The sequence below is a fragment of the Gordonibacter urolithinfaciens genome, from assembly GCF_900199375.1.
Taxonomy (GTDB): Bacteria; Actinomycetota; Coriobacteriia; order Coriobacteriales; family Eggerthellaceae; genus Gordonibacter; species Gordonibacter urolithinfaciens.
This window is the reverse complement of record NZ_LT900217.1, coordinates 1,835,593-2,296,965: the sequence shown is the minus strand read 5'-3', so window position 1 is coordinate 2,296,965 and position 461,373 is coordinate 1,835,593. Positions and strand designations below refer to the sequence as shown.

Here is a 461,373-nt window from a genome sequence, read left to right as displayed (position 1 = left end):
AACACATCATCGTGCCTGTTCAGAAACCTGCGGCCACGTGGACGAGAATCGGGGCTGTGGCCCGAAAGCGGCCTCCCCTACCCGACGAGCGCGCCCAGCAGCGCGGCCGCGTCGCGGTAGAAGGGGACGCGCGACTTCGCGGCGACGCGCTCGGCGAAGCGGGGCATCCACGCGCGGGCGTGCCCCTCGAGGAAGGCGTCGTAGGCCGCCTCGGGCGAGCCGCCGGGGAGGTCGGCGCCGGCGGGCGCTCCCTCGGGCGGCACCGCGCCGGCGGCGCGCAGGGCCAGGTGCTCCAAGAGCTCGCATTCGGTGGCCACATGGTCGAGCGGCTCGTTCGTGCCCTCCGGGCGCCCGAGGCCGCACGCGCGCATGAAGCGCTCCACCTCCATGGAGTGCGGGTTCACGAACAGGAGCGCCTGCACCCCGTCGTCGGCCGCGCGCCACACGCCCTCGTAGGGCGAGACCGCGGGCGCGGGCGCGCCCACGAACAGGCGCGTGGCCTCGGGGCGCAGGGCGCCCAGGAGGGCATCCGAGCTGGAACACCCCGGCCCCTCCTCCTCGCGGCCGCCCCGTACCTCGAGACCGAGCACCGCCGCCAGCTCCTCGGCAGCCTCGGCCCACTCGCCGGATGCCACCGCCTCGGCCAGCTCCGAGCCCGGATAGCGGAAGGACAGCGCCGCCAGCTCCCACAGGGCCGCGCGGGCCTGCCACTCCTTCGGCTCGTCAATCAAGTTCGCCATCGCCCTTCCCCTTCCTCACCATGCGCACGATCCATCGTGCATGCACCACCACGTGCACCAGCAGCAACGTAAGCAAGACCTTCGCCGCAACCGCGTGCAACGGGTCCCAGAAATAATAGCCAGGCGCATACAATCCGAACGCCTGCAGAACCGCGCCCGACACCATGAGGCCGGACACCGTCACCACCATAAAGCTCGCCACGATAAGCGCGTCCAGCACGAGGTAGCCCGTACGCGCCCACGAGGGCTCGCCCCACGCCGAGCGCACCGCATCGGCCGCCCAATCGGCATGGGCGGCCGCATGCACCACAAACACGACCGCAAGCCCGAGCCCTGCCCACTCGTGCACCGCGATACCCGTGAAGGCGGGATTGGCCGCAACCGCGTATATCCCCAGCGCGAGAGCATCGATCCCAAGGTTTTTCCTGGCGTCCACAGCCCCCTCCTAAAGCTTCCGTACGATCAGCACCAGGCCGACCACCAGCACCACCGGCGCGAGCACCCACAGGTTCAGGCTCGCGTCGCTCGCCTGGTGGTAGCGCGTTGCCAACGTGTCCCATGCATGGCATTCCAAGCTCGAGCACGATGCCTCGGGGCAGCTCATCTCGTGGACGCCGTCGGGCGCGGGCACGTTGTCGAACCCATGGCACTCCCCCGAGACGCACCCGACGGCCGGGCAGGGGGAATCGGCCGTTATCGCCTGCGGCGGGCCCACCGCGGCATCGACCGCCAGTCCTGCGCCGAACACGCAGAGGCCTACCAGCAGAAACACCGTCAACGTCACCGCAAGTTTTCTCACCATGAAAACCATCGCCCTTCAATCCGGGGAGCCTGCCGCGCGACAACGCGCAAGCGACGATAGACGCCCGTCGAACTGCGAAGGCACGCCGGGCAGGGAGGGGGTCGGACCCGGCGCGCTTCGAACGAACAGTCGTCGTTACTTCGCGGGCTTGAGCGGCAGGAACTTCAGTCCCGCCAGCAAAAGGAGCGCCCCCAGGCCCATCACGCCCAGCGCCACGCCGAACTCGAGCGGCGTCGGGAAGTAGACCATACCCTGGTAGGCGCCCGCCATGCCGGACTCCCAGCCGGTGACGGTGTAAGGCGTCAGGGGACCGGCCATGTCGATGTTCGGGATCTGGAAGCCACCGACCAGCAGCTGCACGCGCTTGCAGAAGATGCCCACGATGGCCAGCAGCGATGCCACCACGATGAGCGGGCTCGTGCGCAGCCTCGGCACGAAGCACACCACGGCGCAGAGGATGCAGCCCACGACCTCGGTCCAGAAGAACGGTGCGAGCGGCCCAGCGGTCAGCATGGCGACGACCTCCGCGCCCGAGGCGTTCGGGAAGCCGGCGGTCAGGAGGTCGCAGGCGAAGAAGTACAGGTCCACCAGCACGAACGCACCCAGCATCTTCGCCAGCTTCACGATGCTCGCCTGGTCGAGCTCGAGGTAGCCCGCCCGGCGCAGCGCGATGACCACCACGAGCACGAGCGAGGTGCCGCACACGAGCGCCGAGGACACGAACCACGGGGCCAGAAGCGCCGTGTACCACATCTCGTGGCTCTGCTGCAGGCCGAAGATCCAGGCCGTCACCGAGTGCACCAGGATGGCGCACGCAAGCGCGACCACGCTGATGGCGCGCAGCGACCTCTCGGACCCCTTGCCGCCCTCGAAGCGCAGCGTGGCCCACAGGTACGCGATGGAAAGGACGAGGTAGGTGCCCAGCACGACGATGTCCCACATGAGCGGCGAGCCGAGGTTCGAGTACGCGAACAGCTCCCACAATCGCGCCGGGTGCCCCAGGTCCACCACCACGAAGGCGATGGCGAGCACCGTGCAGCAGATGGACGTCCACACAGCCACCTTCGAGATGCCGCCGAAGCCCTTCATACCGAACGCGCGCGGCACCGATGAGATGATGAGGCCGCCAGCCGACAGGCCCACCAGGAACATGAACAGGGTGATGTAGAGCCCCCACGAGTCGAAGTTGCGCATCCCCGTCTGCACGAGGCCGCCGGAGAGCTGCACGACCCACAGGGCGAGGCCCGCGACGGTCACGACGGCAGCGACCGCGATGCCGATATTGATTCCCCTGCCCCCGAATTTGGCAGCAGGGACCTTGGGCGACGAAGCTCTAGGCGATGGTGTCGCCGAAATATCCTCGGTCATGATAGTTCTCCTTCCAAGCTAAACGAGGTAGTAAACGGACGGTTCCGTTCCGCGCTCCGGCAGCAATTGCTGGTATCCGCGTTCGCGAATAAGGCGAGAGACGTCAGAGTCAGGATCGTTTAAATCCCCGAAATGCCGAGCACGGGCAGAGCAAGCCTCAACGCATGCAGGCGCTAACCCCTTAGCAAGCCGATGCCAGCACATGGTGCATTTTTCTACAACATGTTTCTGATGCCCAGGCACATCGGAGTCTCCGACGGAGAATTCAAGATGATACCTCGGCTCTTCCCAGTTGAACGAGCGCACACCCGTGTAAGGGCAGGCCGCCATGCACATACGACAACCGATACACTTGTCATAGTCTTGACGCACGACTCCCGTTTCCTCATCCTTGTAAGTCGCCCCTACCGGACACACCTTCACGCACGCAGGGTTTTCGCAATGCTGACAGGCAAGCGTTATGTTGTACATTTCAAGATTCGGGTACATCCCTGAAGGTGCATCCATGTGATTGCCGCCGACCGTCATCACCCGGTTCCACCAATTGAAGTTAGGAAGATTATTTTCTATCTTGCAAGCGACTGCACATGAATTGCATGCTATGCAACGCTTGGTATCTATCGTCATTCCGAGCCGTTCTTTTACCACAGTGCTCACCCCTCATTCCAGACACGAATCTCGACCAGATTGTCGAAATAGCTCTCATTCACCCCAACTGGATCGTAGACCGAAGTCAGCAATTCCGACCACGATCCGGCTTTGAATTGGTTTTGCTGCCAGCTTTTCGGGTACACCGTACATCCGGGACGAACGGCATCGTTAAGGATGGCTTTCGCAACGCAGTGGCCGCGATCGTTGTACACTTCCACATAGTCGCCATCTGCTATATTGCGCTCGCCAGCATCGACGGGATTCATTTTGATAGTCGGCTCGGGGTCGAGCTCGCGCAGGTACTGGTTGTCAGACCACATGGAATGCACGCGGAATCTTGGACGTTCGCTCAAAAGAATGAGCTTGTATTTATCCCAGGCAGGACTTCCTTGGTACGCCTCAGTCGGATTGAAATACCGCGGCAAGTGTTCGCGTTCAACATCGAATTCTTGCCCCATATCAAACTGAACGGTCGGATTCTCTACATAGAACTCCATTCGCCCAGAAGGAGTTTTGAATTCGGCATTCTCCCACGGTATCCAAGGCTTGCTTGGATACCAATACATGTCTTCGTTCTTTTTCACGTTTTCCCAGGTTATACCTAGCTTTTCCAAAGCCGGCGTATTGATGACCTGTGCCATGTATTGGTCATCGGAAAGAGAAAGCAAGTCAGGATGGCCCATCTTTTCGGCAAATAGGCGAAGGATATCCAAGTCAGACTTCGACTCGTACAAAGGATCAATCGCTTTTTCACTATAGATAAAGCATTGCGTGGCCGAAATGGCAATCACATCTTGTTGCTCGAACCAATGCGCAGCTGGAAGAACGATGTCGGCATACTTGACCGTATCGGTAAACGTATAATCGGCAACGACGAGAAAATCGAGATTTCCTACAATATCGCGTAGGTATTCATTAGTGTTTACTTGATTGCAAACGGGGTTCCCTGAATAAACGTAGAGCGACTTAATAGGATAATCCTGTCCTTTATACTTACCAGTACGCATTATTTCGGGCAAAAACAGCGCCGATATCATGGGATATTTTGCAGCCGCCATGCCCTTTACCAAAGCATTGATGCCCCAACAGGGTTTAAAATCACCAATACCGGTACCCGCACCCGGATAACCTATTTGCCCCGTTAAAGCCGCCATGGTTATATTGGCATGGGCGGCGTGCACGCCATTCGTGTATGAGTTGGATCCCCAGCCGAGTCGATGAATGCACGGACCATCCACCGCCATATGGGCCAGTTCGATAATAGTATCAGCGGGGATATCGCATATCTTCGAGGCCGCTTCCGGTGAATAGTCCATGATATCGGCAACGAGAAGATCGTATGCGGTACGACAAGTGACCCCGTTAAAGTTATACGTTCCGCTTAGCCTGGGGTCCTTGGCATCATCAGCTCCGACCGGCTTTCCGTCGAATTCGAGCACCGCCGGCTGGTCTACAATCTTCGTTATCGTCGAACCCTGGCCAACAGCGGCGCCCTTGTTAGAACTTGAGGCGGCCGAAACCTGCTCTCTGCTTACCTCGATAACAGTCGGCTCCACCCCAAGATCACTCATGCGAAGGAATTTCCCTGTATCTTCTCTGACTAGAAACGGAGCGCACGTGTGCTCCTTGAGAAACGGCCTGTTCTCAAGCTCCTCACTCACCATCACATACATCATAGACAACGCGAGCGCAGCATCGGTTGCTGGCTGTATCGGCACCCATTTGTCTGCTTTAGCAGCTAATTGCGTTAAAACTGGATCGATAACCACCAGCTTCGTACCTGATTCTTGAGCTTCCGCTATGAAATGCCAATCGTGCATCTGGGCATCTGTGATATTGGCTCCCCAGACAAATAGCGTTTTAGCATTCTTGAAGTCCGAAGGATCATTAAGAACCCAATCGCCCAGGCTGCCTACAACGCGATTGACGCCACGCGTATTTGCCTGATCACGAGCAATCTTGATCTGCGTTGCATTGATCTTATTGAAGAAAACATTGAACATGGGAGAAGCAACGCCGCTGATCGTTCCCATATTGCCCGATCCTCGCGTGTAAGCAATTGCCTGGTCGCCGTACTTCTCTCGTATCGCCTGCCATTTTTCAGCAATTTCAGTCACAGCTTCATCCCAGCTGATGCGCTCCCACTCTCCCGCGCCTCGATCTCCGACACGCCTCAAGGGATATTGGATCCTGTTCGGACCGTAAACGTTGTAGGGGTGACTTAAACCACGCAGACAAATCCTATCGATCTCGCCGTTCGGAAAGGAATTGAATTTGCGCTTTGAAGTCTTTACGATTTTGTTATCGCGAACATGGACGTTGAGCTTGCAAGTGCCAGAGCAATTGCCGCGGCAGACTCCGCAGAATACATGTTCGCTCTTCGTTTCATCCTGACCTGACTCGTAATTTGCCGCCAAGGCCTGGAGCGACGGCGTTGCGGCGGTACCGACCGCGGCCAGACCGGCCGCAACGGCAGTCGTCTTGAGAAAGCTTCGGCGCGTGAACCCAGAATGTGGGCGTTCGTTTCCTGACATATCTCCTCCTCAAAGATCATCAGGATACCCTGGAGAAAGCTGCTCGGGAAAACGTAGTGCGCACCTCCGCTCCCCTCGCTTGGCCTTCGGGATACCCCCTTGTTAATCCTCGTATTGGCCAATCTCGATATTGTCACATTATCACAATGTCTTGCGACAATCAATAGAATAAACTATGCCGGATCGGAGATAGAAGGAGATAGAAGGGTCATCTACGATGTGCTAGCCGAACGCCTTCATGCGAACTTTGGCGCCGAAAAGGATGCGGTCGGCCAATGCATCGGCTTCCTCGCCGAAGCCCGAGCATACCGCCTGCTCCGCCGCACGCCGCAGCGCATCGGGCAGCTCATGTCGCAAGCGCGCACGCTCGTCCGCAGCCTGCCAAGCTGGCTGCCTCAGCTCTTTCGCAAGCAGGTCGAAGTCGTCGGCATTCACCTTGTCGATATTCAGATGTTCCCCCACGCGCAGGCCCATGCTGCGACTCAGTTTGGCTCCGCGCCGACCGTCGTACACCGCTGTCGACACAAGATCATAGGCCGGAACAAAGCGCACGGAGTTGGAGCCAGTCCAGGCAAGCGAATAGTTTTTAAGATGCGCGCCGCAATTGCTGATCAAATAGTTGTACAGCATCAAGCTGGTGCTGGGAATAACCGAGCTGTTTCCGTCGCGCACGAACGATCGCGCCAAAGTCACCTGCCGAGAGTATTCGATTCATACCGCGTTCCCGTTCGGGATGAACCCAGCGACTTGAGAACACTATTACCGATCGGGAACGGTCAAGGGTTTTCGCGCTATTGCCCCCGATCGGCAACGACACGTCGGGCGGGCGGGCGCCTAGTGCGCAAGTTTCTTGTTCGCCAGTCGGGCGGCCACCATGGCGATGATGTCGTCGTCGGCGAGGCCGGCGTTGGCGCAGGCCCGGATCATGTCGTCCACCAGCAGCTCCACGGGGCTGTTCGCAGCCAGGTCGGCGCCCACGGAATGGCGCTCGGCCACGAATGTTCCCCTGCCCTTGCGGGTGGAGATGTAGCCCTCGCGCTCGAGGTCCATGTAGGCGCGGTTCACCGTGTTGTAGCTGATGTCCAGGTCCACGGCCAGCGCGCGCACCGTGGGCAGGCGGTCGCCCGGAACGTAGGCGCCCGAGCCTATGAGATAGGCGATGCGGTTCTTCACCTGTATCCATACGGGCAGGCCGCTGCTGTAATCTATTTCGAACGACTCAAGCGGGCTCATGGGGCTTTCTCTCACGGTGTCGGTTAGCTTTCATCATAACAGAACCACGTTGCCGCAGGTTGCAGGCCTTGCAACGTTCGCGCAATCCCCGCAACGGGAGTGCCGCGGGCGAACGATCCGTATGAGAGACGCCCCTCGGGTAAACGGTTCAATCCCCATGCCGACCACCGCTTTTCCCCGAACCAGTGCCTCTTCGAGCACTCCGTTCCGCACCGGGGCGGGACGGCTTTCGGTTGCCGCCCCGATAGCCGGGCTCATTGCCGGCCGCCCCTCACCGCGTCCGACGGCGCCCTGCCGAGCCCGTCGGCACCGGCCTTGTCCGCGGCGTCGGCGAAGCCGTCCGAGAACGAGCTCGGCACCGTGACCACGGCGCTCTTTGACTTCTTCACGGTGTCGTACTGCATGAGCATCGTGCGCAGCTTCAGGGCCGCGTCGGGATCGCCGTAGATGCGCGCGGCCTCGGCCAGCATCTCGGCCAGGTCGCTCTCCACGCTGGCCACGGACATGCGCGCGTTCTTCTCGCGGTCGGCCTGGGCCTCCAGGCTCATGGCCTCCTGCAGCTCGTCGGGGATCACGATGTCGCGCACCTTCACCGAGATGATGTCGACGCCCCAGTTGGCCGCCTCCTTCTCAATGTCCTCCTTTATCTCGATATCCAGCTGGTCGCGGCGCAGCGCCACCTCGGCCACGGTCGAACGGCCCACAGCCTCGCGCATGGCCGTCTGGGCGAGAAACGACACGGCGGCGTAGTAGTCCTCCACTTCGGTGCACGCCTTCTCGGCATCCCACACCACCCAGAACAGCACCGCGTCCACCGTCACCGGCACGAGGTCGGCCGTGAGCGTCTTCTCGGCGTAGAACGGCGTGGCGATGGTGCGCTGGTCCACGCGGATGGTGCCGTGCTCGATGAGGGGAATGGTGAAGTACAGGCCCGGCCCCACGACGCGTGCCAGCTTGCCGAAGCGCAGCACCACCACCTTCTCCCAGGAGAGCGCAATGTGCGTGGAGGACAGCACGAGCAACGCCGTGAGCAGCGCAGCGACGATGGCAGCGAGGCCGATGCCGCCGGTCGCGACGAGGGCGACGCCCAGCACGACAGCGCCCGTCATCACGAACACGGCGATACTGAAGATGACCGCGCCGTTGCGCGATGACTTGCGCGGCACGTACGAGGTGGCGGCCCTGATCTCGGCCTCCTTGTCGGTGAGCTCGTAGGGGGCGTCCCGCATGGTGCGGTCGGCTTTGCTTCGTCTCATGGCTTTGCCTCTCATCCTATCGTCAACCGAACAGCAGGCCGGGTAGCTGCGTCGCATCGTAGGCCCCGGCGCCCACGAGGCAGAACCTAAGCGCGAACCCACCCGCCAGAAGCGCCGCCGCGATCCACAGAAGCTGCGTGCGGCTGTTGCCGTGCGTGAGGCAGCGCTCGAGCGCGAACGGAGCCGCCAGGCCGCACAGGACCGCACCGCCCCAGAACGCCCAGCGCAGATCGCCCGCGACGAGCGCCTGCGCTGCGAGCGCCGTGCCCTCTCCTGCAAACGCCCAGGCTAGATAGCCAGCCATCACCAGGGCCTCCAGCACCAGCAGTACTCCGTCGACGAGCGCCAGGCGAGCGAGCGGGCGCGTGATGGGCCGACGCGTCTCGACGAACGCGGCGCCCAGGAAGGCGCAGGCGATGCCGCACGACAGCGAGGACAGCGAGAACAGCATCGGCAGAAGCGGCGTCTGCCAGAACAGCACCGACGCCAACCCCTGCAGCAGCACGCCCGTGTACGCCACGGCCACGAGCCCCGCCGCCACGCCGGCCACGGCCGCTCCCCACACAACAGCGGGCCGGACGCGCACCCCGTCCAGCAGCTCAACCAGCGAGAACACGCCGGCGCAGGCAAGCGCGAGAACCAGCGCGTAGGCGCCCACGGCGATGGCCGACGGCTCCGGGGACGTGAGCAGGCTCAGCAGGCGCTCCGGGCGGCCGAGATCCACGAGCAGGCAGAGCATGCCCGCCGCCAGGGCCACGAAGCACACGGGCCAGCCGCGTGCGAAGAACTCGTCGGGCAGCGCGAGCGCCCGCTCGACGCGCGCAGCCCGGGCGGGAGGGAGCGCGAACCGACGCCGCACGTTGGCGCATTCGAGCGCGCCCAACACGACGAGCGCCCCCGCCCCGGCTCCGCCGAGGAACAGATAACCTGTCGTGAGCAGGTTGAACATACGTATCTCGACCCCCTGTGCAGCCTGCAGGCGCGGCAGGCCGGCCCCTCAGACCGCTGGTCGCCCTCCGCCGCGGATGCGCTCTTGCGACGAGCACGCCGACTGCCGCGAATGGCGCTCGCATCACGCCCGACAGCATCTTATTTGTCGCAATGTAACAAATCATAGGTATTATAGCACCATCGTAACGGAACGGCGACCCCGCGCCCGCATCCCGCCAATCACCCAGAAGCGCCGCCGACCATCGCCGGGCAGCCCCGCCGCTGCCATAGCCTCGATTCTCGTCCACACTCTTGATCAGGCGAAACGTATCATTTCCCCTGTTCAAGAATCTGCGATCATGTGGACGAGAATCGAGGCTATGGCCAAAAAGCGCCTCCCCTACCCGACAAGCGCGCCCAGCAGCGCAGCGGCGGCACGGCAGAAGGAGACGTCACCCCGCCGCCCACCCGCCCACCCGCCGCACTCGGCTGGTTTCCCTCGGCCGGTGCCGGGCGCGTGGCAATGCCGTGACAAGAGCGCCACGCTCCCCCTCTGCAAGGCAAGCGCGGCGCCGAACACCTCCATACTTCTGCGAATCGGCCCCTTCAAAGGAGGTACACCATGTATCCCGACCTCAACGGCAAGACCGCCGTAGTCACCGGCGCATCCGTCGGCCTCGGCCACGGCATCGCGCGGCGATTCTTGCAGGAGGGCATGAGCGTCGTCGTCAACTTCCACAGCGACAAGCACCGCGGCGAGGCCCAGAAACTCGCCGACGAGTTCAACGCGCCGGGCGAGACCGCGCACGTCGTGCTCGTGCAGGCGGACATCTCGCAGGAGGACGGCGCGCCCAAGCTCCGCGAAGCCGCGCTCGAGCACTTCGGCGGCATCGACGTATGGGTGAACAACGCCGGCATCGAGTCGCGCCACCCCACCCACGAGCTGCCCCTCGACGTGTGGGAGAAGACGCTCGCCGTCAACCTGACCGGCGTGTTCCTGGGCTCGAAGGCGGCGCTCGAGCACTTCGTCGAGCAGGACCGGAAAGGCTGCATCATCAACCTGTCATCCGTCCACGAGCGCATTCCCTGGCCCACGTTCGCGCACTACGCGGCCAGCAAGGGCGGCGTGAAACTGTTCAGCGAGACCATCGCGCTCGAGTACGCGCACCGCGGAATCCGCGTGAACTGCATCGCGCCGGGCGCCATCGAGACGCCCATCAACGCCGAGAAGTTCGAGGACCCCGAGGCGCGCGCCCAGACGGAGCGCATGATCCCGATGCACCGCATTGGCACGGTGGAGCAGGTGGCCGCCGCCGCAGCCTGGCTCGCATCGGACGAGTCGAGCTACGTCACCGGCACGAGCCTGTTCGTGGACGGCGGCATGGCGCTGTACCCGTCGTTCGAGCGGGGCGATGGCTGATGGCGCGGTGGATGGACCTGCGCCACACGTACAACCTGAAGGGCAAGCTGCTGTTCTCGTGCATCGGCGTGGTATGCATCGCGCTGGGCACCACCGTGTGCCGCGTGGGCAACGTGGGCGTGGATCCGTTCACGGCCATGAACCTGGGGCTGAGCGCGCTCGTCGGCATGGACTTCGGCACGTTCCAGCTGTTGGTGAACCTCGTGATACTCGTGGCGGTGTTCGCACTCGACAAGTGGCAGATAGGCTTGGGCACCATCATCAACATGGTGTTCGTGGGGTACTTGATCGAGCTCTTCACCTGGCTGTACGGCCTGCTGCCGTGGCAGCCGTCGGGCCTCGCGAGCGCGGGCGCGCACCTGGTGATCGGAACGCTGCTGTTCACGCTGGGCGTGTCGCTCTACCTGAAGACCCGCATGGGCGTGGCACCCATCGACGCCGTCGCGCCCGTGATCGTGGCGCGCACGCGGTTCTCCTACACGCCCGTGCGCATGGCCCAGGACATCCTCGTGACCGTGGTGGCCCTCTTCGCCGGCGGGCCCATCGGGGTGTTCACCGTAGTGGCCGCCTTCATGACCGGGCCCCTGATCACCGCATGGAACCGAGTGGCCACGCTTCGGCTCTACCGGCGCTTCCACGTGCTGAACCGGGAAGAGTTGGCGCAGGAGCGCGGTTAACGGCACCGTATGAAAGGAGTCTGCGCCATGGAGCGAGCGAGGGCGAAGCGGCGCCTGTTCGTGGGAACCTACACCGAGGGCACCGCGAGCGAGGGCATCTACGTGCTCGCGTTCGACGAGGGCGGGCGCCGCCTGCACATCGTGAACGCCGGAACGCATGCACCGAACCCCTCGTACCTCGTGCGCGCGCAGCCGACCGGCGAGCAGGCGGGCGCGGAGGCCGGCGCGCAGACGAAGCTCGGCGGAAGCGCGGCGAGCACCCTGTACGCAGCTCACGAGCTGGCCGACCGCAGCTGCCTGACCGCCTACGAGGCAGCCGAGGACGGGATGCTCTGCTGCCGGGGCACGTGCTCGTCGCCCGCGGATGCCGGAACCTGCTTCGCCGCCGTGCATCCCGACGGGCGCTGCCTCTACGGCGCGAACTACGCAAGCGGCTCGGTGGGGCTGTGCCTGCTCGACGCCAACGGAAACCCCTGCGGCGGCCTGCCGTCGGTGCGCCATGCGGGAAGCGGACCGAACCGCGCGCGGCAGGGCGCGCCGCACGTGCACTCGGCATGCTTCGTGCCCGGCACGAACCTGCTGGCCGTGGTTGACCTGGGGATCGACACCGTGACGCTCTACCGGGCCGAGGCCACCGGAACGCTCGAGACCCCGCCGGTGGAAACCGTGCGCGTGCCGCCCGGCTCGGGCCCGCGCATGCTGGCGTTCCATCCCCACCTGCCGCTGGCGGCCCTGGTGAACGAGCTGGCGAACGACGTGCTGCTGTACCGGTACGACCGGGCAGGCACGGGCTGGAGGCTGGCAGGGCACCTGGCGCTCCCGACCGCGGCCGAAGGGCGGGGTGCGCCTTCCACCCATGCCGCGTCATCGGCGGACGGGCCGTCGGAGGGTGAGGCGCATGCCCAGGCCATCGCCGGGCATCCCGTACTGGCGGCGCATCCCGCGTTCTCGCCGGACGGGCGGCGCCTTTACGTGTCCGTGCGCGGCAGCGACCGTCTGGCGCTGTTCGACATCGACCAGGACGGCGCCGCAACCCCGCTCGCCGACTGCCCGTGCGGCGGGCGCGGCCCGCGCCATTTCTCGCTCTCCCCCGAGGGGCGGCACCTGGCCGTGGCGAACCAGGACAACAACGAGGTGGTCATATTCGCCCTCGACCCGGCCACGGGCGCTCCTCGCGAGGAGGCGCGCATCGCCATCCCCCAGCCCTCGTGCGTCATCTGGGACGGGTAGGCCGAGAAGCAAAACGCGAAATCCTGGAGATGCTGCGGCGATTGCCAAACCGAGTGTTTTTTGACAGGCCAATGAACAGGTAATATATTGTATTTTACCTGTTCATTGGCCTGTTTTGTTCTGTCAAAAAACTACCAGTTTGGCAATCGTCGGGAGCACGGAAGCTTATTGTGCAACGAGCGCGCCGAGGAACGTGGCCGCGTCGCGGTAGAAGGGGGCACGCGTCTCCGCGGCGACGCGCTCGGCGAAGCGGGGCATCCAGGTCCGGGCGTGCCCCTCGAGGAAGGCCCCGTAGGCCGCCTCGGGCGAGCCGCCGGGGAGGTCGGCGCCGGCGGGCGCTCCCCCGGGCGGCTCCGCGCCGGCGGCGCGCAGGGCCAGGTGCTCCATGAGCTCGCATTCCGTGGCCACATGGTCCAGCGGCTCGTTCGTGCCCTCGGGACGCCCGAGGCCGCACCCTCGCATGAAGCGCTCCACCTCCATGGAGTGCGGGTTCACGAACAGGAGCGCCTGCACCCCGTCGTCGGCCGCGCGCCATACGCCCTCGTAGGGCGAGACCGCGGGCTCGGGCGCGCCCACGAACAGGCGCGTGGCCTCGGGGCGCAGCCCCTCCGCGGACGCGCCCGCGCCGAAGCCCTCCGGCAGCGCCAAGCCCAACGCCCCCGCTATCTCGCGCGCCGCCTCCGCCCACTCGCCGGATGCCACGGCGCCCTCGAGCTCCGGGCCCGGATAGCGGAAGGACAGCGCCGCCAGCTCCCAGGCCGTTGCCCTCGTCGCCCAGTCGATCTCATCCATGCTTCTCCCCCTTCTTGAAGACTCTCGCGAGCCATTTCCCATGCACCACGACATGAACCAGCAGAAGCGCCAAGAGCGCCTTCGCGCTCATCGCGTGCAGCGGGTCCCAAAAATAGTAGCCCTGCGCATACCATCTGAACGTCGGCAGGACCGCTCCGGAAACCATGATGCCCGACACCGTCACCGCCATGAGCGCAACGAGGATCAGCGCGTCCAGCACCAGATTGCCCGTGCGGCCCCATGACGGGCGCGCGATCGACCCCCGCAAGGCCCCAACCGCCCAGTCCGCGTGCAGCAGCGCGTGGACGAAGAATACCAGGAGCATCCCCAGGCCCAGCCACTCGTGGACGCCGATGCCCGTGAGGGCGGGGTTGACAACCGCCAGGAAGACCGCGAGGGCGGCAACGTCGATAGCGAGGTTCTTCTTGTCCATCGCTCACCCCACCTTCCGCACGATCAGCACGAGCCCTACCACGAGCGCCACCGGCGCGAGCAGCCAAAGGTTCAAGCTCGCATCCGATGCCTGATGGTAGCGCGTCGTCAGGGAATCCCACGCATGGCACTCCACGCTCGCGCACCCCGCCTCGGGACACGTCATCTCGGTAATGCCGTCGGGCTCCGGCACGTCGTCGAACCCATGGCATGCGCCGTTCGCGCACCCCGTCACCGGACAGGGCGACTCGGCCGTCACCGCACGCACCCCCGTCGCCGGCTCGGCCGCGACGCCGGCAGCCAGCACCAGCCCACCCGCCAGCGCGAACGTGAGCAGGGTCAGCGCCAGCTTCCTCACCACGGCAGCCCCGAGCCATCGGCTACCTGGAGCTTCAGTTCGCGAACATACGCATCGGCGCCCTGCCCCTCGATAACGTTCCACGAGAGGACGGGAAGGGCGCCTAGCTCGGCCGCCTCGGCGACGCGAGCAGGATGGAACGACACGCAGTCGTCCTCCACGCCGTAGCGCGCGCCGATTCCGTCCAAGTAGGCGCCGACCTTCTCCCTATCGCCGTCGAACACCTTCGCCGTCAGGTAGAAACAGTCGTCGGCCAGCTCGTAGACCTCGGGGTCGAGCGCGGCGGCACGGTTCCCCTGCAGCACTTGCTCGCGGTTCTTGTTGTCCAACGAGCAGTAATGCACTCCCAGGGACAGGCCCTCCTCCATCGCGAACAGCACGAGCTCCAGGCACGCATCCTCGCTGCCGGCCACGGCCAAGCCGCCCGCGTAGCCGTAGTCGTAGAGCACCTCGAAGGGCGGGTTCTTCAACGCGAGGCCGCGCCGGGCAAACTCATCCCAGTTGCGGTACGGATAGCACAGCTCCAGCAGGTTGATGCCGCGCACGCCAAGGTCGTCCAGTTGCCGCAGCAGCAGCTTCATGCGCCCGAGCTCGGAGGGAACCACCGGCATCTCCACCATGACGTCGAAGGAAAACCGGCGCGTGAGCGCGATGGCCCTGAGGACCTCCTCGACCGAGCCCTCCCCCTCGTCCAGCTTCACGCTGAAGCGGACCTCGTCCAGTCCGCGCTCGGCCGCCGCAGCGCAGAAGGCCTCATCGAGGCCTGCGCCCGACGTGTAGAGGCGCAGATGCGCGGCTGGATAGAGCTCGCGGGCGCGGGCGAAGAACGCCAGCGCCTCGTCGCTGCAAAGCAAGGGCTCGCCGCCCGTGAGGCCGATGTGCGTGACCTCCGGCACCGCGGCACCGAACGCCTCGAGCTCCTCGCGCCACGGGGTATCGCAGGCGCAGTGCTCCTCGAAGTCGGCCTGGTTGGGGTTGAAGCAGAAGTAGCAGTCCCGATTGCACCGCAGGTTGATGTAGAACGTGCGGCTTCCACAGCCGCCCACGCACGCGGCGCATGCGCTCGACAGGAACCCGGACGACACGCTGGCCCCACCGTTCATGAAGCGCGCGCCACGCTCGCGCAAGGCCTCCCGCAGCTCGTCCGTACGCGAGCGACCTGCAGCGCGCGGCGCGAAAACCGGCCCCTCGGCAGCCACCGCATCGACGAACTCGCGCTCGATGGCGGCATATTCCTCGAGCCATGCGGCCAGCGTGGGCCGGGCGGAAACCATATCGTCCATGAGTTCCCCTTCCAAGGAACGAACCGTATATCCGACAGGCGGATGCGGCCGCCACCAGCCGCACCCGCCTGTCGGAGCCCGCCGAAGGACGGGCTCCCAATTCACGTTGCCTTCGAAGCGGACCTAGTGCGACTTCTCGGTCGGCTTGAGCGGCAGGTGCTTCAGGCCCACGAGCAGCAGCAGCGCGCCCAGGCCCAGCACGCCGAGCGCCACGCCGAACTCGAGCAGGGTCGGCCAGTAGACCATGCCCTGGTAGGCGCCGACCATGCCCGACTCCCAGCCCGTCACCGTGTACTGCGAAACGGGGCCCACGTAGTCCAGGTTCGGGATCTGGAACCCGCCCACGAGCAGCTGCACGCGCTTGCAGAAGATGCCCGCGATGGCCAGCAGCGACGCCACCACGATAAGCGGGTTCGTGCGCAGCTTCGGCGTGAAGCACACGACGGCGCACAGGATGCAGCCGATGACTTCGACCCAGAAGAACGGGGCGAGCTGGCCCGTGGTCAGCATGGCGACTATCTCCGCGCCGTGCCCGCCGGGGAAGCCCTCGGTCAAGAGGTCGCAGCCGAAGAAGTACAGGTCGACGCACACGAACACGCCCAGGAGCTTGGCCATCTTCACGACGAAGGACTGGTCGAGCTCCAGGTAGCCCGCGCGGCGCAGCGCGATGACGACCACCAGCACGAGCGCGACGCCGCACACGAGCGCGGAGGACACGAACCACGGGGCCAGAAGCGCCGTGTTCCACATCTCGCGGCCCTGCTGCAGGCCGAAGATCCAGGCGGTCACGGAGTGCACCAGGATGGCGCACACGAGCGCGACGGCGCTGATCACGCGCAAGGACGCAGCCGAGCCCTTGCCGCCCTCGAAGCGCAGCGTGGCCCACAGGTACGCGATCGACAGGATCAGGTAGGTGCCCAGCACGACGATGTCCCACATGAGGGGCGACCCCAGGTTGGAGTAGGCGAACAGCTCCCACAGGCGAAGCGGCTGACCCAGGTCCACCACCACGAAGCCGATGGCGAGCACCGTGCAGCAGATGGACGTCCACACGGCCACCTTCGAGATGCCGCCGAAGCCCTCCACGCCGAGCACGCGCGGAGCGCTCGAGATGATCAGGCCGCCGGCCGACAGGCCCACCAGGAACATGAACATGGTGATGTAGAGGCCCCACGAGTCGAGGTTGCGCATGCCGGTCTGGACCATGCCGCCGTTGAGCTGCACGAACCACAGCGCCAGGCCCATGACGGTGAGCAGGCCGGCCACGACGATGGCGATGTTGAGCCCCTTGCCCCCGAACTTGGCAGCAGGAGCCTTGGGCGACTGGGTCGCCGAGGTGTTTTCAGTCATGATTCTCCTTTCGCCTTACACGAGGTAGTAGACGGACGGCTTGGTACCCTCGCTCGGCAGAAGCTGCTCGTACGAGCGCTCCCTGATGAGCTGGGAAACCTCGGAATTCGGATCGTCCAGGTCGCCGAAGTGGCGGGCGCGCGCAGGGCACAGATCCATGCAGGCGGGGGTTTCGCCACGAGCAAGGCGCTGGTAGCAGAAGATGCACTTCTCCACCACGTGCTTCTGGTGCTTGGGAGCGTCCGCGTCGCCCAGGGCGAAGTCCATGGGGTAGCGGGGCTCTTCCCAGTTGAACGAGCGCACGCCCGTGTAGGGGCAGGCCGACATGCACATGCGGCAGCCGATGCACTTGTCGTAGTCCTGGCGCACGACGCCGGTCTCCGGATCCTTGTAGGTGGCGCCCACCGGGCACACCTTCGCGCACGCCGGATTCTCGCAGTGCTGGCACGAAACCGTGATGTAGCGCATGGAGATGTCGGGGAACTCCCCAGCCGGGGTGTCCATCATGTCGCCGCCGTCAGTAAGCGCACGCGTCCAGAAAATATCCTGGGGCACGTTGTTCGCCATTTTGCACGCCACCGTGCACGCGTTGCAGCCAACGCAGCGCTTGGTGTCGATTACCATTCCGTAATGCATGCTTGCACCCCCTTAGCACTTCTCGACTTCGCACAGGAAGTCGTAGAATGCGCTGTTCGAGCAGAAATCGTTCATGAACACGTTCGTCAGGTCCTGCGTGTGGCCCTCGACGTACTGGGTAGCTTGGAAGCCGTGCGGGATCGAAACCACGCCGGGCATGATGCCCTCGGTTACCAGCGCCTTCACGACCGCGTACCCATGGTCGTTGTACGCGCGCACCAGATCGCCCTGCTTGATGCCGCGAGCGGCGGCATCGGCGGCATTGATCTTGATCATGGGCTCGGGCTCGAGCTCGCGGATAACCGGCGTCACGGCAAGCTGGGAGTGCACGTGGTACTTGTTGTGCTCGCTGCAGCCTAGAAGCGGGTACTTCTCGCGCAGCGGGTTGTCCAAATACGCCTCGTTCGCATGCTCGTAGTAGGGAAGCTTCTCGTAATCGGCAATCTCCTGGCCGAAGCTGTTGCGCGGAGTCGGCTTCTCGATGTAGTACTTCAGGCGCGTTCCCTCGGCGGGACCGTACGTCGGAACGAGGTTCTCCGGCTTGGTCATGGGGTTGCGCACGAACTCGCCCGAGGCGAAGTCGTCGTAGCTCACGCCGGCCTTCTTGTTGGTATCCGTGTTGTACACGTCGCGCAGGAAGTCCTGGTCGCTCTTGGCGTAGATCTTCTCCATGCCCATCTTCTGGGACAGAAGGCGCATGATCTCGACATCGGTCTTGCATTCGTACAGCGGCTCGAGGCCCTTCTCGTAATAGGCGGGGAACGGCGTGGAGCCGACCGGGTCGATATCCTCCATCTCGAAGGCATGCGGCACGGGAAGCACGATGTCGGCCCACTGCGCGGAGTCGTTCATGTTCACGTCGGCGCATACCACGAAGTCGATCTTCTTAACCGCCTCGATAAGCTCCTGGCGGCCGGACTCGCAGGAAAGCACGTTGCCGTTGTGAATCCACAGCACCTGCAGGTCGATGTCGTCTTGGCCGAACTTCTTGTTCGCCACGATCTCGGGCAGGTACATGCCGCAGATGCGCGGTCCGGGCTTGCCGGCCATGAACGCCTTCGTGTTGTAGGGAACCATGCTGAACGGGGCAGGGTTGCCGCAGATGGCCGCACCCGGCTTGCCGGCGTTGCCGGTCAAAGCAGCCAAGAACGCGAGGTTCTTGTAGTTATGATGCGAGTTCGCGTGATGGCCCAGGCCCTGGAACGTCATGACGTAAACGGGACCCTCCGTGGCGTAGATGCGCGCGAGCTCCTCGATCGTGCTCTCGGGAACGCCGCAGATGCCCGATGCCTTGGCGAGGGAGTAGTCCTTGATGCTGTCCTTGACGGTCTGGAACACCGTCTTGTACGTAACGCCCTCGATCTCGAACGAGCCCTCGACGGCAGGGTCGGCAGCCTTCGGAAGCGGGGCCTTGTCGCCTGTCGCCTCGTCCCACACCATGACCGGATCGATCTTGGTGGGCTGGCCGGTCTGCGGGTTGACGGGACCCTCCGTGGGGGCGACGCCGAAATCGCTCAGGCGCAGGTACGTGCCGTCCTCCTTCACCAGGAACGGAGACACCGTGCTGCTCTTCATGTACGCGACGTCCATCAGGTTGTTCTCGATGATGTAGTTGGCCATGGCCAGCATCATGGCGCCGTCGGTGCCGGGGGTGATGGGCACGTAGGTGTCGGAATGCGCGGCGGAAGCCGTGAACTGCGGATCGATGGTGATGAGCTTGGCGCCCTTCTCGCGCGCCTGGCACACGTACTGCCATGCGTGCACGTACGCCTCTGCGGGGTTGCCGCCCCAGGTGATGATGGTCTTGGCATTGACCGCGTCGGCGAAATCGTTGCCCTTGTTGCCGAGCAGCGTGGACTGCACATGCTGCTGCGCCGTGTCGGCGCCCGCCCCGAAGATGACCGCGCCCGTGGCCGTGCAGAAGCGGCCGTACGCAACGGACATGAAGCCGCCCATGGCGCCGTTCAGCGAGCCGTAGGAGCCGTAGGAAGACCAGAAGCCCAGCGACGTGCCGCCGTGCTCGGCCAGGGCCGTCTTCATCTTGCCGGCGATGATCTCGAGCGCCTCGTCCCACTCGATGCGCTCCCATTCGCCCGCGCCGCGCTCTCCGACGCGCTTCAGGGGGTACTTCAAACGGTCGGCGTCGTAGACGCGCTGCGGCTGGCTGAAGCCCTTGACGCACAGGCGGCGGCGATGCGCGTCCTCGCCCGGGTATTCCATTGCGGTAACCTTGACGGCGCGGCCTTCGCGCACGGTCACCTTCAACGGACAGCGGCTGCCGCAGTTGCCGCGACACTGGCTCCTGAACGTGGTTTCGCCCTGGGCCGCCTCGTCTGCCAGAGCCTCGCCAGTCTCGGCAAGACCGGTCAGGGCTGCGCCGGAGCCTACCACCGCCGTCGCCGCGGCAGCGGCGCCCGTCGTCTTCAGGAAGCTCCTGCGCGTGAGTCCGCTATGCGGGCTCTTCGTTTCCGACATGTCTCCTCCTCCATTCTTGATGCAGAATGCCTTGGGGCGCATCGGACGAAGGCGAGCGTTCTGCGAACGGCAGTCCCCTTCGATCGCACGGCAGGCGCAGGCGCACCCGGTGCGTTTCCGAGATTTCCCCTCATATCAGAAATCGGCCGATTCCCTCCGTGCCATAGTCTGCCATACGTCACTATGATTATCAATACAGAAGTATGACAGGCTATGACAAAGTATTATTCTTTTTTTCGAATAATATCAATTGAACAGGGTTTTTACACCATGATATGATCAGTCATGGTATCGGAAGCATGTGACAGCGAGCGATTATCTACGCTTGATGGCCTTCCTTGGCTGCCTTCTCGACCCGCCCTCTACGTCCTCTCGCTGAAGGCGCTCGGCACCACGAGCGTGCCGCCGGACTTCTCCACGCCCAGGATCGCTTATGGCCGAAGCGCGGTTATGGGGAACACATATACGTCGTTCTCGCGATCGTAACGCGCAAACGGCGAGCTGGCGGTTACGACCGCCATGAACGACGGCTCCCTATTGCGCGCGGCCGGGCTCGAAAGCACCTTCCTGCGCAGGCGATTGAGATTCGCAACGCCGTCGGGAACCTTGTTTTCGCCCAACTTCACTTCGATGCCCGCCCATCGGCCATCGCGAAGCTCGAGGGGTCGGCGAAGTAGCGCTTCGGCTCAGTACGCACGCGAGACTTCGAGCGAACGGGGGGCATCCCATCCGAACACTACCGTCATCGGCATGCGAACCGACGACGAAGTGTACCGCGAAGCTGCGCGACGCAAGCACGCGCACGGGCTGTAGCTATCAACGTCGAAGGCAGAACGCTGCGTAGAGAGGAACGCTCTTCACGCCTCCCTCGAAGCCGAAATTCCTGGTGGATAGCCGGATGGCATACGGGGGCTCGTACTTCTCGCGGTACACCGACAGGCTCTTCGACCGCACGTTGCGCGACGACTTCACCTCGATGGGCACGGCCTTCTGCATACCGACGTCGATGACGAAATCGACTTCGGCCTTGCCCTGGCTCACCCAGTATAAGAGGTCGAACCCTCGCGAGGTCAGAACCTGGGCGACATAGTTCTCGGTGAGCGCTCCCGCGTCGAGCTCCTTCCTCCCCTCCTCGTCGAAAAGCATGGCAGCGCGCACCTGCATGCGAGCGGAAAGCAAGCCCGTGTCGGCAAGGTACATCTTGAACGCGCCCCGGTTCTCGTGAAGCGAGAGGGGCAACTGCCCGGAGACGATCTGCACGCAGCGATTCACCAGCCCGGCCGTCTCCAACCAAGCGAGGGCCGTCTCGTACTGGCTGGCACGACCGCCCGACCGTACCGTTTTGTACTGGAATTTCTTGTTTTCCTTCGCCAGCTGGGCAGGCATGCTTCTCCACGCCTCCACAATGCGCGCCGTCTCGAAAGGTTGGGCGTATTTGGCCATATCCGCCACGTAGAGGTCGAGGATGTTGTTCTGCACGGCCGCAACCTCGTTGAAGTCCTTCGTCTCGTCGTACACGAGCACGGCTTCGGGCATCCCCCCAACCAGCACATACGTGCGATACAGATCGAGTGCTCGTTCATGGAGGAAATACGGCTCGTCGCGCTCAAAACCGTTCCGAATCCCTTCAACAAGGGCCCCCTGTCCGACCGCACGCAAGAACTCGTCGAAGGTCATGGGATGCAGGGTGTAAGTGTCCACCTTGCCGACAGGCGCGGAATAGCCTTCGCGATTCACCGCAACACCCAAAAGGCTTCCGGCCGCCACGACACACGCTTCCGGCATATCCTCGTAGAAGTACTTCAGCGAAGCGAGTGCGCGATTCGAAGCCTGCACTTCATCGAACACTATGAGCGTCCTCGACACATCGATAGACCATCCTGACACTTGGGAAAGATTCGACACGATGGTTTCGGGCGCGAGGTTCCCTTGGAAGGCTGCGCGAGCGTCCGCCTGCTTCTCCAGATCGAAGTAGGCCACCTCCTCGAAGTTGCGCGCGCCGAATTCCTTCAGCAGGTAGGTTTTCCCCACTTGACGTGCGCCGTACATAAGCAACGGCTTCCGACGCGGATCCCGCCTCCATACCTCAAGATCGTCGAGGGCGTTGCGCTCCATGCCATCATCTCCTTCGCTCGATAGGAAGATGATAACATACATGCCGAAAAGTGTAACGATTTACATTTTTTGGTTCCAAAAAGTGTATCTTACAGCATTTTTCGGAAGATAATTCGCCAGCTACTTCGCTCCCCCACCTTCCCCGCCAGGCGCGTCGGGCACGAACCCCTCGCTGAAGGCGCTCGGCACCACGAGCGTGCCGCCGGACTTCTCCACGCTCTCGTAGGCCAGGTGCATGGTGCGCAGCTTCATGGCGTCGGCGTCGCCGGCGTACACCTCTGATGCGTCCATGAGCATCTCGGAGATATCCTTCTCGGCCTCGGCCAGCACCATGCGGGCGCTCTTCTTGCGCTCGGCCACGGCCTCCTGCGCCATGGCCTCCTGCAGCTCCTTCGGCAGCACGATGTCGCGGATCTCCACGTCGATGATCGTGATGCCCCAGGGGTTGAGCTTCTCCTCGATGGCCCCTTTCAGCTCCTCGTCCAGCTGGTCGCGACGCGTGGCCACCTCGGCCACGGTGGCGCGCCCGATGGCCTTGCGCATGGCCGTCTGCGCGATCCATGACACGGCCGACGCGTAGTCCTCCACCTCCACGGCAGCGCTCTTTGCGCTCCACACCATCCAGAACACCACGGCGTCCACGTTGATGGGCACGAGGTCGCCCGTAAGCGTCTCCTCGGCGCCGAAGTACGTGGCCGAAACGCGCTGGTCGACACGCAGCGTGTAGAACTCCACGATGGGGATGGTGAACACGACGCCCGGTCCCGCCACGCGGTTGAACTTGCCCAGGCGCAGCACCACGGCCTTCTCCCACTCCAGCACGATGTGGATGGACGACGAAGCGAGCCATCCCACGATGGCCGCCGCAACGAGCGCGCCCAAGCCTATGCCGCCGAGCAGGGCCTGCGCCGCGGCAAGCACCAGTCCGAACGCAACCGCGAAAAACACGATGGCGAACACGACGGCGCCGTTGCGCGAGGCGCGACGCCTTCCCGTGTCGATGTGCCCGGCCGTCGAGAACTGCGCGCCCGGCGCCACGGCCGGCGCGGCGCCCGGCGCCCCCTGCGCTCCGCCGTGCGACGTACCGGCACGTTTGCTGCGTCCCATGCTTGCTCCTTTTCCGCGATCAGGCCCACGCGCCGACGGCCGCGTCCCGTTTGCTCTTCTCGTCGCTCATGCTCTGTGCGAACTGCTCCTCGATGTCCTCCAGCGACATGCCCAGCTCGAAGCAGCGTTTGAGGTACTCCTGCGTCACGATCTCGGCCGTGGTGGATATGCTCACGCCCGGCTTGCCGCTCACGTCCAGCACGAACGCGCCCTGGCGGCGCTTCGACTGTATGTAGCCGTCCTGCTCCAGGCTCATGTACACCTTGCTCACGGTGTTGTAGTTCACCTCGACGTCGGCGGCCAGGCCCCGCACCGTGGGCAGCTGGTCGCCCGGCTTGTAGTACCCCGAGGTGATGAGGTAGATAAACCGGTTCTTCAGCTGCAGCCAGATGGGGATGCTGCTCTTCTCGTTGATCTCGAACAGGGCCACGTCGTCCGCCATTTCTATTCCAATCTAAGCGCCTGCGCGCTCGGCTCTTCAAGCTCCAAGTTGCGGTGCATGCCCGCGTCCACGATGGCCCCGCGCATGCCGAGCCCGCCCACCAGCACGAGCACCGCCGCCACGGCGAGGGCCGCCCGAAGGGCCGGCTGCTGGGCCCGCTCCTGCGCCCGAGCACGGACGCGAGCAGCGAGCGCCAGCTCGACGGCCAGGGGCGCCGCCAGGCCGCACACCACGAAACCGCCCCACCACGCCAGCGCCCCGCCTCCTCTCACCAGCTGGACCGCCGACGCCGCGGCGCCCGGATGGTCGCTTGCCAGCGCCAGGCACGCGAACAGCGCGGCCGCCACGGCCTCCAGCACGATGATCGCGGCATCCGCCCGCACGAGCGGATGCACGACGCGGTCCGCAGCCCCGTCCGGGTCGGCAAAAAACGCCGCCGCCAGCACCACGGCGATACCGCACGACAGCGACGACAGCGCGAACAGCAACGGTACGAACGGCGACCGCCATAACGCCACCGCCCCCAGCCCCTGCAGCAAGAGCCCCGTGTACACCACGACCACCAGCCCCACCGCCACGGCAACCGCCTCGACGGCAACCACCGCCGCACGCGGCGCGAACGGCAGGTAGGCGAACCGCACGAGCGCGAGGAACGCCCCGCACGCGACCAGCGCGGCCAGCGCAAAGGAACCGACGGTCAGATACGTAGGCGACGGCCGCAGGAAGAGGTCGAGCGCCCGATCGATGCGCCCCAGGTCGAACAGCAGGCACAGCACGCCCAGCGCGAGCGCCGCAAAGCCGGCGAGCAGGGCGAAGGCGACGACCCGCTCGCACGGCGGCGCCTCGTCCGCGGACACGCGGGCATCCGTCCCGAAGGGCGCGCGCACGAGAGCCAGGTCGAGCACGGACGCGACCGCGATCGCCCCGGCCCCGGTCCCGCCGAGGAACAGGTAGCCCACCGCCAGTTCGCCGAGCACATCCCCTCCCCTCGTCATTGCCCAAGTGCGGCGCCGCGCCCGGACGCAGTAATCGCTCTGGATGGAAACACCGCGCGCATCGCGCATACTCCTCTGCCAGTATCCCACAAAACAGGCGCGCTGCATATGACAGGGTGTCATATGCGCAACAGCGACACGATCCGGGACGCCACGCGCGACGCCGGAGCAACACGAAGAACATCGCACATGCGAAAAAGGAAAAGGCTGGGGCCCTCAACGACCTCCAGCCTTTTCTTCATAAGCGGTGCTCGTCGGCCTCCGCTCTACCTCGCTTTCGTGCCCAGCAGCTCTATGTCGGCCACATCGCCGGCCTCGTAACGCACGCCGGCAGGGACGGCCAAGAAGGCGTTCACCGAGCGAATGTTCTCGGCCAACGTTGCCGAGTTCGGAACCGGCGCCGCATGCAGCACACCGCCCACGTCATGAGCCACGAGACGCGCCAGGTGCTCGAAACCGGGGCGGGCGCCCAGCGGCGCATCGAGCACGGCGGGCACCTTCACGCGCTGCGGCATCGGCTGGCCATAGTAGTGGCACACTAGGCCCCTCACCAGCCAGTCGGCCGCCAGATATGCCGCAATCATAGGTCCGGGAACGTTGATGGCCAGCTTGCCTTCGATAACTGCCAGGCCGATGGGACGTCCGGGAACCGCCTTCACACCGTGCGAGAACCACGACGCGCACTCCTGCAGAAGCTCCGAGTTGAAATCTTCCGAGCCGCGCGACGAACCCCCGTTGACCAGCACCACGTCGGCCTCGGCCAGCGCACGGTCGATGGCGATGCTCAGGGCCGCGCGATCGTCCGCCACGATGTCATAGGCAATCATCTCCGCGCCCCATTGCGCGAAATAGGCGCCCAGCATAAGCGAGTTCGTCTGCACGTTCTGCCCACGCTCGGGCACAGTGCCCACGGGCACCAGCTCCGTGCCGGTAGGAAGGTAGGCCACCTTCAAGCGCGCAACCACGGGCACCTCGGCCCAGCCGCCGGCCGCCAGAATAGCCAGGGCCTCGGGCCCGAGCAGCGTGCCCGCCTCGTAGAGCAGCTCGCCCTTGCCCATCGTGGCGCCCGCGCGCTTGATAGCGTTGCCCACCTTGACCTCGAGGGCAGAATTGAGTATGAGCCGCCCCGCCTCGTCGTATCCCACGTCCTCCGCCGCTATGATCGTGTCGAACTCGTCGGGGAAGTCATCGCCGGTATCGGCCTGGGTGAAGTGCACGCCACGCACCCATTCGCAGGTGTCGGGGACGCCCTGCGCAAAGTCGGCCGCCCGCACGGCGATGCCATCGAACGACGACACGCGATGCCGCGGCAGATCGTACGCCGCATGGCAATCCTGTGCAAGCACGCGCCCGCATGCCTCGCCCACCGGCACGCGCTCGGTACGCTTCTCGAACTCCCAGCGCGCTTTCAGCGCCTTCAGCACCTCGGCGCGCGTCAGCGCCTTCTCATGATCGAATTTCATCGTCGTCCTCCTTGTTGTCTGCCGGTATGAACCTAGAGCCTCCGCACGATATCGTCAACGAAGTAGCGTGGCACCTCCTTGGCGAAAAGATCGCTGGATACGGCCGGGTGCGCCGTCCGCACGTGGCGCGCACCCGGCACGCCGGGGATACGGGCGAGCAGCGGGTCTCCCACCACAACGGAGAACCCGCCGCGTGCCACGAGGACGGCTAGGTCGGCATCGCCCGCCAAGGCAACGTCGCCTGGCTCGGCGAATCCGGGACGCTGCCCGAACAGGCTCGCCACCGTCACAGGGCCGCTCCAGCCGGAAAGACGCAGCGCCGAGCGCACCGAGGCAGCGCACACCCAGTCGCCCACTACGAGTACCGCCTCGCCCCCTGCGTCGGACGCATCTATCCGCGCGTCAAATGCAATTCGCGAAGTCCCTGGCAGCACCCCCGCATCGAAGCCTTCAGCATGCAAACCGCCTGCGAACGCGTATGACGACGCGCCGCCACATGCGGCCCGGCGCAGCGCCTCGCACACGAGGCCGGCCTGCGCGCCCGCCAGGGGAAGACCCACCACATACGGCGTGCCGTATGCTCGCTCAAGAACCCGGGCGACCCCGAGCGCCCCCGCCGAAACCACGAGGTTGACCGAAGCCTTTTCGACCTGCGCCACGCCTTCAAGCGACAAGCCCATGCACCATGTGGCGTTCACCGCAAGCCCGGCGCCATCAAGGCATTCCCGCAGGTCTTCTGCATTCGGACCCCCTCCGAAATCGAGCGGCGTCAGTCCGAGCACGTTCACGGCCGGCCGTTCCAGAGAGGCTGCCAGCCCGCACGGGCCCGTCCCCTCCGGCCGCCCGTCCGCAGTCGGCCTGGCCGGAAGAGCAAGCGCAGGACGTCCGTCGCCGCCGCCGCGCAGCATCCCGTCGCCTGCGGGCCCGAACCGCTCCGCCAGCTCCCGGTGCGCCAGATCCAAGCCGCTCTCATAGGTGGCGAAGCCCGTAGTGGCGAAGCCGAGCGCCGGCACGCCCGTCGCGTCTTCGATGTCATGCGCCATTCCGCGGAAGTCCATGCCGGTGATGGCCGGCACCGGCGACCCCAGCAGCGCCACCATGCGCGGCTCCAGCTCGCGCGCCGCGGCGGCCACCTTCGCCACGGTCTTGGCCTCGTCGCCCATGACCACGTCCAAAGTGCGCAGTTGCGCGCACAGCGTGGTGGTCTTGCCGCGCGACCAGCGCGGCTCGTCGTAGTCGATATAGTTGCGCGTGCAACACGCAGCGTCGGCCACCACCACCAGGGCATCAAGATCGAACAGGCACGAGCACACGCCGGAGTAGTCGGCGGCGAACGAGGGCAGGAACAGGGACAATCGGGCCATAGCGCATCACTCCCAAACCGTATCGCCATCGAGTGCGGCTTCCATCAGCCGCATGAGCCGCCGCACGGCCTGGTATCCGAACAAGCCCTCGTCCTTTTGCACGTCCACGAAGCGCCGCGCCTTCAGCAGATAGGCACAGTCGAAGCCGATGCATATGGCATCGGCAGGCAGCCCCAGATCGAGGATGCCCTCGTAGCTCTCGCCGCGCACGACGACGATGCCGGGCGCCTGAGCAGCAACCCAGGCTCGCTCCTCGGCATCATCGTCCTTCTCATGTAACGCGAACACAGCGCACACGGAGAACCCGTAACCCGCCAACGCCTTCGCCAACGCGAACGGGCGCATGGCGGCAGAGGAGTCCACAATGACCGGCGTGTCGCCCAAAACCTCGCGCGCATGCGCGATCGCATCCCGTGCCGCACCCTCGGCCTGCGCAAGCAGACGGGCCGCCTTGTCATCGGCCGCCACTCCCGGCGCCTGGCACCCTTCGAACGCCCGACCCTCTTGCGAGCACGTCCCATCGACCACCCCGCCGGCCCGCCCAAGCGCCGAGCCGATCGCGCGGTACTGCTGCCCTACCTCGTCCAAGTCGTAGGACACCGGCGCGTCGACGCGCGGAATGCCCAGGCGCCTCTCCATGTTTGCCGCCGCATACGAGCCGATATGCGCCAACACCACGTTCAGCCGGCTTGACGCCAACCGCTGGTACGCCTCGAAGTCCGCACACGAGAACAGCTGGCGCACCTCGCGCACCCCCCAGGCCCGCATCACCCCGAACAGTTCGCAGTCATCTCCGATATCGGCGAACGTGCCCACAAGATTCACCGCGCTGTCGCGGTGCGGCGTTGGCTCCAACATGCTGTAGAGCCTATCATGGATACGCAACCCCGTAGACAGCCCCCGGTCGGCGGCAATGGGGTTCATGCGCACCACGGCGAATCCGAAGCCCGGAAACCGTCCGCGCAGCTCGTCAAGCAGGGCGTCCTCATCAGTGCCGAGAAAGTCATCGATGCAGTTCAGATGGATGAAGAACGCGCGTGGAGGCCGTTCGAGCGTTGTTAGCGCCTCGGCGACAGCCACGGCAACGGCGTGCTCGTACGCGCCTGTGGCCACGTCGGCCTCGGTGAGGAACAAAAAGCCCATCGCCCCACGCGTGTCGTTGCGCAGTGCGCGGATCGACACGCGCCGCACGCAGGAGGGAGGGCACACATACAGGTTGAAGCTCTCCGGAATGCGCAGCGACACCTTGGGACGGCCGTGGTGCGGGATGAAGTACGACAGGTCAGAGGCCACGGCCGTCCCCCTCCGCCTTGGGCCCGTCCGCAAGCGCCACCGCAGCGGCCGCTTTCGCATTCGACGTTGGCACGGCAGCCTTCTCGCTCGGCTCCCCTGCAATTCCCGCCTTCGCGCGGGGCAACCCCGCCTCGTCCAGCACGGCATCGGCCAGGGCCCCATAGGCACGCGCCGCCGCGCTTGCAGGGGCGCCTTCGATCACCGTGAGCGTTTCCTGCTCGCACGCGTGGACGTCTGCCGAGCGAGGAACATCGGCCACAATGCCCGTCCCCAGCTCGTCTGCCAGACTCTCCACCAGTGCGCGCTCATCTGCCACGTCGCGCCGGTTCAGCACCAGGCCGCCGAAGCGCGCGTAGTCGCGCGCCTTGAACCGCTCAAGGGCCTGCGCGATGTTCGAAGCCGCATACATCGACATCATCTCACCCGACGTGACCACGTACACCACGTCGGAGTGCTCGCCGCGCAGCGGCAGCGAGAAGCCGCCGCACACCACATCTCCCAGCACGTCGTACAGCACGATATCCGGCGCGAGCTCCTCGTAGGCATGCAGCGCGGCAAGCTGCTCGAACGCCGTAATGACACCGCGCCCCGCGCATCCCGTGCCCGGCGTCGGCCCGCCCGCCTCCACGCACAGCACGCCTGCAAAACCGCGGTGCACGGCGTCCTCAAGCGTGGGGTTCGCCGCCTTCCGCATGAGGTCGAGCACCGAGGGAATGCGCTCGCCGTGCATGAGCACGTACGTGGAGTCGGCCTTCGGATCGCACCCGATCTGCATGACCGTGTAGCCCCGCAGCGCCAGTACGGCCGCCAGGTTGGACACCGTCGTCGACTTCCCGATGCCGCCTTTTCCGTACACCGCGATTCTCAACATCGCATCCTGTCCCTTCTCCGTGCGCTTCCCTGCGAAATCCCGAGCCAATCTTGCCTCTCATTAATCCTTGAAGTAAGATAATGCATAAACCAGGATAATTTCAGTTGGTTTTACCACCAAAAGCCGAAGGAGCTGCCCCGTGTCCGACCTTGCCGCCCTCCCCGTCAACCTCCCGCTGTTCGAAGGCGTTCCGGCCGAAAAGGTTCCCCATGTGCTCTCCTGCCTCAATGCGACGCTCGCCACGTTCAGCAAGCACGAGCGCATCCTGGGCCGCGGCGAGGCACAGCGCAGCACCGGCTACCTCTGCGAGGGGCGCGCCCAGCTTGTGAGCAACGACTACTGGGGCAACCGCTCCATCTTGGGCGAATACGCCGCCGGCTCGGTACTCGCAGCCGAGCAGTTCTTCAAGCTAAATCTCCCTTTGCCTGCCGACGTCGTTGCCAGCAGCCCGTGCACGCTGCTGCAGTTCAACCTCGAGCGGCATGTGGAAGCCAAGCCGTGCTGCATGGTGCACGTCAACCGCATCCGCGAGAACCTGGCCCGCATCACCCTGCAGATGAACGCCGATTTGCTAGGCAAGCTGGGCATCGTATCGAACCGCTCCACGCGCGAGAAGGTACTTGCCTATCTGTCCGACCAGGCCGCGCTCCACGGCAGCTCCGCATTCGACATCCCCTACACCCGGCAAGAACTCGCCGACGCGCTCTACGTGGAGCGCAGCGCCCTTTCCCACGAGCTGAGCCGCCTCCAGAAAGACGGCTACCTCACCTTCTCCCGCAAGCATTTCGAGCTCCACCGCCTGTCGTAGCCGCCTCCCTCGTCCCCGCAGCTGCTTACGCCCCGGGCGCTGCGGCGGCTTCGGCACAGCACCCGGGGCCGTTCCAGGGAAGGGGAACGCTTAGAAGAACGACGCGTACTCGTCGTCGGAGAGATCGTAGCCGTAGAACTCCTTGAAGAAGTCCTTGGTCTCTGCCGCCAGGTCGATGTCCCCCATATACTCGGGATACACCGTCTGGGCCAGCCATAAGAAGCCGAGCGTCGCCTCGGGGCTCGGGCGATCCCACCAAAAGCCGCCGATGGGGATGGAGAATACCTGCTTGTTCTTGATGGCCTTGAGATCCTGCACCTGCTCGGCGCCGTAGAGCTCGTCGAGATTGCTGCCGCCCTGCACGACGATGATATCCGGATCCCATTCGAGCGCCTTCTCCACGGTCACGTCGCCGTTGAGGTCGGTCTCGGGCACGGCGAAGTCGGCGCCTATCGCATCGATCCACGTGCGGCCCCAGTCGCCGGTGTTCGCCTTCGTGATGTCGGCACCGCTTAGGTAATACACCTTTTTGCGGTCGCCCGCAGGTATCTTCGCAACCTTCTTCTCCAAATCGCCCAGCGTGGCGTTCCAGTGGTCGACCAGCCGTTGTGCCTTCTCCTCGTTGCCGAGGATCTTGCCCACGTTCAGGAACTCCTGCTTGAGCGTATCGATGGCCGCCCATCCGATGAGCATGACGTAGGTGGGGATTCCCACCTCGGCGATCTGCGCGTTGCCCTTGTCGGAGCTCACGCCCACTAGCGCCACGTCGGGCTCGGTTGCCACCAGGGCCTCAATGTTGAGGTCGTCGAACGAGCCGGCGTTCACCACGTTGTTGAACTGCGGATACATCTTCAGCAGCTGCGGGAACTTCTTCATGGAGGGCTGTGCCACGATCTTGTCCGCCGCGCCGAAGATGGCCACCTCGTGGGTGGTGCCGCCATTGCACGTGATGGCGATGCGCTCCACACTGTCGGGTATGGCGAACTCGTTGCCCTTCGCGTCCACGACAATTGACGCCTCGGCCTGCGCCCCTGCATCCGCCTCATCCTTCGCGGCATCGCCCTTCTGGCCGGCATCGCCACCCTGCGCACAACCCCCGAGCGTAGCTGACCCCACAGCAACGACGCCGGTTGCCATTAGCAGCTCGACGAAACGCCGGCGCGTGAGCAGATTCATGTTCTGGTCCATCGGTAGCACATCCTTTCTTTCCCGCGACCGCAGGCTATCCCCGCGACCGCATGTTGGCGTTTATTTGAAGAATGCCTGGTAGCCCTCGTCAGTAAGGTCGTAGTGGTAGAACCTCTCGTAGAAGCCTTTCGCCTCCTTCTCGAGGTCGATATCTTCGAAACGATCGGGATAGAGCATCTGCGCCAGCCACGCGAACCCGAGAGGAACCTCGGGAGACGGCGTGTCCCAGCCCATGCAACCCTTCGGACTCTTGTACACGGCACCGTTTTTGATGGCTTTCAGCTTCTGCAGGCTCGGATCGTTCAGCAGTCCCTCCACCTTCGCCGAGGTGCTGATGACATCAGGATCCCATGCGGCAATCTTCTCCAGGCTCACGTCGCCCGTCGTGCCGTCATCGGCCACGGGAACACCGCCCGCTGTGCGTATCCAATTCGAGGCCCACGGCGTATGACTCGCCTTCGTGATGGCGGCGGCGCAGCGGTACACCGTGAGCCGCTCGCCCTCGGGCAGAGCGGACACGCCCTTCTCCACGCGCCCCATCAAATCGTCCCAGAACCCCACGAGCTCGGCCGCGATGTCCTCGGTGCCCAGCAGCACGCCAACGTTTTGATATTCCTGTCGCAGCGATTCGGCGGATGCGTTCGCCGTCGAAAGCGTGTACGTGGCAATGCCGATATCCTCTATCTGCGCGTTGCCCTTGTCCGACGTGCTGGACACGAACACGAAGTCGGGCTCGGCAGCGGCAATGGTCTCGATGTTGACGTCATCGAACGTACCGGCGTCGGGAAGGCTTTCGTACTGCGGGAATATCTCCAACAGAAGCGGCGAGGACTTGGCCGGCGACGGCGCCACTACCACGCGGTCGGCCCCACCCAGCACGCTCATCGTTTGGAGCGCTCCGCCCATGCACGTGATGCCGATGCGCTCGATGCGTTCCGGCACCGCCACCTCGCGGCCCTTCGCGTCCGTCACCGTAGCCGGACGCGCGATCTTCACCGTGTCCGCACCGCCTTGCTTGGCACCGTCACCTGCTCCAGCGCCGTCTTCCCCACTGCCCTGCGAGCAACCGCTCAGCGCCGCCGCGCCCACCGTGACCGCGCCCGCCGCCATAATGAGCTGGACGAAACATCTCCTCGACAGCATGCGAAATCCCCCATTCATGGCGCTCCCTTCCTCCCGTTACTCCCTGCCCTGCTCGGGCATGGTCACCACATAGCCTTCGGTCGCGCTGCGCGGTCCGGCGGCGTCGAAGGCCTCCAGCATGCCCTCGATAAGGGCATCCGCATCCACAATGCGGCTTGCCACAACGCGCGTTGCACCCAGAGCGGCGAACAACTCCATCGGCGCTTGCGCGGACGGCCCGAACATCACGAACTCCCGCGCGCGCCGCGGCAGGCGAGCGATATCGAACAGGCTGTCGTTCTCCAGCGCGCATCCCGTTATACCCACGACATCGGCCTGCGCGACAAGCGCCCCGGTGTTCTCCACGTCATGGAACCGCACCGTGCCCGGACCCGTGCGCACGCCATCGGCATCCAGGAGCACGCTCTGCAGCGCAGCACGCGGACGCAGGTCCACCACGTCGAGCGAGGCGCACATGGCGGCCGCCTCCCGCAGCAGCATGCCCGCGCCCACCAGCACCACGGCGTCGTCGGGGCGGAAAAACGACCGGTCGGACGAATCCGAGACGACAAAGCCGCGCTCAGTCAGCGCTTCGGGTGCATTCACCTCGCACGAAAGCGCGTTCGCAACCGCCAGCGCCACGCTGCGGCGAAGCGAGCGGTACGCCGCATCATCGGCGGCCCCGACGACAGCCCCATGCTCGTGCTCGTCCAATAGCTGCGCCACCGCATCGTCCGCATACACGCCCGTTAAGCTCTGCAAGCTCCTCATGTACTCGAAGTCGAGCGCCCCATACACCGCATGCTGCCCGTTGAACGTGAACGCACGCCCCGCACGTCCATCCGACAGCTCCACTACAGCCCACCGCGCGCCGAAACACAAGCGCCTCACGGTAGGCATCAGACCATCTGCGCAGGTGATGTGCAGCGTTTCCTCGATCAGCTCATGCAAGCTACAAGGCGCGTCTGCCGCCACGAAGCCGTTCGCCTTACCGCTCATCACCGCACCCTCCCGTCAACGCCGAACAAGCCCTCTTCCCCGCACGGACACGAATGCGCCTTCGTCTTCAACAGCGGCACGCACGTGGTCACCGTCCCGTCGGGATGCTCCGGCACGTCGATGGACGCCACCTTCACGGGAATGCCGTACGCCTCCTCCAAAGTCTCCTCGCACACGATGTCGCCCACGTCCGCCACGCGAAACGGGCTCGTGCGGCTCATGACCGCAGCCTTGTCGCAGCACAGGAACGCATGGTCGGGGAAGTGCGACGTCATGATGATCCCCACGCCGCGATGAGCGAGCGCGCAGATCTGCGCGAGCACCCGCATTTGGTTGCCGAAGTCCAGACTGGACGTAGGCTCGTCCATCATGAGGAACGACGGGTTCTGCATGAGCGCGCGGGCGATGAGTACCATTTGCCGCTCTCCGCCACTGATCTCGGTGTACACACGGTTGCGCAGATACGCTATGCCCAGCAGCTCCAGCAGCTCGTCGGCTTCGTCGAACGCGTCGCGCCCCGGTCCCGCGAACGCATCGGCCCGTGCGATGGATCCCATGACCACCACATCGATGACCACGAATGGGAATGGCGGCTCGTGCACCTGCGGCACGTAGCCGATGAGCGAGGCCGTCTCCTTCCGGCGACGGTGGTCCACCGCACGCCCGTCCACATACAGCCCGCCTGCCGAGAATGGAATGAAGCCCAGAAGCGACTTGAACAGCGTCGTCTTCCCCACGCCGTTAGGTCCCAGCAGACACAGCACCTCCCCGCTCTCCAGCTCGAAGCTCACGTCGTGCACGATGTCGACGTCGCGGTACCCGGCGCATACGCCGCGTGCCTCCAAGATCATAGCTGTTCCTTCTTTCTCTTCAGCAATAGGTAGAAGAAGAACGGCGCGCCAACGATGGACGTGAGGATGCCCAGCGGGATCTCGACGGTGAACAGGTTGCGCGCCACGTTGTCCACCAGCAAGAGGAAGCTGCCGCCCACCAAGAACGACATGGGCAGGAGCACCTTGCAGTTCGGTCCCACGATGAACCGGGCCATATGCGGGATGATGAGCCCTATCCACCCTATCATGCCGGCGATGGCCACCGAGGCCGCCGTGAGCAGCGTCGCGCACAGGATGAACAGCCCGCGCAACCGCTTCACGTTCAAGCCCATGGCCTGCGCCTCCTCGTCGCCGAACGCCATGGCGTTAAGCTGCCAGCGCAGGAAGGCCAAAGGTGCGATGCCGACGAGAAGGGGCGGCAGCAAGAACAAGATGTCTTGCAGGTTCACTGTGGACAGGCTGCCCATGAGCCAGTACGTGATCTCGGGCAGCTTGCTATCAGGATCGGCCACGTACTTCGTCAACGTGATGAACGACGAGAACAGGGTGGACACTATCATGCCGCCCAGCACCAACATGAGAATGGCATCCTTGCCACGGCTGACGCGCTGGCACACGAAGTAGGCCAGCCCCACGGCCACGATGCCGAACGCGAATGCGTTCACTTGGATGAACGCATAAGGAAGCGACAAAAGGATGGCCAGCGCCGCGCCGAAGCCCGCACCCGACGAGGCACCCAATATGTCGGGCGAAACCATGGGGTTCTTGAAAAGCCCTTGGTACACGGCGCCGGCAATGGAGAGCGCTGCGCCCACCAGCAGCGCGGCGCAGATGCGAGGCAGGCGCACTTTCCACACAATGGTCTGGGCCATGTCGCTTTGCGAGCAGTCGAAGCCGAACAGCTGGGCCCCAATGATCTCGACAACCCCCACCGGATCGATGGGATACTGCCCGACCATGAACGAGCCGAAGAACAGCACAACCATCACCGCCACCGCGATGACGATCGCTCCCGCTGACGAACGTTTCGAAGTCATAGTCCCCTTGCCCCTTCAAAATATATACTAATATGAGAATAATATTTATTTCGGAATAATCTGTTGGAAAAGCCACGAACTGAGATTTTTTTGATACGACTCGCCCCCCTCCGCCAATTGTGGAGTTTCGCGCATAACCGGGCGGTTTCGCGAGATTCCCGTCGCTGCGCGCCCCGCAAACCCCCATACTGGTAAGTCGCTTTGCACGAAATTCTTTCTTGTTTCTCTTTTGCGCACGCTGATGACGCTCACAGATGCAGAAAGCGGCTCGAGTCAAGCGCAAGGCACGCCGCTGGAGCGGGTGCGACCACGGAGCGGTTCCGCAGAGGCGGACGCCCGTCGAAGAGAAACGGAATACCCTTATGACGAAATTCGCCGACCTCGGCCTGTCCAAGAACGCCCTCGCGGCGGTTGAGAAGCTGGGCTACGAAAACCCCACCCCCGTCCAGGAGCAGGCCATCCCGCTCGTCCTGGAAGGCCGCGACGTCATCGCGGCCGCCAGCACCGGCACCGGCAAGACGGCCGCGTTCCTGCTGCCCGTACTGAGCACGCTCCCCCGCGTGAAGGGCCGCAACCGCGCGCCGCGCATGCTCGTGGTGAGCCCCACCCGCGAGCTCGCCCAGCAGATCGCCCGCACGTGCATGCAAATCTCGCGCAAGACCGGCCACTTCACCACCACGGTGTTCGGCGGGACGCCCTACGGCCCCCAAATTAAGGAGCTGCGCGGCGGTACCGACGTGCTCATCGCCACGCCCGGGCGCCTGAAGGACCTCATGAAGCGTGGCGTGGTGAACCTGTCCTGCGTGGAGGTGCTCGTGCTCGACGAGGCCGACCGCATGCTCGACATGGGCTTCCTGCCCGACGTCACCACCATCGTGGACGCCACGCCCGAGTGCCGCCAGACGCTGCTGTTCTCGGCCACCATCGACCAGTCCATCCAGAAGAACCTGGGCTCGCTGCTGAACGATCCGGCCATGGTGGAGATCGCCCGCAACGGCGAGACGGCCAAGACGGTCGAGCAGTTCATGATGCCCATCAAGAACTTCAACAAGCCCGAGCTCTTGGAGGCCGTGCTGCGCGAGAAGGGCTCCGAGCGCGTCATCGTGTTCGCACGCACGAAGAACCGCACCGAGGACTGCGCCGAGGCGCTGTGCGACGCCGGCTTCCGCGCCGAGTCAATCCACTCGGACAAGAGCCAGGGCGCCCGCCGTCGCGCGCTGGACAACTTCCGCCGCGGCAAGACGTCCATCCTCGTGGCCACCGACGTGCTGGCGCGCGGCATCGACGTGCCCGACGTGGACCACGTCATCAACTTCGACCTGCCCGACATGCCCGAGGACTACGTGCATCGCATCGGCCGCACGGGCCGCGCCGGCGAGAAGGGCTACGCCATCTCGTTCGTCACCCGCGAGACCAGCCGCACGCTGAAGGACATCGAGCGCCTGATCGGCAAGGACATCCCGTTCATGGAGCTGGAGACCTACGAGCTGGACCCGTCGCTGCTGAAGCAGAAGAAGGGCGGCGCGCGCCAGGGCGGCTCCAAGAACGGCGGCTCGAAGCCCTACGGCAAGCGACCTGCGGGCAAATCGTACGGCAAGCCCGCCGGCAAGGGCGGCTACCGCACGTCCGACGACCGCGAGGGCGGCAAGCCGGCCCGCAAGAGCTACGCTGCCGAAGGCAGCACGCGCATGGGCGGCGAGGATAAGGGCGGCAAGCGCTTCGAGCGCACCGAGGCCCCGCGCTCCGGCAAGGGCGGCTACGACCGCGCGAACGCCGGCAAGCCGGGCAAGCGCTCCGACCGCTCCGGCAAGCCCGCCTCCGCCCGAGGCGAGAAGTCCTTCGACAAGCCGTACCGCGAGGGTTCCAAGCCTGCGAAGAAGCAGCGCTCCAAGAAGGGCAACGGCACCGGCGGCTACGACTACAGCCGCTTCGCCAAGAGCGACAAGCACGAGGCCGCCGAGCGGTTCTAACTCCGCAAAGGTACAACGACGACGAGCCGCATAAGCGGCTCGTCGTCGTTCGCAGGGAAAGAGCCGCCGCGCTACTCTCCCCCTCCTGCCCGCTGGCCGATGTTGAACCCGTCCGCCAGCGCGCTGGGCGCGAGCAGCACGCCCTTCGAGTCCTTCGCCCCTTCGTAGGCCAGGTTCATGGCGCGCAGCTTCATGGCGCGGGGGTTGCGGTCGTACACCTCGGCGGCCTCCACGAACATCTCGGAGATGTCCTTCTCCACCTCGGCCAGGATGATGCGGGCGTTGCGCTCGCGCTCGGCCTGGGCTTCCTTCGACAGCGCATCCTGCAGCTCCTTGGGGATCATGATGTCGCGGATCTCCACCGACATGACGGTCACGCCCCACTGCTCGCACTTCTTGCCCAATATCTCCTCGAGGTCGCGGTCGATCTGCTTGCGTCGCATGGATATGTCGGCAAGGTTGAGCTGGCCGATGACGTCGCGCATGGCCGTCTGGGCCGAGCGCAGCACGGCCTTCGGATAGTTCTCCACCTCGAGGCACGCCTTCTCGGCGTCCCACACCATCCAGAACAGGATGGCGTCAACGTCGACGGGAACGAGATCGGCCGTGAGCGCGGCCTCGGCGGAGAACGAGGCCGTCATAATGCGCTGGTCCACGTGGATGGCCGCGTACTCCGCGAACGGGATGCAGCAGTAGATGCCCGGGCCCGCGATGCGGTTGAAGCGGCCGAAGCGCAGCACGGCCACGCGCTCCCACTGCGGCGCGATGCGAACCGAAGTGGCCACGACGAAGCCGACCGCCGCCGACGCAGCGATGGTCAGCGGCGACACGAACGCGAACGTGAGCAGGAACGGCACGAGGAAGCCCACGGCGAACATGACGAGGAAGAACAGGTACACGCCGCCACGAGAGGCCTCGTTGGCCTCGAGCTCCGTCTCGGCAACCTTCCGCTCGCCCTGCGCGTCGTGCTCGATCCGGTTACGCCTGAACAGTCCCATCGTCGCTCCTCCGCCTCTCCGTCGCTCACTCCGTCTCGTCCGCCGCTGCGAGCCTCCCCGCCACCAAATCGGCGATGTCCTGACGCGGCACGCCGAGCTCGCGGCACTGGCGGATGAACTCGTCGGCCAAAAAATCAACCTCGGACTTGGCCGCCTCGGCTTCGGCGGGACCCCGCTCTGCCACGAACGTGCCCTTGCCGCGCTTGGACACGATATAGCCGTCGCGCTCGATGTCCTGGTACACCTTGCTCACCGTGTTGTAGTTGACGCCTAGGTCAACGGCCAGCTCGCGCACCGTTGGCAGCTTGTCGCCCGCCTTGAACCGGCCGGACGCTATCAGGTAGATCAAGCGGTTGCGCAACTGGAGCCACAGCGGGATGCCGCTGTCGCTGTCTATGGTGATCTGCACGGTTTGATTGGCGGCGCTCACGCTCGGATAGTCCCCCACCTTCATTCGCCAAGTAGTATCGTCATATGATAGCATTCCTCGCCCCGCTTGCCGCACGGGGCCGCAAAGCGCGAGACCCCGCACGGCCGACCCGGGAGGGAGGGAAGGCCGGCCGCGCGGAGCCCGCGGGTAGGGGCGTCGGCCGCCGTGAGCGGCCGACGCCCCTACCCGACGCCCAGCTCCTCGCGCTCGAACGCAAGGAACTGGCGCACGGTCTCGGCGAGGCCCCGGTAAAGACCCCGCTTCGCCCGCTTCTCCAGATCGGCGCAGAGCTGCGGAAACCAGGCCAGCACGTGGTCGCGCAGAAACACCCGCTGCGTCTCGCGTGCAGCCTCGGCTCCAACTTCGTCGCCGGCAGCCAGCGCATCGGCTTCCTTGCGGCAGAGGCGCGCCATGAACGCCAGCTCTATGCCCGCGTGGTCCTCGGGAACGTTCAAATCTCCCGAACGCTCGAACCCTTGAGCCCGGTACGCCGCGAGCACCTCGTCGCGCGAGCGCTGCATGAGCAGGTGCTCGGCGCTCGTGTACACCGACTCGTAAGGGAACACCGGATCGGCCGACATGTTCAGCAGCAGCGCCGCGAACTCCGCTGCCGCCTCCGTGCGCGCCGCCGCGAGGTTCGCGCCCGCGAGCCCGGCCGCGTAGCGCCCGAGCTCGCCCTCGAGCGACGGCGGCTCCTCGGCGAGCCGCGCAAGGAAATCCTCCGACACCTCCTCGAGGAACAGATGGGACAGAAACGAGTACGTGAGCTCCCGAGCCTCGGCCTCGGCGTTGCGTTCGCGCATGTCCATGATCGCCCTCCCCCTCGCGGGCGCCCACCGAAGCGGGCGCCCCCATCGAACCGTCGTTTACGAAACCAGCATCAGCGCGCCCTGCACCGCCTGCAGCGCCGCGGGGCTGACGAGCGCGGCATGCAGGCCGGCAGCCAGCACCACGAAACGCAGCGTGAACCCGCCGATGAGCGCGCACGCGGCGCCTCCCACCGGCACGGCCGGGCCGATCTTGTCCTTCTGCCTCGACGCCACGAGCTGGGTTATGGCCGCGATGAGCGGGCACCCCAGCCCCACGGCCACCACGAGCAGCCAGAACTGCACGCCCAGCGCGCCCTCGGTGAGCAGCCCGATCGCCCGGGCCTCGTCGGTACCGGCGCCCTGCATGTTGATCACGAAGGCGGCGAGCACCGCAGCCTCCAGCACCACCAAGCCGACAACCGCCTTCTCCAGCGTCGCACGCACGCGCTCGATGCCCTCGTCGCGGTCAATAACGGCCGCGAAGATGGACACCGCCGCCACGCCCGTGTCGAGCGCCGACACGGTGAACAGTGCCGGCAGCAGCCACGTTCCCCACAGGGGGATGGCGGGCGCCGCGCCCAGAAGCACGCCGGTGTACACCGCTACCGCGAGCGCAAGCGGGATGCCGACCACCGCGAGCACCTTGTTGATGCCCGCGCGCGCCTGTCCGAGGGGCTTGCACGCCGAAGACAGCCAGTCGGCGATCTTGTCGGTGGTGAACAGCGCGCTCAGCACGAACACGATGAACGTGACCAGCAGCAGCCACGCGCCGACGGTCATCCACGACGAGCCGTTCACGAAGCTCTTGAACAGTATCATGGCCTGGAAGGGTTTCTCCACCTCGGACACGAGCGCCAGCAACCCGATGGCCAGCGCCGCCACGGCCGTCCACACGCCTCCCGTCACGGTCTTCTTGAATCGCCCCGGCTTCGCCAGGCGCAAGATGGACGCCGTCAGAAACGCGCCCGCGCCCAAACCGCCGAGGAACAGGTATATCGCCGGCAGCCAGCTCCAGGTCGTCTGCAACTCAACCATGGTCGTTCTTCCTTTCCGTCATGTCGGCCGAGAGCGCCATGGGACACGCAGCCCCGCGCTCTCGGCACCGCTTTTTCACGACACGACGACCGAGGGCTTCGCGTCGGCCGCCATCTGCCTGGCCTTCTTGTCGCCCACCTTTTCGGCCAGCTCGTCCATGGTGCCGAACTGCAGCGCCTGCGTCGGGCACGTGGCCACGCAGTGGGGCATGTCGCCGGGCTCCACGCCGTTGCCGATGCAGCAGTCGCACTTGTCCATGCCCTCGTCGGTGTACTGCGGCACGCCGAACGGGCAGGCGAAGAAGCAGTAGTGGCACCCGATGCACTTCTCTTTGTCCACCACCACGATGCCGTCCTCTCCGCGCTTCGTGATGGCGCCCGCCGGACACACCTTCGCGCAGGCCGGCTCGCCGCAGTGCATGCACGACATCGACACGAACGTGCGCGTGACGTTCGGGAAGGTGCCGCTCGTCACCTCGTGCACCTTGCGGCGCGCAATGGTTCCTGCTTTGATGCCGTTCCACTGCTTGCAAGCGATCTCGCACGCCCAGCACTTGATGCAGCGCTCGGTGTCCATATAGAAGCCGTATTGCTTGGCCATTATTCATCCCCTCCCTCGAGCTTGCTGATCTTCACGAGCGTCTGCTTGCCCATGGAGGAAGTGAACGGGTCGAAGTTCTCCGGAGTCCCGTCGTACAGGACGTTGGCCTCGCACCCGCCATCGAGGAAATCGTACCCGGGGAGCCCGAGCTCCTCGCATGATTGCCACCAACCGCGCTTCGCCATGATCACATCTGGCGCAATGCCCTCGAAGTACTCGGCTGTCAGCTTGATCCAGCCATGGGGAGACTCAATCTTCATCCACTCTCCGTTCGCAATCCCGTACTTCTTTGCCGTGGCAGGGTTGACCTTCGCCCACGGCAACTTCTGCAGCTCGCGGGTGTAGGGAAGGTCCTGATAGTAGCTGTGGTTGCACAGACGATACGCGTGGACGTCCGAGAATACGATCGGATACTCCTGCGCAAGCTCAGGCGTTCTCGCGACGCTCTCCGTGGGTCCAACGTACTCGGGCAGGTAGCCGATGGTGCCCATGTCGAGCGTGTCGGGCTTGCCGCCAATCAGCTCGTTGTAGCATTGCACCTTGCCGTTCGGCAGACTCGCGAACATGTTCGCGTAATCCTTGTACGGAGGGTCGCTCGGCTTGGCACCGTCGGTGCGCTCGACGAAGATCCAGCCCTTCTCTCGCAACTCTTCCAGCGAGATGCCCGACGGCTCGAGTTGCTCGCGCAGGTTCTGGTCGAAATCGCCGTTCCAGAAATCCTCGCCATAGCCCATCTTTACCGCTAAGTCGCAGTAGAAGCGCCAGTCGGAACGACCCTCGCCGATGGGCTCGATGACCCCCTGGTTGATGCCGATGGCCGTGCCCCCAGCCATGTTCTTCACGTTGAACTGGTCGCTCGTCTCGTAGTGCGTCAAAGCGGGGAGAACCACGTCGGCGTAGTTGCACGACGAGTTCCACGTAGTGTCCATCACGAAGTAGAACTCGATCTTCTTCAGCGCCTCCACCACCTTCTGGGGCTGGCGGGTCGCCGAGAGCGGGTTGGTCGACTGCGCCAGCAGGCACCGAATCGGATAGGGCTTCTCCGTCAAAACGCTCATGATGCCCTTGAAGTACGCGCTCGTCAATCCGCAGTGCCACGAGTGCGGGCCCTGGTACCAACGGGGGATCTCGGGAGCGACCAGCTTGCTCGCACCGGGGTGCCAGCCGTTCGCCTTGTCCTCCTCGCTCTCGGGCAGTCGGTCGGAGAGACGGTCGAACGGCTTGGTCTTGATCAGCGAGGGAGGCAGGACCTTGCCCTTGTTGCCGCCTCCCGCGATACCCATGTTGCCCGTGATGGCCTCGATCGAGCAGATGGCCTGGATGGTGGACGTACCGTCGCTCGCCTGGTCGCCAACACCGTTGCCGAAGCCGATACCCATGGGCTTGATGGTGCCCATCATACGGGCGACCTCGTAGATCTGCTCCTCGGGTACGCCCGTGATAGGAGACGCCCAGGAGGGCGGGAACTGCTTGACGTGCTCAGCCAGCTTGTCGAAGCCGTTAACCCAGTTACTGCAGAAGTCGTGGTCATACAAGTCCTCGCCGATGATGACGTGGAGAATGGCCAACGCCAGTGCGCAGTCGGTGCCGGGGCGTACGGGAACCCACACGTCCGCCTTGGAAGCCAGCGGATCGAGCATCGGGCGGATGTCGATGATCTTCATACCGTTCTTCTGCTTGTTGTCCACGCGCTTGAAGGGGCCGCCCTGGTTGCACGCGGAGTTCTCGAGGTTCTCACCCCAGTTGACGTACAGCTTCGTCTTGTCCATCTCGCCCGGACCGATGGGGGTCACGGCATTCAGCGCCTTGCCGCCCACTGTCACCTGCGCGCCCCAGGTGCGCTGCGTCATGCAGATGGAGCTGTGCATGTAGTTCGGCGTGCCGTGCACGTTTAGGAACCGCTGGGCAATCGTTCCCTGTACCGCGAATTCCTGCGGTGACAGGGCAGCGAAGCACTCAGGGCCGTATTTCTCCTTGGTCTCGAGCAGCTTGGTGCTGATGATGTCGAGCGCTTCCTCCCAGGTGATACGTTCGAACTTGCCCTCGCCCTTCTCACCCGTGCGCTTCATGGGGTACATGATGCGCAGCGGCGAATAGGGTACCTGAACGGCCGCGTTCGCCTTAGAGCACAGCGATCTGCTGCCCACACCGTAGTTGTTGCCAGCCTCGGGATTGCCCTCGACGTTCGTGAACTTGCCGTCCTTCACGTAGCAAAGCGTCGAGCACTTCGTCTTCGCCGGACCGCACATCTGGCACCAGTTGTGGCGGACTTGCACCTCACCGGATGCGACACCGGCCTCGCCGGCGGGGCTCGGTTTGAGCGCCTCCTGGCTCGCGCAGCCGGTGAGCGCCGCCATCGCACCGAGGGCAGCCGTCCCCTTCAGAAACGTTCGCCGCGAAAACGTAGCATCACTATTCATTCGTTCCTCCCCATTCCTCGTTCTCTCGCGTTCTCCATGTTGAAATAGCAGATGAGAGGTTGTCGCATAGACCATCCCCCTTCGCTTCTCGCACGCGTCCCCACAACGCGCCTCCCCGGAACGGACTCGACGGCATTCCTTATTAGAATGCCTATCATTGTCCTATTGAACTATTGTCATAGTACCATAGTTTAATGGTTTTATTAAGGAGTCATATTGTTCTATTTTAAGGATAAAATGAGGGTGTGCCAACCGTCTCGCTTGCCAGAATGACGGCAGCAGCAGCGTTTGCCTGCCGGATGGTGCCCCGACGAAAGCGAAGTGCCTTGATGGGACGTATTTGACTTGCCGCAACGGCGACTATTGTTCAGGTTGCGATCTGGATTCTTTTGGTCGCGATCAAAGTGCTCACCAGATAAGGCGAATGGGAAAAGAGGGCAGAGAAAAAACCCGGGAACGCGACGAAACGCCCCCGGGTTAAGTAAATGACCGGCACCACCCGGTGAAGCGAGCGCTGCTGTCATCTCGTATAGCAGCGTGCGGCGCAACGCCGCAATGGCAGCGGAGCCTTTGTTACGATTCTTCCGCAATCGCTCCTTGCACTCGCAAGCGAGATCGGCGCAGAACGTCCCCCCGCTCCCCTACTGCGGCTCCACGTCGATAGGCGCGTTCTTCGCGGCCGCGCGCTCGCTCTTGCGGATGCGCCACCAGCGCGAAAGGCTGTGCACGAGCCATTCCACCAGCGGGATGGTGAGGAACGCCACCCAGGCGGGATGCGGCTGGTTCAGCAGGAACGCCATATAGCAAAACCATGCCACCACGGCGATAGGATACACGCCCGACACCAACGGCGCTATACGCCGGCGCCCGATGGCGTGGCCCACCATATAGTACACGGGGACGGTCAGGAACAGGAACAGCCCCACGCCCCATGCGCCGTTCAAGATGCCCAACAGCAGGTACACTACGATTATCACCAGCGGATAGGGGAACTTCACCCACTCCTTTTCGAACGCGCGCAGGTAATGCTTGCGAACGGGAATGGTACGGCCCACCTCTGGGCCGTACTTGGCCTTCGCATCGTCAAGCGTGTCGAAGCGCTCCCCGTTCACCGTGTAGCCGCAGGGCTCGTTCCAGCGCTCCTCGTGGATGTGCCCGTACCCGTAGCGCTCGTTCGCGTCGCGCCAGCTGTCGAAGCGTTCGCCGTTGATGACCACGCCGTCGTCGTCGATGACCACCTGGCTGCCGTCGTCGTCCTCGAGCGTGCAGCGACTGCTTGACCTCTTCGCGTCGGCACCGGGCTCGGCGGCGTCCCCTTCGCACGCGCCCTGCACGCTCGCAACGGATCCTTCCTTCACGTGGATGCCGTTCCAGCCCACATGCACCTCGTCGCCCTTCTTGGAATCCTTCACGTGCACGCCATCACGCCATGACACGTGCACGTAGTCGTCGCCATCGAGCACATGGATGCCTCCCAGCCCGATACGCACCTTGGACTCCTTGCCGTCGGCGGATCCAGGCTCCGGAGCCGCCGTACCGTCCGCCTCCCCGTCGGTTCCCGGCTTATCCGAGGCGCCCTCTCCTGCTGCTGGAGCCGCGCCTGCATCCGTTCCCGATGCCGGCTTCGGCGCGTCGGCAGCCGCCGCGCGCTCGGCAGCGCGGTCGACGGCCTCGAACGCCACGTCGTCGCGCATCTCGTCGTCCACATACAACAGCTCGTCGAGCGACACGCCGTAGAGCTGCGCGAGCGCGATGAGGTTGTCGGTGTCGGGCGACGACTCCGAGCGCTCCCACTTCGACACAGCCTGGCGCGACACGCCCAGCTTCTCCGCGAGCGCTTCCTGCGACAGTCCCGATTGCTTGCGACGCGCCGACAGGCGCTGGGCGATCTCGACGTTCATGGTTCCGAACCCTTTCTCGTTTCATTCATCATAGCGTACTCAAAAGGGTACGGTTGCGGGAATCGCCGCGCGACCGCTTCCAGTTGGATTTTTCCGCAATTATTGGTTGCGGGCTATCTGATCTGGTAAAACGTTGGCTAAAGACAGGAAAGGCGCCCGTTACTTTTTCCGTGCGATGTCCACGACCACCCAGAGGGACAGGATCGCGGCGCCCAGGTAACCGAAGAACGCGAGCACCGGCACGCCCAAAAGGCGCGGCTCCATGCTCGAGAGCGACAGCATGCTCGAGCCGATGAACAGCCCCGCGATGATGATGCCGATGGTCAGCCGGTTCACGATCTTTCCCAGATGCGAGAGCGGCGCCTCGCTGCCCAGCACCTCGGTGTTCACCTTCAGCTGGCCGCGCGTGAGCATCTTCAATGCCTCGCCGGAGTACTGGGCGGCGTCCATCGAGCCGCGTGCCGACGAGCGCAGCGCCAGCGCCAGGTCCTCCATGGCCCCTGCCAGCTCCTCGGCCGGATCCTTCGTGCGCTGGATGTGCGCGTTGATGATGGACACCACGTTCTCGTTCGGGATGAACGGCAGGATGGTGCCCTCCAGCGTCACCAGCCCGCGCGACACGCTCGTGATGGACGACGGCAGCGTGACCTTGCACGAGCGCGTGAGCATGAGGATGTCGTTCAGGAACATGCCGATGTCGATGTCGGCCACGTCGCACGAGCCGTAGTCCTCCAGCAGGAGGTCAAGGTCGGCCAGGAAGCGCGTGTGGTCGATGGCCGCGTTGTCCTTCGCGATGGCGAAGGACATGAGCGCCGTTTTGAGCTCGGTAGCGCTCTGCATGCCCACGGCCTGGATGATGTTGCCGAACCCGGCGCGGTCGTGCGGCGACAGGCGTCCCATGATCCCCAGATCGATGTAGACGACCTTCCCGTTGCGGATAAGGAGGTTCCCCGGATGCGGGTCGGCGTGGAAGAAGCCGTGATCGAGGATCTGGGTGGCGTAGTTATCGAGGATCTTCTCGCCGATCTCCTCCAGATCGTAACCGGCGGCCCGCAACCGGTCGGTCGCCAGGATGGGTATGCCGTCGATGTACTCCATGACCAGCACGTACTCGCCGCAAAGTTCCGGGTACACGTGCGGGCTGTCGATGAACGCCACGTCCTTGTTCAGCCGCGCGAACTCCTGGAGGTTCGCCGCCTCGCGCTGGAAGTCCGTCTCCTCGAGGAACGTGGCCCACAGCTCCTCCACCACGTCGCGCAGGTCGAGCATCTGGTCGTCCTTCATGAAGCGCGACGCCTGGCGCGCCACCATGCGCATGATGTCGATGTCGAGCGCCATGGTGGCCTTCACGCCGGGCCGCTGGATCTTCACCGCCACGACATCGCCGTTCGCGAGGCGCGCCTTGTGCACCTGCGCAAGCGACGCGCTGCCGAGCGGCGTGGGATCGATGGCGTCGAAGATGTCGCCCTGACGTTCGCCGTAGATGTCGTCGAGGGCCTCGAGCATCTGGTCGAACGGCAGCGGATCGCACTCCATCTGGAGTTTTGCCAGCTCGTCGCAGTAGGCCTTCGGGAGGATCTCCGAGCGCGTGGACAGCGTCTGGCCGATCTTCACGAAGCTGGGGCCCAGGTCTTCCAGCATGGCGCGGAACTCTTCCGGCGAGAAGCCGCGCAGGAAATGGTGCTTCTGGAGGATGGAGTAGATCTCCTTCAGCCGGCGCGTGCGCGTCTTGCGGCTGAGATTGAACCGCCCTTCCGGATCGATCTCCGCGCCGGAGCTGAAGAAGTACTTGAGCAGCGTGTTGTCGGCCATGGCCATGGGCGGGCGCCTCTCTCGAACGCGCGCAGGGCCGCGGCTACGCGCCGGGCGTCTGGGGAGACGCAGGCGAGCCGCCCTCGATGGGGATCTCCACCGCGGCCGACTTCGCGGCCGACGTCTCCACAGGAGAGGCGTCGCCCACCTCGGCCTTGGCTGCAGGGGCGCCCTCGGCCGGCGTTGCGACCGGCGCCTGCGCGCTCTGCTTCGCGGCGATCTCGGCCGCCTTGGCCGCGAACGCCGCGCGCTCCTCGGGCGTCATGGCGGCCATGCGGGCCTCGAGGGCGTCGTAGCGCAGCGTGCTGGCCACGTCCTCGGCCTTGTGCTTGAGCTCGGTGTTGATCTGCTTGCCCTGGTCCACCGTGAGCTCGCCCTTCGAGATGAGCTGGTCCACCAGGTCCTTCGATTTCTCGGCGGTGATGGCCATCGCTCCGATGCCCGCCAGGAAGATGTCCTTGAATCCGTCGCCTATGGTAGCCATGAGAAGCCTCCTTCGTCGCGGTTCAGCCCGCTGCGCCGCAGCGCTGTCGGGCTCTTTGAACCATGATGCACCAAATCCGCGAAAAGGGCAATGAGCGGCGGAGGTTTGTAGGGAAAAGAGAACGCCGGGGAAAGATGCAGCTGAAACGGCCTGCGTGCAGGACGGCTCGGTCCTTCGCGACCGGAGCGCCTTCTACGGTCGCACGCCGGGCGCCCGCAGGGCTTTTTCCGGCCGGACGCCCCGCACCGCTCTTTCCGGCAGCGAGGCCCGCATCTTTTGGCGCGGGCCTCGCTGCCGGAAGACCGTCATTCCTGCTCGTATGCCGGATGCGGAGGAACGAACGCCGCAGGCAGGGCCACCGCCCCGCGCACCGACGTGGCAGCCGCATAGGCGGGCTCGCCCAGCGACGCCGGCTCGCCGCCGAAGGCAGGCGCAGGCGCTGTCGCGGGAAGCGCATCCGCCGCAGCCCCTTCTGCTGCACCGGCTTTCTCGTCCAGACGCCCGTCCACCCAGGTCTCCGCCACCACGCACACGACGATGACGGCCGCGCCCACAAGCCCCGCCGTGGAAAGCGTCTCGTCGAGCACGCCCCACGAGAACAGCGCCGTGAAGATGGGCTCGCCCGTGAGCAGCATGGACACGGTGGCGGACGGCAGCCGCTTCAACGCCATGTTCTGGAGCGCGAACGTCAGGCACGTGCTGGCCAGCGCCAGGAACGCCACGGTTCCCCACGCGAGGGGCTGCACCGCCGCAACGTCGAGCGGCCGGTCGAACAGCAGCGCGCCGGCCAGCGAGAACACGAACGTCGCGAATATCTGGGTTGCCGACACGGTGACCACGTCCATGCGCGCAAGCCCCCGCTCGCCGAACACGAGCGCGCCGGCCAGCGACACAGCCGTGAGCAACCCGCAGAGCTCGCCCCAACCGAACGCGAACGACCCGCCGCTCGAGCACAGCAGGTACAGCCCGCCCACGACCGCCGCCTGGAACGGCAAGTGGACCAGCCGGTAGCGCCGGCGCAGCACCACGGCTGCCAAGATGGGCGTGAACACCACGGGAAGCGCCATGAGGAACCCCACGTTCGTGGCTGTGGTCAGGTCGAGCGCCACGTTGCAGGAGATGTACGACACCGCCATGCACAGCGCCGCCGGCAGCCAGTCGCCCAAGCGCGCGCCGCGCAGCCCCCGCACGATGCGCGGCCCGAACAGCACGGCGAACACCGCCGACGCCAGCCCGAAGCGGATGGCAAGCGCCCAAAGGGGCGAGATGCTCTCGTAGGCGAGCTTCGTGAAGGCGCTGCCGGAGCCGAAGATGACGGTTTGCAGCACGACGCTCGCAATGCATATCCCGCGTATGTCCATGATGCGCGCCACGTCCCGCCTCCTCTCTTGTTTCCGCCCTGTCGTTGGACAGCGCAGAGCAACGCCCTGTCGCCTGGCAGGGCCCTCGGTCTCTGTTCCGGATTGCACCTATGGTATGCTTAGTCCAATTGAAAGTAAAACGAGACTTTCTTTATACAATTGAAAGTATTTCTTGTTACTACCGATCACAGCTTTACGAAGGGGATCGAAAACCATGGCCAACCAGAAATACGAGGCGTTCCTGAAAGTTTTGGAGACCGGCAGCTTCAAGGAGGCCGCGCGAGAGCTGGGCTATACGCAGGCCGGCATGAGCTACCTGGTGAACTCGCTGGAGAAGGAGCTGGACACCACCTTGCTCGTGCGCGACTACGGGGGCGCACGGCCCACTGCCGAGGGGGCGGACCTGGCACCGCTCGTCCAGGACGTCTGCAATGCCGAGCGCCGGCTGCATGCCCGCGCGGCCGACCTGCACCATCTCGAGGGCGGCAACGTGCGCGTGGTCACGTTCACCAGCACGGCCATCCAATGGCTCCCCGGCATTGCCAAGAAGTTCGGGCTCCTGCACCCCTCCGTCGAGCTCGACCTGGCCTGCATCGACGATCAGGCCGAACTCGAGGAGGCTGTATGGAGGGGCGACTACGACGTTGGCTTCGCCGTGCTGCCCGTCAGGCTGAACCTGCGCACCGTGCCTCTCGCTCGCGACCCGCTGCTCGTAGCCGTGGCGCCCGACCACCCGCTGGCGAAAGCACCCTTCTTCCCCACCTCGGCCCTGTCCAGCGAGCCCTATATCAGGCTGGAGAGCGGAGCTTCGTCGGAGATGGACGGGGTGTTCCGCGCAAACGGCGTGGAACCGCGCGTAAGGTTCTCCATCGTGAGCGACTATGCCGCCATGTCGCTGGCAAGTGCCGGCCTGGGCTTCAGCGTCCTGTCCTCACTCATCCTCGAGAACGCCCCCTTCCCCCTGGCCGCCCTGCCGCCCGAGGTTCCCGTCGACCGCGAGATAGCCCTCTGCCTGCGCCCAGGCGAAGAGGCCAGCGCCGCAGCGAGGGCGTTCGTGGAGGTTGCGCAGGCTTGGGTTGGGGAAGAGCGCGCCAAGGGCGCGCCTCCGAGCCGCTAGGGGCGCTCCCCTCCCGCACGTTCTCCCGATTCGCCCGACCCCGCAGAATGCCGCCCATAGCGAGTCAACTTATAGCGGGCCTTAGGGAATCATGGGAGGAAAAGGCGAAAGGGGCGGCATGAGCGACTACGACATCCGGAGCAAGATAGGCCTGCGCATCAAGGAGCTGCGCGCCGAGCGCGGGGTGAGCCAGGAGGAGTTCGCCAACCTCATAGGCATGTCGCGCTCCTACTTCGGCGAGGTGGAGACCGGCAAGCGCAACGTGGCAGCGGTCAACCTGGAGAAGATAGCCAAAGGCCTCGGCGTGTCGCTGGCGGAGTTTTTCGACTCGGAGTTCTTTGGGGAGAGGTAGGTTTCAGCCGAGCCCAACAATCCAACCATCGAGCAGCCAGCCAAACATCGAGAAAACCACCCCGCAATGAAATTATCACTTTTTCGCTGACATAATGACATGGGGGGGGTAGCAACCGCTCGCCGACCTCCTAGCTGATAAGCCGCTCAGAGGGTTCTCGTATGTGCACGACACCCACTCATCACTGAAGGCAGTATCGAGCGAAAAGGGCCTTGGCGCGTCCGACACCTTTGGCGTGCTGTACGGAGCGACGGAGAAAACCGAGCAGCTAATTCACCAACTCAAATCGGCAATACCGCGTCAAGTCCAAAGAGGCACATGCAAGCACCATCGAGCAGCTTGGAAACGACTTCCTTTCCAAGCAGAAGTCGAAACATCGAGAAGATTCAGAGCACTGTGCAAACTTTAAAAAGGCGCTCAAACAGATAGGATTCGGAGACAACAGCTACCGTTTCCCCGTGGAGCGGAACCCCGACTACGCCAAGCACCACGACAACGAGATCGGGCTGTTCGCCACCGCTCTCATGGATTGATACGGCCAAACACCTTGCAACTTCCCTCTGCCATTACAGACATAACATGCGGACGTACCCGATCCGTCCCAGTAACATACTGCCGAAAACCCGAGTAAGGGCAACTGAACGAAGCTAGTGGCAAAATCCCTCCGCAGCACAGCCCCTCACTCAACATAGAATCAATACCATCTCATTCAAGTCGAATCAACCTACACCATATTCCATGTAAGAACAGTGTCCTCTGCAAGATCCATCTTCACCGTCCGCCCAATTATCACGTCAACAAAGGCGGGCGCAATACCTGTACCCGGGCGTTTGGGCATCAGGTCGTCCACACCTATAACCTCGCCTGTATACATATCGCGTGTCAGCACCAGCGAGCGCCTAGCCTCACGACGGGACTCCTCCTCGCAGGGCAACACTACCTTGTCTGCGCTCCCCAGCACACTATCGATAAGTCGGAAGTTTTCAACCGCATGCTTAAAATCGGCGATATCACCCGAATGATAGTGGTCGTTGCCAGAAAGACCTTTATCCAACGTGAAGTGCTTCTCGATCACTTGCGCTCCCAATAGATATGCCGCAGAAAGCACCTGCATGGCGGAGTCGGGTGCCACGTGGTCCGAATACCCCACCTTATGCCTCGGAAAGTCTTGGGCAAGTGTTTCGATTACACGTAAGTTCGCATTAGCTGGGTCCGTAGGATAACTCAGCACACAATGCAAGATCGTAATGTCTGTGCAACCCGAACGCTCCAAAGTCCGCACAGCCTCGTCCACTTCCGACAACCAGCTCGCCCCCACGCTTAGCACCACGGGCTTTCCTTTTGAACCAACATGCTCGAGAAAGGGAAGGTTCGACGCATCCGACGACGATATTTTATAGAAGTCGACATAACGTTCTAGATAGTCAGCACTGGCATAGTCGAACGGCGTAGCGGTAAAGTCCATCCCTTTGAAGTGTGCATATTCGCAAAGTTCTGCAAACTCGGCTTCGTTGAACGAATCATACTTCTGAAATAACTCGTACTGGGTCTTAGTAGGCTCTTTGGTGATGTCCCAATAAGCCGGCGAGTCCTTCGATACGATGGTTTCCGCCTTGTAGGACTGAAACTTTGCGCAGTCGCAACCCGCCTCCGCCGCTCCGTCGATGTAGCGCTTGGCAGCATCTACGGGAGATATCCCCTCAACCTTCGCAGTGTCATAGAAATTGACACCCATCTCGGCGATCAGATACGGGGTTGTGGCTCTCATTTCGCTCCTTCCGTCATTTGGATGCGGTTTTAAAGACTATTTATAAGGCCCATGACGCGCCTGCGGCCATTACGCAGATCGTGGGAAAGCAGCATGTCCTGGAAACGCTGGCGCGCTTCGCGCGATAACGTTAAGTACATATCAAGATTCGATTTCAGAATTTCATCGGGAGGATTTAAACCCAGATAGGTAAAACCGTTCTCGTTGCAAACAAAGCCATGCTTCTCCTCTCGTTTGTTCTGAGCCATCGCAATGGACGGGATTCCCATGAGCGCAAGTTCATAGCCGGTTCGACCACGAGAGGTAACAGCCACATCGCACGCGCTCATGAGCTCTGGCATGTTGGCCATGTCGTAGAGGACCTCAATGTTCGGCAGCGAGTTATATTCCAACAACCCATCGACATTGTGCTTCGCGCGTCCAAGCACTACGGTGAAATCCACATCCTCGTACTTGTCGTCCCCTGCGACAATGGCGAGCAGCCTGTCTGAATAGTTCTGCGGGTCGGCACCCCCAAATGACACAAACACACGCTCTACCCTCTGCTTGATCTCGATAGGATGGTAGAATAGAAAGGTTTTCGACGAGATGTAATACCTCTCACCCGCTTTAACATGAGGTAATTCATCATCATGATAGAGAGCGTTGAATACAAGGTCGGCCTTAAGAGCCCCTTCTCCATCATCCTCAAAATTTACAATCTTCGCCTCGGGAACTACGGAGCGCAATCCGATCATATAGTCAATGGAAGTGGAAAGTATATCGTTTACGAAAAGAGTGTAGTCCTTGTTGCGGCAGCGTTCGAACAGATCAGCGATACCGTCCACACCGATGAGCTCGTGGGCGGTACGACCAAACACAATCGGATCGGTCTGGTTCACATCGTAATAGATATCGGGCTTTGAATAGAACTCATCTGCCATCTCAAGAGCACGATAGATATGCCCGATGCCACGCATGTTATTGCCGTTCACATAGATGGCAACGCTTTCACGCCTCAAGTGCGCAGTCGCGCATCGCAGGTCGTCGAACGTGTCCACATCTATCCCCTCACCAGACGGCACCTCGAACACACCTACCTTTTCGCCAATACGCGTCTGCGGCGTCACAACAGAGGCACGCGAGATCACAAATGCCCCGGTTTCCGCATAGTCAGCAGGTAGCCACTGGCGATTCAGCCGCTCGGCATAGTTCGGGCTTATGCCCCCTTCAGCATTCTCTCCCCACGAAAGGCGCGGATCGTTCACAACAGAAATGAGAGTATCGAAGTCTTCGTCAATCGCACGCCGAATAGCAGAGTCCAGCGTCGCAGTCGTAAGCGTCGGTGATGTTGGCTGCATGGTGACCACCCAGTCCCATGCGCCCTCGAATGCCGCATCTGCCACCACCGCATCGAGCGCCACGTCGTCGGTGCACAGTGCAGCCTCCCTCCAATGCACCCGTGCACCCATCTGCTGAGCAATGATGCGCACTTCAGGGGAGTCCGTCGTCACAACCACATTGGTAACGAACTCGGAATCAAGTGCATTTCTAATAGCATAGTACACAAGCGGGCGCCCTCCCACCAAGCGTATGTTCTTATTGGGAATGCCCTTCGATCCCGCACGTGCAGGAATGACAGCAAGGATGCTCATTGTCGACATTTCAGAACCGTGTCCCATCTACTTGAATTCGAGATATCGCTTGCTTTCCATACAGTCGACGACGCGTTTAGCCTCCCAAAGAGAATTCATGCGCGAAGGGCTCATATTCCATATACCTTCGTAATCCCTTGCGCTAGGAAACAGCTCATAGAACCACTTGCAAGGACTCGTCATATCTTCAAGGAACGCTTTGCGTATGGCGGGGTGCCTAGAGTACCAGTCGTCTGTCATAATGCCGCTGCCGCGCATCGCGAAGGCAACTTTCTGTGCGAACAGGGACAGATTCGATTGATTCATCTTGGTAGACCCAAACGTTTCCTCGCCGATTTCTGTGTATTCCGGCATTTTCGCGGCAATAAGCTCCTTGAGAACGCGCCTCTCTTCAACGAGCGGAGCATCCCACCTCAAAGCATCGCGAATCAGAAAAGGCGTATATATTGTGTAACTCTTTTCAGTACCGAGTCCGCTCTCATAAGCTCCGTTGCGACCCGTTGGGCCAAGCGCTCGCGTCCTATAATCCAGCGTGATATCGGCCGGCCTATAACCTCGCAAAGCGCAATCTTCTACGAATGAGCGTACCTTTCGCGCTGTCCTCCCATAAGCCCCCTTTCCAACGATGGCATCCCACTGCTCGCGGTTCTTGCCGCCCTCGATATCAACCCCACTCGCGCCCAACTGACGCATCTGCTTTCGAAAGGAATTTTCCGTATAGGCATAGGCCCTTACCTCGCCAATGGCCAAATGAAGAAGATATGCGCACAAGTCATCGACGCTCATCTTGTCCGAATGGTTAAACGCTGAAACTCCCACGAGCATAGGCCCTATAGCCTGCCCCCCTCCGACAAGCACGTCGAATCTCGGGCGCCCTTCGCTTTCGTATTTATAAGCGTTCGTGTAATGTCCCCCAGTGCCAAGAGGTTGGTTTTCGAGCATTAAATCCATCTTCGAACGAATAGAGTGGGGTTGCCACTCAACGTTGCAATAGTTGGTTCTTGAAGTATTTGCGAGCTCATGTGCCCTTTTCAAACTCGATGCAAGCAGAACTCCGTGGGGCCTCGCCTTACCAACGTTGAAGCATTCCAGCTCGAGCCCAGCATCCGACAAATAATGAAGAGCAGTTCTTGAATCAAGTCCGCCGGAAAGCCCCAACCCAAAAACAGCATCAGGATGCCTCTCACCTAAGCAACAAGCCATATGTCTCATGGCTGCATCGAACTGTTCAACCGCCTCATCCACGTCCACAATATCGCCGCTTCTCCGGATATCACCATAGGAATGCACGTCGAGAGCCCATGAGCGCGCATCGAATCTCCCGATGCAGTTCGCCCCGAGCCACTTGAGGTTCTTGACAGGAGTTGAATGATCGCAAGGAAATCCCCCACCCATGACAATCGATTCAGCCAGAGAGTCCTTGTCAACACCCTCAAAACCGGGCTGTATTCGCTTCAACACACCCCATAGCGAATCAGAAAGAACAAGACGATCATTAGTATGGTAGTAAAACAGAAGCTCCCTGCCGCTGATGTCGGCAGCGAACACGCAGCTCTTTTCATCATAAGTGACCGCATAGAGCGCCGAGCAGCCTTCGTTCAGCCGATCTGGCTCCTCCTCCCATTGGCTACTAAAAAAGTCAGATTCGCTGCACTCAAACAACTCGCCAACGAAGAATGACTTCCCATTGGAAGATCTCTTCAAACTCGACGGAACAGAACGCTCAACAACATCGGATTCAAGTAAAACTTCGCCGTCGAACCGCCTTCTATAATCAATGAAAAACAAGAGAATCACCCCTTATCGTCATCAAATAATCGATCGATTCTTCTTGAACCTCACAACAAGCAGGACGCATAGGACTAAGCTCAAAGCCCAGCGCGCTGCGAGTACATCGACAAGAAAGGTGAGTGCAGCGGTTGCACACACGCAAGCTATCACATAGGGAGCAAACCATTTAAGCGTCATAGTGTATTCGTCTACCATAATCCGCGCGGATATATGATGCATGACAAAGAGCAGAACGAAGGCCGCGCAGGTCGCGACAGCCGAGCCAACCATCCCCCAAATTGGTATCAAAAAGATGTTAAGCGCAATGTTGAAAGCCGCCGCAACAAGTGTCGCAAGAGCTATGCCGACAGTATTGCGATGGTAAAGCTCGCAGTTCAGCGGCCATGTATACAAAAACTGGAAGAAATAGCCAGCTATAACCACCGGCAAGATAACAAGACCCGAGTAATAATCCTGCGTTCCGAGCAACTTCAGAATTTCCGGCGATACGCACATCAATATCACAGTGATTATCAGCACATTCAACGTATACCTACGCTCATGAGTTTTCAGTGCGTCCTCATCGCCTTGCGCCTTCAGCTCATAGTATTCAGGCTGCCAAGCTGCCCCAAGAGATTGGGTAATCACGCTGATAGGCAAGGCAATATTGTATACAAATGAATATATTCCCGCCGCATCCGAACCAACCATCGAATTGAGCATAAGACGGTCACTCTGATTGATCACAAGATAGGCTATGCCGTTGAAGATCATCGGAATGGAAAAGCTGAGGCAGAATTTCCATTGCTTGGGTGCAACGAACCTCTTTCCTTTGAAGAAAAAGAACACGCACACACCCACACCAACGGCAACGGTTGGAACAGAATAGCCCCAAACACGATCAAAGTAAGAATTGTCACATACAGAAAACAAAATGAGCAAAACAGACAAACCGATCTGCGCGAAAGCCAGGATACAAGATATGAGCAGATCGCCAGGAGCATTCTTAATCGCCGAGCAATAGCATTTACGAAGATTCGAACATGTTAAAAAAAACGCAGTGATTACAGCGAGCAACCAAACACCCTGATCAAGGTTCAGTAAAAACGCTACTGGCTCGATGAATATTATCGACAGAACAAGAACCACCAAAAAGACAACCAGGTCAAGGAACAGGATCGACGAGCAGTAGGCCTTTAAACTCTCTTTTCCGTACGTCAGCTTCGCATTTTGAATCGTTCCTTCTATCCGAAGGCCAATTATTTGCGAGACGAGCGCCACCCAGGTGATATATACACTTGCGAGACCATAGTCGGAAGTGCTCATCATCCGTACAAATATTGCGGAGGCAAGAAAATTGGAAGCGCCTAACACAAAGTTTCCAACTGTGTAAATGAATGCTCGCCCGGAAAGACTATTATTCATCTTCTGAAGCAAGCTCATCGAGCCACCTGCCCCGAAGTGGCCGTCCTTTTGCGGTTTCTCGTGATTCCAATCGCAAAGGAGCGTAAGGGAATTTCACTGCTAAGCCCGATCATCACAAACGCAAGGAGTCGAAAATCTCTGAAGAAACCAGAAAGGAAAAGGCTCCCGATAAAGAAGGCGACAAGGATCGCCTTACCTTTTTCTCCCCATTTAATCTTGCTGAGAAGATGGGCGACAATGAAGTAGTAAAAAATTGCGAAGAGCAACCCTTCTTTCAGCACAAGGTTTAAAACCTCTTCGTGCGGTTGAACCAGTCGATATCGTCCGCTTATAAGGTAGTTTGCGGTACTTGAATAATCTGTTGACGAAATACCAAGCTCGTCAAATACATCACTATCGTACCCGTAAAACAAAAAATCAGGGGTTCTTGTCATCAATTCAAAACAATATACGTTTGAATTCATGCGGATTGCGTTAGATGAGTCGTTTAAAGACTCTTTGTACGACGACGTACCGTCCTCCACGATCACATTAACCCAGAAATAGCTAAACCCAATGATGACAATCGTGGAAACAGCGAACACACAATAGAAGAACTTTGCGGTCAGTTTTTCGTCGATCTTTTGGTCGCGAAGCCATGACGCTTTACGGAGTTTTAACATCGCTAGTAGCGAAAGGGCAACAACAATCAAGCACATTAGAATGTACTGCCTACCAAAATACAGGAATGGGTAGATGCTGCCAAGAATTAGCCCTGTTTTCCAACCCTTCTTGTAAGCTAAGCAAACCAGAAGGAACATAGCAACTGCGGTGTCGTTATTGTCCGGTACGCCAAAAAAGACAGGAGAGTAAAACAGCCCCTGAAACGCACCTTCGATGCTCGAAAAGAAAGCAGGCGACACAAGATACATCACAAAAGTACCCGCGACCACCACCATGCTTGCCCAATAGAACACCTTGGTGGCAGACTCCATTTCATTAACCTTCAGAACTGCAACAAGGATATATACGTCCATAAGCAGCAAACAGAACTTAACGAGCTGTTCCTTAGAATACGGGCTAAATGCAAGTATGACCAAAATGGAAAAGCAGAGTCCGAGAACAGCGCCGTTAAGCTTCACATTGCCCACACGAGAAGTCTCTTCAGATCCATTTAAGTGCAATAGAGCCAGCATGACCATAAGCGCCGTGTAAGTCACATAAAGATATACAGTCGATATTTGAGTGAAGAAGCGGATAAACATGAACAGCAGTGTTAGGCACCAAGCCCACTCGCCCGGGACCCACTCGACAATGCGTTTCTTCCTAGTGCTCTTCGAACGCGGCATACCTAAACGCATAGTATTTCCCATATCACACCTCAAACGGCAACTGCCCAAGGCGCGGATTGCTTCGAAGAGATCGCTGCCTATCCTTCGACCTAGCGCGATACGCCTCCTCGCAGACAGCGAGGAGACCGCCCATCTCATCCCTTGACCTAACTTTCGAGAAGCCCCAATAACGCTCCAGCAACTCGCGCTGTTTACCGGTCAGCGAGTCAGTCAACACGGAAAATTCAGCAGCAACCTCGGCCTTCTCCGCTGCCTGACTTCTCGCATAGGCATTGTTGAACTCAGAATCATCGAGCGCGCTATCGGAACCGTAACGCTTCTCTTGATCGAAAATATAATGTGGCCTTTCGAGATAACCGCAGTAGCCTACTTGCGTTCCCACGCTGTTGGACATAGCGAGATCGGCAAGAAAAATGAGGCTTCGCTGTCGCGCCAGAAAAAGCGCATCTTCGCGATAGCCCGCAGTGACCACATGATAGCCAAGGCCCTCGTAATCTCCAGCAACGCCATTCAATAAATCTCGGTAGTAGAGGCAGATCAGAACACTATCAATTTCCTGCTCCCTCTTCACCCGTTCGATTTCTGAAACGAGACATGCAAGCTCGTAGGTGACCTTCACTCGATCCACCGAATGGCTAGGGAAGACAAGGAGTGTCTTCCCTAGCTCATCACGCGCTTTTTCCATTTCAATTTCGTCGAGGTAATCCGGAGCGTAAGCAATATACGGACCCACCATCGCCACCGGCACATCAGATACAGCTCGGATATGTTCCAAGCGGGCAGGACTGAAGGTGATGAGACATGGAAGCCCACTTCCCTCGAGTTCTTGCCCGTTTACGTAACTGCCGAAATGGACACCATGTTCCACGCATGCTTTGATGCAACTCTGCGCTCCAGAGAACGTGCGCAGAGCTTCCCCTATGCCATAGAAGCTATTAGCTCGATAAACTTCACGGGAGCACTCGAAACGAAAACCCATTGTAGCGCGCCAATCAAGGAGATCGGATGCAGTCCGGGCGGCAAATCCTTCCCGTGCATTCACCCGCCGTGCCGCCCACGCATAATAACATTCTGCAAGACACTTGCGCAGCGCCTCATCCCAGATAAGAGCCCTTGTTGCCTCATTCACCGCAAAACGCAACCCGCTTTTCACGTTCCTGATCACATTCACAGCTACTCAACCACCCGTAAATCTGCAGGGGCCGAAGCTCGAAGAAATCTCTTGTAGACCCAAGTGCGCAGAATATTTGGCATGAGACAAACTAGAATATGAGGGGTCGTACATGCCAAGAACTCGAGCAAGCCGTAGTCTCTACGTTTGAGGCAAGCCGACTTGAAGCGAAGCATATCGCGCATGTAAGAAAATCCACCTCTACGCGCATAGAAATCTCGACTTACGCGCACATAGACAAGCGGCTCTTGGATATTATGGAAAACACATCCTGTATTTTTTAGCCGCATATACAGGTCATAGTCCTCGAAGTATGGCATACACTGGTAACCGCCCGCCTTCTTCAAAATGCTTTTTCGATACATAAGCGAGGGGTGCCTGAAGGGGCAACGTTTTTGGCCAAATTGGACTATTTCTTCATTGGCCTCTGGCAGATCAACCAGTGAAACGATGTTGCCTATGTTATCTTCGAATTCCAGCACCGTGCTTCCAACACAACCAAGCTCCGGGTGACATTCAAACAGCGTGAGCTGTTTTTCCGCACGATCAGGAATCGACCAATCATCAACGTCCATTCGCATGATGAACTCATTGCGACATACAGGAATGCCGACACTTAAGGCATGCCAAAGACCCTTGTTCTCGGGATAGCAAAAGAATGTAAAAAGACCGGGATAATCATTGTCGTATTCACTTAGAACACCATCCAACTCTTCTGTCAAAGGGCCATCCTTGACGACGAGAATCTCATCTGGTTTGACCGTTTGAGCTAAAATGCAATCGAGACAGTTTTTAAGAAATGCGGCATTTTCTTTGTAGTAAACACTGATCAGACAAGAGTAGGGCGGAAACACTCCACCCCGACTCCGATTTTCTGCCGTCATCGCCCGCTCCTTCTCTTGCCGAACATAGCCCCGAACGTGCCGAGGAAGCAGCGGGCGTCCATCTTGAAGCCGGCGTTGCGCACGTACTCAAGCTCGATGCGCTGGCGCTCACCCGACTCGAAGGTGGCGTCGTTTCGCGTGGTGGCCTGCCAGAGGCCCGTGATGCCCATGGGGACGCTCAGGTACTCCTCCGCGTCATCGCCGAACCAGGCGAGCTCGTCTTGCGTGATCGGCCTGGGCCCGATCACCGACAGGTCGCCTTTGAGGACGTTGAGGAACTGGGGCACCTCGTCAAGCGAGGTGGCCCGGAGAACCCTCCCCACCCTTGTCACGCGGGGATCGCCCTCCACCTTGCGCTCCTTCTCCCACTGCTCCAGCTGCTCGGGCGTCAGGTGCCTCGTCACGTCATCGGCGTCGGCGACCATGGTGCGCACCTTAATCACGCGGATCAGCCTCCCGCCTTGGCCCACGCGCTCCTGCGAGTAGAGCGGAGCGCCCGGCGACTCCGCGGAGATCATCGCGCACAGCACCGCCATAGGCGCTGCGAGGAGGACGATCGCAGCCGCGCTGAACGCTATGTCGAAGGTCCTTTTGCATGCCCTGTAGAAGAGGCTCCCGTTCCTAGCCACGGGGCGTCACCGCCCGCAGCAGGGTCGGAGGGGCGCCTCTAGTAAGCGCCCCCCCGTGAGCATGATTCCGACCGTGCGGGCGATCACCTTGAGATCAGTCAATACGCCCTGCTCCTCTATGTACTTGAGGTCCAGCTCCACCATGTCGTCGAAGGTCGTGTCGCTGCGGCCGCTCACCTGCCAGTAGCCGGTGAGGCCGGGCTTGACGGAGAGGCGGCGCATGGCGCGCTCGTCGTACTGGGCGACCTCGGAGGGCAAAGGCGGGCGCGGGCCGACGCAGGAGAGCTGCCCGAGCAGGCAGTTCAGGAACTGCGGGAGCTCGTCTATGGAGTGCTTGCGGATGAACCGGCCGATGCGCGTCACGCGGGGGTCGTCCTTGATCTTGAAGAGGGGGCCATCAGCCTCGTTGAGGTCCTGCAAGTCGGCCAGACGGTCGTCGGCGTCGGCGTGCATGCTCCTGAACTTGAACATGTCGAAGGTCTCGACCTCGCCACTCTTGCCCACGCGGCCCACGCGCTTCTAGGAGTAGATGGGGCAGCCAGGACTCTCCAGGCGGATGGCCAGGCACAGCAGGAGCGATGGCACCAGCAGCACGGCTATCACACCCAGCGAGAAGACGATGTCGAACGCCCTCTTTAGGAAGCGGTATGCAAGCCGACCCTCCTCGCGAGAATAAGCAGCACGCGCGACTTCGGGATCGACAAAGGGGTTTTCGCCAACTGCGACGGCGGCAGTTCCGTCATCAAGAAGTGAGAGGAAGGGACAATACACTGCCGGCGACGACTCGGACAACTCGACATCGAAGCCATCGAAAGGGAGGGAGGCCTCAGCCGACAGGTTGGGAGAATCTTCAAACTGGTTTGTTGTTGTGTTTTCTGACAATCTCTAGTCCGACTTTGAGGTTCAGCTTGCGGCCAAACATCGTTGTTTCCACGTATGCCAGGCGCTTGTGGCGGTTGATCTTCTTGACCAGGGCGGTTTGGTGGACCAGCGGGCCTTTCGTTATGCTGATCTCGTCGCCTTCTATCACGCCCTCCGACATTTCCACCACGCGGTGGTCTTTGGTCGTAAAGGAATCGATGAAGGCTATCTCATCTGCGTTAAGGGGAATGAACGCGTTGTCGTTTCCCAGGAGCTTGGTGAACGCGGGAACCTTGCGGAGCTCGTCCGCGGCCTGGTCAACCTTATCGGTAATAAGGAACAGGTATCCGGGAAGCAGGATCTCGGAGCGGCGCTTCCACTCGCCCTTGATCTTCTTCATGATCTCGTACTGGGGGATGAAGCACTCCTGCAGCACGTCATCATCGACGAGCTGCTCCACCAGATGGAGGACACGGCGCTCCCTGCCGCCGACGACCTGCACGACATACCACATAGCCAGCCTCCTGCCGAAGGGCTTATACAAAGGTAAGGCTTCGCCATGCGCCGAAAGGCGATGCGAAACGACAACGTTATTCATCCTCCTACTCGCAACGAGACGCGCACCCAGCGACGATCCCTCGCTTGTAAGATATGCCCGGCGGTTCAACCGCCACGACCGGAACGACTCGAAAGAAGCGGAGGGGCGCGCACGATCAGCTTGCGCTCGCGCAGCCCTTTATGATTTCCGCGGATTCGCTTCGTCGTTTTGGAAAGCACGTCCCTACGAGAACGCAGACATTCCAAAACCGGCCTTTTACCAGCCGCCATGGAAATACAACTTCAAATGCATAGCAAAAGATTATGTATTCCCTGATAAAACTGGCGGTTGTCATTATAAATGATAGGTTGAGGTTTACAGTTTAGCAACGCCAAATGTGAAGATTCTTTTTCCAGGAGTCGTTTTTCTCGATCAAGCCCCCCCCCCCCGCTTTTCCTCAACCAACAATTTCAGAACGGTTGTACGAACCGGTCTTATATGGTTGTCGTATGGAGAATCTGCAAGCCGCCTCTCCCCCCTTCCCCGCCATTGACGCCGGCAAGCTGCCCGCAACCGTTGGCGAGCCTCTTTGTTGCACAACACGAAGAACGCCCCGTTAAAGAGGAATTACTACGTTTACGAGGCAAAAGATCAATTTCTCATTGACAAACGCGTCGAACGGCCGCTATCATTCAGAAGGGCAAGGCTGTAAAACTGTGTTCGCGTGAAGAGCACCCAAGGAAAGAAGGATTTAATGAAGAAGAGGATTGCAGCGATTGCTTGTGCTGCAGCTCTCATGCTTGCGCTTCCGACGCTTGCATGGGCAGCCCCGAGCCCGAGCGGCAATAATGAAACGGGTAACGTTGGCGGCATCACCGTTACCGTCAAGGCCGAGAATGGCACCGTCAGCGCGCCTGTCGCCTCTGACAAGCCGGCCAAGACGGTTCCCGAGGGCGTTACCCCGCTGATGTCGTTTGTGGTCGACGGCACGGGCACGAACGTGACGTTCTCCTTTAACGTTGGCAGCCAGTACGCCAACCACGCTTTCACGGTCTACGTTGAGTATGGCAACGGCGAAGCCGGCGAGAACATCACGGGCGTTGTTGCCTCCGACGGCACGCTGACGTTCACGGCCCCCAGCCTCTCCATCTTCTCCGTGGTGATCGGCGACGTCGTTTCCTCCTCGACGGCCAACACGGGTTCCACCTCCCCGCAGACCGGCATTGACCTCGGCACCGTTGCCGGCGCCACCGTCGTGACGGCCATCGCCGCCGGCGCTGTCTTCGTGGCCCTGCGCAAGAAGGTCACCGAGTAGCAAGCACACCGCAAGTCTTATATAGAACTTGTATCGAAGAGACCTGTTTTACAACAGGTCTCTTCTTTTATGGGCAAACGGTTTGCTACCATAGCCTCAACACTTGAGGTACGAAACACCTTTACGAAAGCGAGCGGTCCTTCCTATGCCGAAAGCGCCTTTGGAACAACGAAGCGACGACCTCCAGCCCAAGCACGCGAAGGCCGCCAGCCCCCTCGAGGCGAGGAAGAAGAAGCGCTCCATTATCATCCTCGCGGTGCTCCTCGCCTTTCTCCTGTGCGGCGTCGCCGCCGGGTGCGGCTATCTGATCTGGCAGCAAGCCGAGCTCGACCGCGTGGCCGAGGAGATGAAGAACACGCCGGAACCGGTGGTGGAGCAACCCGCACAGGATACCGCCGACAACCGGGTGGAAAACCCCATCGACTTCACGTCGCTGAAGCAGGAGAACCCCGATATCTACGCGTGGATCCACGTTCCCGGCACCGATGTGAACCTTCCTGTGCTGCAGAGCGCCACGAACGACTTCCTCTACCTCGACCATAACAAAGACGGCGACTACGCCATCGAAGGAGCCATCTACACCGAGATGGCCAACAACACCGATTTCAGCGACCCCGTGACGGTGCTCTACGGCCACAACCTGCAGAACGGCACCATGTTCTCCACCCTGCACTACTTCGAGAACGAGGACTTCTTCAACGAGCATGACACGCTGTATATCTACACGCCGGGGCATGCGCTCACCTACCGCGTTGTCTCGGCCTACCTGTACGACGACCGCCATATCCTGAACTCCTACAACCTCTCCGATCCGACGGTGCGCCAGGAATACTTCAACTTCGTCATGCATCCGGATTCTCTGCTGGTTAACACCCGAAGCGACACGGAACTGTCAATTGATGATAAAATAGTGCAGTTGAGCACCTGCATGAGCGACACCAATCACACAACCAGCCGCTACATCGTTACTGGAGTTTTAATAGATGATCAACCGACCTACTAACCGACCGACGCCGCCCTCGCGTGCGCCTCGAAGCGGATCCCCCTCCACCCAGGCTCCCCAGCAGACGGCGGGTCAGCCAACGGAAGGGCGAGCCGACTCGTCCGAGTTCTTTGCCCAGCAGACGGCCTCCCAGAACCAGGAAGTGCTGATCCGCAAGCGCAAGCGGAGCCACTCGAAACGCAAGAAGCGCATTCGCGTCGCGCTTGTCGTACTGGTCGTGGTGGCCCTGGTGGGCGGCGGCACGGCCTGGGGCATTATGAGCACCATCAAAGCCGGCGAAGGCGCCATCCACGAGGCCTCCCAAGCCGAGGACATCCAAACCGCCGAGAACGCCGTAGCCTACGACGAGGGCAAGACCGTCAAATACAACGGCCACACCTATGCCCTGAACGAGAACATGGTCTCCATCTGCATCATCGGCTTCGACCGCACGGCACCCGCCGAGGTGGGCGAGAAGGCCGGCCAAGCAGACGCCGTCATGGTGATGGCGCTCGATACGGAAACCGGCGAGGCCACCGCCATCGGCCTTCCCCGCGACAGCATGGTGGAAGTGGGCGAATTCGTGGGCAGCGCGTTCATCGGCCTTGACAAGATGCAGCTGTGCCTGGCGTACAGCTACGGCGACGGCAGGGAAACCAGCTGCCAGTACACCACCACCGTGGCCTCGCGCGTACTGTACAACATGCCCATCTCCTACTACTTCGCGCTCGACTTGAGCGGCGTCGGCCCGCTGAACGACGCCATAGGCGGCGTGGCGCTCACGCCGCTGCAGAGCATCCCCAACACGGGCATCGTGGAGGGGCAGGACACCGTGCTGTTCGGCAACAACGCGCTGCGCTATGTGCAGTGGCGCGACACGTCGGTCCTCACGTCCTCGCTCGACCGCCAGGCGCGCCAGGTGCAGTACATCAAGGCCTTCGCCGCGCAGGCGCTCGGCATGGCCCAGGGCAACGTGGGCACGCTGCTGGACCTGTTCAACACGGCCGGCGAGTACTCCATCACCAACCTGGGCGTCAGCGAGTTCGGCTACCTGGCCACATCGGTGCTCTCGAGCGGCATCACGAGCCTCAACGTGACCACGCTCCCGGGCGAGATGCAGCAGGGCGAGAAATACGCCGAGTACTACCTCGACAAGAATGCCGTCTACGAGACGGTTTTGGACGTGTACTACCGTCAGGTCGACTAGCATTCGACCTGGAAACGCGGTACCTGGGCTTATAAGGAGAGATAACCCGTGACCTTGCTAGAACTGCTCCACCTGCTTCGGAAGAAGTGGTACCTGGTCGTCGTGTTCCCGCTCGTTTTCGCGGGAGCCACCGCCATTTACTGCTGGGGATTCATGTCGAACGACTACACGTCCGACGTATCGCTCTACGTGCTCAACAAAACCGACGAGCAGAGCTCGAACATCACGAGCAGCGATACCACGGCCAGCCAGCAGCTGGCGAACGACATCGCCGTCATGGCCCAGTCGAACCGCGTGATCGACGCCACCGCCCAGTCGCTGGGCATGAGCACGCTCAAGGGTTACGACATCAAGGTGACCTCGGCCACCACGAACCGCGTGATCACGTTGAGCGTCACGGGCAAGAAGCCCGAGGCCGTGGCGCAGATTGCCAACGAGCTGGCCAAGCAGACGGCCGATACCGCCGTGGAGGTCATGGAGCTCAAGGCCGTCAACATCGTCGACGCCGCCCAGGTTCCCAACGCCCCCTCGGGCCCGAACCGCATCATGTACACCGCCGTCGCCTTCTTGGCAGGCCTGTTCTTCGCCGTGGCCCTTATCGTGCTGCTCGACCTCATCGATACCACCGTGAAGAGCCCCGAGGAAGCCGAGGAGCTTCTGGGGCTGCCCGTCCTGGGCCGCATACCCGCGCTGAAGGGTAAGGGGAACTAACATGGCCAAGAAGAGCAAGAAGATCCTCGCGCGCTTCGAGCATCCGCAGCTTTCCAACGCGTCGAAGACGCTTCTGGCGAACATCCGCTTCGCCTCGGTGGACGAGAAGGTGAAGACCATCGTGGTCACCTCCTCGGAGCAGAACGAGGGCAAGACCATCGTGTCCACGAACCTTGCGAACGCCATCGCCACGGCGAGCAAGAAGGTGCTCATCGTGGAGACCGACATGCGCCGCCGCTCCCTGGGCAAGCTGCTCGACATCCACCCGACAAGCGGCCTGTACGCCGCCCTCTCGGGCTCGGCCTCGCTCAACGACGCCATCCTGCCGACGCACATCCCGAACCTGTACTTCCTCGACGCCGAGCCGAACATCCCGAGCCCCGCGGACATCCTGAGCACGAAGCGCTTCGCGTCGCTGGTGGACAAGCTGCGCGACTCGTTCGACTACGTGATCTTCGACACGCCCCCCGTGTCGCTGTTCGTGGATGCCGCCATCTTGAGCAGCCTGGTGGACGGCACGCTGCTGGTCATCCGCCAGAACCAGACGAAGCGCTCCCTCGTGGCGAAGTGCGCCCAGCAGCTCCGTGTGGCCGATGCCCGCATCCTGGGCACCGTCATGACGTTCTGCACCGATGACGAGAGCAGCTACTACTACGCCTACTACACGCAGGACGGCAAGCGCGTGAACAAGGAGGACTTCGAGCCATCCGCCATGCCTTCCGACCTGAACAACCCCGTGTCCTGGGAGAAGGAAGGGCACACGTCCCCACGCCGTGCCTCGTCCTCCCGCCCTGCGGCGCAGCAGCCGCGCACGGGCATGCCGGACGGGCAGGCCGTCGCCCCTGGAGCGGGCAACCCTTACGCGCCCAACGCTTTCAAGGCCATGACGCCGGGCGGCAAGGCGCCGCGCCACAAGAACCGGACGCGCTCGTAGGCGAAGGTTGCCAGGAAGCGGGTTCCGCGGATGTTCGACCTCCATTGCCATATCCTGTTCGACGTCGACGACGGGTCGAGCGACTTCGCCGAGTCGCAGGCCATGCTCAACGCTGCCCGCAAGTCGGGCATCGACAACATCGTCTGCACGCCCCACTGCCGGGGCTCGCGCTTCGACTATCAGCGCATCGTCGACCACTTCGATGTGCTCAGCCGGTTCGCGCATTCGCAGGGCTTTCAGATGACGTTGGGTTTCGAGGTGTACTGGGAGAACCTGATAAGCTTCGGAATCGACAACGCGTCGCACCTCTGCTTCGAGGGCACGAACCTGCTGCTACTGGAATTCGGCGTGGCCAGCCTGCCGCCGAATTGGCAGCGCATCATCTACAACCTGCAAGGCCAGGGCATCCAGCCCATCATCGCGCATCCGGAGCGCTACCGGCCCGTGCAGAACGACATCGGCGTTGCCGAGGAGATGAAGGATCTGGGTTGCCTGCTGCAGCTGTCGGGGAACTTCGCCGCAGGCGGGTTCCGCAGCAACAGCAAGCGGGCGGCGCTCAAGCTGTTGGAGAACAACCTGGTGGATTACATCGCCTCGGACGCCCACTGCGTGGAGGACTACGCCGACTACCGCAAAGCCATCAAGATCGCCCAGAAGTACTAGCATGAAGGCGCCGCCCGAGAGGCGGCGCCTTCTTTCTCAGGCTCGGGGCAAAAACAACAAGAGGCCCCCTGGCACCCAAGGTCGGCCCATCATGCGGTCTACCGTGCTTCTCGCACGTGGGAACAGCATGAAAGGGTCGAGATCCGGTGCCAGGAGGCCTCGCAGCGTCGAGCATTTCTGTCGGCCCGCAGGCCGACAGAGCACCTTAGACGCGCTTGATGAAGCGGCCGTCGCGGGTATCGATCTGCAGGATGTCGCCGATCTCGACGAACGTGGGAACCTGCAGCTCCACGCCGGTCTCCAGCGTGGCGGGCTTCGTCGTGTTCGTAGCCGTGTCGCCCTTGAAGCCGGGCTCGGTGTGCGTGACCTCGAGCTCCACGAACATCTGGGGCTCGATGCTGATCAGCTCGTCGCCGGCGTAGAGCAGCGTGGCCTCGTCGTTCTCCTTGAGCCACTGGGCGGCGTCGCCCACCATCTCGGCCGAGACGGCCGTCTGCTCGTAGGTGTCGTTGTCCATGAAGTTGAAGTCGGCGCCATCGTTGTACAGGTACTGGAGCTTCTTCGACTCGAGGCGCACGGACTCCACCTTCACGCCCGCATTGAACGTGTTGTCGATGACACGGCCGGTCTTGATGTCCTTGAGCTTCGTGCGGACGAACGCGCCGCCCTTGCCGGGCTTCACATGCTGGAACTCCACGATGGTGCACAGCTTGCCGTTGTACTCGATGCACATGCCGTTCTTAAAGTCGGCGGTAGAGATTGCCATTCCCTTGGTTCCTTTCGATAGCTCGCGCCGACCGCGGTACTGCACTCGTCTGGGGCGGCGGCACGCAGGTATTTTGCCGCTATATTATAACCATGTCATGCGTCGATTGGGTGAAAACTGCGAAACCATCACGGGTTATGACGCCGAAGTCCTCCAGGCGCATGCCGAACTCGCCGCTTAGGTAGACGCCCGGCTCCACCGTGACCACGTTGCCGGGAACGAGCGGGTGCGGGTTGCGCGGCGAGAGGTTCGGCTCCTCGTGAATATCGATGCCCACGCCGTGGCCCAAGCTGTGGCCCATCTTGCCCGCGAAGCCGTGGTCCGCCAGCACGCGCTCGGCTAGCTCGTGCATGTCCTTGCCGGTGACGCCGGGGCGAAGCGCTGCCTCCACCTGCTCGTTCGCCTGCCGGATGGCCTCGTAGGCGGCGCGCAGGCGCTCGTCGGGCTCGCCCAGGAACACGGTACGCGTCATGTCCGAGCAGTAGCCGTAGGCACGGGCCCCGAAATCGAGCACGACGCACTGGCCCGCCTCGAGCAGCGTGGCGCCCGGTACGGCGTGGGGGCTCGCGCCGTTCGGGCCCGCGGCCACGATGGAGGGGAACGCGAGGCCCCCGGCACCATGGCGGCGCATGAAGTCCTCCAGCTCCATCTGGACCTCCCGCTCGGTCATGCCGGGGCGCATGAACGCGACAATGTGCGCAAACGCGGCGTCGGTGACGGCTTGGGCGGCGCTCAGGCGCGCGACCTCGGTCGGCTCCTTGACGGCGCGCAGGTCGAGAACGAAGCGGCTCGTCTCGCGCAGGATCGGGACGGAGCCGGGAGCCTCGGCGAGCGTGGCCTCGAGGGCGCGGAACTCGCCGAGCGAGAGGGAGTCCTCGATGCCGAGGACGGCTGGTAGCGCAGGGTTGGCAGGGGTGCTCCCGAGAGTGCTCGCAGGGATCCCGCCGCGGACGCCTTCGGGCGCGGCATCCGCGCCAGAGGATCTTTCGGCATTGCTCGGCCCCTGAAGGGCATCGGCGGCGAACTTCGCATGGGTCTTCCGCGCGTCGTCGACGGCGATGGGGCCGTCCGAGGCAGCGACGCGTGCGGAATCGACGTAGCGCGAGTCGGTGTGGAGCACGGCGGCGCTCGGCGTGACGAGCAGGGCATGGGCGCTCTCGTCGTCGAATACGCCGTCGAAGGCGGTGAGCCAGGCGATGTTCGAGGTGTCGCGTACGAGGAACGCATCGATGCCGTCGTCCGCGCAAGCGGCGCGGAGGCGATCCAAACGCGGGCCCACGTCGCCTTGCGCCGGCGGCTGGGGAGGCAGACCGGCAGGGCTCTCGATCGGTGCTTGGTGGTGGTCGGCCGCGCTGGTCTGGGCGGTCCCTGCAGGCAGCGTCAGCGGGACGGCTTCGCCCTCCTCGTCCTCCTGCAGCAAGCCTCGCCCGCCGACGATTACCTGGCCGGCCGGGTAGCGCTGCTCGTAGCCTTCGCCCAGGCGCTCGGAGACGCCCTCAAGCAGCAGATCGAGGGCGTCGCAGTAGCCCTGGAAACCGCGGCCTTTCACCTGCGCCACGCAGGCGGGCGCGATGACCGAAACGCGCCGGAAAGGCTCGCGCGCATCGACGTCCGAGATGTGCACCTCTGCGCAGGGCACGTCGATGCCGCCCACGGCATCGCGCAGCGCATAGGAATAGTGCGTGTGCGCGCCGGGGTTGTACACGATGCCGTCGTAGGCGCCGCGTGCGGCGTGCACGGCCTCCACCAGCTCGCCCTCGCTGTTCGACTGGAAGCAGGCGACGGCCGCGCCGCGGCGCTCGCCGTGCTCCGTCACCAGACGCTCGAGGTCGGCAAGCGTCTCCGAGCCGTACACGCCCGGCTCGCGCACGCCCAGCATGTCGAGGTTCGGGCCGTTCAGCACCAGTATCCGCTTCACGAGAGCGCCTCCTTCGAGCGCGCCCAGGCCTCCAAGTGCTCCAAGATGACGGCGTCGTCCACGTCGCGGAGCTCCCAGGAGCCCACGTCGCGCGGAAGGACGAAGCGAACCTGCCCGTGGCGGGCCTTCTTGTCACGCTTCATGGCGGCGAGCATATCCGCCGGTTCGGCCGACCAGGCGAGCGCGGGAAGCCCCAGCGCGTCCAGCAGGTCGTCCTGCGCGGCCACGAACTCGAGCGGCGCGCCCGCGAGCGCCGCCGCGAGGCGCGCGGCGAAGCGCATGCCCTCGGCCACGGCGGCGCCGTGCGAGAACGCGCCGTAGCCCGCCAGCGCCTCCACGGCATGCCCGAGCGTGTGGCCGTAGTTCAGGCACTCGCGCACCCCGCGGCTCTCCGCCTTGTCCTCGGCCACGACGTCGGCCTTGAACACGACGCAACGGGCGATGGCCTCGGCCACGACGGCCTCGTCGCGCTCTGCGAGGGCGCCGGCGGCCTCCGCCAGCCAGAAGAAGAACTCGTCGGAATCGATGACGGCCGACTTCGCCACCTCGGCGCAGCCGCACGCCCATTCTCGCTCGGGCAGCGTGTAAAGCGCTCCCGTATCGGCGCACACGTACGCCGGCTGCTTGAACGTGCCCACGAGGTTCTTGCCGGCCGTGAGGTTCACGCCCGTCTTGCCCCCCACCGACGAGTCAACCATCGAAAGCAACGTGGTAGGCGCCTGCACGAGCGTCACGCCGCGCATGTACGTGGAGGCGACGAACCCGGCCAGATCGCCCACCACGCCGCCGCCCAAGGCCACCACGGCGCAGTCGCGGCCAAGCGCCAGCTGCGCCATGGCCTCCCATATCTCGCTCGCCACCTCAACCGACTTCGTGTCCTCGCCCGCCGGCACCACGATGTCCGACACGCGGAAGCCTGCGGATGCCAGCGATTCCCTCGCCCGATCGCGGTAGAGCGGCGCCACGTTCTCGTCGGTGACGACCAGCACGCGCTCCGCCTGATCGAGCGATGGGACGCCGCGCATGCGCGCACCCAGCGCATCGAGCACGCCGGCACCGATGCGCACGTCGTACGGCTCCTCGCCGGGAATGTTCACGATCACTTTCGTTGCCACAGGATTCCCTCTCTCTCCAGCACGCCGCGCACCTCGCGCGCGATGGCCGCCACGCTCTTTCCGGCCGTGTTCACCACGGCATCGGCCACGTCCTCATACAGCGGAAGGCGCGCCTCGATGGTCGCACGGGCCGTCTCGAGGTCGCGGAACAGGGGGCGCGTGGACACGTCGCTGATGCGCGAAGCCGCCTCGTCGGCTGTGACCTGCAGGTACACCACATATCCCCGCTCGGCCAGGATGGCACGGTTCTCAGGAGCCAGCACAGCCCCGCCCCCGCAGGACACGAGCAGCGGGTCCTTTCCCGCCAACTCGCGCAGCACGTCGGTCTCGATGGCGCGGAAAGCCTCCTCGCCCGCCTCGGCGAAGAGCTCCCGCACGCGCCTGCCCTCGCGGCGCTCCAGGTAGGTGTCCATGTCGACCGAGGCAATGCCGCACGTGCGCGCGAGCTTGCGCGCCACGGACGTTTTGCCCGCGCCCATGAAACCCACGAAGAACACCGGCTTCGCCAGCTCGGACACGATGCGCGCGGGGCGGTTCTGCGGCGGCAGGCTCGTTCCGCTCATGCGCATCACCGGGACAGCGTCCGCAGGCGCTGCCGGTAGGACTTCACGGCTGCCTTGATGTCGGTCATGTTGTCATGCCCGAACTTCTCCAGGTAGGCGTCGGCCAGCACGATGGCCACCTCGGCCTCGGCCACCACGGCGCAGGCCGGCACGGCGCACACGTCGCTGCGCTCGCGCGAGGCCTCCTCGGGCTCGAGCGTGTCCAGGTTCACCGTGGAGAGCGGCGTCATGAGCGTGGGGATGGGCTTCATGGCCGCCGTCACGATGAGCGGCATGCCCGTGGTCATGCCGCCTTCCAGGCCGCCCGCGTTGTTGCGGGTGCGCGTGAAGCCGGCCTTGGGGTCCAGCTCGATGGGATCGTGCACCTGCGAGCCGGGACGGCGCGCCGCCTGGAATCCCAGGCCGAACTCCACGCCCTTGATAGCCGGTATGGAGAACAGCGCGGCGCCGATGCGGCCGGTCAGTCGCTCGCCTGCGGTGGCGTAGCCGCCCACGCCGGGCAGAAGGCCCGTGGCCACGACGCGGAACGTGCCGCCCAGGCTCTCCCCCGCCTCGCGCGCGGCGTCGATGGCGGCCTTCATGGCCTCGGTGGCCTCCTCGTCCGGGCACCGCACGTCGGAGAGCTCGATGTCGAGCGGCTTGTAGTCGGGTGCGGCGAGCATCGGGTCGTCTTCGTCGAGCGACACGTCGCCGATGGAGGCCACGTAGGAGAACACCTCCACCCCGAGCTCGGCCAAAAACTCGCGGGCGATGCCGGCGGCGGCGACGCGCGCCGCCGTCTCGCGGGCGCTCGCTCGTTCGAGGATGTTGCGGCAGTCGTCGGTGTTCGTCTTGAGGGCGCCCACGAGGTCGGCGTGGCCGGGGCGCGGGCACACCTCGCGCATAAGGTCGGACGGCACGTCGCCGAACGCGGCCATGCGGTCGGTCCAGTTCTCCCAGTCGCGGTTCGCCACCGTGAGCGCCACCGGCGAGCCGATGGTGCGGCCGAAGCGCACACCGGAGGTCACGCGCACGCGGTCGCGCTCGATAGCCTGGCGCCCACCCCGGCCGTAGCCCGACTGGCGGCGCGCCAGGTCGCTGTTTATCTGGTCTTCGGAGATCTTGAGGCCTGCCGGCACGCCATCCACGATGGCCGTGAGGGCCGGGCCGTGGCTCTCGCCCGCTGTTAGGTAGCGCATATTGGTCCGCTTTCCCGCTGTCGTCGTTTTGCGCCTATTGTACCGCAGCCGCACGGCAGAGCGAACGATGGTTCGCCCGTCGTACCAGATCGCCATGAAGCGAACGAAACGAGGGCAGGCGACGCAAAGCGCCCTTTGGGGAGACAGGGGGGAGACAGGGGGACGGGGATGATGTCTCATTCAACGAATGAGACATCATCCCCGTCCCCCTGTCTCCCCCCAATGTCGGCTTCGCTTCGCCACCTGAAGAACGGCGGAGCACCTAGGCTGTCGGAATCGAGAACCCCGCCGCTTCGGCCATGACCTCGAACAGGTCGATCGCGTCCAGGTCGACGTCGACGCCGGCGATGTCGCAGACGGTGCGCACACTGGCCACGGCCTGGGCCACGAGCATGCCCGCGCCGTCCGAAACCGTGCAGCCAGCGGCGCGGGCGCCGGCGGCGAAGGCCGTCTCGCCGTGGCCGTACACCACGTCGAACGCGCGCTGCCCGGGCTGGAAGAGAGCCCCGTCGAACGGGGCCGGGTCGCCTGCCTGCATGCCAAGGGGCGTGGCGTTCACCACGAGGTCGGCGGCGCTTATGGCCTGCGTGGACGTTGCGTAGCTGCCGAACTTGAACGCGGTGGCGTCGTAGGCCTCGCGGAAGCTGCGGTGGTGCTCGCTCGCCGCCGGCAGGTCGATCGCGGCCGACGACAGCCGCCCGAACTCGTCGACGTAATCCTGCAGCACGGACTGCGCGCGCTCCCTGTCGCGCCCGACAAGCACGACCTCGCGGGCCCCGGCGACGGCGCAGGCGTGCAGGATGGCGAGCGCCGTGGGGCCCGTGCCGCACACCGCCACCGACGCCCCGGCGAAGTCGAAGCCCATGCGCTCGAGGAAGGCCACGCAGCCCTGGCCGTCCGTGTTGTACGCAAGCAGCGCTTCCCCATGCTTGACCAGCAGGTTCGCCCCACGTGCGAGCTTGGCCGATGCCGCCTTGTGCGTGGCCGCCTCGAAAGCGTGCGGTTTGTACGGCGTGGTGATGTTCACCGACAGGAAGTCCCGCGCGGCCAAGAACGCCCGCGCCTCCTCCTCACCGGCCAAGTCGGCCAACTCGTAGCGCCACGGCAACCCCAGCCTCGCGTACACCGCGTTGTACATGACCGGCGACTTCGAATGCTCGATGGGATGCCCCAGCAAGTACAGGCTCTCGGCAGTTTCCAGCTTGCTCATGAAGCTCCTCCCGTTCTAGCAGGTTCGTCGGTTTCCACCGCAGGTCCACCCAAGTCTGCAAGGGCTTTCCCAGTCCCCCCGCTCACAGGTCCACCAAGGTCAGCGAGGGTTTCCCCAGTACCCGAGATCGTGGGGATGGCGGAGGCGAAGCGTACTTCGGTACGCGAGCCTCCGGCATCGCCGCGAGATCGGGTGCCGGGGGAAGCCGCAGCGTCGGCCGGTTCCGACGGCTGGCAAGCTGTCGGAACGCCAGCTCCCTCGGGCTTCCGCTCGCCCGTGACCAGGCGCTCGAAGTTGCGCAGCAGAAGCGTGTGGGGCAGGTCCTGCTCGACGAGCGGGGCCAGCAGGTAGGCCTTCATGCCCAGGAAGTGGGCGCCCAGCACGTCGGTGACCAGCTGGTCGCCAATGACGACGGTGGCATCGCGCGTGGCCCCTATCTTGCCCAGGGCCATGAGGAACGCGGGCGGCAGCGGCTTCACGGCCTTCGCCACGATGGGCAGCGACAGGCGGTTCGCCAGCTGGTAGACGCCCTCGTGCCAGTTGTTGGACACGAGGCAGAACGCGATGCCCGCGTCGCGCGCCTTCGCGAGCCAGAAACCCGCGTCGCGCGGCACCTCATGCGTGTCGCGCGTGAGGATGGTGTTGTCGATGTCGAGCAGCACGAAGCGGAAGCCGAGCGCCAGCAAGTCGCGCTCGATGTCGACGTGCGATAGGCGCGAGAAATAGCGGTCGGGTTCAAGAAGCGGCATGGTCGGCTGCTTTGCAGATAGGGTCGGTCAGATACTCGGAGCAGACGCCCTACGAGAACGTGCCCATATGGTCTTCATACGTTTCGGTGAAGTAGTAGCTGTCTCCCTCGAAGTAGAAGAAGAAGTACTTGCCGAGCGATTCCTGGTCGGGCGCGCACACGGCCTTGAGGCAGTCGAGGCTCGGTGAGCAGATGGGCGTGGGCGGAAGGCCCTTGTTCGTGTACGTGCTGTACGGCGTCTCGGCGTGCACCTCCTCGGGCGTGGGATCGTGGCCCACCTCGTAGGCGGTCGTTGCATCGCTTTGCAGGAAGCCGTAGCTGGGCTCGCCCGTCGTCTCCAGGCGGTTGTAGAACACGGCGGCCACCTGGGCGCGGATCTGCTCGTCGCCGCTCGACTCCTTCTCCACGATGGAGGCCAGGTTCACGGCGTCGTAGATGGAGAGCCCCTGCGATTGCGGGTACGACCAGTCGAGGCCCGCCGTCTCCTTCTGGAACTGGTCGAGCATCATGCGGACGAGCGAGTCGGCCGTTGCGTCGTCGGCCACGGCGTAGGTCTTGGGGAAAAGGAAGCCCTCGAGGGAGTTCGTGCCCGCATCGGCCAGGAAACTGTAGCTGGCCGCGTACACGCTGGCATCGGATGCCGCGGCCGTGAAGGCCTCGGCCGTGATGCGGCCCTCGGAGGCCGTGGCGACGGCCGCGGCGATGTCGGAGAGCTTGTAGCCTTCGGGGATGGTCAGCGCGTTGCCCATGTCGGGGCCTGCGGCAAGCTGCCTGACGATGTCGTCGAGCGACGTTCCGCCCGCGAACGTGTAGGTGCCGGGCTTGAGCTGGGACTCCACGCCCATCTCGTTCACGCGCTTCGTGAAGTCGGAAGCACTTCCCACCAGCTTCTTCTCCACGAGCTGCTCCCCGATGGCCTTGGCACCGGAGCCCTGCTCCACCACGACGGTGGCCTCCTGGCCTTCGGCAAGGAGCTCTGCCGGCGTGCCCGAGCAGCTGTTGAACAGGGTGAGCCCGCCCCAAACCAGGCCACCGATAACGACGACGGCAAGCACCGCCGCGAAGATCTTCGGGCCCTTGCTCTGTTTCGGGCGGATATAGCTGGTGTCGTAGGTGCGGAATTCGCGCTCGCCGCGCGCGTGCGCCGAGCGGGCCGCATGGTTCGGGCGCTGCGAATACGTGACTTGCTTCCGTGGGGGCATGGACGTTCCTCTACCTTTCGGCTTGCCTAACGGCGCGCATCAAGCCACGCCTGCAAGAACAGACTTGCGGCTATCATATCTATTTTGCCGCGCATCTCCCGCTCGCCCATGCCCTTTTCACGCAAACTCCGTTTGGCCTCCTGCGAGCTCAACCGCTCGTCGGCGAACTCGTGGGGGATGCCGCACGCCTTCGTGATGGCATCGGCCGCCGTACGGATACGCGCAGCCTGCGGCCCTTCCTGGCCGGCCAGCGTATAGGGCAAGCCGCACAGCAGCAGCTCCGGCTCCCAGTCCTCCAGCAGCCGGCGGAACGGCTTCGCACAGGAGAGCACCTCGGCAGCCGGCAGCACGCACACCGGCGACGCCACCCGCTCCCCCGGGTCGCACACCGCGACGCCCACCCGCGTTTCGCCTATGTCGAGCGCCATGATGCGCATGCTAAGGGCCTTTCCTGGTCGTGTGCAAGCTGGCCCAACGGGCTGTTCGCGCGAGCCAAGGCTGCCCGAGCGCGTGCCGCGTCGGACAGCCCCAGCCCAGAGCCTTACAGCAGCATCTCCCGAGCAGCCTCGAGCGCTGCATCGATCCCCGAGGCGTCTTTGCCGCCCGCTTGCGCCATGGCGGCCTTCCCGCCGCCGCCGCCCTTGATGTTGCCGGAGATCGCCTTGATAACGGCACCGGCGTCGAAACCCGCCTCCACCGCCTCCGGCGTGCCAGCGGCCAAGAGCGTGGGCTTGCCGTCCTTCTCGGTGGCCAGCACCGCGGCGCCCGGCTTGCCCAGACGCGCGCGCAGCACGTCCCATGCGTTGCGCATCTGCCCTGCGTCGGCCTCGGGCAGGCGCCCGAACACCACGTGATAGCCGCCCTTCGCCTCGACGGCGCCTTCCACCAGCGACGAGATGCCGTCGTCTGCGATGGTCTGGCGGTTGCGCTTCATCTTCGTCTGCAGCTCCTTGAGCTGCTTCACGTTGGCGGCGGTGCGCTCGCTCACGTCGAACAGGGGCACGCGCAGCGCCTCGGCGCTCTCCTTGAGCTCCACCTCCACGCGGTTCATATACGCCAGGGCGTCGAAGCTGGTCACTGCCTCGATACGGCGCAGGTTCGCACCCACGCTCGTCTCGGACGTGATCTTCACGAAACCGATCTCGCTCGTTGCCGACACGTGCGTGCCGCCGCAGAGCTCCTGCGAGAACCCTTCGATGTCCAGCACGCGCACGAACTCGCCGTACTTCTCGCCGAAGAGCGCCATGACGCCGGCCTCGCGGGCCGACGCGAGCGAGGTCTCGTAGGCGCGCACGGGATGGTTCTCCATGACCTTCTCGTTCGCCAGGCGCTCCACCTCGGCGATCTGCTCGGCCGTCATGGCCTCGAAGTGCGTGAAGTCGAAGCGCAGGCGACTGTCGGCAACGTAGCTGCCGGCCTGCTTCACGTGATCGCCCAGCACCTGGCGCAGCGCCCAGTGCAGGATATGCGTGGCCGTGTGGTTGCGGCGTATGCGCTCGCGGCGGGGCACGTCGATGGCGGCATGAACGGTGTCGCCCACTTGGATGCGCCCGCCTGCCAGCTCGTCCATCACCTTGACGGTATGCGCGATCAAGCCCTTCTCGGGCTCCTTGGTATCGAGCACCGCCACGACGACGCCGTCTTCGGCCAGAACGCCCGTATCGCCGATCTGGCCGCCCTTCTCGGCGTAGAACGGCGTGGCGTCCAGCACCACGCGGCCCTCCTCGCCCGCTTCCAGCACGTCTACCTGCTGGCCGTCCTTCACGATCGCCAGCACGCGCGCATCCGCCTCGCTCTTCGTGTAGCCGAGGAACTCGGTGGGCCCCACGGCCTCCAAGATCTCGTTCATCACGCCGCCGTACGTGGACCAAGCCGCCTCGGCATCCTTCGTATTGGCAGCGCGGGCGCGCTCGCGCTGCTCGTCCATGCAGCGGCCGAAGCCCTCCATGTCCACCTCGATGCCACGCTCGCCGCACAGCTCGCGCGTGACCTCCACGGGGAAGCCGTAGGTGTCGTGCAGCGTGAAAGCGCGGTCGCCCGGCAGCACCTCGCCCTCTATCCCGGCCAGCGCCTCGTCGAGGAAGGCGCGGCCCTGGCGCAGCGTGGCGCCGAAGCGCTCCTCCTCGGACAGGATGACGCGGCGAGCCAGCTCGCGGTTCTCCACAATCTCGGGGTACACGTCGCCCATGAGGTTCACGATCTCGTCAACGTACTCGTTGAGGAAGGGCTTGTCCAGGCCCAGCAGGTGCCCCTTCATCACGGCGCGGCGCAGCAGGCGGCGCAGCACGTAGCCGCGGCCCTCGTTGGAGGGCAAAATGCCGTCGGCGATCATGAACGTCACCGAGCGGCTGTGGTCGGCCATGATGCGCAGCGACAGGTCGGCCTCGGCGTCGGCCCCGTACACGGCGCCGGTCAGGCGCTCGCCCACGCCCACGAGGCTGCGCAGCACGTCGGTCTCGTAGTTCGACTGCACGCCCTGCATGATGGCCGCGATGCGCTCCAAGCCCATGCCGGTATCGATGTTCTTCTTCGGCAGCGGCACGAACGAGCCGTCCTCCTGGCCGTCGTACTGGGTGAACACGAGGTTCCAGTACTCCAGGAAACGGTCGCAGTCGCAGCCCGGCGCGCAGTCGGGGCTGCCGCAGCCGAACTCCTCGCCCTGGTCGTAGTAGATCTCGGAGCACGGGCCGCACGGGCCGGTGGGTCCGGCGCGCCAGAAGTTGTCCTCCTCGCCCAGGCGCGAGATGTGGTCCTCGGGCACGCCGAGGCCCTTCCAGATCTCGATGGTCTCGTCGTCGTCGAGGTACACGGTGAAGTACAGGCGCTCGGCGGGCAGGCCCAGCACCTCGGTGGAGAACTCGTAGGCCCAGGCGCACATCTCCTTCTTGAAGTACGCGCCGAAGCTGAAGTTGCCGAGCATCTCGAAGAAGCTCAGGTGGCGGCCCGTGGTGCCGATGATATCGATGTCGTTCGTGCGCACGCACTTCTGCGCGGTCGTGGTGCCCACGTAAGGCGCCTCGAGCTGCTTCTGCTGCAGGAAGTAGGGCTTGAACTGCACCATGCCGGCGCTCGTCAGCAGAAGCGACGGGTCGTCGGGAATCAGCGAGGACGAAGGCCAGCGCTTGCAGCCCTTCGCCTCGAAGTAGCTCAGGTACTTCTCGCGTATCTCGGCAGTGCTCATATACTCCATGTCGTCTATCTTTCTTTCCCGTTGGTCCTCTGGTCTGCGCATCGGCCAAACCTCCCCGATGCCCCCTATGCTCAAGGCGCCCGCGGCACCGAGGCGCCGGGCCCGCCCAAAACGTGCTGGAGACAGTTTAGCGTTCTTTGTTCTGCCGCGCCTTCTTTTCTGCGTCGGCCTTCCGCTGCTCCCCACGCTCGTACGCGGCCGACGCGTCGGGATGCGGCGCGATGGCGTCGGCTATGGGGTCGACGGCATCGCCGTCAGCCGGCGTGCCCTGGAAGAACACCCCGTCCTTGGCCACGAGCTGGCGGCCTGTGCGCTTCTCGAAGTAGTACACGAACACCGACTTCGCCACGGCCACGGCCGGAATCGAGGCCAGCATACCCACGAGCGAGCCGGTGAAGCCGCTCATGGCGCCGCCGATGGCCGAGCCGGCCATCAAAGCGATGAGGGTGAGGGCCGGGTGCACGTCCACCGAGTTCGCCATGATCTTCGGCGACACGAACGTGTAGACGATCTGCTGGATGGCGATGGTGCCCAGCAGCGCCACGAGCGCGATCCAGGGGCTCACGAACACGCCCACCACGGCCGCGAGCGCACCGCCCAGCCACGGGCCCACGATGGGGATGATGTTCAGCAGGCCGGCGATACCGCCCAGGGCGGCGTAGTTCGGGATGCCGATGACGCCGAACAGCACAAAGCAGCCCACCCCGATGATGGCGCACTGGAGAAGCATGCCCTTGATATAGCCGCCCATGACGCGCGTGAACGTGACGTGCAGCATCTCCAGGTCCTCGCGGTGCTTCGGGCCGACGAGGCGCTCGCTCTCGCGGCCGAGGTCGGGCAGCTCCATGAGCATCCAGAACGCCACGACCAGCGCGAAGCCAAGCGCCACGAACGTGTTCACCACGCCGGTGCCGATGGCCACCACCCCCGAGGCGCTGTCGCGCGCGAACGTGGAAGCCCATGCCACGAGGGCGTTGAACGCGTCGGTGATCCATCCTTGCACCGTGTCGTTCTGCAGCACGTCGGCATACCGGGCATACAGGTCGTTGCCCCAGTTCGCGATGGTTTGGATGTAGCCGGGCACGCTTTGGATGAGATTCGTGAACTGGTCGCCCACGCCGAAGGCCGGCGAGAACATGAGCAGGCCCACCAGCGCCAGCACCACGAACATGAGCACGTAGGCTATCGCCGTCCCGGCCAGGCGGGGAACGCCCAGCTTCTCCAGCTTGTTCACGGGGCCGCGCAGGCAGAACACGATCACCACGGACCAGATGACGATGCCCACCGGCACGCTCAACAGGTTGAAGAGGTACACGAGGACGCCCGTCAGCAGGATGGCCCCCACGATGGTCCACACCGTGAGGAAGCGGCGTCGTGCCTTCAGCGCCTTGGCCTGCTCGCGCTCGTTCTGTTCGGGATCCACCGGGCCGGCTCCTCGCTATGCCTCAGGTTTATCCTGGCCGGACACGGTGCCAGCCGCCTTCGCCCCGGACGAACCGGCCTCGGTGCCGCCCTCGTACGTGAAGTAGCGGGTCGCGGCGTCGGCATCGGAGGCGGCGGCGGACGTCACGGCGTCGGCCATGCTCGCGGCGGCCTCGGAGGTCTTCTCGGCGGCGGCGCGCTTGGCGGCGGCCTTCTCCTCGCGCTCCGCGCGCTGCTCGGCCATGTGCTCGCGCTGGTCGGCCACGGCCGCCCCGGCCACGGCCGCCGTGCCCTTCGCCACGCTCTTCACCGCGTCGCCCACCGTGGCGTCGGCGGCCTTCTCGCGGCCGAGCGCCACGGACTCGTCGCTTGCGCGCTTCGGCTTGAACGCGCTGCGCATGCGGTTCGTCACGTTGTTCACCAGCTCCATGGGGGCGCTCGTGACCGTGTCGACGGCGTCGACGGCCGAGGAGACGGAGTCGGTGATCTCGTTCACGTCCTCGAGGATCTGGTCCACGCGCATGATCTCGAGGTTTGCGGCGTCCACGGTGAGCGACACGCGCTCGACGAGCGGGTCGACCTTCGCCGCCACGGGCTCGAGCGAGGCCGTGATGCGCTCCACGCTGGCGAGGGTGGGCTCGACCTGCTTCTGGACCTCCTCGACGGTCTTGCGCGTCCTGCGCACCGTCATGACCAGCTCGACGACGAGCCAGATGAGCGCTGCGCCGACAAGCACGTAGACGATGGGCAACGCTATGCTGATGACTTCGCTGATATCCATGGGAACGCCTCCTGAGCTAAAGCGAGTTTTCACTATACCATTTCCACCTCGGATTCTATACAGATCGAGTCACGTTTTCACCCGGCTTACACAGGCGGTAGCCGATCGGTTACTTTGAGCGCGACGTGGGGTTTTGCCCGTTGCCGCCCGCCTCGAAACGGTCGCGCGCGGCCGCGTCGGCGCGGTACGCCTCCCAACCGCGGTCGCTCGGGCGGTAGAAGGCGCCGCGCTCGAGACCGTCGGGCAGGTAGCGCTGCTCGACCCAGCCACCGGGATAGCTGTGCGGGTAGCGGTACGTGCCGTAGCTCTCGGAGCCGGGGCGGTGGCGGTCGCGCAGGTGGTCGGGCACGTTGCGGGCCGGGCCGTTGCGCACCTCGGCCAGCGCCGCGTCGATGCCCGCCTCCGCCGCGTTGCTCTTCGGCGCGAGCGCCAGGTAGATGGCGGCCTGCGCCAGGTTGATGCGGCACTCGGGATAGCCGATGACCTCGGCCGACTTGAACGCGGCCTCGGCCACGAGCAACGCCTGCGGGTCGGCGTTGCCGATGTCCTCCGACGCGGCGATGAACATGCGGCGCGCGATGAACTTCGGGTCCTCTCCCCCGTCGATCATGCGGGCGAGCCAGTACAGCGCGGCGTCGGGGTCGCTGCCGCGCATGGACTTGATGAACGCCGAGATGACGTCGTAGTGCAGGTCCTTGTTCTTGTCGTAGGGCAGCGTGCGATGCGGCGTGGCGGCGCGCACATTGTTCTCGGTGATCCTCGCAGGCTTCTTCGCCGTCCCGGGCTCCACCATGCCGGCCGCCAGCTCGAGCGTGGTGAGCGCCCCGCGGCCGTCGCCGCCGGCCAAGAGAACGATGGCTTCGCGCGCCTTCTCATCCAACCGGTACCGGCCGCCGAGCCCGCGCTGGTCGGCCACGGCGCGGTCGACCAGATCCCCGATGTCGCCGTCCGACAGCCCGTGCAGCTCCACGATGCGGGAGCGGCTGATGAGCGCCGAGTTCACCTCGAAGAACGGGTTCTCCGTGGTGGCGCCCACCAGCACGAGCACGCGATCCTCCACGGCGTGGAGCAGCGCGTCCTGCTGGCTGCGGTTGAATCGGTGGATCTCGTCGACGAACAAGATGGTGCGCAGGCCGCTCATGGTCAGGCGCTTGTCGGCCGCATCGATCTCCCGGCGCAGATCCGATACCGTGCCGCCGATGGCCGACACCTCCACGAACGTGGCCTTCGTCGTCTCGGCCACGATGTGCGCGAGCGACGTCTTGCCCGTGCCCGCCGGCCCGAACAGGATGACCGAGCTCAAGCGATCCTGCTCGATGGCGTTGCGCAGCCAGCTGCCGGGCCCCACGGCCTCGTCCTGCCCCACGAGCTCGTCGAGCGAGCGCGGGCGCATGCGCACTGCCAGAGGGGCGACTTCCGACTTGCGCTCGTTTTCCATTTCGGTGAATAGCGTATCCATGGCAACCATGATAGCATGCGAACGTCTGTATGGATAGGGTGTGACAAGGGGACGGGGATGATGTCTCGTTCCCTGATGTCTTCCAAACTCGTTAGGCGCAGGCGGAATGAGACATCATCCCCGTCCCCTTGTCACACCCCCTTGTCACACCCCCTTGTCACACCCTTGTCACACCCCACAGGGGGCTTGTGTGCGTCTGTTGAATATCGGGTGACGGAGGATGTCAAGACTTTTCTTCGCCTGAAACGCACGTATACTCTGAATCAGGTCCTGCCCTCGAAGCCATACTTTGCGATGGACCGATGCTATAACATGAGGGAGCTCAAGATAGCGCGCGGAATGGAGATTCGTGTCCGTTGATACGAAAGCCAGGAAACGGGCTGCGAGCACCCACCTTTTGAGGTGGGTTCATCCTTCTGGCCGGGGGTGGGGCTCTTCACGCAACGCAGAGAAGGCGCTGGGAACCGCGAGGTTGCCAGCGCCTCGGCGTTTCCAAGGGGCCGCGGCGCTTTCGGCGCCACGATCAGGGGAGACGCCTTCGAACGATGAGTCGGGGGCAGTCGCCTTCCAGTCGCCGCTCAAAGACGGTCGCTGCCTTCGAGCGGCACGATCTTGAGCGTGTAGCCCAGCGGCACCAGCAGCTTGAGCAGCGTGTCCACGCGCGGCACCGAGCGATGCGACTCGATGCGGGCAATGGCCGGCTGCTTGAGGCCGCTCGCCTCCGCCAAATCGCGCTGCGTCATCCCCCGCGCCTCGCGCGCCTCGATCAGCCTCCCCGTGAGCTCCACGTCCAGCCGGATCTCCTCGCGCTCGGCAGGAGTGAGCTTCGCTTCTTTCAGGTAGTCTTGGAAGGTATAGCAACCCTCGTTTTTACTCATCGGCATGCCTCGCTATCCAATCGCGTTTTTTACGCTCGGCTTTCATTATCTCGCGCCGAGGCGTCTTCTGGGTTTTCTTAATATAGGAATGCAGCAAAACGAACGTATTGTCCTTCCAGAAGAAAAAGAACACCCGCTGGGATTTCGGCCTGAGCTCCCATATCTCGCCTCTCACATGGCGAACGGTCGGCATACCGATCCTCGTGCCATGCCCTTCCAGCTCGGAAATAGCCTTGAGCATGCTTAAATACGCCGTCCTCGCCTCTTTGTCCGTACTGCTCTTATCCTCCAGCTTGCGCAAAGTGTCGAGCAGCTCCGATCGCCCCTTTGCATCATGGTACAACTCTACTTTGTACATCCTTCCCGCCTTTCGCTGCATGATAACAAAATAGTTATCACTTTGCAAGGGAGGAGGAACTCCGGCAGATCGGCCCCGCAGCGCCTTCGCCCTCGCCTGCCCGCACGAGCATAGCGCCGCGACCTTGCAGGGGAACCGTTGAGAAAGGGTGCAGATGACCGTGAGAAGCACGCATGATCCTTGCGCCGGAGCCGCGAGGATCATACAGGAAGCTGGCGGAAAAGCCGCTCGAACCTTGCAGAAAACCTGCGTATACCTGGCACGTTTTCTACCACGCCGCCTTTCGCCTGGTGAGTTGTATGGCGCGTGAGCTAGGCGGCCGGGAACCGCAGGACGAACGTGGTGCCGGCGCCCTCGGCGCTCTCCACCTCGATGGAGCCGTGATGGTAGAGCACGGCGTGCTTCACGATGGCCAGGCCGAGGCCCGTGCCGCCCGTCTCCTTCGAACGGCTCTTGTCCACGCGGAAGAAGCGCTCGAACACCTTCTCGCGCAGCTCCTCGGGAATGCCGGGGCCCGTGTCGCTCACGCGCACGACCACCTGGCCCGCCGCGTCCTCGCCCGGCAGCCCGCCGCCCGGCCGAGCCGGCGGTTCCGCCTCCACGCGCATGACCACGCTGCCGCCCTCATGGTTGTAGCGGATGCCGTTCTCTATGAGGTTGTAGAGCATCTCCTCGGCCAGCGTCTCGCTGCCGGCGATACGCGCCGCGGTGCCCTCCACGCGCACCTGCACCTGCTGGTCGGCGGCGAAGCTGCCCAGGCGGCCCGCCACGCGCTCGGCCACGGCGTGCAAGTCGATGAGCACCGCGTCGTCGCCGAACGCGGACTCGTCCAGGCGCGACAGCGTGAGCACGTCGTTGATGAGCGAGCGCATGGCCTGCGCCTCCTCGTAGATGAGGGCGGCGAACTTCTGGCGATCGGCCGGCTGCACCATGTCGTTCTTCATGAGCTCGGCGTAGCCCGAGATGACCTGCAGCGGGGTCTTCATCTCGTGGCTCACGTTGCTGGAGAAGTCCCGGCGCAGGTTCTCGGCCTGGGCCAGCTCGCGGTTCTGCTGCTTGAGCAGGCGCTGCTGCTCGTCGATGCGGATGAGCAGCGGGTCCATCTCCTCGTATATCTCGTTCTCCAGCGGGTCGGCGAAGTTGAGCGCGTCGATGGGCTTCATAATGCGCCGCGTGAGCGTCTTGGACAGCACGAACACGAGGACGGCGGCCACGATCACGGCCACGAGCACCGGCACCAGCATATCGCCCAGGAAGGCCAGAAGCGAGTGGCGCGACTCGGACAGGCGGATGATGCTGCCGTCGTCCAGCTTCACGGCGGCGTACACCGTGTCGGTGCCCAGCGTGTCGGAAAAGCGCATGGTGGCCGCCTGGCCGTTCTCCCCCGCCTCGCGGACCTCGGGACGCCCGGCGTGGTTCTCCATGGCGGCAGGGTCGGCGGCGCTGTCGTAGAGCACCTGGCCGTCGGCCGCGATGAGCGTGTAGCGGGTGAGGCCGGCGAACTGCTCCTCCAGCGCGGGGATGTTCGCCGTGGTGGGCGACGCGTTGAGGTAAGCCGCAGCGTCCTGCGCGCTGGCGGCGAGCTCGGCCTCGGCGTCGTGCTCGTAGGACATATAGTAGATGGTGGTCATGACCACGCCCAGCACGAGGATGACGCCCAGCGTGAACGCCAAAACGCCCGAGAATATCTTGCCGGAGAGGCTCTTGACCCGCAGGTGCGTAGGACTCATCGGGCGCTCCGTCCCGCGCCGCCCCGCCGGGGAAGGCCCCGCATGCGGAAGCTCATGGCTGCTTGACGCAGTAGCCCACGCCACGCACCGTCTGGATGTAGGCGTCTGCGCCCTCGACGGCCGCCGCGAGCTTCTGCCGAAGCGTCTGGATGTGCACGTCGACCGTGCGCGTCTCGCCCACGTAGGTCATGCCCCACACGTCCTCCAAAAGCTGGCGACGCGACAGCACATGCCCCTCGTTCTGCATGAGCGTGCGCAGAAGGTCGAACTCCTTGAGCGTGAGCGCAACGTTCTCGCCGTCCACGGAGACGTCGTGCGACGACACCGTGAGCGCAATGGGGCCGCACGAGAACTCGTCGTCGGCCGCCACGGCCGGCGCGGCGGCGCGACGCATGAGCGCGTTCACGCGGCTCACCAGCTCCATCATGCCGAACGGCTTGGCCAGGTAGTCGTCGGCGCCGGCATCGAGGCCGCTCACCGTGTCGAACTCCGTGCCCTTGGCCGTGAGCATCATGACGGGCAGGTGCTTCGTGGCCGGGTCCTCCCGCAGCATGTGCAGGATCTCCAGGCCGTCCACCTCGGGCAGCATGATGTCCAGCAGCACGAGCTCCGGCAGGCGCCGTTTGCAGGCGACGAAGAACTCCCCCGCCGCGGCAAAGCCCGCCGCCTCGAAACCGGCCTGCTTGAGCGCGTACACCGTAAGGTCGCGGATATTGGTATCGTCTTCAACGTAGTAGATCATCGCAGTTGCTCCATGGGGTCTCCCGGCCGTCCCGGCCGCGTGTTGGGCCTATTGTAAGCCAGGCGCCGCGCAGCCGCAGCCTCCGAGAGGTCAAATTTGCGTAAAGCGCCTCACTCCTTCTACCCGAACCGCCCGGCCACGTAGTCGGCGGTGCGGGGGTCGGAGGGGCTGGTGAAGATGTCGTCGGTGTCGCCGGCCTCCACCATCTCGCCCAGCAGGAAGAACGCCGTCTTGTCGGACACGCGCAGTGCCTGCAGCATGTTGTGCGTCACCATGATCACCGTGTACTTGCTCTTGAGCTCGCCCACAAGATCCTCGATCTTCGCGGTGGAGATGGGGTCGAGCGCGCTCGTGGACTCGTCCATGAGCAGCACCTCGGGGCGCACGGCCAGCGCGCGGGCGATGCACAGGCGCTGCTGCTGGCCGCCGGACAGGCCGAGCGCGTTCTTCTTCAGGCGGTCCTTCAGCTCGTCCCAGATGGCGGCGTCGCGCAGGCTCTGCTCCACGATCTCGTCCAGGTCGGCGCGGCTCTTTATGCCGTGGGTGCGCGGACCGAACGCCACGTTGTCGTACACGCTCATGGGGAACGGGTTCGGCTGCTGGAACACCATGCCCACACGGCGGCGCAGGCTGTTCACGTCGATGTCGTTGTAGGCGTTGCGGCCGTCGAGGGTGATCTCGCCCTCGATACGGCAGCCCTCCACAAGGTCGTTCATGCGGTTAAGGCTCTTCAGCAGGGTGGATTTGCCGCAGCCCGACGGGCCTATGAGCGCGGTCACCTGGTTCTTCGGAAACTCCAGGTTGATGCCCTTGAGCGCCTGGAAGTCCTGGTAGTACAGGTTCAGGTCGCGCACGCCCATCTTGGCCGGAGCGTCGGCGGGCGCCTTGCGGGCCGCCTTGCGCTCGGCCGCCCGGCCCTGCGCATGCGGCAGGTAGGTGGCCGGGGCGCTCGTCACAGCAGCCCTCTCCAGAGTCGCATTAGTCATTGGTGCCTCCCTTGTTCATCTTCTTGGCGGCGAAGGTGGCCATGAGGTTCAGCAGCACCACCATGACCAGCAGGACAACCGCCGTGGCGTAGGTTTCGTTCACATGCAGCCCCTCGCTCGATAGCACGTACATATGCACGGCCAGGGTGCGGGTGGAATCGAAGAGCGCGGCCGCGCCCTCGGCGAAGTTCGGAATGGCGGCAATGGAGCCTGCCGTGAAAATGAGCGCCGCAACCTCGCCCACGCAGCGCCCGAGCGCGAGGATCACGCCTCCCAGGATGCCGGGCACGGCGGAGGGCAGCACGCAGCGGAAGACCGTGCGCAAACGACCCGCGCCCAAACCGAAGCCGCCTTCGCGGTAGGCGTCCGGTACGGCCAGCAGCGCCTCCTCGGTGGTGCGCATGACCACCGGTAGCACCATGATGGCCAGCGTGCAGGCACCCGCCAGAAGCGACAGGCCCCACTGGAGCGCCGTCACGAAGAACAGCAGGCCGAACAGGCCGTAGATGATGGAGGGGATGCCCTGCAGCGTCTCGGTGGTGGTACGCACGATCTGCACGAAGCGGCTGCCGCGCTTCGCATATTCCACCAGGTAGATAGCCGACCCCACGCCCACGGGCACCGCCATGAGCAGCGAGAGCCCCGCCATGACGAGCGTGTTGACGAGCGCAGGCATGAGCGAGACGTTCGTGGAATCGTACTCCCACTCGAACAGGCTCGGCGTCAGGTAGGGAACGCCGTTGACCAGGATATACCCCACGATGAAGGCCAGCACCAACGACGTGATGACAGCGCCCGCGTACACGATCCACCGCAAGAGGGTCGACACGATGCGGCGTGTTTTGTTATGACGCGCCTCGACAACTTGATAGAGCGCATCAAAACGGTCACTCGGGTTGATCGAACCAGAAGAGCCGGCCGCGGACGCATCGGCCGCCTCGTAGGCTATGGTCAGCTTGCGGGTGGTCACTTCATCTCACCTCGTTTCTTGATGACGTTGAACAGCATGGTTATAAACAGGATGAACACGAACAGAACCACGCCGGTGGCCACGAGCGCACCGCGATGCAGGTCGGCCGCATAGCCCATCTCCAACACGATATTCGCCGTCATGGTGCGCACGCCGTCGAAGATGCTGCCCGGAATAGCCGGTTGGTTGCCGGCCACCATGATGACGGCCATCGTCTCGCCGATCGCGCGGCCCACGCCCAGCACGATGCCGGCCATGATGCCGGACACCGCAGCGGGCACGATGACGCGGAACACCGAGCGCTCGTGATCGGCGCCGAGCGCCAGGGCCCCCTCGTAGTATTTCTTGGGAACGGCATCGAGCGCGCTCTGCGTCACGGTGATGATGGTGGGCAGGATCATGATGCCCAGCAGCACGGCGGCCGCCAGAAGCGAGAGACCGCGCCCCGGCATGTTGTCGCGAATGAACGGCACCATGACCACCAGGCCGAAGAAGCCATAGACCACCGAAGGGATGCCCGCCAGAAGCTCCACGCCGGGCTTGAGCACCGCCGCCACGCGCCCGCCGGCGAACCGTGAGAGGAAGATGGCGCACAAGAGCCCCGTGGGCACGCCCACGATGATGGCGCCGGCGGTCACGTAGATGCTGCCCACGATCATCGGGAAGATGCCATAGACGTCGTTGGCGGGACGCCAGGTGGTGCCGAAGAGGAATTCCGGAAGGCCTATCTGGGCGATGGCCGGCACGCCATTCGCGAAGAGGAATACGCAGATGAGGGCCACCGCGAGGATCGAAATCCCCGCGGCAGCCACGAACAGCGCCTTCGCAATGCCTTCCTTGAGATGTACGTGAGACATGCGGGTTCCTTGTCAATCGGGTCGCCGGGCTTTATGCCAGAACGTCTTCCCAGTTCGCGATCTCGCCGGTGTAGATGCCCTTCACCTGCTCGGAGGAAAGCCCGTCAACGTTGGAGGCATTGTTCACGATGACGGCGATGCCGTCCTGGGCGATGACCGTGGGGGTGACGCCGGTCTCGGAGTCCTTGAGCTCGCGGGAGGCCATGCCGATGTCGCAGGTGCCTTCCGTGGCCATGTTCACGCCGGTGGTGGAGTCTGACTGGTTGACCTCGATGGTCACGCCGGAGTTGATGGCCTTGTAGGCCTCGGCCAGCTTCTCCATGACAGGGGTCACCGAAGAGGAGCCCGCGATGACGATCTTGCCGGACTGGCCGGAGCCGGTGTACGCGGCGGCGCTATCGGCAACGGAGATGTAGCCCTCCTCCTCGACGATCTTCTGGCCGTCGGAGCTCATGATGAAATCGATGAAGTCCTGCGCCACATCGGACAGCCCGTCCTTCGTCACGATGTTGAACGGGCGGGCCACCTGGTAGTCGCCGCTCTTCACGTTGGCGGCCGTGGCTTCGGCGCCGTCGATCTTGAGGGCCTTGACCGTGTCGTTCAGCGAGCCGAGCGAGATATAGCCGATGCCGTTCTCGTCGCCCGCCACCGACGTCATCATGACCGAGGTGGAGTTCGTGATGGCGGCAGACGTGGTGGTCATGTCGACCTTCTCGCCGCTGGCGTCCTTCTCCTCGATGCCCATGAGTTCGACGAACGCCCCGCGCGTGCCGGAGCCGTCCTCGCGCGAGTACACGGAGACCTCGCCGGACGGGACCGTGCCCGCTGCGCCATCGCCCTCGCCGCCGTCTCCGGAACCGGCGTTGCCGCCGCCGGAGCAGCCCATGAGGCCGAATGCGCTCAGCGCGAGCAGGGCTCCCATCGCCATCATCACCAAACGCTTCTTCATGCTCTTCCTTTCCTCGGCGCCCCTCCCGGGCGCGTATCTGTTCGCTTCGCGCAGTGCCGCCCTCGACGGAGCAGCGCCGCACGGAACATGATGAAGAAAGAGCATCAAGCCTCTGTCTCGGGCCGGTCAAATCTTGGTAAAGCCTCGGAAGAGCCGGCTTGCTCTCGCGAGTTGCGGTTCTGCTCGCACGAATGCACCAGGGGCGTTACAATGGAGGGGACGGTTTGGAACGAGGGGACGACCCGAAAGGGGTGCATTGATTCAATGAAGCTTTCTGCACGCAACACGCTGAAGGGCACCATCACGGCCATTCATCCGGGAGCGGTCAACGCCATCGTGATCATGGAGCTGGAGGGCGGCCAGCTTATCACGTCGACCATCTCCATGGGGTCGCTCAAGGAGCTGGAGCTGGAAGTGGGCAAGGAGGCCTACGCCATCGTCAAGGCCTCGTCGGTGATCATCGGGGTCGACGACTAGCGCTGCGCGCTCCTTCGGTTCTTACAGCAGGCGACCCCTCGTTCATTCGAGGGGTCGCCTGCTTTTTGCGCTTTACCGGGAGGCCGGCTGGCGGGACTACGCCGCGAGAAGGACGGAGAGCTCCTCCTTGCCCTTGAAGGGCGTGGCTTCCTGCGTCCTCACGTCAACGACCTCGCCTTCCCATTTGTCGGCATCGTCCTTGTCGAACTTGTCCGTGCGCACGATGCGCTCGAACCTCACGGTTCCGCGAGGCTTGGCGGAGGCGGCCGCTTCGCCGGATGCCGAACGCCCGTCGATGTTCACGGCAGAGGACGGGATGCCGCCGGGCCCTGTCGCCGCCTCGTCCTCGTCGGCTGGATCCTTGCGGTCGAACGTGTACTTCAGGCCGACGAGCGTCTGCTCGATCGCGTCCGCGAGGGTGGTACCCTCCTCGAACGCTTCGAGGTCGACGAACCCGGCCTCGCTGTTGAACAGCACCCCCGGCGCGAGGTAGGCCGTGCGCACGCGGCGCCGGCGCCTTTTCTCGGCAGTGTGGATGCCCACGACCAGCACCAGAACCACCGCCCACCATACCACGGCGAGCACCAGGTCGAACGGGTCGTCCACGAAGTTGAAGCCCAGGTAGTACCACAGCCACAGGAAAAGGCCCGCGGCCACGGCCAAGACGGCCAGTATCAGCCAGTTGCTCTTCCTCATGCTAGGCCTCCCTGCCATCCGTCGCGAACGGCGCCGCGAACGGGGCAGCCGCCTGCTCGTCCTCGATGCCGAGCACGTCGTTCTCGAAGCCCTTGAGCTTGCGCGTGAAGTTGATGCGCCGCACCAGCACGCCCGCTCCGTAGATCACCGTGACGATGATGCCCAGGATGAGATAGTAGTGCACCCAGCAGTTCACCCGGTTGAAGCCTGCGAGCGGGTTCTCGTTGTCGCCGATCGTCTCCTCCTGCGGGCCAGCCAACGGAGTGACAGCGTCCTCGAGGACCTCGATTACCGCCGCTGCAGCCGGAGGCGTGCCCTCGGGCGTTACGCCCGGCGTAACCGGGGGCACCGGCGTGCCGGGCGTCGGCGTGGCCGGCGTGACCGGGGGCACCGGCGTGCCGGGCGTCGGCGTGGCCGGCGTGACCGGCGCCGGAGGAACCACCGGGGCGGCCGTGATGGTGAACGTGCCGGGGACGACCGTCACCGTGTAATTCGGATTGTCGGTGAAGGACGCCGTGAGCGCGTCGACGTAGGTTCCGGGAGCCTCGTCGCCGTTCGAGCGGACAAAGGCAACCCTCCCGAGGTCACCCTCGTCGACGAGCCCTGTCACCGTGCCGGTGAACGTCGGATCGGCCGCGCCGGCCACCTTGGCCGCATCGGCCACGACGATCATGGCAGCCGCAGGCGTCACGGTCAAATCACCGGGCACCACGTTGACGTTCTCGTAGTTGGCCGTCACGTCCTCGCCCGCGGCGTTGCGGATAACGTAGCTCGCGAGGCCCGAGGCGCTCGAGCCGGCATCGGTCTGCGAGCCGCTGTACACCACCTCCACGTAATCGCCGTCGGCCAAGCCGGACGGCGTGAAGCCCGTCGGCACCAGCGGCGTGCCGTCGTAGACCTTCGTGCCGCCGCCTACCACGAGGGAAACGGCGTCGGCGGGAACGATGGTGAAGGAGCCCGGAGCCACTTCGACCACATAGTTCGGATCGCCCGAGACCGCGTCCTCGACGGTGATCGCATACGTGCCGACCGACTCGCCCTCGACGCGCGTCACGTTATACGAGCCGGAGAAGGCGTCGCCCCCAACCAGGCCCGCAACCGACGCCGTCAGCGCAGGATCGGCTTGCCCGTACCTCTTGCTCGCGTCGTTGGCCGAGATGAGCAGCTTGGCAGGCGCCACCGACAGCGAGCCGTCCACCACCGTCAGCGTCACGTCGTAGTTATTCGACCGCACCTCGAAGCTGTCGGCCGCGAGCCCCATCGGGTAGGTACCGGCGTCGGTTCCCTCGGCACGGGCGAGCACGCCGTCCCGCAGCACGACCTCGGCCTTGCCGTCGGCGCCGTCGACGACGTAGCCTTCGGCGAGGTGGTTCGCGCCGTCGTAGACAGCTGCAGCCTGGTTGCCCGTCACCGTGATCGCCAGCGGGGCCTTCGCAACGCTCAACACGCCCGGGACGACGGTAACATCGTAGTTGCCGGCATGGGTTCCCTCTTCAAGTCGGTATGCGAACGCGTTCGGTACGCTGCCCGCATCGACGATGCTCGCGAAATCGGTATAGACGGCTCCCTCGCCGTCGGCGAAGCCCTCGCCGGACACTGTCACGCGCTCTGCAGAAAGCGCTTCGCCGTCGTACGTCTTGCTCGCATCGTCCGACGTCAGCACCACCGACCGCTTGTCAATCGTCACGGTTGCCGAGCCCTCGACGGTCGCGTAGTTCGGGTGCGTGGCCTGGAAGCGCACAACGGCGGCACCCTCCGTCGCGTCGAGGAACGTCGGCGACTCTTCGAGGTCGAACGCCCCCGTGTCCGCGTTGAAGTACCTGACCTCGGCGCCTTCGACCGAGGCCGTCGCCTGGACGCCCACCCGCTTGCCGTCGTACCTCTTCGAAACGTTGTCGGCGGCCACCGTCATGACCCCTGCCGGGTTGATGGCAAGGTAGCCGTCCGTCACCGTCAGCGTCACGTCGTAGTTCCTCGACGCAACGTCGAAGCTGTCGGCCGTGAGCCCCATCGGGTAGGTTCCCGCGTCGGTGCCCTCGGCGTGGGCGAGCACGCCGTCTTTGAGCTTGATGATGGCCCTGCCGGCAGCATCGTCGGCAAAACCGTCGACCTGGTGCGACCTACCGTCGAACGTCACCGTGTCGTGGTTGCCCACCACGTTTACCGTCAAGGGGGCCTTGCGCACCGTCAAGGTTCCCTCGTTCTTGGTTATCGCGTAGTTGCCCTCGCGCACGCCCCCGGGGAAAGCATAGGCGAAGGCGTTGGGCGCAGATCCCGCATCGGTCTGCGAGCCGGTTACGGCGAACGCGGGCTCCTCGCCGTTCACGAAGCCAAAGCCGCCCACGGTTACGGTCGCGTTCGTCAGCGGGTTGCCATCGTAGACTTTCTCGCCATCGGCGCTCGTCACCGAGACAGGGCGCACCGTTACCTCCACGGTGGTCTCGCCGTAGGCGTCCTGATGGTTCGGAAGCGTCGCCTTGAATTTCACCGCCTGGGGCCCGTCGGTCACGTCGAGGTACGTCGGGCACGCATCGAGCGTGTAGTCGCCGCTCTCGGCGGACCAGTAGCTGATCTTCGCGCCGGGAAGGGATGCGGTCGGCTCGACGCCCTGGCGCTTCCCGTCGTACATGGCACTCACGGGCTCGGCCGAAACCGTCAAGGCGCCGGAGGGGCTTATGGCAAGCTTCCCGTCGGCCACTTCCAGCGTCACCTCGTAGTTGCGCGACGTCACCGAGAAGCTTTCGGGGGAGAGGCCCATGGGGTACTCGCCCACGTCCACGCCTTCGGCATGGGCGGCGGCGTTTCCGGCAAGCTCGATCGAGGCCTTGCCGGCAACGTCGTCGAGCACCTTGTAGCCGTCGACCGCTTGGAGCGCGCCGTTGTAGGCGACCGATTTCACAGCGCCCTGGATGCGGACGGCCAGCGGGGCCTTCTCCACCTCGAGCGTGCCGGGGATTTTCCTCACCTTGTAGTTCGATGCCTTCGTTCCCTCGTTCAGGCGGTAGTCGAAGGTATTGGACGTCGTGCCCGCATCGGTCAGCGACGCGAAGTCGGAATACGCAGCGCCCTCGCCGGTCACGAAGCCGCCGGACACGATGACGTCCTCGGCGACCAGCGGCGTACCGTCGTACGGTTTGGCCGCATCGGCGCTGGTCAGCGTGACGGCACGCGGGTTGATGGTCACGGTCGCCGCGCCCTCGGCGGTGTTGTAGTTATCAAGGGCAGCTTGGAATTTCACGGTATAGGTTCCCGCGTCCGCGTATTTCGGCGATTCCGTCAGGTCGTACGCATCCGTTTCCGCGTTGTAGTACCTGATATGGGCCCCGTCGACCGAGGCCTTGGCCTCCACACCGTAGCCCGACCCATCGTAGGTTTTGACGACCGGCTGGGCATCGACGCTCAACGTGCCCGCCTTGTCGATGTTCAGGTAGCCGTCGATCACGTTCAACGTCACGCGGTAGTTATCGGACTGCACCGTGAACTGCTCCGCGGTCAGGTTCATGGGATACCGGCCTGCCGCCACGCCCTCGGCATACGCCCGCTCGCCGTCCTTCAACGCGATGGTCGCCTTCCCCCCGGCGGCCTCGTCGCCCACCGTGAAGCCCTCCACCGTATGGGGCTTCCCATCAAACGTCACGTTGTCGAACGCGCCCGTCACCGTTACCAGCAAGGGAGCAGGCGTGATGGTAAGGGTGCCGAACAGCGTGGTTACTTGGTAGTTGTCCGCGTTCACGCCTTCAGGGAACTCGTAGGAGAACCCGTTGTTGCCGTCGTGCGTGTCGGCGACGTTCGTCGCGGAGCCGTAATAGGCGATTTCGGGCTCTTGGCCGCGGACGAACGCCCCGTCGACAACGCTTGCCTCGTGCTTGACGAGCGCCGTTCCGTCGTATTCCCGCTCGGCATCGCCGGAGCGCAGAACCACCGTGCGCTTGTCGATGGTAACGGTTGCGGTTCCATACGCCGTCTGGTAGTTCGGATGGGTCGCTTGGAACTCCACCGTCTGCGGGCCGTCCGTCCAATCGAGGAACGTCGGGGATTCTTTCAAGGTGTACTCGCCCGTAGCCGGATCGCAGTAGCGGATCGTCGCGCCCTCCACCGAAGCCTCGGCCTTCACGCCGTAGCGGTTGCTGTCATAGGTCTTAGCCACGTCGCTGGCCGAAACGGACATCTCCCCCGCCGGGTCGATGCGCAGGTAGCCGTCGACCACGTTCAGCGTCACCGTGTAGTTCGGCGAGGAGACGTCGAAGCTGTCGGGCGTGAGGCCCATGAAGTACTCGCCCGCATCCGTGCCCTCGGCATGGGCGGCCGCACCCTCCTTGAGAGCGATCGTCGCCTTGCCTGCGGCATCGTCGCCGAAGCCGTCGACCTCATGCAGGCCCCCATCGTAGGGAACCGATGCATGCTTGCCCGTCACCGTTACCAGCAAAGGCGCCGGCGTGATGGCCAGGGTGCCGAACAGCGTGGTCACTTCGTAGTTGTCCGCGTTCACGCCCTCGGGGAACGTATAAGCGAACTCGTTGTTTTCGTCACGCGTGTCGGCGACGTTGGTCGCGGAACCGGTCACCTCGTAAGCAGGCTCCTCGCCGGCAACGAACCCGTCACCGCCCACCTTCACCGTGGGGGCTACAAGCGCTTCGCCGTTGTACTGCCGAGAGGCGCTCGCGCTCTCCAGCGTCACCGTGCGCTTCTCGATGGTGACGGTTGCGGAGCCTTCGGCAACGTTGCTGTAGTTCGGGTTGGTTGCCTGGAACCGCACGGTATATGTGCCGGCATCCTTGAACACCGGCGACTTATCAAGGTCGAATGCGTCGGTGGCCTCGTTGTAGTACTTTACGGACGTACGTCCGTCCTTGGCGGATGAAACGGCCTCGATGCCGTACAGGTTGCCGTCGTACAGTTCCTTGACGTCCTCGGCCGCCACCTCGAGCGTGTCAAGCGGGGATATCCGCAAGAAGCCGTCCACAACCTCCAACGTCACCTCGTAGTTGCGAGACGAGACGTTGAAGCTGTCGGCCGTCAGGCCCATGGGGTACGTGCCCGCATCCGCACCTTCGGCATGGGCGGCCACACCCTCCTTGAGAGCGATCGTCGCCTTGTCCCCGATGGGGGTATCGATAATGAAACCGTCGACCGTGAACGTTTCGCCGGTATAGGCTTCAAGGGCGAAATTGCCCACGATCCTCACAGCCAGCGGCGCCGGCGTAACCTCGATCTGTCCGTCGATCTTCTTTATATTCAGCCTGTCGGTCACATCGACGCTGGCCTTGTTGATGATGCGCAGCGTGTCGACCTTCGCCACCACGGGCTCTTCGGTCACATCGGTCGCGCTGGCGCTCGACGAGGCCTCTGCCAGCGTGTAGCCTGTTGGCAGAGCACTTACGCTCACCGTCGCCCCATGGGGGTTCCCGTCGTAGGGGTACCTGCCGCCTTCGGCCTTCGCAACGATCTCGCCGGCAAACTCTTTCACCGTCAGCGTGCCAAGATCCTCCTCGACCGTATAGTTGGACTTCTTGGCGCTGCCGTTCCAGTCTATCGTGTACGTGTTAGGGGTGCCTTCGGGCGCATTGACCTCGGTGGCCGTGCCAGTGGTGGTGAAAGCGGCGGTCTCGTTGTTCACCAAACCAGTCATCTCACCGGCGGCCGTGAGCGGGGTACCGTCGTAGGGCTTGGAGGCAGTACGCGTCTTCACGTACAGCTTGGCAGGCTTGACGACAATCGTGCCCTCCTCCTTCTTGACGATGTTAAGCTTGTCCGTCACATCGACGCCGGCCTTGTTGATGATGCGCAGCGTGTCGACCTTCGCCACCACGGGCTCTTCGGTCACATCGGTCGCGCTGGCGTTCGAGGAAGCTGTTACCAGCGTATAGCCTTCCGGCAGACTGCTAACGCTCACCGTCGCTCCATGGGAATCCCCGTCGTAGGGATACTCGCCGCCTTCGGTAGTCGCAACGATCTCGCCCTCGAACTCTTTCACGGTCAGCGTGCCCGGCTCGCAAGTGATGTTGTAATTGCGCGTCACGTTCTCAGACCCGCTCGTAATGACCGCCTGGAGAACGGACGATTCCACCGTACCGGCATCGGTGATGGAGCCGAACAGGTCGATGCCGACCAGTTGCTGGCCATCGACCAGACCTTTGACCAGGCCCTCGCCTGTGATAATGTCGTTCAGGTCGAACGTCAGCGGGGTGCCGTCGTACACCTTCTCTTTCGTGGGGGCCGTAATGGTGAGCGGGGCCTTCTTGACCGTCAGCTTGTTCTTGTTGCGCGCGATGAAGAACCGACCGGTAACATCCTCGTCTTTTTCGTTAAGAACGACAGGGGTGCCGTCGATGGCGATATCGTACTCGCCCGCCTCGGTGCCGCGGCCGGATGCGCTCAGGTTGTGGATCTTGTAGCCCGCAGGCAAGCCTTCGTAAACGAGGTTCTCGGAAACAACGTCGACCACATGTTCGGCACCGTTGTACACCACTTCCTTATCCTCGCTTTTGACCAGGACGTTGATAACCGGCATCTCCGTCCACTGGGCCACGTACTCGGTCGTTTCAGCCTCCACCGTTTCGGTCACGCTCGGCGCCCACCCGGCGAAGTTGTAGCCTTGCTTGCCCAACGGCTTGTCGTTCTCGTCCTTCTCACCTTGGAACTCCGGCGTTGCGGTGCCGAACTTGGCCTCGTACGTAACAGCATCAAACGCTCCGTAATCGCCCGGAAGATACGTGACCTTGCAGGTGTTGATAGCATAGTACCTCTTCAACACGAGAGAGCCGTCCCCCGCCACCTTGCCGGTCAGCACGTTCTTGTCGTTACCGGCATCAAAAGTGTAGCCGGTGTACGATTTCGTCGTATCGGCGTACACCGTAGCGCCCGTTTTCCCACTGGCCGATGTGGCATGCGATGGCTCGTCGGGCCACGATCCGTCGGCGTTTTGCAGATAGTCTTGGATACGGTAGTTCGTACCGTCCTTCGGCGACCAAATGGCATAGAGCGTCTTCGATTCGTTCAGGGTGATGGAGTAACCACCCTGGTAGGAGGTACCGGATCCATCGGGTTCTGTATTCCACTCCTTGAACGTGTAGCCGGCGCGCCAGTCGGCTTTTCCGCTTTCAACCTTTACCGAAGCGCCTGCGGCATAGGCCTTTGTATTGGGGAAGGTGCCGCTCAAAGTCTCTCCAGCAGGAATATTGGGACTGTAGGCCAGCACTACTGACGCTTTGTCGCGGATAGCACCGTCGACATGCCACGTCTCCTCGTTTTTGATAACATACCAGATGACGGTCTGCGTCTCCGGATCGAAGCTCAGTTTCGGATTGCCCGCACACGCCTTCTGAATCATCGCGTCATTCGGCGTTGCAGCAAGGTTGGCGCTCACCATCGCGCCAGTGGTGTCGGTGACGAACTTGCCGACCTTGATAGCATTTTCAACCCAGCCAATCTTGACGTACCCAGAATTGCTGTGTCCCTGCGGCTCTGCCGGGAATTGTCCGTCGATACGCAAGTAAAAATCCGCACCGATATTTTGCGCCGAGTAGATCGCGTAAAGTTCGATATTGCCTTTTCCGGAGGGCACGACATAGGACGATCCGGGAGCGAAGACAGGATTAGTGTAGTGGTCCTTGCCGCCCGAGGTAACCGCACGCTGATCAACGCTCCATCCCACGAAAACCCTGTTCGCAGGCCAATTATTAACAGCCCCATCGGGGAGCTCGGGCATGATTATGGTTGAACCGACCTCTGACGTTGTGGCGAGGCTCTTTATCTCGCCCTCGCCCGTGTTGGTCTTGAACTTCACAGTACGCGACTCTGTTACGGTAACCACGGATACGTTTGCAAGAGCCGGGTTGGCAACCGAACGCGCCGTGATGGTGGTTGTGCCGCCCGACAAGGCCTTCACCGTGCCGTCATCGGTAACCTTCGCCACGCTTGGATCGCTCGAAGTCCAGACAACTTTGCCATTGGATCCGACCGGCTCGACAATGGCCTTGAGCTTGCTTGAAGCGCCGACATTGAGCTTGAGCGTCGCTGGATCTACGGTAAGCTCGGTAGGAACGCCGATGGCTTCAACTCCGAGAGTGTTGTCAAGACCAAACGGTGTTGCGGCATTGCCGTCCGCTTCGGACTTCGGTGCTTCGAGACCCGAATCGCTGCCGTCGGCCAATTCGCCCTCGGCAGGTTTCGCAGACGGCCCGTCAGCGTCGTCGACCGCGCCATCCAGCTCGGGAGCAAGCGCCACCACCGGCTTTATAACGAGGTTGCTGCTCACTTCCGAGGCAGCGAGCCGGTAAGATCCATCTGCTTGAGGCTCCAGCGGCCTCTCGGTCCCGTCGGCTTTGCTCTTCGCCACAACTTTGTCGATCTGGTAGCCGCCGTCAGGCTTGACCTCGAACACGAGATCTTTGTTGAGCGATGTTTTGAAAGAAGTCAGCGGCAGTGCTATCTCCTGGTCGGCAACAACGAGGTACGCATGGTCGAGCTCTACGCCCACCACGGCCACGCCGGGCTCGGCGGTGGGGAGGTCGGGTTCGGGCTCGGACGCGGGCGGGACGGTCGCCTCGCTCTGCGCGGGCGGCTCGGAAGCCTCCGGGATCTCCGCCGGGGCGGCGGCCTCGGGCTCGGCTGAAGGTGCGGATTCGGGAGCCGGGGTTTCGGCGGGCTCGCTCGACGGATCGTCCGCCTGCGCCTCGGGGGCGTCGGGCGACGTGCCGTTCTCGGCCGCATCGGCGAAGGAAGAGAAGTTGATGAAGGAGAGCACCATCACCAGGGACATGAAGACGGCCAGCGCCTTGCCCTCGAACGTGTTCTTCGCGTCGCTTAGTTTTTCCAGCATGCTCATACGTATCACCGAATCCTCAGGTACCTCTTCAGGGGCCCCGCTTCTCAAGGGGCACCGCGTGCGTTAGATTCGCCTATACGTTTTCTGACATGCCATGTGCATTCTTGACGCGGTAGATTATGCCCCGCGAAAAAGCACGGCAAAATCCGTATGAGATTTTACCACAAATGCGATCACATATCGAATGCCGGAGGTGCCCCGACCACTCCTTCCAAATACCGTTTCCATAATTGCTGCTCGAAAACACGCAATTATGGAGATCAGGGCGGCAAAGCTCGCCTCTCCACCCTCATAGTGAGTCTCAATTTACCGTTGACCCCCCTGTTGAATACCGTTCGCAGGCGATAAACGACCGCTCGCTTCCCCTCCCTCGCCTCTTCCCGAGACGGCGCCGGGACGATTATGGACGTGCGGAACGCGCAGAGGACCCGGTTTCGGACACGCTATAATGGACACGACTCCAGGGCTCCGCCCGTCGCGCTGCGCCCTGCCGAACCTGAACACGAAGGATTGGTCCGTGAAACGTCCCGGCGCATGCAAGCCCCGCCAGACGACGGCGTTGCGCCGCGCCTCTGCGACCGCGCTCGCGTTTCTGCTGGCCGTTGCATTGGCTCCGCTTGCGGGATGCGGCGACTCCGACAGTGGTGCCACCCCGGGCGGCGGGGGCGGCACCGTGGGCGCCGGCGACAGCGAGGGCGCGACGAGCGGCCCCGCCTTCGAGCGCCCGGCGCTGGCAACCTCCCCCTTCGACGCCGACGCCTCCGTGGTCGGCCACGACAGCATGATAGACGTCTCGCATGCCTCGCTCGGCTACGTGGCGGCCTCGGCGCAGAACGCGAGCCGCCTGAAGCTGCTGGTCACCAAGGACGGCGTGAAGCGCAACTACGACCTGCCCGGCGACGGCACGCCCATTTCCGTGCCGTTCACCATGGGCGACGGCACCTACGACGTGCAGGTCATGCAGAACACCGAGGGCGACCGCTACGTGTCCATCAACGGAACCACCGTAGACGCGGTGCTCGCGAGCGAGTTCGAGCCCTTCCTGCGTCCGAACGTGTTCTGCGACTACGACGCGGACAGCGCCTGCGTGACGAAGGCGAGCGAGCTTGCAGCCGGCGCCCGGAACGAGGGCGACGTGCTGCGCAGCATCTACACCTGGATCGCCGAGAACATCAGCTACGACACCGAGAAGGCCGAGCGACTGGCCGACGCCACGGGCTACGTGCCCGACCCCGACGCCACGTTGGCCGAGGGAAAGGGCATCTGCTTCGACTACGTGAGCCTGGGAGCCGCCATGCTGCGAAGCCTTGGAATTCCCACGAAGATCGTCACCGGCTACGTTTCCCCTGATAATATTTACCATGCATGGAATTTGGTATATCTTGATGGAAGCTGGAGGAGCGTCGAGGTGAGCGTCGACCCCGACACGTGGACGCGCATCGACTTGACGTTTGCCGCCGCCGGCGGGTCGGGGAAGTACGTGGGGGACGCGAAGGAATACACTGACCGGTACACGTACTGAGTGCGGGCCGAGCACGATACCGCAAGGGCCCGAAGCGCAAAGTCGGACAAGGAGCGAATGAGATTATGGCCACTACCGTGCTTGAGAGCAGCGCCGTAAGCGCGTTCTGCGAGAGCGTCGCCATCATGCTGGCCGCCGGCATCCAGACCGACGAAGCCGTGGGCCTGCTGGGCGAGAACATGGAGGACGGCGCCTTCAAGCGCGCGTGCGACGCCGTGTACCTTCGGCTTATCGCCGGCGAGCCGCTGGCGAGGGCCCTCGACGGATCGGGCTTCTTCCCGCGCCACGTCGTGGACATGGTGGGCGTGGGCGAGGTGTCGGGCCGCTTGGAGCCCACGCTGCGCACCCTGGCCGTGTACTACGACGAGGAGGGGCGGCTGTTCGCGAAGATGCGCTCGAGCATCGTCTACCCCGCCGCCCTGCTGTGCGTCATGTCCGTCATCCTGGCCTTCACCGTGGCCGTCATCCTGCCCGTGTTCGTGAACGTGTACGAGAGCCTGTCGGGCAACCTGGCGGCCGGGTCGTTCAACGCCGTGGGCGCCTCCATCGGCATCGGGTGGGCGGCGCTGGCCGTGACGCTCGTGTGCACGGTTATCGTGCTGGCCATGGCGGTGGCCATGCGCAGCGAGGGCGGGCGCCGCAGCATCATGCGCGTCGCCGAGCGCATGCCCTTCACGCGCAACACCATGTACCAGCTGGCCTTGAGCCGCTTCACGTCGGCGCTGGCCACGTACGTGGCCTCGGGCATCGACACCGACACGGCCATGAAGGAGGCCGTGTCCATGGTCGACCACCGCACGCTCAGACAGCAGCTCGAGGGGGCGCGCGAGGCGATGCTCGACCTGTCCGCGCCGAAGAGCCTGGCGCAGGCGGTGTCCGACAGCGGCGTTTTCGAGCCCGTGTACGCCCGCATGCTCACCATCGGCGCACGCTCCGGCAGCGTGGAGGACGTGCTGGGCCGCCTGTCGCTCACATTCTTCGACGATGCCATCATGAAGATGGACCGCCTGGTGGACGGCGTGGAGCCCGCGCTCGCCGCCTTCCTGACCGTGGCCGTGGGCGCCACGCTCGTTTCGGTCATGCTGCCGCTCATCGGCATCATGGGATCGATCGGCTAGGGCGCGGCGATGTACCACGAGCGTTCGACAAAGCAGCGGAGGCGCCGGCGGGGCATGAGGCTCGCCGCCCTTGCGCTCGTGCTGGCGCTGGCCGTGGGCGGCTGGTTCGCGGCGGGGGCCGTCGGTCAGAACCTGCGCGAGCAGGGTGCCGTGTCCGTGCGCAACGCCATCCTGGACAGCGCGAAGCAGTGCTGCGCCATCGAGGGTTCCTACCCCTCCTCGCTCGAGCACCTGGAGCAGAGCTACGGCCTGCGTGTGAACCGCGGTGACTACGTGATAACCTACGAGGTGTTCGCCGAGAACATCATGCCGAGCGTCGTGGTGGTTCCGCGATGAGGGGCGAGCGCCCTTCCGGGCGGGACGAGGATGCGGTTATGGAGGCTTTGACCAGCAGGGGCGTGGTCCAGCGGGCCGAAGGCGGCCAGAACTTCGGGCGGCTGTTCACGGTGCTGCTGTTCGCGCTGTTCATCGTGGCGCTGCTCATTGCCATCATGGCCGGCACAGGGCTCTACCGCGCCTTGGTGGACGTGCGCGAGCAGGCCGACGCGTCGCGCCTGGCTACGGGTCTCATCGCCAACAGCGTGCGCGCGGCCGACTCCGTGGACGCCGTCGGCGCGGGCAAGGGCCCCGAGGGCCGCTCGCTCGTGCTGACCGAGCGGCTGGACAGCGGCACGTTCGAGACGCGCATCTACGCCTACCAGGGTTCCATCGTGGAAGAGTACGCACTGGCCGACGCGGCGTACACGCCGGAGAAGGCCACCCCCATCGTCGCCTCGCAGCGCTTCGCGTTCTCCTACGAGGACGGGCTGCTCACCGTGGACACGGACGACGGCAGCGTGCAGGTGGCGCTGCGCAGCGTGAGGGGAGGTGCCTAGCATGGCAAGGAAACCGGCCGACTCGCTGCTCGCCGCCCGCCGCGGCTCCGATACTACCTGGCACGGCACCGCGTTCGTAGTGGAGGCGCTGGTGCTTTTGGTGTTTCTGGCGTTCGCGCTGGCGGTGTTCATGCAGCTGTTCGGCGCGGCGCACAACCGCGGCGTGGAGGAGCGCAAGCTGACGCAGGCCGTGCTGCTGGCATCGAACGCGGCGGAGGAGTTCGCGGCCGCGCCGCTCGCGGGCACGTCGAGCGAGGCTTTCGACGGCGACGGCGGCACGCTGGGCTCGGAGACGGGCACGGGAGCCGATGCGGAGGACGCCTATGTCGTGTCGCGCGAGGTCGTGCCCGAGCGCACGGAGGACGGTACGCTGTACCGCGCGAACATCACGGTATCCTGCGGCGGCGAGGCAGTCTACGAGCTGGAGACGTCTCGCTACGTGAGCGACGGCACCGCGGGCACGGACATCGGCCGCGCGCCGGATGCGGCAGCAGCGGAAGGGGGCGATGTCGCATGACCACGCGGGGACGCGGATCGGTGCGCATAGGGCCCATCAGCCTGTTCGCCCTCGTCATCATCCTGTGCCTGGCCGTCATGGCCGTGCTCTCGGTGACGACGGCGCAGGCCACGTACGCCGCCGCCGAGCGGCAGGCGTCCTTCACCGCCGACACGTACGCCAACGAGCGGGCGGGCCAGGAGTTCGCAGCCGACATCGACGCCGCGCTGGCACCGGTACGGGCGGCGGGCGGCGGGCTGGCCGAGGCGCTGGCCGCCGTTCGCGCGGCGCTGCCGGCGGATGCCGAGCTGGACGGATCGACGGTCAAGGCGGAATTCACTGCCGACAGCGGGCGTGCGCTCGCCGTCGTGCTGCAGATACACGCGGACGCCACCTACAGCGTGGCGTCGTGGAAGGCTACGACGCTGTGGACGGAGAGCGGCGCAGGCGAGACGCTGTGGTCGGGCGCTGCGCAGACACGATAGGAGCGATGAGATGAAACTTGAAGAGCTGCTGCGGGAGATGGTGGATGCGAAGGCGTCCGACATCTTCATCATTGCAGGCCTGCCGCTGTCTTACGAGGTGAGCGGGAGGCAGATCCGCCTGGACTCGGCGCCGCTCATGCCCGACGACACCGAGACGTTCGTGCGCGCCATCTACGAGGTGAGCGGCCGCAGCATGAAGAGCTTCGTGGACAACGGCAACCACGACGACGACTTCTCGTTCGCCATCGCGGGCGTGGGGCGCTTCCGCTCGAACGTGTTCCGCCAGCGCGGGTCGTTCGGCGCCGTCATCCGCGTCATCCCGTTCGGCCTGCCGAACCCGGCCGACTTCCACATCCCCGACGAGGTGCTGCGCCTGGCCCGCCTGCAGAAGGGCCTCGTGCTGGTCACGGGACCGGCGGGCGCGGGCAAGTCCACGACGCTGGCCTGCATCATCGACAAGCTGAACCACGAGCGCAGCGGGCACATCATCACCATGGAGGACCCCATCGAGTACGTCCACAAGCACGGCAGCTGCATCGTGACGCAGCGCGAGGTGCCCACCGACATCGCCACCTACGGCGAGGCGCTGCGCTCGGCCATGCGCGAGAGCCCGGACGTCATCCTCTTGGGCGAGATGCGCGACTACGAGACCATCGGCACGGCCGTCACCGCCGCGGAGATGGCGCAGCTGCTGTTCAGCACGCTGCACACCACGGGCGCGGCCGGCACGGTGGACCGTATCATCGACGCCTTCCCCGCCTCGCAGCAGCGCCAGATACGTATGCAGTTGTCCATGGTGCTGGACGCCATCGTGTCGCAGCAGCTCGTGCCCACGGTGGACGGCGAGGTGGTGCCCGCCTTCGAGATCATGGTCACGAACACGGCCATCCGCAACCTCATCCGCGAGGAGAAGACGCACCAGATAGACAGCGTGATAGCCGCGGGCGGAGCAGAGGGCATGCGCACGATGGACCAGAGCCTGTTCGACCTGGTGAAGAGCGGGCGCGTGGCCAAGGAGATGGCGCTGCAGTACAGCATCCACCAGGAGGCGCTGAAGAAGCGCTTCGAAACCGAGGGGCTGTAGGAAGCCGGCCTCCACAAGCAGCCTGCCTGGAACGTGAAAAGCGGCCCGCCGATCGGCGGGCCGCTCCGTGTGACAAGGGTGTGACAGGGGGACGGGGATAATGTCACGTTCCCCAATGAGACGCAAGGCCGCAAAGCGCCCAAGAACGTGACGTTATCCCCGTCGTCCCCCTGTCACACCCTAGTACACGTTGTGCACGACCTCGGCTGATCCCTGCAGGCCGGCGATGCGGAAGGGCGTGCCGTCGTCGAGCACCACCGTGCCGTCGAACGTGCCGAACACCTGGTGCTGGTCGGTGCGCACGACCAGGGCGTTGATGCAGTCCGCACGGTCGAGCAGCGGGGTGAACGTCACATCGAGGCGGCCCTCGTCGTCGGTGACGTGCCAAGGGGCCAGCAGGTCGTAGCGGTCGGCGACCTTGCGGGCGTTGGCCGCGGCGGGCTTCTCGGGCACGCCGAAGTCCACGCGGTGCAGCTTGTGGCACACGCCGTCCACGAACGCCATGTTCTCCGAGGCGGCCGACGTGTCGCCGAAACCGTAGCCCAGGTTCAGGCCGAAGCAGTGCGAGCCCGGCCGGGCTCCGCCCCGCCCGTCCTGCCAGCCTTGCGCCACGCCCCAGAACCACGTGTTGTCGCGCGTCCACACGCCGCGGCCCCAATCTAGCAAGCCGAACGAGTCGTCGGGTGCGAACCCGTGTACCAGCAGGCCCTTCTTGAAGCTGCCACGGGCGCGCATGGCCACGATCTTCTGATTGTAGTAGAAGGCGAGCGGATCCTCGGCCCACGGCGTGGCAATGACCATGGTTTCCTCGGGCTCGTCGGAGAGCACGGCGTCGAACACGAGGTCGTCGTCGCCGTCGAACTGCGCAAAACGGGCGTGCAGCCGGCGCTCGCCGTTCCCTGCCTCGAAGCGGAAGGACACGCGCCCGTTCTCGAAGGACGAGACGCCTTCCCGCGAGGTGGAAGGAAGGCGGAAGCGTCCGAGCGGAAAGGGCGTGATGACGCTCGTGGTCTTGTAGGCCGCCTGCGCGAAGTCGATGACCGACGCCGAGACAAGGCCGAGGTAACCCAGGTCGCCCAGCGTGAGCGCCACGGCATAGGCGCCGTCGTTCACCAAGTAGTAGTCCCACTCCTTGATGCGCCACCCGGGCGCTTTGATGCGCGTGCGGTCGTAGGCGAGCTCCAGCTGGGTGGCCCACCCGCATGCGGAGAGCGCGCCGTCCTCGCGATGCAGCGGACCCGGGCCCTCAAGGCGTTTCTCGTTCATGATCGACCCCCTTTGCTCGTTCGGAACATGCGCGCCATGCGCTTGCGCAGGCTCGTAGGAGAGGCCTGCCTGCTGCTCGCCTTTACCGCGGGCTTGGACTTGGGCTTCTCGGCAGCCTCCTCCGATGCTTCCTCGGCCTCCTGCCGAGCCTCCTCGAGAACCTTGCCGGCCGCCTCGGGCGCTCCGGCGCGCGTGAGGGGCGCCACGGCCCGCAGCACGGCATCGCCCGCCCGGGCGCTCGTGCGGCTGTCGGCCACCTTGAACGTGATGGATCCCACATAGCCGCCGTCGGTGATGGCCGAGAAGGACAGCTTCGGCTCCTTCGTCAGCTTCGCCACCGACCCCGCCGCCTCGGATGCCTCGTGCTCGATGGCCGCCGCCACGTCGTTCAGGTGCTCGCCGGGTGTGACCACCACGATGGGCAGGCTCACCTGGTTCGTGGGCGGCAGGTGCGTGAGCGCCGTCTTGTTGATGATGGAGTTGGGGATGACGACTTCCTCCCCCTTGCTGTTCCTGATGGTGGTGTGGCGCCAGGTGATGTCCTTCACCACGCCGGACGACGAGCCCACCTCGATGTTGTCGCCGGGCTTGATGATGCGCAGCAGGCTGACCTGCAAGCCGCCGATGAGGTTGGCGATGGTGTCCTGGAAGCCGAGCGAGATGGCGATGCCGCCGATGCCGAGCGCGGTGATGGCGGCGCTCACGTCCACGCCGTAGCAGGTGGACAGCATGATGCACACGCCCAGCAGCCATACGGCGCCGCGGGCGATGTTGACGAAGATGGAGCTGGAGGGAAGGTTCTTCTCCTCGTTGTAGTGCAGCATCTTGCGCATGAAGCGAACGGTAAGGCGCGCGAAGATGGCCGTGACCGCGAGGATGACGGCAGCCGCCAAGGCCGTGGTCAGCCAATCGACGTGCACGATGCCCTGTATATAGTGTTCGAGTTGTTCCATGTTTTTATCCTACCACGGAATGCCGCGAAACGAACCTAACGGGCATGTTACCAAGTACGGGACTACACAAGGGCGACCCCCGGAAACCTCGGTGTGGCTCACCGGCGACCCCCGGCGCAGCTCCGGGCGACCTCTGGGCGGCTCGGGGCGACCTCGGCGTCCCCTGCGGCCAGCCTCGTGCACCTCCGGCCGGTCCCGCGGCTCTAAGGCCGCTCCGACGGGAGGGACGCCCCTCCCTGCAGCGAGGCGAGCTTTGCCTCCAGGAACTCGTAGTGCTCCCGTTCCGTAGGAGTCCACGGGCCGAAGAGCACCGCCTCGAGCACGTCGGCGGCGCGGCGCGCGTCCCCCTCAAGCGGGTACAGCAACTCTCTTTCGCGCGAGTAAAGCCGGATCTCGTCGAACAGGCCCGAGCTTTCCAAGACGCCCACGTTCTGGACGATGTCGGCAACGATCTTGTTGTGATGGGCGGGATCGGTCGCACGCGGCGTCGTGCCGGCCATGCGCATGAGCTCGTAGCGGATCTGGCAGCTGACGAGCGATATCTCGGGCTTGACGGCCATGAGCGCCAACGACACGCGATAGCCTTTGCCCCGTAGCAGCGCAGCCGTGTCCAGCGGCACCTGCGAGGTGCGCAGCGTTCCTTCGACGACGAGGTTGCAGCGGGCGGATGACAGAGCTTTGACCAGCGCCTCTACCATCTGTCCCGCCCATGCGGCGGTATGAGCCACCGCCTCGGGCCCGTACTGGGCGTCCAGCTCGGCGAAGCGTGGATGGTGTGAGCGGTACTCGTCGCCGTTGATGACGATGCTCCCATCCTTGAAACCCTTGACGCAAAGCTCGTGGAGCGCTGTCTTCCCCGCTCCGCTCTGCCCCCCGAGCAGAACCGCCCGGGGATGTGCAGACGGCGCGCAACGCGATTCGAGCACGAGGTGCTTAGCTATCGACTGAAACTCGCCGGCAAACTCTTCCTCGCTGAAAGCGCCCGGATCGGCTTTCATCATGCGGCCTTCGCCGCATGGAAACGCGCGAAGCGCGCGAGCCCGTCGATGGCCCCGCGTATCTCCGCGAGCTTTTTCTCGCTCCCGTCCACTTCCCTGATGATCTGCCCCTTCCTCTCGGCGATCAGCGAAATGACATCGTCATAGACCAGCATGCCCTCTTCGTCGCCCCGCTTCTCCGCCTCGCGGCGAAGCCGCGACACCTCCGCCAGGATCTCGGCGGCCTTCTCGTTGAGGATCTCCTGCTCGAGCGTGAGCATGTACATCTCGTTGATATCCATGATCTCCCCCTTGTCATCGAATGTGACCATCGCGTATATGACCTTCTCCGCGCTCTCGCGCTGCGCGGGCGGGATGGACTCGCCATCGCGCTCCAGGCATTCGCGCATGAAAGCGGTGTGTGCGGCGGCGCGGATAAGGTTAGCGTTCGCCTTGCTGGGAGGCTGGCCGTTCTCGTAGCGCACCATGCTGGCCTCGCCGATTCCGAGAAGCCGGGCGAACGCCTGCTGCGTCAAGCCGTACTTCTTGCGGATGCGCTTGATCTCGGAAGGAGTGATATCGTCGCTCATAGCCTATCCTTTCAATCAAATGATTGAAAGGATAGTATCACATGATCGTCCTTTTGTGCAAGGGGAAAAGGGAAGGGCGCGATGCTTACCAGGAAGGGGGCTTCGGCGGCTCGACCTCGCGCGGCTCCCAGAGCACGATGCGGCCCTCTCGCCGCGTGGCGGGCACGTCCACGAGCCGCTGGTTGGAGGAACCGCGCCATTTGAGGTCGAAGGAATGCTTCGCCTGCACGAACGGGCCGTCCACCAGCACGTCGGTCTGCTCGAGCAGGTCGCGCGCCGCCGGGTCGGGCACGCCCGCGGCCAGCTGCTCGTAGGTGTAGCCCGAATACGTCCACACGTTCAGGCCGAGCGCATGGCAGCGGCGCGCCAGCTCGGCGCAGGCGGCCGCTTGCTCAAAAGGCTCCCCGCCCGAGATGGTCACGCCCTGCGCCAGCTTGTTGGCCGCGATCTCGGCCACAAGACCGTCGATGTCGCGCTCCTCTCCGCCCGCGCACGGCTGGCTCTCGGGATTATGGCAGCCGGGGCAGCCGTGCGTGCACCCCTGCACGAACACGGCGAAGCGCAGCCCCGGCCCGTCGACGATGGAGTCCGGGGCCGTGCCGAAGAGACGTATAGTGTTGGGAGCAGTCATAAGCAGCCTCGCATGCACCCGAGGGGCGCATAATAATCGAACAGGTTGGCGTAGTAAGTCAGCGAGGCCGCCCGTGGTGCCCGAGATCGTAGGGATGGCAGAGGCGAAGCGTGCTTCGGTACGCGAGCCTCCGCCATCGCCGCAAGATCGGGCACCACGGGCGGCCGCAGCGTCGAGTAGTTCCGGCAGCCGGCAGGCCGCCGGAGCCACCTACATCTGGTGCTTGACCCGATCGGCCTCTTCGGCGCGCTTGGCGTCGTTGAAGCGGTCGAGGGTGCCCACCAGGTAGCCGGTGATGCGGCGGATGCGCTCGAAGGCCATGCCGTGCTCTTCCTCCGTGCGGCCGCACTTGGGGCACACGTCGCCGATGATGCCGTTGTAGCCGCACACCGGGTCGCGGTCCACCGGGTGGTTCACCGAGCCGTAGCCGATGCCGCTGTCCTTCATGTGGCGGATGACGGCCTCGAACGCCTCCAGGTTCTCGGACGGGTCGCCGTCGAGCTCAACGTAGGAGATGTGGCCCGCGTTCGTGAGCGCGTGGTACGGCGCCTCGATCTCTATCTTGTCGAACGCGCTGATGTCGTAGTACACCGGCACATGGAAGCCGTTCGTGTAGTAGTCGCGGTCGGTGACGCCCTCGATGGAGCCGTAGCGCGCGCGGTCCATGCGCACGAAGCGGCCGGACAGGCCCTCGGCGGGCGTGGCGATCAGGCCGTAGTTCATCTTGCGCTCGGCCGACAGACGGTCCAGGTAGCCGCGCATGTGCCCGATGATCTCGAGCCCCAGGTTCTGCGACGCCTGCGACTGGCCGTGGTGCTGGCCGGTGAGCGCCACGAGCGCCTCCGCCAAGCCGATGAAGCCCACGGAAAGCGTGCCGTGCTTCAGCACCTCGCGCTGCTCGTCGCCGGGAGCCAGCTTCTCGGAGTCGATCCACACGCCCTGGCCCATGAGGAACGGCGCGTTGTACACCTTCTTGCGCGCCTGTATCTCGAAGCGCTCGTCGAGCTGCCCCACCGTGAGCGCCAGCTTCGCGTCCAGCAGGTCGAAGAACAGGTCAAGGTCGCCCTTGCTGCGGATGGCCAGGCGCGGCAGGTTGATGGACGTGAACGACAGGTTGCCCCGCCCGGGCGTGACCTCGCGGTCGGGATCGTACACGTTGCCCATGACGCGCGTGCGGCAGCCCATGTAGGCGATCTCGGTCTCCGGCGTGCCCTGGTAGTACTGGATGTTGAACGGCGCGTCCAGGAAGCTGAAGTTGGGGAACAGGCGCTTTGCCGAGCAATGCATGGCCAGCTTGAACAGGTCGTAGTTCGGGTCCTCGGGGTTGTAGTTCACGCCCTCCTTCACGCGGAAGATCTGCACGGGGAAGATGGGCGTCTCGCCGGAGCCGAGGCCCCCCTCGGTGGCCAGCAGCATGTTCTTCACCACCATGCGCCCCTCGGGGGACGTGTCCATGCCGTAGTTCACCGAGCTGAACGGCGTCTGCGCGCCGGCGCGGGAGTGCATGGTGTTCAGGTTGTGCACGAGCGCCTCCATGGCCTGGAACGTGGCGCGGTCGGTGTCGGCGTGCGCGTTCTTCGCCGTGTAGGCGAGCGCCTTGTCCGCAAGCGGCTCGCCCACGCCGGCTGCGACGAGCGCCTCGCGCACCGCAGCCTCGAAGCCCTCGTCCATCTTGAGGCTGGCCCAGAGGCCCGTCTGCTCCTCGACGGCCGCAAGCACGTCCTGCGCGAATGCGCGCGCATCGTCCACCACGCCGTCGACCAGCAGGTCGACCGCCTCGGCCAGGTGCTTCTTGTACAGGCGGCGGTACGTCTTCTTCACGCCCTCGGCCAAACCGTAGTCGAAGTCGCAGATGGCCTGCCCGCCGTGCTGGTCGTTCTGGTTGGACTGGATGGCGATGCACGCGAGCGCCGCGTAGCTCGTGATGTCGTTCGGCTCGCGCAGCACGCCGTGCCCCGTGGAGAAGCCGCCCTTGAAGAGCTTCTTCAGCTCGATCTGGCAGCACGTGGTGGTGAGCGTGTAGAAGTCCATGTCGTGGATATGGATGTCGCCCTCGCGGTGGGCGCGCGCGAACTTCGGATCGATGACGCACATCTCGTAGAACTGCTTGGCCGACTCGGAACCGTACTTGAGCATGGTGCCCATGGCGGTGTCGGCGTCGATGTTGGCGTTCTCGCGCTTCATGTCCGAGTCGCTGGCCTTGGAGAAGGTAATGTCCTTGAGCGTCTGGATGAGTCGGCTGTTCACGTCGCGGGCACGGCTGCGCTCGGCGCGGTAGAGGATGTAGGACTTGGCCGTCTGCACGAAGCCGGACTCGATAAGCGTCTCCTCTACCAGGTCCTGCACGCCCTCCACCGTGGGCACGCCCTCGATGGCGCCGCTCTCCAGCTTCTCCACCACCTTGCGCGCGATGTCCTCGGCAGCCGTGCGGTCCTGCATGGCGCCGCATGCCTGGAACGCGCGTTCCACCGCCTCGGCGATCTTGCCCTCGTTGAATTCCGCCGTGCGCCCGTCGCGCTTGATGATGGTGGTGACCATGCGTGCCGTTCCTCTCTGCCGTTTTCCTTTTGCGAACAGTGGTTTTACCGCGGTTATGCCCCGAGTTTCCACTGTCTTTAAGTCATTTTTCCACAATATGTTGTGGGGGATTATCGATCTAGCGTGGACATATAGTACCTGCGAGCGAGAAGGAAAACAAGGGGGATATATGTTACAAATTGACTTCCATTCGTGAATCACGAAGGGCATCACAGGAACTTCAGAAATGCAGGGCGCTCTTGATCGGAGGGGCTTGGTGCGCGAGGGGCTTCCCAAGCGCAGGCCCCTCAACGCCCGATCTGAACCGATGGCGAGAGGGGCCTACTCCACCGTGCCGTAGACCTGGCCCCAGGCGTGTCCGCCTATAGACGAGTTGATCTGGTCGCAGAGGCGCTGGCGGGTGTAGGACCCCGGGGGGAGCAGCCTGACCACCTCCATGAGGTCGTCGGGGAGGTCGGCGGCCTCGGCGGCTATCACCGCGTCGAGGCGGCGCACGGCGTCGTCGGCCGAAGCGCTGGCGAACAGGCCGTCCACCAGGTCCTGCAGGGCGCCGTAGTGCGGGCTGCGCTCGATGTTGGAGCCGGAGGCCATGCGCTACCTCCCCCGCACGGCAGACAGCAGAGTCGCCAGATCGTCCTCGTCCTCGGCTGGATCGGCGCCGCGGGGCGCCACGACGTCGAAGCCGTCCGTGGCCGCGGCCAGCGCGCCGGTGTAGGCCGGCGTGGCATCGCCCACGGCGCGCAGGAACTGGGCGCCCGCCGCCCGCAGGCGCGCGGCGGCGTCGACCATGACGTCGGGGCAGTAGTAGGGGTTCTCGGGCGTGGAGGCCCCCTGCCGCGGCGCATGGTCGGCCACGCGCAGCTGCACGAGCACCGGCAGGTCGGTCGAGGCGCAGGCACGCTCGACGAGCTCCGCGGCCCGATCGGCGGGCGCGCCGGTGGTGATGCCCGCCACGGAGGCGCCGAACTCGCCCATCAGGGCCACGGCCTCCTCGACCGCCATGCGGCCGTCGGCAACGAGGCCGTCGCCGTCCACGTCGATGGCCGCGAACACGGGCAGGTCGCTCGCCTGCCGCAAGCCCATGAGCGCGCACTTGAGGTCGACGGGGTTCGCGAACCCTCCCAACAGGAACGCGTCGAGCGCAGCGCCCTCGAACGCGCGTGCGGCGCGGGCGTACTGGCTGCGGTTCTCGTTGAGCGATGCCGCGCTTGAGCCGTCGAGCGGCAGCCCGCACGGCCCCACCTCCGCCAGCACGTGCTGGGGCTTGAGCGAGCCCACAATGCCGAGCGCCGCGCGGGCGAGGTCGCCCAAGCGGTCTTCCATGCCGTGGTGGGCCAGGCGGGCGGGCGCGATGCCCTCCGTGCCGGCAACGAGGCACTGGGCGCCGGCGATGGACTCCAAGCGCAGCGCGTCGCGCACGGCCTCCGGCTCGATGAGGTTCAGGTACTCCAGGTCGCGTGCCACGTCGACACCCTGGCGGGCGAGCACGGCGGCGAGGGGGGCGGACAGCACGAGCATGTCCTTGTGGAAGCGCAGCGCGATATCGGGCATGGAGGCTCCTTTCTTCGATTCCACTATGATACCCAAACGTCGCGGCACGCGCAGCGGGCGTCGGGAAAACCCGTTCCTTCGACAGAAGGAGCCGAAACGGCCGCACGGCGGCCGGCCAGGTGCCTTGCACGCGAGCGGTTGCCGAGCGTCCGCGAGCGGCAGCCGTGCGGACCCAGCCTGCAATTCACCGACCGTGCACGGCCGTTGCACAAGACGAACACGCCTGCACCATAGGTTTTTCAACCCCTGCGTCTATAATGGGCCCTGCAAGCGAAAGGCTCCCCTCCTTTTAGTTTGCACTGCTTGTACCCCTTACAAAGCAGTAGCGATGCCCAAGAGCATCGCATCATCCCCTCCTTGTGGCCCGGCGAGCTCCCCTCTCGCCGGGCCGATCCTTTCCTACGGACCGTTTTGCCCCGGCGGGAATTACCTGATTGATCGGAGGGACCCCCGGCTTTATCATGGGGCCGCGCACCCGTGCGGGCGCACCGACGAAGGGGGAAGCATGTACGTCAAGGACAAGGTCTCGAAGCTGCCGCTCCCCGTCGTGCCGGCCGCGCTCGGCCTGCTGGTGCTGAGCGGCGTGTACGACACGCTCGGATTCCCGATCGTGCACTGGCTCGCCGTTGCCGCCGCCACGGCGGTCGTGGTGCTGTACGCGTTGAAGATCGCCTTCCATCTGCGCAGCGTGGTGGCGGCCGAGTACGCCAACCCCATGCTGGCCGCACTCTACCCGACGGTTCCCATGCTGGTCATGGTTCTGTGCGTGTTCTACGCACAGCTGTTCCCGGCCGCATGGGCGGCCGCGCAGGCAGTGTTCTTCGCCATGCTGGGCCTGCTGTGCGTGCATGTGGCGGTGTTCTTCGCCCGGTTTTTCCTGCGGCGGTTCGAATGGAAGACGTTCATGCCCAGCTGGTACGTCACCACGAACGGGGTGATGGTGTCAACGGTGGCGGGCATGCCGTTCATGCCCGAACCGCTGGCGGTGGGCATCGTGGTGTGGGGAATCGCCATCTACGTGGCGGTGACGCCGTTCATGCTGTGGCGCATGAAGCGCTGCGAGGTGGCCGAGGCCATGATGCACTCGCAGGCTATCATGCTGGGACCGTGCAGCATGTGCCTCGTGTCGTATGTGAACGTGTTCCCCGACCCCAACCTCGTGGTCATGGGACTGCTGTTCGCCTGCGAGGCCGTGTCGCTGGTCTACGTGGTTGCGAAGCTGCCTAAGTTCTTCGGTGTCGCGTTCCACCCCGGCTACGCGGGCATGACCTTTCCCATGGCCGTGGGACTGCTGGCCACGCGCGGGCTGGCCGGAGCCCTGGAGGGCGCCGGGCTCTCGGGCGCAGCATGGGCGGTCGAGCAGCTGGCCGGCGTGCAGCTGGTGCTGGCCACCACCATCGTGGCCGTGGTGAGCGCGCGCTTCCTGGGCATGCTGGCGGCCGGGCTCAAGGCCGACCGCGCGTCGGGGGCGCTGGCACCCGAGCAGCTGGCGGCGCTGCGGGCGCTGCGGGCGTACCTGCGGCGCGGCGTCGGCGACGTGGCGCCGGGAGCGGGCGACTTCGTACCCGTGGCGGCGGGCATCGCGTGCGAGGTCGACTGCGATGGCGCGGACGACGCGCCGGTCGGCGGGCCGGACGGGGGCGAGGCGGATCCTGCGGGAGGCGGCGCCTGACGGAAGGACGGAAAAGCCGGCAACTTTACCTAATTGTTACTTTCAAGCCCTCTAATTCACAAAACGGCCACTCCTCCGTCATATGTTTTTCAAGGCCAACTTTTATACTAGGCGGCAGCAAACGAAAGGCTCCCCTCCTTTTCAGTTTGCATCTGCTTTACCCCTTAAAAGCAGAGTCGGTGCCCAATAGGCACCGCATCATCCCCTCCTTGTGGCCCGGCGAGCTCCCCTCTCGCCGGGCCGATCCTTTTCCGAGCTTCCCCGGCCCCATACGGCATGGCAGCCAGCTCCGCCCTCCGCCTCCCGCCAGGTAACGGGAGCGTAACGCAAACGGGGCGATAATCGACAAAACGCGCACGTGCAGCCCATATGTTCTTCAAGGCCAACTTATATACTGATCCCAGCAAGTGAAAAGGCTCCCCTCCTTTCAACTTGCACTGCTTGTAACCCCTTGCAAAGCAGTAGCGGCGTCCAAGAACGCCGCACATCCCCCTCCTTGTGGCCCGGCGAGCTCCCCTCTCGCCGGGCCGATCCTTTTCAGGCCACCCGCTTCCCTGCCTCCCGCCCCGAGGGGCAGCCGCCCGCGTTACCGCATCGCATCGCTTCGGCACCCGGAAGGCCGCACCGTTCACGCGGTGCTACAATCGCCGGCAGAGCAAGCCGAACAGTGCACCTGCGGGAAGGAGCGCCCATGAACATCGCGGTTCTCGAAGGATACGTGAACAACCCCGGCGACCTTAGCTGGGACGCCCTCGAATCGTACGGCACCGTCACCGTGTACGACCGCACGCCGCGCGACCAGCTGGCGCAGCGCGTGGCCGAAGCCGGCATCGTCGTATCGAGCAAGACGGTCTGGGACGCCGAGGCGCTCGGCTGGGCGCCGCGCCTCAAGATGATCGCGCTCACGTCCACCGGCTACAACGTGGTCGACCTCGATGCGGCGCGCGCACGCGGCATCGTGGTGTCGAACGTTCCGGCCTACTCCACGCCCGACGTGGCGCAGATGACGTTCGCGCTCTTGCTGGAGCTGTGCCTGCACGTGGGCGAGCATTCCCAGCTGGTCATGGACGGCGGCTGGACGCGCGCCAAGGACTTCTCGTTCTGGAGCACGCCGCTCGTGGAGCTGGCGGGAAAGACGATGGGCATCGTCGGCATGGGCAGCATCGGGCAGGCGGTGGGCCGCATCGCCCGCGCCTTCGGCATGCCCGTGGTGTTCGAGAACCGCTCGCCCAAGCCGCAGCTGGAAGGCGACGGCGTGCGGCAGGTGGATCTGGACGAGCTGCTGGCCACGGCCGACGTGGTTTCGCTGCACGTGCCGGCCACGCCCGAGACCGAGCACCTGATGGACGCCGCAGCGCTCGCCAAGATGAAGGAAGGGTCCTACCTGCTGAACACCGCGCGCGGCTCCCTCGTGGACGAGCAGGCCGTGGTGGACGCGCTGCGCTCGGGCAAGCTGGCCGGCTTCGGCGCCGACGTGGTATCGGTCGAGCCCATGCGCCCCGACAACCCCCTGCTCCAGGCGAAGGGCGAGAACATCGTCGTCACGCCCCACATCGCCTGGGCCACCCATGAGGCCCGCGAGCGCCTGCTGGCAACCGTCGCCGCCAACGTGGGGGCCTTCGTGGACGGCCACCCGCAGAACGTCGTCGATTAGAACGGCTTCCGAAACGCGCGGCCGCATGCGGCACCGGGCTTCCCGCGCGCGGCGTGCAGGGCCCCTACGCGCCGAACACGTCTTCGATATTCGGGGGCTCGCAGCCCTGGGGCTCGGCGGACAAGCGGGCTAGCAGCGCCTTCGCTTCCGCAAAGTCTGCGAGGCGTTCCTCGTGCGTCTGCATGTCGCGCACCTTCACCTTGCCCTCGGCCAGCTCGTCGGGCCCGAGCACGGCCACATGGGAGGCATGCAGCTTGTCGGCCAGCTTGAACTGGCTCTTGAGGCTGCGGTGCTGGTGGTCGACCTCGCCGGCGAAACCGGCGTCGCGCAGGGCCTGCACGAGCGAGAAGGCTTCCGCGCGCACCGAGTCGTCCACGCACGCCACGAAGAAGTCGCAGCGCGCGGCCGGCGGGAACGCACCGCCCGCCGCCTCGAGCGCCAGCACGCAGCGCTCGTAGCCGAGCGCCCAGCCGAAGCCGGGCGTGGGACGGCCGCCCACCTCCTGGGCCAGCTTGTCGTAGCGCCCACCGCCGCCGATGGCGTTCTGGCTGCCCATTCCCTCGGTCACCTGCACCTCGAACACCGTGCGCGTGTAGTAGTCGAGCCCGCGCACGAGCTTCGGGTCCTCCACGTAGGCGAGCCCCGCGCCGTCCAGGTAGGACTTCACGGCCTCGTAGTGCTCGCGGCAGTCGTCGCACAGGTGGTCGGTGATCTTCGGCGCGCCCTCCATGACGGCGGCGCATCCGGGGTTCTTGCAGTCGAACGCGCGCAGCGGGTTGATCTCCGCGCGGCGGTTGCATTCCTCGCAGAGCTCGCCCGCATGCTCGGCCAGGTAGGAACGCACGGCCTCGCGGTAGGCCGGGCGGCACGCGTCGCATCCCATGGAGTTCACGAGCAGGCGCGTGCTCTCCACCGGGATGCCGATGGCGGCGTAGAAGCGCATGAGCATGATGATGCCCTCGGCGTCCACGCTGGGCTCCTCGGCGCCCAGGCACTCGATGCCCACCTGGTTGAACTGGCGCTGGCGGCCCTTCTGCGGGCGCTCGGCGCGGAACATCGGGCCTGCGTACATGAGCTTCGCCGGCTGCGCGCCCTGCGGCACCAGGTCGTGCTGCACCACGGCGCGCACGACGCCGGCCGTGCCCTCGGGCCGCAGCGACAGGCGGCTCTTCGCCTTGATGGAGCCGCCGTCAAGGAGCGTTTGCAGGTTCTGGCCCGAGATGGCGGTGAACATCTCCTTCGACACCACGTCGGTGGCCTCGCCGATGCCGCGCACGAAGAGCTCCGTCTGCTCGAACAGCGGCGTCTCGATGGGCAGGTAGCCGTAGCGGCCGAAGATGTCCGCGGCCACGGCCTTGAAGCGCGCCCAGAACTTCGCCTCGTCGGGAAGCAGGTCGCGCGTGCCTTCGGGGGATTGGATTGCCATGGAGAGTTCCTTTTCGTCTCGTGCGTTTCGATTGCCCGCTATTGTAGCGCATCCGGCGACCGAGCACGGAGAAGGAACGGTGGCGGCGTGCGCGGCGCCCAGGGGGAGGCTTGCCGCGCAGCCGCTTCGAGATGGTTATCGCGCGCTGCGTAGCGCGCGGTAACGCTCGGCCGCCCGCACGAAGCTGGGGGCCCATGCAGGCGAGGCGAGGGCGTTCACGTGCAGGTAGCCGGCCACCACGTTGCCGGTGCACGCGCCGTCGAAGCCGGGCACGATGCCGCGGCCGCGCTCCACCGCATAGGCGAACCGCAGAGCGGGGTCGAGGTCCGTCGCCTGCGAGTGATGGTGCTCGTGGCCCACGAGCACCATGCCGGGATCGAGCCAGGAGCCGGACGCGTCCACGACGGCGCGGGCGTAACCGTGCGCCGTCTGCCTGTCCTGCACGACCGTGTCCAAGCCCAGCACGCCCGCCATGTCGTAGCTCCGGCCGCGATGCACCAGGCGGCGTCCCAGGTACATGAGGCCGCCGCATTCGGCGTACACGGGCAGGCCGTGCTCGGCGCGCTCGCGCACGCTGCGGCGGAAAGCCTCGTTGGCCTGCAGCTGCTCGGCGAACTCCTCGGGGAAGCCGCCGCCCACGTACAGCCCGTCCACGTCGAACGGCAAGGCCTCGTCTCCCAGGCTGCGCACGAACACCAGGCGCGCGCCCGCGCGCTCGAGCGCGGCAAGGTTCTCGGGGTAGTAGAACGAGAACGCCTCGTCGCGCACGACGGCGATGGTCGCCCGCGCGGCATCAGCATCCCCGCGCACGACTCCAGCCGGTGCAGCAGGGCCGGTAACCCCGCTTGCCTGCGCGCCGGTAGGGGCGGAGGCGGCGACTTCGCTCTCAGCCTCGCCGTGCGCGGCCGCCCACGCCGCCTGGGGCACCGCGTCGGTCGATGCCTCCGCTGCCGGCAGCTCCCCCGCGCTCGCCGCGATGGCCCTCACGGCATCCAGATCCACCCACTCCGCCACCACGTCGGCAATACCGTCGAGCAGGCGCTCCCGCTCATCGGTCTCGCCGCTCGTCACGAGGCCCAGATGGCGGTCGGGCACGTTGAGCCGCGCATCGGCCGGAACCGCGCCCACCACGGGAATGCCGCACGTGCGCTCGATCACCTCCGTGACCAGCGCGCGCTGCCGCGCCCCGCGCACCCGGTTCAAGATGACCCCCGCTATGCGCACGTCCGTATCGAACGCGCAGCATCCCAGAACGAGGGCGCCCGCCGTCCGCGTCATGCGCGTCACGTCCAGCACGAGGACGACCGGCGTGGCCGTGATCTTAGCTATCTCGGCCGATGACGTGCTGCCCTCGGCATCCAGCCCGTCGTACAGGCCCATGGCGGCCTCGACCACGCACACGTCGGCGCCCGCCGATGCCCCGCGCACCACGGCGCGTATCTGGTCGGGCTCCATGAAGTAGCGGTCAAGGTTGCGGCTCGTCCTGCCGGCTGCCACCGTATGCCAGCCAGGGTCGATGAAGTCGGCGCCCTTCTTGAAGGGCTGGACAGCGCACCCTTGCCGGCGCAGCGCGCGCAGCAGCCCCAGCGTGAGGACCGTCTTGCCGCTCCTGCCATGGGGCGCGGCAATCATGACCCGGGGCACAACCGGGCCTGTCGTCTCTATAGCTGACATAAAACGTCCCCCGTCCGGGCGCGTCTCCCTCCAACGCGCCCGGACGCGAAGGCCTACACGCAGCCGGTCGGCTTCAGCAGGCCGGCGATCTTGCAGGCTCCCTTGCCGGGGCCGCTGGGGAACAGCTCGTAGATCTCGGCGTTGGACTTGCCGGTGTCCCTCAGCATCTTGCGCACCATGGGGGCCACGCCGAACTCGGCGTAGTACCCGCGCAGGTAGTTGATGACCTCCCAGTGCTCGTCGGTCAGCACCACGTCCTCGGTCTCGGCGAGCTTCTCCGCAACCTCTTCGTCCCACAGGCTGGCGTCCTCGAGGAACCCGTCCTCGTCGAGCGCGAGCGTGCGATCTCCAACCACCAACTCAGCCATAGCTATCCTCCTTTGATCGTCGTGCATCATCTATGACCAGCCGACGGACTGCTCCGCCGGCCGATGCTCGTCTCTACGAGGCGGCCGGCTCCTCCAGGGCACCGCCCACCGCGACGCCACCTTCCGCGCGGCCGTCGCCCGCCTCCGCGCCCGCGCCTTTCGGCGCCGCCGGCACCGGGGCGAGGTCGCCGTTCTCGGCGCGCACGCCCACGGCCACCTTGCACAGCACGGTGAGCGCGAGCGCCCCGATGCTGTACACGCCCACGATGACCAGGAGCTCGTTCGGATTGGGGATATACTCCACCACCTGCTCGAACGAGTTCGGCACGAAGCCGCCCAGCACGAGGCCCAGCCCCTTGTCGATCAGGCAGGCGAAGAACACCGCCGCAAGCGCCGGCACGAGCACCTTGTGGGAACGCCGCAGCTTGGGCACGAGCAGAAGCAGGATGCCCCCGATGGCCAGCACAGCCGCCAGCCACATGACGGGAACGAGCTGCGCATGGCCGTCCAAGCCGAAGAACAGGTACTCGATGGGAGCCTTGTGCCCGGGCATGTTGCTGTAGAAGGCCGTGAACACCTCGAGTATGAAGAAGAACACGTTGGCGATCATGGCGTAGCACACCGTCTTCGCGAGCGAGTCGATGGCCTTGTCGCTCACGTTGAACCGCGCGGTCTTGCGCAGCACCAGGCACAGCACGATGAGCAGCGCCGGCCCTGCGGCGAACGCGGAAGCCAGGAAACGCGCGGCCATGATGGCCGTGAGCCAGTACTCGCGCCCCGCCAAACCCGAGATCAAGAACGCCGTGACCGTGTGGATGCCGATGGCCAGCGGAATGGCGATGATGCTCAGCACATGCGTCCACCGGGGCGGCGGGAAGCCCTTCTTCTCGGCGCCGAGCACCGTCCACCCGATGACCAGGTTCACCACCAGGTACGAAGAGAGCACGCACATGTCCCAGAACAGGATGGAGTTCGGCGTGGGGAACAGGATCACGTTCAGCACGCGCATAGGCTGGCCCAAGTCCACCACAATGAACAGCACGGCCGTGAGCACGGCCGCCACCGCCATGAACTCGCCGATGACGACGATCTTCGCGTAGGTCTTGAAATGGTGCAGGTAGTACGGGATGGCCACCATGACGCCCGAGGCCGCCACGCCCACCAGGAACACGAACTGGGAGATGTACAGGCCCCACGATACGTCGCGGCTCATGCCGGTGAGCGTGAGGCCGTTCGCCAGCTGGTTCGCATAGGCGGCCACGCCCGCGACGATGCCCAGCAGCAGGATGCCGACCCAGGCATAGTAGCCCTTAGAGCCGCGCAAAGCCTTCTCAAGCATGCGCCTCGCCTCCCTTGATCATGTAGTAGACGCTCGGGCCGGTGCCGAGCGACGTGCGCCTTCTCACGGCGAACGACTCGTCGAGCGCACGGCGCACGTCGGAGTCCGGATCGTTCAGGTCGCCGAACAGGATGGTGCCGTTCGACGCCTCCACGCACAGCGGCAGCTCGCCCGCGTCGATGCGGTCAGCGCACATCATGCACTTCTCCACCACGCCCTTCGTGCGCGTGGGATAGGAGGGATCGACCTCGTCGAGGCACGGCCCCGGATCGCGGAAGTTCAGGCTGCGCGCGCCGTAGGGGCAGGCCGCCATGCAGAACCGGCAGCCGATGCAGCGGTGGTAGTCCATCTCGACGATGCCGTCGTCTCGCTTGAACGTGGCCTTCGTGGGGCACACGCGCACGCACGGCGGCTCCTCGCAGTGGTTGCAGAGCACCGGCACGGTGGCTTCTTCCAGTTCGCGCGAGGGGTGCTCGGAGTGGATGTCGGCGAAGCTGGCCTCGAAAGGCTCGCCCCATATCCACTTGACCTCCTCCTTCGGATCGCCGATGTCGGGAACGTTGTGGGCATGATGGCACGCCGCCTGGATCTTGCCCATGTCGGCCTCGCGGTTGAACCGCTCCACGTCGACCACGAACCCCCAATGCCGGCCCTCGACGCCGCCTGCGGACGCTCGGGCCGTCCCGGTGTACGAGCTGCAGCCGCCCAGGCACCCCAGGCCGGCAACGCCGAGCGCAGCTCCCGCTATCAGAAAATCACGTCTCTTCATGACCGGTACCCGGCTCCTCTCATCGCCCCCGTGAAACGCCTTGGCCGCCCGCGCCTCATGACGCTTCGCCGTCGTGGCAGTCCCAGCAGTACGGATCGACCGACGCGTAGTCGTGGCAGGAATCGCAGAACTCCTCGCGGTTCGAGTGGCATTCCAGGCAGGTGCCGTCCAAGCTCTTCTCGTACACCTGCCCCGACGCGCTCTCGTACTCGCGCGAGCCGTCGCGCACCACGTCGTTGCGCCACTCGTCGAGCAGCTGCATGTGGTTGTCCTTCATGTACTCCGTCGACGCCACGCACTCCTTCGCCTGCTGCGCGTTGATGGCGGGCGTGTCGAGGCTCGTCTCGGGGGCCGGCGCGGCGTTGGCCAGGTTCACGATGAACGGCGACAGCACCGCCAGGCAGAACAGCGCCGCGAAGGCGATGATCCTTCCTCCCTTATACATGGTCCGCCCCGCCTTCCCCGTCGCGCGCCGCCCCCGCGCCCTCCGCGGGCGCCGGCGCGAGCTTCTTCGGCAGCTCCTCCAGGCGCAGGTCGAGCGTGCGCTCGCCCTCGCCGTCCAGCACGAGCGCGTTGCCCACCAGCTCGTGCACGCCCATGACCTTCGTCCCGGGCACCCAGTAGTCCATGAGGGCCGGGAACGACGCGCGGTCGAGCGCGCAGATGTTCGCCAGCGTGTTCACGCCGTACTTGTCGCGCACGTGGCGCACGGCGTTCGCGCGGGGGAAGCCGCCGCGCATGCGCAGCTCCATGTTCTCGCCCGCGTTCAGGCCCGACCCGCTGCCGCAGCACAGCGTCTTCTCGCGGATGGTCTCCTCGGGCATCTCGTGGAAGTGGTTGCACACCTTGTTGATGATGTAGCGCGGCTCCTCCAAAAGGCCCATGGCGCGCGAGGTGTTGCACGAGTCGTGGTACGTGACCACCAGATGGTCGTTGCGGCTCGGGTCCACCTTGATCTTGTCGTGGTACAGCAGGTCGGCCGTGAACTCGGTGATGTGCACCATCTTCGTGGAGGCCGCGTTCTCGAACCGCGTGCCGGTGATGGGCGACACGGGAACCTTCAGGAAGTCCGCCGGGCCGTTCCACGTGTCCATGTACTGGTTCACCAGGCGCCACATGTGGCCGCACTCGCCGCCCAGTATCCACTTCACGCCCAGGCGCTTCGCCTCGGCGTACATCTTCGCGTTCAGGCGCTTGGCCATGTCGTTGGCCGTGAAGAAGCCGAAGTTGCCGCCCTCCGATGCGTACGTGGACAGCGTGTAGTCCAGCCCCAGCTGCTCGAACAGCAGCATGTAGCCCATGAACGTGTACGTGCCGGGCTCGGCGTACAAGTCGCCCGACGGCACCACGAACAGGATCTCGGCGCCCTTGCGGTTGAACGACGGGTTGATGGTCTTGCCGGTGATGTCCTGCAGGTCCTCCATGAGGAACTCGATGTTGCTCATGATGGTCTGGGGCTCGAGGCCCACGTGGTTGCCCTTCATGTAGCAGTTGGCAACCGGCCCGGCTATCCATTCCGTGTTCAGGCCCAGCAGGTTCAGCAGCTCGCGGCCCATGAGGGTGATCTCGGCCTGGTCTATGCCGTAGGGGCAGAACACCGAGCAGCGGCGGCACTCCGTGCACTGGTAGAAGTAGTAGTGCCATTCCTTGATGACGTCCTCGGTGAGGTCGCGCGCGCCCACCAGCTCGCCGAGCAGCTTGCCGGACGTGGTGAAGTAGCGGCGGTACACCGAGCGCAGCAGCTCCGCGCGCACCACCGGCATGTTCTTGGGGTCGCCCGTGCCCTGGTAGAAGTGGCACTTGTCGGCGCAGGCACCGCAGCGCACGCACACGTCCATGTACAGCTTGAACGAGCGGTACTTCTTCATGAGGTCTTCCATGCCGTTGAGGACGATGTCCTTCCAGCCCTCCGGCAAATGCCAGTCCTCGTCGGCCGGCGACCAGTCGTGGCCGTTCGGCATGCCCACGACCTCGAGGTTCTTCGGCTTCGTGCCGTAGCAGTACATGCCCTCCTTGAACTCGGTGGGCGTGTGCATCCAGCCCGTCTTGGGCACGTCGAAGGAGAAGTCCAGAAGCTCGTCTTGTTTCGGTAGTTTCGCCATCGCCCTCACTCCGCATCCAGCGGCAACCCGGCCTTGACCAGCTTGTCCTTGAACTCGTCTTCGTATTCGGCGTACGTGTGCACGGGCAGGTCGGGGTTCCACGGGTTCACGTGGCGCACCGCGCGGCTGTCGTTGGCCTGGTTGCGCGTGGGCGACAGCACGATGCCGCCGGCGTGCATGAGCTTGCTCCACGGGAAGTACCCGATGAGCACGCTCGCCAGGAAAAGGTGCACGTAGAATATGGAGCCGATGCCGGCTATCACCACCGGATGCAGCGTCACCAGCCCCATGGCCACTTCCTTGACGCCCTCGATGTCAACGCGGAAGAAGTAGCGCATCGCGATGCCGGCTATGACCACGCCCAGCAGCAGGAACAGAGGGAAGAAGTCGTTCGGCAGCGACAGGTAGCGCACGCGCGGGATCACGACGCGCCGGATGAACAGGAACGTGAGCGCGCTCACGATCAAAAGGTCGGTGAGGTAGAGTGCCGGCAGCCCGATCTGGAAGAACGCGTCGGCGCCTTCGAGGGCCACGATGGCCCCCGGCACCGGCTCCAGGAAGAAGCGCAGGTGGCGCAGCACGATGATCAGCATGGACCAGTGGAACACGAGCGCGCCGAGCCACAGCCACTTCGCCGAGCCCACGCCGAGGGCCTCGCCCTGCTTCTCGGTCTTCGTGTTGCGGAACAGCGACCGGAACACCAGCACCTCGAGCAGCATGCGGCCCACGACGCCCGCGAAGGACGAGGGGTTCTCTATCTTGTTCTGCTTGACCCACGGCAGCGACTTCTGCTGGCCGCAGGTGGTGGGGATACGGAACGGCACGGCCGACTTACCCCACTTCACGAGGCGGAACACAAACCCGCCCACGAAGCTCGCCAGGGCGAGATAGGGAATGACGATGCCGAACACGGCGTAGAGGCCCGCGTACTGCGTGCCCACCCAGGCCACGGCGGCGAGGGCCAACGTCAAGATCAGGGGGCCGACGATCCTCATACCGCGTCCCCCTCGCGCCGGGCCCGTTCACGGGCCAGCCTTCTGTTCATGAGACCCTCACCTCTCTGCATCTCGTCCAACCTGATCTGGTTCAGCTTCTCCCGAGATTCGACGTACCGGTCGGACGCGTAGCGCCCCAAGGCGTCGATGCGCTCGTCCACCGAGGCGAGCTCTTCGTCGCCGGCTGCGACGCCCACAGCGTCGCGTACAACCTGCTTCAGATCGAGAAGAGGGCGCAACGCATGCGCCTGATCCGTCTCCTGGACGGCTCGCAGGCGGCACCAGTCGGCCACCGAGGCGGGAATATCCGCCTCTTCCCCCGCGTCTGCCAACCAGGCGAGCACGTCGCTTGCGCACTCGTCGGCAAGATAGGCGGCGGGATTGGAAAACCGGCCCGCCTTCCCCGCCGCAACAGGGAAGGCGGATTCGGACCCGCCGTCGAAACACGCCCTCCAAGCCTTGAAGAGAGAACTTCTCCTCGCGTCGATCTCCCCGTAGACCGTGCCCATGAGCACGTCTTATTCGGGAGGGGCGACTTTGCCCTTCAGGGCGACGAACGTGGTGGTGATGTAGAGGTATTCGACCTTGTCCTCGAACGCAAGCTCTTTGACGGCCAGGTCGACGGCGGACTTCTCCTCGGAGATCGCCTTGGCTATCTCCTTGCTCTTCGCCTTCTCCACCGTGTCAAGGTAATCGAGAACTTTTTGCTTGATGGCAGGATCTGCAGCACCTTTTTGCATACGAGCCTCCTCCTCGATAGGGCGCGTGCCAAGGAAGGCGTACCGGGCCGAACCCGTTGCCCTTCCCCACGCAGCTACCAGTAAATCATCCTGCTCGCCACCTGTAAAATAAAAGGTTTTCATCAAGGCATTACGAAACGCGATGACCACCTTTAATACCTGTTCAACCATCATTTTTAATGCTTTTTGCCCCGCGCTTCGGCAGCCGTCCGCCACCGTGTGCGCTACAATGGCAGGCGCGGGCGCCAAGCCCGATCACGCCTTGGGGAAAGGGGCGCCATGCCAACGTATCCCGTCTCGCTCGTCCTGCAGGACCGCGCCGCGCTCGTCGTGGGCGGGGGCGCCGTCGCCACCCGGAAGGTCGAGGGGCTGCTGGCCGCCGAGGCAGCCGTCACCGTCGTAGCGCCCGAGGTCACGGACGCCCTCCGCGCGCTCGTCGACGCGGGCCGGTGCGCCTGGCGCGCCAAGGCCTACGATGCCGACGACCTGCGCGGCGCCGACATCGTGTTCGTGGCCACCGATGACGAGGACGTGAACGCGCGTGCCTACCGCGACGCGTCGGAGGCCCATCTCATGGTGAACGTGGCCGACCGGCCGGAGCTCTGCACGTTCTTCCTCCCCTCGGTGCTGCGCCGGGGCAAGCTGTCCATCGCCGTGTCCACCGAGGGCGCGAGCCCGCTCACGGCGCGCCGGCTGCGCAGCGAGCTGGAGGAGCGCATCCCCGCGGGCTTCGAGGCCTACCTCGACCTTCTGGCCGCCTGGCGCCCGCGCGCCATCGCCGCCCTGCCCGACGAGCCCGCCCGCCTCCGCTTCTGGCAGCAGGCCACCGACGGCCGCGTCCAGCGCCTCGTGCAAGCCGCCGATGAAGAGGCCGCCGAGCGCCTCCTGGAAGAGCTGCTGGAAGCCGAGCGGACCGCCTGCGCAACCCTTTTGTAGAGACGGACCTTCGGTCGGTTCCAGTTTCCTTGCATTCGTGTAACGAGTTCCGCCGTTAATAACAGCACGCCCGCCGGCTCAGCGGCGCAGGGACTCCAGCTGGGGCAGGAACTCCTCCACCAGCGCGGGGTCGGCGGCGGCCAGGAGGTCGGCGGCGGCGAGCAGGCTCGGGTGGAACGTGGGCTCGTCGAGAGCGGCCATGATCAGGTACGAGGCGAACCGGCCGTAACGCTCGGGCGCGCCGGCCACCACGGCGGCGGCGATTTCCGGCGCCGACCACGCCACGTTGCCGCCCTCCTCGTTCATCTCCCACAGGCTGCGCCGGATGGTCTCCCGGAAGAACTCGGGCATACCCGCCGACCGCTCGCGCGAGAGCATGCGGAAGCACGCGACGGTGCGCGCGTGGTGCGCCACGTCGGGCGCGCAGGCCAGCCGCTTGAGGAAGCGCTGCACCCGATGCGGGTCCTCGTCGAACAGCGCCAGGATAGCCGTCTCGTCGCCGGCCTCGACAAGCGCCCGCACCCCGCTTTTCGTGATGTCGGACACGTTGGCCCCTTCCCTCGTGCCCGCCTAGGACGCCGTGCCCGCAGGGGCACCGGCGAGCTCCTTGCGGGACTCCTTCTCCAACTGCTTCCTCGCTTCCGCCGTGCACCAGGTGGTACCGCCATGCTCCGCCACGTAGGCAAGGCGCGCATGCCGCTCGGCAGGATCGGCCAGGCAGCCCGCCGCCTTCAGCGAGAACAGCACGCGATGCGCGGGGAGGGCCTTGGGGTCATCGGCAACCTGGAGATACCCGGCCGCCGCCTTGGACGGCTTCCCGTTAAGCTCCTTTGACAGCATATCGCGCAGGGCCACGTGCTCGGCAATGTGGGAAGCAGCATCCTTCGACAGCCCCTCGGCGGGCAGCTCCTTCAAAGCCTTGACCTCGGCAGTGAGGCCCTTGAGGTCGCGCTTGTCCCACGCACAGTACGCCAGAAGGTTGTGGTAGAGGAACATCCCCTGGGGGTCGGCGTCGTCCTCCAGAGCCCGCATGAGCTTGGCCGCCTCGTTCCATTTGCCCTGCCATCGCAGGGCGTAGGCATAGCTGAACAGCCCGCTGCGCGGGTCGGCGTTCTTCTTGTCCTTCTCGAGCAGGGCAAGCGTCCAACGAGCGCACAGGAGCGGGTCGCAGTCGTCGTCGATGAGGCGCGTGAGCCCCTTGTTCACCGAGCCCCTCATGAACACCCCGAAGAAAACCGCGACGATCATGAGCGGCAGAAGGATGAACGTGCTGATGGCGAACCAGGGGGTGCCCGACATTCCCATGATCATCACGAACAGCGCGAAGGCGGCAACCCCCGCGACGCGCACTCTGATGGTGTATTTGCGACGCACCCATTCGCGCGACTCCGCGTCGGCCTCGTCGCCGAGCACCTCCACGATACGCTCGTAAGCTCTCATCTTGACCCCTTTCCCCTCGCGTCGCCCCTGCGGTGAAAAAACCGCAGGCAGCCCCGTTTTAGCGAGACCGCCTGCGGCTTCAAGCATGAACCTCCGGGGCTAGATCATGCCCCATTTGCGCGTGTACTCGCTGTAGAGCGCGTAGTCGTTCTCGCTGATCCCCGCCTCTTCGAGCCGGGGCAGGATGTCCTCGTAGATCATCGTCTCCGTCTCCATCCACACCCCGTCCTTCTTGACGGTGATCTCCCAGTCGTCATGGATGCTGAGCAAAAACTCCATGACGGCCGCGCTGTGCGACATGCACCGGTTCGTGTAGGCCGCGAGCTCGCGAATCGCATCCGGAGTCGCCTCGATCTTCTTGACGGACTTCCAAGGCGATTTCCCCCTCCGGCGCCACTCCCCCGCCTCGAAGAACGGGAGGAAGAAGCAGGCGCTTTGAATGCAGGTATGCTTGACTACGGTTGGCTCGTCCATTGCTTACCCGAGTCCCACGGTCGTCCAGTAGCTGTTCAGGATAATCGTGGAGAACAGGAAGCCGAGCGCCACGTTGACCACGACGCCGCAGGTGAAGGCCGCGAAGGGCTTCCAACCGGTGGCGGCGAGCGCCTTGAAGCGCGTGGTCAGGCCGATGCAGAGGAAGCACAGGATGAACGCCCAGCCGCGCAGGCCCTTGATGGGGCTGAGGACCTGCTTGTCGATGGTGGCCGCAACGTCGGGAGTGCTCGCCAACGTCACGACGGTGATGAGGATGGAGGCGATGAAGAAGCCCACGACGAACTTCGGGAAACGCTCCCAGATAACGCCGGCGGACGGCTTCTGGCGGGTGCCGTCGGCGCTTTCGCCCTTCTCCCACATGGTGACGGAGATGATGGCCAGGATGAAGGCCCACACGCCCACGAAGATGTCGCGGCCGACGACCTTCATGAGGGTGAACGTGGTGATGGCGCCGTCGCCGAACTGGGCGGCCGCGGCCATGCCGGCGGCGTCCGCGAACTCGGACGTGCCAATCCACGCGCCGGAGGCGCCGTCGGACAAGCCGAGGGCGCGGCAGACGACGGGAAGCAGGAACACCATGATCGTAGCCCAGATAACAACCATCGAGATGGACACCGACACGTGCTCCTTCTTGGCGTTCACGGCAGAGCCGATGGCGATGGAGGCCGACACGCCGCAGATAGAACCGCCGGTGGCCAGCGTCGCCGCGAACGGCTTCTCAAGCTTGAACAGGCGCGAGGCGCAGAAGTAGATCACCAGGAAGGTGGACACGGCGATGATGGTGGCCTGCATGAGGGCAACCGGGCCGGACTGCAGGATCAGCGTGAAGGGAAGCGTGGCGCCCATGAGCACGATGCCGGTCTTCACGTAGAACTCGGTGCGCATGCCGGCTTCGAACCAGTCCGGGATCTTCACGAAGTTGCCGATGATGATGCCCACGATCAGGGCCATGACCGGCGCTTCGAGGCTGAACTGCTTCGCCAGGCTCCAAGCGGAGAGGATCTGGACCAAGATGGCCATCACGTAGAGGAGCGTGAAGCCGCCCAAGAACTTGGGCACGTTCTTGCCCATGATGCCCATGACGATGGAGAAGATGACGGCCAATACGACGTAAAGGATGATCGCGTTCGGGAAGATCCCGGTCACACACGGCAGCAGGCCCGAGAAGTCGCTGTATCCCGCGAACTTGACGTTGAGGGCGCCCAGGATGCCGGACTGCCCGGTTGCCCAAAGGACCAGGGCGACGACGACGATGCCGAGGCCGATCCATACGGCCCACCAGTCCTCCTTCAAATAGAGGCTCTTGAGGCCCCCGCCGTTGGTCTTGGTATTGTTTGTTGACATAATATCCCCTTTTCTTTGTTCGAGCAGCTGCATGCCGCTCGTCCCTCAAACACTCGATCAGCGATAAGCGATGTCGTCGGCTATCGTTGACCAATCCGCGCCGACCGGTTCCGCCGGCCCCGCCGACGCGGATTGAGAGCTCGAAGCGCTAGTACTTGAACGCCGCCGACGTCCTGAACGTCTCGCGCGAGAAGATGTAGTCGTCGATGTGCTTGTCGGTGAACGGGATGCCCGACAGGCTGAAGAAACGCTCCCAGCCGATGCGCTCGACCCACTCGCCCAAGCGCTCGCCCCTCCGGGCGTTGGCGATCCAGAGATCCACGATGTGGCGCACCGCCTCGGTGACCTCGGGCCAGCGCGGCGGGTTGTTCGGCAGAAACGGGATGACCATGCGCGAGAAGCTGGGCGCCGTGCGGGCGTTGGACACCTTGCCGCCGATCAGGATGGCCACGCCGTCGTTCTTGGCATCCATGATGTGCATGCCAGGCGACATGGTGTAGCAGTTGCCGCAGTACATGCAGCGCTCCTCCACGATGGTAACGCTCTTGTTCTTCGGGTCGGGGCGGATGGCCGCCGTGGGGCAGCACGCCACCAGGCTCGGAATCTCGGTGCCCTTGCGGATGGCCTCGTGGTCCATGCGCGGCACGGTGCGGTGGATGCCGACGAGCGCGATGTCGCTCACGTGGGCGGCGCCGCACATGTTCAGGCAGCACGCCATGGCGATGCGCAGCTTGTTGGGCAGGTCGTCGCGCTTGAAGTACTCGAACAGGTCGTCCATGACCGCCTTCGTGATGCCGGAGGCGTCGGTGGCCGGCGTATGGCAGTGCACCCAGCCCTGCGTGTGCACGACGTTGCTGATGGACGCGCCGGTGCCGCCCACGGGCAGCCCTTGAGCTTCGCACTCTTCGATGAGCGGCTCGACGTTCTGCTCGTCCGACACGAGGAACTCGATGTTGTTGCGGCTGGTGAAGCGCAGGTAGCCGCCGCAGTACTTGTCGGCCAGCGCGCACACGTCGCGGATGAAGTCGACGCACACGAGGCGGGGCGAGGCGCAGCGGACGCTGTACAGCGCCCCGGCCGGGCCCACGTGCTTCAGCACGCCGGGACGCGGCGACTCGTGGTACTCCCACTTGCCGTAGTTCTGCTCCACGATAGGCGGCAGGTTCTTACGGTAGTCCGGAGGTCCATTGTCGATCTTGGGCATGTAACTCACCTCATCTTTCAACGGGAACAATACGGTTCAAGCGCGAGCGCGCTAGACTTCGATCTCGTCCTTCTGCCAGAACACGTAGGGGTTGGCGCGCGGACGGTACACCATCTGGGGAACGGCCGGAATGCCCGTGGCGCGCAGGAACTCGCCCATGCCCAGGCGGTAGATGAGCTCGCCGATGCGCTCGCGCGTCTTGCCGTTCTCGTCCCACCAGTCCCAGATGCGGTCCATCATCTCCTTGAACTCGGTGTAGGGCGGCTCCATCTTCATGAAGGGCACGATGACCCACGACATGAAGGCGGACTTCACGATGGTCGACTTCGCGCCGATCATGATGGTGGCGCCCTTCTCCTTGCCCTGCTTGATGGCCTTGCCCATGACGTTGATGCAGTGCATGCAGCGCGTGCACTCCTCGGCGTTCACCGAGAGCTCCTGCGTATCCTTGTCGTAGGTCAGGCAGTGCGAGGGGCAGCGGTGGCACACGTCCATCTGGATGTCCAGGCCGTCGGCGGCGTACTTTTTCACCTCGTCCTGGTCGATGATGATGGAGTCGCGCCAGGTGCCGATGATCGAGCAGTCGGCACGCGCCTGGGCCGCCACGCAGTCGTTCGCGCAGCCGGACATCTTGAACTTGAACTTGTACGGCCACATGGGACGGTGGATCTCGTCCTGGTACTCGTTGGTCAGGTCGTAGCACATGTCAAGCGTGTCGTAGCAGGCATGCTCGCAGCGGCCGGGGCCCACGCAGCAGCTCGGCGAGCGCAGGTCAGAACCGGAGCCGCCCAGGTCGAAGCCGCGGTCGCTGATGTCGTCGAAGATGGGCTGCAGCTGGTCGGTGGTCGTTCCCAGCAAGATGATGTCGCCGGTGGAACCGTGCATGTTCGTGAGGCCGCTGCCGCGCTCCTCCCACACGTCGCAGATCTCGCGCAGCATGTCGGTCGTGTAGAACCAGCCGCTCGGCTGGGCCACGCGCACCGTGTGGAACTCGCTGATGTTCGGGAACTCCTCGGGCATGTCGGTGTAGCGGCCGATGACGCCGCCGCCATAGCCCTTCACGCCCACGATGCCGCCGTGCTTCCAGTGGCCGACCTTGTCCTCGTAGGACGTCTCGAGCAGCCCCAGCAGATCGTCGGCCATGGCGTTCTTCTCGCCGGCGCGCTTGATCTGGGTCACGAAGCTTGGCCACGGACCCTTCTCCAGCTCGTCGAGCTGGGGGGTTTCTCTCTTCTCTGCCATAATATCCTCCTGTTTTCCGGGGGGTTCGTTGGCGCTACAGTTCCATCACGGTGATAGCGCCGGACGGGCATACCGTCGTGCAGGCCTCGCAGCCCATGCAGTCGCACGGGTCGCCTTTGATAGAGGCCTTCTCCCCGTCGAAATCCAAAATGCCCGCGGGACAACCGTCTGCGCATGAGTTGCACCCGGTGCACGCCTCCTCGTCAAGAGAAACCATATACATACCAATCACCTCCTTCCCGTTGCGAACTCGTCTTCGAGCTGCACGCACGTACCGCGCGATGCGTTAAAGGGCGCGCATCGCGCGCTCGGCTTGCTCCAGCGTGAACGCGATGTCCTGCCCGCTGTGGGCCGTCGAGACGAACGCCGCCTCGAACTGGCTCGGGGCAAGGTACACGCCCGCCTCCAGCATGGCCCGGTAGTAGCGCGCGAACCTGTCGGCATCGGCGTTGCAGGCGCTTTCGTAGTCGACCACCGGCTCGTCCGCGAAGAAGGCCGAGAACATGGCCCCCACGCGGTTGACCTGCAGCGGCACGCCGCAATCGCGCGCGATGCCCTCCAGGCCGTCAGCCAGGTCGGCGGTGGTTTTGAAAAGGTTCTCGTAGGTGCCGGGCTCCTGCAGCAGCTTGAGCGTAGCCAAGCCGCCCGCCACGGCCAGCGGGTTGCCCGAGAGGGTGCCCGCCTGGTACACCGGGCCGAGGGGGGCCAAGCCCTGCATGAGGTCGGCGCGCCCGCCGAAGGCCGCGAGCGGCAGCCCGCCGCCAATGACCTTCCCCAGGCATACGAGGTCGGGCAGCACGCCGTAATAGCGCGAGGCGCCGCCGTAGTCCACGCGGAAGCCCGTCATCACCTCGTCGAAAATGAGCACGGTTCCCTGCTCCAGCGTGAGCGCGCGCAGGTCGAGCAGGAAGCCGGGATCGGGCGGGACCACGCCCATGTTGCCCGCGACCGGCTCCACGATGACCGCGGCGATGCGCTCGCGGTACTGGTCGAACAGCGCGGCCACGCTCTCGCTGTCGTTGTAGCGGGCCACGAGCGTCTTCTCGGCCACTTCCTTCGGCACGCCGGCCGAGCTGGGATTCCCGTTGGTGAGCGCACCGCTGCCGGCCTTCACCAGCAGGCTGTCGGAGTGGCCGTGGTAGCAGCCCTCGAACTTCACGATGTAGTCGCGCCCGGTGGCGCCGCGCGCCAGGCGCAGGGCGCTCATGGTTGCCTCGGTTCCGGAGTTCACGAACCGCACCATCTCCACCGCGTCGTATGCGCGGCGTATCTCCTCGGCCAGCGCCGTCTCGGCCTCGGTGGGCGCGCCGAAGGAAGACCCCTGCTGCGCTGCGCGGCACAGGGCCTCCACCACGGCAGGATGGGCGTGCCCGCAGATGAGCGGGCCCCACGAGCCCACGTAGTCCACGTAGCCGTTTCCGTCGACGTCCCAGACGTGCGCGCCCTCGCCGCGCGCCAGGAACACCGGGTTGCGCCCCACCGCGCGCGCGGCGCGCACGGGCGAGTCGACCCCTCCCGGTATCACCCGGCAGGCAATGCGGAACGCTTCCTCGCTTCTCGTCGTGTCGAGCATGCCCGGCACACCTCCTTCTTCCCCGCGCCGGCCGTCTTGCCGGCGCGGTCGGTCACATCGATTCGTGCAGCCACCCGGCAACGTCGAGGGCGTGATACGTGATAAGCAGGTCGGCGCCCGCGCGCTTGCAGCCCAGCAGCGCCTCCATGACCACGCGGCGCTCGTCGATCCACCCCTGCGCGGCCGCGGCCTTCACCATGGCGTACTCGCCGCTCACGCAGTAGGCGGCCACGGGCAGGCCGCAGGCCTGCTTCGTGCGGTACAGCACGTCGCCGTAGGCCATGGCCGGCTTCACGATGACGAGGTCCGCGCCCTCCTCCACGTCGAGCATGACCTCGCGCAGGGCCTCGTCGCCGTTCGCCGGGTCCATCTGGTAGCTCTTGCGGTCGCCGAACTGCGGCGCCGAGTCGGCCGCCTCGCGGAACGGCCCGTAGAAGGCCGAGGCGAACTTCGCCGCGTAGGACATGACGGCCACGTGAGCGAAGCCGTTCTCGTCGAGCGCGTCGCGGATGGCCCCCACGCGGCCGTCCATCATGTCGGACGGCGCCACGATGTCGGCCCCCGCCCGGGCATGGGACACGGCCGTGGCGGCCAGCAGCTCCACCGACTCGTCGTTCAGCACGCGCTCGCCGTCCACCAGGCCGCAGTGGCCGTGGTCGGTGTACTCGCACAGGCACACGTCGGTGATGACGGTGAGCCCGGGCTGCCGTTCCTTGGCAAGGGTCACGGCCTGCTGCACGATGCCGTCTTCGGCATAGGCCTGCGTGCCGCGGGCGTCTTTGAAGGGCGGCAGCCCGAACAGGAGGATGGCGGGAATGCCCTTGCCCGCCACCTCGTCGAGCACCGGCCCGAGCCGGTCGAGGGAGTAGTGGAACACGCCGGGCATGGAGGGCACGGGCTCCTGCTTGTCCGTGCCGCTGCACACGAACAGCGGGTAGACCAGATCGTCCACGCGCACGTGGTGCTCGCGGACCATGGCCCGCAGGCCGGCCGTTTCCCTCAGGCGGCGGGGGCGCTTGCGCATCTTCATGGGAGCTCTCCTTCTTGCGAATCGACGAGCGCGGCCACGAGGCCCGCGATGGTGTACTCGGCCGCCTGGGCGCGGGGTTCGAGGCCCGCTGCGCGCAGCGTCTCCGTAGTCACGGGGCCGATGGAGTACAGGTCCGTCCCCTCGAGCAGCGTCGGGCCCCCCAGGCATGCCAGCAGGTTCGTCACCGTGGACGAGCTGGTGAACGTGACGGCATCCACGTCGCCCGCGCTCAGGGCGGCCGCGAGCGCCTCCGCGCCCTCCGCCACCGCTTGCGTGCGGTACGCGGCCACGTCGCTCACCAGGGCACCCTGTTCCTCGAGCGCCCGGGGCAGCACGTCGCGGGCCTCCTCGGCACGGGCGATGAGCACGCGCTCTCCCGCGCGCACCTTATCCGCCAGCAGCCCTGCGAGACCCTCGGCGCAGAACTCCCGCGCAACCTGGACCTGCGTGATGCCGTGGGCCGCGAGCGCCGCCTGGGTTCCCGTGCCGATGGCCGCCACCTCTGCTCCTGCCAGGCAGCGGGCGTCGAGGTGCTGGGCCGCGGCCTCGGCGAAGAAGGCGTCCACCCCGTTCGCGCTCGTGAACACGACCCAGTGGTACGCCTCGATACCGGCCACCGCCTCGGCGAGCGGGCGCGGGTCGGTCGGGGGGGCTATCTCGATGGCCGGGAACTCGAGGACCTGCGCGCCGCGCTCCTCGAGGGAGGACGCGAGGGCTGATGCCTGGTGGCGGGCCCGCGTGACCACGACGGTCTTGCCGAACAGCGGCTTGCGCTCCGCCCAGGACAGGCGCTCGCGCAGCGCGGCCACCTGCCCCACCACGATCACGGCCGGGTTCTCGATGCCCTCCTCGCCCACGCGCTCCTCGAGGGAGGCCAGCGGGGCGCACACCGTGCGCTGCATCGGCCAGGTGCCGTAGCGCACGACGGCCGCAGGGGTGGCGGGATCCATGCCGTGCCCCACGAGGTTGTCCACGATGCGCGGCAGGTTCTCCATGCCCATGAGGAACACGAGCGTGCCCTTGAGGCGCGCCACCTGCCCCCACGGGATAGCCGAGGTGCCCTTGCCGTCGCGCTCGTGGCCCGTGATCACCGTGAACGACGAGGCCGCGTCGCGGTGCGTCACCGGGATGCCCGCATACGCGGGGGCGGCGATGGCCGACGTCACGCCGGGCACCACCTCGTAGGGCAGGCCGTGGTCGCGCAGCTCCTCCGCCTCCTCGCCGCCGCGCCCGAACACGAACGGGTCGCCGCCCTTCAGGCGCACGACCACGTTGCCGGCCAGCGCCTTCTTTACCAGCAGGGCATTGATCTTGTGCTGGGGCAGCGTGTGGTGGTCGGGGGTCTTGCCCACGTAGACGAGCTCGCAGTCCGGCCGGGCGTAGCCCAGCAGGCGCGGCGACACCAACCGGTCGTACACGAGCACGTCGGCACGCTCGATGGCCGCCCGGCCCTTGAGCGTGAGCAGGCCGGGGTCGCCGGGTCCGGCGCCCACGAGGTATACCCGGGTCTCTCCCGTCGAATGCGGCATGTCACACCCCCGCCCGATCGGCGCCCGCGGGCAGGATATCCGCCGCGCCCCGCGCGAGCGCGTCCTCGGCGGCCTCGCGGCCCACGCGCTCGGGCTGCGTGCCCGTGCGCTCCACGCGCACCATGTGACTGCCGTCCAGGCTGCACACCATGCCCGAGAGCCTGACCACGTCGCCGGTGCACACGGCCAGCGCGCCGATGGGCGTCTGGCAGCCGCCCTCGAGCGCCGCCAGGAAGCTGCGCTCGGCACGCGCCGCGCGCTCGGACTCCGCATGGTTCACGGCCCGCACGAGCGCGGCGGCGTCGTCGCGGCCCGCGGCCACCTCCACCGCGATGACGCCCTGGCCCGCGGCCGGCATGACCATGTCGGGCGCCAGGTACTCGGTGATGCGGTCGCGCCATCCCAGGCGCGCCACCCCGGCCACGGCCAGGATGATGCCGGCCATGCCCTCGTCCTCCTGCAGCTTGCGCCAGCGGGTGGCCAGGTTCCCGCGGATGCTCACGCACTCCACGTCGGGGCGCACGCGATGCACCTGGGCGGCCCGGCGCAGGCTCGAGGTGCCGATGCGCGCTCCCTCGGGCAGGTCGGCCAGCGTCATGCCGTCCTTGCCCAGGAACGCGTCGCGCGGGTCGTGGCGTATACAGTATGCACCGATCTCGAAACCCTCCGGCAGCTCGGTGGGCAGGTCCTTCAGGCTGTGCACGGCCAGGTCGATGGTCCCGTCGCGCAGGCCCTCCTCGATCTCGGCCGTGAACACGCCTTTTCCGTCCACGAGCGGCAGGGGGGTCGCCAGGTCGCGGTCGCCCGCCGTGTCCGTCTCGGCCAGCTCAACCTCCAGGCCGGGATGCGCCTCGATCAGGCGCTCGCGCACCCACTTCGCCTGCCATAATGCCAATTCGCTCTTTCTTGTGCCTATGACCAGGCGCTTCATCGCGAACCTCCCGTCAACGCATCCCCGGGGCCCGCTCCCGCCTCCGCAGGCACCGGCGCCTCCGCACTCGCAGGCTCCTCCTCGGGATCGAGGTGGAACAGCTCCTGCAGCATGGCGGCGTACGCACGGCTCTTCTCGGAACCCGCCATGGCGTTGAGCGACGCCACGGGCTCGTGCACCAGCTGGTGGGCGATGGACGTGGCCAGGCACTGCACGGCCTGCTTCTGGCTGGGCGTGAGGCCCGAGAGCTTGCCCATGGCGCGCTCCAGCTTGTCGGCCTTGATGCGGTCGGCCTGGCGGTAGAGCGCGTCGATCGTGGGGATGTACTCCAGCGAGCGCTGCCAGCGCTCGAAGTCGGCCGCCGCCTCGTCGATGAGCTGGGCGGCCGTCTTGGCCGCGCGCAGGCGCTCGTTCTGGTGACGGTTGGCCACGTCGCGCAACTCGTTGATGTCGTAGCAGCTCACGTTGGGGATGTCGCGCACCGCCGGGTCGATGTCGCGCGGAAGGGCCATGTCGATGCACAGCAGCGGCCGCTCGGCGCGGCGCTCCATGATCGCGGCCAGGCGCTCGCGCCCCACCAGGCAGCTCTTCGCCGCCGTGGCCGAGAACACCACGTCGGCCTGCTCCAGGCAGGCGTCCATCTCGTCGAGGGAGCAGGCGCCGAAGCCGTACTGGCCGGCCAGCCGCTGCGCTTTTTCCAGCGAGCGGTTCGACACCATGGCCACCGACACGTCCTGCGCCACGAGGTACTTCATGGTCAGCTCGCTCATCTCGCCCGCGCCCAGGATGAGCACCCGCTTGTCCGCGATGCCGCCCAGCTCCCGCGCGGCCAGCTCCACGGCAATGCGCCCGATGGAGGTGGAGTAGCGGCTGATGCGCGTCTCGGAGCGCACCTTCTTGCCCAGCGACAGCGCGCGCTGGAACCACACGTTGACCATCTTGTCGTTTGCCCCCGCCTTGCAGGAGGCCCGGTAGGCACGCGACACCTGGCCGGCTATCTCCGTCTCGCCCACGATGAGCGAGTCCAGGCCGCACACGACCTCGAACAGGTGGCGCACGGCGCGCCCGTCCGTGAAGGCGTACAAAAGCTCGCGGAACTGCCGCGCCGGGGCTGCATCGGCCGCGCCCCCCTGGCCCAGGATGAAGTCGCGCACCCGGGCGACGCCCTCGTCGGCGTCCTCGCACACGCCGTAGAACTCCAGGCGGTTGCACGTGCTCAGCACCACGGCGCCGGCGAGCCCGGCGGCCGCCTTCACATCCTGCACGCACAGCTCGTTTTGCGAGTGGTGCACGCTCAGCTGCTCAAGAATCTCAAGGGGTGCGCGCTTGATGCTCAGCCCCACGACGATGGTATGCATAGTCCCGCTCCCGTCTCATCCCCCAGCCGCCCGCTCCCCAGCAGACGCGCGTGAAACCCGGTCAACCCCGGGGCCGCGCGCCTTTTGCGCGACCCCGGGCAGCGCCTACTCCTCCAGGAACTCGAAGTAGGGCCGATCCATGCTCGCCAAGCCGTTGACCATGAGCTCGACGATGCCGCCGTACTGCACGTTGTAGCGCGCAGTGGCCTTGTACGCCTGAAGGAGGTCGCGTATCGTGCCCTTGCAGTTGGAGCACGGAGCGCAGACGTACTTCACTATGTCGGGGTCTTCCATCTCGTCCGCAAACGCGTTGAGTATCTGGGCGAACTTCATGCGCCCGCTCACCTTCGTGCGGAAGTCGCCGAAGTTGTAGGAGTTCATGATGGCGAACCCGCTGCCGCCGCCGCAGCAGTAGTTGTCCACCCCGTGGGGCGTCATCTCGCGGAACTGCGGCGCTATCGCACGCAGGATCTCGCGCTGGGGCTCCACGATGCCCATCTGGCGCACGATGTTGCACGGATCGTGCAACGTGACGGGGAAGTCGTTCTTCGAAGGGTCGAACTTCAGGCGCCCGTTGCGCACGAACTCGGCCATCATGGGCAGGAAGCTCTCCACGGGCACGCCGCGCTCCTGGCTGTCGGCCATGCGGTCGGCGCCCACGACGGCCGCCTTGTGGGCATGGCCGCACTCGCCGATGACGATGCGCTTCACGCCCAGCTTCCTGGCCGCCTCGAACTGCGCCATGGCCACGTTCTTGGCCTGCACGTCGTCGTACCAGATGCCGTAGTTCACGCTGTCGTAGCCCACCACGTCGGTGCTGAGCGTCCAGTCGACGCCCGCCTCGTCAAGCAGGATGGCGAAGGCCGCCGGGTTCTCGGGCCAAGCCATGAACTCGCCCGCGTTGTGGAAGAGCAGCACGTCGGCGCCCTTCTTGTCGAGCGGGAACTTTATCTTGCGGCCCGTGCGCTCGTAGGTGTCCTCCTCGATGAACTCGAGCGTGTCCATCAGGGCCGGCCTCGTGAGGCCCGTGGAGGAACCCGTCTTCAGCTGCAGCTGCGTGCCCTTCGCGTGCACGGGCGTGGGGGCCAGGCCCATCTCCATGCTGAATATCTTGCGTATCTCGCGGGCTGCCATGCCGTTGTCCAGCCCCATCGGGCACACCTGCGCACAGCGTCGGCACAGGTTGCAGCGGTAGGCCGACTCGCCCAACCGCGCGATGGTCTCCCAATCCAGGTCGATGTCCGCCCCGGTGAGGGAGCCGAGAAGCTTGCCCGAGCGGGTGAAGTACTTCTTGTACAGCTTGCGCAGCACGTCCACGCGGAAGATGGGACGGTATATCTCGTCGCCGTTCGCCGCCTTGTACACATGGCACGCCTCCGAGCACGTGTTGCACTTCGCGCAGTACTCCATCGTCAAGCTGAGCGGTTGCAGGTACTTGTTGTTGGCGTCGAGGAACAGCTTCTCCAGTCCCTTGAGGAACTTGACCTTGAGCTCGTCCTCCTCTTCCTGCGTCTCGGGGCGCTTCATCGTGTCGATGGCGCAGAAGCCGTCGAGCGAGCAGCAGTTCGTCTCGGCCCATTCGGGCTTCGGGTCCTTGAAAGCGGGCTCCAGGCCGTTCTTGTCGTACGGCGCGGGCAGGGGCGACAAGTCGTCGAGGGCGCTCAGCAGGCCTTCCCGCTTCGAGATGTCCGTGGTCCGCACGTTCTTGTATTCCATGGCCATGACCGCTTATCCTTTCGACGACTCGGACGTGGGCGCCTGCTGCTTCGCAGCCGACCAGCCGGTATGGGCAGGATGCGCCGCGGCGTCCTCGAACCGGCGCTCCACGGAGCTGCCCGGCAGGTTGGGATCGTTGTCCCACAGCACCTTGTGGAAGCAGAAGAACTTGCCCACGTAGTGGCTCATCTTGGAAAGCGGGATGTACAGGAACATGATGCCCAGCAGCGCGAGGTGCACGAGCACGATGGGCGGCAGGTCCGTGGCGCTCAGCGTGAACACCTGCGCGGCCACCGCGAAGGGCGACGCGACGAACAGCCACGAGTACGCGCCGGTGAGCAGCACCGTCAGCAGCAGCACGATGTTGAAGTACTCGAGCGGGGTGGTGTACTTAGCCAGCACGCGGTCCGACACGCGGCGCACCAGCAGCAGCACGCAGCCGACCGTCGACAGCGCGAAGCCGACGACCCCGACGACGGTCACCACGAGCACGTACCAGTCGGGATGCCATGCCACGCTGACCAGCAGCAGCACCGACCATCCCAGCATGACGTAGATACCCAGGTGCATGGAGTACGACGCCCACCACAGCACGCGCTGGTGCACGAAAAGCTTCTTGATGAACAGCATTTCCTTCATGATGTCGACGGCCTCGTTGACCCGGTCGATCTTGCGCGGCTTCGTCCACCACTCGGGCTCCTCCATGTACGAGCCGCCGTAGGCCGCCCGCCCGCCGCCTTCCTTGGGAACGGGATAGAGGTCGAGGCGCGCATGGATCTGCATGTGCGCGAACTTGTAGGCTTTCCTCAAGGACAGCGCGAAGAAACCGAACATCGCAAGCAGAATGAACACGGATACGAGCATGTCAACCGTCATTGAAACCGCCCCCCTACGCCCTTTTTCCGGAGCGCACATCGGTGGAAAAACCGTCTCGGCGTGATGCATCGGCATGACGTTAAAGCTACGGCACGGTTGCCGAAGTGTAAAATTCAGTTTTGCGATAGCGTCATAAGAAGCGGCTATGACTTGCGGTAGAATGGTTGCGCAAACGCTGGGCCCCCTCTGTGCAATGAAGAAGAAAACCATCGGTTCATCTGGTGATACTCTGCTGCGGCACCATGAGCGCAGCAAGGGGAGGACAAGGATTCGGCAACGTGGGAGGCAGCGTTTCCCTGGAATCGGAATTACGTATGGCATCCCCTGTTCTCTCTATGGCCAAATTACCACCGCTGTACTTATACTTTTTTCCGGGGAGGGTACCGTTCGTTGTCTAACAAGGGGCCTTGTCGGCCTTTTGCAAAGCATGAGGGGGCGGCATGAGTTCTTTAGAGGAGTTTCTCGTATTCAAGGACGTTGCCTACACCGGCAACATCACCCGCACTTCCGAACGACTGCACATGAGCCAGCCAAGCGTGAGCATCCACATCCAGAACCTGGAGAAGGAATACGGCACGCAGTTCCTCGACCGCACCAACCGGGGCGTCACCCTCACCGAGAGCGGCGAGGTGTTCTACGGCTACGCGAAGGAGATCGTGCAGCTCATCTGCGAGGCGCGCGAGGCCGTGCTCAAGGCGGCCACCTGCCATCACGGCATCCGCATCGGGGCCACGTTCACCATCGGCGAGTACCTCCTGCCCTTCTTCCTGCGCGAGTACTACACGAACGAACAGGATGCCGACATCGACGTGCAGATAGCCGACACCGAGATTCTCGCGCGCGAGATCATGGACAAGCGGCTGCACGTCGCGCTCATCGAAGGACCTGTGCCCGACGAGCCGAACTTCACCGTGGAGACGTTCTGGCACGACGAGCTGGTGGTCGTGGTGCCCAGCGACCATCCATGGAGCACGAGCCAGTCCATCAGCTTCAGCGAGCTGGCGTCCGAGACGCTCATCACCCGCGAGCAGGGCTCCGGCACGCGCAAGGTCATGGAGCTGGCCCTGGCGCGCAGCGGCTTCAACCACCAGGATCTGAACATACGGCTTGAGCTGGGAAGCACGCAGGCCATCAAGCAGGCGGTGAGGTGCCACATGGGCGTGGCCGTCATCTCCGCGCTGACCGTTCAGGAGGAGTGCCGCCTGAAGCAGATGACGGCGCTGCGCGTGAAGGACTGCTCGTTCGCGCGGGCGCTCAGCATCCTCACGCACACCAAGGGCAACCTCACAGCCGACGAGGAGTCATTCCTCTTGCTGCTGCGCAACCGCAAGAAGCTAAGCGAGATCCTGCCCAAGCCCATCATCCCGTAAACGCGTTCTTCACTCCAGCGACTTCAGCACGTTCACCAGAGCGTCGTCCGGGCGGTAGTGCAGGCGCAGCGACAACAGGTTTCGGGCGACCGGGAACAGGCCGGCGTCCACAGCGGCCGCGGCACCCGCGTCCAGGGTCTCGAACATCTCCTCCGTCGGCGCCAGCACTATCCCTGCGCTGCGCAGCTCGTCATCCACGGCATCGCGCTCGATCGGCTCCATGCCGTGCTCTGCGGCCAGCTCCTTGAGCTCGGCCACGGCCTGCAGCGCCATCACGGGCGACGTCATGACCGACTTGAGGTAGCAGGCCGCACCCGCGCGCGGCCTGCCCGCCTTCCACAGCGCATAGGCCAGCTGGTAGTAGGCAATGGCCACGTCGTTCGGCTGCGCGGCCACATCCAGGCCCGCCTCCAGCACGGCCGCAGCGCTGTCCATATCGCCCACCAGCATGTAGGCGCGGCCGAGCTGGCGGTAACCGCCGGCCGAGGCGGGCGCCAGCTCGATGGCGCGCCTGCCGTAGCGCAAGGCGTCGTCCACGCGGTCGAACGAGCGCTCCAGCAGCGTGACGATCTCCAAATGGCAGAGGAAGAACGAGTCGGGCGCCAGCTGGATGCTCCTGCCCGCGTCCGCGGCCGCCCGAGCGGCGAGGGTCGGCACAGCGGGCGCGTCGGACGGGGCTGATGGTTGCGAACCGCCGGCGCCCCTCTGGCGCACGGCCCGCAGGGCGCGGGAGTACCGCACGCGCGCCGCGTACGAGTCGAACGCACGGTATGCGGTCACGGCGCCGTCCGTGTAGCCGTCGAGCGCGGCGGCTTCGGACACCGCGTCCGCCAGCACGGCCACCGCCTCGGCGGGGTCGCGCGGGGCGAGCGCACGGGCGCGGGCGAGGGCGGCCAGGCAGCGGTCCTCGCCGAGGAAGCACGTCACCGCGGCGTTCTGGTCCTCGGTGTCCAGCGTTCCCTCCGCGAGCGCCGCCATGAGGCGCGTGCAGGCCGAGACCCCTTGGTCGTCCCCGAGGGTGCGGGCGGCGTGCTGCTCCTTACGCACGATGCGAATGGCCTCGGTGGCGCTGCCGGCGCGCGCGATGCGGTCGGCCAACCCCTCTCCCACGCGACGGCGGCGAGCCTCGGCCGCGATGCGCAGGTCGCGCGCATCGTCGGCGCCGAGCACGGGCCGCACGGCCTGCGGCAGGGGCGCGTCGTCCAGCTCGGGCAGCTCCTGGCGCCGCACGGTGGAGGGCAGCGCCTGCATGAGCGCGAACGGGTCGGCCCCGGGCAGGTCGCACACGGCGCCGCAATACGCGAGCAGCGGCGCGGGGTCGCCCTCGAGGGCGCTGCGGAAGCAGCCCGACTCCTCGTAGGCCCGGCGGGTGAGCGCAACCTGGTAGTAGGCCGCCTCCTGCCGATCGGCGGGAAACTCGGCGTCCGGCGAGGCAGGGTTCTCGCAGCCATCGGGCGCGGCAGGCGGAGCGCCGTCCCCGAGCGGGCAGGCCGCCACGTCGACGCGGCGGATGGCCGGAGAGGCCTCGAACGCCGCGGTGGCGAGCGCCAGGCCGAAGTGCATGGCGTAGCGGCGCGCCTGGGCGTCGCGCTCGGCGGTCGGCACGTCCTCCCAGCCGGCACCTGCCGGGCCTTCGACCCATCGGCGCGCGGGCATGAGCGCGGCGTCCGGCACCGTCAGCCGGAAAGCTGCAAGGCCCTCCGCCACGTTCGCCTGCATCTGCGCCTCGATGCGCACCGGCAGCTTCAGCCGCTCAAGCACGCCGGCCAGGCGGCAACGCGCCTCCCATTCACCGTCATCGGACCCTCGGGGCGTGCCGGCCAGGCGCTCGGCGCCCAACGCCTGCGCCCCCGCCGTCTCTATCAGGTAGGCATCCCAGCGTGCGCAGTCCGCGTCGCCGGCCAGCGTCGCGCGGTCACCGAACGCCTCCTCCATCAGGGTGAACCGGTTGAGCGCGGCCTCCAGGGCCCAGACGGTGCGGCGGTCGACGGCCGCGTCCTCGTCCTCTTGCGCTATGTAGTAAAGGTTGGCGTAGCGCGCGGTGCGCACGAGCCGCAGCGCCTCGTCCGGCACGGCCGGCGGGCGCAGGCCGTCCAGGCCGGCTTCCTCGAGCCACCGCACAAGGCCTCTCACCAGGGCGGGCGGCTGCACCACCGGGTCGCTCTCAGCGCTGCGCACCTCGTCGACGATGGTGCGCAGGACCGGTAGGAGCGGGGTTTCCCGCAGACGCTCGTGGACGAAGGCCGTGCCCCTCTCGGGCACCTCCGCCCCGCCCAGCCGGGGCCGGTGCACGAACGCCAGGTAGGCGCGGGCGAGGGCGTCGTCGTAGGAGAGGCCTGCGGCGTGCGGCCCGAAGTCGAACCACGTGTCCGTGAACGTGTAGCGGCCGCCCTTGCACAAGTACCGCGCCACCTGCCGCTCGTCCTCGCCGCCCGTGCGCACCTCCACGCAGCCGTGCTCCCCGTCCGGGCGAGCCCCCGGGCCGCGCTCCGCGTCGGTGCGCGCTCCCCGGACGGCCGTATGCCCGTCCGCGCACGTCTCTGCAGGGCCACGGCCCATGTCCGCGGGACCCTCGTCGACAAAGCGCGCGAAGTCGAGATCGGGCCTGCGGGCAGGCGGCGCAGTGAGCGGCCGGTCCGTGGAGAACGCGCGCCCGAAGCGGTCCACGTAGGCTAGGATGCGGAACTCCCGCCTGCCCGTGAACTCCACCACGTAGCGGTCGCCCTTGGATGGCGCCGCGCAGGCCCCGGCAATCCAGCCGTATACCGGCGCCTGCGCGTCTGCCGCTGCAGGCGCGGACGGCGACGGCACGGCATCGGGCAGCACGCGGCGCGTGGCGCCAAGCAATGACCTGGCCGCCGACACGACGTACGTCCCGCCTTGCCCTGCGCTTCGTCCCTGTTCCTCTCCGCGGCCCAAGCCCGCTCCTTTCTCTCACCGAGCAGGATAGCACGACCAGGCAGCCCTGCGCCCAAAACCCAGCACGTCTGCATGGCATACGTGCACGCCATCCCCTAGGAAGACACTGGTTAACGGTGCTTCCCTAGAGCCGCCAAAAGGGCACAGCAGAAAAGCACCGCAGAAGGGGCGGGACGAAGTCGGAGGCTATGGCATGTTTTCGACGGCGAACCTCGGGGACGGCTTTTCGCCACCAGAGGTTTCTCGGATTCGTGTCGGCAGAAATTCGTTCAAGCATGCTCTAGCCTCTGATTTAGTCCATGACTCTTTCAGTCGTATTTAAAGGGCCGTGTTCAAATGCTGCAAACCTAGCGCAATCAAGAAGGGCGTCGTTACGTTAATCAGTCTCTCCCTAGAACGCACGAGGGGCGCCTGCCGTTCGGCGGGCGCCCCTCGCAATCGATCGTTTTGCGAACTCAGTGATGGTGGTTGCAGGCGTTCTCGGCACCCATGATCGGCACGCTGCCGGCCGCCACGAGCTTCGCGACCTCGCCCACGTTCGGCGTCTGGTTCTCGAAGTACACCGTGATGCCCGCGTCGTTGAAGCCTATCATCGGGCGCATGCCCATGCCGGCCGCCACGATGGCGTCCACGCCGGCGTCGGCCAGCAGGCCCACCGGGCGCAGGCAGCCGCCCTCTTCGTGCGGCGGGTTCGCCAGCTCTGACGTGCCCTTGATCTCGCCGTCCTCGATGTCCACGATGGTGAAGCAGTCGCAGTGGCCGAAATGGCCCGAGCGCTCGGATGCAAGGTCGGCTGCGCCCATCGTCGGCACCGCGAGTTTCAGCGTTTCTCCCATGATGACCCTTCTTTCCCGGAACGTCGCCGTTCCGCTTATCGTCTTCCGAGGCCTCGTCGCCTCGGGTCGTGCCCTTCTCGTTTCCCGAACGCCCGCGCAGACACCGCCTTGCCGAGTCAGCAGGACGGACGGCGGCAGCCATCTGCGCGCCTTCGCGCCCGCGCCGCCATCCGCCGTTTCGCTGGGCTGGCAAGAGCTTTCGCGCCCATCGCCTACAGCTTATTGCGACGCCATCCGGAGTTCTTCAGCCTTCGCTCGGCGCTTGCGCGCTCTCGCGGATTCGGCCGGCGGCGTTCAGGCCGCCTTCCAGCAACCCCACCAGCAGCTCGTCGAGCCGCTGGCGTGCCCGAAGCGCGTCGAGCCACTGCTCGGCCAGCTCCAGGCCTTGTTCCGTGAGCTCGTACTCGCGCCGGCGTGGGCCGGAGGCGTCCTCGCACCAGCGCGACGCCACAGCGCCCTCGTCCTCCAGCCTCCGCAGCGAACGGTACAGCCCGCCCACGTCGACGTCCACCTCGCCGTCCGTCATGTCGAGGATGGTGCGGCGCATGTCGTAGCCGTAGCCGCCGGCATACAGCAGGGCCGCCAACGCCGCCGGCTCCACCAACGCTCCGCCGCCCCCGCCGCGCCGTCGACAGCACGGTTGCCGGGCACCCTCTCCTCCGCAGTCGCCTCGCGGCATGCGCGTCGCCTCCTTTTACTCGGCCCGTCGGCCGTCTCTTCGGCGGGTTAGCGGCTTGCACCGGCCAACGCGGCGCTTCCGTCGCGCTGCCTCAGCAGGCCGCAAGCTTTACGCCGTCTGGCCGCCCCTTCTGCGGCGGTCGTCGTTCCTCCGCGACCTGCCGGCATTCGCCGTTCGCCCGCTCTGTCGTCTACAGCTATATGACATGAACATATATACTCCCGAAACATCTATGTTGTCAACATATATCTTTGCCCATGCCGCCATGCGTCCCGAAAAGCCGTCATCCGGTCGTTGCGCTGATATCAACGTGCCCGCGCCAGCCACAGCCTGGTTCGACGATACCCGAGCAGGTGAGCCGCAGCAGCGCTATCCGTCCCAGAGCGTGCTCGAAGCGGCCCTAGCGCACCTTCGCCACGATGCCGACGAACGTGGCCACGGCGAACACAGCCGAGAAGGCGAACGCCAGCTGGTAGGGCAGTGCAGGGTTGGAGGCCGCGGCAGCCGAGGTGCCCGCCAGGGCAATGAGCAGCACCATGACCGACGTGCCGAGCGAGGCGCACGCCTGGCGCCCCGCGATGGAGAACGAGCTGCCGTCGGTAACGATACGCCCCGGCAGGCCGGCGAGACTCCACGAGATGAGCGGGCCCATGAGCCCCGACACGCCGAACGCGCGCACGGCCTGGCAGAACGTGGTGACGGCGAGCGGCGTCTCCTCGTCCAGGAACACCATGAGCACCGATCCGACCGCCAAGAGCGCGCCCGATGCCAGCGTCACGGGACGGATGCCGAACCGATCGGTGAGCACGCCGGCCAGCGGGTTCAGGAACAGCGCCGCCAACGTGCCGGGCAAAAGCACGATCCCCGCGTCGAGCGCCGTGCCGCCGCATGGCCCCTCCACGTACAACGGGATGACCAGCGTCACGCCCATGAACGAGGCATGCAGCAGGCACAACACCGCGAAACCGACCGTGTACTGGCCCGACTTGAAGATGTCCATGTTGATGAGCGGATCTTCCACGCGCTTCTGCCGCTGCACGAACAGCACGAGGAACACCGCGCCCGCCACGAGCGGGCCCCAGACGAACGGGCTGGTGAGCGCGAAACTGCTCGCCTCGGAGAACCCCAGCAGCAAGCCGCCGAAGCCCAGCGCCGACAGCATGAACGACAGCGTATCGAACCGCTCGCTGCGGTTGCCCTCCCCGCCGCGCACGAGCAGCGCCGTGGCAACCCCCAGCACCACCACGCCTGCCAGCAGCAGCACGAAGAAGCTGCGCCATCCGAACGAGAAGCTGAAGGCCCCGCCGACAGTCGGTCCGATGTTCGGCGCAAAGCCCATGGCGATGCCCGCGATGCCCATGGCCGTGGCGCGGCGACCCTCGGGAAAGCGCGTCATGGCGATAGTCTGCATGAGCGGAAGCAGAAGCCCCGTGGATACGGCCTGGCAGATGCGCCCGGCCAGCAGCACGGCGAAATTCGAGGCCAGGCAGTCGGCAAGGGCCCCCACCAGGAAGAACGTCAGGGCGATGAACACGTGCTGGCGCGTGGTGAACCGCTTCCCCAAAAACGTGGCCGCGGGAACCGCGATGCCCAGCACCAGCATGTAGCTGGTGGTAAGCCACTGGCCCAAGCTCACGTCGAGTGCGAACTCGCCCATGATCTCGGGCATCATGGCGTTCACGGCCGTCTGCGAGAGGTTGCCGAAGGCGGAGGCCAGCATCACGATGGCGAACAGCGCGTACACGCGCCCCCGCTCGCCCTTGACCAACTCCCGCACCGCAGCCTCCTTTGCCTCCGTACCTTCGCCATCCCTTCAAGTATAGCCCAAGCGCCGCGGCCCAAACGCTCCTAAATCGGGGAAACGCTCCGGACGGAGCGGCCGAGGTGCGCTCCCTGGGCAGGTGTCCTGCCGTCAAGCGCCCGGCAGGACGCAGCGCCCGAGACCCGCTTGCCTCGTTGATTCCCCTTCGTCTATACTTAGTATTGCTAAATATGCTTATGCGAGCGTTCGAAAGGGCGGCGGCCATGTCTTCCAACTCCGAGCACAACTGCGATGCCGACGGTCAAGTCCCTGCACGGCGGAGTCGCTGGCGCATCGCGGCCCTCATCGCGCTCGCCGCGCTTCCCCTCGTTCTCACCGCCGCCGCCCAGCCGTTCCTGTCGGAGACGGTTCCCGTGCACTTCGACGTGGGCGGGCCCGACCGTTGGGGATCAAAAGCAGAGCTCTTCGTCGGCGCTGGCATTCTCTTCGTCATCGAGATCGCGGCCGCTCTCCTGTTCGCCGTCTTCGAGCGTCAGCGAGCGACCGGGCGCGAGGACTGGCTCGTGTCGGACAGCTTCGGCGGTCAGATGTCGTTTCCCGTCGTCGCCGGCGTGTTCGCCGTGCTCGACCTCTTCCAGGCGGCAAGCGTGGCGATGTGCTTCGCGGAAGCCGGGTTCGCTGCGCCCGTCGACGTGGCGCAGCTGCTCGTCGACCTGGGGATGGGCGCAATCGTGTTCGGCCTGCTCGCGTTCTCGCTGTACATGCTGATCACGGGCAAGGGGCTGCAGTTCGTGAACTCCCATCCGGGATCGAGCGAGCTGGAGCGGAAGCTGGGAGCCGACAAGCAGCAGGCGCGCGCCATCGGCGCGCTGCTGCTGTTCATCACGGCGTTCTTGCTCGTGGAGTGGATAGTGACGATGAGATGAGCGAGAAACGGCTTTATTGCAGACAAGGAGCTGCTGAAGCGCAAACCCGCGCATCCGCATCGGGGCGAGCGCTGGGCGCGCCGCAGCCGTCCCGCAGAGCAGGGGCACTGCCTTTGCCGCTCAACAGGTAACATACCGTAGGTTTCCAACGAGGGCCCAGCCCTTGCTTTACGGCACCAACGCCAATGCGGCGAGAATCGGCGCTTCCCCTAGTTGAACGCCTGCTGGGTCTTCTCCAAGCCCGCCGTAACCAGCGAGAGCGCGGCCTGGGCGCCGCGGTCCACGGCGTAGGCGAAGTCGTCGGCGGCCTCCTTCTTTGGCAGCGACAGCACCCAGTCCACCACGGGCATGCGTCCCGGCGGGCGGCCGATGCCCACGCGCACGCGGCTCCAATCGCGCGTGCCCAGCTTGTCGCAGATGGAGCGCAGGCCGTTGTGCCCCGCGTGCCCGCCGCCGAACTTCACGCGCACGGTGCCGGGGTCGATGTCCAGCTCGTCGTGGATGACGATAAGGTGCTCCGCGTCCACGCCGTAGGCGTTCATGAGCTGCTTCACCGGGCCGCCCGACGTGTTCATGTAGCTCTGGGGCTTGGCGAGCACGAGGTCGACGTCGCGGTAGGCTCCCTTGGCCGTGAGCGACCCGCACTCCGTCTTCCAGTAGCGCGCTCCCACCTCGCCCGCGATGGCATCCACCGCGTCGAACCCGGCGTTGTGGCGCGTGTGCGCATATTCCTCGCCCGGATTCCCCAGGCCTACGATCAGGTACATTGCGCCCTACTCGAACAGCGAGGCCACGGAGCCGTTGTCGTACACGTTGCTGATGGTCTTCGCGAACAGGGAGGCCAGCGACAGCACCTTGATCTTGCCGGTCTGGCGCTCCAGCGGCACGGGCACCGCGTTCGTCACCACGACCTCCTCGATGATTGAGTTGGCGATGCGGTCGTACGCCGGACCGCTGAACAGGCCGTGGGTGGCACACGCGTACACCTGCGCGGCGCCCTTGGCCTTGAGGGTAGACGCGGCCGCCACCAGCGAGCCGGCCGTATCGATCATGTCGTCGTTGAGGATGCACACCTTGTCCTTCACGTCGCCGATGAGCGCCGTGATCTCGGCCTGGTTGTGCTTCGGACGATCCTTGTGCATGATGGCGATGTCGCAGTCCAGCATGGTGGAGAACTTCTTCGCCGCCTTCGCACGGCCCACGTCAGGCGACACCACGCACAGCTGCTCGGGGTCGAAGCCCATGGACCGGTAGTAGTCCACGAAAATGGGCATGGCCGTCATGTGGTTCACCGGCAGGTCGAAAAAGCCCTGGATGGCGTCCTGGTGCAGGTCGACGGTGATCACGTTGTCCACGCCCGCCGCGGCCAAGAGGTCGGCCACCAGCTTCGCTGTGATGGGCTCGCGCGGCGCGGCCTTGCGGTCCTGGCGCGCGTAGCCGTAGTGCGAGATGACGGCCGACACGGAGCGCGCGGAGGCGCGCTTGGCGGCGTCGGTCATGATGAGCAGCTCCATGAGCGCGTCGTTCACGTCGTAGCCCTCGGCGCCGCACACCGACTGGATGAGGAACACGTCGGCGCCGCGGACGCTCTCCTGGTAGCGCGCGTAGATCTCGCCGTTCGCGAACTTCTCCAGCTTCACGTTGCCGAGCGAGGCGTTCAGGTGCTTCGCTATCTCGTCGGCGAGCTCGGGGTTGACCGACCCCGAGAACAAGGCCATGCTCTTCTGCACTTCCGTCATGTGCGCGCTCCTTCATGTTGCCGCGGGGCCGCCGCGCCCGCCGCAGCAGTCGCCCCCTCTCACATGGGCACTATTGTATCCGCAGGCAGGGTGCCCGCACAGTGACAACTTCGGTATCTTCGCAGATTGACCGCAACGAAATATCCTGATCGGGAATTGCCCCCCTTCGGGGCATCTCGACCTTCCGGGGAACTCGATGCACAGTTTTGGACGCCGTGAAGCTCTCGGACGCCTAAAGGGGGACACGTGCTTTCGCCGACCAGGGGAAATGCGCTTGTGCTCCACGAAAAACGCGCCCGGAAGGCCTCCGGGCGCGTCAAAACACTTCACAGCGGCCAAAACGGTGACTTTCCGACCCCGTTTTCGCGAAGAACCCTTGGGCAGGAAGCGGCAGACCTACCCTTGGGCTTGCTGCTCGCGCTTCTTGGCGGCCCAACCGAGAATCTCGCGCTGCTCGGGGCGCGTCAGGGCCAGCGCGTCGGCCGCCACGTCCTTCGTGATGCAGGAGCCCGCGCCGATGATGGCGCCCGCGCCGATGCTCACCGGGGCCACCATCATGGTGTCGCTCCCCACGAACGCGCCGTCGCCAATGACGGTGGGCCACTTCTTCTTGCCGTCGTAGTTGCAGGTGATGGATCCGGCGCCGATGTTCACGTCCTCGCCGATGGTGGTGTCGCCGATGTAGGACAGGTGCGGCACCTTCGAGCCCTTGCCCACCGTGGACTTCTTGATCTCCACATGGGTGCCGGCCTTGGCGCCCTCGCACAGGTGCGCGGCCGGGCGCAGGTAGGCGCGCGGGCCGCACGAGGCGCCGTCGTCGATGAGCGCCTCCACGGCCACCGTCTCGTCCACGGTGCAGCCGCGCCCCACCACCGTGTCGGTCAGCCGCGAGTTCGGGCCGATCACGCTGTCCTCGCCCACGGACGTGCTGCCCATGAGGAACGTCTGCGGCAGCAGCTCCACGTCCTGCTCGATGACCACGTCGGGCCCAATCCACACCTGGTCGGGGTCGGTCATGGTCACGCCGGCCGCCAGGTGCGCGGCGTTGATGCGGCGCTGGGCGAACTTCGTGGCCTCGGCCAGCTGGGCCCGCGAGTTCACGCCCAGGCACTCGGACGGATCGTCGGTGGGGAGCGCCAGCACGGGGCGGCCGGCGGCGCGGCAGATGGCCAGCACGTCGGTGAGGTAGAACTCGCCCTGGGCGTTGTCGTCGTCCACCTGGCCGAGCGCGTCGAACAGCGCGCGGGCGTCGAAGCAGTAGAAGCCGGAGTTGCACTCGCAGATGGCGGCCTCGGCGCTGTTCGCGTCCTTCTGCTCCACGATGCGCTCCACGGCGCCCACGCGGTCGCGCACGATGCGCCCGTAGCCGTAGGGGTTCTCCAGCTCCATGGTGAGCACCACCACGGCCGCGTCGGCCTGCTCGCGCATGTCCACGAGCCGGCGGATGGTGTCGGCGGTGATGAGCGGGCAGTCGCCCGAGAGAACCACGAGCGAGCCGTCGAAGCCGGCGAGCGCTTCGGCGCACACGGCCACGGCGTCGGCCGTGCCGCGGCGCTCGGGCTGCACCACCACGTCGGTGTCGGCCTCCACAAGCGGCTCCACCTGCTGGCGCTCGTGGCCCACGACGGTCGCAACGCGGCTGATGCCGGCCTCGTGGGCGGCGTCCACCACCCAGCGCACGAGCGGCTTGCCCAGCACCTCGTGGACGACCTTGGGCTTCTTCGACTTCATGCGGGTTCCGGCACCCGCGGCGAGCACGATGGCGGCAGCTTCCATGGTTTCCCTTCGTTCGCATGGCGTTTTCGACCGTACAGTATAGCGCAGGGTTCGCACGGCGGGCGCGATCCCCATGCAGAAGCCACGCGGACAGCGAGGCTCCGGCCAACCGTTCCTCGGGGCTCGCGCGCAGCGCAGCCTGCGGCCGTGCGGAAGCGCGGCACCGGCGATCGCGGCATGGCGCAGGTGCAGCACGGCTCGCGCGGAGAACGGGAGCACGGCAGCCTGGACGGGCGCATACCGGGCACCGGCACGCCCCCCCCTGCGCGGATACCGGAGGCCGCTAATCCCGCGGCTCGTCCTCGTCCCCGCCCTTGCCACCGCTCATGCCGACGACGTCGTCGCTCTCGCGGCGAATCGCCCTCAAAAGGGCGTCCTCGCCCCTCTCGCGCAGAAGCGTCTCCTCCACGCTGGCCAGCGGGGGCTCGCCGGCGTGCTCCTTGAACTCCTCCTGCACCTTCTCCAGGAGGTCGTCCTTGCCCTCCTCGCGCAGCACGCGCACCACCTCGTTGCGCACGGCCTCGCGCACGTCCCCGATGGAGCCGCCGCCCAAAAGGCCGGTCGGTCCCAAGTCCACGGCTATCTCGAACACGCCGCCGCGCTTCTTCGCCGCCTCGACCTCGTCCTTGATCGCCGGATCCTCCAAATCGCGCAGCAGTTCCTCAGCCTCGCGCGCGGCCTCGTCGCCCGCCGTCTGGCGCGTGATGTCGTCGGCGCTCGACGACAGGTACGCCACGCCGCGCTTCTGCGCCGCCTTCGCCTGCAGCAGCAGCAGCACGAAGCCCAGCACCCCGGCCAGGAGCGACGCCGCCAGGATGCCCAGCTTCGCCGTGGCCACCAGGCCCTCGTCGGGGAACGCCAGGTTCGCCACGAAGATGGCCATGGTGAAGCCCACGCCGCCCAGGATGGACGCGCCCAGCATGTGGAACCAGTTCACGTTCTCCGGCAGCGACGCCAGCTTCGACTTCACCACCGCCATGCTGAACAGCATGATGCCAAGCGGCTTGCCCACGAGCAGGCCCAGCAGCACGCCGTAGAGCACCGGGCTCGAGAGCATGGCGCCCACGTCCACACCCAGGAAGCTCACATCGGCGTTCGTGAGGGCGAACAGCGGCAGGATGCCGAAGTACACCCAGGGGTACAGCCGGTGCTCCAGGCGCGTGGCCGGCGGCACCACCTGGCGCGCCACGCGGCTCAGGTCCTGCACCGTCTCGATGTAGCCGCCCTGCGCGATGACGGGCGTCTCGGGCTGGTAGGCCGAGCGCGCCTCGCGCACCTTGTCGCCCGACCAGGTGAGGAAGCTCTTGATGTTCACGCGCGACCCCGAGGGAATGGTGAACGCCAGCAGCACGCCGGCGATGGTGGCGTGCACGCCGGACATATACACGCAGTACCACAGCACGGCTCCCACCAGCAGGTACGGAATGAGCGAGTAGATGTGGTTGCGGTTCATGAGCACGAGCACGAACAGCACGACGGCGGCCACGGCCAGCCACGGCAGCGACGGGCTGTGCCCGTAGAAGATGGCGATGACCAAGATGGCGATGATGTCGTCGGCCACGGCCAACGTGCTCAGGAACACGCGCACGCCGTTCGGCACGCGGTTGCCCAAGAGCGCCAGGATGCCCAGCGCGAACGCGATGTCGGTGGCCGTGGGCACGCCCCAGCCGTGCGCCGTCTCCGGGTTCGTCGCGTTGAAGGCCAGGTAGATGCCGATGGGAGCCAGCACGCCTCCCACGGCCGCCACGATGGGCAGCAGCGCTTGGCGGATGTTCGTGAGCTCGCCCACCGTGAGCTCGTACTTCACCTCCAGGCCCACCAGCAGGAAGAAAATGGCCATGAAGATGTCGTTGATGATGTGTCCGAGCGACATGCCGGCGAACCCGTCGCCGAAGAAAACGCCCACCTCCGTGTGCCAGAAGTCCAGGAACGCCTCGTACGCCCCGGTGTTCGCCACGATCAGCGCCACGACGGCCGCCAGGAGCATGGCGCCCGCGGCCTTCGTCGAAGAGTGCGTGAATTGGATGAGCTTGCGGTAGCGCGCCTGATGGCGTTGCACCTCGTTGATGAACAGCTTCTGCTCTTTGGCCGGTGTGGATGCCATGTCCGCCCTATCTGTCGACAATGCCTGAAGGTCGTATTATCCCTTATACACCCTCGTGGGCCACGTATTCGCCACTCGTTTCCAACCCGATTTCACAACGTAGCGCATTCTCTCCAAGACGGCACCCCGCATGCCCCCGCCGCGTGCGCCGTTTTGCCAACGACTCTAAAATACCCTGCCGCAGTCGGGCGTTTTGCGCTATGCTGTACCTATCAGTTTGGCGTGAGGAGTCGACTTGGGTCTTGCATGAGCGGCATATCGGTATCCGCCCCGCACGACCTCGGCCAGGGCTTCCGGCCAAGCTTTTTTTATTCGCCACGAGGTAAGAGGTGAGTGCTATGAGCATTACCGTAGCCGGACGCAAAATGCCCGTAACCGATGCACTGCGTCAATACGCCGAGGAGAAGATCGGCAACTCGATGAAGGTCATGGACATCGACCCTCTCGTTGCCGAGGTTGTTCTGTACGTGGAGAAGAATCCCGCGAATCCCCGTCCTGCCTGCTGCGAGGTCACCCTGCGCACGAAGGGCCATATCATCCGCGTGGAGGAATGCGAAGAGGACATGTACGCAGCCATCGACGTGGCCGCCGCCAAGGTGGTCCGCCAGCTGCGCAAGTACAAGACGAAGGTCATCGACCGCAAACTGCGCGCCGTGGACGAGACCATCCGCACCGAGCCCGTGCCGACCAAGGACCTCGACCAGCTCATGGAGGAGCTCGCAGCCGACGAAGAGGTTGTGCGCGTGAAGGAGATCGAGTTCGAGCCGCTGACCGAGGAGGAGGCGCTCGTGAAGATCGACCTACTGGGCCACGACTTCTTCGCCTACACCGACCGCGACACCAACATGGTAAACGTGCTCTACCGCCGCGACGACGGCGGCTACGGCCTGCTCAAGCAGCGCGAAGAAGCCTAGCATCCGAAGGGGAGAACGGTGACCGGTCCCAACAAGCACGATGACGCTCGGTCCTCCCGTTCTCCCCGCCCTGCCCGGGCGGGGCGGGTCGTGCTCTCCGCCCGGGACTACCTGGAGAGCACCCCCGGCCAGACGGCCGAGCAGATCGGCCCGGCCGCGGAAAATGCGGGAAACCGGAGGTCGTCGACCCCGGAGGACGCGCAGACGCGCACGTGCGGCGAGGCATTGGCGCCCGAGAACGGGGATGCGGATCGGCCGCAGACCCGGTCGAACCGCCCGCAGCGCCCCTCGGCCCGGCCTTCCGCGCACGTGACCGAACGCCCAGCGTCCCGACCGGCCGAGCGTACCTCCCCGGCTTCAAAGCGCCCCGCGAACCGCACCGCACCGCGGCCCGACGCCCATCCCGCCGGACAGGTCGCCGCCCGCCCGTCCAAGCGCCCGGCGACCCGCTCCTCCGCGCGCCCCGCCCCCACGCTCTACGCCGGCGGCGGGCCCGACCAGAACCCGCTGCGGAGGATCGTGCTCGTCGCAGGCGTCGTAGCCGCGTGCGCATTGCTCTTTTTCGGGATATCAAACCTGTTCAGCACCTGCTCTGCTACCCCGACGGAAGAGGAGCCCGCCGCCGAGGCCGAGGCCGAGAGCCCTCCCACACCCGAGGAGCGCCTTGCGGCGCTGCCCGCCGTCGAGACGGGGTTGGCCGAGCTGGATCTTCCGACGGGTACGGAGCCGCAAGCGTTCGCCCCCGCCCCGGCGGAGGGCAGCGCCGTGGCCGTGCAGCCCGTGCTGTCCGACGCGTCGAAAGCGGCGATCGACCAGGCTTTCGCCCCCTTCGCGGAAAACGACCGCTCCTTCGGGTTCGCGCTTGTGGACCTGGGCACCGGCCGCGGCATCGCGAGCAACGTGGACGCCGTGTTCTACGGGGCCAGCTCGTTCAAGGGGCCGTACTGCGTCTACTTCTGCCAAAGCCAGTTAGAGACGGGCCTCGCCACCCGCGACGACTTCGTCACGAGCGGCTTCATGAGCGAGTCGGGCGTGTTCTCCTCGCAGGGCTCCGAACTCATAGGCAGCATGATAGAGAGCGCCATCCTGTTCTCCAGCAACGACACCTACGGCGCCCTGCGCTACGACTACAGCGACGACGCGCTGGCAGCGTACCTGGAGGGCCTGGGCGTCGACCCGGCATTGGCCTACGACACGTGGTTCCCGCACTATACGGTGCGCGACGGCGTGCGGCTGTGGCCGAACGCGAGCGAGTACCTGGCCTCCGGCACCGAGACGGCCCAGTGGCTCGCGGGGCTGCTCGAGAGGGACGAGACATCCTACCTGCGCGAAGCTCTGAAGGACGAGGGCGTTCAGGTACAGAGCAAGCCGGGCTGGTCCATGGAATCGTTCGAGAACGGCGAGTACAACGCCTTGTGCGACGCGGGCATCGTGGCGAAGGACGGACGCCGCTACCTGGTGAGCGTCATGTCGAACATACCGTACACCACCTCGAACGTCGACCTGTTCGAGGACGTGATCGCCGCCGTGTTCGCCGCGCGCGGCGACCTGGCGTAGGGGACGCGCCTCGTCCGGTCACGCCACGCGGCAGGCCAGCTCCACGTCGCGGCGGTCGAACAAGTCGGCATAGCGCGGGCCCAGCCAATCGCCCAGCTCGGACGGGCGCAGAACGAGGGGCATGCGGTCGTGCACGTCGCGCACCCAGCGGTTGGGCTCACAGGTCATGATCGAGAAATGGCCGTCCTCGTAGATGCCGCCCAAGAACGTGACCGGGTTCTCCGGCAGGCCGAACGCGCACTGCACCTTCACCTCGCGGCCCGTCTTGGGGCTCACGGCGCGCTCGGTTCGGTGGGGCTCGTAGAAGCCCAGCGTGGGCACGGCGCAGCGGCGCTGCTCAAGCGACTCGCGCCACATCTGGCCGCGCGGGCCGGTGGCCGTGTCCACGCGCGTGTTGAACACGGGCCGCTTCGCCCAGCTCACCGGATACCCCTAATCGAGCTCCGCCACCGCCAGGCGCCCCGACCCGCCCGCGCCTTCCCCCGGCACCACCACGGGCACGCACGCGCCGGGGAACGCGTCCAGGCCGGCCAGCTCGTAGTCGGGCACGTCAGGCGGCAAGCCCTGCTCCACTTCGCGCACGATGCGCTCCACCACGTCGCGCGGGATCATGACGAACCGTCCGCACATCGCCGTCTCCTTACCGCGGAGCCCGAGCTCCGAGCGCCGCCCTTTCCGTGCGCGGGGCTGCGCACGCCCCCCGCGTCTGCTACCATGAGTGCCGACGTTTTCCCATAGAAAGGAAGGCCCATGGCCACCATCGACACCATCACGAACATCCTGCAGGAGAATCTCGACATCGACCCGTCCACCGTGACCGCGGAGTCCACCTTCGATTCCCTCGGCATCGACTCGCTCGACATGGTGGAGCTCATCTGCGACCTCGAGGAGGCCTGCGAGGTGGACTTCGGAGAACCCGAGGGCCTGAACACGGTGGGCGACCTCGTGGCATACGTCGATTCCCTGTAGCGTCTCCATCCTAGCACGCCGGCGCCGCAGGATGCGCCCTCGAAGAAGCTGTAGCGAAAGCTCCGCCCCACCGGTTCTCGCGGGTTGAACGCGCGGCAAGGGATCCGCCCTTGCCGCGACCTAGGGGACGGTCCCGATCGACGTCAGAGCGAAGCCCTTGCTACGCGGGACGACCCTGCGGTAGAGCCTTCAAGCCGGCGTCCCGAGCGCCGCCTTCACCGACCCTACCGAGTAAAGGCTGCCGAAGGCGCACACGAGGCCGTCCGGGCCGGCCAGCTCGCGGGCACGGGCGAGCGCGTCGGGCATGTCGCGCGCAACGTAGGGGCGCGTGCATGCCGAGCATCCCAAGAGGTCCTGGCCCGTCCAGCGGATGGCACGGGCCAGCTTGTCGGCAGGAAGCGCGCGGGGATTGTCGGGCGCCACGCACACGAACGCCGCGCCGAGCGGCAGCACCGTCTCCAGCATGGCCGGGTAGTCCTTGTCCTCCAGCACGCCGACGACGAACACGGGCTTGCGGCCGGGAAATACGTCTGCCAGCGAATCGGCGAGCGCGCGGGCTCCCTGCGGGTTATGGCCGCCGTCCACCACAATCGTGGGCTCGCCCGCCGCCGCGCGCACGATCTCGAAGCGCCCGGGCCACGCGGTTTCGACGATACCGCGGCGAACTGCATCGTCGGCGACGACCCAGCCCCGGGCACGCAGCGCTTCGACCGCCTCGATGGCGAGCGCCGCGTTCGCCGGCTGGTAGCTGCCGAGCAGCCGCGTGCGCAGGTCAGCGAAGCGCCCGTAGGAGAACGGGCGCATGGGCGCTCCGAGACCCGCCCAGTCCACCGGACCGGCATCCAAGCGCGCCAAGTCGGGCACGACCAGCGAATCCCCCGCGGCCGCAGCCGCCGCCCCGATCACGGCCATTGCCGCGGGCTCCTGCGGCCAGGACACCACGGCCGAACCCGGCTTCACGATACCGGCCTTCTCGGCCGCGATGGCCGCCAGCGTGGTGCCGAGCAGCTTCGTATGGTCGAGCCCGATGCGCGCGACGACGGCCACCTCGGGCGCGTCGATGACGTTCGTGGAATCGAGCCTCCCCCCGAGGCCCACCTCGAGCACCACGATGTCGCAGCCGCTCCGCGCGAAATGCACGAGCGCCACAGCGCACATGAGCTCGAACTCGGTGGGATGGTCCGCCATGGCCTCGGCCTGCTCCTTCACGAGCAGCGTCGCCTCGGCGAGGTCGTCGGCCGAGATGTTCGCCCCGTCCACGCGGATGCGCTCCTCGAACGCGATGAGGTACGGGCTGGTGAACAGCCCCGTGCGCAAGCCCGCGGCCTGCAGGATGGAGGCGAGGTAGGCGCAGGTCGACCCCTTGCCGTTCGTGCCGGCCACGTGCACGAACTTGAGGCGGTCCTGCGGCCGGCCCAGCCGATCGAGCAGCTCGCGAATGCGATCGAGCCCGAGCCGCGACTCTAGCCAGCGCGGCTCGTTGATGTAGGCGATCGGGTCGAACGACATGGAAGGCCTCCTCAATAAAACGAACGAGTGTTTCACGTGAAACACTCGTTCCAGAAAACGATGGATAAACGCGTTACTCTTGCGTCAGATACTCCCCGATGCCCGCCGCGGCGCGCTTGCCGGCACCCATGGCCAGGATGACGGTCGCCGCGCCGATCACCGCGTCGCCGCCGGCGAACACGCCCGGCTTCGACGTGGCGCCCGTGCGCTCGTCGGCCACGATCAGGCTGCGCGGCGTCACCTCGAGCCCCGGGGTGGTCTTCGCGATCAGCGGGTTGGTCTTCGACCCTGCCGCCACCACCAGCATGTCGATGTCGATGACGAACTCGCTGCCCTCGATCGGCGCGGGGCGGCGGCGTCCGCTCGCGTCGGGCTCGCCCAGCTCCATGCGCACGCACTCGACGCCCGACACCCAGCCGCTCTCGTCGCCCAGAATGCGCACCGGGTTCGTCAGCAGCTGGAACTTGATGCCCTCCTGCTCGGCATGGTGCACTTCCTCGGCGCGCGCCGGCATCTCCTCGCGTCCGCGGCGGTATACCACGGTCACGTCGGCGCCCAGGCGCCTCGCCGTGCGCGCCGCGTCCATGGCCACGTTGCCGCCGCCCACCACCACGCACTTCTTGCCCGCGTACACCGGCGTCTCGTATTCGGGGAACTGGTACGCCTTCATAAGGTTCACGCGGGTCAGAAGCTCGCTCGCCACCGACACGCCGTTGAGGCCCTCGCCCTCGATGCCCAGGTAGCTGGGAAGCCCCGCGCCCGTGCCCACGAACACGGCGTCGAAGCCGCGGTCCTCCATGAGCTCGTCGATGTCGTAGAGCTTGCCCACCAGGGCGTTCACCTCGAACGAAACGCCTTTGTCGCCCAGCTTCGACACCTCGCGCTGCACGAGGTCCTTCGGCAGGCGGAACTCGGGTATGCCGTAGGTGAGCACGCCGCCCACCTTGTGCAGCGCCTCGAACACCGTGATGTCGCATCCGCGCTTCACCAGCTCGCCCGCGCAGGTCAGCGACGCCGGACCCGAGCCGATGACCGCCACGCGCTTGCCGGCCAGGTCCTGCGACACCGCGCCTTCCGCGCCGCGCCAGATGCTGCAGGCGAGCTCGTCGCCCGCAGCGCACTCCTCGCGCAGCCCGTCCATGGCCGCGGCCGCCTCCTCGGGATGCGCGAACGCCCAGTCGGATGTGAAGCGCTCCAGGCGGCCGATGGCCACCGGCTCGCCGTTCCTGCCGCGCGTGCACACGCCCTCGCACTGCGTCTCCTGCGGGCACACGCGCCCGCAGATGGCCGGCAGCGAGTTCGCGCTCTTCACGATGGCGTACGCCCGGGCGAAGTTGCCCTCGGCCACCTGCTCGACGAACCGCGGGATGGGCACGCCCACCGGGCAGCCGCCCACGCAGGGGGTGTTCGGGCACTGGATGCAGCGGCGCGCCTCGGCCACCGCCTCTTCCTCGGTATAGCCCAGCGCCACCTCGTCGAACGTCTTCGCGCGCTCGGCCGGATCGAGCTCGGAAACGGGCGTTTTCTCCTTCTGCCGGTTCACCTCGTAGCTGGTCGCCATGCTACGCCCCCTTCCGCTCGCCGTCGGTTCCGCCGTTGCAGTCGCGGCCCTCGGCCGCCTCGCGCGCTGCGCCCTCGAAGCTGCGGTACATCACGCCGCGGCGCATGGCGTCGTCGTAGTCCACCAGGTGGCCGTCGAAGTCCGGCCCGTCCACGCAGGCATGCAGGTACTCGTCGCCCACCTTCACGCGGCAGCCGCCGCACATGCCCGTGCCGTCGATCATGAGCGGGTTCATGCTCACGAGCGTCTTGATGCCGTAGGGCCTCGTGGTGGCGGCCACGAACTTCATCATGATGACGGGTCCCACGGCCAGCACCAGGTCGTAGTCCGCTCCCTCGTCGATGCGCTGCTGCAGCGCCTGAGTCACCAGGCCCTTGTTGCCGTTGGAGCCGTCATCGGTCATGATGATCTGCCGCGCGGAGCACGCGTTTATCTCGTCCTCCAGCAGGATGAGGTCTTTGTTGCGGAAGCCGGTGATCACGTCCACCTCGCACCCGTGCTCGTGCAGCCACTTGGCCTGCGGGTACGCGATGGCCGTGCCCAGGCCGCCGCCGATGACGCACGCGCGGCGCGCGCCCTCCAGCTCGGTGGGGTTGCCCAGCGGGCCGGCGAAGTCCAAGAGCGCGTCGCCCGCCTTCAGCTGCGCGAGGCGCATCGTGGTGGCGCCCACCGCTTGGAACACGATGGTGACGGTGCCCGCGACCGGGTCGCATTCGTTCATGGTGAGCGGGATGCGCTCGCCGCGCTCGTCGATGCGCAGCATGATGAACTGGCCCGGCCTGATCTTGCGCGCTATCTCGGGCGCGCGCACGACCATGCGGGTGACTTCCGCATTGAGCGGTTCTACTCGTTCGATGGGATACACGGCTTCGCCCTCTCTCGTCTCATAGAGAGAAGCAGCACCGGACGATGCGCGGTGCCGCTCCCCATAGAAGTATGGCCGCCATTATAGCAACATGCCCGCCGTCCCCATGTTTCTAACAGGTTACCGAGCGGTCAGCGGAGAGAAAATCGCCGAGGTGGCAGGGAACCTATAATCGATGGAGGGCGCAGCCGGTATGCGCAGCCCCGCCCATCCCTCGACGAGGCGAGTGGCGGCGAAATCGGCCGCGGCCTTCCGCCGAGCAGCGCGGCGCAGCCGTCCGCATCGGCGCCCATCGAGGAGGAAAGAGCCATGGCGCAGAAATACGTGTTGACCAAGCAGCTGAAAGCCGTGCCGCTCGACCAGCCCATCGAGCCGGGGGCGTCGGTGGTGGAGGTCATCACCACCCAGGAGTTCGCCAAGCTCGGCGTGGCCGGCGCAGACACGCTCTCGGCACTGCGCACGCTCACCGAGGCCGAGAGCACCTACCTCGACGTGTTCCCCGACAGCCTCATCGGGTCGTTCGCCGTGCCCGACAAGAAGAACCTCATGGGCGAGACGCTCAAGTTCGCCTTCTACCTGAACAAGACGAACCTCATCTTCATCGACGAGGGGCAGGTGTGCACGCGCCTGCTCGACGACATCGAGCGCATCGGCGTGCTGAAAGAGCCCACGCCGGCGCACTGCCTGTTCGAGTTCATGAAGCTGCTCGTGAAGGACGACCTGGCGTACCTCGCAGACGTGGAGGACCGCATGGAGGACGTGGAGGAGCAGATCATCGACCGCTGCGGCAACGTGGCTAACCGCAAGATGCTGGGCTTCCGGCGGCGGCTTCTGCGCATCGACACGTTCTACCAGCAGCTCGTGGACATGACGGGCACCATCGGCGACAACGAGAACAAGCTGCTCACCAACGGGGAGGCCCGCCTGTTCCACTCGCTCGAGAAAACGGTGGAGCGCCTGCTCAAGCGTTCTCAGACGCTCAAGGAGTACAGCCTGCAGCTGCGCGAGCTCTACCAGACGCAGATCGACATCCAGCAGAACGACACCATGCAGTGGTTCACCGTCATCACCACGCTGTTCGCTCCGCTCACGCTCATCACCAGCTGGTTCGGCATGAACTTCGCGAACATGCCCGGCCTGGACTGGCAATGGGGCTATCAGGCCATCATCGTGATATGCATCGTCATCATCGTGGTGGAGCTCGTGATCTTCAAGAGGAAGAAATGGCTGTAGGGCGTGGCAGGGGGACGGGGTTGATGTCGCGCTCCCGCACGAGTTTCGGCGTGACAAAGGGACGGGGATAATGTCACGCTCCTGCAAGAGTTTCGGCGTCGTTGCCAGTCGCAGAGCGTGACATTATCCCCGTCCCTTTGTCACAGTCCCTTTGTCACACCCCCTTGTCACGCCACGCTGCCACAATGCCCGCTAACGAAAGAAAACTTTCGTTAGCGGGGTACGGAAGCGCAGGGCAGGTGACGCAGATATCGGTGTTCCCTAGAGCAGATGCGGCTGCTCCACCGCGGGCTGCGAGACGGCGGAGGTCTCGTCCGCCGGCGGCTCGGCGGCAACAGAGGCGGGCTGCGCAGGAGTCGCGGAGCTGTCGACCTGCTCGGCAGGCGCCGCCGCCTTCTCCGCGTCGCTCGCGCGCAGCAGCTCGCCGAGCGTGGCGAAGTCGTTCTCCAGGGCCTCGCGCTTCGAGCCGTCGTAGATGGCGGCGGCGGGGTGGAAGATGGGGAACACCTTGAACTTGCCCGCGCGCTGCAGCGTGCCGTGCAGGCGCGTGATGCCGATCTCCGTCTTCAGGATGAACTTCGTGGAGAAGTTGCCCAGCGTGACGATGAACTCGGGGTCGATGGTGCGCGTCTGCTCGCGCAGGTACGGGGTGCAGAGCTCGATCTCCTCCGGGCGCGGGTCGCGGTTCCCGGGTGGCCGGCACTTCAGCACGTTCGCGATGAACACGTCCTCGCGCGCCAGCCCCGCGATAGCCAAGAGCTCGTTCAGATATTGGCCAGCCTTGCCCACGAAGGGCTCGCCCTGCAAGTCCTCGTTCTTGCCCGGCGCCTCGCCCACGATCAGCACGCGCGCCGAGGGGTTCCCCACCCCGAACACCGTCTGCGTGCGGCCGTCGGCCAGCGGGCATTTGCGGCAGGCCTCCACCTGTGCGCGGATGTCCTCCAGCGGAATATGCGGCTTGGGCATGCGAATCCCCCTTCTCCCTGCTCTTTGCGAGAGCCTACACGTACACTCTGGGCATGCGCTGCGCGAACCCGATGGACAGCTCGTAGTGGATCGTGCCCAGCGTGTTCGCCATGTCGTCGAGCGTGATCACCGAGTCTCCCTGGCGTCCTACCAGCACCACCTCGTCGCCGATCTGCGGGTCCACGCGGCGGCGCGTGCCGTAGATGCGCATGTCCACCTCGAACATGCATTGGTCCATGCAGATGTTGCCCACCTGGCGGAACCGCTGGCCGGACACGATGAAGTCCGTGCGGCCCGAGAGCCCCCGGCGCAGGCCGTCGGCGTAGCCCACGGGCACGGTGCATATCTTCACGCTGCCGGGGCTGCGGTAGTTCATGCCGTAGCTCACGCCCTCGCTCATGGGAACGAGCCGCGCATCGGTCACGCGCGCGTGCACGCTCATGACGGGCTTGAGGTCGATCATCGTGCGCGTTTCCGGGCACGGGTGCAGGCCGTACAACGCGATGCCGGGGCGCACCATATCGAAGTGCACGTCGGGATAGCGGATGGCCGCAGCCGAGTTGGCGGCATGGATGATGCCGGGGTCGACGCCGGCCACGCGCATGCCCTGGATAGCCTCGAGGAAGCGCTTCGTCTGTATGTGAAAGTCCAGCGTCTCGGGCGCATCGGCCGTGGCGAAGTGGGTGAACGTGCCCACCAGGTCGAGCGCGCGGTGGAAGCTCACCTGCGACAGGAACTCCACCACCTGGTCGTGCCGCACGCCGATGCGGTTCATGCCCGTGTTCACGGCCAGGTGGTACGGCGCGCGGATGCCGAAGGCGTCGGCCGCCTCGGCGTAGCGGATGGCGAAGTCGGGCGTGTAGACGCTCGGCATGACCTTGTAGGCCAGCAGCAGGGGAATGGCCTCGTCAGGGGGCTGAGAGAGCACGAGAATGGGCGCATTCACCAGTGCCTCGCGCAGCTCGATGGCCTCGTTGACCGTGGCCACGCCCAGATACTCGGCGCCGGAGTTCAGCGCCGTCTTCGCGCAGCGCACCGCACCGTGCCCGTAGCCGTCGGCCTTCACCACGGCCATGACGCGCACGCCGGGTCCCACGTGGCGCTTGAGAGACGCCACGTTGTGGCGCAAAGCGTTCAAATCGATCTCCGTCCAGGCCCAGCGACGGTCGGTGTCGGGGATGAGGCGCAGCTTGTCGGGGTCGAAGCTCGCCGCGCCCGTGTCGGGCCGCGCATGGTCGCGTGCATACTGGAACGCCCCCTGCGCGCCCCGCTCGTAGCCAGCTGGGACGCCCGCGAGCGACGCGCCGCCGCCTGTGGTGTAGCCTCCCACCGGCGTGTGCCCCACGCTGGCGCTGGCCGGCTCGAAGCCCGGCTTGCGGTTCGCGAACCCGGTGAATCCGTTCGGTAGCTCTTGTGCCGTCATGCTGCTGTCGTCCTCGCTCGATCGCCGTTCGTTTTCGCGCACCAGTATCAATCTATAACGAAATAAAAGCAAATCACGGGGCGTGGATTCCTTGAAAACTGCGGTCAAGAGACGGCTGCCAGCCTGTTTGGCGCACAACCAACCAAGCCTCCGTTGTCAGAAGCTTTCCTTACTCTTTGATTTATCTCCCTAGACGGAGCAGCTGGCCTTGTCGCGTGGCGCCTGTCCTCGAGCAGTATTCTACGGAGCCTGTCGGCATCAATCTTATCGGCGATGGACGGGGGCCGCTGGAACCGGTGGCATGATTTGCTAGGCTCTCGGAGAGCAATATTGCAACGCCGGTGTCCGGTTCCAGCGACGACCAGCGGACGAGCCATGCACAGCCCGTCCAGATCGATATTATAGGCGACATTTCCGCTCGATCCTCGAGGAAAAGAAAGGCTTTCTTGTTGCCCCGACTGGGATCAGGGTGTGCAAAATCTACCCCCCATGCTCTATAATACGAGGAGCGCAAAGGACCTGCTTTCGGAAAAGGACTAGGCTGCTGCGCGATGCGACGGCTCGTAGAAGGTGCCGTTCGCCAGGAGCGCGTAGATGAGGTCTACGCGCCGTCGCGCCAGGGCTCGGAGCGCCTGTTTGCGCTTCAAGCCCTCGGCGCGCTTTCTGTTGTAATAGGCCTTGCATCTGGGATCGAATCGAATCGCCATCTGCGCCGACTGGATGAGCGCGTTCTTGAGCCTCCGGTTCCCGCTCTTTCTCCGCTTGTTCTTCTTGACGCTCGTTCCCGACTCTTCCTTCACGGGCGCGATGCCCCCGTAGGAAGCCAGGTGGTTCGCGTCTGGGAAGCGGCTGATGTCGCCGATCTCGGCGGCGATCGTCGCCCCGTGGACGCGACCGATGCCGGGAATGCTCTTCAGGATCGCCGTCTCGGGCACCGCATCTGCGCGCTCCTCGATGGCGGCGTCCAGCTCGGATTCCTCCTGGTCGAGCTCGAGGATGCGCCTGGCCAGCTTCTTGATCTGAATCTCGATGACCTCGGTCGCCGGGAGTTCAACCGTCATGGTGCCAAGCGCCTCGAATACCTCTTCCGCCATCGCCGGGCCACGGTTCTTCTGGCACTTGACGCTTCCTGCCCACTTTGACACGCGGGCCTTGCCGGCGCGCTTGAGCCCGCGCGGGCCGCCGTAGCGTTCGAACATCTTCACGGCCAGGCCTGAATGGAGCTTCTCGCCCTCGAAAAGCTGCTCGAGGGGCGGGGACGCTTGAAGCAGGAGGTCGTGCAGGCGGTTGTAGTAGCGCGTGCGCTCTTTGACGATATCCGCCCGCCGCGAGTTGAGGACTTTGATCTCTGCGATCACACCGTCGCGCGTGCCGACCGGCCGGATCAGCCTCGGGGTGCTGAGGGACACGTCGGCGATGATGAAGGCGTCCTTGGCGTCCGATTTTCCTTCCTTGTAGGTCGTAGAGATGTCTTTAAAGTCCTTGGGGGTGATATGGGCAACGTCCAATCCCATATCCTTGCCGACCGCCACCACCAATCGTCCGATGTTGCCGAATTGGTCGACGGTCACGAGCGCTTTGCCGTAGCCGCTCGCATCCTCCAGCAGCTCGCGAATGCTCGCCTCATCCTGGCCGAAGGGTCGGGAAAACAACCGCTTGCCCGTTGCTCCGTCGAGCGCCACCGCGTAATGCTTGGTCTTCCCGACATCCACGCCGACATACACGTCGTAATCCATCTCCGCCCGCTCCATAGTTCCCCTTCCTCGATGAATGGAAGCTGGCCTTGTCGCAGGGCGCCTGTCCTCGAGCAGTATTCTACGGAGCCTGTCGGCATCAATCTTATCGGCGATGGACGGGCGCCGCTGGATCCGGTGGCATGATACTGGGAGCTATAGGTAGCATTAGCACTGCGCCGGTGTCCGGTTCCAGCGACGACCAGCTGCGGAAGCCATGCATAGCTTCCGCAAGAGGATTATAAGTGAAACTACCTAGTAGAATAGCACTGGGAGAACCAGCCGCTCGCGTTTCAAGGTGGGCGGAGCCCGATATATCAGTGACCTCCTGCTTAGCTTTTCTCCTTGGAGCCATCCTCCTTGAACTCTGCGGGGTCCAACACCTCGCTTTCAATAACATCGCTGCAGACAGAGATCGCAATATCCATATCGTCTTCCGAAGATATAACTTCGTACAGCTCCTCGATTTCCGCTTCGGATGCTTTAAGGTTATCGCGAAGAGCACACTGAAGTTTCTTCGCCATCGGACCGAATGTTGCGTAAGTTAAAGCACCCGACACGACCCCGCCAAGAACCGGTACGACCTTGGAGATACCCTTCTGAACAACGCCTTTCGTCAGCTTGACCCCGAGCATTTTGGCAATCGTTCTCGCCACTTTCCATGGGACCCCATTAAGAACTTTAGTTACAGCAACCTGACCGAATTTCTTGGCAAGTATTCTTCCTGCGTTATAGCTCATCAAGGCAAGCACTTGCGACGCTGCCTCGATGCCGAACATAGCCCCGATGTACAGCAGAAGCTTCGTCATCCTGTCGTCATCTTGCATCTTTGTAAAGTCGTTCGCTTCTCCATATATGTAAGAAAGCTGCTGCGCAATGCGAACATAAAAAGCGAATGACTGCGTTATGTCCGCGGTTACAGTGGCGGGAAGCGTCGGAAGCGAACTCGGTAAGCCCGCGACGAACGAAGCTCCTGAAGTGGTTAAGCGCGTTTTGTTGATGCAAGAATTCGCCGCCGAGTCGAGCATATCCAGCGAAACATCTCCGTAATCGCCAAGTTCAACCACTCTATTCAACTGATCAGGACTAAGTTTATCGCGAAATACATCCCTCAAAAATGCCTCGCGATTTATAAGCAAACCGGGAACCCGCTCGATCAGTTCAGACACTATCGCCCATACATCAATCGTAATTTCCTTCATTTAAGTAGCCTTTCTCGTCTTTGCCGTGCCTTTTCGGAGCACGTTCACTGCTCTGTAACAGAACCTGTAGAATTCGCGAAGTAGGCACCCTGTGCACTGATCGCAATCAGCGATTTCCCGCACGCAGCTCCCTACCCCTCCCGCTCGTGGAGCATGTCCAACAGTTCCTGGCGCTTGTGGATGTCGAGCTTCGTGTAGATGTGCTTCGCATGGGTGCGCACCGTGTTCTCGCTGATGACCAGGCGCTCGGCAATGCTCGCCATGCTGTTGCCGCGGGCGATGAGCTCCATGACCTCCGTCTCGCGCGTGGACAGGCCGAAGGCCTCCTGCATGGCGCGGCACTGCTTGGACGTGCGGTCGCGGATGGCGCCGGCGTCGTCCGAGGCGCTGGGGCGGTTGCGGCGCTTCGGCGCGGCCTTGGCGGGCTTGGCGGGCTTGCCGTCCTTTGCAGGGCCGGAAGCGGGGCTCCGTCCGTCGGCGTCGGCGGAGCCGCGGCGCAAAAACTCGATGGGATCCGCCGTCACGGTGCCCTTCGATGCCACGGCCTTGAACAGCGTGCCCGTGGACACCAGCAGCGTGATGCCCAGCACGTAGCTGGACACCATGGCCACGAAGAACAACCAGTCGAACCCGTCCACCGACACGAAGTCGCTCACCCACCCCAGCAGAAAGCCCACGGCCTGCATGAGGTACACCACGGCGCCGAAGAACGCGTAGATGAACACGGGGTTGATGCCGCGGTCGCGCGAGACCTGCGCACACTGCATCATCATGAGCATGAGCACGAGCGAGAACACCATGTAGGTGAAGGCGGCGAACAGGTTCAGGTAGCCCGCGCCCAAGAACGGCAGCAGCAAAAAGCCCGTTATGACCAGCGGGTACACCACACGGAACACCGACGTGAGCCCCAAGCGGAAGCTCATGCGCCGCCACAGCAGCAAGAGCACGGCAGCCGACACGAACGAGCCCAGCATGGAAGCGCTGTTCACCACGAAGCTGATCTCCTGGTGCAGAAGGGCGATGCCGCGGATGACCCCGCTGGCGAACGCGAGCGATCCCACGCACAGCGCGCTGCGCCAGTAGTCGGAAACCACCTGGCGGTAGACCTGCGGATGCTGGCGCGGCACATCTTCGAACATGGGCTGGTCCATGCGCATCTCGCGCACGGAGAGCGCGATGCAGAGACCGCACAAGGGCACGAACACGAGCGGCACGAGGAACGCTGTGAGGGCGATGGGCACAAGGTACAGCGCGAAGTAGATGAAGGGAGCAAGCGCCGTGCCCACCACGAGCCGCACGTTGCCCTGGGCGGGCGGCAGCGAGGCGAAGTAACGCTGCCAGAGCATGAACAGGCCCGCGCACCCGATGCCCAAGAGCACGCCGCCCGCGGCCACGAGCACGAGCACGGCCTCGAAAACGTACATGGCGCCGATGAGGCACGCCGACCCGGCGAACACGAGGATGGCGCTCAACGACACCAGCATGCGCCGCGCCCCGTGCGGGAAACGGTACGACCCCACGGCACTTGCCACGAACGCGCCCCAGAACGCGAGCGACTGAGCGAGGAAGAACGTGAGCGTGACCTCCGCCGTTTGGAACTCCATCGGCAGAAACGGGAACACGCCGCCCCAGATGGACGTGGCGTTCACCGTGAGGAAGCACGCGTACCCCCAACTGGACACATGCGTATGCGCGGCGCCTTCTGCCACGTGAAGTCGGCCCTCCCCTGCCTCGATCTCCTTGCCCTGTGCGTCCATTATAGTATAAAGCAGCACCGGGCAACCTGCGCACTGTGCAGGCCGCCCGGCGAATGGGGTGATACCACACCTCCCTGAACTGGACAAACGCTTAAATCACATGCAAAGTGTGATTCTGCTGCCCTGTTATTTCGGTAGCGTGGCCCTTGGAGGAGTTACCAAGGAGAAGGAGGGAAACCATGGCAATGAACGAAGCAGCGACGCTGTCGCGCCGCACGTTCGTGAAGGGCTCGCTCGCCGGGCTCGCGCTGGCCGGGGCCGCCGGAAGCGCGCTGTACGGCTGCGCCCCCAAGAGCGAGGAAGGCGCCAAGGACGGGGGCGCCGCGACGGCTGACGAGATCGTCTACAGCCAGTGCGTCGTCAACTGCGGCGGCTCGTGCCTGCTGCGCTGGCACGTGCAGGACGGCAAGATCGTCTACGCCGAAACGGACAACGTGGGCGATGCCGCCGGGTTGCAGGCCCGTGCCTGCCTGCGCGGCCGCACCATCCGCCGCTGGATCAACTCGCCCGACCGCCTCATGAAGCCCATGAAGCGCGAGGGCAAGCGCGGCGAGGGCAAGTTCAAGGAGATCAGCTGGGACGAGGCATACCAGGGCATCGCCGACGCGCTCAAGAACACCATCGACAAGTACGGCAACGAGGCCGTGTACATGAACTACGGCAGCGGCGTTTCCTCCGCCACAAGCCGCCTGTTCCCGCGCCTTGCGAACCTGATGGGCGGCTACCTGAAGAGCTACGCCGACTATTCCACGAACATGATGCAGTCCGGCATGCCCTACACCTACGGCGACGGCTGCAACCCCTATGACAGCGTGTACGCCTCGTCCATGTCGGAGGCCGAGAAGTCCGACCTGGTCATCATGTTCGGCAACAGCCCGGCCGACACGCGCATGGGCGGCGCCAACATCGTCTACGACTTCGCGAAGGTGCGCGAGGCCGGTGCGAAGATCGTCAACATCGACTACCGCCTGAACGAGACGAGCTCCGGACACCCTGACGAGTGGTTGCCCATCCGCACGGGAACCGACGCGGCCCTCGTGAACGCCATCGCCCACGAGCTGATCGCGAACGACCAGGTAGACAAGGAGTTCTTGGACAAGTACTGCGTGGGTTACGACGAGGACACCATGCCCGAGTCCGCCAAGGGGCAGAACAAGTCCTACAAGGACTACATCATGGGCACCGGCTACGACATGGTGGAGAAGACGCCAGAGTGGGCTGCCCCCATCACGCAGATCACCGCCGATCGCATCCGCCAGCTGGCCGCCGACATCGCGTCCGCAAAGGCGCTGTTCGTCGTGCAGGGCTGGGGCCCGCAGCGCCACAACAACGGCGAGAACACCTCGCGTGCCATCTGCATGCTGCCCATCCTCACGGGCATGATCGGCAAGCCCGGCACGAACACGGGCATGCGCGAGGCCGAGCCGGGCGGCATCCTGGGCAGCATGCCCAAGGGCGAGAACCCGGTGAAGACGGCTATCAACTGCTACCAGTGGCTCAACGCCGCCGACCACGGCGAGCAGATGACCGCCGCAAAGGACGGCGTGCGCGGCGCCGACAAGCTTTCGACCGGCATCAAGTTCCTCTGGAACTACGGCGGCAACTGCATCTCGAACCAGCACTCCGATATCAACCTCGTGCACGACATCCTGCAGGACGAGAGCAAGCTCGAGTGCATCGTGGTCATCGACACCGTCATGACTGACTCCGCCAAGTACGCCGACTACTTGCTGCCCGACGCCATGCGCGCCGAGCAGATGCACATGGCGGCCAACGGCTATGCCGAGTACTACAACGGCGTCGTGGTGGGCGGCCCGGCGCAGGATGCCCCGGGCGATGCCCAGAAAGAGTATGACATCGTTTCCGGTATCGCCGACAAGCTGGGCCTGAAGGATGACTTCACCGAGGGCAAGACGCAGGAGCAGTGGATCGAGGAGATCTACAAGAAGTCCGCCGAGAAGGACGGCAACATGCCCAGCTGGGACGAAATCAAGGCCCAGGGGCACTACAAGCGCGAGCTCGAGCCGGTCATCGGCCTGGTCGACTTCGTGGCCGATCCCTCCAAGAACCCGCTTGAGACGCCGTCGGGCAAGATCGAGATCTACGCCGAGCGCCTTGCCGAGGATGCCGCGAAGCTCGAGTTGGCCGAGTGCGACGTCGTTACCCCCATCCCCGTGTTCGACCCGGGCTACCTAGGCTACGGCAGCACCACCGACGAATTCCCGCTGTACGCCTCTGGCTTCCACTACAAGTCCCGCACGCACTCCTCCTACGGCGGAGTGGAAGAGCTCAATCAGGCCTGCCGCCAGCAGATCTGGATCAACGATCTGGACGCTCAGGAGCGCGGCATCGCCAACGGTGATAAGTGCTCTGTGAAGAGCCCCGTGGGTGAGATGCTTATCGAGGCCAAGGTCACGCCGCGTATCATCCCCGGCACCGTAGGCATCCCGCAGGGCGCTTGGCACGACGCCGACATGGCGGGCGACCGCATCGACAAGGGCGGTTGCATCAACACCATCACCCCCTACCATCCCTCGCCGCTCGCGAAGGGCAACGGCGTGCACTCGCTCATCGTCCAAGTAGCGAAAGCGTAAAGGAGGAACGCAACCATGACCCAGTACGGTTTCTATTTCGACAGCACGCGCTGCACGGGCTGCAAGACCTGCGAGATGGCGTGCAAGGACTACAAGGACCTGCCCGCCACCATCGCGTTCCGCAAGGTATACGACTACGAGGGCGGCTCGTGGATCGATGCCGGCGACGGCATCTACACCACCGACACGTTCGCCTACCATGTGTCGCTGGCCTGCAACCACTGCGCCATGCCGGCGTGCATGGCCAAGTGCCCATCGGGCGCCATCGAGAAGGACGGCAAGACGGGCCTCGTGCACATCGACCAGGAGAAGTGCACGGGCGTGGGCGCCTGCGTGACCAGCTGCCCCTACAACGTGCCCGTTCTCGACGATGCCAAGAAGGCCCAGAAGTGCGACGGCTGCGCCGACCGCGTGGCCGAGGGCCTGAACCCCATCTGCGTGGACGCCTGCCCGGTGCGCGCGCTCGAATGGGGCGACATCGAGGAGCTGCGCGCGGCCCACACCGGCACCGTGGCGGGCATCGCCCCCATGCCCTCGCCGGACGAGACCACGCCGTCCATCGCCATCAACCCCTGCCCGGCCGCCAAGGAGCCCGGCGACACCACGGGGGCGATAGCGAACGAGAAGGAAGTCACGAACGTCCCCGCGTAACAGCACCGTTTCCGCGGGGCCCGGCAGCGCTTGCGGCCGCCGGGCCCCGCACCTCTCTGAAGAAGCGGCCGCGCCCCTCCCTCCCCGGCGCGGCCGCTTCCGGTATACTGGGGCGGGATGCCCGCTCCAGGAGCGTGCGGGCAGGGGAGCATGGCAGAGGGCCGCTCATGACGTTCGGATTCTTCTTCGACAACACGCGCTGCACCGGGTGCAAGACCTGCGAGATGGCGTGCAAGGACTACCGCGACCTCGGGGCCGAGGCCATGTTCCGGCGCGTCATCGACTACGAGGGCGGCACGTGGGAGCGGCCCGGCGCGGCGGGCGCGGGCACCGAGGCGGGCATGGCCGTTGCCACAGGCGTGTTCGCCTACCACCTGTCGCTCGCGTGCAACCATTGCGGCGACCCCGCCTGCACGCGCGTGTGCCCTACCGGCGCCATGCACAAGGACGACCGCGGGCTCGTGTGGCCCGACGAGCGCAAGTGCATCGGCTGCGGGTACTGCACCATGGCCTGCCCCTATCACGCCCCCTTCATCGACCAGCACCTGAAGAAGAGCTCGAAGTGCGACGGCTGCCGCGCGCGGCTGGACGAGGGGCTGGGGCCCGTATGCGTCGAGGCCTGCCCCGTGCGGGCGCTCGAATGGGGAGACCCGGCAGAGCTCGCGGCACGGCATCCGGGCGTCGTGCGCTCCATCCTGCCGCTACCGCCGGAGGACGCCACGTGGCCGAACCTCTTCATCCTCCCCTCGCCCGCGGCCGTACTGGCCGCCCAAGAGGGCGGGTATATTGCGAATCACCAGGAGATATAGGTATGACCAGCGGTTTCGACGAGCTCTCGCTCGCGTTGTTCACCACGCTGGCGCCGGCCGGCACCATCGCGTTCATCGCGCTCGCCCTGGCGCGCCTGCTCGAGCGCGACCACGAGGCCGCCGTGCGCATCGACCGCCTGGCGGCGCTGCCGTTCTCGGTGGTGCTCGTGGGCTTCATCGCCTCGGCCACGCACCTGGGCACGCCGGCCAACGCGCTGCACGTGTTCTCGGGCGTGGGGCGCTCGCCGCTGTCGAACGAGGTGCTGGCGGCCGTGGCCTTCCTGTTCCTGGCCGGCTCGTACTGGATGGCGGCCTTCAAGCAGCACTTCCCCGATTCAGTGGCGAAGCCGTGGCTCGTTTTGACCTGCGCAGCCGGCGCGGCATTGGTGGCCTGCACGTCGCTTGCCTATGCGGTGGACACGGTGCCCACCTGGGACACCTGGTTCACGCCGACGAACCTGTGGTTCTCGGCGTTGCTGGCGGGGCCGATGCTCGGGCTGCTGTTCCTGCACCTGGCACGCGCCGGGCGGCGACGGTACGACGCCGTGCTCGTGGCGGTGAGCGCCGTTGCGCTGGCGGCGGGCACGGTCGTGCTGGCGTTGCACCAGCAGAGCCTCGCCGACGTGGCGAACAACGAGCTGGTGGCCAGCGCGCTCGTGCCGGGCTACGGCACGGCCATCACGTTCCACGCCCTCGCAGGCACCGCCGGCTGCATCTGCGCCGCCTTGTCGCTGCGATCCCGCCGCAGCCCGCAGGCGGCCCTGGCCTTGAGCGGGGCAGGAACATTGCTGCTGCTGACCGCCGTGCTCGTCACCCGCGTGGAGTTCTACCAGCTGCATTTGACGGTGGGGTTTTAGGGGACGCACAGGTTGGCACAGTAAGTCAGCGAGGCCGGCTGTGGTACCCGAGATTCGTGGGATCGCGGAGGCGAAGCGTACTTTTGTACGCGAGTCTCCAGGATCGCGCGAAGATCGGGTACCACAGCCGGCCGCAGCGTCGGCTCGTTCCGGCGGTCGGCAGACCGCCGGAACCTTCCTAGTGCCCGCCGCCCGCCATCATCTTGGCGGCGTGCGGCAGGGCGGCCACGATGCCGTCCCAGTTCTCGCGGGCCGCCTTCTCGCTGCCGGGCAGGTTGATCACCAGGTGCCGGCCGCGCTGCATGCACAGCGCACGCGAGAGCATGGCGTAGGGGGTGATGGCCAGCGAGTGGGCGCGCATGGCCTCGGCGATGCCGGGCACGTTGCGCTCGCACACGTCCATCGTGGCCTCCGGCGTCACGTCGCGCAAAGAAAGACCGCTGCCGCCGCAGGTCAGCACGATATCGGCATCAAGCTCGTCGCAGGCGGCCACGATGGCCGCGGCGATGTCGGCACGCTCGTCGCGCACTACCACGTGGCTCGCGCACGTCCACCCCTTCTCGGCGATGAGCGCCTCAAGCGCGGCGCCCGCGGTGTCCTCCTTCATGCTGCGCGTGTCGGAGCAGGTGATAAGAGCGAATGTCAGAGCTTGTTCGGACATGGTCGTTCCTTTCTCGCAGGTTGGCGTTAGTAAGTCAGCGAGAAGGGCCGTGGTGCGTCGCATTCGTGAGATCGCGGAGGCGAAGCGTACTTTGGGTACGCGAGCTTCCGGGATCGCGCGAAGGCGGCGTGCCACGGCCCTTCGCAGCGTCGGCTGTTCCGGCGGCCGACAGGCCGGCGGAACCTACAGGCTGACCTCCTCGGAAACGTCCAACAGCATGCAGTCGATGAGCGAGCCGGCCGTGCGCGACTCCAAGCCCTCGGGCATGATGGCCATGCAGTTGCTGCGCTGGATGACGCCGAACAGTCCCGAGCTCTGGTTCTTCGCCGGCGCCACCACGTACTCGCCCGCATCGTCCTTGTACAACGTGGAGCGCAGGAAGATGCGGCGCGGATCGTTCTTCTTCACGTCGCGCGAGAGCTTCGCCTTCACCACGGGACGCGTGAAATGGCGGTAACCCTGCATCTTGCGCAGCGCGGGGCGAATGATCATCTCGAAGCCCACGTAGGCGGCCGCCGGGTTGCCGGGCAGGCCGAACACGGGCGTGCCCTGCACCACGCCGAACGTCTGGGCCTTGCCGGGACGCATGTTCACGGTGGTCATGAGCAGCTCGCCCAGCTCTTCCACCACGGGCTTGATGAAGTCGAAGTCGCCGTTGGAGGCGCCGCCGCTCGTCACCACGAAGTCGTACTCGCAGGCCGCGGCGGACACGGCGGCCGCGAGGGCCTCCAGCGTGTCCTCCACGATGGGCAGGATCGTGGGTGCGGAGCCTGCGGCCTGGGCGCACGCGGCCAGCGCGTAGCTGTTCGAGTTGCGGATCTTGCCGGGCGTGGGAACCTCGGTGGGGTCCACCAGCTCGCTGCCGATGGAGATGATGGCCACGCGCGGGCGTCGGTGCGTGGGCACCTCCACCACGCCGCAGCCCGCCAGGAACCCTACGCCGGCCGAGCCGATGACCTCGCCGGCCTCCACCACAACCTCGCCGGCCTTGGCCTCCTCGCCCGCCTCGCGCACGTTGTTGCGCTCCTTCACGGGGGCGGTGAACGCCACGCGGCTTCCTGGCTTGCCGTCACCGGTCACCACGTCCACGATCTCGTACTTCACCACGGCGTCGGCGTCGTCGGGAACCGGCGCGCCCGTCATGATGCGCACGCACTGGCCCTCCCCGATGGAGCCCTCGTACACGTCGCCGGCCGCAACCTCCGCGATGACGTCCATCTCCACCGGCGCCTCGGCGCTCGCGGCAGCCAGCTCGGCCGCGCGCACCGCGAAACCGTCCATGGCCGAATGCGCGAACGGGGCGATGTCGATGTCGCTGCGCAGGTCCTCGGCTGCCACGCGGCCCACCGCCTCCAGCACCGGCACCGTCTCCTGCGGCAACGGCTCCACGTTCGCGAGCACGAGTTCGCGGGCCTCTTCGAGCGAGATCATTTCCTTCATCGGTTCGTCCCCTTCCTGAAAAAGCGCGCCCCGCCCCGCCGCCTTCGCCGACGCGGGCCGTTGCGCACCTTCGATATACCATGCCGACTATTATAGCGCTGAAAGTATAGTTACGGACGGCGACTTTGCCGCCCCCGTGCGCGCCGCTCTTCGATTTCGCCGCGCCCTCCGCCCGCACCGACCTTCGACTTCGCCGAGCCCACCTCCCCTTGCCGCATTTCCCCCGCTTCCTCTCCTGCGCCCACCGAAACCAGTCGGCACCTCGCAAGCGCCGTTATAATAGGAAGGGAATCGACCGAAAGGAATCCCTATGACCCACGCCGAAGCCAAGCCCTCCCTCTACCGCAACGTTCGCATCCACCCGAGCGCGCGCCTCTCCCCCGCCGCCGGCATCGTGGGCGACGTGACCATCGGGCGCGACTCCTGCGTGCTGGCCGGTGCCCAGATCCGCGCCGACGACGCGCCCGTCATCATCGGCGACGAGGTGAACATCCAGGAGAACGCCGTCGTCCACGTGGACCGCGATCATCCCGCCATCCTCCACGACCACTGCACCATAGGGCACGGCGCCGTCATACACGGCTGCGAGATAGGGCCGAACGCGCTCGTGGGCATGGGCGCCATCGTCATGAACGGGGCGAAGGTGGGCGCGAATTGTGTGGTGGCCGCCGGCGCGCTGGTATCCGAGGGCAAAGAGCTTCCCGACGGCAGCCTGGTTATGGGCATGCCCGCGCGCGTGAACCGCACGCTGTCGGATGAGGAAATCGCGCGCTTGTGCACCGCGGCGGGCGACGAGTACCTGGCCGTGGGCGCCCGCATGCTCGAGGAAGGCCTGCTGCACAACCCCGAGCCGGACGCGGACGCACACCTGGGCTTCTAGGAAACGCCGAAGCTCCGTCATAGGCCGTTTCGCAGGGCAAGCACCCTGCGCTTGCCGCCTCCTGCGGAACAATCCCGCTGCCGGCAAGGGCAGAAACCCTTGCCTTGGAGGCATCCGTCACCGTTGCATCAATCAGCGCTTCTCTGGGCGCTCATCGAGCAGCGAGCAGCCGCTCGGCATAGGCCGGCACCGCCTGTTCGAGCGGGGCGAGCGTCTTGTCCTCGCCTTCCGGCAGTTCGTTGATCAGCGCGAGGAAGCGGTCCGACTCGAAACCCGGACCCTTCGCGAGCACCTCGTACACGTCGCCTTCGAAGCAGTTCGCGATGCCCGTGGGCGCGAAGCCGTTGCGCAGGTAGAAGTCGCGGCGCCTTTGCCGCTGGACAACGTTCGGGGCGCCCTCGATCACTGGCTCGATGTCGAGCGCGATGGTCTTGCCGGGGCAGCGCCGCTCGATGTCGGCGAGCATGCGCGCGCCGTAGCCCTTCGAGCGAACCCCCTCGCCAACGGCGAGGAAGAGCACGTACGCCAGCCTCGCGTCCTCTATCATGAAGGCGAATCCGCAGAACAGCCCTTCGTCGCGATAGGCGAGCAGCGACACTTCCTCGCGCTCGGCCTGCGTGGTAAGAAACGAGAACGGCGGGCGCTCATACGGTGGGAACGCGGCTTCCAGCAACCGCTCCACCTCTTGCGCATCCTCGGTTCCAGCCGTGACGGCACGTGCTTCCAACATTGGACGAACCCCCTGGTAGAATCCCCTTTTTATTCTGTCACCTACAAAGCGGGCGGCCCGCCGTTCCCCACGGCGAGCCGCCCGCACAGTGCGCAACCGGCTTAGCGCTTGATGTTGTAGAACGCGCTCATGCCGGCGTAGACGGCGGCGGAGTCCAGCTCCTCCTCGATGCGGAGCAGCTGGTTGTACTTCGCCACGCGGTCGGAGCGGCAGGGCGCGCCCGTCTTGATCTGGCCGGTGTTGCACGCCACGGACAAATCGGCGATGGTGGTGTCCTCGGTCTCGCCGGAGCGGTGGCTCATGACGCAGGCGTAGCCGGCCTGCTTCGCCATCTCGATGGCCTCCAGCGTCTCGGTGAGGCTGCCGATCTGGTTCACCTTGATGAGGATGGCGTTCGCGCAGCCCATCTCGATGCCCTTGGCCAGTCGCTTGGAGTTCGTGACGAACAGGTCGTCGCCCACCAGCTGCACGCGGTCGCCGATGCGCTCGGTGAGCGCCTTCCAGCCGTCCCAGTCCTCCTCGGCCATGCCGTCCTCGATGGAGATGATGGGGTACTTGTTCACCAGGGCCTCCCAGTAGTCCACCATCTCGGCGCTCGTGAGCTCGCGGCCCTCGCCGGCCAGCACGTACTTCTGCTTGTCGGCGTCGTAGAACTCGGTCGAGGCCGGATCCATGGCGAACATGATGTCCACGCCGGGCTTGTAGCCGGCGGCCTCGCACGCCTTCGTGACGTACTCGAGCGGCTCCTCGTTCGTCTTGAAGTTGGGGGCGAAACCGCCCTCGTCGCCCACGCCGCCGCCCAGGCCCGCGTCGTGCAGCACCTTCTTCAGCGTGTGGTAGATCTCGGCGCACCAGCGCAGGGCCTCGGCGAAGCTGTCCGCGCCCACCGGCATGATCATGAACTCCTGGAAGTCCACGTTGTTGTCGGCGTGCACGCCGCCGTTGAGGATGTTCATCATGGGCGTGGGCAGAAGGTGCGCGTTCGCGCCGCCCACGTACTTGTACAGCGGCAGCTCAGCGGACTCGGCCGCGGCCTTCGCGCAGGCCAGCGACGCGCCCAGGATGGCGTTCGCGCCCAGGGCGCCCTTGTTGTCGGTGCCGTCCACCTCGAGCATGATGTCGTCGATGGTGCGCTGGTCGTCGGCCTCCAGGCCGATGAGCGCCTCGGCGATCTCCTCGTTCACGTGGGCCACCGCGTCGAGCGTGCCCTTGCCGAGGTAGCGGCCCTTGTCGCAGTCGCGCAGCTCCACGGCCTCGAACGCGCCGGTCGAAGCGCCCGACGGCACGGCGGCGCGGCCGAACGCCCCGTCCTCCAGCACGACCTCCACCTCCACGGTCGGGTTGCCGCGCGAGTCCAGGATCTCGCGACCGAACACATCGATGATGACGCTCATGAATGCCTCCTCGTAGTCTGTCCAATCCGCTTCGCCGGACCGTTCCGCCGAAGCGTGACCTTCCCGGCAATCATAGCACGTCGGAAGCGCAATCCCCCATTCTGCGAGCGTTTCCCACAACCATGAAGGCGAACGGTAAAGCCGGACCGGCGCGATCGAGGGTACCCGGGCAAGCATTGGCGGCGAAGCGTTTTCTGCAACCCCAACTCGGCCAAGCTCGCCAACGTCGCGCCGATCTCATTCGCACGGTTGCGGCACGCTTCGGTGAACCCGGACTTCGAGAACAGGAACAAGAGGCGCTTTTCCGCGGGAATCAGATGGCTACGGTGCTTTATGAAGTTACGATTTGTCAAATTACGAACTTATTACTTCTGCGCTCCGCGTCGCGTTAGAAGCGGAACTCGGACGCCCAGTCGAAATCGGCGGAGGCTTCCGTGCTTGCGGGCCAGTGAGCGCACCAGGCGGGGACGATGGGGTGCTCGATGCGGTCGATGCTGGGGGTGTAGGGCTTGAGGTCGAGCACGGGGGTGCCGTCGGCGGCGTCGAGGTAGGGCGTCTCCACAATACCGGCGTCCGCGTCCACGGCGGCCAGCTCGATGGCCGTGAGGGCCAGCGGGTTGGGCCGCAGCGGGCTCCGCGTGGCGAAAATGCCCAGGTCGTGGTCGAGACGCGTGTAGGGGCGCCCCGCATCGGTGAGCGCGCGCAGCTCGGGGTCGTCAACCTCGTGCGCCCACCAGATGACGACGGCGTGGCCGAAGCCCTCGAGGCCGCGCAGGCCGTCGCGGTACGCCGGGTCGATGCGCAGCTGCGCAGGCCCCTCCCCTCCCCCGCTCACGACGCCGACGGGATGAACGGAAAACGTTTGCATGGATTGCTCCTCTCGCGATGGCCGCCCCTGCGGCGGCACATGATGAGGAGCATAGGGGCTGACACCGTGGGAGGGTCAAGCGGTCTTCTGGACGGGAACCAAAAACTCCGTAAGGTAGTCCTGCGGGTCTTCCGCGTTCCACGGGCCGCGATGGGCCACCTCGCGCGTGGGGCCGGCCATGCGCAGCGCGGGATGATCTTCCAGCCACCGCGCGAACGACGCGTACACGGGCGCGATGTTCTCGTAGGGGCCGTACACCTTGATGCTCGCGGCAAGCGGCAGCGCGGCGCTGCGGTAGAAGCGCAGCGGCCCGTCGTCTTCGCCGTGCGCATCGGTGGCCACGGCCACCTCCACCGTGACGGGCGATGGGGCACCGCAGGGCGCGCCGCCTGCGGCGATCGCGTCCCCTGCACCGCCTGCAGCATCGCCGCCCGCATCGGCCGCCGCCCCCTCGTCGCAGAACTCGCAGTACTCCGTGTAAGGTTCGGATGGCGCAATCTTCCGCTCTCTCATGAATGCGCCCAGCCGCTCCCAAGCCCGCCGTTCCTCGCCGTAGCCCTCCAGCTCCATGCGCAGCGCCACCACCTGGTAGGAGGGAACCGACACGAGCGCCACCTCGCAGCTTATGGCGGACCCGCCGGCCTCCACGTCCTGCCGGAAACGGAGCAGGTCGGCAAGTCGGCGCTGCTCACGCCCGATGCCTTCCTCGAGCTCACGCGCGCGATCGTCCAGGGCGCGGGCCAGCTCCCTGTCGTCCGCATGCACCAGCCGCCCGATTTCCCGGATGGGGAACCCCAGGTCACGCAGGACGGTAATGCGGTTCGCCTCCGCCAGCTGGGACACGGCATAGCGACGGTACCCCGTCTGGGCGTCCTGCTCGGCGGGCTTGAGCAGACCCACCTGGTCGTAGTGGCGCAGCATGCGCACCGATATGCGCGAGAGCCGGGAGAACTCGCCTATCTGCAGCACGGGGAAACCTCCTTGGGACCAATCGGCAGACGCAGCATAGCATGAAAGGGCGCGCGGCGGCCTCACGCCCCCAGCGGATGCTCGGAGCCGTCGGCGGCCAGGTCCTCCCGCTCGCGCGCCAGGTAGTCGATGAGCTCCTGCTGGGAGTGCACGGCGAGCTTGCGGTAGATGCTGCGCACATGCGTCTTCACCGTGTCGGGCGACACGGACAGCGCCTCGCACACGGCGCGGCGCGACTTGCCCTCGGCCAGCAGCAGCATGACCTCGCTCTCGCGCTGCGTGACCGCACGCTCGGTGGCCACGAACTTCACCACTCCCGCCATGTCGCCCGCCGCCAGGCTGCTCTCGCCGGGACGCACGGTGCCCCAGCCGTACTTGAGGTTGCTGCCGCTGGACAGGAACAGGGCCGCCGCCAGCACGAGGCACGCCACGCAGCTGGCGAGCAGCGCGGCATCGGGCGACATCTCGGCGCCCAAAAAGCCCAAGGCCAGCCCTGCGCCAACCACCACGCCGCAGAACAGCGCGGCACCCGGACAGCTGGCGATCCAGGTGGCGGGCAGCCCCATGTTTTTCATGAGGCAGGCGCCCAGGCTCCACAGCACCAGGTCGAGGTAGCAGAACCCGGCAGCCAGCACCGCGCTGCCCACCGCCGTCGCATCGGGCAGCAGCGCAAGCAGAACGAAGCCGAGGGCCACGAACGGGAAAGCCACCTTGTACACCAGCCGGTTGAAGTCGAGACGCAGGAACACGAGCGTGCCGAACAGCAGAGCCACCGCCGCAAGCTGCCCCACAGAGCACAGCGCCGTGCTCCCGAACGAGGAGGTCCATGCCACGGCCTCCGCGCCGCCCGCCCCGGCAAAGACGGCGGCCACCCCGGCGCCGTCGCCGCCTAACGCGAACATTCCCGCGAACAGCACGCCGGCAGCCAGACCCTGCACGCACGACGTGGCAGCGAACTTCGCGGGAAACGGCAGCGGCACGTCGCGCCCATGCCCGTAGTAACGCGCCCGGGGGAAGCCGCCCACCACGGAGCGCAGCAGCGCGGCGCCCGCGAACGGCAGCACGAGGGGCGCTGCCAGCAGGGGCAGGTCGCCCGACCCGGATACCCGGCCCGCCACCGCCAGCATCGCGAGCACGGCTGCCGTCGCCACGGTGGCCAGCATGCCCTGGTACAACGTCTGCTGCGTTCCTATCCAGCCGAACACGCGATCGACCTCCACGCGGAACAGCGCGCATCCCACACCCATGACCAGGCTCGCCAGCAGGTACAGCGCGCCCCGCGCAGCCGTCGGCAGCCCGGTGTCGAGCGCCCACACCAGATGAAGGGCCGCCGCGAGCGTCATAAGCGACGCCAATGCCACAGTCCACGAGGTCGCACTCGGCACCTTGCGGGTCCGCTTGAACCACACGGCTATGACCGCGCTCGCCGCCGCCATGCACGCGAGCGGCCCCAGCCATGCCGGCAGGAGCATCTCGCCGCCTCCCGACCCCTGTGCCCCGAGCACGACGGCCGGCCCGGTACAGCAGGCTATCAGCCAAACCATGTAGCTTGCCATGGCCAGCGCGATACGGGCGTTTCCCGCCGCGGCGTGGCCGAGCTCCGCGCGCACGCGCTCGCGGTCGCCCGGCTCGTTGAACAGGTGGCGAACGTGGCTTCCCTTCATGGGCCCTCCCCTTTGTCCCTCGCACAAGCATACCGCGTCGCGCCTCACCCCGCAGGGTGAAAACGCACGATTCGGCTTTTTCCCTGCGATGGGCGAAGCGGAGCGCACGCCACGCGTGCTAGGGTGCGGGCAACGCACGGTGCGGAGGGCGCCGGGCAGGGAGCGGGCGCGCTGGACGCGTTCCGCCGGAGGGAAGGGGTTTCACATGGAGAACGAGAAGACGAGCATGGACCGCCGCAGCTTCCTCAAGGGCGCATTCGCCACGGGCGCCGTGGCTACCGCCGCCGTCACGGGCGTGGGGACGCTCGCCGGCTGCGCTGCGCAGCCGAAGGAGGGCAAGGCGGGCACGTCGGCCTCCGACGGCAAGGCCGCGGGCGGCACCTACGATTTCGAGACGGCGCCCGATCCCATCGCCGAGGGCGACATCAAGGAGACGGTGGACGCCGACGTCGTGGTCATCGGCGCCGGGTTCTCCGGCCTGTGCTGCGCGCTCGCAGCCGCCGAGAACGGTGCGAACGTGGTCATGCTCGAGCGCATGGACCACGTCATCGGGCGCGGCGGCTCCATCTACGCCATGAACTCGAAGCTGACGAAGGAGAAGGGCTACGAGTGCTCCGTCGAGGAAGTGGCCCAGCGCTACAAGCGCATGATGGGCTATCACTCCTACCGCGTGGACGGCCGCAAGTGGATGCTGCACTTCAACCGCTCGGGCGAGGCCATGGACTGGCTCATCGACCGCATGACCACGGCCAGCTCCGTGGGCGGCGACGACCTGACCCCCGTCATGGAGCACTGGTACGAGGACCCGGAGAACATCAACGGCGAGTTCCCCGGCACGCACGAGTTCCTCGACGGGCCCAACGGCAAGGGCCCCGACGACAACCCGCAGCAGGACGTGTGCGCGAACATGGCGCTGTATTGCGAGAAGGCCGGTGTGGACATCCGCTACGAGACGGACGCACAGCAGCTCGTGAAGGACGGCGACAAGGTAGTGGGCGTCGTGGCGAAGGGCAAGGACGGCTACGTGCGGTTCAACGGAAAGAAGGGCGTGGTCATCGCCACGGGCGACTTCGGCCAGGACAAGGACATGCTGGAGAAGTTCATTCCCTGGGCGGCGCACCAGACCGAGTTCGGCGGCATCTGGAACGGTTCGGGCCACAAGATGGCGTACTGGGCCGGCGCCGCCGTCGACAAGAGCGAGACGCCCGCGCCCATGATCTTCTGCTTCCAGTGGCGCTCCATCACGCGCCAGGTGCGCGCGTTCCAGGGCCTCATGGTGAACGAGGACGGCCGCCGCTACGACAACGAGGACAACGTCATCTCGCACGGCGGCCTGGCGCTCATGCACCAGAAGGGCAACCACGCGTTCGCCATCTGGGACGACGACTACGCGAACGAGCCGGGCTGGCAGAACCACCGCTACGTGGACGGCCCGAAGGTGTTCGACACGCCCGACGACGTGCGCGCCTACTGGCAGACCGTGGTGGACGGCCCCGGCACCATCAACATGAACGGCTCGGGCGACATCCCGGTGAAGATGATCAAGGCCGACACCGTGGAGGAGCTGGTGGAGAAGCTGGGCCTGCCGAAGGACGAGACGCTCAAGACCATCGAGGCGTACAACGGCTACTGCGACGCAGGCGTCGACGAGGAGTTCGGCAAGCGCAAAGAGCTGCTGCTGCCCATCAAGAAGGGCCCGTTCTACGGCATAGAGTGCACGCCGTGGTTCCTGTCCACCACCGGCGGCATCCGCTGCAACGAGGACCTGCAGGCCATGAACGCCGACGACGAGGTCATCGACGGGCTGTACTGCCTGGGCTCCACGGTGGGCGACATGTACACGAACTGCTACTCCACGCACTTCCCCGGCCATAACCTGGGCGGCACGTGCCTCACGTTCGGCTACGTGACCGGCCGCAAGCTGGCCGGCGCCGAGTAGGCCGGCCCGGCAACGGCCCGGACGCCATCTCCCTCCCGGCGGCCGGGCCGCAACTTTCAAAAAAAAGCGGCGACCGCTGTGCGGCCGCCGCTTTTTGCCGGGCGGGCAAAGGGCGACAGGCTGGCCGGCGGCGCCCCTTCCGGGCAAGGCCCGTCCGCAAGAGCCCTACAGCAGCACGGCGACGGCGATGCACAGCGCGAGGCCGGCGGCGAGCACGGCCAGGCTGCGGCCCGCAAGGCGACGGTCATGCAGGGAGGTACGATGTGGCTGGGCCCCGTAGCAGCGGGCGTCCATGGCCACGGCCAACGCGTCGGCACGGCGGAACAGGCCCACGAAAAGGGGGATGAGCACGGTCTGCCAAGCACGCAGGCGCTCCCACAGGCCGCCCTCGGAAAACGACGCGCCGCGCGCCTGCTGCGCGTCGTGCACGCGACCGAGCTCCTCGGCCGTGACGGGGATGAAGCGCAGCGCCAGCGAGAACACCATGGCGATGTCGTCCACCGGCACGCGCAGCCGCCGCAGCGGGCGCAGGAAGTCGGCGAGCGCGTCCGTGAGCGCGGTGGACGTGGTGGTGTACGTGACCACGAGGCTGGCTGTGACCAGCAGCACGATGCGCACCGCGAAGAAGCATCCGCGCGCGAGGCCTGCGGGCACGAGACCGAACGACCCGACGAGCGCCACCGGCGGCAGGCTGCCGAAGAGCCCCGGCTCCTGCCCCATCAAGGGCGGCGCCGCCCCCGGAGCGGCCTGGCCCACATCGAAGGCGAACCCGTTGAACACGACCGCGAACGCCGCGAGCACGTACACGGGCACGAGCAGCGCGAAGAACCGCCGCAGGGGAATGCGCGACGAAACCGCCGCCGCCGCGAACAGCGCGCCGCACAGCACCAGCCCCGCCCACGTGTCCACGAGAAACAACATGACCGAGTACATCGCGAGCAGCACGATCTTCACGCGCGCGTCGCACGCGTGGATCGGCGAGGTTCCGGGGATGTAGGAGCTGACGTTGATGCGCATGCTGGCAGTATGCCACAAGTGCCGGCCGCCCGCCGCGCATGGGGTGACAATTCCGCGCGTTCAGCGGAAGGCGCCGTCAGCGACCGCGCCGCGCCTCCGCGGACTCGCCGCTCCCGCGCCCGTGGGACCCGCTATCCTCCCGATAGAGCGCGAGCAGCGCCAAGCCAATCAGCGAGCACGCCCCCACCAGGAGGAACGCTCCGCGGAACCCTTCGTCGAGCGTGCTCTGGAACGTGTCCTCGATAGTCCCCGCCCGCTCGTCGATGGCGGCAAGGTACTGGTCCTCGGCGGCATCGACCGCCTCGGACGGCATCCCGGCGGCCGTCGCCGCTTGCGCTATCTCGGTCTTCGCCAACGTCTTCACGCTGCCGACGATCGTCGTCACGTCCGAATTCTCCATCAGCTGCTGCAGGTCGGGAGGCAGTCCCGCGCCCCCGCCCTCCCCGCTTGCCAGCTGCGCCATCGAAGGCCCGTTCGGCACGTCGGGCAGCACGCCCATGATGCGATCGGGCACGGCCATGCCCGCATGCGCGATGAACGCCACCAGAACGGCCGGGGCCACCGCCGTCCCCACCGAGCGCACGAGCGACAACGTTGCCAGCGCCGAGTTCGACTCGCTCTCCTTCGTCTTCGCCAGCATCATGTAGTTGAGCGGCGTGCCGATGGTGAAGCCCATCCCGATGCCGATAGCCACCAGGCTGACGATCAGCGTCGCCAGGTTCGCGAACCGCGTCGCCACGAGCGCCAGGAACAGCGCGCCGGCGGCCGAGGCGGCAAGCCCGAAGGCCAGCACGGCCTTCACGCCGAACCGATCGATGAGCTTGCCCGATACCGGGGCCCCCACGCCCGCGAACGCCGCGAGGACGATCACCACGTAGCCGCCGCTGCCCGAGGGCAGCTTCAGCACGTTCTCCGCGAACTGCGGGATGAAGATGATCCCCATCAGGATGACGCCCGTGATCACCGACAGCACGAGCGTGACGAGGATATCGCGGTTCCGGAAGTACGAGAGGTTCAGCACCGGGTCGGCCGCCCGCCGCTCGATGAGCACGAACAGCGGCAGCAGCACCACGAAGGCCAGCAGGAACGGCCACACGTCCGTCGACACGAGGGAAGCGCCCACGTTGAAGAAATCGAGGTTCTTCAGGCCGTACAGGAGCGACAGCACCATCGTCACGAGCACCGCGATACCCAAGCCGTCGATGGGCTTCACCTCCTCGGCGCGCGTGTTCGGCAGCACGAACACCCCTGCTGCGACGATAACCGCGCAGATGGGCACGTTCACGTAGAAGATGAACTGCCAGTTCGTCTGGCCGAACAGCGAGAGTATCAGGCTGCCGGCCGATGCGCCGAAGATGTTGGCGATGCCGTAGACGCCGCCCACCAGGCCCAGCGCCAACCCGCGCTTCTCGGGAGGGAACGTGGTGCCGAACTCGGCGGTGGCCACCGGCACGATGCCGCCTCCGCCGATCGCCTGCACGGCTCGCGCGCCCAAGAGCATCCAGAAGCTTCCCACGTCCTGCGCGAGACCGCACAAAAGCGACCCTGCGCCGAACAGCGCGATGCTGACCAGGTAGATGCGCTTGCGCCCCGAGCGGTCGGCCAGCTTGCCCATGACCGGGATGGCCGCCGCGTACGCCAGCGTGTAGATGGTGATGATCCACACGCTCATCTGGTCGGTGATGCCGAGGTCGCCTTGGATGACGGTACGCGCGGGCGTGACGATGCCGGTGTCGAGCGCGCCAATGAACAGGCCCAGCAGGTACACGGCGGCGATGAGGACGAATCCCTTGCCATGACCGGCCCGGACGGTCCGGCTTGGGGAGGGAGATGCAGCGGAAGAACCCATGGAATTGCCTTTCAGACGGCGCGGCCGAGCGGATGGAAAAGAGAAGCCCGCAGCTCATGCTACGGGCTTCGGAGGGGCAGGAGGGCGCGTGGGCGCTACATGCGTTCCTTCATGTTCTCGGCACCCTGCTTGATGTTGTCCTTCGCGTCGGACGCGGCCTCCTTGATGGCCTCGCCGGCCTTGCCGAGCGAATCCTTGACGGAGTCCATGAAGCCCTCGGACTTCTGGTCCTTGCGGTTCTCGTGCTGCTGCGCGCGCATGGCGGCGTCGGTGCTTCCCGTCTGCTGGGCCACCTGATGCTCGCGGTCGGCGGCGGCGTCCTCGGCGCGGCGCTCGTTCACGCCCGCCTTCGCCTCGTGGAACGCGTCCTTCACGTTGTTCTTCACGTCGTGAGCCATGTCCTTTGCGCCGTTCTTCATATCGACGGACGCGTCGCCCGTCTTGTAAGCCTGATCGACCATTTCTGCTCCTTTCGGGAAGGTTCTGTGTCATCCCCATTCTAGGGATGGGGTGCCCGGCGTCGGCTTCCGGGGGAAAACGGCGCCGCAACGGTTCGCGCACAGGGAGCGCAGGATGCACCAGGCGAACCGGAACGGGCGCCCTTCGCGACGCCCGCGTCGCACCGGCGCGCCCGTTGCGCTGCCGGGAACGGCTAGTCGCGCTCGGACGCGTCGTTGGCCAGACGCTCCGTCTCGCCTTCCGCCTCGTCGAAGTCGAACGCGGTGGCGGCGGCCTCCACGGACTCCTTCTCGTTGCCGTCGCCGTCGACGGCCTCGACGTACTCCTCGGCCTCCTGCTTGACGGCACGCTCGATGCGCTCGAGGTCGTCGGCCGCCTCGCGGTTCAGCTCGTCCGCTTCGTCCGCGTCGATGCGGATATCCTCTTTCGTCGTGGTCTCGGCCATGGTTCGGCTCCTTTCGTCGGGAATCCCGCCAGGGGAAGGTAAGCTGTCCAGCCTATTGTAGCCACCGCCCCGACAGGACCGGTTTCCGCACGCTGACGAACGTGCAACGCTTGGATTCGGGACCGGAGACGGCGTCCGACGCATCGGCAGGGCGGCGGCGCGACGCTACCGCGACGAACCAGCAGGGCGGCGAGCCCGTCACTTCCGCGACGCGTTGTGGCGCACGTTGCCGAACAGGTCGATTACGGTATCCCGCACGTGCTCGATGAGCACGGGTATCTCGCGACGCACTTCGACCGCGGCCTGCTGGGAGTGATGCGCCACCTCGCCGGCGAGTCCCTGCGCATGGTCGCCCACGTCGCCGAAAGCGTCCTGCGCGTGCTGCTGCAGCTCGCCCGCCATGTCCTTCATGTGCCATGCCACGTTCATCTTGCCGTCGGTTGCAGGCTTCCCGTCTGCGGGTCCACGGTCTTCCATAGGAGCCTCTTTCCTAGCTGCGGATTGCCGGCGGGCCGCGCCGTGCGCCCGCTCCCCTTTATGGTAGTCCAGCGTGCGGAACCGCCGCGCAACCGCGGGAAAACGCGTTCTTGACGCATTGGTGGCGGCACTGGCCGAGCTTTGGCATACGCAAAAACGGGAGCCCGTGGGCTCCCGTTCGGATGCAGTGCTTATGCGCAGGTCGGGGAAAGGCTACTCGGCCTTCTCCTTCTCCACGGCCTCGGCCTCGGCGGCCTCCGCATTCTCGGCGGCGGCTTCCTCGGCCTGGTCGGCGGCCTCCTCGGCCTTGGCCTCCTCGGCCTCCACCTTGGTCTCCTCGGCCTTGGCCTCGTTGTCGGCCTTCTCGACCTTCTTCGGGGCGGCCTTCTTCGCAGCCTTCTTGGCAGCGGGCTTGGCCTCGTCCTTCTTCGCCTTCACCGGCTCGGTCACCAGCTCCATGATAACCATGGGGGCGTCGTCGCCCTTGCGGGGACCCAGCTTCATGATGCGGGTGTAGCCGCCCTGGCGGTCCTGGAACATGCCCTGCGCGACCTTCTCGAAGATCTCGCGCACGAGCTCCTTGTCGCCCAGCGCCGCAATGGCGAGGCGGCGGGAATGCAGGTCGCCCTTCTTCGCCCACGTGATGATCTTGTCAACGTCGGGGCGGATCTCCTTGGCGCGCGAGTCGATCGTCTTGATGCGGTCGTTCGCCAGCAGCGCGCACACCAGGCTCTTCTTCATGGCCTTGGTATGGCTGGTGTCGGTGCCCAGCTTGCGCCCCTTCTTGTAGTGTCTCATGATCTCGTATCTCCTAAAGCTTCAAATTGAGGTCCATGGAAATGAGCTTGTCCTTCACTTCCTCGATGGACTTCGCACCAAAGTTCCTAATGTTCAGCAAGTCGTTTTCGGAGAACTCGACGAGCTGGCGGACGGAATGGATGCCGGCGCGCTTCAGGCAGTTGTAGGAGCGGACGGAAAGGTCCAGGTCCTCGATCTGCTTGTCCAGCTCGGCATTGGACTCCTGCCCCTCGGGCGCGAAGATGGAAGGAACCTCGCCTTCCTCCTCGTCCACGATGTCGGACAGGCCCAAAAACGCCCCCATGTACTGGTTGATGATGTTGGCGGCACGGCACACGGCCTCGGAGGGCGCGATGGAGCCGTCGGTCTCAACCTCCAGCACGAGCTTGTCGTAGTCGGTGCGCTGACCCACACGGGTGTCGGTGACGTTCAGCGTGCACCGGCGGACCGGCGAGAACAACGAGTCAACGTGGATGACGCCGATGGGGTCCTCGGTGCGCTTGTTGCGCTCCGCGGACACGTAGCCGCGACCCACCCCGATGCGGATCGTCATGTCCAGCTGGCCGCCGTCGGCAACCGTGGCAATGACGTGCTCGGGGTTCACCAGCGTGAACTCGGTGGGGATGTCCAGGTCGGCACCCGTCACCGTGCAGGGGCCCTCGGCGGACACATGGGCCGTGGCCTCCTCGATATCCTCGTTGAGTGCCGAGAACACGAGGCCCTTCACGTTCAAGACGATGTCCGTGATGTCCTCGATGACGCCCTCGGCCGTCGTGAACTCATGCTGCACGCCCTCGATCTGGATGGCGGTGGCTTTCGCCCCGTCCAGCGACGAGAGCAGCACGCGGCGCATGCAGTTGCCCAAGGTGTAGCCGTAGCCACGCTCGAGCGGTTCCACGACGAAACGCGCGACAGTTTCGTTGACTTCTTCCGTTGTTACCGTAGGCCTCATGAACTCTGTCATGTTGTGTAAGCCTCCTTACTATGCCGCGATTATTTCGAGTAAAGTTCGACGATGAGCTGTTCGCGAATGTCCAGATCGATTTGATCGCGTTGCGGGAGAGCAAGCACGTTGCCTTGCAGTTTCTCGATGTCGACCTCGAGCCAGGCCGGCACCTGCACGCGCTCGTTGGAGATGAGCGCGCTCTTGATGACCAGCAGGTCCTTGGCCTTGGGGGCCACGGCCACCAGGTCGCCCGCCTTCACGCGGAACGACGGGATGTCCACGCGGCGGCCGTTCACGGTGATGTGGCCGTGACGCACCTGCTGACGGGCCTCGGCGCGCGACTTCGCGAAGCCAAGGCGGTACACCACGTTGTCCAGACGGCTCTCGAGGATGCGCAGCAGGTTCTCGCCCGTGACGCCCTGCTGGCGGCCGGCGATCTCGTAGTAGTGATGGAACTGCTTCTCCAGAACGCCGTAGATGCGCTTGGTCTTCTGCTTCTCACGCAGCTGCAGACGGTATTCGCTTTCCTTGATACGCTTCTTGCCGGCCTCGCCGGGCGCGTAGTTGCGGCGCTCGATCGCGCACTTGTCCGTGTAGCAGCGGTCGCCCTTCAGGAAGAGCTTCGCACCTTCACGACGGCACAAACGGCAGTCCGCTCCAGTATAACGAGCCATAATACTTCGATCCTTTCAGTTACACGCGACGACGCTTGCGCGGACGGCAACCGTTGTGCGGAATGGGTGTGCAATCCTGAATGCTGGAGACTTCCAGGCCGGCGGCCTGCAGCGAGCGGATGGCCGTCTCGCGACCCGAACCCGGGCCCTTGACGAACACCGCCACCTTGCGCAGGCCATGCTCCATGGCCGTCTTCGCGGCGGCCTCGGCGGCCATCTGCGCGGCGAACGGCGTGGACTTGCGGGAGCCCTTGAAGCCAACCGTGCCGGCGGACTGCCAGGAGATCACATTGCCCTGGGGATCGGTGATGCTCACAATGGTGTTGTTGAACGTAGACTTGATGTGCGCGGCGCCCACGGCGATGTTCTTACGCTCGGAACGCTTGATGCGCGTGCGCACGTTTTTCTTTGCTGCCACTTAAGCTACCTCACTTCTTCTTTCCGCCGATTTGCTTACGAGGACCCTTGCGGGTACGCGCGTTCGTGTGCGTGCGCTGTCCGCGAACGGGCAGGCCGCGACGATGGCGCAGGCCACGATAGCAACCGATCTCCATGAGGCGCTTGACGTTCTGGGAAACCTCGCGGTGCAGGTCGCCCTCCACCTTGATGTTCTCCTGGATGTAGTCGCGCAGCTTGGTCAGATCGTCCTCCGTGAGGTCCTTGATGCGGACGTCGGGATCCACGCCGGTTTCGGCGAGGATCTTTTTGGAGGTGGTCAGACCGATGCCGTAGATGTAGGTCAAGCCGATTTCAACGCGCTTGTCGCGAGGAAGGTCGACACCAACAAGACGAGCCATAGATGATTCTCCTCTTTCCTAGCCCTGACGCTGCTTGTGGCGCGGGTTCTCGCAGATGACGAGCACCTTGCCATGGCGTCGGATGATCTTGCATTTGTCGCACATTTTCTTGACCGAAGGACGTACCTTCATAATCAATTCCTTTCGGTTTATGTGTACCTTAATCTATACATACGCCCAGCCGCAGGCGGTTGTTTTCGTGCTTGCCGTGTGCCGCATGGCACACAAAATGCGCACACCTGGTTCACAGGCCGTGCAGATTCGCGCGCTTACTTGAAGCGGTACGTGATGCGCCCGCGGTTCAAGTCGTAGACGGACAGTTCCACCGTCACCTTGTCCCCCGGGAGGATCTTGATGTAGTGCATACGCATCTTGCCGGAGATATGGGCCAATATCTTGTGGCCATTTTCGAGCTCCACCCTAAACATAGCGTTCGGCAACGCCTCCAGGACGGTCCCCTCGAGCTCGATAACATCTTCTTTGGTCAAAAGTGCTCCTTCAAGCAAATCGTCACTAAACAGCAACCATAGATGATACCAAAAGTTTCGGGGAAAGGGAGAAGAAAATAAACGAGCGCACAACACCAACAAACCCGCTGGTTCGAAGTCACCTGCTTGCCAGGCGTGCGGTTCGATGCCGCGCGGTCCTCGCCGGAGAAACGGGACCGCCAGGTATTCGCGCCAAGCGCAGCCGCCTTGTCGGCTTGGGGTCGCGCAACCTACGACGGCTGCAACCGACCAACTGGCTGGGCCACCAGGATTCGAACCTGGATAGCTGGTACCAAAAACCAGAGTCCTGCCGTTGGACGATGGCCCAGTTTGGTGCGGAGCGCTTGCAACGCGGCGCGTCTTGCCAGGCGCCGTCTGCGCAGACGTTGAAATGGTGGGCCGTGAGGGAGTCGAACCCGCGACCTTGGGATTAAAAGTCCCCTGCTCTACCAGCTGAGCTAACGGCCCACGTCTGCAATGCGCGAGTATCTATTCTAGCCGGGGCGGGTGAGACGGTCAATGAAAATGTTCGCAACACCCGCCTGCGCACGAGAAGAGCGCAGTCTGCGGCACCGCAAAAGGGTGCCCCGGCGAAATGCTGAACGGGGGGCCGGCCAGGCACATTCCGCCTCCCGGTTGAAACGAAGCCGTAACATACGCGCCGCCTCGGCGGTACTACAATCGAGGGGTATGCGTAACCTGCGGCGCTTCCGCGCGGCATCCCCGCCGTCTTCCGCCAGCCCGCCCTCCCGAAAGGCCGTGATAGCCATGTGGTGCTCTAAAGTTCTCGTCGCCTACGACGGATCGACCCCTTCTGCGAAAGCCCTCGATCTCGCCCAGTCCATCGGCGCGCAGGATGAGCGCATCGAGCTGGTGTTCGTGCACGTGCTGAAGCTGTTCGCTCTGGGCACCGGTGCCGAGGGGCCGCTTATCGAGGAGGCGAACCGCGTTCACGCCGCGCTGCAGCAGCTGGCCGAGCGCGTGCCGAACAGGGCCCACGCGCACTTGCTGAAGGGCACGTCGCCGGCCGACCTGCTGCTGAAATGCGCCGAGGACGAGGGTTGCGACCTTATCGTCATGGGCAGCCGCGGCAAGGGCGGCGTGAAGGGGTACCTGGGCAGCGTGAGCTATGCCGTGGTGCAGGGGTCGCCCGTAGCCGTGCTCATCGCGAAGGACGCACCCGGCGCAGGAGCGGCCGGCGGGGCTATGGCAGCCGCGGCGGACGCGCCTGGCGCCGGGGAATCGGCAGCCACGACACCCGCAGCGGAGACCCCGGGCACGGGCTCCCAGGGCGCGAACCTGACCGGCGCACCGAACGACAAGGCGGCGCGCTAGCATGTCGGCTGCAACGCAGGCGAGGCTCTGGACGAAGGACTTCACGCTGGGCACGGCGGTGAACTTCCTGCTCATGGTGAACTACTACGGCCTCATGGTCGTGGTGGCCGACTACGCCATGAAAACCTACGACGCACCCGCAGCCACGGCCGGCCTGGCCGCGAGCATCTTCATCATCGGTGCCCTCGCGGCGCGCCTCGTCAGCGGCCGCATCATGGACAAGGTGGGGCGCAAGCGGCTGCTGGTCATGGGCGCGATCGGCGAGGTGGTGTTCTCGGTGCTCTACTTGGCCGGGCTCGGGTTCGCCCCCCTGTTCGCCACCCGCCTGCTGCACGGCTTCGCTTACGGGGTGTGCTCCACCACCATCGGCACCATCGTAACGGCGCTCGTGCCGGACAGCCGCAAGGGCGAGGGGGTGGGCTACTACATGCTGTCCGTGACCTTGGGAGCGGCCATCGGACCCTTCCTGGGCATGTTCCTCTCGCAAAACGCCGGCTTCTTCCCCTTGTTCGTGACTACAGCCGCCGTAGCCGGCTTGAGCCTTCTGGCCGCCGCTCAGCTGAAGGTGCCCGAGGCGGCGCAGGAGAGCGACGCGGATATCGAGGAGGCTGCCGAGGAGATAGCGCGCGACGAGCGCGACGAGCGTGCCGGCGACTTCCGCGTGCCGCGCTTCGACCTGGGGAACTACCTGGAGTCCAGCGTGCTGCCCATCGGCGCCGTGTGCGCGCTGCTGTTCTTCTGCTACTCCAGCCTGCTCGCGTTCCTCACGCCGTTTGCCGCCGAGAGCGGTCTGGAACAGCCTGCCAGCTTCTTCTTCGTGGTGTACGCCGTGGCCACGTTCGTCACGCGGCCCTTCACGGGAAAGCTGTTCGACCGCAAGGGCGACCGCGTGGTCATGGTGCCGGCGTTCATCGCGTTCATCGTCGGGATGGGCCTGCTGGCAACCGTGTACCGGCCCGCGGCCATGCTCGCGGCGGCGGCGCTGCTGGGCTTCGGCGTGGGCACCGTGCAGGCAAGCGGGCTGGCGCTGGCTGTGCGCATCGCCCCCGACGACCGGCTGGGCCTGGCGAACTCCACGTTCTACATCCTGCTGGACGTGGGCGTGGGCCTGGGCCCGCTGCTGCTGGGCCTGGTGCAGCCAGTGCTGGGCTTCCGCGGCCTGTTCGAGGCTATGTCGCTGGTGGCCATCGTCGCGTTGGCGGCGTACCTGTTCGTCAGCCGCAAGCACGGCACCATGCGGCGCCGGCTGAGGGAAGTGGACGAATCTTAGGGCCTGGGAAGAGCTCGGAAGACCTCCGGCCGCGCGCTTGCCGGCCTCGCCTCTGCCCGAGCGTGCGCCCAAGCGCAAAACGTGCGCCCTCCTGCTGCATCTGCGGCAAGAGGGCGCGAGCGATCTCGGGAGGTCTCCCTTACCCCTCGGCGGGAACGAACGTGTCCTTGTCCGGCGCGAAGGACTGCATGGCCTCGATGGTGCGGGCGAACAGCTCGTCCAGCTCCCAGCCTAGCATCTCGGCTCCACTGCGGATGACGTCGCGGCTCACGCCGGCGGCGAAGCGCTTGTCCTTGAACTTCTTCTTGAGCGACTTCACCTCGAAATCCATGACGCTCTTGCTGGGGCGCATGACGATGGCCGCGCCGATGAGGCCCGTCAGCTCCTCGGTGGCGAACAGGACCTTCTCCATCTGCAGCTCGGGCTTGGGAAGCTCGGGGTTGAAATCCGACGTGTGGCTCTGGATGGCGCGGATGAGCTCGGGCGAGCCGCCGGCGGCCTCGATGTCCTTGGCCGCGTAGATGGTGTGCAGCTCGGGCTCGTCGTCGTGCTCCTCCCAGTCCAGGTCGTGCAGCAGGCCCACGATGCCCCAAAACTCCTCGTTCTCGGGGTCGTACTCGCGCGCGAAGTAGCGCATGGTCTGCTCCACCGTCTCGGCGTGCTCGATATGGAACGGGTCCTTGTTGTGCTCCTGCAACAGCGCGAACGCCTCGTCGCGCGTCATGCCGGCTTCAAGTGCGGTCATGGGCGATGCTCCTCTCGTTTTGCGGTCTGGTCATACTATAGCGGTGAGGGCGCTTCGGATGCCAGAGGCCCATCGGCAATCTTTTTCGGATTCCGAAGAAGATCTGGCCTGGATGTAATATACCGTGCATTTTTGTGCATTTCATTTTCTGCGCTTTGAACTGGTATTATGCACTATCGTTCCAGGTCAGAAGCTTGCACAGAAATGACCGGAATACTGCATTTGCCACCGCGCTTGCGGCCCTAGAACACGATGCCGAGCGCATTCGCAATGAGGCCCCAGAACACGCCCATCGCGTACAGGCCTCCGATGATGGCGACGTTCTGCTTCCAGTGGCGGTTCGTGCGCACGAGCACGAGCAGGCCCACGCCCGCGCTCACCAGCAAGCCGGCGAGCATCGCGCCCGAGCCCAGCACGCCGCTCACGTACAGCTGCGCGATGACCACGCTGGCCGCGCAGTTGGGCACAAGGCCCACGAGCGCCGATCCGAACACCGAGAGCACCGGGTTCGCACTGAGGAACTCGCCCAGCGCGTCCTCGCCTACCACCTCCAACACGCCGTTCAGCACGATGGTGATGATGAAGATGAACACCGTGACCTGCAGGGTGTGCTTGAGCGCGCTCTTGAGGATGCCGCCCTCGCCGTCATGGCAGTGGCAGTGGTCGCGCTCGCACAAGTCGTGGATGTGCAGCGGCGCATCGATGCGCCGCGCGAGGCGCATGCCGGCGTCCACGATGAAGCCCATGACCATGCCCACGACGATCTTCGCGCCGAGAATCTTGAGGATGACGTCCAGCGGCACCTGCTCGGCGATGAAGATGGGCAGCATCTCGTCGGACGTGGAAAGGAACACGGCGAACAGCGTGCCCAGCGTGATGACGCGCCCGGCCCAGAGCGTGGCCGCCACGGCCGAGAACCCGCACTGCGGCACCACGCCCACCACCGCTCCCACGATGGGGCCCGCGGCTCCTGCGCGCTGCACGGCCGCCTGCGCCTTGCCGCCGGTCTTATGCTCGAGCCACTCCATCACCAGGTAGGTGACGAAGAGGAACGGAACGAGGTACAGCGTGTCGGCGACGGAATGCTCCAGGACATGCCCGGCTATGTGCATGAATTCTTCCATAGGTTCGTATTGTAGTCCAACAGGGGCGTTCAAGCCGCGACGTAGCCGAACAGTCACATGGAACCGATGCGTGCGGTCTTTCCGCCGCCGATTGCAACCGGCAATAAACAGGGCGAGGATTCCGCCCGATAGGGGGGGGGGACAACGCCTGACCTCGAGCGCAGGGCGGAGCGTATCGATAAGCAGGCCTATCCGCGTCGAACAGCACGTGCTACGGGGCGGCTATGCGAGCCGATGGGCTATACTGGAAGGCATTACCGCACTTTCATAGACGCCGGGGGAGGCAGCATGGGAACGCAGCAGGCTGGATGGTATCCAGACCCGTCAGGGAACGCGACGAGGCTTCGCTATTGGGACGGCATGCAGTGGACCAACGATTTCGCGGACGCCCAGCCGACGGCTTGCCCCGAGGGAGGCTACCGCGCCCCCGCCTACGGGCAACCCGTCGTCGCTCCCGTTTACTATCCGTCGGCAACGACCGAGAGCGACCGGACGCTCAGGCTGATCGCATTTATCTTCTGCCTCATCTCCACTATCTCGGTGGGATGGGCCATCATCCCGCTCGCTTGGATGATCCCGATGAGCGTCCATTGCTGGGGCGTTTACCAGGGGACAAAGCCGAACACGGTGGCGTTCGGCGTGTGCACGCTCATCTTCGTGACCGTGGTAGGCGGCATCCTGCTGCTCGTGTCGAAGAAGGAGCGCTAGCCGGGCGGGCGACATTTAGCCCCGCCTCCGCATCGCCCTCATCGCACCCGAAGCTGTGGGCGACCCGGCGGCTGGCGTGAAAAGCAACGCGCCGGCCAGAAAACGAAGCGGGGCGGCCCATCGGCCGCCCCGTTCTCCGAGTTAGGGATACGCTGGCCGGGCGCGTAAGCGCCCGCAGCGTCTCAGGTGGTTCCGGCGGCCGGGCGGCTGCCGGAACCGGGGGGTCTTACATCATGCCGCCCATACCGCCGCCGGCACCGGCCATGGCAGCCAGGGCCGCCGGATCCGGGTCCTTCGGGATGTCGTTGATGGTGGCCTCGGTGATGAGGATGAGGGCCGCCACGGAGGCAGCGGACTGCAGCGCGGTGCGCGTGACCTTGACGGGGTCGTTCACGCCCATTTCGATCATGTTGCCGTACTCGCCGTTGGCGCAGTTCAGACCTTCGCCCTTGCCCATGCCCTTCACGCGCTCCACCACGACGCTGCCCTCGAAGCCCGCGTTCTGGGCGATGGCGCGCATCGGGGCCTCCAGCGCCTTGCGGATGATGGCCACGCCGACTTCCTCGTCCTTGTCGACCGACGCGATGTTGTCGAGCGCGGGCAGCGCGTCCACGAGCGCCACGCCGCCGCCGGCGACGATGCCCTCTTCCACGGCCGCGCGGGTCGCCTGCAGGGCGTCCTCGATGCGGGACTTCTTCTCCTTGAGCTCGGACTCGGTCGCGGCGCCCACCTTGAGCACGGCCACGCCGCCGGACAGCTTCGCCAGGCGCTCCTGCAGCTTCTCGCGGTCGAAGTCGGAGTCGACGCGCTCGAGCTCGGCGCGGATCTGGTGGATGCGGTCCTCGATGTTCTTCTTGTCGCCGGCGCCGTCCACGATGAGGGCGGTGTCCTTCGTGACCTTGACCGTCTTGGCGTGGCCCATCATGTCGATGGTGGCGTCGGCCATGGTCATGCCGAAGTCCTTGTCGATGACCTGCGCGCCCGTGACGGCTGCGATGTCCTCCAGGATGCGCTTGCGGCGGTCGCCGAAGCCGGGGGCCTTGATGGCGACGCAGTTGAACGTGCCGCGCAGCTTGTTCAGCAGGATGGTGGCCAGGGCCTCGCCCTCCACGTCCTCGGCAACGATGAACAGCGGGCGGCCGGAGCGCATGACCTCCTCCAGCAGCGGGACCATGTCCTGGATGCTGGTGATCTTCTGGTCGGTGAGCAGGATGTAGGGGTCGGAGAGGACGGCTTCCATCTTCTCCATGTCGGTGGCCATGTACGGCGAGATGTAGCCGCGGTCGTACTGCATGCCCTCGACGATGTCGAGCTCCAAGTCGAACGAGGCGGCGTTCTCCTCCACGGAGATGGCGCCGTCGTTGCCCACTGCGTCCATGGCCTCGGCGATCTTCTCGCCGATCTCGGCGTCGCCGGCGGAGATGGTGCCGACGTTCGCGATCTGCTCCTTGGTGGACACGGGCGTCGCGTCGGCCTTGATGGCGTCGACGATGGCGTCGGTGGCCTTCTGGATGCCGCGGCGGATGCCCAGCGCGTCGGCGCCGGCCGTCACGTTGCGCAGGCCCTCGGACACGATGACGTCGGCCAGCAGCGTTGCGGTGGTGGTGCCGTCGCCGGCCACGTCGTTCGTCTTCACGGCAACCTCGCGGACCAGCTGGGCGCCCATGTTCTCGATCGGGTCCTCCAGCTCCACTTCCTTGGCCACGGTCACGCCGTCGTTCGTGATGGTGGGGGCGCCGTAGGACTTCTCGAGCGCCACGTAGCGGCCCTTGGGGCCGAGCGTCACCTTGACGGCGTTGGACAGCTTGTTGACGCCGGCCGCGAGCGCGCTGCGCGCGTCGGCCTCGAACTTGATCTCTTTAGCCATAGTGTGCCTATCCTTTCAGCGTTAGCTTGGGTTGCTTCGGTTTACGCGAACACCGCGTACAGGTCGTCGGCGCGCAGGATCATGACGTCCTCGCCGTCGACGGTGATCTCGGTTCCGCCGTACTTGCCGTACAGGACCTTGTCGCCTTCCTTGACCGGCACGGGAATGAGCTTGCCGTCCTTGTCGAGCTTGCCCTCGCCCACGGCCAGGACGGTGCCCGTCTGGGGCTTCTCCTTCGCTTCGGTAGCGAGATACAGACCGGATGCCGTCGTCTCCTCAGCCTCGTCCTGCTTGATGATGACGCGATCACCCAATGGTTTCAAGTTCATAACGTAGCCTTCCTTTCGTCCGTCTCTTGTCCGAAACTGGTTGTAGCACGTTTGCTATTTAACCACTCCGTTGCGGTGACTGCTAGCACTCATGGGTAACGAGTGCTAAACATTGCGTTATCATAGCAGCCTCGTTAGCGAATGCAAGCAAAATTGAGGAAATCTCAGTGCCCTTGACTGAGGTTTTGCATAATCGCCACAATTCGTTCGATGGACTCCTGAAAGTTTTTGTGCTTTTGCACAAAAACGGTCTGGGGAGTGGCCGGCGAGGCGGGCGCGGGACGGCGCGGGCGGGGTTGCGAAGGGGCGCGGCGTAGCGCTGCAGCACAGACGCGGGCGGCGCTTGCAGGGCGGCGGGAGCGGGAGCAGGACGATTCTGCAGCGCGAACGAGGCGGCGCGGGCGGGGTTGCGAAGCGGACGCGAGGCGGCAGCACGATCGCTTCGCGGCGCTGCGGTGCAATCGCCGACCGACGGGCGCGGCCGCACATGCCGCCGCGCCGTGACCGATGCTAGCGCTCGCCCGGCCTCACGAGGCCGCCCTCGTACGCCCTCACCACCAGCTGTGCGCGGTCGTGGGCGCCCAGCTTCGCCATGATGCGGGCGAGGTGCGTCTTCACCGTGGCGGACGAGATGAACAGCTCGGCGCCTATCTCGTCGTTCGTCATGCCGCGGGCCACCTGTACCAGTATCTCGCGCTCGCGCTCGGTGAGCGCGGAGAACGCGCTGCCGCCTTCCCCTGCGGCCACGCCGGCACCGGCCGCAGGGCGCATGCGCACGAACGTCTCCACCAGGCGCCGCATCACCGAGGGCTGGATGAGCGCGTCGCCGGCCGCCACCACGCGCACGGCGGCGGCGATGTCGTCGGGCTCGGCGTCCTTCAACAGAAAGCCGCCCGCCCCGGCCGCGAGCGCGTCGTAGACGTACTCGTCGATGTCGAACGTGGTGAGGATGAGCACGCGCACGTCGGCGAGCGCCGGATCGCCCGTGATGGCGCGGGTGGCCTCGATGCCGTTCAGGTGCGGCATGCGGATGTCCATGAGGACCACGTCGGGCACGAGGCGGCGAGCGAGCTCCACGGCCTCCTCGCCGTCGCGCGCCTCCCCCACGATGGAGAAGCCGTCGTACGAGGACAGGATCAGGCGGAACCCGCTGCGCACGAGGTCCTGGTCGTCGGCCACCACTAAGCGCAGAGGACGCTCGCCCGCCGAGCGGACCGGCACCTCCCCCGCCGCCGAGCGCGCCTCTCGCAGATGCCTCTCGATCATGACGCCTCCTTCTCCGCTCCCAGGGGAATGCGCGCCTCCACGCGGAACCCGCCGCGCGGGCGCGGGCCGGCTGCGAACGTGCCGCCCAGAAGCCCCACGCGCTCGGCCATTCCCGCAATGCCGTGGCCGCGCCCGTCCGTCTCGGCCGCCGCGCCCCTGCCGTCGTCCTCTACCGACAGGTTCGCGCCTGTCGGCCCCGTAGCCAGGCGTATCGTCGCCGCATGCGCGCCGGCGTGCCGCACGATGTTCGTCGCGGCCTCGCGGGCGATGCCGTACAGTGCCACGTCCACGAACGCCGGCACGGCGGCGCGGTCGTACCCGCCCGCATCCAGCGCCACGTCCACGCCGGCACGGCGCAAGTAGGCAGCGAGGTCGTCCAGGCGCTCGGTGCCGGCCGTGGGTTCCGTCTCGGCCGCGGGGTCGCCGGCTCGCAGCACGCCTATCATGCCGCGGATCTCCTCGAGGGCGTCCTTCGCCGTCGTGCGCGCAGCGGCGATTGCGAGCTTTGCCGCCGCCGGGTCGCGGTCGACCAGGCGCTCGGCCGCGGCCGCCTGGATGCTCACCGCGGAGAGCGAGTGCGCCGTAATGTCGTGCACCTCGCGGGCTATGCGCACGCGCTCCTCCTCCACGCGCCGGGCCGCCTCCTCCTCGCGCGAGCGCTCCGCCTCGAGCGCGCGCCGCTCCGTCTCCGCCACGTAGGCGCGGTGCGTGCGGTATGCGTAGCCCGCGAGCGCCGCAGCCGCCAGGAGCGCGACGTTCTGGAAGCGCGTGAAGAAGGCGAGGCTCGCCGTGCGCGAGGGCGCGTCGGCGAACAGCACGCCCGCCACGGCCAGGGCGACGGCGACGGCGGCCTCCGTGCGCCCGCGCTCGCAGGCGATGGTGTACAGCGCCACCACGGGGCCCACCACCGTGAGCGAGAAGCCGCGGAACGCGCTCTGCAGCCCCAGGAACGTGATGAGCACGAACAGGAACACGGGCCATGGGAACCGCCTCCGCGCCGCGAGCGGCAGCGTGGTCAGCGCCAGCGCCACGAACACCGACGTGTCGGGCACGACGTTCACGATGCCCAGGTACTGGCGCAACTCCAGGTCGGGGATCACGATGGACGAAGCCGTGAGCATGAGCTGCCCGCAGCCGAACAGGAACGCCGCCAGCATCACGGCGACGTCGACCGCCCAGTCCTTGGGCGCCATCGGGCGGTTGTTCACAAGGAAGTTCTCCATGTCTGCCATGGTACGCGACCCGGCCCCGCCGCGCCATACACCAACCGAGGTAATTGGAGTATCCGAACGCGCCTACCGGGAGCCGGGAGCCTCGCCGCCGCCGTCCGCGCCGCGCTCTTCCTCCACGAGGTCGATGAGCTGCTGGCGGGTGTGGACCTCGAGCTTGGCATAGATATTGCGCACATGGCTGCGCACGGTGTTCTCGCTGACGTACAGCACGCCGGCGATATGAGCTTTCGTGCGGCCGCGCGCCAGATAGCGCATGATCTCCGCCTCGCGCTCGGTGAGGTTGCCCGCTGCGGCCACGGCCGCGCATCGCGCATCGAATGCGTCATCGCCCTCGGCCGCCGCGATGGCCGGGGCAGGCGCCGCCACGGCCGCACCCGCCGGCGCCGAAACCGAGCCCGCCGCATCCGCATCGCCGCGCCGTCGGCGGCGCCGGTCGCGCGACACGAGCACGGCCGCCAGCGACAGCGCGTAGATCACGGCCATGATGACCACCAGGTAGCGCATGAGGTGCTCGCTCTCGCCGAACAGGCCGCCCGGCAGCGAGCCGATGGCGTACCCGCCCAAGAGCGCCGCGGCCAGGCAGACGCGCGCAAGGCACGCGGCCGCCCCCATGAGAACGTAGGGCGACAGGTTCCGCACGTGCGCCGTCTCGGCCACCACATACGTGATGAGCAGCGCAATGAAGTAGTAGCCGCCCAAGAGCACCGTGCTGAAGAAGAGGTTGAACTGCTCGCCCAGAAACGGCAGGAACACCAAGAGCGAGGCGATGATGGCATGAGCACGCGGAACGCCGTGGACACCCGCGGGATGCGCTGCACCACGAACACGACGACGCAGAACGCCAAGATGCCGATGAGCATGCCCACCCCCGACACCGAGCCCGACCCGGCGAACGTGACGGACCCGGCCAGCATGAAGCTGTTGAGCAGCCCGATCACGGCCTCCATGACGCAGAACGCAACGAGCGAGTCTCCCAGCTCCAAGAACGCGTCGCGGTACGATCCGCGCGGCGCGGCCTTCAGATGCCCGCGCGCCGCCTTGCCCGCGCAATCGCCCGCCGCGCCTTTTCCCACCGCCATCGTCACGACCGCGCCGCCTGCCCTCGCGCCCGCCGCACCCGTGCGCAACGCGCGCCGCACGTACCGCGCGCACAGCACCATGACGACCAGGGCCGCACAGCTCGCAGCCGCCCGCGCGCCGCCGGACAGACCCGAGAGCACCGACGACGTCACCATGTTCACCAGCATGCTGAGCGCGATCTGCGTGACGATGGCGCGCGGCTCCTGGCAGGCCAGCACCTCCACCCACACGAGCGACAGCATGACCGACGCCGCCCCGAGCAGCACGCCCGGCACGATGAGCGCCAGATCGGATGGCATCCATGAGAAAACGCCGAACAGGGCGCACAGGCTCGCCGCCACGAACAGCGCCGCGGGCGCCACGTAGGGCATGGACAGCGGGCCCAGCCGCCCGCGCAGCACCAGCGCGATGACGGTGACCGAGCACACGACCACCGAGCAGGCCACCACCACGTTGAAGAACAGGTCGGGGACGAACAGGAACGGCGCCTCCACCGAGGCGAACGCCGACAGGTAGGAGTTGGCGTTCACGCCACGGAACAGCCCGTAGCCCACGATCACCACGAGCGAGAACAGCCGCGGGTCCACCGCGCGCGGCGAAGCGGCCGGCGCTGCGCGCCCCGACCCCTCTGCGCTCGACGCGTGCCCTGCGGCGCGCTTTCCCCTCCCCGCATTCATCATGCGCCCATGATACCGGAAACGCCTGCACGTGCGAGAGGCGAAACCGCAGGATAACGGCAGCAGAAGGCAATATAGCCCGAAACGGACGGTGACGGGGGCGGCCCGCGGACCTAGAGTGGGGGCATCGTCGCGAGGACGATCGACAGGGATTCCGCCTTGCGCCCGGCAACGACCGGCGCAAGGCGGACAAGCAGAGGGAACAGGGAGGATTATTATGGAGAGCAGCATGAACCGACGCAACTTCCTCAAGGCAGCCGTGGCTTCGGGTGCCGTGCTCGTGGCTGGCGGCGCGCTGGCCGGCTGCGCGCCCAACGGCGGCGGCAAGGGCGGCAGCGCGAGCGAGGGCGACGCCGTGGTGGGCACCGCGCCCGTCAACTTCACCGAGGAGACCGACGTGCTCATCCTGGGCACGGGCATCGCCGGCATGTCGGCGGCCATGGACCCGGTGGAGGCGGGCCACAAGGTCATGCTCGTAGACAAGCTCGACCGCGTGGGCGGCGAGAGCTTCATCGCCTGCGGCGTCATGAACGTGGCGGGCTCCAAGATGCAGAAGGACGCCGGCATCGAGGGCGACCCGGAGACGAAGTGGCAGGCCTACGCTCCCATTCTGGAAAAGAAGGGCGAGACCGATGACATGGACTACAAGCACAACGTCTACGTCTATCAGACCGAATGGGCCGACCGCGTGGCATCCGACTACGGCGCGGTGTTCCAGCCCATCACCGACTACATGGACACGGGCGCGCCCACGTCCATGCTGCTGCCCGGCAACGGCATCGGCGACATGCAGGCCGTGCTCACGCCGCTGCAGAAGGGCCTGGAGGAGAAGGGCGCCACGTACAAGCTGAACCTGCGCGCTACGAACTTCATCGTGGACGGCGAGGGCACCCCCATCGGCGTGCGCTTCAACGACGAGAAGAACAACAAGCCCGTCGACATCAAGGCGCAGAAGATCATCGTGGCCACGGGCGGCTTCTCGTGCAACCAGGAGATGGTGTCCGCCTACCTGCCCAGCCAGCAGCGCCTCGGGCCGCTCACCGTGCACTCCATGGGCGAAGGCCACCAGATGTGCCGGGCGCTGGGCGGCGTGTACACGCACATGGACATGGAGGCCAACCGCATGAGCGACCTGGCCCAGGTCACGGTGTGGGGCTACTTCTCGCCACAGGTGCAGGTGACGCCGCAGGGCCGCCGCTTCATCAAGGAGGACCAGAGCCACGACTCGCCCGACAAGGCCGCCGAGCTCGAGCTGGGCTACTGGTGGACCATCTTCGACGACCAGACCATCAACGGCAGTCAGAAGTGGAACGTCGAGCTGAACATGAAAGGCAGCCCCGACCGCCTCGTGGGCCCGTGCGGCTCGCTCGACGAGCTGGCCGCGGCCATGGACGTGCCTGCCGGCACGCTCAAGGAGACGTTCGAGAAGTACGACGCCATGGTGGCCGCCGGCGAGGACACCGAGTTCGGCAAGAAGCTGTTCCTGAAGTCGCTCGCCGCGCCCTACTATGCCATGAAGCACTTCCCCTTCCGCTATAAGACGCACGGCGGCATGAAGATCACCACGGACAGCCAGCTCACGGACAAGGACGGCAACCCCATCCCCAACGTGTACTGCTGCGGCTCCACCGTCGCCGACAGCGGCAGCGACCTCTCCCCCAACGCCGGCAGCGGCCTGGTCAGCGGCAAGGCCGTCGTCGAGGCGCTGAAGGCGTAAACGAGGCGACCCTCCACCCCTCCCCAAGCGGGGCCCCGGCCGTTCCGGCCGGGGCCCCGCCCTCTCTCTACCTGCCGACCGAACGAGGCGCCCTTGCTCGTCTTCGGCAAAGGCGAGGTCGCGACCGCGGCGGGGAGGCCTGCAGCGAGTTCCGCACGAGCCGAACAGCCCAGCGGGCTGTTCGTGCGAGCCCAGGACTGCCCGAGCCGCAGGCCTCCCCGCCGCGGTCGCGACCATCCTTCGAGCCGAAAGCTACTTCCCCGCATCCCCCTCGTCGAGCGCCTTCGCCACCGCCCGCCCCACGATCAACCCGAACGCCCCGTTCGTCGCCAACCCCCCCACGCTGCCGGCCGCCACCGAGCCGCAGGCGTACACGTTCGCGATGGCTGAGCCCGCCGCGTTCAGCAGCCGGCCGTCGGCATCGGTGCGCACGCCGCCGCGTGTCTTGTAACGCACGGGGAACTGCTTGAGCGCGTAGTACGGCGGCTCGATCTCCTGCAGGAACGCCGTGCGGCCGAACGCATCGTCCTTGCCGGCGTCAACCGCCTCGCCGTAACCGTCGAACACCGCCTTGAGCGCTTCGGGCGCGATGCCCAGGCCGCCCGCCAGCGCCTCCACGTCGTCGAACGGCCCTGCCAAGCGCTTGGCGTTCTTCGTCGTAACCTGCGCGATGCTGCGCGCTTGGGCGCCGCTGGACAGCTTCTTGCCGAACAGCGTCCACCAGTAGCCCCGGTCGTCGGCCACGCAGGCATCGGCGGCGGCATTCAGGTCGTCCTCGCGCGCGAAGCGACGCCCGAGCGCATCCACGATGAGCACAGGGCCGAACAGGCCCCAGGCCGCAGCCTCGGGCAGGTCGCTCGTCAGGGGCGCGGCCTTGCCCATATCGCCCAGCTGGCCTCCCAGGTGAGCGCACAGCAGCTGGCCCTCGCCCATCGAGGCGGTGGTGTAGCAACCGATACGCTCCTGGGCAGGCACGTTTGCGTGTACGAGCGGCTGGCTCGAGGCGAACCCGCCGGTGGCCATGACCACGGCGTGCGCCCGCACGTCGGTGGCGGCGTCCGTCTTCGCATCGCGCAAGCGCATGCCGCATACCGCGCCGGACGCATCCACCACGAACGCCGAGGCGCGCAAGCCAGTGACGAATGCGGCGCCCTTCGACGAGAGCCCGTCGCGCAGCGGCGTCATGATGCTCTCCATGTCGCCCAATCCGCGCTTCGGCAACAGGATACGATCCGACGCGCCCGCCTTCACGTGGTCGCCGGGGTTCTCGAACTGGGCGCCGTACTCGTCCACCAGATGGTCGACCCATTCCGGCGCGGTCACGAACAACCGCTTGGCGAAGTCGAGATCGGTGATGCCGGCATCGGCGAACTCCTGGCGGCGTGTGTCCCATGCCTGCTCGGCCGTGGTTTCGATGCCGGCCTGCTTCTGCAACGCGCTGCCGGACACGTGCATGACGCCCGTGGACGAGTAGCTCTCGCCTCCCAGCAGCTCCAGCTTCTCCGCGATCATGACCGAGCGCCCAGCCTCGAGCGGCGCCATGGCCGCTGACAGCCCGGCGATGCCGCTGCCTACCACGAGCACGTCCACGTCGGACGAGAAGCTGACGTCGGGGTTCTCGAAGACGCGCGGCCCCTCTTCCTCCGAGGCGGCGGGGGCGAGCGGCGACGGCACCGCGCCCGACGAGCAGGCAGCCAAGCCCCCGCCCGCCGCGACGACGGCACCCGCACCCACGAGTTTGAAGAATGCCCGACGTTCCATGAGGCGGCGGCTCCTTTGATGGGAATTGCAGTTCATTACCGGATGCGCCGAGTATAGTGACCGCACGGGCGGGCGCGGCAGGACGACGGAGGGTTGTCACGCAATCTTCGCAAGGAAGCCGCCAAGGAATAAAGGCGTGGCGCCCCTTTACGCGTAGAAGGCCGCGTCGGGGAACGGGGGCTCCAGCGCGCGCTTGAAGGCGGTGGCGCGCACGGTGGACAGCACGCGCTGGACGGTGGCGGCGTCGAAGCCCTCGGCAACGAGCCGGTCGGCGCCTAGGCCGCGCTCCACGTGCGCCAGCAGCAGCGCATCGAGCGTGGGATAGTCCAGCCCCAGGCTCTTCTCGTCCTCCTGGCCGGGCGAGAGCTCGGCGCTGGGCGGCTTCGCGAACACGCGCTCGGGCACGGGCGGCACCGCGCCCGCGGCCTCGGCCTGGACGTTCCGCCAGCGGGCCACAGCGTACACGTCGGTCTTGTACAGGCCGCCGAGGGGGGCGAACGCGCCGGCCGTGTCGCCGTAGAGCGTGGAGTAGCCCATCATGGCCTCGCTCTTGTTGCTCGTGTTAACCAGCATCCAGCCATGTGCGTTCGACAGCGCCATCAGGCATACCATGCGGCAGCGCGCCTGCGTGTTCTCGGCCGCCAACCCCGAGAGCTCGCCGCCGCACGCGCGCGCCAGCACGCGCTCGAACGCCTCGTACGGCTCGCAGACGGACACGACCTGCGCCTCGATGCCCAGGTTGCCCGCCAGCTCCCGCGCATCCTCCACCGAGTGCTCGCTCGAGTACGGCCCCGGCAGCAGCACGCCGTGCACGTGATCGGCGCCGAACGCATCCACGCACATCACCGCCACGATGCTGGAATCCATTCCGCCCGACAGCCCGATGACCACGTCGGAGAACCCAGCGTCGTCCGCATAGCCTTGCAGCGCCTCGACGCAGAGGCGGTACCGCTCGCTCGTTTCCATATGCCAGCCTTTCGCTCGCGCCTGCCGTTGCGGCCAGTATGGGCGCCGATTGTTTCAACACGGTTGCGGGCGCTCCCCCGTTACTGGATCTCCCGGATGCGGTCGGCAAGCCACTCGGCCCAGGCTTCCACGCCGTCGCCCTTCGTGGCGGCGATGGGGAAGATGGGAGCCTGCGGGTTCAGCTGGCGCACGGCGGACTCGAACGCCTCGCGGTCGAAGTTGAACACGGGCAGGGTGTCCACCTTGTTCAGCACCACGGCCTCGGCCACCTGGAACACGCCGGGGTACTTGAGCGGCTTGTCGTCGCCCTCGGGAACGGACAGGATCATGACCTTCGCGTTCTCACCCAGATCGAAATCCGTGGGGCACACGAGGTTGCCCACGTTCTCCACGATGATGAGGTCCAGGCGCGCGAGATCCAGCACGTCCACGGCGCGCTTGAGCATGGCGCTCTCCAGGTGGCACGCGCCGCCCGTGTTGATCTGCACGGCGGGGATGCCCTGGGCCTTGATGCGCTCGGCGTCCACATTGCTGGCGATGTCGCCCTCGATGACGGCGATGTTGAACTCGTCGCGCAGCGCGTCGATGGTGGCCAGGATGGTGGATGTCTTGCCCGATCCGGGGCTGGCCAAGAGGTCGAGCACGAACACGCGGTTCTCGGCGAACCGCGCGCGAAGCTCGGAGGCCAGCTGGTCGTTCTTGTCGAGGATGGGCTGTTTCATATCTATCTGCATGATGGCTCCTTATTGGTCGCGCCCAGCATAGCAAACTTACGCGTCGGCAGAAACGGATTCCGCGGCGGCGGCCCCTTCTTCCTCGCCGTCGGGGATATCCACCTCTATCGAGTCGATCTGCAGCTCGCGGCCGGCGACGAGCTCGGTGGCGAAGCTCCCGCATTCGGGGCACAGCATATGGAAACGGTCGTGGTCGTACTCCGCGCCGCATTCCAGGCAGCGGCTGCGTGGACGGACCATGGCGATGTCCAGCTCGGCGCCGGCGCACAGCGCGTACTCCTGCTGCTCCGAAAGCGCCTCGAAGGCGAAGCGCAGCGCGTCCTCGATGGCCTCGGTCATCTCGCCCACCGACAGGCTCACCTTGAGCACCCGGTCGGCGCCGGCCTGCCTCGCGGACGTTTGAACGGCGTCCAGGACGCCCGTCATGATGCCCAGTTCGTGCATGATGCGCTCCTTAACGAAAAGGCCCGCCGATCAAGCGGCGGGCCTGATTGTCGGCACGGTTATTTCTTCGCTGCCCTGGCCTTCTTCCTGGCCAGCATCTCCTGCTTCAGCTCCTCTTCCTCGGCCTCTTCGCGCGCGAGCTCCTCGTTCTGCTTCTTGATGCGCTTGCCCAGCACGATGCGCGAGATGAGCAGGCTGCCCTCGTACAGCACCAGCAGCGCCGCGAACATGAGCAGCATGGTGACGGGCGAGGCGTCAGGGGTGACCATAGCAGAGATGACCATGAGCGCCACGTACACGGTGCGCCACGCGCCGCGCAGTTTCTTATACGGCACGATATCGAAGATCACCAGGTAGAACACCACCAATGGCAGCTCGAAGGCGAAGCCGAAGCCTATCTCGAACTTGATGATCATATCGATGTAGGACGACATGCGCGGGGCTATCTCGCCCAGGCCGGCCGCCTGGTCGGTGAGCCATTCGAACGCCGGGTTCAGGATGACCAAATAGCAGAACACCGTTCCGAACACGAACAGGGCCACGGCCGCTCCGAATGTCGGGACGAACCATTTGCGCTCCTTCGGCTTGAGCGCCGGCAGGAAGAATGCAAGGATCTGCCAGAGGATAACCGGCGAGCAGGCCACGATGGATGCCCAGATGGATATCTTGAAGCGCGTGGCGAACGACTCGAACGGGTCGAGCGCGATCAGCGCCAGCGAGCCGTCGGCGTTCTTGGGCAGGAAATCGAAGATGGGCTGGAGCAGGAACTGGCCCATCGTGGGCGTGGCCATGTAGAACACCACCACGGCGATGGCGAGGCACGCCACGATGCGCACAAGGCGCATGCGCAGCTCGCCCAGATGGTCGAAAAGGGGCATACGTGCCGGTCCGATAGGCATGGCTTATTCCCCCTTCTCGTTCGTCGTCGTGGGCGCGGCCTTGGCGGCCTCCTCAGCCGCCTTTTTCTTAGCAGCGCGCGTCGCCGCGGCCTTCTTCGCAGCAGCCGAGCGAGCCGCCGCCTTCTCGGCCTCGGTCTTTGCGGGTTTCGCTGCGGTGGACTTCGCTGCCGAGGGCTTCTTCTCCCCCGAAGCAGCTGCGGGCTTCGTCGCGGACTTTGCGGCCGGCTTCTTCGCGACCGGCTTCGTGCCGTACAGCTCGTCGGCCGAGGGCTTCGCCTTCGGCTCGGCCACCGGTTTCGCAGCCTCGGCCTTCGCCGGGGACGTTCCGGCCGCCGCCGTCGGGGCGGGCTTGGCTTCCTCGGGCTTCGCGAACGAGCCGTCAGGCCGTGCGACGGGCTTCGCCGCCGCCGCTGCGGCAGTGCCGGCGGCGGTGGCCGTCGCGGCCGTCGTAGCCTGCTTCGCCTCTTCGGCCTTCTTGGCGGCGCGCTCCTTGTCGTACCGGGCCTTGCGCTCGGAGAAGCTCTCCTGCTTCCCGGAGGCGGCCGGCGCCTGCTTCTTTTCGTCCTTGCCGATCTCTCCCACCTTCGCCAAAGCGTCGAGCGGGTTCTTGAACGGCTCGTCGGAATTCGGGTCGTAGACTTCCGTCTTGATGACCTTGTTCATCTCCTCCTGGGCGTCCCTGAATTTCGCGATGGCCTTCCCCAGCGTCTTCGCCATGGCCGGAAGCTTGTCGGGCCCGAAGATGAGGAACCCGAACAGCAGGATGAGAAAAAGCTCAAATGGACCTATACCAAACAAAGCAAACCCCTTTGCGCGGTGTCTCTCAACGTATCAGCCGCGCCCCGCGCGGCAACGACTCATAGTATCACAAACGCGTTCGGGCAACGCATCTGCGGGCGCTCTACAGAAAAAACAAGGGGTTAGGCGGCGCGTCGTGCGCGCCGCAAGCGCGAGCCGGGTACGCGCCACGGGCCGGGCGCGTGCATTGCGGGCGCGCCGCCGGTGCTCGTCCGCGCACGGGCCGGGCGAATCACTCGAACACGGCAGGTGAGCCCCAGTAGCCAGCGTCCTACGATCCCCCGCCCATGACCATGAGGGCCATGGTGGGAATGCCCAGCGCCAGCACGAGGATCACGCAGATGACCACGGTGAATATCCGCTTCGTCTTCTCCGCGCGCCTGCGTTGCTCCTGCGCTTTCCGTTCGCGCTCCTGCGCGGCTTTGATGCGCTCGCTCTTCTGCTTCGCCGTGAGCTTCTGCTGCTTCGCCATGCTGCTACATCCTCAGTTTTCCGCGGATCTCGATGACGCGGGCGATGTTCTTCGCCACCTCCACGTCAACATGCCATTTGTTCTTCTCGTACAGCTGCACGCCGTCCACCATGGTCATGAGCACGTCGGCGCCGCTGCACGTGTTCACCACGGCCGACACGGGGTCGGTGGTGGGCGTCTGGTGCGAGCCGGACAGGTCCACGGCCACGATGTCGGCTCGCTTGCCGATGTCGAGAGAGCCTATCTTGTCGTCCAGCTTGAGCGCGCGGGCGCCGCCGATGGTGGCCATCTCCAGCATGGTGGCCGAGTCCAGGAACTGGCCCACGTTCACGGCGCGCTGCACCAGCATGCCGATGCGCATCTCGGTGAGCAGGTCGGTGGAGTCCGTGGCGGCCGGCGAGTCGGTGCCGATGCCGGTGCGCAGGCCGGAGCGCAAGAACTCGGTGAGCGGCGCCACGCCCATGCCCAGCTGCGCGTTGCAGCGCGGGCATACGGCCACGGCCACGTCGTACTCCTTGAGCTTCTTCACGTCCTCGTCGTCCACATGCACGCAGTGGATGGCCAGCACGTTGTCGGATTCGAACGCGCCCCAGTTCAGTGCATAGCGCACGGGCGTCGTGCCCGTTGGCAGCCACGGCGGGACCTCCACGTAGCCGCGCTTCTGGTCCATGGTGTGCACGGAGAACGGCGACGAGCCGTACTTGATGAAGTTGAACTCCTCGCGGTTGCCGGCCATGTGCATGGCCACGGGCACGTTCTCGCGGCGGGCGAAGTCGGACACCTTGCCGAACATGGAGGGGTGGCACACGTACATGGCCGCCGGGGCGATGCCGATGGTGATGCGGGACGAGTCGACCTCCTCGCGCCAGTGCATGATGTCGTTCTCCGCCGCGCGCATGGCGTAGTCTACGCGGCGCTTGTCCATGGCGCCCACCTCGCGGTAGATGACCGAACGCATGCCGAGTTTCTGCGTGGCCGTGCAGGCCGCACCCGTCGCGGTGATGTCGGCGACGCAGGTGATGCCGCTGGAGAGCGCCTCGAGGCCGCCCAGGATGGCCGAGTCGTACCAGTCGCCCACGTCCATCTTCGCGCTCTTCTCCAGCATGGACGTGATCCAGGTGGTGTAGGGCACGTCGTGCACGATGCCGCGCATGACGGAGTTCTCCAGGTGGGTGTGCAGGTCGACCAGGCCCGGCATGAGCGCGGCCAAGCCGTAATCGACGACCTCCTCGTCGGGGTAGCGGAGCTTCAGCATGTCGGTGGTGCCGATGTCGCAGATGCGGCCGTCGCGCACGAGCACGGCGCCGTTCTGGAACGGTTCTAAAGTGATGGGGAGAATATATTGTGCGCACAACAGCATGACGGCCCACCAATCTCTAAGAATAATCGTGTGCTGCGTATCATAGCATTGCCGGTGCGCTCTCCGGCGAAAGCACACAGGGCAATCGGCCGGGGGAAGAAGCGTGGCGGGAGGCGAAGCATACGCCCCCAGGTTGGCGCAGTAAGTCAGCGAGAAGCCCCCTCGTGCCCGAGATTCACGGGATCGCGGGATCGCGGGGTGGCGGGGTGGCGGGGTGGCGCGAGACAGGGGGACGGTTCTCTTGTCGCACGAACTCGGTGCGACAAGAGAACCGTCCCCCTGTCTCTCCCCCTGTCTCGCCCTGTCCCTGTCTCGCGCAGCGTCGAGTTGTTCCGTCGGCCGCAAGGCCGGCGGAACCTGCTATACTTCATGGCCGCATGCAAACACTAGACATGACATACATCCACGCGCCCGCCACCTACGACTTCCGCGAGCGCTCCATCATGTACGGGCCCGTGTCCGACATGGTTCCCTCCACGCCCATCTTCGAGATGTACCCGCTGGGGCTCACGACGCTCTGCGAGTACCTGGAGCGCCACGGGCTGCGCTCGCGCATCTACAACCTGGCGTCGATGATGCTGCACAAGAAGAACTTCGACGTGGAGAAGAACCTCGCGCGCCTGGACTCGCACATGTTCGGCATCGACCTGCACTGGATGCCGCACTGCCACGGCTCCATCGAGGTGGCGAAGATCCTCAAGCGGCTGCACCCGCACGTGCCGGTGTCGTTCGGCGGGTTGTCGTCGTCGATCTTCCACGAGGACCTGATCAAGTACGACTGCATCGACTACGTGTTCCGCGGCGACTCCACCGAGGAGCCCATGCGCATGCTCATCGAGCGTGTGGCGCGGGCGGCCAAGACGCACACGCCGGTGGGCGACCTGAGCGACATCCCGAACCTCACCTGGAAGGACGCCTCGGGCGCCATCCGCATCAACCCTTTGAGCTGGGTGCCCGACGACATGGATGCCATCTCGCTCGACTACGCCTACCCCATGAAGGGCGTGCTGCGCCACCACGACATGACCAGCTACCTGCCCATGAAGGGGTGGCTCTCCTACCCCGTGACGGCCAGCCTCACGTGCCGCGGCTGCGCGCGCAACTGCGCCACCTGCGGCGGCAGCGCCTACGCGTTCAAGAACCACTTCGGCCGCCGGCGCGTGGCGTGGCGCGACCCGAAACTGCTCATTCGCGACATCGAGAACGTGCAGAACCACGTGTGGGGCCCCATCTTCGTGCTGAACGACTTCCTGCAGGCCGGCGAGGCGTACACGCACGAGTTCATCACCGGACTCAAGGGCAAGGTGCACAACCCTATCGGCTTCGAGTTCTTCGGCCCGCCGCCGGGGGGCGACGAGTTCTACCAGCTGCTCGACGACAACCTGGGCAACTGGTCGGTGGAGATCTCGGCCGAGAGCCACGACGACGATGTGCGCAAGGCGTTCGGCAAGGGCCATTACACCATGGCCGAGCTGGAGGACACCATCGTCGACGCGCTCTCGCACCCTAACTGCGAGCGGTTCGACCTGTACTTCATGACGGGCATCCCCAAGCAGACGGCCGCCAGCGTGCGCGAGACCGGGGCCTACGTGCAGCACCTGTACGAGCGCGTGGGGTACGACCCGCGGCTCGTGGTGCTGACCTCGCCCATGGCGCCGTTTCTGGACGTGGGGTCCATCGCGTTCGACAACCCGGAGAAGTACGGCTACAAGCTGCGCGCCCGCACGTTCGAGGAGCACCGCGAGCGCATGATCCTGCCCTCGTGGAAGCACATCATGAACTACGAGAGCACCTATATGAGCGTGGACGAGATGGTGGACGCCACCTACGACGCGGCGCTCGACCTGAACCGCATCAAGGGCGAGCACGGCATCCTAGACGCGGGAATGGCGGCCGCCACCGACAAGCGCATCCGCGAGGCGCGCGAGCAGATGAACCGGCTGGACGACGTGCTGTACAACGGCACCGGCCGCATCGACGCGCGCCTGGGGGCCCTGAAGGCCGAGTTCGAGCGGCTGTCCGAGAACACGGTGGCCGAGAAATCGGAGTTGAACTGGGCGTTCGACGTGAAGCCCGTGCACGCGAAGCACTTGGCAAAGCTGTGGCTCACGAACGAGCCGGCGAACGCGCTGGCGAAGCTGACCGGCACATGGCGGCCCGCGCAGAGCGATTTCGACTACCCGGACCAGACCACCGGCGAGCTCTCGCCCGCCTGGAACGCCGACGGCACGCCCAACTGCACGTTCAAGGGGCTGGCCGTGGACGGCATGGGCGACGGGCGCGCGCTCGCCGACGAGGCCGGCGCGCAGGTGGCCGCGTTCGGCAGCGTGGTGGCGCCCGGGTTCTCCGAGGCGAACACGAACGAGGCCTTCGACGCTGCGAACGCGCAGCTGGAAGCCGGACGCGCCGGCACGGGCGTGGAGGCCGGGCGCTACGCCGCCATCCGCGCCGAGGCCGCGCGCACCGTGGAGCGCGACCCGCTGTTGGAGCAGATGATGGCCGAGGAGCGCGAACGCGAGCAGGCCCTGGCCCGCGGCGAGGTGGCGCGCACGGTGCCGCGCGACGCCGGTGGCCTGCAGGGGGCCGGCGGCGCGAAGGGCGCTCGCGAGGCCCGCAAGCTGGGCGAGCTGCGGGATCGCAAGGAGAAGTAGGAGAGTGCGGCTGCCTTCCCCGGCGACCGCACTTTTTTATAACCAAGTTCATCATGGACATAACGGGGGGATTTGGGGCCTCCCCGTTCGCCCGCTTCGTCACGGATTATTGCGACCTGCGGTTTCGTGCTTTCGCGTAAGCAGGACGCTCCTACAACCCGCCTCCCCCTTACCAGAGCCTTCGATTTTGTCCAGCCATTGGGTTTGCGGTGGCGTATCTGGCCGACCATCTAAGGAGAACCTGCAAGATAACGACCGACTTCTCGGAGCGTCGCGCTATACTGGGGCTTCGCCAATCGACCGACCACGTTTACCTGATGGAGCGCCACCTGTGAGCATCGACACCGCCACCGGCAAGGAAGCGCCCGCAGACCTCTCGTCCGCGCGCGTGAAGGAGATATTCTCGGCCATCGCGAAGAAGTACGAGCGGTTCAACGCCGTGTCGAGCTTCGGCGCGTACAAGGCATGGCTCGCCGGAATGATGCGCCAGGCTCCCATAGAGGCGGACGCCGACGTGCTAGACATCGCGGGCGGCACGGGCGACGTGACGTTCTCCGTAGCGCGCGCGAAGCGCCCGGCCCACATCCAGTGCACCGACCTCGTGAACGAGATGCTCGACGTGGCGCGCATGCACTACGCGGACGGCAAGGCGGGCGGCGTGCCGGTTGACTTCGAGGTGGTGGACGCACAGGACATCCCCTATGCCGACGCCAGCTACGATGCCATCACGATGGCGTACGGCATCCGCAACATGCCCGAGCGCGACCGGGCGCTCGCCGAGATGTTCCGCGTGCTCAAGCCGGGCGGCTCGCTCGTGTGCCTGGAGTTCTCCACGCCGCCGAACCGCGTGTGGCGCGCGCTGTACGGGTTCTACCTCAAGCACCTCATCCCGTTCTGGGGCGGGCTCATCACGGGCGACCGCGAGGGCTTCGTGTACCTGGCGCGCTCGATCAAGGCGTTCCCCGACCAGCAGGGCTTGGCGGCCATGATGGAGAAGGCCGGATTCGAAGATGTGACTTGGAAGAACTATACCGGCGGCATCGCCGCGGTCCACGTGGCGAGGAAGCCGGCACGATAGAGCCGACCTGCGCGGTTTTTGACCGTCCCGAGCGCAACCGGCTTGCGTGCAGAGCGGGAAATCAAGCGTTCGGTATGATGCGGAGCACGCCGAAAGGCGTAGGATGACATCATGGACTCAAAAACTGCTCATATATCCGAGGGTGCCGCCGCACTCGAGGAGCCCGACGCGTACGACGCGCTCGAAGGGATTGCCGAATTCGGCAACCCCGACGCGCTGGGCGCTGGCGGCAACCACGCCCCCCATCGGATCGCCTGGCGCAGGTGCAGCTCCCTGGAGAGCCGGGGCGCAAGACCGCCGCGGGGCGCGGAGCCGCGAGCGCCTGTGGTCGCCGCTGTTCGTGATCGTGGTGGCGGGCACGCTCTGCTGCTTCATGGTGGGCCAGGGCCTCAACTCGGGAACCTCCGTGTTCATCGCGCACATGGGCGGCAGCGCTGCTTTCGCCGGCGTGCTGGCCGCCGTGTTCTCGGCTGCGGCCGCAGCGGCGCGCATCGTGTGCGGCCCGCTCGTCGACCGCGCTGGCCGGTTGCGCGTGATGGTCGGCGGGGCGGCGCTGCTGCTGGCCGGAACATTGGTGCCTGCCGTAAGCTCCAACGACGCCGTATTCGTGGTCTGCCGCATCGTGCAGGGCGTGGGCTTCTCGGCCGCCACCACGGCCTCGGCAACCGCCGCAGCCGACGTGCTGCCCCTCTCCCGCTTGGGCGAGGGTATCGGCTACTACGGGCTGGGCCAGGCGCTCGCCATGTCCGTTGGCCCTGCGCTGGCGCTGTTCCTGGTGAACACCGACCCCGCCGCCAACCTCTACCTGGGCCTCGCCGTGATCGCCGCGCTCGGCTTGATGCTCGCCGCGCTCTGCCGCTACGAGCGCAACCCCTCGCGCCTGCCCGCCACCGCGGCATACCGGCGTCTCCACGAGGAGCACCGAGAGTTGGAGCACGGCAGCGCGCGGGGAGGCCACGCGACCGACCCGTGCGCTGCCCGCGTCGCCGATAACCGGCAGGCACGTGGCGCTGCGCCCGAGCCCTCCGCTCGCGGCCTCGGGCGCTTCTTCGAGCTGAGTGCGCTGCCAGGTGCGTTGCCGATGGTGGTGCTGAGCCCGGCGTTCGGATTCGGCATCTTCTTCGTCGGGCTGTACGGCACGTCTCTGGGCGTGGCGAACCCCGGGCTGTTCTACACGCTCTCGGCGTTGAGCATGATAGCCGTGCGCCTCAAGTCGAAGTCGTTCATGGATCGTGTGGCCCCTATCAAGATATGCACCGCCTCAACCGCCTGCGGGCTCGCCGGCTTCCTGCTGTTGTTCGTGGCCGGATCGAGCGATCTCGCCTACTACGCGGCCGGCATCCTGTACGGCGTCTGTCTCGGCGTGAGCATGCCCCTCAATCAGGCAGTGGCCGTGAAGAACACTCCCGCCGAGCGTTGGGGTGCCGCCAATGCCCTCTACCTGCTGGCGAGCGACGTCGGCATCGGCGTCAGCTCCATCGTCTGGGGCCTCGTCAACGACGCTGCCGGCTTCCCCGCCACCATCTGCTGCGTCATGGGCTGCATCCTGGCCGCCTGGGTGGTCGCCTGGTTCTCGTACCCGAGTACCAGGCGCGAGCACAAGAAAGCCTAGCAGGGCGCGCTGTGCGGAGCATGGAAGATTCGCTCCTCACAGCGCGCTACCGGCTTCTCGGCGCAGCCTCCCACAGCGTGTTCAGCACCAGCTCGAGCGTGGTCATGTTGTCGCGAAGGTTCTCCTTTTTGAGGTCTTTGAGATCCTTGTACTGGCGGGTGGTCATCCCCGACCAGGCGCGCGTTATCTCGTCGGCGAGGATAGCGTACTCCTTGCCTTTCTCGACGCCGCGCCTCTCCCACTCGTCGGTGAGCCCTTTGCGCACTTGGATGGTTTGCAGGCGCTGGTTGACCCAGTTGCGGTCGTAGCCCTTTTTGAGGTACGTTTCCAGAGCGCGGTCGAGCGTCAACTCGGGGTCGATGATCTCGTCGATGCGCTCGGAGCCCACCTGCGCGAGCCACAGCTTGAACGGCTCGGCTTTCTTGGAGGGAATGGACTGCACGATGCGCAGGATTTGCTCGGCATTCCCCGCAAGCGTCTTGCGCTTCTTCCCGCTCGACGTTGCCATTTCTATCTGGGGACAATTTGTCCCTAGGTAGCTCGCAAGCTGCTCGTCACGCTTGCGCATCTTCTTCAGATAGTCAGTTGGGTTGGCGCTCTCCGTCAACACGCCGACCACATCGACGACAGAGAAGTACCACTCCGCCTCGTCCTCGTTCCATGCCGAGCGGATTTCCTGGCTTTCAAACAGCTTTACGGAAGAATCGACCATGATTCCCTCCTTCGGTCCGGGGCGTTTTGGACAGGAGGGTGCTTGGTCGAGCACAACGCCATGCGATTTATCGATGACGCCAGTATATCATAAAACGAACCTATGTTCTATAATAATTAGTAGGGATCGTCAAGATTCGCATGGGCTTGGGCGTCGGCGTCCAGGGGGTAGAACTTCCCAGCGCGGAAGCGATCGAGGGCCACAAGGGCTATCATGCCGGCGTTGTCGCCGCAGGCGCTCAAAGGCGGCAGGGTCAGGCGCACATGCAGACGCTCGCAAAGCTCCTGGTAGGCGTCGCGCAGCACCGGGTTCGCCGCCACGCCGCCGCCGAGGCAGAACGTGCGCGCGCCCGTTTGCCGCAGCGCCATCTCCGCCTTCTTCACCTGCACGTCCACCACCGCCTGCTGGAAGCTGGCGGCAACGTCGGGCACGTGGGGCTCGCGGCCGGCGGCGCGCTCGTTGTTGATGTAGGTGACGACCGCCGTTTTGAGGCCCGAGAGCGAGAAGCGCAGGTCGCCGGAATGCATCATGGCACGAGGGAAGGCGATGGCATCCGGGTTGCCGAGCGCCGCCTGCCTCGAGATGACGGGGCCGCCGGGATACCCCAAGCCGAGTGCCTTCGCCACCTTGTCGAACGCCTCTCCCACCGCGTCGTCGATGGTGGCGCCGAGCGTTTCGTAGTCGCCCCAGCCCCGCATGTGCACGAGCATGGTGTTGCCGCCTGACACAAGCGACACCACGGCGGGCGGCTCGAAGTCCGGCGCGCCGATCTTGTTCGCGTATAAGTGGCCTTCGAGGTGGTTGACGCCGATGAACGGCTTGCCGGCACCCCAGGCCGCGCCCTTCGCGAAGGCGACGCCCACCACGAGCGCGCCCATGAGGCCGGGCGCGTAGGTGACGGCCACGGCGTCGAGGTCAGTCCATGTCAGGTGTGCGAGCCCCAGATGGTCGGCCGCCACGTCGAGGCACTCGTCGCACACGCCGCAGATGGCCTCGATGTGCTTGCGGCTGGCTATCTCGGGCACCACGCCGCCGAAGCGCGCGTGGAAGTCCACCTGCGAGGCCACGATGTCGGCCACGAGGTTGCCGTCGCCGTCCACGATGGCGGCGGCCGTCTCGTCGCAGGATGACTCGATAGCCAGGATAAGCGGGCGCGCAACAGCGGGGCAGGCAGATTCCGTGCGGGGCACCTCCTTGCGAGAGGCCTCGGCGCGGGCGGCGTCGACCTGCAGCTGCATGCCCGCCACGTCGTGCGGGGCCAGGGGCAGCGGGCCCTCCAAGATGAGGGCGTCCTCGCCGTCCGAGTAGTAGCGCGGACGCGTGCCCAGCGCATGGAAGCCGAGCGCCCCGTAGAACGCCTGCGCGCCGGCGTTGCCCGCGCGCACCTCGAGCGAGCACGTTGCCGCGCCCAGGTCGCGCGCGTCGGCCGCCACGCGGGCCAGCAGCTCGCGCGCGATGCCGCGGCGGCGCTGCGCCGGGTCGACGCCCACCTTGAGGATCTGCACCTGCCCGTCCACGACCCACCCGCCCGCATAGCCGAGCAGCTGCTCGCCATCGTAAGCCGCCCACCAGATGCGGTCGGGGCGCGGGAGCTCGTCGGCAACCAGGTGCTCGTTCCAGGCGTCGGAACCCATGACCTGCGCCTCCAACGCGGCGACAGCGGCGGCATGCGCGGCATCAAGCGGCTTGTACACGATGCCGTCGGCGGCTGGGCGGGCGTTCAGGATGGCGGTGTCGTGCATGCTCGCCCGCTGGTCGCGGCGCGGGGCCACGTCCTGCACGCCGGCGGCGAGGTTCTTCGGATCGTTCTTCGCCAAGCGGATGCGCTCGTTCTCCTCCGCATCGGACAGGCGCGTGTACACGGGGAGCGCAAAGGCAGGGTTGTGCCGGGCGGCGTCGAAGGGATCGGCCTCGCCCGCGCGCCAGGCGGCTTGCAGCGCCCGCAGCAGGCCGCGGCCCGTGGGAGCCCACAGCTCCGACGGCAGGGCCTCGCCCGCCGGTGCGAACAGGTCGGCGTACTTCGCCAGCGCGTCGCCGGTGACGGCCGCGTGGGGCGTTTCAGTCGCATGCGCGACCAGCTCGGCAGCCGCAGCCTCGGCCTTCACCACACGGTCGGCCCCAAGGCGGCAGGCGTCCTCGTCCGTCAGCTGGTAGCGGACGGGATACACCTCCTTGCGCATGGCGTCGGCCACCACGGCCAGCGGGCCGCGCACGCCCGCCGCCTGCGCGTTCCACGCCACGGCATCGAGCGACGACACGCCCACGAGCCCCACGCCCAGCGCCGACGCGACGCCCTTGGCCGTGGCCATGGCAATGCGCACGCCGGTGAACGACCCCGGCCCGCGGCCGACGACAATGCATACCAGCTCTCCGCGCGCCACGCCCTGCTCGGCCAGCAGCGCGTCGATGCGCGGAAGCAGCTGGGTGTTCGAGGCGCGATGCGCCGACGCCTCGGCGGAAGCGACGACCTCCACCTCGAGGCTTTCCGCGTGCAGCACGCCCAAGCCGATGGCGATGACCTCGTTGGCCGTGTCGAACGCAAGCGCGTAGCGTGGCCGTGCGCCTGCTGGGGCACCGTGCGCCGCGCCGGCCTCCGCCGCACGCGCAGCCGGGAACTCTCGATCGCTCACCCGCAGCACCCCGCTGCCTTCATCAGGCGCGATTTCGAGTCCTTCGCCCATACGAACAGCAGCTGCCGCGCACGGTCGCCGAACGACTGCGCGCGCACGTCGCGGTTTCCGTCAGCGTCGACGGTGACCGCTATCTCCAGGTAGCCGTACGGCAGGGCCGAGGGGAACTTCTCGCCCCATTCGACGAACGAGGTGCCGTCGCCGTCGATCGTCTCGAAATAGCCGATGTCCTCCAGCTCGTCGGGATCTTCCAGCCTATACAGGTCGAAGTGGTACAGCGGGAGCCGGCCTCCCGGATACTGCAGCAGGATGTTGAACGTGGGGCTGGTCACCTGGTCGCGCACGCCAAGTGCAGCGGCGACCCCCTGCACGAACTGGGTCTTGCCCGCACCCAGGTCGCCCGAGAGCACGATGACGTCGCCCGCGTGCAGATAGGGCGCAAGCGTGGAGGCCAGCTGCTTCGTCGCCTCCGTGGAGGTGGTCTTGCGTATGTAGGTCAGTCCGTTAGCCATGGTGCGTATGATACGCCAACACGACCGCCCAGGCCACGACGGCGGCGGGGAATCGGGAATCTTCCATGGTGCGGCATTGGCACGCGCGGCGCAGGCGAAGGCGAGCGAAGAGGACGTACGGCGCGGCCGCCAACACACGGGAGGGCGAAGGCCATGTGCCCGCCGGCGTACGGAACGCGAGACGCCTGCGGCCGCTGGCGCGCGGGCTGCCGCCGAACGGGCGCCGCGGCAGAATTCTCATCGCGACGCATCGCTTTTGCCCTATCATCGCCTTGAACGCAAAACACCCGCCCCCCGCCCGCACGGCGGCGGCACGGCGCGACACGAAGGAGGCAACCAGCCATGTACGAAGCGCGTATCGAAACCGTCATGCAGAACCTTGCCCGGCGCGGGCTCTCGCAGATGCTCGTCTGCGACCCGCGGTCCATCCAGTACCTGACCGGCGCATACCTTGAGCCGGGCGAGCGCTTTCTGGGCCTGGTTCTGGCCGAAGGCGGCGCGCCGACGCTCGTCTATAACGAGATGTTCGCCGTGCCGAGCGACCTCTCTTGCGCCACGCTCACGTTCAACGACACGGAGGACCCCCTTGCGCTGGCCGCCGGGCTGCTCGGCCCGTCCCGCCCGCTGGGCTGCGACAAGAACCTTGCGGCGCGCTTCCTCATCCCGCTCATGGAGCGCGGGGCGGCAAGCGCCTTCGTGCTGGCCTCCGACGTGGTGGACGACGCGCGCGCCCACAAGAGCGCCGAGGAGCGCGACCTCATGCGCGACGCCTCGCACACGAACGACGCCGCCATGGCACGCTTCAAGAAGCTGGTGCGCGAAGGCGCGACCGAGGCCGAAGTGGCCGGGCAGCTGGAGGGCATCTACCGCGAGCTGGGCGCGCAGGGCCACTCGTTCGCGCCCATCGTCAGCTTCGGCGCAAACGCCGCCGATCCGCATCACGAGCCCGACGGCACGCCCTTGACCGCCGGCGATGTGGTGTTGTTCGACGTGGGCTGCCGTCAGGGCGAGTACTGCGCCGACATGACGCGCACGTTCTTCTTCGGCGAGCCCACCGACAAGCAGCGCGAGGTGTACGAGACGGTGCGGCGGGCCAACGAGGCCGCCCAGCGCGTTGTCGCCCCCGGCGTGCGCTTCTGCGACATCGACCGCGCCGCCCGCGAAGTCATCGAGGAGGCGGGCTACGGCCCCTTCTTCACTCATCGCCTGGGACATCAGATCGGCCTGGACGTGCATGAGCCGGGCGACGTTTCGTCGGTTCACGAGGCCCCGGTGGAGGTGGGCATGTGCTTTTCCATCGAACCCGGCATATACCTGCCCGGCGAGTTCGGCGTGCGCATCGAGGACCTGGTCATCGTAACCGAGGACGGCTGCGAGGTGCTCAACGGCTACCCCCACGAGCTGGAGGTACTGGGGTAACAGGCCCACGTGTTAGCGCGGGAGACCCGGCGCGCCTATTCGCCCCCCGTCGTTCGACCGGCGGCTCGCAGCTGCCTCGCCGGTCGAACGACACATCAAGAAGCTCGACCTACAGGCGCCGCTTCATCCCCGCGCGGCGGGCGGCGGCTTTGGCGTCATGCGTGCGCTTGCAGTCGGGGCAGGTGGCCATGAGCGCGCGGGCGCGGGCGGCGTCGGCGTGCTCCTCCTGCTCGAGCAGGGCGTTCGCGAACGCTATCTCCTTGTTCGTGGCGTAGTAGCGCCCGCACGATTCGCACTCCGCCAGCGTGAACAGGCAGCGCTTGGGCAGCTCGGGCTCGTCGGCGAAGTCGGCCCCCTCGATGACGTCCATGGCCCCGGTGGGACACGCAGGCACGCAGCGGCCGCACTGCGTGCAGTCGAACAGGTCGAGCGTCCACACCAGCAGGCCCTCGTCCTCGTCGATGAAGATGCGGATGGCGTTCGCGTCGCAGGCCGCCGCGCAGGCGGCGCATGCGATGCAGGCGGAGAAGTCGTGGCGCGGCTTGCCCTCCACCACGCTCGAGGCGCGCCGAACCCCCGTCGCGCGGTCGCGGCTCGAGATGGGGTTCGACGTGCGGGGCTTCACGTTCGCCATCAGCGATCGACCTCCTCGAGCAGATCGAACATTCCCGCGAACGCATCGTCGGGAAGCCCGCCGCGCAGGGCTGCTTCAGCCCGCTCGACGGCCTCGATGCGGCGGTTCTTCCCCAGCGCCTCGAGCATCTCCTCGTCTACGAGCGCGAGCGCCTTCGTGGGGCAGGCCTCCACGCAGCGCGGCCCGTCGGGCGACTTCGCGCACAGGTCGCACACCACCACGCTCGTGTACGCGCCCGTCTCCTTCTGGCGCAGCAGCCCCGCCGAGCGCGCCGACGACGCGCGGCTGTACGGCGCGGCCTTCACGTGCGCGGTGGAGGGAGCCGAGGGGTAGACGGCCCCGAACGGGCACGCGAGCGCGCACAGCAGGCAGCCCGTGCAGCGGCCCTCGTCAACTTGCAGGCGGTCGCGCTCCTGGTAGATGGCCCCTTCCGGGCACACCGCCAGGCAGGGCGCGCCCTCGCACTGGTGGCACGTCACCGCGGCCGACACCTCGCGGGTCTTCACGAGCGAGAGGCGCGACGCCGGGCGCAGCGCGCGCTTGCGGTGCGCCTCGCTGCACGTCACGCGGCACGCGCCGCAGCCGATGCAGCGCGCGGGGTCGGACACGACGAAGCGGTTCATACGAGCGTCTCCTCCTCGCCGTTCGCGTAGAGCGCCCGGCCCGCCACCTCGGCCTCGTGGGGGGCGAAGGCGGCGGCGGGGGTTGGAGCTTCGTCGGAAGGCTCGGACGCAGCCGCGGCGGGCTCGGCGGCCGCCTCCGGCTCCGGCTCCGGAGGGTTCTGGCGGTCGGCCTCGGCGGCCAGCTCGGCTTTGAGGGAGGCGTAGCGCTCCACCAGGTGATCCTCCGCCCAGCGTTGGTCGGCGATCGCCTCCACCTCGCAGGCGCTGTACTTGTCCTCGGGCGTGCCCGACTCGCCGTCCACCGCGTGCAGCGTAAGCTCGTTGCACTTGCCGATCCACCACTGGTAGGTCATGTACACCGCGCCCTCGTTCACGCGCTCGTCCACCGCGGCGCGCGCGAGCACCTTGCCGCGGCGCGAGCGCACCCACACCAGCTGCTCCTCCTCGATGCCGCGCGCGTCGGCGTCGGCCGGACTCATGCTCACGTAGCCGGGCTCGTCGGCCAGCGCGGCCAGCGCCTTGCAGTTGCCGGTCATCGAGCGGCACGAGTAGTGCCCCACCTCGCGCACCGTGCACAGCACGAGCGGCCAGGCGTCGTCGGGCTTCTCGGTGGGAGGACGCCAGTGCGCCGCCACCAGGCGCCCCTTGCCGTTTGGCGTGGTGAACGCGCCGCCGGCGTAGAGCTCCGGCGTGCCGTGGTTGTCGGGGTCGTCGGCCGCCTCGGCGCGGATGGGCCACTGCGCGTATCCCGTGCCCGCCATCTTCTCGTAGGTGGCCCCGGCGAACTGCGGGCAGAGGCTGCGCACCTCGTCCCAGATCTCGCGCGTGCTCTCATAGCGCATCGGATAACCCATGCGGGTGGAGAGGTCGGCGAAGATCTCCCAGTCGTGGCGGCACTCGCCCTTCGGCGGCAGCGCGGCCGTCGTCAGCTGGAACGAGCGGTCCGACGCGGTGTACACGGCGTCGTGCTCGGCCCACGACGTGGCGGGCAGCACCACGTCGGCCAGCGCCGTGGTCTGCGTCATGAAGATGTCCTGGCTGATGAGGAGGTCGAGGTTCTCCATTGTGCGCCGCATCTGCGCCGTGTCGGGCTCGGTTTGCAGCGGGTCCTCGCCGAAGTTGTAGAACGCGCGGATCTTGCCCTCCTCCACCTCGTGCGGCAGGTCGGTGAGCTTCCAGCCGGGCTTGAGCGACAGACGCTCCTCGGGAACGCCCCAGGCGGCGGCGAACTTCGCGCGCGCGGCCGGGTCGTCCACGCGCTGGTAGCCGGGGTAGAGGCTCGGCCACATGCCCATGTCGCACGAGCCCTGCACGTTGTTCTGCCCGCGCACGGGCGCGAGGCCGCTTCGGGGCTTGCCGATGTGGCCCGTGATGAGCGCGAGCGCGGCGATGGCGCGCACCGTCTGCACGCCCTGCGCGTGCTGGGTCACGCCCATGCCCCAGCCCACGATGGCCGTCTCGGCCGTTGCGTAGCGGCGCGCGGCCTGGCGGATGAGCTCGGCGGGGAGGCCGCACACGTCCTCCACGTCCTCGGGCGCGTAGTCCTGCACGATCTCCCACCAGTCGTCGAAGCCCTCGGTGTGCTCGTCGATGAAGTCGAAGTCGGCCAGCTCCTCGTCGACGATGGTGTACGCGAGCGCGTTCACGAAGGCGAGGTTCGAGCCGTTCGCGAGCGGCAGGTAGAGGTCGGCGATGCGGGCGCTCTCGATGACGCGCGGGTCACACACGATGAGCTCGGCGCCGCGCTCCTTCGCCTTCACGATGCGGCGCGCCACGATGGGATGGCTCGCCGCCGGGTTGTAGCCGATGAGCAGGATGCAGTCCGCCTCCTCGAGCGTGGGGATGCTCACGCTCATCGCGCCCGAGCCCACGCACTCCATGAGGCCGATGACGCTGGCCGCGTGGCAGGTGCGCGCGCAGTTGTCGATGTTGTTGGTGCCGAGGCACGCCCGCGTGAACTTCTGCATGACGAAGTTGGCCTCGTTGCCGGCCCCGCGAGACGACCCCGTGAGCATGACGGCCTCGGGACCGCTCTCCTCGATGATGGCGCGCAGGCGGCTGGCCGTGAAATCGAGCGCCTCGTCCCAGGTCACGCGCTCAAGCGGCGCGCCCTTCCGCCGGCGGATCATCGGGTGGTAGATGCGCGGCGTGAGGATGCGCGTGTCGTTGACGAAGTCGTAGCCGTAGAGGCCCTTGAGGCACAGCTCGCCCTCGTTCGTGATGCCGTCCAGTCCCTCCGCGTCGATGACCCGGCCGTTCTCCACCGCCAGATTCATCTTGCAACCCGCGCCGCAGTACGGGCACACCGCCATATGCTTCTCCATGAGGCTACTCCCCCTCGTCCAGGCTCGCGTTGAGCTTCATGCTGGCGAACGACGCCGTGGCGCGGGCCGCCGCCTTGCGCTTGCTTTGGCGCGCGCGCTCCATGAAGTCGGCGTCTATCAGGCGCAGCGCGTCGGTCGGGCACGCCTTCGCGCACGCCGGGCCGCCCGCGCATCCCGTGCACAGGTCGCACTTCACCACCGTCGAGCGCGTGCGCTTGCGCTTCTTCGCCCGGGCCCGCGCCCGCGCGCCCTTGGCGGACTTGTCGTCCTTGGCCGCCGCGTCGGCCGCGGCCGCCTCCTCGGGCGTGGGCTCCGGCTCGGGCGGCAGCTTCTCGGTCACGATCTCCACGGCGCCGTAAGGGCAGGCCAGCACGCAGTTGCGGCAGCCGATGCACTTCTCGGGGTGCACGCCCACATGCTCGTCGTCGCTGAACAGGCAGCCCGTGGGGCACGCGTCCACGCACGGCGCCTCGGCGCAGTGATGGCAGCCCACGGGCGCCGATATGGTGCGCGTCGTGACCAGCGTGAGGCGCGGCACCGCCACGTCGCCGGGGGCGTCATGGCGCATGAGGCAGGCCGCCATGCACGTCTTGCAGCCGATGCAGACCGAAGGGTCGGCGATGATGAACTTCCTGCCGGCAGGCGTCGCTGCGCGCAAGCTCACCGCCCTCCTTCGCGCGCGGCGAGCGCGGCCTCGGCGGCGGCCACGGTGTGGGCCATCGTGACGCTGGTGGTCACCGTGCCCAGGCCGCGCGGCACGGGCGTGAGGGCGTCCACCACCGGCTCTGCCGCGTCGAAGTCCACGTCGCCGCAGAGGTTGCCGTCGGCGTCGAAGTTGATGCCCACGTCGAGCACCGTCTGCCCGGGGCGGAAGAACTCCGCGCCGAACATGCGGGCACGGCCGGTGGCGCAGATCACGACGTCGGAGGCGCACACGACCTCGGCAAGGTTCTCGGTCCTGCTATGGCAGAGCGTCACCGTGGCGTTGCGGCGCAGCAGCATCATGGACACGGGCTTGCCCACCACCAGGCTGCGGCCCGCCACCGCCACGCGCTTGCCTTCGAGCGGCACTCCGTAATGGTCGAGCAGCTCGAGGCACGCGGCGGCCGTCGAGGGCGGAAAGCCCGTGGCGCCGTCGGTGAACACCGAGGCCAGCGAGGCGAGCGTGATGCCGTCGACATCCTTCTCGGGGGACAGCAGCTCGCAGGCGCGCGCCTCGTCGATGTGCACGGGCAGCGGGCGGAACAGCAGGCAGCCGTGGATGGAGGCGTCGGCGTTCACCTCGGCGAGCGCGGCTTCGAGGACCTCCTGCGGGGCGTCCTCTGGCAGGACGAACGAACGCACGGCGATGCCGAGCGACTCGGCGCGCTTCTGGGCGGTGCGCTCGTAGGACAGGTCGTCGGGGCGCTCGCCCATGCGCACGATGACGAGCGCGGGCACGATGCCGGCGAGCCCGAGCGCCTCGATGCGCGGCGCGAGCTCCTGCGCCAAGCGGTCGACGACGGGCTTTCCGGTGAGGAGGGTTGCCATGGGAGTGATTCGCTCCTTCGAGGGTTTACGAGACGGACGTTTTCACGAAGTCGAACAGCTCGTCGCAGCGCTCACGCGTGCGCGCGGCCAGCGACTCGGCCTCGCCGCGGTAGCGCGCGGCCTGGGCAGCGTCGTCCATGGAGGCGGCGTTGATGAAGATGTTGAGGCTGGCCCCGTCGGAGGCGGCCCGGGCGAACGCGGCGGCCACGCCCGCGTCGGAGCGCGCCATCTTGGAGCCGTGATGGGCCAGGTAGTCGGCCTCGTCCACCACGTCGGCCACGGCGCGCATGATGGCGAGGGGGACGTCGCTCGCGCCGACGAGCGCCTGCTGGAGCGCCGCGTTCTTGGCGGCCTGCTCATCCGGCGTGGCCTTCGGCAGGCGGTAGGCGGCGGCCAGGGGCTCGAACGCGCGGGCGTCCTCGTCCACGAGCTCCACCAGGCGGGCGCGCAGCGCGTCGAGGCGCGCAAGCGAGGCGCGCACCTCGTCCTCCACGTCGGCGTAGGTCTTCTTCCCCACCGTGAGGTTGCCCACCATGGAGGCGAGCGCCGCCGCGAGCGCGCCCGCGTAGGCCGAGGCCCCGCCGCCGCCCGGCGTGGGCGCCGCGCTGGCCAGCTCGTCGATGAATGAGGTGTCGTACATGGCGCCTCCCTTTGCGCGAGCGTCAAGTGTGATCGGGATGGCCGGCCGCTGCGAACACGCCGCACGTCCGGCATTCCGTATGATAGCCCACCGCCCGCAATAACCCCATACGCCCCGCGAAACATGCACGAACCCTCGACGTGCGGCCACGGTGCTACCCCCCCCCGATTTTCGCTCCAAAAACACGCCTCGTGCGCTGAGGCGTGTTTTTGGAGCGAAAATGCACCTGAATCAAGCCAACCCAGCGTCATCTTCTAGTTCACAAGCGGAATCGAGTTCAGTCAGGTCCCAGTCCCTGGGTCCCAGACCCGGTTTCACTTCAGGCCCCAGTTTTCCTCTATTCTGCAAATCACTTTCGCTCTATTTTGCAAGCAAGTTTTCCTCTATTTTGCGATACACTGACGATAAACCCATTTCGGAGGGAGTGTTATGAGCTTACAGCCATCGGCGTATCGACCTCGGATCATCGATGAGAAACTTGCCCGCGCGCTCAAAGCATTCGGAGCAGTCGAAGTGGCGGGCCCCAAGTTCTGCGGCAAAACATGGAGCAGCATGGCGCAAGGAGAGAGCATCGTCCACATTGACGACGACGCCGTGCAACCCGCCATCGAGTTGGATGCGAGCCTGGCGCTTGAAGGGGCGCGGCCCCATATCATAGACGAATGGCAGGAGGTTCCCAAAATCTGGGACACCGTCAGGCGTTACGTAGATGCGACGGGAAACGAGAAGGGGCAGTTCATCCTCACCGGCTCGTCCACGGTGGACAAAAGGCAGGTTTCCCATAGCGGGGCGGGCCGCATCGCCCGCCTGCACATGCGCCCCATGAGCCTGGCCGAAAGCGGAGATTCCGACCAGTCGGTTTCCCTGCGCGGCCTTTTCGAGGGATCCTTCGAACAGCGCGCGGTCAAAACCGACGTCAGAAGCCTCGCCCGCCTCATCTGCCAAGGAGGCTGGCCCGCCTCGCTCGACGTCGACCCTTCCCTCGCGCGTGATCTCCCCGCACAGTATCTCGCCGCATTGTTCGAAGTTAGTGCACGCAAAGCCGATCTTGATCCCTACCTTGCCCGACGGGTGGCGGTATCCCTGGCAAGAAACACCGGTAAAACGCTCACCTACAAAACGCTGTTCGCCGACGTGTCCGAAGGCGAACCGTCGAGCAAGTTGAGCGATGCGGGCGTTCGCGAGCGCCTTGAACCGTATCTGAGCTTTTTTAAAGCCCAATACTTCATCGAAGATCAAAGGGGCTGGGATGCGCCGATCAAATCACGCTCGCGCGTGCGCACGAAGCCCAAGCGAACCTTCGCCGATCCTTCTCTGCCGGCTTCGCTCCTCGGCGTGGCACCGGAGCGCCTGTTGTTCGAGACGCAGTTGTTCGGCAACCTTTTCGAGGAGCTCTGCCTGCGCGACCTGCGCGTGTACGCGGCGGCGTTGCAGCAGGCACCCGAGGCGGAGGTGCTCTACTACGCCGACTCGGACGGGCTTGAAGTGGATGCCGTCATCGAGCTTGCCGACGGTCGATGGGGCGCGCTGGAGATCAAGCTCAGCGACGAGAAGGTGCCCGAAGCGGTCAGGAGCCTCACGAGGCTTGCGAACAAGGTGTCCTCCAACCCGGCTGCCCGCAACAAGGAACCCGCTTTCCTCGCCGTTCTGGTAGGCAAAGCGGCTTTCTGCCGCAAGACGCCCGAGGGGGTGTACGTGGTTCCCATCACGTCGCTCACCGCATAGAGTCCGCTGGACAAAAAACGGGGCCCGGCGACGCATGTCACCGGGCCCCGTTTGTAGAGACGGAAGCCTTTTAGAACAACCCGCTGATCTTGCCGTTCTCGTCCACGTCGATCTTGAAGGCGGCGGGGGCCTTCCCAAGGCCCGGCATCGTCATGATCGAACCCGTGAGCGCCACCACGAAGCCGGCGCCGGCCGACACCTTCACTTGGCGCACGGTCACGGTGAAGCCGCGCGGCGCGCCCAGCTTGGACGCGTCGTCGCTGAAGGAGTACTGCGTCTTGGCCATGCACACGGGCATGGCGCCGAAGCCGAGCGCCTCCAGCTGGGCCAGCTCCTTCTTCGCGGCCGGCTCGAACACGACGCCGTCTGCGTGGTAGATGCGCTTGGCGATGGCCTCAATCTTCTCGGCCAGCGTCAGGTCGTCGCCGTAGGAGAACTCGAACGTCTCGGCGCTGCGGCCCTCGGCGTCGCCCTCGGCGCACAGGCGCACCACCTCGGTCGCCAACGCCTGGCCGCCCTCGCCGCCCTTCGCCCATACCTCGGAAAGCGCCACGTTCACGCCCAGCTCGCGGCACTTGGCCTCCACGAGGTCGAGCTCGGCCTTCGTGTCGGTGGGGAACGCGTTGATGGCCACCACGCACGGCAGTTTGTATACCTGCGTGATGTTCTCCACGTGCTGCAGCAAGTTGGGCAGGCCGGCCTCCAGGGCCTCGAGGTTCTCCTCGTTGAGGTCCGCCTTCGCCACGCCGCCGTGATTCTTCAAGGCGCGCACCGTGGCAACCACGACCACGGCGTCGGGCTTGAGGCCCGCCAAACGGCACTTGATGTCCAGGAACTTCTCCGCGCCCAGGTCGGCGCCGAAGCCGGCCTCCGTCACGCAGTAGTCGCCCAGCGCCATGGCCATGCGCGTGGCCATGATTGAGTTGCAGCCGTGCGCGATGTTGGCGAAGGGGCCGCCGTGCACGAACGCGGGCGTGCCCTCGAGCGTCTGCACGAGGTTGGGCTTGAGCGCGTCTTTGAGCAGGGCCGTCATGGCGCCTTCCGCATGCAGGTCGTGCGCCGTGACCGGCTTGTCGTCGTAGGTGTAGCCCACCACGATGCGGCCCAGGCGCTCCTTGAGGTCGATGATGGACGTGGCCAGGCAGAAAATGGCCATGACCTCGGAGGCCACCGTGATGTCGAAGCCGTCCTCGCGCGGCACGCCGTGGGCCTTGCCGCCCAGGCCGTCCACGATGTTGCGCAGCTGGCGGTCGTTCATGTCCACCACGCGCTTCCACGTGATCTTGCGCACGTCGATGCCCAGCTCGTTTCCGTTGTGGATGTGCGCGTCCAGCAGGGCCGCCAGCAGGTTGTTGGCCGCGCCGATGGCGTGGAAGTCGCCCGTGAAGTGCAGGTTGATGTCCTCCATGGGGATGACCTGGGCGTACCCGCCGCCGGCCGCACCGCCCTTGATGCCGAACACGGGGCCGAGCGACGGCTCGCGCAGCGCCACGACCACGTTCTTGCCCTGCTTCGCCAGCGCGTCGGCCAGGCCCACCGTCGTGGTGGTCTTGCCCTCACCGGCCGGCGTGGGGTTGATGGCGGTGACCAGGATGAGCTTGCCCGGCTCGTGCTCCACGTCCTTGAGCAGGTTGTAGTCCACCTTCGCCTTGTTGGTGCCGTACATCTCCAGGTACGTTTCCGGCACGCCCGCCTTCTCGGCGATGGCGCTGATAGGCTGCGGCTTCGTTGCCTGGGCAATTTCGATGTCGCTCAACACGTGGGGCCCTCCCTTTTCCTCGTCGGTGCGCTTTCCTGCATTCTACTGGTTTTTCGGCCCGTGACCACCTTGTTTTCCGCAAGGGCCATCAAATACCAGCAACCGGGGAGCTCGGGCCGCTCGCCCCCAGCTCAAAATCGGAAGAGGAGGCGGGTGCCGTTCGCGCTATGCACGCAGAACGGCACCCGCTCATCTTGAACGGAGAGCGAATTTGAGCGCACCGCAGCATGTCCCAAAAGGCGCCTGTCCCCTTTTGGGACATTTTCACGCGTTGTCGCTCGGCGGGTCGATCACCAAAGAGCCGACCGGCAGAGGACGATCCCTCGGAACCAGCACGAGCGAATAGCCTGCGATGCGGGCGATTGCCGCCACCGTCCCACACTCGGAGTCTCCGGGTCGATGCAGAGTCGAACTCAGCCAGGTAGCTGAATGGCCGAGCTCGACGGAAAGAGCTCTATGACTATAGCCGGATTCCTCCACCATTGTTCTAATAGCTTCATTTGTATTCATGAGCACACCTCCTGTTACTAGAAGGATGGAGGAAAGCGCTTTTCTCAAAGCAAATTGCATAACTAGAGTTGATCGAATAACTTTAGTTGTGTACACTAGGTGGACGAAAAGGGGGATTCATGGCCAAGAATAAGCACGCATCTCGAAGGGGCTCTATCCCCATCGACGTCATCGACCGCATCGACCTTGTCAAGCGGGAAGCGCGAGAGCTTGAAGATGCTCTTCTCTTCGCGAATGCCGCCGTGAGGTCGAACCCCGAGGAAACCGGCGAGTACCTAGAGGGCGAGCTCGCCGCCTTGGCCCTTTCGGCGCAGCGGCTTCGCGCCGATGCAGATGAGCTTCGCATCGCAGCGACGCCCTTCATGCCGAAGCCGAGGAAACGCTGCTGCGCATCCGCTTGATCTTCGCGGCAGCAACGGAGCGGCGGCCCGCGTTAACCTTCCCGGAGGCTTCAGGTATAATCGAGACGCTCGGCCGGCGATCCAGGGCAAATGCGACACGGGGAAAGAGCGCTCATGGTCAACCAGGTAAAACGCTACGAACTGCGGCTTTACGACCGGGCGCTGCTCGTCTTCTCTGCGATGGCCGACGCGTTCGGAAACGTGTCGTCCTCCGTCCTCGACAGTGGCGATGACGCGCGCAGCCTCTTCCCCCTCCCCTGATGCGTTACCTGGGACAGAATCCCCTCAAAGAGTGGCTCGATACGCGCGTCGTGCCGAAGAACCGACGATTCGCGGACAAGATCCTCGCCCAAGCAGGGCTGACCCCCGGCGACACCATGGGCATCATCGACGTGTGCCTGGGCCTTTCGATCAACGACGCGTACTGAGTGGTTCCCGAAGGGTTCGCGGGCACGTTCGCCGCTTACAACCTGTTCGACAACGAGCTGGACGAAGCTCTCGCACTGACGGCCTACACGGGATACCCCTCGCCCAGCATCGCCGCGCGGGGCTTTCGACCGAATGGACCACCGACGGCCAGTACCCGAAGGCCTGGCGAAGAATCGACGATGCGCTCCTCCTGTTCAAAGCCGGCACGGAAGGGTACGCCAACTCCGGCATGGAGCCCTATTCGGAGTTCTTCGCCGCGCAGGCCGCCGAAGCATTCGGCATCCCCCATGTGGACTACGATCTGGAGAAATGGCAGGGAAAGCTCGCTTCGGTCTGCCCGCTCATGCACGACAAGGACACCGCCTTCGTGCCGTTCTGGCCCGCAACCGGGCAGTCGCGCTTCCCCGCGAACCTCGCTGCGGCGGCGCGGGTTTCCCCGGAGGCATTACGAGTGGCCCCGCAAGGCCGGCAGCCAGGCGCCCGCCGGCAGCAACCTGCCCTTCGACCAGGTGCTCCAAGTGGTCATGACCGAGCGGCACCGCGAGGCGCTGCGCCGTATGCTCTCCTTCGAGCTGACGAACCACCCCGTCTATCCCGTGGATGAGGAGCGGCTTGACGCCCTCAACCGGCTCTTGGGCGCGCGGGTGCGCCAGATGCTCGCGATAGAGCCGACAAGCTCGGCCGACGTCCTCGCGCGCATCGAGGGCACCCTGCCCGAGGACGCCTTCGTCCCCGCGGCTGCGGTCGGCGTCTAAACCCCCGTGCCCTTCCCCTGCGCCTCGTGTATCAGGCGCAATCCTTCCAGCGTGAGCTCCGGGTTCGTGACGGTGATGGTCTGGGAGAGCTCGGCCACGCGGGGGGCCAAACCGCCGGTGGCCACCACGGGGGCCTCGTAGCCCAGCTGGGCGAAGATGCGGCGCACGAGGCCGTCCACGCGGTCGGCCTCGCCGTACACGATACCGGCCTGGATGGCCTGCTCGGTGCTGCCGCCAATGGCCGTGTGCGGGTCCACCAGGTCGATGGCGGCCAGGCGCGTGGCGCGCGAGAACAGGGCCGCGGCACTCGTGTCCACGCCCGGTGCGATGACGCCGCCGATGAAACGCCCCTCGCGGTCCACCACCTCGATGTTCGTGGCCGTGCCGAAATCCACCACCACCACGGGCGCGCCGTAGAGCGACCGCGCGGCCACGGCGTCGGCCACGCGGTCGGCGCCGATCTCACCGGGGTTGGCGTACGTGGTGGGGAACAGCTCCCCGGCCGAGGCAGCCGTGCACACGAGCGCGTCGATGCCCAGCATGCGGTGCAGCGCCGCACACCACGCCTGCGTGAGCTGCGGCACCACGGAGGCGAGCGCCGCCCCCTGCAGGTCGCCCGGGGCGATGCCCTCCGAGTCCAAAAGCGGCAGCACCTTCACGCGCAGCTCGTCGGACGTATGGCTCTTGTTCGTGGCCACGCGCCACATGTGGGCGAGCACCTCGCCCTCGTACACCCCCACGACGGTCTGGGTGTTCCCCACATCGATGGCAAGTAACATGTTTTTGACAAACCCCCTCGGACGCAGGCGAAACGGACGGGAGCGGATATAGTTGCGGTTGATCATTATACCAAGCGGTCGCCCGCCGCCTTTATCTGACTACGCACTCGTAGAAAGGTATCACATGAACGATACACCGAACCGCATCCTCGTCGTGGACGACGAGCCTTCCATCACGGAATTCGTCAGCTACGCCTTGAAGAAGGAGGGTTTCTACACCGACGTGGTAGACAATGGCGAGGAGGCCCTGGCTCTGGCGACGAAGAACCCCTACGACCTGTTCGTGCTCGATATCATGCTGCCCGGCATGGACGGCTACGAGCTGTGTCGCCGCCTGCGCTCCAAGACCACCGTGCCGGTGCTGTTCCTGTCGGCGCGCGACACGGAGCTCGACAAGGTGGTGGGCTTGGAGATCGGCGGGGACGACTACCTTGCCAAGCCGTTCGGCGTGCGCGAGCTCATCGCCCGCGTCCGCGCGCTCCTGCGCCGCGGCTCCGGCGGCGACTTCCCCGGCGCGAACCACGCCATCACGGCCAGCGGCATCACGCTGGACGAAGACGCCCACACGGCATCGGGCGAGCACGGCGAGATAGACCTCACGCCGCGCGAGTTCGAGCTCTTGGCCAGCCTGATGAAGAACGCCGGCAAGGTGGTGTCGCGCGAGGACCTGCTGCGCGATGCGTGGGGTTGGGAATACTTGACGGAAACCAAGACGGTCGACACCCACATCAAGCGCCTCCGTGATAAGATTGAGGGCGCCGGGTACGATCCCGGCCTGGTGGAGACGGTTCGCGGATACGGGTACAGGTTCAGACAATAAAGAGGCTGCAGACATACTTCTCCTTGCTGGCAACGCTGCTCATGCTGCTCGCCGGCGCCATCATCGTGCTCACCTGCTTCATCGCCTTCGGCACTCCGCCGAAGGCGTTTCTACTTCTCATACCCACGGGGCTGGTCACGTTCGTGCTCAGCCTCATCATCGGCCACTTCCTGGCCGAACCGCTGAACGTGCTGGTGAAGAAAACCGAGGCCGTCCGTTCCGGCGCCGACGTGTCGCTGGCCCCGGACGGGCGCCTGCACGAGGCCGACGAGCTGTCGAAGACCATCGACTCGCTGGTGAAGAAGACGAAGTCCCAGCAGATCGACCTCGCGCTCAAGGAGCGCCGCCAGTCGGCATTCGTGAGCGACGTGGCCCACGAGCTGCGCACGCCCCTCACGGCCATCCGCGGCAATGCCGAGATGCTCTCCGACCCCGACCTGCCGCCCGAGCTGCACGACAAGTTCTGCTCCATCATCGTGGGCGAGAGCGAGCGCTTGAGCCGCCTGACGAACGACCTTCTGGCCCTCCAGCGCATCGAGAACGACCATACCCCGTTCGAGCTCTCGCGCGTGAACCTGAACAGCCTGGCCCACAGCGTGCTCGACGCGCTGGAGCCCATCCTGCGCGACCGCGAGGCGAACACCGAGATCGTGGGCGAAGCGCCCGACGTGCTGGGCAACCCCGACCGCCTCAAGCAGGCCGTGACGAACCTCGTGGAGAACGCAAGCCGCTTCATCGACCCCGGCGGGCATATCGTCATCGAGTTGTTCGGCCTGCGCGGCAACTCCATCCTGGCCGTGAAGGACGACGGCCCCGGCTTCGGCGACGCCGACCCCAAGCTGCTGTTCGACCGCTTCTACCGTGCCGATGCCTCGCGCAGCCGCGGAACGGGCGGCACGGGCCTGGGGCTGGCCATTGTGAAATCGGTGGTGGAAGCGCACGACGGCACGGTGGAGGCCATCAACCTGCCCGAGGGAGGAGCCTGCTTCATCGTGGCGCTCCCCTCCATCCCAGCGGAGGCAGTCCCGGGGAAAGCCTAGGGCGGCGGAGCACCGCCGCGCAACGGCGCCGGAACAACGCAGCCCGCAGCCACGGTCTGCGCCATTCACCGCAGCGGTTTGCCTATAATGGAACGACGCGCCGCCGGCGTAAGGCGGCCTATGCAAAGATTCAGGGGAAGGCAGCGCACTATGAAAGTGAAGAAAGCGCATGTGAGAACCATGCTTCCGGTTGCCTCGGCAGGATTCGCCTCTTTCTGGGCCTGGTTCTACCTCGTGCTCTTGAGCCCTTATCCGGCAAGCCACGCCGGCGACCTGTCGCTCGTTTTGAAGCTCGCGTTCCTTGTGGGCGTCCTGGCCGTGCTTTTGCTCGTGTACCTGAAGCGCGACCTTTTCAGCCGGACGGAGCACGACCCGCTTCCCTGGGCGGCAGCCCTGCTATCCCTTCCGCTTGGGCTGCTCAACCTCGTCGCCCATTACGCGGCCGTTCCCCCGGCTGCGTTCTTCGCCGCCTGGTTCCTGGGCGGGTGCGGCTTCTCGCTCATCTTCCTTCTCTGGCCCAAGGTGTTCATGGTGGGTTGGCAAAAGGACGTGGGGGCGTACTTGTCGGCAAGCGCCTTGGCGGGGGCCGTGGTCTACCTCTTCGCCTGCGAGCTGTTGCCGCCCTACGGTGACGTTGCGCTCGTGCTGCTGCCGCTGGCATCGCTGGCCGTGCTCCACTATGTGCGCACCCACATCGTGGGCAGCGAGCAGGAGCCCGACTCGCCGCTCGAGCAGACGCGCCTGTTCCCGCTTACCGGATTCACCGTGGCCGTGTTCGGCGCGCTGTTCGGCATCGCGCTGTACCTGCTGTGCGCGAACCTGGACGCCGTGGACCCGCTGGCCGTCGCGGCGGCCGTCGCGTGCGGCGCCGGGCTGCACCTGGCGCTGAGCGTTCTGGTGAAGCGCTACGTGCCGTTCGGCACCGCGGAGAAGGTGGCGCTTCTGCTGCTGGTGGTGGGCTTTCTGGGACTCGCGTTCCTCGGACCGGGGCTCATGCTGGCATGCTGCCTGTTCATCGTCGGCGTGTACGTGTACCTGGACTTCTCGAACCTGAGCGCGCTCGTGGGCTTCGCGAGCGGCCATCCCTCGCCGTTCTGGCGCATCGCCCGCGGCCAGCTGGTGCTGCCGGCGGGCATGATCGTAAGCTGGAGTTTGTGCATGGCCATCGAGTATGCGAATCCGAGCCTGTTCGCTTACGTGCCCTACCTGGCGCTCGGCCTGCTGTTGGCGCTGGCGCTGCTGGCCGCGTTCGTGCCGTTCAAGGACAACACGTTCGCCGACAAAACGGTGAAGGCCGAGATCGTGGAGGGAGGCTACTTCAAGCAGCGCTGCAACCAGGCAGCGCAAACGTACAAGCTGTCGAACCGAGAAGGCGAGATCCTGTACTACCTGGCGAAGGGGCGCAACGCCCAGTTCATCGCCGACGAGCTGAACATCTCGGCGTACACGGCCAAGACGCACGTGTACCACATCTACCAGAAGATGGGCATCAACTCGCAGCAGGAGCTCATCAGCATCGTGGACTCCACGGAGGTCGTGTACCAGTAAGGCGCCGCCGGGTTCGTCGGGCGCGGCGTTCCGGCGGGCGAACGGCGCCTGCCAGCTGACGCCCCAGCTACCCTAGTATCCCACGGCTGCCACGAGCGGGGCGAGCACGGTGGCGTGCAGCGCCATCATGGCCAGCGTGGGCAGCACGCCCGCCTTGAAGAAGTCGGTCATCTTCCAGTAGCCGTAGCGGAACGACAACATGTTGTTGCTGTCCACGCCCATGAGGAACGTGGTGGATGCGTTCACCGCCACGATGACCGTGAACACGACAGGACTCACGCCGAACGCGGCGGACAGCGACGCGAGCGGTATGAGACAGATGGCGATGAACGCCGGTCCCACGGGTATGACCAGGCGCAGCAGCGGCAGCAGCGCCGCCGTGGCGCCCACGATGGCCGTGCCGCTCACCGCGAGCTTGCCCACCGTGGAGCCAAAGAGCCAACTGGCCGCCCCCTGTTCCTTCACGCCTCCCGACAGCGACTGCACGCAGCCGATGAGCAGCACGATGTTCCACGACACCGACGCCGTGTACTCGCGCCACGTGAGCACGTCGAGCCCCGGCAGGAAGAACAGCACCAGGCACAGCACCGCGATGGCCGTGGCATCCCAGCCCGTCCAGTTGCTCGCGATCCACAGCGCGAACGTCACGCCCATGACGCCGAGCACCTTCCAGTCAAGCGCCTCCAGCCTGCCCACGGCGCGCCCCTTCTCCTCGATGCAGGCCATGGTGGCCGCCGAGATGGGCTCCGGGCGGAACACGAGCGTCACCGACAGCCAGCACGCAACCAGCAGCACGAGCGCGATGGGCATGCAGATGGCCGTCCAGTCCAGGAACGATATCTCTATGCCGGTGTTGGCGGCCAGCACGTTCATGGCCATGATGTTCATGGCGCTGCCCGACGGGATGGACTGCCCGCCCACCACCGACGCGTACGTGATGCCTATCATGAGCGCCCGCCCCAGGTTGGACTTGCCGGGCTCGCACCCCTCGATCTTGAGAATGCTCGATACCGCAATACCCGCGAACAGCGCCGTGCAAGGCAGGTCGGAGATGAAGAACGACAGCACGGCGGCCGACACCATGAACGCGCCCACGGTGGCCCGCGCGTTGCCCTTCGTCAGGCGCATGAGCGCGAACACGATCTTCGTGGGCAGCTTCGTCTTGAGCAGCGCCGCCGTGATACCGAACGACGCCAGGATGAAGAAGATCACGCTGCTGATGAACCCGCTCCACACGCCCCCGTTGAATTCCAGCACGCCGAAGGCGGGCATGAGCACCATCATGACGAGGCCCGAGATGGCCACGGGCACCGGCTCCGTCACCCACAGGAAGATGCCCGCCACCATGAGCGCCAGCGACATCTTCCCCGCCTCGGAGAGCCCCTCCGGCGTGGGCCCGAACCATGCGGCCGCGATCAACGCCACCGCCACCGCCACGCAGGCGACCCTCCTGGCCGCCGAACCGCCTGCCAGCGCCTGGCTTCGTTTCGCGCTCCGTCCCTTTTCGCCCATCGAATACCTCCCCCTCGCACGCCGAGCCCTCGAACAGGCGCCCACCATAACGTGAACCCGCAAGGCACGAATCGGACGCCTGAAAGGAAAGCGCACGAACGCCATACTACTGTGCGTATGACCCCCTTCATGCGGGTTCTTCATACGGATTTTTCGATGACTTCCCCCGGTTTTAGCAACGGCCATTCGATTCACGATCCCGCGCGCTCGGAGATAGTGGGAGGCGAGCATTCGGCGGAGAGGCGCGTCCCTTGCACGGCGCGCAGCGGAGAAAGGGGGATGGACCGAAGCTCCAACAGAACAAGGAAGCAACTGGAAAAGCAAGGGGGTTGATTCATCTCATGTCCGACAACAAAAAGCAACAAGGCACGTCGCTCGGCAAGAGGCTGGCGCTTATCGGCGTCGCCGTGGCCATCATCGTGATAGCGCACTTCCTTCCCACGCCGGAAGGGCTGTCCTACGCGGGCAAGATGGCCATAGCGCTCATGGTGTCCGGCATCGTGCTCTGGGTGACGGAGCCCGTGCCCATGGCCATATCGGGCCTGGCGCTCATGTGCCTCATGCCGGGATTCGGCATCTTCCCGTACAACGGCACGCCCGGCGTATGGGCGAACTTCATCAGCAACGTGATCTTCTTCATCCTGGCGTCGTTCGGCATCACGTCGGCGCTGCTGAAGACGAAGATCCCCACGAAGATCGTGTTCACGCTCATGCACATCACGAAGGGCAACGCGAAGCTCACGGTGCTCATGTTCATGGTGGCCACGGCCGTGATCTCGGCCTTCGTTTCGAACCTGCCCTGCACGGCGCTGTTCGCGGGCATCGCCATGTCCAGCATCATCGAGGTGGAGCAGAAGAACGGCACCGCGAAGCACGCCGCCAACCTGGGCAAGGCGCTCATGATAGGCATCGCGTACGCCTCGTGCATGGGCGGCATGATCACGCCGGCCGGCTCGGCGCTGAACATCATGACGCTGAACATGCTGGGCGCGAACGCGGGCTTCACCATCTCGTTCCTCGACTGGGTCATCATCTGCGCGCCTATCGCCCTCATCCTGCTGGTGGTGTGCTGGCTGTCGGTGGTGTTCATCTTCAAGACCGACCGTATCTCCGACGAGACGATGCTCGCCATCGAGAAATCGGGCGCGTCGGTGGGCAAGCTCGACGGGTTTGACAAGAAGGTGCTCGCCATTCTGGCGCTCATGATCGTATGCTGGGTGGCCAGCAATTGGACGGGATGGGACGCCACGGCCATCGCCGTTGCGGGCCTGGCGCTGTTCTTCCTGCCCGGCATCGACGTGCTTACCTGGAAAGAGTACATCGCCAGCGTGCAGTGGGCCATCGTGCTGCTCATCGGCTGCGTGCAGTCCATCGCGGGCGGCATCAAGGAGCAGGGCGCGGCCAGCTGGCTCTTCGGCGCCACCGTGGGCAAGATGGCCGTGTCGGCCTTCGCCGTGGTCGCCGCCACCGCCGTGGCGCTGCCGCTCATGCGCCTGATCATCCCGGTGGGCCCGGCGCTCATCGCCATCAGCCTCATCCCGCTTGCGGGCATGGGCCCTGCCATGGGCGTGTCGGCCGCCGTGTTCGCCATCATCATCGCGTTCAACGCCAACACGACGTTCCTTCTGGGCGTGGACAGCAACAACATGATGACGTTCAAGCACGGCCAGTGGAAGATGGGCGAGTTCTTCAAGGCCGGCATCGCGCCGACCATCGCCATGATGATCCTCCACGCCACCATCCTCGCCCCGCTCGTGGGCCTGGTGGGGTACTGATTCGCGACGTTCGAGCTCTCTCCGGACTCGCGTTTCCAGGGCCCGGACCCCGCAAGGGGTCCGGGCCCTTCCCTTTTCCGAAAGCGGTGCCGGAGCGGCCGGCCGTGCGGGCCCGGGCGAAGACCGTCCGAGCGCCACAGCGGGTTCGCCGCCTGCCCCAACGACCTCGCCGTCGCACTGCCTTCCCCCAAGGGCCCGCGCCTCTATGAACTTGACCCCGATAATTGTGGTCGCTTTCGTTGAATCCGACCAAACTGCAGGGGCTCGCCTCAAAACGGGTGCGGGTCCTTTTCTGCTTGCCGCGCCGATGGTTTCGGCGCACAATGGAGGAGGCTGCAGCGTTGGCGGCTGCGGCGGGATACTCAGGGGAAAGGGAAACGGCCATGATAGAGGCTATCGCGTTCGATGCGTACGGCACGCTGTACGACGTGTACTCGGTGGAGCGGAAGTGCGAGGAGGAGTACCCCGGCAGCGGGGCGGCCATGAGCCGGCTGTGGCGCCAGAAGCAGCTGGAGTACTCGTGGCTGCGCACGCTCATGGGACGCTATGCGGACTTCTGGCGCGTCACCGAGGACGCGCTGCGCTACACGCTGGCCGAGCTGGGCTTGGAGGGCGACGAGGGGAAGATAGCGGCCATCATGGCAACCTATCTGGAGCTGGAGATGTACCCCGAGGTCATAGAGGCCATGGCGCGTTTCGGCACGCGCAAGAAGGCCATCCTCACGAACGGCAACCTGGGGATGATCCAGCCGCTCGTCGCGCGCTCCGGGCTGGGCGCGCACCTGGACGCCTGCCTGAGCGCCGACGAGGCGGGGCTGTTCAAGGTGCGGCCCGAGGTGTACCAGTTGGCCGTCGACCACCTGGGCGTTGCGCGGGAGCGCCTGCTGTTCGTGTCGTCGAACGGCTGGGACGTGGCCGGCGCCAAGGCGTTCGGCTTCACCGTGGGTTGGCTCAACCGCCGCGGCCTGCCACCCGAGGAGCTGGGCGTCCGCGCGGATTACGAGGCATCCAACCTGCTGGAGCTGGCGGAGATGGTGGTTTCGGCCTGACGGGCGCCGCCCCACGGGCCTTGGCTCGCCGCTACGCGACGCCTTCAGGTTTTAACATGGCAGCTGCCGCTTCCGGCATTGCGGGCATCGCCACGTCGTCGAACTCGAAGCCAGGCTTCGCGCACACGGTGCAGAAAGCGGGACGACGGCCGGCCACGACGAGGCCGCAGGCCGGGCAGAGCGAGAAGAGCCCGGCAGGACGGGCGCCCTCGGCCATATCGAGGCAGAGGCACGCGGCGGCCTGCTCCACCTCCTGCAGCTGGCGGTAGAGCTTCGCGATGTCGCGGTAGCCGCGCACGCGGGCGCGCGCGGCGGCGTCGCGGCAAGCCCCCGTACTCCAATCATCGAGCCGCCCGGACGCGACGCGCAGGGCGTCGTCCAAGCTCGACGGCAGGGACGTGTACGCCGCCGGATCGACGCTCTCGGCATGCAGCGGCCCGCGGAAGGCCTCGATCGCAGCCAGGTGAGCCCGCTCGCCAGCCGCCAACGCGTCCAGCACGGCACCGTCCTCCGGGCGGCCGGCCGAGCGGGCGGCATCGGCCAACAGGGCGAACGCGCGTTTCTCCGCCAGGCATCGGGCGCGGGCGGCCTGCAGGTCGTCGTAGACCGCGCCCACGTTCTCCCGCGTGAACGCCGCCTGCTTGCGTGCACGATGGCGACGGTACGCGCGCATGCCCAGCAGCTCCAACGCCACGAGGCCCGCCACAACCGCGACGAGCAGCACGATGGTATCCACAACGGCCCCTTTCCACACAAAGATTCTGTCACGGCAGCGCAAAACGCCTTCTCCGCCTCGTGCCGCGCATCAGATTTTTCGAATTCTGGCAGACTTTGGAGGGTATGCGTCGCATGTCCAGCCGCTTTCCTGCATGCGACGACTCGGCCGGCCGCAGTCTCACGGCCGGCCGCTGACCCGCGTCCCGGCACGCAGCCGGGACGCGGGCCCCTTGCTTACTCGCCGAGGGCGAACACCGCCTGCTTCGTCTTGGCGGCCAGCTTGGCGTTCAGCTCCTCCAGAGGGCCGTACTCCAGGCATTTCGCCTGGCAGTGCTGCACGCAGGTAGGCACCTTGCCGAGAGCCTGGCGCGCAGCGCACAGGTCGCACTGGTCGGTGGGCACCGGCATGTAGGCCAGCTGCCACACGTCCTCGTCGATCTTCCACGGGCCTATCTCGTTCACCAGGATGCCCGTCTGCCCCACCGGGTAGCCGTGCTCCATCTGGCATGCGAACTCGCACGAATGGCAGCCCGTGCACCATTCGTAGTCAACCAAGATTCCGTACTGGGCCATTGTTACTCACCGTCCTCGAGCTTGTAGAGCCTGCAGATGCTCGTCTTGTAGTTGGAACCGAACCCGCTCTTGCCGGGGCTGTACACCATGAGGTTGTTGATGTTGTACTCGAACACGTCGAAGAACTTCTCCGGGTCGCCCTCCGGCCGCCACCATGCGTGGTCGCAGGCCACGATGCGGGGATCGGTGAGGATGGGCGTCGACTCGATCTTGATCTTGGCACGGCCGTTCTGGTTCTCGATCCACACCCACTCGCCGTCCTCCATGCCGAGCTCGGCCAGCTTGTCGGGATGCACCTGCACGATGGGGTCGGGGTGCATCCGGCGCAAACGCTCGATCTGGCGGTGCTCCGAGTGGAAGTAGCTCCAGTTGCGCGCGCCCGTGGTGAGCACGAGCGGGTACTGCTCGAACAGCTCCGGCGTGGAGCCGGGGCCCGGATCGGGCTCCTCGAAGTACGGCAGCGGGTCGAGCTCGGCCGCGTTGTAGAACGTCGACCACAGCTCGATGCGGCCCGTGGCCGTCTGGAACCCGGGCTGGCCGTCGTTGCGCATCTTGCCGGTCTTGTACTTGTAGTACTCCACCGGAAGGTACACCGGCGCCTCCTCGCGCAGCTCCTCCCACGAGTAGCCCGTGGGCTTCAACAGCTCGGTGAACATCTCCTCCGGCTTCTCCCAAGGCCAGGCCTCGGGGTTGAAGCGCTTGCCCAACTCCAGGTTGATCTGCATGTCGGACTTGCACTCGCCGATCTGCGTGACCTTGTTGATGACCTCGCCGCGCTGCGGCCCGTCGCCCACGCGGATGCCGTTGCGCTCGGCGAACGTGGCGGCAGGCAGCACGACGTCGGCCAGCGCCATGATGGTGGGCGTCATGAACAGGTCGACCGACACGATGAAGTCGCACTTGTTGAACGCGTTGTACACGCGGTGAGGGTCGGCGCCCATGCAGGCGATGCCGTTCGTGGTCTGGAAGTGTGCGCCGTGGATCTCGTAGGGCACGCCCGTCTCCATGGTCTCGATGAGCACGTCGGGCGAGGACTGCTTGAAGCCCATCTGCAGCAGGCGGTAGCGGTCGAGGCCCAGGCGCTTCGGCTCCTGCTCGGGGGGCAGCAGATCGCGGCCCCAGCCGCCGGAGTACGCCATGATCTCCGCGGGGGGCACCAGGCCGCCCGGGCAGTCGATGTTGCCCGTGATCTGGAACAGCGCTGCGATGGCCTGGCCGGCGGGGATCGCCTCGCGCGTCATGTCGATGGCAAGGCCCCACTGCAGCGTGGCCGGCTTCGCCGCGGCCAGCATGCGGGCGGCGCGCACGATCTTGTCCTCGGGGATCCAGGTGATCTCGGCCACGCGGCCGGCCGGATACTCCTGCACGCGCTCCTTCAGCTCGTCGAAGCCGTAGCACCAGCAGTCGACGAATTCCTTATCGTAGATTTCCTCGTTGATGATGACGTTCAGCATGCCGAGCGCCAGCGCCGCGTCGGTGCCGGGACGGATGGGCAGGTGCAGGTCGGCCTTCGCCGCGAGGAACGTCACGCGCGGGTCGATGACCACGGTCTTCATGCCGCGCTTCATGAGGTCGATGACCCAGTGGCCGAAGAAGCCGTCCGAGTTCGCGATGAGGGGGTTGTTGCCCCACACGAACATGACCTCGGGCATGGTCCAGCCCTCGTGGTCGAACCGGTCGGGGAAATGCTGGGCCACGTCGGCGATCCAAAACGAGCCCGTCGTGGCGGCCATGCCGGCCACGCGCGGCAGGTAGCACGCGTTGCCCGAGAGCACGTTGCCGTAGTTCGGGCTGCCGAACGACCAGCACAAACGCGACTGCCACGGCGCGATGTCGCGGCCGGTGCCGTGGATGAACACCACGGACTCGGCACCGTACCTGTCCTTGATGGCGTTGAACTCGCGCTCCACGATGTCGTAGGCCTCGTCCCAGCTCACGCGCTCCCACCTGTTCTTGCCGCGGTCGGCGCGGGCGCGCTTCATCGGGTAGGTGAGGCGGTCCTTGTGGTTCACGATCTCGGGCATGTCCAGGCAGCGCACGCACAGGCGGCCGTCGGTCATCGGGTTCTCGGGGTCGCCCTCCACCTTCACGAGCTTGCCGTCCTTGTCGGTGTACATCAGCACGCCGCACCCCAGGTGGCATCCCGGCCCCGACCACGCGCTGCCGCGCGTTACCGTGTACTCGCCTTCCTCGTAGCGCCACGGCTTCTCATGCGGGATGGTGATGCCCTCTGATTTCTCCATGCTTCGCCCTCCTTGGTTCTCTCGTCGAATAGCACTGGGGACAGCATGCCGCGCAGGGCGGGACCGCGAATCGCCGCGGCAACGTGAAATCGCGCCACAAGCGTCACGATATGGGATTGATGAGGGACGAAGGGCGGCATACTGCCGAGGGTAGTATGCCGGGAAAAGGGGCCGATGGACCGCCACAAGACGCAAAGGCTCTTCCAAGCCGTCGTAATCTCCGATGCGGCACACGGTCGCGACCTCGTTGAGCGAGCACACCATCATGAGCAGGCCGTCGTCGGGCGCTCCACACGATGACGCCTTCACCGCGGCTAATGCGGGCAATGTCTCGGCCCGCCGCATGTGGCGAGGAAAGTGGCGGTGTCAATCATGTACTGGCTTTCGGAAAGACACCCATCGACACAGTAATCACCGATTTTCCACATCGCCAGACCTATCAACAGCGAAGGAGAACGCTTCTATCAGAGAAATCCCAGGTGGGGTTACTTCACTGTCAAGCAAATTTTGCTGGAATATCCTACGGAGGCCAGAAAGGAGGGGCCCGTTGTAGAAAACCGGTGATTACTGTGCCATTCGATGCCGACTTCTCGATGTTCATCCGTCTATCTGCAAGCACGCATGCGGCAACCTGCAATAGAACGCAACGAGAACGTCATCCGCCCACTCCCAAGGGTAGCGGGCAGTTGGAAACCCTCGCAATGAGGCGCCGAGCATCCACTGCGCGAGGGGCTTCGTGCATTTTTTGGAGCCGCATGCTTTTCCTCAGTTGCAAGCCTATAATAGACAATTAGTTTGATTATCGAAGTATTGTCGACTCTTACGCGGAAGCCCGTTAGCAGTAGGTGGGGCAGGCGCATCTTGGTCGAAGGCAGGAGAAACATCGTGGGCAGTGCATTGGTGGGATTCGGCAAGGCGGTTCCGGCGCTTGAGGTGCAAAACGACGACCTGAAGGCGCTCGTCGACACGAACGACGAGTGGATCAGGACGCGCACCGGCATCGAGAGCCGCCACGTGGCCGTAGGAGAGTCGAACGCCGACCTGGCCGAGCAGGCGGCGCGCGAGGCACTGGGCTGGGTCGAAGGCGGCTTCGCCGAGCGGTGCCTCGAAGCGGGCGAGATCGACCTCGTGGTGTTCGCCACCATCACGCCGGACACGGTGGTGCCTTCGATGGCGGGCCTGCTGCGCCGCCGCCTGGGCCTCGAGAACGCCATCGCCTTCGACGTGAACGCCGCCTGCACGGGCTTCGTCTACGGCTTGACCGTGGCCGAGGCCCTGATGGCCGCGAGCGCGCCGAAAACTCCGGGCGCCGCCGGGCGCAACCCCGTGCGCCGCGCCCTCGTGGTGGGAGCCGAGCGCCTGACCCGCCTGACGAACTGGGCCGACCGCAACACCTGCGTGCTGTTCGGCGACGGCGCCGGCGCGGCCGTGCTCGAGTGGAGCGACGAGCGCCCCGGCATCCTGGGCAGCTACATCGTGAACGAGGACGACGTGACGAACGCGCTGTCCTGCCCCGCGACGTACGACGCGCCCCAACCGTTCGACGCCGACGGCATCGCGCCGGCGGTCGCGGACACGGACGCGGCGGCTGCGCAGATCGCCGACGAGCTCGCCGTGCGCGAGGCCATCGAGGACGGCCGCCCGCGCCAGACCATCTACATGAACGGCCAGAAGGTGTTCAAGTTCGCCGCCGAGGCCATGACCGTCGCCGTCAACCAGGCGCTCGACCGCGCGGGCATCGCGCTGGACGAGGTGGCCTGCATCGTCCCCCACCAGGCCAACGAGCGCATCATCAAGTACGCCGCCAAGAAGCTCGACCGCCCGATGGACCTGTTCCAGCTCTCCATCGCCCACGCCGGCAACACCTCGGCCGCCAGCCTGCCCATGGCGCTGGCCGAGGCGTACACCGCCGGCCGCATCAAGCCCGGCGACAAGGTGGTGCTGGTGGCCTTCGGCGGCGGCTTCACCAGCGGCGCCGTGGTGTACGAGGCGTAGGCACACGCGCCCGGCGGCATCGCCTGATCCGCCAAACGCTCCTCAAACGCGAGATACCCCCGGCGCTCAAAGCTCCTCCTCGCTCGCCGACAGCTTCGCCGACGCTGTCGCAGGAGAATCGACCCCCTACCTCCGCGGCACGGCGCGCGTGACGGCGCGGGCGCAGGCAACGGCGGCGACGGCTTTCACCAGGTCGGGGATGGCGAAGGGGGCGATGGTTACGGCGAACGCGGCGGCAAGATCCACCCCTACCACCGCGGCGTACTGCACGCAGCCGCACGTGTACGTAACGATGATGAATACGAGGCAGGCAGCCAGGTCGACGGCCCACGCGCGCCCTCCTGCAAGCTTCTTGCCAGCTGCGCCGCCGCCAAGCGCGCGGCGCAGCGCCGCCCGCACAGCGAGCGCCACGGCCGCGGCCACCACATACCCCCACAGATAGCCCCCCGTGGGGCCCAGCAGCATGCCGATGCCGCCGCGCATGCCCGAGAACATCGGCAGCCCCACCGCGCCGAGCGCCAGGTAGCCCGCAATCGCCGCCAGGCACTCGCGCGGCGTGAGCGCGAGCAGGGCGAACATAAGCGCGAACATCTGCAGCGTGAGCATCACAGGGCCGAACGGTATGGCCACCCACGCCGAAACGCCCATGAGCGCGATCGTGAGCGCCACGAACGCGATCGAACGCGTACTCCCCCGCGTGCCCGCCGTCTTCTTTCCCTGCACCGCCCGCTCGTCCATGTGCGCTTCCTTCCTGCATGCGACTTGCTCGCCGCTTCCGTCAGACCGCGTCGCAGTATAGAAGAGCCCGCCGGTTCGCGTAAACCAGCGGACTCTTTCCAGGTTGACAATCGGGGTGACAACCGCGCGATACGCAGGATACCGGCCACACGGTCGGCTGCTCACCTGCCGGGCCAAACCGCGGCGCACAGTACCGTGGGGCCGCACGCCGCGGCCAGCGCAACCGGCATCCGCCGGGCAAATCCCGACGGGCCCCTGCTAGAACTTCGCGGTGATCTCCCCGCGCTCCAGCTTCCGCAGGCGCTTCATCTCCACGATGATGAAGATGACGGTGACGAAGATGGACAGGAAGTCCGCCATGGGCGTGGCGAAGTACAGTGCGTCGAGCCCCGTGAACTGCGGCAAAATGTGCGGCAGGACCTCGGGCAGCGCGAACAGCAGCGGCACGAGGAACAGGATCTGGCGCGTGAGCGACAGCACGATGGACTTCGCGGGTTGGCCCGTGGCCTGGAAGTAGTTCGAACCGACGATCTGGAAGCCCACGAACGGCAGCATGAGCAGCTGCACCTTGAGCGCGAACACGGTGAAGTCAACCAGCCCGTCGTGCGTGATACCGAACGCCCCCACGATGAACTCGGGGAACAGGTGCACCACCAGCCACATGACCGTGCCGAGCACCGTAGCGCCGGCAATGCCGTACCACAGCGTCTTGCGCACGCGGTCGATGAGCTTCGCGCCGTAGTTGAAGCCGAGCAGCGGCTGGATGGCCACGGCCACGCCCACGAGCGGCAGCACGGTGAACATGGCCACGCGCTGCACCACGCCGATGGACGCCAACGCGTCGTCCGCTCCGATGGGGCTCAACGCGCCGTACTGGACCAGCAGGTGATTGATGACGAAGTTCACCACGGCCATGCCTGCCTGCACGGCGAAGCTGGCGAAGCCGAGCGACAGGATGGTGCCGATGACGCGCAGATGCGGCGCCATGTAGCGGAAGTGCAGCTTGAGCGGCACGTTGCGCGTGAACACGAAGTACCACAGCACCGCGGCGCACGACGCGGCCTGCCCGATGATGGTGGCTAGCGCGCTGCCCTCCACCCCCCAACCCAGCCGGAGAACGAACAGGTAGTTCAACGCCGTGGACACCACGAGGCCGATGAGCATGGTGACGAGCGCGCGGTTGGGCGCGCCGGCCGTGCGGATGAAGTTGTTCACGCCCATGCCGATGCACTGGAAGATGAAGCCGAAGCAGATGATCTGCAGGAACGCCCGCGCATAGGGGCGCACGTCGTCGGTGGCGCTCGAGAGCGTGAGCAGGCCGTCCAAGACAGCGGGGTTCAGCGCCGCGATGCCGACTATGGCCGACACCACCACGCTCAGCAGCACCGTGTTGCCCAAGCTGATCTCGGCGTCCACGCGCCGTCCCTCGCCCAGGCGCAGCGCCGCGAGCGCGTTGCCGCCGTTGCCGATGAGCATGGAGATGGCCATGAACACGATCATGATGGGGTTCGCCACGGTGGCCGCCGACAGGCCGATCTCGCCCATGGCCTGCCCGAGGAAGATGGAGTCCACCACGTTGTAGGCACCGTTCACCACCATGCCGAGGATGGCGGGAATGGCGAACTCGGTGATGAGGCGCGGGATGGATGCCGTGCCCATGCGGCTGACCTTGCTGTCGCGACCAGGATTCTTCGGGTCCTTGCCGAGGGGTGCGCCGGTGCTTTCTTCGTTGAGATCGAGGGGGAGTTTCGTCTTCGTCGCTGAGGATGCTGCCATGGCTCGAGATGCCTTTCTCATTTTTGCGGAACGAGATATTTTACTCGCGCGCACAGAGAAAGGAGAATACCTTGTCGACAGATACATAAAGCAACCACAGCAAAGCGCTGCCAAAGGCGCCTATTCGCCGACGGGCGGCTGATCTACACGAGATGCGCCTCGCCGGAGGCGACCGGCACGCACGATCCATCGGGCGCGCGAAGGACGAGGCGACCGAACGCGTCCACCGAGGCCACCGTCCCCTCGGCCACCGGCTCGCCCGCAAGGTTCACCATGCGCACGCTGCGCCCCGTGAGGCTGGCATGGGCGGCGTACTCGCCTGCAAGCGGCGCAAAGCCCTTGGTCTGCCAGGCACGGTACAGCGGCGCGTACGCGTGCAGGACCGCGGCGGCCACATCGTCGATGCCGCCCTCGAAGCCCAGCTCGGGTAGGTAGACGGGGACGTTCTTGCCGCCCACCGCGGCATTGTCGGCAGGATCCGGCAGCTCCACGTTCACGCCGATGCCCACGCACACGCCGCCCGCATGAGCCTCGAGCGAGATACCGCACAGCTTGCGGAAGACGGGCTGTGCTGACGCAGCATCGAGAGGTTCCGGCGGCCGGCCGGCCGCCGGAACCACCAGGTCGTTTGGCCATTTTACCTGGACGCTTTCCGCAGCTTCGGCGGGGAGCAGCCCGACTACCGCGCGGCGCACGGCCAGGGCGGTCACGAGGCTCAGGGTGGGCAGCAGGGCGGCGTCAACCGAGGGGCGCAGCAGCAGCGACAGGTACAGGCCGCCTTCGGGGCTCGCCCAGGCGCGACCCTGCCGGCCGTAGCCGCCCGTCTGCCGACGGGCGCGCAACGCCAGGCCCTCGGGCTCGCCAGCCTCCAACGCGCGCTTCACCTCGTCGTTCGTCGAGGTAACCTCGTCGAGCACGCGCAGGCGGAACGCGAGCGGCTCGCTCACAGCCGTGTGGCCTTCCCCACCGCCACGCGATCGCACGTCACAGGGGTGCCGTCGGCCAGCACATGGCCCGGCAGCAGCTCCAGCAGCGGCTGCACCACGAAGTCGCGCTCGAGGGCGCGCGGGTGCGGCAGCGTGAGCAGGTCGTTGTCCGTCACGTACAGCTGGTAGTCGATGATATCGATATCGCAGGTGCGCGGTCCGTTCTCTCTCTCGCGCACACGGCCCAGGCTGTTCTCGATGGCATGCAGGTAACCCAGCAACTCCTTGGGCGCGAGCCCCGTGCGCAGCAGCACGACGGCGTTCACGAACACGTCCTGGTCCAAGTAGTAGGCCGGCTCGCTCTCGTAGAAGCTGGAGATGTCAACGATCTGCGAGTCCGGCAGCGCGCACAGCTCGGTGACGGCCTGGTTCAGAAGCGCGATCTTGCCCTCGCGCTCCTCGCCCGGCTCGGCTACGAGCGGCACGTTGCAACCCAGGCCCAGCAGCGCGTAGGGGCGCAGGTCCTTGAGCGCCTTGGCCGTCTCGGCAACGTTGTGCGTGCGCACCACGTTCGCCCCCAGCTCGCAGGCCATGAGCGCCTCGGCAGCGGACGCCTGGTCGCGTTCGCGCGGCTCGTCGATACGGTACGCGTAGCCGATGTAGCTCTTGCGCGACAGCGCCGCCATCACCGGGTACCCCAGCCGCGCGAACTCCTGGAAGTTGCGCACGAGCTCGATGGTCTGCTTCGGCGTCTTGCCGAAGCCGGGTCCGGGATCGACGCAGATGCGGTCGTGCGCGATGCCCGCCGCCTCGAGCGCGGCTGCCCGGTCGCGCAGGTAGTCGCGCACGTCGTTCACCACGTCGTCGTACACGGGATCGTCCTGCATGGTGGCCGGCTCTCCCTGCATGTGCATGACCACGAGCCCGGCGTCGCAGCCGCTCGCCACGTCCACCATGGCCGGGTCGCGGAAGCCGGACACGTCGTTCACGATGGCCGCACCCGCCTCGACGGCCGCGCGCGCCACCGCAGGTCGGCGCGTGTCGATGCTCACGCACATCCCGCACTCGGCGAGCGCGCGCACCACGGGCAGCACGCGCTCCAGCTCCTCGTCCACGCCCACGGGCGCGGCTCCGGGCCGGGTGGACTCGCCGCCCACGTCCACGATGGCGGCCCCCTCCTCCACCATCCGCTCGGCGTGCGCGAGCGCGGCATCAACGTCCTCGTGCTCGCCGCCGTCGGAGAAGGAATCGGGGGTAACGTTCAAGATGCCCATGACGATGGGCATCTTGGTGTCGAACTCGAAATCAGCGCAGCGCCAGATCATTTACGCTCTCCGTCGCCTTTCTCATCGTCGGTGCGGTCGGCGGGCTTGCCGTCCTGCGGCGCGCCCTTGCCGTCGCCCATCATCTCGCGGAAGCCCTTCTCCATCTCGTCGAGGAAGCTCTTAGAGCCGTCGGCGGGCGCAGCAGGGGCCGTTGTGCCCGATGCCTGCGCGCCGGCTGCAGCCCCATCATCCTCGTCCGAGGGCTCGCGGAACGGCGGGTTCGGATCCTGGTCGCCCGGCTCCACCGGCTCCTCTTTCCAGTTCGGGTCGGCCAGCTTGGCATCGCGCTCGCGCGCCGCCTGCTCCTCGGCCTCCTTGCGGGCGTTGATCTCTCCCTCGTGCTTCAGGTAGTCGTCCCACGTGTTGTCGAGCAGCGCCAGGCACGCCTCGCCCTCCACCGTCTCGCGCTCCAAGAGCACGCTGGCCATGAGGTCCATCTGCTCGCGATGGCTCACGAGGATCTCGTAGGCGCGGTCGTGCGCGTCCTTCATGATACGGGCCACCTCGTCGTCGATGCGCTTGGCCGTCTCCTCCGAGTAGTCCTGCGTGTTGCCGTAGTCGCGGCCCAGGAACACCTCGTGGTTCGGCTGGCCGAACACCTGCGTGCCCAGCTCGGCGCTCATGCCGTACTGGGTGACGATGGCGCGGGCCATCTTCGTGGCGCGCTCGAGGTCGTTGCTGGCACCCGTGGTGATGTCGTCGCAGAAGATCTCCTCCGCCACGCGGCCGCCCATGAACACGGCCAGCTCGTCGCGCATCTCGCCGAGCGAGTTGAGCACCTTGTCCTCCTTGGGGATGGACAGCGTGTAGCCGAGCGCCCGGCCGCGCGAGATGATGCTGATCTTGTGCACCGGGTCGGCATGCGGCAGCAGGTGCCCCACCAGGGCGTGGCCGCTCTCGTGGTAGGCGATGGTGTGCTTCGTCTGCTCGTCGAGCACGCGGCCCTTGCGCTCCGGGCCGGCAATGACGCGTTCCATGGACTCGCTCACCTCGCGCTGCGTGATGATCTTCTTGCCGCGGCGCGCCGTGAGCAGCGCCGACTCGTTCATGAGGTTCGCCAGGTCGGCGCCCGTGAAGCCCGGCGTGAGCTTGGCCACCTTCGCCAGGTCCACGTCGCTGCCGATGGGCTTGTCCTTCGAGTGCACCTGCAAGATCTTCTCGCGGCCCTTCACGTCGGGCGCGTCCACCACGATCTGGCGGTCGAAGCGGCCGGGACGCAGCAGGGCGGGATCCAGCACGTCGGCGCGGTTCGTGGCGGCGATGAGCACGACCGAATCGTTGCTCTCGAAGCCGTCCATCTCCACGAGCAGCTGGTTCAGCGTCTGCTCGCGCTCGTCGTGCCCGCCGCCGAGGCCCGTGCCGCGCTGGCGGCCCACCGCGTCGATCTCGTCGATGAAGATGATGGCCGGGCTCGCGTCCTTGGCCTGCTGGAACAGGTCGCGCACGCGGGACGCGCCCACGCCCACGAACATCTCCACGAAGTCGGAGCCCGAGATGCTGAAGAACGGCACGCCCGCCTCGCCGGCGACGGCGCGCGCGAGCAGCGTCTTGCCGGTGCCCGGAGGGCCCACCAGCAGGCAGCCGCACGGGATCTTCGCGCCCATGGACTGATACTTCGCTGGGTTCGCCAGGAAGTCCTTGATCTCCTGCATCTCCTCCACGGCCTCGTCCACACCGGCCACGTCGGAGAACTTCACGTCGGGACGCTCCTCGATGGACTTCTTCGTCTTGGCCTTGCCGAACGACATCTGCGAGTTGTTCGCCTTCTGCATGGAGTTGAAGAAGAAGAACAGCAGCGCGCCGATGGCGATGATGGGCAGCAGCGTGATGAGCAGGTCCATGAAGCCGGACGGCAGGTTCACCTGGTAGGGGATGTTCGGGTGCGCGGCCATGAGCTCGCCGAGCGAGTCCTGGCCCACGTAGGTGGACGTGAAGTTGTGTTCGTCGCCCAGCGTGGCCGCGTTGACGTCGGTGGTGCCCACGCCGCCCAGCGCCTTGCCGGTGTCGGGGTTCTTGAGCGTGGCCATGCGCGCGTTGAGCGCTTGGAACGCGTCGTTGAACGCGTTGGCCGCCGTCGAGCCGGCCGTGACGGCCGGGTAGTACGAGCCGGAAACGGTGTGGCCGCCGGCGTCGTACACCACCTTCGTCACGCGGTCCTGCTCCACGGCCTGCACGAATTCCGACGTGATGAGGCTGTCGGTCTGCGTGGTGCTGGACATGTTCATGAACTGCTGGCCCACGAAGAAGGCCACGATCAGGAACAGGACGACCGATATGATGGTCGTCCGCGGACTTGGCTGCTGGAATTGCGACTTCTTGTTGCTGTTCTTGTTATCCTGTGCCATGGAGCCTGACTTTCCTTCCCGAACGGTCGGCCGCGACACCCGGTGCGGACTTCCCGTCCGCCGCCCGTTCGAGCCGCCGCCGCACGCTTACCTGGCGAACCGGCCGCCACCTGTCGGTGCGCCGCCCGTCCGCCGCGGGTACGTCGTTATTGGTAGATCTCCGGCTTCAAGATGCCGATGCAGGGCAGGTTGCGGTAGCGCTCCGCAAAGTCCAGCCCGTAGCCGACGATGAAATCGTCGGGGCACTCGAAGCCGAGGTATTTGCAGTCGATCTTCGCCTGCGCGGGCGTCTTCTTTCGCAGCAGCGTGGCCACCTCGAGGGAGGCCGGATGACGCGACGACAGGTTTTTAAGCAGGTACGTCAAGGTAAGGCCGGAGTCGAGGATGTCCTCGGCCACGATCACATGGCGCCCTTCGATCTCGGACGTGAGGTCTTTCAGGATGCGCACGACGCCGGAGCTCTTCGCCCCGTTGCCGTACGACGAGACGGCCAGGTAGTCCATCTCCACCGGCAGCTCGATCTTGCGGGCCAAATCCGCCATGAAGATGGCCGCCCCGCGCAGCACGGAGATGAGGACGATGCCGCCCTCGTCCGCGGTGCAGGCGTAATCGCGCGTGATGGCGCGGCCGATCTCGGCCACGCGCGCGGCGATCTCATCTTCGGTGAACAGCACCTCGGCCAGGTCGTTCTGCACAGCTCGCATCCTCTTCGTCATATCCGCGCTCTGCCGTTCCTCGCTCCGCGCCGAAGCGCGATACGTGAGCGGAGGCGTCACGCTTACCTTGAGATTCGGTTAGTGTACCATTGCGTTCTTCATAAAAGGAGACGAGACGGTAACGCCGGGCCAAGGGCCACGATTTTTACATTTCGCCGCGGGAACAGGGCGTATAGGTTGAAAAAACAAGGGGTTTCGTTTTCGTCAGCCAGCCGTCAGCGCGCGGCGAACAGGTCCGGGAACTCGTCCAGCAGGCGGCCGACGGGCAGGCCGATAACCGAGTCCAAGGAGCCGTCGACGCGCTCTACGAGGCTCGCCCCCTCCCCTTGCACGGCGTAGGCGCCCGCCTTGTCGAACGACTCGCCCTTCCGCAGGTAGTCGGCGATCTCCTCGTCGGTGAGGCAGCGGAACGTGACGGCGGAACGGTCGACGAACGTGCGGAAGCCCACGGAGATGTCCTCGATCGCAGGAGCGGCCACCATCCACAGCGACACGGCCGTGATCACCTCGTGGGTGCGCCCGGACAGGCGGCGCAGCATGCGCTTGGCATCCGAGAGGCTTACGGGCTTTCCGAATATCTCGCCGTCGAGCACGACCATGGTGTCGGCTCCCAGCACGGCCGCCATGCCCAGGTAGTTCTCCGACAGCACCTCCTGCACCACGGCGCCGGCCTTGCGCTCGGCCAGCTTCTTCGCCGCCTCGGGCGGGTCGGCCAAAAGGTCGGGCTCCAAGGTCTCGTCGACCTCGGACACGCGCACGGAGAACGCGATGCCGGCGTCCTCCAACAGCTGCTTGCGCCGCGGCGAGCCGCTGGCCAGGATGATGTCGGGGACGGGCTCCCCGCCGGAAGCGGCGGCCTCCGCGCCGCACGCGGCCGCCTCGTGGGTGTTCTGTTCGTTATCCATGCCCGGTATTGTAACGCAAGGCCGGGTGCAGAGGGGCGCGAACCCGTCTTTCCGTCACCCTCGCTTGCGGCGTGCGCGGAACGCGGCCATGGGCTCGACGCGCACGCCGCGCTTGTTGGCGCTGACGGCCAGGTCTCCCTGGATGTTCGCCACGTAGCCGCCGCGGGGAGCGCCGGCGCCGTCGTAGGCGGCCAGCACGGCCTCGACCGACGCCGCCTCCACGCGCGCCTCGGCGCCCAGCACGAGGCCCAGCACGCGCAGGACGGCGCGGCGCTGCAGCGGGCGCGGCTCGGCGCCCAGCGCGGGGGCCAGCACGCAGCCGGCGCCATGGTCGATTCCCAGGGCCTCCGACTGCTCGATCCACGCCGCATGGCGGTTCGCAAGCGCCTCGGCCTGCGCCTCCAGCATGTCGTCCTCGTCGGCGATGAGGTTCATGCTGCGGCACAGAACGTCGAGCAGCTGCGGGTTGCGCTCCTTGGCCCGGGGCACGATCTCGTGGCGCACGTAGGCGCGGAACCGGTCCGTGTGGGCGTTCGTGGCATCCTCGCGCCAGAGGCTCCCCTCCGCATCCACGGCCACCGGCTCTTCCGCCCGCTCCCGTTCGACCAGGTAAGCTCGCAGATCGTTCCGGCTCGCATCCAGCAGCGGGCGCACGACCGGCCCGTTGCGGTACCGCATGGCGCGGAAGCCGCCCGGCCCCGTGCCCACGATGGAGCGCATGTAGAAGCTCTCCACCCGGTCATCGGCCGTATGGGCCGTGACGATGCGGCCGTCGACCAGCGGCGCGGCCGCATGGCGGCACAGGCTCTCCAGCGCCTCGTTCGCCGCCAAGTAGCGCTCGCGGCGTGCCACGGCCTCCACGTTCTCGCCCGTGAGCTCGGCCTCGCGCGCGATGTCGATCTCGCACGAGAACAGAGGGATGTCCAGCAGCTTGGCCAGCTGCGCCACGAAGCGCGCGTCGGCATCGGCGGCTTCGCCGCGCAGCCGGTGGTTCACGTGCAGCATGGCCAGCGGTCCCAGCTCCCCGGCCTCGTGCAACTCGGCGGCCAGGTACGCGAGCGCCGTGGAGTCCGACCCGCCCGACACCATGAGCAGCGCCGGCGTGTCCGGACCGGCGAGGACGCGCTCGGCAAGGGTGGACCGCATGCGGTCGATGGCGGTTGGCGCGGACATGGGGGCTCCTTACGCGAACAGCGGGGTGGACAGGTAGCGCTCGCCCGTATCCACCGCGAACGTGACCACGGTCGCGCCGCGCGCCTCAGGGCGCTCGGCCGCGAGCCTCAGCACGGCGGCGGCGTTCGCGCCCGACGAGATGCCCACGAGCAGGCCCTCGCGGGACGCCAGGTCGCGCGCGGCGGCCAGCGCGTCGTCGACCGAGACTGCCAGCGCGCCGTCCAACGCGTCCAAATCGAGCGTGGCGGGGATGAAGTTCGCGCCGATGCCCTGAATGCCGTGGGACGCGGGCGCCAGCTCCTCGCCGGCCAGCGCTTGCGACACGAGCGGGCTCTCCGCCGGCTCCACGGCGTAGAACTTCGTGGGAGCGCCCTGCGCGCGCAGGTAGTGCGCCACGCCCGACAGCGTGCCGCCGGTGCCCACGCCGGCCACCACGTAGTCGGGGAAGCCGCCCAGCTGCCGCACGATCTCGGGCCCGGTGGTCTCCTCGTGGGCGCGGGGGTTGTCCGGGTTCGTGAACTGGCCGACGATCCATGCGCCCGGCACCTCGCGCGCTATCTCCTCGGCGCGCGCCACGGCGCCGGCCATGCCCGCCGCCGCCGGCGTGAGCTCCAGCCGCGCCCCGTAGGCCGCCATGAGCGCGCGCCGCTCGCGGCTCATGGACTCGGGCATGGCGATGACCACCTCGTAGCCGCGCGCGGCGCCGATCATGGCCACGGCCACGCCGGTGTTCCCGCTCGTGGGCTCCACGAGCACCGTGCGGCCCGGCGCGATCTCGCCCCGCTCCTCGGCGCGGTCGATCATCGAGCGGGCCGCGCGGTCCTTGATAGACGCGCCGGGGTTCGCCGCCTCGTACTTGGCGAGCACGCGAAGGCCCGTCTCCTGCGAGAGCGCGTCCAGCAGCACGAGCGGGGTCTCGCCGATGAGCTCTGAAATATGGTCTGCCATGTCTATCTCCTAGTGTTTTGCTGGGTTTTAGGAAATCGTACCACGCCGGCCGCGGAAAGAAGGACGCCGCCACGGAATCTTCGCGATCCGCCCGCCCGGTCGCTGCTGCGGGAAAGAGCCCGCAGGCCGCCGCCGGCAAAACGGCGTCTGCCGCGCCCTCGCGCGCCCGAAGCCTACTCCTTCCCCAGGAACTTCCGCTCGAACTCGTCCGGAGGGCAGGGACGGCCGAACAGGAAGCCCTGGATGCTGTCCAGGCCCATGCCGCTCACGGCCTCGTACTCCTCCGGCACCTCCACGCCCTCCAGGCACACGCGGATGCCCACGTCATGGCACAGCTCCACCACGAACCGGATGAACGTGGCGTCGAACGTGCTGTCGCGGATGTCGCGCACGAACGTGCGGTCGATCTTCACGATGTCGGCCGGCGACTGCTTCAGCATGCCCAGCGCCGCATAGCCCGTGCCGAAGTCGTCCATGGCGATGCGCACGCCCAGCGCCCGCACGCCGGCGAACAGCTTCTGAGCCGCCTCGCTGCTGCTGGCGAAGCAGCTCTCGGTCATCTCCACCACCAGGTTCGCCGGCGGCAGGCCCGTGGTCGCCAGCGCCTCGGCGATGCTCGGCACGAGCTTGGCCTCGTCGAGCTGGCGGTACGACAGGTTCACGCTCATGACGAAGTCGGGGTTCCAGGCGCGCCACCGCGCGGCCGTCTCCATGGCGCGGCGCAGCACCCAGGCGCCGAACGGCACGATGAGGCCGCTCTCCTCCAGCAGCGGGATGAACTCCAACGGCGGCACCTCCCCGCAGGCGTCGCAACTCCAGCGTGCCAGCGCCTCGGCGCCGATCACGCGCCCGTCCGCGGCGTTTACCTGCGGTTGGAACACCAGCCGGAAGCCCTCGAAATCGTGCTCGATGCTGTCGCGCAGGCGCTCCACCAGCTCCAGCGTGCGCGAGCGCTCCGCCAGGATGCTGGGCGAGAACGGCACGCGGCGCTTCTTGCCGTGCGCCTTGGCGTACTCCAACGCGTAGTTCGCGAACTTCACCAGGTCCTCGTAGGTTTCCGCATCCGCCGGGTACTGGGCGCAGCCGGCCGAGAGCGTGCAGTAGAACTTCTTGCCCTCGTGCGTCTGCTGGCGGCGGAAGGACTGGTGCAGCGCCTGGTACACGTCGGGCAGCGTGGCGGCGTCGTCGCCGCGCGCCACAACCGCGAACTCGTCGCCGTCCAAGCGGTACACATACGCACGCCCTACGAGCGCGCTCTGGATGCGATGCGCGATGATGCGGATGACGTCGTCGCCGAAGCCGCGGTCGTAACGGTCGTTGATGTGGCGCAAATCGTCGATCCCCAGCACCATGAGGCCCAGCCGCTCGTCAGGGCGCGCCTCCAAGGCGCGGCGCACCACGTCCTCGAATTCGAATTTGTTGAACAGCCCGGTGAGGTGGTCCACCTTGTTCTTCTTCTCCAGGTTGGTGATGAAGCCCGCGAACAGGCTGGGCTCGCCGTCGCCGTCGTGCATGAGCATGCCGCGGCAGCGCAGCCACACGTACTCGCCCGCACGGTTGAGGGCCCGGTACTCCACGCAGTGCCGCGTCGTGCGCCCGTCGACGATGTCCTGGTTGGACTCGAGGAATGCCTGGCGGTCATCGGGATGCACGTGCGAGCCCCATACGGCCGCCGCATCGGCCACCACCTGCGCCGGCAGGCCGAACTCCTCCACCATGGCCTGCGGGTAGCGGAACACGCCCGTCTTCATGTTGCATACGTAGAGGTAGTCGTCGGTGCTGTCCACCAGGGCGTCGTACAGCAAGTCCACATCGAACGCGAACGCGCCCACGTCCTCGTCGGTCAGGACGCTGTTGCGCTCCAGCGCCTCCTGCGCACGCGCCTCGCTGCGCCCGATGTGCAGGCGGCGCTTCTGCTCGTACATGCGCTCGTCGGCCATGGTGAGCACCTCGTTGACCTCGGCGACGTCGCTCCCCTGCACCTCCACGATGCCGAAGCAGAAGCCCGTCTCCCTTAGATCGCCCTTCACGCGGCCCGAGAGCAGGTCGTCGGCACGCTCCATCTTGCCGCGCGCCTCGGCGGCATCGCCCTCCACCACGCAGACGAACTCGTCGCCCGAGAGGCGGAAGGCGAACTCTTCGCCCGAGAGCTGGCTGCGCGCCGCGTCGGCCGCAGCCCGCAGCACCACGTCGCCCTCGGCATGTCCGAACCGGTCGTTGATCTCCTTAAGACGGTTGATGTCGAACAGGCACACGCTGAACACGTCGCCCTCGTCGCGCTCGCGGTCCATGCGCGCCTGCAGGCGGCCCTTGCCGACGCGCCGCGTGAGCAGCTCGGTAAGCTCGTCGATACTGGCCGTCTTCACGTCGGTGATGTCCACGGACTGCTGCAGGTGCACGAGCGAGCCGTCGAACCAGCGGATGAGGCTGTCGCAGTTGCGGTACACGCGGCCGGTTTTCGAGCTCGTCTCCTCCCATTCCACCAAACGGCCAGGCTCGGCGGCCTCGAGCTTGTCCACCGGGCAGAACGGGCAGCGGCGGTCCAGGTTGCGCTGCAGCGTCTGCCAGCACAGCGTGCCCTCGGGCCGGTCCAGCCCGTAGTCCTCCCTCATGTAGCGGTTCATGTAGAGGATCTTGTCGGTGGCGGGGTCGGTGACGTACACGTTGGCGCGCATGCCGTCGAGGATCGTGTCGAGCGCGAACCGGTAGGCGTCGGCCCTTTCCCCGCCTGCGCGCCCGGCGCCCGCGGACGCCCCGTCCCAACCGCCCGCCTTCGCCTGCTCGTCCATGCTATCGCCCTCCTTCGCGCTCCAGCAGCGCGATCGTCTCGATGTGGTCCGTGTGGGGGAACATGTCCACCGGCTGCAGCGTGCGCAGGCGGTAGCCGCGGCGCTCCAGCTGCCGCACGTCGCGCGCCTGCGTCTCCGGGTTGCAGGAGATGTACACCACGCGCGCGGGCGCGCACCCAGCCAACGATTCCAGGAACTCCTCGCTCGAGCCCGCGCGCGGCGGATCCATGAGCACCACGTCCACTTGCTCGCCATCGGCGGCGGCTTCGCGCATGAAAGCGCCCGCGTCGCCCACGACGAACCGGGCGTTCTCCACGCCGTTGTGCCGCGCGTTCTCGCGCGCGTCGCGGATGGCCGAAGCCACGGAGTCCACGCCCACCACCCGAGCCGCCCCGTGCTTGGCGGCCACGAGGCCGATGGTGCCCGTGCCGCAGTACGCGTCCACCACGCGCTCGGCGCCGGCAAGGTGCGCCAACTCCACGGCCTGCCGGTACAGCACCTCGGTCTGCACGGCGTTCACCTGGTAGAACGACTGCGACGAGATACGGAAGCTCAAGCCGCACAGCTGGTCCAGGATGAACCCGGGCCCGTACAGCACCTGCTCGCGCTCGCCCAGGATCACGTTCGTCTGGCGCTCGTTCACGTTCTGCACGATGGTGGTGATGCCGGCGCAGCGCTTAACCAGCTCGCGGCAGAACGCGCGCGAGCCGGGGAACTCCCGGCCGTTCGTCACCAGCGTCACCAGCATCTCGCCGCTCGTATGCCCCACGCGCACCACGGCGTGGCGCAGAAAGCCGCTGTGCGCATCCTCGCGGTAGGGCTCGATGCCGAAGCGGGGCATGAGGGAACGGATGGCCAGGATAATCTGCTTGGCCTGCTCGTTCTCCACGAGGCACCCATCGGTCGGCACGATGCGGTGGGAGTGGGCGGCGTACATGCCGCAGAGTATCTCATGGCGCGCCCGGCCCGCCGTGCGGCGGCCGCGCGCCTCGCGGGCACGGTCGCCGCGCGAGCCCTTGCCCTTCTCGGCCCTTCCACCCGGCGCGGCACCCGGCAGCTTCTTGCCCGGCGCATACGGCGAGACCACCTTGTTGCGGTAGCGGAACGGGTCGTCCATGCCCAAGATAGGCCGCAGCTCGGCGCCCTCGAAGCCGCCGAACAGCTCGGCCACGCGCGCATCCTTGCGCGCGAGCTGGGCCGCATAGGGCTCGTTCACGTGCTGGCAGGCGCCGCACGTTTGGGCATGGGGGCAGACGGGCGTCCCTGCGCCGGCGCCCTCGGAGCCCTTCCGAGGGCGGTCGGGACCGTGGAGGGCGTGCGCGTCTTGCAACCGTTTCGTCATTTTCGAACCCGTCTATCGTCATCGCGGAAAGCTACACTATAGTATACGCATCGAAACGCGTACCCGTACCGCGCAACTGAAGGAGCACACATGACCAAGTTCACCAACGTTATCGTCCGCCGCCCGGCCAAGAGCATGGTGGAGGGCATCACGTCGGCACCCGAGCTGGGCAAGCCGGACTACGAGCTGGCATGCAAGCAGCATGACGACTACATCGCGGCCCTGAAGGACTGCGGCGTGGAAGTGACGGTGCTGCCTGCGCTCGAGCAGTTCCCCGACTCCTGCTTCGTGGAGGACCCGGCCGTCATCACGCGCTGCGGCGCCATCATCACGAACCCAGGCGCGGCCAGCCGCAACGGCGAGAAGGACGAGATAGAGCCCGCCGTGCGCCAGTTCTTCGACGACAGCCGCGTGAAGCACATCGAAAGCCCCGGCACGCTCGACGGCGGCGACGTGATGATGGTGGGCGACCACTTCTACGTGGGGCGCTCCGCCCGCACGAACGAGGAGGGCATACGCCAGTTCTTCGAGATCCTGGAGGGCTGGGGCCTCGAGGGCTCCGAGGTGCCGCTGGAGCACGTGCTGCACCTGAAGACCGGCGTGAACTACCTGGAGGACGGCAACATGCTGGTGTCCGGCGAGTTCGTGACCAAGCCGGACTTCGAGCAGTACCACCGCATCGAGATCCCCGAGGACGAGGCCTATGCCGCCAACTGCATCTGGGTTAACGGCACCGTCATAGTGCCCGAGGGCTACCCCACCGTGTTGAAGGCCGTGCAAGACGCCGGCTACGAGACCATCACCGTGGACACGAGCGAGTACCGCAAGCTCGACGGGGGCTTGAGCTGCCTGAGCCTGCGCTTCTAACCCCGCAGGGAATCCAGGGCGGCGGTCGAGGACGTCCCCAAGAAGCCGCGCGTAACGGTTTCCCCACTGTTTCGCGCGGCTTCGTTTTTCGCGCCTATAGTGCAATCCGTATGCAACCATCAAGAAAGAGGACCCGCCATGAACTTCATCATCCGCTGGCTCGTCACCGCCGTCGCCGTGGGCGTGGCCGTGTGGCTCGTTCCGGGCATGGAGATCCTCGGCGGCACGGACGCTTGGGTGGGCATCGCCATCTTCGGCCTGATCCTGTCGCTCGTCAACATCAGCATCAAGCCCATCATGCAGGTGCTGAGCTTGCCCATCAGCGTGATCACGCTCGGCATCTTCTACCTCGTGGTGAACACGCTCATGCTCTACATCGCCGCATGGCTGGCGAACGGGATCTTCCAGGTGGGGCTCGTTATCGACTCGTTCGGCAGCGCGTTCGTGGCCTCCATCGTTATCAGCATCGTATCGGCCCTGGTGAATGCGTTGGTTGGCAAGGACTAGCGCAGGAACGCCATCGGATCGCGTGCGGCATCGCCGGGTTTCGGCGGTGTCGCTTTCGTTTTACGTGGATTCTGGGCGCCTGCCGCGCATATATTTTTGCGCAGCCGTACAATAAGCACGGAAAAACGAGCGGGACATGCGGGGCGGGGCGCCGCATGCAACCCGCCTACTGGTGAGGAATCCGTGTCATGGAACAGCTGAACGACGCCGTATCGGGCGTCTCCGGGTGCGCTTGCGCACCCTCTCCCAACGATGCCTCGTGGCGCGCGAGGGCCGGGCGCGCCGGCAAGCGGGGCGCACGGTTCGCGGCGCAGCTCGCCGTCGTGGTGGCTGTGTACGCCGCCGGTTGCGCGCTCGCGTCGGCGCTCCCCATCCACCTGCCGGGCAACATCGTGGGCATGGTGCTCTTGCTCGTGCTTCTGGGGACGGGCCTGCTGAAAGCACGGCACGTGGGCGATGCCTGCGACTGCCTGCTGGACAACATGTCGCTGTTCTTCATCCCCGCCGGTGTGGCCATCTTAGGGTGCGTGTCGCTGCTGGAGGGCAATGCGGCGAAGTTCGCGCTCGTCTGCGTGGTGACCACGGTGCTCGTGTTTCTGGCAACAGCGTACACGGTGATGCTCGTATCGCGCTTGATGGCGAAGCGCGACGCTCGCACGGCCGACGAGGAGGCGTAGGCGGCATGGAAGCGATGGCGCACCTCGGGCTGACCCTCCTGTTGGGAACCGCAGCCTCGCTCGCGGTGTTCAAGCTTTCCGTGCTGCTGTACGAGCGCGTGAAGTCTCCGCTGCTCAACCCCCTGCTGGTCACCGTTGCCCTCATCATCGCGGCGCTCGTGGCGCTGCGCATCCCGCTGGAGTCGTACGAGCAGAGCGTGCAGCTCATCTCGTTTCTGCTGGGGCCGGCCACGGTGGCGCTGGCCTACTCGGTGTACCGCCAGCGCCAGACGCTCAAGGACCACTTCGTTCCCATCTTCGCCGGATGCCTCGTGGGATCGATCGTTTCGATGACCAGCGCCTATGCACTATGCAAGCTGCTGGGGCTCGACGACGCGCTGGCGCTGTCGTTCATCCCCAAGTCGGTGACCACGCCCATCGCCATCGCGGTGTCGGAGCAGCTGGGCGGTGTGACGTCCATCACCGTGGCGGCCGTCATCGTCACCGGCATCCTGGGCGCCATCACCGCGCCGCTCATGGCGCGCCTGTTCCGCGTGCGCGACGGCATCGCCAAGGGCGTGGCCATCGGCACGTGCAGCCATGCGGTGGGCACGACGAAGGCGCTTGAGATGGGCGAGCTGGAAGGCGCCATGAGCGGCGTGAGCATTGCCGTGTCGGGCCTGCTGACCACCGCCATCGTCATCGTGGCAAGCTGCTTTCTGTAGGGAGGGCGCGGGCCGTCGGCCCGCGGAACCCGTTACTTCAAGCGGTTCACGAACCAGTCGGCCATGGAGATGAGCAGCTCGCGCGAGGAGGACGGGCGCACCATGTCCACCAGGCGGTTCTTCGCTATGCTCGTGAGGTTCTCGGCGTAGTTGCGGGCGTACTCGATGCTGCCCGACGTCTCCATGATGTCCACAGCCTCCGCGAGCACGGCCTGGTCCTTCTCCTTCGACGACAGGATGTCGATGAGACGGTCGCGGTCGTCGGAGTGCTGCAGCGCGTGAACCACCATGAGCGTGCGCTTGCCTTCGGTGATGTCGTTGCGGAAGTCCTTCTTCGTGGACTCCTCGGAACCTATGAGGTTCAGCAGGTCGTCTTGGATCTGGAACGCCAGGCCCGTGTCCAGACCGTAGTTGCGCAACGCCTCGATCTCGGCCTCGGTGCCGCCGCCTATGATGGCGCCGATGGCCAGCGGCACGGCGCCGGAGTAATGCGCCGTCTTGTGAGTGGCCATGACGAGGTAGTCCTCGGGGGTAATGTCGTAGCGGCCGTCGCGCGCCCAGCCGATGTCGAGCGCCTGGCCCTCGATGGTGCGGCGCGTCATCTCTATGAGCTCGTTCACCACGCGCACCTTGGTGGCATCGTCGAGCAGCGGGTCGTTGATGACCGTGCCGTTCACCAACGAAAGCGCAAGGTCGCCCATGTTGATGGCCAGCCCCATGCCCTCGGTGAGGTGCAGGCAGGGCTCGCCGCGGCGCAGCTCGGCCTCGTCGGCGATGTCATCATGGATAAGCGCCGCCGTATGGAAATGTTCGATGGCGGCCGCCGCGCTCGTGGCGCGCGCCATGTCGCCGCCCACCGCACGGCAGGCCGCGAAGCAGATGAGCGGACGGTGGCGCTTGCCGCCGTTCTGGCTGTACGCGTTGAGCGGCTCGTACAGGTAGCGGTCCATGTCGGGGTGCGATCCCTGGGGGATGTACGAGTTCACCAGCGTTCCCACCTGGGCGGCGTAGCGGGTGAGGTATTCTTCGAAGGTCTCGGGCGGCTCTTCGATGGCCGCGATGATGTCGTTGATGTTGTCCATAACGCTTTCTTCGCTCGACGGATAGGCTCTGCCCCAAAACGCGCTCATCGCGCTCGCCGCGACAGCTTGAGCAATCGTACCACAAGGTTTTCGCGCACTATGAACAGGCAAGGCGACCGGCAGCATCATCTACGTGAAAACTGCATGGCTGGGGTGGAGTATGCGAAACCGGTGCATGGAGCCTTGAGGGCCGCGAAAAGCACCTAAGCGGCGAGGGCGGCCGGGAGAATGGTAGGGACGGTGGGACTCGAACCCACAAGACCGAGGCCGGCGGATTTTAAGTCCGCTGCGTATGCCAATTCCGCCACGTCCCCACGTAGCTCCGCCTTCGCGCGCCTCTTCCCCGAACAGGCGGCGCGCACGGTATATGGTAGCAAACTTTCGGCGCCAGCGGGACGGGGCAAGGCGGCCGCAACGCATGCTACACGGCCGCGCGCGCGGCTTCCAGCACGATGCCGTGAAGGATGTCGGACTCGCTCACCGTGAACGACGGCATGCCGGCCAGGTCCAGCACCACCTGCAAGATCACAAGGCCCGCCACGATCACGGGGGCGCGGCCGGGATCGAGGCCTGCCGTGCGGCGGCGCTCGTCCAGGCCCACGCTGGCCAGCTGGGCGTACACCTCGTTCAGCACGGCGCGCTCCACCACGGACCGATGAACGCGCGACGAGTCGTACTCCGCCATGCGCTCGTGCACCGCCACCACGCTCGTGGCCGTGCCGGCCACCGCCACCACCCGCTCGGGCGCGAACCCGCCGGCGCCCAGGTCGTCGAAGTAGGAGCGCATCTCCTCGGCGATCCACGCGCGGGCACGGCCGAGCTCCTCGTCGGAAGGCGGATCGGCCTCCAGGAACTTCTCGGTCACGCGGCGACACCCGATGTCGAACGAATGCGCCTGAACGGGCGCCTCGCCTGCCCGCCCGGCGACGAGCTCAGTCGAGCCCCCGCCCACGTCCACCACGAGGATGCGCTCGCCCGCGAAGTCGCACGACGCGCCCGCGAACGACAGCGCCGCCTCGCGCTCGCCCGGCACGACGGTCAGCGTGATGCCCGCATCGGCCAGCAGGGCCACGAACTCGTCGGCGTTGCGGGCATCGCGCGAGGCCGACGTGGCCACGGCCGTCACGGTGATGCCGCCGCCGTCCTCCGGCTCGCACGCGTCGAGGATGGCCTGGTAGCGGGCGACCACGTCGGCCACGCGCTGCATGGCCTCGGGTTTCAGCACGCCGGAGGCGTCCACGCCCTCGCCCAGGTTCGTGATGGCGTACTCGCGCCGCAGCTCGTGCAGCGCTCCCGCCTCGTCGATGTCGGCCACGAGCATGCGGCACGTCACCGTGCCGATGTCGATGGCGGCATAGCGGCCGGGACGCAGCGTGCCGGGGGCCGTGCAGGTAGGCGCGGGATCCGTCAGATGGGTTGCCATAGGGTCGCTTCCTCCTTGGATGCTTCGGTCGCACGGGCCGCCCCGTGCGGGCCGGACGCGCGCGAATACGGGGCTATTTCACGCCGAATAGGGCGTCGAGCACCGGCGAGTACCACGTCTCGGGCGCCTCCACGCTGCCGACCACGATGTTCGCCGTGAAGTTCGAGCCCTCGTCGTTGCCGGCGTCGGCGGCAAGGCCGTGCACGTTGGCGGTCTGCTCGCCCTCCGGCACCCAGCCGAACTGCTCGTGCGCGCGGTCCTCGATGCCGGCGTCCGTCTGCAGCGTGCCCACCTCGGACTCGAGCGAGGCGTTGCGCTGCTCGATGGCCGCGTACTCCGCTTGGAGCCGGTCGTGCTCGCGCACCGAGTGGTACAGCTGCTGCGTCGGAGTGTACAAAAACCAGCACGTGAGCAGAAGGCAGGCGACAAAACCGAGGCCGGCGATGGCCTTCGGCGACTGTTTTCCCGAGGAGAGCAGTGCGAGCGGGTTGAGCGATGCGAGCGAGAACGTGCGCGCCTTGCCGGCTGCGTCGTTCTGCATGCGCGCGGCGCGCTTGTGGTTGGAGCCCATCTCGCCCTTGTACACGGCCGCGCGCGATCCCGCGGCCGGCGCATCGGTTGCGCGGCTGCCGCCGAACTGCTTGTCGAACTTCTTGTCGGCACGGTCCTTCTGGCGCCTGCGGCGGAACTCCTGCAGGCGCGAGCGCTTATCGGGGGCTTCGTCCTCCGCCTCGCCGCGATCAGCGGAACGCTCGTCGGGCTCGTCGAGGTCGACGAAGGATTGCCTGGCATGGGCGCCCCGGCGACGGCGCGGCGCGGTGCCGGCAGGTTCGATGCGGGAACCGCGGTCGGCGTACGCGGTAACGGCGGCCCGCGCCGAGGAGGCGGGGAAATCATCGACGATAGAACGCGGCCGGGCAGGATTTGCGAGGGAAGCCGTGCGCGGTGCGGTGCCGGAGATGCGCGCGGCATCCGAGAGGGGCCGCGAGGCCGCGTAACGGGCAGAGGCGCCCGCGCGCCCGGCCGGGCGCACCGATGCGGAAACGCCCTGCTCCACGCTGCCGGCAGGGCGCCTCCGCGAGGGCCGCAAAGGCGCAGCGACAGACGAGCGCCTTGCGCCCGAATCGCGTTTCACCTCGTCAAACGAAAGTATATTCGCCTGGTTGCCCAATGGAGTGCGCTCCTCTTAGCATCGTGGTTCGTTGATGGTGGGTGTAATGCCAGAAGCTTGCTCAAGGATACCACAGAAGCAGGGGCCCCGCCACCGGACGCAGGCGCACAGCCGGCCCGTTGAGAAACCGTTGAATCGCGGCCCGAAGCGCGGGTGAAACCGTAAAAAACGCCGCTCGAGGGCGGCGTTCTCAAGGGCTAGAGATCGAGCTTCTTAATATAAGAACTCCATTTTTCGAACGACTCGTCGCTGATGGCATGCTCCATGAGGCACGCCTCGCGCTCGGCTTGCTCCTCGGGAATGCCGAGGGCCTTCGTGAGGAACGAGAACAGCATGTGATGGCGGTCGAGCACCGACGTTCCATAGGCGTAGCCCTCTTCGGTAAGCGTGATGTCGCCGTAGTACGGCTGGTCGGCCAGGCCCTTCTCCTTCAGGGACGTCACGGCCTTGTTGACCGACGCTTTGGACACGCCGAGCTTCGTCGCGATGTCGACCGAACGGACCGACGCCTCCGTCGTACCGCCCAACATGACGATGGCCTCGAGATAATCTTCGTGCGACATGGACATTTTTTCCACAGGAACCCTCCTTCGCGCCTCGCCCATGGTACCACACCCCTCGCCCCCTCCGAAAGGGCGGCATCAGCCCCCCCCCGGTAGTCCCCGAGCGTTGCACGCCGGGAGGCAGAAAGTGTCGCGGCCGGTCGCACTCGAAACGGTGGGCCGCGAAGTTTGACAGCCTGCCACAGGAAAACGCAGATCCGAGAGAACGCCGAAGGCGAAGATGAGAAGAGGCTGAAAGGGAGGAGTGCCGACGGGGGAAGAGGGGGGGATCCCCCGTCGGCGATGCTGTGCGGCGAATGACCAGACGAGAGGAGCCTTCGCCGCCGTGTCAGCAAGAAGAGGAGGCAGAGAGCTCGAGCCTTCCCCTTTGGCGCCTGCCTTGCGCCGGGAAAGTTTCGCTGTCGCTTTCTGACATTTGTTAGTCTATGCTAACTTACACGTATGGTCAAGGCAAAGTTTTCCTTGGTTTACAATTCCTCCATATATTGGATTTCCCTGCGCCTGCCGAGCGCCTACCGAGCGCTTCCCTGCTTGGCGGCGCGCTCAATGTCGGCGACCAGGGCATCTGCGACTCCGCACCCGGTGCACCCAGCGCAGCCTCCTGCCGCGCAGCCGCCCTTCGCCGGGCCTCCTCCGTGGTCGTGGCAGTCGCAGGTGCCGCGGCGCACCAGGCGTCGCACGGCTAGCACGGCCAACACCACGATAACAAGGCCGATGATGACGGTTGCCGGACTTATCTCCAATGGCAGCACGAGCCGCCTCCTTTCCACGGCGCCGCTTTCCGGCGCATTGCTTTTCGCACAGATGATTCGCGAGAAATATCCTCACGCGCTCGCGTCCGAACGCACCGAACGGCGGGCGCAGGATGCGCCCGCCGTTCGGTTCCTGCAGGAGCCTTACGCAACACCCTGCTCGGCCTCGGCCTGCGGCGCGCCGCCCTTGTCCTTGTACTCGGGCAGGGGGCGGAACAGCTGGAACAGCATGCCCACCAGCACCACGACGGCCACGGCAGTCCACACGCTGAACTCGCCACCGCCCAGCAGCATGCCGAACTGGTTGATCATCAGGCCCACGGCCCACGCGAACACCGTCATGTAGCCGATGGCGAACCAGGTCCACTTCGCGCTCGCCATCTGGCGACGGATGGTGCCGATAGCGGCGAAGCACGGGGCGCACAGCAGGTTGAAGGCGCAGAAGGCCATGATCGCCGGCACGCTGCCGCCCATGAGGGCGCCGAACGCCATCCACATGGACGGATCGGCCTCGCCGGCGTCTCCCAGGCTGGTGAGGATGCCCACCGTGGCCACGACGTTCTCCTTGGCCACGAGGCCCGTGATGGACGTGACGGCGGACTCCCAGTTGCCGAAGCCAAGCGGCGCGAACACCCACGCCAGCGCGTTGCCCAGACCGGCCATGAGGCTGTACTGGATGTAGTCTTCCATCTCCGTGTCGAGAAGGCCGAACGCGCCTTCGTAGAAGCCGAAGTTCATGAGGAACCAGATGACGATGGACGACAGGAAGATAATCGTGCCGGCCTTCACGATGAAGCTCTTCACGCGCTCCCACGTGGCCAGGGCCACGTTCTTCACGGCGGGCACGTGATAGGCCGGCAGCTCCATGATGAACGGCGTGGCCTCTCCGGCGAACATCCTGGTCTTGCGCAGCATGATGCCGGACACGATGATAGCGATGACGCCCAGGAAGTAGAACACCGGCGCGATCCACCAGGTGGTGCCCGCATCGCCGCCGGCGATGGCACCGAACACGAGCGCGATGATGGGCAGCTTCGCGCCGCAGGGGATCATGGTCGTCGTCATGATGGTCATGCGACGGTCTTTCTCGTTCTCAATGGTTTTCGTGGCCATGACGGCGGGGACGCCGCAGCCCGACGCGATGAGCATGGGGATGAAGCTCTTGCCCGACAGGCCGAACTTGCGGAAGATACGGTCCATGATGAACGCGACGCGCGCCATATACCCGCAGGCCTCCAGGACGGACAGCAACAGGAACAACACGATCATCTGGGGAACGAAGCCGAGCACCGCGCCCACGCCGGCGATGATGCCGTCCACGACGAGGCTCGTGAGCCACGGCGCCGTGCCGATGGACTCCAGCGCCTCGGTGGCCACGGGGGTGAGGCCTGGGAGGTAGAAGCCGAACTCTGCGGGATCGGGCTCCTCTTCGGCTAAGAGTGCCAGTTCGCTCTCGCTTGCGCCGGCTTCCTCGGCGGCTGTCATGTTCTCTTCCCAAACGCCGACCGCTTCGTCGTACTGCTCGGTGCCGGTGTAGAGCCAGCCGTCGCCGAAGACGCCGTCGTTGGCCCAGTCGGTGAATAGCGTGCCCACGGTGGATACGGAGATGTAGTACACCAGCGTCATGATGACGATGAAGATGGGGATGCCGAGCCAGCGGTTCGTGACCACGCGGTCGATCTTCTGCGTGGTGGTGGCGCCTTTGAGCGACTTCTTCACCGTCTCCGACACCACGTCGCCGATGGCGTCGTAGCGCTCGCCGGTGATGATGCTCTCGGCGTCGTCGTCTTGGCTGTTCTCGAGCGCCTCGCGGATGCTTGCAACGGCCGAGAGGTCACCGGCAGGCAGGCCCAGCTTGTCGATGGTTTTCTGCTCGCCCTCCAGCAGCTTGATGGCGTACCAGCGCGCCACGTTCGGGGTCACGCGCGTACCCAGCACGTCGATGACACGGCCCAGCGCTTCTTCCACCTCGGAGGTGAAGCGCAGGTCAGACGCGGCCGGCGTGCCCTTCTTCGCCGCGTCGATGGCGGTCTTCAGCAGGTCCTCCATGCCGCGACCCTTGAGCGCCGAGGTCTCCACTACGGGGCAGCCCAGCTTCTTGGAGAGCTTGGCCACGTCGATCTTGTCGCCGTTCTTCTCCACCAGGTCCATCATGTTCAGCGCCACCACTACCGGCAAGCCCAGATCGAGGATCTGCGTCGTCAGGTAGAGGTTGCGCTCCAAGTTCGTGGCGTCCACGAGGTTGATGACCGCGTCGGGGCGGCCGTCGAGCAGGTAGTCGCGCGTCACGACCTCCTCGGGCGAGTACGGCGAAAGCGAGTAGACGCCCGGCAGGTCCGTGATGGTCACGTCCTTGTCGCGCGTGTAGGTGCCCTCCTTCTTCTCGACCGTCACGCCCGGCCAGTTGCCCACGTACTGCGAGGCGCCGGTCAGGTCGTTGAACATCGTTGTCTTGCCGCAGTTCGGGTTGCCGGCAAGCGCTATGCGAATTCCCATGTTCTGCCTTTCCCACTTGTCCCTACCCGTTGCCTTGGGCATCGGGCAGGCTTCCTTGTTCCATTTGCGCAGGTCGATGCTTTCCCGACATCGTCCTGCACACGTTTCACGCTGCAAGGGGATTGCCGGTCCCCTCGTCGTGAAGTTAACTGTAACTAACTATGTCTCAAAAAACAGGGCTCCGGTTGTTCGCGCGACGCGCGAAAACGAAGCCGCCGGTCCATCGAGTTCAGCGAGGATTTTCGTGGTGCTCCAGATTGGCGTGACGGGTTGGGCGAGCGTGCTTTTGCACGTGAGCTCAAGCCAGCGTGGCAAGATGGAGTGCCACGGAAAGCCGCAGCGTCGTTTCGCCGGCCGTCAGGCCAACGAAACCAAAATGTTCTCCGCCTCGCTCTTGCGCAGCGAAAGCTCGTAGCCGCGCACCGTGACCTCGATGGGATCGCCCAGCGGAGCCACCTTGCGCACGAACACGTCCGTGCCCTTCGTGATGCCCATGTCCATGATATGGCGTTTGATGGCTCCCTCGCCCGTCAGACGGCGCACCGTGACCGACTCGCCGATGGCGACGTCGCGCAGCGTCTTACCCTGCCCTTCTGTCATATGCCGATCCTTTCTTCCTCGCCAGGTGCCTCCGGCACCCGATTCCTGCCAACTCTTCTGCCAACTCAAGGGAATGCGAAACCTGCAGATCTGGGCACTCGTACCGAATGCGCGACCTGGCCATGCGGGCCGAACCTGCAACCTTGGCGCCTGCGACCATGCAGAGCTTTGGGGCGTCCGGAAAAGCGGACCGTCGACCATTCGGCTCTCGGTTGCCCGAATTTTCGCTTCCGAATGTTTCACGTGAAACATTTGTACGAAAAAACGAACAGCGGCGAAAGCCGGCAGTCCGCACGCCAGCAAACTGCAAGAGCATGCAAGCGAACTGCAAGCAGCGTGCAAGCGCCCCGCCGCACCGCAGCGCCTAGGCGGCGGCGTTCGTGATGATACGGGACGCGATCTGCTTGTTGAGCGCGACCTGCGTGCCCTTGACTTCCACGATAAGGTCGCCCGCAGCCTCGGCCGTCACCGTGACGCGCGCTCCTTCCACGAACCCGAGGTTCTCCAGGTGGTGGTGCAGGTCGCCCCTGCCGCGCACCTTCGCTATCGTGGCCGTCTCGCCGCTCCCGAGGAACGAAAGCGGCATCTGTCGGCACGAGGCGCTGGGAACCGCGTCCGCATCGGCGCATGCGATACCCGTACCGGCATGCGCGCGGGCTTGCACGCCCGCCTGCCCGCCCATGCCCGCTACCGTTGCATTGCCCATCTGTGCTCCCATCAGTTAGCTTCGTATAACAATAAGTATTCTATAGCAAACTTTCATGAAATGGAAGCCTTGGTTAACTTTTCTTTTTTTGTCTGCATCCGCTCAACGGCCCGTAGGCGATTTTCGGGAGGCGTACACCACCGGGCCCTACCCCTCGTCGCCGGCCTTGAGCGTCATCGCGTTCACGGCCACGATGACGGTGGACAGGCTCATGAGCACGGCGCCCACGGCGGGGCTCAGCAGGATGCCTACCGGCGCCAGCACGCCGGCTGCGAGCGGGATGGCCACGATGTTGTAGCCGGCGCCCCACCAGAGGTTCTGCTTGATCTTGCGCGTGGTGTTCGTGCCCAGGTCGAGCAGCCGCACGATGTCCTCCGGGTCGCTCTTCACGAGCACGACGTCGGCGGAGTCGATGGCAACGTCGGTGCCGGCGCCGATGGCCACGCCCACGTCGGCCTTCGCGAGGGCGGGCGCGTCGTTGATGCCGTCGCCCACCATCATGACCACGTCGCCCGCCGTGCGGCGCTTCTGCACGAGGCGCACCTTGTCCTGGGGCACGAGCCCAGCGTGGAACTCGTCGATCCCGAGGTCGCGGGCCACGGCGCGCGCGGCCTCCTCGTTGTCGCCCGTGAGCATGACGGGCGCGATGCCGCGCTCCTTGAGCTGCCGCACCGCCTCGCGCGCCGTGGGCTTCACCTCGTCGCCCTGGGCCACCACGCCGGCCACGACGCCGTCGATCACGAGGAAGCTCACCGTGAGGCCGCGGCCTGCGAGCTGCTGGAACAGGCCGCGGTCGTAGACGATGCGCCGCTCGTCGAGGTGGCGCGCGTTCGCAACGAGCGCCTTCCGCCCATCCTCGAGCGTGCCCTCCACGCCCACGCCGGCCACGGCGTGCTCGTCGCGCACGGGCACGGGGCGCACGCCCCGGTCGCGCGCGGCGGCCACGATGCTCGCCGCGAGCGGATGCGACGAGGACTGCTCGAGCCCGGCGAGGATCGCGAGCACGCGGTCGTCGGCACGGTCGTCGGCGGATGCGCCGCCGTTTTTTCCCGTCATTGCCGGCGATAATGCCGGCGGCCCCTCCGGCATTATCGCCCTTGCCGTCGCCGGAGCCCGGCTTTCCCACCGCACGCACCTCCGCCACGCGGAAGTCGCCCTCGGTGAGCGTGCCGGTCTTGTCCATCATCACCACGTTCGCGCGCGGCGCCACCTCGAGCGCCCGTCGGCGTCGCACGAGCAGGCCGTGCCGCGCGCCGATGGACGTGGAGCGCGCGGCCACGAGCGGTATGGCCAGGCCGAGCGCATGCGGGCACGCGATGACGAACACCGTGACCATGCGCGTGAGCGCGTCGCCCACGCTGCCCGTCACGGCAAGCCACGCGGCGAAGGCCGCGACGCCCACGCCCACGGCGGCGTAGAACAGCCAGCGCGCCACCTTGTCCGACAGCACCTCGGCACGCGACTTCTCCTGCTGCGCCTGCGACACCAGCTTCATGACCTGGGCAAGGTAGCCCGAGTCGCCCGTGCCGGTCACGCGCACGTACAGCGTGCCGTCGCCGTTCTGCGATCCGCCGAACACGGAGTCGCCTGCCCCCTTGGCCACGTCGCGCGCCTCGCCGGTGACGAGCGCCTCGTTCACCTGCGACTCGCCGCGCACGACCTCGCCGTCGGCGGGCACCTTCTCGCCCGCCTCCACCATGACGGTCTGCCCCACCTGCACCTCGGACAGCGGCGCATCGGCGAAGGAGCCGTCCGGCTGCTCCACGTGGGCCTGCGCCGGCAGGAGCTCGGCCATCTCCTTGAGCGCGTCGCCCGCGCCCATGACGGCCCGCATCTCCACCCAGTGGCCCAGGAGCATGATGACGATGAGCGTGGCCAGCTCCCAGAAGAAGTCCATGTGCATGCCCGCCGCATGCAGGACGGAGCGCTGGACGAAGGCGTAGATGCTGTAGGCGTAGGCCGTGGTGATGCCGAGCGCCACGAGCGTCATCATGGCGGGCTGGCGGCGCCTGAGCTCGTCCGCCGCCCCGCGCAGAAACGGCATGCCGCCGTAGACGAACAGCACCGTGGCGAGCGCCGCCACGACCCAGTCCGAGCCGGGGAACGCGAGCGTGATGGGGAGCGCCATCCCCATGGGCGAGGACAGCAGCAGGATGGGCACCGTGAGCACGAGGCTCGCGAAGAACCGCCGCTTGAGGTTCGCCCCGTGCATCGCCATGCCGCCCCCGGAGGCGTCCTTTCTGGAAGAGCCGTCCCGCACATCCTCGTGTTCGCCGTCATGCCCGCCCATCCGCCTCGCCTCGCCTTCATCGGTTGCCCTGCCTGCGCTATCGAGCACCAGGGTAGGACGCGACAGCGGCATCGCGCGGGTGCGGAGGCGAACCGTTGCACAGCGGAAACAAGGCGGTCGGGCGGGCGAAAGAGGCTCAGCCCACCATGCCCAAGGCGAGCGGCTCTATGCGCTCAAGATCATCGCGATGGAGGTCGAGCGACTCCCACAAATCGGTGTTGCGCTGCAAGTTCAACCAATACTCGGGCGATGTGCCGAACAGGTTCTCGTCGAATCGAGTTTTCAGGAAGAAAAACAGGGTCTCGCGACGCGCCGGTTGTTTTCGGAACATAGTATACTTAGGATGGATAATCGAAACGTGCGAATTCGACCAGAAAGCGCAGGACAAGGCTTTGAACCTCTACATCGACACGCGGGGCGCTGGACCCCGGCCCGTCACGTTCACGGAAGCCGTCGTCGACGGGTTGGCGGCGGGCGGCGGGCTGTACGTGCCCGAGCGCGTCCCGGAGCTCTCCCTGGAGGACATCGCGGCGCTGGCGCAGCTGCCCTACGCCCAGCGCGCGGCGCGCATCTACCGGGCGTTCGACGTCGACCTGCCCGCCGAGACCATCGAAGCGCTCATGGCGCATGCCTACGGCGACAACTTCGACGACGAGCGCATCTGCCCCATCACGTCGCTTACGGCCGACACCCACGTGCTGGAACTGTGGCACGGCCCCACGAGCGCGTTCAAGGACATGGCGCTGCAGTGCCTGCCGCGGTTCTTCTCCGCAAGCGCCGCCCAGCTGCGCGAACAGGGGAAGCTCGACCACGACTTCCTCATCCTCGTGGCCACGTCGGGCGACACGGGCAAGGCCGCGCTCGAGGGCTTCCGCGACGTGGACGGCGTGAGCATAGGCGTGATGTACCCTGACGGCGGCGTGAGCGACATCCAGTTCAAGCAGATGGCCACGCAGCGCGGGCGCAACGTGCAGGTGTGGGGCGTGCGCGGCAACTTCGACGACTGCCAGACCGGCGCGAAGAACGTGTTCGGCGACGAGGCGTTCGCGGAGCAGCTGCTGGAAGAGCACGGCGTTGCGCTGTCGAGCGCGAACTCCATCAACTGGGGGCGCCTCATGCCCCAGATCGTGTACTACGTGTCGGCCTACGCGCAGCTGGTGGCAGACGGCAAGCTGGGACTGGGCGACGAGCTGGACGTATGCGTGCCCACCGGCAACTTCGGCAACATCCTGGCCGCCTACTACGCCAAGCACATGGGCGTGCCGCTGGGCATGCTGTACTGCGCCAGCAACGAGAACCGCGTGCTCACCGACTTCATCAACACGGGCACCTACGACATCTCCGAGCGCCCCTTCGTGCTGACGCCCTCCCCTTCGATGGACATCCTCGTGTCGTCGAACCTGGAGCGCCAGCTGTTCGAGCTGACGGGGCGCGACGCCGCCGCCATCGCCGGCTGGATGTCCGACCTGCGCGAGCAGCGCCGCTTCCGCGTGGACGAGGAAACGTTCGCCCGCGTGAGGGAGCTGTTCGCCTCCGACTCCATCGACAACGCCACGTGCCTGGATACCATCAAGCGCGTGCTCGACGAGCACGATTACCTGCTGGATCCGCACACGGCCGTCGCCTACCAGACCGCCGAGAACCTCCGGGGCGAAAATCCCGTGCTCATCGCCAGCACGGCGCACTGGGCCAAGTTCGGCGACAACGTGTACCGCGCGCTGCACGGCCTGGAGCCGGGCGCGCCGCTGCCCGACGACGTGGCCGCGCTCTCCGGCTGCGCGCTGAACCAGCTCATCGCGCGCGAGACGGGGCACGACGACATCCCCCGCGGCCTGGCCGAGCTCGATGCGCTGCCCGTCCGCTTCGGCGAGGTGATAGAGGGAGGCACGGACAGCATCGAGGCGGCCGCCGCGCGCTTCCTGGAGAAGCTGGACGCGACGACGCCCGCACGCAACGACTGACGGTCCCCGCAGCGACGGCGGACATGACCAGAAAAGGACGAGGATAGACTATGAGCGAACTTGCGAACCTGAAGCCGACGATCAGGCTGTCCATCATGAACCCCGAATCCGAGAGCGGCTCGCTGTTCGGGCGCGGCATCGCGAACCTGTGCCTGGGCGTGCGCGAGACGGGCTCGCTCAACGCGTCCGCCAAGGGCATGGGCATGGCCTACAGCAAGGCGTGGCGCATCGTGAAGGACACCGAGGCGGCGCTGGGCATCCAGCTGCTCGACCGCGACGGCGCGCACGGATCCACCCTGACCGAAGCCGGCGACAAGCTGCTCGACGCCTACGTGGCCATAGACAAGAAGCTGCAGGAAGATGCCGAGAAGGAGTTCGCCCGCATCCTCGGCTAGCAATCAAGCCGCCCTCGCCTGCGCCGCGCGCGAGGCCGCAGAAAAAACGACGAGCCCCGAGAGCGCGCCTGTCCGGAGGGAGCCGGGCGGCCGCTTCTCGGGGCTCGCGCGCACTGCGGGAACGCTAGCAGCCGTTCGAGCAGGTGAGGGCGCGGTCCTCGCGAGCGAGGCCGTGCTTGACGCGGTCTGATTCCTCGGCGGTCTTCGCATCGTTCCAGCGGTCCATCGTACCCACCAGGTAGCCCGTGATGCGGCGGATGCGGTCGAACGGCACGGCCTCGAACCCATACGTGATACCCACGTCTTCGCCGTCGACGTCCAGATTCAGGGACTGCAGCACCTGGCCGGGATGCTGGGCATGCGCACGGTCGATGTACGCCTCGATCTCGCGCTGCGTAACCGTTTGGTCGCTCTCGTTGGCGTAGGCGATGGCGACGTCGATGCCGGAAACCTTCAGTTCGATCTTCTGGGGCATGGTGGCTCCTTTAATTGGTATAGTTTTAGTATCATTTACGGAAGCCATCATAGCACAGCGACGCCAGGCTTGCGGGAGGTTTCCGGCAACGGCCGGGCAACGGCGGGCGCGCCAGAGGGGCTGCGGACGTGACAGGGGGACGGCTACCGTGCGCGGTAGTATGCGATGGCCAGCTGGGTGCGGTTCTTCAGCTGGAGCTTCTGCAGGATGGCGCTGATGTGGTTGCGCACGGTGCCCTCGCTGATGTAGAGGGCGGCGGCTATCTCCTTGTTGTCCAGGCCCTCGGCCACCTGCTCCACGATGGCGTGCTCGCGCTCGGACAAAAGCTCGAGCGCGGCGGCGGCATGCGCCTGCTCGGCGCTCTGCGCCGGCGGCACCGCGGCAACGCCAGCAGGTGCCAGCCGTGCCGTGCCGGACGGCCCCCTGCCCTGCACGAGGGCTTCCACGCGGCCGAGCACCTCGCCGCCCAGCACGCTCTGGCCGGACGTCACCGTGCGCAGCGCCGGGGCGATGGTGGCCACCTCCTGCTTGATGAGGTAGCCCCTCGCGCCCAGGCGCAGCGCCCGCACGATATACTCGTCGTCTGAGAACGTGGTCAGGAACACGATGCGCGCCTCCGGATGCGCGGCCAGGATGCGCTCGGCCGCCGCAAGGCCGTCCGTACCCGGCATCTGGATGTCCATGAGCAGCACGTCGGGCCGCTCGCGCTCGAACAGCGCCACAGCTGCCTCGCCGTCGCAGCCTTCGCCCGCCACGGCCACGTCGGGCTCGGCGGCCAGGATGGTGGCGAGCGACGTGGTGACGAACGGGTCGTCGTCCACGATGCACACGCGGATGCGCCCCTCCTGCGCCGCGGACGGGCCCGCGGCCTTCTCCTCGCTCATGGGATATCCTCCTTCGGTACGGTGACGAACACCTTGAAGCCCTGGTCGTAGTCGACGCGGAGCATGCCGCCCAGCGCGCGGGCGCGGTCGGACATGGTGGCCAGCCCGATGCCGCGAGCGGTCCCGGAGGCGAGCGGCGAGTCGGCCCCCTGCCGGTCGAGCACGGAGGCGGGCGGCGGTACGGAGCCGTTGTCGTGCACGGCCAGCCGGTAGAACGCCGGGTAGGCGGCCACCGACACGGACACGCGGCTGGCGTCGGAGTGCTTAGAGGCGTTCGAAAGCGCCTCGCGGACAATGGCTATGAAGCCGTAGCCCACGTCGGACGGCACGTCGGACGCGCGGTAGTCGATGTCCACGGCGAGCGTCGTGAAGGCCTCGGCCGCCTCCCTCAGCTGGGTCTCCAGGTCGAACGCGTCGTCGTGCAGGTCGTGCACGCTGGCGCGGACCGTGCTCATGGCCTCGTGCAGCGTGGCCCCCACCTGCGCCAGCTCTGAGCGCACCCGCTCGTCGTCGCGGTGCACCACCTGCAGCGCCTCCACCTGCATGATGGAGCGCGTGAGCAGATGCCCCACGTTGTCGTGGATCTCGCGTGCGATGCGGCCGCGCTCGGCCAGCGTGGCCAGCCTTACTTCGAGGTCCTGCTTGTCGCGCAGCCCGCGGTTCTTCTCCTCCAGCGCAAGGGAGGTTTCCTGCACGTCATCGCGCAGGCGGCGGTACGCGGCAAGCTCGGTTTGGAAGCGGCGCGTGCGGTACGAGAGCAGAAGGGCCATGGCGCAGGCCAGCGCCATGAGGAGCGCGAGCGCGGCTTCGAGGCGCACGAACGCCGAGAGCGCGGGGAGCAGCCAGCACCAGCGGATTGCCAGATGGTCATCGCGCGCGAGATCGTACACCGCGAGCGCCAGAAACGCGGCGAACGACGGCCACGCGAATGCTGCGAGCGCATAGACAAGCGCCGGGACGAAGGCGAACCGCTCCGGCAGCGCCTCGCCGAGCGCCGAGGCGGCCACGGCCGCGAGCAGCGCGAGCAGCAGCGCGACCTCCCACGGCAGCACCGCGAAGCACGCGAGGCAGCACACGAGCACGATGGCCTTGTCGACGATTCTCTCCATGGGGGCCATGGTAGCAGGTCGCATGCGGCCGCACACGCCGCATGCGCGCGTGCGCGGAGAATCCGTGACATTTGTCATGGGGCGGTCGGCGCGATCGATGACGGCGCTCACTGGCGCGGCGGGCGCGATGGGACCATCATGGAACCATCATCGAGGAGAAGGCAGGGGGATTCCCATGGAAGACATCATCGCGGTCGACAACCTGGTGAAGCGCTACGGCGACGTGGTGGCGCTCGACCACTTCGGCCTGCACATCGCGCCGGGCGAGGTGTTCGGCCTGTTGGGCCCCAACGGCTCGGGCAAGACCACCGCCATCAACTGCATGCTGCAGCTGCTCACCTACGACAAGGGCGCCATCCGCCTGTTCGGCGAGGACATGAAGCCGTCTCGCTACGACCTGAAGCGCCGCATCGGCGTGGTGCCGCAGAACGTGGCGGTGTTCGAGGAGCTCACCGTGCGCGGCAACATCGACTACTTCTGCGCGCTCTACGTCGACGACAAGCGCCGCCGCCGGGAGCTCGTGGAGGAGGCCATCGCGTTCGTGGGGCTGGAGGACTTCACAAAGTTCCGGCCGCGCAAGCTCTCGGGCGGCCTGCTGCGCCGGCTGAACATCGCGTGCGGCATCGCGCACAAGCCCGAGCTCATCTTCTTCGACGAGCCCACCGTGGCCGTGGACCCGCAGAGCCGAAACGCCATCCTCGAGGGCATCCTGCGCCTGAACGCCCAGGGCTCCACCATCGTGTACACGAGCCATTACATGGAGGAGGTGGAGGACATCTGCACGCGCATCATGATCATGGATGCGGGGCGGGCGCTGGCCACCGGAACGAACGACGAGCTGAAGGCCATGATCGGCACGGGCGAGCGCATCCGCGTGGAGGTGGACGCGTGCGACGATGCCGTGCTGGCGGCCGTGCGCGAGCTGCCGTGCGTGCTGGGGGCATCCTTCGACGGGACCATGCTGGAGGCCGACTGCGGCAACGGCGCGCACAACGTGGCCGACGTGCTGGGCGCGCTCGCCGCACGCGGCGTGGCCACGGGGCGCATCTACGCCGAGCCGCCCACGTTGAACGACGTGTTCCTCGAGATCACCGGCAAAGCGCTCAGGGACTAGGGGGCCGACCATGTGGAACGCATTCAGAGGGGCGCTGGCGGTGCTCACGCGGAAGACGGAGCTCGCGGTGTGGGCGCTCGCCTTCCCCATCATCCTGTGCACCCTGTTCATGTTCATGTTCGCGAACCTCGACAGCTCGATGTCGTTCGAGGCCGTGCCCACGGCGGTGGTGGCCGACGATGCCTACCGCGCCGACGAGGAATTCTCCGCCCTGGTGGACGAGCTGTCCCAGCCCGGCGAGGACCAGCTGCTCGACGTGCGCGAGTTCGCCACCGCCGAGGAGGCGCGAGGATCGCTGGAGGCGGGCGACGTGATGGGCGTGCTGTCCGTGGATGGCGAGGGCGCGCCGCATCTGGCGGTGTCTCCCGTCTCCGACGGCGTGGGCACGAAGCAGATCGGCCGCACCATCCTGAACACGGTGGCCGACACCTACGTGCGCAACGCCGACCTGCTCAAGGGCATCGCGCATGACAACCCGATGGCGCTGGCCGACCCCGACCTGGTGGAGCGCGCGCTCTCGCAGGGCGACGCCACCGTGCAGGTGTCGCTCACGCGCAGCGAGCCCTCGCAATCGGTGCGGTTCTACTACGCGCTTCTGGGCATGGCCTGCCTGTTCTGCGCGCAGATAGGGATGGTGGCCGTGTGCGAGGCGCAGCCGAACCTCTCGCCTTTGGGCGCGCGCCGGGCCGTGGGCGCCGTGAGCCGCGGGAAGACGCTCGCGGCCGCGCTGGCGGCCAGCTGGGTGCTGGCGACAGCGTGCCTTCTGGCGGCGCTGGCCTACATGCGCTTCACGGCGGGCATCGACTTCGCGGGCCGGGAGGTTGCCTGCATCGGGGCCATCGCGGTGTGCGCGCTGTTCTCCACCGCGTTCGGCACGCTTTTGGGATCGCTTCCCAAGGTGGGGTTCGGCGTGAAGACGGGCCTGCTCACCGGCACGACCTGCCTGCTGTCGCTGTTCGCGGGGCTCTACGGCGAGCCGGTGATGAACATGGCCGACCAGCTGGCGCGCGACTATCCGCTGCTCGCCTCGCTCAACCCCGCCAAGGTGGTCACCGACACGTTCTACAGCCTGTACTACTACGACTCGCTCGTGCCCTTCGCCGAGAAAGTCGGCCTGTTGCTTGCGATGACCGCCGTCGTGTTCGCCGTGTCCGCCCTGTTCGTGAGGAGGCAGCGCTATGCAAGTCTTTAAAACCGCCCTGCGCGTGGTGCTGACGCACCCGGTGTACGTGGTCGTGTACGTGGGTTTCTTGAGCCTTCTCGGCCTGTTCGTGGCCATGGGCGTCGCCCCCGACACGGAAGAAGGAAGCTATGAGGCGGCGAGGGAGCCGTTCGCCGTGGTGGATCGGGACGGCAGCGCGCTCTCCGAGCACTTGGCCGCGTTTCTGGGCGAGCACGGCGAGCGGATCGAAATCGCCGACGACGCCTTCGCGATGCAGGACGCCGTGGCCAAGGGGCAGGCGAAGTGCGTGCTCGTGGTGCCCGAGGGGTACGAGCGCGCGTTCTTGGATGCGGCGCGCTCGGGCGAGGACGTGCCCGCCGTCGAGGTGGCGTACAGCTACGGGACGATGGCCGGCACGCTGCTCGACCAGCAGGCGAACCAGTATTTGGGGCTCGTGCGGGCCGAGGCCGCGCTCGAGCCGGACGCCTCCGCGGCCGACGTGCTGGCGCGCGCCGACGATGCCGCCGCCCAGACGGCGGACGTCGAGACGGTGCGGACGCAGGGCGGCGCCATACCGGCCGACCGCTTCGCCTTCTACCTCATGTGGTGCTCCTACACGCTCATGGCCGCCATCATCGTGTGCGTGAGCCTGCTCATGGGCGCGTTCAACCGCACCGACGTGCTGCGGCGCACGCAGGTGGGGCCTGTGGGCAGCGTGCGGCTGGGCCTGTGGAAGGCGGCCGCCAGCCTATTGGTGACCATGGCGGTGTGCGCAGTGACCTGCGGCATCGGGCTGGCGGCGTTCGGGTACACGCTGGAGGGCGTGCCCGCAGGGGCCGTCGCGCTCATGCTGGCGGCGGCGTTCGCGCTGGCGCTCGTGCCGCTGGCGGTGGGCTTTCTTCTGGGGCAGCTGGGCGTGGGCGAGGCCACCACGAACGCGGTGGGCAACATCGGCGGCATGGTGATGGCGTTCATGGGCGGGGCGTGGATCAGCCTTGACCTGCTGGGCGCCGAGATTCAGACGGCGGCGAAGTTCTTCCCCACGTACTGGTACACCCAGGCCGTCACCGAGAGCGCGCACCTCGCCGAGGTCACCTGGGAGTCCGCCGCGCCGATTTTGGGCAACCTCGGCATCATCGTGCTGTTCGCGGCCGCCGTCTTCGCCGTGGCGCTTGCCGCAGGACGCGTGCGCATGCGCTCGGCGGAGGCTGGCGGCAACGCGGCCGCCAGCTTGACGGGGGCGTAGGGGGCACGGCGGCCGGAGCCTTGCCGCAGTCAGGCGCTCACGCGATGCACGCCGACGACCGGCCGCTACACCGCCTCCGTCTCCTTCGCAGGGGCGGAGCCGGCCTTCTTCCTGGGGCGGCCCGGCTTCGGGGGGTTGGCCTGGCGCTCGCGGATGCTCCACAGGTAGACGTAGTTGTCGCGGCCGATCTTCTTGGAGGCCAGCTGGCCCGAGCACACCATCTGCCGCACGCGCGCGTCGCTCACGCCGAGCAGGCCCGCCGCCATCTTCGTGGTGAGCAAGCCGCGCTCGGTGTCCACATCCACCGAGATGGCCACGAGCAGGCCCTTGTGCTCCTCGGGGTACGTCGGCTTGGGAAGCGGCTTGTCCAGCTGGAGGTAGTCGTCGATCATGAGCCAAAGGGCGTCGGCGCCCATCTCGATAGCCTCGGCGATGTCCTCGCCCTCTGTCACTTGATCGAAATCGTTCAGGTACGTGCAGTAGCCTCCTAGCTCGTCCTCGATGACGAGCACTGGATAGGTGTAGCGCATGTCGACTCCTTCTGTTCCCTGTTTATTTCCAGCCGGCTTTTTTCCTAATGCTCTCCCATGTTCTCGCCCTCAACTCCCTCCGATGATAGGGAACGATTATCATCACGCCATTCCGTCTCAACTTTCGGTGCGAGCCCTTCCCGCCTTCTTGCTCACGCCAACCTTCTCGCAAGAGACGGCGATACACTTCGGATGCTTTCGGCGGCATCTAATCGCTCCTTTCACTATAACGCACGAGTAAGTATTACTCAAGAGCAAGGTTTATATCACGAGAGCGCGATGCCGTCGTAGGCAGGGGTGCGCCACAGGAGGTAGGCCGTGGTGTTGCAGGTGAGGCGGGCGCTGCGGAGCGGGAGGTCGGCCGCATCGGGGGCGGCGTAGGCGCCCAGGGCACACGATGCCTCGCGGACGCGGCCCATGTCCTCGTACCAGGCGCTCGCCCCGCGGGCGAAGGACACGCGGTCGCCGTAGTGAAGAGATGCCGGGGACGGCAGCAAGGCCGACGGGTCGGGCAGCGGATGCTCGCATGCCTCGTCGAGAAAGTACGCGCGTGGCGAGGCCAGCAGGCAGGAGCGGTCGGCCTGGGCGTACGTCAGCTCTACGCGATTGCGCGCGAACAGGTCGAGGTCGCCTTCGACCAGAGCGCCATCAACGAAGGCCTCGGTGCAGGACGCATCGCGGTACCAGCCGTCCACGCCGGCGCAACCGGGTTTCTCGGCAGCTTGCCAGGCGGCCTGCGGGGGCACGTAGGCGCTCCCGCGGTCGGGCTCTTCCACGAAGCATGGTTCCGGGTCGCCGTCCGCGAAGAAGCGCACGCGCACGCGGCGGGAGCGGACGTGCACCGACGCAGTTTCGACCTCGCCCTGATACGGCACGTTACCGTAGCGCGCGTACGCCCTCACCACGCAGGTGAGGTACGCGCCTTCGTCGCCCTCCGCCACTTCGTACGCCGGCTCCTGGCTCGGCTCCCTCACGGTCTCCGCACGCTCCCCCGGCGACGCGCCGCGGTACCAGGCGTAGCGGTAGAACATGCCCGCTGTTCCCGGGTAGTTGCGCGGCAGGCACGCGCGATCAGGATCGGAAGGTGCGAGCACCGCACCTGGCTCGGCCTCGCAGGCCTTGCGCGCCTCGCCAGCATCGTCGGTCTCGCTTGTGCTCTCGACCTTGCCGGTCTCGCCAGCACCCTCGTCCTCGCCGGAGCTATCGATGCCGGAAAGCACCAGCGCACCCGGATCCCGCTCGCGGAACAGCGGCTCTTCCAGAGCCCAGTGCTGGTTGGGGTTGCTCCAATCGCCGTAGCAGTTCCATTGGGCGACGTTCGTGCCGTTGCCCTGCCCTCCACCCGCCAGGTCAAGGGCGCAGCCGGAGCATTCGGGCACGATCATATGGTAGCCCGTGCCCAGGTCGTGCAGCCAGAACGACTGGTTCCATCCTCCCGTGCCGCTCCAGAGGTGCACGTTGTCGCCGTCGTTCCAGTCGTTGCTGGACACATCGGCAAAAAGCGGCGCCTCGCCCGTGTGCACGGGCACGAGGCATGTGCGGCCCTGGGCGCTCGTGAGCACGAGCCAGTGCTGGTTCGTGTAGTCCGACGCACTCCATGCCAGTATGTTGGTACCGTTGACAGTGCCGCCGCCGCTGGCATCGAGACGCAGGTGGGGAGCGGCTTCGGGACGCAAGGTGACGATTTTGCCCTGCCACGAACGATCGTCGACAAGCGGATGGTGCGGGATCAGCTGCGATGCCTCGGCCGTGGTGTTTATGCCGTTGGCGCTGTCGGGGGAGTCGCACCAGGCGCGCACCCCGGCCCACGACCACCAGTCCCAGACCTCCCGCCTTACGCGCAGGCGGTGCGTGGCATAGGGGCCTTGGAACCACGCGCTATCGTAGGTGGTATCGTAGAAGCCGCTCGTGGAGGACAGCCAGACCCCCGCCTCGTTGCGCACGAACGAGTCGACGTGAGTGTCGGGGTAGTCGGTAAACCACGTGGGCGACCAAGCGCCGCCGTTGGCGTAGTAGGATGTCACCGCTATCTCCACGAACAGCTCGGTCATGCGCCCGATGGTGGCATTGCTGCTCACCGCGAGCCACACCTTGCCGTTGCTGGAGTAGCCCCAGCCCCCGTCGTAGCCGAAGTGCGACCCGGGGTACGCCGTGCCGCCGGCATTCCCCCAGCTGCCGCCGCCCACGCCACCCCAGGCCAGGCGCGGCGCCAGCAGCAGCGTCAACGCCGCAGTGCCGCCCAGCCCCAAAAACGCGCGCCGCGAGATGCCGCGCCTCTGCGGCCTCCCACCCGGCGCCCCGCCGGGATGCACGGCGCCGGCGCCCGACGGTGCGGCACCAGCGTCGGCATCCGGACGCGCGGTGCCCGTTGCTGCGTCCCGCGGCCCGCCACCGCCAAAAGCCGCGCCGCTTCCCCGTTGCTCACCCATGGCAATCACCCTTCTCATTGCAGCGTATCGTTCAGGAACTTCAGCAGGTCGACCACCGTCGGCACGACGACGAGCGCGATGGTGGGCGGTAGGAAGCAGAACGACAGCACCACGTCCAGCTTCGTCGGCATCTTGCGGATGCGCTCGAGAGCCGCCGCCTGCGCCGTCTCGCGAGCAAGGGCCGCCTGCGACGACAGCCCCTCGGCAATGGACGAGCCCTGGCTCACCGCCTGGGCGAGCTGCGCGACGAACGCCGAGACTTCCCTGCTCGCGCACCGCGCGGCAAGATGGTCGAGCGCCTGCTCGCGGGAGTGCCCCAGCAGGTTCACCTCGCGGTCGACGGCCTCGAACTCGCCCGAAAGCGGCGGCCGGAGGTTCTGCGCCACCTCGCGGAAGCTCTGCTCGACCGGCGAGCCGGCCGCTATCGCGATGCCCAGCAGCTCCATGGCGTCGGGAAGCTGCGCCTCGATCGCCTGGCGCCGGCGGGCGGCGGCCTGCGCGATAGCAAGGCGCGGTGCCGTCCATCCGGCAACGGCGGCGGTGCCCACGACGGCGAGCGCCGCGATCGGAACCGCGCCTGCGGCCACCGCCCCGACGCCCGCCAACGCGCCGCATCCTGTCGCGGCCACGATGCGCAGCACGCGCCACGTCTCGGGCTCGATGCTCCACCCAGCCCGGGCTATCTCGGCACGGTATGCGTCGCCGTCGGCACGCGTCATGGGCAGCAAGCGCTCGACGCGCTTCGTGGCCGCCCCGAGGAAACGCCCCCGGGCGCCGCACGCGGCTGCGAGCGCGCGCCATGAGCCAGCGAGTCCATGGATGCGGACGCCCGAAAGCGAGCGCGATGCCTCCGCTTGCCGCCGTGCCGAACCCGACCTCGCAGCCGCCCGCCGTTGCGCCGTGCCCGACCGCTCGTCCGCCCCTAGGCGTGCGTTCCCCGTCCCCTCCCGTGCGCCCGGGTCTCCGCGCGCCGTTCGAGGCCGGTCGCCCACCGGCGCCTCGCCCATCTTCGCGCGCCCGGTGCGCTGTGGGGCAAACCTCCTTACCAGCACCTCGTAGACAGCGCATGCGGCACCGCCTCCCAGAACCAGCAGCACGATGGCCGCGATCCACGATCCTTCCATTGCTCCGCCCCTCTTTCCATCTGCCGTGCAGGCCGTTTACCTTCGATCGAGCGACGTGACGGCATGCGCCAGCGCCAGGCCGACCGCTTCCATAACCGACGCCGCGCCGAGCACGGCCCAGCCGAGCGGCTCGGTCGTGTAGAAACGCGCGAAATCGTCGTTCATCGCGTACATGATGAGGAAGATGGCGGGCATGGCTCCGGCGACGAACCACTTCGCCAGGCGCGTCCCCGCCACCTCCACCTTGAGCTCGCGCGCCGCTTTCAGACGGGCGTTCACGCGCGACGAGACCAGGGCGAGGGCGGCAGCGACGCTGCCGCCGCTGCCCTGGCGCATCCGTGCCGCCGAGGCGAGGGTCCTCACGTCCTCGCTCTGAGTGCGGTGCGCCATGCCTTCGAGCGCCTCGTGCAGGGGCATGCCGTAGGTTGCATCGGCCAGCACGCGCGCGATCTCGCCATGAAGGGGATCGTCCATATGCACGAGGGCGACGCGCAGCGCACGCTCCAGCGTGAGCGAACTGCGCAGGCTGGCCGCTATCTGCGGAAGCGCATGGGCAAGCTGGACGTCCAGCAGCTCGCTGCGCTTGCGACAACGCTGGCGCAAGCGCAGGTAGGCCAGCGCAGGCACGGCACCTGCCGCCACCGCCCCGAATGCGGCGACCCCGCTCGCCGCACCCGCGCACGCGCCCACCAGCACAGCCGTTCCGGCCGTGGCGGCAACCCCCTGCCGCGCTGTCAGCCCGATGCCTGCGGCGCAGAGCAACCTGCCAAGCGGCGTGTCGCGCTCCGGGCCGGAAGGCGCGCGCCGGATCGGAAGCTCGACTTGCGCCGAACGGCCGGGCAGTCTGCCCGAAGCCGCCGAGGCGGCCCAAGCCCGCTGCGCAAGCCGCTCCTCCCTCACGCAGCCGAGCGTTCTCGCCGCCAGTACGGCGCATAGCGCCATGATGGCGGTCGATGCAACTAAGTAGACCATCGCCTTCCTCCTCTTTCGACCTTGGGCGCAACCGCCCCGACACCAACTGCTCTCAGCGACCGGGCAGATCGGCGCCTTCGCTTGGACCACCCGCGGGCCTTCAGCAAGCAGAAGCCCCCTATTCCGCGAAAAACCACGCAGGGTCGAACCAGACGCCCGCCGCCCTCATCCGCTCCTTGATGTGCTGGGGCTGGATGCCGCATGCCCGCCAGGTGCCCACCACCCAGCCATCGTCATCCACTCCGGCCACGTCGTAGGCAAACAGCTCGGCGCGCGGGATGACCGCGCCGCCCTCGGGCAGCGGGTCGACTGCCACGATGCTCGTGATCCGTCGGTTCCCGTCCTGCAGCCGCTCGACGTGCACGATGAGCCCGCCCGAGAGCGACTCGGCTATCTGCTGCATGATCACCTCGCGGTTCAGGTCGCCGTCGGCGTAGCCCACCATGGTGCGCAGGCGGCTGATGGCGTTGCCGGGGTCGTTCGCATGCACCGTGGTCATGGAGCCGGGGTGGTCGGTCTGCATGGCCTGCAGCATGTCGTAGGCCTCTGCGCCCCGGCACTCGCCCACGATGATGCGGTCGGGGCGGCGCCTGAGCGCGATGGCCACCAGCTCGCGCATGCTCACCGCGCCCTCGCCTTCCACGTTCGCCTCGCGCGTCTGCATTCGCTCCGTGTGAGGCGTACGCAGGCGCAGCTCAGGTGTGTCCTCCAACGTGATGACGCGCTCGCCTGCGGGAATGAACTCCGATAGCGCATTCAGGAGCGTGGTCTTGCCCGAGCCGGTGCCTCCCGAGACAACGATGGGGCAGCGTGCCGCCACGGCCGAGCGGAGGAAGTCGGACATGGCGGGCGTGAGCGCGCCGGCACGCTCAAGGTCGCCCATGCCCATCAGGTCCTCCTTGAACATGCGCAGGTTGAGCGCCGGTCCGTCAGGGGCGAGCGGCGGCACGACGAACGTGGCGCGCGCCCGGCCGCCGGGCAGCATGGCGCATCCCATGGCGTGCGCCTCGTCGCAGCGGATGCCGGCCTGCTCGGCTATCTTGTCGATGATCCTCCGCACATGCCCGGCATCGTCGAAGGCGATGTCCGGCCGATACTCCAACAGACCTGCCCGCTCCACGTACACGATGGGAGGCAGGAACGGCAGCGATGGATCTGACAGGTCCACGCCGCCCCCGTTCACCATTACCTCCGTGATGGACCCGTCGTCGAGCAGCGGTTGGAGCGGTCCGTAGTACAGGAAGTCGTCGACGAGCGCCTGGGCGAGCGCCTGCGCCTCGCCAGGTTCCAGCTGCGCACCGTAGTCGAGCCTCAACTCGCCAACCGCCTCGACCACCAGCTGCTCCACCTGGGACGGGCTCGCGGTCAGGCCGCCGAGCCTTGCCGCCACCTCGTCGCGCACGGAGGCCTTGAGCGCGCGCTCGAGCGCCTTATCCATCGACGGCCTCCTCCGCAGCATGAGCCGTGGCCGCCTCCGGCGCTTCGCCGTCCCCCGCCCCGAAACCACCTGCAGGCCCGTCCCCCGTCTCGCCGGCCGCCGTAGGCTCCACGAGCGCCGGCATGAGCACGAGGCTCACCTTTCCCGCCCATTGCGCAGCGCGCACGGCATCTGCCTGCTCGGGCGTCACCTCCAGCGTCACGGACGCGTAGGCGCCGTCCCCGCCCACGCGGTCGCCGTCGAGCGAGACGATGCGCACGTCGTCGCAGATGGTGGACAGGAAGGCCTCCCCCGAAGCCGCGCCTTCCAGGGCGACCACCCTCACGCGGTCCGACGGACGCAGCTGGCCCGCCAGGCCCGACTCGGCATCTACGGCCACCGTCACGGCTTGCCGGCCTGCGGCGAGCGCCGCCGACAGGCGAGCGCCGTCCGCACGTCCGGACACCGCCGCCGGCGTGACCTGGGTGCCAGCGGGCAGGTCGGCCAGCGCGCGCTGGCCGACGGGCGAAGCGGAGCCCTCGAGGGCGTCGGCACCGAGCGCGGTCTGCACGCGCAGGCTGCGCGGCACCGAGCGCACCTCGAGCGACGAGGCCGCAAGCACGTCCCCCGCCCGTATGTCGGCGGCGGCCACCAGCGTGGGCTGCGCGTCCGCGCTCGCAGCCTCCACCATCGCTTGCGCGGACAGCGCCGCCCACGTGCCGTAAGCCGCCGCAACCAGCGCGACCGCCACCGAGGCTGCCGCTACGGCGGCCAAGCTCTTGACCCGCCGGGGATCCTGTGGGCTGTGCGGCGCCTGCGGCCGCTCGGGCCGAGTACGCGATCCGCCGACCGAGGCCGGCTGCCCTTCTGGCACCGCGGAGGCACCCGCACGGCTGGCATAGCCGGACGGTGCCCCCGCCTGCTCCCTTGCCCGTTGCATGATCATGGCTCCTTCCTCTCTGCAAGCCCGCCTGCCGCCGCAACGGCAGCACGAACTTCGCGGTCTAATTCAGCGGGTCCGTCATCCAACCGGTCGAAGCGCCCCCGCAACAGCGCCGTCGAGTCGGCGCCGGTGGCCAGTTCGAACACCTCGCCTCCCGACCCGTCGGGTCTCCAAACCACCGATCCGGCGAACGGCTCGGCCACCACCACCCGTTTCGACGCCACGGGCAGCGACTCGATGCCGAACCCGCGCGCGAACACCGTGGGCACCTGCTCCTGCAGCTGCACCGCCATGCCCCATACGCGGCGCGAATCCGGCAGCTCCTCCTTCGGAACCTCGAAGAACCACACGGTGACCGCCCCGAAGAACCCATCCGCGCGCAACGTTTCCGCAACCCGATGCGCAACCGCGAGCCCCGGGTCGTCGGCATTCTTCGCCATCAGCGCGAACGAGGCGTCGAAGCAGGCATCGCGCGCTGCGTCGACCGCGTTTTCCTGGCGAACCTTCGCCGCGCACGCGATGCCCTGGTCGACCGAGAACGCGAGCACGCCGAACAGGAGCAGCACCGCCGTCACCGCCAACGGCGCAATGGTGCCGCGCTCGTCCGGCATGCGGTGCAGGTGAAGGGCGTTGCGCGGCGGTCGGACGCGCAACGCCCTCTTGTCGACAGCACGGCTCATGCCCCTACCTCCACTTCCACGATCCTTCCCGCCATCAGCTCGCACACGACGTGCCGCGCGATCGCGCAGTGGGCCAACCCCGGGATCGCCGCCAGGGAAGGCAGCTCGTAGCGCACGTCGAACGACACGCTCACGGCGTCTGTGCGCTGCACCACTCCCGCGTCCGACCTGGCGCCCTCCTCGCCAGCTCCTCCGCTTGGCGCCATTGCAGCAAGGCGCGCGCCCTGCATCGTGGCAAGCTCCTCGGCCCGCACGTTCGAAACCGTCAGAAGATCGGGTCTTAGCTGCGTCGCCGCGCCCAGCACCTCGTCTGCCACGAACCGCTCGCGATCGGCGGCAAGGACGAGCCCGGCCGTGTCCATCTGTCGGCAGGCGCGCGTGAGATCGGCCGTCAAGCGGTTGACGGAGAGCATCATGGCGCCCGCCTGCACCGCCGCGAACACCACGAGCAGCACAAGCGACACGGCAACCACGGATTGCACGATCTCGCTCCCCCGCTCGGGTGCACCCCGCACCCGCAAGCCGCCTCTTGCCGGAGCGCCAGATCCCGCCCGCGCACCGCATCCCAGCCACCTGCCTTTCCCCGTCCTCATGCCGCCTCCCCCCGAGCCGTCTCGTCGACCGACCCGCACGCCCTGGCCGTGCACGAGAACACCGGACCGGACTCCTCCTGCGAGAGCAGGGAGCCGATTGGCGTCAGGTAGCGTGCTCGCACCGAGAGCTCGACCGCCACCGGGCACGTACGCGTACAAACGCTGCGGACGGCGAACGAGCCGTCCTCGTCGTCGTGCAGCCGGTAGGCGATCTCCCGCTCCACGGCGCCGCCCACCTCCGCAGCCACGGACAGCTCCAGCTCCGCGGCGCCCAGCGACGGCGCCGCCTCGAGAGCGGCCACCCGCAACCGGTCCGGAAAGGCCGTCGCCGAAGGGGTCGTCTCCACGAAACGGCATACGGCGTGGGCGGCCGTGCTCGCCTCGGCACCCAGGAACGCGACGCGCCCCAGGTCGATGGACGCGAACAGGATCGTGAGCAGCAGCGGCATGGCCGCCACGGCGACCACGACGCTGCCGCCCCGCTCGGATCGGAAAGAGCGCCTACTTGGCCGCACCGTTCGTCACCTTCGAGAACAGGTCGGTGATGTTCGTGCCTGCCGTGGTAATGGCCGTTTGGATGTTGCCCTGCAGCAGCATGAGCGCCGCCCCCAGGCCGACGGCGAAACCGAGCACGATCACCGTCTGCACGATCTCGGACCCGCCTCCCTCCTCTCCGCGCACGACGAGCGCCTTAAGCTTGCTGTGCTGGTAGGACCGATTCTTCTCCTGCTTCATGATGGAACTTCCCTTCTCTCACGTTTTCAAAGGTCCTTTCGGATCCCGTCTTCCCTTATCGCGCTCATGCCAACGTCACGCCGACCGCCGCGCCGCAAGCAAGCCAGGCCGAGAGAAACGGCGCCATGGGCATGCCGTCGCCCAGCTTGAGCCTGCCTGCCACGCATCCGGCCAGGGCCGCGAGGCCCGCGAGCACATAGCAGGCCGCGAACCCGCACAGGGCGCCGGCGCCCGTTGCCAAGGACAGCGCCCCCATGCAACGAACGTCGCCCCTGCCCACCGCCCCGCCAGGACAGCGTGCGCCCAACAGGCGGTTCGCGAGCGCCGAGCCCGCCGCCACGACAAGCGCAACCGCCAAGCCCGTTGCCGCACCCTCGGAACCGCAGGCGAGCAGCTGGAACGCCGTGCCCGCCACTGCCATCAACCCGCATGCCTCGAGCGGGATGGCCCGCGCTCGCAGGTCGCAGACTACGGCCGTGGCCATGGCTGCCGCGCAGATGCCCAGCATCGCGGCAGCGGGCGCGCTCGGGGCGATGGCCGCCGCGACGGCGAACGCTGCCCCAAGGGCCGCCGCGCAGAGCATGCGGGACCGGGGGCGGGGCTCGAACGAGTAGCGCCGGCCACGCTCGTCGGCGGTCCCCGCTGCTTCCAGGCCCCCAACCTTGAACCCGACCCCGGCGAGCGCCTTCAAGCGCTCCTCGGTGAGCGAGCCCGCCAAGCCAGCGGCAAACGCCTCGTCGCGCCATATGCCAACCGCCCCCTCGGCCCCCGGCGCCGCGCTGGACGGCTCGCTCCCGGGATGAGCGCGCTTGAACGCGCGGTAAGCTTCCAGCGACTCGTCCCACCAGGCGTCCGCCCGCTCGCGCACCCTGTGCAGCAGCACGTCGCTCGCCCAAGGGACGAGAAGCCAGCCGAACGCGCAGCCGAGCACGGACGCCGCGATGACGTACGGTGCGCTCATGGCCTTGCCCTTTCGCCAGTTGCCGGCACCGGAAGGCCGGCATGCCTTCCCCGCCTGGCGGCGAGGGCAGCGGGCGCAGGATCGTCTACCGTCACGTCTCCGCCGGGCAGGCGGCCACCCGCCTTCGGCGCATCACGCGGAACCGGCGCACGGGCGGCGGCCCCTTCCCCTTCGCGCAGAGGGCAGATGCTGACCACCAACGACAGGGGGCCGGTTCCCGCCTCCCCGCCTGGCGGGAGAGTTCCGTACGCCTCCGCCTGCCGGGCGCCTCCGCCCGTTGCGCCGGATGCGCGCGCAACGCCGCCCGGCAGCTCGAAGCGCACGATCCAGCCGGCATGGTCGAACGGCGTCGCGGGAAGACCAATGGCGGGCCTCGCGTGGAGCGCCGCGCCTTCGGGACGCTCCACATCACCCGCGGTAAAAGGACCGCCGGCTCTACAGGCGGCTCCCCCCGCATTCGACCGCGATGCCGGCGATAAGCCGGCAGGCGGCTCGCCCGCAATGCAAGCGCCGCCTCCCGCGGAGGGAACGCCGCCTGCAGCGGAGGGATCTCCCATGGCGGAAGCATCGTCCGACGGCATCGGGGGCTGCGTCCGGGGACCTGCCGGCTCGTGGGGTTGCGTCCGCGCGCTTGCCTGCACCTGGGAGCGCATCTGCGTATTCGCCTGCAACCGGTGCTGCGTCTGCGCGCTCGGGGGCACCGACGCGGCGCGCTGCGCGACATCGGCGGGCTCCCAGGCCGCATCCTCGGGCGCAGCCGCAACCCGACCGCCACCCTCGAACCGGTGCAGGCAGCCGTAGCAAACCTCGGCGTCTTCGAAGGTGCGCGCCCGACACACAGGACACGTCTTCATCTGGAAACCTCCCTTCTACCGGATATCACTACCTGGTCTCCTTTCGCGAACCACGGCGAATCGCACGAGGCGAAGCGCTCCACGACGGCCACGGCCTTGGCATTGCGCAGCCGGCGCAGCGGGCCGACCGAGCGATGGGCCTCCACGACCCTCCCCAGGCGATCCACGAACGCCACGTCGATGGCATGGCGCATGCCCACCGTGTGCACGTCGTTGCACGACACCAGCAGCAGCGCCTTGTCGCTCGGACCGCTGAGCAGCAGGCCCGCCGCCTTGCTCCGCGTGCGCGTAGCCAGCATGAGCGCCGTGCGCGCCTCGTTCCGATCCCCCTTGCCAGCATTCGGCGATACCGTTATACGGGCACGTCCGCGCGGGCCCTGCTCCGGCTGCGGTACGTCGCCCGCGGTGGCCCTTTCTCCCGGCACGCGGTGCCGCGCCCCGATTTTCGCTTCCTCAACCATGTCTATCCCTTCTCGTCGGCCGTCGCGCACTGCACGACGACGCTCGTCGTATCCCCTGCCCTCACGCACGAGACGTAAGCCCACCGGAACCGACCCGTCTCCTTCACGAACGACCCGCCCGCGCGGTCGCCGGAGGGCACTGCCTTCCACCCGCGTTCGTCCAGCAAGCTCCTCACCTCGTCGAACGCTCGCGCCGGATCCTTTTCCACCTCGTACCCAACCACCGATCCGCCAGCCCCTACCCGCAGGCCGGCGAAGCCTTCCGCAGGCACCACCTCTTGCGAGAAGCCCTCGGGGAGCCGAGGGGGCTCCCGCGATGCGGCCGCACCGTCCACCGCCAAGACGGCCGCCTCGCGCAGCACGCCCGGACGCACCGCCCTCCCCACAGCGTCCACGGCCAATACCGCGACCAGCAGCAGGGCAAGGGCCGCCACCGCCCGACGCCTGCGGCGTGCGGGCGCGCTCACAGCAGCATCCCCGGCTTGTACGGGTCCACCGTCAGGGACACCGCATGCTCCAGGCGAGGCAAGGCCACCCCGAGCACCGACGACTTCAGACCCAGGCCGAACAGCGTCGGCGAGAACTCGATCGTCGCGGTGAAGCGAGCATGGCCGTCGGCCGTGCCCTCCACCGCCACCCGGGTGCCCAGATAGGGGCGGTCGAACGCCTGCTCCACCGTCTGCGCAACCTGCGCGCAGCTCTGCTCGAGACCCTGCCCGTATGCCGGCGACGCCGCATGCAAGCGTACCGCCTCGCGAGCCACCCGGTCGAACGCCGCGCACTCCGAGAAGAAAAGAAGCGCGTTCACCGCTATCACCGCCACCGCCAAGAGCGCCGGGAACACCACGGCCAACTCCACCGTCATCTGCCCGCGCTCGCGGGCATCCGCCTGGGCTACTCCCATGTCTTCACCCCTGTAACCTGCGCGTACACCGAGCGCAGGGCGCTGGCCGCGCTGCTCGCGAACCCCGCTGCGGCGTCCTTCGCCGCCTGCGGCAGCGCGATGGTCACCGGGATGGCCGGACCTTCGTCGCCGAACAGCCTCACCGAGGCGATCTCTATGGTGCCGTCGAGTCCCGCGATCGCCTCCACGGCAGCCGCCTCCGCCGACGTGATGACCGACGAGAACAAATCGGTCGACGCCAGAGGATGCGCCACGGCCCGAGCCTTTACGGCAAGGAACCGTGCCGAGAACGACGAGCCGTCCGCCCCCGCCACGTGAGCCGAGCTCACGAGCACCGGCTTGAGCGCTTCGAGCTCCGCCGGCTCGAGGCCCAACGCCTCCGCAGCCGCCTTGAAGGCGCCTGCCGCCCACGTTCCCAACCCGCTCGCACTGGCGAACGGCAGCGCGCCCACAGCGTTCCCGACGGCCTCCTCCACGGCCTCCTGCCCTTCCAGGTAAGCCCCTAGCAGCCCCGACCAGCAATCGAGCACCACGCCGAGCGCGCCCACCGCCGCACCGCCCTCCTCCCGCAGGCCGTCGAGCAGCGACGAGACCACGCTGCGACCCTCGTCCGACGGCTCGGCGAGGAGCGTTGCGGCCGACACGGCGGCCCGCACGCCCAACGAGCCGGCTTCGTGCACATAGCCGCTCGCGAACCCGGTGGAGGCGGCGGCCGCAGCCGTGTTCGCCACGAAGGCCACCACGCCGAACCGACCGGGAGGGGCGGCGTCGATGCGCATCCCGCCCGCACGCTGAAGCACGTCCCGACAGCGTTCGAGCAGTCCGCCGGCCTTGCCTTTCACCTCGGCCGCGAGCGGATCCAGCTTCGCGCGCGCCTTCTGGTACCCGTCGGCAGCCTGGGCCACGGCCTCGTAGTGGTACTCGAAGCCGTTCTGGATGGACGTGGAGGCGGCGGCCACCTTCCCCATGCTCGCGGCGGTGAACCCGCAGGCGGGGCAGGGGGCGCTCCCGCCCGCCTCCATCTCGGCGATGGAGGCCGCACCCGCCGCGCCTCCCGCCTCGGGGCACCCGTGCCAGGCATGCACGACCAGGCTCCCGGACCCGTCGACCGTCGTCGGGTAGACCGCCTCCGTATACAGCGCCGTCCCGCGCATCTCGTCCGTGTTCTTCGGCAGGTGCGGGAAGCGCGCGTCGAACGAGTCAACGCTCTCGTGCACGTAGCCGCGCCCCACCTCGTCGGCCGCATAGGCGTAGAAGCGCTGGCGCAGGGCCGACCGGGCCCGCTCCTCCGTCGACGATCCCTCGGGGGCCTCCACGGCCAGGCGGCGCGCATAGTAGGCGCGGGCCCGGTCGAGGGCCACCGAGAACGACCAGGCATCGACGCTCGCATAGCGCGGGTTGTCCGCCCCGGCCATGCCGGCCAGCGTGCGGGCGCGCTCGCTCATGCAGTACGAAGGATCTTCGCCGCAATCGCGCAGGAATGCACGCTCTTTCCAGGCATTCGCCTCCCGGGCCGCCTCCTCGGCGTCCGCGGCAGCCTGGCGGATACCATCCGCCTCGCGCTCGGCATCGTCCACCAAGTCCCCCGCGCCCTCCGCAGCGCCCACGCCCAGCTCCTCACCGTCGGCCGGCACCAGCACGGCGAGCGCCACGTACGAGGCGCCCATCGGGCCTCCGTCATTCGCCGAAGCGGTCGAGGCAGCGTTGGCTGCCGCCAGGAAGGGCAGCGCCTTCTGCAGGCGGTTCAGCCCCGCAGACGCCTTCTCGGCGAACTCGTCGCGCGCCTCCACCACCTTGCGTGCGGCCTTGAGCAGCACCTCGGACGCGCCCGCCGTCGCAGGCGTGCACAGCGCGGCCACGCCCAAGCCGGCCGTCGCCGCCCCCGTGAGCGAGAGCGAGAGCACCACGGCGTCGCACACCCGCACGGCGATCATGAACTCGGCCACCTCGTTCTCGGCGGCGAGCGCCGCCGCATCCGCCACATTCTGCACATCGGCGGAGGCCGAGCTCACGCGGTACACCTGCGCCGACGTGAACACCAGCGCCAACGTGACGAGCAGCGCGCATGCAACCCCCGCCGTGGTGAACCCGGCCTCGTCGCGGAACAGGGCGAACGGCTCGCGTGCCCGCACGGCACGTCGTCGCAAGACAGCGCGCAACCAGCCCGGCACCGTGCCCCGGCGCCCCGGCAGGCATCCGTCCGCATCCTTCGCAAACAGCTTCCCGCTCATCGCAGCCACGCCCCGATCCATGCCGCAGGATCGCGCCCTGCCTCGGCCCCATCGACCCACGCAGGCTGCACGGGCAACGAAACCGTCGTCTCCAGATGCAGGTTGCCCGCTGCGTCGGTCATGCCGAGCAGCGTCGCGCCCACATCCAGCAGCGGCAGCGGGCGCACGTCGGTGCCCACGGACACGCTCACCATCTGAGACCCCTCGTCACCCGTCATCACGATGTCCCAACTGCAGCCCCCATGGTGCACGTGGAAGCAGTCATGAGGAGGCACTGCGCCCAAGCGATGACGCACGAACGCCTCGCAGCTGCCGTCCATATCGCCCAAAGCGGCGGTCTTGGTGGCGAGCAGCCGGCAGCCCTCCGCCGCCGCGCCCTGCATGACCATGCGGTCGTACAGCAGGATGCCCGGCTGCAACAGCAGAAGCAACGCCGTGAACAGCACCGGGATAAGCATCGCTGCCTCCACGGTAGCCTGCCCCCGCTCGCGGGCCGCGAAACCAGATGGCACGCTCCGTAGCCGTCGCACGCCCAGCGCCCCACAACCGAACCAGCGTCCTTGACCCGCCACGACTGCCTCCTTCCCTTTCCCCTCTTGATCAATCGCCTAGTACAGGAACACGTCCGCCACCGCTCCCGGGGCGGTGCCCTGCACGTGATGCGACGCCGCTATGAGCGCGTGCTCCACGAACAGCCCTCCCTCGAAGGAGCGCCAGAGCGCCCCGCATGCCACGATAACCGCGAGCAGCCCGGCTGTGACCAGCGCGAACTCCACCGTTCCCTGCCCTTGCTCATCGTCGGGCCCCATCTGGGGCCAAGCGCGATCGCCGCTCACAGCCCGTTGATGCCGCTGGCTATGGCATCCCACAGCTCCTGCAGCTTCGGGCGGAACACCGTGATAGCCAGGATGGCTATCACCACCAGCACGCCCACCAAAATGGCGTATTCGGTGGTACCCTGCCCTCTCGCCTGCACGAGTCTTGCCCGCCAGGCGGCCGCCCAGCGCAGGAGATCCACCCGAAACCGCTCGCTCCAGCGCTCCCACGCCACCCGTCCCGCTGCCATCCGCTTCTTCATCGAACGCTCCTCTCGTCTCACCAAGTCCATCCCCCAGTCGGCCTCCACAGCCGCCCCGCCGCTGCCGCGCTGCCATCAAACCCCATTCGCCAGCTCCAGCAGCACTGGGCCCAGCACCAGCAGCAGCATGGCCGGGAGGATGAGGGCGCCCGTGGGCATCATCATCTTCACCGGGGCCTTCGCCACCCGCTCCTCCAGGCGCGCGCGATGCTCGGCGCGCGCCTCCGCTGCAGCCGCCTCCAGGCTCCCGGCCAGCGAGGAGCCGAACCTAAGAGATCGCACCATGCTCTCCACCACGCGCGCGAGCTGCTCCGAGTCATACGTCGCGGCCAGATCGCGCAGCGCCTCATCGCGCGTCGTGAGCCCCAGCGACCAGCGGCGCCGGGCCGACGCGCAGGCCTTCGCAAACTGCGTGTCGAAGTGCGCGCCGTACAGCTCGAAGCTGCGGTCGAACGACAACCCGCTGCGCAGACCCAGGGCCGTCACCTCCAACATCTCCGAAAGGTGGCGCTCCACCTCCTGCGCACGCCGCCGCTCGGTATCGCGCACGGCCCAGCGTGGAGCCAGCGCACCCGACGCAAGCCCCACCGCGCCGAGAAGTGCCATGAGCTCGTTCGACAGCGCCGCCCCCGCCAGGCCACCGACGGCGGCGAGCCCCAGAGCCAGGCGCACACGACACTCGCGAAATCCTTCGGGGCTCACCCCGTCGGCAAGGCCCGCCTTGCGCGCATGCGCCGCGAACCAACCGGCGCCGCACGCGTCCGCCGGCGTCCCCGCACCGCCTGCCGCAGGTACCGCCGAGCCCGCAGCCTGCCGGCCGCTCCCACCCGGCTGTACCGGCAAGGCGAGCGGCCGCACTGCGCCAAATGCGAGCCGGCGGCTCAGATCCGCCGCATAGCGCACAACCGCCCCGGCGCACCCGCCTGACACCTCGCCGCCTGCTGCTTCGGCGTCCGCCTTGCCGAGCGCCGCCCGCCGCCGATCGGCCGCACGTCGGCGCCGCAGCGCCCCCTGCACCAGGCATGCGCCGGATACGCCGGCGAACGCGCAGGCGAGGGCCGCCAAACCCTCCGCCCCGCTCACGACGCCGCTCCGGCCGCCAGCACGCGCCGCACCATGCCCACGCCCGCCGCCTGCATGCCCAGCGCCAGGCCCAAGAGCGCCCAACCGGCCGGGCTGGCGAAGAACGGGGACAGGAAGTCCTCGCTCACCAGCGAGAACACAGCCACCAACGCGAACGGCATCACGCTCACCACCTGGGCCGACAACTTCGCCTGCGCCGTCTGGACCTTGAGCGAGCGCCGCAGCGCCAGCTCGCCCTCCACGGAGTCGCGCGCCGCATCGAGCACCTGCCTCATGCTGCCGCCCGTCTGGTGCTGCACGTCCAGAGCCACCGCGACGAACGCAAGCTCCGAGGCCCCGGAGCCTTGCCGCAGTCCCCCGAGCGCCTCCGTCGCGCTCCCGCCCGTGTCCAGCACATGGGCCCCATGCGCGAACAGGCTGCGCAGGGGCCCGTCCGCCTCGCTCGCTACCTGGGCCAGCGTCTGCTGCAGCGAGAGACCGGCATCGAAGCACGTTCCCATCGACCGCAGCACATCAGGCACGGCATCCCGCACGGAGTCGCCGCGCCGGTCGGCCGCCGCGCGCGCAAGCCCGACCGCCTCCGCCAACGCGCAGGCCACGATGGCAACCGCGCCCACCGCGCTCCCCGTAGCCGCGAAGGCCACGGCGCCCAGTACCACGCACGCTGCAACCATGCAGGAGAGCAGCGCCCGCTCGGTGGTGACGTAGCGGCGCTCGGCCAATAGCTGCACGGCCCCGCCCGCGAACCGCCGCACGCGGGCGCTCGCCAGCAGCCGCTCCGCAATCGGGCTCGCCACCGCGAAGCCGTTGCGGAGCCGCCACGCCAGCCTTCCGGCACGCGGCGCGTCGGCTCCGCATGCCATATCCGCCGCATCGCGGCGTCGCGGCACGGCCGAACGCACGCCCGAGGCCAGCAGCGCCGCCGACGCGAACGCCAGCCCCACGCTCAGGCCGCCAAGCAGCACGCGCGCATCCATGCGTCCACCTCCGCCCGCCCGGCGCATCCCCGCGACGGCAGGTCGGCTATCCATGCCGGCACGGCCGCCCACGTTCCGCGCGCCTCCGCTTCCCTGCGCTTGAACAGGGGGTCAACCACGCAGCGCCGCCGCTCGCGGTCGTAGGACAGCGTCACCACCTCGGCAATGCGCCGTGAGCCGTCCAACGCTCGCGCCGTTTGCACCACCAGGTCGATGGCGCTTGCGATGTTCGCCTCGATCACGTCCACGGGCAGGTCGGCCCCGTAGCGCACCATGGTGGTGAGGCGCGCCACCGACTCCCCCGGCGAGTTCGCGTGCAACGTGGTAAGAGAGCCGTCGTGCCCCGTGTTCATGGCCTGCAGCATGTCGAGGGCCTCGGCACCCCGGCACTCGCCCACCACGATGCGGTCGGGCCGCATGCGCAGCGCGTTCGTCACCAGGTCGCGGATCGTCACCTCGCCGCGCCCCTCCGCGTTGCGCGGACGCGCCTCCAGCCGCACCACGTGCGGGTGCTCCAGGAACCGCAGCTCGGCCGAGTCCTCTATCGTGATGATGCGCTCCTCGTGCGGGATGGCGCACGACAGCGCGTTAAGCAGCGTGGTCTTGCCCGACCCCGTGCCGCCCGACACCGCCACGCTCTTGCGGGCCCGCACCGCCCATGTCAAGAACGTGCGCATGGCCCCGTCGAACGACCCGAGCGCCTCCATGTCCGCAAGTGTCATCACGCGTCGTGCGAACTTCCTGATGGTGAGCACGGGGCCGTCCAGCGCAAGCGGCGGGATGACCGCATGCACCCGGTGGCCCTGCGGCAGGCGCGCGTTCACCATGGGCGACGACTCGTCTATCCGGCGGCCCAGCGGTCCCAGCACGCGGTCCACGAGCGCCCGCAGCTGATCTTCGTCGGCGAAGCGCTGCTCGCTGCGGTACAGCCGCCCGTCGCGCTCGAAGTACACGCTTCGCGGACCGTTCACCATGATCTCGGTGACGGTGTCGTCTGCGAGCAGCCCTTCCAGCGGGCCGAAGCCGAACACGGTGTCCAAGAGCTCGCCCTCCAGTCGCGCGCGTTGCGCGGCTGGCACATCGGCCCAGGCCAGGCTCTCGAACACGCGACGGCAGGCGCTGCGCACCTCGCTGCGCGCACGGCCGGGATTCTCTGCCTGCAGAGCCGCCACTTCGTCGGCGGACACGATCATCTGAACCTGCTCCTTCAGCGCGTCGAGGCCCAAAGCCCCCTCCGCCCCCTCGCGAGGGCACGCGCCGTTACCCGCACGCTCCACCCTTTCTAGCAGGGACATGGGGCACCCCTCCTTCCACTGCGGCGCCGGCTGCGGCCGAATCGGCGCTCCCGGCGTCCGCCGCTCGGCTCGGCCAGGGAGAGCGTGCGTCCCTCGCAGCCGGGCAGGATATCCACCAACACGTGCTCCAAGCTCGTGCACAGGTCGTTCTTCACCGCGATGAGGTCGAGCGGCTGACCGGCTCCCATAAGCTCCTCCACCTCGCTCCCGCCGTCGCGCAGCTCCACCGCCGGGACGCCGCGCAGCGCGCACGACACATCGATCGACGTGAGCGGCGCGCCCTTGGCGCAGCGGTTCGCCGCGAACAGGAACGGCCCCGTGGCAATACCGCAGCGGGAGCACAGCTCCAGCGCATGCCGGCAGGCGCGCAGCGACGAGGGCCGCTGGTCCACCAGGAACAGCGCCTTGGAGCAGCGTTCGAGCAGCAGCGCGTGCTCTTCCGCCCACGATGCGCCCGTGTTCGCCACCACCACGTCGAAGCGGCCCTGCAGCTCGTCCAGCAAACGCGGCGCCTCGCGCACCACCGCCTCGGCATCCTCCAACCGCTTCGGCGCGGCGAGCACCGCAGGCACCAGCCCATCGGGCGCAAGCCCCTCCAGCCGCGCGGGCGCCGACAGCGCCTCGTCCACGGCAAGCGCGTCGGGCACGCCCACCAGCTCGTGCGCATCACCGAAGCGCAGGTCGAAATCCAGCAGCAGCGTGCGGTATCCCAAGCCTTGGGCGAACAGCGCCGACAGCGCGGCCACCGTGCTCTTGCCCGCACCGCCGGAGCCGCTCACCACCGGCAGCACGAACGCCGGGCGCCCCGAAACCGCCGGCCGGGAAGCTGTCGCCGGGACCGGAGCGAACCGCACGGCCGAGCGCGGAGCACCGGAGTCCCGGCCTTCCGCAACCGGATCTCGGCCGAAGGCACCTCCCGAGGCGACTGCTCCGCCAAACGCGAGCGTGCCGCTTCCCTGGCCGTGCTCGCGCATCGCCCGCGCCGCATCGTCGCCCACCATACGGGCCTTGCCCGATGCTAGGCCGGGCTCCCTCGCGACTCCCTCAAGCGCATGCCGGCGCTTCGCCGCGGTATAGCGCTCGACGAACGCCTGGCGCGTGAGCGACGCGTCGATTCCGGCGGCCGTCGCCCGGCTCATGAACGAACCGGTTCCCTGGAAAGCCAGCAGGCACACGCGCAGGTCCGCCCGATCGCGTTTGAGCGCAGCCGCCAGGTTGATGGGCTCCACGTCGTCGCAGCCCGCAACCCACGCCTCGGCCACGCTGCGGTCCGTGCAAAGGAACCGCCGCGCCTCCTCGCCCGACGAGAACAGCCGCAGCCATTCCTGTCGCGCCAGGCTCTCGCCTGCCAGCCCGATAAGGTCGGGCCTTCGGATGCTCTCGGCATCCGCGCACAGCGCCACTGTCGGCATCATCGCGACCCCTCCCTCGAAGCATCCGAACCGACCGTCGAGCCAAGGGCCAGCCCGGCAGCCCCTCCGCCCCCCGCGGCGTCACCCGACGCCGGCAGCGCGAAGTACAGCTCCGCCTTCCGCGAAGCCGCGATGACCTCTTGCACCGATTCCGGCTCCACGGCCACCGTCACCCAGGTCACGTCGGCTGTCACCGCACCGTCGGCCCCGCCCGCACTCGTGGCCAGCACCAGCACGTCGCGCGCCACGGCCGTCGTCGACGTGTCGCCCGAAGCGTACAGGTCGGCCCGCGACCCCGGCGCCAGCGCGCCGCCCACGGCCTGCACCGTCTTCGCCGGCACGCTCAGCGCGGCGAAACCCGCTGGGACGTCGATCGAGGTCGACACCTCGCCGAACCGCTTGAGCGACAGCACCTCGCCCGCCAGGATGGACGACGTTGCCATGCGCCCCACCACATCGCCCGCGGCGCGAACGGCATCGGCGGGCAGCAGGTCGGCCACCCACAGCTTCGTCTCCACCGCCGCTGCGTCGAGCTTCTCGCCCGCGGCTACGTCGCGCCGCGCCACGCATACCTCCACCTGCTCGCCCCCGTACCGGGCAAGCGCTTCCGCACGGGCTGCATCTGCCTCGCCGCGCACGCTGGTCAGATAGGCGAGCACGCACGCCGCGCACAGCACGCCGCAGGCAATGCCCGCCACCGTCGTCTTCCTTCGTCTCATCGTCGCCTCCGCATCCGGGATTCCGTGCTCCCAGTATGCATCCGCAACCTTGCCCGGGAACCGTCAGGGCACTCCACGCGGAACCGCCCCGATCTTGCACGTTTCCAGCATCCCGACCGTCGGAACCATGCACGGATCCAACGTGGATCCAGCATGGGTCAAGCGGAAATCCAAAACCCCCGATGCCGAGGCGGGCGTACCGGGGACCGCGCGCGGAACACGGACGGTGGAAAACCTCCCCGCCAGCGCGATGCGCCCAAGGCGCCTGGCGCACCAACAGCCGTCGCGTATCGCAACAGCGCCTGCCGAATGGAAAATGAAAGAATGCTGCGCCGGCCCGCTGCATTGCGCGAACCAGCATTCTGTGGGAGAATGAATGACCCGCCGTCATCCGACGCGTTGCGGGACAAGGGCGATTGGCGCAGCGGGAGCGCAGGTGCTTTACACGCACAAGGTCAGCGGTTCGAATCCGTTATCGCCCACCAAAAGCAAAAGGGTCGCAAGCCAAAGCCTGCGACCCTTTCTCATCATCCCCCTGCGGGAAGACCCCTTCTATCTTCAACCGCGCGCCCCGTCCGCTTGCCGAAGGGCGCGCCTGTGCGCTACGCGTTCGCGAGCGGCGTGGGCGCCGTATACGCTCGTGCCGCGTATTCCCGGTCCAGGTCGTAGAGCGCCTTGGCATCGGTGCCGAACAGCTTCATCTTCGTGATCATGTCCTCGGCGTTCGCCTCCTCCTCCAGCTGCTCCTCGATGAACCAGTCCAGGAACTTCATGGTGCGGTAGTCCTTCACGTCGTGGGCCGCACCGTAAATGTCGTTGATCAGGCTCGTCACGTACTTCTCGTGCTCGAGCGCGGCCTCCAGCGGCCCGAGGTACGACGAGAACGCCTTGTCGGGCTGGTCGATGCCCTTCAACTGCACGGACTTGCCGTTGTCCAGCAGGTACTTGCGGAAGATCAGGGCATGGTCGCGCTCCTCGGCCGCCTGGATCATGTACCAGTTGGCGAAACCGGACAGCCCCTCGTCCTCGTAGTAGTCGGCAAACGACATATAAAGGTAGGCGGAATACAGTTCCTTGTTGATCTGGTCGTTCAGCAGCTCGTACACTCGCTCGTCCATGATTCCTCCTCGGAGTCACGCTGCGCGCCAGCCGGCACCGCAGCTACCATCATTGTCGGAATCAATGATACTCCCACTCCGCAAGAAGGGGGAAACCGCCGAGGAAGGACTCCCAGAATCAGCACAGGACCACCAGAGCCGGGCCATCGTGCTGCACGGCGGGAGCCTTCGGCGCCCCGTTGTCGTGCAGCTGCCGTCAGTCACCGCCCTCCAGGACATCGACCGCCTCGCATTCGCAGGCGGATTCGCCGCCCGAGGAGCCCGGCGCTGCCGCATGCGCACGCATCGCAGTACGCCAAACCTCGCCCAGCAGCACGGCCCCCAGATAGGCCACGAGCAGCACCAGCGCAAACCAGCGCGAAGCCTCCGGCCCCAAGAGCTGGAATACAAGCATGCCCAGCGCCAAGCTGGCAGCACAGCTGGCGCAGAACGCTGCAAACATCTTCGAGAACCCCACCTCGGAGCTTTTCGCAGACCAGAAAAGCACCACGAGCCCCAGTACGTTGATCGTCGCAACGCCCAAGTACGAAAGAATCGAGAGCACCATCCCATCCACGCCGGGGAACACCCCCGACAGCAAGGGGCTGGCCAGCATCAAAGTCGCCGCCACGGGGAGCGCCACCCGGTAGAACGCCTCCAGCATGCCGCCCTGGGGCTCGCGCACGCGCGCGGCAACCCGCCATACCACCGCAACCACCAGCACGTACGCCAGGGGCTTCGGCACAATGCCGGAGCCCAGGCCGGCGGCAAGCGGCCAGAACGTCAGCCCGATGACGAAGAAGTTGAACATGAGGCCCACCACAGCCGCCCATCCCTGGCGCATGACCTGCCAGATGGACACATGCGGCACCCACCGTTCCTCGCGGTCACGCAGCCCTGCCCTGACCTCGTCCGCCCGCACGATATCGCTGGCCAGAAGCGGAAGGCCGCCGCTCAGCACCAGCACGATAAGCCCCAGGCAGAACAGGAAGGGCGAGCCGGCGTGCACCATGGCGAACCACCACAGCGATGCCAGCAGGAACGACAGCCCCGTATTGAGCAGCGCGCCCTGGAACGTGAACGAGCGGTAGAAGCGCCCCCATTGCCGCAGCAGGCACGTCAGGCCGAAGCCCAGCAGCCCGCCCGAGCACACGGACACCATCGGTGCCGGCAGCACGTCCAGCAGCAGCGCGAAGGCGATGCCCGCCCCGGCGCTCGCCAACCCCACGCCGATAGACCACCGTCGCTGCTCGTCGTCGTGCGCCGACACGGCCACAGCCAGGCAGAGCGCCGCCGCCCCGCCGAGGAACGCGCAGACGAACAATTCGGCAGCGCCGGCCTTCTCAAGCGCGTACAGCAGAATGTTGTCGGCATGCAGGCACAGGGCGATGCTCGCAAGGACGCAAGACAGCGCAAGGCTCACTGGTGACCATGCGCGCGCGAGTGCCTTCATCGTGACGTTTTCCTTCCTTCATTCGAACCACACATTATAAGGCAAAGCGGCAACGCGCCCGGGGGCATTCCGAAATAGGCCCTCCAGAAACCGCGCGTCAAAGGTAACCGTTCGGTAAACTCGGTGAAGATTGGGGATTCTCAGCACGGGCAAGCGGGAGAATCGAGCATGGTTGACGGACTATCAACCATTGCGTTACACCTGCGCTTCCTCCGCGAAGCGTGCCCCGAAAGGCACCTCATGCTGCAACTGCTCAACATATGCAAGTCCTACACCACGGCGGACTTCACGCAAACCGCGCTCGACAACGTGTCGGTGTCGTTCCGCGACAACGAGTTCGTGGCGATACTCGGCCCCTCCGGCTCGGGCAAGACCACGCTGCTCAACATCGTGGGCGGCCTCGACCACTACGACTCGGGCAACCTCGTCATCGACGGTATCTCCACCGAACAATATAAAGATAAGGATTGGGACGCCTACCGCAACAACCGCATCGGCTTCGTGTTCCAAAGCTACAACCTCATCCCCCACCAGACGGTGCTCTCCAACGTGGAGCTGGCGCTCACGCTGTCGGGCGAGTCGCGCGCCGAGCGGCACGACCGCGCCGTGGCCGCACTCGAGCAAGTGGGCCTGGGCGACCATGTGAACAAGAAGCCGAGCCAGCTCTCCGGCGGCCAGATGCAGCGCGTGGCCATCGCGCGCGCCCTCATCAACGACCCCGAGATCCTGCTGGCCGACGAGCCCACCGGCGCCCTCGACTCCAAGACGAGCGTCCAGATCATGGATCTGCTCACGGAGATCGCGAACGACCGTCTGGTCATCATGGTCACGCACAACCCGGAGCTCGCCGAGCAGTACGCCACCCGCATCGTGAACCTCTCCGACGGCGTCATCCGCAGCGACACCGACCCGTTCGTCCCCACCGCCAAGGACCTGCGCGTAAGCGAGAAGCCCGTGCGCCGCACGAAGATGTCGTTCCTCACGGCGCTCGCGCTGTCGTTCAAGAACCTCATGACGAAGAAGGGCCGCACGCTCATGACGGCGTTCGCGGGCTCCATCGGCATCATCGGCATCGCGGCCATCTTGGCTCTCGCCAACGGCGTGAACAACTACATCAAATCGGTCGAGGAGGAGACGCTCTCCGAGTACCCCCTGCAAATCCAGAGCACCGGCTTCGACATGACGTCCATGATGTTCGGCGCGGCGGGCGAAGGGGCGGAGGCATCGGGCGGCGCCGAGGACAAGGGCGAGGACTCCGTGCACGTGGTGGAGATGGTGTCGAACATGGTGTCGAGCATCGGGTCGAACGACCTGGCCTCGCTCAAGAAGTACCTCGATTCCGGCGAGAGCGACATCGACCAGTACACGAACGCCATCGAGTACACCTACAACGTGGCGCCGCAGATATACAGTTCGAACACCGAGAAGCTGCGCCAGGTGAACCCCGACAAGTCGTTCTCCGCGCTGGGGCTGGGCTCGTCCACCAGCTCGAACAGCCTCATGTCCATGTCCATGAGCACCGACACGTTCTACGAGATGCCGAGCGACCCGGGCCTCTACCAGAACCAGTACGACGTGAAGGCCGGTCGCTGGCCCGAGAGCCCCACCGAGGTGGTGCTCGTGCTCACCGGCAACGGCGGCATGAGCGACCTCATGCTGTACACGCTGGGCCTGCGCGACCCCGCCGAGCTCGACGACATGGTGAAGAAGTTCGCGGCCGAAGAGGAGATCGAAGCCCCCGCCGACATAGAGGACCCCTCCTACGAGGATGTTCTCGGCGTCACGTTCAAGCTGGTGAACGCCGCCGACTACTACCAGCGCGACGACGAGTTCAACGTGTGGAAAGACAAGACCGACGACACCGACTACATGCGCGACTTGGTGGAGAACGGCGAGGACGTGCACGTGGTGGGCGTGGTGCAGCCGCGCGACGACGCCACCGCCACCATGCTGAGCTCGGGACTGAACTACCCCGCCTCGCTGACCTCCTACGTGATCGACCAGGCCGCCGACAGCGCCATCGTGAAGGACCAGATCGCGCATCTCGACACGAACGTGTTCACCGGCAAGTCCTTCGACGATGAGGAGGCCGACGAGAACGGCTTCAACATGGAGTCGCTGTTCACCATCGACGGCGACGCCATCCAAGCCGCGTTCACCATCGACCAGAGCAAGCTGTCCGTGGACATGTCCAACGCCTTGAACCTGCAGGGCAGCCTGCAGAACATGCCCGCCGCCCCCGAGCCGAATATGGACGAGATCGCCGGATCGCTCAACATCGATTTACCGGTCGACCAGGTCAGCACCCTCATGTCCACTTTGATGGAGGGGTACGCGGGCTATCTCCAACAGCATCTCGCCGAGAATCCACCGAAGATTCCCGAGCTTGATGCTAACGGCAAGCCCACCGGCAATATGGTAGACAACCCTAACTACACAAAGCCCCTTTCTGCCCAGGAATGGATGAACCAGCCAGAAATCCAAGCCCAGATCATGGCCGGCGTGCAGGGCATGATCGACCAAGACGCCCTCAAAGCCCAGCTGGCCACCGCCCTCCAAGGTTACGTCCAAATCACTATGACCACGTACATGGGGGCCATGGCGAACGAACTACAATCGCAGGTGACCACCGCGCTCCAGCAGTCGATGAACCAGATGGCGAACAACATGGCCTCCGCCATGTCCATCGACCCCGACAAGTTCAAAGACGCCTTCCAGATGAACATGAGCGAGGAAGAGCTCGGCGAGCTGATGATGTCGCTCATGAGCACCGAGGAGGCCACCTACGACAACAACCTGAAGAAGCTGGGCTACGCCGACCCCGCCAAGCCGGGCGGCATCGACATCTACCCCATCGACTTCGAGAGCAAGGAAAAGGTCATCGAGATCCTCGACGGCTACAACGACCGCATGACGGCCGACGGCCAGGAGGACAAGGTCATCACCTACACCGACTTCGTGGGCACGCTCATGTCCTCGGTCACCGACATCGTGAACATGATCAGCTACGTGCTGGTGGCGTTCGTGGCCATCTCGCTCGTGGTGTCGTCCATCATGATCGGCGTCATCACCTACATCAGCGTGCTCGAGCGCAAGAAGGAGATCGGCATCCTGCGCTCCATCGGCGCCAGCAAGGGCGACATCAGCCGCGTGTTCAACGCCGAGACCATCATCGTGGGCTTCACGGCCGGCGTCATCGGCATCGGCCTGACCGCGCTGGCCTGCATACCCGCCAACGCCATCGTGTACTCGCTGTTCGACGTGGCGGACGTGGCCTCGCTGCCGTGGCAGGCGGCCATCGTGCTCGTGGGCATCAGCGTGTTCCTCACGTTCCTGGCCGGCCTCATCCCCTCGAGCGCCGCCAGCCGCAAAGACCCCGTGGAGGCGCTGCGAAGCGAGTAGGCACCTCGACCCCCCCCCCCCCCCGAACTCCGGAAACGCGCGGCAGGCATCGGCCGCGCGTTTCTTTTTGCCGCAGCAACCCCAGCTCATACGCCGCGCTCCTGCGCACGCCCCCGCTCCCCGTTTCGCGCGCGGAGAAAAGTATCGGCTGAAACCTCATCCCGGATGATAGTTCTGCATTTTCGGGACTCGTATACTGGCGCTGGCGGCATAGGCACCGAGTGGCCGCTTCGGCTCCCATCTCGACAAAAGGGGTTGTTATGTCTCGCATCCAGAAGATCTCGCGCAGCGCCGCGGCTTTCGGAGCACTGGTGCTCGCGCTTACGCTTGCGCTGTCGTTCTCGCTCAGCGCCAACGGAAACGCCCACGCCGACGCGAAACCAACAGGCGAGATCAAGGGCATCTCCCAAATCCAGAACCCCACGTACAATGGCGCGCCGCAGCAAGGCTACGGAGGAACCCCGTACTGCACGTACCGGGACGGCGCCGGAACCGATCAAACGTACACCGGGCCGTTCATCGCCACCTACACGGGTACCGTCTACCCGAACACGGCCTACGAGCATTCCTACGGCCCCACCACCGAGGCGCCTGCGCAAACCGGCAGCTACCAGGTAGAGCTCTCGCTGCCCGACAGCGCGCCCTGCACGGCAGCTCCCTCCGCAAGGAGCTTCACCATCGAGCGGGCCGCGCTCTCCGCCACCGTTTCTCCCAGCGACGAAAACGCCACGAGGCCCTACGACTACTCGGAAACGCCGACGTTCACGGACATCAAGCTGACAGCATTCACGGGCCTGGCGCCCACCGACGAGGGCCAGGTGGACATAACCACAACCGGCGACGCGCTAGACGCAGGCGGGCACGTCCCCGATGGCAACGTCGCAACCAAGAACGGCACACCTACAGGAAAGCCGTTCAAGGCCACAAGCGTGTCCTACAACAACCCGACTAGCTGCAACTACGATCTGCAGACCCCTCCCGGCACGTACAACGTATCAGGTGAGGTCATGATAGTCAAAATGCCGATGCCGGATATCAACGAAGCGACCAAGCACGAGGTATGGAACGAGTACGGCGCCTCCTATAGCATGCCCGTGTATTCAATACCGAAGGGCAGCACGTCCGCCACGTACACGATCATCACGGACATGACGGAAACCCAGGGTCTGTATAAAGCCGAGATCGTGTACCTAAACGGCGTGGCCTATCTCAAGGTCTACGCCAACGGCAAGGGCGACGACGCCTACGACGCCGTGACGGTTCGGATGAGCGCGCTCGAAAACCATGAGGACTTCAACGTCACCTTGCACGTGCAGTACTTTAGGGAGACAGTGAAGGCTATCGAAGGTGTGACCGCGCTGCCCTCGCCCGTCGAATACGACGGCCAACCCCATGCGGGCTTCGAGGGAACCCCGACAGCCTACTACCTCTACAATGGCAACCGCGTGGACTACGGCACTTTGCCAGGCGAAACGTTCTCCATCTCCTACACCGGCACGGCCGCCGACGGCACGCGCTACGATTCCACCACGCCGCCCACGAACGCCGGCACCTACCAGGTGACGATAGCGATCTCGCCGGGCCACGTATGCAAGGGCTCGACCGCGTTCGACTTCACCATCGACAAGGCCCCCGCATTCGCCACGATACATGCCGACGCACAGCTGCAACCCAGTGGCGTGGCTACCATCGACCTCGCAAGCGTGCCGGGGCTGCCGGGCGATTTGGGCTCCGGACCCGCCTACGCCGTGAAGTCGTTCACGTCGGAAGGCCTCGCCGACGCTTCGGTGGACGCATCGGGCACGCTCGCGCTCACGGCCAAAGCCGACGCCTTGGACAGCGCGACCGACACCGTGACCGTGGAGCTTTCCGCCATTGGCAACTACGAGAACAGCACGGCCGAGGTGACCGTGCGCTATGCACGCGCCGACGGCGTTGTCACTGGGCCCACAGCCGCCACGGGCCTCGTCTACGACGGCGCTCCGCAGGCGGGCTACACGGGAGCGCCGACAGCCGTCTACACACCCGCCGGCACGACGAGCCCCCTCTCCTACAACGGACCGTTCGATATCTCCTACACCGGCACGGCCGCCGATGGCACGGCCTACGGCCCCACTTCCGCGCCGCCCACTGCGGCCGGCATCTACCGGGCGACGTTCGCGCTGCCCCAGAACGCGCCCTGCACGGGCGAGCCGCTCGTGCTCAACTTCGCCATCGACAAGGCGTCGCTCGTGTTCCGCGCGCTCGACGCCTCCATGACGGCGGGCGATTCCCTGCCGTCGCTCGGCTACGCCGCCGAAGGGCTGGCGGGCTCCGACCGCGTCGTCCAGGAACCCCGCCTGTCGGTTGCGGGCGACACGACGGCGGCCGGCTCCCTCGTCATCGCCATCGACGGCGGCATCGTGGACAACCAGGCCAACTACAACGTGTCCTATGCGGGCGGCACGCTCACCGTCAACGCCGCCCCGAAGCCCGACCCCAAGCCCCTTCCCAAGCCCGAGGCCAAGCCCGCCCTCGCCGCAACCGGCGACAGCGCCCTGACCGAGCTGCTCGTCTGCGTGGCGGGAGCCGCCGCGCTCGCCATCGGCATCGCCGCCGGAAGGCGCCGCCGCGCCAAGCGGGACTGACGGCGATCCCTACAGCAGCCCCAGCTCGCGGGCTTTGAGGACGGCGTCCATAACGTTGTGGACGCCGAGCTTCTGGTAGGCCGCGGCCGTGTGGCTCTTCACGGTGGGGACGGTCAGGCCCGTTTGCTCGGCTATCTCGGGAGTGCGCAGGCCGCGCGCCAGCAGGGACAGCACGCGCGCCTGCTGGCGGGACAGCTTCACCGGCTTGCCGGCGCGCGGCGCGGCAAGGTTCGCGCACACACCGCGGAATCGGCGGCCGCGCTCGTGCGCGGCCAGCAGCGCCTCCTGCACGAAACCGCGCTCGAGCGGGCCATCGTAGCCGGGGCGCGCAATGCGCGCGGCCAAGCTCTTCAGCACCGGCTCCACCGATGCGCCCTCGTCGGCCACCACGCGGAAGAACCCGTAGGGCGCGAGCGCTTCCAGGGCCTCCGCCAGCGCGTCCACCGCCTCGTCCTTGCGGCCGCGCGCCCACAGCAGCGACGCCGAAAGCGCGCCCGCCTCGCCCACGTCGAGCGGCCGGTTGAAGCCGCGCCCGAACTCGACCAAGTCGCGGAGCAGCGCCTCGGCCTCCTCCGCACGTCCGAGCGCGATGTACGCCCGCGCCGTCGTGAAGTGCTGGAACACCCGCACGAGGCCGATGCGCTCGGCCTCCACGACGAAGTACTCGTCGAGCCATGAGCGCGCCGCGCGGGCATCGGCGTCGAACAGCGCGAGCTTCGCCTGGTAGGCGCGCAGGTTATGCAAGAACTGCGACGCTTCCTGCGCAACGTAGGCCTCCAGCTGGGCCAGCGCGCGGGCGGCGTCGTCCGCGCGCCCCATCTGCCACAGCACCGCATGCTCCATGATGCCGATGCACACGCGGCCGTCCTCCTTGTTCTCGGGCACGAGCGCGCGCCGCGCCTCGTCGATGCCCGCAAGCGCCGCATCCAGGCGGTTGCGCTCGTACTCGAAGCAGGCGGGGATGAGCGGGCGCACGTAGCACCACTCGGTGCCCAGCAGCGGCGCGAACGTCTTGCCCAAAAGCCCCATCCCGTCCTCTTCGAGCGCGATGGCCGAGTAGTCCACGTTGCTGCGGTGGGGGTACGGCAGGTTCTGCGTGAACGACGCGAGCGTGGTGGCCAGGCCCTTCGGCGTGAAGCGCTTGATGAGGCGCCCGAATTTCGAGAACTTCCGCGCCTTGTCGATGATGGTGGTGCGGTGGTCGATGCTATGCGAGAGCGTGGCGGACTCGATGAACCGCGGGTCGAAGGCCGCGATGCGCGGCAGCGCGCGGTACAGCTCGTCCAGATGGTGCTCGAACCGCTCGCGCTGGCCGGTGAGGTAGTCGTACCACAGCGCCAGGATGTGCAGCGGCGGGCAGTCGCGGTACGCGCGGTCCGGCAGGTCGTCCAGCCGCAGCGTGCCCATGAAGTCGGCGCTGTCGGCCACCGAGCCGCTGCTGCTCTCGTACAGGTACAGCAAGAGGTACGTGTCCATGCCCTTGAAATCGCCGCTCTCCAGCCAGAACCGCAGCGCCTGCGTGTAGTCGCCACGCGCGCGGAAGAACTCGGCGGCCCGCTTGCACAGCTTGGCGCGGTCGACGCACTCTTCGGCGGCTTTCTCGCGCAGGAAGTCGCGGAACAGGTGGTGGTAGCGGTACAGGGTGTCCGAGAGCCGCATGAGGAACGTGTTGGTGCGCGCAAGCTCCTCCATGACGGCGGCCGCGTCGGCGCGCTCCGAAAGCAGCTCGGCAAGCGCCGGGTCGAACTGCTCCGCCACGCTGGTGGCCACGCAGAAGGCGCGCAGGCTTTCGTCCCACGTGTTCCACACCTGCTCCTCGAAGAAGCTCGCGAACAGCGTGCTGCTGCCGCCCCTCGTCGCGCGGTCGGACTTCGCGAGCGCCGCCACGCCGATGGGCCACCCCTCGGTGGCTTCGAACAGGGCGCCCGCCTCGTCGGGCGCGAGGTCGCGACCGAGCGCCTGGAAGTAGCCGCGTATCTCGTCGGCCGTGAAGCGCAGGTCGGCCGCGTCCAGCAGGGCCGGGCCGCCGTCGGCGCCGAGCACGGCCCACTCCGCGGGCAGCTCGGCGCGCGACAGCAGCAGCACGCTGAACGCCCGCGGCAGGCGCTTGAGCACGGCGGGCAGCGACTTGCGGATCTCCCGGTTCTCTACGAGGTGCACGTCGTCCAGCACCAGGACGTAGCGGCGCTCGAGCGGCGTCATCTCGGCCAGCAACCGAACCAGGTGCTCCACCGGCGAAAGCGAGAACCCAGGCTCCTCGATCACGACGCGCAGGCCGTCGTTGCCCGGCTGCACCGAGTACAGGCCCAGGGCCAGCTGCTTGTAGAACACCGAGGGAACATCGTCGTAGCGGTCGAGGCCGATCCACACGCAGGGGCGCTTCGCCTGCTTCAGCCACAGCAGCGCCGACACCGTCTTGCCGCTGCCCGCCGGAGCGCCCAGGTACACGAAGCGCCGCGTGCGCACGGCGCGCTCGATGGCGTCCACCACCCGCAGGCGCGGCGCGCACACGTCCGGCAGCGCCGCCGGAGCGAACTTGTCGCTGAGGATGAGATCGTCTGCCACCGCCGCCCCTTCCGCCGTCGCAACCCGGCTTTTTATCGAGAGTATACCCCAAAACCTCATACTGTATGATGGTGCCGCCCCGCCTCCGAGCGTATATTCGAAGCGAAACACGATTGCATCGTTAGAGTTTCAACCCCGTACGCAAGGAGCAGGCATGTCCGAGAAACACGGCAGCAGCATAACGTTGACAAGGCGCTCGTTCGTGGCAGGAGCAGGCGTGGTGGCGATCTCATGCTCGCTCGGCTCCGTCGGGTCGCTCATCCCCCGCGCGCACGCGGACGAAGCGGCGCTCGACGCTGCGGTGCCCGCATCGGCCGACACTGCAGCAGCCACGTCGCAGGCGAACGCGCAGAACTATTTCCCCGACGCCTCATCGTACCGCGCCTTCAACCTGGACACCTCCGTCGCGCCGGCCGACTTCAACGACGACACGTCGAGCGATCCCCTCGCGGGCTTCACGACGCTCGACCCGCAGAACCTCTACGTGGGCTACATGAACCGAACCGGCTACGACAAGGGGAGCGCCTACGTCGCCGACAGCCTCGAGGCGCTCACCGCATCCTCGATGAAGCTCGACAGCATGGCTCGCAAAACCCTGGGGTCGACCTCCCTCGACACCAACTGGAAGGAATACCAGTACCACGCGAACAACGCGTGCACGCTCGAACACAGCGGAGAGCAGCTCATCGTTTCGAACACCATTTACACGGGCACCTATAAGTCACGCCACGGCAAAGATCGGGAAAGCGGGCAGGACATCCAGCTGCAGCGCTTCTCGAACGGACGGGTTCAAACGCTGGCCAGAGCCCACGAAGACCTGACCGTGAAAGACAACCCGCTCATCATGGAGCATATCCAGCAGGAGGGCTCGCTCGGGCTGCTTGCCATGGTCGGCGGCGATTTCGACGGCGACGGAAACCAGGAGCTCGCCATCTACACTCCCTGGTCCTACAATCCTTTCATCATCGTCTACCGCTTCGATTCCTCAAAGGGAGAACTCGTCGAGGAGCAGAGACTCTACCTCGGCGACATCAACACCAGCTTCAGCATCAGCTCCAGCGACTGGCGCATGCCCATCGTCCACCTGGCCACGTTCTCGCACGGCAGCTACGACGACCTCGTTGTCACCCTGAGCCTGCCGCTCACCTACCAGAACGGCTACGGAAGCCACAGCCCGTTCTCATACATGGCCATCTATTCGAGAAAGACCAAGGAAACGCGGCCCCGGCTCGAGCGGATTTACCATTACATCCCCGACTTCGGGTCGTATCGCATGCGGTTCGCCTCGACGCTGCAGACCGACCTCAACGGCAACGGCGTACCCGAGCTCATCATGGCCGGCCACTACAACGCCTACAGCAAAGGCGACCAGGTGGGCTGGATGGTTCCGGAGAAAAACCTCGTGCAGATGTTCACGTTCGACACGGTGAAGGAAATCTACCAGTACGTCTGGGACGTCCCGCAGGAAGTGCCCGCTCTCAGCGACATCTTCGTGCAGTACGAGATGTGCGCGCCCGCCGCGCTCGCCACGGGCAAGTTCCTGCGCTCCGAGGCCAACGACCTGCTCTTCTTGGAGGGGTACGTGTTCTCGCTCTCGTCCACGAACAAAAAGGGCGATTCGGAGGCGGCGCACTTCAGGGACAGCAGCTTCACCTCGCTGTACCACATGGATCTGACGGGCTACCGCAACCATTTCATCACCAAAGCGGTATCCGGCAACTTCGCCAAAACCAACATCGGCACCGAACAGCTCATCGTGCAGAGCGGGGCGGTGGAATCGAGCAACTACAAGGTCACCTTCGACGTGCGCTGGGTGCTGGAGCAGAACGGCAAGCTCGCAACCGAGGACACCGATCCCAGCTTCATCCACAACGCGAGCACCGACGACAACGGCACGTTTTTGACCATCGCCGCCTGCGACATCAACAAGAACAACGCGTTCAAGTTCGCGCTGAAGTCCAAATCGTTCGGCTGGAGCGCGCCGCAACCCCTTGCCATCCTGGCCAGCGTGCCCTATTGGAGCGAGCTTTCCGACGAGCGGCTCGGCGAGGAGAAAACGGACATCGGCACCACGACCTTCGGCATCTCGTCGTCCGAATCGGCGGGCACCGAGGGCAGGTGGGGCCTGGGCGGCGGCTTCAACATGTCCGCCGAGCTGCTCCTAGGCGCGGGGATCCTCGGAAACAGCGCCATGCTGGGCGGCGGCTTCGATTTCGAGGCGATGCTCAACTACGTGGGCAGCTACTATCATGAGCGCAACGTCGAACGCGTGCTAACGTATGAGGAGTACGCGGGCAGGACCATGGTCGTGACGTCGGCGGTACCGGTGGTCGTCTACGAGTACGACGTGTACGTGCCCGAGTTCACGGTCACGCAGGACTATCTCGACGAATACAACAAGCACGCCGCGCCCGGCACGCAGTGGGGGCCGGAAAAGGTGGGCACCAAAGCGGGAAACGTCCACGTAGCCTACAAGGTGGACAACACCTACGATTCCACCCTCGGGCTCATGACGCTCGAGGATTACAACAATGCGGCGGCGAACGTGGGATCTCCGGACGTGCCGCCCATCGACATGGCCGCCGTGTTCCCGCACACGCAGGGCGACCCCACCACCTATCCCACTCAAACGAGCCAGATCGCGAACGTGCACAACAACGGCAACGCCCTGCTCGCGGGCCCCAACGTGCAGGTTGCCGCCGACAAGGGCTCGACGGCCTCGGCAGAGATCACGGTAACCGACACGTCCCAGTTCACCAACGGGTTCGACATAACCGTGGGCGGAGGCATGTCCTTGGCCGTGCAAGCCCAAGAGACGATCGGCATCGCCCTGTCCGTGAGCGGCCACGCGGGATGGAAGGCCGAGGCGACGGGCGGCGCCAGCTGGGTGTCCTCGCAGACGAAGGGCGCGCAGTTCTCCACGTCGCTGCCCTCGCTGCACCCCCTTTCCTACCTGACGCACGGTGGGAACGAATACTCCTACGCCACGCGCCTGGCCGTGTGGCAGACCGATGCCGTGGCGAAGAACCCGCTCGTCATCGGCTACGTGGTGGAGGGAACCGGGTCGGGCGCCGCGCCGAAGAGCCTTCCGCTCTATCCCATGGCCTACAGCGCGAACGAGCACAGCATCATCTGGGCCTGGAGCAACAACACCACCCGTCCCGCAGGAGCCTACGGCGTTGCGCTGCCCACGAGCACCAACGAGTGGACGGTGCCCGCCGGCAACGTGATGGGCGTCGACACGGGCAGGTTCTGGATCGAAGACGGCCTCGCCGCGGGCGACACCCGGCAGGTGCGGTTCCAGTCCTACGATGACCTGGGCCAGAGCAACCCGAGCGCCTACAGCCCGGCGATCGTCGGCACCACGATAGGCGGCGACGTCCCCGCCATCGACGAGCAGCCGAAAAGCGTGACCGTGTTTGGAGGGACCCCCGCCACGTTCTCCGTGCAGGCGCACTCCCAACGCGGCGAGGCCCTGAGCTATCAGTGGTTCTACCTCGACACAAGCAACAATGCCTATGCGGAATGGAAGCCCGTCGTAGGCGAAACGGGACCCGACTACGCCATCGATGCGGCCGACACCCTGTGGAACGGAACGCTCTTCTGCGTGGACGTGATGGACCGGACGGTCAACGCAAGCGGCGTGGTGCCGACGGTGCGCTCGCAACCGGCGCGGCTGGGCGTCGAGCTAACGAGCGCAATCGCCGACCCCGACGCAGCTGCGGCGACGCTCAGGATGGTGCCGACCGTCACGCTCGAACTGACGCCCACCGACGACAACACCATCGTCCAGCACCGCGACGAGTTCTTCGTCCCCTATGGCTGCACATTCGACATGACCTTCACCGTGAAGGACGCTGCGGGCGACCCATGCCTCGGCAAAATCACCCTCTCCAGGTACACCTACGAGAACGGCAGACGCAATGTCGGAACGAGCAAGGACCTCGCCCTCACAGACGGACTGCATACGCTTCAAGGCGACTATCCCGCCTCCGACCAAAGCTCAAGCTACTGGCCCCTTACTCCTTCGGGAGGCGACGGCGCGCGGGTGTTCGAAGTCGAAGCTCGCCTTTCGCTGGACAGCCCCACGGTGAACAAGGTGCTGCCCATCAACGAGTACTTCATCATCAACTACGGCGTGGTCCTGCCAGAGCGCGCCGCCCACCTGCTCACCTGCGACACCGAGGGCCTTCTGCCCGGCGGACCGACGTACGCCCTCACGAAGCACATGCCCCTGCCTAGCATCGCCCCCGCGATGGTGGGCGCCCAGTTCGATGGCTGGTTCACCGACGCCGACCTGGCAAACCCGTTTGAACCCCCGTTCGCGTCCGGCCCCGGGCAGACGACGGTGTACAGCGCCTGGTCGCAGAACGAGTACGCCGTCTCATACGAGCTGGACGGCGGAACGAACAGCCCCGACAACCCCGCTACGCTCATGAACGACAGCACGACTGTCACCCTGCGCGACCCTTCGAAGGAGGGCTATGCGTTCGAGGGATGGTTCGCCGACAGCTCTCTCTCGCAGCCCGTCACGGTCATCCCCCGCGGCGCGACGGGCGACATCAGCCTGTACGCCAAGTGGAGGCTCATCGAGTATCCGCTGTTCTATTTCGCGGGCATCGGCAAGAACCCCGCAGGAAACCCGACCTCCCACACGGTGCTCGACGGCGAGCTGCCCATCGCGCCGCCCACGTTCGAGAGCGCCAAAGCGGGCACGAACGCCTGGTACGCGGACTCGCTGTTCACGCAAAAGGCGCCGGGCTCCATACCGGCAGGCAGCATCGGCGACGAAGCGTTCTACGGCTACGCGGACTTCGCCCAGCCGGAACCCGAGCCCGAACCGGGCCCCGCGCCCACGCCGGAGCCCACGCCCGGCTCGACGGACCCCGCGCAACCTAAGCCCCTCGTCAGGACCGGAGACCGTCAGGGCCCGCTGCACCTCATCGCCGTGGCCGTCGTGACGGCCGGCGCCGCCCTGGCCGCATCGCTCGGCTTCCGCGGAAAGGAGGACGATCGGTAAAGAGCCACCTCCCCCTACAGTAGCCCCAGCTCTCGCGCGCGCAGAACGGCGTCGGGCGCGGCGTGGACGTCCAGCTTGCGGTAGGTCGCCTGCACGTGGCTTTTCACCGTGGGCAGCGACAAGCCGGTCTCGGCGGCGATCTCGGAATTGCGCAGGCCGCGCGCGAGCAGTTCGAGCACGCGCTTCTGCTGCGGCGACAGCTTCACCGGCTTGGTGCGCACGCCGAGGTTGGCGCATACGCCGCGGAAGCGCCGCGCGCGATCGTGCGCGGCCAGGTAGGCCTCCTGCACGAACGCGCGCTCGAGCGGCCCGTCGTAGCCCGAGCGCGCCAGACGCTCGACCAGGCTCTTCAGCACCGGCTCCACCGCCGCGCCCTCGTCGGCCACCACGCGGAAGAACCCGTAAGGCGCGAGCGCTTCCATCCCCTCGATCAGCACGTCCACAGCCTCGGCCCGACGACGCGCGGCCCACAACAGCGCCGCCAGGAGCGCGCACGCCTCGCCCACGTCGAGCGGGCGGTTGAACGACCGCCCGAACGCGCGCAAGCGTTCCAGCAGGCGTTCGGCCTCGTCCGCCTCCCCGAGCACGATGAGCGCTCGCGCGGTGGTGAAGTGCTGGAACGAGCGCACGAACACGATGCGCTCGACGTCGGTGACGAAGTACTCGTCCAGCCACGCACGCGCTGCGCGCTTGTCCGCATCGAACAGCGCGAGCTTCGCTCGGTACGCTTTCAGGTTGGGTAGGAAATGCGGCGCTTCCGCCTCCGTGAGCGCCACGAGGTCATCGAGCGCGGCCGCAGCCTCCGATTCGCGCTCCATCTGCCATAACGTCGCGTGCTTCATCACCATGATGCACGCGCGCCCGTCCTCGCGGTTCTCCGGCACGAGCGCCTTCTCGGTTTCGCGCAGCCCGGCGAGCGCCTCGTCCAGCCGATTGCGCTCGTAGGCGAAGCACGCGGGCAGCAGCGGACGCACGTAACCCCATTCCGCCCCCAGCAGCGGCGCGAACGTGCGGCCGATCAGCTCCATGCCGCCGTCCTCCAGCACGATGGCCGAGTAATCCACGTTGCTGCGATGCGGATAGGGCAGGTTGTGCGTGAACGACGCGATCTCGGTGGCCAGCCCCGCCGGGGTGAAGCGCTTCACGAACCGGCCGAACAGCGAGAATTTCCGCGCCTTCTCGATGATGGTGGTGCGGTGGTCCACGCTGTAGGCCAGAAGCGCGAACTCCATGAACCGCGAATCCGACGCCGCGATGTGCGGCAGGGCTCGGTACAGCTCGTCCAGGTGGTGCTCGAACGCCGTGCGCTGGCTGGTGAGATAGAAGTACCACGCGGCCAGCACGCGCAAAGGCGGGCACACGCGGTACGCGTCGGCGGGAAGCGACTCGATATCGAGCGTGCGCAGGAAGTCCGCGTAGTCGGCAACCGAGCCGCGCGCGTTCTCGAACAGGAACAGCAGCAGGTAGGTGTCCATGCCGGAGAAATCGCCGCTCTCGAACCAGAACCGCAAGGCGCGCGTGTAGTCGTGCCGGTCGCGGAAGTGCTCGGCCGCGCGCTTGCAGAGCACCACGCGGTCCACGCCCGCCTCCGCGGCCTTCTCGCGCAGAAAATCGCGGAACAGGTGATGGTAACGGTACGTGTCGCCGTGCAACCGCGAGAGGAAGGTGTTCGTGCGGGCGAGGCGCTCCATGACCTCCCGGGCGTCGTCGCGCCCGGACAGCAGTGCCGCCAACGTCGGGTCGTACTCCTCTGCCACGCTGGTGGCCAGGCAGAACGAGCGCAGCTGGTCGTCCCAAGCACCCCACACCTGCTCTTCGAAATAGCTCGCGAACAGGTAGTGGCCGTTGCGTCCGTCCGTGCGATCCGACTTCGCGAGCGCCGCCACGCCGATGGCCCACCCCTCGGTGGCCGCGTGCACGAGACGCGTCTCGTCGGGCGTGGGAAAGCGGCCGAGCGCGTTGAAGTAGCCGCGTATCTCGTCGGGCGCGAATCGCAGATCGTCCGCTCCGAGCACCGCCGGGCCCTCCGCGCCGCCGAGCGTGCGCCATTCCTCGGGCAGCTCGGCGCGCGACAGCAGCAGCACGGCGAACGCGCCGGGCAGGCGGCGGAGCACGGCAGGCAGCGATTTGACGATCTCGCGGTTGCGAATGAGGTGCAGGTCGTCGACGACCAGCGCGTAGCGGCGCTCGAGCGGGCGCATCTCCATCACCAGCTGCACCGTGTGCTCCACGGGCGACGCGGAGAACGTCGGGCTTTCAAGCACGGCGCGCATGCCCGCGTTATCCGGCTGGATGGAGTAGAGCCCCGTCGCCAGCTGCTTGTAGAACACCGAGGGCACGTCGTCGTAGCGGTCGAGGCCGATCCACACGCACGCGCGCTTCGCCTTCTTCAGCCACAGCAGCGCCGACACCGTCTTGCCGCTGCCCGCCGGCGCGCCCAGGTACACGAAGCGCCGCGTGCGGACGGCTCGGCCGATGGCGTCCACCACCCGCAGGCGCGGCGCGCACACGTCGGGAAGGTCCGCCGGTGCGAACTTCTCGCTGAGAATCAGCTCTGCGTCGTCGCGGTTCATGCCTCTCCCTTCCTTTCGGCGCATGCTGCGGTCCGAAACCTTCCGTCGCACGTCAATCCGCGCATAAGGCGGCCCGCTCTCAAGCACATAGGGCACGCAAAGGAATCACGTACACGCCGTCCTCGACCTTCCGCGCGTACTCCGACACGCCCGCTATGACGGCGAGGAACTCTGGAGGGCTAGTTCTCGCCTTCGGGTTCTCCGACACCTTCTTACGCAGCCGCTTGAGGCTGGCCACGCCCTCTCCGACTTTCGACTCACCCACCTTGAACTCGAAGGCCGCCCAACGCCCATCCGCCAGCTCCACGATGGCGTCGGCTTCGAGGCCGGCATCGTCGCGATAGTAGCGAACCGGCACGTCGCCAGCCAAAGGGAGGGCACGGGCATACACCATGAGGTCCCGCATGCAGAGATTCTCGAACACGAGCCCGAACGTCTGCCAGTCATCCAAAAGCGACTGCGGGGACATGCCAAGCGTCGCGACCGCCAAGGAAGGATCGGCAAAGTAGCGCTTCGGCTTGACGGAGAGGCGCTTCCGAGAACGTCGAGGAGGAACCCACCCTTCCACCTCCTCCGTCAAATACAGACGGTTCAACAAGTCGAGGTACGAGGCGAGGGTCACCTCCGACATAAGCGCCCCGGGCTCGTCTTCCTCGCCGTACATGTCGGCGAGGATCGTCTTGTAGGTGGGCGACTGCCCGAGGTTGCGCGCAAGCGATGCCACCAGTTTCCGAGCTGCTCTCCCGTCCTTGCCGTGCCGGGGAACGCTTTCCGAGAAAAGGAGCCTCAGATAATCGCGGGCGAGCAGTTGGGCGTCTTCAGCGTCGAGGTCGATCCCTTCGGGCCACCCTCCCCGACAGGCGAGCCTAACGAGCTCGAGCGTGTCCGAAGGCACCTTGCTCGACGTGAACTCCCCTTCGAACAGGCAGGCGAGCGATACCGTGCATGCCGACTCGCCCGATTCGGCCAAGCTCATCGGAAGCATGCGCACCCGCCCGATCCGCCCGGCGCCGCTGTGCTTCGGGGCGTCTTCGCCGCCTCCTCGAGATACGGGCGTCGAAGAGCCTGTCAATATCCACCCGCCCCGCAAACCGCGCTGCGCGTCTACGCCATGCCGAACGGCATCCCAGATGGAAGGAGCCAGCTGCCACTCGTCCACCACATGAGGCCTCTCTCCCAACAACATAAGAGAGGGGTCTTCTTTGGCGATGCCCAGATCGTTTTCCACGTAGCTGACGCTCGATCCATGAGCTAGAGCCGTCCACGTCTTGCCGCACCATTTCGCGCCCGCCACCTCGACGGCGCCGAACACGCGCAAATAATGCGCAACCTGCTCGTCCACGATGCGAGGCAGATAACCGTCGGGCTTGAGGTTGGCATGAGGCATGGCGATGCTCCTTCCGAGCGCTTTGTCGCTCCCTCATTATAAACGGTTTAGAAAATCCGAAGTTCTCATTTAAGAAAATCCGACATTTTCAGGTAAGGGAATCCGCGTGAGCGGCTGATTGGGCAGGCTCGCACTTCGAGCGAAAACCGTTTCCCAAAACCTCATCCCGAATGATGTTTTTCTCCGGCGGGTCTCGCTATCGTGAAAGGCGCAGGGAAGCTTGCCATTCCACGCGACCACCGAGGAGGGGCCCATGAACCGATCGAACGATGCGTTCGACTTCGCTATCCGCGTGGCCGAGCTCGTGCGGTACTTGCGAGAAAAGCCCGAGCGCTTTCCCCTTGCCGCCGAAATGCTGGCCGCCGGCGTGCGCGCGGGCATGGCGGCGCGTGATCTGGAAGATCTGGCCGGCGCCGCCCAGGCGTCCCGTGCCCGCGAGGCCGCAGCCGCCATCGAAGAGGTGAGCTACTACCTGGAGATGGCCGTGCGCTCCGGCTACCTGACCGAGCTCGAAGCTGCTCGCGTCCGCCAAATGGGAACCGAACTGCAGGAAGTGCTGGCCGGAGAACCCCCGCCCCCGCCCCCTCCTGCCGACCAGCCCTCCCCCGACCGCCCAGACCAAGGAGCCTCCTCATGAGCATCACCGCCCGCAAGCGAACGTCCCAGTCCCTGCGCTCGGCGCTCTGCCTCCTGCTTGCGTTGAGCTTGATCGGCTTCATGGCTCCGATTTCCAGAACGGGCAGCGTAACCGCCTTCGCCATGCAAGGAGAGGGAGGCGCGCCCGAGTCGCAGGACGCGCCCGCGCCGGACGGCCCGAGCGACGATCCGGCAGCCGGCCCTGCGGCCAAGCCGGCGGACAATCCCGCCGACGAGCCTGCGACGGATCCCTCCGGCAATCCCGCAACCGATGCCGCCGACAAGCCGGAAGGCGACGCCAACGAGAACGCCCCCGCCATCGCCCCGGCCAGTAGTGACGACCCCGAGGTGCGCGGCCCCGGGGACTGGGTGCTCGACAAGGTGTACGGCGTCGTTTTCGGCCTGGCGGAAACGGTCGCCTTCAAGGCGCTGAACGAAGCGGTCGACCCGCAGGACGCCGAGCAGCTGAACAAAGTGCTCGACTTCGTGGACGGGTTGCTGGGAGGCAGCTCCGGCATCGAGCACGAATGCGATCAGATCCTGCAAGCCGTGCAAGACCTGAGCCAACAGCTTGGCGACCTCGAGAACAGCATCGACGCGCAGTTCAACGCACTCGAGCAGACCGTGACGCTCAATCAGATAGAAAACCAGCGGGCACAGATCATCAAGATGAGCGACTCGGTGTACGCGCCCGCGCTCACCGCCTACCGCGAGTTCATCGATGCCTCGAAGGCGTACGCGGAAGCATGGGGAACCGCCAACGAAAGCGCACGGCGCGAAGCGGCCGAAACCAAGGAGCGCGCGCTGGTGGCAGCGTTCGACAAGCTCGACTACGAGGCCGACCTGACCACCATCGAAACCTACGGCATATTCATGGGCAGTTACACCAACCATCGCTACCTGCACAACCTCGACCAATACGCCGACGAAGCGCTCGCCTTCGACCACCAGCGCTACGCGCTGCTCACCGCCGGCATCAACGACGTGGTGATGAACCTGAACATAGTCGCCTACGTGCAGCGCCTCGAATACGATTACTGGAAGGCGAAGGCCGACAACGCCCCCGCCGACGCCGACCTGCGCACAAAGGCGGCCGACCTCGAAAACAATCTGGTCACGAACCTCAACCGCATCGTGAGGGACATCAACTTCACCGCATCCGAATTCGCGAACAAAGACGGCGACGCCTCGTGGCCGCGCACCGACCTCCTCACCCTCATGCGCCCCTACGACTTCCAAACCGAGTACGACTTCGACTACGCGAGCTCGGCCAGCAGATCGTTCAAGTACCGGCTGCCCGACCCCAACGGCAAGGCGACCACCACGGCGTTCTACACGTCGCAGGCGGTGAGAACCGCCCCTACGATGCCGGTGTATCGCGCCGCCGTGAAAGGCGCGCCGTTCTTGGTCGTCGATGGCAGCCGGAACCTCTCGTACGGAGAGAAGCATGGCGACCTCATTCACGGTCTGCGCTATTGGGAGAAGATACCCTTCGGCGGCATGCTGTTCACCCCCGAGTACTACGGCTTCCCCGACCAGGATTTCTTCAATGTGCAGTCCACGAAAGACGGCGTGTACGCGCTTCCCGCAGATTTCGGCCCGCTCGCGCCCCTGGTCAGCCAACCCAGTTATGCGGGCTCACGCGGCTCTCTCGTCGAGCACCTTCGAAGAAACGGCATGACGTCGATCGGGCAGGCGCCTTACGTGCTCATGAACAGCTACGTCTCTCCGGCGCCTCACACGGGCGCCCTGTCTCAAAACCATTACTCGCTGTTCAATCTGTACCGAACCGCCATCCCGACCAACGGCGACTACAACTCGGCCAAGGTCAAGCTCACCATGGAGGATTCTGCGGGAGACCCCGCCATGCTCGTCGTGCTGGCGCGCAACCCCGACAAGCGGGAAACGAGCCGCCTGCACGTCGCGAACGCAGACGGGCTCGCGATAGAGACGACCGACCTGGCCGGGAACCAGCTGCCAGCCGACGTTCCCGCCGGAACCTGCGTCAAGGTGGCCGTCACTGCCTCCGATCCCGTCGCCCTCGATTCGCTTGTGCTCAAAAACGCAAACGGCGACGAGCTGGAAACCATCGCGAGCTCCGAGGCCGCCTTGCTTGCCGAGGGGTCGGGAACCACGATGACCTTCGCGTTCTGCATGCCGTACCAGGATGCCTACCTGATAGCCACGCCGGGCGAGGCCATGCCCAACCCGTTGCACTTCGCCACCGACTCTGAGGGAACGTACCTGATCAGCACGCTCGACGATCTGGTCAACGTGTCCGCCGCCTACGAGCAGCATCCCGCAATGTACGAGCATGCCACGTTCCGCCTGACGGGCAACATCGAGAACACGCGCCGCCCCGCCCCCGCTTGGACTGCCCCCATCGGCAGCGAGGAGCATCCGTTCACCGGCACCTTCGACGGGGCCGGATTCGGCATCGGCGGCTTTTCCATGAGCATGGACGTCTCGGACAGCCCCCTTAAAAACATAACCTTCGGGGGCTTGTTCGGCGTCATCGGAGACGGCGGCACCGTGCGCAACCTGGCCGTGTACGGGACGGACTTTTTCGGATTCACCACGAACCACGTTATCGGGGTGCTGGCCGGAGCGAACCACGGGCGGATAGAGAACTGCTCCACGGGCACGGCGCAAACGTGGTATCACGCACCCAGCTCGGGAACCATCACCCCTGAAGAGCTCCGCCTGCTGAACGCCACCGTTCGCAGCACGCTCGCGGGCGGACTGGTGGGTGAAAACCACGGCGACGTGGTGAACTGCTGGTCGGGAGCCGACGTGATCGCTTCGACAGCGGGCGGTTTGGTGGGTCGCGCCGCGGACGGATCCTCGGTGTGGAACAGCTACGCCCTTGGCTGGACGACGGACCCGCAGGTACTTTTCGGCGGGCTCGTCGGCGAGAACCGTGGCGAGGTGGTGAACTCGTATTCGGGGGCTATCGGCGTTTTGCGTCCCAAACCCTCCACCGTGGCGGGCACGTTCATCGGATCGAACCACCATGACGTGTTCTTCGGCTATACGTTCGCGCAGTTCGATCAGAGCCCGATAGGGGAAGGATCGGTAGGCGACGCCGAGGACGCGAGCCTGGCCGAGCTGCCCACCGCGACCATGATGTCGCAGGAGTTCGCTGACATGCTGAACGAGCAGGTTTCCGGCGACATGCGCTACTGGGCGTACAGTGCCGACACGAACGCAGGCTTCCCCTACCTGGTGAGCGATCCCCTGATCGAGCGCACTCTGACCGACGGCGCCACCGGCATCACGCTGCAGGGCACCATCCATGCCGGGGCCGTGCTGTCCCTAGAGGCGCTTGACGAAGGAAGCGCCAGCCACGACGCGCTCGTGCGGCACGCGAAAGAGGCCGACCTGCTGGGAGAGCTGGCAGCGGCCTATCGGGCCCTGCTGCCCGTGAACGGGAGGAAGTCGGGCCAGACGGCGCTCGGCGGGCCTGTCACGCTGCGGATTCCCGTGCCTGCGGCTTTTGCGGGAAGCAACGTCACGGTGCTCCAAGAGCATCCCGACGGCATGGTGGCGCTCGATGCCCACGTCGCCGACGGGGTGGCGACGGTGCAGGTGAGCGAGGTGTCGCCCTTCGCTGTGATCGTGGATAGCGCAGAGGTCCCGCCGGTCGCGAAACCTGATGCGTCGGGCGGCGGCACGAAGCTCGCACCCACCGCCGATTCTGCGGCTGGCTGGATGGGAGCCCTCGGAGCCCTTCTGGCGGTGGCAGGCACGGCGGCAATACTATCTCGCCGATGGCTCCGCAATTCCAAGCGAAAGTGAGACCCCTATGACCAGCAATCATCGCATCGATCGACGCACGTTCATCGCCGGGACGTTCGCAACCGGGGCGCTCGTGGCCGCCGGGGCCGCCGTGTGCGGCTGCTCGGCCAACGGCGCGAGCGGCGGGGGCGGCTCCTCCGCCGCCGCAGGCTCCGCGCTCGGTAACCTCACGGCCGATCCCAAGCCGGCCACCGAAGCCACGCGCGACGCCAACGACGCCGTGTACGCGCTGCTCGACTTCTCCGACGAGCGGGAGCGCGAATTCGCCAGCCGGGGGCTCATCGCCGCGCCGGACGCGCTCGAGATCGCGGACGACGCCGGCAAGGTGGTGTGGAGCCAGAAAGCCTACGCGTTTCTGGACGGAGCCGACGGCCAACCGGCCGGCGCGCCCGACACCGCCAACCCCAGCCTCTGGCGCAACGCGCAGCTGAACCACCTGTTCGGCCTGTTCGAGGTCGCCGACGGCATCTACCAGGTGCGCGGCTACGACATGACCAACATCACGTTCGTGCGCGGCGAGACGGGCTGGATCGTGTTCGACCCGCTCATGAGCTGCGAATGCTCGCGCGCAGCCTTCGCCTTGGTGACCGAGCACCTGGGTGAGCGACCCATCACCGGCATCGTGATGAGCCATCCACACGTCGACCATTACGGCGGCATCAAGGGAATCGTCAGCGAGGAGGACGTGGCCGCGCACAGCATCCCCCTCATCGTCCCCAGCGGCTTCGCGGAGCACGCCGTGGCCGAGAACGTGTATGCCGGCAACGCGATGGGCCGCCGCGCGGGGTATCAGTACGGCACGTTTTTGGAGCCGGGGCCGCAAGGCAAGCTCTCCATCGGCATCGGCATGGGGCAGTCCACCGGCACTGTGTCCTACATCGCACCGAACGACCTGATCACGGCCACGGGCGAGACGCGCGAGGTTGACGGCGTGCTCATGGAGTTCCAGATGACGCCCGGCACCGAGGCACCAGCCGAGATGAACACGTGGTTCCCCCAGTTCAAAGCCCTGTGGGTGGCCGAGAACTGCACGGCCACGCTGCACAACCTGTACACGCTGCGCGGCGCCGAGGTGCGCGACGGCAACGCATGGGCGAACTACCTCATGGAAACGCTCGCGCGCTACGGCGACCTGGCCGAGGTGACGTTCCAAGCGCACAACTGGCCGCACTGGGGCGCCGAGTTCATCCGCGAGTACCTGGTGAACACCGCCGCGATGTACAAGTTCATCGCCGACCAGACGCTCATGTACTTGAACCAGGGGCTCACGTCAAACGAGATCGCGCACCTGATCCAACTGCCGCCCGCGCTCGAGCGAAGCTGGTACACGCGCCAGTACTACGGCACCATCGCGCACAACGCGAAAGCCGTCTACCAGAAGTACATGGGCTGGTACGACGCGAACCCCGTGCACCTGAACGCGCTGCCGCCGGGGGAGTCGGCGGGCAAGTTCGTCGAGTACTTCGGCGACGCGGATGCCGTGCTGGCGAAGGCCCAGGCCGACTTCGACGACGGCCAGTACCAATGGGTGGCCGAAGTGACGAACCTGCTCGTGTTCGCCGACCCGTCCAACCAGCCCGCCCGCCTGCTGTGCGCCGACGCGCTCGAGCAGCTAGGCTACGCGGCCGAGTCCGGCCCGTGGCGCAACGCCTACCTCACCGCCGCAAAGGAGCTGCGCGGCGGCGTGGACGCCGACCCGAAGTTCCGCGCCAGCGGAAGCGCCGACATCCTACGCGCCATGACGCCCGACATGATGCTGGACTACCTGGGCATCCTGCTCGACGCGAACGCGGCCGCCGACCTCGACCTCGTGGTGAACCTCGCGTTCACCGACGACGACCCCTACGCGCTCACCGTGCGCGCGGGCGTCGTGCTCTACGAGCGCGGCGTGCAGTATGCGGACGCCGACGCCACGCTCACCCCGCCGCGCCTGGACCTGTTCGCCATCCTCAACCGCGACGAGAACGCCCAAGCGAAGAGCATCCAGGTGGACGGCGACCCCGACGTGCTGAAGAAGCTCACCGAGCACCTGGTCGACTTCGACTTCTTCTTCAACATCGTGGAGCCGCAAAAATAGCCCAAAAGGAGGCGGTCCCTCTTTTCTTCCAGCTGCCTCACCTGCGGAAATACGGTATTGAAAGTTAGGATTTCCACGGATGGGAAAATCGGATTATCGCAATGTCGAGAAAGGGGGCAGCCCCTTTCTCGACATTTTCGGCCGCGATCCTGTCTTCGTATTTTCGGGTTCTCAGATGCACAGAACGTGCCGCTGTGAAGTTCGCGAGGGGCGTTTGGCTCATCCCATCATTTTCCGAGCAGGGGAAACGCTCCCCCAGAAACCATGAGTGCGCGTGCAGGAGTAACGGAGCCCACCAAAACACTTCACCGCGTTGATTTCTGTGCATCGGAAAGCATTTTTTTACGAGGTACTCCTCCGGCTGTCATCTCGTTCGGCGTGCGCAGCATGGAGTTGAAGGATCCCGCGCGGCGCGAGCAGGAAGCGCTACGGCTGACATCGCATGGGGATCGTTCGACTCGCTGCGCTTGCTCAGGACGACAAGAGCCTCTCGCTCGGAACGACCAGGAGGGATCGTTCGCTCGTTCAGTTCTCGACGTCGATCTTCTGTCGCTTGATGCTGCCCCAGCGGCCGCGGTTGCGGCGATAGCCCAGCAGCGCGAACATGCGGGTGGTGGCCAGGACGAAGCGGAGCACCGTCACCTCGAAGAGCGACAGCAGCAGCGCCTTCGCCACGTCGCGCGGGGAGAGCTTGAGGTCGCGGGTCTGCACGCGCGAGAAGAACGCCGTGAGCGACATCACGGCCCCGAACACGGCGTAGATGCCGAAGAACATGATCATGAACGGGATGTTGATGAAGTTGAACGCCACAGCCACCGCCACCGTGGCCAGGCCGAACAGCTCGATGGCGGGAGAGAGCAGCTCGTAGATCAAAAAGTACGTGTACGAGAAGAAGCTCACCAGACCGAACCGCAGGTTGGCGAACATGCGCCAGTGCTTCGTCATGGTCTCGAACAGGCCGGTGTGCCAGCGACGCCTCTGCTTCACCAGGTCGCGCAGGGTCTCGGGCGCCTGACTCCAGCAGATGGCGTCGGGCGCGTACTTTATCAGGTAGTCCCTGCCGTTGGTGCGGCAGAACACGTGCAGCTTCGTGACCAGCTCCATATCCTCGCCCACCGTGTCCAGGTCGTAGCCGCCGCACGCGATGGCCAGGTCCTTGCGGAACAGCCCGAACGCTCCCGAGATGATCAGGTTGCCGTTGAACTGGTCGAACAGGATGCGCGCCGACAGGAAGGAACGATCGTACTCCAGCACCTGCATGGCGGGGATGATCTTCTTCGGCAGCGAGTAGTTGGTCAGGCGGCCGTCCTTGATGCTGATGCCGTTGGAGATGCGCACGAGCCCGCCCACGGCCACCACGTTCTCGTGCTCCACGAGCGGCGCGGCTATCTCGCGCAACGAGTCGTACTGCAGCACGGAGTCGGCGTCGATGCAGATGAAGTAGGGGTACTGCGAGGCATTGATGCCCATGTTGAGCGCATCGGACTTGCCGCCGTTCTCCTTGGAGATGAGCGTGACCGGAATGCGCCCCACGCGCCCGTACCACACGCCGCGCTCGGGCGCGCAGGGCACCTGCCGGCGGACGGGCCGGTCGATGGGGTGCAGGTCGAACGCGTCGATGACCGTCTGCGCGGTATCGTCGGTGGAGCCGTCGTCCACGACGATCACCTCGTAGAGCGTGTAGTCCAGGTTGAGCAGCGAGCGCAGGGAGCTTTCCACCGTCACGCTCTCGTTGTAGGCGGGCACGACGATGGTGATGGGCACGTAGCAGTCCACCTCGAGCGTGCTCTTGTAGTGGGCCTCGCGCTTGCGCCGGTGCAGGATGGACGAGCCCACCGTCACCGACAGGAACAGAAACGTCGAGTACCCGATGAGGTACAGCACGAAGAACACGCCGACGAAGTACAGGAAGCCCTGCACGATCGCCGCGGCTGTCACGGTGGTGGCGATCATACCGGAAGCGCCTCCTTCCGCTTGCGCTCCTCTTCCTCCACGCGCTTGAGCTCCCAGTGGTAGGCGAGCATGTCGCGCGCGTAGGCGTCGGGGCCGTTCATGACGTCGGCGAGGTCGTCGAGCGCGAGGCCGTAGTCGTACAGGGTCTTCGCCGCGTTGTTGCGCACGAACCACGAGGGGCTCGAGAGGCACCCCTTCAGCGCCTCGACGGCCTCCATGCCGGGATAATTCGACAACGCCGTGGCCGCGATGGCCCGGTACTCCCAGCGCGCCGGATCGTTGTCGGAGGCGAGTTTGAGCAGGTCGGCCTCGGCGGCCGGCCAGTGCCGGCGCATGAAGTAGCGGATGCACGCGAGGCGCACTTCGAGGTCCTCCCGCTCGTCGCGCATGAGGGCGAGGATGACGTCGGGATCGCCCAGACCCGCCATGCGCAGGTAGTTGACGAGGGCCGCGACGGTGTGGGGGCTGAAGCGCCCGACGCGCTCCTTGAGCTCGGCCTCCAGCTCCGTCGCCTCGCCCGCGAACGCGAGCGCGGCCTCCGTGATGAGCTTGGGGCTGTGGAACTCCCCGTCGCGCTCGAGCGTGGCGATAGCCTCGGCCAGCGCGCGGGCGCTTCCCACCTGCGAAAGCGCTTCGAGCGCGTTCTGCCGAGCGTAGAACGAGCCCTCGCGCACGTAGCGCAGGAGCGCCTGCTCAACGGTGTTGCCGGCCGGCCGTTCGCGGTACCAGCGCTTCACGATGTAGGCGAAGTAGGCGCGGTGCAGGTCGTCCTTCTTCGCGAAGTGGTAGGTGAGGTGGTCGAACACCGTGGCGATGCCGTGCAGGTAGCGCTCGCTCTTGGCGGGGTCCTGCTCCAGCAGATGGCCCATGGTCAGGTCGAACGACTCCATGCCGGCCATCCGGCGCATCGCGCGCTCGAGCGTGCGCTTGTGCTCCTCGGTGGGAAACGCGGCGTTGCGCTCGATCTCGTCGCCCAGCAGTTCCGCGAGCCGCTTCGTCCGCGCGTCGAAGCGCTTCGCGTGCAGCTTCTCGTAGGCCAGGTACCCGAAGTTGAACGCGATCATCATCACGCTGATGAACAGGTAGAACGCTATGAGCCACTCGATCTTCACGAGGTGCCGCCCGCTACGACGGCATCCGTCGTCTCACCACCCGTTGCCGCGTCCTCGCGCCACAGCTCCTCGGCCGGGACGCCTTCCGCCCACATCCGCTGCACGATGTAGTAGCTCTCCTTCAGGCGCTCGTGGTACGTCACCTTCGTGCCCCAGCCCTTGAGCGGCTTCTCGAACAGCGGGATGGCCTGCCCGTCCGCGCCGTCACCCACTCCCACGTACATGCGGTCGATCTTCATGTTCTCCACGCCGTAGTGCTCGTAATAGTCGTCGTGGATCTGCATCTCGGAGGGATTCGAGAAGTTCAACAGCTGCCACGGCAGCTTGATCTCCACGAACCCGTCGCCATAGCAGAAGTCGGCCATCGAGTCGAAGTTTTCGTGCGCGGGGTTCGCGTCCCCGTAGACGAGTTTGCCGGTCTCGTAGGACTCGAAGTAGAAATTGTCCGCGATGGCGTTCTTCTGGTTGGCGACCGCATCTGCAATGGCCTGGGTTTCCGTTATGGTCTGCAGCACCAGGTCGATGTGCTTGAACCGGGTCGTGTCCTTCGCAGGGATGTTCTCATAAGGATCCTCGCCGGTCGTGGTGCGCAACGCCATGGCGCGCATGACCTCGTAGCGTTCCTGCACCAGCACGCGGCTCTCGTCCTCGCCGTCGAGCACGATGAGGAAGTCGGCCGCACGCTCGAACGACACGACCGGGTCGGCGCTGGCCGTTGCGCCCGTCTTCTGCGTCGTGTCCACTGGCAGGTACAGCGGCGTGCCCGGTCCGACGTCGCTTCCGCGCACCATGAGGTACACAAACTTCTCGTCGTACTTCATCGACAGCGTGCGACCGTCGGCCTCGCCGATCACGTCTGCGTCCGTCCACTCCTCGTCGTCGCCGTCCGCATAGCTCACGCTGCGCTCCGTGCCAGGGTCGAACGACAAAAGCCCGAAATACTGCTCGTTGGTCTGGTAGTCGCTCCAGTAGGGCGTCTTCAGCAGATCCACGTTGGCCATGGTGTTCCACGTGCGTTTGAACCATTCATCTTGCCAGGTGAAGATCACCGACCCCGCGCATCCCGAAGCCATGATATCGACATAGGAGCGAACGATGGCCCTCCCTTGGTCGTCCTCGCTCATGCCGCCCTGGTTGCGACCGGTGTTCGCGTCCACCTGGGCGCGCCCGCGCGAGCTGGGCACGCCGAACTCCGATATGACAACCGGCACGCTGTGGTGCGCAACGAGCGTCTCCAGATACGCGCGGTAGGTGTTCACCTGGCCCGTATCGTCCACAGCGTTGGCGTATTCGGGCAGGTACTGCAGGTAGTCGGGATAGTAGGGGTACACGTGGTAAGAGGCGAACATGCCCGACACCACGGTCTCCTCGGCCACGATGTTCTCCACATCCACCTGGCTGTACTTCTCGAAGAACAGCTGCAGCGGCAGCGGATAGCTCATCGGGTCGGTGGTGGGCCAATTGCTGAAAGCAAGCAGCCGCTGCTGCTTGTAGCGCTTGGACTCGTAGCCCATCAGGTCATCGCCCACCTGGGCGAGCATGATCTCGAACGCGCTCGCCTCCGACGTGCTGCTCACGTAGGAGCCATGGTAGGTGCCCATGCCCTCGTGCGTGCGATCGGTGTAGATGACGGTAGGCGCCTCCCATTCGACGCCCAGGATGTAGCCGAGCACCCATGGCGAGATGTCCTTCGTGTACATGCCCGTTCCGGACAGCCGGCCAAGCTCGATCCAACGTTGGCCGTGTATCACGTCCACCACCGTGCGCGCATCCTCTTTGAACCGCCCGAGATAGGCGGGGTCGTATGCGTCCATATGGGAGTTCTGCGCGTAGTCATCGATCCACACGCCGTGGATGAGGTAGAGCGGATCGGGATTATCCTTGTTGAACTCGTAGAAGGCCTCGTAGAAGTCGGTGCCCAGCAGGATGTAGACGCGGATGGTGTTCGCACCCATATCCTTGACCTGCTGAAACCATCGCAGGTACGTCTCCTTGTCGATGGCGTAGTCGGTGGCGAAATGCCCGGGGATGCCCGCGCCCATGTCCACGCCGCGTATCTCGAAATCCTCCCAACCGTCGCCGCGATCGATCTGGATCGCACGTCCCTCTTGGCGCACCCAGGCGGTCACGGGCTTTGAGGGGTCGAGATCGATGCTCACGCTCGTGCCGAACACGGCGAACGCCGCACAAGCCGCCAGCGCGAACAGGCACGCGGCAGCGATGATGAACTTCTTCACGGACCCCTCCCTTCCCTAATGGTTGAACTTCTTGACGGCCGACTCATGAGAGTATTGGCGCAGATGCTCGATGGAACCGTCGAGCCACGCACCGCGCTCCGTCACGAACGACTTCAACTGATCGATGGCCTCGTCGAACGAGCGCGGGTTCCGCTCGTCAGGCTCAACCTTCTGCGCATGGGAAACATTTTCAGCGTCGAGCAGATAGCCCCACACCTTGAAGTTGCGCTCCACGACCGGGCCCAGGTACTCCGTCGTCTCGTCGATGTAGGCGTTGAGGTGCTCCTCGCTCAACGCGCCCGCCCGAAGCTCCCTATAGCGGCTGATCACGCGCTCGGTGAACGCCTCGTCTTTGAATAGCATGAAGTACCACGCACGATCGACCAGGTAGAACTTGTCAGTAGGCGTGGCCAGTCGATAATTGTCGAACACGTTGTTGAAGTCCCAAGGAGGCCCCAGCGTGAGCTTGCCCCGAACGTCCTTGTACAGATACGTCGAGTAAGCGGCGAAATCGTCGTTGATGACGAACTCGTTCCACACGAAAGAATCAACGAAGCTGTCGACGTCGATGTAGTTGACGTATCCGTAGTCGCGGGTGTCGTAGTCGTACGAGAACAAAGCCTTCTCGAACGAGCTCACATCCTGCTCGATCCACGCCTTCTGCTCATCGGTGAGCGTGGTCGCGTTCGGATACTCGATGTTCATGTACTTGCTCAGGCGCAGCGTGTAGCGGAGGAAATCCGAGATGGTCAGCGGACCGGAGCCCGTCAGATCTATGCCGAGCACGTAGCTGGTCGTGGGGCTTTTCGGATCGGCGGGGTTGAGGTCGAGCCGGCCGTCCTCCACCTTCACCGTCTCGGTTGCCAGATAGAGTCCCTGGTACTCGCCGTCGATGAACAGCTCGCAATAGCGCACGTCGGGCACGTAGTCGTTCATGAACTCGCCAGCGATGCCGTACGCCAGGTAGTTTCGCATGAGGGTCTTGTCGAGCGAGGGACCGTGCAGCGTCCACGTCTCGCTCTTCGCCATGCCCAAGAACTCTTGGTCGTTGTCGGTTCCGTCGCTTTTCACGAACGTGATCTGGTAGTTCTTCTTGTCGAAAGCGCGCGATGAGTTGCCGCGGATGCGCAGCAGGCACGAGCTTTCAATCTCAGGCTCGTCGGAGAGCCGGTTCGCGCGCACCGCGTCCTGGCTCTCGGCGTCGAAGGCGACCAGGCTGGCGGTGATGGACGGCTCGCCGGAAGGCGCAGCAGTGACGACGGCCCGGCCGTCTCCGCCTTCGATGGTCTTGCCGTTCTCGTCGCGGACGAGCTCGCCCGGTATCTCCTGCCCGCCGGTGTCGATGCTCACGACCGGCAGGTGCGAGGCGAAGGTGGCCGCATCGGTGTTGGTGCCGGACGCCGCCGCGCGGTCGGCCTCTGGCAGGTCGGCCAGCTGCTGGGCTTTTTCATGCTGATGGTACCGCTCCGGCAGCAGCTTGTTCGCGTCCGCCAGCGTGCCCACGACGCCCGCAGCCACGACGGCCGCGATGGCCGCCACGGCTATGAGCTGGTATTTCCTGCCTCGCAATGCCTCCATGGCCAACGCGCTAGCTGCCTATCTCGTCGTTTTGCGCCACGATGTTCACGTAATCGATGCCACCGAGGGCGTACAGCTCGTCGGTGATAGGGCGCTCGGCCTTCTTCTGCGCGCGGTCGAGCATGCCGCGGGACAGCTCGAACATGAACTCGACGTCGGTTTCCGTGGTGTTCTTCACGCGCTGCACGGCGCGGCCGCCGAAATACTCGTACACCTTGCCCTCGATGGGCAGCTCCTGCGTGCGCGCGGCGCGCACTATCAAAAGCGTCCGCACGTCGTTGCGCACGCGCCCCAGGATGAGCAGCACCACGAACACGGCCACGCTGCCGATGGCCGCCGCCAGGAACATGCCCACACCGCAGCAGATGCCGCAGATGATGGCCCAGAAGATGTAGGTGGTGTCGCGCGGGTCCTTGATGGCCGTGCGGAAGCGCACGATGGACAGCGCGCCCACCATGCCGAGCGACAGCGCGATGTTGTTGCCGATGACCGTCATCACCGTGGCCGTGAGGATGGTGAGCGTGATGAGGTTGATGTTGAACTTCTGCGAGTAGATGGTGCCCGCATGCGAGATCCAGTACGACACGAAGATGGCCAGGCCGATGACCACCGACACGCCCACGCGCAGCAGGAGGTCCTCCACCGTGGGCGCGCCCGTGGTGCCCTGGAACAGCTGGTACAGTTGCTCTTTCACGCTCTCTCCTCTTTAGAACTGGTACGCCATGCGCGCGCCGCGCGCCAGGCAGTACTTGCTCACCGACAGCTCGCTCTTGTCCGCCATATTCAGCACCGACCGGACGTAGCTGAGCAGAAAACCGTCGAACTTCACTTCCAGCACCACGTTGAACGGGTCGAACACCGGATACAGGGGCAGCTTCGGGTCGAACAGGTCGTAGTTCAGCTCGGTCGCGCGGATCGACCGGTCGAACGTCACGCGCGTCTTGTTCTCCTTCGCGATGAAGGCCGTGCGGTCGTACTCGACGACGGCCTTCGGCCGATAGCCGTTGATGCTCATGAGCGCGTGCATCTCCGCGGCGAAGGGCTCCTCGCGACCGAGCAGCACGTCGAAATCGCCGTCGATGAGGCGGCGCGCCTCGGCCTGCGTCAAGGGCAGCGAGCGCTTCCGCTGGTTCTCTCCCTGCTTCTGCTTGAGCTCCAGCAGCGCGAAGTCCGCCGCTGGGTCGTACACGCGCAGCCGCACCTTGCGGCGCGGATCGGTGCCGAACAGCTTCTCTGCGAAGTCGCGGTCGTGCAGCGTGTCGAAGTAGAGCGACCGTACCGGGTAGCCGCGTGAGCCATTGTGCGGATCGCCGGGCATCACTTGCGAGAGCAGCCCTTCGAGCTTCTTCGCACTCGTCAGGTCGACGAGGAACTTCTTCTCTTTTCGGCTAATGTTTCTCATGCGGGACTCAGGCTTCTCTTTATTAGAAAGCTGATTTTACCGTTCCCCGAAGGCCCGTGCAAAATTTACGGTTCCGCAACACTTCAACTCAATCAACGGTTGAGTCAACCTACACACCGTCCCTTTCATGCAAAAAAACGCCGCCCCTCGAAAGGGGCGGCGCGTGGCAGATGCACTACTTGTTCGGTCGCAGCTACAGCATGGGCACCGTGATCGTCACCGGCAGGGCCGCCATGACCACCAGGAAGCGCAGCAGGAAGCCGCCCACCAGCACGCCGGCATCGGAGCCGAAGCTGATCCAGTGGGCCTTGCGGCTCTCCTCGAACTCCTTCGGGCTGAAGAACAAAAGCCATGTCTCCAGCGCCGTGGGCAGCACGAGGCCGATAAGCACCAGGCCGATCCAGAACAGCGGCGCGTACTGGCCCACCAGCAAGCTCATGACCGAGTTCCAACCCGCAACGGAGTTGAAGCTGGTAATGAACATGAGCGAGGCCACCAGCACCAGCTCGATGATGGGCAGGCAGAAGTGGAACTTCTTCAGCACGCCCACGCGGTTGAACTCGTCCGCATGGCGGATAACGGCCACCAGCAGCACGCTGGCAGCACCGGCCGAGACGGCCGACACCAAAAACAGGATGGGCAGCAGCGCGTTGTTCCACAGCGGGAACGTCTTGCACACGCCCAAGAGCGCGCCGGTGTACACGGCCACGCACACCGCGAACACCACGCCCACGATGTCCAGCCACACCGGCACCGACTTCTTAAGGAAGTCCAGCACCACCACGACCAGGGCCACCACGGTGAAGCCGCCCAGGAACACGACGCCCCACGTCATCACGGAGCCGAAGTTCGTCAGCAGCAGCGCGAAGCGCAGCGGGTTGTGCAGGCCTCCCTCGGCATCGAACATGAGCAGCACCAGGCCGATGATGACCGCGATGGGGGCGATGAGGTGCCCCACCTTGCGCATCGACACGGCCTCGGGATGGCGCCAACCCAGGAAGGCGGAGGTGATGAACGCGCCACCGCCCAGACCGGCGAGGAACAGGTACCATGCGATGATGGCGCCCCAGATAGGTTCAAAAGACATCGCTCATCACCTCACGTAGAATACTTTGGATTTGGTCAGGTCGCCCGCTATGGGCTGGGCGTTCGTCGCGGCGATCTCCTTCGAGATATCGCTTTCGGGATCGTCCAGGTCGCCGAAGATGCGGGCGTTCGTCAGGCACGCCTCCACGCACGAGCACATCTTCGTGCCGCTCGTCTCGGCCGACACCGTGCAGAAGCGGCACTTGTCAACCGTGCCCGTCTTCTCGTTGTGCACGCGAACCTGGTAGGGGCAGGCGGCCATGCAGTACTTGCAGCCGATGCAGCGCCCCTCGTCCACTCCCACGATGCCATCGGCACCGATGAAGGCCGCGCCCGTGGGGCACACGGCCACGCAGGGGGCGTCCTCGCAGTGCATGCACTGCAGCGGCACCGTCTCGATGGCCACGTTGGGATACGTGCCCGTCTCGTGCTCCTCGTAGCGGATGAAGTCCTGCGTGGGCAGCAGGTCGTTCTGGCGCTGGCAGGCCACGCGGCACGCGTAGCAGCCGATGCATTTCTTGGTGTTGATGAGCATTCCGTAACGGGCCATTACGCACCTACCTTCTTAACGGTCACGACCGCCTCCTGCGTGCACGCGCCCCCGTAAGCCGGCTCCAAATGGAACGGCACGAAGTCCATCTGGCGCAGGCCCACCTCGTAGGCGGTGTGCTGGTCGGGCGACGAGCAGCCGTAGTGGCTGGGCATGTACAGCGCCGTGGGGTTCATGCGCTGCGTCACCTTCGCGCGGACGCGGCCCGTGTGCTGGGGGTTCGACACCTCCACCTCGTCGCCGTCCTCGATGCCCAGGCGCTTGGCCACGTCGGCGTTTATCCAGACGCGGGTCAGGTCGTAATCCTTCGTGATCTGCATGAGGTCTTCGATGTTCGCGGTCTGCGTGTGGCTGTGGATGGCCTGCTTGCCGCCGATGAGGCGCAGCTCGTCGCCCATGGGCATGACGGCCGGCTCCACCCACACGGGTGCGGCCGACAACCCCGCCTTCTCGCACGCTTCGCTTGTGAACTGCACCTTCTCGGTAGGCGTCTTGAACTTCGGCGCCGTGCCGTAGGCGAATTCCTTCTCGGGGAAGTGCGCCGTGCCCGTCTGCTTGAGCGCATCGAGCGAAAGGCCCACCGTCTGCAGCTGCGCGTCGGCCAGCTCGTCCACGCCGAAGCGGAAGTACTCGCCCACGCCGCACGCCTCGGCCAGCTCGGAGAATATCCGGTCGACCGGCTTCGTGTTCGGGTGCACCACGTCGATCACCTGGTCGCGCAGCGCCACGGCCGGCACCTTGCCGCCGATGAACTCGGGCAGCTCCAGGCGCTCCAGGTAGCTCGTGTCGGGCAGCACGTAGTCGGCGAGCATCGCCGTCTCGGACATCTGCACGTCCACGACCACCATGAGGTCCAGCTTGCCCAAGAGCTCGGCGAGCTTCGCCGTGTTCGAGTAGCCGGCGGCCATGTTCGAGTTGTAGAAGAACATGCCCTTCACGGTACCGTCCTCGGCGGCCTGGGCGGCGGCGAGGTTCGTGCCCATGCTCGACAGCGCGAGCGGGTACTCGGCCGCGCCCACCTGCTTGCCCTCGGGCTTCTTCGGGTCGGCGAAGCGCTCGTCGGCCAGCTTGCCGGCCGACACGCTGGGCGTGAACAGGGCGCCGCCCTTCTGGTTCCAGCAACCCAAGAGCGTGTTGAACAGGCAGATGGCGCGCGCCGTCTCGCCCGAGTTCTCGTACGAGCAGCCGAACGCACCGCGCCAGCTGGGCTCGATGGAGGCCGCGGGGGCCGCCTCGGCGAACTCCATGGCCAGGCGCGCGATGGTGTCGGCCGGGATGCCCGTGACGCCCTCGGCCCATTCGGGCGGGTACTCCGCGAGCTCCTTTGCCCACTCGTCGAAGCCGACGGTGTTCGCGGCCACGAACTCCTTGTCGTAGCGGCCGCGCGTCACCAGCACGTTGCTCATGGCCAGCACGAGCGCGAGGTCGGTGCCCGGGTTGATGGGCACCCATTCGTCGGCGAACACGCGGCTGTTGTTGCAGCGCGGGTCCACCAGCACTATGTGCGCGCCCTTCTCGTGCGCCTTCTGCAGCGCGACCACGGAGCTGGGGCGGATGGCGTCAGCGTAGCTGCGGCCGATGAACATGGTCATCTTGGAGTTCGCCACGTCGGACGAGTAGCTGCCCGTGCCGATGGCCTGAGTCATGCCGCTTTCCTTGGACAGGTTGCAGGCGGCGCCGTGCGTGTACACGTTCGCCGACCCCAGCGCGTTCATGAAGCGCTTCGTGTAGTACTTGCCGCTGGGGCGCGGGTCCTGCACCATGGCCAGTGCCTGCGGGCCGTCGGCGTCGATAATGGCGCGCACCTTCTCGGCAATCTCGCTGTACGCCTGGTCCCACGAGATGGCCTCGAACTTGCCCTGCTCGTTCTTCTTCAGCGGGTCGGTGAGGCGATCCTCCGAGTAGGCGATCTGCGAGTAGCCGTAGCCGCGGGCGCAGAGCTTGCCCTTGGAGTAGGGGTGGTCGGCATCGCCGATGAGCTTCGTCAAGCGGCCGTTGACCACGTAGGCCGTGTAGCCGCATTTGCTCGAGCAGGCGTTGCACAGCGTGTGGACGGTCTTGGTCTCGCCGCCTCCCGATGCGTCATCAGCATGCGCCTGCTCCCAAGCGTCGAAGCCCATATAGCCGGCTGCCGCCGTGAGCGCAACCGCCCCAGCGCTGCCAGCCAGGAAGCTTCGCCTGGTTATAGCGTTTTCTGACATAGCTGTTTCCTCTCTGTATGCATGCACGTGAGTTCTCTTATCGTCGGCGCTCATGCGACCACCGCATCGGCGGTCGTCTGCTGCGCGCGAATGGCCAGGATCACGTCGACGAGCCCGATGTAGAAGCGGGCCTCGTCCTCCAGGGCCAAGAGCCGCATGCGGTACGCGGTGAGCCAGGCGAAGCGCTCCGCGAGGAACTGCCGGGCCTCCTCCCGCATGCCGGACCGCAGCATCACGGCCACGAGATCGAGCTCGAGCGCCAGGTGGTCGGGGCACGCCGAGAACGCCGGCGGCACCTCCATGCCCAGCCGCTCGACCAGCTCGCGCAGGTAGTGCGCCGAATCTCCCAGGTACAGCCCCTGTTGCTGCGAGAACGGAGCGGGCGCGGCCCCTGCAGACCACGTGCGGTAGAGCGACTCCACCGGCACGGCGGACTCGGGGAGCCCTCCCGTGAAGTGGCGGGCGGCGAAGGCCTGCTTCTCGTCGTATGTCGGCGGCGCGAACAGCGCGTTCACCTCGCCCGACGACAGGAACTCCTGCAGCGGGCAGCGCTTGCGCGCCCGTGCGAGGGGGGCTGCCTGCACGCCCAGCTCGTCTGCCTGCATGACGCGGCGGGCACCGTCGAGGAAGTCCGACCACAGCGAGCTACCCACCAGCTGGCTCCAAGAGCCCTCGTCCACGGGGCCAAAGCACTGGGCAAGCACCGAGAACACGGCCTCGTCTTCCATCATCGCTCATCCTCCTTTCCGTTTTCGCTGCTTTCCGAGCCAATGGCACGGAAAGCGGGGGCTGCACCGGGCGTCATCACGCCTGCACGAGGGTCGTCGTCCTCACGACGCCCTGGTCGATGACCTTCTGCGCGATATCCTCCCAGTCGATGAACTTGATGGCGCCGTTCGGGCACTGCTCGGCGCAGCGGCCGCACGAGATGCACTTCGTGGACACGCCCGTCTCGGAATCCACTACCGGCATGTTCCACGGGCACGCCTGGCTGCACATGCCGCAGCCGATGCAGCGGTCGGCGTCCACCTTGCGCGCACCGGACTTCTCGTCGGCGTAAATGGCATGCACGGGGCAGTAGTTCATGCACGCGGGATCCTCGCACTGCTTGCAGTGCTCCACGGTGAACTCGCAGTTGCCGTAGGCACCGTCGGTGCTGCCCACGTTCGTGCCGAAGTTGTAGTTGGGCCACACGCGAACGCGCGCGATGTGCTGGCAGACGCGGCCGTCGTTCTTCAGCGTGCACGCCATCTCGCAGCGCTGGCAGCCCGAGCAGCGGGCGCGGTCGGTCACGATCATCTTCGTGGGCGTCGTGCGGATCTCGATGCGCCCGGAGGCGATGGACTTCGACGTCACGCCCCACGAGGCCAGCACGCCGCCGACCACGAGGCCGGCAACGCCGCAGCCCGCCATGGCCAGCACGCTGCGCCGCGTGAAGGTTTTGCTTTTACGATCCCCCTCGCCTGCCACGTTCTCGGGCGCGGGCGCGGTTCCGTTCGTCGCAGGCGCGCCGCTCGGGACGCCCTGGTCCTCGGAGGTGTTCTGGTGCAGATTGGAATCTGACATAGCCTGGTGCTCCCTCCCTCACTTAAGTTCCGTGAGTGTCGTTTCCGTATGCCTCCCCCGCCGGCGCGCTCGTGCTCGCTCGTCTCCCCGCCGTCGCCTTCGCGCGGCGGGCGTGCGCCCTCGGGGTGGCTGCGCTCGGCTCGCTTCCGATTCGCGGTACCACACAACACTTGGAAGTATGCCGTGCGCTGGATGGACGCCCTCCCCTCTTTGAGGGAATTCTGCTTCCTGAACGGCGATTTTGCGGAATTACCCCCAAAGAGGGTATACCCTGGGCGCGCGGGTCGGCATACTGGCGGCACGACGATTGTTGTCAGCGCTCGCATCGCGGCCGACGGTTCCCACACAACACGAACCTCAGTAGTCTATCCAAGATTTGGAGATGCAACATGGCTGACGAAACATCGTACGGATGGGCCGGTAAGATCCTCCGCGTCAATCTGAGCACCGGCTCGGTCACGACGCAACCGACCGACCCCTACAAAGAATACATCGGAGGCATGGGCCTGGCGAACAAGATCATGTTCGACGAGGTTCCCGCCGGCACCGATCCCTTCTCCCCTGAGAACAAGATCGTCTTTGCCGTAGGCCCCCTCACGGCCTCCGGCGTGCCCCTGGCCGGCCGCACCACCATCTGCTCGCTGTCCACGTTCTCGAAGGACCACCTCATCGTCGATGCCCACTGCGGCGGCATGCTGGGCGCGAAGATCAAGCTGGCCGGCTACGACGCCATCGTGGTGGAGGGCGCCTCCAGCAAGCCCGTGTACCTGAACATCAAGAACGACCAGGTGACCATCAAGGACGCCTCCGGCGTGTGGGGCCTGGGCACCCGCGCCGCCACCGAGGCGCTCTGCCGCAAGGAGAGCGTGCAGGCCTGCGTGGCCGCCATCGGCCCCTCGGGCGAGAACCTCACGCCGTACTCCTGCATCATCAACTCGCGCAACCACTCCGCCGGCGCCGGCACGGGCGCGGTCATGGGCTCGAAGATGCTCAAGGCCCTCGTGGTGGAAGGCGACGGCTCCGTGAACGTGAAGGACCCGCAGACGGTGGCGGACCTGTCCGACTACATGCTGCGCGAGATCATCGGCTCGAACAACAACCACGTGGTGCCTTCCACCCAGCAGGAGTGGGCCGAGTACTACGACAAGGGCTCCCGCTGGACGGCGCGCAAGGGCCTGTTCTGGGAGGCCGCCGAGGGCGAGCCCATCGAGACGGGCGAGCCGAAGCCCGGCGAGATCAACACCGTGGGCTACCGCTGCATGAAGTCCACGAAGGACCTGGGCGAGGCCGCCTCGAAGTACACCATCAAGATGAACGGCTGCCACAGCTGCCCCATCCACTGCTACTCCGACCTGCGCGTGGAGGGCACGAAGGAGACCACGGGCTACGAGACCGCGGGCAACACCTGCGCGGCGAACTTCCCCGTGAGCGTGTACATGGAGCCCTTCCTGAAGATGGGCCTGAAGGACGACGGCGACCTTTCCATCCTGTGGGACACCACCACGTCCAACACGATGGACAACCTGGGCCTGTGGTGCAACTACGCCCAGCTCTACCGCGACATCGCCTACTGCCACGCCAACGGCGTGTTCAAGCGCGTGCTGCCGGCCGACGAGTACGCCTCCATCGACTGGGGCAAGTTCGACGCCGATCGCCGCGACCCCACGGTCATGATCGAGATCCTCACGAAGATCGCGCAGAACGACTCCGAGATCTCGTATCTGGCCCACGGCCCGTACGTGTGGTGCGAGCGTTGGAACGAGCAGGCGTGGTTCGACAACGCGAAGTCCACGCTCATCAACTACCGCGGCTGGCCCGTGCACCACGCCATCGAGTGCTTCGGCCAGGTGGGCGCCGTGTACAACATGATGTTCAACCGCGACGACATGATCCACTCCGCCGTGAACTTCCAGGGCTGCGGCCTGCCCTTCGAGCTGAAGCAGCAGATCGCCGAGGAGGTCTGGGGCGGCGCCGACGCCATCGACCAGGACAAGAACTACACGCCCATGAACGACCACAAGGCGAACTTCGCCTGGTGGAGCCTCGTGACCGACGTGCTGCACGACTCGCTCACGCTGTGCAACTGGGTGTGGCCCATGACCATGAGCCCCACGAAAGCTCGCAACTACCGCGGCGACCTCGACCTGGAGGCCAAGTTCTTCAAGGCTGTGACCGGCGAGGACCTGACCACCGACGACCTGTACCAGGCCGGCGCCAAGATCATGACGCTGCAGCGCGCGAACACGGTGCGCGGCATGACGAAGGCCGACGGCTCGCTCGGCAACAACGACCTGCGCGCCGACCACGACGTGATCACCGCCTGGGCCTTCGACAAGGACCCGGACAAGAAGCCGTTCACGGAAGGCACCGACAAGATGGACCGCGACGACTTCCAGACGGCGCTCGGCATGGTGTACGGCAAGTTCGGCTGGGACGAGAAGCTGGGCTGCCCCACGGCCGCCTGCCTCGACGCGTACGGCATGGCCGACGTGAAGGAAGAGCTGCAGTCGCTCAACCTGCTGCCGTAAACTGACAACCTCGAGCAGGCGCCGGCCTCCCCCTCCTTCCCCTTTCCCGGCGCCTGCACCCTTATACATGCAGAAGGCCCCGACATCGTCGGGGCCTTCTGCATGGAGGCGCGGGAGCTGCATCAAAAGCCTCGCCTCGCCGTCTCTCCCGGGGCGAGCGTAGGGCAAGAGCAGAGCACTTGCCCTACGAGGCGGTCACCTGTCGGGCTTGCGATCTGGGGTCTTTGATACAGCCCCCTGATTCCCGCTTGGCGCGAGCCACGCGCAACACGGCGTACGCGCCGAACACGACCGTGTAAGCCGCCACGCTCTGCACGGCTGCAGCGCCACCACCGAGAGCGCTCGGCAGGAGCATGGCCAGCACGTGCACGTACGTCAAGCCGAAGAACACGTAAGCCCACTTCTGCACCTTGACCCATATCTGCTTGCTCATACGCGCCTTCACGGAATTGAACGACGTGACGCCCAGCACGACTAGCAGCACGGTGATAGCCGCTGCCACCGCCAACCCGACGGCGACGAAGGGGTTAACGCCACCCGCCCCCATCATGCGCGGCACGTACGACAGGCAGTACGCGACGATATGCCCGCATACCAGGATGCATGCGATGACGGAAAGCTCGGCACGGATGGGCATGAGATGCTTGCGCGGCCCCGAATCGCGCGGGAGCGCGCCGATGAACATCACCACCGCGAACAGCGCAACCGCAAGGGTGCCCTTTTGCAGCAGCAGGAACAGCACGCTGCGAACCGGAGCCGGCAACGGCAGCCAGCCCTGCAGCCCCGCAACGTAGAGCACCATCAGGATGCCTGCCGACACGTACCACGCCACCGGCACCTTTTTGATGGCCGGTTTCAGCAGAAACGCCGCCGCTGCCGTACATGCGAACACGATCAGAAACGTCATGCGATCACCCCTTGCAGGACGCAGAGCTCACAATTCCAATATCGGCTCCCGTTTCGGTCGCCAGTTCACCCAAATAGCGCACACCCAAACGGGCAAATGCACGATATTCTCCCAAGCGGCTGAAGTCCGCCACTTCCTGCATGAAAGCAGGAAGCCACTTCAAAGCATGATCGCTGGCAAACGAGCACAGACGGTCGCGCCATTCCCTCTCGGCGTCACCGTCTCCAACTCGAAGCGCCTCGCCGATACAAGCGTGTAGATGCGCCAGAAACTCGAATTCGTGGAATACGCTGTCGACAGGTTCTCGGCACAGATCGACCGTGACCACGCCCGCTGCTGCCATGCAGCGCTCGACGTCCATCGAAATGCGAGTTCGGAACAGCGACGGAGCTCCTTCGGCGCCCACCATACGATGTAAAAAAGGACTCTCGTAGGGCCAAATCGGCACGTCGACACCAGGTGCCAGGAAAAGGCGGCTGTACTCGCGTCGCAACAGCCCTTCGTCGGTTTCAGCGAAAGCCACAGCACAGCGACTTGACAAGCGCGCATCGCCCGCCGATTCCCTGCCGCACGCATCGACGATGCTCGCACGCCAATCATCGAGAAATGCCCCGTCGGAAAGCGCTTGGGCGAGCTTACCGTCCGGAAAGGAGAAGCCAGTCGCCAGAAGTGATGCGAGGTCGGATAAACCTACAGCCCGATGAAGCTTCCATTCGATGCCTTCACCCATATGAACCACTCCACCTATTGGGGAGCCGTCGCGCACAGCAGGACGCGACGGCTCAAACGGCTACTTTGTGAGATAGAACACATTGGGGCTGGTTCCCGCCGATTCGCGCAACTTGTAGTAGCTGCGCCCTTCGATGGCTTTCGATACATCGGACTCCGGGTCGTCCAAATCGCCCCAGAACCGGGCGCGACCCATGCACAGTTGCATGCACGCCGGCACTTCGCCACGATCGACCAGGTTATGGCAGAACGTGCACTTTTCCACCGTGCCAGCCTCGTGCGTCGGTGCATCAGCTTCACCCACCACAACATCGAGATAATACTCGGGCGCACCTTCGTTCATCGACCGCACGTGATCGTACGGGCATGCCATCATGCACGCGCGGCAACCGATACACAGCGAGTTGTCGACATATACGATGCCGTCAGCACGTTTCTTCGTCGCACCTGTCGGGCATACGCTCAGGCACGGGGGATTGTCGCAGTGCTGGCATTGCACTGGCAGGAATTCCAGCATGCAGTTTGGAAACTCGCCGAATGCATTATCGTTGGCAGTAGCGCCATGCACGACTGCCGTGCCGAAATCGTCCGGGTTGGTGCTCGTCCTTGTATACACCGTGTTGTAGGTTATATCCTTGGGCAGATTGTTGGCGATCTTACATGCCGTGGCGCATGCTTGGCAGCCAACGCAGCGCTCAAGGTCGATAGCCATACCATATCGAGTCATAGTATCAGTCCTCCTACAGCTTCTCGACGGCAACGGCCTGGTCGAAGTAGCACTGATTGCGCGTCACCTGGTTGTAGTCGTTAAACGAGATGGTTGCGAAATCTCCATCGATGTGCTCGCGCGTAAGGAAACTACGCGGGCAGTTGATGGTCTTGGGCGCTTGGCCGGCGTTAATGGTGGCCAACAGCGTTACCGAGCCCCTATCATTGTAGAGGCGCACGGTATCGCCCTCGGCAATCCCCAGCTCCTTGGCGTCATGAGGGTTGAAGCGCGCAACTGGCTGCCTCTCGTATTCCTTCATATAGCCCACATCCCACCACTGCGTGTGGTTGCGCGTGCGCATATGCTCGCCAAGCACAGAGTACGGATACTTCTCGCGAATGGGCGCTTCCAGGTTTGCCTCACGCGCCGGCTCCCAGTACAGAAGCAGGTGCTCCTTGCTCTCGTCGACTTCTTGGCCCAGGTTATACTCGGGAACGACCTTTTCCGTCCAAAGCTTGGCACGGCCGTTCTGGTAGAAGAATTTACCACCTAGAAGCGGATTGTCTTTAAGTTGGTGATTGCGGGCAATCTTCGTCTCGCGAAGCGATTCGTATGTGACACCCTCCTTCTTTGCCACAGGACTGTCGAGCCACAGAGAAATATAGTCTTTTTCGGTGAAGTCGAAGAAATCACCGAAGCCCATGGCAGTTCCGATCATCTTGTAAATGTCGAAGTCGGGCTTGCTTTCGTACAGGGGCTCAATCGCCTTGTCGTTGTACAAAAGGTACGGCATGTTGTACGAACGAACGCGCACATCTTCGCACTCGAACCAATGGCAAGCTGGCAGCAGGATATCGGCATACAGGGCCGTGTCGCTCATGGTCATTTCCTGGACAACCAAAAACTCTATCTCCTGCAGCGATTTGATGGTCTCGTTCTGCTCGGTCTGGTTCGACACGATGTTGGTGCACGAGCAGTACAGGCTCTTCAGTGGGAACGGTTTGCCCAGTAATTCCTGGTCATGGACAATGCCGTACAGCGCAGTCCAGTTGATATTGCGACCGGGACCCGCAGGCTTTTCGCCTTTGGAGCTAGGCTGGTTTATGCAGCCCTTTGAGTTGCTGATGCCGAAGCTGCCACCGCCGGAAATGACGCCTGCAGAAGGCTTGCCTATGTTGCCCGTGATAAGCATAAGGGCAAAGATGGCATCATAAGTGTAGATGGCATTGAAGTAATGGTTCAAGCCCTGGTTCATGCCGGTGAGCACGGGGCCCTCCTGGCCATACATGCGCGCAAGGCGCTTGATGTCTTCAACGGGCACGCCACAGGTCTCAGAGGCGCGCTCGGGTGTCCAAGCGGAAATAGCTTCGAGAATCATGCTCCACACCGGACGGATTCTAAAACCTTCTACCTCTCCGGGGATACCCTCGAGCGCAGGCATTTCGGCTTCCGAATAGGGCTTGACGGACTGTGTCGCCTCGTCCCACACCACTTCAGGGTCAATGACGGTAGGTTTGCCCGTCATAGCGTTCACCGGGCCCTCCTTAGCCGGAACACCCAAATCGCTCATGCGCAAGAACGTGTTGTCTTCTTTCACCAGGAAAGGAGCCTCGGTATGGGCTCGCAAAAATTCGGAGTCCTGCCAGCCCTGGGCAATAACTTCGCTCAAGATGCCGAACACAAGCGCACCGTCGGTTGCAGGATGGACAGGGACGTACCAATCGGACTTCGCTACATTGGTGTTGTACTGAATATCGATGGTGGTAAGCTGCGCGCCCGCCTCCTTCGCATCAAGGTAGAGGTGCATCATGCGCTTGCAGGAAACGGCGGGGTTGCAGCCCCAGATGACGATATGATTGGCGCCACTCCATTCTTTGGGGGACACGAACGCACCGCCAGGACCGAACATCTTCGACATGGCCGACTGGAACGCGATGTCGCGATCGGGAAGCACGCTGCAAGCGCCCATGACGGTCTGCAGGTGCTGCATGACCGACCCGTCTGCTGTGCCGCCGCCCAGCACGGCCGTGTTGCCACTGCCCATGAAGAAGGCGATGGATTCCGGACCGAACTCCTCGCGATAACCCTTCCATTTGTCAGCGATCTCCCTGATGGCCTCATCCCAGGAAATGCGCTCGAATTCACCAGCACCACGCTCGCCCACACGGCGCATAGGGTATTGCAGGCGCCCGGCGCTGTAAACGCGAGCAGGGTGGCTTAAACCCTTCGGGCAGATATGTTCGTAGAACGGCTCTTCCTCGATGCGACCAGCCGTAGTGCGCACAATCTGACCGTCACGCACGTGCACGTTCAGATAACAGCCCTGAATGCACTGAGAGCGGCACGCACCTGAGAAGATCTCCTCAACGCCGGCTTTCGACGAGTCGGCCGCATGCGGGGCGAGTCCCTTGGCAGTAGCCGAGCAACCGGACAAAGCGCCGGCAGCAGTGAGGGCCGCGGCGCCCGCGATGAACGAGCGGCGGGTGAAGCCGCGGGATTTGCTGGAAGTAATGTCGGTCATTTTCTCCCCCTTACCTTACAGAGCGTATGCGGCGTAGAAGCCGTAACGGGCCAAGGCGACGCCGACGAAAGCGCAGGCGAACGCGGATAGCACGGCGGTCTTCGGCGACAACTTGCCCGACTTCGCCATGAACTGCAGCACGGCGGCTGCGGCCACGGCCACGGCGCCGATAACCAGCAGTACCATGTCCGCGCCGACACCCGCGAAATGCACGGCTTCCAACGCGATGGCGACGACGGCGAGCACGCCCAAGACGGCGGACGCCGTCAGGTACGTGCCGTCCTCGGCCAGCTTCGCCTCGAACAGCACCAGGAGCGCCGCGCCCATGGCCAGGTTGCCCAAAATGAACAGCGGGAACGTCTGCCACGATGCCCATGCCGGGATGCCGACCGACATGAAGTAGGCGTTGGCCATCACGAACGTGAGGCCGAGCGCCGCGACGGCGCCCACGATGCGCAGCGCACGCGGCGCAGAGCCCTTTACCTTGGAAACCACCAAATCTATGATCAGGATGACACCCAGGCCCATCGACCAGTATGCCTCCTGAGCAATCATGGCGCCGGGCTGCGTGAGCGCGATGAGCATGCGTTCGGGACGACCTAGATGCAGCGGCAGGCCCACCAAGCCAACGGCCAAAAGGATACCGCATACCAGCGGGAACAGCCACGCTTTCTTGGCATCCTCGCCCACCGGGAACACGGCTCTCACCGCATAGGCACCGGCGGCCAGGCCGGCCAAAGTCGTGAACAGGAGCAATGGGAATTCAGAAATCATTGCAACACCTCGCTATCAGCTTCGGTGCCGAAGATGGGCAGGTGCTCGCGCGACGCGCCATCCTTCTTCGGACAGACCCCTAACAGGATGTGGGCGACCCACCCTTTGTTACGGTTCGCCCACTGAATGGAAACACGCCATCCCCTCCGCGGCCGACGGACGATGCCGTATTCATTCACTGGTGACATAGTATTGCGATTCACTGTTTCAGTCAATAAGTATTTCCCTAGAGAATCATTTCGTGGGATAATGCCGGAAGACTCGATCGGAATGAATGCGGGGTGCTTTGTACGGATCTTTGGTCATAGTGTATTTGTTCTTGGGCGGCGCAGCTGCAGGCGCGCTTTTCGTCATGTCTGCGTGGAGTTTCGCTTTTCGCCGCTCCGAGAACCCTGCCCGCCTGCTCACAGCATTCGAGTCGTTGCGCAGCCGAACATACACCGTGGGTTTTCTGTTGCTCGCTTTCGCAATGATTTGCCTGCTCGGAGACTTAGGGAACCCCGGGCGCGCTTTGATGGTGTTCTTTCTTCCCCATCCCACTGTCATCACCTTCGGTGCCTATACGCTCGCCATCGAAGCCCTTTTGGCGGCGCTTCTGCTGGCGGCATCGCTGCCGAACAGCCCCCTTACCCTTCGCGGGCGTTGGCTGGATATCGTCGAAGCCCTTTGCTGCATCGGGGCCCTGGCGACGATGGCCTATACGGGAATATTCCTTTTCCAGGGCAGCATCCCCTTTTGGAATCATTGGTCAATCATCGTCCTGTTTGTGTTTTCCTCTCTTTCATCGGGAGTATCCGTCGTGCTGTTAATCGACTGGTTCACGCAAGGTCAGTCCCTTTTGTTGCGCGCGACCAAGCCGCTCCAGATATGCCATGTGGCCTGCCTTGCTGTAGAGGTAGTATTCTTGACCTTATTCGTCAACGCGGCTTTTCGGAACCCCTTGGCAGACGCTTCCCTCAGCCTTTTGATGGAACCCGAGATGCTGGCCATTGCGGGCGTAGGCGTGATTGGCATGGGAATCGCGCTGCCCATTACGCTCGAAACCTACTCGATTACTCGAAAGGAATGCCGTGCCATACCTGTCTCGGACTTCATTTGCTTGCTTGGCGGATTATGCTTGCGTTATTGCCTCATTACATGCGGAGTCCATTGACTGAGGCGTCGCGCCTGATACATGGACTCCACCTATTCTATCCAGCTCGATCTAAAAGGTGACAGATTGCAAAGTAACGACGACAACCCGTTGTTTCGCGTGGACGAGACATCCGACCTGCCCATCTGGGCTCAGTTGCGAAACCGCTTCGCCTATCTGATTCGCACGGGATTCTTCAAACCTGGCGAACAGCTCCCAAGCGTGCGCAGCATAGCCGCCGAAGCCAAGATCAACTACAACACCGTGACAAAAGCGTACCGCGATCTCGAGCTTTCAGGGCTGGCTGTATCCGCACGAGGACGCGGCATGTTCGTTCAAAGGAACATCTCGTCGGAAGAATCCGAAGAAGACGCCATCGACGCGCTGCTTGAAAACTGCATCAGGCAATACCGGTCGAAAGGCATGACGTACCGCGAAGCACGCGAGCGCATGCTTTCGATTATCGACGAACTGGAACGCAAGGCCCGAAAAGCGGAAGAGGAGAAGAGCGAATATGGGATTGTTCAATAACAGAGCGAAAGCCGGCGCCTCGGGCAGCGCGAATGCTCGATCCGGCGAAATCGAATTTCTCAATTCACCGAGCACCAGGCACGTTGACGACAATGCCTCGAATGTTTTCTCGGCCTTCGTCTTTGTCGCCGTATTCGCGGTCGTCGCTTCTATCGGATATATGTCAACAGGGGAAATGAGCATCTGGGTGCTATGCTCGAGTCTCGTTTTTGCAACCATCGCCATCTTCACGGTACATATTGCCTCGCAGTGGGAACGCGACGTCATCCTGCGATTCGGCGCATACAACCGCATGGCAGGCCCCGGTCTATACCTCACCATCCCGTTCATCGAGCACGTTGCCCTGAAGGCAGACTTGCGCACCATGCTGACGGGCTTCAGTGCAGAAGAGATCCTGACCTCCGACCTCGTGCCTGTTAACGTAGATGCCGCCATATTCTGGATGATCTGGGATGCCGAAAAGGCATGCATGGAGGTGGAGAACTATTACGACGCCGTATCCATGGCGGCGCAAACCGCCCTGCGTGATGCAATCGGACGAAACAGCCTCTCCGACGTAACGGTTCATCGCGACAAACTGGACCAGGAATTGCGCGAAAAAATCGAAGAGAAGACAAACTCGTGGGGCGTATCCATCATGTCGGTGGAAATCCGCGACATCGTCATCCCCAAGGACCTCCAAGACACCATGGCCGCAGCAGCAAAAGCGGAGCGCGAGAAGGACGCGCGCATCGTGCTGGCGGAAGTAGAGAAAGACGTGGCCGCCATGCTGCACGATGCCACCGACATCTACAAGGAAGACGAGCTTGCTTTCAAGCTGCGCCAGATGCATCTCGTGAACCAAAGCCTGCGGGAATCGGGTGGCTCCCTCGTAGTGCCGAGCGCCTACGCCGAGGGCTTCGTTGAAAAGGCTCCCGGCAAAGCCGCTCCTGAGAACAAATAAACCGAATCTCGTGGCAGGGAGGCATGCGAGACATCGCCCCGCCTCTCTGCCACCCAACCCTTCTGCGCGAGACACAGGGACGGGGATGATGCCTCATCCCCGTCACCCTACAAATGCATCTTGCGCTCCACCGCGTCCCATTCGGCCAGCGAGGCGGCGTATGCCGGGCTCAGGTGCTCCGTCGAGAAGTAGTAGACGTCCCCGTTCGAGGCTGTCGTCTGCTGGATGTCGGGATAGGCGCCCGACTCGCGCACGATATCCCATGTCTGGGCGACCGCATCCTCTGCCAGGTTGAACGGCGGGTTGCCTAGGCTGGATGCGGCGAGCGGGCGCGGATATATGCGAGAGTCCTCGCGCACGCAGTCCACGAACGTCACCACGTTGTCGTCCTCAGCCGCCAGGAACGCCCAGTGCGCGTAGGCATCGGTCATGACGGTGCGGTCGTACAGGTAGTAGCTGTGCGCGCCCACCAACGCCACGATACCCGAGCAGTCGATGGCACGCTCCACGGGCTCGGCCTCCTCGTCAGGCACGAGCACGAATTCGCCCTCCATCTCCACCAAGCGGTAGCCAGGGGGAAGCTCCACGCCTGCAAAAGGGTCGCCGCCATCATCGCCCTCGGGCGGCGCCGCGGCCGGCGACGCCTTCACCGTCTCACGGGCAGCAGCCGTCTCCGAGGCCGACGGCGCGCCCTCTAAGGCTTCGCCCGAAGCATCGGCAGCTGCCGGATCGAACGACACCTCGTTGCAAGCCGTAGCCTCGGCATCTGCCACCCCAGCGCTTGCCTCCTCGGCATCCTCCGGCTCGGCATTCGCGAACACGCCGTCCGCCGCCGCCTCGGCAGGCGCAGAGCCCCCGAACGCCCGCGGCACGCCCACCGCCCGCGTGGCCGTGCGGTACACGGGCGCGGCATCCGCCTCGTCCTCGGCCTGGGCCGCGCGCTCGTCCTCCAGATACTCGTACACGAGCATCTCGAACTCCTCGGCATCCAGATGCTCGGGCACCAGGCCGATCTCCGGCCAGCGCGTGGGTTCCACCAGCGCGCTCTGCGCCGACTGCGCGCGCACGTCGTCGAACACGTCCGCCAGCGCGTTGTGCTCGGCCAGCTCACGCGCGGCGGCATCCTCGGACGCAGCCTCGCCGAAACCGTCCGCGCACGCCGGCCCCATCGCCTCTTCGCTCATGCGCGCACCTCTTCCGCCCCGTCGTCCTCGCCGCCGAACAGCAGCTCCACCCGCGCGTCGCGCAGCGAGCAGTGCTCGCACATGGCACAGGGGATGGACAGCTCGTCGCACGGCACCGCACGGTCCAACTCCTCGATGGACGCACCGCGACGGATGAGGAAGTCGCCCACGAGGGCGCGCACGCCTTCCGTGGCGAAGTACGTCGTGTGCAGCTTGTCCGACGGCACGCCGTCAAGGGCAGCCTTCACGTCTTCGGGCCTTATGGCCAGCGCTTCCGCGAACGTCTTGTCCTCTACCATCGAGCAGATCGTGCTCGCGCACGCCGTCATGGCCAGGCAGCCGCGCGACTTGAAGCCCATGCGCACGAACGTCTCCGCCTCCGGATCGATGACGGCGAACAGACGCAGGGCCACCTCGCCGCGCTTCGACTTGCCCACCATGCTCTGCGCGTTGAAGCCCTCGGGGGCGCCGCTGTTCTTGAAGTTCGCCACCACGGCCAAAAGCGTGTCCGAGTAGCCGCCCGTACCCGCCTCGACCTCCGTCTGGTACACGTCGGCCGTGCGGATGACGGCGCGCTCGTCTGGCTCGACGTACACGTTCCTCGACTCTCCCATCGCCTGCTCCTTCTCGTCGTCAGACCGTCCGCCGAACGACGAAGCGCGAGCGGACGGCAGCGGAAAGCTTCACCGAATGGTTCAATAATGCACGTTGCCCCCGCGCCGGCCTACCCTCTTTAGGGATAAAATTCGGTTTCGCGGCGGAAAGTCCTGCTATCCTGATTTCCACGCCGCGCGAGAACGAGAGCGCGGGAATAGTTGACCCAGTTTGTTTACAAAAAGCCGACGACGATTACGCACGGCGGCCGAAGCGTTACCATGTTGCCATTATACGAACGGGGAGGATCGGTTTTGGCATATCAAGCGCCCCATGAGGCAGCGGCCCGCACAGCCGAGCGGGCATCCGGCCGCCTGGAGCCGACCGCAGACGGTCATGCTGGCACCATCGCAAAGCAAACAGAAGACGAGCACAGCGCCCGGCAGACACCGGGCGACTTCTTGCGCACCTGCGCACAGCTCTGGCCGCTCGTGGTGGGCCTTGCGTTCGGACGGGCAGGGCTTATCGTTGCCAGCTATGGCAGCTACACCAGCACGGACGAGGGCATCTTCACCGACGGCGCCATGCTCGTGACCTTGAGCGTACTGGCCGTGTTCTTCGTCGTCATATCGGTTGGCAAGGTCTCCCTCGGCAAGCGCGTCACGAACGCCGCCATGCGCATCTGCATCGCGTTGGAGGCCTTCACGCTCGTGGCCTTGGCAACGCCCGAGCTGGCCGATATCAACAACCCAGCCGTAAGGTTCGCCTTGAGCGCACTCTGCACGCTCGTGTCGTCGGCCACCATCTACTACTGGCTGCGCCGAGCCCGCGGCACCGGCACCATCGTCGCGGCCCTGTTCGTGTTCTCGGCTCTCATCTTGAGCGAAGTCGAAATCTACCTGTGCACGCTGCTGCCCGTCGCCGTGGGGAACCTGGTTGCCACCGTGCTCGTGCTGGTGCAGTACCCGTGCATGCTTTGGGCCAGAAAACGCACGCAGCCGCACGACATCGCGGCAGGAGCATCGCAGTCCAACGACTATTTCGGCTTCACGAAGACCATGATCCAGAGCAAGCAGTTCCTCGCGGCCACGGCCATCGGCATAGGCGTCCTCTCTGTCGTGATCGGCTTGCTGCGCGGCTATCCCAGCGGCGAGGCCATCGCGTTCACACCGGTGACACGCGCAGCGTATGGCCTGCTCACCGTCGGTATTAGCGGTGCTATCATAGCGCTGGTCCTGCACGGCCGCCAGCGGGTGCTCACCGTGGGCATCTTCATCGTCATGGAGCTTCTGGCCTGCCTCGCGCTCGTTGCCTATGCCGCCTTCCCCGACATGTTGGACATAGGCGCCGTGTTCACCACCACGCTCAACGCGCTCATGGTGGCTTTCACCTGGTACGTCGTCATCGCGTTCATGAGCTACGGTTGGCGCGACCCGTACTACTACGCCATCGCCGGCTGGCTCGTGTGGCTGGGATGCCGCGCTATCGCGCGCGTGGCGCTGTTGGGGTCGTTCGACCTTGTGCCGAACGAGACGCTCATGAATGCGCTCATGGGATCATGCATCGTCGTATCGGCCCAGGTCATTTTCGTGCAGTTCCTGAACATCGCACGCCGCGACGTTCAGGAACAGGAGCAGCAGAACGCCCGGCAGGAGAGTGTCCTCGTGAAGATCATGGGACTGGACGAGCACGAGAGCCTGGCCGACGTGCGCCAGGCGTCCATGAAGCACAACGCCGAGGAGATGGGGCGGCAGTTCCTGCTGTCCGACCGCGAGATGGAGGTGCTCGCGCTCTACGCGCTCGGCTACACCCAGAAGCGCGTGGCCGAGGAGCTCTACATCACGCCGGGCACCGCCCATGCGCATATCAAGCGCATCTATGCGAAGACCGGCTTGCACTCGCGCCAGGAAATCCTAGACTATATGCAACAGTACACATCGTAGAACGGGGAGGGGCAACCGGTGCTTCATTTCGATTCGGACTATATGGAGGGTGCGCATCCGGCCATCATCGAGCGGCTGGCTGCAACAAACCTCGACCAGACGAGCGGCTACGGCACCGACGAGGTGTGCGAGCGCGCCCGCGGCCGCATCCGCGAGGCGTGCGCGTGCCCCGAGGCTGCCGTGTACTTCCTCGTGGGCGGCACGCAGGCGAACGCCGCGGTGGCCGACCAGATCCTGCGACCGTGGGAGGGCATCATCTCCGCCACAACCGGGCATATCACCGCCCATGAGGCGGGCGCGGTGGAGGCGTGTGGACGCAAGACGCTGCCGCTGCCGCAGCACGACGGGAAGCTGGACGCCGCCGAGGTGCGGGCGCTCTGCGAGGCGTACTGGGCCGACGAGAACCGCGAGCACATCGTGGCGCCCGGGGCCGTGTATATCTCGCATCCCACCGAGTACGGCACCGTCTACTCGCTGGCCGAGCTCGAGGCGCTTTCGCAGGTGTGCCGCGACTTCGGCATGCGGCTGTTCATGGACGGCGCGCGCCTGGGCTACGGCCTTGCCGCCGTGGGTGCCGACGTCACGCTGCCCGACATCGCGCGTTTGTGCGACGCGTTCTATATCGGCGGCACGAAGGTGGGCGCACTGTGCGGCGAGGCCGTGGTGTTCACCAAGCCGGAGCTCGACGACCACTTCTTCACGCTCATGAAGAAGCGCGGGGCGCTGCTGGCGAAGGGGCGTTTCCTGGGGCTGCAGTTCGACGTGCTGTTCGAGGAGGAGAACAGCGGGCTGCGCTACGTGAACGCCGGCCGCCACGCCGTGGCGCTCGCGCAGCGCCTGGCCGAGGGGTTCCGCGCGAAGGGCTACGACCTGCACCTCGACTCGCCCACCAACCAGCAGTTCGTCGCGCTGGACGACGCCTCCAAGGCGCGCCTGGCCGAGCACGCCTCGTTCGGCTTCTGGGAGCTCACGCCCGACGGCCGCACCGTCGTGCGCTTCGCGACCAGCTGGGCCACACGGCCCGAGGCCGTCGACGAGCTGCTGGCCCTGTTGTAAGGGAAGAAGGGGGCTGCCGTGCCCGATCTGATCGCCATAGCCGAGCGCCTGGCCGAGCGGCCGCCGATGGCAGCGCTCGACGGCGGGCGCTGCCTGCGCGTGCGCGACCGCGAGTCCTCGTGCGCCGCCTGCGCCGAGGCGTGCCCCGTCGGAGCCATCGTCGTGCGTGCGGCGGCCGTGGAGGGGGCCGCGTTCTACGGCTCGGTGGACGCGGTGAGGGACGCCGGCCCGCGCATCGACGACGAGGCATGCGTGCGCTGCGGCGCCTGCGTGGTCGCCTGCCCCACGAACGCGCTGCTAGCGCTGCCGCCGCTCGACGATGGAGGGCTGATCGCGCAGGTGGACGCCGCTGGCACTGCAGCGCGCGAGCGGGCGGCCGCGGAAACGGCGGCCGCGGGCGCATCGAACAGCGTCGGGGAAGAAGCCGCAACGCCCATCGAGCCGCCAACCGCCGGCTTCGCCTGCGAGCGGCTGGCGCAGGCCCTGCGCCTCGACGGCAGCCGCGTCGTCGTGCTGCCATGCCTCGCGTGGGTCGACGTGGCGCTGCTCGTCCACCTGGCCTGCAACGGCGCCGAGCGCATCGCCGTTCCGCTTGATGCCTGCCCGTCATGCGAACTGACCGATGCCGCGGAGCTCGTGCGCGCCGCCGTCGACGGCTCCCGACGCATCTGCGCCGTGGCGGGAATCGACGCCACCTTCGAGACGGCCGACGGCGCCAGCCTGCGCGACCTCGAAGCTGCGCCCGAGGCCGATGCCACCGGCGAGCTTTCCCGCCGCGGCCTGTTCGCCCAGGTAGGAGCCTCGCTGCTCGATACTGCGCGGGCAGAGACCGCCCGCCAGCTGCAATCGCTCGCGGACGCCCCTGTGGGCGACGATGCCCCGATCAAACCCGACACCCGCCGCTGGCAGCTGCTCGACGACCTGCACGCCGCAGGACTCGCTGGCGATGACGCGGTCGTCCCCCGCGTGCTCGCCCCGCGCATGAGCATCGACGTGGAGCGATGCTCGGGATGCGCCCAGTGCGCCCTGTTCTGCCCCACCGAGGCCCTGCGAAGAATCGGCCGGGCGCCCGGCGGCCGCACCCTGCTCGAATTCGACCCCGCCCGCTGCCGCGACTGCGGCGTCTGCGAGGCCACCTGCCGCTACGGCGCCCTCACCTGCGAGGAGACCCTCACCGCCGCCGAGCTCTTCGCCCTCGATCCCCAGGAGATCCTCATACCCAAACGCCGCGTCCTCCCCGAGCGCCGATCAAACGCCTGAGCTCCGCACAGCATGCCAGCAGGCAGTTTGCGAATACGAACGGAGGGGGACGCATGCCGAACCCCCTCCCCGTCAAATTTTATGTCCCTTTACTTCTCCCCTGTTTCAGCCGTCACGGCTATACGGTAGATGTTGCTGCTTCCGAACTCGCAGATATAGAGGTACCCGTCGTGAATGCAGAGGTTGTCGACGAAGATATCGGCGTCCTCCGGGGCGGGTATGCGCTCTATCTGGAAGCCGTCCTTGTCGAACACCAGCACTTCCTTCGCCTCGAGGTGGGCCACGTAGAGGTTGCCGTCAGCATCGACGGTGATGCCGTCGGGGCCATGGCCGCCGTCCATGCGTGCGAACACATAGGGCGTGGCACGGCCCAACGTGTACGCCGCCGACGGGATGCACACGAGCGAGTTCGTGTTGAACTCGGCAACGTAGATGAACTGCCCATCGGGCGAGAGCGTGATTCCGTTCGGGTAGGCAATGCCATCCTGGATGAGCTGCAGCGCAGGCTCGTCCTCGTTGTACTTCACGTAGTAGACGCAACCGATCCTCTTGAAATAGTCCGACTGCCCGGGGTCGGTGAAGTAGGCGCCGCCCTGGCCGTCGAGCACGAGGTCGTTCAAGCCGTTGAACGGGGTGCCGTTGAAGTTGGGAACCCAAACGGAATACTCTCCCGTCTCGGTGTCGTACCGGCAGAGCCCCTGGGAACGGTCGGTGATAAGCATGGTGGTGCCGTCGATGAACTTGGCACCGTTCGGCATCGATTTCCCCTCGTTGTCGTGAACGGTCACGGCCTCGCCGTCCACCACTTTATGGATGCGGCCCTTGACCACGTCGATGAACCACAATGTCCCATCTTGCGAGAAGTTGAGGCCTTCGATCAGGCCGCCATCCTCCACATGCGCCACCAGCTCCCAGCTGGCACCCTCCGCCAAAACCGACGGCTGGGCCTCCGCTTGCGGCTGCTCCTTCGGGTCGGCATCGTTCGCCGTCGCCGGCTCCGACGAGCAACCGGCGATCATCCCCATGGCCGCCACGCCGCCCATCAGGCCGAGCCCCTTCACGAAGCTCCTCCGGTTTACCATTGTCTCGTCCATAGCTTCCTCCTCGTCTTTGTTTTCCCCTTGCACGCGCCAAGCTTTCCGTTATCCTTCTCGCCGCACCTCCCCTCAATCGAACCTGCACGCGACGACCAGGGCCGCCCCCGCCAAACCCGCCGCACACAGCACCGCACCGCAGAGCGCCCACTGCGTCAGGTCGGGCCCGAGCAGAAGCGAAGGAACGAACGACCCGAGGAACTGGCCAAGCGACTGCACGAGCAGCAGCACGCCCATCCCGACGCCAAGAAGCTCCGGCTTGCCGAGCATGCGCGGGTACGCGGCCACGACCACGGTCGGTGCGCCCATCGCGAACAATCCCATGGCCACAGCCGCCGCCCACATGACCGGACCCGTCGTCGTCAAGAGCAGCAACGCGCATGGCGCCATGGTGAGCATCCCCGTAAGGTAGAGCGGCTTGTTTCGCCCGAAACGATCGGAGAGCCGGCCGAACGCCAACGACGACACGATGGCCAGCAGCATGGGAAGCGTGCTGGCGAACCCCGATTCCACCGCCCCCGCGCCCCGCTGTTGCATCGCCGTCGGCGCGAACGACAGCACGCTCAGCAAAAGCATCTGGAACAGCGCAAACGGCACTAGGAAGCACCACGTGTCGCGCGCGAGGAACACACGCAGCCTCCCTTCGGCCAATACCAGTCTGCGCGGGGTCGTCCCAGAAGGAACGCGCTCGTTAACAAGACCGCCCGCCGCATCGTCCTGCGGCACCTTCACCGCCACCTGCAAAACCACCCCCGAGAGCGCCGCCAGGCCCGCATAGGCGAGGCAAAGCCCGCGAAAACCCACCGCCTCGTACAGCACGCAGCCTCGAGATGCCCGCCAGCGTCGCCCCGAGCATGCCCCCGAGCATCCAGATGCCCGTGGCCGATCCGATGCAGCGAGGATCGACGCAGCGCTGCATGACCAACGGCCCGCTCGCGATGATGGCGACCAAGCCCAGGCCCTCGAGGGCGCGCAGGGCGAGCAGCATGGGCGCCGCGTTGGCGAACGCCGAGGCCAAGGCGGCAAGGCTGGCCAGGAACGCCGCACCCACCATGAGCCTTTTCGCCCCGACCCGTCCGGCAAGGCCTCCGACGGGCAGGGCGGCGACAATCCCGACGAGCGTGAACACCGACATGAGCCACGAAGCGCTGCCGGCATCCATAGAGAACTCGTCCATGATGCGTTCCATGATGGTGGGTATCTGGTACTGGATAACCGTCACGGACAGCGCGACCAGCATGAGCGGCAACGCCACCCGCGCATAGTGCCGGCGCGCGCCGTCTTCGCGCCTCATGGACGCCCGCCTCGCGCTAGCTGGCCGAACTGGGAGGCTGCGGGGCCCCCGGCTTCGCGGGTGCCCCGGGCATTCCCGGCGCCTCCGGCGGCTTCGGCGCTCCCGGAGCACCGGGCGCGCCGGGAGTGCCCGGCATGGGGGGCATTGCGGCCTGGGGCAGGTCGGCGCCGCACGCGGAACACGTCGTTGCGTCCCCGGCACAGGTTGCGCCGCATGCAGGGCAGGTCTTGTCGGGGGCGACCGTGGCTGGTCTGAAGCACATAGGATTCTCCTTGTCTGTCGAAACGTTTGCGTTGTCCTCGGCCGGCACCATGCATCGCTGGGTGCCGGCTGCCTCTATCCGGGAGCCTAGGAGAAGACCACGCACCGCGTCTTCTCGGCGGCTTTCGCCGCCAGCTCCTCGGCCGGCCCGAGCGCCATGCAGTGGGCCGGGCAGTGGTGGACGCAGGCGGCGTCCTTGCCCTCGGCCAGGCGGGAGGCGCACAGGTCGCACAGCGACGTGGGCATGGGCAGGAAGTTGTACTCCCACCTGCCGTTCTCCAGCTCGCGGGGGCCGTCCTGGAGCACGCGGATGCCGTGCTGGCCCGCGGGCAGGCCCAAATGCTTCTTGCAGGCCACCTCGCAGGCGTGGCAGCCCGTGCAGAACTCGTAGTCGATCATCAATGCGTTAGCGCTCATTTCGAGTACCCGTCCTTCCTCGTCACGCATGCCGTGGGCAGCTCGGCGCTGTTCTCCTCCGTGCAGGCGTACACACGGCACAGCTGGTTCTTGTACGGGGCACCGTAACCGGTCGGCCCGTTCTCGCACTGCGGCAACAGGTTGTTGATGTTGGAGTCGAACACCCCGAACAGGACGGGTTCCGCGGCCTCCTGCTCCGGGAACCACCAGCCGTGCTCGGCGCGCACCACGCGGTCGTCGAGCGAGGGGTTCACGTGCAGCTTCTGGCGGCAGCGGCCGCGATGGTTCTCCAGCCAGCACCAATCCCCCTCGGACAGCCCTGCGGCCTCGGCAGCCTTCGGGCTCATCTCGAACAGCGGATCGGGGTGGAACTCGCGGCTCGTCTCCAGCTGGCGATGCTCGGAATGGAAGAACTCCACCGAGCGCGCGCCCGTCGTCAGCACGAAGGGGTACTGCTCGTACAGCTCCGGCGAGGCGTACGGCGAGCAGGATGGCTCCTCCCACTGCGGCAGCGGGTCGTAGCCCCACAGCGCGAAGATGCTGTTGTAGAGCTCGATGCGGCCGGACGGCGTGTTGAAACCGGGCTGCCCGTCGGGGCGCAGCAGGCCCTTCTCGTGCTTGCGGTACTCGAACGCGGGATAGACGTACACGTCCTTGCACAGCTGCTCGAAGTCGCCGTCGTAACCTGGCGTGTCGTTGACGAGGATGTCGTTCGTCCAGCCGATGTCGTCGGTCCAGGGGAAGTTCTCGGGATGCAGGCGGCGTCCGAGGTCCGTGACGATGGTGTCGTCGGAACGCACGTCGGCGAACTGCGTCACCTTCTTCATGCCGCGCAGCGGCACCCACCACACGCGTTGCGTGTTGCGCTCGCAGCTCATGGACGCCGGCAGGAACACGTCGGCAAACGCCACGGCCGTGGGGGTGAGGAACGGGTCGGACACCACGACGAAGTCGAGGGTGCGCACCGCCCGGTAGACGCGCGGCGCGTCGGACGCCATGTTGGCAATAGGGTTCGTGGAGGAAAGCCAGAGCATGCGGATGGGATACGGCTCGCCGGTCTCGATGGCCTGCAGGATGGAGTCCGAATGGGCCGTGGAGCTGAACCCGGCCTTGGACATGAGCGGGTACTCCGCGCCGATGCGCTTGGCCTGCACCTCGGCGGGAAGGGTCTGGTAGCCGTAGTTGTACGAAACGTTCTGCTCGAACGCGTTGCGGATGATGATGTTGCCGCCCGGCACGTCCGTGTTGCCGGTGACGGCCCACAGCGCGTTGATGGCCTGCGCCGTGGGGATACCGACAACCGCCTGGTCGATGGGCAGGCCCCAGTGGACGGTGGCGGGCTTGGCCTTCGCGTAGGCGCGCGCCGCCCCGATTATGGTGTCCTTCGGAACCCAGCACACCGCCTCCGCCCGCTCCGGCGTCCATTCCTTGACGCGCTCGGCAAGCTCGTCGAACCCGTAGCACCACTTCTCGACGAACTCGCGGTCGTAGAGATCCTCGGAGATGATGACGTTGAGCATGGCCAGGGCGAGCGCGCCGTCGGTGCCGGGGCGCAGGCGCAGCCAGTAGTCGGAACGGGCCGCCAACCAGGTGAGCGACGGGTCGACGGTGATCAACCGGCTGCCGCGCTGCATGCAGTCGACGACCCAGCCGCCGTAGAAGTTGTCGGAGTTCGAGGCGATGGGGTTGCATCCCCAGACCACGATCATCTCGGGCGGAACCCACTCGGTGTTCTCGGTGTCGTAGCGGCTCTCGAACTGCTGCGACATGTCGGCGATGAGGAAGTCGCCGTTCATGGAGGCCATGGCCGCCGAGCGCGGCTGGAAGCACGACTCGCCCGAGAGAAATCCCAGGCAGAAGTTCGGCGAGCCGAACGCCGCGTAGCACAGGTACGGGATCTGCCAGCAGTTGTTGCGGCCGGTGCCGATCATGCACGCGATGGACTCGGCGCCGTAGTCCTTCCAGATGGCGCGCACCTTCTCCTCGATGATGTCGTAGGCCTCGTCCCAGGTGACGGGCTCCCACTTGTTCTCGCCGCGCTCGCCCGCCCGCTTGAGCGGACCGGTCGGCCGGTCGGGATGGTTCACGGCTTCGGGCATCTCCAGGCAGCGCATGCACAGCGTGCCCTGGTTGAAGGGGCAGTCGGGGTCGCCCTCCACCTTCTCCAGCTTGCCGTCCTTCGTGTAGTACAGCACGCCGCAGCCGTCGTGGCAGCCGGGCCCCGACCACACCGTCGTGCGCGTCACCGTGTAGTCGCCGTCTCGCCACTCCACCTCGCCCTTATGGGCCTCGTAGTAGCTATTGGCCTGATCCATTGCTTCTCCTTCCATAACCGCGCCGGGCGGCAGGGCACCCGGCGCGAACCGTCGTTACTGAGCGGGAACGAACAGCGCGCGGTCGACCTTCCCGTCGAACCGTGCCGCCAGCTCCTCGGCCGGCCCGAGCGCCATGCAGTGGGCCGGGCAGTGGTGGACGCAGGCGGCGTCCTTGCCCTCGGCCAGGCGGGAGGCGCACAGGTCGCACAGCGACGTGGGCATGGGCAGGAAGTTGTACTCCCACCTGCCGTTCTCCAGCTCGCGGGGGCCGTCCTGGAGCACGCGGATGCCGTGCTGGCCCGCGGGCAGGCCCAAATGCTTCTTGCAGGCCACCTCGCAGGCGTGGCAGCCCGTGCAGAACTCGTAGTCGATCATCAATGCGTTAGCCATAGATAGCACCCACCTTCACGTCGCCGTTGGACTCGTCGATTACCTTGGAATAGCCCCCGCGCCTGGTGACCTGCTCGCCCGGCAGGACGCGGCTGTTCTCCTCTGTGCACGGGTACACGCGGCACAGCTGGTTCGCGTATGGGGCGCCGAAGCCGGTGTCGCCGTTCTCGCACTGCGGGGTGAGGTTGTTGATGTTGGAGTCGAACACGCCGTACAGGTTCGGCTCCGCCCCCTCGGTCTCGGGGAACCACCAGCCGTGCTCGGCGCGTACCACGCGGTCGTCGAGCGAGGGGTTCACGTGCAGCTTCTGGCGGCAGCGACCGCGCTGGTTCTCGATCCAGGCCCAATCGCCCTCGGAGATGCCCGCGGCCTCGGCGGCGGCAGGGCTCATCTCGAACAGCGGGTCGGGGTGCAACTCGCGCGACGTCGTCCCCTCCTGGCGATGCTCGGAATGGAAGAACTCGAAGGACCGCGCGCCGGTGGTCAGGACGAGCGGGTACTTCTCGGCGAGCTCGGGGCTGCTCACCGGAGAGCAGCTGGGCTCCTTGAAGTCGGGCAGCGGATCGTAGCCCCACAGCATGAGGTTCGTGTTGTACAGCTCGATGCGGCCGGACGGCGTGTTGAACCCGGGCTGCCCATCGGGGCGCAGCAGGCCCTTCTCGTGCTTGAGGTAGGTGAACGCCGGGTAGGACCACACGACCTTCTGCGCCTCCTCGAAGCTCTTGTAGGGCAGCTCGTCGTTCGTCTCGTGCTCGAAGATGTGGTTGATCCATCCCACGTTGTCGTCCCAGGGGAAGTTCTCGGGGTGCAGGCGCTTGCCCACCATGGTGACCAGGTCGTCGTCCGAGACGCACTCCTCGTACTGGGTGACCTTGGTGAGCGTGCGGTTCGGAACCCACCAGCAGCGCTGCGAGTTGCGTTCGGGAGACATGGCGGCCGGCAGCACCAGATCGGCGAAGGCGATGGCGGTTGGCGTCATGAACAGGTCGTTCACCACCACGAAATCGACGCTCTTCAAGGCGCGGAACAGGCGCGGCGCGTCGGCGCCCATGTTGGCGATGGGGTTCGTGGACGTCATCCACACCATGCGGATAGGATACGGCTCGCCAGTCTCGATGGCCTTCAGCACGGAGTCCGCATGGGCGGAGGAGCTGTAGCCCGCACGGCTCATCAGCGGGAACTCGGCCCCCAGGCGCTTCGCCTGCACCTCGGGCGGCAGCAGGTGGTACCCGTAGCCGTACGAGAGGTTCTGGTCGAAGGCGTTGCGGATGATGATGTTGCCGCCGGGATTGTCCACGTTGCCCGTGATGGCCCACAGCGAGTTGACGGCGCACGCGGTGGCGGTGGCGTTGGTGGTCTGGTCGAGCTTGAGCCCCCACTGGATGGCGGCGGGGTCGGCCTGGGCGTACAGGCGGGCGGCGCCCACGATGTCCTCGGCCTCGACCCAGCAAACCTCCGCAGCCCGCTCGGGCGTCCAGTCGCGCACGCGCTCGGCAAGCTCGTCGAAGCCGTAGCACCACTTGGCCACGAAATCGTGGTCGTAGAGGTCCTCGGAGATGATGACGTTGAGCATGGCCATGGCCAAAGCCGCGTCGGTGCCCGGGCGCACGCGCAGCCAGTACGCCGAGCGGGAGGCCAGCCAGGTGAGCGACGGGTCGATGGTGATCATCTTGGAGCCGCGCTGCATGCAGTCCACGATCCAGCCGCCGAAGAAGTTGTCGGAGTTCGAGACGACCGCGTTGCAGCCCCAGTTCACGATGACTTCGGGGCAGCGCCAGCCCGTGCTCTCGTCGTAGCGCTTCTCGAACTGCTGCGAGCAGTCGGCGATCATGAAGTCGCCGTTCTGCGACGCCATCGACGCGGAGCGCGGGCAGAAGCAGGAGTCGCCGGCCAGATAGCCCATGGAGAAGTTCGGCGATCCGAACGCCGCGTAGCACAGGTACGGTATCTGGTCGCAGTTGTTGCGCCCGGTGCCGATATGGCAGACGATGGACTCGGGGCCGTAGTCCTTCCAGATGGCGCGTACCTTTTCCTCGATGAGGTCGAGCGCCTCCTCCCAGGACACGCGCTCCCATCTGTTCTCGCCCCGCTCGCCGGCACGCTTCATGGGGTGGCCGAGGCGCGTGGGGTTGTTCACGAACTCGGGCATCTCCAGGCAGCGCATGCACAGCGCGCCCTGGTTGAACGGGTTATCGGGGTCGCCCTCCACCTTCTCCAGCTTGCCGTCCTTCGTGTAGTACAGCACGCCGCAGCCGTCGTGGCAACCGGGCCCCGACCAGGCGGTCGTGCGCGTGACGGTGTACTCGCCGTCCTGCCACTGCCATTCGCCTCGGTGGCTTTCGTAGTAATCGTTCGACATGGATGTCTCCTCTCTTTGTTGCTTCGATGTGCGAACCGAACAGGGGAAGCGGGCAATCCTCCTGGAATGCCGTGCGCTTGGCGCGCCGTCTCGCTTAGGCGTCGTGATGCAGCTCGACCTTGCCGTAGCCGTCATCGTATTTGGACATATCGGTGAAGCCCGCCAGCACGAACTGGAGCACGCCCAGCACCACGATGACGATGCTGCAGGGAAGCAGCAGGTCGGTGACCGCCTGCGCGCCCAGCAATCCCATGACCAGCGTTGCCACCGGGGTCGCAAGGAAGCAGCCGGCCTGATGGAACGCCGTGTTGAACCCCATGGCGCGCGTGGCTGCGCCAATGGGCACCAGGTTCGTGATCATGTTGCCCGTGGCGGGGATCACGATGGCGAAGCCCCAATGCCCCACGAGGAACGTCGCGATGTACACCACGAGGTTGAAGCTGCCCGGCTGCGCGTTGAGGGTGCAGACGACGTACAGCACGCCCAGGAACAGCCCCGCTACCGGCAGCGTCCACTTCTTGAGCTTCTTGTACACCGGCCCCAGCGTGAAGCCCGTGACGGCGCCCACAAGCGTCATGGCCGAGAGCACCCAACCGGAGATGGCCGAGTCGGGCAGCACGAACGAGCAGTACAGGATCGTGGGCATGGCGAACGCAACGATAAGCGTGAGCATGAGCATGTACAAAAAGGCGATGGGCGGTATCTTCGTCTTCACCTCGCCGCCCGTCTCGGCAGCGAGCTCGGCCGCCTGCTCGGAATCACGCTCGGGCTCTTTCAGCATGAAGATGACGATGACGAGCGGGATGATGCCGATCAGGTAGACCAGGAAGCACGCCTGCCAGCTCACAAGCGCAAGGTACCCGCCGGCAAGCTCCATGATCAGGCTTCCCAGATTGAAGAACGCCATGCCGGCGCCGAGGATGCTCGCGCGCTTGTTCTCGTTGTCGAACGTCTTGAACGTGAGCGCCTGGGCGAGCGGGTACGACCACCCTACCGCGAAGCCGAACACGAAGCGCGAGGCCAGCAGCATGCCGAACGACTCGCCACTCCCCATGAAGAACGGCCAGCAACCTGAAACGATGTACAGGACGATGGCGGCTATGATGGAGGTACGGTACTTGATGAACCGGCCCGTGACCGCGCCCGAGATGATGCCCGACGGAATCATGCCGAGCGCCACCATGCTGATCACGTAGCCGATGTTCGGCCCCGCCTCCGGGAACGCCGCCCCCATGGTGGCCAGGCCGGCGTTGACGCCTCCTTGGGAGGCGCCGAGCGCGAAGATCGCCATGATGGGAATGATCGCCTTGTTGAACCCCTCTTTAACCTGTGCGGAACTCATAGAATTCCCCTTCCTCTCGGCTGTTCTGCCGAATTCGGCCCGCTTCCCCGTTCGGTCCGGCATCGGATGGGGCGCATTATAGGAAGGGCATGCCGCATGGAAATAATGATAAAAAGCTCCGCGATGGATTCTTTTTATGCCTGCCGCCCATGCCGCCCGGGAATTCGAACCATGCCGGGCGAATGTGGTATGTTGGTTCGAGCGAGAGGTGGAAAAGGGAATCTCATAGATCGAAAACACATCGTTGACCTCGGTGGTTATAACAGGGGGCGAGTCGGCTTTGGATATCAGCGCCTTCAACGAGTTCGTCGAGCTGGCCAAGAGGCTGAACATCACGGAAACAGCCCGCATGCTCAACATGTCCCAGCCAACGCTGAGCAAGCACATCATCTCGTTCGAGAAGGAACTGCGCTTGTCGCTGTTCGAGCGGACGGGATCTGCCATGCGCCTCACCGAGGCCGGCAATGCGCTGCTCCCCTTTGCATACAAGATCCTCGATGCGCAGAGCATGTTCTACGAGGAGGCACGCCGCATAAAGAGCGAGGCGCCGGCACGCCTTTCCGTGACGGGACTCACCGACGAGACGGTCGTGATGGCCCTGCTCGGACGCTTCATCACCTCTGCGGAAAGCGAGTACGGCACCGGCTTCATCCAGGTTCGAAGCTGCCACCATAAACGGCCCATCGACTTCGTCAAGGCCGGCTCCATCGACGTCGCCTTCGATTACTTCGAACCCAGCGAGCTCGATGACGACACCGTGGGGGCCGTGATCGTGGGCCGTTGCCCATGGGCCGCCATCGTCGACGCCGGCCACCCCTTCGCAAACCGCGCATCCATCGACATCGAGGATCTTCGCCACGAGACGCTGGTCAGGATAGAGGGCGCGCACGTCAGCGAGGCATGGCGGTTTATCGAGCGGGCCTGCCTGCTCAACGGGTTCGCACCGAAAACACGGCGAAGGTACTCCATGCGCCTGACCGATCTTCTCACGCTCTCGTCGACCATCGGCAACGACGTGCTCATCGCCGGGGTCAACTTCGTGAAGCGCATCGAAGCGGGGCTCCCCTCGTCATGCCGCGTGATCGAGCTCACCGGCGAGGCGACCTCGTTTCCCCTTTCGGCCCTGTACCACATAGGGAACCTCAACCCGGCGCTCGATCGCTTCATCGACTTCATGGAAGCCGACCTTGCCGAGCGCGAACACTGTTAGGAATTGCCATGCCCTGCTACCCGTGCAACCACTGCAACAAATGCGGGATATTCTCCCTCAAACTTGAGCTCACCTGCTCCTCATGCGGCGAACCCGTCAAGCCAGGCGCAGCCGCGTGCCCTTCGTGCCATGAACCCTATTTGCACAACATGAGGCGCGGGGCTATCGGCAAGCCACAGGGAGCATCCGACTATTACACGGCCCAGGAAGCGCTCCGCGCGAATGGCGAAAGCCGAGCACTATGACAAGGGGCGCGCCGTTGCGATAACGGCGCGCCCCTTGCTCTAAAGATCCAACAGCCAGATTCTCACATCCGGCGTTCGCGATAATCGGCAAGCGCCCGCTCGACAATCTCCTTGTTCATGCAAACCGTCCACGTGGGCTCCGAAACGCTTTGCTGGACGGCCATGCCCTCCACACCGAGGAGCACCTGGGGCTCGCCGTTCGTTTCAGTCACCTTTACCTGCGCCTTCATGGCCCCAGGCTCGAATACGTAGTGGTCGATGCCCGTCGCCTCGTCGTACACGTGCTCCGATACCGTCAGCATGTTCTCCTCCTGTCGATCGCCGCCTACTTGACGTTGCTCGCAGTGTAGGTTCTGACCAGCGCATAGGGGAAATGCGGTTTTGCCGAACGCTCTATGCCGTGGCGGCATACCCCGCAACGAAGCGACGGCGGCCCTCCGGCCGCCGTCGCTTCGTTGCGCGCGAAGTTGGGAGCCCCTACCCCCGGTACTCCTCCATGAGCGCCTTGAACGCGGGCATCGAGCGCTCGATGGTGGCGCGCGAAACGCAGTAGCTCACGCGCACCCAGCCGGGCACGCCGAAGCTGTCGGAGGGCACCAGCAGGAGCTCATGGGCCTTCGCGCGGTCGCTGAACGCCTGGGCGTCGTCCTCAAGCGCGCGCACCCACAGGTAGAACGCGCCGTCGGGCTCCACGAACTCGTAGCCCAGCGCGCCCAGGCCCTCGGTAAGCAGGCGGCGGTTCTCGGCGTAGGACGCCACGTCGCTCGGCTCGTCGATACAGGCGGCAATCACGCGCTGGAACAGCACCGGCGCGCATATGAACCCGAGCGCGCGTCCCGCGCCTGCCACGGCCGTGGACACCTCGGCCGCATCGTCCATGAGGTCGGACACGTAGATATAGCCGATACGCTCGCCCGGCAACGAGAACGACTTCGAGTACGAGTAGCATACGATGGTGCGCGGCCACACGCACGGCACGTAGGGAACCTCGGCGCCGTAGGTGATCTCGCGGTACGGCTCGTCGCTGATGACGTAGATCTTGCGTCCCAGCTCGGCCTCCTTGCGCGCCAGCAGCGCGGCGAGGGCCTCCAGGTTCTCGCGCGTGTACACGGCGCCCACCGGGTTGTTCGGCGAGTTGATGATGACGGCGGCCGTTGCGGGTCCGATGGCCGCGTCCAGCGCATCGATGTCAAGCTGGAAGTCGGGCACGTGCGCCGGCACCTCCACGCGCGTGCAGCCGGCGGTCTCTATCCACACCTGGTACTCGGGGAAGAACGGCGCGATGACGACCACCTCGTCGCCCGGCTCCGTGACGGCGCAGATGGAGATGGCCAGGCCCGCCGCGGCACCCGCCGTCAGGTACACCTGGTCGGGCGAGGCCGGCACGTCGAAGCGGCGGCGGATATGGTCGGCCACCGCGGCCCGCACGCGCGGGTCGCCAGCCGCCGGCGAGTAGCCGTGCAGCGCGCTCGGCTCCTCCTCCATGAGCTCGAGCACCGCCTGCTTCACGGCGTCGGGCGCGGGCACGCTAGGGTTCCCGATGCTGAAGTCGAACACGCTGTCGGCGCCGATCTCCGCCTTGCGCGCCATGCCGTACGCGAACAGCTCGCGAATCGCGCTCGGCTCCGCTCCCAGCCCGTACATCCTCTCGTTCACCATATGCACCACGTCCTCGTCTTGCCGCTTGTTTTAGATGATGAACAGGGTAGCACAACGAACGGCGCGCAAGACCAGCGGCGCGTGCACCGCCCGGCCGGGGGCGTGCCTGCCCGGCCGGGCCCTCGCCCTGAATACCCGGTCGTGCAATGCGCCCGGCGATTGGTCGCACTTTCACCTGATTGCACGGTCGCACGGTCGGCGGGCTACCCGGTTGCCGAATCGCAACTTCGGAACAGTTTGCCCGAAAGCCTTGCATCCCCCTGGACGAACTCTCATGATGAACAACGTTCATATATTGCTATTAGAAAGGAATCATATGAAGCGCCTCATCAACACGGCCCTCGTCTACCTCATTGCCGGTGCGGCCGCCGGCGTGTTCTTCCGCGAGTTCACGAAGCTCTCCGGCTTCGCCGGGCAGACCGCGCTCGGGTTCATGCATCCGCACCTGCTGGCGCTCGGCTTCCTCGTGTTCCTTATCGCCACGCTGTTCGCCCTCGCCAGCGACTTCACCGGCGACCGGCTGTTCAAGCCGTTCTACCTCGTATACAACATCGGGCTGGTCATCACGGCTGGCATGATGCTCGTGCGCGGGGTGGCGCAGGTGACGGGCACGGTCCTGCCGCTGCCCGACGCGGCCCTGTCCGGGATTGCGGGCATCGGCCATATCATGGTGGGCGTGGGGCTGGTGCTGCTCGTGATCATGTTCAAGCGCGTCGTCAACCGCAAGGCGGCCGCCGCGCGCGCTTAGCACGCGTCCACCGGCCGCGCACAGCGGGAATCCGGCGGCGGCTGCCCGACGAACAGCATGCCAGCGCGTCGGGCGCTGCACACCCGCTTACGCGCCGAACAGCATCTGCTCGAACTCGGCCACCGGTACGGGACGTGAGAACACGTAGCCCTGCAGCATATCGCAGTTGATGGCGCGCAGGCGAGCCGCCTGACCGGGTTCCTCGACGCCTTCGGCCACCGTGCCCAAATCCAGCTTCTTCGCCAGGTCCACCACCGACTCCACCACGTCCCATTCGCGCTGGCCGGCATCGTCGCCGGCCGAGAAGAACGCGCGGTCGAGCTTCATCGTGTCTATGTCCACGTCCTTCAGCACGTTGAGCGACGAGTACCCGCTGCCGAAGTCGTCGAGCGAGCAGCGGTAACCGCGCGCGTGCAGCAGGTCGATAACGCCCATGAACGTCTCGGGATCGCCGAACACCAACGTCTCGGTCAATTCGAACTCGATGAGCGATGCCGGCACGCCGTAGCGTGCGCGGATCTGCTCGTAGGGGGTGAGAAAATCCTGCTCGCGCAGGTGCGCGCGGGACATGTTCACCGAGATGGGCACCGGCTGCCGCCCCTGCTCGATCCACGAGGCCAGCAGGGCGCACACCTGCTCGAACACGCACAGGTCAACGTTGATGATGAAGCCGTTGCGCTCGAAGTACGGCACGAAGTCGTCGGGCGGCACGAGACCGCGCGCCGGGTCGATCCACCTCACGAGCGCCTCGGCACCCCCGATGGAGCCGTCGGCCAGGCGTTGCTTGGGCTGGAAGTATGCCACGAACTCGCCCCGCTCGAGCGCGCCGTGCATGCGGTTCTCCATGTCCTGCTCGGACAGCAAATTCTGGCGGTCGACATCGCTGTAGAACACGCAGGTGAAATGGCGCGCATTCGACGCTTCCTTGCTGGAGCCGCGCGCGACGTTCGCCCGGTCGCGCACAAGCGTCATGGGCAGGCTCGTGTCGTCGATGGGGTACACGCCCACCGTGAACGAGAGGAAGTACGGCCGCTCCGCATCCACGTTGAAGCGGTTGACGTCCTGGACCATGCCGCCGATGCGCTCGTACACGGCCTGCTGGTCCTCGTTGCGCATGAGCACGTTGAAGGCGTCGGCGTTGATGCGGCCCACGCATTCGTCCCCGTCGAGATGCGCGCGCAGGCAATCGTACACATAACGCAGCACCATGTCGCCGCTTTCCGTGCCCTGTATCTCGTTGAGCAGCTTGAACTTCTTCAGATCCAGCGCCACCAGGGCGTAGGCCCCCGGCTCGGCCCGGTCGATGGCATGGCGGGCGGTCAGGTCGAACCGCGTTTGGTTGAAGCCCTCCGTCACGGGGTCAACGAACGCGAGCCGTTCCAGCTCCTCGTTCGCTTCCTCCAGATGTTGCCGCGCCTCCACCAGGTCGGTCACGTCGGTCATGGTGGTGTAGGACAGCTGGTAGCCGTCCACGTACTCGTCGAGGAACGTCGAGGCGAATTTCACCCATTTATGGCCGCCCTTCACGTTCAGCCCGGCGATGCACTCGTATCCACCCGTGTTCTTCTCGAAAGCCTCCGTCACATGCTCGGCAATGACGGCAAAGTCCTCGGGATTGTCCGCGAAGTAGAGATCGGGCCGATTATGAAACAGCGCCTCGTACTCGTCTTTGGGATAGCCGATGAAGTCGTAGTAGTAGCGGTTGGCCCACACGAGCGTGAAGTGCTCATCAACCTTGTGCTTGCTCACGCTCAGGCGAAGCGTGTCCACAAGAACGCTGTCGCCCTCGCTCACGAGCGACGAAGGGGCCGGACGATCGGGAACGTGCGTCATCGCGAGCTTCTCTCTGCCTCCGCCCATCGAACGCTCCGACGCCACATCCGCGGGCACCGCTAAATCAACGTGCCATTTTACGCCTTTTCACCGAGCGAAACCAGCAAGTGCAACCATTAAAGCAAAGATGGAAAACAAGGTAGGGAGCCGGGGCCGATCCGCATCGGATTATGCCCCTGCCTGCTTAACCACCAGCACGTCGCAGCGCAGGTTGCGGATGAGGTAGGTGGACACGCTGCCCACGAACACGTACTTGATGTTGGAGAGCCCGCGCTCGCCGCACACTACCAAATCGGGCGCGAAGGGCTCGATAAGCTGCTCGGCCAGCGTTTCGGCCACGCGCCCCGCGCGCACCTGCACGTCGACGGACGGGATGGCGGGGTTCTCGCGCACCGCGCGAAGCTCGTCGGCGAGCTCGTCCTCGATGCGCATGACGTCTTCCGCGCACAGGGCTTCATAGTCGGCCCCGTTCGCCTCGTTGGGAACCGAGTCTACCACGTGGCCGAACAGGAGCCGCGCCCCGTTGTCGGCCGCGAGCGCCACAGCCCGCTGGGCCACCGCCTTCTGCGTGGATGCGCCGTCGAGTGCTGCGAAGATGCGTTGGTACTGCGCCATGGATGCTCCTTGCCTCGCCTTGCCCCTATTGTACCGGTTCCGATCCCCGTCCGTGAACCCCCAGCGCACGCCGTTTCGGCAACGGAATCGATAAGCGCGCGGTTGCAGTCGCAGCAGCGGAATGCGAGCAGGAGGAGATGCCGAACCAACGCATCGGCCCTGCCCGGAAGCCCAGCTGCCGTCCGGATCCCGCGGCGCGTACTGCAAGTAGGGCGCCTGCGGCAGCAACAGACGATCGCGATGCACGGGACGGCATGCAGCGCAGGAAGGGCCCGATGCTCCACGCACCGGGCCCTTCCCTCGAGCGCTAGCAGCAGTGGCAGCTGTGGGCTTTGCGGCCCTTCTTCTTGCCGTTGATGCCCTTGTCCTTGCAAGACAGGATGAGCTTCTCGGTAAGGGCGTTCAGCTGGGCCACCTCGTCGGCGGACAGGCAGTCGAGGATATCCTCGGCCGTCTTGTCGTTGGCGGCCACGCGCTTCTCGGCCACCTTGCGGCCCTCGTCGGTCAGCTTCACGGCATAGGTGTGCTTCGCGTCGCAGTCCTCGATGGTCACGTAGCCGTTGCGCTCGGCCTTCTTCACGATGCCCTTGAGGTCGCCGCGGTCCATACCCATGGTCTTCACCAACTCGCGCTGCGTGGTGCCGTCGTTCGCCAGCAGGGCGTTCAGCAGGGCGCCCTGGCCGCGCTTGTAGCTTTTCGGGCCGTTCTTGTGGAACGCGAGGCGCGTGAGCTTGCTGGCCTTCTTCAGCTGCGCCAGGGTCTTGGTTGCTTCGGTCATGAGGGGTTCCTTCTTTCGGTTCATCGTCTCTCTCTGTGGTTGACGTTGACACTATAGTCTTGTTCCCCGCATGCGATCTATTATTCATATAATGTTCAAAGAACAATAGTTATCCGAGATGAATATGCATAGCTATATTATTCATGAATAATGTTGCGAAAGATGACTCATGCTCCAAGCAAAACGAAACCGAGCCCCCGTCCGCCCGAAAGGTCACCCGTCGGCCAGAACCGTGGCGGGCCTATGACGTCACCAGCAGCACCACGCCGATGAACAGCAGCAGCACGTACGTGAGCTTCAGGAACTTCTCGCGGCTGATCTTCTTCTGCAGCTTGTTGCCCAGCACGGTGGCCACGATGGCCAATGGGATGCACATGACGATGATCTGCACGACGTCGCCCGTGAAGTGCCCTTGCTGGAACGCGATGCACGCGTAGATGAAGTTCAGCACCGTCCAGATGAGAGAGAGCGTGATGCGGAACTCCTGCTGGTCGCGCAGCTTCTGCACGGCGTAAATCACCAGCAGCGCGCCGCCCGACACGAACATGCCTTGGATGAGGCCCGCCAGCGCCAGGATGATCCACAGCGCCCACTCCGGCAGGAACTTCTGGCGGGTGAAGATGAGGTTCTTCGCGCCGATGAACACGATCACGGCGCCGTATATCTTCAGCAGCACATGCAGCGGCATGAGCGTATCCAGCCAGATGCCCACCACCATGAACACGATCATGACGGCGATGATCTTGCCGAACTCGCGCCAGTTCACGTGCTTGATGTTCAGCACGGCCAAGAGGCCGCAGGCGAAGAAGCCCATCGCGTTCAAGATAGATACGGTGGGGCTCAACCCCAAGAGCGTGGTGCCCACAGGCATGGCGAATATGTTGCCGGCAAAACCCGTGACCGCCTGCACGGTGTAGGCAAAGAAGAACGCCGCAAGAAACAGTGCTTTTTCCATATATGCTACAATCCTATCGAGATAACCGATAGATAAGTGTAGCATTGATGGGCAGAGCCATCGATGCGTACCGGTGGGCGATGCCGGTACCGGGCCCCTGCGGTCGTGCGGCGATGCGACCGAACCCCTGCAATCGCGCAGCAGCGGTCCAACGGACGAGAAACGGAACCACATGGCGGGATTCAGCATCACCATCGCCGGCGATTCGGCGCTCAACCTGGAGTTCGCACACGCGATCTCCCCGGAGACGAGCGCGATGATCCGCCTGGCCGCGGAGAACCTCACTGCCGACCCCATCGAGGGCATCACCGAGCTCGTGCCCACGTTCTGCTCGCTCATGGTGTACTACAACCCCCTGGCGGTCACGTTCGACGAGCTGTCCGCACGCCTGCGCGGGAAGCTGCGCGACGTGGGCGAGGCCGACCTCTCCGTGCGCAAGATCGTGCAGATACCCGTGTGCTACGGCGGCGAGTACGGTCCCGACCTGGCCAACGTGGCCGCGCATGCCGGGCTCACCCCGCAGGAGGTCGTGAACATCCACACCGCGCACGATTACCTCATAGACATGCTGGGATTCCTGCCCGGATTCGCGTACCTGGGCGGCCTCGACGAGCGCCTGCACACGCCGCGTCTCGCCACGCCGCGCACGCGCATCGAGCCCGGCAGCGTGGGCATCGGGGGCGCGCAGACGGGCATCTACCCGCTGGCCTCGCCCGGCGGCTGGCAGATCATCGGCCGCACGCCGCTGCGCCCTTACGACCCGGACCGCACCGAGCCCATTCTGTACGCGGCCGGCGAGTACCTGCGTTTCGTGCCCATCACAGCCGACGAGTACGCCGCCATAGAACAGCAGCTCGCAGCCAACACCTACGAGTACCAGATCTTCGTGGAGGACGAATAGCATGGGCCTCGTCGTCAGAAAACCCGGCGTGTACACGTCGATCCAAGACAACGGCCGCTTCGGCTACCAAGGCAGCGGCTTTTCCACGAACGGCGTTATGGACCGCCGCGCCTACGTCATTGCCAACTTGCTGGTAGAGAACGACCCGAACGCCCCCGTGCTGGAGTTCGCGCTGGCCGGCCCCCTTTTGCGCTTCACCACCAAGACGATCATCGCCATCACGGGCGCCGACTTCGGCGCAACCATCGACGGGGAGCCCGCCCCGCGCTACACGGCCCTCATGGTGAAGCGAGGCTCCATCCTGCGCTTCGGCGCCGCGAAGACGGGCTGCTACGGCTACCTGGCCATCGCGGGCGGCAGCGTGCGCATACCCGAGATCATGGGCAGCCGCTCCACGAACCTGAAGTGCGAGTTCGGCGGCTGGAAGGGGCGCACGCTCATGACGGGCGACTACCTCCCGTTCGTCACCAAGGGCGTGGACTTCCTGCCGAATTTAGGCTCGCACCGCCTCGATGCGGGCAACGATGACGCCTTCTACGGCTTCGCAAATGACGAGGTGCTCGTGCGCGTGGTGCCCGGGCCGCAGGAGGACCTGTTCACCGAAGAGGGCATCGAGGCATTCTACAGCCAAACCTACACCACCACCGCTAAGTGCGACCGCATGGGATACCGCCTGGACGGCCCGGAGATCGAGACGAGGAACGGGTCTGACATCATTTCGGACGGCATCGCGTTCGGCGCCGTGCAGGTGCCCTCGCACGGGCGGCCCATCGTCATGCTGGCCGACCGCCAGACCACCGGCGGGTACGCGAAGATCGGCACCATCGCCACCGTGGACATACCGAAGCTCGTGCAGCGCCCGCCGGGAAGCCGCGTGCGCTTCGAACCCGTGACGGTCCAGCAGGCCCAAGAGCTGCTGCGCCAGGAGGCCCGCCAGTTCGAGATGCTGGCGCTGAAGGTGCGCCGTCCCAGCGCCGACGGCATATCGCCCCGCCGCACGGCCCGCCGCCTCACGCCCATCTTGGAGCGCCAAGCAGCGAAGACGCAGGCCGACACGCTGTGGATCGACCGCGCGAACCGCGCCGAGCGGGTGGGGAGCCGCAACGCGCTGTAATACGAGAAGACCCCCGACGAGAAGGCGGGCGCCGACAACGCCCCGCAGACCGCGAGCCGCGGCAACGGCCGCACCGCCTAGAGAAGTGCAAGGAGAGCCACCATGGACACGAAAGCCATCGAAGAACTCATCGCCATCATGGACAAGGCCGAGCTCACGGCCCTGCGCGTGGACGACGGCGAGACGAAGATCGAGCTGGAGCGCAGCCACGGACCGCTGCCGTCGTCGGCCCTGCCGCTCATGGCCGACCGCGTGAGCGCGCTTCTGGCCGGCAAGACCGAGAGCCACGAGGCCGCGGCGCTCGAGGACGTGGACAAGGACTCGCTGCTGGTGCGCAGTCCCATGGTGGGCATGTTCTACCTGTCGCCCAGCCCCGACGAGGACCCGTTCGTCAAGGTGGGCCAAGAGGTGCTCTCCGGCCAGACCATGGCCATTGTGGAGGCCATGAAGATGATGAACGAGATAACGGCGCCCGCCCCCGGCGTGGTGGTGGAAGTGCTGGCCGCCAACGGGACGCAGGTGGAGTACGACCAGCCGCTGTTCCGCATCGCCACCGCAGAAGCGCGCTAGGGCGCGAGGGCTGCCATGTTCGAGAAGATCCTCATAGCGAACCGCGGCGAGATAGCCGTGCGCATCATCCGCGCGTGCCGCGCCATGAACATCAAGACCGTGGCCGTGTACTCCACGGCCGACAAGCATGCGCTGCACGTGTACCTGGCCGACGAGAGCGTGTGCATCGGGCCGCCCGCGGCGCGCGACTCGTACCTGAACATCGCCGCCATCCTGTCCGCCGCGAAGGGCACCGGCGCGCAAGCCATCCATCCGGGCTACGGCTTCTTGTCCGAGAACTCCACGTTCGCGAAGCTGTGCCGCGAGAACGACATCGTGTTCATAGGCCCCGCGCCCGAGGTCATCGACCGCATGGGTAACAAGAGCCAGGCCCGCAAGACCATGATGGAGGCCGGCGTGCCCGTGGTGCCCGGCACGAAGGAGCCGGTGCATGCGCCAGAGGAGGCGCTTGCGAAGGCGCGTGCCGTGGGCTGGCCCATCATGATCAAGGCGTCGTCGGGCGGCGGCGGCAAGGGCATGCGCGTGAGCCTGTCCGAGGACGACTTCTGCGAGCAGTTCTCCATCGCGCAGCGCGAGAGCGTGGGCGCGTTCGGCGACAACACCATGTACCTGGAGCGCTGCGTGCTGAACCCGCGCCACGTGGAGGTGCAGGTCATCGCCGACACGTACGGCACCGTGGTGGCACTGGGCGAGCGCGACTGCTCCGTGCAGCGCAACCACCAGAAGATGATCGAGGAGAGCCCCTCCCCCGCGCTGTCCGCGGAGGTGCGCGCCGAGATGCTGGACGCTGCCGTGCGCGCGGCGCAGGCCGTGGGCTACACGTCGGCCGGCACGATAGAGTTCCTGCTGGACGACCAGATGAACTACTACTTCATGGAAATGAACACGCGCGTGCAGGTGGAGCATTCCGTGACCGAGATGGTCACGGGCACCGACATCGTGCAGGAGATGATCCGCGTGGCGGCGGGCGACCCGCTCACGTTCACGCAGGACGACATCACGTATCGCGGCCACGCCATCGAGTGCCGCGTGAACGCCGAGCAGCCCGAGCGCGGCTTCCTGCCGTCGCCCGGCACCATCTCCCAGATGCACCTGCCCGGCGGCAACGGCGTGCGCGTGGACACGGCTGCCTTCGACGGCTACGAGATCTCGCCCTACTACGATTCCATGATAGCCAAGATCATCGTGCACGGCCGCGACCGCACCGAGGCCATCGCCAAGATGCGCACCGCGCTGGAGGAGATGGTGGTGGTGGGCGTGAAGACGAACCTGGACTTCCAGTACGCCATCATGGAGAACGAGACGTTCGCCGCCGGCGCGGCGGACACCAGCTTCATCGACCGCTTCATGAAGGGCGAGGTGTAGGGTACGGGGCTGCCGGGGCCCGTGCGGCACCGGCTTTTATATATGACTTTCCATGTCATGGAAGAGATCTTGCGCTATGGCATGATGCGAAGGAGCGCAGCAGAGCGCGATCTGGGGTTATGATGTTCGGAGCGGTATTTTTGCTGCTTCAGATGCAGCAGATCTTGCCATAGCCTCCGATTTCGTCCAGCACTCCTCATCGCCTGCGCGGCGTGCGATAATGGGGGCAGTTATCGAGAAGGGAGTTCTGCCATGTTGAATGCTCCGGAACCTGCCAAGCCCGAGGGCGTTGCCGACGAGGTTTGGGCCCAGATGCTTGCCGCGTCGCCGGTGGAGGCGCGTCGGCTGATCCGCTCGGGCGCGTTCACGGCGCCGACGAGCGGCCTGTGCCCCGGCTATGCGCAGGCGAACCTCATCGTGCTGCCGCGCGAGCAGGCCTACGACTTCCTGCTGTTCGCGCAGCGCAACCCCAAGCCTTGCCCGCTGCTCGAGGTCACCGAGACGGGCGCGCGCGAGGCCACCATCTGCGCCACCGACTGTGACATCGCCACCGACTTCCCGCGCTATCGCATCTACGAGCACGGCCAGCTGACAGCCGAGGTGGAGAACGTCGAGGACTACTGGCGCGACGACCTGGTGTCGTTCGTCATCGGCTGCTCGTTCTCGTTCGAGAGCGAGCTCATCGAGGCCGGCATCGAGATCCGGCACAACACCATGGGCTGCAACGTGCCCATGTACCTCACCGGCGTGCCGTGCACGCCCGCCGGCAGCATGTCCGGCAACATGGTCATGTCGATGCGCCCCATCCCGTATAACCAGGTGGTGAAGGCGGTGCAGATCTCCGGCGCCATCCCCAAGGTGCATGGCGCGCCCATCCACATCGGCAACCCTGCGGCCATCGGCGTGCGCGACCTGGCCCACCCCGAGTTCGGCGACCCGGTGGAGATCCGCGACGGCGAGGTGCCCGTGTTCTGGGCGTGCGGCGTCACGCCCCAGTCCATCGTCATGAACAGCAAGCCACCGTTCGCCATCACCCACGCCCCGGGATGCATGCTCATCACCGACACGAAGAACATCGACCTGAAAGAATAGAACCCCGGAACAACTGCTCTGCGAGGGAAAATCGTCGGGGCTGTATCAGCCTCGACACCAAGCAGCAAAAATCCCCCGCCTTTCTTTTTGGAAGGCGGGGGATTTTTGCTCTTGCAATTAAACCTTCAGTGTATTAGATTATGCGCTACAAAGAACCAGTGCAGGCGCCGCTTCCGAACAGACGGCCCATAGATGGTAGCGCGTTCCCCCGTTGCCCGTACCACGCCTGCAAGATCCAGCAAGATCTTCTCATCCTTGGGAACCGAAGAGGAGGCTTGCCATGTCTTATGAAGAAATCGCATCCTACGAGTCCGTTTTCAACGACATCAAGCGCGTGTTGGAACAGGGGCGTCGGCGTGCTATTGCGCACGTGAACCATGAGATGCTGGTCACGTACTGGAATGTCGGCCGCATCATAGTGGAACACGAGCAGGAAAACCCCGATCGCGCGGAGTACGGCGCTGCAACGCTCAAGCGGTTGTCTCGAGAATTGACCGAGACATACGGCAAGGGGTTCTCGCGCTCGAATCTGCAGAACATGCGCCTACTCTATCTGGATTATCCAATTTGCCAGACACTGTCTGGCAAATTGAGTTGGTCGCATTATTGCGAGCTTTTGAGCATCTCGGATCCTGACAAGCGGCGTTTCTACGAGCGAGAATGCATCGAAGCCGGATGGTCGGTACGTGAGCTCAAGCGACAGATATCGACATCGCTGTACGAGCGGCTGATCCAATCGGGCAGCACTTGGAGCATGCAGCGCAGGCTCTCCCCCTCGAACGACGAAGCCCGCGTCGTGCAACCCGCCGATATCATCAAGGATCCATACGTCTTCGAATTCCTGGGAATTCCCGACGACGCACCCCTCCCGGAGAGCGAGCTTGAACGAGCACTCGTCACCCATATTGAAAAATTCCTCCTTGAACTGGGTCAGGGCTTTATGTTCGTGGGCACGCAGCAGCGGATCACGCTCAACAACACTCACTACCATGTCGACATGGTCTTCTACAACAAGCTGCTCCGAGCATACGTGCTCATCGAGTTGAAAACCTCCAAGCTGATGCCGGAAGCGGTCGGGCAAATCAACATGTACCTGAACTACTATGCTTGCGAAATTAACGACGAGTTCGATAATCCTCCCATCGGCATCATCTTATGCACGGACAAAGACGCCGTCACAGCCGAATACGCGCTCGGAGGATTGCAGAACACCGTTTTCGCCTCGCGATACGTATCTCACGTACCCGGTAAAAAGCAGCTGATACAGCAAGTGGAAAGCGTGCTGGTAGATTGGGGGCAATCCGAAGGCGCGTGAAGTATTCGCAGCGTGCCGACCCTTGCTCTACAATAGGAGCTAACACCGTGGGAAAGAAGGCAGCTTATGTACCGTATCGACCTCAACAGCGACCTGGGCGAGAGCTTCGGGCGCTATACGCTCGGGCTCGACGACCAGATCATCCCGCTCGTTTCCAGCGCGAACGTTGCGTGCGGGCAGCATGCGGGCGACCCGATGGTCATGCGCGACACCGTACGCATGGCAGCGGATGCCGGCATAGCCATCGGCGCGCATCCCGGCTACCCCGACCTGCAGGGCTTCGGCCGCCGCGACATGAACCTGTCGCCCGACGAGGCTTACTCGTACATGCTGTACCAGATAGGCGCGCTGCAAGCGTTCTGCGCCGCCGCCGGCGTCCCGCTTCGGCACGTGAAGCCGCACGGCCAGCTGTACAACCATGCCGCCGTGGACCCGGAGCTTGCCGCCGCGCTCGCCCAGGCGGTGCGCGACGTGGACGATCACCTGGTGCTGGTGGGCCTAGCGAACAGCGCGCTCGTGGACGAGGGGCGAAAGATCGGCCTGGTCACCGCCGAGGAGTTCTTCACCGACCGCAACTATACGGACGAGGGCAAGCTGGTGAGCCGCAACGACCCCGCCGCGCTCATCCGCAACGAGGAGGAAGCTATCGAGCGGGTGAAGAACGCCATCCGCGACGGCGCCATCCTCTCCGTGAACGGCAAGCTCATCGACCTGCATGCCGACACGATCTGCGTGCACGGCGACTCCCCTACCGCCCTCGCCTTCGTGCGCCGCATCCGCGAGGCGCTGGAGCAGGATAGCATCGCCATCAAGCCGGTGGGCGCACGCTAGGCCGAGGATAGGCGTCGCCTGCGCCTGGCGCATAAGCGCCCGCCACGACCCACCGTGAATCATAAACAGATGCGCCCGCCGAACGGCGGGCGCATCTGCGGTTGCGAAGGCCCTAGCCCTAGCCCCCGATGAGCGCCTGGAGCGAGGTGAGGAAGCTGGACATGTTGCGCCAGCACATGAACAGCGTGATGACGATGATCACCACGCCCGCGCAGTTCGCGAAGATGTGGTTGCGCCACTTGCCCAGGTCCTTGCCGTTCGCGCAGTAGATGACGAAGAACGCCATGATGGGCAGCAGGATGGCGTTGGCCGCCTGCGCCACCAGGATCAGCTCGGTGGGGCTCTTGCCCAGCACGACCGCCATGATGCAGCCGGCCAGGAGCACGATCATCCAGATCACTTTGAAGCGCAGGTCCTTCGTCGTCTTCTTCCAGCCCAGCACGCCGTTCACGGCATACGCGGCGGAGAACGAAGCCGTGATGGCGCTCGAGAAGCCGGCGCACAGAAGCCCCAGGCCGATCATCCACGTGGCCCACGAGCCCAGCAGCGGCTGCAGCGCCAACGCCATGTCCTTGCCGTTCGCCACCACGGCATCGGTGCCGTAGATGTTGGCGGCGGCGCAGATGAGGATGGCCATGGAGATGATGCCGCCCAGGCCGATGCTCAGGATGGTGTCAAAGCGGGCGTCGGAAACCTGCTCGGGGTCCTTGAAGCGCTCGGAGGCACCGGACGCATGCAGGAACAGGTTATACGGCACGATGGTGGTGCCGATGAGGCCCACGGCCGTGAGGATGCCCTTCGAGCCTTCTTCGGGCAACGTCGGCACGAAGAGGCCCGTGGCGATGGCGCCCCAGTCGGGCGACGACGCGATGGCCGTGACGAAGAACACCACGCCCATGAACACCACGATGGCCGTGAGGATGACCTCGACCACCTTGTACGAGCCGATCCACATGGCGATGAACGCCAGCACACCCAGCACGATGACGATGGGGATCATCGGCACGTCGGGCAGGACCGCCTGGATGCCCAGGATGCCGCCCGTGATGTTGCCCGTCTCGTATGCGATGTTGCCCACGAAGATGGCGATGATAACAATCACGATCGCAATCCACATCAGCGCCTTGTTGGGAATACGATCGCGGATGTTTTCACCCAGTCCCTTGCCCGAGACGATGCCCACGCGCGACGCCATCTCCTGGAAGATGATGGTGGCCACCGTGGCGAACAACAGTGCCCACAGCATGGTGTAGCCGTAGCTCGCACCCGAAACCGTACACGTGGTGACGGTGCCGGGCCCGATGAAGCCGGCCGCCACAAGCGCGCCGGGGCCCACGTTCTTGAACTTCTGTACCAATGTACTGCTCATACCCTCTCCTTTCCCTTCTCACGTTGGGGCCGACCTTCTTGCCTCCCCAATGATCCCCCTTGCATGTTTCGCCTCGGTTGCGCGAAACCTACGGCGCGGTGCGCCGCGCAGATTCGTCTACTTTAGCAGAACGGAGGACACGCGTATATGGAAGAACGGCGCGGCGTCGCCGGTTGGCAGCGACACCGCGCCGAACGCACGCCCGCATCGCCATCGCTATCGAATCCGGCGTCGAAGCGGGATCGGCCAAGGCCGCTCGCGCGCGGGCCCCGCCCTGGGCGAGGCGCTGTGCAACTACCAGTTCGACTTCCTGGTCAGCGACATCGTGAGCATGTTGAGAAGATGGCTGGCGGAGCAGTAGAGCGAGCGCGACAGGGGAGCGTGCCAAAAGCCCGGGGGCAATGGCACATTTTCCGATGTGCCATTGCCCCCGGGCTTTTGGCACGCTCTAGGCCGTTCTACGATGTCTTCCAGAAATCCTGGACGAGGGCCTGGCGGTTCGGCTGGCCCGTTTTCTGCAGGATGTTGTGCACGTGCACCTTCACGGTGCTCAAGGCCAGGTGCATGGCGGAGGCGATGTTCTGGTTGTCCTTGCCCACCAGCACGTAGCGCAGCACCTCGCACTCGCGCTCGGACAGGCGGTAGCGCTTGCCGTACAGGAGCAGGTTGTCGTCGATGAGCTCCTCCTGCCGGCCGCCCTCGTGCATGGGAGGCCGCTCGAAGCGCAGCGACAGCACGCGGAAGGCATCGCGGCAGGCGAAGAACGCGCAGCACAGCATAAGCACGTTCTCGGCGAAGTTGCGCTCGGGCGCATAGGCGCGCGGCCCGAGCAGGACGAGGTCGGGCAGCAGGAACACGCAGGCGTCCTCCGCAACGATCATCAGGCCCAACACCCACAACAGCACGTAGAGCAAGCGGTGGCGGCGCAAGCGGTTGCGCCCGGACTCGTCCTTCGTCACGAGGAAGCGGAACCCGGCGAACAGCAGCATCCAGAACAGGTACAGCTCGCGCGGGAAGTAGAACAGGAAGCTGCGCAAATCGCCCTTGGGCAGCAGCGCCAGCACGGCCACGCTCGCCGCCACGAACAGCACGGCCGGCGCCACCTTGAACACACGGCGCTCCTCGCCCAGGTAATCGCATACCAGAAGCCAGAACGACGTGAGGAACCCGCCGCCCGTCACCACGAGCACCAGCGACATGACCACCGCGTACGCCGCGCCCAGCCCCGCGTCGGCGCCGGTGAAGAAGTCGTCTTGGAACACCCACGCCACGTCGAAGAAGTAGAACAGGAAGCCAGCGAAGGCGTACCGCATGGCGCGCTTGCGCGATACCAGGTAGGCGGAAAGGCATGCAGCCGATGCCATGATAGAACCCAACAGCACGAAGAGCGTGTAGTGGAAGAGCACGAATCCCACGAAGGAGCACCTCTTTCCTCGCTTGCGCACGGCCGTCTGCAACATGACCCATGATACACGAATCGGCATCGTTTCGGAAAAGGCTGCGGCATCCGAGCCGAACGCGCGCGGCCGCAGTGTATGGTTGCAGGATGCGCATTGCTCCCACCTGCGGTTTATTTGAGGTTTAGCGTCTTTCCCGGCCGGGTACACCCCGATCGATGCACCGGTAAACCCGCTTTACATCTTTCCTTCACGCAGCGGAGGGCGCATGGTGAGACCAACGCGTCACGGCATCGCGCCGCGGACGCACTTGGCGAAGAAAGGCCGGCGCGCTTAAAGGACGCGCGGGCCGACAAACCGAAGGAGGGTTGCACATGTCAGGAGTGAACGTCAAGAGCGAGATCAAGCCCTTGAAGAAAGTCCTGCTGCACCGCCCGGGCAAAGAGCTTCTGAACCTGACGCCGAACACGCTCGAAGAGCTGCTGTTCGACGACATCCCGTTCTTGAAGGTCGCCCAGGAGGAGCATGACGCGTTCGCGCAGGCTCTGCGCGACAACGGCGTCGAAGTGTTTTACCTGGAAGACCTCATGGCCGAGGTTCTCGAGGCCAACCCCGAGCTGCGCGAGCAGTTCCTCAAGCAGTGGATCGAAGAGGCCGGCATCCGCACGGATCGCTACCAGAAGATCATCTTCGACTACCTGCAGGAGAACTACCCCGACGCCAAGGACCTCGTGCTGAAGACGATGGAGGGCATCAACCTCACCGAGCTCCACACCGACAAGTCCAACTCGCTGGTGGACCTGGTGTCCGAGTCCTCCAAGATGGTCGTCAAGCCCATGCCGAACCTGTACTTCACCCGCGACCCGTTCGCGATGATCGGCAACGGCGTGTCCATCAACCGCATGTACTCCGAGACCCGCAACCGCGAGACCATCTACGGCGAGTACATCTTCAAGTACCATCCGATGCTCAAGGGCACGCCTGAGTACTACAGCCGCTACAACACGTTCCACATCGAGGGCGGCGACATCCTCAACATCAACGACAAGGTGCTGGCCATCGGCATTTCCCAGCGCACCGAGCCCGATGCCATCGACGCTATCGCGAAGAACATCTTCGGCGATCCGACGAGCCCCATCGAGACCATCCTGGCGTTCAACATCCCGAACTCCCGCGCCTTCATGCACCTCGACACCGTGTTCACGCAGATCGACACGGACAAGTTCACCATCCACCCCGGCATCATGGGCCCGCTGACGGTGTTCGAGATCACCGCCGAAGGCGACGGCATCAAGGTCAAGGAAGTGAACGGCACGCTGGAGAGCATCCTGGAGACCTACGTCGGCCATCCCGTGGAGCTCATCCCCTGCGGCGGCGGCGACCGCATCGCGGCCGAGCGCGAGCAGTGGAACGACGGCTCGAACACGCTGTGCATCGCCCCGGGCAAGATCGTGGTGTACGAGCGCAACGACGTCACGAACAAGGTGCTGCGCGACAAGGGCCTCGACCTCATCATCGTGCCCTCCGCCGAGCTGTCCCGCGGCCGTGGCGGCCCGCGCTGCATGAGCATGCCCATCGAGCGCGAGGACTAAGCTCTTCCGCTATCACCGGTGGTCGCGCGCGACGCGCTCCGCGTGGCCACCTCTTCCCCCTGCGCCCCCTGCGCTGAATCCGGTCCCAAATGGCGAACGAGAACCGGATTCAGCGCAGGGGGCGTTCTCTCTGTACAGCTGGAGGCGCCGCCCCGCATGCGCACTCCCGGCAACGTCCTGCGTCATTCTAAATAACACCTGTTCAAACGTATTGTAAAGCACTTTTGACACAGAAAAGGGTCGCGAAGCGAGACGTGTCAAAGCCCTTTGATGGTACACTTCCCTGCGTCATGGCAACCTTGGATCAACGAAGGGAAACGCATGGAGCTCGGCAGCCAGATCAAACGCCACCGAACGGAACGCGGACTCTCGCAAGACGACCTCGCCGCGAAGATCTACGTCTCGCGCCAGACCGTCTCAAGCTGGGAGAACGACAAGACCTACCCTGACGTGGAAAGCCTGCTGCTCCTTAGCGTCCTCTTCGACGTAACGGTCGACGAACTGATCAAAGGAGACGTGGAAGCCATGAAGGAAGCAATCGAGAAAGACTACCGGAAGATGATCTACCTGGCGTGGGGAGGGACCGCAGTCGTGGTCGTCGGATGTGCGCTCTTCATCGGAGGGTTCACCTTCTGGGATTGGGGGCTCGTGCCGTCCGCCATCATCGGGCTGCTGGTGTGGGGCATCGGCTTGGTCATGCTCACGGTGGTCGAGCACCTGAAGAAGCAGCACGACGTGGTGACGTATCGCGAGCTGATGGCCTTCTCGAAAGGTGAGCCCATCGACCGCAACAACGCCAAAAGCCTGCGCGCACGGCGGCATCCCGTGCTCAGAGGCGTGCTCCTCACCCTCGCAGCCGCCGCGGTAGGCGCCGTTCTAGGCTACTTCGGCTACCAGCTCTTCGGGTAGAGTCGCAGCGAGCAAAACGCACGTCGTGTGTCGATCAGAAGCAAGTTGATCGCGTTCACGATATCGAATATTCGGCTACGGTAATGGATTTGGAATTTTTTATCGATATATTACCGAATCGCGGGAATTCTTGTCCGAAGCCCGCTTTTGGGCATCCAACGTGCGGCTCTTCCCGCTGTTTTGGGCGGTTTTCTCGCCTTCGGAGGGGATTTCGGGGGCCTGATTGCCCGTTACGGTAAAATATCAGAAATTCTTTTCAATTCTATTACCGTAATCTAAATAAGAGGCCCTTCTGCTTTCCTCCAGCACCGAAAAAGCGCCCCGACCGGGGAGGTCGGGGCGGGGTCGGCGCACTTACTTCTGCGTGGTCTTCGCCTTCGTCTGGACCTTCTCGACCTTGTCGACGGCAGAGCGGCCGCCGTGGTTGAAGCCGGTCTGGATGACGCCCTGGGTGTTGCCGGTGACGAACTTCGCCTTGTTCAGCGTGTCCATCTCCTTCTTCATATCCTCGACCAGCTTGATACACAGCTGCATCGAGAAGTCGGCGCGCGCCACGACGCGCTGGACGGTGGTGTCCTGCATATCGGCGGGCATCGGGTACGCGGGCACCAGCCAGCCGCTCATGCGCAGGCGGTCGGACAGGTCGTACAGCGACCACTCCACGTCGGCGTCGTCCTTCAGGCCCCAGCACACGATCGGAATGTGCGACGCATCCTCGTAGATCTCGAAGATGCCCATCTCCTTGAGCTCGGCGGCCAGGTAGCGCGCCACGTCGAGCGTGCGCTCCTGGATCTCCTTGAAGCCCTCGAAGCCGTTGCGCATGAGCACGTAGTACTGGCCCACGATCTGCGAGGCGCTGCGCGAGAAGTTGATGGCCATCGTGGCCTCCTCGCCGCCCAGGTAGCTCACCCAGAAGATCAGGTCCTCGGGCAGCGCTTCCTTGCTGCGCCACACCACCCAGCCGATGCCGGGGTACACGAGGCCGTACTTATGGCCGGAGCAGTTGATGGACCACACGTTCTTCAGCTGGAAGTCCCACACCAGGTCGGGCTCCACGAACGGGGCGAACATGCCGCCCGACGCGCCGTCGACGTGGATGCGGATCGGCAGCTTCGGATGCTCCTGGTTGTACGCTTCCACCAGCTCGTCGAGCTTCTGCACGTCGTCGAACTTGCCGGTGTAGGTGATGCCGAGGATGGCCGTAATGCCGATGGTGTGGTCGTCCACGTAGTCCATGACCGTGTCCATGTTCAGCGACAGATGGTCCTTCTCAAGCGGCACGAGGCGCATCTCGATGTCCCAATAGCGGCAGAACTTCTCCCAGCACACCTGGTAGCCTGCGGAGATCACCAGGTTCGGGCGCTGCTCGGTGTAGATGTCGATGCCGGCGTCCTTCGCGAGCTTCTTCCAGCGGAACAGCATGCCCAAGCCGCCCAGCATGCAGGCCTCGGACGAGCCCACCGTGGAGGTGCCCATGGGCTCCTCGTCGGGGTTCGCGTGCCACAGGTCGCCGATCATGGCGACGCAGCGGTTCTCGAGGTCGGCCGTCATGGGGTACTCGTCCTTGTCGATGGCGTTCTTCTCCATGGTCTCGGCCATGATCTTCGTGGCCATGGGCTCCATGTAGGTCTGGCAGAACGTGGTGAGGTTCTGCGTGGCGTTGCCCTCGATGGACAGGTACTCCTTGATCATCTCGTAGGCGATGCGCGGCTCGACCGGCTTGTCGTTCATCTGCGTGCGCGGCATGGCCACGTCGGACGCCTCGGAGCCGAAGATGGGCGTGGAGTACTTGGTGCCCTCGTCCATCGTGTCGAGGATCTTGCTGGTTGACGTTTGTTCCTTCATGAAAACCTCCTGGTAAGTAGGGTTGGAACCAGAATCAGAGGGCGAACGGGTGCCCCGCCTGCACCGCGCCCGGCGGCGCAGGCGGGGCGTGCCGGCGCGGATCGCCGCGCCGGCCGTCTACCCGTTGCCGAGAGGGGCCTAGCGCGACGCCGGGCCGTTCGAGTCGGGGCCGTTCGTGTCGATGCCGGTCTCTCGTCGCGGGTCGGGCGAGTCCGGATCGGCACGGGGGACACGCTCGCCCACCACGGCCTCGGTGACGCTCGCACGCAGCGACGGGTCGCCCTCGGCCTCGCGCTCCAGCAAGTCGTCGCGCACCTCGCCGGCATCCTTGACGTTGCTCTTGCGCGCATGCGCCGCCACCCCGCACGAGGGCGGCGCCTCATGGGCGCCGGCGCCCGTATCGAGGTCGATCTCGCGCACCGCCACCTCGTCGCGCATGACGGGCTGGGGCTCGGCCGGCACGTCGTCCGTGGTGACCGTGGGGCCGGAATCGACTGCCATGGGGCCGGAGGGACGACTGGTCACGCTGACCACCGCGGCGGAGATGCCGCGCGCGACCGTCGCGCCGAAATCGGAACCGGGCCCGCCGCCGGCCGACATGCCGGCCGCTCCCGCCCCGCTCGGCTTGCCGCCGCGCAGGTTCTCCGACGCCCGGGTGCGCTTGTTGATGGGCCCGCTGTCGCCGAGCGTGCTCGACTTCGTCGTCGGGGCCGCGCCCTTCTTAGGATCGGCCGCGGCCGGATCGGACGGATGCGCCGCCTTGCGGGCGTTCGGGCCCAGGGGCACCGCGCGCGCCGCCGTGCCCATCGGGGCGCCCTTGCCGACATGCGCGCCGGCAGCATGCGTCCCAGCTGCCGCACCAGCGCCCGCGCCGACAGCGGCACCGACCGCTGCACGGTCGGTCGGGCCCTGCGGCGCCCACCTATGCCGCAGCGCGTAGATGACGAACGGGATGGCCACCGATATCACGAACGCGATGCCGAGCGTGGCCTGGTACACCATGTTCGACTGAGCGTCGAGGTTCGACGACGGGAAGAACGAGATGATGAGCGTCGCCACGGTCATGAACAGGCCGGCGCCCGCCACAATGGCCTTGAACGGCGTGCCGCCCGGCAGCTGGAACGAACGCGGCAGGTCCTTCTTCTTGAAGATCAGATAGAAGTACCCGAGGAAGAACAGCACGTAGCCCACCAGGTAGATGACCACCGTCAGGCCGATGGCCGTAAGGTAGCCCACCGACGAGCTGGACCCGCCGGACAGCGCGATGGAGCCGCAGAGCACCGCATCCCACACCGTGACGATGCAGGCCTGGATGACCACGGTCTTCACCGACACGCCGTGCTTGTTGACCTTCTTGAAGGAGGGGGGCAGGATGCCGTCGTGCGCCGTGTCGAGCAGCGCGCGCGACGGGCCCACGATCCATGCCGAAATCTCGGCCAGCACGCCCAGCGCCAAAAGCAGCGCCACCGCGAACACGATCCAGCTGAGGCCGGGACCGATGTGCTGCACGAAGATGGCGCGGAACGCCTCGATCACGCCGAACGACAGGTTGCCGTCCAGCACCGACGCCGGCAGCGTCGTGGCCACGGCCAAGCCGCCCAGCGCATCGAGCGCGATGGTGAGCACCGCCAGGATGATCATGGCCAGGGGGTAGTTGCGGTTAGGGTTCTTCAGCTCGTTCACGTGCGAGGCGGACGCTTCCACACCCATGTAAGCCAGGATGAACGATGCGAAGATCACGAGCGTGTCCACCTTGCCGAAGTCGGGCACGAACGTGGCCGGCGTCATGTTGATCTGCGACACGCCGCCCGTGGCGAAGTAGTACAACAGGCCCACCAGAAGCACGATGACCGGCAGGATGATGCCGCCCACGAAGCCCACCTTCGAGATGCGCGCCGTGTACTTCGTGCCGCCCAGCTGCGTGAGCGTGAGGATCCACACGATGGCGGCCACGCCGAAGAACATGACCAGCGGGTTGTTGTAAAGCGCGTCCCATTTCACCACGTAGGCGAACGCCGCCAATATGAAGAACGCCATGGTCACGAAGCCCACGGTGATCTGGAACCACTGGAAGAACAGCGCGGCGAAACCCCAGCGCCTCCCCAGCGTGTTGCCAACCCACGAGAAGATGCCGCCGGACTCCCATCCCTTCACCGTGGCCATTTCCGCCGCGCACATGGCAACGGGCAAAAACCACAGGATGCCGCCGATGATCAAGAAGAACACCAGCTGGAACCCGGACGAGGCGAACGAAGGGTACTCGTACACCGTCATCACCATGGACGCGGTGATGGCGAAGAACCCGAAGAACGTCAAAGACCGCTTGAAAGACGGGCGGCTCACCTTGCCCACGGGACCGGGATCGGCCGAGGGCGCGACCGCCTGCTGACGGGTTTCGCTCATGCTCCAACTCCTTTCCTAGACGGGCGACGCCGCCATCCCAAAAGGCAGATGGATGCCGTCGCATTTGCTTGCGTCCGTCCGTTCTACCAGACGCAGGAAAGGGAGAGCGATGGAGGGAAGAAGGTTCACTCTCCCGTCGCTCAAGCGTGAGGTTCGGGATATGAAAGGAGGTGCAGGAGGCTCGGCTGCAGGCGCATGCAGGCGCGGTGCCGGGCAAGGGCGCAACGACGGCGCCGGGCGCAGGTGCGTATACAGCGGTGCCCCTGGATGCGGGATGCGCAAACGGACGACGGCGAAGCCGAGCTAGAGGCTTTCAGGGCCGGCGGGAAAGCCTCTAGCAGCCAGCGGCCTTCGTGTAGGCCTCGATAGCCTCGTCGAGCAGCTTGCCGGTGGTCTCGCGCACGTCCAGACCCTCGGAGATAGAGGCCACGGCGGCACCATCGACGATGGCCACCACGATGCGCGGCGTCATGGGAACGCCCGCCCGCTCGAGGATGCGCGCGATGGCGGCATCCAGCAGAACGCGGCCCTTGCGGTAGGCCTCCGTGACCACGCTCGAATCAGCCGCGCCGATGAGCTGCGCGTAGTGCGCCTTGGGCACGATGGAGTCGTCCGGCAGGCACGCGCGCGTCAGAAGCTCGGTAATGCGCGCGCGGCATTCCTCGGGCTCCAGCTTCTCGCACAAATCCGCCACCCGCTCGGCGCGCTGCGCCCACAGCTGGATGTTGTACATGCCCGCCTCGTGCAAGAGCTCGGTGACGGAGTCGAAGTAGTAGCCCACCGACGAGGACGCCGCCCCGGCCCACTTCGCCACCTTGCGGTACGTGACGGCCTTGGGACCCTCCTCGCGCAGGAGCGCGGCGGCGGCGAGCACGAGCGACGTGCGCGTGATCTGAGCCTTCAATGACTTCGGCGTTGACGATTCGCTCATAGACCCCTCCAACCTGCTCCCTGCCGCTGTTGCAACCGCCCCATTATACGATGAAATACGCGCCGGTGCCGAGACGGCCCGCCGCCGCGGCCCGGACGGCCGCCGAAAGAAGGAGCCGCCCCAACGGAGCGGCTCCCGGCAGGCCTCGCAGCGCGCGGCGCACGCACCCCGCCTACACCTCGGACAAGTCCTTGCCCGTGTGCTCGTGCGACAGGATCATGGCCACCAGCGCCAGCGCGGCGATGAACACCATGTAGAACCCGGGCGCGATGTCGTTGCCCGTCATATCGATCAACCAGAACGAGATGAACGACGCCGAGCCGCCGAAGATGGCATTGGCCAGGTTGAAGCTCAACGCGAACCCGGAGTAGCGCACGTCGGTGGGGAACGTCTCGGTCAGGTAGCTGGACAGCGTGCCGTCGTTGATGGTGAGTATGAGGCACATGACCAGCTCGACCAGCAGGATGATCCAGAAGTTCTTCGTACCCAGCAGCATGAACGCCGGGATGGTGAGCACGATGAACCCGACGCAGGCGATGATGAGCATCTTCTTGCGGCCGAAGCGGTCGGAGATGCGGCCGGACACGAAGATGAACCCGATGTAGGCCACCAGCACGATAGTGGTGATGATGGATGCCGCGCTCGGATCGTAGTTCAGCGTGGTCTCGAGGTAGTTCGGCAGGTAGGTGAGCACCGCATAGAAGCCCACGGCGTTCAACACGCAGGCGCCGAACGAGATGATGAGCACGCGCAGGTGCTTCTTGAACAGCGTGCGGATGGGATGCTTCACGCTGGAACCCTGCTGCTTCAGGTGCTCCTGCATCTCCTCGTACACCGGGGAATCCTCGAGATGCGTTCGGATGTAGTGCGTGATGTAGCCCAGCGGCAGCGCGAGCAAGAACGGTATGCGCCAGCCCCAGTCCACGACGAAGTCCGACGTGGCGCCCCAGGTGTTGAACATGAACGTGGCGAACAGCGAGCCCACGAGCAGGCCCGTGGCCGTGGACGCCGGCACCATGGAGCAGTAGAAGCCGCGGTGGTTCTTCGGCGCGTACTCGGCGATGAACGTGGCCGCACCCGCATACTCGCCGGCGGCCGAGAAGCTCTGCACCATGCGCAGCGCAAGCAGCAGCAGCGGCGCGCCCACGCCGAGGAGGGCGTAGCCGGGCAGACAGCCGATGAGGAACGTCGCACCGCTCATCATGAGGATGGAGATGGACAAGGCCCACTTGCGGCCCTTCTTGTCGCCCATGTTCCCCCAGAACACCGCACCGATGGGGCGCACGAGGAACGAGAGCGCGAACACGGCGAACGTGCTCATCACCGCCACGAAGCGGTCCTCGCCCGGGAAGAACACGAGCGCGATGACCGTGGCCAGGTAGGAATAACTCGCGTAGTCGAACCATTCGATGAAATTGCCCAGGAACGACGAGAACGTGACCTTTTTCAGGGTTTTATGCTGCTCTTCTTCCGAGAACGACCGGGGAGGAACAGCGTTGGCAGTACCGCTTTCAACATTCATGATAGTCCCCTAAGAAATGCGCGGCTTTGTGGAGCCGGGGACAAAACCGCTTGGCAAGCCTTCGCTTCATGTGGAGCCCTCCTGACAAAAATGGGGAGATACGCTTCCAGCAACCGTTATGATAACGCCAAAACTCGGCCTACCACCAAGATGTAACGTTTACCCGGCAGGCAGCGCTCCGCGACCGGGGTCTGGGAGAAGGCGCGGAACGCGCGGAAACCAGCTGGAGCAAGCGGCGGCAAGGGAAGATCGCAGCGAGAACCCCGACGCTGCGATGCCCGAGGCGCGGCGGCCGGCAGAACCGAGCCGCCGCGTTTTCAGAACCCCTGTCGTGCCCAGTCGGCTATCAGTAATCTTCGAGCAGGTCGACCTGCGCCTTGCTCGCACGCATGATGAAGTTGTGCTTGGCCCGTTGACCGCCCTGGGCCAGCTTGCGCAGGATGACGCGCTTCAAGCGCGGGTACTCGTTCATGCCGTACCAGGCGAACGCCGTGCCGCCCACGTAGCATTCCACGATGCTGTGCACGGGGGCGTTGGCATCGCGCTTCGCGTCGAGCTCCAGGTACTCGCGGATCTCGTCGGCGCATACGTCGCGGATAACGTCGGCGCTGATCTCCAGCTCGCGTGCAAGCTGCTTGAGCTGGTAGGTCACCTCGGCGTCATCGGCATGCGGGAAATACGTCACATCGTAGGTGACGGCCGCCACGCCCGACGTCTGGGCGAACCCGAGGAACGAGTCCAGCGCCATCATCTGCACATGCTCTTCCGTGCGTTCTGCAATGTCCAGCTCGGCGGGGAAGCCCTTGAGGCCGACTGCCCCGAACGCCTCCTTGAGCTGCTCCTCGGTCAGGGCAGGCTCGAACTCGACCTCGGTGGCGATGTGGGTCAGATTGGTCGTGATCTTCATATGACACACCGTTCCTTTCTTCTCGCTCGGCCTACTGCAGATGCTCGTCTTCCTCGGCCTTTTCCAGGCGGGCAGCCAGGTTCTCGCTGATCTCCTCCTGCTGCTTCTGCTTGCGGCCGACGATCATGCCCCTGATGGAGGGCACTGCGCCGCCGCCGATGATGAGCAGGCCGCCGATGATGGTGTTGATGGTGAGCGCCTCGCCGAACACCACGAGGCCCACGAAGATGGCGACGGGCACCTCCCAGTACGCGATGGTGCCGTAGTCTGCGGCAGGCAGGTTACGGCCGGCAACCAGCAGGAATCCGAGCGCGATGGGACCGCAGATGATCCACAGGAGCACGGCGCCAATCCAGTTGAACGGCGTGAAGTGGATGTTGAGCGCCCAGTTGGCCATGCTCGGGTCGATGCTGCCGAGCGAGTTCAGCACGATGGTGATGGAGCCGGCGCCGATGACGGCGAAGATGAAGTTCCACACGCCGCGCGCCGTGGTGTCGGCGTCCTTGCGATAGCCGTTGAAGAACATCGAGGCGCCGTAGAAGAAGCCGGAAGCGAGGCCGAACGCATCGCCGATGCCCTTCTGCGGGAATTCGGGCGTGGACGGCACGAGGTTGAAGTCCACGAAGAAGCCGTTGTCGCCGAAGCCCATGAGGTTGTTGCCGAACAGCATGCCGATGAACACCGCCCCCAGGCAGATCCACTGCAGCTTGGACATAGGCTCCTTGCGGAAGATGCGCGCGAGCAATACGCAGACTACCGGGCCTATGTAGATGAACAGAACCGCGTTCGACACGGTGGTGAGCAGCGTGGACGTGACGTAGCACGCCAACGACATGCCGATCATGAGGCCGCCGAGCGCGATAGCCGGCGTGAGCTTGAGCTTCTTGAACACATGCACCTTGTGCGTGGCAAGAAGCAGGACGACGAAGAAGAGGACGCCCATGCCCATGCGTCCCACGGCCATGAGGGCGCCGATGGAATCGCCGGCGTTCAGGCCCGCCGCCCCGTTGAACATGTCGGTGCGCGTGGCCCAGCGGCTGAACAGCGGCACGAGGCCCATGCCGGTCGCCGAGATGAGCATGGCGATGGTGCCGAAGCCCACCCTCATCTGGTAGCTGCCGGAGCCGTCCTTGCCGTTGCCGAGCTCGGGCTTGTCACCCAGATCCGGCGTGTTGGTGGTTTTGTTGGTATCTGCCATTGGTCCTCCTTAAAACCAGTAGCAAGAAAAAGGAAATCCCCTTTGCCAGCCGCAAATCGGGCCCTGTGAGGCCGAATGGGTATACGGGTACCTAGTCGGCCTCACAGGGCCGAATCGTGCATGCGGTGGTATAGGTTGAAGAGCAGGAAAGGGGATCTGGAGCGATAAACCCTGCCAGATCCCCTTTCTTCTGTTAATCGACGCTTGCTTTCAGCAAGTGGCTTGTTGTGCTAGGCGGCTAAGCGACTAGTCGTTCCACATCTCCGGGCGCACCAGGGTGGGATCCTTGACGCGGTTCGGGAAGTAGTCGAGGCAGTCGCCCTCGCGGTAGACGTCAGCCGTGGAGCAGTGCAGGCCGCCGCCGAACGGATAGGCGTCGCGCAGGTCGCAGGGGATGACGTTCATGCCGAGCTTGTCCATCTGCTCCTGCTGGTGAACCTCGGAAGCCTCCACGATGACCGTCTTCGGGTCGAGCACGAGGCAGTTCATGGACAGCCAGACGGAGCTGTAGCACAGCGCCGGCGGCTCGTCGTGGGCCGGCTGGGCGGCTTCGACGATCTGCCAATCGTTGGCCTCGAAGATGGCGCGCTGCTCTTCGGGGAGCTTGCGGTGCGGGTTGTTGATGATCAGGCCCGGACGCAGCGGCACGAAGGTGGCGTCGATGTGGATCGGGTACGGGTCGCCGGGGAAGTTCACGGCGTGCACGCGGTACTCGGGGTAGTAGCGCTGGAACCAGTCCATGGCCGTGCGGTTCGTGGTCAGGCCGTGCTGGATGAACAGGTCCTTGCCCATGCGCATCACGTCGGCGGCATCCCACATCGGCTCGACCTCGGTGGTCACGAAGTCCTTGTTGGCCGTGCGGACGAGGCGCTCTTCCAGCGTGATCTTCTCGTCGTAGTAGTTGTGCTTGTAGGAGGCGTCCGTCAGGCGGGGACGGGGAGCCTGGGTCCACAGGAAGTCGGGATCCTCGTCGAAGTACTGCTTCATGAGGGGCCAGTAGGCCAGGTACTCGAAGTAGCGGCAGCGGAAGGAGTTCGCGGAGGCCATGATCTCGTTGCCGACGGTGAGCAGGATGTCACGCGGAGGCATGCAGGTCATCATGGAGTCGTTGCGGAAGTCCGGCGTGCCGATGGCCTGGTTCCACTGCAGCGGGGTGGGACGGTCGACGACGACACCGCGGTCCTCGAGGATCTTCACGAGGTTCTCGAGGCACTCGTTGCCACGCTCGACGGTGGCGAGGGGACGCAGGCCCCACATGCCGCGCATCTCGGAGTCGACAGGCACCTTCTCGGAAGTCGCGGGCTCCTCGGGGGGGATCATCGAGTTGTCGCAACGACCGACGATAACGCGCTTCAGCGGATCCCAGTCGTTCCAAGAATTGACTATCTTCGCCATGACAGTCTCCTTTCTGTGGCAGCGCTCTTCGCTACCGTTGGGTGGCACACTACATACTACTGCAGCTTGCTGGTTTTTGCGCTGCAACTCAGAGTGCTGGGAGACTGGTGGTTCATGACGCTCCCGGTTTTCCTACCGTCGCATGCTTACCAGATTTGCCGTTGAGGAAGTTATACCATCTTTTTTGTTCACCTGCAACACAAATTTTCGAATGATTTTTAACAAAAAAACAATGATCTTGTTCATATGCACAAAAATATTACGGTTTGGTGAAGCTTTGCGCGAAACGAGATCATGACCATATTGGATATTCTTCTTCTTTGTTTCCATAGTTCTGCATAAAAAGGAATCAAATCGTAACCTCATGCAGGGGAGCTGCCCGCGGTTGCCGTAGGAAAAACGGCGGCGTTTTGCACAAAACGAGGGGATCCGAAGAATCGCCGGGATAGAGGGGGCGGGAAAAAACATATCTTGCCGCTCATCGACCCCTTCCCCCTGCAAGCATCCGCCGCCGCTTCCATTCAGTCGGCCGCGCAACGCTCCCCTCCAGCCCCTGCACCGCTCTTCCTTCCGGCGGGCCATACGCCGCTCTTCCATTCGCCGGAAATGCCGCCTTTCCATCCAGCCGGCAGGGACCACGCGTGCAGGGGAGGCCGTCCGGCGCATGTGGTCAACCTCGGAGGTTTCTCCATGCGCCGGACGGCTCCCCCGATACGCATGCCCCCAGCCGGCTCTATGCGGCGGCACGCCTTCGGCCGGTTATGCGGCAACACATCTTCGGCCGGCTATGCAGGTGACGCGCCTTTGGCCGGCTGAAAGAGGAGCCCCTACGAGATATGGCCCAGGAAGTCCTTCGTGCGGTCGGACGTCGGATGGTCGAACACCTCTTCGGGGGTGCCCTGCTCCACGATGTGGCCGCCGTCCATGAAGATGACGCGGTCGGCTACGTCGCGGGCGAAGCCCATCTCGTGCGTCACCACGATCATGGTCATGCCGCCGCGGGCGAGCTCCTTCATCACGCTCAGCACGTCGCGCACGAGCTCGGGGTCGAGCGCGCTCGTGGCCTCGTCGAACAGCATGACGTGCGGGTCCATGGCGAGCGCGCGGGCGATGGCCACGCGCTGCTGCTGGCCGCCGGAGAGCTCGGAGGGCCGGTAGTCTATACGCTCGCCCAGGCCCACCTTCTCCAGCTGCTCCTCGGCGATGCGCGCGGCCTCCTCCTTGTTGCGGTGCAGCACCTTCTGCTGCGCCAGCATAACGTTCTTCTTGGCCGTGAGGTGTGGGAACAGGTTGAAGTTCTGGAACACCATGCCCACCTTGGCACGCACCTTGTTGATGTCGGTCTTCTTCGCGGTGATCTCGGTGTCCTCGAAGAAGATGCGGCCGCCCGTGGGCTTCTCCAGCAGGTTCACGCAGCGCAGCAGCGTGGACTTGCCCGAGCCGGACGGGCCCAGGATCACCACTACCTCGCCGCGGCGCACGTCGAGGTCGATACCGCGCAGCACCTCGTTGTCGCCGAACGTCTTGCGCAGGTCCTCGATGCGGATGACCGTCTCGTCCGCAGCGTCCGCGCCGGCGATGTCTGCCGCCCCGATACCCGCCGCGCCGTTGTTCGCTTCGCTCATGATCCGCACCTCCTTAATGGCTGATATGGTTGCCGTTGCGCTTCGCATCCTCGTAGATGCGCGTTGCCGCGTCGGTCTGCGAGGCGGGCCCGGCGAACGTCTCGGACAGGCGGATGCTGCGCGCCACGCCGGCGTCGGAATCAGGCACCACCGAGGCGGCCGACGTGATGCTGCGGTCGGCGGGGCCCTTCTTATGCTTGCGGCGCCCGTTGGACATGCGCGCTTCCATGGTGTTGATGAGCTTCGTGAGCGGAATGGTGACGATGAGGTAGAACCCGGCGGCCACGATATAGGGCGTCACGTTGCCCGTGGCGGCCGTGATGGTCTTCGCGTACATCATGAGCTCGGTCACGCCCACGGCGGCCAGGAGCGAGGTGTCCTTGTACATGAGGATGAACTCGCTGGTCATAGTGGGAATCACACGCCGTACCGTCTGCGGGATGATAACGAAGAACATGGTCTGCGCACCGTTCATGCCCAGCGACCGCGCCGCCTCGAACTGCCCTTGGCTGATGGACTGGATGCCCGCGCGGAATATCTCGGCCAGGTACGCGCTGGAGTTCATGACCAGCACGATGGCGCCCATGGTGAAGTTGTCCATCTGCACGCCCATGAGCGGCAGGCCGAAGAACGCGATGTAGAGCTGCAGGAACAGCGGCGTTCCGCGCACGATGTTGATGTACGTGGCGCCGATGGCGCGCGGAAGGCGGTGCTTCGCCATGCGTAAAAACGACAGCAGAAGGCCCAGGGGGATGGCCAGCGGGAAGCTCACCACCACCACGCCGATCGACACGAGCCAGCCGGCGAACAGCGCCGGCACGGACGTGACGATGATGGCCGGGTCGAAGAACAGGTGCAGGAACTTGTTGGAGTTCCACGCCTTCACCCAGTCCTGCTGGTTGAGCCAGCTGGACAGCTGCTCGGCGGGCGAGGTGCCCGTCACGTTGATGACCTGGTCCGTGGCCGGCATGTCGTGGCGCTGCCCGTCGGCCGTGGTGTAACTGCCCGCCAGGCCGAACGACCCGCCGCCGCCCGGCAGGAGCGTGCGGTTGCACTCCACCATGACGAGCGCACCGGCCGGCGCAGGCTCGGCGAGCGTCACCGTGACGTCGTTGCCGTCCACGACGGCCTCGGACGCCGCATCCAGGCGATCGAGCCCCACGAGCACGGTGGTCTTCACGTTCTCGGCCCCGACGGTGGTGCCCTCGGGCATCTCGATGGTCACGGAGGCAAGGGACTCGTCCTCCGCCGTCTGGCCCTGCCACGTGACGCGCGTCGCCGTGGCTCCCAGAACCGTGGTGTTGTCGCCGTCCTTGTTCGGCTTGGCGGTCCAGCGCTCCACGTCGAGCGCGTGCGCTTGGACCGGCAAGACGAACGAGACCGCCAGCGCCGCGGCGAAGAGAACCGCCGCGGCGCCTGCGAGGTGTTTCCGCGCAAATGCGAATGCGATCTGCATGCTCACCCTATCTGTGCGTTACTGCAACCACTTGGCGGCAAGCTCGTCGTACTTCCCGTTCTCGCGCATGGCCTTGAGCGCCGTGTTGAGCGCCTTGGTCAGCTCGGGGCTGTCCTTGCTCACCGCGATGGCGTACTGCTCGCCCGTGGGGATCTCCTTGATGACCTGGCAGTCGGTGTAGGCCGTCTTCACGTAGTAGTTCGCCACCGGCAGGTCCACCGCAATGGCGTCGATCTGGCCGGACTGCAGCGCCAGGAACACGGCGGTCATCTCGTCGAAGCCCACCATCTCCACGTCCTTGATGTTCTCGGCAGCCCACTCGTAGCCCGTGGTGCCGGTCTGGGCGCCCACCTTCTTGCCCTCGAGCTGCGCCACGTCGGTGACGCCCGAATCCTTGAGCACGGTGATGCTCTGGTTCACGTCGCACACGGCGTCGGTGAAGTCGACCTGGTCCAGGCGCTCGTCGGTGATGGTGATGCCCGAAACACCCACATCGGCCTTGCCGCCGGTCTGGATGAGCGGAACGATGGTGTCGAACTTCGTGGACGGCAGGTAGTTGATCTCCAGGCCCATCTCCTCGGCCAGAAGGCCCATGAGCTCCACCTCGAAGCCCTCGGGCGTGTCGCCGTTCAGGTTCTCGAACGGCGGGAAGTCGAGCGAAGCCGCCACCGTCAGCTTGCCGTCGTTCACCAGCGTGTAGCCGGACTCGTTGCCGGCCGCCTTGTCGTCCTTCGCGCCGGAGTCCTGCCCGTCGCCCGACGAGCAGCCGAACAGCGCGAGCGACGCCGCGAGGGCGCCGGTTGCAACGAGCGCAACCATTTTCTTGATGTTCATTGGTCTCTCCCCTTTCCTCTGCATCTCGCTTTCACGTCATGAAGTATGATGCAGTCGCACTACTATAAAGCGCCAGCCCTCTCTTTTCAAACAGTTATCCGTCGCCGAACGACGTTTTCGATGAATGGGCCCCCGCGAACGGGGCGTTTTGGCATGTGTACGGTTTATCACACTAAAGCGGTGGAGTGGAAACCCGTCCGGCACGCCCCTACACGAAGGGCGCGCACACGAACAGGAGCACGGCGAGAAAGGCCGCGTTGTACGCGGTGAAGCGGGCGAGGTAGGCACCGGGCGTGACGCGGGAGAGCGCAGGGCGGCCGGGGAAGCCGCGGCGGACGATGCGGTACTCGTTGAACGTGATGAGACTGGCAAGCGATGCCACGAGCGTGCCGGCGCCACCGATGTTCACGCCCACGAGCAGCGCCGCGTAGCCGTCGGCGAAGTGCGACAGCAGCACGGCGGCAGGAACGTTGCTGATCACCTGGCTGGCGCCTGCAGCCACGAGCAGCGCGTTCTCGTGCATCCAGAACGAGAAGAAGCCCTCCACGGCCGGGATGCGCGCCATGTTGCCGGCGAACACGAAGAAGCAGGCGAACGTGAGCAGCAGCCCCCAATCCACCGTCCTCAGCGCCCGCCGGTCGAGCGCGCCGAGCGCGACCACGACGGCGCCCACCGCAACCGGATAGGGCACGATCCGGAACACCGACGCGATGACCAGCGCCATCAGTGCCGCATAAGCGAGCGCTCGCGGCCGGCGCGCCGAGACGATGCGCGGAGTGGCGGCATAGGCATCTTTCCCCTGTTCGGAGGCGGATGTTTCACGTGAAACATCCGTTCGTTCGAGGGGCTCGCCAGATGCGGAGGATGCCGCCTGCTGCCGGCCCTCATCTGCAAGCGAGCTTTCCGTTGCTCGTTCCTCCGCTGACCGATTCTTCCCAACGCGCTTTTCTTCCGCTCGTTTTTTCGTCACGCCTTTTTCTGCTGCCTCTTTTTCCGATGCTCGTTTTTTTCGTTGCTTTCGGGGGCTCTGGCTTGGCGAACAAGACGCAGCAGAGGGCGATGAGCACGACCGAGACCGCGAAGGGCAGCGCCATGCTGGAGAGGAAATCACCCAGCGGGATGGAGAAGCGCTCGTACAGGTAGAGGTTCTGCGGATTGCCGAACGGCAGGATCATGCCGCCGAGGTTCGCCGCCAGGTTCTGCATGATGAACGCGAAGGGCAGGGAGCGCTCCCATCCGGCTTTGAGCAGCGTGGCGGCCGAGAGGGGCAGCATCATGATGAGCGCCAGGTCGTTCGTGGCGAACATCGAAAGCACGAGCGTGGACCCCACGAGCGCTGCCACGGCCGACCGGCAGGTGAAGAAGCGCGCTACGATGAGGCGCGCCGCATGCTCGAACAGGCCGATGCCGCGCAGCGCACCCACGACGGCGAGGATCCCGAACAGGCAGGCGAGCGTCTTCACGTCGAAATAGCCGAGATACGCTTCGTCGGGCGGGACGAAGGCCACAGTTGCCAAGGCGGCTAAGGCCGACACGACAAGCACCGTGCGCTCGCGCGCGAACCGGGCGATCCGCGAGGTAAGCGGGCGCATGGAAGCGCTCCCGCATCGGGCATTCGTCATTTCAGGCGCTCCCCTGTGCCGAAGCCCTCGCCGTGCGCGAGTAGGTCGAGCGCGCGGGTGCCCAGCAACTCGCCGCCGAGGTCGAACGCCGCGACCTTCGTATGCGTGCCGCCCACGTCCACGCCGAGAACGACGGGATCATCGGGAAGGCAGCCGACAGGTCCGTCGATCCGGGTGCGCTGCGCGATATGCAAGGTCTGCTTTTCCATAGCTGGTAAGTGTAGCGCGAACAGCAGGCATGGGCCACGGACGGCGATTCAACTTCTCGCCGAAAGACAGCTTTCCGATAAGCCGGCTCCGGATGGCGACCCCGCTTCGTCGGCGTGTGCATCAAGCCATTCAGCCTGCTCCGCATCCGCGCCGCTAAGCACGCGTCATCGGCATGCCGGAACGGCAGAGGGAAGCGAGCTCACACCGGCAAAGCCCGACGGCGGCGGCCGCCAACATCGAGGCATTTTGACGGCAGGGGGATTCGCGGTCAGGCTTGGGGAATGCGGTAGCCCACGTGCGGGATGGAGCCGAAGCGGCCGTGGTAGTCGGAGCCGCCGGTGCAGGCGAGGGCGTAGCGTTCGGCCAGCTGGGCGCAGCGGTCGTGGTCGGCGGGCGTGTGGTCGGGGTGGTGCTGCTCGATGCCGGCGAGGCCGAGGGGGACGAGCTCGGGGACGAGGTCGTAGCTGTCCAGCTGGCCGGGATGCGCGAGCACGGGCAGGCCGCCGTCCTCCGCAATGGCACGCACGGCGTCGCGGACGTCCACGTAGGCGATGTCGCGGTCGCAGATGCCGCCGTCCTTGAACAGGCTGCGGTAGAGCGCGCGGTAGGCGGCGCTCGGGTGCGGCTCGCCGGTGAGCGCGGCCATGAGGTGCTGCTTGTACAGGCAGGTGGAGGCGCGGCCGAGGGCGAGGGCGCGCTCGACGTCGACGGGGAGGCCGGCTTCCACCATGCGGTCGAGCTGCCAGAGCGAGTTCTGGTTGCGGCGCTCGAGCAGCGGGCCGCAGAGGGCGGCGAGCGCGGGCGCGTCCTCGCACAGGCCGAGGCCCAGCACGTGCACCTTGCGGCCGCGCTGGAAGTCGTAGGCGCTCACCTCGATGCCGCCCGTGACCTGGACGCCGTAGCGCGCGCCGAGGGCCGCAGCCCCGTCCAGGCCGCACGTGGTGTCGTGGTTCGTGAACGCGATGCGCCCGATGCCGCGCTCGCGCGCCTGGGCGAGCACCTCCTCGAAGGTGTCCGAGCCGTCCGACATGGTGGTGTGCACGTGGAGGTCGGCTTTCATGCCGTCACCCCTTCCCTGCCGAGCCCGCGCGCACGAGAAACCTTCAGTCGTGGCAGAAAACGACGATAGTTGATCATCGCCTCGGAGTCGGCTCGTTCATAGCGATTTTCGCCACGCTTATGACCAGGTGAAATGCAGGGACGCGTATTCTCTGCCGACACCTTGGCCCGATTCGGCGCTTCCGAATGATCAACTACCGTCAAAAACTGCCACGTAACCGGAGTTCGCCTGCGCGCTGCGTGGAGAGCCGGGCCGCGCGCGGCCGCCGTCGCGATTCGTCCTTGCTCCCGCCCGTTCCTCACGCCATCATCCCTTCCTGCATGTTGAACTCATGATCGCACAAGCCGTCCATGAATTCGAGGTCGTGGAAGATGCCGAGCATGGTGGTGCCCTCGGCCTTGAGCTGCTCGATGAGGGTGCGCACCTTGAGCTTCGACGCGTTGTCGAGCGAGGCGGTGGGCTCGTCCAGGAGCAGCAGGCGCGGGCGCTTGATCATGGCGGCGGCGATGTTGAGGCGCAGCTTCTCGCCGCCGGAGAAGGTGCGCGGGTAGAGCTCCCACAGGCTCTCGTCCAGGTCGAAGTGGCGCAGCATGCGCTCGGTCTCCTGCTCGGCGCGGGCGCGCTCGTCGGCGCCGTAGGCTTCGAGCGCGCTCTTCAGCACGATGTCACGGGCCGTTTGGCGCGGCAGCGCGTTGAGGAACTGGGACACGTAGCCCAGCTCGAAGGCGCGCAGGTAGAGCATCTGGCGCTGCGTGGCCTGCGCGAGGTCGACGAGGCCGAAGCGGGCGGAATCGTACAGGATGCGCCCCTGCTCGGGCAGGTTCGTGCGCCAGATGCAGCGCAGGATGGTGGACTTGCCGCTGCCGCTGCGCCCGGTGATGCCCACGAACTGCCCCGGCTCAATGGCGAAGCTCACGTGCTGGCACCCTTGGATGCGCCGGTCCACGCGATGCAGCAGGAAGGACTTCGAGAGGTCATCGATTTCCAGGAGCGCCATGTCACACCGCCTCGGAGGCGAGGGCGCGCCGGACCTGCACGTGCTCGCCCAGGTCGCGGGCGTAGCCGAGAGGCTGGTCGGGGTAATGCGAGCGGAACACGGAGCGGCCTCCCACGAACGCGCGCGTGACCACGGGCATCGTGCGCGTGCCGGCCTCGCCGCAGGCGATCTCGCGCACGAGCAGCACGTCGGCGCGCTTGCCCACCGCGAGCGATCCCACCTCGTCGGCGATGCCGGCGGCCTTCGCCGGGTTCGCGGACACGAGCGCGAAGGCCCGCGCGATGTCGAGCCCGCACTCGTCGCGCAGCGCGAACACGGCGTCGAGCAGCGCCGCCGGGTAGTAGTCGCTGCACAGCACGTCGATGGCGCCGGCCGCAACAGCCTCGCGCGCGCTCAGGTTGCCGGAGTGGCTGTGGCCCAGCATCACGTTCGGCGCGCCGGCCACCGTGTGCAGGCCGCGGGCGCGCGCCTCGCGGGCCACGTCGAGCGAGATGGGGAACTCGGAGATGGAGGCCTCCAGGCCGTCCATGAACGCGAGCTTCTCCGCGCTGTCGTCGTCGTGCGACGCGATGGAGATGCCGCGCTCGCACGCGATGGACGCCAGGGCCGCGATCTGCGCGTACGTCATCTTGCTGCTCTCCTGCTGCTGGCGGATGATGTCGCGCACCTCGTCGTCGGTGACGTCGCGGTAGCCCTTGAGCGTGTCGCCGAACAGCAGGAGGTCGCGGTACTGGCCCTGGCCGGGCGTGTGGTCCATGAACGACACGAGGTCCACCTTGCCGGAGCGCAGGAACGCCTCGATGTCGTCGTAGAGGTCGACCGAGTCCAGCTCCACGCGCATGTGCAGGCGGTGGCGGATGAGGTGGTCGCGCTCCTCGCCCGCGCGCAGGCCGGCCACACGGTCGATGAGCGCGCTCACGTTGCCGAAGTCGCGGATGGGCTTGTGGTCGAAGATGTGCGCGCCGTACACCGACAGGGAGTGGAAGATGGTGGTGATGCCGTGCGACACGAGCTCGCGGTCGGCCTTGTACAGCGACGTGTTCAGGTCCATGACCACGCTCGGACGCGGCGAGGCGACGTTCTCCACGTAGTCCGAGTGGATGTCGATGAGGCCGGGCGCCACGAACGCGCCGCGCGCGTCCACGATGGGCAGCACGCCCACGGTGGCGTCGGGCTGCGCGTCGAAGTCGGACGCGCCGGCGGGCTCGATGGCCGCGATGCGCCCGTCGATGACCACGACGTCGTGGTCGGGAAGCACCCGGTCGGCGCACACCACCGTGCCGCCGCGGATGATGCAGGAGTTGTCGTTCATGGGATGAGTCCTTTCGGGACTACAGAAGCGAATAGACGAGCTGCTGGGTGTAGGCGTGCTGCGGGTCTTCCAATATCTGGTCGGTCAGGCCGCTTTCGATGACGCGGCCGTCCAGCATGACGAGCGTGCGGTCGGCCAGCATGCGGATGACGCCCAAATCGTGGCTGACCACGAGCATGCTGACGTTGAAGTCGCGACGGATCTGCTGGATGAGGTCGAGCACGGCGGCCTGCACGGACAGGTCGAGCCCCGTGGTCACCTCGTCGAGCAGGAGGATGGGCGGGTTGTTCGACAGCGCCTTGGCGATCTGCACGCGCTGCTGCATGCCGCCGGAGAAGTTGCGCGGCGGCTCGGCGGCGCGCGAGAGCGGGATGTTCACGCGCTCGAGCAGCTCCTTGCCGCGATCGCGCATGGCGCCCACGTGGCGGTTGCCGGCGGCGATCATCTGCTCCGCGATGTTCGACAGGCTGGAGAAATCCATGCGCAGCCCCAGGTAGGGGTTCTGGTACACCATGCCGAACACCGTGTTTCGGATGGCGCGCTGATGCTGGGACGACCGTTCCAGCAGGTTCGCCGCGCCGCCGTCGAACGGGCGGGCGCGCACGTCTCCTTCCGTGGCCTCCTCGTCGAAGAACAGGCACTTCATGAGCGACGACTTCCCGCTGCCCGACTCGCCGACGATGCCGACGATCTCGCCCGGGAACACGTCGAGGCTCACATCGCGCACGGCGTGCACCGTGCCGCACCGCGGGCACACGTTGCGCTCGAGCTGCGCGACCGCGCCGAGGCAGTGCGGGCATCCCACCCCGAAGCGCTTCGACAGGTGCCGCACCGACAGGCACGGCTCCTCGTCGACGCCGAATCGTTGCGCATCAAGCATGGGGAGCTCCTTCCTCGCGTCGCTGCGCGCGATGTCCCACATGGGGACTGTCCCCATTTGGGACACGCGCGCACCATGAGGTGTCGTTGCATTGGTAGTACGTTTCGCCGGTGGCTTCGTCGACGAGCTCGTCGAGGTAGACGCCCGTCGCGCCGCAACGGCGGCAGCGCTTCCCGTCGAAGCGCTCCACCGCGAAGGGGTAGTCCTCGAAGTCGAGGGGGACGACGTCGGTGAAGGGCGGCACGGCGTAGATCTTCTTCTCGCGGCCGGCTCCTAACAGCGTGAGGTGCCGCGCCTGGTTAAGCTTCAGGTTATCGAAGCGCGGGATGGGCGACGGGGCCATCACGTAGCGGCCGAACACCTGCACGGGATGGTCGGCGCCGGTCGTGGTAGCGTCGTACCGCACGATCTGGTCGAACAGCTCGAGCCATGCGCCGGTGTAGTCGGCTTCGGCATGGAGGCGCTTGGTGGCGGCCTCGCTGGGCTCGAAGCTGCGCAGCGGCTCGGGCGTGGGCACTTGCAGCACGAGGATCTGGCCCTCGTCGAGCGGATGCTCGGGAATACGGTGGCGCGACTGGATGAGCGTGGCCGATTCCGTGTCGTCAGTCACCTCCACGTCGGTGGTGTCAACGACGAGCTTCTTGATGTTAACGGCGTTCACGCTGTCGTCGGAGCCTTGGTCGATCACCTTGAGCGTGTCATCGGGACCGATGATGGCCAGCGTGATCTGCAGGCCGCCCGTGCCCCAGCCGCGGCCGATGGGCATCTCGCGCGAGGCGAAGGGCACCTGATAGCCGGGGATGGACACGCCCTTGATGAGAGCGCGGCGGATCTCGCGCTTCGACGCCTCGTCGAAGAACGCGTAGTTATAGCGCTGCTGCATCGGTCGCCTCCTTCGCTTCCAGTGCCGCGATGGCGGCCTGGTCGGCGGCTTGGTCGTCGTCGGGAGCCGCGTCGCCGCGCGTGCCGCGCACGCTGGACAGCTTCGACTGGAACGTCACGTAGTGCGGCAGCTTGAGGTGCGAGATGAAGCCCGTGGCCTCCACGCCGTCCACGTGGTAGAGCACGAACTCCTCGTCTTCCGTTGGGTAGCGCGCGTCGCCATGCTCGAGGCAGTGGTCGAGCACGCTCATGGCAATGGCCTTCGTCTCGGCGCGGCCGATCACGCACCCGTAGCCGATGTCGAGCGCGAGGCCGTCCTCGCCTTCGCCCTCGAACACGCTCTCCACCTCGGTCACGGGGAGCGAGCCCAGGTAGTAGGCGTCGTCCGGCCCGCCCGCCTCGAGCGGATCGTCCACGGCCACCGCCACGCGGCCCTGCCGCAGCTCGCCCACCGTGGGATGCGCCGGGCCGAACCCGCGAATGGCGGCATAGCCCAGCGCCTCCACCGCTTGCGTCATGCCGCGCGCGAGCGTCTGCAAGCGCACGGAGCGCGGCGCGGGAAAAGCGAGCGGCACCATGGTGGCATCCACGGGCGGGGCCTCGTCGGCAGGCACGCGCGCAACGAGCCCCTCGGTGCGCAGGTAGTCGAGCACGCGAGGAAGGGTTGCGGGGGACTCGGGGGCGTCGCCGACGGCTTCCTCGAAGTGGCGGGCCAGCGCGGCGCGCTTCCCGGCCAGCTCCTCGGCACCTTCCGTTTCCAGATCGAACGCGAGCAAACGGTGGCTGTAGTCGCGCGTGGCGCCGAGCACCTGGCCGCCGGGCACGTCCTTGAAGGCGGCCGACACGCGGCGAGCGACGCGCATGGCTCCGGTGTCCACCGGACGCGAGACATAGGGGCGCTCCAGCGTGGAGCGGAACGCGCGCAGCAGGAACACGGCCTCGTCGGGCGAGCCCTGCGCCTGCTTGAGCGCGAGCGCCGCCAGGCGCGGGGCGTACAGCGATGCCTCGCCCATCACCTGGTCCACCAGCTCGGGGAACGTGCCCTCGATCTCGTCGGTTCCCCAGGCGGACGACGCGCTCACGCGCTCGTACTCCAGCAGCTTGAGGCTCTCCTCGATGGCCTTCCCGCCACCGCGGACGGCTACGTAGCCCATCTAGCGCACCTCCTTCGCGGCGGACGCGCAGCCCACGGCAGACGCGGCGGATACGGAGAAAGCGCGGTCCTCGGCGGAAGCGGAGGACGCGCCGCCTGCGACCGAAGCGCCGGTCTCCACGGCCTCGCCGGGCGCAGCCTCGGAATGTTTCACGTGAAACATTTGTTCCCTTGTCGCACCACCTTGTGCCGATTGTTTCACGTCAAGCAACGTCGCGCGGGAGCTGCGCGGCACGGCAACCACGCGGCCGTCCGGATCCACCAGCACGATCTCGATGCCGCAGGGGAACTCGTCGCCCCGCGCGTCGCGGGCACGCAGCCAGTCGGCGCGGTCGACGGCGAAGCGGTTCTCGCGCTCCACGCCCGGGCCGCGCAGCGCCACCACATGGACGGCCGGCTCGGCCACCTGGCCGTCCTCGGGCACCTCGGCCAGACGGGCGCAGCCCATGAGCACGGTCGCGCCCTTCTCGGGCGAGGTCAGCGTGCCGCGGCACGCTTCGGCCACCGCCTCGCGTGCCGTCTGCGCGTCGGCACGGGCGGGAACCACCACGAAGTCGGCATCGCGCAGGGGCGCGCGGCGCGCATGCGTCTCGCTCGTCAGGTAGGCGGTCGTCGCGTCCGTCTCGGAATCGGCAACGCAGAACGTCACCGCCTGATCCACGAACAGCCGCGTGGCCGCCTCGAGCGCGGCGTCGAGCGCGGCCGGACGCGCCGGGTTGCCGGGCGCCAGCTCGATGCTCTGCACGGTGCCGGGCCGTGCGAACGCGTCGAGCACGCTTCGGAACGCCCGCTGCGCCCGGTGCAGCTCGGCATCTTCCCTTATCATCATGCTTCCACCTTCATAGTCGAAAAGTCCACCTTCGTCGTGGCGACGCGGCGCGCCTCGGCCGCCTCGCGGGCCTCGATGCGCGCGAGCTCCTGCCGCAGCCGCCCGTCCCAGCGCTCCGCGCGCGGCGCACCTGCCTCGCCCGCGAACGCCGCGTCCACCACGGCCAGCTCGTAGGCGCGGCAGCGATCGCTGCCCAGCACGAGCCCCAGTCCCACGGACGGGCCCACGCGCACCCGGCACGACGTCATGAGCGCCTCGCCCAGGTAGAACAGGCCGCCCTGCGCCGTCTCGCGCACCTGCACCATCACCAGCTCCTCGCGCGGCGCATCGAGCTCCTCGAGCGCCTCCGCGCCCAGCTCGCCTTCCACCTCCCGCACAATCTCCCGCGCCAGCGACGGATCCCCGTCCACCAACGCCCGCGTTCTCTCGTATCGCTTCAAACTCACAACAATCCTTTCCGTCCGTCTCAAAACCGACTTCTCTTTCCCCAACGACAAGAGAACCGTCCCCCTGTCACGGTCTCCCCCTGTCACGGTCTCCCCCTGTCACGTCCCCCTGTCATCCACAGTCCCCTCATAACGTGCAGCCGCTAATCTGCGGAAACGCCCGCGTGAGCAGTAGGCCATCGACTCGAAGGGCCTCGGGTAGCGCCCACCAAGCGAGTTCCGCACGAGCCGAAACGTCCAGTGGACGTTTCGTGCGAGCCAGGACTGCCGAGCGACTGGGCGCTGCCCGAGGCCCCGCCGCAGGTGGAACCTACCGCTGCACCAAGTACCGTTTCCGCAGCTTCGTCGCCGCCACTTCCAGCACCACGGCCACCGCAAGGCACAAGTACACGATCAGCCCCACCTCGTGGATGTTGTAGTAGAAGCTCCCCGCCAGGAACAGCTGGTAGCCGATGCCGCCCGCGCCCGCCACGGCGCCCACGGCCACGGCGTTCACGAAGTTGATCTCGAAGCGGATGAACGTCCACGACAGCATCTCGTTCACCTTCTCGGGCACCACGCCCTGGAACACCACCTGCCACCACGACGCGCCGCTGGCGCGCAGTGCCTCGATCACGCCGGCGTCGACTTCCTCGAAGCTCTCCGAGTACGCCTTCACCAGGTACGCCACGCTGTGGAACAGCAGGCCGATGACGGCCGCCTCCGGCCCCAGCCCGATGGCCACGCTGAACACGAGCACCCACAGGATGGTGGGCACGGCGCGCGCCACGCTCATGAGCACCTTGATGGCGTTGCTCGCGGCGCGGTTCGACAGGTTGGACGCGGCCAGAAGCCCCAGCACGAAGGCGATCGCCGCCCCGATGAACGTGGTGAGCAGCGCCAGCGCCAGCGAGACGAACAGGCCCTCCACCACGTCGGGCAGCGTGAAGTGCCCGCCGAGGCCCGGCTGCAGCATCATGGTGAGGAAATCGTCCACCGCGGCCGCCATCGCCGCGGGGAACGCCACCTTCCCGTAGTCCATCGTGGCCAGCGCGAACGCCGTCACCAGCGCCAAAGCGGCCAGCACGGCGAACAGCGCCACGTTCGACGGGTTGGGCACCCGCACCTTGATCTTGCCCGACCGGGTCAGACGCGCACCGTTCGCCCGCATCGGCGCGACACCCGCGCCAGCGCCGACGCCGCGCTCGTCGGCCGGCATACTGCGCGTCGCGCCCACCTCCTCCGCCAGGGAGGCCGCGGCGGCTTCGGCCGCGATCTTGTCTGCACAGCCCGTCACAGGATCTTCCTCCTCACGAAGTTCGAGGCGAGCTCGCACGCCACCACGGCCAGGATGATGACGAGTATCACCAAGCCGGCCACGTCGTGGCGGAAGCTCTTGTAGTACACGTCGAACACGAAACCGATACCCGTGCCGGTGAGCAGGCCGATGAGGGTGGCGTCGCGGATGTTCGTCTCAATCATGTAGAGCACCCAGCTGACCACCGACGTGATGCTCATCGGAATGACGGCCTGCACCACGATCTGGCCGTACGTGGCGCCCGCCGCCCGCAGCGCCTCCACCGGCCCGGAGCCCATCTCGTCGATGCTTTCCAGGAAGCAGCGCGTCAGGTAGCCGAAGCTGGTGAGGAACAGGGCGAAGAACCCGGTGAACTCGCTCTGCTTGAACGAGAACAGCAAAATGAAAGCCCAGGCCACCACCGGGATATTGCGGAAGAGCGACGCGATGCCGCGCACGATGAGGGGAACGGGTCCCCCCACCCCCACCGTACGCGAACCGAGCACTGCGACTATATAGGCCAACACCGCCGCCGTGCAGCTGGAAGCGATGGAGGCGAGGATCGTCGAACCCAAGGCGGGAAGGATGGTGCCCAATTTGCCAAGGGAAGGGAGGGAGGGGGCGAATTGGGCGGCCATCCACGCGAACCCGCCCGGGACGTCGAGGATTGCCTGCACGAAATCGAATCCGACGTACGTGCCCGACAGCGCGCCGAGCGCCACGAACACGAGCGCCGCAACTACGAGGGACGCGGTGCGGCGGACGAAGAAGGACGCGTCGTATTGGCCGCGCCGCTGAGCCTTTCCACCGCGCAAGCCAGCGATCAGGCCCGACGGCCGCAATGTGCGCTCCATCATGCGGCCTCTCCCGCCACGGGCGCGGCGCCAGTGATATCGCCGGGACCGCCCGATGCCGGTGCGCCCGCAGCCCCCGCACCACCTGCACCGCCCGCGTCGCCGCCAACCCCTTCGCCATCGCCCTCATCCGTCTCGTAGATAGCGGCGATGGCGGCCTCGTCGAGCTGGGACGGCGATCCGTCGAACACGAGCCGGCCCCTCTTGAGCGCCACGATGCGATCGGAGAACTCCAACGCGAAATCCACCTGGTGCAGGTTCACGAGGCACGCGATGCCCAGCTCGTCGGCCGCCCAGCGCAGGTGCTCCATGACCGTGCGCGACGACTTCGGGTCGAGGCTGGCGATGGGCTCGTCGGCCAGCATGAGCAACGGGTCCTGCACGAGCGCCCGGGCGATGCCCACGCGCTGCTTCTGCCCGCCGGACAGCTGGTCGGTGCGCGTGTAGGCGAAGTCGGCCAGGCCCACCTGGTCGAGCGCCTCGAACGCACGGCGCTTCTCGTCCTCCGAGAACAGCCCGAGCGCGCCGGCCGCCGTGGACTTGTAGCCCAGGCGGCCCTGCAGCACGTTCTCGATGGACGTGGCGCGGTACACCAGGTTGTAGTGCTGGAAGATCATGCTGATGCGGCGGCGCACCTGGCGCAGCTCGCGGCCCTTCACGCGCGTGACGTCGCAGCCGTCGAACGCCACCGTACCCTGGGTGGGATCGACGAGGCGGTTCGCACAGCGCAGCAGCGTGGACTTGCCCGCGCCCGACGAGCCGATGATGGACACGAACTCGCCGCGCGCCACCTCCATCGACACGCCGTCAAGCGCCTTCGACCAGCCGTCGTAGCTCTTCGTCAGGCCCCGCACCGCCAGCAGAGGCTCGGCCATCACGCGGCCCCGCCCAGCTTGCGGATGGGCTCGTACCACGCGTCGTCGGTCTTCACGAAGCACGTCTTGTCGGAATCCTTTTCGAACAGGCCCTTCGCGTTCTCATCCTCGGGATCGACGAAGATGGCCGGGTCGTTGGCCACCGCGTCCGAGCAGAAGTGGTCGACGATCTTCGTGCGGTCCTCCTCGGAAATGGCGTCCTCGTTGAAGCAGAAAGGCGAGTTCAGCACCGGCGTGACGGCGATGATGGTGAACTGCTTGCCGCGCACGGTGTCCATGGGCGCCTCGGCGTCGGCCTTGGCCTGGTACACCGCGCCCACGCTGTTGGGCTCGCCGGACACGAGGTCCAGGTACATGTCCACGTCGACGTCGTCGAACGCGGCAGCGTCGGCGTCGCCCGAGAGCAGGTTCACCACCGAGCCCACGTGCGAGTTGCCGAACAACACCTCGCTGAAGAAGCCGCCCGCCTCCAAGAGCACGTCGGAACTGTCCAGGTCGAACTCCTCCACGATGCCGCTCGAAGGCACCTTGAAACCCGACGTGGAGGTGGCGGACACGAACGAGAACGACCCGCCCTTGATGCCCTCGATGGAGTAGCCGCTGCCGCTCTTGTACGCGTCGGCGTCCTCGGTGCGCACGCAGATGCGGCTGTAGTAGCACGCCCCGTCCAGGCCGCCGTCCTCGTCGCTGTTCGTGAACGCCGCCTGCACGGCGGAGTTCTTCTTGTTGGCCTGCACGTAGCCCTCGGGGCCGAGGAGCGCCATCTGCGCCTTGCCCGAGGCGATGGCCTCGATGGCCACGTTGTAGTCGGTGGTGGTCAGAAGCTCGGCCTTGCGCCCGCAGGCCGCCAGGATGGCTGCGCCGATGGCCTCGCGCGACGACGTCATGTCCGACGAGGAGTTGTCCGGCAGCCACACGAACGTGATCGGCTCGGACGAGCCGTCGCCCGCGCCGCCGCCGTTGCCGGACTGCGGGTCGGCCGCGCCCGCCGCCGCGCCCGACCCCCCGGCCGTGCAGCCCGTCATCACGCCGAACATGCCCGCCAATGCCACAGCCGCTCCGCCGGCCACGAACTGCCGCCTGCTCAGGTACCCGTCTGCCATTCGACCCATCCTTTCGCATTCCCGGCCTTAGCGCCGGAGTGTTGTCTCGTTGCCGCGCCGCCGATTGCTCGGCGCGTTGCAGACCATGCTACGAAAGGCAGGTAAAAGCGGGTTCAGGCGCACGTAAAGATGCTCCCAAGATCAGGCAAAGACGGGATCAGGATGAGGAAAGGGCAGCGTAAAGAGCACCGATTCCGTGACAGAGGGGATTGCCGCTCATGAAACTTTTGAAGATGGAGCAAACTTGCACGGCGTTGCGCGTCCCGCCATGCGTGCTATAATGCAGGAGCACCGGCAAAGCCCGTTCCAACCTCGTTAGAGGTGTTGCTACACGGGCGGCGCGGATTTACCCAGATCGGCGACTAGTTCCAGCTAGCGCCGATCTTTTTTGCGCTCGGGGTCTCCCCCTCCTCCCACGTCATCCCTCCGCTTATGTTCCCAGACAGCCAGAACGAACCCGGCTATCGTCGCCACCGCTGCGGCGGCGTACAGGATTTCAAGAGCGCATTCGATGCTCATAGGCGATCACCTCCCCTCTCTCGGGAAGCGCCGCCCGCTCGGGACTATGCCGGCACAAGTGGCATTCTAGCAAACATTCCCCGTGCTTTAATTGCTCGAAAAAGCTCTCAATAGATGAGAGCTTTTTCGCGTACGGTATTCGATTAGACGGACCGCCCTGTCCTACTCGAAGTGCTCGGCTGCCGTTTCCAGCTGACGGACGATGTCGATGCTCTGGGGGCACATGGCCTCGCACGCGCCGCAGGCGATGCACTCCGAGGCCGGCTTCACGGCCTGCCACGAGTAGAGGCCCTTCGCGAAGGCGCGGTTGCCGGTCATGAGCTCGAGGTTCAGCAGGCTCATGATCTCGGGGATGGCCACGCCCTGCGGGCAGTCCTTCACGCAGTAGCGGCAGTTCGTGCAGGGCACGGCGGCCAGCTTCTCAAGCATCTCGCGCGCTTCGGCCAGCGCGCGCTCCTCCTCGGGCGAGAACGGCGCGCTCGCCCGGAACTCGGCCACGTTCTGGCGCGTTTGCTCGATCGTGGACATGCCCGAGAGCACCGTGAGCACGTTCGGGAGGTTGTAGCAGAAGCGGTACGCCCATGAAGCCATGCTCAGGTCGGGGCGGCACGCCAAAAGCGGCGCGGCCACCTGCTCGGGCAACTCGGCCAGCCGCCCGCCGCGCGCGGGCTCCATGACCACCACGGGCACGCCGTGCTTGGCGGCCACTTCCATGCAGGCGCGCGACCGCGTGACCGGGTTCTCCCAATCCAGATAGTTCACTTGCAGCTGCACGAAGTCGGCGTCGGGGTGCGCCTCGAGCAGCGCATCGAGCGCCTCAGGGCCGTCGTGCATGGAGAAGCCCCAGTTGCGGATGCGGCCAGCCGCCTTCTGCTCGCGCACGAAGTCCCACATGCCGTGCTCGTCGAACTTGGCCGTGCGCGGGCCGCCCACGTTGTGCAGCAGGTAGAAGTCGATGTAGTCGGTGCCCAGGCGCTCAAGCGACGTGCCCAGGTTGGACTTCGCCTCCTCGGCGCTGCCGATGGCCCAGGCCAGGCACTTCGTCGCGATGGTGAACGACTCGCGCGGGTGCCGCGCCACGAGCGCCTGGCCGAGCGCCTTCTCCGAGGCGCCCTCGTGGTAGACGAACGCCGTGTCGAAGTACGTGCCGCCGCCTTCCAGGAACACGTCCACCATCTGCTCGAGCTGCGCAAGGTCGATGCTCTGCTGGTCGGCGGGGTCCAGCAGCGGCAAGCGCATGCAGCCGAAGCCGAGCTTCGGCGTGGATTCCAAATCGGGCCTCATGGGGGTCTCCTCTCGTCAGGATTGCCCGACCATCATAGAACTTGGAGCGCACTCGAAGTCAAGCGGAAATTTCGCGCAGGATGCTCGCGGCCTCACACCGAGCGCAGGTCGTCGAACAGGCGGGCGTACTCGTCTCCGAACACGCTGCCCTTGGGGCGGATGAACGTGATGTCGTGCTCGATGAGGTGGCCTGCCAACGGGATGCGCGCGAGCGTGCCGGCTTCGAGCTCGCAGACCACGGCGGCGCCGTAGAGGAAGGCGATGCCGTAGCCGCTGGCAGCGAACTGCTTTATGATGTTGACGCTCTCCACTTCCGTCGCCCGCGCGAAGCTGTCCACCGAAAGGTTCCGGGCGGCCAGGGCGTGCTCGAGCACGGCGCGCGTGCCGGAGCCGCGCTCCCGCACCAGGATATGCTGGTCGAGCAGGTCCTCGAAGTGCTGGGGCTCCTTCACGCCGGCAAGCGGCGCGTCGGGGGCGCAGACCGCCATGAGATGCTCGGTGGCGAACACGCGCCAGTCATAGGCGCTCTTGTCGAAAAACCCCTCCACGAGCGCGCAATCGATCTCGCCGGCATGCAGCTGCGCCAGCAAGCGCTCGGTGTCGGACGAGGCGATGCGCACCTGCACCTCGGGATGGCCCACCAGGTAGTGCGCCAGCGGCTCCGCCAGCACGTACTCGCCGGCGGTGAGCGTCATGCCCAGCCGCAGGCGGCGGCGCGGCCCAGCCAACGCGGCGATGGCGTCGCGCAGCGTGGCCTCGTCGTGCGCCATGGTAGCCGCGGCGTCGCGCAGCAGCTCGCCTGCCGGCGTGAGCGCGAGCTTCTTGCCGCGGTAGGAAAGCAGCTTTGCGCCGTACGCCTTCTCCAGATAAGCGATGTGCTGCGACACGGCGGGTTGCGTGATATTGAGCTCCGCCGCCGACCGGGTATAGTTCAACGTTCGGCACACGCTCAAGAACGTGCTCATGCGGAAATCTTGCATGGTAATCCTTTCGTTGCTTGTGCTCGCATGACGGGCGCGGTATCGTCGGCATTACAACGGCGCACATCACCTGCCCTTTTACGGTGCAGAATCGCCGAGCGAACGACAATCTATTATATATAGTTATCAACGCATAACGATATATAATTTTTCTTTTTGATGGGAGCATGCCAGAATGCGTCTAAGCAAATCTAAGGACGGCATTGAAAGGCACGTGACCATGCGCGACATCATAGAGAAAGTACCCATTCCCACGGCGGGCGTCGCCCTTGCCCTCACGGCGCTGGGCAACCTGCTGCAGCCGGCCTACGAGGGCATCCATATCCTCTGCGGCGCCGTCGCGCTGTTCCTCATCGTGCTGCTGGCGGCGAAGGCGGTCATGTTTCCCCAGCTTATCCGCGACGACCTGCATAACTCCATCATGGCCAGCGTGAGCGGCACCGTGTTCATGACGCTCATGCAGTTCTCCAACTACCTGGCGCCGCTGGCCTTCGGCCCCGCGTTCGCGCTCTGGGTGGCGGCCACGATGGCGCACCTGGCGCTCATCGTGTGGTTCACGGTGCGCTTCTTCCGCCCGTTCAAGCTGCACGAGGTGTTCCCCACCTACTTCATCTGCTACGTGGGCATCGTGGTGGCCTCGGTCACGTCGCCCGCGTTCGGGATGCAGGCCCTGGGCCAGGTAATCTTCTGGTTCGGCTTCGCGTGCTACGCGGCGCTGCTGGTGCTGGTGACGTACCGCTACGCCAAGCACGAGGTGCCCGAGGGCGCGCGCCCGCTGTTCTGCATCTACACCGCCCCCATGAGCCTGTCCATCGTGGGCTACCTGGCCGTGACGGACGCGCCGAACGCCCTGTTCGTGGGCGTGATGATGGCGCTGGCCCAGGTGCTGTTCCTGGTGGTGCTCTCCCGCCTGCCGCGCCTGTTGCGCCTGAAGTTCTACCCCAGCTACGCGGCCATGACGTTCCCCTTCGTCATAACGGCCACGGCGCTCGGCCAGGGCACGGCGTTTTTCCGGGCGAACGGCGTGGCGCTTCCCTTCGCCTTCGACGTGGTGTTCTACGTGGAGGTTGCGCTGGCCACGATCATGGTGGCCTACGTGCTGGCGCACTACCTGCGCTTCTTCTTCCGCCGCATCGAGCAGCCGCAGAGCGTGGCCGTGCTCAAGGAGAACGCCCAGATCGCGCGCTTCTCGGAGAACTTCGACAACTAGCCTCCCCTTTTCTTTCGCGAACAGGCCCTGCGATGCGGGGTCTGTTCGCGTTATGGGGGGAGGCGCGCGAAAGCGTTCTGGGGGCAAGCGAGCGCGAACGTCGGGAGGGTGCGTTCGGGCGTGCGAGCGCGGGCGGCTGCGGCGCCTGCTAGTCGTCCACCTCGAGGGCGCCGGCGAGAATCTGCATGCGGGCCTCCACGTCCTCGATGATGCGGCTGCAGTCCTTCAGCTCGTCGTAGGAGTCGATGCCCTCCACCTCGCTCACGGCCTTGTACTTCAGGTCGTGCTCGAGGCTGGCCCAGAAGTCCATGGCAATGGTGCGCAGCTGCACCTCCACGGGGATGAGCTCCTTGTTGTCAAGGAAGTACACGGGGATGCGCACGATGACGTGCAGGCTGCGGTAGCCGTTGGGCTTGGGGTTGGCGATGTAGTCCTTCACCGTGACGATGGTGAGGTCGTCCTGCTTGCGCAAAAGCTCCAGCAGGTTGTACACGTCGTGGATGTACGAGCAGATCACGCGCACGCCCGCGATGTCCATGATGTAGCGCTCCATGTTCTCGAGCGTGGGCTCCTTACCGTAGCGGCCCAGCTTCTCGAAGATGCTCGCCGGCTTCTTGATGCGCGATTCCACGTGGTGGATGGGGTTGCGGTGCTTCTTGAGGTTGAGGTCCTGGTCGAGGATCTCGAAGCGCACCTCCATCTCGCGCATGGCGGCCTGGTACTTCTGGATGATCTCGCGCGTCTTCGCCTCCATGTCCTTGAGGCGGGTCAGCTCGTCGATGGGCTCGCGCAGGTCGTCGGTCACGCTGAACGGGGGGCGCTCCTGCGGCTGTTCCTTCTTCTCCCCCACGGCGAGCCGCTGGTCCGACCGCTGCTGCGATGCGTCTGGCATGTTGTTGCTCCTTGGCGAAAGGTTGCTCTCCTCGGCGCCCATGATAGCGCGAAGGGTTCGCGCGGCGGCGTTTGCGCGCGCAATCTCGCGCAAATCACCAGATGCCTGAAGGAGGGGCGGATGGTATGCTGCACGCAGAGAACGACCGCCGGCACGCTGGCGCGAGGGAGGGGTTCGCATGTACCGCATCAAGGAGTTTGCGGCAATGACGGGGCTGCCGCCGTCGAAGATCAGGTTTTACGAGAAGCACGGCCTGCTGGCCACGCGCCGCGAGGAGAACGGCTACCGGGTGTTCTCGCCCGAGGACGCCTTCCGCGCAAACGCGTTCCGCGTGCTGCTGCAGTACGGGTTCACCGTGGAGCAGGCCGTGGCCATGCTGGATGCCGAGCAGGGCACCGAGGAGTTCAAGCGCTCTCTGGAGGACCAGCAGGCGAAGCTGCGCCGCGAGGCCGACCTGCTGCGCTACCGGCTGGCGAAGATAGACAGCGCGCTCGCGCTGATCGACGGGGGCGGCCGGGCGGCCTTCACGCTCGTGGACGCGCCCGACCAGCTGTACGTGAGCGCATCGGTGGGCCGCGACTTCGGCGTGTCGGTGGAAAACGAGCGGGAGATCGCCCTGTTCTACGACCTGCTGAGCATCACCAGCTGCGCGCGCATCATCGCCAAGCGCGACTTCGACGCGCCGGGCGAAATGGTGGACCCCAGCTACGTCATCGCCATGCCCGAGAGCGAGGAGCACCGGCTGGAAGGCGTCGACCGCGCGCACGTGGGCCGCCTGTGCCTGGGGAAATGCGTGCGGTTCCGGCGCCGCGTGACGCGGGCGGAGAGCGTGCGCAAGGAGACGTTCGCGGACCTGTTCGCCTACCTGGACGACCACGGCTACGCGCTGCGGGGGGACGTGATCCTGTTCCCGTCGTTTCTGAACCTGGACGGGAACGGCAGCGATATCGAGACGCTGTTCGCCCCGGTGAGATAAAGGCGCCCCGCCGTTGGAGGGAGAGGAGGCGGCGGGGCGGTCGGAGAGGGCCCCGGCGGCGCGGGGGGGGGGTGCGCCGCCGGGACCGTTCGGAGTTGGTGAAACCCTACGCCTTGAGCGCGGCCACGGCCTCCTCGGCGGCGATGTAGCCGGAATCGATGCACAGACCGTAGCAGTAGCCGGGGATGTCGTAGTAGGGCGAGTAGTATAGGCTGCCCGCGTCGGTACCCGCAGCGTAGAGGCCGGGGATGGGATCGTTCGTCTCGGCGGACAGCACGCGGCAGCAGTCGTCGATGCGCACGCCGCCGAACGTGCTCCAGGCGCTCGGCTCGTTCTCGGTCACGTAGAACGGCGGCGTGGCCACCTTCGAGAGGTACCACGGGTTCGCGCCGAACTCGGCATCGGCGCCGGCGTCGCAGAACTCGTTGTACCGCGCCACCGTCTGGGGCAGCTCGTCAAGCCCGAAGTGCTCGGCAAGCTCCTCCAGCGAGTCGGCCTTGAAGCACCAGCCTTCCTTGATGCCCTCCTCGATGTCGGCGGGCAGGTTCTCGAGGATGCGGTCCTTGAAGTAGTTGCCGATGAACCACGTGTCCTCGGTGGCGCCCTTCGCCGTGGTGTAGTTGTAGAGGCCCTGCGTGCTCATGGCGTCCACGTAGGCCTGGTCGACCACGGCGTACCACGGCGAGTTCTTGAGGATCTGCTCGGAACCGTAGCTCATGGGATAGTCGCACAGCAGGCCCTCGTTGATGAAGCGCTTGCCCTCGGCGTCCACCAAGAGGCAGCCGTACAGGCCGAACTTGAACGCGGTATTCTGGTCGAACTTGTCCTGCTTGGCCGGACGCGACGCGTCGGCGTGCGTGCCGCCGTACTCGCAGGGGCAGTAGCCGTACGTCTTCTCCAGCGCGGCGCCGGCCTTCTCGGCCGCGAGGATGGTGTCGCCCGTGCAGATGGAGTCGCCGCCACGCGCCACGTTGAGCTTGCGCGTGTGCAGGAAGCGCTCCTGCAAATCGCGGTTGCCCAGGTAGCCGCCCGCCGCCAAGATGGTCGCCCTGGCGTTGAACGTGATGTTCTTCTTGTCCTTCTCGACGGCGTTCACCCCGGTCACGGAGCCGTCGTCGGCGGTAGCCAGCGACACGAGGGCCGTGGAGAACCGCACGTCCACGTTGTGGTCGGCCAGCGCCTGCTCCCACAGCTTCGCGCGCTCGTCGGAGGCGTTCGTGATGGCGTGGAAGCCGCCCTTCTCACCCATGAACGGCGTCTCGAAGCGGAAGTTCTTCTCCTCGAACGTGTAGCCGATCTCCTCGAGCTGGGCCACGGCGCTGGCCGACGTCTCCAGGCAGCGGCGCATGAGCGCGGGGTTCGGCGTCCAGTGCGAGTACTCCATGACGTGGTAGAACGCGTCGTCCACGGTGAGCGTGGTGCCGCCGGGCTTGTTCTGCAGCACGTCGGTGCCCACGGCGAACGGGCCGGACACGTAGATGCCGTTCGGGGCCGCCATGCTGTCGCCCTTCTCCAGCACCACCACGTGCGCGCCGCCCTTCGACGCGCGCAGCGCCGCCATGAAGCCGGCCGCGCCGCAGCCGACCACCACCACGTCGGCGTCCACCGTCTCCTCGGCCTTGAACGGCTCGTCCTCGCCGGCCTTCGCGCCGTCGGACGCATCCGCCGCCTTGCCACCGTTCTGCTGCGGCGCGCAGGCCGCCAGCGCGCCCGCCGACGCCACGCCCAGGGCGGACAGCGCCGCACCCTTCAGGAAGTTGCGGCGGTCCATGCCGCGCCTCGGCGCGCCGGCGGCGCGCACGGCCTCGTCGGCCTCCTGCCCGGCCTCGTTCGCCCGGATCTCCCCATTGTCCTGCTTCTCCATGATGAGCCTCCCTTTCCCCTTGCAGTTTGAAAAGCTGGCCTCACCTTACGGCCTGAACCAAGTCGAAGGTCAAGGGATATCGGCGGGAAAAAGAGCGGGGACGGGAAGGCCGGCGCGGGCGCGGGCACGACCGCCGCGGATGCGCAGGACGGCAGGGTCAGACCGGCTGCTGCCGGGAGGGTGCGGGCGCGAGGGCCGACGGGCGCACTGCCGGCAGGGAGCGGATGGACGCTAGGAGCCGTAGACTTGGATCCGGTTCTTTCCAGCGCGTTTCGCCTGGTAGAGGGCTTCGTCGGCACGGGTGAACACGTCGCGGTACGTGCGGTCGTCGGAACAGGTAGCATACACGCCCACGCTGAGGGTGGGGGCGTGGCCCAGCCCGGGCACCGTCGTGGCAGATATCTGGGCTCGCACCTGGTTCAACTTGCGCAGCACCACATCCATATCCACTTCTTTCAGCAGCAGCACGAACTCGTCGCCGCCTACGCGGCCGATGACGTCGCTCTCGCGGAAGCTCGAGCGCAGCACCGAGCCCACTTTGCGCAGCAGCGCATCGCCCTCCATGTGGCCGGAGTTGTCGTTTACCGCCTTGAAGTCATCGATGTCCAGCACCACGCACACGCTGTGCTCGCGAACGGCGGGCTTCGCAAGCGCCGCTGCCACCAGGTCTTGCGTGGTTGCATGGTTGCTCAGCCCCGTGGCGGCATCGTTCTCGGCACGGTAGCGCAGGTCGCGTTCGTCCTCGATGTTCTCGATGAGGCCCACGAGATGCCATGCGCCCGCATTGTCGTGCGCGACGAACAGGTTCGCGCGGTACCACGCGTAGCCGTGACCGTAGTAGTTCGCCCGATACTTCGCGCTCACCTCCGCAGCACCGGCCCGGGCGTCTTCGAACATCCTGCGCACGTCGTCCATATCGTCGGGATGCACCACGCCGCTGCGCGCGCTGGCAAGCTTTTCCAAGTAATGCGGTATGACCTGCGCTTCGACGCCGTCGCCCGTACGATCGATGTACAGCAGGACCGTGTCGGTGTCGGAATCGTAGTCGAAGCTCATCTTGTTCGTCATCTCGGTGAGCAGCCGGTAGCGCTCGTCCTGCCACGCCCGCCTGCGATCCTCGGTGGCCAGGCCCTCCGTGACATCCTTGTTGCAGCACAGCGTGCAGGTATCGGACACGCGGATGAACGTGCTCTGGCACCAGGTGGCGTTGCCGCCTTTCGACAGCTTGTACGTGCAGGAAGACGGCTTTCCGCTGACGTTCGCACGGCATTCGTCAAAGGTTTTGCGCAGGCCGGCGCGCTCCACGCCATCGGGAATGTGCGCCATCCACCGCCCGAGCGCCTCTTCTAGCGGAAGCGCGACGCCGATCGATTCGGGGTGCAGGGCGGAATACAGCACGTGGTACCGGTCGTCCATGCGGTCGAACTCGAATATCTCGTCGTATACCGAGCACAGCACCTCCGTGAAACGCTGCAGATCGAGCTCGTGGCTTTTCCGGCGCCGACCGGACACGTCGAGGAAGGCGCTCTGGATCATCGGTTCGCCCTCCGGGCCCAGCTCGTATGCCGACGTCCCCTCAAGCCAGCCAACGGTACCGTCGCTGCGATAGTAGCGGTACGCGAAGTCGAGGGGCTTCGAGCCGTTCCTCAAGCGCTCGATGCCCGCACGGTGGCGCGGCACGTCGTCCTCATGGATGGGCATGAGCGCGTTGTCGCCCGATGAGGCGATGAACTCCTCCCTGTCACGGTAGCCCAGCAGCTCGCAGCCCTTCTTGTTGATTGAGACGATATGCTGGCCGTCGCCCACGGTATAGCGCACGATTCCACACGGTATGGCGTCGTACAGCTGCTGCCGGGCTTCGTTCTGCCGGCGAAGTCGCTGCAGGCCGCCGGGAATGGAATCACGCGGGGCCGCCAGGCGGTCGCGCAGAACCTGCTCCTCGGTCGTCTCCTCCGCCAGCACGTACAGGCTGATCACGCTATCCGTGCGCGAGAGCGGGCGCAAATGCAGCCGGAGCCAGCGGCCCTTGCCGGCAGCGCTGCGGTAGCGCAGATCGCACGCCGCATCGCCTTCGCTCGCCGCCCGCAGCGCCTCCTCCAATGCGGCGCGGTCCTCCTCCTGCAGCACGCCCAAGAAGTTCTTGCGCACAAGCTCCGCCGACGCCGCTTCGTCGTCTAAATCGAGCAAGCGGGCAAACTCGCCGTTGACGCGGATGAGCTCGCACGTCTCCCCATCGTACTCGGCAATGGCCGCTGGCCCTGCATAGCTGTTGAAGATGAGGGAGAGCTGCGAGTCGACATCCCAAAACTCCGCGGCCCCGTCCTGCAGGCTTTCCGCAAACGGGTGCGCAAGGTCCTCGACAGCCGTGCCTTCGAGCAGCTTCTCGAACGTCTCCCGGTCGACCGGCTTCGAGAACAGGTAGCCCTGCATGTAGTCGCAGCCGACGCTGGCCAGGTAAGCGGCCTGCTGCTTCGTCTCCACGCCCTCGGCGATGAGGGGCAGGTCGAGCCAGCGCGCCATGCGCACGACCGACGCGAGGATGAGCCCGCCCCGCGAGCTGGCGCTCGCGCCGAGGAAGCCCATATCCAGCTTCAGCACGTCAACCGGTACGTCCTTCAACGTGTTGAGCGACGAGTACCCGCTGCCGAAGTCGTCCATCTCCACGACGAATCCGGCGGCGCGCAGCTTCGTGACGGCGCCGATAAGCTGCTCGGGCGCTTCCATGTACGCGCTTTCGGTGATCTCCAGGTGCAGCAGCTCCGCAGGAACGTCGTAACGTTCGATCAGGCCCTCCAAGTACGTGCAGAGGTCGGACCGGTAGATATCGGCACGCGACAGGTTCACGGACAGCCGGGGCGCGCCCTCGATACCCCGCCCGTCGATCCACATGCGCAGGCAGCGGCACGCCTGCTCCCACATATAGTAGTCGAACGTGGCAACGAGGCCGTTGCGCTCGAACACGGGGATGAACTCCGTCGGCCCCAGCAGCCCCTTGGCCGGATGGTTCCAGCGCGCCAGCACCTCGGCGCCTATCATGCGCCCCGTGGCGTAGCGGTACTGCGGCTGGAAGTACGGCACGAACTGGCCGCCTTCGAGTGCCGCGATCATCTCGCCGGCGAGCTCCTGCTCCTTGAGCACCGACGAGCGCAGCTTCTCGTCGTAGAACACGTACTTGCTTCCCACGTAGCCGCTCTTCGCGGAGCGCAGGGCCAGCAGCGCGCGGTCGCACATGAGGTTGACGTCGAGGGAGGGGTCGTCGATGGGGAAGATGCCCAGGCGCACGAAGAAGGTGAAGTCCTCGCGATAGGAGGCGAACCAGGCGTCGAGCGCGGCGAGCATGCGGTCGGGATCGAACGAGGAACGCGAGCAGCAGCAGACGAAGTGGTCGGCCCGCAGGCGCGCAGCCGCCGCCCCGGCGGGCATGAGGTCGCGGATCATGGCGCCGATGTCTGCGAGCAGGCGGTCGCCCGCCGGCGCGCCGAACAGGTCGTTGTAGACCTTGAAGCGGTCGATGTCGCCGTATACGAGCAGGTACGACTCGTTCGGGTGGCCGTCGATGATCATGCGCACCCGCTTGTCGAACCCGCTCCTGCTCAGCAGCCCGGAGAGCGTGTCGTGGTCAGAAACCGGAGATGAGCCCCCCCGTCTTCTTCTTGCACCGACGAGCCTTTTGCGATTCCAAGTTCCCATGCAGGTCGCATCGCCCTCCTCGCCTTCTCAAGCGAAATATGATGTCGGACGTATAGTTTAACGCTTGCGGGAGCCTGGCGCCATCGCACGGCCTGCAAAGATTCGTTTAGGCGGTCGGGTGGACGCGCAGGGCGGGCGCGAGGTGCAGCCGGGGTTCGCCGCAGCCACACCCCGCAAGGCTACGCGCGCTCGCGGTCCTTGGCCTGCTGCCACAGGGCCTCGCGCTCTTCGGGAGCGAGCGCTTCGACCGTCGTTCCCTGCGCCCAGGCCGCGCCCTCCATGAACGACCAGCGGCGGCGGAACTTGCCGCACGTGGCGCGCAGCGCGTTCTCTGCATCGATGCCCATGCGGCGACCCACGTTGACCAGCGAGAACAGCACGTCGCCGAACTCGTCCTCCACGCTGGCCGCCGCCTGCTCGGCCGCCGCGGAATCGCCTTCGGCCGCGCCGGCATCGACCTTGCCGTTCGCGGCCTTCGGTGCGGCGGCGTAGGCGGCGCGCAGCTCGTCGACCTCCTCGCGCACCTTCTCCCACACATCGTCGAGCGAATCCCACTCGAAGCCGGCGGACGCGGCCTTGCGCGACACCTTCTGCGCCTGCATGAGCGCGGGGAAGCTCGTGGGCACGCCGTCGAGCAAGCCCTCACTTTGTGCGACCTGGCCGGCTACGCCGGCGCCTGCCGCCGCATCGGAGCCCGAAGCCCCGGCGCTCGGCACGATGCCTGCCGCATTCTGGGAGGAGCGCTCGGCCAGCTTCACCTGGTCCCACAGGTCCAGCACCTCGGAGGCGTTGTCCGCGCGCGCCTCGCCGAACACGTGCGGATGGCGGCGGATCATCTTCGCGTTCACGTCAGCGCACACGTCGTCGATGTCGAACGCGCCCGCATCGGCTGCTATCTGGCTTTGCAGCACCACCTGCAGCAGCACGTCGCCCAACTCCTCGCGCAGGTGCGCCGTGTCGCCGGACTCGATGGCGTCCACCGCCTCGTAGGCCTCCTCGATCATGTTATGCGCGATGCTCCGATGCGTCTGCGCGCGGTCCCATGGGCACCCGTCCGGAGCGCGCAGTGCGGCGATGGTGGCCACGAAATCGTCAAAGCACGGGTGGTCGATGGGCGCGATAGGCGCGGGCGCAAGTTCGGGCTCGGTGGTCATGGACGCTTCCTTTCAGCCGATGGTCTGCAAGCAGTATACCCCTCGTCAACGCACGCGGCGTCGAATGCGCTACACTCCACGGTGCAGGCGCTTTGGCAGCCCGTGGCAGCGAGCCCGCGACGGGTGGAGCCTCGGCTGGCGGGTCGCTCGCAACATGCGCGGCCACCCATCCCTGAAGCGTAACCTGCTCGCAAGTGTCAAAAAACGGCCGCTTTGGCAAACGGAGACTGCGGCGATCGTCTCCATGGGAACACGTGACCTGCGGTTTCTGCAACGCTATGGGCGAAACACCGGTCGACAGGCGCCGCTTCGCTTGCCAAAGCGACCGTTTTTTGACACTTGAGGCGGATCAGCGCGACATTGACGCGCCGAACCTGCGGAAGCGGGAGCGAGCGACGCCGAACGGCAGGCAGCTTGCGGCTTGCGAGAGCCGGCGGCCGGGCGGCGGGAGGCGGAGGCCGGATGACGAGAGGCGACGGCCGGAGGGCGGGAGGCGGAGGCCGGGCGGCGGGAGGGCGGGAGGCGGAGGCCGGGCGGCGGGAGGCGGCCGGGCGGCGGGAGGCGCACGCAGATCGGCGAGCTGCGTGCGGCCTGCAGCTTCGACCTGCGGGAGGCGGCGGGCAGCAGACAGCTCGGCAAGCTGCGGACACGGTGACGGAAGGATACACGACATGGGCAACCGACGCCTGGGCAGCCAGGAGACGGGCAACCGGAAGATGGGCAACCGTCGCATGACGCGCGGCCAGAGGGCAGCGGGCATTGCGGCGCGCGTGGCGGTAGCGCTCGTGTTCGCCGTGAACGTGCAGTGCGCCGCGTCGTTCGCGCTGTGGCCCGAGGCGTTCGCGGCCGGGTTCGAGCTGGCGGGCGTTCCGGGCGCGGCCGCCGTGCGCGGGCTGGGCGTGGCCTTCCTCATGTGGAACGCCACTTATCCCCCCGTCATCGCAAACCCGCGCCGCTTCCGCGCGCTGTTCGCCGTCCTGCTCGTGCAGCAGGTCGTGGGCTTGACAGGCGAGTCGTGGATCCTGCTGTCGCTCCCCGTCGGCCATGCGGCGCTCGCAGCCTCCATCATCCGGTTCATAGCCTTCGACGCCGCAGGCCTCATGCTCATGGCCGCGGCGCTCTCCTGGCTGGTGCTGGCCGACCGGCGCGCGAGGCGAGCCGCGACGGGACCCGGGGCATAGCGCAGGCATCCCGCGGGGGAGAACGCCGGAGCTGCGGCGGCGGCAGAATCGGATATACTGTGCTGTTGATTCGACGTACCGGCAACGAGGGAGCACCATGACCAGCAACAACCAGCCCGATGCCGCGCGGCTCTCGCCCGCGGCCCTCGCGCAGATCCGCGCGTTCCAGCAGAACGAGGTGACGGAGGCCGAGGTGTACCGCCGCATCGCCCGGCGCACGAAGGACGCGGGCAACCGCGACACGCTTCTGCGCATCGCCGACGAGGAGGCAAAACACGCCGCCATCTGGCAGCGCTACACCGGCGAGGAGATGCGCCCGCAAGCCGGCAAGGTGCGCCGCTACGCGCTGATCGCGCTCGTGTTCGGCTTCACGTTCGCCGTCAAGCTCATGGAGAAGGGCGAGGCCAAGGCGCAGATCTCCTACGAGGAGCTGGCGCGCGAGGCCCCCGAGGCGCTGGACATCCGCGCCGACGAGGAGGCGCACGAGCAGGCGCTCCTGGCGATGCTCGACGAGGAGCGCCTGTCGTACGTGGGCAGCATGGTGCTGGGCATGAACGACGCCATGGTGGAGATGACGGGCACGCTGGCGGGCCTCACGCTGGCCATGCAGAACACCCGCCTCATCGCGCTGTCAGGCCTGATCACCGGCATTGCGGCGACGCTTTCCATGGCGTCGAGCGAGTACCTGTCATCCAAGAGCGAGGGCCGCGAGGACGCATTCAAGTCCGCCACGTACACCGGCATCGCCTACCTGGTGACGGTGGCGCTGCTCATCTTGCCGTACCTGTTGTTCGACGAGGCGCACTACCTGTGGGCCATGGCCACCATGATCGTCATCGTGCTGCTGATCCTGGTGGTGTTCAACTACTACATCTCCGTGGCGCAGGACCTGCCGTTCAAGAAGCGCTTCGGCCAGATGGCCGGCATCAGCCTGGGCGTGGCCGCGCTCTCGTTCGTCATCGGTATCCTGGTGAAGCAGTTCCTGGGCGTGGACATCTAGGAAGGGAGTAGCGGGGTAGGGGGCAGGCACAAGCGCCCGCCCCCTACCCCGCTACTCCCCCTTCGGCTCACGCCAAGATGACGGCGAGGTCTTCCTCGGGCGTGGAGATGGGGTGCACGTCGAACTCGCGGACAAGCACGTCCAGCACGCCGGGCGACACGAATGCGGGCAGCGTCGGACCCAGGTAGATGCCCTTGATGCCCAAGTTCAGCAGCGAGAGCAGGATGCTCACGGCTTTCTGCTCGTACCACGACAGCACGAGCGTGAGCGGCAGGTCGTTCACGCCGCACTCGAACGCCTCAGCCAGCGCGACGGCTACGCGGATGGCGCCGTACGCGTCGTTGCACTGCCCCATGTCCATGAGACGAGGCAGGCCGGCCACCGTGCCGAGGTCCAGGTCGTTGAAGCGGAACTTGCCGCAGGCCAGCGTGAGCACCACGCTGTCGGCGGGTGTCCGCCGCACGAAGTCGCGGAAGTAGCCACGGCCCGGCCGCGCGCCGTCACAGCCGCCCACCAGGAAGAAATGGCTGATCGCGCCCTGCTTCACGGCATCGACCACCGCGTCTGCCGAGCCGAGGATGGCGCCATGCCCGAAACCCGTGGTGAGCCAAGCCCCCTCTTCCGCCGCGACGGCTCGCGGCTCGGCGAACCCCCCCAGCTCCAGCGCGCTCTCGATGACGGGGCCGAAGTCCTTGTTCGCGTCGATGCGCGCCATACCAGGGAACGCCACGGGACCAGTCGTGAACACGCGATCGGCGTAGGATGCAGCGGGCGGCATGAGGCAGTTCGTGGTAAACAGGATGGGCGCGGGCAGGTTCGCGAATTCCTCGCGCTGGTTCTGCCACGCGGTACCCAGGTTGCCTCTGAGGTGCGGATACTGCTTGAACAGCGGATAGGCGTGCGCGGGCAGCAGCTCGCCGTGCGTGTAGACGTTCACGCCGCGGCCCGCCGCCTGGTCGAGCACGAGCTTGAGGTCCAGCAGGTCGTGCCCAGACACCACGATGAACGGCCCCGGCTCGATCGTGCGCGCCACCTGCGTGGGCTCGGGCGTGCCGAACGTCTCGGTGTTGGCCTGGTCGAGCAGCTCCATGCAGCGCAGGTTCACCTCGCCCACGCGCAGCGCGAGCGGCAGCAGCTCGTCCGCGCCGGCCTCGTTGTCGGCGAGCGAAGCCAAACCCTGGTGAAGGAAAGCCGACACCGTCTCGTCGCGGTAGCCGAGCACGGCCGCGTGGTAGGCATAGGCGGCTACGCCGCGCAAGCCGAACAACACGAGCGACTTAAGCGAGCGCACATCCTCCGGCGCGTTCCACAAGAGGGCCAGATCGTAGTCGGAAGCGGCCTCCACGCCGAGCGCGGCGGCGATGCGGTCGCGCTCGGCGTGCGCTCGAGCTGTGAGCGCACGCAACGATGCATCATCGAAATCGACGTTGGTGAGCGTGGCGAACAGGCCTTCCATTGCCACGTTATCGGCCTCGCCGCACACCGCCGCCTTCACGCCTTCGGCCGCTTTCGCCGCCTGCACCGTGAGTGCGAGACCTACAAGTGCGCCGGTCAACTCGTCTTGCACCTGCGCTGTGGCCGCCGTCTTGCCGCACACACCCGCCGCGCCCATGCACCCGGCGCATCCGGCAGTTTGCTCGCATTGGAAGCAGAACATCGTGGTGTCCATACCGTCGTCCTTCCCTTCGTCTCGCGCCACTCGCGGCCCCATGCCGGGCGATCGCGCGAATTCCTTCTTGCCTGACACGCCCCACCCTACGATACTGGCATAAGATGTTCCGTTGTAATTCCAACGAAGGAGATCGATGGACCGCCATCTTCCCGTCATCAGCCGCTCGTCGCTGTTCGACGGCATCGACCACAACGACCTCGAGGCGCTGCTGCACTGCCTGGGCGCACGCGAGCGCCGCTACCCACAAGGGTCGGCCGTGCTGCGCGTGGGCGACGTGACCACGTGCATGGGGCTGGTGCTGGAGGGGGCGGTGCGGCTGGAGAAGGAGGACTACTGGGGCAACCGCACGATCCTGGCGTCGTTCGGCCCCGGCCAATCGTTCGCCGAGGTGTACGCCTGCGAGCCCGGCCTTCCCCTCGACCTCAACGTGGTGGCGGCCGAGGACGCGCTTGTCCTGCTCATGGACGTGCGGCGCGTCACCAGCCTGTGCCCTGCGTCGTGTGCGTTCCACGCGCGCCTCGTCCGCAACCTGCTGGGCATCGTGGCGCGCCGCGCGCACGCGCTCACACGCAAGATAGAGCACACGTCGCAGCGCACGACGCGCGCCAAGCTGCTGTCATACCTGTCCGACCAGGCCAAAGCTGCGGAAGCGAGCCGGTTCGCCATCCCGTTCGACCGCCAGGAGCTGGCCGACTACCTGTCCGTTGACCGCAGCGCCATGTGCGCCGAGCTGTCGCGGATGAGGAAAGAGGGTATCATAGACTTCCACAAGAACGTGTTCGAGCTCGGGGAAGGGAGCACGCTATGATCGATCCGTGCAAGGCAGCCCTTATCATCATCGACATGCAGAACGGGTTCATCGACCCGGCATCGGCCCTGTGCGTGGAAGGGGCGGCGGCCACGGTGCCCGCGTGCTCGCGCGCGCTCGACCACGCGCGCGAGCTGGGCATGCCCGTGTTCCACGTCGTGCGCGAGTACGCCGAGGACGGCTCGGACGTAGAGGCGGTGCGCCACGCTGCCTGGGATGGCGGCGGCAAGCCCGTGTCGCGGGCGTGCGCGAATCCGCACTCGCTCGACGAGCCGGCGCCGCTCGCGCCGCAACCCGGCGACCGCGTGGTGGTGAAGCCGCGCTTCTCCGCGTTCTTCAACACGAATCTGGACAACGTGCTGCGTCGCCTGGGCGTGGGGACGGTGGTGCTCATCGGCACCACCACGCCGAACTGCATTCGCACCACCTGCTACGACGCGCTCTCGCTCGACTACAACGTGGCCGTCATCGAGGATTGCACCTCGTCGCGCACCCCGGCCGTGCAGGCGGCGAACATAGAGGACATGGCCCACATCGGCGCGCAGATGCTCACCTGCGACGAGTTCTGCACGCAAGGCCTGGCGAACGTGCGCGACGTGGCAGCCGAAGTCCGCGCTGCCTGCAACAGGCGCTGAGGGCCTTTTAGCACAGAAATCACCGAAAGTTGCACATATTTCCGCCTCCAAGGAGGCTCAACCTGCCGCCGCCAGGCGTACTGCGAGCATTTCCGCAGTTCACAGAAATCTGAGCAACAACTATTCGGCCGGCAAGCGCAACATTCGGTGATTTCTGTGCTAAAACCGGGCCGAGCGATTGCCGAAGGGGCGAGGCGTCCGAGCGCTTCGGCATAGAGGCGCCGGCTTCTGGTATAGTCCTTGCGAACGATACGGAACGAGGAAGGTACCCGCCATGCCCCTAGTGGAGATCTCGACGCTCGACGACCCGCGGCTCGATGCGTATGCGCGGCTGACCGACGTGCAGCTGCGCAGCCGGCTGGAACCGGAGCGCGGGGTGTTCATCGCGGAGTCGGGCAACGTAATAGAGCGGGCGCTCGAGGCGGGAATGCAACCGTTGTCGCTGCTTATGGAGGCTAAGTGGCTCGACGCCCTGCAGCCCGTGATCGCACGCATCGAGGCCGAGCACCCCGAGGTGCCCGTATTCGTGGCGCCGCGCGAGGAGCTGGCAAGGCTCACGGGGTTCGAGCTGACGCGCGGTGCGCTTGCGGCATTCAAACGCCCCGCGCCGCCGAGCGTGGCCGACGTCGTGCGCGATGCGCGGCTCGTGGCCGTGCTGGAGAACATCACGAACCACACGAACGTGGGCGCCATCTTCCGTTCGGCCGCGGCGCTGGGCGTGGATGCCGTGCTCGTGACGCCCGAGTGCTACGACCCGTTGTACCGCCGCGCGGTTCGCGTGTCGATGGGAACCGTGTTCCAGGTGCCGTGGACGCGCATCGGCGAGGAGGCGGACCCGCGCGCGGGCAAGGGCGCCTGGGCGGAGGACGGCCTTCCGCTGCTGCGCGATCTGGGATTCGCCACGGCCGCGATGGCGTTGTCGGACGACTCGGTGCCGCTGGACGACGCCGACCTGGCCGCCGAGCCGAAGCTCGCGCTGGTGTTCGGCACCGAGGGCGACGGCCTAGCGCCCACCACCATCGCCGCCTGCGACTACACGGTGCGCATCCCGATGCAGCACGGAGTGGACTCCCTGAACGTGGCCGCCGCCAGCGCCGTGGCCTTCTGGGAGCTGCGCCGGTAGTGACGCCGTTTTTTCCCGCTTCTGCCAAAAACGAGCCGGTTTGGCAATCGCGACACGGCTTCGGGGGCTCCCGACGCTCATACAGCGAGCAACGAGGGCGTTTCACCAGGTGGCGTTCTTCGAACATATCCATAGTTACCTCATATGAATTGCCAAAACGGCTCGTTTTTGGCACGAGGGGCCCGATTCGGCGTCGTGAAGCCGGAAAAGCCCTCATGCCCCTACAGCGCGTCGTCCCCTGGGTGGCCGGTGTGGTTCACGCTCTTTGCCAGGGGATTCTCCTTGAGGGTGAGCATGAGGAGGAAGCCCACCACCAGCAGGGGCACCACGTACAGGAAGATGGGCACGAGCGCGTCGGAGTACGCGGTGGTTATGATGTCGCGCGCGGGACCGCCGAGGTGATCGATGAACTGGGGCGTGATGCGGTTCATGCTGATGTTGTCGGTCTTCGGCAGCTGCGCGGCCAGGTCGGCGGCGAGGCGCGACGTGAACAGCGCGCCCACGAGCGACGCCCCCAGCGTGGAGCCGATCTGCCGGAAGAAGTTGTTGGCCGCGGTGGCCGTGCCCACGATGGCGTGCGGGAACTCGTTCTGCACGATGAGCACGAGGATCTGCTGCCCCAGCCCTATGCCGAAGCCCAGGATGAACAGGAACACGCCCGTCATCAGCAGCGACGTATCCGGCGTCAGGCGCGACAGCAGCACGAAGCCCACCGCCGCCACGGCGCACGAGGCGATGGGCATCCACTTGTAGCGCCCGGTCTTCGTGGCCAAAAAGCCCGTGCCCACCGCCGTGAGCAGCACGCCCGCCATCATGGGGAACGTCATGAGCCCGGCCTGCTCGGGCGCGAGGCCGTCCACGATTTGGAAGTACGTGGGCAGGTACGACACCGTGCCCATCATGCCCAGCATGATGAACATGCCCGTGATGGTGCACACCACGAAGTTGCGGTTCTTGAACAGCAGCATCGGGATGATGGGTTCCTTCGCCCGCCGCTCCACCAGCACGAACGCCACGGCCGCAACCACGAACAGCGCGAACAAGCCGATGATCTGCCACGACAGCCACGGGTACAGCGTGCCGCCCCATGCGGTGGCCAGCACGAGCGACGACACGGAAACGGCCATGGCCATCATGCCGCCCACGTCCACCGGCGGGCGGTCGTCGCGGCGCTCGGGGTTCGTGAGGAAGAACGCCACGGCCGCGATGGCCAAGAGCGCCAGCGGGATGTTGAAAGCGAACAGCCAGCGCCAGCCCGTCACCTGCACGAACCAGCCGCCCAGAAGCGGCCCCACCACGGTGGACACGGCGAACACCGATCCCATGACGCCCATGTACTTGCCGCGCTGCCGGGGCGGGATGATGTCGGCGATGGTGGCCTGCGCCAAGATGATGAGGCCGCCGCCCCCGAGCCCTTCCACGGCGCGACCCGCGATGAGGCCGTCCATGCTGGGCGCGAGCCCGCAGGTGGCCGAGCCCACGATGAACACCGAAAGCGCCACGATGAACAGGTACTTGCGGCCGAACAGGTCGCCCAGCTTGCCGTAGATGGGCATCATGATGGTGGAGGCCAGGATGTAGGCCGTGGTCACCCACTGCATGTGGTCGACGCCGCCGAGGTCGCCCACGATGGTGGGCAGCGCCGTGGCCGTGACCGTCTCGGACAGCGTGGACACGAACATGGCCAAAAGCAGGCCCGCGAACACGGCCGCCACGCCGCGCTTGCGCTCGGGCTTGGGCTCGGCGGCGGGCACGTCGCCCTGCCTGGCGGAGGCGGCGGCCAGCTCGCGGGCGCGCTCGGCCGCGGCGGCTTCCTGCGCGTCGCGCACGGCGGCAGCAGGCACACCTTCGGTGGTGGGCGAAGCGGGCGGAGGGACCGTCGAAGGGCGCGCGGGGCCGCTCGCCTCCGCCGCCTTGGCCGTTCGCTGCGTCTCTGCCGCTTCGCGCACCCGCGCCTCATCGGCCGCCGTGCCGCCTGTTCGATCCACGCCTTCCATCGCCGCTCCTTCGCGTCTGCAGAATCTCGAACCTCAAGTATGCAGTCCCGTGCGGTCGCACGCCGACCTTCGCACACAGCGGACACCAACCCATCAGCAATGCGCCACACGTCCGTTCGCGGAGGATCTGGCGCGGTCTAGCATGGGTTCTTCGCGATATCGACCCTCTCGAGTCACCGTTTTGACCGCGGTGAAGCTCATCGAGCTCGCACGAGAAGGATACGCGGTCGGCGAGCTGGGAAAACGCTCCCGTCTTCTCCGCCACGCCGCGCGAAGGGGCCTCCAAGCCTTGGAAATCGCTTCACAGCGGTCAAAACGGTGCGATTTCAAGCTCGAGAACGATAGGTGAGTGCCCCGCCAGGACATTTCGCGATCCTGACAGGACGAGGCCACTTGTCACACCGAACGCGGGGTTCGCAGGATGACGTAGGATCCGACGCAGGCAGGAGATGACGCAGTGCAAACGGCATCGGAAATCGCGCTGCCAGCGTTTCGAAGACAGGAGGACATGGCGGCGGGAGGAAAGGCGGGAAAGCATGCCAGGAGAACGTGCGCTGTGCGGAGGAGCATCGCGCGCTCCTCCGCACAGCATCGCCCTCGTGGCGGCTTCTCCTTAGTCGATCCCCTCGCGGGGGTCGTGCAGATCGTTCGGTGGTACGCGCACCTCGTCCCAGCCCATCTGCTTCAGGGCGTCGGCGGTGCGCCACGGCGGCGTGACGTCGTCGTACTTCGCGCAGTAGCACAGCGCCTCCACCACGGTGATGGCGTGCATGAGGTCGGCCATGGTGTCCACGTCGGGGATGGGCGGCAGGTACAGCGCCGGAAGCCCCTGCTTGCGCGCCTTCGCGATATAGGCGGGCAGCACGGTAAGGCCGTCGGGATTGTAGAACACGCCCGTGTGGTCGAAGTCCGTCTCGCGCGTCCATCCGATCACCGATACGCCCATCTCCTGGTCCGGCGCCAGCACGATGCCGCCGCCCTCCACGTCGTCCAAGCGGTGCAGCGCGTCGAATCCGGCAATGACGTCGGCTTTCGTGAGCGCCGGCATGTCGGCGCCCATGGACAGCACCGCGTCGGCACCGCGCTCGAACGCCTGCGCGAACGCATGGTTGTAGTGCTCGTCGAAGCTCGAGCCCTCGTCGGCGATGAACGCGAGCGGGCGCGGCCACGAGCCCGCCTTGTAGTACAGGTCGCGCATGACCCCGACGTTCGACGCCGGCGTCGTGGAAATGACCAGCTCGTACACGTCGCGCACGCCCTCGGCTTCGGCCCGCTCGGCCGAACGCGCCTCGAGGTCGGCGAGCGCCGCACAGCAGACCTCCGTCACATCGAACAGCATGCAGTGGTACAGGGCCGAGGCCACCTCGGGCGTGAACACGCCGTCCTTGAGCGTTGTCAGGCGAGTTTTCACCAATCCCGGCGCCGGCGGTTTGCTGAACAGGACCAACGAGTTCTTGCGTTCCCTCAAATTTCTCCTCCTTGCTCTTTGCGGCGGCCCCGCAGGGACGCGAGGCCGCCGCGCACCGCCCCCCAGCGGTGCGCTTGCGTGCAGCTGCTATCGGCGAAACGCTACCGGGCGATAAGCACCGGGAGGCTCGTGCCGTTCAGCACCTTGTGGCTCACGCTGCCCATGTACTCCTTGAGGCCGACGAGACCGCGGTTGCCGATGACCACCATATCGTAATCGCGCTGCTCGGTGAGCTTGATTATCTCCGTCGCAGGGTTCACGCCCGTCATGAGCAGGGTCTCGGTGCGCGCGGCCACGTCTTCGCCCAGGCTTTCCTCCATCTTGGCCAGCACGTCCTCGCCGTCGGATATCATCATGTCGAGGATATCCTTGAAGCTGGCCGTCTGCGATTCGTCAAGCAGCGGGATGGGAACCACGTACACCAGATCGAGGTGCATGTCGGGATCGGGCGCAGCCAGGGCCTCCGCCAGCTCGAGCGCGCGCCGGGCGCCCTCGGACTCGTCCACGGCCACCAATACCTTGTTGATCTTCATGTCGCGCTCCTTTCGCGCACGTCCGCTTCGAACGCGCTTGTCGCCGGCGAGCTTCCTTCACTGACAGTATAAAGGTTTTGGCAGGCTGCGTGCGTCGTTGTTCGGAGGCGGTTGCCTGGACGGCGCGCGGCGGGCTGCATCGCGGTTTGCCAACGGCTCGGTTATCGCACGGCGCAAGGAAGCCCGCGCGACAGGGTATGCGCGCGAGCAAGACGTACGATGGGCACAGCGCGCGCAAAGCGCGCACCCACCAGAATCAACCCGTTGCGCCGTAGGCGCGTGCACGCGGCACCCGGCCGCGCGGGCCCCGAGGAAAGGAAGAGCCATGGACCAGGTAGATGCGGCGATCATAGGATTCGGAGCAGCCAGCAAGCCCTTGGCGCTCGACTTGGCGAGCGCGGGCCTCACCGTCGCCGTGATCGAGCGCTCGAGCCGCATGTACGGCGGGGCCTGCGTCAACACCGCCTGCCTCCCCTCGAAGATGCTCGTGCATGCAGCGGCCGTGAGCGCGTTCGAAGGCGGCGAGTTCCCGGCGCGTGCCGAGCGCTACGAGGCCGTGATCGACGAGAAGAACGAGGCCACGGCCCGCCTTCGCGAGCGGAGCTACCGCACGCTCGCCGACAACCCGCGCATCGAGGTCATCGACGGCGAGGCAACGTTCGTCGATGCCACGCACCTGTCCGTGCGCACGGCCGACGGCGAGCGCCAGCTGGAGGCGGCGCGCACGTTCATCGACACCGGCTCCGTGCCCGCGCTGCCCGACATTCCCGGTGCGGACGGCAAGCGCGTGTACACGAGCGAGTCGCTGCTGGACGTGAAGATACTCCCCGAGCGCACGGTCATCGTGGGCGCCGGCTACGTGGGGCTGGAGTTTGCCTCGCTGTTCGCCGACTTCGGCGTTGACGTGACGGTGCTGCAGGGCGGGGAGGATTTCCTGCCGCGCGAGGACGCCGACATGGCGCGCGCCGTGCGCGAGAACTTCGAGCAGCGAGGCATCGAGCTCATGCTGGGCGCGCAGGTGAAGAGCCTGGAAGACGATGTGGCGCAGGTGCTGGTCATAGCCGACGTAGATGGCAAGGAAGTGCGCCTGCCCGGCGACTTCGCACTCGTGGCCACGGGGCGGCGCCCCGCCACGGACGGCCTGAACCTCGAGGCCGCCGGCGTGCAGGTGGACGGGCGCGGCGCCATCGTCACCGACGAGCACCTGCGCACCACCGCGCCGAACATCTGGGCCATGGGAGACGTGACGGAGCCGCAGCAGTTCACCTACGTGTCGTACGACGACTACCGCATCGTGGCCTCCGACGTGCTGGGCGACGGCACGAAGACGAAGGGCACCCGCGGTGCCGTGCCGTCCTGCATCTTCGCCGACCCGCCGCTCGCCCACGTCGGCCTGACCGAACAGGAGGCGCGCGACCAGGGGTTCGACGTGGCCTGCGCCGTCATGACGGCCGACGACCTGCCGAAGGTGCCGCTCTTGGGCAAGGAGGCGCTGCTCATGAAGGGCATCGTGGACAACGCCACAGAGCGCGTGCTGGGCATCCACCTGTACTGCTCGGGCGCGCCCGAGATCGTGAACCTGGCGAAGCGCTTTCTGGACGACGGCTGCACCGCCGCCGACATCCGCGACGCCGTGTTCACCCACCCCACCGTCACGGAGGAGCTGAACAACCTGTTCGCGAAGGTGGCGGGGTAGGCGCAAGAGGCAAGCACGGGCGGCGGAGCTTGATGCAGGATGGCGCCGTTGCCGGCCATCGTGCAGACCGTCGGCGTTGCCGGCCAGCCACGCAGGCTGCGCCGCGGTCGGAAGAGGATTTTGCCGAAGCCCCTGCCGGTATAAGTGGCGGACGACGCGAGGCCGTGCTATAATGCAGGCGAGCCGCAGGGAGCTGCTAACTCCCCACGGCTCTCGAATCGCTTCGGCGGTTTGGTCTTACTTTGGGGGCTCCCCGTCCTTGCGGATTGGGAGCCGCTCCAGTATTACAGCCACTAACTGCACCGTACTGGCAGCCAGCTCGAGGATTGCCACCGCCATAAGCACCAAATCGGTCATGGTTTCCACCACCCTTCCGTTTCGCCCAACACGCGGGGATAGGAGTGGAAAGGGGTGTGGAACCGCGCCGCCTCCGCGCTTCGTGGCATGTATCCTACCGCCGCAACCTTGCACCGCGACCGTCAGTAAGGCCCGTGCAAAACCGCGAGAACCTTGCGCGGTTCCGACGCAGCATTCCGCCAGATCTTGCGGGGAGCTAACGAGAATCTAGCAGAATCCCCCTTTGTTTTCGCTTGCGTCGCTCGCGGGAGAAATCCTACTGACCGTGTTGACTTTTAGAACTGTATGCTTTATTGTTACAGTCAATAACTGTATCTGAAATGGATACAATAAATGGGAAGGCGTAGGAGGGAGCGGATATGAGAAAAAACAGGACCAGGGGCAGGTCGCTCATCATGGTCGCAGGAGCGCTCGCCTTGACGGCGACGCTCGCGTTGGCGGCCTGCAGCGCGCAGACCGGCGGCATGACGGGCAGCCCGGACACGGGCGAGGGTACCCGATCGGGCGCGGATGCCGGTACGGGCTCGGGCGCGGATGCCGGCAGGGGCGCAAGCGCCTACCATAAGATCACGGCGGAAGAGGCCAAGGCCCTCATCGACGAGGGAGGCGTTACCGTGGTTGACGTGCGCACGCCCAAGGAATACGCCGACGGGCACGTGCCCGGCGCCCTCAACATCCCGAACGAGGATATCGGGTCGACGCAGCCCTCGCAGCTGGGCAGCACCGACGACAAGCTCATCGTGTACTGCCGCACCGGCGTGCGCAGCAAGCAGGCCTCCGACAAGCTGGTTGCCCTGGGCTTCACCGAGGTAAACGACATGGGCGGTATCGTCGACTGGCCTTACGGCACCGTGGCCGGCTCCACGCCGGACGGCGCCTAGCCGCGGCGCAAGCACCGTCCTCCCGCATTCCAACCCCCTCCCGCTCTCCCGGCTTGCACGGCACGCCGATCGCAGAACCGGGGGCGTCGGGGAGCGTGCCGCCACGACCGAACTCGTAGTTGTGTGGGCAAACGCAACCTCGACGAGTCGCGCCACGCCGGCACGCTCCCCGACGCCCCCGGCCCTGCGAGCACCACGAGCACCACGAGCAGCGAACCATCCCCCTTTCCTGAAAGGAAACATCATGAGACAAGTCGACGCAGCCGTCATAGGATTCGGCAAGGGCGGCAAGACGCTGGCGGGCGCGTTCGCCGCAGCGGGCAAGACGGTGGCACTGGTTGAGAAGTCTCCGAAGATGTACGGCGGCACCTGCATCAACGTGGCCTGCATCCCCACGAAGTCGCTCGTGCATTCCGCCGCGCTGTCGGCAGCGCAAGGCGGCACGTTCAGCGAGCGTGCCGCGCGCTACGCGACCGCCGTCGACGAGAAGGATCGCGTGACCGGCCTGTTGCGCAGCAAGAACTACCGCAAGCTGGCCGACCTGCCAAACGTGGAGGTGGTGGACGGCACGGCCTCGTTCGCCGACGCGACGCACCTGACCGTGGCCAAGCCGGACGGCACCCGGGAAACCATCGAGGCCGCGCAGGCGTTCATCAACACGGGGGCCCGCCCGTTCGTGCCGCCCATCCCCGGCGTCGACGGACCGCGCGTGCACGTGAGCGAGACGCTGCTCGACGTGCGCACGCTGCCCGAGCGCCTGGTCATCATCGGCGGCGGCTACATCGGCATGGAGTTCGCCTCGATGTACGCCAACTTCGGCTCGCAGGTCACGGTCGTGCAGAACGAGGACGCGTTCCTGCCCCGCGAAGACGCCGAGATAGCCGCGGCCGTGCTGGACAGCGTGGAAGGGCGCGGTATCCGGGTGATCCGCGGAGCGGGCGTGCGGCGCATCGACGACGAAGCCGACCAGGCCGTCGTGACGGTGGAGATCTCCGGCGCCGAGGAACGCCTGCCCGCCGACGCCGTGCTCGTGGCCACCGGCCGCCGCCCCAACGTGGACGGCCTCAACCTCGAGGCGGCCGGCGTGGAGCTCACCGAACGCGGCGCCGTGCGCACCGACGAGCACCTGCGCACCACCGCGCCGAACATCTGGGCGCTGGGCGACGTGGCGGGCGGCTTGCAGTTCACCTACATCTCGCTCGACGACTCCCGCATCGTGAAGGCGGACGTGCTGGGCGACGGCGCGCGAACCACGGCGAACCGCGGCACCGTGCCTTACAGCGTGTTCCTGGACCCGCCGCTCTCGCGCGCGGGCATGACCGAGCAGGAGGCGCGTGCCGCCGGCTTCGACGTGAAGGTGGCGAAGCTGCCCGCCGCGGCCATCCCGAAGGCGCAGCTGCTGCAGAAGCCCACGGGGCTGTTGAAAGCCGTTGTCGATGCCGGCACCGGCCGCATCCTGGGCGCCCATCTGTTCTGCGAGGAGTCTTACGAGATGATAAACACAATAAAGCTGGCCATGGATGCCGGGCTTCCCTACCAGGTGCTGCGCGACGCCGTGTACACGCATCCCACCATGAGCGAGGCGTTCAACGACCTGTTCGCGCAAGTAGGGTAGCACGCGGCCCTGCGCCCGTGGCGGTGCGGGTGCAGATCCCGTGCGGCCCTGCACCCTCGCCGATGGCAGCCGCTTGCGCAGGGACGCGTGCGCCCCCGCGCAAGCGGCTGCCCGGTTTTTTCACCGCGCAGGGGAACTTCCGCTTGACAGGCCCCGCGAAGAGAATTACTGTTACCGTCATAAACTGTAATTATCTTAGATACATTTACGTCCTTCCCCCGCTCGCCGTGTCGGGAAGGGCAGGCGGGAGGACAGCATGGCAGACGGGGAAGGCTCGGTCAAAGTCATCATCACGGCCGAGGAGCAACGGGCGCTCGACTCGGGCGCCTACCACCTGATCTCAAGCGAGGCCGCCGAGGACCTGGTCGACCGGGGCGGCGTGACCATCCTGGACGTGCGCTCGCCGCAGGAGTACGGCGACGGGCATCTGCGCGATTCGCTGAACATGCGCTACGACAGCTTCGACCAGCTTCCTCCGGAGCTCGAAGGGCTCGACCGCGATGCCCCGGTGCTCGCCTACTGCCGCACCGGCAACCGCGCCCGGAAAACCTGCGCGCAGCTCATCAACAACGGCTTCACCAACGTGTACAACATGGACAAGGGCATCCTCGACTGGGCCGGCGTGACGGTAGCCTGGTAGACGGCTCCCGCGCCGCGGACTCGAGCGCGCGGAACCTGCGGCAACCCGCCCAGGCCGGTGTGCCCCGCCGAGGGAGCGCCAGGCCGCGCGCCGCAGGTGCGCCGCCCGAGTCCGCGGCGCCGCCCGTCAGGCCGCAGCCGCGCCCTTCGCATCCTTGCCGTGACGCTTGCCATGCACGAACACGATGGTCCCCACGAGCGACACGCCCAGCAACGCTGCCTGCAGGCCGAACGACACGCTGAACCCGTGCATGCTCACACCCGCCCCGGCAACCACCGCCGCGCCCGCCGACGCGTGCGCCACCACGGCCACCATGACCGACGAGCCCAGGGACCCGCAGATCTGCCGCAGCGAGTTCACGATGGCCGTGCCCTGGGGAAGGTCGTCCCCGCCCAGGTCCGTCATGCAGTACGCCGTCATGGGCATGAGAATGAACGCCACGCCCACCATGCGCACCAGGTACAGGGCCGCCACCAGCACCACGGGCGTTGAATCCGAGAAGAACATGAACGAGGCCGTGCCCGCTATGAGAAGCGAGAAGCCCGCGATGCCCACGAGCTTGCCGCCGAAGCGGTCGAACAGGCGCCCCGTCACCGGGTTCAGCAGCGGCATGCACAGCGCACCCGGCAGCAGCGTGAGCCCCGACTGCGTGGCCGAGAACCCGTGGATCTCCTGCAGGTAGAGCGGAACCTGCAGAGCCGACGCCATCATGGCCATCTGCGCCACCACCAGCAGCAGCACCCCCGTGCGGAACACGCGGTTGCCGAACAGCCTAAGCTTCAAATACGGCTTGCGCAGGCGCATCTGCCGCACGGCGAACACCGCCACCAGCGCCACGCCCGCGAGCGTGGGCCCGAAGGCGCGCGCATCGAGGAACCCGAACTGCTCGAGGCCCGTCACTCCCACCATGAACACGACCAACCCGAACGTGTACAGCAGCACGGACGGCACGTCGAGCGCGATGCGCTCGTGCCTGCCCACGTCGCGCACCACAAGCGACGAGGCCAGAAGCGACGCCACGGCCACGAAACCCAGCAGCAGGAAGATGGTGCGCCATCCGAGCGCATCCGTGATGATGCCCGACAGCGTGGGACCCACGACCGGCGCGAACCCGAACACCAGCCCCACCAGGCCCAGGGCCTGGCCGTACTGGTCCTTCGGGTAGATCTCCAGCGCCACCACCTGGATGAGGGGCATGAGCACGCCCGTGCCGCACGCCTGCATGAGCCGTGCAGCCAGCAGCAGCGGGTAGGCCGTGGCGTTGTACGCGAGCGCGCAGCCAGCCGCGAAGAGGGCGAGCGCGCCCAGGAACAGCCAGCGCACGTTGCAGCGGGTGATGAGGAACGCCGAGAACGCGGCCACGATGCCCAACGTGTACATATACGACGTGGTAAGCAGCTGCCCCAGCGTGGCATCCACGCCGAACTCGCGCATAACAGCAGGAAGGGCGCTCGTGAGCATGCTCTGGCTGACTGAGGCCACGAAGGTGCCCACCAGCATGGCGACCAGCACCACCTTCGGGCTGAACTGTTTTTCGACGAACGGCATGCCTTGATCATACGCCCGCTGGCAACCGCGTGTCAAAGAACGGTCGGCCAACGTGCGCTGTCAACCCTTTCAACTACATTTTAACCGTATTGACATGGGGTTACGGTCAAACGACGATAACAGCGCCAACTATTTTCAAAGGAGAGGAGACCACCCATGGCGGTCGAGGCGTACTGCATGAAGTGCAAGGAGAAGAAGGTCATGGCTGACCCCGTGGCCAGTACCACGAAGAACGGCAAGCCCATCACGAAGGGCACGTGCCCCGTGTGCGGCAGCACGATCTGCCGCATCGGCAAAACCAAGTAACGGCCGGCAGAGGAATCGGCGCGCCCGCAAGCAACCGCGCATCGCGGGCGCGCACAGGCAAGAACGCATCGGGCCCGTGCAGCGCATGAGCCCGCGCAAGCATTCGCTTATCGAAAGCAAGGGGAGCCTCAATATGGAAGCATCATCGATGAAAAAGTACGCCGCAGAGGCGTTCGGCACGTTCGTGCTCACGCTGTTCGGCTGCGGCAGCGCCGCCGTGGCAGGCGCGACGCTAGGCACGCTCGGCATAGCCATGGCGTTCGGCCTTTCCATCGTGGCGATGGCGTTCGTCATCGGCAACGTGTCGGGGTGCCATATCAACCCGGCCGTATCGTTCGGCCTGTTCCTGGACAAGCGCCTGTCGGGCAAGGACCTCGTGGGCTACTGGGTCGCGCAGTTCGTCGGCGGCATCGTGGCCGCGGCCGTGCTCGCGCTCGTCATAAGCATGTGCGACCTGGGAGGCGTGGCTGCCACGGGCCTTGGCTGCGACGGCTACGGAGCCGCGTCCGCCGTGGGAATATCCCTGGTGGGAGCCCTTATCGTCGAGGTGATCCTCACCTGCATCTTCGTGCTCAGCGTGCTGGGCTCGACAGCCGACGAGCGCACGGCGCCCTACGCCGGCATCATCATCGGCCTCACGCTGGCGTTCGTGCACATCATGGGCATTCCGCTTACGGGCACGTCCGTGAACCCGGCACGCAGCTTCGGCCCGGCCCTTATGATGGCCGTCTCCGGCGATGCCGGCGCGCTTTCGCAGGTGTGGGTATTCATCGCGGCCCCGCTCGCAGGCGCCGCGCTGGCCGCGCTCATCTGGATGGGGCTTAAAAAGCGCAAGTAGCGAGAAGGTGCGGTATGAAAGTTTCGCCTCGTCGTCTGTCCCGGGTCGAGCGTAAGGCAAGGGCTCTGCCCTTGCCTTACGGCGAGACCGCCTCGTAGGGCAGAGCCCTTGTCCTGCGAGGCGGTCCCCAGGCCGGGCTTGCGTTCTGGGAGTTTAGATGCAGCCCGTCGTTAAAGGGAGCCTTCGGACGCGCTACTTCAGGAACGGAAGCCCGCCGTCGCCCAAGCGCAGCTTCTCCACCACGGATCGCATCATGGCACCGCGTCCCTTAAGGCAGACAAGGCAGATGGGCACGGGCACGGCGTCTTCCGGCGCCAGCACGCGCACCGTCAGGGAAGGGTCAACGCGGCCGAGCGCGGGAATGCCCGTCGTGAAGATGATGCCTCCCTCGCTAAGGAACCGCACGACATCCGCAAGCGCCAGCTCGACGAAATTCAAGTGCGCATCCTGTTCGCGGTAGTGCTCGACGATGGTGTCGTTCGCGTCGTCGAACCAGCTTGAAAGGCCCATGGGATACCGCGCGAGGTCTTCCAGGCTGACGACGTCCTTCTGGGCGAGCGGATGCCGCGAGCCCATCATGACGCCTGCCGGAACGGTGCCCACGGGGAAGCACTCCACATCGCCATGGCGGAACGCCCCTACGGTGACGATGGCATCGTACGTGCCGTCCGCAAGCCCTTCGAATCCTGCCTCTCCCGTGGCAAGCTCGTACGTCACCTCGATACCGAGACGTGCCCGCGTGAACGAGGCCGTGTTCTCGCGCACCATCTCGTTGCCGGGAAAGGCCGGCGTGTTCAGCGCAAGCCGAAGTCGATCGGGCAGGCCGCCGCGCTCGCCGTAAGACCGGGCGAACGCCTCCAAGCTGTCGAACCCGGCGATAACATCAAGCGCCTTCTTGCCGAACTCCTGGCAGAACGGCGTGGGACGCATGCCGCGGCTCTCGCGCACGAACAGGCGCTGGCCCAGCTCGCGCTCGAGGTCGGCGATGGCCTTCGACACCGCCTGCACGGTTACGTACAGGTCTTTCGCCGCCGCGGTCAGACTGCCGTGCTCGACGACCGCGGTCAAGTATGTGATTTGCTTTATGTTCAACGACGCACCCTATCGTACCGAGAACGAGCGTAACAGCGTGCCATTGTACCCGGCCCTCCCTGCCGCCCACCGATCAGAAAAACCCTTCAAATATTTTTTCAAGTCGCCCTACGATTTGCCATGGCAGAGATACGAACACCGTATCGCACGCTTCCTCATCGAGGGGACGAGGCGATCCCTCCCCCTCCGACCACGATCAGCTCGCTCGCAAGCCAACGCTCGAAGGCAAGGTAAGCCGGCGACTTGCGGTCTTTCATGCTTACCAGGCAGAGGGGAATGGCAACCGCGTCGCCGGAGGCCAGAGGCTTGATGACCGTACCAGGGTACATCTCGCCCAATGCCGGGATATGCACCATGAGGCACACGCCATGATGGACCTCGAGATGCTCGTCGAACTTCTCCGGTATGATCGGCACGAACATCGCGTCCACCTTACGCCTGCGGTACACCGCGACGATGGACTCGTTGAAGCTGTCGAATTCCTGCGACACTGCAATGGGATAGTCCGAAAGATCGGCCAAGCTCACCTCGTCCTGACCGGTCAGGGGATGCGACTTGGACATAACCACCCCCGGTGCGACCGTCCCAACCGGCATGCAGTCGGTATCGGGAGTCGAAAGCGTGCCGATGGTGATGAGCGCATCATAGTCGCCTGCCCGCAACGAGAACAATCCTTGCGTGCCGGTCTCCAGCATCACGGTCGAATCGAGGCCGAGGCCCCGGTTCGCGAACAAGGCTATGCTCGCGCAAGCCTGCTCGTAACCGTAAAACGCAGGCGAGCACAGCGCGAGGCGAAGCGCATCGGGAAGGACGCTCTCGTGATAGAGCTTGGCGAAGGCCTCCAGCTCGCCGAAATCATCCAGAACCGGCAAGGCCTTTTGATAGAACGCCTTGCCGAACGGCGTGGGATGCACGCCGCGGCTCTCGCGCACGAACAGGCGCTGGCCCAGCTCGCGCTCGAGGTCGGCGATGGCCTTCGACACCGCCTGCACGGTTACGTACTGACCCTTTGCCGCCGCGGACAGACTGCCGTGCTCGACGACCGCGGCAAAGTAGCGGATCTGCTTGATATTCAACGACTTTGCCCCCAAACGCTCCTCGTTACCCTATCCTTTGAACTTTACAGCGACAAATGTCACCTTTTCATGCAGCCAAGCTCATTCAACTTCTTTTGAAACCTTACGGTTGCAGAGCTGTGGCGCGGGACAGCAGCCCGACTGCACCAGATAGCGGCCGCCAGCCCGAAGAGAGGCTGCATGCCGCCCCCTGCGCATTGCCCGGCCCGCGACGCATCCCGCTGCTTGGAAGGTTTGTGGCGAACGCCTGGGTCGGCGGACCCCCTGGCTGCGAAGCGATACCATGGAGCCATCATCGGGGCGAGCGAAAGGGCCGCATGGGCATCCTCAAACAGGGCGACTGCGCCGACGTGCAGCGCGTGGGCGTCCCGCGGGCGCTGCTGTACTACCGCTACGGCACGCTGTGGGAGACGTTTTTCGGCGAGCTGGGGCGCGAGGTGGTGCTGAGCCGCCCGACGGACCGCGCGCTCATGGAGGCGGGCGAGGCATTGTCCGTGGACGAGTGCTGCCTGGCGTCGAAGGCCTACCTGGGACACGCCGAGAGCCTGCTGGGCTCCTGCGACGCGCTTTTCGTGCCGAGCATGGGCAACCTGGGGCGGCGCCAAGGGTTCTGCACGAAGTTCCAGGCGCTGCCC

The 461,373-nt window shown here is 65.8% G+C and carries 402 protein-coding genes, 4 tRNA genes and 2 pseudogenes (1 of these 408 only partly in view); 102 read left to right on the top strand and 306 right to left on the bottom strand.

Annotated elements, in window-relative coordinates; genetic code table 11:
• Positions 1–77: 77 nt before the first annotated feature.
• The 10 genes from BN3560_RS09905 to nrfD (BN3560_RS09860) all read right to left on the bottom strand — a co-directional run bounded on the left by BN3560_RS09905 (position 78) and on the right by nrfD (BN3560_RS09860) (position 9,533).
• The gene (locus tag BN3560_RS09905) at positions 78–740 is read right to left on the bottom strand and encodes a TorD/DmsD family molecular chaperone (protein WP_096227913.1); all 663 of its coding nucleotides are present in this window, start codon (positions 738–740) and stop codon (positions 78–80) included.
• On the bottom strand, positions 724–1,176 hold the full coding sequence (locus BN3560_RS09900) for a DUF4405 domain-containing protein (RefSeq protein ID WP_096228661.1): 453 nt from the start codon (positions 1,174–1,176) through the stop codon (positions 724–726). Before BN3560_RS09900 ends, BN3560_RS09905 begins: the two co-directional genes overlap by 17 nt.
• Positions 1,177–1,185: 9 nt before the next feature.
• Complete coding sequence (locus BN3560_RS09895) at positions 1,186–1,542, bottom strand: hypothetical protein (RefSeq protein ID WP_096228660.1); 357 nt, start codon at positions 1,540–1,542, stop codon at positions 1,186–1,188.
• A 135-nt stretch (positions 1,543–1,677) separates the two neighbouring features.
• On the bottom strand, positions 1,678–2,910 hold the full coding sequence (gene nrfD / locus BN3560_RS09890; RefSeq protein WP_096227912.1) for an NrfD/PsrC family molybdoenzyme membrane anchor subunit: 1,233 nt from the start codon (positions 2,908–2,910) through the stop codon (positions 1,678–1,680).
• A gap of 18 nt (positions 2,911–2,928) precedes the next feature.
• Positions 2,929–3,537 (bottom strand): 4Fe-4S dicluster domain-containing protein, encoded by a 609-nt coding sequence (locus BN3560_RS09885; RefSeq protein ID WP_083809010.1) that lies wholly within the window; start codon positions 3,535–3,537, stop codon positions 2,929–2,931.
• 26 nt (positions 3,538–3,563) lie between these two features.
• Positions 3,564–6,095, bottom strand: coding sequence for a molybdopterin-containing oxidoreductase family protein (locus BN3560_RS09880; RefSeq protein ID WP_096227911.1), 2,532 nt, complete (start codon positions 6,093–6,095; stop codon positions 3,564–3,566).
• 222 nt (positions 6,096–6,317) lie between these two features.
• Positions 6,318–6,782: a HipA domain-containing protein gene (locus tag BN3560_RS09875; RefSeq protein WP_123649843.1), complete on the bottom strand. Its 465-nt coding sequence runs from the start codon at positions 6,780–6,782 to the stop codon at positions 6,318–6,320.
• Positions 6,783–6,929: 147 nt separating this feature from the next.
• Positions 6,930–7,328 (bottom strand): GntR family transcriptional regulator, encoded by a 399-nt coding sequence (locus BN3560_RS09870; RefSeq protein WP_087191269.1) that lies wholly within the window; start codon positions 7,326–7,328, stop codon positions 6,930–6,932.
• 254 nt (positions 7,329–7,582) lie between these two features.
• Entirely contained in the window at positions 7,583–8,584 is a 1,002-nt protein-coding gene (locus BN3560_RS09865) for a slipin family protein (RefSeq protein WP_231897381.1), read from the bottom strand.
• 22 nt (positions 8,585–8,606) lie between these two features.
• Positions 8,607–9,533: an NrfD/PsrC family molybdoenzyme membrane anchor subunit gene (gene nrfD / locus BN3560_RS09860; RefSeq protein ID WP_096227909.1), complete on the bottom strand. Its 927-nt coding sequence runs from the start codon at positions 9,531–9,533 to the stop codon at positions 8,607–8,609.
• Between the two features lie 603 nt (positions 9,534–10,136).
• Between nrfD (BN3560_RS09860) and BN3560_RS09850 the strand changes: the two genes are divergently transcribed.
• The 3 genes from BN3560_RS09850 to BN3560_RS09840 are packed head-to-tail and all read left to right on the top strand — an operon-like array spanning position 10,137 to position 12,841.
• Positions 10,137–10,934 (top strand): glucose 1-dehydrogenase, encoded by a 798-nt coding sequence (locus BN3560_RS09850; protein ID WP_096227907.1) that lies wholly within the window; start codon positions 10,137–10,139, stop codon positions 10,932–10,934.
• Positions 10,934–11,611, top strand: a complete 678-nt coding sequence (locus BN3560_RS09845; RefSeq protein WP_096227906.1) for a YczE/YyaS/YitT family protein — start codon at positions 10,934–10,936, stop codon at positions 11,609–11,611. The genes BN3560_RS09850 and BN3560_RS09845 overlap by 1 nt, the downstream gene beginning before the upstream one ends.
• A 27-nt stretch (positions 11,612–11,638) precedes the next feature.
• Positions 11,639–12,841: a lactonase family protein gene (locus BN3560_RS09840; protein ID WP_231897380.1), complete on the top strand. Its 1,203-nt coding sequence runs from the start codon at positions 11,639–11,641 to the stop codon at positions 12,839–12,841.
• A 165-nt stretch (positions 12,842–13,006) separates the two neighbouring features.
• Here the strand turns inward: BN3560_RS09840 and BN3560_RS09835 are convergent, their stop codons facing one another.
• The 15 genes from BN3560_RS09835 to BN3560_RS09765 form a co-directional block, all read right to left on the bottom strand.
• Complete coding sequence (locus tag BN3560_RS09835) at positions 13,007–13,633, bottom strand: TorD/DmsD family molecular chaperone (protein WP_096227904.1); 627 nt, start codon at positions 13,631–13,633, stop codon at positions 13,007–13,009.
• Positions 13,626–14,066: a DUF4405 domain-containing protein gene (locus tag BN3560_RS09830; protein WP_096227903.1), complete on the bottom strand. Its 441-nt coding sequence runs from the start codon at positions 14,064–14,066 to the stop codon at positions 13,626–13,628. Before BN3560_RS09830 ends, BN3560_RS09835 begins: the two co-directional genes overlap by 8 nt.
• Positions 14,067–14,069: 3 nt before the next feature.
• Positions 14,070–14,423, bottom strand: coding sequence for a hypothetical protein (locus BN3560_RS09825; protein ID WP_231897379.1), 354 nt, complete (start codon positions 14,421–14,423; stop codon positions 14,070–14,072).
• Positions 14,420–15,706 carry a radical SAM protein gene (locus BN3560_RS09820; protein WP_096227901.1) on the bottom strand — a complete coding sequence of 429 codons (1,287 nt, stop codon included), beginning with the start codon at positions 15,704–15,706 and terminating at the stop codon, positions 14,420–14,422. The genes BN3560_RS09825 and BN3560_RS09820 overlap by 4 nt, the downstream gene beginning before the upstream one ends.
• Before the next feature lie 123 nt (positions 15,707–15,829).
• On the bottom strand, positions 15,830–17,056 hold the full coding sequence (gene nrfD / locus BN3560_RS09815) for an NrfD/PsrC family molybdoenzyme membrane anchor subunit (protein ID WP_096227900.1): 1,227 nt from the start codon (positions 17,054–17,056) through the stop codon (positions 15,830–15,832).
• A 15-nt stretch (positions 17,057–17,071) separates the two neighbouring features.
• A complete protein-coding gene (locus tag BN3560_RS09810) occupies positions 17,072–17,692 on the bottom strand; it encodes a 4Fe-4S dicluster domain-containing protein (RefSeq protein WP_087191258.1) in 621 nt (206 codons plus the stop codon).
• Between the two features lie 12 nt (positions 17,693–17,704).
• Positions 17,705–20,167 carry a molybdopterin-containing oxidoreductase family protein gene (locus tag BN3560_RS09805; protein ID WP_096227899.1) on the bottom strand — a complete coding sequence of 821 codons (2,463 nt, stop codon included), beginning with the start codon at positions 20,165–20,167 and terminating at the stop codon, positions 17,705–17,707.
• Between the two features lie 816 nt (positions 20,168–20,983).
• Positions 20,984–22,282 carry an ATP-binding protein gene (locus tag BN3560_RS09800; protein ID WP_096227898.1) on the bottom strand — a complete coding sequence of 433 codons (1,299 nt, stop codon included), beginning with the start codon at positions 22,280–22,282 and terminating at the stop codon, positions 20,984–20,986.
• A gap of 120 nt (positions 22,283–22,402) precedes the next feature.
• Positions 22,403–23,389, bottom strand: a complete 987-nt coding sequence (locus BN3560_RS09795; RefSeq protein ID WP_087191255.1) for a slipin family protein — start codon at positions 23,387–23,389, stop codon at positions 22,403–22,405.
• A 19-nt stretch (positions 23,390–23,408) separates the two neighbouring features.
• Complete coding sequence (locus BN3560_RS09790; RefSeq protein ID WP_157006257.1) at positions 23,409–23,831, bottom strand: GntR family transcriptional regulator; 423 nt, start codon at positions 23,829–23,831, stop codon at positions 23,409–23,411.
• A 2-nt stretch (positions 23,832–23,833) separates the two neighbouring features.
• Complete coding sequence (gene nrfD / locus BN3560_RS09785; RefSeq protein WP_087191254.1) at positions 23,834–24,808, bottom strand: NrfD/PsrC family molybdoenzyme membrane anchor subunit; 975 nt, start codon at positions 24,806–24,808, stop codon at positions 23,834–23,836.
• Positions 24,809–25,092: 284 nt separating this feature from the next.
• Positions 25,093–26,289, bottom strand: coding sequence for a molybdopterin molybdotransferase MoeA (locus tag BN3560_RS09780; RefSeq protein WP_096227897.1), 1,197 nt, complete (start codon positions 26,287–26,289; stop codon positions 25,093–25,095).
• A 32-nt stretch (positions 26,290–26,321) separates the two neighbouring features.
• Positions 26,322–27,653: a nitrogenase component 1 gene (locus BN3560_RS09775; protein ID WP_096227896.1), complete on the bottom strand. Its 1,332-nt coding sequence runs from the start codon at positions 27,651–27,653 to the stop codon at positions 26,322–26,324.
• A gap of 6 nt (positions 27,654–27,659) precedes the next feature.
• Complete coding sequence (locus BN3560_RS09770) at positions 27,660–28,946, bottom strand: nitrogenase component 1 (RefSeq protein ID WP_157780570.1); 1,287 nt, start codon at positions 28,944–28,946, stop codon at positions 27,660–27,662.
• Positions 28,936–29,817 (bottom strand): nucleotide-binding protein, encoded by an 882-nt coding sequence (locus tag BN3560_RS09765; protein WP_096227894.1) that lies wholly within the window; start codon positions 29,815–29,817, stop codon positions 28,936–28,938. The genes BN3560_RS09770 and BN3560_RS09765 overlap by 11 nt, the downstream gene beginning before the upstream one ends.
• A gap of 139 nt (positions 29,818–29,956) precedes the next feature.
• Here BN3560_RS09765 and BN3560_RS09760 point away from each other — a divergent pair, with 139 nt between their 5' ends.
• The gene (locus BN3560_RS09760; protein WP_096227893.1) at positions 29,957–30,625 is read left to right on the top strand and encodes a Crp/Fnr family transcriptional regulator; all 669 of its coding nucleotides are present in this window, start codon (positions 29,957–29,959) and stop codon (positions 30,623–30,625) included.
• A gap of 90 nt (positions 30,626–30,715) precedes the next feature.
• On the opposite strand, the gene BN3560_RS09755 is transcribed toward BN3560_RS09760, so the two are convergent.
• The 5 genes from BN3560_RS09755 to BN3560_RS09735 are packed head-to-tail and all read right to left on the bottom strand — an operon-like array spanning position 30,716 to position 35,804.
• A complete protein-coding gene (locus BN3560_RS09755) occupies positions 30,716–31,813 on the bottom strand; it encodes an ABC transporter substrate-binding protein (RefSeq protein ID WP_231897378.1) in 1,098 nt (365 codons plus the stop codon).
• 60 nt (positions 31,814–31,873) lie between these two features.
• Positions 31,874–32,974, bottom strand: coding sequence for an ABC transporter substrate-binding protein (locus tag BN3560_RS09750; protein WP_087191248.1), 1,101 nt, complete (start codon positions 32,972–32,974; stop codon positions 31,874–31,876).
• Positions 32,975–32,992: 18 nt separating this feature from the next.
• Positions 32,993–33,934, bottom strand: coding sequence for a Rossmann-like domain-containing protein (locus tag BN3560_RS09745; RefSeq protein ID WP_087191247.1), 942 nt, complete (start codon positions 33,932–33,934; stop codon positions 32,993–32,995).
• The gene (locus BN3560_RS09740) at positions 33,934–34,785 is read right to left on the bottom strand and encodes an ABC transporter ATP-binding protein (protein WP_087191246.1); all 852 of its coding nucleotides are present in this window, start codon (positions 34,783–34,785) and stop codon (positions 33,934–33,936) included. The genes BN3560_RS09745 and BN3560_RS09740 overlap by 1 nt, the downstream gene beginning before the upstream one ends.
• Positions 34,782–35,804, bottom strand: coding sequence for a FecCD family ABC transporter permease (locus BN3560_RS09735; protein ID WP_087191245.1), 1,023 nt, complete (start codon positions 35,802–35,804; stop codon positions 34,782–34,784). Before BN3560_RS09735 ends, BN3560_RS09740 begins: the two co-directional genes overlap by 4 nt.
• Positions 35,805–36,166: 362 nt before the next feature.
• Here BN3560_RS09735 and BN3560_RS09730 point away from each other — a divergent pair, with 362 nt between their 5' ends.
• Entirely contained in the window at positions 36,167–37,774 is a 1,608-nt protein-coding gene (locus tag BN3560_RS09730; protein WP_096227892.1) for a DEAD/DEAH box helicase, read from the top strand.
• A gap of 71 nt (positions 37,775–37,845) precedes the next feature.
• On the opposite strand, the gene BN3560_RS09725 is transcribed toward BN3560_RS09730, so the two are convergent.
• From BN3560_RS09725 to BN3560_RS09680, 10 genes are all read right to left on the bottom strand, one after another.
• A complete protein-coding gene (locus BN3560_RS09725) occupies positions 37,846–38,772 on the bottom strand; it encodes a slipin family protein (RefSeq protein ID WP_096227891.1) in 927 nt (308 codons plus the stop codon).
• Between the two features lie 25 nt (positions 38,773–38,797).
• On the bottom strand, positions 38,798–39,226 hold the full coding sequence (locus BN3560_RS09720) for a GntR family transcriptional regulator (protein WP_087191241.1): 429 nt from the start codon (positions 39,224–39,226) through the stop codon (positions 38,798–38,800).
• Positions 39,227–39,384: 158 nt separating this feature from the next.
• Entirely contained in the window at positions 39,385–40,011 is a 627-nt protein-coding gene (locus tag BN3560_RS09715) for a TorD/DmsD family molecular chaperone (RefSeq protein WP_096227890.1), read from the bottom strand.
• A gap of 57 nt (positions 40,012–40,068) precedes the next feature.
• Positions 40,069–41,046: an NrfD/PsrC family molybdoenzyme membrane anchor subunit gene (nrfD, locus tag BN3560_RS09710; RefSeq protein ID WP_096227889.1), complete on the bottom strand. Its 978-nt coding sequence runs from the start codon at positions 41,044–41,046 to the stop codon at positions 40,069–40,071.
• A gap of 75 nt (positions 41,047–41,121) precedes the next feature.
• The gene (locus tag BN3560_RS09705; protein WP_096227888.1) at positions 41,122–41,646 is read right to left on the bottom strand and encodes a 4Fe-4S dicluster domain-containing protein; all 525 of its coding nucleotides are present in this window, start codon (positions 41,644–41,646) and stop codon (positions 41,122–41,124) included.
• The gene (locus BN3560_RS09700) at positions 41,646–44,066 is read right to left on the bottom strand and encodes a molybdopterin-containing oxidoreductase family protein (RefSeq protein ID WP_161959441.1); all 2,421 of its coding nucleotides are present in this window, start codon (positions 44,064–44,066) and stop codon (positions 41,646–41,648) included. Before BN3560_RS09700 ends, BN3560_RS09705 begins: the two co-directional genes overlap by 1 nt.
• A 641-nt stretch (positions 44,067–44,707) precedes the next feature.
• Positions 44,708–45,967, bottom strand: coding sequence for a helix-turn-helix domain-containing protein (locus tag BN3560_RS09695; RefSeq protein ID WP_096227886.1), 1,260 nt, complete (start codon positions 45,965–45,967; stop codon positions 44,708–44,710).
• A 159-nt stretch (positions 45,968–46,126) separates the two neighbouring features.
• Complete coding sequence (locus BN3560_RS09690; protein ID WP_087191288.1) at positions 46,127–47,779, bottom strand: ABC1 kinase family protein; 1,653 nt, start codon at positions 47,777–47,779, stop codon at positions 46,127–46,129.
• 43 nt (positions 47,780–47,822) lie between these two features.
• Positions 47,823–48,263 (bottom strand): phasin family protein, encoded by a 441-nt coding sequence (locus BN3560_RS09685; RefSeq protein WP_096227885.1) that lies wholly within the window; start codon positions 48,261–48,263, stop codon positions 47,823–47,825.
• A 305-nt stretch (positions 48,264–48,568) separates the two neighbouring features.
• Positions 48,569–49,636 (bottom strand): DMT family transporter, encoded by a 1,068-nt coding sequence (locus BN3560_RS09680; RefSeq protein WP_227115617.1) that lies wholly within the window; start codon positions 49,634–49,636, stop codon positions 48,569–48,571.
• 202 nt (positions 49,637–49,838) lie between these two features.
• Between BN3560_RS09680 and BN3560_RS09675 the strand changes: the two genes are divergently transcribed.
• Positions 49,839–50,741 carry a LysR family transcriptional regulator gene (locus tag BN3560_RS09675; RefSeq protein WP_096227884.1) on the top strand — a complete coding sequence of 301 codons (903 nt, stop codon included), beginning with the start codon at positions 49,839–49,841 and terminating at the stop codon, positions 50,739–50,741.
• Positions 50,742–50,859: 118 nt separating this feature from the next.
• Positions 50,860–51,093: a helix-turn-helix domain-containing protein gene (locus tag BN3560_RS09670; RefSeq protein ID WP_096227883.1), complete on the top strand. Its 234-nt coding sequence runs from the start codon at positions 50,860–50,862 to the stop codon at positions 51,091–51,093.
• A gap of 724 nt (positions 51,094–51,817) precedes the next feature.
• On the opposite strand, the gene BN3560_RS09665 is transcribed toward BN3560_RS09670, so the two are convergent.
• Genes BN3560_RS09665 through loaP form a run of 11 tightly spaced genes read right to left on the bottom strand, consistent with a single transcriptional unit; the run spans position 51,818 to position 63,080 of the window.
• Positions 51,818–52,861 carry an N-acetylneuraminate synthase family protein gene (locus BN3560_RS09665; protein ID WP_096227882.1) on the bottom strand — a complete coding sequence of 348 codons (1,044 nt, stop codon included), beginning with the start codon at positions 52,859–52,861 and terminating at the stop codon, positions 51,818–51,820.
• A 29-nt stretch (positions 52,862–52,890) separates the two neighbouring features.
• On the bottom strand, positions 52,891–54,495 hold the full coding sequence (locus BN3560_RS09660; protein WP_096228656.1) for a cytidylyltransferase domain-containing protein: 1,605 nt from the start codon (positions 54,493–54,495) through the stop codon (positions 52,891–52,893).
• Positions 54,496–54,522: 27 nt separating this feature from the next.
• Positions 54,523–56,283: a hypothetical protein gene (locus BN3560_RS14390; protein ID WP_123649842.1), complete on the bottom strand. Its 1,761-nt coding sequence runs from the start codon at positions 56,281–56,283 to the stop codon at positions 54,523–54,525.
• Between the two features lie 21 nt (positions 56,284–56,304).
• Positions 56,305–57,708 carry a lipopolysaccharide biosynthesis protein gene (locus BN3560_RS09650; protein ID WP_096227880.1) on the bottom strand — a complete coding sequence of 468 codons (1,404 nt, stop codon included), beginning with the start codon at positions 57,706–57,708 and terminating at the stop codon, positions 56,305–56,307.
• A complete protein-coding gene (locus BN3560_RS09645; protein ID WP_123649841.1) occupies positions 57,705–59,042 on the bottom strand; it encodes a hypothetical protein in 1,338 nt (445 codons plus the stop codon). The genes BN3560_RS09650 and BN3560_RS09645 overlap by 4 nt, the downstream gene beginning before the upstream one ends.
• A 1-nt stretch (position 59,043) precedes the next feature.
• Positions 59,044–60,186, bottom strand: coding sequence for a hypothetical protein (locus BN3560_RS14385; RefSeq protein WP_123649840.1), 1,143 nt, complete (start codon positions 60,184–60,186; stop codon positions 59,044–59,046).
• Positions 60,187–60,194: 8 nt separating this feature from the next.
• Positions 60,195–61,076: a glycosyltransferase gene (locus BN3560_RS09635; protein WP_096227877.1), complete on the bottom strand. Its 882-nt coding sequence runs from the start codon at positions 61,074–61,076 to the stop codon at positions 60,195–60,197.
• Positions 61,073–61,705 carry a sugar transferase gene (locus tag BN3560_RS09630; protein ID WP_096227876.1) on the bottom strand — a complete coding sequence of 211 codons (633 nt, stop codon included), beginning with the start codon at positions 61,703–61,705 and terminating at the stop codon, positions 61,073–61,075. Before BN3560_RS09630 ends, BN3560_RS09635 begins: the two co-directional genes overlap by 4 nt.
• Before the next feature lie 6 nt (positions 61,706–61,711).
• Positions 61,712–62,209 (bottom strand): sugar transferase, encoded by a 498-nt coding sequence (locus tag BN3560_RS09625; RefSeq protein WP_227154130.1) that lies wholly within the window; start codon positions 62,207–62,209, stop codon positions 61,712–61,714.
• A 15-nt stretch (positions 62,210–62,224) separates the two neighbouring features.
• The gene (locus tag BN3560_RS14735) at positions 62,225–62,587 is read right to left on the bottom strand and encodes a hypothetical protein (protein WP_227154129.1); all 363 of its coding nucleotides are present in this window, start codon (positions 62,585–62,587) and stop codon (positions 62,225–62,227) included.
• Positions 62,556–63,080 carry an antiterminator LoaP gene (loaP, locus tag BN3560_RS09620; RefSeq protein ID WP_096227875.1) on the bottom strand — a complete coding sequence of 175 codons (525 nt, stop codon included), beginning with the start codon at positions 63,078–63,080 and terminating at the stop codon, positions 62,556–62,558. Before loaP ends, BN3560_RS14735 begins: the two co-directional genes overlap by 32 nt.
• A gap of 778 nt (positions 63,081–63,858) precedes the next feature.
• Between loaP and BN3560_RS09615 the strand changes: the two genes are divergently transcribed.
• From BN3560_RS09615 to BN3560_RS09590, 6 genes are all read left to right on the top strand, one after another.
• A complete protein-coding gene (locus BN3560_RS09615; protein ID WP_123649839.1) occupies positions 63,859–64,419 on the top strand; it encodes a hypothetical protein in 561 nt (186 codons plus the stop codon).
• Positions 64,420–64,579: 160 nt separating this feature from the next.
• The gene (locus BN3560_RS09610) at positions 64,580–65,422 is read left to right on the top strand and encodes a class B sortase (RefSeq protein WP_227115055.1); all 843 of its coding nucleotides are present in this window, start codon (positions 64,580–64,582) and stop codon (positions 65,420–65,422) included.
• Positions 65,403–66,608, top strand: a complete 1,206-nt coding sequence (locus BN3560_RS09605; protein ID WP_096227873.1) for an LCP family protein — start codon at positions 65,403–65,405, stop codon at positions 66,606–66,608. Before BN3560_RS09610 ends, BN3560_RS09605 begins: the two co-directional genes overlap by 20 nt.
• A 48-nt stretch (positions 66,609–66,656) precedes the next feature.
• On the top strand, positions 66,657–67,319 hold the full coding sequence (locus tag BN3560_RS09600) for a YveK family protein (RefSeq protein WP_096227872.1): 663 nt from the start codon (positions 66,657–66,659) through the stop codon (positions 67,317–67,319).
• Between the two features lies 1 nt (position 67,320).
• Positions 67,321–68,253, top strand: a complete 933-nt coding sequence (locus BN3560_RS09595) for a CpsD/CapB family tyrosine-protein kinase (RefSeq protein WP_096227871.1) — start codon at positions 67,321–67,323, stop codon at positions 68,251–68,253.
• Positions 68,254–68,283: 30 nt separating this feature from the next.
• Positions 68,284–68,916: a tyrosine-protein phosphatase gene (locus BN3560_RS09590; RefSeq protein ID WP_096227870.1), complete on the top strand. Its 633-nt coding sequence runs from the start codon at positions 68,284–68,286 to the stop codon at positions 68,914–68,916.
• 205 nt (positions 68,917–69,121) lie between these two features.
• Here BN3560_RS09590 and efp read toward each other — a convergent pair whose 3' ends face one another.
• The 22 genes and pseudogenes from efp to BN3560_RS09480 all read right to left on the bottom strand — a co-directional run bounded on the left by efp (position 69,122) and on the right by BN3560_RS09480 (position 91,938).
• Positions 69,122–69,682 (bottom strand): elongation factor P, encoded by a 561-nt coding sequence (gene efp, locus BN3560_RS09585; protein ID WP_087191212.1) that lies wholly within the window; start codon positions 69,680–69,682, stop codon positions 69,122–69,124.
• Between the two features lie 79 nt (positions 69,683–69,761).
• A complete protein-coding gene (locus tag BN3560_RS09580; protein ID WP_172623307.1) occupies positions 69,762–70,961 on the bottom strand; it encodes a M24 family metallopeptidase in 1,200 nt (399 codons plus the stop codon).
• A 222-nt stretch (positions 70,962–71,183) separates the two neighbouring features.
• Positions 71,184–71,585 (bottom strand): annotated as a pseudogene (locus BN3560_RS09575) (type II 3-dehydroquinate dehydratase); the annotation flags it as partial.
• A gap of 11 nt (positions 71,586–71,596) precedes the next feature.
• Positions 71,597–72,715, bottom strand: a complete 1,119-nt coding sequence (gene aroB, locus BN3560_RS09570; protein ID WP_096227869.1) for a 3-dehydroquinate synthase — start codon at positions 72,713–72,715, stop codon at positions 71,597–71,599.
• Positions 72,700–73,278, bottom strand: coding sequence for a shikimate kinase (locus BN3560_RS09565; protein ID WP_154270057.1), 579 nt, complete (start codon positions 73,276–73,278; stop codon positions 72,700–72,702). Before BN3560_RS09565 ends, aroB begins: the two co-directional genes overlap by 16 nt.
• Positions 73,279–73,283: 5 nt before the next feature.
• Positions 73,284–74,456 (bottom strand): chorismate synthase, encoded by a 1,173-nt coding sequence (gene aroC, locus BN3560_RS09560; RefSeq protein ID WP_087191210.1) that lies wholly within the window; start codon positions 74,454–74,456, stop codon positions 73,284–73,286.
• Between the two features lie 262 nt (positions 74,457–74,718).
• Positions 74,719–75,666 carry a shikimate dehydrogenase family protein gene (locus BN3560_RS09555; protein WP_096227868.1) on the bottom strand — a complete coding sequence of 316 codons (948 nt, stop codon included), beginning with the start codon at positions 75,664–75,666 and terminating at the stop codon, positions 74,719–74,721.
• Positions 75,663–76,415, bottom strand: a complete 753-nt coding sequence (locus tag BN3560_RS09550) for a YqeG family HAD IIIA-type phosphatase (RefSeq protein WP_231897376.1) — start codon at positions 76,413–76,415, stop codon at positions 75,663–75,665. Before BN3560_RS09550 ends, BN3560_RS09555 begins: the two co-directional genes overlap by 4 nt.
• A gap of 49 nt (positions 76,416–76,464) precedes the next feature.
• Positions 76,465–77,616, bottom strand: a complete 1,152-nt coding sequence (gene mltG, locus BN3560_RS09545) for an endolytic transglycosylase MltG (RefSeq protein ID WP_096227867.1) — start codon at positions 77,614–77,616, stop codon at positions 76,465–76,467.
• A 26-nt stretch (positions 77,617–77,642) separates the two neighbouring features.
• Positions 77,643–78,053: a Holliday junction resolvase RuvX gene (gene ruvX, locus BN3560_RS09540; RefSeq protein ID WP_087189870.1), complete on the bottom strand. Its 411-nt coding sequence runs from the start codon at positions 78,051–78,053 to the stop codon at positions 77,643–77,645.
• A gap of 104 nt (positions 78,054–78,157) precedes the next feature.
• Positions 78,158–80,806, bottom strand: a complete 2,649-nt coding sequence (gene alaS, locus BN3560_RS09535; protein ID WP_096227866.1) for an alanine--tRNA ligase — start codon at positions 80,804–80,806, stop codon at positions 78,158–78,160.
• 127 nt (positions 80,807–80,933) lie between these two features.
• Positions 80,934–82,229 carry an AI-2E family transporter gene (locus tag BN3560_RS09530; protein ID WP_172623286.1) on the bottom strand — a complete coding sequence of 432 codons (1,296 nt, stop codon included), beginning with the start codon at positions 82,227–82,229 and terminating at the stop codon, positions 80,934–80,936.
• Between the two features lie 15 nt (positions 82,230–82,244).
• Positions 82,245–83,009, bottom strand: coding sequence for a DUF948 domain-containing protein (locus BN3560_RS09525; protein WP_227115058.1), 765 nt, complete (start codon positions 83,007–83,009; stop codon positions 82,245–82,247).
• A 109-nt stretch (positions 83,010–83,118) separates the two neighbouring features.
• Positions 83,119–84,468, bottom strand: a complete 1,350-nt coding sequence (locus tag BN3560_RS09520; protein WP_096228652.1) for a replication-associated recombination protein A — start codon at positions 84,466–84,468, stop codon at positions 83,119–83,121.
• 578 nt (positions 84,469–85,046) lie between these two features.
• Positions 85,047–85,346 (bottom strand): helix-turn-helix domain-containing protein, encoded by a 300-nt coding sequence (locus tag BN3560_RS09515; protein WP_096227865.1) that lies wholly within the window; start codon positions 85,344–85,346, stop codon positions 85,047–85,049.
• A complete protein-coding gene (locus BN3560_RS14380) occupies positions 85,339–85,704 on the bottom strand; it encodes a type II toxin-antitoxin system RelE/ParE family toxin (protein ID WP_157780568.1) in 366 nt (121 codons plus the stop codon). Before BN3560_RS14380 ends, BN3560_RS09515 begins: the two co-directional genes overlap by 8 nt.
• A 311-nt stretch (positions 85,705–86,015) precedes the next feature.
• Positions 86,016–87,434, bottom strand: a complete 1,419-nt coding sequence (locus tag BN3560_RS09505; RefSeq protein WP_096227863.1) for a sensor histidine kinase — start codon at positions 87,432–87,434, stop codon at positions 86,016–86,018.
• A 52-nt stretch (positions 87,435–87,486) separates the two neighbouring features.
• Positions 87,487–88,176 carry a response regulator transcription factor gene (locus BN3560_RS09500; RefSeq protein ID WP_015539548.1) on the bottom strand — a complete coding sequence of 230 codons (690 nt, stop codon included), beginning with the start codon at positions 88,174–88,176 and terminating at the stop codon, positions 87,487–87,489.
• 119 nt (positions 88,177–88,295) lie between these two features.
• Complete coding sequence (pstB, locus tag BN3560_RS09495; protein WP_096227862.1) at positions 88,296–89,162, bottom strand: phosphate ABC transporter ATP-binding protein PstB; 867 nt, start codon at positions 89,160–89,162, stop codon at positions 88,296–88,298.
• Complete coding sequence (gene pstA, locus BN3560_RS09490; RefSeq protein WP_096227861.1) at positions 89,155–90,132, bottom strand: phosphate ABC transporter permease PstA; 978 nt, start codon at positions 90,130–90,132, stop codon at positions 89,155–89,157. Before pstA ends, pstB begins: the two co-directional genes overlap by 8 nt.
• Positions 90,129–90,989, bottom strand: a complete 861-nt coding sequence (pstC, locus tag BN3560_RS09485) for a phosphate ABC transporter permease subunit PstC (protein ID WP_096227860.1) — start codon at positions 90,987–90,989, stop codon at positions 90,129–90,131. The genes pstA and pstC overlap by 4 nt, the downstream gene beginning before the upstream one ends.
• A 31-nt stretch (positions 90,990–91,020) precedes the next feature.
• Positions 91,021–91,938 carry a substrate-binding domain-containing protein gene (locus tag BN3560_RS09480; protein ID WP_096227859.1) on the bottom strand — a complete coding sequence of 306 codons (918 nt, stop codon included), beginning with the start codon at positions 91,936–91,938 and terminating at the stop codon, positions 91,021–91,023.
• 264 nt (positions 91,939–92,202) lie between these two features.
• Here BN3560_RS09480 and BN3560_RS09475 point away from each other — a divergent pair, with 264 nt between their 5' ends.
• Entirely contained in the window at positions 92,203–92,415 is a 213-nt protein-coding gene (locus BN3560_RS09475; RefSeq protein ID WP_015539545.1) for a TOBE domain-containing protein, read from the top strand.
• Between the two features lie 96 nt (positions 92,416–92,511).
• On the opposite strand, the gene BN3560_RS09470 is transcribed toward BN3560_RS09475, so the two are convergent.
• Complete coding sequence (locus tag BN3560_RS09470; protein ID WP_096227858.1) at positions 92,512–93,111, bottom strand: hypothetical protein; 600 nt, start codon at positions 93,109–93,111, stop codon at positions 92,512–92,514.
• A gap of 1 nt (position 93,112) precedes the next feature.
• Complete coding sequence (locus BN3560_RS09465; RefSeq protein ID WP_096227857.1) at positions 93,113–101,938, bottom strand: MBG domain-containing protein; 8,826 nt, start codon at positions 101,936–101,938, stop codon at positions 93,113–93,115.
• A gap of 517 nt (positions 101,939–102,455) precedes the next feature.
• On the opposite strand from BN3560_RS09465, the gene BN3560_RS09455 reads away from it, so the two are divergent.
• From BN3560_RS09455 to BN3560_RS09425, 7 genes are all read left to right on the top strand, one after another.
• A complete protein-coding gene (locus BN3560_RS09455) occupies positions 102,456–103,460 on the top strand; it encodes a transglutaminase-like domain-containing protein (RefSeq protein ID WP_123649838.1) in 1,005 nt (334 codons plus the stop codon).
• 65 nt (positions 103,461–103,525) lie between these two features.
• The gene (locus BN3560_RS09450) at positions 103,526–104,578 is read left to right on the top strand and encodes a type II secretion system F family protein (RefSeq protein ID WP_096227854.1); all 1,053 of its coding nucleotides are present in this window, start codon (positions 103,526–103,528) and stop codon (positions 104,576–104,578) included.
• A gap of 54 nt (positions 104,579–104,632) precedes the next feature.
• Entirely contained in the window at positions 104,633–104,914 is a 282-nt protein-coding gene (locus tag BN3560_RS09445) for a hypothetical protein (RefSeq protein WP_224767912.1), read from the top strand.
• Positions 104,915–104,952: 38 nt separating this feature from the next.
• A complete protein-coding gene (locus BN3560_RS09440) occupies positions 104,953–105,453 on the top strand; it encodes a DUF4860 domain-containing protein (RefSeq protein WP_096227853.1) in 501 nt (166 codons plus the stop codon).
• Position 105,454: 1 nt separating this feature from the next.
• Positions 105,455–105,970 (top strand): type IV pilus modification PilV family protein, encoded by a 516-nt coding sequence (locus BN3560_RS09435; protein WP_096227852.1) that lies wholly within the window; start codon positions 105,455–105,457, stop codon positions 105,968–105,970.
• Positions 105,967–106,434: a S4A5 electrogenic sodium bicarbonate cotransporter 4 gene (locus BN3560_RS09430; protein ID WP_096227851.1), complete on the top strand. Its 468-nt coding sequence runs from the start codon at positions 105,967–105,969 to the stop codon at positions 106,432–106,434. Before BN3560_RS09435 ends, BN3560_RS09430 begins: the two co-directional genes overlap by 4 nt.
• Positions 106,435–106,444: 10 nt before the next feature.
• Positions 106,445–107,518, top strand: a complete 1,074-nt coding sequence (locus BN3560_RS09425; protein ID WP_096227850.1) for a type IV pilus twitching motility protein PilT — start codon at positions 106,445–106,447, stop codon at positions 107,516–107,518.
• A gap of 180 nt (positions 107,519–107,698) precedes the next feature.
• On the opposite strand, the gene BN3560_RS09420 is transcribed toward BN3560_RS09425, so the two are convergent.
• From BN3560_RS09420 to BN3560_RS09385, 8 genes are all read right to left on the bottom strand, one after another.
• Positions 107,699–108,784: a DUF2804 domain-containing protein gene (locus BN3560_RS09420; protein ID WP_096227849.1), complete on the bottom strand. Its 1,086-nt coding sequence runs from the start codon at positions 108,782–108,784 to the stop codon at positions 107,699–107,701.
• Complete coding sequence (locus tag BN3560_RS09415) at positions 108,781–109,737, bottom strand: mechanosensitive ion channel family protein (RefSeq protein ID WP_096227848.1); 957 nt, start codon at positions 109,735–109,737, stop codon at positions 108,781–108,783. Before BN3560_RS09415 ends, BN3560_RS09420 begins: the two co-directional genes overlap by 4 nt.
• A 203-nt stretch (positions 109,738–109,940) precedes the next feature.
• Complete coding sequence (locus tag BN3560_RS09410; RefSeq protein WP_231897375.1) at positions 109,941–110,738, bottom strand: zeta toxin family protein; 798 nt, start codon at positions 110,736–110,738, stop codon at positions 109,941–109,943.
• Positions 110,735–111,304 (bottom strand): helix-turn-helix domain-containing protein, encoded by a 570-nt coding sequence (locus BN3560_RS09405; protein WP_087189889.1) that lies wholly within the window; start codon positions 111,302–111,304, stop codon positions 110,735–110,737. The genes BN3560_RS09410 and BN3560_RS09405 overlap by 4 nt, the downstream gene beginning before the upstream one ends.
• A gap of 85 nt (positions 111,305–111,389) precedes the next feature.
• Positions 111,390–111,935 (bottom strand): anaerobic ribonucleoside-triphosphate reductase activating protein, encoded by a 546-nt coding sequence (nrdG, locus tag BN3560_RS09400; RefSeq protein ID WP_096227847.1) that lies wholly within the window; start codon positions 111,933–111,935, stop codon positions 111,390–111,392.
• A 210-nt stretch (positions 111,936–112,145) separates the two neighbouring features.
• Positions 112,146–114,473, bottom strand: coding sequence for an anaerobic ribonucleoside triphosphate reductase (locus tag BN3560_RS09395; RefSeq protein WP_096227846.1), 2,328 nt, complete (start codon positions 114,471–114,473; stop codon positions 112,146–112,148).
• A 321-nt stretch (positions 114,474–114,794) separates the two neighbouring features.
• Positions 114,795–115,064 (bottom strand): hypothetical protein, encoded by a 270-nt coding sequence (locus BN3560_RS09390; RefSeq protein WP_096227845.1) that lies wholly within the window; start codon positions 115,062–115,064, stop codon positions 114,795–114,797.
• Positions 115,065–115,067: 3 nt separating this feature from the next.
• A complete protein-coding gene (locus BN3560_RS09385) occupies positions 115,068–116,024 on the bottom strand; it encodes a homocysteine S-methyltransferase family protein (protein ID WP_227115061.1) in 957 nt (318 codons plus the stop codon).
• Between the two features lie 505 nt (positions 116,025–116,529).
• Between BN3560_RS09385 and BN3560_RS09380 the strand changes: the two genes are divergently transcribed.
• Positions 116,530–117,696 (top strand): TDT family transporter, encoded by a 1,167-nt coding sequence (locus tag BN3560_RS09380; RefSeq protein ID WP_161959440.1) that lies wholly within the window; start codon positions 116,530–116,532, stop codon positions 117,694–117,696.
• Between the two features lie 691 nt (positions 117,697–118,387).
• Entirely contained in the window at positions 118,388–119,350 is a 963-nt protein-coding gene (locus BN3560_RS09375; RefSeq protein WP_096227844.1) for a D-2-hydroxyacid dehydrogenase, read from the top strand.
• 64 nt (positions 119,351–119,414) lie between these two features.
• Here BN3560_RS09375 and hisS read toward each other — a convergent pair whose 3' ends face one another.
• From hisS to BN3560_RS14540, 10 genes are all read right to left on the bottom strand, one after another.
• Positions 119,415–120,776 (bottom strand): histidine--tRNA ligase, encoded by a 1,362-nt coding sequence (hisS, locus tag BN3560_RS09370; RefSeq protein WP_096227843.1) that lies wholly within the window; start codon positions 120,774–120,776, stop codon positions 119,415–119,417.
• A 135-nt stretch (positions 120,777–120,911) separates the two neighbouring features.
• Complete coding sequence (locus BN3560_RS09365; RefSeq protein WP_096227842.1) at positions 120,912–122,450, bottom strand: cobyrinate a,c-diamide synthase; 1,539 nt, start codon at positions 122,448–122,450, stop codon at positions 120,912–120,914.
• Positions 122,451–122,503: 53 nt separating this feature from the next.
• Positions 122,504–122,818: a TusE/DsrC/DsvC family sulfur relay protein gene (locus BN3560_RS09360; RefSeq protein ID WP_015539531.1), complete on the bottom strand. Its 315-nt coding sequence runs from the start codon at positions 122,816–122,818 to the stop codon at positions 122,504–122,506.
• Between the two features lie 73 nt (positions 122,819–122,891).
• On the bottom strand, positions 122,892–124,157 hold the full coding sequence (gene dsrP / locus BN3560_RS09355; protein ID WP_087189898.1) for a sulfate reduction electron transfer complex DsrMKJOP subunit DsrP: 1,266 nt from the start codon (positions 124,155–124,157) through the stop codon (positions 122,892–122,894).
• A complete protein-coding gene (dsrO, locus tag BN3560_RS09350) occupies positions 124,150–124,926 on the bottom strand; it encodes a sulfate reduction electron transfer complex DsrMKJOP subunit DsrO (protein ID WP_096227841.1) in 777 nt (258 codons plus the stop codon). Before dsrO ends, dsrP begins: the two co-directional genes overlap by 8 nt.
• Positions 124,927–124,981: 55 nt before the next feature.
• A complete protein-coding gene (gene dsrJ, locus BN3560_RS09345) occupies positions 124,982–125,371 on the bottom strand; it encodes a sulfate reduction electron transfer complex DsrMKJOP subunit DsrJ (RefSeq protein WP_096227840.1) in 390 nt (129 codons plus the stop codon).
• Complete coding sequence (gene dsrK / locus BN3560_RS09340; RefSeq protein WP_096227839.1) at positions 125,364–127,028, bottom strand: sulfate reduction electron transfer complex DsrMKJOP subunit DsrK; 1,665 nt, start codon at positions 127,026–127,028, stop codon at positions 125,364–125,366. Before dsrK ends, dsrJ begins: the two co-directional genes overlap by 8 nt.
• 5 nt (positions 127,029–127,033) lie before the next feature.
• Positions 127,034–128,023 carry a sulfate reduction electron transfer complex DsrMKJOP subunit DsrM gene (dsrM, locus tag BN3560_RS09335; RefSeq protein WP_096227838.1) on the bottom strand — a complete coding sequence of 330 codons (990 nt, stop codon included), beginning with the start codon at positions 128,021–128,023 and terminating at the stop codon, positions 127,034–127,036.
• The gene (locus tag BN3560_RS09330; RefSeq protein ID WP_087189903.1) at positions 128,020–128,532 is read right to left on the bottom strand and encodes a hypothetical protein; all 513 of its coding nucleotides are present in this window, start codon (positions 128,530–128,532) and stop codon (positions 128,020–128,022) included. The genes dsrM and BN3560_RS09330 overlap by 4 nt, the downstream gene beginning before the upstream one ends.
• 9 nt (positions 128,533–128,541) lie before the next feature.
• Positions 128,542–129,012 (bottom strand): hypothetical protein, encoded by a 471-nt coding sequence (locus tag BN3560_RS14540; RefSeq protein ID WP_197702184.1) that lies wholly within the window; start codon positions 129,010–129,012, stop codon positions 128,542–128,544.
• Positions 129,013–129,042: 30 nt separating this feature from the next.
• Between BN3560_RS14540 and BN3560_RS09320 the strand changes: the two genes are divergently transcribed.
• Positions 129,043–129,699, top strand: a complete 657-nt coding sequence (locus BN3560_RS09320; RefSeq protein ID WP_096227837.1) for a precorrin-2 dehydrogenase/sirohydrochlorin ferrochelatase family protein — start codon at positions 129,043–129,045, stop codon at positions 129,697–129,699.
• Between the two features lie 78 nt (positions 129,700–129,777).
• Here the strand turns inward: BN3560_RS09320 and BN3560_RS09315 are convergent, their stop codons facing one another.
• The 14 genes from BN3560_RS09315 to BN3560_RS09250 form a co-directional block, all read right to left on the bottom strand.
• Entirely contained in the window at positions 129,778–130,245 is a 468-nt protein-coding gene (locus BN3560_RS09315; protein ID WP_096227836.1) for a hypothetical protein, read from the bottom strand.
• A 24-nt stretch (positions 130,246–130,269) separates the two neighbouring features.
• Positions 130,270–131,139: a hypothetical protein gene (locus BN3560_RS09310; RefSeq protein WP_096227835.1), complete on the bottom strand. Its 870-nt coding sequence runs from the start codon at positions 131,137–131,139 to the stop codon at positions 130,270–130,272.
• Between the two features lie 99 nt (positions 131,140–131,238).
• Positions 131,239–131,613, bottom strand: a complete 375-nt coding sequence (locus tag BN3560_RS09305; RefSeq protein ID WP_015539522.1) for a hypothetical protein — start codon at positions 131,611–131,613, stop codon at positions 131,239–131,241.
• A 3-nt stretch (positions 131,614–131,616) separates the two neighbouring features.
• Positions 131,617–132,978 carry a YeiH family protein gene (locus BN3560_RS09300; protein WP_096227834.1) on the bottom strand — a complete coding sequence of 454 codons (1,362 nt, stop codon included), beginning with the start codon at positions 132,976–132,978 and terminating at the stop codon, positions 131,617–131,619.
• Positions 132,979–133,126: 148 nt separating this feature from the next.
• Entirely contained in the window at positions 133,127–134,182 is a 1,056-nt protein-coding gene (dsrB, locus tag BN3560_RS09295; RefSeq protein WP_096227833.1) for a dissimilatory-type sulfite reductase subunit beta, read from the bottom strand.
• Between the two features lie 51 nt (positions 134,183–134,233).
• Complete coding sequence (gene dsrA, locus BN3560_RS09290; protein WP_096227832.1) at positions 134,234–135,424, bottom strand: dissimilatory-type sulfite reductase subunit alpha; 1,191 nt, start codon at positions 135,422–135,424, stop codon at positions 134,234–134,236.
• Between the two features lie 34 nt (positions 135,425–135,458).
• Positions 135,459–135,647: a 4Fe-4S dicluster domain-containing protein gene (locus BN3560_RS09285; protein ID WP_087189912.1), complete on the bottom strand. Its 189-nt coding sequence runs from the start codon at positions 135,645–135,647 to the stop codon at positions 135,459–135,461.
• A gap of 63 nt (positions 135,648–135,710) precedes the next feature.
• Positions 135,711–136,997 carry a glutamate-1-semialdehyde 2,1-aminomutase gene (gene hemL, locus BN3560_RS09280; RefSeq protein ID WP_096227831.1) on the bottom strand — a complete coding sequence of 429 codons (1,287 nt, stop codon included), beginning with the start codon at positions 136,995–136,997 and terminating at the stop codon, positions 135,711–135,713.
• 52 nt (positions 136,998–137,049) lie between these two features.
• Positions 137,050–138,027: a porphobilinogen synthase gene (gene hemB, locus BN3560_RS09275; RefSeq protein WP_096227830.1), complete on the bottom strand. Its 978-nt coding sequence runs from the start codon at positions 138,025–138,027 to the stop codon at positions 137,050–137,052.
• Entirely contained in the window at positions 138,024–139,556 is a 1,533-nt protein-coding gene (gene cobA / locus BN3560_RS09270) for a uroporphyrinogen-III C-methyltransferase (protein WP_096227829.1), read from the bottom strand. Before cobA ends, hemB begins: the two co-directional genes overlap by 4 nt.
• Before the next feature lies 1 nt (position 139,557).
• A complete protein-coding gene (gene hemC, locus BN3560_RS09265) occupies positions 139,558–140,487 on the bottom strand; it encodes a hydroxymethylbilane synthase (protein ID WP_096227828.1) in 930 nt (309 codons plus the stop codon).
• On the bottom strand, positions 140,484–141,845 hold the full coding sequence (hemA, locus tag BN3560_RS09260) for a glutamyl-tRNA reductase (RefSeq protein WP_096227827.1): 1,362 nt from the start codon (positions 141,843–141,845) through the stop codon (positions 140,484–140,486). Before hemA ends, hemC begins: the two co-directional genes overlap by 4 nt.
• A gap of 105 nt (positions 141,846–141,950) precedes the next feature.
• Complete coding sequence (locus tag BN3560_RS09255; protein WP_096227826.1) at positions 141,951–143,567, bottom strand: (Fe-S)-binding protein; 1,617 nt, start codon at positions 143,565–143,567, stop codon at positions 141,951–141,953.
• A gap of 6 nt (positions 143,568–143,573) precedes the next feature.
• On the bottom strand, positions 143,574–144,437 hold the full coding sequence (locus BN3560_RS09250; RefSeq protein WP_096227825.1) for a respiratory nitrate reductase subunit gamma: 864 nt from the start codon (positions 144,435–144,437) through the stop codon (positions 143,574–143,576).
• A 440-nt stretch (positions 144,438–144,877) separates the two neighbouring features.
• Between BN3560_RS09250 and BN3560_RS09245 the strand changes: the two genes are divergently transcribed.
• Positions 144,878–145,807, top strand: coding sequence for a LysR family transcriptional regulator (locus BN3560_RS09245; protein WP_096227824.1), 930 nt, complete (start codon positions 144,878–144,880; stop codon positions 145,805–145,807).
• Positions 145,808–145,816: 9 nt separating this feature from the next.
• Here the strand turns inward: BN3560_RS09245 and BN3560_RS09240 are convergent, their stop codons facing one another.
• The 4 genes from BN3560_RS09240 to BN3560_RS09225 form a co-directional block, all read right to left on the bottom strand.
• Positions 145,817–148,726 (bottom strand): tetratricopeptide repeat protein, encoded by a 2,910-nt coding sequence (locus tag BN3560_RS09240; protein ID WP_096227823.1) that lies wholly within the window; start codon positions 148,724–148,726, stop codon positions 145,817–145,819.
• A 455-nt stretch (positions 148,727–149,181) separates the two neighbouring features.
• Entirely contained in the window at positions 149,182–149,562 is a 381-nt protein-coding gene (locus tag BN3560_RS09235; RefSeq protein WP_096227822.1) for a NifB/NifX family molybdenum-iron cluster-binding protein, read from the bottom strand.
• Positions 149,563–149,806: 244 nt separating this feature from the next.
• Entirely contained in the window at positions 149,807–150,241 is a 435-nt protein-coding gene (locus BN3560_RS09230) for a PadR family transcriptional regulator (RefSeq protein ID WP_096227821.1), read from the bottom strand.
• A gap of 400 nt (positions 150,242–150,641) precedes the next feature.
• On the bottom strand, positions 150,642–151,961 hold the full coding sequence (locus tag BN3560_RS09225; RefSeq protein ID WP_096228650.1) for a DHA2 family efflux MFS transporter permease subunit: 1,320 nt from the start codon (positions 151,959–151,961) through the stop codon (positions 150,642–150,644).
• A 305-nt stretch (positions 151,962–152,266) separates the two neighbouring features.
• Between BN3560_RS09225 and BN3560_RS09220 the strand changes: the two genes are divergently transcribed.
• Positions 152,267–152,929, top strand: coding sequence for a DUF1648 domain-containing protein (locus tag BN3560_RS09220; RefSeq protein WP_157780567.1), 663 nt, complete (start codon positions 152,267–152,269; stop codon positions 152,927–152,929).
• A 209-nt stretch (positions 152,930–153,138) separates the two neighbouring features.
• Here BN3560_RS09220 and pth read toward each other — a convergent pair whose 3' ends face one another.
• The 4 genes from pth to nhaA all read right to left on the bottom strand — a co-directional run bounded on the left by pth (position 153,139) and on the right by nhaA (position 158,548).
• On the bottom strand, positions 153,139–153,696 hold the full coding sequence (pth, locus tag BN3560_RS09215) for an aminoacyl-tRNA hydrolase (RefSeq protein WP_087189925.1): 558 nt from the start codon (positions 153,694–153,696) through the stop codon (positions 153,139–153,141).
• A 6-nt stretch (positions 153,697–153,702) separates the two neighbouring features.
• A complete protein-coding gene (locus BN3560_RS09210) occupies positions 153,703–154,668 on the bottom strand; it encodes a ribose-phosphate diphosphokinase (protein ID WP_015539507.1) in 966 nt (321 codons plus the stop codon).
• Positions 154,669–155,064: 396 nt separating this feature from the next.
• Positions 155,065–156,444: a bifunctional UDP-N-acetylglucosamine diphosphorylase/glucosamine-1-phosphate N-acetyltransferase GlmU gene (gene glmU / locus BN3560_RS09205; protein ID WP_096227819.1), complete on the bottom strand. Its 1,380-nt coding sequence runs from the start codon at positions 156,442–156,444 to the stop codon at positions 155,065–155,067.
• Positions 156,445–156,727: 283 nt separating this feature from the next.
• Positions 156,728–158,548: a Na+/H+ antiporter NhaA gene (gene nhaA, locus BN3560_RS09200; RefSeq protein WP_096227818.1), complete on the bottom strand. Its 1,821-nt coding sequence runs from the start codon at positions 158,546–158,548 to the stop codon at positions 156,728–156,730.
• A gap of 338 nt (positions 158,549–158,886) precedes the next feature.
• Here nhaA and hpf point away from each other — a divergent pair, with 338 nt between their 5' ends.
• Together hpf and BN3560_RS09190 are read left to right on the top strand one after the other, a co-directional pair.
• On the top strand, positions 158,887–159,462 hold the full coding sequence (gene hpf / locus BN3560_RS09195; protein WP_087189928.1) for a ribosome hibernation-promoting factor, HPF/YfiA family: 576 nt from the start codon (positions 158,887–158,889) through the stop codon (positions 159,460–159,462).
• 18 nt (positions 159,463–159,480) lie between these two features.
• Positions 159,481–161,019 (top strand): serine hydrolase, encoded by a 1,539-nt coding sequence (locus BN3560_RS09190; protein ID WP_123649835.1) that lies wholly within the window; start codon positions 159,481–159,483, stop codon positions 161,017–161,019.
• Between the two features lie 18 nt (positions 161,020–161,037).
• Here BN3560_RS09190 and BN3560_RS09185 read toward each other — a convergent pair whose 3' ends face one another.
• On the bottom strand, positions 161,038–161,442 hold the full coding sequence (locus BN3560_RS09185) for an SOS response-associated peptidase family protein (RefSeq protein ID WP_096227816.1): 405 nt from the start codon (positions 161,440–161,442) through the stop codon (positions 161,038–161,040).
• 9 nt (positions 161,443–161,451) lie between these two features.
• Positions 161,452–161,649 carry an SOS response-associated peptidase family protein gene (locus tag BN3560_RS09180; RefSeq protein WP_096227815.1) on the bottom strand — a complete coding sequence of 66 codons (198 nt, stop codon included), beginning with the start codon at positions 161,647–161,649 and terminating at the stop codon, positions 161,452–161,454.
• Positions 161,650–161,769: 120 nt separating this feature from the next.
• On the opposite strand from BN3560_RS09180, the gene BN3560_RS09175 reads away from it, so the two are divergent.
• Positions 161,770–161,988 (top strand): acyl carrier protein, encoded by a 219-nt coding sequence (locus tag BN3560_RS09175; protein WP_087189931.1) that lies wholly within the window; start codon positions 161,770–161,772, stop codon positions 161,986–161,988.
• 189 nt (positions 161,989–162,177) lie between these two features.
• Here the strand turns inward: BN3560_RS09175 and BN3560_RS09170 are convergent, their stop codons facing one another.
• The 3 genes from BN3560_RS09170 to BN3560_RS09160 all read right to left on the bottom strand — a co-directional run bounded on the left by BN3560_RS09170 (position 162,178) and on the right by BN3560_RS09160 (position 165,923).
• Complete coding sequence (locus tag BN3560_RS09170) at positions 162,178–163,497, bottom strand: bifunctional folylpolyglutamate synthase/dihydrofolate synthase (RefSeq protein WP_096227814.1); 1,320 nt, start codon at positions 163,495–163,497, stop codon at positions 162,178–162,180.
• A gap of 73 nt (positions 163,498–163,570) precedes the next feature.
• Positions 163,571–165,058 (bottom strand): NADPH-dependent glutamate synthase, encoded by a 1,488-nt coding sequence (gene gltA, locus BN3560_RS09165; RefSeq protein WP_096227813.1) that lies wholly within the window; start codon positions 165,056–165,058, stop codon positions 163,571–163,573.
• Position 165,059: 1 nt separating this feature from the next.
• On the bottom strand, positions 165,060–165,923 hold the full coding sequence (locus tag BN3560_RS09160; RefSeq protein WP_096227812.1) for a sulfide/dihydroorotate dehydrogenase-like FAD/NAD-binding protein: 864 nt from the start codon (positions 165,921–165,923) through the stop codon (positions 165,060–165,062).
• A gap of 309 nt (positions 165,924–166,232) precedes the next feature.
• Between BN3560_RS09160 and BN3560_RS09155 the strand changes: the two genes are divergently transcribed.
• A complete protein-coding gene (locus BN3560_RS09155) occupies positions 166,233–167,156 on the top strand; it encodes a magnesium transporter CorA family protein (RefSeq protein WP_087189935.1) in 924 nt (307 codons plus the stop codon).
• Positions 167,157–167,417: 261 nt separating this feature from the next.
• Here the strand turns inward: BN3560_RS09155 and BN3560_RS09150 are convergent, their stop codons facing one another.
• The 5 genes from BN3560_RS09150 to BN3560_RS09130 form a co-directional block, all read right to left on the bottom strand.
• A complete protein-coding gene (locus BN3560_RS09150; protein ID WP_096227811.1) occupies positions 167,418–168,122 on the bottom strand; it encodes a uracil-DNA glycosylase in 705 nt (234 codons plus the stop codon).
• 34 nt (positions 168,123–168,156) lie between these two features.
• A complete protein-coding gene (gene alr, locus BN3560_RS09145) occupies positions 168,157–169,545 on the bottom strand; it encodes an alanine racemase (protein WP_096227810.1) in 1,389 nt (462 codons plus the stop codon).
• 536 nt (positions 169,546–170,081) lie between these two features.
• The gene (locus BN3560_RS09140; RefSeq protein ID WP_157780566.1) at positions 170,082–171,281 is read right to left on the bottom strand and encodes an IS110 family RNA-guided transposase; all 1,200 of its coding nucleotides are present in this window, start codon (positions 171,279–171,281) and stop codon (positions 170,082–170,084) included.
• Positions 171,282–171,610: 329 nt separating this feature from the next.
• On the bottom strand, positions 171,611–172,480 hold the full coding sequence (locus BN3560_RS09135) for a hypothetical protein (RefSeq protein WP_096227808.1): 870 nt from the start codon (positions 172,478–172,480) through the stop codon (positions 171,611–171,613).
• A 131-nt stretch (positions 172,481–172,611) separates the two neighbouring features.
• The gene (locus tag BN3560_RS09130) at positions 172,612–174,237 is read right to left on the bottom strand and encodes a LuxR family transcriptional regulator (protein ID WP_154270050.1); all 1,626 of its coding nucleotides are present in this window, start codon (positions 174,235–174,237) and stop codon (positions 172,612–172,614) included.
• Positions 174,238–174,416: 179 nt separating this feature from the next.
• Here BN3560_RS09130 and BN3560_RS09125 point away from each other — a divergent pair, with 179 nt between their 5' ends.
• From BN3560_RS09125 to BN3560_RS09110, 4 genes are all read left to right on the top strand, one after another.
• Entirely contained in the window at positions 174,417–176,831 is a 2,415-nt protein-coding gene (locus BN3560_RS09125; RefSeq protein ID WP_096227806.1) for a DMSO/selenate family reductase complex A subunit, read from the top strand.
• A gap of 15 nt (positions 176,832–176,846) precedes the next feature.
• Positions 176,847–177,482 (top strand): DMSO/selenate family reductase complex B subunit, encoded by a 636-nt coding sequence (locus tag BN3560_RS09120; protein WP_096227805.1) that lies wholly within the window; start codon positions 176,847–176,849, stop codon positions 177,480–177,482.
• 167 nt (positions 177,483–177,649) lie between these two features.
• Positions 177,650–178,291 (top strand): 4Fe-4S dicluster domain-containing protein, encoded by a 642-nt coding sequence (locus BN3560_RS09115; protein WP_096227804.1) that lies wholly within the window; start codon positions 177,650–177,652, stop codon positions 178,289–178,291.
• Positions 178,292–178,293: 2 nt separating this feature from the next.
• Entirely contained in the window at positions 178,294–179,148 is an 855-nt protein-coding gene (locus BN3560_RS09110) for a dimethyl sulfoxide reductase anchor subunit family protein (RefSeq protein WP_096227803.1), read from the top strand.
• A gap of 178 nt (positions 179,149–179,326) precedes the next feature.
• On the opposite strand, the gene BN3560_RS09105 is transcribed toward BN3560_RS09110, so the two are convergent.
• Positions 179,327–179,809 (bottom strand): MogA/MoaB family molybdenum cofactor biosynthesis protein, encoded by a 483-nt coding sequence (locus tag BN3560_RS09105; protein WP_096227802.1) that lies wholly within the window; start codon positions 179,807–179,809, stop codon positions 179,327–179,329.
• A 183-nt stretch (positions 179,810–179,992) separates the two neighbouring features.
• A complete protein-coding gene (locus BN3560_RS09100; protein WP_096227801.1) occupies positions 179,993–181,249 on the bottom strand; it encodes a molybdopterin molybdotransferase MoeA in 1,257 nt (418 codons plus the stop codon).
• 310 nt (positions 181,250–181,559) lie between these two features.
• Here BN3560_RS09100 and BN3560_RS09095 point away from each other — a divergent pair, with 310 nt between their 5' ends.
• The gene (locus tag BN3560_RS09095) at positions 181,560–182,129 is read left to right on the top strand and encodes a gamma carbonic anhydrase family protein (RefSeq protein WP_096227800.1); all 570 of its coding nucleotides are present in this window, start codon (positions 181,560–181,562) and stop codon (positions 182,127–182,129) included.
• Between the two features lie 151 nt (positions 182,130–182,280).
• On the opposite strand, the gene BN3560_RS09090 is transcribed toward BN3560_RS09095, so the two are convergent.
• From BN3560_RS09090 to BN3560_RS09070, 5 genes are all read right to left on the bottom strand, one after another.
• Entirely contained in the window at positions 182,281–182,859 is a 579-nt protein-coding gene (locus tag BN3560_RS09090; protein WP_096227799.1) for a GNAT family N-acetyltransferase, read from the bottom strand.
• Positions 182,860–182,960: 101 nt separating this feature from the next.
• A complete protein-coding gene (eno, locus tag BN3560_RS09085; protein WP_096227798.1) occupies positions 182,961–184,253 on the bottom strand; it encodes a phosphopyruvate hydratase in 1,293 nt (430 codons plus the stop codon).
• 388 nt (positions 184,254–184,641) lie between these two features.
• Positions 184,642–185,121 carry an SAM-dependent methyltransferase gene (locus BN3560_RS09080; RefSeq protein ID WP_096227797.1) on the bottom strand — a complete coding sequence of 160 codons (480 nt, stop codon included), beginning with the start codon at positions 185,119–185,121 and terminating at the stop codon, positions 184,642–184,644.
• Between the two features lie 75 nt (positions 185,122–185,196).
• Positions 185,197–186,090 (bottom strand): MerR family transcriptional regulator, encoded by an 894-nt coding sequence (locus tag BN3560_RS09075; RefSeq protein ID WP_096227796.1) that lies wholly within the window; start codon positions 186,088–186,090, stop codon positions 185,197–185,199.
• 62 nt (positions 186,091–186,152) lie between these two features.
• On the bottom strand, positions 186,153–187,754 hold the full coding sequence (locus BN3560_RS09070; RefSeq protein ID WP_096227795.1) for a response regulator transcription factor: 1,602 nt from the start codon (positions 187,752–187,754) through the stop codon (positions 186,153–186,155).
• A 205-nt stretch (positions 187,755–187,959) separates the two neighbouring features.
• Between BN3560_RS09070 and BN3560_RS09065 the strand changes: the two genes are divergently transcribed.
• Positions 187,960–189,693 (top strand): FAD-dependent oxidoreductase, encoded by a 1,734-nt coding sequence (locus tag BN3560_RS09065; RefSeq protein ID WP_096227794.1) that lies wholly within the window; start codon positions 187,960–187,962, stop codon positions 189,691–189,693.
• Positions 189,694–189,858: 165 nt separating this feature from the next.
• Here BN3560_RS09065 and BN3560_RS09060 read toward each other — a convergent pair whose 3' ends face one another.
• The 14 genes from BN3560_RS09060 to BN3560_RS08995 all read right to left on the bottom strand — a co-directional run bounded on the left by BN3560_RS09060 (position 189,859) and on the right by BN3560_RS08995 (position 198,111).
• Positions 189,859–190,710 carry an energy-coupling factor transporter transmembrane component T family protein gene (locus BN3560_RS09060; protein ID WP_096227793.1) on the bottom strand — a complete coding sequence of 284 codons (852 nt, stop codon included), beginning with the start codon at positions 190,708–190,710 and terminating at the stop codon, positions 189,859–189,861.
• A gap of 76 nt (positions 190,711–190,786) precedes the next feature.
• Positions 190,787–192,559 (bottom strand): MFS transporter, encoded by a 1,773-nt coding sequence (locus BN3560_RS09055; RefSeq protein WP_096227792.1) that lies wholly within the window; start codon positions 192,557–192,559, stop codon positions 190,787–190,789.
• Positions 192,560–192,654: 95 nt separating this feature from the next.
• On the bottom strand, positions 192,655–193,020 hold the full coding sequence (locus BN3560_RS09050) for a hypothetical protein (RefSeq protein ID WP_096227791.1): 366 nt from the start codon (positions 193,018–193,020) through the stop codon (positions 192,655–192,657).
• A gap of 191 nt (positions 193,021–193,211) precedes the next feature.
• The gene (locus BN3560_RS09045; RefSeq protein WP_087189954.1) at positions 193,212–193,463 is read right to left on the bottom strand and encodes a BAG1 BAG family molecular chaperone regulator 1; all 252 of its coding nucleotides are present in this window, start codon (positions 193,461–193,463) and stop codon (positions 193,212–193,214) included.
• Positions 193,464–193,661: 198 nt separating this feature from the next.
• Positions 193,662–193,940 carry a hypothetical protein gene (locus tag BN3560_RS09040; protein WP_096227790.1) on the bottom strand — a complete coding sequence of 93 codons (279 nt, stop codon included), beginning with the start codon at positions 193,938–193,940 and terminating at the stop codon, positions 193,662–193,664.
• Between the two features lie 213 nt (positions 193,941–194,153).
• Entirely contained in the window at positions 194,154–194,738 is a 585-nt protein-coding gene (gene rplQ / locus BN3560_RS09035; RefSeq protein WP_096227789.1) for a 50S ribosomal protein L17, read from the bottom strand.
• A gap of 13 nt (positions 194,739–194,751) precedes the next feature.
• Positions 194,752–195,702 carry a DNA-directed RNA polymerase subunit alpha gene (locus tag BN3560_RS09030; RefSeq protein ID WP_041239258.1) on the bottom strand — a complete coding sequence of 317 codons (951 nt, stop codon included), beginning with the start codon at positions 195,700–195,702 and terminating at the stop codon, positions 194,752–194,754.
• A gap of 29 nt (positions 195,703–195,731) precedes the next feature.
• Positions 195,732–196,358 (bottom strand): 30S ribosomal protein S4, encoded by a 627-nt coding sequence (gene rpsD, locus BN3560_RS09025; protein ID WP_041239257.1) that lies wholly within the window; start codon positions 196,356–196,358, stop codon positions 195,732–195,734.
• A 19-nt stretch (positions 196,359–196,377) separates the two neighbouring features.
• A complete protein-coding gene (gene rpsK / locus BN3560_RS09020; protein WP_041239256.1) occupies positions 196,378–196,776 on the bottom strand; it encodes a 30S ribosomal protein S11 in 399 nt (132 codons plus the stop codon).
• 10 nt (positions 196,777–196,786) lie between these two features.
• Positions 196,787–197,155, bottom strand: coding sequence for a 30S ribosomal protein S13 (gene rpsM, locus BN3560_RS09015; RefSeq protein WP_041239254.1), 369 nt, complete (start codon positions 197,153–197,155; stop codon positions 196,787–196,789).
• Between the two features lie 18 nt (positions 197,156–197,173).
• Positions 197,174–197,287, bottom strand: coding sequence for a 50S ribosomal protein L36 (rpmJ, locus tag BN3560_RS09010; protein ID WP_006363204.1), 114 nt, complete (start codon positions 197,285–197,287; stop codon positions 197,174–197,176).
• A 137-nt stretch (positions 197,288–197,424) separates the two neighbouring features.
• A complete protein-coding gene (gene infA, locus BN3560_RS14375; protein WP_009306918.1) occupies positions 197,425–197,643 on the bottom strand; it encodes a translation initiation factor IF-1 in 219 nt (72 codons plus the stop codon).
• A 254-nt stretch (positions 197,644–197,897) separates the two neighbouring features.
• Positions 197,898–197,971: transfer RNA gene (locus BN3560_RS09000), tRNA-Gln, on the bottom strand.
• Between the two features lie 64 nt (positions 197,972–198,035).
• A tRNA-Lys gene (locus BN3560_RS08995) sits at positions 198,036–198,111 on the bottom strand.
• A gap of 300 nt (positions 198,112–198,411) precedes the next feature.
• On the opposite strand from BN3560_RS08995, the gene BN3560_RS08990 reads away from it, so the two are divergent.
• Both BN3560_RS08990 and BN3560_RS08985 read left to right on the top strand, forming a co-directional pair.
• The gene (locus BN3560_RS08990) at positions 198,412–198,978 is read left to right on the top strand and encodes a universal stress protein (protein ID WP_087189959.1); all 567 of its coding nucleotides are present in this window, start codon (positions 198,412–198,414) and stop codon (positions 198,976–198,978) included.
• A gap of 1 nt (position 198,979) precedes the next feature.
• Positions 198,980–200,248 carry an MFS transporter gene (locus tag BN3560_RS08985; RefSeq protein ID WP_096227787.1) on the top strand — a complete coding sequence of 423 codons (1,269 nt, stop codon included), beginning with the start codon at positions 198,980–198,982 and terminating at the stop codon, positions 200,246–200,248.
• A 139-nt stretch (positions 200,249–200,387) separates the two neighbouring features.
• On the opposite strand, the gene BN3560_RS08980 is transcribed toward BN3560_RS08985, so the two are convergent.
• Together BN3560_RS08980 and BN3560_RS08975 are read right to left on the bottom strand one after the other, a co-directional pair.
• The gene (locus BN3560_RS08980; RefSeq protein WP_096227786.1) at positions 200,388–200,993 is read right to left on the bottom strand and encodes an HD domain-containing protein; all 606 of its coding nucleotides are present in this window, start codon (positions 200,991–200,993) and stop codon (positions 200,388–200,390) included.
• 242 nt (positions 200,994–201,235) lie between these two features.
• Positions 201,236–202,117, bottom strand: coding sequence for a putative manganese transporter (locus tag BN3560_RS08975; RefSeq protein WP_096227785.1), 882 nt, complete (start codon positions 202,115–202,117; stop codon positions 201,236–201,238).
• 234 nt (positions 202,118–202,351) lie between these two features.
• Between BN3560_RS08975 and BN3560_RS14535 the strand changes: the two genes are divergently transcribed.
• Positions 202,352–202,825 carry a DUF2510 domain-containing protein gene (locus BN3560_RS14535; RefSeq protein WP_331712890.1) on the top strand — a complete coding sequence of 158 codons (474 nt, stop codon included), beginning with the start codon at positions 202,352–202,354 and terminating at the stop codon, positions 202,823–202,825.
• A 226-nt stretch (positions 202,826–203,051) separates the two neighbouring features.
• Here BN3560_RS14535 and groL read toward each other — a convergent pair whose 3' ends face one another.
• The 6 genes from groL to BN3560_RS08945 form a co-directional block, all read right to left on the bottom strand.
• Positions 203,052–204,692, bottom strand: coding sequence for a chaperonin GroEL (gene groL, locus BN3560_RS08965; protein WP_087189963.1), 1,641 nt, complete (start codon positions 204,690–204,692; stop codon positions 203,052–203,054).
• A gap of 41 nt (positions 204,693–204,733) precedes the next feature.
• The gene (locus BN3560_RS08960; RefSeq protein ID WP_041239244.1) at positions 204,734–205,021 is read right to left on the bottom strand and encodes a co-chaperone GroES; all 288 of its coding nucleotides are present in this window, start codon (positions 205,019–205,021) and stop codon (positions 204,734–204,736) included.
• A gap of 510 nt (positions 205,022–205,531) precedes the next feature.
• The gene (locus tag BN3560_RS08955; RefSeq protein WP_096227784.1) at positions 205,532–206,287 is read right to left on the bottom strand and encodes a response regulator transcription factor; all 756 of its coding nucleotides are present in this window, start codon (positions 206,285–206,287) and stop codon (positions 205,532–205,534) included.
• Positions 206,284–207,519, bottom strand: coding sequence for a sensor histidine kinase (locus tag BN3560_RS08950; RefSeq protein ID WP_227153810.1), 1,236 nt, complete (start codon positions 207,517–207,519; stop codon positions 206,284–206,286). Before BN3560_RS08950 ends, BN3560_RS08955 begins: the two co-directional genes overlap by 4 nt.
• Before the next feature lie 63 nt (positions 207,520–207,582).
• The gene (locus BN3560_RS14730) at positions 207,583–208,023 is read right to left on the bottom strand and encodes a response regulator transcription factor (protein ID WP_231897373.1); all 441 of its coding nucleotides are present in this window, start codon (positions 208,021–208,023) and stop codon (positions 207,583–207,585) included.
• A complete protein-coding gene (locus BN3560_RS08945; RefSeq protein WP_231897372.1) occupies positions 207,993–209,279 on the bottom strand; it encodes a hypothetical protein in 1,287 nt (428 codons plus the stop codon). Before BN3560_RS08945 ends, BN3560_RS14730 begins: the two co-directional genes overlap by 31 nt.
• A gap of 214 nt (positions 209,280–209,493) precedes the next feature.
• On the opposite strand from BN3560_RS08945, the gene BN3560_RS08940 reads away from it, so the two are divergent.
• The gene (locus BN3560_RS08940) at positions 209,494–210,993 is read left to right on the top strand and encodes an FAD-dependent oxidoreductase (protein WP_096227782.1); all 1,500 of its coding nucleotides are present in this window, start codon (positions 209,494–209,496) and stop codon (positions 210,991–210,993) included.
• Between the two features lie 252 nt (positions 210,994–211,245).
• Here BN3560_RS08940 and BN3560_RS08935 read toward each other — a convergent pair whose 3' ends face one another.
• The 8 genes from BN3560_RS08935 to BN3560_RS08900 form a co-directional block, all read right to left on the bottom strand.
• A complete protein-coding gene (locus BN3560_RS08935; protein WP_096227781.1) occupies positions 211,246–212,754 on the bottom strand; it encodes an FAD-dependent oxidoreductase in 1,509 nt (502 codons plus the stop codon).
• Between the two features lie 147 nt (positions 212,755–212,901).
• Positions 212,902–213,720 (bottom strand): NAD(+) synthase, encoded by an 819-nt coding sequence (gene nadE / locus BN3560_RS08930; RefSeq protein ID WP_096227780.1) that lies wholly within the window; start codon positions 213,718–213,720, stop codon positions 212,902–212,904.
• An 80-nt stretch (positions 213,721–213,800) separates the two neighbouring features.
• On the bottom strand, positions 213,801–214,454 hold the full coding sequence (gene hypB, locus BN3560_RS08925; protein ID WP_087189968.1) for a hydrogenase nickel incorporation protein HypB: 654 nt from the start codon (positions 214,452–214,454) through the stop codon (positions 213,801–213,803).
• Positions 214,455–214,490: 36 nt separating this feature from the next.
• Positions 214,491–214,898, bottom strand: coding sequence for a hydrogenase maturation nickel metallochaperone HypA/HybF (locus BN3560_RS08920; protein ID WP_096227779.1), 408 nt, complete (start codon positions 214,896–214,898; stop codon positions 214,491–214,493).
• Between the two features lie 59 nt (positions 214,899–214,957).
• A complete protein-coding gene (gene tatC, locus BN3560_RS08915; protein WP_096227778.1) occupies positions 214,958–215,797 on the bottom strand; it encodes a twin-arginine translocase subunit TatC in 840 nt (279 codons plus the stop codon).
• A 3-nt stretch (positions 215,798–215,800) separates the two neighbouring features.
• The gene (locus BN3560_RS14885) at positions 215,801–216,595 is read right to left on the bottom strand and encodes a Sec-independent protein translocase subunit TatA/TatB (RefSeq protein ID WP_096227777.1); all 795 of its coding nucleotides are present in this window, start codon (positions 216,593–216,595) and stop codon (positions 215,801–215,803) included.
• 271 nt (positions 216,596–216,866) lie between these two features.
• Positions 216,867–217,067, bottom strand: a complete 201-nt coding sequence (locus BN3560_RS08905) for a hypothetical protein (RefSeq protein ID WP_015539463.1) — start codon at positions 217,065–217,067, stop codon at positions 216,867–216,869.
• Positions 217,068–217,071: 4 nt separating this feature from the next.
• Positions 217,072–218,427: an amidohydrolase family protein gene (locus tag BN3560_RS08900; protein ID WP_096227776.1), complete on the bottom strand. Its 1,356-nt coding sequence runs from the start codon at positions 218,425–218,427 to the stop codon at positions 217,072–217,074.
• 392 nt (positions 218,428–218,819) lie between these two features.
• Between BN3560_RS08900 and BN3560_RS08895 the strand changes: the two genes are divergently transcribed.
• The 3 genes from BN3560_RS08895 to BN3560_RS08885 all read left to right on the top strand — a co-directional run bounded on the left by BN3560_RS08895 (position 218,820) and on the right by BN3560_RS08885 (position 223,768).
• The gene (locus tag BN3560_RS08895) at positions 218,820–221,078 is read left to right on the top strand and encodes a TIGR04190 family B12-binding domain/radical SAM domain protein (protein WP_161959439.1); all 2,259 of its coding nucleotides are present in this window, start codon (positions 218,820–218,822) and stop codon (positions 221,076–221,078) included.
• A 331-nt stretch (positions 221,079–221,409) separates the two neighbouring features.
• Positions 221,410–222,156, top strand: a complete 747-nt coding sequence (locus BN3560_RS08890; RefSeq protein WP_096227774.1) for a class I SAM-dependent methyltransferase — start codon at positions 221,410–221,412, stop codon at positions 222,154–222,156.
• A gap of 190 nt (positions 222,157–222,346) precedes the next feature.
• Entirely contained in the window at positions 222,347–223,768 is a 1,422-nt protein-coding gene (locus BN3560_RS08885; protein WP_197702181.1) for an MFS transporter, read from the top strand.
• Between the two features lie 46 nt (positions 223,769–223,814).
• Here the strand turns inward: BN3560_RS08885 and BN3560_RS08880 are convergent, their stop codons facing one another.
• The 3 genes from BN3560_RS08880 to tsaE form a co-directional block, all read right to left on the bottom strand.
• On the bottom strand, positions 223,815–224,480 hold the full coding sequence (locus BN3560_RS08880) for a BRO family protein (protein ID WP_227115071.1): 666 nt from the start codon (positions 224,478–224,480) through the stop codon (positions 223,815–223,817).
• Positions 224,481–224,596: 116 nt separating this feature from the next.
• Positions 224,597–227,119: a tRNA (adenosine(37)-N6)-threonylcarbamoyltransferase complex transferase subunit TsaD gene (gene tsaD / locus BN3560_RS08875; protein ID WP_414842612.1), complete on the bottom strand. Its 2,523-nt coding sequence runs from the start codon at positions 227,117–227,119 to the stop codon at positions 224,597–224,599.
• On the bottom strand, positions 227,107–227,622 hold the full coding sequence (gene tsaE / locus BN3560_RS08870; protein WP_172623285.1) for a tRNA (adenosine(37)-N6)-threonylcarbamoyltransferase complex ATPase subunit type 1 TsaE: 516 nt from the start codon (positions 227,620–227,622) through the stop codon (positions 227,107–227,109). Before tsaE ends, tsaD begins: the two co-directional genes overlap by 13 nt.
• A 342-nt stretch (positions 227,623–227,964) precedes the next feature.
• On the opposite strand from tsaE, the gene BN3560_RS08865 reads away from it, so the two are divergent.
• Positions 227,965–229,041 (top strand): M24 family metallopeptidase, encoded by a 1,077-nt coding sequence (locus tag BN3560_RS08865; protein ID WP_096227772.1) that lies wholly within the window; start codon positions 227,965–227,967, stop codon positions 229,039–229,041.
• 109 nt (positions 229,042–229,150) lie between these two features.
• Here BN3560_RS08865 and BN3560_RS08860 read toward each other — a convergent pair whose 3' ends face one another.
• The 6 genes from BN3560_RS08860 to BN3560_RS08835 are packed head-to-tail and all read right to left on the bottom strand — an operon-like array spanning position 229,151 to position 234,792.
• A complete protein-coding gene (locus BN3560_RS08860) occupies positions 229,151–229,675 on the bottom strand; it encodes a 4Fe-4S dicluster domain-containing protein (protein ID WP_096227771.1) in 525 nt (174 codons plus the stop codon).
• A complete protein-coding gene (locus tag BN3560_RS08855; RefSeq protein WP_096227770.1) occupies positions 229,675–230,298 on the bottom strand; it encodes a 4Fe-4S dicluster domain-containing protein in 624 nt (207 codons plus the stop codon). The genes BN3560_RS08860 and BN3560_RS08855 overlap by 1 nt, the downstream gene beginning before the upstream one ends.
• Positions 230,295–232,622, bottom strand: coding sequence for a formate dehydrogenase subunit alpha (fdhF, locus tag BN3560_RS08850; RefSeq protein WP_096227769.1), 2,328 nt, complete (start codon positions 232,620–232,622; stop codon positions 230,295–230,297). The genes BN3560_RS08855 and fdhF overlap by 4 nt, the downstream gene beginning before the upstream one ends.
• A 4-nt stretch (positions 232,623–232,626) precedes the next feature.
• Positions 232,627–233,286, bottom strand: coding sequence for a 4Fe-4S dicluster domain-containing protein (locus BN3560_RS08845; protein ID WP_224767814.1), 660 nt, complete (start codon positions 233,284–233,286; stop codon positions 232,627–232,629).
• Positions 233,283–234,152 carry a bifunctional 5,10-methylenetetrahydrofolate dehydrogenase/5,10-methenyltetrahydrofolate cyclohydrolase gene (locus tag BN3560_RS08840; protein ID WP_096227768.1) on the bottom strand — a complete coding sequence of 290 codons (870 nt, stop codon included), beginning with the start codon at positions 234,150–234,152 and terminating at the stop codon, positions 233,283–233,285. The genes BN3560_RS08845 and BN3560_RS08840 overlap by 4 nt, the downstream gene beginning before the upstream one ends.
• A gap of 25 nt (positions 234,153–234,177) precedes the next feature.
• Positions 234,178–234,792, bottom strand: a complete 615-nt coding sequence (locus BN3560_RS08835; RefSeq protein WP_096227767.1) for a cyclodeaminase/cyclohydrolase family protein — start codon at positions 234,790–234,792, stop codon at positions 234,178–234,180.
• Between the two features lie 429 nt (positions 234,793–235,221).
• On the opposite strand from BN3560_RS08835, the gene BN3560_RS08830 reads away from it, so the two are divergent.
• A complete protein-coding gene (locus BN3560_RS08830; protein WP_096227766.1) occupies positions 235,222–236,517 on the top strand; it encodes an ATP-binding protein in 1,296 nt (431 codons plus the stop codon).
• 70 nt (positions 236,518–236,587) lie between these two features.
• Here the strand turns inward: BN3560_RS08830 and BN3560_RS08825 are convergent, their stop codons facing one another.
• Positions 236,588–238,276 carry a formate--tetrahydrofolate ligase gene (locus BN3560_RS08825; protein WP_096227765.1) on the bottom strand — a complete coding sequence of 563 codons (1,689 nt, stop codon included), beginning with the start codon at positions 238,274–238,276 and terminating at the stop codon, positions 236,588–236,590.
• 629 nt (positions 238,277–238,905) lie between these two features.
• Between BN3560_RS08825 and BN3560_RS08820 the strand changes: the two genes are divergently transcribed.
• The 3 genes from BN3560_RS08820 (at position 238,906) to BN3560_RS08810 (ending at position 240,371) form a co-directional block, all read left to right on the top strand.
• Positions 238,906–239,187, top strand: coding sequence for a hypothetical protein (locus BN3560_RS08820; RefSeq protein WP_096227764.1), 282 nt, complete (start codon positions 238,906–238,908; stop codon positions 239,185–239,187).
• A gap of 114 nt (positions 239,188–239,301) precedes the next feature.
• Positions 239,302–239,448, top strand: coding sequence for a hypothetical protein (locus BN3560_RS14370; protein ID WP_157780565.1), 147 nt, complete (start codon positions 239,302–239,304; stop codon positions 239,446–239,448).
• A gap of 692 nt (positions 239,449–240,140) precedes the next feature.
• Positions 240,141–240,371 carry a hypothetical protein gene (locus BN3560_RS08810; RefSeq protein WP_123649834.1) on the top strand — a complete coding sequence of 77 codons (231 nt, stop codon included), beginning with the start codon at positions 240,141–240,143 and terminating at the stop codon, positions 240,369–240,371.
• On the opposite strand, the gene BN3560_RS08805 is transcribed toward BN3560_RS08810, so the two are convergent.
• Positions 240,368–241,150 carry a type III pantothenate kinase gene (locus BN3560_RS08805; protein WP_096227761.1) on the bottom strand — a complete coding sequence of 261 codons (783 nt, stop codon included), beginning with the start codon at positions 241,148–241,150 and terminating at the stop codon, positions 240,368–240,370. The two genes, BN3560_RS08810 and BN3560_RS08805, sit on opposite strands and share 4 nt — an antisense overlap.
• 124 nt (positions 241,151–241,274) lie before the next feature.
• On the opposite strand from BN3560_RS08805, the gene BN3560_RS08800 reads away from it, so the two are divergent.
• From BN3560_RS08800 to BN3560_RS08790, 3 genes are all read left to right on the top strand, one after another.
• Positions 241,275–241,970 carry a response regulator transcription factor gene (locus BN3560_RS08800; protein ID WP_015539450.1) on the top strand — a complete coding sequence of 232 codons (696 nt, stop codon included), beginning with the start codon at positions 241,275–241,277 and terminating at the stop codon, positions 241,968–241,970.
• A 23-nt stretch (positions 241,971–241,993) separates the two neighbouring features.
• Positions 241,994–243,010 carry a sensor histidine kinase gene (locus tag BN3560_RS08795; protein WP_227115073.1) on the top strand — a complete coding sequence of 339 codons (1,017 nt, stop codon included), beginning with the start codon at positions 241,994–241,996 and terminating at the stop codon, positions 243,008–243,010.
• A 150-nt stretch (positions 243,011–243,160) separates the two neighbouring features.
• Entirely contained in the window at positions 243,161–244,558 is a 1,398-nt protein-coding gene (locus BN3560_RS08790; RefSeq protein ID WP_157780564.1) for a helix-turn-helix transcriptional regulator, read from the top strand.
• Positions 244,559–244,630: 72 nt separating this feature from the next.
• Here the strand turns inward: BN3560_RS08790 and BN3560_RS08785 are convergent, their stop codons facing one another.
• A complete protein-coding gene (locus BN3560_RS08785; protein ID WP_157780563.1) occupies positions 244,631–246,070 on the bottom strand; it encodes an SLC13 family permease in 1,440 nt (479 codons plus the stop codon).
• Between the two features lie 341 nt (positions 246,071–246,411).
• Here BN3560_RS08785 and BN3560_RS08780 point away from each other — a divergent pair, with 341 nt between their 5' ends.
• Positions 246,412–247,845, top strand: coding sequence for an SLC13 family permease (locus tag BN3560_RS08780; protein WP_096227759.1), 1,434 nt, complete (start codon positions 246,412–246,414; stop codon positions 247,843–247,845).
• Between the two features lie 383 nt (positions 247,846–248,228).
• Positions 248,229–248,894 carry a haloacid dehalogenase type II gene (locus tag BN3560_RS08775; protein WP_096227758.1) on the top strand — a complete coding sequence of 222 codons (666 nt, stop codon included), beginning with the start codon at positions 248,229–248,231 and terminating at the stop codon, positions 248,892–248,894.
• Positions 248,895–248,925: 31 nt separating this feature from the next.
• Here BN3560_RS08775 and BN3560_RS08770 read toward each other — a convergent pair whose 3' ends face one another.
• The 3 genes from BN3560_RS08770 to BN3560_RS08760 all read right to left on the bottom strand — a co-directional run bounded on the left by BN3560_RS08770 (position 248,926) and on the right by BN3560_RS08760 (position 252,427).
• A complete protein-coding gene (locus tag BN3560_RS08770; protein WP_096227757.1) occupies positions 248,926–249,630 on the bottom strand; it encodes a hypothetical protein in 705 nt (234 codons plus the stop codon).
• A 215-nt stretch (positions 249,631–249,845) separates the two neighbouring features.
• Positions 249,846–250,184 carry an oxidoreductase gene (locus BN3560_RS08765; RefSeq protein WP_087189993.1) on the bottom strand — a complete coding sequence of 113 codons (339 nt, stop codon included), beginning with the start codon at positions 250,182–250,184 and terminating at the stop codon, positions 249,846–249,848.
• A 2-nt stretch (positions 250,185–250,186) separates the two neighbouring features.
• The gene (locus BN3560_RS08760; protein WP_096227756.1) at positions 250,187–252,427 is read right to left on the bottom strand and encodes a molybdopterin-dependent oxidoreductase; all 2,241 of its coding nucleotides are present in this window, start codon (positions 252,425–252,427) and stop codon (positions 250,187–250,189) included.
• Between the two features lie 885 nt (positions 252,428–253,312).
• On the opposite strand from BN3560_RS08760, the gene BN3560_RS08755 reads away from it, so the two are divergent.
• Positions 253,313–254,422, top strand: coding sequence for a 3-oxoacyl-ACP synthase III family protein (locus tag BN3560_RS08755; RefSeq protein ID WP_096227755.1), 1,110 nt, complete (start codon positions 253,313–253,315; stop codon positions 254,420–254,422).
• 126 nt (positions 254,423–254,548) lie between these two features.
• On the opposite strand, the gene BN3560_RS08750 is transcribed toward BN3560_RS08755, so the two are convergent.
• From BN3560_RS08750 to rlmD, 11 genes are all read right to left on the bottom strand, one after another.
• Complete coding sequence (locus BN3560_RS08750) at positions 254,549–255,160, bottom strand: biotin transporter BioY (RefSeq protein WP_096227754.1); 612 nt, start codon at positions 255,158–255,160, stop codon at positions 254,549–254,551.
• Positions 255,161–255,418: 258 nt separating this feature from the next.
• Positions 255,419–256,936, bottom strand: coding sequence for an MATE family efflux transporter (locus tag BN3560_RS08745; protein ID WP_087189997.1), 1,518 nt, complete (start codon positions 256,934–256,936; stop codon positions 255,419–255,421).
• A 143-nt stretch (positions 256,937–257,079) separates the two neighbouring features.
• A complete protein-coding gene (locus BN3560_RS08740) occupies positions 257,080–257,883 on the bottom strand; it encodes a biotin--[acetyl-CoA-carboxylase] ligase (protein WP_096227753.1) in 804 nt (267 codons plus the stop codon).
• A complete protein-coding gene (folP, locus tag BN3560_RS08735) occupies positions 257,880–259,187 on the bottom strand; it encodes a dihydropteroate synthase (RefSeq protein ID WP_096227752.1) in 1,308 nt (435 codons plus the stop codon). The genes BN3560_RS08740 and folP overlap by 4 nt, the downstream gene beginning before the upstream one ends.
• Positions 259,184–261,532 carry an ATP-dependent zinc metalloprotease FtsH gene (gene ftsH, locus BN3560_RS08730; RefSeq protein ID WP_096227751.1) on the bottom strand — a complete coding sequence of 783 codons (2,349 nt, stop codon included), beginning with the start codon at positions 261,530–261,532 and terminating at the stop codon, positions 259,184–259,186. Before ftsH ends, folP begins: the two co-directional genes overlap by 4 nt.
• Before the next feature lie 146 nt (positions 261,533–261,678).
• Positions 261,679–262,227 (bottom strand): hypoxanthine phosphoribosyltransferase, encoded by a 549-nt coding sequence (hpt, locus tag BN3560_RS08725; RefSeq protein ID WP_087190070.1) that lies wholly within the window; start codon positions 262,225–262,227, stop codon positions 261,679–261,681.
• A gap of 236 nt (positions 262,228–262,463) precedes the next feature.
• The gene (locus tag BN3560_RS08720) at positions 262,464–263,153 is read right to left on the bottom strand and encodes a Maf family protein (RefSeq protein WP_096227750.1); all 690 of its coding nucleotides are present in this window, start codon (positions 263,151–263,153) and stop codon (positions 262,464–262,466) included.
• 54 nt (positions 263,154–263,207) lie between these two features.
• Entirely contained in the window at positions 263,208–264,326 is a 1,119-nt protein-coding gene (gene tilS / locus BN3560_RS08715; RefSeq protein ID WP_096227749.1) for a tRNA lysidine(34) synthetase TilS, read from the bottom strand.
• A 9-nt stretch (positions 264,327–264,335) separates the two neighbouring features.
• Entirely contained in the window at positions 264,336–265,274 is a 939-nt protein-coding gene (gene cysK, locus BN3560_RS08710) for a cysteine synthase A (RefSeq protein ID WP_096227748.1), read from the bottom strand.
• A 173-nt stretch (positions 265,275–265,447) separates the two neighbouring features.
• Entirely contained in the window at positions 265,448–268,063 is a 2,616-nt protein-coding gene (locus BN3560_RS08705) for a putative bifunctional diguanylate cyclase/phosphodiesterase (RefSeq protein WP_096227747.1), read from the bottom strand.
• A 1-nt stretch (position 268,064) separates the two neighbouring features.
• Entirely contained in the window at positions 268,065–269,405 is a 1,341-nt protein-coding gene (rlmD, locus tag BN3560_RS08700) for a 23S rRNA (uracil(1939)-C(5))-methyltransferase RlmD (protein WP_096227746.1), read from the bottom strand.
• A 90-nt stretch (positions 269,406–269,495) separates the two neighbouring features.
• On the opposite strand from rlmD, the gene BN3560_RS08695 reads away from it, so the two are divergent.
• The 4 genes from BN3560_RS08695 to BN3560_RS08680 all read left to right on the top strand — a co-directional run bounded on the left by BN3560_RS08695 (position 269,496) and on the right by BN3560_RS08680 (position 272,160).
• A complete protein-coding gene (locus BN3560_RS08695) occupies positions 269,496–270,272 on the top strand; it encodes a dimethylarginine dimethylaminohydrolase family protein (RefSeq protein ID WP_096227745.1) in 777 nt (258 codons plus the stop codon).
• 138 nt (positions 270,273–270,410) lie between these two features.
• Positions 270,411–270,779, top strand: a complete 369-nt coding sequence (locus BN3560_RS08690; protein WP_087190006.1) for a phage holin family protein — start codon at positions 270,411–270,413, stop codon at positions 270,777–270,779.
• Between the two features lie 188 nt (positions 270,780–270,967).
• Positions 270,968–271,456, top strand: a complete 489-nt coding sequence (locus BN3560_RS08685) for a CidA/LrgA family protein (protein WP_096227744.1) — start codon at positions 270,968–270,970, stop codon at positions 271,454–271,456.
• A gap of 5 nt (positions 271,457–271,461) precedes the next feature.
• Positions 271,462–272,160, top strand: a complete 699-nt coding sequence (locus BN3560_RS08680; RefSeq protein ID WP_087190008.1) for an LrgB family protein — start codon at positions 271,462–271,464, stop codon at positions 272,158–272,160.
• Between the two features lie 32 nt (positions 272,161–272,192).
• On the opposite strand, the gene BN3560_RS08675 is transcribed toward BN3560_RS08680, so the two are convergent.
• The 12 genes and pseudogenes from BN3560_RS08675 to BN3560_RS14715 all read right to left on the bottom strand — a co-directional run bounded on the left by BN3560_RS08675 (position 272,193) and on the right by BN3560_RS14715 (position 283,574).
• A complete protein-coding gene (locus BN3560_RS08675) occupies positions 272,193–273,242 on the bottom strand; it encodes a polyprenyl synthetase family protein (protein WP_015539437.1) in 1,050 nt (349 codons plus the stop codon).
• 229 nt (positions 273,243–273,471) lie between these two features.
• Positions 273,472–273,556: transfer RNA gene (locus tag BN3560_RS08670), tRNA-Leu, on the bottom strand.
• Positions 273,557–273,663: 107 nt separating this feature from the next.
• Positions 273,664–274,665 carry a Ppx/GppA phosphatase family protein gene (locus tag BN3560_RS08665; protein WP_096227743.1) on the bottom strand — a complete coding sequence of 334 codons (1,002 nt, stop codon included), beginning with the start codon at positions 274,663–274,665 and terminating at the stop codon, positions 273,664–273,666.
• 73 nt (positions 274,666–274,738) lie between these two features.
• Positions 274,739–275,722, bottom strand: coding sequence for a septum formation initiator family protein (locus tag BN3560_RS08660; RefSeq protein ID WP_227115105.1), 984 nt, complete (start codon positions 275,720–275,722; stop codon positions 274,739–274,741).
• 311 nt (positions 275,723–276,033) lie between these two features.
• On the bottom strand, positions 276,034–276,414 hold the full coding sequence (locus BN3560_RS08655; RefSeq protein WP_041239223.1) for a metal-dependent transcriptional regulator: 381 nt from the start codon (positions 276,412–276,414) through the stop codon (positions 276,034–276,036).
• A gap of 497 nt (positions 276,415–276,911) precedes the next feature.
• Positions 276,912–277,151 (bottom strand): hypothetical protein, encoded by a 240-nt coding sequence (locus BN3560_RS08650; protein WP_096227742.1) that lies wholly within the window; start codon positions 277,149–277,151, stop codon positions 276,912–276,914.
• A gap of 144 nt (positions 277,152–277,295) precedes the next feature.
• Positions 277,296–279,647, bottom strand: a complete 2,352-nt coding sequence (gene feoB, locus BN3560_RS08645) for a ferrous iron transporter B (RefSeq protein WP_096228645.1) — start codon at positions 279,645–279,647, stop codon at positions 277,296–277,298.
• Positions 279,648–280,004: 357 nt separating this feature from the next.
• Entirely contained in the window at positions 280,005–280,247 is a 243-nt protein-coding gene (locus BN3560_RS08640) for a FeoA family protein (protein WP_087190012.1), read from the bottom strand.
• 364 nt (positions 280,248–280,611) lie between these two features.
• The gene (locus BN3560_RS08635) at positions 280,612–280,953 is read right to left on the bottom strand and encodes a FeoA family protein (protein ID WP_096227741.1); all 342 of its coding nucleotides are present in this window, start codon (positions 280,951–280,953) and stop codon (positions 280,612–280,614) included.
• Between the two features lie 147 nt (positions 280,954–281,100).
• A complete protein-coding gene (locus BN3560_RS14880; RefSeq protein WP_269456914.1) occupies positions 281,101–282,009 on the bottom strand; it encodes an HAD-IC family P-type ATPase in 909 nt (302 codons plus the stop codon).
• Between the two features lie 124 nt (positions 282,010–282,133).
• A pseudogene (locus BN3560_RS14875) lies at positions 282,134–282,775 on the bottom strand (HAD-IC family P-type ATPase); the annotation flags it as partial.
• A gap of 604 nt (positions 282,776–283,379) precedes the next feature.
• On the bottom strand, positions 283,380–283,574 hold the full coding sequence (locus BN3560_RS14715; protein ID WP_227115106.1) for a helix-turn-helix domain-containing protein: 195 nt from the start codon (positions 283,572–283,574) through the stop codon (positions 283,380–283,382).
• Positions 283,575–283,635: 61 nt separating this feature from the next.
• Between BN3560_RS14715 and thrC the strand changes: the two genes are divergently transcribed.
• Positions 283,636–285,204: a threonine synthase gene (thrC, locus tag BN3560_RS08620; protein ID WP_154270095.1), complete on the top strand. Its 1,569-nt coding sequence runs from the start codon at positions 283,636–283,638 to the stop codon at positions 285,202–285,204.
• 50 nt (positions 285,205–285,254) lie between these two features.
• Entirely contained in the window at positions 285,255–285,599 is a 345-nt protein-coding gene (locus BN3560_RS08615) for a winged helix-turn-helix domain-containing protein (protein ID WP_087190015.1), read from the top strand.
• 124 nt (positions 285,600–285,723) lie between these two features.
• Here the strand turns inward: BN3560_RS08615 and nrdD are convergent, their stop codons facing one another.
• The 3 genes from nrdD to BN3560_RS08600 form a co-directional block, all read right to left on the bottom strand.
• Positions 285,724–286,074, bottom strand: coding sequence for an anaerobic ribonucleoside-triphosphate reductase (gene nrdD, locus BN3560_RS08610; RefSeq protein ID WP_096227740.1), 351 nt, complete (start codon positions 286,072–286,074; stop codon positions 285,724–285,726).
• 143 nt (positions 286,075–286,217) lie between these two features.
• Positions 286,218–286,958, bottom strand: coding sequence for a response regulator transcription factor (locus BN3560_RS08605; RefSeq protein ID WP_087190017.1), 741 nt, complete (start codon positions 286,956–286,958; stop codon positions 286,218–286,220).
• A complete protein-coding gene (locus BN3560_RS08600) occupies positions 286,955–288,067 on the bottom strand; it encodes a sensor histidine kinase (protein WP_096228643.1) in 1,113 nt (370 codons plus the stop codon). The genes BN3560_RS08605 and BN3560_RS08600 overlap by 4 nt, the downstream gene beginning before the upstream one ends.
• Positions 288,068–288,242: 175 nt before the next feature.
• Here BN3560_RS08600 and BN3560_RS08595 point away from each other — a divergent pair, with 175 nt between their 5' ends.
• Genes BN3560_RS08595 through BN3560_RS08585 form a run of 3 tightly spaced genes read left to right on the top strand, consistent with a single transcriptional unit; the run spans position 288,243 to position 291,589 of the window.
• Positions 288,243–289,181 carry an ABC transporter ATP-binding protein gene (locus BN3560_RS08595; RefSeq protein WP_096227739.1) on the top strand — a complete coding sequence of 313 codons (939 nt, stop codon included), beginning with the start codon at positions 288,243–288,245 and terminating at the stop codon, positions 289,179–289,181.
• A gap of 10 nt (positions 289,182–289,191) precedes the next feature.
• Positions 289,192–290,373 (top strand): ABC transporter permease, encoded by a 1,182-nt coding sequence (locus BN3560_RS08590; protein WP_096227738.1) that lies wholly within the window; start codon positions 289,192–289,194, stop codon positions 290,371–290,373.
• Complete coding sequence (locus BN3560_RS08585; protein WP_096227737.1) at positions 290,360–291,589, top strand: ABC transporter permease; 1,230 nt, start codon at positions 290,360–290,362, stop codon at positions 291,587–291,589. The genes BN3560_RS08590 and BN3560_RS08585 overlap by 14 nt, the downstream gene beginning before the upstream one ends.
• A gap of 65 nt (positions 291,590–291,654) precedes the next feature.
• On the opposite strand, the gene BN3560_RS08580 is transcribed toward BN3560_RS08585, so the two are convergent.
• From BN3560_RS08580 to cpaB (BN3560_RS08460), 24 genes are all read right to left on the bottom strand, one after another.
• Positions 291,655–292,119: a type II toxin-antitoxin system HicB family antitoxin gene (locus tag BN3560_RS08580; RefSeq protein WP_096227736.1), complete on the bottom strand. Its 465-nt coding sequence runs from the start codon at positions 292,117–292,119 to the stop codon at positions 291,655–291,657.
• A gap of 22 nt (positions 292,120–292,141) precedes the next feature.
• Entirely contained in the window at positions 292,142–292,327 is a 186-nt protein-coding gene (locus tag BN3560_RS08575) for a type II toxin-antitoxin system HicA family toxin (protein WP_096227735.1), read from the bottom strand.
• A gap of 58 nt (positions 292,328–292,385) precedes the next feature.
• Entirely contained in the window at positions 292,386–294,548 is a 2,163-nt protein-coding gene (locus BN3560_RS08570; RefSeq protein WP_157780562.1) for an RICIN domain-containing protein, read from the bottom strand.
• 14 nt (positions 294,549–294,562) lie between these two features.
• Positions 294,563–295,672: a type II secretion system F family protein gene (locus tag BN3560_RS08565; protein WP_227115108.1), complete on the bottom strand. Its 1,110-nt coding sequence runs from the start codon at positions 295,670–295,672 to the stop codon at positions 294,563–294,565.
• Positions 295,673–295,708: 36 nt separating this feature from the next.
• Positions 295,709–296,644 carry a type II secretion system F family protein gene (locus BN3560_RS08560; RefSeq protein WP_096227733.1) on the bottom strand — a complete coding sequence of 312 codons (936 nt, stop codon included), beginning with the start codon at positions 296,642–296,644 and terminating at the stop codon, positions 295,709–295,711.
• A gap of 118 nt (positions 296,645–296,762) precedes the next feature.
• A complete protein-coding gene (locus BN3560_RS08555) occupies positions 296,763–298,082 on the bottom strand; it encodes a CpaF family protein (protein WP_096227732.1) in 1,320 nt (439 codons plus the stop codon).
• Positions 298,075–299,001 (bottom strand): Flp pilus assembly protein CpaB, encoded by a 927-nt coding sequence (gene cpaB, locus BN3560_RS08550; protein ID WP_157780561.1) that lies wholly within the window; start codon positions 298,999–299,001, stop codon positions 298,075–298,077. Before cpaB (BN3560_RS08550) ends, BN3560_RS08555 begins: the two co-directional genes overlap by 8 nt.
• Before the next feature lie 2 nt (positions 299,002–299,003).
• Positions 299,004–299,684, bottom strand: a complete 681-nt coding sequence (locus BN3560_RS08545) for a hypothetical protein (protein ID WP_227115110.1) — start codon at positions 299,682–299,684, stop codon at positions 299,004–299,006.
• Positions 299,681–300,166: a hypothetical protein gene (locus tag BN3560_RS08540; protein ID WP_123649832.1), complete on the bottom strand. Its 486-nt coding sequence runs from the start codon at positions 300,164–300,166 to the stop codon at positions 299,681–299,683. The genes BN3560_RS08545 and BN3560_RS08540 overlap by 4 nt, the downstream gene beginning before the upstream one ends.
• 107 nt (positions 300,167–300,273) lie before the next feature.
• Positions 300,274–300,792, bottom strand: coding sequence for a TadE/TadG family type IV pilus assembly protein (locus BN3560_RS08535; RefSeq protein WP_123649831.1), 519 nt, complete (start codon positions 300,790–300,792; stop codon positions 300,274–300,276).
• On the bottom strand, positions 300,779–301,012 hold the full coding sequence (locus BN3560_RS08530; protein WP_154270831.1) for a hypothetical protein: 234 nt from the start codon (positions 301,010–301,012) through the stop codon (positions 300,779–300,781). Before BN3560_RS08530 ends, BN3560_RS08535 begins: the two co-directional genes overlap by 14 nt.
• A gap of 64 nt (positions 301,013–301,076) precedes the next feature.
• Complete coding sequence (locus BN3560_RS08525; protein ID WP_096227728.1) at positions 301,077–301,973, bottom strand: helicase associated domain-containing protein; 897 nt, start codon at positions 301,971–301,973, stop codon at positions 301,077–301,079.
• Between the two features lie 850 nt (positions 301,974–302,823).
• Positions 302,824–303,288 carry a DUF192 domain-containing protein gene (locus BN3560_RS08515; RefSeq protein WP_227115111.1) on the bottom strand — a complete coding sequence of 155 codons (465 nt, stop codon included), beginning with the start codon at positions 303,286–303,288 and terminating at the stop codon, positions 302,824–302,826.
• A gap of 2 nt (positions 303,289–303,290) precedes the next feature.
• Positions 303,291–303,722: a hypothetical protein gene (locus BN3560_RS08510; protein ID WP_096227726.1), complete on the bottom strand. Its 432-nt coding sequence runs from the start codon at positions 303,720–303,722 to the stop codon at positions 303,291–303,293.
• A 29-nt stretch (positions 303,723–303,751) separates the two neighbouring features.
• A complete protein-coding gene (locus BN3560_RS08505; protein WP_227115112.1) occupies positions 303,752–304,192 on the bottom strand; it encodes a TadE/TadG family type IV pilus assembly protein in 441 nt (146 codons plus the stop codon).
• A complete protein-coding gene (locus tag BN3560_RS08500; RefSeq protein WP_227115138.1) occupies positions 304,183–306,423 on the bottom strand; it encodes a molybdenum cofactor biosynthesis enzyme in 2,241 nt (746 codons plus the stop codon). Before BN3560_RS08500 ends, BN3560_RS08505 begins: the two co-directional genes overlap by 10 nt.
• Positions 306,420–306,995, bottom strand: coding sequence for a TadE/TadG family type IV pilus assembly protein (locus BN3560_RS08495; protein ID WP_227115113.1), 576 nt, complete (start codon positions 306,993–306,995; stop codon positions 306,420–306,422). The genes BN3560_RS08500 and BN3560_RS08495 overlap by 4 nt, the downstream gene beginning before the upstream one ends.
• A gap of 36 nt (positions 306,996–307,031) precedes the next feature.
• Entirely contained in the window at positions 307,032–307,259 is a 228-nt protein-coding gene (locus BN3560_RS08490; protein WP_227153816.1) for a hypothetical protein, read from the bottom strand.
• Positions 307,256–307,501, bottom strand: coding sequence for a hypothetical protein (locus BN3560_RS08485; protein ID WP_227115115.1), 246 nt, complete (start codon positions 307,499–307,501; stop codon positions 307,256–307,258). Before BN3560_RS08485 ends, BN3560_RS08490 begins: the two co-directional genes overlap by 4 nt.
• Before the next feature lie 75 nt (positions 307,502–307,576).
• The gene (locus BN3560_RS08480; RefSeq protein WP_096227723.1) at positions 307,577–308,584 is read right to left on the bottom strand and encodes a type II secretion system F family protein; all 1,008 of its coding nucleotides are present in this window, start codon (positions 308,582–308,584) and stop codon (positions 307,577–307,579) included.
• Positions 308,581–309,561: a type II secretion system F family protein gene (locus tag BN3560_RS08475; protein ID WP_096227722.1), complete on the bottom strand. Its 981-nt coding sequence runs from the start codon at positions 309,559–309,561 to the stop codon at positions 308,581–308,583. The genes BN3560_RS08480 and BN3560_RS08475 overlap by 4 nt, the downstream gene beginning before the upstream one ends.
• Positions 309,531–310,856, bottom strand: a complete 1,326-nt coding sequence (locus BN3560_RS08470) for a CpaF family protein (RefSeq protein ID WP_096227721.1) — start codon at positions 310,854–310,856, stop codon at positions 309,531–309,533. The genes BN3560_RS08475 and BN3560_RS08470 overlap by 31 nt, the downstream gene beginning before the upstream one ends.
• Entirely contained in the window at positions 310,844–312,271 is a 1,428-nt protein-coding gene (locus BN3560_RS08465) for an AAA family ATPase (RefSeq protein WP_096227720.1), read from the bottom strand. The genes BN3560_RS08470 and BN3560_RS08465 overlap by 13 nt, the downstream gene beginning before the upstream one ends.
• Positions 312,268–312,987, bottom strand: a complete 720-nt coding sequence (gene cpaB / locus BN3560_RS08460; protein ID WP_096227719.1) for a Flp pilus assembly protein CpaB — start codon at positions 312,985–312,987, stop codon at positions 312,268–312,270. The genes BN3560_RS08465 and cpaB (BN3560_RS08460) overlap by 4 nt, the downstream gene beginning before the upstream one ends.
• Before the next feature lie 410 nt (positions 312,988–313,397).
• On the opposite strand from cpaB (BN3560_RS08460), the gene BN3560_RS08455 reads away from it, so the two are divergent.
• A tRNA-Val gene (locus tag BN3560_RS08455) sits at positions 313,398–313,472 on the top strand.
• 117 nt (positions 313,473–313,589) lie between these two features.
• Here BN3560_RS08455 and BN3560_RS08450 read toward each other — a convergent pair.
• Positions 313,590–314,105 (bottom strand): ferritin, encoded by a 516-nt coding sequence (locus BN3560_RS08450; RefSeq protein WP_096227718.1) that lies wholly within the window; start codon positions 314,103–314,105, stop codon positions 313,590–313,592.
• 196 nt (positions 314,106–314,301) lie between these two features.
• Complete coding sequence (locus BN3560_RS08445; protein WP_096227717.1) at positions 314,302–315,537, bottom strand: hypothetical protein; 1,236 nt, start codon at positions 315,535–315,537, stop codon at positions 314,302–314,304.
• A gap of 240 nt (positions 315,538–315,777) precedes the next feature.
• Between BN3560_RS08445 and BN3560_RS08440 the strand changes: the two genes are divergently transcribed.
• Entirely contained in the window at positions 315,778–318,939 is a 3,162-nt protein-coding gene (locus BN3560_RS08440; protein WP_096227716.1) for an ABC transporter ATP-binding protein/permease, read from the top strand.
• A 260-nt stretch (positions 318,940–319,199) separates the two neighbouring features.
• Positions 319,200–321,566, top strand: coding sequence for an MBG domain-containing protein (locus BN3560_RS08435; protein WP_096227715.1), 2,367 nt, complete (start codon positions 319,200–319,202; stop codon positions 321,564–321,566).
• A 9-nt stretch (positions 321,567–321,575) separates the two neighbouring features.
• On the opposite strand, the gene BN3560_RS08430 is transcribed toward BN3560_RS08435, so the two are convergent.
• Complete coding sequence (locus tag BN3560_RS08430) at positions 321,576–324,131, bottom strand: LuxR C-terminal-related transcriptional regulator (RefSeq protein WP_197702180.1); 2,556 nt, start codon at positions 324,129–324,131, stop codon at positions 321,576–321,578.
• A 154-nt stretch (positions 324,132–324,285) separates the two neighbouring features.
• Here BN3560_RS08430 and BN3560_RS08425 point away from each other — a divergent pair, with 154 nt between their 5' ends.
• A complete protein-coding gene (locus BN3560_RS08425) occupies positions 324,286–329,151 on the top strand; it encodes an InlB B-repeat-containing protein (protein ID WP_123649830.1) in 4,866 nt (1,621 codons plus the stop codon).
• Positions 329,152–329,165: 14 nt separating this feature from the next.
• Here BN3560_RS08425 and BN3560_RS08420 read toward each other — a convergent pair whose 3' ends face one another.
• Positions 329,166–331,724 carry a helix-turn-helix transcriptional regulator gene (locus tag BN3560_RS08420; RefSeq protein WP_096227712.1) on the bottom strand — a complete coding sequence of 853 codons (2,559 nt, stop codon included), beginning with the start codon at positions 331,722–331,724 and terminating at the stop codon, positions 329,166–329,168.
• 79 nt (positions 331,725–331,803) lie between these two features.
• Positions 331,804–333,111, bottom strand: a complete 1,308-nt coding sequence (locus BN3560_RS08415; RefSeq protein WP_096227711.1) for an ATP-binding protein — start codon at positions 333,109–333,111, stop codon at positions 331,804–331,806.
• A gap of 253 nt (positions 333,112–333,364) precedes the next feature.
• Here BN3560_RS08415 and BN3560_RS08410 point away from each other — a divergent pair, with 253 nt between their 5' ends.
• From BN3560_RS08410 to BN3560_RS08400, 3 genes are read left to right on the top strand one after another with little or no spacing between them, the layout of a single operon-like run.
• Entirely contained in the window at positions 333,365–333,748 is a 384-nt protein-coding gene (locus BN3560_RS08410; protein WP_096227710.1) for a four helix bundle protein, read from the top strand.
• Positions 333,745–337,545, top strand: a complete 3,801-nt coding sequence (locus BN3560_RS08405; protein ID WP_096227709.1) for a hypothetical protein — start codon at positions 333,745–333,747, stop codon at positions 337,543–337,545. Before BN3560_RS08410 ends, BN3560_RS08405 begins: the two co-directional genes overlap by 4 nt.
• A gap of 7 nt (positions 337,546–337,552) precedes the next feature.
• Positions 337,553–339,622 carry an alkyl/aryl-sulfatase gene (locus tag BN3560_RS08400; protein ID WP_096227708.1) on the top strand — a complete coding sequence of 690 codons (2,070 nt, stop codon included), beginning with the start codon at positions 337,553–337,555 and terminating at the stop codon, positions 339,620–339,622.
• 525 nt (positions 339,623–340,147) lie between these two features.
• Here the strand turns inward: BN3560_RS08400 and BN3560_RS08395 are convergent.
• From BN3560_RS08395 to BN3560_RS08345, 11 genes are all read right to left on the bottom strand, one after another.
• Positions 340,148–341,575, bottom strand: coding sequence for a glycosyltransferase family 2 protein (locus BN3560_RS08395; RefSeq protein ID WP_096227707.1), 1,428 nt, complete (start codon positions 341,573–341,575; stop codon positions 340,148–340,150).
• On the bottom strand, positions 341,572–342,687 hold the full coding sequence (locus BN3560_RS08390) for a HEAT repeat domain-containing protein (RefSeq protein ID WP_096227706.1): 1,116 nt from the start codon (positions 342,685–342,687) through the stop codon (positions 341,572–341,574). The genes BN3560_RS08395 and BN3560_RS08390 overlap by 4 nt, the downstream gene beginning before the upstream one ends.
• Positions 342,684–344,924, bottom strand: a complete 2,241-nt coding sequence (locus BN3560_RS08385) for a hypothetical protein (protein ID WP_096227705.1) — start codon at positions 344,922–344,924, stop codon at positions 342,684–342,686. Before BN3560_RS08385 ends, BN3560_RS08390 begins: the two co-directional genes overlap by 4 nt.
• A gap of 15 nt (positions 344,925–344,939) precedes the next feature.
• The gene (locus tag BN3560_RS08380) at positions 344,940–346,502 is read right to left on the bottom strand and encodes a CotH kinase family protein (RefSeq protein ID WP_096227704.1); all 1,563 of its coding nucleotides are present in this window, start codon (positions 346,500–346,502) and stop codon (positions 344,940–344,942) included.
• Positions 346,503–346,512: 10 nt separating this feature from the next.
• Positions 346,513–347,196, bottom strand: a complete 684-nt coding sequence (locus BN3560_RS08375) for a DUF4956 domain-containing protein (protein ID WP_096227703.1) — start codon at positions 347,194–347,196, stop codon at positions 346,513–346,515.
• Positions 347,197–347,208: 12 nt separating this feature from the next.
• Positions 347,209–347,904: a polyphosphate polymerase domain-containing protein gene (locus BN3560_RS08370; protein WP_096227702.1), complete on the bottom strand. Its 696-nt coding sequence runs from the start codon at positions 347,902–347,904 to the stop codon at positions 347,209–347,211.
• A gap of 193 nt (positions 347,905–348,097) precedes the next feature.
• Entirely contained in the window at positions 348,098–348,991 is an 894-nt protein-coding gene (gene nrfD, locus BN3560_RS08365; protein ID WP_087190083.1) for an NrfD/PsrC family molybdoenzyme membrane anchor subunit, read from the bottom strand.
• A gap of 6 nt (positions 348,992–348,997) precedes the next feature.
• Positions 348,998–349,540 (bottom strand): 4Fe-4S dicluster domain-containing protein, encoded by a 543-nt coding sequence (locus BN3560_RS08360; protein WP_096227701.1) that lies wholly within the window; start codon positions 349,538–349,540, stop codon positions 348,998–349,000.
• Positions 349,540–351,741 (bottom strand): molybdopterin-containing oxidoreductase family protein, encoded by a 2,202-nt coding sequence (locus BN3560_RS08355; protein WP_096227700.1) that lies wholly within the window; start codon positions 351,739–351,741, stop codon positions 349,540–349,542. Before BN3560_RS08355 ends, BN3560_RS08360 begins: the two co-directional genes overlap by 1 nt.
• Positions 351,742–351,791: 50 nt before the next feature.
• Positions 351,792–352,472, bottom strand: coding sequence for a molecular chaperone TorD family protein (locus BN3560_RS08350; RefSeq protein WP_096227699.1), 681 nt, complete (start codon positions 352,470–352,472; stop codon positions 351,792–351,794).
• A 73-nt stretch (positions 352,473–352,545) separates the two neighbouring features.
• Positions 352,546–353,307: a ferredoxin-like protein gene (locus tag BN3560_RS08345; RefSeq protein WP_096227698.1), complete on the bottom strand. Its 762-nt coding sequence runs from the start codon at positions 353,305–353,307 to the stop codon at positions 352,546–352,548.
• 389 nt (positions 353,308–353,696) lie between these two features.
• Here BN3560_RS08345 and BN3560_RS08340 point away from each other — a divergent pair, with 389 nt between their 5' ends.
• Positions 353,697–355,835 carry an aldehyde ferredoxin oxidoreductase gene (locus BN3560_RS08340; protein WP_096227697.1) on the top strand — a complete coding sequence of 713 codons (2,139 nt, stop codon included), beginning with the start codon at positions 353,697–353,699 and terminating at the stop codon, positions 355,833–355,835.
• Positions 355,836–356,019: 184 nt separating this feature from the next.
• Here BN3560_RS08340 and BN3560_RS08335 read toward each other — a convergent pair whose 3' ends face one another.
• Genes BN3560_RS08335 through BN3560_RS08315 form a run of 5 tightly spaced genes read right to left on the bottom strand, consistent with a single transcriptional unit; the run spans position 356,020 to position 361,475 of the window.
• Positions 356,020–356,742 carry a ferric reductase-like transmembrane domain-containing protein gene (locus BN3560_RS08335; protein WP_096227696.1) on the bottom strand — a complete coding sequence of 241 codons (723 nt, stop codon included), beginning with the start codon at positions 356,740–356,742 and terminating at the stop codon, positions 356,020–356,022.
• Positions 356,743–356,746: 4 nt separating this feature from the next.
• Complete coding sequence (locus tag BN3560_RS08330; protein WP_096227695.1) at positions 356,747–357,472, bottom strand: TorD/DmsD family molecular chaperone; 726 nt, start codon at positions 357,470–357,472, stop codon at positions 356,747–356,749.
• Between the two features lie 60 nt (positions 357,473–357,532).
• Positions 357,533–358,183 (bottom strand): 4Fe-4S dicluster domain-containing protein, encoded by a 651-nt coding sequence (locus tag BN3560_RS08325; RefSeq protein WP_231897371.1) that lies wholly within the window; start codon positions 358,181–358,183, stop codon positions 357,533–357,535.
• Positions 358,184–358,211: 28 nt separating this feature from the next.
• On the bottom strand, positions 358,212–360,701 hold the full coding sequence (locus tag BN3560_RS08320) for a molybdopterin-containing oxidoreductase family protein (protein WP_096227693.1): 2,490 nt from the start codon (positions 360,699–360,701) through the stop codon (positions 358,212–358,214).
• 15 nt (positions 360,702–360,716) lie between these two features.
• Complete coding sequence (locus BN3560_RS08315; protein WP_096227692.1) at positions 360,717–361,475, bottom strand: DmsC/YnfH family molybdoenzyme membrane anchor subunit; 759 nt, start codon at positions 361,473–361,475, stop codon at positions 360,717–360,719.
• Positions 361,476–361,761: 286 nt separating this feature from the next.
• Between BN3560_RS08315 and nrfD (BN3560_RS08310) the strand changes: the two genes are divergently transcribed.
• From nrfD (BN3560_RS08310) to BN3560_RS08300, 3 genes are read left to right on the top strand one after another with little or no spacing between them, the layout of a single operon-like run.
• The gene (gene nrfD, locus BN3560_RS08310; protein ID WP_157780560.1) at positions 361,762–362,628 is read left to right on the top strand and encodes an NrfD/PsrC family molybdoenzyme membrane anchor subunit; all 867 of its coding nucleotides are present in this window, start codon (positions 361,762–361,764) and stop codon (positions 362,626–362,628) included.
• Positions 362,629–362,649: 21 nt separating this feature from the next.
• Positions 362,650–363,138: a GntR family transcriptional regulator gene (locus BN3560_RS08305; protein WP_087190054.1), complete on the top strand. Its 489-nt coding sequence runs from the start codon at positions 362,650–362,652 to the stop codon at positions 363,136–363,138.
• Positions 363,122–364,081: a slipin family protein gene (locus BN3560_RS08300; RefSeq protein ID WP_231897370.1), complete on the top strand. Its 960-nt coding sequence runs from the start codon at positions 363,122–363,124 to the stop codon at positions 364,079–364,081. Before BN3560_RS08305 ends, BN3560_RS08300 begins: the two co-directional genes overlap by 17 nt.
• Positions 364,082–364,188: 107 nt before the next feature.
• On the opposite strand, the gene BN3560_RS08295 is transcribed toward BN3560_RS08300, so the two are convergent.
• Both BN3560_RS08295 and BN3560_RS08290 read right to left on the bottom strand, forming a co-directional pair.
• Positions 364,189–365,265 carry a hypothetical protein gene (locus tag BN3560_RS08295; RefSeq protein WP_096227689.1) on the bottom strand — a complete coding sequence of 359 codons (1,077 nt, stop codon included), beginning with the start codon at positions 365,263–365,265 and terminating at the stop codon, positions 364,189–364,191.
• Positions 365,262–365,879 (bottom strand): iron-sulfur cluster assembly scaffold protein, encoded by a 618-nt coding sequence (locus BN3560_RS08290; RefSeq protein ID WP_096227688.1) that lies wholly within the window; start codon positions 365,877–365,879, stop codon positions 365,262–365,264. The genes BN3560_RS08295 and BN3560_RS08290 overlap by 4 nt, the downstream gene beginning before the upstream one ends.
• Positions 365,880–366,173: 294 nt before the next feature.
• Between BN3560_RS08290 and BN3560_RS08285 the strand changes: the two genes are divergently transcribed.
• From BN3560_RS08285 to BN3560_RS08275, 3 genes are read left to right on the top strand one after another with little or no spacing between them, the layout of a single operon-like run.
• Positions 366,174–367,802: a helix-turn-helix transcriptional regulator gene (locus BN3560_RS08285; protein ID WP_227115125.1), complete on the top strand. Its 1,629-nt coding sequence runs from the start codon at positions 366,174–366,176 to the stop codon at positions 367,800–367,802.
• Between the two features lie 18 nt (positions 367,803–367,820).
• Positions 367,821–368,858: a threonine aldolase family protein gene (locus BN3560_RS08280; protein WP_096227686.1), complete on the top strand. Its 1,038-nt coding sequence runs from the start codon at positions 367,821–367,823 to the stop codon at positions 368,856–368,858.
• A gap of 18 nt (positions 368,859–368,876) precedes the next feature.
• Positions 368,877–370,118 carry a 4Fe-4S binding protein gene (locus BN3560_RS08275; RefSeq protein ID WP_227115126.1) on the top strand — a complete coding sequence of 414 codons (1,242 nt, stop codon included), beginning with the start codon at positions 368,877–368,879 and terminating at the stop codon, positions 370,116–370,118.
• An 89-nt stretch (positions 370,119–370,207) separates the two neighbouring features.
• On the opposite strand, the gene BN3560_RS08270 is transcribed toward BN3560_RS08275, so the two are convergent.
• The 8 genes from BN3560_RS08270 to BN3560_RS08230 all read right to left on the bottom strand — a co-directional run bounded on the left by BN3560_RS08270 (position 370,208) and on the right by BN3560_RS08230 (position 379,590).
• Positions 370,208–371,212, bottom strand: a complete 1,005-nt coding sequence (locus tag BN3560_RS08270) for an SMP-30/gluconolactonase/LRE family protein (RefSeq protein ID WP_096227685.1) — start codon at positions 371,210–371,212, stop codon at positions 370,208–370,210.
• 72 nt (positions 371,213–371,284) lie between these two features.
• Complete coding sequence (locus BN3560_RS08265; protein ID WP_331712902.1) at positions 371,285–372,016, bottom strand: MFS transporter; 732 nt, start codon at positions 372,014–372,016, stop codon at positions 371,285–371,287.
• Positions 371,904–372,506, bottom strand: coding sequence for an MFS transporter (locus tag BN3560_RS08260; RefSeq protein ID WP_096227683.1), 603 nt, complete (start codon positions 372,504–372,506; stop codon positions 371,904–371,906). Before BN3560_RS08260 ends, BN3560_RS08265 begins: the two co-directional genes overlap by 113 nt.
• A gap of 348 nt (positions 372,507–372,854) precedes the next feature.
• The gene (locus BN3560_RS08250) at positions 372,855–373,184 is read right to left on the bottom strand and encodes a 4Fe-4S binding protein (RefSeq protein WP_096227682.1); all 330 of its coding nucleotides are present in this window, start codon (positions 373,182–373,184) and stop codon (positions 372,855–372,857) included.
• Positions 373,181–375,499 carry a molybdopterin-dependent oxidoreductase gene (locus tag BN3560_RS08245; RefSeq protein WP_096227681.1) on the bottom strand — a complete coding sequence of 773 codons (2,319 nt, stop codon included), beginning with the start codon at positions 375,497–375,499 and terminating at the stop codon, positions 373,181–373,183. Before BN3560_RS08245 ends, BN3560_RS08250 begins: the two co-directional genes overlap by 4 nt.
• A gap of 54 nt (positions 375,500–375,553) precedes the next feature.
• Positions 375,554–375,889 (bottom strand): 4Fe-4S binding protein, encoded by a 336-nt coding sequence (locus tag BN3560_RS08240; RefSeq protein ID WP_096227680.1) that lies wholly within the window; start codon positions 375,887–375,889, stop codon positions 375,554–375,556.
• Positions 375,882–378,248, bottom strand: coding sequence for a molybdopterin-dependent oxidoreductase (locus tag BN3560_RS08235; protein WP_096227679.1), 2,367 nt, complete (start codon positions 378,246–378,248; stop codon positions 375,882–375,884). Before BN3560_RS08235 ends, BN3560_RS08240 begins: the two co-directional genes overlap by 8 nt.
• 94 nt (positions 378,249–378,342) lie before the next feature.
• Positions 378,343–379,590 carry an MFS transporter gene (locus BN3560_RS08230; RefSeq protein WP_157780559.1) on the bottom strand — a complete coding sequence of 416 codons (1,248 nt, stop codon included), beginning with the start codon at positions 379,588–379,590 and terminating at the stop codon, positions 378,343–378,345.
• A 280-nt stretch (positions 379,591–379,870) separates the two neighbouring features.
• On the opposite strand from BN3560_RS08230, the gene BN3560_RS08225 reads away from it, so the two are divergent.
• Positions 379,871–380,800: a LysR family transcriptional regulator gene (locus BN3560_RS08225; protein WP_049784142.1), complete on the top strand. Its 930-nt coding sequence runs from the start codon at positions 379,871–379,873 to the stop codon at positions 380,798–380,800.
• A gap of 307 nt (positions 380,801–381,107) precedes the next feature.
• On the opposite strand, the gene BN3560_RS08220 is transcribed toward BN3560_RS08225, so the two are convergent.
• A complete protein-coding gene (locus tag BN3560_RS08220; protein WP_015540025.1) occupies positions 381,108–381,347 on the bottom strand; it encodes a hypothetical protein in 240 nt (79 codons plus the stop codon).
• Positions 381,348–381,522: 175 nt separating this feature from the next.
• Positions 381,523–382,704: a pyridoxal phosphate-dependent aminotransferase gene (locus tag BN3560_RS08215; protein ID WP_015540026.1), complete on the bottom strand. Its 1,182-nt coding sequence runs from the start codon at positions 382,702–382,704 to the stop codon at positions 381,523–381,525.
• Between the two features lie 316 nt (positions 382,705–383,020).
• Between BN3560_RS08215 and BN3560_RS08210 the strand changes: the two genes are divergently transcribed.
• Entirely contained in the window at positions 383,021–383,452 is a 432-nt protein-coding gene (locus tag BN3560_RS08210) for a DUF2871 domain-containing protein (protein ID WP_096227677.1), read from the top strand.
• Positions 383,453–383,539: 87 nt separating this feature from the next.
• Here BN3560_RS08210 and BN3560_RS08205 read toward each other — a convergent pair whose 3' ends face one another.
• From BN3560_RS08205 to BN3560_RS08190, 4 genes are all read right to left on the bottom strand, one after another.
• Positions 383,540–385,312: a sensor domain-containing protein gene (locus BN3560_RS08205; RefSeq protein ID WP_206670906.1), complete on the bottom strand. Its 1,773-nt coding sequence runs from the start codon at positions 385,310–385,312 to the stop codon at positions 383,540–383,542.
• A gap of 141 nt (positions 385,313–385,453) precedes the next feature.
• Positions 385,454–385,900, bottom strand: a complete 447-nt coding sequence (locus BN3560_RS08200; protein WP_096227675.1) for a universal stress protein — start codon at positions 385,898–385,900, stop codon at positions 385,454–385,456.
• Positions 385,901–386,207: 307 nt separating this feature from the next.
• Positions 386,208–386,678 carry a MarR family winged helix-turn-helix transcriptional regulator gene (locus tag BN3560_RS08195; RefSeq protein WP_096227674.1) on the bottom strand — a complete coding sequence of 157 codons (471 nt, stop codon included), beginning with the start codon at positions 386,676–386,678 and terminating at the stop codon, positions 386,208–386,210.
• 241 nt (positions 386,679–386,919) lie between these two features.
• Positions 386,920–387,633 carry a sulfite exporter TauE/SafE family protein gene (locus tag BN3560_RS08190; protein ID WP_087191745.1) on the bottom strand — a complete coding sequence of 238 codons (714 nt, stop codon included), beginning with the start codon at positions 387,631–387,633 and terminating at the stop codon, positions 386,920–386,922.
• A 172-nt stretch (positions 387,634–387,805) separates the two neighbouring features.
• On the opposite strand from BN3560_RS08190, the gene pxpB reads away from it, so the two are divergent.
• From pxpB to BN3560_RS08155, 7 genes are all read left to right on the top strand, one after another.
• Positions 387,806–388,534, top strand: a complete 729-nt coding sequence (gene pxpB / locus BN3560_RS08185) for a 5-oxoprolinase subunit PxpB (RefSeq protein WP_096227673.1) — start codon at positions 387,806–387,808, stop codon at positions 388,532–388,534.
• A gap of 1 nt (position 388,535) precedes the next feature.
• Positions 388,536–389,648, top strand: a complete 1,113-nt coding sequence (locus BN3560_RS08180; protein WP_096227672.1) for a 5-oxoprolinase subunit C family protein — start codon at positions 388,536–388,538, stop codon at positions 389,646–389,648.
• A 102-nt stretch (positions 389,649–389,750) separates the two neighbouring features.
• Positions 389,751–390,218 carry an acetyl-CoA carboxylase biotin carboxyl carrier protein gene (gene accB, locus BN3560_RS08175; protein WP_087191742.1) on the top strand — a complete coding sequence of 156 codons (468 nt, stop codon included), beginning with the start codon at positions 389,751–389,753 and terminating at the stop codon, positions 390,216–390,218.
• Between the two features lie 15 nt (positions 390,219–390,233).
• A complete protein-coding gene (accC, locus tag BN3560_RS08170) occupies positions 390,234–391,583 on the top strand; it encodes an acetyl-CoA carboxylase biotin carboxylase subunit (protein ID WP_087191741.1) in 1,350 nt (449 codons plus the stop codon).
• A 252-nt stretch (positions 391,584–391,835) separates the two neighbouring features.
• Positions 391,836–392,675: a putative hydro-lyase gene (locus BN3560_RS08165; protein ID WP_096227671.1), complete on the top strand. Its 840-nt coding sequence runs from the start codon at positions 391,836–391,838 to the stop codon at positions 392,673–392,675.
• A 280-nt stretch (positions 392,676–392,955) separates the two neighbouring features.
• Positions 392,956–393,990 (top strand): PDDEXK nuclease domain-containing protein, encoded by a 1,035-nt coding sequence (locus BN3560_RS08160; protein WP_096227670.1) that lies wholly within the window; start codon positions 392,956–392,958, stop codon positions 393,988–393,990.
• Between the two features lie 66 nt (positions 393,991–394,056).
• A complete protein-coding gene (locus tag BN3560_RS08155) occupies positions 394,057–394,821 on the top strand; it encodes a LamB/YcsF family protein (RefSeq protein ID WP_096227669.1) in 765 nt (254 codons plus the stop codon).
• Between the two features lie 118 nt (positions 394,822–394,939).
• On the opposite strand, the gene BN3560_RS08150 is transcribed toward BN3560_RS08155, so the two are convergent.
• Positions 394,940–396,190 (bottom strand): Nramp family divalent metal transporter, encoded by a 1,251-nt coding sequence (locus BN3560_RS08150; protein ID WP_096227668.1) that lies wholly within the window; start codon positions 396,188–396,190, stop codon positions 394,940–394,942.
• A gap of 458 nt (positions 396,191–396,648) precedes the next feature.
• Complete coding sequence (locus BN3560_RS08145; protein WP_096228635.1) at positions 396,649–397,605, bottom strand: helix-turn-helix transcriptional regulator; 957 nt, start codon at positions 397,603–397,605, stop codon at positions 396,649–396,651.
• A gap of 356 nt (positions 397,606–397,961) precedes the next feature.
• Between BN3560_RS08145 and arcA the strand changes: the two genes are divergently transcribed.
• Positions 397,962–399,179, top strand: a complete 1,218-nt coding sequence (gene arcA, locus BN3560_RS08140; protein ID WP_096227667.1) for an arginine deiminase — start codon at positions 397,962–397,964, stop codon at positions 399,177–399,179.
• Positions 399,180–399,500: 321 nt separating this feature from the next.
• Complete coding sequence (locus BN3560_RS08135; protein WP_096227666.1) at positions 399,501–400,088, top strand: helix-turn-helix transcriptional regulator; 588 nt, start codon at positions 399,501–399,503, stop codon at positions 400,086–400,088.
• 354 nt (positions 400,089–400,442) lie between these two features.
• On the opposite strand, the gene BN3560_RS08130 is transcribed toward BN3560_RS08135, so the two are convergent.
• From BN3560_RS08130 to BN3560_RS08000, 29 genes are all read right to left on the bottom strand, one after another.
• Entirely contained in the window at positions 400,443–401,933 is a 1,491-nt protein-coding gene (locus BN3560_RS08130; protein ID WP_096227665.1) for a glutamate decarboxylase, read from the bottom strand.
• 138 nt (positions 401,934–402,071) lie between these two features.
• A complete protein-coding gene (locus tag BN3560_RS08125; RefSeq protein WP_096227664.1) occupies positions 402,072–404,336 on the bottom strand; it encodes an amino acid permease in 2,265 nt (754 codons plus the stop codon).
• 334 nt (positions 404,337–404,670) lie between these two features.
• A complete protein-coding gene (locus BN3560_RS08120; RefSeq protein WP_096227663.1) occupies positions 404,671–405,267 on the bottom strand; it encodes a TetR/AcrR family transcriptional regulator in 597 nt (198 codons plus the stop codon).
• A 172-nt stretch (positions 405,268–405,439) separates the two neighbouring features.
• Entirely contained in the window at positions 405,440–406,789 is a 1,350-nt protein-coding gene (locus tag BN3560_RS08115) for an MFS transporter (RefSeq protein WP_096227662.1), read from the bottom strand.
• Positions 406,790–407,135: 346 nt separating this feature from the next.
• Positions 407,136–407,696, bottom strand: a complete 561-nt coding sequence (locus BN3560_RS08110) for a hypothetical protein (protein ID WP_096227661.1) — start codon at positions 407,694–407,696, stop codon at positions 407,136–407,138.
• A gap of 31 nt (positions 407,697–407,727) precedes the next feature.
• Positions 407,728–408,894, bottom strand: a complete 1,167-nt coding sequence (locus tag BN3560_RS08105) for a DMT family transporter (protein WP_227115129.1) — start codon at positions 408,892–408,894, stop codon at positions 407,728–407,730.
• A gap of 246 nt (positions 408,895–409,140) precedes the next feature.
• Positions 409,141–410,289, bottom strand: coding sequence for an N-dimethylarginine dimethylaminohydrolase (locus BN3560_RS08100; protein WP_015540044.1), 1,149 nt, complete (start codon positions 410,287–410,289; stop codon positions 409,141–409,143).
• 132 nt (positions 410,290–410,421) lie between these two features.
• Complete coding sequence (locus BN3560_RS14365) at positions 410,422–410,871, bottom strand: hypothetical protein (protein ID WP_123649851.1); 450 nt, start codon at positions 410,869–410,871, stop codon at positions 410,422–410,424.
• Between the two features lie 245 nt (positions 410,872–411,116).
• On the bottom strand, positions 411,117–411,914 hold the full coding sequence (locus BN3560_RS08095) for an amino acid ABC transporter ATP-binding protein (protein ID WP_015540045.1): 798 nt from the start codon (positions 411,912–411,914) through the stop codon (positions 411,117–411,119).
• A 13-nt stretch (positions 411,915–411,927) separates the two neighbouring features.
• The gene (locus BN3560_RS08090; RefSeq protein ID WP_015540046.1) at positions 411,928–413,370 is read right to left on the bottom strand and encodes an amino acid ABC transporter permease; all 1,443 of its coding nucleotides are present in this window, start codon (positions 413,368–413,370) and stop codon (positions 411,928–411,930) included.
• Positions 413,371–413,388: 18 nt separating this feature from the next.
• Positions 413,389–414,204 carry an ABC transporter substrate-binding protein gene (locus BN3560_RS08085; protein ID WP_096227660.1) on the bottom strand — a complete coding sequence of 272 codons (816 nt, stop codon included), beginning with the start codon at positions 414,202–414,204 and terminating at the stop codon, positions 413,389–413,391.
• Between the two features lie 208 nt (positions 414,205–414,412).
• The gene (locus tag BN3560_RS08080) at positions 414,413–414,928 is read right to left on the bottom strand and encodes a transporter permease (RefSeq protein ID WP_231897369.1); all 516 of its coding nucleotides are present in this window, start codon (positions 414,926–414,928) and stop codon (positions 414,413–414,415) included.
• A gap of 160 nt (positions 414,929–415,088) precedes the next feature.
• Positions 415,089–415,796 carry an SLC13 family permease gene (locus BN3560_RS08075; protein ID WP_231897368.1) on the bottom strand — a complete coding sequence of 236 codons (708 nt, stop codon included), beginning with the start codon at positions 415,794–415,796 and terminating at the stop codon, positions 415,089–415,091.
• A gap of 26 nt (positions 415,797–415,822) precedes the next feature.
• A complete protein-coding gene (locus BN3560_RS08070) occupies positions 415,823–416,020 on the bottom strand; it encodes an ROK family protein (protein WP_096227658.1) in 198 nt (65 codons plus the stop codon).
• Between the two features lie 284 nt (positions 416,021–416,304).
• Positions 416,305–417,096, bottom strand: a complete 792-nt coding sequence (phnPP, locus tag BN3560_RS08065) for a phosphoribosyl 1,2-cyclic phosphate 1,2-diphosphodiesterase (RefSeq protein WP_096227657.1) — start codon at positions 417,094–417,096, stop codon at positions 416,305–416,307.
• 298 nt (positions 417,097–417,394) lie between these two features.
• Complete coding sequence (locus BN3560_RS08060; RefSeq protein ID WP_096227656.1) at positions 417,395–418,093, bottom strand: phosphonate C-P lyase system protein PhnL; 699 nt, start codon at positions 418,091–418,093, stop codon at positions 417,395–417,397.
• Position 418,094: 1 nt separating this feature from the next.
• Positions 418,095–419,405: an alpha-D-ribose 1-methylphosphonate 5-triphosphate diphosphatase gene (locus BN3560_RS08055; protein ID WP_096227655.1), complete on the bottom strand. Its 1,311-nt coding sequence runs from the start codon at positions 419,403–419,405 to the stop codon at positions 418,095–418,097.
• Positions 419,406–419,424: 19 nt separating this feature from the next.
• On the bottom strand, positions 419,425–420,285 hold the full coding sequence (locus tag BN3560_RS08050; protein ID WP_096227654.1) for an ATP-binding cassette domain-containing protein: 861 nt from the start codon (positions 420,283–420,285) through the stop codon (positions 419,425–419,427).
• The gene (locus BN3560_RS08045) at positions 420,278–421,168 is read right to left on the bottom strand and encodes an alpha-D-ribose 1-methylphosphonate 5-phosphate C-P-lyase PhnJ (RefSeq protein WP_096227653.1); all 891 of its coding nucleotides are present in this window, start codon (positions 421,166–421,168) and stop codon (positions 420,278–420,280) included. Before BN3560_RS08045 ends, BN3560_RS08050 begins: the two co-directional genes overlap by 8 nt.
• On the bottom strand, positions 421,152–422,321 hold the full coding sequence (locus BN3560_RS08040; protein ID WP_096227652.1) for a carbon-phosphorus lyase complex subunit PhnI: 1,170 nt from the start codon (positions 422,319–422,321) through the stop codon (positions 421,152–421,154). The genes BN3560_RS08045 and BN3560_RS08040 overlap by 17 nt, the downstream gene beginning before the upstream one ends.
• Positions 422,322–423,149, bottom strand: a complete 828-nt coding sequence (gene phnH / locus BN3560_RS08035) for a phosphonate C-P lyase system protein PhnH (RefSeq protein WP_096227651.1) — start codon at positions 423,147–423,149, stop codon at positions 422,322–422,324.
• Entirely contained in the window at positions 423,146–423,595 is a 450-nt protein-coding gene (gene phnG / locus BN3560_RS08030) for a phosphonate C-P lyase system protein PhnG (protein ID WP_227115130.1), read from the bottom strand. The genes phnH and phnG overlap by 4 nt, the downstream gene beginning before the upstream one ends.
• A gap of 310 nt (positions 423,596–423,905) precedes the next feature.
• Entirely contained in the window at positions 423,906–424,871 is a 966-nt protein-coding gene (locus tag BN3560_RS08025) for a PhnE/PtxC family ABC transporter permease (protein ID WP_096227649.1), read from the bottom strand.
• Positions 424,868–425,728: a phosphate/phosphonate ABC transporter permease gene (locus BN3560_RS08020; RefSeq protein WP_096227648.1), complete on the bottom strand. Its 861-nt coding sequence runs from the start codon at positions 425,726–425,728 to the stop codon at positions 424,868–424,870. The genes BN3560_RS08025 and BN3560_RS08020 overlap by 4 nt, the downstream gene beginning before the upstream one ends.
• Positions 425,725–426,600: a phosphonate ABC transporter ATP-binding protein gene (phnC, locus tag BN3560_RS08015; RefSeq protein WP_227115131.1), complete on the bottom strand. Its 876-nt coding sequence runs from the start codon at positions 426,598–426,600 to the stop codon at positions 425,725–425,727. Before phnC ends, BN3560_RS08020 begins: the two co-directional genes overlap by 4 nt.
• Positions 426,600–427,703 carry a phosphate/phosphite/phosphonate ABC transporter substrate-binding protein gene (locus BN3560_RS08010; protein WP_096227647.1) on the bottom strand — a complete coding sequence of 368 codons (1,104 nt, stop codon included), beginning with the start codon at positions 427,701–427,703 and terminating at the stop codon, positions 426,600–426,602. The genes phnC and BN3560_RS08010 overlap by 1 nt, the downstream gene beginning before the upstream one ends.
• A 372-nt stretch (positions 427,704–428,075) precedes the next feature.
• The gene (locus BN3560_RS14710) at positions 428,076–428,222 is read right to left on the bottom strand and encodes a hypothetical protein (protein ID WP_170163332.1); all 147 of its coding nucleotides are present in this window, start codon (positions 428,220–428,222) and stop codon (positions 428,076–428,078) included.
• A gap of 162 nt (positions 428,223–428,384) precedes the next feature.
• Positions 428,385–429,506, bottom strand: coding sequence for an aldo/keto reductase (locus BN3560_RS08005; RefSeq protein WP_096227646.1), 1,122 nt, complete (start codon positions 429,504–429,506; stop codon positions 428,385–428,387).
• A gap of 92 nt (positions 429,507–429,598) precedes the next feature.
• Positions 429,599–430,486 carry a LysR family transcriptional regulator gene (locus tag BN3560_RS08000; RefSeq protein ID WP_096227645.1) on the bottom strand — a complete coding sequence of 296 codons (888 nt, stop codon included), beginning with the start codon at positions 430,484–430,486 and terminating at the stop codon, positions 429,599–429,601.
• Positions 430,487–430,706: 220 nt separating this feature from the next.
• On the opposite strand from BN3560_RS08000, the gene BN3560_RS07995 reads away from it, so the two are divergent.
• Positions 430,707–431,696, top strand: coding sequence for a TDT family transporter (locus BN3560_RS07995; RefSeq protein ID WP_096227644.1), 990 nt, complete (start codon positions 430,707–430,709; stop codon positions 431,694–431,696).
• Positions 431,697–431,844: 148 nt separating this feature from the next.
• Here the strand turns inward: BN3560_RS07995 and BN3560_RS07990 are convergent, their stop codons facing one another.
• Positions 431,845–432,588, bottom strand: a complete 744-nt coding sequence (locus BN3560_RS07990; RefSeq protein WP_087191704.1) for a GTP pyrophosphokinase — start codon at positions 432,586–432,588, stop codon at positions 431,845–431,847.
• A gap of 178 nt (positions 432,589–432,766) precedes the next feature.
• Here BN3560_RS07990 and BN3560_RS07985 point away from each other — a divergent pair, with 178 nt between their 5' ends.
• Positions 432,767–433,564, top strand: a complete 798-nt coding sequence (locus BN3560_RS07985) for a MerR family transcriptional regulator (RefSeq protein ID WP_096227643.1) — start codon at positions 432,767–432,769, stop codon at positions 433,562–433,564.
• Positions 433,565–433,670: 106 nt separating this feature from the next.
• On the opposite strand, the gene BN3560_RS07980 is transcribed toward BN3560_RS07985, so the two are convergent.
• The 3 genes from BN3560_RS07980 to mazG form a co-directional block, all read right to left on the bottom strand.
• Positions 433,671–435,428: an FAD-dependent oxidoreductase gene (locus tag BN3560_RS07980; protein ID WP_096227642.1), complete on the bottom strand. Its 1,758-nt coding sequence runs from the start codon at positions 435,426–435,428 to the stop codon at positions 433,671–433,673.
• Positions 435,429–435,659: 231 nt separating this feature from the next.
• On the bottom strand, positions 435,660–439,118 hold the full coding sequence (locus tag BN3560_RS07975) for an EAL domain-containing protein (RefSeq protein ID WP_096227641.1): 3,459 nt from the start codon (positions 439,116–439,118) through the stop codon (positions 435,660–435,662).
• Between the two features lie 179 nt (positions 439,119–439,297).
• A complete protein-coding gene (gene mazG / locus BN3560_RS07970; RefSeq protein WP_096227640.1) occupies positions 439,298–440,272 on the bottom strand; it encodes a nucleoside triphosphate pyrophosphohydrolase in 975 nt (324 codons plus the stop codon).
• A gap of 671 nt (positions 440,273–440,943) precedes the next feature.
• Between mazG and BN3560_RS07960 the strand changes: the two genes are divergently transcribed.
• Positions 440,944–441,453 (top strand): hypothetical protein, encoded by a 510-nt coding sequence (locus tag BN3560_RS07960; RefSeq protein ID WP_227115134.1) that lies wholly within the window; start codon positions 440,944–440,946, stop codon positions 441,451–441,453.
• 97 nt (positions 441,454–441,550) lie between these two features.
• The gene (locus tag BN3560_RS07955; RefSeq protein ID WP_096227639.1) at positions 441,551–442,453 is read left to right on the top strand and encodes a VIT1/CCC1 transporter family protein; all 903 of its coding nucleotides are present in this window, start codon (positions 441,551–441,553) and stop codon (positions 442,451–442,453) included.
• A 67-nt stretch (positions 442,454–442,520) separates the two neighbouring features.
• On the opposite strand, the gene hcp is transcribed toward BN3560_RS07955, so the two are convergent.
• On the bottom strand, positions 442,521–444,122 hold the full coding sequence (gene hcp, locus BN3560_RS07950) for a hydroxylamine reductase (RefSeq protein WP_096227638.1): 1,602 nt from the start codon (positions 444,120–444,122) through the stop codon (positions 442,521–442,523).
• A 136-nt stretch (positions 444,123–444,258) separates the two neighbouring features.
• Between hcp and BN3560_RS07945 the strand changes: the two genes are divergently transcribed.
• The 3 genes from BN3560_RS07945 to BN3560_RS07935 all read left to right on the top strand — a co-directional run bounded on the left by BN3560_RS07945 (position 444,259) and on the right by BN3560_RS07935 (position 446,691).
• Complete coding sequence (locus tag BN3560_RS07945) at positions 444,259–444,933, top strand: Crp/Fnr family transcriptional regulator (RefSeq protein ID WP_096227637.1); 675 nt, start codon at positions 444,259–444,261, stop codon at positions 444,931–444,933.
• The gene (locus BN3560_RS07940; RefSeq protein ID WP_096227636.1) at positions 444,930–445,568 is read left to right on the top strand and encodes a cysteine hydrolase family protein; all 639 of its coding nucleotides are present in this window, start codon (positions 444,930–444,932) and stop codon (positions 445,566–445,568) included. Before BN3560_RS07945 ends, BN3560_RS07940 begins: the two co-directional genes overlap by 4 nt.
• 274 nt (positions 445,569–445,842) lie before the next feature.
• Entirely contained in the window at positions 445,843–446,691 is an 849-nt protein-coding gene (locus tag BN3560_RS07935) for a TrmH family RNA methyltransferase (RefSeq protein ID WP_096227635.1), read from the top strand.
• A gap of 221 nt (positions 446,692–446,912) precedes the next feature.
• On the opposite strand, the gene BN3560_RS07930 is transcribed toward BN3560_RS07935, so the two are convergent.
• The 3 genes from BN3560_RS07930 to BN3560_RS07920 all read right to left on the bottom strand — a co-directional run bounded on the left by BN3560_RS07930 (position 446,913) and on the right by BN3560_RS07920 (position 450,689).
• Entirely contained in the window at positions 446,913–448,688 is a 1,776-nt protein-coding gene (locus BN3560_RS07930) for an MDR family MFS transporter (RefSeq protein ID WP_096227634.1), read from the bottom strand.
• A gap of 613 nt (positions 448,689–449,301) precedes the next feature.
• Positions 449,302–450,156, bottom strand: coding sequence for a TIGR04282 family arsenosugar biosynthesis glycosyltransferase (locus BN3560_RS07925; protein WP_096227633.1), 855 nt, complete (start codon positions 450,154–450,156; stop codon positions 449,302–449,304).
• A 101-nt stretch (positions 450,157–450,257) separates the two neighbouring features.
• Positions 450,258–450,689 carry a universal stress protein gene (locus BN3560_RS07920; protein WP_087191789.1) on the bottom strand — a complete coding sequence of 144 codons (432 nt, stop codon included), beginning with the start codon at positions 450,687–450,689 and terminating at the stop codon, positions 450,258–450,260.
• A 325-nt stretch (positions 450,690–451,014) separates the two neighbouring features.
• Between BN3560_RS07920 and BN3560_RS07915 the strand changes: the two genes are divergently transcribed.
• The 4 genes from BN3560_RS07915 (at position 451,015) to BN3560_RS07900 (ending at position 455,878) form a co-directional block, all read left to right on the top strand.
• The gene (locus BN3560_RS07915; protein ID WP_096227632.1) at positions 451,015–452,385 is read left to right on the top strand and encodes a dihydrolipoyl dehydrogenase family protein; all 1,371 of its coding nucleotides are present in this window, start codon (positions 451,015–451,017) and stop codon (positions 452,383–452,385) included.
• 716 nt (positions 452,386–453,101) lie between these two features.
• Positions 453,102–453,623 (top strand): rhodanese-like domain-containing protein, encoded by a 522-nt coding sequence (locus BN3560_RS07910; RefSeq protein ID WP_227153570.1) that lies wholly within the window; start codon positions 453,102–453,104, stop codon positions 453,621–453,623.
• Positions 453,624–453,867: 244 nt separating this feature from the next.
• Positions 453,868–455,238, top strand: coding sequence for an FAD-dependent oxidoreductase (locus tag BN3560_RS07905; RefSeq protein WP_096227630.1), 1,371 nt, complete (start codon positions 453,868–453,870; stop codon positions 455,236–455,238).
• Positions 455,239–455,494: 256 nt separating this feature from the next.
• Positions 455,495–455,878, top strand: a complete 384-nt coding sequence (locus tag BN3560_RS07900; RefSeq protein ID WP_096227629.1) for a rhodanese-like domain-containing protein — start codon at positions 455,495–455,497, stop codon at positions 455,876–455,878.
• A gap of 126 nt (positions 455,879–456,004) precedes the next feature.
• On the opposite strand, the gene BN3560_RS07895 is transcribed toward BN3560_RS07900, so the two are convergent.
• On the bottom strand, positions 456,005–457,426 hold the full coding sequence (locus BN3560_RS07895; RefSeq protein ID WP_096227628.1) for a DHA2 family efflux MFS transporter permease subunit: 1,422 nt from the start codon (positions 457,424–457,426) through the stop codon (positions 456,005–456,007).
• A 156-nt stretch (positions 457,427–457,582) separates the two neighbouring features.
• Between BN3560_RS07895 and BN3560_RS14495 the strand changes: the two genes are divergently transcribed.
• Together BN3560_RS14495 and BN3560_RS07890 are read left to right on the top strand one after the other, a co-directional pair.
• On the top strand, positions 457,583–457,732 hold the full coding sequence (locus BN3560_RS14495) for a DUF5679 domain-containing protein (RefSeq protein ID WP_166521691.1): 150 nt from the start codon (positions 457,583–457,585) through the stop codon (positions 457,730–457,732).
• A 133-nt stretch (positions 457,733–457,865) separates the two neighbouring features.
• Positions 457,866–458,570 carry an aquaporin gene (locus tag BN3560_RS07890; RefSeq protein WP_167380494.1) on the top strand — a complete coding sequence of 235 codons (705 nt, stop codon included), beginning with the start codon at positions 457,866–457,868 and terminating at the stop codon, positions 458,568–458,570.
• 192 nt (positions 458,571–458,762) lie between these two features.
• Here BN3560_RS07890 and BN3560_RS07885 read toward each other — a convergent pair whose 3' ends face one another.
• Complete coding sequence (locus BN3560_RS07885; protein WP_096227627.1) at positions 458,763–459,662, bottom strand: LysR family transcriptional regulator; 900 nt, start codon at positions 459,660–459,662, stop codon at positions 458,763–458,765.
• A gap of 155 nt (positions 459,663–459,817) precedes the next feature.
• Entirely contained in the window at positions 459,818–460,753 is a 936-nt protein-coding gene (locus tag BN3560_RS07880) for a LysR family transcriptional regulator (protein ID WP_096227626.1), read from the bottom strand.
• 302 nt (positions 460,754–461,055) lie between these two features.
• Between BN3560_RS07880 and BN3560_RS07875 the strand changes: the two genes are divergently transcribed.
• Positions 461,056–461,373, top strand: the 5' end (the start) of a protein-coding gene (locus tag BN3560_RS07875) for an acyl-CoA dehydratase activase-related protein (RefSeq protein WP_096227625.1). Its footprint extends 672 nt past the window's final position; only the first 318 of its 990 coding nucleotides appear in the window; it begins with the start codon at positions 461,056–461,058; the stop codon falls past the right edge of the window.

Bases quoted from the DNA above. Each gene is read 5' to 3' on its own strand.
- feoB (WP_096228645.1), bottom strand. From the start codon at position 279,647: ATGGGAATTCGCATAGCGCTTGCCGGCAACCCGAACTGCGGCAAGACA.
- BN3560_RS09820 (WP_096227901.1), bottom strand. From the start codon at position 15,706: ATGGACGATATGGTTTCCGCCCGGCCCACGCTGGCCGCATGGCTCGAG.
- BN3560_RS09245 (WP_096227824.1), top strand. From the start codon at position 144,878: ATGAGTTCTTTAGAGGAGTTTCTCGTATTCAAGGACGTTGCCTACACC.
- BN3560_RS14715 (WP_227115106.1), bottom strand. From the start codon at position 283,574: ATGTTCCGAAAACAACCGGCGCGTCGCGAGACCCTGTTTTTCTTCCTG.
- BN3560_RS08945 (WP_231897372.1), bottom strand. From the start codon at position 209,279: ATGATGAATGCGGGGAGGGGAAAGCGCGCCGCAGGGCACGCGTCGAGC.
- cysK (WP_096227748.1), bottom strand. From the start codon at position 265,274: ATGGCAGACCATATTTCAGAGCTCATCGGCGAGACCCCGCTCGTGCTG.
- BN3560_RS08900 (WP_096227776.1), bottom strand. From the start codon at position 218,427: ATGCTGTTGTGCGCACAATATATTCTCCCCATCACTTTAGAACCGTTC.
- BN3560_RS09305 (WP_015539522.1), bottom strand. From the start codon at position 131,613: ATGGACGAGCCAACCGTAGTCAAGCATACCTGCATTCAAAGCGCCTGC.
- alaS (WP_096227866.1), bottom strand. From the start codon at position 80,806: ATGGAGTATATGAGCACTGCCGAGATACGCGAGAAGTACCTGAGCTAC.
- BN3560_RS08785 (WP_157780563.1), bottom strand. From the start codon at position 246,070: ATGGGCGAAAAGGGACGGAGCGCGAAACGAAGCCAGGCGCTGGCAGGC.
- BN3560_RS09420 (WP_096227849.1), bottom strand. From the start codon at position 108,784: ATGAACGAGAAACGCCTTGAGGGCCCGGGTCCGCTGCATCGCGAGGAC.
- BN3560_RS08450 (WP_096227718.1), bottom strand. From the start codon at position 314,105: ATGGACGAGCGAGTGTACGAGCTGCTGAACGACCAGATCAACAAGGAA.
- BN3560_RS08440 (WP_096227716.1), top strand. From the start codon at position 315,778: ATGCTGCAACTGCTCAACATATGCAAGTCCTACACCACGGCGGACTTC.
- dsrO (WP_096227841.1), bottom strand. From the start codon at position 124,926: ATGAAGAGACGTGATTTTCTGATAGCGGGAGCTGCGCTCGGCGTTGCC.
- BN3560_RS08775 (WP_096227758.1), top strand. From the start codon at position 248,229: ATGATAGAGGCTATCGCGTTCGATGCGTACGGCACGCTGTACGACGTG.
- BN3560_RS09390 (WP_096227845.1), bottom strand. From the start codon at position 115,064: ATGGCCTCCGGCTCCAACATCGAGCGCAGCCCGCACTACGGCGCCCTG.
- nrfD (WP_087190083.1), bottom strand. From the start codon at position 348,991: ATGTCTTTTGAACCTATCTGGGGCGCCATCATCGCATGGTACCTGTTC.
- BN3560_RS09250 (WP_096227825.1), bottom strand. From the start codon at position 144,437: ATGACGGTTGACATGCTCGTATCCGTGTTCATTCTGCTTGCGATGTTC.
- BN3560_RS09840 (WP_231897380.1), top strand. From the start codon at position 11,639: ATGGAGCGAGCGAGGGCGAAGCGGCGCCTGTTCGTGGGAACCTACACC.
- BN3560_RS09500 (WP_015539548.1), bottom strand. From the start codon at position 88,176: ATGATCTACTACGTTGAAGACGATACCAATATCCGCGACCTTACGGTG.
- BN3560_RS09520 (WP_096228652.1), bottom strand. From the start codon at position 84,468: ATGGATACGCTATTCACCGAAATGGAAAACGAGCGCAAGTCGGAAGTC.
- BN3560_RS08100 (WP_015540044.1), bottom strand. From the start codon at position 410,289: ATGGCGAAGATAGTCAATTCTTGGAACGACTGGGATCCGCTGAAGCGC.
- hemC (WP_096227828.1), bottom strand. From the start codon at position 140,487: ATGAAGCGCCTGGTCATAGGCACAAGAAAGAGCGAATTGGCATTATGG.
- accC (WP_087191741.1), top strand. From the start codon at position 390,234: ATGTTCGAGAAGATCCTCATAGCGAACCGCGGCGAGATAGCCGTGCGC.
- BN3560_RS09395 (WP_096227846.1), bottom strand. From the start codon at position 114,473: ATGGTCACCACCATCATCAAGCGCGACGGGCGCACGGCGGAATTCAAC.
- ruvX (WP_087189870.1), bottom strand. From the start codon at position 78,053: ATGCGCATCATGGCGCTCGACATAGGCGAAACGCGGGTGGGCGTCGCG.
- BN3560_RS09225 (WP_096228650.1), bottom strand. From the start codon at position 151,961: ATGCTGGCCTCCGCCTTCGGCAACCTCTCGCAGACGGCCGTGAACGCC.
- BN3560_RS08360 (WP_096227701.1), bottom strand. From the start codon at position 349,540: ATGGCCCGTTACGGAATGCTCATCAACACCAAGAAATGCATCGGCTGC.
- dsrJ (WP_096227840.1), bottom strand. From the start codon at position 125,371: ATGTATAAGGGAGGAAGGATCATCGCCTTCGCGGCGCTGTTCTGCCTG.
- BN3560_RS08405 (WP_096227709.1), top strand. From the start codon at position 333,745: ATGAGCATCACCGCCCGCAAGCGAACGTCCCAGTCCCTGCGCTCGGCG.
- groL (WP_087189963.1), bottom strand. From the start codon at position 204,692: ATGGCTAAAGAGATCAAGTTCGAGGCCGACGCGCGCAGCGCGCTCGCG.
- rplQ (WP_096227789.1), bottom strand. From the start codon at position 194,738: ATGAGACACTACAAGAAGGGGCGCAAGCTGGGCACCGACACCAGCCAT.
- BN3560_RS09515 (WP_096227865.1), bottom strand. From the start codon at position 85,346: ATGAGTAAAAACGAGGGTTGCTATACCTTCCAAGACTACCTGAAAGAA.
- BN3560_RS09170 (WP_096227814.1), bottom strand. From the start codon at position 163,497: ATGTCGTTCGACCCGATCGCCTACATCAACGAGCCGCGCTGGCTAGAG.
- BN3560_RS09745 (WP_087191247.1), bottom strand. From the start codon at position 33,934: ATGAGCGGTAAGGCGAACGGCTTCGTGGCGGCAGACGCGCCTTGTAGC.
- BN3560_RS07930 (WP_096227634.1), bottom strand. From the start codon at position 448,688: ATGGAAGGCGTGGATCGAACAGGCGGCACGGCGGCCGATGAGGCGCGG.
- BN3560_RS08055 (WP_096227655.1), bottom strand. From the start codon at position 419,405: ATGAACGACAACTCCTGCATCATCCGCGGCGGCACGGTGGTGTGCGCC.
- BN3560_RS09040 (WP_096227790.1), bottom strand. From the start codon at position 193,940: ATGGAAGACCGTGGACCCGCAGACGGGAAGCCTGCAACCGACGGCAAG.
- BN3560_RS08530 (WP_154270831.1), bottom strand. From the start codon at position 301,012: ATGAAGCAGGAGAAGAATCGGTCCTACCAGCACAGCAAGCTTAAGGCG.
- BN3560_RS08680 (WP_087190008.1), top strand. From the start codon at position 271,462: ATGGAAGCGATGGCGCACCTCGGGCTGACCCTCCTGTTGGGAACCGCA.
- BN3560_RS09405 (WP_087189889.1), bottom strand. From the start codon at position 111,304: ATGAGCGACGATATCACTCCTTCCGAGATCAAGCGCATCCGCAAGAAG.
- BN3560_RS09110 (WP_096227803.1), top strand. From the start codon at position 178,294: ATGACCAGCGGTTTCGACGAGCTCTCGCTCGCGTTGTTCACCACGCTG.
- BN3560_RS08245 (WP_096227681.1), bottom strand. From the start codon at position 375,499: ATGGATCAGGCCAATAGCTACTACGAGGCCCATAAGGGCGAGGTGGAG.
- BN3560_RS09765 (WP_096227894.1), bottom strand. From the start codon at position 29,817: ATGTTGAGAATCGCGGTGTACGGAAAAGGCGGCATCGGGAAGTCGACG.
- BN3560_RS09705 (WP_096227888.1), bottom strand. From the start codon at position 41,646: ATGGCCAAGCAATACGGCTTCTATATGGACACCGAGCGCTGCATCAAG.
- BN3560_RS09895 (WP_096228660.1), bottom strand. From the start codon at position 1,542: ATGGTGAGAAAACTTGCGGTGACGTTGACGGTGTTTCTGCTGGTAGGC.
- nrfD (WP_096227900.1), bottom strand. From the start codon at position 17,056: ATGACTGAAAACACCTCGGCGACCCAGTCGCCCAAGGCTCCTGCTGCC.
- BN3560_RS07900 (WP_096227629.1), top strand. From the start codon at position 455,495: ATGGCAGACGGGGAAGGCTCGGTCAAAGTCATCATCACGGCCGAGGAG.
- BN3560_RS09095 (WP_096227800.1), top strand. From the start codon at position 181,560: ATGACCCACGCCGAAGCCAAGCCCTCCCTCTACCGCAACGTTCGCATC.
- BN3560_RS08920 (WP_096227779.1), bottom strand. From the start codon at position 214,898: ATGCACGAACTGGGCATCATGACGGGCGTCCTGGACGCCGTTCAAACG.
- BN3560_RS07945 (WP_096227637.1), top strand. From the start codon at position 444,259: ATGGACCGCCATCTTCCCGTCATCAGCCGCTCGTCGCTGTTCGACGGC.
- BN3560_RS08760 (WP_096227756.1), bottom strand. From the start codon at position 252,427: ATGGAGAAATCAGAGGGCATCACCATCCCGCATGAGAAGCCGTGGCGC.
- gltA (WP_096227813.1), bottom strand. From the start codon at position 165,058: ATGGCGACCAGCTACGAGGTGAACCGGCAGAAGGAGAAAACGCCCGTT.
- BN3560_RS08335 (WP_096227696.1), bottom strand. From the start codon at position 356,742: ATGACGTTTCTGATCGTGTTCGCATGTACGGCAGCGGCGGCGTTTCTG.
- BN3560_RS09080 (WP_096227797.1), bottom strand. From the start codon at position 185,121: ATGCAAACGTTTTCCGTTCATCCCGTCGGCGTCGTGAGCGGGGGAGGG.
- BN3560_RS08345 (WP_096227698.1), bottom strand. From the start codon at position 353,307: ATGTCAGATTCCAATCTGCACCAGAACACCTCCGAGGACCAGGGCGTC.
- phnPP (WP_096227657.1), bottom strand. From the start codon at position 417,096: ATGAAAGCCGACCTCCACGTGCACACCACCATGTCGGACGGCTCGGAC.
- accB (WP_087191742.1), top strand. From the start codon at position 389,751: ATGGACACGAAAGCCATCGAAGAACTCATCGCCATCATGGACAAGGCC.
- BN3560_RS09550 (WP_231897376.1), bottom strand. From the start codon at position 76,415: ATGCCGCTTCTTGAACCCGACCGCTATTTCTCGCGCCTATCGCACGTC.
- dsrP (WP_087189898.1), bottom strand. From the start codon at position 124,157: ATGCTTGAGAAGGCTTTGCGCGGCTCTAAGGGCTACTATGCCTGGGTC.
- BN3560_RS08505 (WP_227115112.1), bottom strand. From the start codon at position 304,192: ATGGGAGTAGCCCAGGCGGATGCCCGCGAGCGCGGGCAGATGACGGTG.
- BN3560_RS07985 (WP_096227643.1), top strand. From the start codon at position 432,767: ATGTACCGCATCAAGGAGTTTGCGGCAATGACGGGGCTGCCGCCGTCG.
- BN3560_RS09715 (WP_096227890.1), bottom strand. From the start codon at position 40,011: ATGGACATGCGCGAACGCAACGCCGAGGCCGAGGCTCGGGAGCTCACG.
- BN3560_RS08950 (WP_227153810.1), bottom strand. From the start codon at position 207,519: ATGGCAGACATGGAGAACTTCCTTGTGAACAACCGCCCGATGGCGCCC.
- BN3560_RS08780 (WP_096227759.1), top strand. From the start codon at position 246,412: ATGTCCGACAACAAAAAGCAACAAGGCACGTCGCTCGGCAAGAGGCTG.
- BN3560_RS09450 (WP_096227854.1), top strand. From the start codon at position 103,526: ATGGCCACTACCGTGCTTGAGAGCAGCGCCGTAAGCGCGTTCTGCGAG.
- tsaE (WP_172623285.1), bottom strand. From the start codon at position 227,622: ATGGCTAACGGACTGACCTACATACGCAAGACCACCTCCACGGAGGCG.
- BN3560_RS09150 (WP_096227811.1), bottom strand. From the start codon at position 168,122: ATGCCCAAGCCGCATATTCCGCTGGAGGACATCCGCGCACAGGTGGAG.
- BN3560_RS09140 (WP_157780566.1), bottom strand. From the start codon at position 171,281: ATGGATTACGACGTGTATGTCGGCGTGGATGTCGGGAAGACCAAGCAT.
- BN3560_RS08330 (WP_096227695.1), bottom strand. From the start codon at position 357,472: ATGGGTGAAGGCATCGAATGGAAGCTTCATCGGGCTGTAGGTTTATCC.
- BN3560_RS08940 (WP_096227782.1), top strand. From the start codon at position 209,494: ATGGAGAGCAGCATGAACCGACGCAACTTCCTCAAGGCAGCCGTGGCT.
- BN3560_RS09480 (WP_096227859.1), bottom strand. From the start codon at position 91,938: ATGAAGAAGCGTTTGGTGATGATGGCGATGGGAGCCCTGCTCGCGCTG.
- BN3560_RS09690 (WP_087191288.1), bottom strand. From the start codon at position 47,779: ATGGCCGACAACACGCTGCTCAAGTACTTCTTCAGCTCCGGCGCGGAG.
- BN3560_RS09230 (WP_096227821.1), bottom strand. From the start codon at position 150,241: ATGCCGCGAGGCGACTGCGGAGGAGAGGGTGCCCGGCAACCGTGCTGT.
- BN3560_RS08585 (WP_096227737.1), top strand. From the start codon at position 290,360: ATGCAAGTCTTTAAAACCGCCCTGCGCGTGGTGCTGACGCACCCGGTG.
- BN3560_RS09685 (WP_096227885.1), bottom strand. From the start codon at position 48,263: ATGGCTACCATAGGCGACGGATTCAAGGACATCTTCCTGGCGGGCATC.
- BN3560_RS08985 (WP_096227787.1), top strand. From the start codon at position 198,980: ATGTCGGCTGCAACGCAGGCGAGGCTCTGGACGAAGGACTTCACGCTG.
- BN3560_RS09125 (WP_096227806.1), top strand. From the start codon at position 174,417: ATGGCAATGAACGAAGCAGCGACGCTGTCGCGCCGCACGTTCGTGAAG.
- loaP (WP_096227875.1), bottom strand. From the start codon at position 63,080: ATGTGGTATGTCGTGCAGGTCGTCGGCGGCAGGGAGCGCCGTGTCCTC.
- BN3560_RS09905 (WP_096227913.1), bottom strand. From the start codon at position 740: ATGGCGAACTTGATTGACGAGCCGAAGGAGTGGCAGGCCCGCGCGGCC.
- BN3560_RS08640 (WP_087190012.1), bottom strand. From the start codon at position 280,247: ATGACAGAAGGGCAGGGTAAGACGCTGCGCGACGTCGCCATCGGCGAG.
- hemB (WP_096227830.1), bottom strand. From the start codon at position 138,027: ATGAAGATGCGCAAGCGCCCCCGCCGCCTGAGGGAAACGGCCGGCCTG.
- fdhF (WP_096227769.1), bottom strand. From the start codon at position 232,622: ATGGAGAAGCATATGGCGGTGTGCCCGTACTGCGGCGCGGGTTGCAAG.
- BN3560_RS08835 (WP_096227767.1), bottom strand. From the start codon at position 234,792: ATGTACGACACCTCATTCATCGACGAGCTGGCCAGCGCGGCGCCCACG.
- BN3560_RS08080 (WP_231897369.1), bottom strand. From the start codon at position 414,928: ATGGCGCTGGTCATCGCGTCGGTGTTCCGGATCGTGCCCTATCCGGTT.
- dsrB (WP_096227833.1), bottom strand. From the start codon at position 134,182: ATGCCCAAGATCGACAATGGACCTCCGGACTACCGTAAGAACCTGCCG.
- rpsD (WP_041239257.1), bottom strand. From the start codon at position 196,358: ATGGCTCGTTATACTGGAGCGGACTGCCGTTTGTGCCGTCGTGAAGGT.
- BN3560_RS14365 (WP_123649851.1), bottom strand. From the start codon at position 410,871: ATGGCCCGCCGGAAGGAAGAGCGGTGCAGGGGCTGGAGGGGAGCGTTG.
- BN3560_RS08605 (WP_087190017.1), bottom strand. From the start codon at position 286,958: ATGAGCGAGGAGAAGGCCGCGGGCCCGTCCGCGGCGCAGGAGGGGCGC.
- BN3560_RS08880 (WP_227115071.1), bottom strand. From the start codon at position 224,480: ATGGTCGATTCTTCCGTAAAGCTGTTTGAAAGCCAGGAAATCCGCTCG.
- hpf (WP_087189928.1), top strand. From the start codon at position 158,887: ATGAGCATTACCGTAGCCGGACGCAAAATGCCCGTAACCGATGCACTG.
- BN3560_RS08410 (WP_096227710.1), top strand. From the start codon at position 333,365: ATGAACCGATCGAACGATGCGTTCGACTTCGCTATCCGCGTGGCCGAG.
- pth (WP_087189925.1), bottom strand. From the start codon at position 153,696: ATGTACCTGATCGTAGGCCTGGGGAATCCGGGCGAGGAATATGCGCAC.
- BN3560_RS09155 (WP_087189935.1), top strand. From the start codon at position 166,233: ATGGCGCAGAAATACGTGTTGACCAAGCAGCTGAAAGCCGTGCCGCTC.
- BN3560_RS08295 (WP_096227689.1), bottom strand. From the start codon at position 365,265: ATGAGCGAAGAGGCGATGGGGCCGGCGTGCGCGGACGGTTTCGGCGAG.
- BN3560_RS08200 (WP_096227675.1), bottom strand. From the start codon at position 385,900: ATGGCGCAGTACCAACGCATCTTCGCAGCACTCGACGGCGCATCCACG.
- BN3560_RS09695 (WP_096227886.1), bottom strand. From the start codon at position 45,967: ATGAACGTCGAGATCGCCCAGCGCCTGTCGGCGCGTCGCAAGCAATCG.
- nhaA (WP_096227818.1), bottom strand. From the start codon at position 158,548: ATGGCATCCACACCGGCCAAAGAGCAGAAGCTGTTCATCAACGAGGTG.
- BN3560_RS08305 (WP_087190054.1), top strand. From the start codon at position 362,650: ATGGACTCCACCTATTCTATCCAGCTCGATCTAAAAGGTGACAGATTG.
- BN3560_RS09060 (WP_096227793.1), bottom strand. From the start codon at position 190,710: ATGCGCATCAACGTCAGCTCCTACATCCCCGGAACCTCGCCGATCCAC.
- BN3560_RS08545 (WP_227115110.1), bottom strand. From the start codon at position 299,684: ATGAGCCGTGCTGTCGACAAGAGGGCGTTGCGCGTCCGACCGCCGCGC.
- BN3560_RS08420 (WP_096227712.1), bottom strand. From the start codon at position 331,724: ATGAACCGCGACGACGCAGAGCTGATTCTCAGCGAGAAGTTCGCACCG.
- BN3560_RS08195 (WP_096227674.1), bottom strand. From the start codon at position 386,678: ATGACCGAAGCAACCAAGACCCTGGCGCAGCTGAAGAAGGCCAGCAAG.
- BN3560_RS09285 (WP_087189912.1), bottom strand. From the start codon at position 135,647: ATGTATATGGTTTCTCTTGACGAGGAGGCGTGCACCGGGTGCAACTCA.
- BN3560_RS08905 (WP_015539463.1), bottom strand. From the start codon at position 217,067: ATGGCGAAGCAGCAGAAGCTCACGGCGAAGCAGAAGAGCGAGCGCATC.
- BN3560_RS08720 (WP_096227750.1), bottom strand. From the start codon at position 263,153: ATGGATAACGAACAGAACACCCACGAGGCGGCCGCGTGCGGCGCGGAG.
- BN3560_RS09755 (WP_231897378.1), bottom strand. From the start codon at position 31,813: ATGGACCAGAACATGAATCTGCTCACGCGCCGGCGTTTCGTCGAGCTG.
- BN3560_RS08595 (WP_096227739.1), top strand. From the start codon at position 288,243: ATGGAAGACATCATCGCGGTCGACAACCTGGTGAAGCGCTACGGCGAC.
- BN3560_RS09650 (WP_096227880.1), bottom strand. From the start codon at position 57,708: ATGAGCTTGCTTCAGAAGATGAATAATAGTCTTTCCGGGCGAGCATTC.
- BN3560_RS09790 (WP_157006257.1), bottom strand. From the start codon at position 23,831: ATGGCGGACGACGTGGCCCTGTTCGAGATCAACGAGAAGAGCAGCATC.
- BN3560_RS09850 (WP_096227907.1), top strand. From the start codon at position 10,137: ATGTATCCCGACCTCAACGGCAAGACCGCCGTAGTCACCGGCGCATCC.
- BN3560_RS09735 (WP_087191245.1), bottom strand. From the start codon at position 35,804: ATGACTTCGAAACGTTCGTCAGCGGGAGCGATCGTCATCGCGGTGGCG.
- BN3560_RS09120 (WP_096227805.1), top strand. From the start codon at position 176,847: ATGACCCAGTACGGTTTCTATTTCGACAGCACGCGCTGCACGGGCTGC.
- BN3560_RS08800 (WP_015539450.1), top strand. From the start codon at position 241,275: ATGAACGATACACCGAACCGCATCCTCGTCGTGGACGACGAGCCTTCC.
- BN3560_RS08215 (WP_015540026.1), bottom strand. From the start codon at position 382,704: ATGGTGAACGAGAGGATGTACGGGCTGGGAGCGGAGCCGAGCGCGATT.
- BN3560_RS09720 (WP_087191241.1), bottom strand. From the start codon at position 39,226: ATGAAGGTGGGGGACTATCCGAGCGTGAGCGCCGCCAATCAAACCGTG.
- BN3560_RS09135 (WP_096227808.1), bottom strand. From the start codon at position 172,480: ATGAAGGAAATTACGATTGATGTATGGGCGATAGTGTCTGAACTGATC.
- BN3560_RS08160 (WP_096227670.1), top strand. From the start codon at position 392,956: ATGTCTTATGAAGAAATCGCATCCTACGAGTCCGTTTTCAACGACATC.
- BN3560_RS08415 (WP_096227711.1), bottom strand. From the start codon at position 333,111: ATGCCTCATGCCAACCTCAAGCCCGACGGTTATCTGCCTCGCATCGTG.
- efp (WP_087191212.1), bottom strand. From the start codon at position 69,682: ATGGCAATCTCTACCGCCGACTTTAAGAACGGCATGTGCATCGAGTAC.
- ftsH (WP_096227751.1), bottom strand. From the start codon at position 261,532: ATGGCACAGGATAACAAGAACAGCAACAAGAAGTCGCAATTCCAGCAG.
- BN3560_RS09845 (WP_096227906.1), top strand. From the start codon at position 10,934: ATGGCGCGGTGGATGGACCTGCGCCACACGTACAACCTGAAGGGCAAG.
- BN3560_RS08075 (WP_231897368.1), bottom strand. From the start codon at position 415,796: ATGCGCCCGCTTACCTCGCGGATCGCCCGGTTCGCGCGCGAGCGCACG.
- BN3560_RS08355 (WP_096227700.1), bottom strand. From the start codon at position 351,741: ATGTCAGAAAACGCTATAACCAGGCGAAGCTTCCTGGCTGGCAGCGCT.
- BN3560_RS09670 (WP_096227883.1), top strand. From the start codon at position 50,860: ATGAGCGACTACGACATCCGGAGCAAGATAGGCCTGCGCATCAAGGAG.
- BN3560_RS07990 (WP_087191704.1), bottom strand. From the start codon at position 432,588: ATGCCAGACGCATCGCAGCAGCGGTCGGACCAGCGGCTCGCCGTGGGG.
- BN3560_RS08765 (WP_087189993.1), bottom strand. From the start codon at position 250,184: ATGGCCCAGTACGGAATCTTGGTTGACTACGAATGGTGCACGGGCTGC.
- mazG (WP_096227640.1), bottom strand. From the start codon at position 440,272: ATGACCACCGAGCCCGAACTTGCGCCCGCGCCTATCGCGCCCATCGAC.
- dsrM (WP_096227838.1), bottom strand. From the start codon at position 128,023: ATGAGGATCGTCGGCCCCCTGATCTTGACGTTGGCCCTCGCCGCCGTG.
- arcA (WP_096227667.1), top strand. From the start codon at position 397,962: ATGTCAGGAGTGAACGTCAAGAGCGAGATCAAGCCCTTGAAGAAAGTC.
- BN3560_RS08120 (WP_096227663.1), bottom strand. From the start codon at position 405,267: ATGAGCGAATCGTCAACGCCGAAGTCATTGAAGGCTCAGATCACGCGC.
- BN3560_RS09380 (WP_161959440.1), top strand. From the start codon at position 116,530: ATGTACGTCAAGGACAAGGTCTCGAAGCTGCCGCTCCCCGTCGTGCCG.
- BN3560_RS08565 (WP_227115108.1), bottom strand. From the start codon at position 295,672: ATGGAAGGATCGTGGATCGCGGCCATCGTGCTGCTGGTTCTGGGAGGC.
- BN3560_RS07975 (WP_096227641.1), bottom strand. From the start codon at position 439,118: ATGGGAACTTGGAATCGCAAAAGGCTCGTCGGTGCAAGAAGAAGACGG.
- eno (WP_096227798.1), bottom strand. From the start codon at position 184,253: ATGAGCGTCATCATCGATGTGTTCGGTCGCGAGATCCTGGACTCGCGC.
- BN3560_RS09675 (WP_096227884.1), top strand. From the start codon at position 49,839: ATGGCCAACCAGAAATACGAGGCGTTCCTGAAAGTTTTGGAGACCGGC.
- rpmJ (WP_006363204.1), bottom strand. From the start codon at position 197,287: ATGAAGGTACGTCCTTCGGTCAAGAAAATGTGCGACAAATGCAAGATC.
- BN3560_RS08325 (WP_231897371.1), bottom strand. From the start codon at position 358,183: ATGGCTATCGACCTTGAGCGCTGCGTTGGCTGCCAAGCATGCGCCACG.
- BN3560_RS08705 (WP_096227747.1), bottom strand. From the start codon at position 268,063: ATGGACGAGCAGGCGAAGGCGGGCGGTTGGGACGGGGCGTCCGCGGGC.
- BN3560_RS14880 (WP_269456914.1), bottom strand. From the start codon at position 282,009: ATGACGGGAAAAAACGGCGGCGCATCCGCCGACGACCGTGCCGACGAC.
- BN3560_RS09030 (WP_041239258.1), bottom strand. From the start codon at position 195,702: ATGACAGAGTTCATGAGGCCTACGGTAACAACGGAAGAAGTCAACGAA.
- BN3560_RS08980 (WP_096227786.1), bottom strand. From the start codon at position 200,993: ATGACCGCACTTGAAGCCGGCATGACGCGCGACGAGGCGTTCGCGCTG.
- BN3560_RS08190 (WP_087191745.1), bottom strand. From the start codon at position 387,633: ATGGAAAAAGCACTGTTTCTTGCGGCGTTCTTCTTTGCCTACACCGTG.
- BN3560_RS09465 (WP_096227857.1), bottom strand. From the start codon at position 101,938: ATGAGCATGCTGGAAAAACTAAGCGACGCGAAGAACACGTTCGAGGGC.
- BN3560_RS07935 (WP_096227635.1), top strand. From the start codon at position 445,843: ATGCCCCTAGTGGAGATCTCGACGCTCGACGACCCGCGGCTCGATGCG.
- BN3560_RS09090 (WP_096227799.1), bottom strand. From the start codon at position 182,859: ATGTTGGAAGCACGTGCCGTCACGGCTGGAACCGAGGATGCGCAAGAG.
- aroC (WP_087191210.1), bottom strand. From the start codon at position 74,456: ATGCGCTACCTAACAGCGGGCGAGAGCCACGGCCCGGCCCTCACGGCC.
- BN3560_RS09595 (WP_096227871.1), top strand. From the start codon at position 67,321: ATGGCCAAGAAGAGCAAGAAGATCCTCGCGCGCTTCGAGCATCCGCAG.
- BN3560_RS09660 (WP_096228656.1), bottom strand. From the start codon at position 54,495: ATGAGCATCCTTGCTGTCATTCCTGCACGTGCGGGATCGAAGGGCATT.
- BN3560_RS08400 (WP_096227708.1), top strand. From the start codon at position 337,553: ATGACCAGCAATCATCGCATCGATCGACGCACGTTCATCGCCGGGACG.
- phnC (WP_227115131.1), bottom strand. From the start codon at position 426,600: ATGGCCGAGCCTCTGCTGGCGGTGCGGGGCCTGACGAAGAGCTACGAC.
- BN3560_RS09885 (WP_083809010.1), bottom strand. From the start codon at position 3,537: ATGACGATAGATACCAAGCGTTGCATAGCATGCAATTCATGTGCAGTC.
- BN3560_RS09700 (WP_161959441.1), bottom strand. From the start codon at position 44,066: ATGAATAGTGATGCTACGTTTTCGCGGCGAACGTTTCTGAAGGGGACG.
- BN3560_RS08865 (WP_096227772.1), top strand. From the start codon at position 227,965: ATGTACGAAGCGCGTATCGAAACCGTCATGCAGAACCTTGCCCGGCGC.
- BN3560_RS09555 (WP_096227868.1), bottom strand. From the start codon at position 75,666: ATGAGCAAGCTGGAAACTGCCGAGAGCCTGTACTTGCTGGGGCATCCC.
- BN3560_RS08600 (WP_096228643.1), bottom strand. From the start codon at position 288,067: ATGGAGAGAATCGTCGACAAGGCCATCGTGCTCGTGTGCTGCCTCGCG.
- BN3560_RS08935 (WP_096227781.1), bottom strand. From the start codon at position 212,754: ATGGAACGTCGGGCATTCTTCAAACTCGTGGGTGCGGGTGCCGTCGTC.
- BN3560_RS08315 (WP_096227692.1), bottom strand. From the start codon at position 361,475: ATGATTTCTGAATTCCCATTGCTCCTGTTCACGACTTTGGCCGGCCTG.
- BN3560_RS08690 (WP_087190006.1), top strand. From the start codon at position 270,411: ATGAACTTCATCATCCGCTGGCTCGTCACCGCCGTCGCCGTGGGCGTG.
- BN3560_RS08020 (WP_096227648.1), bottom strand. From the start codon at position 425,728: ATGATGGAGCGCACATTGCGGCCGTCGGGCCTGATCGCTGGCTTGCGC.
- BN3560_RS09385 (WP_227115061.1), bottom strand. From the start codon at position 116,024: ATGCCCGATATCGCGCTGCGCTTCCACAAGGACATGCTCGTGCTGTCC.
- BN3560_RS08370 (WP_096227702.1), bottom strand. From the start codon at position 347,904: ATGAGAAACATTAGCCGAAAAGAGAAGAAGTTCCTCGTCGACCTGACG.
- BN3560_RS08675 (WP_015539437.1), bottom strand. From the start codon at position 273,242: ATGGACAACATCAACGACATCATCGCGGCCATCGAAGAGCCGCCCGAG.
- BN3560_RS07980 (WP_096227642.1), bottom strand. From the start codon at position 435,428: ATGGAGAAGCAGGACAATGGGGAGATCCGGGCGAACGAGGCCGGGCAG.
- BN3560_RS09220 (WP_157780567.1), top strand. From the start codon at position 152,267: ATGTCTTCCAACTCCGAGCACAACTGCGATGCCGACGGTCAAGTCCCT.
- BN3560_RS08485 (WP_227115115.1), bottom strand. From the start codon at position 307,501: ATGAAGAAGCGGATGGCAGCGGGACGGGTGGCGTGGGAGCGCTGGAGC.
- BN3560_RS08045 (WP_096227653.1), bottom strand. From the start codon at position 421,168: ATGCAGCAGCGCTATAACTACGCGTTCTTCGACGAGGCGTCGAAGCGC.
- BN3560_RS08515 (WP_227115111.1), bottom strand. From the start codon at position 303,288: ATGGTTGAGGAAGCGAAAATCGGGGCGCGGCACCGCGTGCCGGGAGAA.
- BN3560_RS08745 (WP_087189997.1), bottom strand. From the start codon at position 256,936: ATGGCAGCATCCTCAGCGACGAAGACGAAACTCCCCCTCGATCTCAAC.
- BN3560_RS08750 (WP_096227754.1), bottom strand. From the start codon at position 255,160: ATGGACGAGCGGGCGGTGCAGGGAAAGAAGACGGCGGGCACGCGGGGG.
- BN3560_RS08470 (WP_096227721.1), bottom strand. From the start codon at position 310,856: ATGTCCCTGCTAGAAAGGGTGGAGCGTGCGGGTAACGGCGCGTGCCCT.
- folP (WP_096227752.1), bottom strand. From the start codon at position 259,187: ATGATCTGGCGCTGCGCTGATTTCGAGTTCGACACCAAGATGCCCATC.
- BN3560_RS08465 (WP_096227720.1), bottom strand. From the start codon at position 312,271: ATGATGCCGACAGTGGCGCTGTGCGCGGATGCCGAGAGCATCCGAAGG.
- BN3560_RS08695 (WP_096227745.1), top strand. From the start codon at position 269,496: ATGACCAAGTTCACCAACGTTATCGTCCGCCGCCCGGCCAAGAGCATG.
- BN3560_RS09360 (WP_015539531.1), bottom strand. From the start codon at position 122,818: ATGGCTGAGTTGGTGGTTGGAGATCGCACGCTCGCGCTCGACGAGGAC.
- BN3560_RS08270 (WP_096227685.1), bottom strand. From the start codon at position 371,212: ATGGACGAGACAATGGTAAACCGGAGGAGCTTCGTGAAGGGGCTCGGC.
- BN3560_RS08110 (WP_096227661.1), bottom strand. From the start codon at position 407,696: ATGAAGATCACGACCAATCTGACCCACATCGCCACCGAGGTCGAGTTC.
- BN3560_RS09835 (WP_096227904.1), bottom strand. From the start codon at position 13,633: ATGGATGAGATCGACTGGGCGACGAGGGCAACGGCCTGGGAGCTGGCG.
- rpsM (WP_041239254.1), bottom strand. From the start codon at position 197,155: ATGGCTCGTCTTGTTGGTGTCGACCTTCCTCGCGACAAGCGCGTTGAA.
- BN3560_RS07890 (WP_167380494.1), top strand. From the start codon at position 457,866: ATGGAAGCATCATCGATGAAAAAGTACGCCGCAGAGGCGTTCGGCACG.
- BN3560_RS08260 (WP_096227683.1), bottom strand. From the start codon at position 372,506: ATGAGGCGCGAAGACGGCGCGCGCCGGCACTATGCGCGGGTGGCGTTG.
- BN3560_RS08615 (WP_087190015.1), top strand. From the start codon at position 285,255: ATGAGCGAACTTGCGAACCTGAAGCCGACGATCAGGCTGTCCATCATG.
- BN3560_RS09750 (WP_087191248.1), bottom strand. From the start codon at position 32,974: ATGAATGGGGGATTTCGCATGCTGTCGAGGAGATGTTTCGTCCAGCTC.
- BN3560_RS09780 (WP_096227897.1), bottom strand. From the start codon at position 26,289: ATGAAATTCGATCATGAGAAGGCGCTGACGCGCGCCGAGGTGCTGAAG.
- BN3560_RS09880 (WP_096227911.1), bottom strand. From the start codon at position 6,095: ATGTCAGGAAACGAACGCCCACATTCTGGGTTCACGCGCCGAAGCTTT.
- BN3560_RS08150 (WP_096227668.1), bottom strand. From the start codon at position 396,190: ATGAGCAGTACATTGGTACAGAAGTTCAAGAACGTGGGCCCCGGCGCG.
- BN3560_RS08230 (WP_157780559.1), bottom strand. From the start codon at position 379,590: ATGAGTTCCGCACAGGTTAAAGAGGGGTTCAACAAGGCGATCATTCCC.
- BN3560_RS07940 (WP_096227636.1), top strand. From the start codon at position 444,930: ATGATCGATCCGTGCAAGGCAGCCCTTATCATCATCGACATGCAGAAC.
- BN3560_RS14535 (WP_331712890.1), top strand. From the start codon at position 202,352: ATGGGCTATACTGGAAGGCATTACCGCACTTTCATAGACGCCGGGGGA.
- BN3560_RS07895 (WP_096227628.1), bottom strand. From the start codon at position 457,426: ATGCCGTTCGTCGAAAAACAGTTCAGCCCGAAGGTGGTGCTGGTCGCC.
- BN3560_RS08990 (WP_087189959.1), top strand. From the start codon at position 198,412: ATGTGGTGCTCTAAAGTTCTCGTCGCCTACGACGGATCGACCCCTTCT.
- nrdD (WP_096227740.1), bottom strand. From the start codon at position 286,074: ATGCCCCAGAAGATCGAACTGAAGGTTTCCGGCATCGACGTCGCCATC.
- BN3560_RS09430 (WP_096227851.1), top strand. From the start codon at position 105,967: ATGACCACGCGGGGACGCGGATCGGTGCGCATAGGGCCCATCAGCCTG.
- BN3560_RS07920 (WP_087191789.1), bottom strand. From the start codon at position 450,689: ATGAAGATCAACAAGGTATTGGTGGCCGTGGACGAGTCCGAGGGCGCC.
- BN3560_RS08095 (WP_015540045.1), bottom strand. From the start codon at position 411,914: ATGAGCGAAGCGAACAACGGCGCGGCGGGTATCGGGGCGGCAGACATC.
- BN3560_RS08840 (WP_096227768.1), bottom strand. From the start codon at position 234,152: ATGGCAACCCTCCTCACCGGAAAGCCCGTCGTCGACCGCTTGGCGCAG.
- BN3560_RS08155 (WP_096227669.1), top strand. From the start codon at position 394,057: ATGTACCGTATCGACCTCAACAGCGACCTGGGCGAGAGCTTCGGGCGC.
- BN3560_RS07905 (WP_096227630.1), top strand. From the start codon at position 453,868: ATGAGACAAGTCGACGCAGCCGTCATAGGATTCGGCAAGGGCGGCAAG.
- BN3560_RS08135 (WP_096227666.1), top strand. From the start codon at position 399,501: ATGGAGCTCGGCAGCCAGATCAAACGCCACCGAACGGAACGCGGACTC.
- BN3560_RS08220 (WP_015540025.1), bottom strand. From the start codon at position 381,347: ATGCTGACGGTATCGGAGCACGTGTACGACGAGGCGACGGGCATCGAC.
- hemA (WP_096227827.1), bottom strand. From the start codon at position 141,845: ATGCATACCATCGTCGTGGGGCTGAGCATCAAGCGCGCACCCCTTGAG.
- BN3560_RS08960 (WP_041239244.1), bottom strand. From the start codon at position 205,021: ATGAACTTGAAACCATTGGGTGATCGCGTCATCATCAAGCAGGACGAG.
- BN3560_RS08350 (WP_096227699.1), bottom strand. From the start codon at position 352,472: ATGATGGAAGACGAGGCCGTGTTCTCGGTGCTTGCCCAGTGCTTTGGC.
- BN3560_RS09365 (WP_096227842.1), bottom strand. From the start codon at position 122,450: ATGTCAGCTATAGAGACGACAGGCCCGGTTGTGCCCCGGGTCATGATT.
- BN3560_RS09375 (WP_096227844.1), top strand. From the start codon at position 118,388: ATGAACATCGCGGTTCTCGAAGGATACGTGAACAACCCCGGCGACCTT.
- BN3560_RS08790 (WP_157780564.1), top strand. From the start codon at position 243,161: ATGAAAGTGAAGAAAGCGCATGTGAGAACCATGCTTCCGGTTGCCTCG.
- BN3560_RS08435 (WP_096227715.1), top strand. From the start codon at position 319,200: ATGTCTCGCATCCAGAAGATCTCGCGCAGCGCCGCGGCTTTCGGAGCA.
- BN3560_RS09255 (WP_096227826.1), bottom strand. From the start codon at position 143,567: ATGGCCATGGAATACAAGAACGTGCGGACCACGGACATCTCGAAGCGG.
- BN3560_RS09045 (WP_087189954.1), bottom strand. From the start codon at position 193,463: ATGGCCGAGACCACGACGAAAGAGGATATCCGCATCGACGCGGACGAA.
- BN3560_RS08050 (WP_096227654.1), bottom strand. From the start codon at position 420,285: ATGCTTGATGCGCAACGATTCGGCGTCGACGAGGAGCCGTGCCTGTCG.
- BN3560_RS08975 (WP_096227785.1), bottom strand. From the start codon at position 202,117: ATGGAAGAATTCATGCACATAGCCGGGCATGTCCTGGAGCATTCCGTC.
- BN3560_RS07995 (WP_096227644.1), top strand. From the start codon at position 430,707: ATGCGCGACATCATAGAGAAAGTACCCATTCCCACGGCGGGCGTCGCC.
- BN3560_RS09050 (WP_096227791.1), bottom strand. From the start codon at position 193,020: ATGGTCGATCAGGCTTACAAGACGGGCGACGCGTCCGTCGATATGAAG.
- BN3560_RS08005 (WP_096227646.1), bottom strand. From the start codon at position 429,506: ATGAGGCCCGATTTGGAATCCACGCCGAAGCTCGGCTTCGGCTGCATG.
- BN3560_RS08060 (WP_096227656.1), bottom strand. From the start codon at position 418,093: ATGGCGCTCCTGGAAATCGATGACCTCTCGAAGTCCTTCCTGCTGCAT.
- BN3560_RS09800 (WP_096227898.1), bottom strand. From the start codon at position 22,282: ATGGAGCGCAACGCCCTCGACGATCTTGAGGTATGGAGGCGGGATCCG.
- BN3560_RS08250 (WP_096227682.1), bottom strand. From the start codon at position 373,184: ATGAGCGCTAACGCATTGATGATCGACTACGAGTTCTGCACGGGCTGC.
- dsrA (WP_096227832.1), bottom strand. From the start codon at position 135,424: ATGGCAGAGAAGAGAGAAACCCCCCAGCTCGACGAGCTGGAGAAGGGT.
- BN3560_RS09210 (WP_015539507.1), bottom strand. From the start codon at position 154,668: ATGACGGAAGTGCAGAAGAGCATGGCCTTGTTCTCGGGGTCGGTCAAC.
- BN3560_RS14380 (WP_157780568.1), bottom strand. From the start codon at position 85,704: ATGTACAAAGTAGAGTTGTACCATGATGCAAAGGGGCGATCGGAGCTG.
- BN3560_RS08320 (WP_096227693.1), bottom strand. From the start codon at position 360,701: ATGACCGACATTACTTCCAGCAAATCCCGCGGCTTCACCCGCCGCTCG.
- BN3560_RS09055 (WP_096227792.1), bottom strand. From the start codon at position 192,559: ATGGGTTCTTCCGCTGCATCTCCCTCCCCAAGCCGGACCGTCCGGGCC.
- BN3560_RS08955 (WP_096227784.1), bottom strand. From the start codon at position 206,287: ATGATCGAGAGGCATCTGCGAGAGGCGCGCTCGGCGGCGGGGGAGGTG.
- cpaB (WP_096227719.1), bottom strand. From the start codon at position 312,987: ATGAGACGAAGGAAGACGACGGTGGCGGGCATTGCCTGCGGCGTGCTG.
- pxpB (WP_096227673.1), top strand. From the start codon at position 387,806: ATGGCGGGATTCAGCATCACCATCGCCGGCGATTCGGCGCTCAACCTG.
- BN3560_RS08575 (WP_096227735.1), bottom strand. From the start codon at position 292,327: ATGCCGCCGAAAGCATCCGAAGTGTATCGCCGTCTCTTGCGAGAAGGT.
- BN3560_RS08635 (WP_096227741.1), bottom strand. From the start codon at position 280,953: ATGGGCAATGCAACGGTAGCGGGCATGGGCGGGCAGGCGGGCGTGCAA.
- BN3560_RS09320 (WP_096227837.1), top strand. From the start codon at position 129,043: ATGCCAACGTATCCCGTCTCGCTCGTCCTGCAGGACCGCGCCGCGCTC.
- BN3560_RS08665 (WP_096227743.1), bottom strand. From the start codon at position 274,665: ATGGCAACCCATCTGACGGATCCCGCGCCTACCTGCACGGCCCCCGGC.
- BN3560_RS08090 (WP_015540046.1), bottom strand. From the start codon at position 413,370: ATGCAGATCGCATTCGCATTTGCGCGGAAACACCTCGCAGGCGCCGCG.
- BN3560_RS08000 (WP_096227645.1), bottom strand. From the start codon at position 430,486: ATGCAAGATTTCCGCATGAGCACGTTCTTGAGCGTGTGCCGAACGTTG.
- BN3560_RS08570 (WP_157780562.1), bottom strand. From the start codon at position 294,548: ATGGGTGAGCAACGGGGAAGCGGCGCGGCTTTTGGCGGTGGCGGGCCG.
- BN3560_RS09730 (WP_096227892.1), top strand. From the start codon at position 36,167: ATGACGAAATTCGCCGACCTCGGCCTGTCCAAGAACGCCCTCGCGGCG.
- BN3560_RS09100 (WP_096227801.1), bottom strand. From the start codon at position 181,249: ATGAAGGAAATGATCTCGCTCGAAGAGGCCCGCGAACTCGTGCTCGCG.
- BN3560_RS08860 (WP_096227771.1), bottom strand. From the start codon at position 229,675: ATGGCGAACGTGAAGCCCCGCACGTCGAACCCCATCTCGAGCCGCGAC.
- BN3560_RS08290 (WP_096227688.1), bottom strand. From the start codon at position 365,879: ATGGGAGAGTCGAGGAACGTGTACGTCGAGCCAGACGAGCGCGCCGTC.
- BN3560_RS09415 (WP_096227848.1), bottom strand. From the start codon at position 109,737: ATGGAACAACTCGAACACTATATACAGGGCATCGTGCACGTCGATTGG.
- BN3560_RS08560 (WP_096227733.1), bottom strand. From the start codon at position 296,644: ATGGTCTACTTAGTTGCATCGACCGCCATCATGGCGCTATGCGCCGTA.
- hemL (WP_096227831.1), bottom strand. From the start codon at position 136,997: ATGCTCGACACGACGAGAAGCGAGGAAGCGTTCCGCATTGCCTGCCGG.
- BN3560_RS09605 (WP_096227873.1), top strand. From the start codon at position 65,403: ATGATCAACCGACCTACTAACCGACCGACGCCGCCCTCGCGTGCGCCT.
- BN3560_RS08685 (WP_096227744.1), top strand. From the start codon at position 270,968: ATGGAACAGCTGAACGACGCCGTATCGGGCGTCTCCGGGTGCGCTTGC.
- cpaB (WP_157780561.1), bottom strand. From the start codon at position 299,001: ATGCAACGGGCAAGGGAGCAGGCGGGGGCACCGTCCGGCTATGCCAGC.
- BN3560_RS09105 (WP_096227802.1), bottom strand. From the start codon at position 179,809: ATGTCCGAACAAGCTCTGACATTCGCTCTTATCACCTGCTCCGACACG.
- BN3560_RS08125 (WP_096227664.1), bottom strand. From the start codon at position 404,336: ATGAGCGAAACCCGTCAGCAGGCGGTCGCGCCCTCGGCCGATCCCGGT.
- BN3560_RS09410 (WP_231897375.1), bottom strand. From the start codon at position 110,738: ATGATGAAAGCCGATCCGGGCGCTTTCAGCGAGGAAGAGTTTGCCGGC.
- BN3560_RS09505 (WP_096227863.1), bottom strand. From the start codon at position 87,434: ATGAGTCCTACGCACCTGCGGGTCAAGAGCCTCTCCGGCAAGATATTC.
- nadE (WP_096227780.1), bottom strand. From the start codon at position 213,720: ATGGAAACGAGCGAGCGGTACCGCCTCTGCGTCGAGGCGCTGCAAGGC.
- pstB (WP_096227862.1), bottom strand. From the start codon at position 89,162: ATGACTAATGCGACTCTGGAGAGGGCTGCTGTGACGAGCGCCCCGGCC.
- tatC (WP_096227778.1), bottom strand. From the start codon at position 215,797: ATGCCTATCGGACCGGCACGTATGCCCCTTTTCGACCATCTGGGCGAG.
- BN3560_RS09870 (WP_087191269.1), bottom strand. From the start codon at position 7,328: ATGAGCCCGCTTGAGTCGTTCGAAATAGATTACAGCAGCGGCCTGCCC.
- BN3560_RS08300 (WP_231897370.1), top strand. From the start codon at position 363,122: ATGGGATTGTTCAATAACAGAGCGAAAGCCGGCGCCTCGGGCAGCGCG.
- glmU (WP_096227819.1), bottom strand. From the start codon at position 156,444: ATGGAAGCTGCCGCCATCGTGCTCGCCGCGGGTGCCGGAACCCGCATG.
- BN3560_RS09565 (WP_154270057.1), bottom strand. From the start codon at position 73,278: ATGAGCGGAACGAGCCTGCCGCCGCAGAACCGCCCCGCGCGCATCGTG.
- BN3560_RS09805 (WP_096227899.1), bottom strand. From the start codon at position 20,167: ATGTCGGAAACGAAGAGCCCGCATAGCGGACTCACGCGCAGGAGCTTC.
- mltG (WP_096227867.1), bottom strand. From the start codon at position 77,616: ATGCCCCCACGGAAGCAAGTCACGTATTCGCAGCGCCCGAACCATGCG.
- nrfD (WP_096227889.1), bottom strand. From the start codon at position 41,046: ATGGTTGAGTTGCAGACGACCTGGAGCTGGCTGCCGGCGATATACCTG.
- BN3560_RS08855 (WP_096227770.1), bottom strand. From the start codon at position 230,298: ATGAACCGCTTCGTCGTGTCCGACCCCGCGCGCTGCATCGGCTGCGGC.
- BN3560_RS08205 (WP_206670906.1), bottom strand. From the start codon at position 385,312: ATGGGCGGAGGCAGAGAGAAGCTCGCGATGACGCACGTTCCCGATCGT.
- BN3560_RS08235 (WP_096227679.1), bottom strand. From the start codon at position 378,248: ATGTCGAACGATTACTACGAAAGCCACCGAGGCGAATGGCAGTGGCAG.
- BN3560_RS08115 (WP_096227662.1), bottom strand. From the start codon at position 406,789: ATGAATGTTGAAAGCGGTACTGCCAACGCTGTTCCTCCCCGGTCGTTC.
- BN3560_RS09725 (WP_096227891.1), bottom strand. From the start codon at position 38,772: ATGGGACTGTTCAGGCGTAACCGGATCGAGCACGACGCGCAGGGCGAG.
- BN3560_RS07955 (WP_096227639.1), top strand. From the start codon at position 441,551: ATGACCAGCAACAACCAGCCCGATGCCGCGCGGCTCTCGCCCGCGGCC.
- BN3560_RS08165 (WP_096227671.1), top strand. From the start codon at position 391,836: ATGTTGAATGCTCCGGAACCTGCCAAGCCCGAGGGCGTTGCCGACGAG.
- BN3560_RS08475 (WP_096227722.1), bottom strand. From the start codon at position 309,561: ATGGATGCGCGCGTGCTGCTTGGCGGCCTGAGCGTGGGGCTGGCGTTC.
- BN3560_RS09425 (WP_096227850.1), top strand. From the start codon at position 106,445: ATGAAACTTGAAGAGCTGCTGCGGGAGATGGTGGATGCGAAGGCGTCC.
- BN3560_RS08590 (WP_096227738.1), top strand. From the start codon at position 289,192: ATGTGGAACGCATTCAGAGGGGCGCTGGCGGTGCTCACGCGGAAGACG.
- dsrK (WP_096227839.1), bottom strand. From the start codon at position 127,028: ATGGCGAAACTACCGAAACAAGACGAGCTTCTGGACTTCTCCTTCGAC.
- BN3560_RS09115 (WP_096227804.1), top strand. From the start codon at position 177,650: ATGACGTTCGGATTCTTCTTCGACAACACGCGCTGCACCGGGTGCAAG.
- BN3560_RS08130 (WP_096227665.1), bottom strand. From the start codon at position 401,933: ATGAAGGAACAAACGTCAACCAGCAAGATCCTCGACACGATGGACGAG.
- BN3560_RS09525 (WP_227115058.1), bottom strand. From the start codon at position 83,009: ATGGATATCAGCGAAGTCATCAGCATAGCGTTGCCCATCGTCTACGTG.
- BN3560_RS14710 (WP_170163332.1), bottom strand. From the start codon at position 428,222: ATGAGCATCGAATGCGCTCTTGAAATCCTGTACGCCGCCGCAGCGGTG.
- nrfD (WP_096227909.1), bottom strand. From the start codon at position 9,533: ATGTTCAACCTGCTCACGACAGGTTATCTGTTCCTCGGCGGAGCCGGG.
- BN3560_RS09130 (WP_154270050.1), bottom strand. From the start codon at position 174,237: ATGGACGCACAGGGCAAGGAGATCGAGGCAGGGGAGGGCCGACTTCAC.
- BN3560_RS09635 (WP_096227877.1), bottom strand. From the start codon at position 61,076: ATGACGGCAGAAAATCGGAGTCGGGGTGGAGTGTTTCCGCCCTACTCT.
- BN3560_RS08395 (WP_096227707.1), bottom strand. From the start codon at position 341,575: ATGATCGCCACCACCGTGACAGCCGCGGCGATCGTGCAGGGCTTCCTG.
- hisS (WP_096227843.1), bottom strand. From the start codon at position 120,776: ATGGCAATCCAATCCCCCGAAGGCACGCGCGACCTGCTTCCCGACGAG.
- BN3560_RS09795 (WP_087191255.1), bottom strand. From the start codon at position 23,389: ATGGGACGCAGCAAACGTGCCGGTACGTCGCACGGCGGAGCGCAGGGG.
- BN3560_RS14495 (WP_166521691.1), top strand. From the start codon at position 457,583: ATGGCGGTCGAGGCGTACTGCATGAAGTGCAAGGAGAAGAAGGTCATG.
- BN3560_RS09590 (WP_096227870.1), top strand. From the start codon at position 68,284: ATGTTCGACCTCCATTGCCATATCCTGTTCGACGTCGACGACGGGTCG.
- BN3560_RS09470 (WP_096227858.1), bottom strand. From the start codon at position 93,111: ATGAGGAAGAGCAACTGGCTGATACTGGCCGTCTTGGCCGTGGCCGCG.
- BN3560_RS08380 (WP_096227704.1), bottom strand. From the start codon at position 346,502: ATGGAGGCATTGCGAGGCAGGAAATACCAGCTCATAGCCGTGGCGGCC.
- pstC (WP_096227860.1), bottom strand. From the start codon at position 90,989: ATGTCTCACGTACATCTCAAGGAAGGCATTGCGAAGGCGCTGTTCGTG.
- BN3560_RS09740 (WP_087191246.1), bottom strand. From the start codon at position 34,785: ATGATCTTGGAGGCACGCGGCGTATGCGCCGGGTACCGCGACGTCGAC.
- BN3560_RS09615 (WP_123649839.1), top strand. From the start codon at position 63,859: ATGAAGAAGAGGATTGCAGCGATTGCTTGTGCTGCAGCTCTCATGCTT.
- BN3560_RS09830 (WP_096227903.1), bottom strand. From the start codon at position 14,066: ATGGACAAGAAGAACCTCGCTATCGACGTTGCCGCCCTCGCGGTCTTC.
- rlmD (WP_096227746.1), bottom strand. From the start codon at position 269,405: ATGACGAAACGGTTGCAAGACGCGCACGCCCTCCACGGTCCCGACCGC.
- BN3560_RS08010 (WP_096227647.1), bottom strand. From the start codon at position 427,703: ATGGCAGACGGGTACCTGAGCAGGCGGCAGTTCGTGGCCGGCGGAGCG.
- BN3560_RS08830 (WP_096227766.1), top strand. From the start codon at position 235,222: ATGAGCTTACAGCCATCGGCGTATCGACCTCGGATCATCGATGAGAAA.
- BN3560_RS09065 (WP_096227794.1), top strand. From the start codon at position 187,960: ATGGAGAACGAGAAGACGAGCATGGACCGCCGCAGCTTCCTCAAGGGC.
- BN3560_RS08105 (WP_227115129.1), bottom strand. From the start codon at position 408,894: ATGGCAGATACCAACAAAACCACCAACACGCCGGATCTGGGTGACAAG.
- BN3560_RS07910 (WP_227153570.1), top strand. From the start codon at position 453,102: ATGAGAAAAAACAGGACCAGGGGCAGGTCGCTCATCATGGTCGCAGGA.
- BN3560_RS09475 (WP_015539545.1), top strand. From the start codon at position 92,203: ATGAAGCTTTCTGCACGCAACACGCTGAAGGGCACCATCACGGCCATT.
- BN3560_RS09775 (WP_096227896.1), bottom strand. From the start codon at position 27,653: ATGGCCCGATTGTCCCTGTTCCTGCCCTCGTTCGCCGCCGACTACTCC.
- BN3560_RS08210 (WP_096227677.1), top strand. From the start codon at position 383,021: ATGAAGCGCCTCATCAACACGGCCCTCGTCTACCTCATTGCCGGTGCG.
- tilS (WP_096227749.1), bottom strand. From the start codon at position 264,326: ATGTCCGCGCCAACCGCCATCGACCGCATGCGGTCCACCCTTGCCGAG.
- cobA (WP_096227829.1), bottom strand. From the start codon at position 139,556: ATGCCGCATTCGACGGGAGAGACCCGGGTATACCTCGTGGGCGCCGGA.
- BN3560_RS08340 (WP_096227697.1), top strand. From the start codon at position 353,697: ATGGCTGACGAAACATCGTACGGATGGGCCGGTAAGATCCTCCGCGTC.
- BN3560_RS08580 (WP_096227736.1), bottom strand. From the start codon at position 292,119: ATGCGCTACACCTATCCAGTGCTCGTCATCGAGGACGAGCTAGGAGGC.
- BN3560_RS09645 (WP_123649841.1), bottom strand. From the start codon at position 59,042: ATGGGAAATACTATGCGTTTAGGTATGCCGCGTTCGAAGAGCACTAGG.
- alr (WP_096227810.1), bottom strand. From the start codon at position 169,545: ATGACGGCACAAGAGCTACCGAACGGATTCACCGGGTTCGCGAACCGC.
- BN3560_RS07960 (WP_227115134.1), top strand. From the start codon at position 440,944: ATGGGCAACCGACGCCTGGGCAGCCAGGAGACGGGCAACCGGAAGATG.
- BN3560_RS08240 (WP_096227680.1), bottom strand. From the start codon at position 375,889: ATGGCTAACGCATTGATGATCGACTACGAGTTCTGCACGGGCTGCCAC.
- BN3560_RS09445 (WP_224767912.1), top strand. From the start codon at position 104,633: ATGAGGCTCGCCGCCCTTGCGCTCGTGCTGGCGCTGGCCGTGGGCGGC.
- BN3560_RS08425 (WP_123649830.1), top strand. From the start codon at position 324,286: ATGTCCGAGAAACACGGCAGCAGCATAACGTTGACAAGGCGCTCGTTC.
- BN3560_RS09180 (WP_096227815.1), bottom strand. From the start codon at position 161,649: ATGTGCGGACGGTTCGTCATGATCCCGCGCGACGTGGTGGAGCGCATC.
- BN3560_RS08085 (WP_096227660.1), bottom strand. From the start codon at position 414,204: ATGAACATCAAGAAAATGGTTGCGCTCGTTGCAACCGGCGCCCTCGCG.
- nrfD (WP_096227912.1), bottom strand. From the start codon at position 2,910: ATGACCGAGGATATTTCGGCGACACCATCGCCTAGAGCTTCGTCGCCC.
- phnH (WP_096227651.1), bottom strand. From the start codon at position 423,149: ATGATGATAAGGGAAGATGCCGAGCTGCACCGGGCGCAGCGGGCGTTC.
- hcp (WP_096227638.1), bottom strand. From the start codon at position 444,122: ATGGACACCACGATGTTCTGCTTCCAATGCGAGCAAACTGCCGGATGC.
- BN3560_RS09235 (WP_096227822.1), bottom strand. From the start codon at position 149,562: ATGGGAGAAACGCTGAAACTCGCGGTGCCGACGATGGGCGCAGCCGAC.
- BN3560_RS08820 (WP_096227764.1), top strand. From the start codon at position 238,906: ATGGCCAAGAATAAGCACGCATCTCGAAGGGGCTCTATCCCCATCGAC.
- BN3560_RS08500 (WP_227115138.1), bottom strand. From the start codon at position 306,423: ATGAGCGGGAAGCTGTTTGCGAAGGATGCGGACGGATGCCTGCCGGGG.
- hypB (WP_087189968.1), bottom strand. From the start codon at position 214,454: ATGCAGATAGATATGAAACAGCCCATCCTCGACAAGAACGACCAGCTG.
- BN3560_RS09070 (WP_096227795.1), bottom strand. From the start codon at position 187,754: ATGAAGGGAAGCCACGTTCGCCACCTGTTCAACGAGCCGGGCGACCGC.
- BN3560_RS09310 (WP_096227835.1), bottom strand. From the start codon at position 131,139: ATGAGAGCTTACGAGCGTATCGTGGAGGTGCTCGGCGACGAGGCCGAC.
- BN3560_RS09435 (WP_096227852.1), top strand. From the start codon at position 105,455: ATGGCAAGGAAACCGGCCGACTCGCTGCTCGCCGCCCGCCGCGGCTCC.
- BN3560_RS08810 (WP_123649834.1), top strand. From the start codon at position 240,141: ATGACCGAGCGGCACCGCGAGGCGCTGCGCCGTATGCTCTCCTTCGAG.
- BN3560_RS09440 (WP_096227853.1), top strand. From the start codon at position 104,953: ATGGAGGCTTTGACCAGCAGGGGCGTGGTCCAGCGGGCCGAAGGCGGC.
- BN3560_RS14730 (WP_231897373.1), bottom strand. From the start codon at position 208,023: ATGCGCTACCTGGTGGTCATCATGGCCGTGATCTACGCGCTGTCGCTG.
- BN3560_RS07915 (WP_096227632.1), top strand. From the start codon at position 451,015: ATGGACCAGGTAGATGCGGCGATCATAGGATTCGGAGCAGCCAGCAAG.
- BN3560_RS09865 (WP_231897381.1), bottom strand. From the start codon at position 8,584: ATGAGACGAAGCAAAGCCGACCGCACCATGCGGGACGCCCCCTACGAG.
- BN3560_RS09330 (WP_087189903.1), bottom strand. From the start codon at position 128,532: ATGGGCACGGTCTACGGGGAGATCGACGCGAGGAGAAGTTCTCTCTTC.
- BN3560_RS08805 (WP_096227761.1), bottom strand. From the start codon at position 241,150: ATGTTACTTGCCATCGATGTGGGGAACACCCAGACCGTCGTGGGGGTG.
- BN3560_RS08895 (WP_161959439.1), top strand. From the start codon at position 218,820: ATGACATACATCCACGCGCCCGCCACCTACGACTTCCGCGAGCGCTCC.
- BN3560_RS09665 (WP_096227882.1), bottom strand. From the start codon at position 52,861: ATGAGAGCCACAACCCCGTATCTGATCGCCGAGATGGGTGTCAATTTC.
- BN3560_RS08445 (WP_096227717.1), bottom strand. From the start codon at position 315,537: ATGAAGGCACTCGCGCGCGCATGGTCACCAGTGAGCCTTGCGCTGTCT.
- BN3560_RS09175 (WP_087189931.1), top strand. From the start codon at position 161,770: ATGGCCACCATCGACACCATCACGAACATCCTGCAGGAGAATCTCGAC.
- BN3560_RS08555 (WP_096227732.1), bottom strand. From the start codon at position 298,082: ATGGATAAGGCGCTCGAGCGCGCGCTCAAGGCCTCCGTGCGCGACGAG.
- BN3560_RS08180 (WP_096227672.1), top strand. From the start codon at position 388,536: ATGGGCCTCGTCGTCAGAAAACCCGGCGTGTACACGTCGATCCAAGAC.
- BN3560_RS14370 (WP_157780565.1), top strand. From the start codon at position 239,302: ATGGTCAACCAGGTAAAACGCTACGAACTGCGGCTTTACGACCGGGCG.
- BN3560_RS08040 (WP_096227652.1), bottom strand. From the start codon at position 422,321: ATGGGCTACGTAGCCGTCCGCGGTGGCGGGAAGGCCATCGAGGAGAGC.
- BN3560_RS08525 (WP_096227728.1), bottom strand. From the start codon at position 301,973: ATGAGCGCACCGTACGTCATCGCGGCGTCCGTGCTCGGCTGCGCGTTC.
- BN3560_RS09810 (WP_087191258.1), bottom strand. From the start codon at position 17,692: ATGCATTACGGAATGGTAATCGACACCAAGCGCTGCGTTGGCTGCAAC.
- nrdG (WP_096227847.1), bottom strand. From the start codon at position 111,935: ATGACTGCTCCCAACACTATACGTCTCTTCGGCACGGCCCCGGACTCC.
- BN3560_RS09300 (WP_096227834.1), bottom strand. From the start codon at position 132,978: ATGTCAACAAACAATACCAAGACCAACGGCGGGGGCCTCAAGAGCCTC.